Here is a 441,553-nt window from a genome sequence, read left to right on the forward strand (position 1 = left end):
CGTCCGGGCCGAGGGGCGGCAGCAGCCCCTCGGCCGTCGCGCGTGTGAGCAGCCCGCGCACGGCCGCGTAGCCGTCCTCGCCGAGATCGGCCGTGAACTCGTTGACGTACAGCCCGATGTGCTGGTCGGCGACCGCCGGATCCATCTCCTGGGCGTGCTCCATGACGTACGGCCGAGAGGCCTCGGGGTCGTCCCACGCGGCCCGTACGGATGTACGGACCGAGTCGGCGAGCAGCCGCAGCGTGTCCGCGCCCAGCGACCGCTTGGCGATGATCGCGCCGAGCGGGATGGGCAGCCCGGTGGTGCTCTCCCAGTGCTCGCCCATGTCGGCCAGCTTGTGCAGCCCGTAGTCCTGGTACGTGAACCGCGCCTCGTGGATCACCAGACCCGCGTCGACCTTCCCGTCCCGCACCGCCGGCATGATCTCGTGGAACGGCATCACCACGATCTCGCCGACCCCGTCCGGGATCGTGTCCGCCGCCCACAGCCGGAACAGCAGGTACGCCGTCGACGTCCGGCTCGGCACCGCGACCGTGGCGCCCTTGAGGTCCGCGCCCGCCTCCCGGGTCAGCACCAGCGGCCCGCAGCCCCGCCCCAGCGCGCCCCCGCAGGGCAGCAGGGCGTACTCGTCGAGGACGTACGGCAGGACGGCGTACGACACCTTCAACACGTCGAACTCGCCGCGCTCGGCCATGCCGTTGGTGATGTCGATGTCGGCGAACGTCACGTCCAGCGCGGGCGCGCCGGGGACGCGGCCGTGGGCGAGGGCGTCGAAGACGAAGGTGTCGTTCGGGCAGGGGGAGTACGCGATCCGCAGGCTCATGCCGGTTTCCAACTCATCAGGACGGGTGCGAGCTTCCCGAAGGCCGTCGTCAGGGCGGCGAGCGCGTCGCCGATGCGCCAGGCGGCGCGATCACGCGGGCCGACGGGGTTGGAGACCGCGCGGATCTCCAGCACGGGCGTGCCGTGCAGCGCGGCGGCCGCCTCGGCGACCCCGAAGCCCTCCATCGCCTCGGCGAGGACCCCCGGGTGACGCTCGCGCAGGGCCTCGGCGCGCGCGGCGGTGCCGGTGACGGTCGAGACGGTCAGCACGGCGCCCGTCGCCGCGCCGGTGGCGGCGGCGCACTGCCGTACGAGGTCCTCGGGCGGACGGTGGGTGACGGTCCCGAAACCGAGCTCGGTGACCGGCAGGAAGCCGTCGGCGGTCTGGGCGCCCAGGTCGGCGACGGTGATCGCGTCGGCGACGACGAGCGAGCCGACGGGAGCGGCGGGCAGGAACCCGCCCGCGATACCGGCGGAGACGACCAGCGTGTACGGCGTCCCGCCCAGGGCGGCGGCCGTCAGCGCGGCCGACACCGACGCGGCGGCGCGGGCCGGGCCCACCCCGGCGGCCAGCAGGTCCGGGCCGCCGTCCGGCAGCCGGTGCAGCACCGCGCCGGGCAGGGGCACCTCGGCGGGCGGCTCCGGGAACGCCCGCGCCACCGCGTCCCGTTCGGCGGGGACGGCGGTGGCGACGAGGACGCGCGAGGCGGGCGTGGTCAGTCCTCGGCCTTCTTCAGCTTGAAGGACCACAGGCCCTTGACACCCTTCTCGCCCTCCTGGATGGAGACGGTGTTGGTGTCGCCCTCGGTGCCGTACTGGGCGTTGAAGAACGCGCTGCTGGGGATCGTGCGGTACGTCTTCTTGCTGGCGTCGGTGAACTGGCGGCCGTTCACCAGGACCACCCAGCCCTCGTCCGCGATCTCCGGGTCGACACCGAAGCGGACGGTCTCGTCCTGGCCCACCTCGATGGACTCGATGTCGTCGGTGTTCTTGGCGCACTTGCCCAGCGACTTGGCGTCCAGCTTGTCGCCGTCGTTGTAGCAGACGGCCTCGGCGTTGACCGAGCTCGAACCGACGGTGACCGTCGAGACGGGCGTCGGCTTGTCGCAGGCCGTGAGGACGAGCAGTCCGGCACAAACGGCGCCGGCGGCGGCGACGGCGCGGCGGCGTCGCACAGCGGATTGCAGCGTGGTCATGGCCGAAGGCTATCGGGCCCCCCGGCCCGCCCACCCACCTGGGGGCGGGGCCATGCCGTGGGTTACGCCACTCGCACCTGGCGGCACACCTCACGCACGCCGACCCCGACCCGGCCCCGGACCGCCGGGGAACTCACGCCACCCGTGTCCGGTGCACCCCGCTGTGCCGGGCCGAGCTCAGCAGCCCCCGTAGGGTCGTCAGCCAGCCCGCCGCCACGATCGCGGCCCCCACCGACAGGCCCAGGGCGCCGTTCAGAGGCATGGCGATACCGACCGCGCCGCCGAACACCCACGACATCTGCAGCAGGGTCTCGGAACGGGCGAAGGCCGAGGTGCGGACCTGTTCGGGGACGTCGCGCTGGATCAGGGCGTCCAGCGACAGCTTGGCCAGGGCCTGGGCGAAGCCCGCGAACGCGGCCAGGCCCGCCACCAGCGCCGCGCCGAAGAACACGGCCGCGACGATCGCCGCGCCCAGCACCAGCGCCACCACCGTCACGATGATGATCTCCGGCGCCCGCGAGCGCAGCCACGCCCCCACCGCCGTACCGGCCGCGTTGCCCACGCCCGCCGCGACCGCGACCATGCCCAGCGACACCGCCGCGCTCTGCCCGGTCATCGGATGCTCACGCAGCAGGAACGCCAGGAAGAAGATCAGGAACCCGGACAGACAGCGCAGCGCGCAGTTCGCGCCGAGGGCGTGGGTGACCGCCGGGCCGACCGTCCGCAGCCCCGGCCGCTTGACGGGCTTGAGATGCGGCCCGTGCAGATGCTCGGCGTCCGCCGCCAGCAGCGCCCGGTCCTCGCCGCGCGCCGAGTCGACCTTCGGGGGCAGCGTGAACGACAGGACCGTACCCGCCACGAACAGCACGAACGCCCCGTACAGCGGCCAGCGCGGCCCGATCGCCTGCAGGCCCGCCCCCACCGGCGCCGCGATCCCGGTGGCCAGCAGCCCGCCCAGGGTGACCCGGGAGTTCGCCTTCACCAGCGAGAACATCGGCGGCAGCAGCCGCGGCACCACCGCGCTGCGCACCACGCCGTACGCCTTCGACGCCACCAGCACGCCCAGCGCCGCCGGATACAGCTGGAGACTGCCCGAGATCACCGCACCCGACAGCACCAGCGCGAGCAGCGCCCGCGCCAGCATCGCCATCGCCATCGCGGCCCGGCGCCCGTGCGGGACGCGGTCCAGGAGCGGGCCGATCACCGGGGCGAGCAGCGTGAAGGGCGCCATCGTGATGGCGAGGTAGAGCGCGACCCGGCCACGGGCCTCGTCGGTGGGCACGGAGAAGAACACGGTGGAGGCCAGCGCGACCGTGATCATCATGTCGCCGGCGCCGTTCACGCCGTGCAGCTCGATCAGTTTGCCCAGGCCCGACTCGCCGGCCCCCTGCGCGTGCGTGGCCTTTCTGATACCGCGCGCCGGGCCGGTCAGCGGCAGGTGCAGGGCACGGCCCACCCGGCGGACGGAGCCGCGGAACCGGCCCGTACCGCCACTCCGGCTGCTTCCCTTGACCCCGCCGACACCGGTGGTTCCCTGGGACGACCTCGCGGCTGCCACGACGCCATAGTGCCCCGAACCGGGCATGTGTAGTGCGGTTACCGCGCGTATGGCCCCGTACTTTCGCGGGTGGACGTTCTTCGCGCGGGCCTGTGAAGATCACTCCGATCGGACGGGAAACCACGTCGGTGTAGGCCGAGCGCGCGCGAACAGGTAGCGTGCGTATCTCAGCCATCCCGCACAATGGATGGCACAGGTGCGCCCGAGTGTGATCGGAGGCGGACGTCGACGCGGCCCACAGGTCCGCTCCGTCCGCGCCGCCGCCGAGGAGGCACCCACGAGAGACGGCGTAGGAGAGAAGCGATACCTGTGAGCGCAGCGACCACGCGAAGCCGCACCCCTGACCGCCTGTGCGCCGAGGCGGTCGACCTCGCACGCGCCGCAGCCGAGGAGGCTGCCGCACCCGGCGTGGTCGGCGAGCACGCCGGGCTGGTCTCCGAGGGCGACCGTGTGGTCACGCACTTCTTCGAGTGCAAGGAGCTCGGCTACCGCGGCTGGCGCTGGGCGGTGACGGTCGCCCGGGCCTCCCGCGCGAAGGTCGTCACCCTCGACGAGGTCGTCCTCCTGCCCGGCCCCGACGCCCTCCTCGCCCCCGAGTGGGTGCCCTGGAGCGAGCGGCTGCGCCCCGGCGACATGGGGCCCGGCGACCTGCTGCCCACCGACGCCGAGGACCTGCGCCTGGAGCCGGGCTGGACCGGCGAGGACGAGCCGACGCCGAACTCCCCCGTCTCCGAGGATCTGGCGGAACTGGTCGAGGCGGAGGACGCCGAGGTGACGCCGGGCGCCCCGGCGACCCTCCCGACGGTCCCGTCCCGGGGCTCGATCGCCGCGGTGGCCGAAGAGCTCGGCATGCGCCGGGCTCGCGTCCTGTCCCGCTACGGCCTGCACATCGCGGCCGACCGCTGGGAGGAGTCCTTCGGCGCCAAGACCCCCATGGCCCAGGCGGCCCCCGCCACCTGCGTCAGCTGCGGCTTCCTCGCCCCCATCGGCGGCTCCCTCGGCCAGGCCTTCGGCGTCTGCGCCAACGAGTTCTCCCCGGCGGACGGCAGGGTCGTGTCCCTCTCCTACGGCTGCGGCGGCCACTCCGAGGCCGCGGTCATGCCCGCCCCACCCCGCCCACCCGCCCCGGTCATCGACGAGACCCGCGTCGACCCGTTCCCGCTTCGTCCGGCGCGGGACGGGGGTTCGGTGCCGGAGGTGACGGACGAGGAGTCGGCGGAGCTGGGTCACTCGTAGAGCGGCAGGTTCTCCGTGCCGATCGTCCAGTCGCCGATGGTGACGTCCTCGCCGTAGACGAAGTCCTTACGGGTCGCGTAGCGCGGGCCGTCGGGGGTGGGGTGGATGTCGGTGAGGACGGCCCCGGTGCCGGTGCGGGGGTCGAAGATCGCGTAGACGGGGATGCCGATCAGCGGGTAGTCGCGGACCTTGCCGACCCAGTCGTTGTCGGGGTTGGAGCGGGAGACGACTTCGATGGCGGCGATGAGGGTGCGGGGGTCGATGGAGCCCTGGACATCAAGGTCGTTCCACGCGATCACCATGACGTCGGGGTGGCGCATGATGCCCTCGGACTCGTCCTCCACATCGGGTGTGCCGGTGTGGGCCAGCAACTCGTCCGGCATGAGCCTCTCCAGACGTCGGCTGACGTGGGCGGCCGTGACCTCGTGGGGCCCTCCCGGCGACATCATGTCGTGAACGATCCCTTCCTTGGTGATCTCGAACTTCCCGGGCAGGGAGTCGTCCATCGACTGAACGAAGTCACGCATGGCCCGATACAGGTGGGAAGCGCCCTGTCGTGCGTCGTCCGGGGCGATGGTCATGGCGCTCGCTCCTCGTCGTCTGTGCCCAGGGGCAAGGATCGTCGCTCTCATGCTAGGCGGCCTCCAGGCCATTGGACCGGCAGCGGTCGCCTCGTCGAGGACCGCGCTTCAGGTGGCAGCCGCGAAGGCGGCACGGCAGTCGCGGCAGCGGCCCGGGGAGGGGGCGCGGAAGGGGCGGTCGCAGCCTTCGCAGTCCTGGAGGGGGTGGATGACTCTTCGGGGTGGGGCGGGTGCCCGGAAGGGTGGCGGTGGTGGGAGTTGGGCTGCCAGGCGGTGGGCCAGGAGGGCGGCCGGGCGGCGTACGCCCTCTCTGGGCAGGTCGGTCGTCAACGCGTCGCGTACGGCTGTGGGGGTGACGTCTCTCTCCAGCCAGGCGGCGACGCCCGGGGCCAGGTGGGCCGTGTCGAGGGCCGACAGGAGCAGGCGGGGGTCGTGGCGGCGCAGGTCCGAGAGCAGGTCCGTGGCCTGGCGCAGGAGGCCCGGGGCCGGGTGCGCCGGCTTGGGGACCACCGGGAGGGACTTGCGGGGGGTGCGCTTCTTGGGGGGCGCCGGCCTGTGCTGCTGGGCCTCCCGGCGGGCGCCCGGCTGGTTGCAGGACACCGTACGGGTGACGATCCGGCCCCCCGCGACGCGCTTGCGCTCCCGGCGCAGGTAGCCGTGCGTCTCCAGCTCCCGCAGGGCCCCGGCGATCCGGTTCACGCCCTCCGGGAAGCGCGACGCCAGGCTCCTGATGTCCACCTGGGCGTGCTTCGGCAGCGACTGGATGTGCACCGCCAGCCCGATCGCCAGCAGCGACAACTCCTGGTGCTGGGCCAGGTGGTTGCCGATCACCGTGAAGCGGGTGGTGTGGCGGGTGTTGTCGTGGCGCAGGCCGCCGTGGGGGGAACTGGACCGCCGGATCGGGTGGTTGTTCCGGGCAGTTCCGGACTGGGCGCAGGGGGGCGCGCTAGGGTTTTCCGTGTCCATCGGGAAGCGCTTCTTCCTCGGTGGTCAGGCCCTCGCAATGGGATGGCAGTCCCTGCGAGGGCCGTCGCATGTCTGGGGTCGTCTCGCGCTGAGCGTAGAGCAAACAACCCGGCCCAAATCCAGCCCAGTTGGCGATGTTCACCCGTGAGAGCGAACGGGCTCTCATGGCGGGAGGGGTGGGCTTGGTGGGGTCCTTTCACCTGGTTGTTTCTTGGGGGAGACCGTCTGCGCCACCGGCGTACGACAGCCTGTGTGCCGGTGCCCGGGGCATAGTCACCTCCGCCCAGACCGTCTTGCGCGGGGCCGGCCCTTCGGCCACGCCCCAGCGGTCGGCGAGCGCCATGACGATCAGCAGGCCCCTGCCCGACTCGCCGTCCGGCGCCGGGTGTTGGGGGGCCGGGCTGCGGTCACCGCGCGTGTCCGTCACCTCGATACGGAGGGTCCGGCCGACGACGTACACGGTGAGCCGGAAGTCGCGGCCCGTGACCCGGCCGTGCGTGACCGCGTTCGCGGCGAGTTCGGCCACGATGTGCGCCGCCGGGTCCGACGGGAGGCCCCACATGCGGAGTTGCTCCACGGCGAGGAGACGTGCGAGGCGGGCTCCGCGGGGCGTGGGGGACAGGCGGAGGCTGAAGTTGCGTACGGCGATGGCTGTTTGCTCGTTCACGTCACTCAGCGTGGCCACGTGTGCGTACCGTGAACAGTGACGACGCCGATGCGTACGGTGACTGTCCGGACGTTGTCCGGCCGTGTCCAGGCTGTCGGAGTGGGGCCGACGGGTAGGGCGTCGCTGCATGGTCGTACGACGGAGGGGTGCGGGCTTATGTCGGTGCAGGCGGAGGAACCGGGCTGGGAAGTCGACCCGGACGACGAATGGGGCGTCGCCGTCATCGCGACGGTCGGGCGACAGCTCAAGCTGCGCAGGGAGGCCGTGGGGATGCGCGTCCCCGAGTTCGGTAAGGCCATCGGCTACGGGGAGGACCTCGTCTACAAGGTCGAGGGCGGCAAGCGGATTCCCCAGCCGGAGTATCTGGACAGGGCGGACGAGGTGCTGCGGGCGGAGGGGTTACTCGCCGCGATGAAGGAGGACGTGGCGAAGGTTCGGTACCCGAAGAAGGTGCGGGCCCTGGCGAAGATGGAGGCCAAGGCGGTCGAGCTCCAGCTGTACGACCCCCTCAGTATTCACGGTTTGTTGCAGACGCCGGAGTACGCCCGCGCGCTGCTCATGATGCGGCGCCCTGCATACAGCGCTGACGAGGTGGAGCGGTACATCGCCGCGCGCGTGGCCCGCAAGAGCGTCTTCGAGCGGGACCCGGGGCCGGAGATCAGCTTCGTGCTGGAGGAGTGGACGCTGCGGCGACCGCTCGGCGGCAGGGCCGCGCTGCGCAGCCAGTTGGAGCATCTGCTGGAGACCGGGCAGCAGCGCAACGTCGAGCTTCAGGTGATGCCGATGGATCGCGAGGAGCACGCTGGAGTGGACGGCGGCATCGAGGTGCTGAAGTTCGCGGACGGCTCGGCGGTGGGCCGGTCCCCGGTGGTGGCCAACGGCCGCCCCGTGTCCGAGCCGCGACACCTCCGTATCCTTGAACTGCGCTACGGCATCATCCGGGCGCAGGCTCTCACGCCCCGTGAGTCGACGGCCTTCATTGAGCAACTGCTGGGGGACACATGCACGACTTGAAGTGGTTCAAGAGCAGCTACAGCAGCGGCAGCGAAGGTGACTCCTGCGTCGAGGTCGCCCATACCCCCCACACCATCCACATCCGCGACTCCAAGCAGACCCACGGCCCCCTCCTCACCCTCACCCCCTCCGCCTGGTCAGACTTCGTCGCCTACGCCTCGGAGGGCTGAGCGCACACTCCCCCCAAGGACGGGTACCTTCAAGGTCACCCCGATGAGGAGAGTGTGGACGTGAGCAAGTTCGTGCGGCCCGCGGCCGAGGGTGCGGATCCGTTCGGGACCGCCCGGCTCAGGCGAGGCGTCCTGGATGCGTGGGCGACCAGCCCGGCCCGGTTCCGGGAGGACGCGAACGCCGAGGAGGATCTGGTCCTCGGCGGGTACCGGGACCGGCTCGTCGTGGAGCTTGCCCAGAATGCCGCGGATGCCGCCGCCAGAGCCGGGGTGCCGGGCCGGCTGCGGCTCACCCTGCGGGACGGGGTCCTGGTCGCGGCCAACACCGGTGCGCCTCTCGACGCCGCCGGGGTCGAGTCGCTGGCCACCCTGCGTGCCTCCGCCAAGCGGGAGAGCGGCACCGCCGCCGTGGGGCGGTTCGGGGTCGGGTTCGCCGCCGTGCTCGCCGTCACCGACGAGCCGGCCGTCGTCGGGCGGCACGGGGGCGTGCGGTGGTCGCTGCACGAGGCGCGGGACCTCGCCGCCGAGACCGCCCTGCACAGTCCCGGCCTCGGGGACGAGATCCGGCGGCGTGACGGGCATGTGCCGCTGCTGCGGTTGCCCTTCGCCGCCGAGGGCAGCGCGCCCGCGCCCTACGACACCGCCGTCATCCTGCCGCTGCGCGACGCCGCCGCCGCCGACCTCGCCGAGCGGCTCCTCGCCGCCGTCGACGACGCCCTGCTGCTCGCCCTGCCCGGTCTGGACGAGGTCGTCGTCGAGGTGGCCGACGAGACCCGCACCCTGCACCGCCGTACCGACGGCGACCTGACCGTCGTAGAGGATTCGCGGGACGGGACCACTCGGTGGCGGACCGCCGCCGCGCACGGTTCCCTCGCGGCCGAGCTGCTCGCCGACCGGCCCGTCGAGGAGCGGCTGCGGCCGTACTGGTCGGTGACCTGGGCCGTGCCCGTCGATGACGAGGGTGCCCCCGCCCGGCCCCGCACGAGTCCCGTCGTGCACGCGCCCACGCCCAGTGACGAGCCCCTCGGGGTGCCCGCGCTGCTGATTGCGTCCTTCCCGCTGGACACCACCCGGCGGCATGCCGCGCCCGGACCGTTGACCGATCATCTCGTGGAGCGGGCGGCCGACGCCTACGCCGAACTGCTCGCCGCCTGGCGGCCGGTGGGGGCCGGGATCATCGACCTCGTGCCCGGTCCGCTGGGCAAGGGCGCGCTGGACGGGGCGCTGCGGCAGGCGATCCTGGAGCGGCTGCCGCGGACGTCCTTCCTGCCGCCCGCCGCCGGGCCCGGCGAGGACCTGCCGGAGTCGCTGCGCCCGCGGGACGCGGAGGTCGTCGAGGGGGCCGGGGCCGAGACCGTGGACGTCCTGGCCGAGGTGCTGCCGACCCTGCTGCCCGCAGGCCTGGAGCGCCGCGTCGAGCTGCGTACGCTCGGGGTCGCCCGGGTGCCGCTGACCGACGCAGTCGACCGGCTGGCCGGGCTCGAGAAGGAGCCCGACTGGTGGCGGCGGCTCTACGACAGCCTGGCCGGGGTCGACCCGGACCGGCTGACCGGGCTTCCCGTGCCGCTCGCGGACGGGCGTACGACGATCGGGCCGCGGCAGGTGCTGCTGCCCACCCCGGACGCGGCCGGCATCGACGCCGAGATGCTGGCCCGCCTCGGGCTGAAGGTCGCCCACGAGGACGCCGCCCACCCGCTCCTGGAGAAGCTGGGCGCGCTGCCCGCCACGCCGCGGGCCGTGCTGACCACGCCCCAGGTGCGGGCCGCCGTCGCCGCCTCGCTGGACGACGAGGGCGCACTGGACTGGGAGGCCGACGCCCCGGACGCGGAGGAGCTGGCCGACACCGTGCTCGCGCTGGTCCGCGACGCCGGTCTCGAACCCGGTGACGAGCCCTGGCTGGGCGCGCTCGCGCTGCCCGACGAGGACGGCGAACTCGCGCCCGCCGGGGAGCTGGTGCTGCCGGGCAGCGCCTTCCACCAGGTCATGCGTGAGGGTGAACTGGCCTCGGTCGACACCGACCTGGCGGAGAAGTGGGGCGAGGCGCCGCTGGCCGCCTGCGGGGTGCTGGCGAACTTCGCCCTCGTCCGCGCCACCGACGTCGTCCTCGATCCGGACGAACTGGAGCCGCGGGAAGGGGACTTCGCCGAGCCCGACGACGCCGGGCTGCTGGACGCCGTGGACGTCTGGTGCGAGGACATCCTCGACCGCTTCCCCGACTCGCCCGTGCCGCCGGTCGCCACCGAGCTGGTCGCCGTACGCGATCTCGACCTCGTCGACGACGACCGCTGGCCGCAGGCCCTCGCCCTGCTCGCCCAGCCGCCCCTGCGGGACGCCCTCACCCAGCCGGTGCGCATCCTGCTGCCCGACGGCACCCACGAGACCGTACGGCCGTACACGGCCTGGTGGCTGCGCGGCCACCCGGTGCTGGACGGCCGCCGCCCCGCGGGCCTGCTGGCGGCGGGCGGGGACCCGCTGCTGCGCGGGCTGTACGACGAGGCCGACGCGACCGGCTTCGACGACGAACAGGTCCTGCGGGCGCTCGGCGTACGCACCTCCGTGGCCGCGCTCCTCGACGAGCCGGGTGGCGCGGCGGAGCTGCTGGAGCGGCTGGCCGACCCGGAGCGCGAGGTGTCGGCCGCCCAACTGCACGGACTGTACGGGGCGTTGGCCGACCTCGACCCCGAGCAGGTGACGCTGCCGGACGAGCTGCGGGCGGTCGTCGACGGGCGCACGGCCGTCGTGGACGCCGCGGACGCGGTGGTCGTCGACTCGCCCGACCTGCTGCCCTTCACCGAGGGCGTGCCCCTGCTGCCGGTCCGCCCGGCGCGCGCCGCCGAACTGGCCGAGCTGTTCCAGGTGCGGCGGCTGAGCGAGTCCGTGTCCGGGGCGGTCGGCTCCGAGGGCGCCGAGCACGACGTACCGGAGCCGGTGCGGGTGCTGCTGGGCCCGCGCACACCGGCCTCGTACGTCGAGCACGAGGAGCTCGTCGTCGACGGCGTGGAGATCGACTGGCGCCTCACCGACGACGGTGTGCTGCACGCCGCCACCCTGGAGGGCGTCGCCGCCGGTCTCGCCTGGGCGGCCGGCCAGTGGCCACGGCGCTTCGAGGTGGCGGCCCTGCTGGAGGATCCGTCCCGCACGGCGGAGCTGGCGCGGGACCGCTGGTTCGACTGAGTCCCGCGGGAGGGCTGTACGGCCGGCGGACATCACCTGTTCACCGGCCGTACAACCATTCCCGTCCCTCACGGATCTGATCCGGTGAGTCAAACGACTCCGAGATTCGACTACTTGGGCCTCGTCACGCTCACGAGCCGTGCGCGTGCGTCGCAGAGCGACGAGGTCTCTTTCCCGTGGGGGGAACCCAGATATGCGTAAGCGTGTCACCCTCGGCGTCCTCACCGGCGCCCTGGCACTGTCCACGCTCGCCGTCCCGGCCGCACAGGCCGACGGCAGCTACGGCGACACCCGGATCACCAAGGTCGTCGTCGACGGCGACAACAAGGTCGTCGTCGGCAGGGACGAGACGAGGTTCACCGTCAGCGTCACGGTGACCGACGACTCCGGCTTCGGCTTCTGGTCCGAGTCCGCGGAGTGGCTGGACGTGTACGGCCCGGACTCCGGCTGGTTCCACGCGAAGTACCCGAGCTGCTCGCGCGTCGACGACACCACCGCGACCTGCACAGGCGGGTTCGTGGTCAACCCGAGGACCGACGCGCCCGAGCACCTCACCGACGACAACGCCGGCACCTACCGCGTCGACACGTGGATCAACGCCTCGGACAAGGACTGGGTCTGGAAGGAGTCCGCGGGCACCTTCAAGCTCCAGCGCCACACCAAGCTGACCGCCAACGCCTCCCCGGAGCCCGTCCGCAAGGGCCGCACCGTCACGGTCACCGGACGGCTGACCCGCGTCAGCTGGGAGACGCTCACCTACGGCGGCTATGGCGGCCAGTACGTGAAGCTCCAGTTCAAGAAGAAGGGCGCGACCTCCTTCACCACGCTGAAGACGGTCAAGTCGACGTCCTCGGGCTATGTGAGCGCCACCACCACGGCCGGCTACGACGGTGCGTACCGCTTCGTGTACGCCGGCAACTCGGCCTCCGCCGCCGTCGCCTCCGCGGCCGACGCCGTCGACGTGCAGTAAGCGCGCCGGGCTCAGACAACCACGCGAATCCCGAGAAGGAACCCATGCGTACTCGTGTCACCACCGCCGCGGTCTGCGGCGCGCTGGCCCTCTCCGCCCTCGCCCTGCCGGCCGCCCAGGCCGACGAGGTGCCGGCCGGCATCACGGTCTCGAACGTCGTCGTCAACGACGGCAAGCCGATCGTCTTCAACGCCACCGGCGTCAAGCCTGTCAGCGTGTCCATGACCGTGAAGGCCCCGGCGGGCGTCAAGAGCGTCGACGCCACGCTCTGGAGCGGCGGCACGCTGGCCTCCCCCGACGACCTCGACGACGACAGCTGGCCCGACATGTCGGGGCCCGAGACCCCCGACCGCCTGCTCGACTGCACCGAGGTGAACGCCACCACCGCCACCTGCCGGGCGACGTTCATCCTCCGTCCGTGGCGCGGGGACGGCTCCAGCTGGAACACCCTCGTGACGGTGACCGACAAGAACGGCGGCACCTACCGGAACGAGAACGTCAAGACCTTCGAGACCAAGCGCCACACCATCGTGCGGGTCAACGCCTCCCCGGAGCCGGTCCGCAAGGGCAGGACCATCACCGCCACGGGCAAGCTCACCACCGCCGAGTACGCCTTCGAGTACGGCTATGTCCCGCTGCCCCACCAGTACGTGAAGCTGCAGTACAAGAAGGCGGGCACGTCCACCTGGACCACGCTGAAGACCATCAAGTCGTCGTCCACCGGCGCCCTGACCGCCACCACCACGGCGACGTACGACGGCTACTACCGCCTCTCCTACGCCGGTGACGCGCGCAACGCGCCGTCCGTCTCCGTGGCCGACCACGTCGACGTGCAGTAGGCACGGTCGGGGCGTCCCGTACACAGCCGGCCGGGCCCCGCACCGGGGCTCGGCCAACCTCGAACAAAATCTTCGCCAGTCGTACAACCATTCCCAGCCGTCACAGATCTGATCTTCCGAGTCAACAGACTCCTAGATCTCTCGGACCTCGCCGCGCTCACGAGCCGTGTGCCACGAAGGGCAACGAGGTCCCGTCTCAATGGGGAAGAGACATGCGCATGCGTGCCACCCTCGGCGTCGTCACCGGCGCCCTGGCCCTGTCCGCTCTCGCCGTCCCGGCCGCCCAGGCCGACGGCTCGCAGGGTGACACCGCCATCACCAAGGTCGCCGTCAACATCACCAACAAGGTGTACGTCGGCACGACCGCGGTGAAGTTCAAGGTCGCCGTCACGGCCACGGACAACTCCGGCATCCTCGGTGCCGACGAGTTCGACCTCTACGGCCCGAACTACGGCCTGCTCACCACCAGCAAGCCCACCTGCACGGCCTCCAGCGCCACCACGTCGACCTGCGTCGGCTGGGTCACGGTGGACCCGCGGGTCGGCGACCTGTTCAACAACAACTCCGGCACCTGGTACGTCGACGCCTGGATCGACGCCAAGGACGGCGACTACCTCTGGAAGGAGAAGGCCGGCGCCTTCAAGCTCCAGCGCGCCACCAAGGTCTCGACCAACGCCGCCCCGGAGCCGGTCCGCAAGGGCAAGACGGTCACCGTCACCGGCAAGCTGACCCGCGCCAACTGGGAGACCGGCGTCTGGAACGGCTACGGCAGCCAGTACGTGAAGCTCCAGTACAAGAAGGCCGGCACGAACACGTACAGCACCCTGAAGACGGTCAAGGCCACCACCACGGGCGCCCTGAGCACCACCACGACCGCCACCTACGACGGTTACTACCGCTTCTGGTTCGCCGGCAACTCCGTCAGCGCCCCGACGCCCTCCGCGGCCGACTACGTCGACGTGCAGTAACACCCCCGGGTCCCCGTGACCCACCCCCGCCCGCCCCGGCAGCCGGCCGGGGCGGGCGTCCCCCTCCACCGCCTCCGGGCACCCCCGAGCACCCTGAAGGACCTCCATGCGTACGCGCACCACTGTCGCCGCGGTCACCGGCGCCCTCGCTCTGTCCGCTCTCGTCATGCCGGCCGCGCAGGCCGTCTCCGGTGACTCGGCCGGCATCGACCGTCCGAGCGCCGCCGAGCGCTTCGGCGGCTCCGCCAAGTTCCGGTCGGAGTCCGTGACGGCGCAGGAGGCCCCGGTCGTCTCCAACGTCAAGATCAACGGCGGCAAGAGCGTGGTCGTCGGCAGCGGCACCGCCAAGACCTTCACCGTGTCCCTGACGGCGAGCCACCCGAGCGGCGTGCAGGACGTCTACATCGACCTGTGGCACGGCACGGACCCGGAGGCCGGTCTCGACGGCTGGCTCCCGCCGAACGACGACCTGTCCTGCGCGGCCGTCTCCGACACCACGGCCAACTGCAAGATGACCATCACGGCCCGCCCCGGTCTCAACGACTCCGAGGGCATCGGTGACCTGTACAAGAACGCGCTGGCCGGCACCTGGCACGTGGGCGTCGGTGTGCTCGCGGGCGACAACAGCGAGTACTGGAACGACTTCTACAAGACCCACCGGGTCCAGCGGAACGCCGTGCTCAGCATCAACGCCTCGCCGGAGCCGATCGCCAAGGGCAAGACCCTCTCCATCAAGGGCACGTTCACCCGGGCCAACTGGGAGACGGGCACCTACAGCAAGTTCACCAACCAGTACATGCAGCTGCAGTTCAAGAAGGCCGGCAGCACCGCGTACTCCAAGGTGAAGACCGCCAAGTCGAACAGCTACGGCGCCATCAGCACCAGCAACACCGCTGTGTACGACGGCACCTGGCGCTTCTACTTCTCCGGCGCGTCCACCACGACGTCCCCGATGACCGTGTCGCCGGGTGACTACGTCGACGTGCGGTAAGTGCAGTAAGTCCTGTACCTGCAGTAAGTGCGGTAAGCGCACGCATCAGCACCGCCCCGCCCGGCCCCTGGCGTTCCCCGGGGCCGGGCCCCCTCCGGGGCCCCGGTATCGAATTCCAGCACCGGAAGGAAAATCCATGTTTGCACGTGTCACCACGGCCGCCGTCTCCGGCGCCCTCGCCTTGTCCGCGCTCGCCGTCCCGGCCGCGCAGGCCTCCACCGCGGCGGAAGTCGCCCCGACCGTCTCCGACGTCGTGGTCAACGACGGCAAGCCGATCGTGGCCGGCACCAGCAGCGTGACGTTCAAGGTGTCGCTGAACGCCAGCCACCCCACCGGCATCAAGGGCGCCTGGCTCTCGGTCTACGGGTACGTGGTGGACGACATCAACGGCGCCTCCTGGCTGGACTGCACCCCCATGTCGGCCACCACCTCGCACTGCGAGGCCACCATCACGCTCGACGTGGTGGGTCCCGACTACCCCGAGGAGGGGGACCACGAGCCCCTCAACCTCCTGTACTCCAACCGCCAGGCCGGCACCCGGCCCGTGGAGGTCGGCGCGGTCGCCGGTGACGAGAGCCGCTACTGGAACGAGAGCTACACGACCCACAAGGTCCTGCGGAAGTCCGTGCTGACGGTCAACGCCTCCCCCGAGCCGATCCGCAAGGGCAGGACCCTCACGGTCACGGGCAGGCTGACCCGCGCCGACTGGGAGAAGGACACCTACGTCGCCCTCGCGAACCAGTACGTGAAGCTCCAGTACAAGAAGAAGAACACGACCGGCTGGACCACGCTCAAGACCATCAAGTCCAGCTCCACGGGCGCACTGAAGACCACCACGACCGCCACCTACGACGGCTCCTACCGCTACGTCTACGCCGGCGCCACGACCACCTCGGCCGTCGCCTCCCGCGAGGACGCCGTCGACGTGCAGTAACCGGAAGAAGGACTCTCATGCGAACCCGTGTCACCACGGCCGCCGTCTCCGGCGCCCTCGCCCTGACCGCCCTCGCCGCCCCGGCCGCGCTGGCCGCCGACGATCCCCACGACGGCAAGCCGTATGCGCTGAACTTCAAGTACTCCAACGTCAAGGTCAACAACGGCAAGCCGATCGTCGCGGGGACCGCCGGCTCGGTGAGGGCGCCGTTCAGCTACACGCTCACGCACCCCGCCGGCGCCGATCTGCAGGACATGGATCACCTCCTCACGTTCACGCCCGTCGGCGCGGCCCCCGACGACCGGCGCGTCCAGCACATCTGGGCCTCCTGCGAGGCGGTCACGGCCACGGTCGCCAGCTGCGGGGGCTCGATCTACTTCCGTCCGGGCCATGACCTGGACAACGCGGACGCCACCACGTACAACATCGGCGCCTACTCCATCGACTGGAACGGACAGAACGACCCGGTCGACGACGACCTGGAGGAACCCGACCCCATCGACTGGGACAAGGTCGGCAAGTCCGAGCAGGACGGCCTGGGCACCGTCAAGTACCAGCGCCTGGCGAAGCTGGCCGTCAACGCCACCCCGGAGCCGGTCACCAAGGGCAGGACCATCACGGTCATCGGCAAGCTGACCCGCGCGAACTGGGACACCCACTACTACGGCGGTATCGCCGGCCAGTACGTGAAGCTCCAGTACAAGAAGCAGGGCACGACCAGCTGGACGACGCTGAAGACCGTCAAGTCCAGCGCCACGGGCGCCCTGAGCGCGACCACCACCGCGACGTACGACGGCTACTACCGCTACTCCTACGCCGGTGCCACGACGACCACGGGTGCCGTCTCCGTCGCGGACCACGTCGACGTGACCACGCAGGCCGTCCCGGGCGGCTCGGTCGCGCCCGTCGTCGCCGGGCCGCGGTTCGGTGACTTGGCGCCCGAGAACGGGCCGGTCGTCTCCGACGTCACGGTCCACGGCGGCAAGAACGTCCTCGTCGGCAGCCAGAGCGCCAAGACGTTCTCCGTGTCCGTGACGGCGAGTCACCCGAGCGGCATCGCCGACGCGAGCGTGTACCTGTGGCGCGGCTCGAACTCCGTGACCGACGTCGAAGGTCTGCTGCCGCAGAACGAGAAGGCGGCCACCTGCACGGCCACGTCCGACACCACCTCGACGTGCAAGCTGACCGTCACGGCCCGCCCCGGTCTGAACAACCCCGAGGGCGTGGGCGACCTGTTCGCCGACTACCTGGCCGGGAGCTGGCGGGTGGCCGTCCAGGTCGAGGCCAAGGACAACAGCGTCACCTCGAACACGTCGTACAAGGGCGTCAAGATCCAGCGCAACACCGCGCTGACGATCAACGCCTCGCCCGAGCCGATCGCCAAGGGCCGCACCCTCACCGTCACGGGCAAGCTGACCCGCGCCGGCTGGGAGACGGGCACTTACGGCCCGCTCGCGGGCCAGTGGGTGAACCTCGAGTTCAGGAAGAAGGGCGCGACCGAGTGGACGTCGGTCACGCAGACCAAGTCCGGTTCCACGGGCCTGCTGAGCGAGACCACGACCGCCACGCAGGACGGCTCCTACCGCTTCGCCTATGAAGGCGGCGGCTACAACATCAACACCAACGGCCCGTCCGTCTCCCGCGAGGACGCCGTCGACGTGAGGTAAGCGGTTCTACGCGGGAAAGCGGCGGTCGACCCATCTCCACACGAACTCCAGGACGACCGCCGCCCCCGCCGCGATGCCGACCGCGAGCCACGGCATCTCCATGCCGACCAGTCGCAGCGCGAAGAACTCCTGCAGCCACGGCACGACCAGGACCAGCAGGAACGCGCCGCCCATCGCCGTGACCAGCAGCACGCGCCACCAGGTGTAGGGCCGGGCGATGATCGCCAGCACCCACATCGACACCAGGAACAGCGTCAGGGTCGCGGCGCTGGTCTCGGCGTCCAGCGCGCCCTCGCCGTGGTAGTGGTTCCCGGCGATGACATACGTCGTGAAGGTCGCGGCCGCCGCCACGACCCCGCCCGGGATCGCGTACCGCATGACCCGCCGTACGAAGTGCGGTCTGGCCCGTTCCTTGTTGGGCGCGAGGGCCAGGAAGAACGCCGGGACGCCGATCGTCAGGGTGGACAGCAGGGTCAGATGGCGGGGCAGGAACGGGTACTCCACGCGCGTGCACACCACCAGCACCGCCAGCAGCACCGAGTAGACCGTCTTGACCAGGAACAGCGTCGCCACGCGCGTGATGTTGCCGATGACCCGGCGGCCCTCGGCGACCACCGACGGCAGGGTCGCGAAGCTGTTGTTCAGCAGCACGATCTGCGCGACCGCGCGGGTCGCCTCCGAGCCCGAGCCCATCGCGACCCCGATGTCGGCGTCCTTCAGCGCCAGGACGTCGTTGACGCCGTCGCCGGTCATGGCGACCGTGTGGCCGTGGGACTGCAGCGCGCCCACCATGTCCCGCTTCTGCTGCGGGGTGACCCGCCCGAACACCGTGCCCTCGTCCAGGGCCTCGGCCATGGGTTCCCGCTCGGCCGGTATCCGCCGCGCGTCGACCACCGACCCCGCCAGGCCCAGCTTGCTCGCGACCGCGCCCACCGACACCGCGTTGTCGCCGGAGATGACCTTCGCGCGGACGTTCTGCTCGGCGAAGTACCGCAGCGTGTCCGCGGCGTCCGGGCGCAGCCGCTGCTCCAGCACCACCAGCGCGGCCGGCTCGGCATCGCGCGCGACCTCGGGGTCGTCCAGCTCGCGGGCGGCACGCGCCAGCAGCAGCACCCGCAGCCCCGCCTCGTTGAGCCGCTCGGTCTCGCCGAGGGCCGGGTCGTCGTCGGCGAGCAGCACGTCCGGGGCGCCGAGCAGCCAGGTGCCGCTCTCGCCGTCGCCCTCGCTGAAGGTGGCGCCGCTGTACTTGCGGGCCGAGGAAAACGGCAGGGACTCGGTGCAGCGCCACTCCTCGCTGTCGGGATAGGCGTCGATGATCGCCTTCAGGGAGGCGTTGGGCCGCGGGTCGGACTCACCGAGCGCGCCCAGCACCTGATGGACGTACCCCTCGTCGTAGCCGTCGAGGACGCGCAGCTCCGTCACGTCCATGCCGCCCTCGGTGAGGGTGCCGGTCTTGTCCAGGCAGACCGTGTCGACGCGGGCCAGGCCCTCGATGGCGGGGAGCTCCTGCACCAGGCACTGTTTCCGGCCGAGCCGGACGACGCCTATCGCGAAGGCGACCGAGGTGAGCAGCACCAGGCCCTCGGGGACCATCGGCACGATGCCGCCGACCGTGCGGGCGACGGAGCCGCGCAGGTCGTTGCTCTCCACGACCAACTGGGTGACGATCAGGCCGAGCGCGGCCGGGACCATCATCCACGTCACGTACTTGAGGATCGTGGAGATGCCCGAGCGCAGCTCGGACTGCACGAGCGTGAAGCGGGAGGCCTCCTCGGCGAGCTGCGCGGCGTACGCCTCGCGCCCGACCTTGGTGGCCCGGAAGGCGCCGCCGCCCGCGACCACGAAGCTGCCGGACATCACCTGGTCGCCGGGCCGTTTGACGACCGGGTCGGCCTCACCGGTCAGCAGCGACTCGTCGACCTCCAGGCTGTCCGCCTCGACGCACACTCCGTCCACGACGGCCTTGTCGCCGGGCCCGACCTCGATGACGTCGTCCAGCACGATCTCCGACGTCGCGACCTGTACGGCCGTACCGTCCCGGCGCACCGTCGGGCGGGCCTCGCCGATCACCGCGAGGGAGTCCAGGGTCTTCTTCGCCCGCCACTCCTGGACGATGCCGATGCCGGTGTTGGCGAGGATCACGAAGCCGAACAGGCTGTCCTGGATCGGCGCGACGACCAGCATGATCAGCCACAGCACACCGATGATCGCGTTGAACCGCGTGAAGACGTTGGCGCGGACGATCTCGGCGACGGACCGGCTGCTGCGCACCGGCACGTCGTTGACCCGGCCGGCGGCCACCCGCTCGGCGACCTCGGCCGCGGTGAGGCCGTCCGCCGGCGCGGAGGGCGCGGACAGGGGATGCACAGGATCGAGTTCGGCGCCCGCGTCGGTGTGCGTCATGCATTCGACGGTACGTGCGGAGGCGGGCGTTCACCCGCCGAGCAGGGGGAAGTTCCGACCACGGGAGGACGCGTGTAGTGCCGTGGTCGTACGGGGGTTACGGGGTGGCCACGTCCGGGTGCTCGGCGGCCGCCGCCCGCTTGATCGCGGCGTCCCGCTTGCGGACGTACCAGATGCCGATCAGCCCCAGGCCCGCGCCCGCCAGGCAGGTCCACACCCACCAGGCGTGCCCGCGGTCGTCGAACCAGCCGTAGAACGGCAGCTGCGCGAGGAAGAGGACGAACCAGAGGATCGTGCCGCCGACGATGGTCGGAACCACCGGCCCTTCCAGGGGTTCCGGCGCCTCGTGCTTGGGGGTCCACTTCGCCATGGAGGGCAGTGTACGAGGCGATCAGGTCTACGCGCGGAGATGGCCAGCGGGAAACTCATCTGTTCATACTGAAACCGTTTACCTCTGACCACTTCTGCTCGTAGGAACCAACAAATGTCCACCTCGGCCCCCGCCAAGGTCCCCGCTCCGGAGCAGCCGGGCGGCGCGCCCGCGTACGGCGCTCTCGACCGCTACTTCAAGATCTCCGAGCGCGGCAGCACCCTGTCCCGCGAGGTCCGAGGTGGTTTCGCCACCTTCTTCGCGATGGCCTACATCATCGTGCTGAACCCGATCATCCTGGGCAGCGCGAAGGACATGTACGGCCACCAGCTCGACAACGGCCAGCTGGTCACCGCGACGGCCCTGACGGCGGCGTTCACCACGCTGCTGATGGGCGTCATCGGCAATGTGCCGATCGCGCTGGCCGCCGGTCTCGGCGTGAACTCCGTCGTCGCCCTCCAGCTGGCCCCGCGCATGTCCTGGCCGGACGCCATGGGCATGGTCGTGCTGGCCGGTTTCGTGGTCATGCTGCTGGTGGCGACGGGCCTGCGCGAGCGCGTGATGAACGCGGTGCCCTTCGGCCTGCGCAAGGCCATCTCCATCGGTATCGGCCTGTTCATCATGCTGATCGGCCTGGTCGACTCCGGCTTCGTCTCCCGCATCCCGGACGCCGCCCACACCACCGTCCCGCTCCAGCTGGGCGGCACCGGTCACCTCAACGGCTGGCCGGTGCTGGTGTTCGTCCTGGGCGCGCTGCTGACGCTCGCGCTGATCGTCCGCAAGGTGCCCGGCGCGATCCTGATCTCGATCGTCGCCATGACCGTCCTCGCGGTGATCATCGAGGCCGTCGCGACGGTCCCGTCCTGGGGCCTGACGACGCCCAAGTGGCCGGGCAACCCGGTCGCCACCCCCGACCTCGGCCTGATCGGCGAGTTCAGCCTGTTCGGCGGCTTCGAGAAGGTCGGCGTACTGACCGGCATCCTGTTCGTCTTCACGGTCCTGCTGTCCTGCTTCTTCGACGCCATGGGCACGATCATGGGCGTGAGCGACGAGGCCAGGCTGACCGACGCACAGGGCCAGATGCCCGGCATCAACAAGGTGCTGTTCGTCGACGGGATCGCGGTCGCCGCGGGCGGCGCCAGCTCCTCCTCGGCCACCACCGCCTTCGTGGAGTCCACGGCCGGTGTCGGCGAGGGCGCCCGCACCGGCTTCGCGAACATCGTCACGGGCGGCCTCTTCGCCGTCGCGCTGTTCCTCACGCCGATCGCCACGATGGTCCCGTCCCAGGCGGCCACCCCGGCCCTGCTCGCGGTCGGCTTCCTGATCCTGGCCGGGTCGGTCAAGGAGATCGACTGGGCGGACCACACGATCGCCGTCCCGGCGTTCGTGACGATGGTGATGATGCCGTTCACCTACTCGATCACCAACGGCATCGGCATGGGCTTCATCACGTTCGTGGCGATGCGCCTGGCGGCCGGGCGGGCCAAGGAGATCCCGGCCGCGATGTACGTGGTCTCGGCGGTGTTCGCCTTCTACTACCTGATGCCGGCGCTGGGACTGACCTGATCGTTCATGTGAGGCCGTAGAACTTCTCGGTCTCCTCGACGGCGGACTGGAACCGTTCGTCGAAGTCATCACGGATGAGCGTCCGGACGACATAGTCCTGGACGCTCATTCCTCTTTTCGCCGCATGGTGCCGGAGCCGTTCGAGCAGCTCCCCGTCTATCCGCAGGCTGAGCACGCTGGTCCCCATGCACACGAGGGTCGCCGGACACGGGTGGCCGATGCGTCACTTTCCGGAATCGGCTCACTCGTACGGGTGACCCGGGTGTTTGAGTGGCGAGGGTCACGGGCATCCGGCCCGTCCCGAGTGGTCTTTAGTCAGAGTAATGAGTTAAGCTAAGGAACATGCCGGACCTCACCCATGGCGACGACGCTGCCGCCGTGAACTCCCTGCGCTCCGCCGTGATGCGGCTCTCCCGCCGCCTCAAGCACCAACGGGTCGACGAGTCGCTGAGCCCCACCGAGATGTCGGTGCTGGGCACCCTGTCCCTGTGCGGCCGGGCGACCCCGGGCGAACTGGCCCGCAAGGAACACGTCCAGCCGCCGTCCATGACCCGGATCGTCGCGCTGCTGGAGGCCAAGGGCCTGGTCCGGCTCGAGCCGCACCCCGAGGACCGGCGCCAGAAGGTCGTCACCCGCACCGAGCAGGCCGAGGCGATGCTCGAGGAGAGCCGCCGCAAGCGCAACGCGTTCCTGGCCGCGCTCGTCGAGGACCTCGACGAGGACGAGTGGGCCAAACTGCGCGCCGCCGCCCCCGTGCTGGAGAAGCTCGCACATCTGTAAGTCGCACCGAGGAGGCGAACGCTCTTGAGTACGGGCCCCGGAACAGTTTCCGCACCCGCACCGACCACCCCTACTCCATCCACCCGGTCCTCGATGTTCAGCTCGCTGAAGATCAGGAACTACCGCCTCTTCTTCCTCGGCCAGGCCGTCTCCAACATCGGCACCTGGATGCAGCGCATCGCCCAGGACTGGCTGGTGCTCAGCCTCACCGGCTCCGCCACCGCCGTGGGCGTCACCACCGCCCTGCAGTTCCTCCCGATGCTCCTGTTCGGCCTCTACGGCGGCGTCCTCGTCGACCGCCTGCCCAAGCGGCCCACGCTCCTGGTCACCCAGACAGCGATGGCCCTCACCGGCCTCGCGCTGGCCGCCCTGACGATCACCGGCCAGGTCCAGGTGTGGCACGTCTACGTCGCCGCCTTCGCCGTCGGCCTCGCCACGGTCGTCGACAACCCGGCCCGCCAGTCCTTCGTCACCGAGATGGTCGGCCCCGACCAGCTGCAGAACGCCGTCAGCCTCAACTCGGCCAACTTCCAGTCCGCCCGCCTGATCGGCCCCGCGGTGGCCGGCCTGATGATCACCGGCGTGGGCACCGGCTGGGCGTTCCTGCTGAACGGCCTGTCCTTCGTCGCGCCCATCGCGGGGCTGCTGCTGATGCGCGCCCGCGAACTGCACGCCGTCGAGCGTGCCCCGCGCGGCAAGGGACAGCTGCGCGAGGGCCTGCGCTACGTCTCCGGCCGCCCCGAGCTGATCTGGCCGATCGTGCTCGTCGGGTTCGTCGGCACCTTCGCCTTCAACTTCCCCGTCTACCTCGCCGCCTTCGTCGACGACGTCTTCCACGCGGGCGCCGGAACCTACAGCCTCTTCAACACCCTCATGGCCGTCGGCTCCGTCGCCGGAGCCCTGCTCGCCGCCCGCCGCGGCACGGCCCGCCTGCGCGTGGTCAGCACGGCCGCGCTGCTGTTCGGCCTGATCGAGGTCGTCGCGGCCGGGGCGCCCACCCTGTGGATGTTCGCCGCGCTGATGATCCCGCTGGGCCTGTTCGGCATGACCATCAACGTCACCGCCAACACCAGCCTCCAGATGGCCACCGACCCGGTCATGCGCGGCCGCGTCATGTCCCTCTACATGATGGTGTTCCTCGGCGGCACCCCGATCGGCGCGCCCATCGCCGGCTGGATCACCGACACCTACGGCCCCCGCGCCGGCCTCGCCGCGGGCGGCGCCGTCGCGGCCCTCGCCGCGGCCGTCATCGCCGTGATCCTGGCCCGCACGGGCGGCCTGCGCCTGTCCGTGGGCTGGCGCCACGGCCACCCGAGCGTGCGGTTCGTGCCGCGCGAGCGGCGGGAGGAGCTCGCGGCGGCGGCCTGATGGCAGGGTGAGCACCATGAGACTCTTCGCCGCCGTGCTGCCCCCGGACGAGGTGGTCGGGGAACTGGCCGCCGAGGTGGAGGCGCTGAAACGGCTCCCCGGCGCGGACCGGCTCCGCTGGACCGGCCGCCCCGGCTGGCACTTCTCTCGCCTTCTACGGTGAGGTCGACGACACCGTCGTACCCGACCTGTCGGCCCGCCTGGAGCGCGCCGCCCACCGCACGGCCCCCTTCCCGCTCGCGGTGAGCGGAGGGGGCCAGTTCGGCCACGGCCGCGCCCTGTGGGCGGGGGCCGACGGCGATGTGGCGTCCATGCGGCTGCTGGCCGACCGCAGCGAGGCCGCCGCCCGCAAGGCGGGCCTCGACATGGGGGAGCACCGCCGCTACAAGGCCCACCTCACGGTGGCCCGCAGCCGCGACGCCGTGAACGTGAGGGCGTACACGGACGCGCTGGCCACGTTCGTCAGCCGCACCTGGACCGTGGGCGAGCTGGTGCTGGTCCGCAGCAACCTGCCGGCCTCCGGCGTGCCGGGTGAACAGCCCCGCTACGAGGCGGTCGCCCGCTGGCCACTGGGCGCGGCCGGTTAGGCTCGTTCCCGTGGACCCGAAGACCCGGAACCGGATCATGGCCGGTGCGCTCGTGCTGATGTTCGTCGTGGTGGCGGTGGCGGCGGCCCTGGGGAGGTAGTTCGCCCCAGGCCGCCGCACGGCCCTTAGGGCTTACCAGGCGAAGGCCTCCGGGGAGGGCCCGGGCCCGGGGAAGATCTCGTCCAGCCCGGCGAGCAGCTCCGGCGACAGCTCCAGCTCGACCGCCCGCAGCGCCGACTGAAGCTGCTCCGCCGTACGCGGCCCCACGATCGGCCCCGTCACACCCGGCCGGGTCAGCAGCCACGCCAGCGCGACCTCGCCGGGCTCCAGCCCGTGCTTGTCGAGCAGCTCCTCGTACGACTGCACCTTGGCCCGTACGGCCGCGTCCTTGAGCGCGTCGGCGGTACGCCCGCTGGAGCGCCGCCCGCCCTCGACCTCCTTGCGGACGACCCCGCCGAGCAGACCTCCGTGCAGCGGCGACCAGGGGATGACCCCCAGCCCGTAGTCCTGCGCGGCCGGGACGACCTCCATCTCGGCGCGGCGCTCGTAGAGGTTGTACAGACACTGCTCACTGACGAGCCCGTACGAGCCTCGCCGCGCGGCTGTCTCATTGGCCTGGGCGATCTTGTAGCCGGGGAAGTTGCTGGACCCGGCGTAGAGGATCTTGCCCTGCGCGACGAGGGTGTCGATGGCCTGCCAGATCTCCTCGAACGGCGTGGCCCGGTCGATGTGGTGGAACTGGTACAGGTCGATGTGGTCGGTCCCCAGGCGCTTCAGCGAGGCGTCCACGGCCCGCCGGATGTTGAGGGCCGACAGCTTGTCGTGGTTCGGCCAGGGCTCGCCGTCCGTGCCCATGTTCCCGTACACCTTCGTGGCGAGCACGACCTTGTCGCGGTTGGCCGCGCTCTTGGCGAACCAGCTGCCGATGATCGACTCCGTACGGCCCTTGTTCTCACCCCAGCCGTACACATTGGCCGTGTCGAAGAAGTTGATCCCCGCGTCCAGCGCCGCGTCCATGATGGCGTGGCTGTCCGCCTCGTCCGTCTGCGGTCCGAAGTTCATCGTGCCGAGGACCAGTCGGCTGACCTTGAGTCCGGTGCGTCCGAGCTGCGTGTACTTCATGGTCTCCAAGCCAACGGCTTGGAGTGCGCTCTATGCAAGGAGCCTGTGTCGCTCAGTCCCGGGGGAACTCGTCGGTCTTGAGGACGAGGCCGAGGGGGGTCCCCGTCAGGTCCACCTCGTCGCCGAAGCGGATCTTGGTCTCGGTGGCGTAGTCGCCGTCCTTGGGGTCGGTGTAGAGGTGGCAGCGCCCCAGGTAGGGGTCGGCGATCAGATAGACCGGTACCTCCGCGCGGGCGTATGCGGTCTTTTTAGGGCCGTAGTCGTTGACGGCTGTGCGTTGGGAGATGACCTCCACCACGAAGACGACGTCCTGGTACCGCCACAGACCTCGTTCGTTCTTCTCGGCATCCCGGGCGAGCAGTGTCACGTCGGTCGCGAAGCCGTTGAGGTGTCCGGGGTAGTCGATGCGTACGTCCGACTTGACGCGGCTGCGGGGGTATTTGTTGCGAAGCTGGTCGTAGATGGCGGCGATGATCTCCCAGTGGGTGTCCCGCTGAGGCGTCATAAAGATGTTCCCCCCGACGATCTCTGCTTTCGTTCCCTCGGGGATGGGCATCTTCTCAAGCCACCCGAACATGACGTCCAAGGTCAGCTCGTCGCTCTCGTCAGCCATCGCGATCCTGTCTTCGACGACGGTCATCGTGGCGCTCCTCCCCGGCTGCCCCACCGACGAGCACAGCCGCGCAGTACAACGATACGCACGGTCACAAGGTCACGTACGGACCTCGTACGCCGCCCCCCAGCCCCACTCCGCCCACATCGCCTCGGCGAAGGCCTCCGCCAGCTTGTGCTCGCCGCTCGCGTTCGGGTGGGTGCCGTCGTAGGTGTCGCCGTGGAAGTCGTACGAGTCGGGGACCGAGGCCAGCACCAGAGGTGAGCCCGGCGCGTCGAGGTCGGTCACGGCCTTGGCGAGGAGGTCGTTGAAGAGGTGCACCTGGGCGGCGAAGTCCGGGTCCCCCTCCGCGCGGACGTTCCTGATGACCGGCAGCAGCACCATCCGGATGCGGGGGTTCACGGAGCGGGCCTGCGTCACGAAGGCGCGGACGTTGTCCGCCGTCTGCTCGGCGTTCGTGTAGAAGCCCAGGTCGATGAGGCCCAGCGACACCAGCAGCACGTCCGCGCGGCACGTCCGGACCGCCTCCGCGATGAGCGGGACCATGTGCTGCCAGCCCTCGCCCCAGCCCGCGAGGTGCGCGCGGGGGAAGTCCGGGTCGGCGTAGTCGTACGACGTCGGCTCCTGCGCGGCCTGGTCGTACAGCGTCTCGCGCGGGCCCACGAGGGTGAACGGGCCGCCGTACGTGTCGCGCAGGTGCTGCCACAGCCGGTGACGCCATGTGTGTTCGCCCGCGCTGCCGATCGTCATGGAGTCACCTACGGGCATGAACCTGAGCATCCGCTCATCATGAACGATCTGTGGGACGCAGGGGACGTGGGAGGTATGTGAGGACCGCCACCACGATCATCGCCCTCGCCTCCTCGGGTCCCGGGACCGGGATGGCAGGCTTGGGGCATGCGCCGACGCCTTGCCGCCCTCCTCCCCGCAGCCGCCTGCCTGCTGTTCGGGCTCGCCGCGCCCACGACCGCGTACGCGGCCGACGGCGACGAGAGCTTCACCATCAAGGACCCGCGCATCACCGAGTCCAGCGGCCTCGCCGCGTCCCGGCAGCACCCGGGCATCTACTGGACCCACAACGACCAGGACGAGGGCGCCTACCTCTACGCCGTCGACAGCCGGACCGGGGAGACCGTCGCGACCGTCACCATGACCGGTGTCGGCGACCCGCGTGATGTGGAAGCCATCGCCGTGGGGCCCGACAACCAGCTCTACGTCGGCGACATCGGCGACAACGACGGGGTCGTCTGGGACCACGTCTGGGTCTACCGGCTGCCCGAGCCGGCCCAGCTCAAGGACCAGACCGTCCGCGCGACGCAGTACGTCGTGAAGTACTCCGACGGCCCCCGCGACGCCGAGTCCCTCCTGGTGCACCCCAAGACCGGCCGCGTCTACATCATCGACAAGGGCGAGGACGGCGGCCATCTCTACTCCGGCCCCGCCGAGTTGTCCGCCTCCGGCACCAACGTCTTCTCGCCCGGCCCGCCCATCGACCTGTGGGCCACCGACGCCGCCTTCTCCCCGGACGGCGAACAGTTCGTCGTACGGGGCTACATGGGCGGCATCGCGTACGACTGGAACGGCGGGCAGCCCCGGCGCCTGGGCCGTGTCAGCGTGCCGCTGGGGCAGGGCGAGTCCGTGTCCTACTCCGCCGACGGCACGAAGCTGATGCTCGGCATGGAGGGCGCCCAGAGCCCGGTCGAGGCCCAGGACGCGCCCGGCGGCGACTCCAAGTCGCCCTCCTCGAAGGGCGGTTCCGGCGCCTCCGGTGACGACGGCGACTCCGGGCTGCGGATCGAGTACGTCGTCGTCGCCGGCATCTGCGTCGGCCTCTTCGGCATCGCCCGGCTCAGGCGCAGGTCCTAGCCGTCCGGCCCCGGCTGCCCCGCCCGGGCGCTTGCCTCGCGCCCGCCCCCGTCCGGCCGGACACTGGGAGGTGGGGGGCCGTACCGGCCAGGAGGAACCATGATCGGACTGAGCCGCGACGACGTCCCTGTCGCCATGGCGGAAGAGGACGGCCTCGAAGTACGTATGGCGGAGATGGGCGACATGATGGTCGGCTTCCTCCGCTTCCCCAAGGGCGCGGATCTCGCCTCGGCACTCAAGGGCCTGCCCGACGACCTCTGCCAGTGCCCGCACTACGGCTATCTGCTCAGCGGCAGGATCAAGATCCGGACGAAGGACGGCGAGCACGTCTACGAGGCGGGCCAGGCCTACTACTGGGCGCCCGGGCACGCCCCCGAGCCGCTGGAGGACAGCGAGCTGGTGGAGTTCTCGCCGACCGAGGAGTTCAAAGCGGTGGTCGAGCACATCAGCAAGTCGGCCGAAGGCTGAGCCGAGACGCGCAGGCGGCTGAGACACGTACGGCCCTGGAGGGAGGGCTTCCCCTCCAGGGCCGTACCGCAGGACCGCAGGCCGTAGCCGGGATCGCTTACAGGTGCTCGATCACGTAGTCGACGGACCTCGTCAGCGCCTCGATGTCCGCCGGGTCGATCGCCGGGAACATCGCGATGCGCAGCTGGTTGCGGCCGAGCTTGCGGTAGGGCTCGGTGTCCACGATGCCGTTGGCGCGCAGCACCTTGGCGACCGCGGCCGCGTCGACGTCGTCGGTGAAGTCGATCGTGCCGATGACGGCCGAGCGCTTGGCCGGGTCGGTGACGAACGGGTTCGCGTACTTCACGTCCTCCGCCCAGCCGTACAGCGTGCGCGCGGAGGTCGCCGTGCGGCGGGTCGCCCAGTCCAGGCCGCCCTGGCCGTTGATCCACTCCAGCTGCTGGTTCAGCAGGAAGAGGGTGGACAGCGCCGGGGTGTTGTACGTCTGGTTCTTGCGGGAGTTGTCGATCGCCGTCGGCAGGCTGAAGAACTCGGGGATGTGCCGGCCCGAGGCGTGGATCCGCTCGGCGCGCTCGATCGCGGCCGGGGAGAACACGCCGATCCACAGGCCGCCGTCGGAGGCGAAGGACTTCTGCGGGGCGAAGTAGTAGACGTCCGTCTCGGCGATGTCCACCGGCAGGCCGCCCGCGCCGGAGGTGGCGTCGACCAGGACCAGGGAGCCGGCGTCGGCGCCCTCGACCCGCTTGATCGGCATGGCCACACCGGTCGAGGTCTCGTTGTGGGTGAACGCGTACACGTCCACACCGGCCTCGGCGGCCGCCTCGGGGTGCGTGCCCGGGTCGGAGGCGATGACAGTGGGCTCGGCGAGCCACGGCGCGAGCTTGGCGGCCTTGGCGAACTTGGAGCTGAACTCGCCGAAGTTCAGGTGCTGCGACTTGTTCTCGATCAGGCCGTGCGTCGCGATGTCCCAGAACGCGGTGGAGCCGCCGTTGCCGAGGATCACCTCGTAGCCCTCGGGGAGCTGGAACAGCTCGGAGATGCCCTCGCGCACCTTGCCGACCAGGTTCTTGACCGGGGCCTGGCGGTGGGAGGTGCCGAGCAGAGAGGTACCGGTGGCGGCCAGGGCGTCCAGCGCCTCCACCCGCACCTTGGAGGGGCCCGCGCCGAATCGACCGTCGGCGGGCTTGATGTCAGCAGGAATCTGGATCTCAGCCACGAGGTGAGGTTATCCGGTGGAGGAAACGGGGTCGAAACACCGTCCGTCGGCTGAGACACGCGCGGGGAACGGACGGACTGGTTGGCTGGGTGCATGACGGATCTGGAAGCCGCACTGCGCAGGGCCGTCCGGGGCGATGTCCGTTTCGACGTCACCGCCCGCGCCCTGACCACCATGGACGCCTCCAACTACCGGCGTGTCCCGCTCGGGGTCGTCGCGCCGCGCGACGCGGACGACGTGGCGGCCGTACTGGCGGTGTGCCGGGAGCACGGCGTGCCGGTCGTGCCGCGCGGCGGCGGTACGTCGATCGCGGGCCAGGCGACCGGCACGGGCGTGGTCCTGGACTTCACCCGGCACATGAACGGCCTGGTCTCCCTCGACCCGGAGGCCCGCACCGCCGTCGTCCAGCCCGGTCTCGTCCTCGACCGGCTCCAGGAGGCCGCCGCCCCGCACGGCCTGCGCTTCGGCCCCGACCCGTCCACCCACAGCCGCTGCACCCTCGGCGGGATGATCGGCAACAACTCCTGCGGCTCGCACTCGGTGGCCTGGGGCACGACCGCCGACAGCGTGCGGGAGCTGGCCGTCGTCACCGCGCGCGGACAGCGGCTGCGGCTCGGACAGGGCTGGGCCGGGGCACCCGAGGGGCTGCGGGACCTGGTCCTCGGCGACCTCGAACGCCTGCGCACCGGCTTCCCCGACCTGCCCCGCCGTATCTCCGGCTACGCCCTGGACGCGCTGCTGCCGGAGAAGGGCGCGGACGTCGCCCGCTCCTTCTGCGGCTCCGAGGGCACGCTCGGCGTCCTCACGGAAGCGGTCGTCACGCTCGTCGAGGCGCCACGCGCGCGTGCCCTCGCCGTCCTCGGGTACGCCGACGAGAGCGCGGCCGCGGAGGCGGCGGCGGGCCTGCTGCCGTACGGGCCGCTGACCGTGGAGGGGATGGCCGCCGACCTGGTGCCGGCGGACGCGGCCGGGCTGCCCCGGGGCGGGGCCTGGCTGTTCGTGGAGACGGGCGGGGAGACGGCGGCGCAGGCACGCGCGCGTGCGGAGGAGATCGCACGCGCGGCCGACACTCTCGACGCGCTGGTCGTCACCGACCCGGCCGGGCAGCGCGCGCTGTGGCGCATCCGCGAGGACGCCGCCGGCACGGCGACCCGTATGCCCGACGGCGCCGAGGCCTGGCCGGGCTGGGAGGACTGCGCCGTACCGCCCGCCCGCCTGGGCGCCTACCTGCGCGACTTCCGCGCCCTGCTCGCCACCCACGGCCTGCGCGGCACGCCGTACGGCCACTTCGGCGACGGCTGCATCCACGTCCGCATCGACTTCGACCTGCTGACCGGGCCCGGCGTGGCCCGCTTCCGCCGCTTCTCCGAGGAACTCGCCCGTCTGGTCGTCGCCCACGGCGGGTCCCTGTCGGGTGAGCACGGCGACGGGCAGGCGCGGGCGGAGCTGCTGCCGGTGATGTACGGGCCGGAGACGGTCGCGCTCTTCGAACGCGCGAAGGCGGTCTGGGACCCCGACGACCTCCTCAACCCCGGCATCCTGGTCCGCCCGGCGCCCCTGGACGCCGACCTGCGCTTCGCGGTCCTGCCGCGCGAGCCGGTGGACGTGGCCTTCGGCTACCGGTCCGACGGCGGCGACTTCACGGCGGCGGTACGGCGGTGTGTCGGGGTCGCGAAGTGCCGTACTCCCTCTCCGGCGGGCCCGTCGGTGATGTGCCCCTCCTTCCGCGTCACGGGCGAGGAGGAGCACTCCACGCGCGGGCGCGCCCGCCTGCTGCACGAGATGCTCGCCGGGGAGCTGGTGACCGACGGCTGGCGCTCGCCGGAGGTCCGGGACGCGCTGGACCTGTGCCTGGCCTGCAAGGGATGCCGCTCGGACTGCCCGGTCGGCGTCGACATGGCCACGTACAAGGCGGAGTTCCTGCACCACCACTACGCGGGCCGCCGCAGGCCTGCGGCGCACTACAGCATGGGCCGCCTGCCGGAGTGGCTGCGGTGGACGGCCCGTCTGCGGGCGGCGGGCCTGGTGAATGCCCTGGCGGGTCTACGGCCCCTCGCCCGGCTCGCCCGGCGCCTCGGCGGCATCGCGGCCGAGCGGGAGATCCCGAAGCTGGCGCCCGAGCCGTTCACCCGCTGGTGGCGGCGCAGAGAACCCGCTGTGGGTCCGGGTGAGCCGGTGGTGCTGTGGCCGGACACCTTCACCGAGCATCTGTCGCCGAACGTGGGCCGGGCGGCGGTGCGGGTCCTGGAGGCGGCCGGACTGCGTGTGGCACTGCCACCGACGCTCTTCCCGCGCGGGGGGCGGCTCGCGGACGGTCGCACCCGGTCCGCGTTCGCGCTGGCGGGAGTCCGCAGGGGGCGGGTGTGCTGCGGGCTGACGTACGTCTCCACCGGGCAGCTCGGCCGGGCCCGAAGGGCCCTGCGCGACACGCTCGACCTGATGGAGCCGGTGCTTCGGGCGCGGATGCCGGTCGTGGTGCTGGAGCCGAGCTGCGCGGCGGCGCTGCGGACCGATCTGCCCGAGCTGCTGCGGGACGACCCGCGAGCGGCGCGGCTGGCGGAGCGGGTGGTCACGTTCGCGGAGGCGCTGGAGCGGTACGCGCCCGGCTGGCGACCGCCCCTGCTGGACCGCCCTGCGGTCGGACAGACGCACTGCCACCAGCACGCGGTCCTCGGCGACGCGGCCGAGCGGAGGCTGCGCGCGGCAGCCGGCCTGTCGGGCGAGCTGTCGGGCGGCTGCTGCGGCCTCGCGGGCGACTTCGGCTTCGAGCGTGGCCACTACGACGTCTCGGTGGCCTGCGCGGAGGAGCAACTGCTGCCGTCGGTGCGGTCGGCTCCGCAGGACGCGGTGGTGCTGGCGGACGGCTTCTCCTGCCGCACGCAGCTGGAGCAACTGGCCGGGGTGCGGGGGCGGCATCTCGCGGAGGTGCTGGCCGAGGGACTGGCCGACAAGGAGTCAGGGGCGTGAGCGCTGTACATGCCTGACCCGAGTCCATTACCGTGGACTGGCAAGTGCATCGTAATGAACAAGATCCCCTTCGCGCCCAGCCCTCAGGAAGCCCCCGTGACCACTTCGAGCACCACCTCCACGCCCACCACGGCGTCAGCGCCGGTCGCCTCGGCAGGGACCGGCGGGCGACGAGGCGGTTCTCTGGGGCCGGTCGGACTGGTGCTGGCCGGCGGGATCTCGGTGCAGTTCGGCGGGGCCCTCGCCGTGACGCTCATGCCGCGCGCGGGCGCGCTCGGCGTGGTGACCCTGCGGCTCCTGGTCGCCGCGCTCGTGCTGCTGATCGTGTGCCGCCCCCGGCTGAAGGGGCACACGCGTGCCGACTGGGGTACGGTGGTGGTCTTCGGCATCACCATGGGCGCGATGAACGGCCTGTTCTACGAGTCCGTGGACCGCATCCCGCTCGGCGCGGCCGTCACCCTGGAGGTGCTCGGCCCGCTCGCGCTGTCCGTGATCGCCTCCCGGCGGCTGGTGAACCTCGTCTGGGCAGGGCTCGCCCTCGCGGGAGTGTTCCTGCTCGGCGGCGGAGGCTTCAGCGACCTCGACCCGGTGGGCGTGGCCTTCGCCCTGGGAGCGGGCGCGATGTGGGCGGCGTACATCGTCTTCAGCGCCCGCACCGGCCGCCGCTTCCCCCAGGCGGACGGCCTCGCCCTGGCCATGGCGGTGGCGGCACTGCTCTTCCTGCCCCTGGGCATCGCCGAGTCGGGCGCCAAGCTCACCGACCCGGTGACGATCGGCCTGGGCGCGGGCGTGGCGATCCTGTCTTCCGTCCTGCCCTACACCCTCGAACTCCTCGCCCTCCGACGCCTCCCCGCCTCCACCTTCGCGGTCCTGATGAGCCTGGAACCGGCCATCGCCGCGACGGCCGGCTTCCTCATCCTGGACCAGGCCCTCACGGCCACGCAGTCCGCTGCGATCGCCCTGGTCATCGGGGCGAGCATGGGGGCTGTGCGGACGCAGGTGGGGCGGGGGAAGGCAGTTCCCGAGGTTTGAGCGGCCCGGCCCGGTCCGGCCGGACTAGAGTCGGACCCGTGTTCCGCATCAACCGGAACCTGGGGCTCGGCCGGTCCGTCGGTCCCCGGGCACGAAGGGAACGGCAGCATGAGCCTGCAGCACACCGAGGCGGCCGACGACCGCCCGACGATCCCTCGCCCTGAGCGGTCACCGGGCGCTCTGCGTGCGGCCTGCGCCGTCGTGGCCCCCGCGCTTCTCCCGGCCTATGACAGGGCCAAGGACCAGGCGCTGGCCGAGGCCGTCGAGCACGGGTCACTGAAGCCCGTGCACGCGTATCTGGCTCACTGGGCCGCTCTGATCGAGATCGAGCGCCACCCGGAGACAGCGAAGCGGTACCACCGCGCCGAATACCTCGCCCGGATAGCCGCCTCCCCTGAGGAGGCCCGCGAGCACCTCACCGCGGCGAGTGTCCTCTACCGCGCCGCGGCCGAAGCGGTGGCGACGCGGTGACCTGGCGCTGGGAGTACGTCCCGGACGAAGAAACCGTGGCGGCGGGTGCGCCGCCCGGATTCCTGGCCGAGGTGGAGAAAGCCGCCGACGAACTGGTCCGTGCCGCAGAGGCGCTGTACCTCCATGGGGTCGCGTACCAGGAGGCGGACGAAGGGGCCAAGCACGCCTTTGTCGCGGGTGGCTTCTTCGTCTACATGATCACGCCGAGGTCGGAGATGGTCACCATCTGGCAGATCACGCCCGACCCCGAGCTGTGACAGTGGTCAGTGTTTGACCGACTCCACGAAGGCGGACCAGGCCCTCGCGGGGAAGCGCAGGGTGGGGCCGTCCTGCTTCTTGGAGTCCCGGACGGCGAGGTGGGGCTGGAGATCGGCGACCTCGAGGCAGTCCCCTCCGGTGTCGCCGCTGTAAGAGGACTTACGCCATATCGTGCCCGTCAGGTCCAGTTCGGTTCCCATAACGTTCCTCCATCACACGGGCGATCAGCGCGGTCGAGTCCCTCGGGGAGAGGGCCGCGGCCTGCAAGTGATCGTAACGGGCCGAACCCTCCTTGAGAGCTTCTGGATTGGCCGTCATGTGCCCCTGGACGAAGTCCTCGGTGTAGACGATGTCGGGGTCGCTTCGGAAGCGCAGGAGGTTGAACGAGCCCATCAGGCCCGTGTGTTCGCCGGCCTCGAACGGCAGCACCTGAATGTCCAGCCACTTGCGCTCCTGCATGGCCAACAGGTGCGCCAGTTGCTCGCGCATGACCTCCTGACCGCCGATCTCCTGGTGCAGCACGGCTTCGCTCAGCACCACCCACGCCACGGGCGGATCGTCCCTGTCCAGAAGACGCTGACGATCGAGCCGCGCAGCCACCTTGGCGTCGAGGTCGCGGTCCTCGCGAACGCCGAGCAGCGCACGTGCGTACGCCTCCGTCTGGAGAAGTCCGTAGACCACCTGCGCCTGGAACGTGGAGATGTACGCCGCCTTCGCCTCCATCTCCGCATAAGGCTGGAACCAACTCGGCAACTGGCTCCGCAGCACCAGCCCCACCAGCCGCGAGAACAACCCGTCCGTCCCCAGCGCCGCATCCACCCGCTCCGAGAACTCCCGGGTCGGCACCTTCATCGTCGTCTCGATCTGCCCGATCAGGGACCCCGTACAGAAGACGATCGACCCCAGGGCCTTCTGCGTGAGCCCCGCGGCCTCGCGGGCGCGGCGCAGCTCGTAGCCGTAGTAGTCCAAGGGAGACGCACTGGGGTCGAGTTCGCGGATGTGCACGATGACCACCTCCTGTCACTCACGGTAGCCAGCCGGGTGCGCACAGGTCCCGGAAATGCGGAAAGAAATTAATGCAAGCACGCTTGCTTGTTTCTGGCGGCGCTGCCATCCTCGCCGCATGGCCGACCCGACGCCCGTCTTCGACGACCTGCGCGCTGAGAGCGAAGAACTCGACCGAATCGTGGCCGAGTTGGAGCCCGAGCGGTGGAGACTGCCCACCCCCGCGCCCCGCTGGACCATCGCCCATCAGATCGCCCACCTCGCCTGGACCGACCACTCCGCCCTGCTGGCCGTCACGGACGCGGAGGCCTTCCGGGGGCTGGTGGAGCAGGCCCTCAAGGCGCCGGAGTCGTTCGTGGACGACGGCGCCGACGAGGGCGCGGCCCTGCCTCCCGGCGAGCTGCTCGCCCGCTGGCGCGAGGGGCGCGAGGCGCTCGACGCGGCGCTGCGGGCGGCGCCCCCGGGCGCTCGCTTCCCCTGGTACGGGCCGCCCATGTCCGCTGCCTCCGTGGCGACGGGGCGCCTGATGGAGACGTGGGCGCACGGGCAGGACGTGGCCGACGCGCTGGGTGTCGTACGACCGCCCACCGACCGGCTCAGGCATGTGGCGCGGATCGGGGTGCGGGCGCGGGACTTCGCCTTCCAGGCGCGGGGGCTCACCCCGCCCGAGGGCGAGTTCCGGGTCGAGCTGCTCTCCGCCTCCGGGGAGGTGTGGGCCTACGGCCCCGAGGACGCCCCTCAGCGCGTCACCGGCCCCGCCCTGGACTTCTGCCTGCTGGTGACCCAGCGGGCCCACCGGGACGACCTCGCACTGAACGCCGTAGGGGCGGACGCCGAGCGGTGGCTGGACATCGCCCAGGCCTTCGCGGGGCCGCCCGGAGAGGGCCGCGCCCCCAAGGGGGCTGACGCGTGAGCCTGCGGATCGGCAACGCCTCCGGCTTCTACGGCGACCGCTTCGACGCCATGCGCGAGATGCTCACCGGAGGTGAACTCGACGTACTGACCGGCGACTACCTCGCCGAGCTGACCATGCTCATCCTCGGCCGCGACCGGCTGAAGGACCCCTCCGCCGGGTACGCGCGCACGTTCCTGGGCCAGTTGGAGGAGTGCCTCGGCCTCGCGCACGAGCGGGGGGTGCGGATCGTCGCCAACGCCGGTGGGCTCAACCCCGCTGGACTCGCCCAGAAGGTCAGGGAGTTGGCCGAACGGCTCGGCATCCCCGTCCGGGTCGCTCACGTCGAGGGTGACGACCTCACCGCCGACCACCCCGGCAGCCTCGCCGCGCACGCGTATCTCGGTGGGTTCGGGATCGCCGCGTGTCTGCGCGAGGGCGCGGATGTCGTGGTCACGGGGCGGGTCACCGACGCGGCGCTGGTCACGGGGCCCGCCGCCGCGCACTTCGGGTGGGGGCCGGGTGACCTGGACCGGCTCGCGGGTGCGGTCGTCGCCGGGCATGTGCTGGAGTGCGGCACACAGGCCACCGGCGGCAACTACGCCTTCTTCACCGACGGCGACACCACCCGCCCCGGCTTCCCCCTCGCCGAGCTGCACGAGGACGGCAGCAGCGTCATCACCAAGCACCCGGGGACGGGCGGCTTCGTGGACGTGGGGACCGTCACCGCGCAGTTGCTGTACGAGACGCAGGGCGCCCGGTACGCCGGACCGGACGTCACCGCCCGGCTGGACACTGTACGGCTCACCCAGGTCGGCCCCGACCGCGTCCGCATCGAGGGCGTGCGCGGTGAGGCCCCGCCGCCCACGCTGAAGGTCGGCCGCAACCGGCTCGGCGGCTGGCGCAACGAGGTCGTCTTCGTGCTCACCGGGCTCGACATCGAGGACAAGGCGGACCTGGTGCGGCGACAGCTGGAGCCCGCTCTCGCCAAGGTCGCCGACGCCCGCTGGGAGCTGGCCCGCACCGACCGCGCGGACGCCGGCACCGAGGAGACGGCCAGCGCGCTGCTGCGGCTCGTCGTGCGCGACCCCGACCAGTCCGCCGTGGGCAAGGCGCTCAGCGGGGCCGCCGTGGAACTGGCGCTGGCGAGCTATCCCGGCTTCCATGTCGCCGACCTGCCGGGCAAGGGCACGCCCTACGGCGTCTTCGACGCGGTGTACGTCCCGCAGGGCGCGGTCGCGCACACGGCCGTGCTCGACGACGGGCGGCGTATCGCCGTGACGCCGCCGGCCGACAGCCTCGTACTCGACGACGTGCCGCAGCCGCTGCTGCCCGCACCGCTGCCCGCCGGGCCGGTGCGGCGCGCCCCGCTGGGGCTGGTGGCCGGGGCGCGCAGCGGGGACAAGGGCGGGGACGCGAATGTGGGCGTGTGGGCGCGGACGGAGGAGGCCTGGCGGTGGCTGGCCCATGAGCTGACCGTGCGGAGGTTCCAGCAGCTCATCCCCGAGAGCGACGGGCTCGACGTCACCCGGCACGTCCTGCCCAATCTCCGTGCCCTGAACTTCGTCGTCGAGGGCGTCCTCGGCGAGGGCGTCGCCGCCCGGCACCGCTTCGACCCGCAGGCCAAGGCGCTCGGCGAATGGCTGCGCTCACGCCACCTGGACATACCGGAGGCTCTTCTGTGACGGTCATCGGCTCGACCCTGGACACCACGAGCCCCGACTACCGGGCGAACCGCGAGGCCATGCTCGCCAAGCTCACCGCCCTCGACGCCGAGCAGGCGAAGGCGCTGGCGGGCGGGGGAGAGAAGTACGTCGAACGGCACCGGAAGCGGGGGAAGTTGCTCGCGCGCGAGCGCATCGAGCTGCTCCTCGACCCCGACACGCCGTTCCTGGAGCTGTCGCCGCTGGCCGCCTGGGGCAGCGAGTACGCGGTCGGGGCCTCGCTCGTCACCGGGATCGGGGTCGTCGAGGGCGTGGAGTGCCTGATCACCGCCAACGACCCGACCGTGCGCGGCGGGGCGTCCAACCCCTGGTCGCTGAAGAAGGCCCTGCGCGCCAACGACATCGCGCTCGCCAACCGGCTGCCCTGCATCAGCCTCGTCGAGTCCGGTGGCGCCGATCTGCCGTCGCAGAAGGAGATCTTCATCCCCGGGGGCGCGATCTTCCGGGACATCACGCGGCTTTCCGCCGCAGGGATTCCGACCGTGGCCGTCGTCTTCGGCAACTCCACCGCCGGTGGCGCCTACATCCCGGGCATGTCCGACCACGTGATCATGGTCAAGGAGCGGGCCAAGGTGTTCCTGGGCGGGCCGCCGCTGGTCAAGATGGCCACCGGGGAGGAGAGCGACGACGAGTCGCTGGGCGGCGCCGACATGCACGCGCGTGTGTCGGGCCTCGCCGACCACTTCGCCGTCGACGAGCACGACGCCCTGCGCCAGGCCCGCCGCGTGATCGCCCGCCTCAACCACCGCAAGGCGTACGACGATCCGGGACCGGCCGAGCCGCCCAAGTACGACCCCGAGGAACTGCTCGGCATCGTCCCCGGTGATCTCAAGGTGCCTTTCGACCCGCGCGAGGTGATCGCCCGGATCGTCGACTCCTCCGACTTCGACGAGTTCAAGCCGCTGTACGGGACCAGTCTGGTGACCGGGTGGGCGTCGCTGCACGGCTACCCGGTGGGCGTGCTCGCCAACGCCCAGGGCGTCCTGTTCAGCGAGGAGTCCCAGAAGGCCGCGCAGTTCATCCAGCTCGCCAACCAACGCGACATCCCCCTCCTCTTCCTCCACAACACCACCGGCTACATGGTGGGCCGTGAGTACGAGCAGGGCGGCATCGTCAAACACGGCTCCATGATGATCAACGCGGTCTCGAACTCGAAGGTTCCCCATCTGTCGGTCCTGATGGGCGCCTCGTACGGAGCCGGGCACTACGGCATGTGCGGGCGGGCCTACGACCCGCGCTTCCTGTTCGCCTGGCCCAGCGCCAAGTCGGCCGTCATGGGCCCGCAGCAGCTCGCGGGCGTGCTGTCGATCGTGGCCCGGCAGTCGGCGGCGGCGAAGGGCCGGCCGTACGACGACGACGCGGACGCTGCCCTGCGCGCGATGGTCGAGCAGCAGATCGAGTCGGAGTCGCTGCCGATGTTCCTGTCCGGGCGGCTCTACGACGACGGCGTCATCGACCCGCGCGACACCCGCACCGTCCTCGGCCTGTGCCTGTCCGCCGTCCACACCGCGCCCTTCGAGGGCGTGCGCGGCGGCTTCGGCGTCTTCCGGATGTGAGGGGACATTCACGTGATCAAGAGCCTGCTCGTCGCCAACCGGGGCGAGATCGCCTGCCGCGTCTTCCGCACCTGCCGTCAGTTGGGAATCCGGACGGTCGCCGTGCACTCGGACGCCGACGAGAACGCCCTCCACGCGCGCGTGGCCGACACCGCCGTACGCCTCCCGGGGGCCGCCCCCGCCGACACCTACCTGCGCGGCGACCTGATCGTGAAGGCCGCCCTCGCCGCCGGAGCGGACGCCGTGCACCCCGGCTACGGCTTCCTCTCCGAGAACGCCGACTTCGCGCGGGCCGTCCTCGACGCCGGGCTGGTGTGGATCGGCCCGCCGCCCGAGGCCATCGAGGCGATGGCGTCCAAGACCCGCGCGAAGCAACTGCTGGGCATCGCGCCCCTCACCGACGTCACGGACGCCGACCTGCCGGTGCTGGTGAAGGCGGCCGCGGGCGGCGGAGGGCGCGGAATGCGTGTCGTGCGCCGCCTGGAGGACCTGACCACCGCCCTGGAGGGAGCGCGTGCCGAGGCCGCGAGCGCCTTCGGGGACGGCGAGGTGTTCGTCGAGCCCTACGTCGAGAACGGCCGCCACGTCGAGGTGCAGATCCTCGCCGACACCCATGGCACTGTCTGGGCGCTCGGCACCCGCGACTGCTCCCTCCAGCGCCGCCACCAGAAGGTCGTCGAGGAGGCGCCGGCACCCGGACTCCCCGAGCAGCTCGCGCAGGAGCTGCGCGCGCTGTCCGTACGCGCCGCGCACGCCGTGCACTACACCGGCGCGGGCACGGTCGAGTTCCTCGTCGCCGACGGCACGGCGCACTTCCTGGAGATGAACACCCGCCTCCAGGTCGAGCACCCGGTCACGGAGGAGATCTTCGGCCTCGACCTGGTCGCCGAGCAGATCCGGATCGCCGAGGGCCACGCCCTGGCCGCCGACCCGCCACACGCGCGTGGCCACGCCGTCGAGGTCCGCCTCTACGCCGAGGACCCCGCCCGCGACTGGGCCCCGCAGACCGGCACCCTGCACCGCCTCGCCGTCCCCGACGGCATCCGCCTCGACACCGGCTACACCGACGGCGACGACATCGGCGTCCACTACGACCCCATGCTCGCCAAACTCGTCGCCCACGCCCCCACCCGCGCCGAGGCCCTGCGCAAGCTGGCCGGCGCCCTGGAACGCACGGTGCTGCACGGCCCGACGACGAACAGGGACCTGCTCCTCGCCTCCCTTCGGCACGAGGAGTTCACCGACGCCCGCATGGACACAGGCTTCTACGACCGCCACCTCCCCGAGCTGACGGCACCCGCGCCCGACCCGTTCGCCCCCCTGGCCGCCGCCCTCGCCGACACCCACGGCCGCTCCCGCTTCGGCGGCGCGTGGCGCAACGTCCCCTCCCAGCCGCAGACCAAGCGCTACGAGATGGCCGGCGAGGAGCACGAGGCCCGCTACACGCCCACGCGCGCGGGCTTCCAGGTGGAGGGCGCGCGCGTGGTGCACGCCGACGCGCGTCTCGTCGTACTGGAGGTGGACGGCGTACGGCGGAAGTTCGAGGTGACGGCGTACGGCGACCAGGTCCACGTCAACAACACCGTCCTACGCGCCCTCCCGCGCTTCCCCGAGCCCGAGACCCAGCACGCCCCGGGGTCGCTGCTGGCCCCCATGCCGGGCACGGTCGTCCGAGTGGCGGACGGATTGAAGGCGGGCGTTCTCGTCGAGGCCGGTACCCCGCTGATCTGGCTGGAGGCGATGAAGATGCAGCACCAGATCACAGCCCCGGCAACAGGAACCCTGACGGCCCTGCACGCGGCCCCAGGACAGCAAGTGGAGGTAGGCGCACTCCTGGCAGTGGTCGACGGAAACGTCCCTTAGGGGCGCGGGGAACTGCGCGAGCAACCACCAATAACGGAAAGCCCGAGGAGAACAGTGACCACGCACATCGAATCGGAAGAACACAAGGCCCTCCGCTCAGCAGTCCAGGCCCTCGGCAAACGCCACGGCCCCGACTACAACCGGGACCAGCTCTGGCAAGAGGCAGGCAAGCTCGGCTACCTAGGCGTCAACCTGCCGGAGGCATACGGCGGCGGAGGCGGCGGCATCACCGACCTCTCCATCGTGCTGGAGGAACTGGGAGCGACAGGCAGCCCCCTCCTCATGCTGGTGGTGTCACCAGCCATCTGCGGCACAGTGATCGCCCGCTTCGGCACAGAGGCCCAGAAGCAACAGTGGCTGCCCGGCCTGGCCGACGGCACGAAGACCATGGCCTTCGGCATCACCGAACCGGACGCCGGCTCCAACAGCCACCGCATCACCACCACGGCCCGCAAGGACCCGGCGTCAGCCGACTGGCTCCTCACCGGCCGCAAAGTGTTCGTCTCCGGCGTGGACATCGCGGACGCGACCCTCATCGTCGGCCGCACGGAGGACGCCCGCACCGGCAACCTCAAGCCCTGCCTGTTCATCGTCCCCAGGGACGCGGACGGCTTCCAGCGGCGTCAGATCGACATGGAACTCCAGGCGGCGGAGAAGCAGTTCGAGCTGACCCTGGACGACGTACGACTGCCCGCCGACGCGCTCGTCGGCGACGAGGACGCCGGTCTGCTCCAGCTCTTCGCCGGCCTCAACCCCGAGCGGATCATGACGGCCGCGTTCGCGATCGGCATGGGCCGCTACGCGCTCGGCAAGGCGATCGAGTACGCGCGTGACCGCACGGTCTGGAAGACGCCGATCGGCGCGCACCAGGCGATCGCCCACCCCCTCGCACAGGCCCACATCGAGCTGGAGCTGGCCCGGCTGATGATGCAGAAGGCGGCCCATCTGTACGACGCCGGGGACGACATGGGCGCGGGCGAGGCGGCGAACATGGCGAAGTACGCGGCCGGAGAGGCATGCGTGAAGGCGGTCGACCAGGCCGTGCACACGCTCGGCGGGAACGGCCTCACGCGCGAGTTCGGGCTGGCGAAGCTGATAACGGCCGCGCGCGTGGCTCGTATCGCGCCGGTGAGCCGGGAGATGATTCTCAACTACGTCTCGCACCAGACCCTGGGCCTGCCCAAGTCGTACTAGAGCGTCCTGGAGGAACCGTGTTCCGCAGTGAGTACGCCGATGTACCGCCCGTCGACCTGCCCATCCACGACGCGGTCCTGGGCCGGGCCGCCGACTTCGGTGACACGCCCGCGCTCGTCGACGGCACGGACGGCACCACGATCACGTACGCCCAACTGGACCGGTTCCACCGGCGGATCGCCGCCGGACTCGCCGAAGCAGGGGTGCGCAAGGGCGATGTCCTCGCCCTGCACAGCCCCAACACCATCGCCTTCCCGACCGCGTTCTACGCCGCCACGCGCGCGGGGGCCTCGGTGACCACCGTGCACCCGCTCGCCACGGCGGAGGAGTTCGCCAAGCAGCTCGGCGACTCGGCGGCCCGCTGGATCGTCACCGTCTCACCACTGCTCGCCACCGCGCGGCGGGCCGCCGAACTCGCGGGCGGCGTACGGGAGATCTTCGTGTGCGACAGCGCCCCCGGGCACCGGTCGCTGATCGACATGCTCGCCTCGACCGCCCCCGATCCCGAGGCGGCCGTCGACCCCGCCGAGGACGTGGCCGCGCTGCCGTACTCCTCGGGCACCACCGGCGTACCCAAGGGCGTGATGCTCACCCACCGGCAGATCGCCACCAACCTCGCCCAGCTGGAACCGGCCGTCACCGCGGGCCCCGGCGACCGCATCCTCGCCGTGCTGCCCTTCTTCCACATCTACGGCCTCACCGCCCTGATGAACGCGCCCCTGCGCAAGGGCGCCACCGTCGTCGTACTGCCCCGCTTCGAGCTGGACACCTTCCTCGCCGCGATCCAGAACCACCGCATCACCGGCCTGTACGTCGCCCCGCCGATCGTCCTCGCGCTGGCCAAGCACCCGGCGGTCGCGCAATACGACCTGTCGTCGCTGAAGTACCTGATCAGCGCGGCCGCCCCACTGGACGCCCAGCTCGCCGCGGCCTGCTCGCAGCGGCTCGGCCTGCCGCCCGTCGGGCAGGCGTACGGCATGACCGAGCTGTCGCCGGGCACGCACGTCGTCCCGCTCGACGCCATGGAGCAGGCGCCGCCCGGCACGGTCGGGAAGCTGATCGCGGGCACCGAGATGCGGATCGTGTCCCTCGACGACCCCGGCAAGGACCTCGGCACCGGCGAGTCCGGCGAGATCCTCATCCGCGGCCCACAGGTCATGAAGGGCTACCTCGGACGGCCCGACGCCACCGCCGCGATGATCGACGCCGACGGCTGGCTGCACACCGGCGACGTCGGCCATGTGGACGGCGACGGCTGGCTGTTCGTCGTCGACCGGGTCAAGGAACTGATCAAGTACAAGGGATTTCAGGTTGCGCCCGCCGAGCTGGAGGCGCTGCTGCTGACCCATCCGGGCATCCTCGACGCCGCTGTCATCGGCGCCCACGACGAGAACGGCAACGAGATCCCGCACGCCCACGTCGTCCGCCGGCCCGACGTCGACGGGCTCACGCAAGGGGAGGTCATGATGTACGTCGCCGAGCGCGTCGCCCCGTACAAACGCGTCCGCCGCGTCACCTTCATCGACACCGTGCCACGGGCGGCCTCCGGGAAGATCCTGCGACGGGAACTCAGAAAATCACCGCAGGCGGGGGAACTCGGGGAGCGGACGTGACGTTCATCAGTCGTACGCGCACCCGTGGGATCGAGACCCTCGCCCTCGACTCCCCGGACACCCGCAACGCCCTGTCGGCCGCCCTCGTGGGCGAGCTGGCGGACGCGCTCGCGGACTGCGGCAAGGACGCCGACGTGCGCGCGGTCGTCCTGACCCACACCGGCAACACCTTCAGCGCCGGGGCCGACCTGCGCGATCCGCCGCACCCGGACGCGCTCGTCGCCCTGCTGCGGCAGATCGTGGAGCTGCCCAAGCCGGTCGTCGCCCGCGTCACCGGGCACGTCCGCGCGGGCGGCCTCGGCCTGCTGGCCTGCTGCGACATCGGGGCGGCGTCGAGCGCGTCCAGCTTCGCCCTCACCGAGGTCCGCATCGGGGTCGCCCCCGCGGTGATCTCCCTCCCGGTGATCCCGCGGGCCGACCCGCGTGCCCTCGCCCGGTACTACCTCACCGGGGAGCGGTTCGACGCGGCCGAGGCCGCGCGGGTCGGCCTGCTCACGGCGGCGGGCGAGGACGTGGACGTCGTACTGGAGCCGATCCTGGACGGTCTGCGCAGGTCCGAGCCGCAGGCCCTGGCGGAGACCAAACGCCTGCTCACAGCTAGGGTGCTGGAGGCCTTCGACCGGGACGCGGGCCGCCTCACCGCGCTCTCGGCCCGGCTGTTCGCCTCCGCGCCCGCCCGCGAGGGGATGACGGCCTTCCTCGAACGACGGGATCCACCATGGGTGCTGTGACGACAGACGACACGGGTGCTGTGACGGCAGACGGCACGGGTGCTGTGACGGCAGACGGCACGGGTGCTGTGACGGCAGACGGCACGGTCGACGGCGCGGCCGGTGACACGGTCGGCGACGCCGCCGGCCGTGCCGAGCGCGCCGACCGCGTGCCCAAGCAGGACCGCAGCCGGGCCACCCGGCAGCGGCTCCTGGAAGCCGCCGTGGCCTGCCTCGCCGAGCACGGCTGGGCGGGCTCCACGGTCTCCGTCGTCGCCGAACGCGCGGGCGTCTCCCGAGGCGCCGCACAGCACCACTTCCCGACCCGCGAGGACCTGTTCACCGCCGCCGTGGAGTACGTCGCCGAGGAACGGTCCACAGCCCTGCGCGCCCTGTTCCCCCAAGGCGCGGCCGGTGACCGGCGGGCCGTCGTCGCAGCCCTCGTCGACCTCTACACCGGCCCGCTGTTCCGTGCCGCCCTCCACCTGTGGGTGGCCGCGTCCAACGAGGAGCAGCTGCGCGGACGGGTGACCGAGCTGGAGGCGCGCGTGGGCCGGGAGACCCATCGCATAGCCGTCGACCTGCTCGCCGCCGACGAGACCCGGCCAGGAGTGCGCGAGACCGTCCAGGGCCTGCTGGACATGGCCCGCGGCCTGGGCCTGGCCAACCTGCTCACCGACGACGCGGCGCGGCGGGACAAGGTCGTGGCGCAGTGGGGCGCACTGCTGGAGGAGGCGCTGGGCTGACGCCCCCGCCTCACGGACTCAGCCGCTCCACCCGCCAGCTGCCGTCCGGCTGCTCCACGTACCGCAGCCGGTCGTGCAGCCGGTTCTCGCGGCCCTGCCAGAACTCCACGCTCTGCGGCGCCACCCGGAACCCGCCCCAGTGCGGCGGCACCGGCACCTGCCCGCCCTCCGGATAGCGGGCCTGAAGCTCGATGTACGACGCCTCCAGCTCGGCCCGGGTCGCGATCACCGACGACTGGCCGCTCGCCCACGCACCGAGCTGCGAGCCGTGCGGCCGGCTGCGGAAGTACGCCGCCGTCTCGTCCCGCCCGGTGCGCCGCGCGACGCCCGTGACGATGACCTGGCGGGCCATGGCGTGCCAGGGGAACAGCAGCGACACGTACGGGTTCTCCGCCAGGTCACGGGCCTTGCGGGAGTCGTAGTTGGTGTAGAAGACGAAACCCTGCTCGTCGAAGTGCTTCAGCAGCACCGTACGGGAGCTGGGCCGGCCCTCCGCGTCCGCCGTGGCCACGATCATCGCGTTCGGCTCGAACAGATGAGCTTCGACGGCAGCCAGCTTGAACCAGCGCGCGAACTGCTCCACGGGCGTCGCGGCCAGATCGGTCTCGGAGAGCCCGTCGGTCCGGTACTGCTTGCGCATGGCGGCGGGGTCGGGCACATCGGTCGGCAGGGCGTCTGCGTCGGTCACGCGGCCATCTTGCCGTATCGCCCCGCGATCACGGACGGCAATGAAGGGCACGTGATGGCACTCAGTGCCGCGAACACTCCCCGAAGTTGGCACTCAGGGATATGGTGCTGATGCCAACCAGGTTGGGTGACCGCCGACCGTACGGGGCATCACTGGGGAGACAGCCCAGGACCGCCAGTCCCCGCACGGACCGTGGAGCCATCGGCGTCATCTCTCGTACTGATCATGAGGAGCCGCATGATGTCCGACTTCGTACCCGGACTCGAAGGAGTCGTCGCGTTCGAGACGGAGATCGCCGAACCGGACAAGGAGGGCGGCGCACTCCGGTACCGGGGCGTCGACATCGAGGACCTCGTCGGCCACGTCTCCTTCGGAAACGTATGGGGTCTGCTCGTCGACGGCGCCTTCAACCCCGGCCTGCCGCCCGCCGAGCCGTTCCCGATCCCCGTCCACTCCGGCGACATCCGCGTCGACGTCCAGTCCGCGCTCGCCATGCTCGCGCCCGTCTGGGGCCTCAAACCCCTGCTCGACATCGACGCCGAGGAAGCCCGCGACAACCTCGCCCGCGCCGCCGTCATGGCCCTGTCCTACGTCGCCCAGTCCGCACGCGGCCAGAGCCTGCCCATGGTCCCGCAGCGCGAGATCGACAAAGCCCAGTCCGTCGTCGAACGCTTCATGATCCGCTGGCGCGGCGAACCCGACCCCAAGCACGTCAAGGCCGTCGACGCGTACTGGACTTCCGCCGCCGAGCACGGCATGAACGCCTCCACCTTCACCGCCCGCGTCATCGCCTCCACCGGCGCCGACGTGGCCGCGGCACTCTCCGGCGCCGTCGGCGCCATGTCCGGACCCCTGCACGGAGGCGCCCCCTCCCGCGTCCTGGGCATGATCGAGGAGATCGAGCGCACCGGCGACGCCGAGGCCTACGTCAAGAACGCCCTCGACCGCGGAGAGCGGCTCATGGGCTTCGGACACCGCGTCTACCGCGCCGAGGACCCCCGCGCACGCGTCCTGCGCCGCACCGCCCGCGAACTGGGCGCACCCCGCTTCGAGGTCGCCGAGGCGCTGGAGAAGGCCGCGCTGGAGGAGCTCCACAACCGGCGGCCCGACCGGGTCCTCGCCACCAACGTCGAGTTCTGGGCCGCCATCATGCTCGACTTCGCCGAGGTGCCCGCCAGCATGTTCACCTCGATGTTCAGCTGCGCCCGCACGGCCGGCTGGTCGGCGCACATTCTCGAGCAGAAGCGGACCGGACGGCTCGTGCGGCCGTCCGCCCGGTACGTGGGGCCCGGGCCGCGGAATCCTCGTGAGGTCGAGGGGTACACCGACATCGCCGACTGACCTGCGGCTTGAGGAGCGCGGGCGACTGCGGGCCGGTTGTGGCCGGTCGCGCAGTTCCCCGCGCCCCTTGGGGCACCGACTCAGGCCGGTGTCAGCAGGGCCGCGTGATGCCGCTCGGCCACCAGCGGGTGGGCCCGCAGCTTGCCCTTCAGCTCGTTGTAGCCGTACTCCGCGAACAGCGGGTTGGTCGGGTCGTCGGTGACACCCGGGGCCGTGGCGGCGTACGGGAAGGCCAACGGCTCCACACGGGCGTCCAGGCGCGGGTTGTAGAAGAACGGCACGGAGAAACGCTCGGTGGCGCCGGGCGGGGAGACCACTCGGTGGTTGGTCGCCAGGAGGTACCCGTTGGTGGCGACCTCCAGCAGCTCGCCCAGATTGACCACGAACGCCCCCGGGATCGGCGGCACCTCATGGAACAGGCCGTCCTCGCGCTGCACCTGGAGCCCGCCCACCTGGTCCTGCAACAGCAAGGTCAGGAAGCCGTAGTCCTTGTGCGCACCGACGCCCTGGTCGGCCCCGTCCCCGGCGCTGCCCGGGTAACGCACCAGCTTCAGGTGCGGATGGGCGCGCTCGCCGAAGACACGGTCGTAGAAGGCCGGGTCGGCACCGATCGAGGCAAGCAGCTCGTGCAGCAGCTTCTCGGCGACACCGCTGAGCCGCTCGATCCACGCCAGAGCCGCCGCGCGCAGCTCGGGCAGCGCCTCCGGCCACTGGTTCGGGCCCTGCAACCACCAGTACGCCGGCTCACCGGCCGCGGGCACCCGCACCGGCCGCTCCGCACCGATGTCCAGCTGGTCCCGCCAGTCCTGCCGCCCACCCGTGCGCTCGTCACCGGTACGCGTGTAGCCGCGGAAATGCGGCGAGTTCACATTGTCGATCGCCAGCCGCTGCTCCTCCGGCAGCGCGAAGAACCGCCGCATGGCCGTGAGCAGCCGGTCGGTCTCCTGCTGACCGATCCCATGCCCGACGAGCTGGAAGAACCCCACATCATGCGCGGCACTGTGCAGCTGCGCATGCAGCAGCGCCCGCGCCTCGGGGCCACGGTCGGCTGCGGAGAGGTCGATGATCGGCAGTTGCTGGTACGACGGGTTCGTCGAGACGTTCGTCATGATTGCGCGTCCGCGGGTGTACGGGGTCCCGGACGCCGCGAGGGGTGGGGCGACGCACGGGTGCCAAGTGGGCAGAGAGGCGGGAAGAAACCCAGGGGCTGCCACTGAGGCAGCGAGGAAAAACGGGGGCCGGAGGCTCAGACGGAGCGTCGACAGCCCATGCTCGTGACGCGGACGTAGTCCACGTGGCGGCGTCGAACGAGCGAAAGCATGGCCCCAGCGTACTGCGCGCCGAAGAATCCGTACGTGACCCAGGTCACGACCGCAGATCCTCTGGCCAATCTCTCTTCTGCCCTGAAAACGCAGCGACCCGCGAGCCTGGTCCTCCAGCGGAGGAGCCGGCCGGACGTACCGGCGACTCGCGGGTCGGGTGACTGCGTTGGATTGGCCGGCTGCGCGCATCTCTCGCGCGCGGGTCCGGCGCCGAACCGAGTACGACGACGGGCTGCTAGCCCGCAGTCACCTCTTCCGTCCGGTATGCATACATCTGCCGAACCACCTCCCTTCCGAAGTGTCTGCAACCTTAGGAACCGTTCGGCTCCGGCTCAAGCACTTTTTTCGGGATGGCCCAGAAACAGTGCCGCCAGGCGCGGCAGCCGGTCGTGCATCTCTGCGTCGTCGTCGAAGTCGAAGTCCTCGCCCGCGGGGGCGCCGGTGTTCGGGCCGCCGGCTTCGGGATGGGCCGCCAGGTAGACGTCGTAGGCCTTGTCGAAGGCGTCAGGGTCGCCGGTGAGCTGCTCGTAGGCGTCGGCGGCGGCGTAATTGACCTCCTCGTGGAAGAGGGCCTCGTCGGAGTCCTCGGCCGCCGCGGCGACGACCTCGGGGTGGTCGGCGAGGGCGTCCGGGGAGGCGCAGGCGCGTTCGTACCAGGTGCGGCCCTGGGCTATCAGGCCGGCACGGAAGTCCATGAAACTGTCGTCGGAGCAGCCGCCGCCGATGAGGTAGGCGGCGGCCCAGACGTCCCAGCGGTACAGGGCGTCATGGAGAGCGTCGAAGCGGGCCTCGAAACCGAGGATCTCCTCCTTCGGGCAGCGGGTGAGCACGTCCACCAAGGCTTCGTCGAAGGGGACTTCGGTGGTGGTACGTGCGCGGGCCGTGTCGATGAGCCGCCAGAACTCGTCCGTGTCCATGGGTGCACTGTGACAGGTGGGTCTGACAATCACTGGTCCGTCATCGTCGCCAGCAAGTTGGTCACCAGCGGACTCGTCCCGTCCCGGCGCCACGCCGCGGCGACCGTCGTCTCCATGATCGGGGGCTGCAGGGGCCGGAAGGCGACGCCCTTGAGGCGGATGCGGCGGATGGCGGCCGGGGCCACGGAGACGCCCAGGCCGGCTTCGACCAGGGCGCAGACCGTCTGCCACTCGACGGCGTGCTGGCCGATGCGCGGAGTGAACCCGGCGGCGGCACAGGCGGCGGTGATGCGGTCGTGGAGGCCGGGGCCCGCCTCGCGGGGCAGCAGCACGAACGGCTGGTCGGCCAGGGCGGAGAGCGGGACCGTACGCGGGCGGGCCAGCGGGTGGGACAGCGGGAGGACCGCCACCAGGGGTTCCGTGAGCAGCGTGCGGAAGGCCAGGTCGGGCGCGTCGCGCGGAGGCTCGCGCAGCAGGCCGACGTCGATGGTGCCGTCGCGCAGGGCCGTCAGCTGAGGGGCCGTCGTCATCTCGCGGATGTCCAGCTCGACACCGGGGAAGCGGTGGCGGTGGGCGCCCAGAAGACCCGGCAGGACGGTCAGGGCCAGCGACGCGGCGAAGCCCACCCGCAGCCGGCCCGTCTGGCCGCCGCCCACCGCGCGGGCGGCCGCCAGGCCCTGCGCGAGCCCGCTGAGGGCCTGGCGGGCGGCGGGAAGCAGCTCCCGGCCCGCCGCAGTGAGCGCCACACGGCCCGGCGGGCGCGTGAACAGGGCGTGGCCGACCTTCTCCTCCAGACGCCGGATCTGCTGGCTGAGCGGCGGCTGGGCGATGCCGAGACGCACGGCCGCATGACCGAAGTGGAGTTCCTCGGCCAGGACGACGAAGGCGTGCAGCTGCGGCAGGGGCAGTTCCGGGCGCTCCATGCCCCGGATCATATTGCTCGGCGTATCAAAGCTGTTCACGGTACGTATTCGACGTATCGGACCCGCTCGCCTAGCGTGCCCGCCATGACTGAGCGACGCGCCATTCTCAGCGGTTCCGTGTTCGAGGAGCAGATCGGCTACGCCCGGGCCGTGGTGGACGGCGACTGGGTCCATGTGTCCGGGACCACCGGCTACGACTACGCCACCATGACCATCTCCGACGACGTCGTCGAACAGGCCGAGCAGTGCCTGCGCAACATCGGGGACGCGCTCGCCGAGGCGGGCTGCGGCTTCGAGGACGTCGTGCGCGTGCGGTACCTGCTGCCCGCGCGCGAGGACTTCGAGCCGTGCTGGCCGGTGCTGCGCCGCCACTTCGGGGACGTACGGCCCGCCGCGACGATGATGATGTGCGGGCTCGCCGACCCCCGGATGCGGATCGAGATCGAGGTCTACGCGAGGCGCCCGCAGAAAGGTTGACGACCGCGCGGACGCAAACGCGTTGACGACCGGGCGGCCGTGGCTGTTCGCTGCTGCCGTGACTGATCTTCGTATCGAAGTTGTCGAAGTTGTCGAAGCCGAGGACGGCGACGCCATGCTGCGGCAGTGGCAGCACGTCCACAACGTGATCGTGCCGCCCGCCGCGATGTCCCTCGACGAGGTCCGCGAACGCGCCGCGCGGCACCGGCTGTGCAACGCCTACGTCGGTGAGGAGCTGGTCGGCTGCTCGACCGTACGGGCGCCGCAGGGCGAGGAGAAGGCGGTGATGGTCATCGCGCGCGTGCTGCCCGAACACCGCCGGCGCGGCTTCGGCACGGCCCTGTACGAGGACGGCCTCGCGCACGCGCGCGTGCAGGGCGCCGGGGCCGTGGACACTTGCGTGCTGGCGGTGAACGAGGAGGGCCTCGCCTTCGCCCACGCGCGCGGGTTCACCGAGACCGAGCGCTACACGCTGCCGGGCGAGGACGACGTATGGGTCGACCTGCGTCTGACGTCCGAGAGCTGATGGCCGGATCGCCGCCGTACAACGATTCCCCGGCAATCTTGCGGGAACCATATGTGGGCTGCGTCACGTTCCAGTTGAATGATTGCAAGTGAGCGAACCGACGCGCCGTTCGTGCGGACGCAGCCTGCAGGGGGTCCAGGTGAGTGCTTCACGGCGTAGTGGGACCACAAACGAACTGGGGCCGGACGAGCCCGAGCAGCCCGACCGCGACGGCGCGGACCTGCTCGCCGCGCTCCTCGACGGCATGGACGCGGCACTGTGCGCCTTCGACGCGGACGGCGTCGTCACGCACTGGAACCGCGAGGCGGAACGCATCCTCGGCTGGACGGCCGCCGAGGCCGTAGGGCGGCCCGGACTGGCCGGCTGGGCCCTGCGCGCCGCGGACGCCGAAGAGGTCGAGGGGCGGCTGCTGTCGGCCATGCACGCGCCCGGCCGTCAGGTGCACGAGTTCGCGCTGCTCACCAAGGACGGCGGCCGCGTCCTGGTGCGCACCCAGTCCGCCGCCGTACGCGGCCCCGACGGCAAACCCGCCGGCGTGTACTGCGCCTTCAGCGAGGTGCACGCCCAGATCGACCTCGAGCGGTCCATCGCCCTGAGCGAGGCCCTCTTCGAGGACGCCTCCTGGGGCGTCGTGCTCGTCGACGCCGACCTGCGGCCCGCCGTCGTCAACGCCCACGCCGCCCGCGCGCTCGGCACCGGACGCACCTCCGCACTGGGCCGCCCGCTCGGCGAACTCCTCTCCCAGGGCGTGGAGGAACTGGAGAGCGCCCTCACGCATGTGCTCGCCGAAGGAGCGCCGCCCGCCCCTGCCGAGATCTGGGTGAGCGTACGCACCCCCGACGGCGAGCGCCGCCGCTGCTGGCGCTGCGGATTCGTCCGGCTCGCCTCCCCCCTCGCCGAGGAACCGGTCCCGCTGGGCGTGGGCTGGCTCTTCCAGGACGTCACCGAGGCCAAGCAGGGCGACCAGGAGGCCTCGCTGCTGCGGTTCCGCTCCAACCAGCTGCACCGCGCCGCCCGCGCCGCCGCCGAGTGCGAGGACCCCGTCGAGGCCGCCACCGTCCACCTCGACTTCGCCCTCGCCGGATTCGCCGACCACGCGCTGATCGACCGCATCGCGGGCGGCGGCACCGCGGCCGAGGGCGAGGACGCCCCGCCCGTACGACTCGTACGACTGGCCGCCACACCCTCCGGCGCCCCCGGCCCCAGCCTGCTCGCCGGCCGCGCGGGCCTCCCGGTCCGCTACCCCGCGGGTCACCCCGCCCTGAGCTGCGTCGACCGCGCCGGCTCCGTACGCGCCAGCATCGGCTCCGCCCCCGCCGACCAGGCCCGCGAGTGGGCGCTCGCCCGCCAGTGGCCCGACGACGCGGTCCACGCCCTGTGCGCCGTGCTGCGCAGCCGCGGCCGGACCCTCGGCGTCGTCACCTTCCTACGAGGCGCAGGCCGCAGCCAGTTCGAGCGCTCCGACGCCGTGTACGCCGAGGATGTGGCGGTGCGGATAGCGGGGGCGCTGGATCTGGCCGGGTTGGTGGGGCGGGAGTGACGGGGCCCTCTCCGGGGAGCCCCGCCCGGCCCGCGCCGGGTCAGTGCCGGTAGAAGATCCGGTCCCGGTACTGCTCCATCACGCGGCTGTTCCACTCGTGGCCGCCGTCGACGTTGCCCGAGCGCAGGAGGGGTGGTTCGAGGCCGCGGTCGGCGAGGGAGCCGGCGGCGGTGGCGAGGACGGCCTGGAGGAGGGCGGTGGTGACGACGGTGGAGGCGGGGGCGAAGGGGGCGGGGACGGTGTCGAGGGTGAGTTCGGCGTCGCCGACGGCGATCTTGGAGTCGAGGACGATGTCGCAGTGGTCCTTGAGGAAGGTGCCGGAGGTGTGGCGGGACGTCGTCTCCGTCGCGTAGGCGACCGAGGTGACGCCGATGACCTGCACGCCGAGGGCGCGGGCGTGCATGGCCATCTCCACGGGGAGCGCGTTGCGGCCGGACAGGGAGATGATCACCAGGACGTCGCCCGCGCGGAGGGGTGAGGAGTCCAGGACGGCGCTCGCGAGGCCGTCGACGCGCTCCAGGGCGGAGCCGAGGGGGGCGGGCATGACGTCGACGCCGACGACTCCGGGGACGGCGAGCAGGTTCATCAGGGCGAGGCCGCCCGCGCGGTAGACGACGTCCTGTGCGGCGAGCGAGGAGTGTCCGGCGCCGAAGGCGAACAGGCGGCCGCCCGCGGCGACGGTGTCGGCGAGGAGTGTGCCGGCCGCGGCGACGGCCTCGGCCTCCTCGTCCCGGACGCGGCGCAGCAGGCCGATGGCGGCGTCGAAGTACTGGTCGGCCAGCTTGCTGTCGCCCATGCGGAGCCCCTTCGCTCTTCGCGGTGCCGTGCTCGGGACACCCCGGGATTTCCTGGCCGGGATGCCCTCGAGTGCTGTTGACTGCCTGTGTCGCGGATCACCGTGCGGTCTGGACCAGTGGGATGTCAATACGACCCCTGGTGCTTTACGCCGTGCACTGGTCGGCGGGCGGGAAGCCTCCGGGGCCCGGCGCGGTTGACGGCGGGGGAGGGGTGCCGGGTGCGGCCGCTTCGGGCTGCGCGGCACGGTTGTCAGTGGTATCCGGCAGAATTGATGCCAGGGCCAGCGCACGGGCCGGAGACCGTCGAGCCTCCGGCAGATCTCACCGAGGGGCACGTATGTCCGGACTGATCGACACCACGGAGATGTATCTCCGCACCATCCTCGAGCTGGAGGAGGAAGGTGTTGTCCCCATGCGTGCCCGCATCGCCGAGCGGCTGGACCAGAGCGGGCCGACGGTCAGCCAGACGGTGGCGCGGATGGAGCGCGACGGACTGGTGTCCGTGGCCAGCGACCGGCACCTGGAGCTGACCGACGAGGGCCGCCGGCTGGCCACGCGCGTGATGCGCAAGCACCGGCTCGCCGAGTGTCTGCTGGTGGACGTCATCGGCCTGGAGTGGGAGCAGGTCCACGCCGAGGCGTGCCGCTGGGAGCACGTGATGAGCGAGGCCGTGGAGCGGCGCGTGCTGGAGCTGCTGCGCCATCCCACCGAGTCGCCGTACGGCAACCCGATCCCGGGCCTGGAGGAGCTGGGCGAGAAGGACGGCGCCGAGGCGTTCCTGGACGAGAGCATGGTCTCGCTGGCCGAGCTCGACCCGGGCAGCGACGGCAAGACGGTCGTGGTGCGCCGGATCGGCGAGCCCATCCAGACGGACGCGCAGCTGATGTACACCCTGCGCCGCGCGGGCGTGCAGCCCGGCTCGGTGGTCAGCGTGACCGAGTCGGCGGGCGGTGTGCTGGTCGGCAGCGGCGGCGAGGCGGCCGAGCTGGACAGCGACGTCGCCTCGCACGTGTTCGTCGCCAAGCGCTGACGTTCTGTCCCGCGCCGGCGGGTGGCGTCCGGGGGCGGTGGGGCTGTTGTGGTCCTTCGCCGCCGTGTCGAATCCCGGCCCGGCTGCGTCGAATCGCAGCGGCGGGGCGCCGCGCGTGCCAGGCTGTCGCGTGAGGCATACGACCGGGAGGGGCGGGCGGGCGGATGTGCCGAGAACGAGCGGAGGGCCCCGGCGCCGTGTGGCGCCGGGGCCTGTCCTCCCCTGTGTCGACCCGGAGCCCCGAGCTCTCAGGGTCGTTCCCCTCGGACCGTTTTCCCCGAGCGGTCCGCCTCCCGTTGAAGGTCTCCCCTCGGCGGCGGCGATCATTCCTTGAGCGGTGTCACTCGAATGAGGGGTGTTACCGGGCAAGACCGCGTTTTCGAATAGGGGTTCGATAGTCTGCCGGTGGGCGATCCGCCCCAGCAGCAGCACAACGGCGGTACGACGGGCAGGGCGCGGACGCAGTACGGGCGGACCGCGCCGCCCGAGCGGGAGCGGGCGGTCCGAGCGGAGCTTGGGGGTACCGGGAGCAATGGCGCGGCGCATCGATGTGACGGGAAGCGGCGGGGTACGCCTCGCGGCGTGGGAGTTCGGCGACCCTCCCAAGCCGGGCGACGGGCCTGGGCTGGGCGACGGGCCTGGGCTGGGCGACCCCTTTGGGCTGGGTGAGGCCTTTGGGGTCGGCGACGGCTTCCCTCCGGGTGGCATCCCCGGGCAAGCCGACGGCTTCGGCCAGGGCGGCACCTCGGGGCAGGGTGACGGCTTTGGCCAGCGCGACAGGTTTGGCCGGGGTGGCACCTCCGGCCGGGTTGGCGCCTCCGGCCAGGGCGGCACGATCGGCCAGGGGCGCACCTCCAACCAGCGTGGCACCTCCGGGCAGCGCGACGCCCCCGAGGCGAGTGACGTCTCCGAGTCAGGTCGTGGCTTCGGCGCGGAAGGCGATCCCACCCCCGGCGTGCTGTTACTGCACGGCCTGATGGGCCGTGCCTCGCACTGGGCGTCCACCGCCCGCTGGCTCTCCGGACGGCACCGTGCCGTCGCGCTCGACCAGCGGGGCCATGGACAGAGCGAGAAGCCCCCACAGGCCGCGTACACGCGTGAGGCGTATGTCGAGGACGCCGAGGCCACGCTCGAACAGCTCCGCCTCGGGCCGGCCGTCCTGATCGGTCACGCCATGGGCGCGCTGACCGCCTGGCAGCTCGCCGCGAAACGCCCCGACCTCGTCCGCGCCCTGATCATCTGCGACATGCGGGCCTCCGCGCTCGGCGCGGCCTCGCAGCGCGAATGGGCCGACTGGTTCGAGTCCTGGCCCGTGCCCTTCGCCACCCTCGCCGACGTACGCAAGTGGTTCGGCGAGGACGACCCCTGGGTGGAGCGGCCCAACCCGTCCCGCGGCGCGTTCTACGCCGAGGTCATGCAGGAGTCGCCCGACGGCTGGCGGCCCGTCTTCGAGCCCGGCCAGATGCTGAAGTCCCGTGAGACCTGGGTCTACGACGCGCACTGGGAGGAGCTGGCCCAGGTGCGGTGCCCCGCACTCGTCGTCCGCGGCCTCGACGGCGAACTGGGCCGCGCCGAGGCGCAGGAGATGGTCCGCGTCCTGCCCCACGGCCAGTACGCGGAGGTCGCCGACGCCGGGCACCTCGTCCACTACGACCAGCCCGAGGCCTGGCGCGCCGCGATCGAGCCGTTCCTGGACGGCGTGCTGACACAGTGACGCACCCGTCGCACCCGGCGCACCCGTCGAACCCTGCGCGCCCAGCACACCCGCCTCGACCGGGAAACCGTCACGCCTTCTCGATCTCGCCCACGCACCGCAGCACCGCCGCCACCAGCGCCCGGTGAGCCGGAAGCGCCGGCCGGGCCGTGAGGGCGGGATCGCGGGCGCCGACCAGGATCTCCTCCAGGGCCGAGGCCAGGGCGGGGTCGGTGCGGAAGCCGTCGAGGATGCCGCGGGTGACCTCGGCGGTCGGTCCGTGGGACGTCGCGGCGGCCAGGAGATTGCCCAGGGCCAGGCCCAGATGCATCACCGGCCACAACTCCGGCGCCACGTCCGCCGCCTCGCCCCGCAGCGCCGCCAGCGCCCGTGCCGCCACCGGCGCGTCGAACGGCCCCAGCCCCGCCGGCAAAACTCCCGGCTCCCGCTCACCCGCGAGGATCCGCCCCAACGCCCCCGCCAGCGGGCCGAACCGGGGGTCCGTCCCGGCGTACCGCTCCAACTGCTGCCGCACCTTCACACGGGCCGCCGTGTTCCCCTGCTCGGCGGCGACCAGCGCGCCCAGTACGGGCTCCCACGCCAGCGCCCACACGGCCCGCGCGACGGCCTCCCCGGCCGGCATTCCACCGGCCCCGGCCTCCCGCCGTACCTCCCGGACCGCCGTCTCCAGCAGGGCCCGCACCCGGCCCGCGTCCGGCGACAGCCGTTCCAGGAGCCGGTCCAGAGCCACCCCGGGCACCTGGGCGACCCGGGCGCACAGCTCGGCCGGATCGGCGGGCAGGGTGGCGACGTCGGCGCCGAGGACGAGGATGTCGTTCACGACCGCCCTCAGCGCGTCGGCGGTCCGGCCTCCCGTGAGGAGGCCGAGCAGCGCGCCCGCGAGGTGGTGGGCGACGGCAGCGGGGGCGTCGCGGGTGTGGGTGTGCAGGTAGGAGCCGTAGTTGGCGTGGCTGACGGCGATCGCGGCGGGGAAGCCGCCCCGGTAGGCGTAGCGCAGACAGTCGCGGCCCCGGGCGAGCGCGAGCGCCCCGCGGCCGCGCGCGTCCTCGACGGTGGCGAGCGCGCCGAACACCTCGCCCAGGTGCAGAGAGTCGTCGGCCGCCTCGAACACCTCCCGGCACCCCTCCAGCACGGAAACCGCGTCGGACAGACGCCCCAGCCGCAGCAGCGGCAGGTAGGCGGGGAAGCGGGCCTGCGCCACATCGATGCCGGGTGCGCCGCGGGAGGCCTTCACCGCGCACAGCTCGGCGTTGAACTCCAAGGCCGTCGCCCACTGTTCGGCCAGGATCGCGGCCCGCTGCCCGGTGTCGCAGAACTCCTCCCAGACCTGCCACCACACCGTGCCGTCCGAGGAGCGCGACTCCGAGGTGCGGGGCAGCGCGTCCATACGGCGACGCAGTACGGCCGCCTCGGCCAGCACCTGCGCTGCCTGCCCCTGCTCCGCCAGCACATGCAGCCGGTGCACCTCGCCGACCAGCCCCGCCCAGCCGCCGAGTCCGGCCGCACGGGCGTGGGCGATCTCGGTGCCGACGAGGTCCAGCGCCTCCTGGAGCCGCCCGGTGCGCACACACAGCCCGACCAGCCGGCCGGCCGCCGCGGACACCCCCGCCGCGTCACCCCGCTGCGACGCCCGCGCCAGCGCCGTACGCGCCATCCGCTCGGCCGTCGCCGGATCGGTCGCCCACAGCACCTCCGCCAGCGCGTCCGTCGGCGGCGCCGTACCGTCATCTGACGCGGCCAGTACGGCGATCCGGCGCAGCACCGGCATCACCCGCGCCACCGTCGGCCGTGAGTCGTCGCGCCGCAGCACGGCCTGCAACAACGCCTCCGCGCCCTGCGCCAGCCCGATCCGGATCAGATACGGCGCCGCCGACAGCCCCGCCCGCGCCAGCACCGGCCCCGCCGCCGAGGCCCCCTCCGCGTCCGTGCCCTCGCGCCGCCACGCCATCTCGAAGATCCGCGCCCAGTACCCGGCCATCCGCTCGTCGACCAGCCGCCGCAGCTCCGCCCCGGCGCCCGCCCGGCCCTGTTCGGCGACGGCGGCCTGGATGTCGTACGACTGTTTGTCGTACGACGATGTCGGGCGCGGCGTGATCAGGCCCTGCTCGGCGAGGGGGGCGAGGCCGGTGGACGCCGGCTCGGCGGGGTGGCCGAGGCGGGCGCGGAGGTCGGGCCAGTTGTGCTCGACGCAGGCGTCGACGCGGTCGGGTTCCTCCAGGCAGCACAGGAAGCGGAACAGGTCGGCGTGGGCGGGGGTCAGGCTGTCGGTGATGCTGTCGGTCCAGGCGCTCAGCAGCCGCAGGTGGTCGGTGTCGTCCGGCTCGTCCCGGCCCTGCGACCGGCCGTCGGCGAAGTCGGTGAAGAAGCCCTGCGGCAGGCCGCCGCCCTCGGACCAGGCGCGTCCCGCCGAGCCCAGCAGTGCCGCGAGCCGCGCCGGGTCGGCGGCCTGCGCGTCGGCCAGTTCGAGGAGCCGGGGGTGTCCTCGGGTCACCTCCAGCAGGGCGGTGGCGTACCGGCGGGCGGCGCCCGGGGCCAGGCCGACCGCCCGGCCCTCGGCCAGCGCGGCCAGGTGGGGCAGCTCACGGGCCAGCAGCAGCGCCTCGTCGGGGGTGAGCAGGTCGACCGGGGCGGTGGGCAGCCGGGGGCCCCGCTCCGGGCGGCCGGACGCGGCAGGTGAGCAGCGTACGGCCGGGCCCCGCAGGCCCGGACAGGGCCTCCACCAGCTGCGCCCAGCGGGGGTCGCGCCACCTGCCGTCCGGACCGAGCAGCGCGTCGACGTGGTCGAGGACCAGCAGGACCCGGCGCCGGGCCAGACAGGATGCCAGGGCGGCGGCGAACTCCTCGCCGTCGCCGAGGGGCCGGCCTGCTTGCCCGGGGCTCGCCTCCAAGAGCCCCGCCACCCCCGCCGCGAACTCCGCAAGCACGCCCCCCGCGTCCGACTCTCTACGCTCCGGCACCTTGAACCACACCACCGTCTCGAAGGCATGGGCGTGGGTCTCGACCAGTTCCCGGGCGCATGCCGTCTTGCCGGCCCCGGGCATGCCCTGGAGCACTGCCCCGCACGCCCCGCTGCCGGGGGCGAGGAGTGCGCTGAGGCGGGCCATGAGGGGGACGCGGCCGACGAAGCGGTCGGGGAGTGGGGGTACGCCGGAGGTGTGGGGCGCTGCGGGCGGGCCGGCCGGGTGCCGGGGCGGGGTCAGTCGCAGGGCGGCCGCCCGGGCGCCGAACAGTGCGGGGGTGGCCGCCGAGAGGGCCGGGCCGTGCTGCGGTGCCGTCTCGGACAGTGCACCGGCGAGTGCGCGGGGCAGCGGCAGGCCGTCGACGACGAGTCGTCGGTAGAGGCCCTCGGCCAGCGCGACGGCGAACTCGTCGGCGACGGGATACCGCATCGCGAGCACGGCACACCCCAGCCGCGCCACCAACTCCCCGGCGACGACCCCGACATCGGGTGCACGGCCGGAGTCACCCTCGGCCGGCTCCCCGGCGACGCCCCCGGCATCGGGTGCACGGCCGGAGTCACCCTCGGCCGGCTCCCCGGCGACGCCCCCGACATCGGGTGCACCGCCGGAGTGGCTCTCGGCCGCCTCCCCGGAGGCCGTCGGTATCCCCAGCGCCCTGCGCTGTTCCCGTACCGTCAGCGCCGCCGACCAGCAGGCCGAGAGGGTGACCAGGCCGACCCGGCGGGCCGTGGCCAGCAGGCCGGCGAGGTCGGCGGCCGTGACGCGGTCCGGTCGGCCGGTGTCGGTCTCCAGGAGCAGTTCGCCGGCTGTGCCGTGGCCGGAGACGTGGACGATGTCCCAGCCGCCCGGCTCGGCCAGCACGGCCCGCAGCCGCTCGCGGCTCACCCCGTACTGGAGGGCCCGCAGCTCCACCGCGCGCCCGGAGCGGGCCGCCTCCGCGAACAGGCCGGTCAGCGCGGTGCGTTCGCGGCGCAGGTTCAGGGCCCGGCTGCCCTGCGGCAGGCTGAACAGCGCCAGCACCCGTACCGGGCGCCCACTCCGCTCCTCCGCAGTCGTGGTCTCCTGCCCCACCTGCATCACCGGTGTCACGTCCTGGACGGCCAGCGGCCGCCCTCGCACATGCGCCAGCTCCAGCGGCACGAACAGCAGCCGCCGCGCGGCCGGCACGTCCGCCGGGACCACGACCCGGACCACCGCGGGTGCCGCCGCGAGCAGCAGCGGCCCGATCGGGCCGAGCACCTCCGCACCGATCCAGGCCCCGACCTCCCGCACGATCTCCCGCTCACGCGCCACCCGCCGGTCCGGCGGGGCATGCCGGCGCACAAATCCGGCGAGGTCCAGGAACGCCTCGTACTCCGGGCGCGAGACATCGAGCCGTACGTCGTGCCGGGCCCGCACGTCCGGCCCGGTCAGCTCCCAGCTCCACCGATCCGGACCCGCGAAGTCGCGGACGTGAAGCCGCAGTTCGCGCACCGCTCAGAACCCGAACCGCTGCCGCAGCTGCCGGAGCTGTCGTACGGCGCCCTCCACCTGGCCGCGCGCGGGATGGCCGGGCGGCAGCTCGCGCAGGCCCTGTTCGTACCGTTCGTGCGCCTCGATCAGATGCGTCACCTGCCCGCTCTGGGCCAGTGCGAACAGCACGCCGCCGAGGTTGACCAGCCGTACCGCGTGCAGCGGATCGGCGGGCGGTGTGCCGGTGAGCGCGGCGCGGGCGTGCTGGACCGCCTCGTCGAGGACGGCCGGGTCGGGGAAGCGGCGGGTGCGGCGCAGAAGGGAGTTGGCGAGATTGGACTGGATGCCGGCGCGCTCGGGGTGGTCGGCGGGCAGCAGGTCCAGGCTCGAACGGTAGAGGGTGATCGCCTCGTCGATGTCCTGCGCCCGCCCGTCCCGGTCGAAGGCCTCCTGGAGCGAGGTGGCCAGGGACGACATGTGCCGGGGCAGCTCCGGGTCACCCGGCGGTGAGGCCTCGACCGCCTGCCGCCCGTAGTCCAGCGACCGTTCCAGCAGGCGTACGTCCCGCTCGCGCTCCCAGCGCAGCCGGGTCAGCATGCACAGCGCCGACAGGGCGGAGGCCTGCCGCACGTCCTCGGCCGGGTACTGCCGTACGGCCTGCTCGGCGGCCTGCGCGGCCCGCACCAGGAGGGCCGGGTCGCCGGTGCGGGCGTACTCCAGCCGCAGCCGGTCGGCGAGGGCCAGCGGCTCCTCCTCGGCGCCACTGCCCGTACTGTCCGATCGCCGGAACCATCTGGTCACGCCCGCTCCCCCGCTCCTCGGTACGCACGGTGTACCCAACTAGAGGGACGGGCAGCCCGGTTGATTCAGCCCTTGCTGACCGCCGTGAGGATCTCCGGCAGCCGCCGGGCGGTGCGCGGCGCGGCCAGCCGCAGCCCGGCGAGGGTGAGGAGCGCCCCGTACGCCGTGCCCAGCGGAAGCAGCAGCCACAGCCGGTGTTCGTTGTCCGCGTCGGCGTGCAGCCAGACCGTGGCGGCGATGACGGGCGCGCACAGCAGGGCCGAGGCGACCATGCCGCCGAAGATGGAGATCCAGGCGAGTCCGGCCTGGCCGGGGACGACGTTCTTGTAGCCCTCCTGCGGAATGGAGTACGGGAAGGAGGCGGAGGTCCACGCCCCGGTCGCCAGCATCGCGCCGAGCAGCGCGAAGGACAGTCCCAGCGCCTCCGGCAGCCGCTCCCAGTCACCGAGCAGGGCCGTCGTCACCACGGTCACCAGCGTCGCGTACGGCAGCGTGATCACCAGCAGGGCCAGTGCGCGGGCGCGCAGTTCGACGTAGGCGTCCCGGGGGGAGGAGATGGTCATGGCGACCATCCAGAAGGCGGAGGTGTCCTGCCCGAACTGGTTGTACATCTGGATGCCGAGCATTCCGGCGGCGAAGCAGGCGAAGTAGATCGAGCCGGTGCCCTGGAGGGCGTTGAACACGGGCACGATCAGGCCGATGGCGAGCGAGGTCACCCAGGCGGCCTTGGTCTTGGGGTCGCGCCAGATGTAGCGCAGGCTGCGTTCCATGACCGTGCCGGTGCGTCCGGCGGGCAGCAGCCGGCCCAGGCCGGTGGAGGCACGCGCGCGGGGGCCGGGGTCGGCGGCCTGGAGGGTGGAGCCGTCCGGCGAGGTCATCAGCCGGGTCAGCTGCCGCGCCCACACCACGAGCGCCGCGACCAGCGCCGCCACGCTGACCGCGAGCTGCGCGGCGGCCGTGCCGTACGACCCCTCGCTCACCGAGTGCACCGCCCCGAGCGCGGAGGCAGGCGGCAGCCAGCGCAGCACGTCCGCGACCGGGTCGAGCTGTCCGAGCCCGTTCGAGCCGAGGCGCTGCACCCCGAAGTTGACGACCTGCGCGCCGACGGCGATCACCAGCCCGCTCAGCACCGCGAGGTCACGGCCCTTGCGGCTGGTCAGCAACCGGAGGTTGGCGGCGGCGACGGCCCGTGCGAGCGCCACGCACACCAGCAGCGTCAGCGCGACGCCCAGGACTCCGACGGCGTACGCCGCGCCGCCGTGCGCCACCGCGACGACCGAGCCGACGGCCAGGCACAGCGTGAACAGCGGCCCGATCCCCACCAGCGACGCCACGAGCAGCGCCCGCACCAGCGGCAGGGGCCGCAGCGGCAGCATCACCAGCCGGGTCGGGTCCAGGGTCTCGTCGCCGCTGGGGAAGAACAGCGGCATCACCGCCCAGCCCAGCCCCAGCACGGCCGCCAGCAGGACGACCACGGCGTCCGCGTGGGCGTGGCCGCGCAGCGCGACCAGGCCGAGCAGTTGCCCCACCGCGAACAGCAGCACGATGACGGCCGACGCCACATAGGCGGCCCGGCGCCCGCCGGACTGGCGCAGGCCGTTGCGCAGCAGGGACAGCTTCAGCCGTACGACGGTGGAGGTGAGCGTCGTGGAGGAGGGCGTTGTCGTGGAGGCGGGCGTCGTCATCGCGGGCCGCCGCCCAGCCAGTCGAGGTCACTGCCCGTGTCCCGCCCGTGGGCGCCGACCAGTTCGAGGAACGCCTGCTGGAGGGTGGGCGCCTTCCCGCGCACCTCGGCGATCGGGCCGTGCGCCCTGATCCGCCCGGCGGCCATCACGGCCACCCAGTCGCACAGCGACTCCACCAGCTCCATGACGTGCGAGGAGAACACCACGGTCGCCCCGGACGCCGTGTACCGCTCCAGCACCCCGCGGATGATCTGCGCGGACACCGGGTCCACGCCTTCGAACGGCTCGTCCAGGAACAGCACTTCCGGGTTGTGCAGCAGGGCCGCCGCCAGCCCGATCTTCTTGCGCATCCCGGTCGAGTAGTCGACCACCAGCTTGTGCTGCGCGCCCGCCAGGTCCAGTACGTCCAGCAGTTGAGCGGCCCGCTTGTCGACCTCCGCACCGGGCAGCCCCCGCAACCGCCCGGTGTAGGCCAGCAGTTCCCGCCCGGACAGCCGCTCGAACAGCCGCAACCCCTCCGGCAACACCCCGATCCGCGCCTTGACCTCGACGGGGTCCCGCCACACGTCGTGCCCGACGACCTCGACCGTTCCCTGGTCCGGCCGCAGCAGTCCCGTGACCATGGAGAGGGTGGTCGTCTTTCCGGCCCCGTTGGGGCCGACCAGCCCGATGAACCGCCCGGCGGGCAGGTCGAGATCGATCCCCCCGACGGCGACCTGCTGCCCGAACCGCTTCCAGAGGTCGTGAATACGCACGGCTGACGTCATGGAAGGAACCCTAGGCGTAGGCACCTAAGGGGCGAGGGCACCCGCCGAACTACCGGTCCCGCCCACACGCATAGGCGAGCGGCGACACCAACTCCTCCGCATCCGGCAGCCACCGATTGGCGGGCGTGGGCCGGCAGGCCCACTGCACAGCCCCCCGAGACCCGAACCGAGTGGGAGGGGCGGCCACGTAATCCCCCTCGCCCAGGGCCATGAGGTCCAGCGACGACGGCGACCACCCCAACTTCCGCACCAGCTCAGGCACCTTCACAGAGGCACCCGGCAGCACGAAGAAGTGCATCCGCCGCTCCGGCGTCAACGTCACGGGCCCCAGCGTCAGCTGCATCCGCTCCATGCGGGCCAGGGCCAGGAATCCCGCCGTCTCCGGCACGGAGATCGCGTCGAAGGTGCGCCCGGTCGGCAGCAGGATCGACGCGTTCGGCTGTTTCTGCCACATCCGGCGCGCGACGGTCGCGCTGCCCGTGGCCTGCGTCGCCCAGTCGTCCCGCGCCGGATGCGCCCCGGGCACGGGGCACGCGGGGTTCTCGCAGGAGCAGCGCTGCACCCCGTCGACGGCGTCCAGCCAGGTGCCCGGGAACACGTCCCAGTGGCGCTCCTCGGCGTAGCGTACGGCTGTCTCCAGCAGGGATTCCCCGCGTTGCTGCGGGATCTGCGCGGTCTCGGTGCCCGGGATCGTCTCTTCCACGCTGAACACAACTCCACCGCCCACCTCGGGTTACGGGCGCGCTCGCGCGCCGGGCAGGAGCATCGATTCGGCGTCCGGGGCGCACGGATGCACAGGCGGGGGCGCGCGGGAGGATTCGCGGCGCGGGAAGGGTAGGCACCGGTGGGTCGGCTGCACCTTTACCCCGGTAACTACCCCGGCAATTCTGGCATGCCTCGCATGTGCGGTATGTCCATGGGGCATTGATCTTCACGGCCGGAATTCGTTCCGGAGTCTTTGCAGGACACGTCAACCCGGTGCACGGGCAGGCACCGCAGCCACAGGGGGTCACCAGCATGGCCGCAAGGCCTCTCGTCGCGCGGCAGCCGAACGAACGGCTGCAGGCGCTCATCCAGGAAGCGGGTTGCTCGAACGCCGGGCTGGCCCGCCGGGTCAACATGTGCGGGGCCGAGCACGGTCTCGACCTGCGCTACGACAAGACGTCCGTGGCCCGCTGGCTGCGCGGACAGCAGCCACGCGGACGCGCCCCGGCGATCATCGCCGAGGCACTCGGGCGCAAACTCGGCCGTACGGTCACGATCGACGAGATCGGCATGGCCAACGGCAAGAACCTCGCCTCAGGCGTGGGTCTCCAGTTCTCGCCGACGGTACTGGGGGCCATCGAGCAGGTGTGTGAGCTGTGGCGCAGCGACGTGGGCCGGCGGGACTTCCTGTCCGGCTCCTCCGTGGCCGCGTCCGCGCTGGTCGAGCCCAGCCGGGACTGGCTGATCTCCTCGCCGGACGCGCAGGTGGCGCGCTCGGCGGGGCCCCGGGTGGGCCTCTCGGACGTGGCCGCCGTACGGGCCATGACGCAGGCGCTGACCGACCTCGACCATCAGTACGGCAGCGGGCATGTGCGCCCGGTCGTCGTGCACTACCTCAACAGCGTCGTCTCCGGGCTGCTCGCGGGCTCGTACCGGGAGGCGGTGGGGAGGGAGCTGTTCGCGGCGGTCGCGCGCCTGACGGAGCTCGCCGGGTACATGGCCGTCGACACAGGGCAGCCGGGCCTCGCCCAGCGCTACTACATCCAGGCGCTGCGCCTCGCCCAGGCCGCGGGAGACCGTGGCTACGGCGGCTATGTGCTGGCCGCGTCCATGAGCCATCTCGCCGCGCAGCTCGGAAACCCGCGCGAGATCGCCCAGTTGGCGCGGGCGGCGCAGGAGGGGGCGCGTGGAGTCGTGACCCCGCGCGCGGAGGCGATGTTTTTCGCGGCCGAGGCGCGCGGGCACGCCCTGCTGGGCGACGTACGCGCGGCGCAGACGGCGAGCGGGCGGGCGCTCTCGGCGATGGAGCGGGTGGATCCGGCCGCCGGGGACGACCCGGTGTGGATCGCGCACTTCGACGAGGCCTACCTGGCCGACGAGTTGGCGCACTGCCACCGCGACCTCGGGCAGGCCGAGGCGGCCGCGCGCTGCGCCGAGCAGTCCCTGGCCGGGCACCCGGTCTCGCGCGCCCGGCGCCGTGCCATCGGCTATGTGCTGCTCGCCACGGCCCAGGTGCAGCAGCGGGAGATCGAACAGGCCTGCAGCACGGGCCTGAAGGCCGTGGAGATCCTGGAGACCCTGCGCTCCAACCGGGGCGCCGAGTACCTGGAGGACTTCCAGCAGCGCCTGGAGCCCTTCCGGGACGAGGCGGTGGTACGGGAGTTCGGGGCGCGGCTGGACCTCCAGCAGGCGGCATGAGCCCTCGTCACCGGCGTACGGCCTTGTAACCGGCGTCACAGGAAGGGAGATCGCGATCTGAGCTGCGTGGCCAGTGGCTCGGGGGACCCGGTAGCGTGAGCCGACGATCGACGAAGGTCCCCCATTGGCAGGAGTCCCGGTGACGCAGAGTGGACAGGGCGAGGAGCCCTCGGCGCGGCCCGCGCGCGAAGGCGTCGTGCTGCCCTCCGACGGCGGTGCGCCGTTGGTGCCGGGCGGCCCGGCCGCCGCGCCGCCCGGCGGCCAGGCGTGGGGCACGCCCTGGGGGCCGGAGGCCGCGCAGCACGACCCCGCGTCCGGTCAGCAGTGGCCGACCCCGCCCGACCAGCAGCAGTGGGGCTCCCCGGACCAGTCCGGCTGGTCCGCCGCGCCCGCCCCCGGGCCGGCCCCTTCGGCCGGCCCGCTGCCGCCCGAGACGCCGCCGGGCGCCCAGCCGCCGTACGGCACGCAGGGCGGCGGATACGGCGGCCAGGGCGCGTACGGCGCTCCGCAGGGCGGCGGTCAGGGGCCGTACGGCGGTGGCGCTCAGGGGTCGTACGGGGCTCCTCAGGGTGCGCCGGGCACGCATGGCGGTGGGCAGGGCGCGTACGGCGCGGCTCCGCTGCCGCCCGCCGTCGACGAGGCCACCCGTTACATACCCCCGGTGGCGGCCGCTCCCGCGCCCGACGCGCACGCGGACGCCACCCAGTACCTGCCGCCCGTGGCACCCGGCGCGCCCGCCGCGCCCGCCGCGGAGGACGGCGCGACGCAGTACCTGCGGCCCGTGAACCCGGGCGCCCTGCCGCCCGAGATGCCGGGCGGCACCTACGGCGGCCCCGGAGCCGCACCTCAGGGTTCCTACGGCGGCCCGCAGGGCGCCCCCTCCGGGGCGTACGGCGGGCCGGGGGCCGAGACGCCCGCCGAGATGACGACGTATCTGGGCCGGGCCCAGCAGGCGGGGCCCGCGGCCGGCGGGTCCGACGCCGACGCCACGCAGTACATCCCGCCCGTGCCCGCGGCCGGCGGTGACCGGCAGGAGCCGCCCGCCGAGTTCGCGGGCCTGTTCCGCAGCGAGCCGGGCGAGGGCGGGGCCACGCAGCAGATGCCGCGCATGCAGGCGCCGCAGGGCGGCTACGCCCCGCAGCCGTCGTACGACCACGCCGGCGGTCCGGGCGGTCCCGGGCACGGGAGCGCGTACCCGGGCGACGGCGGGCGGCGGGACGGCCGGGACGACGGCGGGCGCGGTGGCCGCACCGGTTCGCGGGTGGCGGTCATCGCGGCGGTCGGAATCGGCATCGCGGTGCTGGGCATCGGCGCGGGCGCGCTGATGGGCAGCGGCGGCGGTGACGAGGACGACTCCAAGAACGTCGCCGCGTCGGCCCCGGCGACCGCGCAGTCCACCGAGTCCTCCCCGTCGGCCTCCCCGAGCGAGGACCCGGCGAAGGCGCAGGCCGAGGAACTGGACAAGCTGCTGGCGGACAGCGGTACCAGCCGCCAGTCGGTGATCAGCGCGGTCGGCAACGTGAAGTCGTGCAGCAACCTCGGCCAGGCGGCCAAGGACCTGCGGGCCGCGGCCGAGCAGCGCAACGGCCTGGTGACCCGCCTGGAGGCCCTCTCCGTCGACCAGCTGCCCGCGCACGGTGAGCTGACCACCGCCCTGACCAACGCCTGGAAGGCGTCCGCGTCGGCCGACAACCACTACGCGGCGTGGGCGGACCAGGTGGCCGGCAACAAGAAGAAGTTCTGCAAGGGCGGCCAGGCCCGCGCCACTGGGCAGGCCCAGGAGGGCAACAAGGCCAGCGGCACCGCCACCACGGAGAAGAACAAGGCCGCCGGGCTGTGGAACGCCATCGCCCGCAAGTACGGCCTGACCGAGCGGCAGCCGACCCAGCTGTGAGGCGCGCGGGGCGCGGTCGTCGTCAGACGTCCGCGCCCTGGAGCGCCTTCGTCATGTCGAGGAAGCCCTTGCGGGCCGAGACCAGCCGGCCCTCGCGGACCACCTGAAGGGTCACGTCCGTGTTGACCAGGCGGGGGAAGCCGATGGAGGCGAGCCGGTCCTGGAACTTCCAGCGCAGGGTCGGCGTGAGCCCGCCGGTGTCGATCTCCATGCCGTCGTCGAGGGTGCGGCGCACGGTGTCCGGGGACACCTCGCCGCCGCCGATCCTGTCGAGCGCGGCCTTCAGGACGGTGTAGGCGATCCACGTGGTCTGCACACCGGCGTCCGCCGGGTCGATCCGGGTGTCGGTGAAGGCCTGTTCGCGGATCACCTTCTTCATGCCGTCCCAGCGCGGGTCGGTCTCCACCGGGTACCAGCCGGTGATGAACGACCCCTCGTACGGCCCCGACCTGCCGCCGGAGGCGTCGATGACGGTCTGGTCGACGCTGCCGAGGACCGTGCCGGTGCGCACGTCGGGGTACTCCTCGCGGGCGCGCCGGAAGGAGTCCATGAAGGTGCCGGTGCGGTCGCCGAGAGCGGAGACCACACAGCCCGTGTGCTCCGGGTCGCGGGTCGCGCCGCTGAGCGCGGACCGGGTCTGGGTGGAGAACTCGGTGGCGTCCTCCGCGGCCCGTACGTCGTCGGCCTGCGTGTGTCCGCGTGCCTTCAGGCCGGCGTTGAGCATGACGGGGAGTTCGTCGCCGGCGATGGTGTCGGGCCGCACCAGGGAGACGGGGCCGCAGTCGTCGGCGAGTTCCTGGCCGAGGCCGGCGAGGAGGGCGGGCTGGCCGCCGTTGACGGGGTAGGACAGGGGGGAGGTGAACTCGTCGTCGGTGATGCCGTAGCCGCCGATGAAGGGGATGCCGGCGCTCTCCAGGATGGGGAAGAAGGAGTTGGCGTACTGGCTGTAGGAGCCGACGACAGCGACGGCGTTCTCCTTCACCGCGCGCCGCGCGCACTTGGCGGCGGACACGGAGTCGTTGCGCTCGTTGCAGGTGGCCACGTGCAGCTTGCGTCCGTCGATGCCGCCGTGGGAGTTGACCCAGCGGGCATAAGCGCGGGCGAAAGCGGGCATTCCGGGCTTGTTGGTGAGGTTGGTGTCCTGGGGAGCCCAGGTCATCACGGTGATCGGGCCATCCCCGTCGCCCCCCGAGACGCCGGGGATGAGCCCGCACCCTGCGGCGAGCGACGCGCACGCCACCAGGACACCCGCATGGCGGATGCCCGCTCTGACGGGCCTGGTGAGCGCGGGGAGGAAGGTGCTGCGGTCATGTCGCCTGCCGGTCATGTCCACGCACGATTCCGCCACATCCCTAACCCTGGAGTGTCCATCGGGCAACAGCGGGTGACATCGAGGTGAATTGCGGGGGACCGGTCCGGACCGTGAGACGGGGAACGTACGATCGATGACCGTGCAAGGTTCGGAGAACTCTTCCCGTCGCGGCCGTCGCTCCTCCACCATGGGCGGCATGCCGCTCAACGACATGCCGTGGTGGCGCTGGCGCAGCAACGTGCGCTCCGCGCTGCACATGCTCTCCGACCCCGTCTTCCAACGCGACGTCTGGCTGGCCGGCGTCGACGGTTACGGAGACGTCACCGACGCCGTGTACCGGCTGGTGGAGGACACCTGGCTGGACAACTGGTCCGCCGAGAAGTACGTCGGCACGATCTTCCGCGACTCGCAGGAGGCCGCGCTCGTCGACACCGCCGTGCTGCGGGTGCTGCGGATCATGCACCAGGTCGGCCCGGACGCGCCGGTCTCCTCCTACATGGAGCACCCGGCCTGGCCGGAGGCCGTCCAGGCCGCGCGCGACGCCCACGTACGGATGGCGACCAGCGACGGCGAGGACCCGGACACGCCGCCGCGCACGCTGGAAGTACTGCGGATTCTGACCCGGTCCGCCTAGCGGAACGATTGGGGGCCGTGCTGCCGCGTGTGGGACCCTTTCCTGCATGAACGAACAGCCCACCCGAGCCGCGGCCCCGGCCGAGCAGTACATCCTCACCCTGTCCTGCCCCGACAAGCAGGGCATCGTGCACGCCGTGTCGAGCTACCTGTTCATGACCGGCTGCAACATCGAGGACAGCCAGCAGTTCGGCGACCACGACACGGGTCTGTTCTTCATGCGCGTCCACTTCTCGGCCGAGCCGCCGGTGACCGTGGACAAGCTGCGCGCGAGCTTCGCGGCGATCGGTGACTCCTTCCACATGGACTGGCAGATCCACCGGGCCGACCAGAAGATGCGGGTCCTGCTGATGGTCAGCAAGTTCGGGCACTGCCTGAACGACCTGCTGTTCCGCGCGCGCACCGGGGCGCTGCCCGTCGAGATCGCGGGCGTGGTGTCCAACCACACCGACTTCGCCGAGCTGGTGGGCTCGTACGGCGTTCCCTTCCACCACATCCCCGTGACGAAGGACACCAAGGCCGAGGCGGAGGCGCGGCTGCTGGAGGTCGTCCGCGAGGAGGGTGTGGAGCTGGTCGTTCTGGCCCGCTACATGCAGGTCCTCTCCGACGACCTGTGCAAGCAGCTCAGCGGGCGGATCATCAACATCCACCACTCCTTCCTGCCGAGCTTCAAGGGCGCCAAGCCGTATCACCAGGCGCACGCGCGCGGTGTGAAGCTCATCGGTGCGACGGCCCATTACGTCACGGCCGACCTCGACGAGGGGCCGATCATCGAGCAGGAGGTCGAGCGGGTGTCCCACGACGTCACCCCCGACCAGCTCGTCGCCATCGGCCGCGATGTGGAGTGCCAGGCGCTCGCGCGGGCGGTGAAGTGGCATGCCGAGCGGAGGATTCTGCTGAACGGCCGCCGGACTGTGGTGTTCGCCTAGCAGCTCGGGAGCTTCTGTCGTCGGGCGGCTGCGGGTGATTCGTGGTTTCTCGCGCAGTTCCCCGCGCCCCTCAAGGGGCGCGGGGAACTGCGCGATCAGCCACACACGGCCCGCGGCCGCCGACGAAACGGCACCCGCCCCTACAAACGGCTCAGCGACGCCGCAGCGTAGAGCACGTCTCTGATCGCCTCCCGGTCACCGACCTGCCCCACCGCCGCATCCTCCGGCGCGAGCCGCCCGGCGGCGAGGTGGCAGAACTCCACGTCGTCCAGCGCGACATGAGCCACCTCGTGCGCGGCGGAGCCCACCGCCGCGGGGGAGTCGAGCGGGATCAGCCACTCGCCGCCACCCGTGCCCTCGATCTCCAGGCGGAGGGTGCGGCCGGGCTCACCTGCGGGGACCAGATGCCGCTCGGGCCCCGGCGAGGCGAGCCCCGCGCGGCGGCGGTCGGCGAGCGCGGTCGGAAGCGTACGGGCGGCCAGGTCGATCATGGCGTTGAGGTGGCGGCCGGAGGGCGCCTCGTACGGGTAGTCGACGGCCTCGGCGATGTCCTCCGCATGCACCCAGCACTCGAAGGCGCGGTCGATCATCGCGTCGTGCAGCGGCAGCCCGAAGTCGCCGTAGGAGACGGCGAGTCCGCCCGCCGTGCCGCCGGTGAAGGACACCGTGCGCACGATGGCGTGGCTCTGCTCCCGCCAGGGCGCCCGCACCGTGCGGGTGAGCGGGAAGTGCGAGGCCCGCCAGTACGTCTCGGTGCGCCCGTCGGGCGTGCCCGGGCCTGAGAGCTCCGCGGCGTCGCCGAGGGGGTCGGCGAGGCCGAGCGCGAGGGCGACCAGGCCGTCGACGGCCAGCAGGTGCGCGATGACTCCGGCGACGGTCGTGCGGCGGCTGGAGGTGTCCCGGTCGGCGAACCAGCGCAGCCGCACGGGCGCGTGCCACTCCGCCTTGCCGAAGTCTTGGAGCAGGGCGTCGAGGCGCGCGGTCTCGGCGTCGTAGGCGGTGGCCCAGGAGGGCACGGGGATGCGCGGCGGGCGCCGCTCCAGGCAGCTCGCCAGGACGCGGGTGCGCAGGGCGGGGTCGAGGTCGAGGCTCTCGGGCCGCTGGAGCAGCCCGACCGCCTCACGCAGCCGCAGTGCCTCCTCGGCGCAGGTGCCGCAGCTGCCGAGGTGGTCCTCGACGGCCGTGGTCTCCTCCGGTGAGCAGGCGGCCAGCGCCCAGGCGCCGAGCAGCGCCTTCAGCACCTTGTGCTCCAGGACGAGCGGCGCCGTCTCCAGAGGGTCGGGCAGGTCCGGCAAGGGCATGCCGGTGTCCTCGACGGAGGCGCGGGGGAGCGGTATCCGCGGCGACGGTCCGGGTTTGGGCGCGTCGTCGGGGCCGGGGCCACTGCCGTCGGAGTCGGAGTCGGAGTCGGAGTCGGAGTCGGAGTCGGAGTCGGAGTCGGAGTCGTCGGAGTCGGAGCCCGAGCCGGAGTCGGAGTCGGATTCGGAGCCCGAGCCCGAGCCGGGTTCTGAGCCCGGGCTCGAGTCGGTCGCGTCGGTGTCGGTCGCGTCCGTGTCGCCGGTGTCTCCGGAAGCGGACGAGGCGCCCGAGTGGGGCGACTCCGGGTGCGGGCGCGGGTGCTCCGGGAAGATGTCCTCCTGCCGCTCCTTGTCGTCGTCGGGTCCCTCCGCGAACGGGTTCAGCTCGCTCACGCCGCACCTCCGTACCCCGGCGGGGCGCCGGGGGAGCCGGCGTCGTGGGCGGTGGCGAGGAGCTGCAGCCCGAGGCGCAGGCGACGGCGGGCCTCGTCCTCGGTGACGCCGAGGTCGGCGGCGGCCTGGCGGTAGTCGCGGCGCTGGAAGTAGGCCAGCTCCAGGGCGGCACGCAGGGGTGCGGGCATGGCCTGGACGATGTAGTCGGCGCGGGCGGCCACGGAGGCGTGGCGGACCTTGCGCTCCAGCTCCTCGGTGGTGCCGGCGCCGCCGCCCTGCTCCAGCGCGGCGGTCTCGGTGGCACGCAGCCGCTGCACGGCCAGGCGGTGGGTCAGCGTGGCCACCCAGGAGCGCAGCGGCCCCTGCCGGGGGTCGTAGCTGTCGGGGTGCTCCCACACGTGCGCGAACACCTCGCGGGTGAGGGTGTCGGCGGCGCGCTCGTCACCGAGGACGGTGTGGGCGAGGCCGTGCACGAGCGAGGCGAAGCGGTCGTAGAACTCGCCGAGGGCCGCCGCCTCGCCGCGGGCGAGGCGCTGCTGCATCTTGCGGTCCCAGCGGGGTGGTGCGTCCTTCGTCGCCATACGGCCCCCTCCCCCTGTTCGTGTCCGTCAGTGACAAGCGTGCGTCCACCGTGTTCTCGAATGTAGTCGGCACCTCTGACAACGCACGCTCCTTTGTGGCAATGTGCGCCCCCGAGGACCCTCCGGTGATAGGGGACCTTTGGGCTGACTCGATCGAACAGGATCGAAGGCGATTGAAACAAGCCTCTTCTGTTCGGTTTTCGTTTCCCGCGCGGTGTTTCAGGGAACGGCGGCTGGGCAGCCGCGCTGAAAGGAAGCGTAGGAACTGCTTCCGTTTCCGGGCGGATCCGGGAAGTTCCGGCGAGCGAAGGGCACGGTGGTGACGTTCAATGTGACCGATGACGAGCGCGGTGACTGGGCCGTGCTCCAAGTGACGGGCGAGCTGGACCTGGTGACTTCGCCGGTTCTGCGCCAACGGGTCCACGACATGGTGGCCGAGGGCCGCCACAGCCTCGTCGTCGACCTCTCCGACGTAGTCTTCTGCGACTCCAGCGGTGTCGGTGTGCTCATCGCCACCCGCCGTCTGCTGCGCTCCTGCCAGGGCCGGCTGCGGCTGATCCTGCCCGCCGAGGGCGCTCCCGACGGCTCCCACGTCAACCGCGTCATCGGCGCCCTGGGTGTACGCCGCCTGTTCGACGTGCACCCCGACCTCGCCTCGGCCGCCGCCGAGGAAGCCCTCCCCGATCTCGCCCCGGCGGCCGTGGAGGAGGAACGCCCGCTGTCGGCGTGACGAGGCGCACCCGGGCACACCTGGGCGCCGCGTGCCACACCTGGGCGCCCTGTGCCACACCGTTGTCCCGGAATTCCCCCGGTCTTGGCACAACCGTCGCTTTCCCGCTCCCACGGGCCGCCCGGCGTCGTACGCTCCGTGCCGGAAACACCCCGACGTGACGTGAGGCGGCCCGAGAAGACATGGTCAGCAGCGAGTACGAGCGCAGGATCGCGGCCAGGTTCGCCGGCTTCGACCAGGACGGCAACGGCTACATCGAGCGAGAGGACTTCTGCGGCGCGGCCAAGGCGCTGCTCGCGGAGTTCGGCACCCCGGCCCGCTCCGACAAGGGGCAGGCGCTGTACGCGGGCGCGGAGGCGTTCTGGCAGGGCATGGCGGGGATGGCGGACCGCGACGGCGATCAGCGCATCAGCCGGGAGGAGTTCGTGAACGGCGCGGTCAAGCGGCTGCGCGACAACCCCGAACGGTTCGCGGAGATCGCCCGCCCCTTCCTGCACGCGGCCCTGGACGTCGCGGACACCGACGGGGACGGCGCGGCCACGGTCGCCGACACCGCGCGCGTGCTCACCCTTCTCGGGGTCACCGAGGACATCGCGCGCACGGCCGCCGCCGCACTCGACACCGACGGTGACGGCAAGGTCGGCGAGGCCGAGCTCGTGCCCGCCTTCGCCCGCTACTTCACCGTGCCTGAGTAACGCTCCCTGAGCTTGTACTTGAGCACCTTCCGCAAGGTCTCGCCCCGCGGAAGGGCGTCCACCACCTCCAGCCGCTCCGGCAGCTTGTGCACCGACAGCCCTTCCGCGCGCAGATACGCCGTCACGGCGTCCAGGGTCAGCTCCGGGGCGCCGCCGGGCTGTTCCACGACCGCGCAGACCAATTCCCCGCGCTCTTCGTCCGGCAGCCCGATCACCGCGACGTCGCCGACCGCCGGATGCGCGGCCATGAGGTCCTCGATCTCCTTGGCGGAGATGTTCTCGCCCTTGCGGATGATCACGTCCTTCAGGCGCCCGGTCAGCACCAGATGGCCGGTCGCGGTCAGCCGCCCCAGGTCTCCGGTGCGCAGGAACCCCTCCTCGTCGAAGGCCTCCGCGGTCTGCACCGGGTCGAGGTAGCCGCGGCACACCGCCTCCCCGCGCAGCCGGACCTCGCCGTCCACGATCCGTATCTGCATGCCCTTCGGCGGCCGGCCCTCGGTGGTGGCGAGGTGGTCGGGGGTGTCGTCCGGGTCGCCCATGGTGATCATCGGCACCTCGGTCATGCCGTAGCCGTGGGTGAGCGTCACGCCCATCTCCCGGGTCACCGCGTGGTACAGCTCCGGCGGCTTGGGCGCCCCGCCGCCCGCGAGCAGCCGCAGCGTCGGGATGAGCTTCACACCGGGCTGCTTGCGCTGCTCGGTGAGGAACATCGAGTAGAACGCCGTCGACCCGCCCGCGATCGACACCCCGTGCCTGCGGTACTCGTCCAGCGCGTCGGGGAGCGCGAACTGCTCGAACAGCAGCGCCGGGAAGCCGTACAGCAGCAGCATCACCATGTAGTCGGGGCCGCCGATATGGGCGTACGGGAAGGCGATCGAGCCGACGTCCCCTGTTTGTGGCCGCAGCGCGTGGGCGAGGCAGGAGCCGCCCGCGATCAGTGAACGGTCCGTGTGCAGGACGCCCTTGGGGGCGGAGGTCGTGCCGGACGTCCAGTAGATCCAGCGCACGGAGGTGCCCTCGGCGGGCGGGGGCGGCAGCACGGCCGGGTCGCCGTCCGGGAGGTCGTCGTACGCCTCGAAGACGCCCTTCGCGCCGAGCCGCCGGGCCATCTCGGTATGGTCGAAGCCGCGCCAGGTGCCCGGCACCGCGAAGAACTCCGCCTTGGACTCGCGCAGGGCGAAGCCGACCTCGCGGTCGCGGTGGAAGGGGATCAGGGGCGTCTGTACGGCACCGAGGCGGGCCAGCGCGAAGGAGAGGATCACCGTCTCCACGCGCGTGGGCAGCTGCCAGGCGACGACCGTGCCGGGGCGTACGCCTCTGTCGTACAGGCCGGCCGCCGTCCGCTCGGCACGCGCGCGTAGAGCGCCGAAAGTGAGCGCGCGGTCCCCCTGGAGGAGAGCGGGGAGTTCCGGGGTCAGCCGGGCGCGGCGGTCGAGCAGGTCCCACAGGGTGCGGGCGGAACTCAGCGAGTGCGCGGTGTCGTTCACGTCGGGCCCCCTCCTTGGCTGACGACTCGTCAGCTGTCATGCTATCTGACGGAGCATCAGATAAGTATCGTCCGGCGGAGGGGACCCATGACGACGGAACTGCCCCGGATCATCAGCGTCGACGACCATGTCATCGAGCCGGCGCACCTCTTCGAGACATGGCTGCCCGCCAGGTACCGCGAGCGCGGGCCACAGCCCCTGACCGCCGGGATCGGCGAACTCGCCTACGTCGGCGGCAAGTACCAGATCACGATGGACCCCGAAGGCCAGCCCACCGACTGGTGGATCTACGAGGACCTGAAGTTCCCGTACAAGCGCAACATCGCCGCCGTCGGCTTCGACCGGGACGAGATGACCCTGGAGGGCATCACGCGCGCGCAGATGCGGCGGGGCTGCTGGGACCCGAAGGCGCGCCTGGAGGACATGGACCTCAACCATGTCGAGGCCTCGCTCTGCTTCCCGACCTTCCCCCGCTTCTGCGGCCAGACCTTCGCCGAGGCCCACGACAAAGAGGTCGCCCACGCGTGCGTGCGCGCCTACAACGACTGGATGGTCGAGGAGTGGTGCGGCGACAGCGGCGGCCGGCTCGTCCCGCTGTGCCTGATCCCCCTGTGGGACATCGACCTCGCGGTCGCCGAGATCCGCCGCAACGCCGCGCGCGGGGTGCGCGCGGTGACCTTCTCCGAGATCCCCACCCACCTGGGGCTGCCGTCCATCCACTCGGGCCACTGGGACCCGTTCTTCGCGGCGTGCGAGGAGACCGGCACGGTCGTCAACATGCACATCGGGTCGTCGTCGCAGATGCCGGCCGCGTCCCCCGACGCACCGCCCGCCGTGCAGGCCTCGCTGTCCTTCAACAACGCCATGGCCTCGATGATGGACTTCCTCTTCAGCGGCGTACTGGTCCGCTTCCCGCGGCTCACACTCGCCTACTCGGAAGGCCAGATGGGCTGGATACCGTACGCCCTGGAGCGCGCGGACGACGTCTGGGAGGAGCACCGCGCGTGGGGCGGGGTGCGCGATCTGATCCCCGAGCCGCCGTCGACGTACTACTACCGGCAGATCTTCTGCTGCTTCTTCCGCGACAAACACGGTGTGGCGTCACTCGATGCGGTGGGCCGCGACAACGCCACCTTCGAGACGGACTACCCGCACGTCGACTCCACCTTCCCGCACACCAAGGAGGTCGCCCTCGACCATGTGAAGGGCCTGGACGACGAGACGGTGTACAAGCTGATGCGGGGCAACGCCATCCGCATGCTCGGCCTGGACCTCGACCGCTGATGGACCTGTCGTACACGCCCGAGGAGGACGCCTTCCGGGCCCGGCTGCGGGAGTGGCTCGCCAAGGTGCTGCCCACCCTGCCGCCGAAGCCGCCGCCCGCCGACTGGCCGGCGCGCCGGGCGTACGACCTCGGCTGGCAGCGGATGCTGTACGACGCCGGGTATGCGGACGTGCACTGGGACGCCTCGCCCACCCGGCGGCTGATCTTCCTGGAGGAGACCGAGAAGGCCGGGGCGCCCTATGTGGGGGCCTGTTTCGTCGGGCTGCTGCACGCCGGGCCGACCATCGCCGCCGAGGGCACCCCCGAGCAGCGCGAGCGCTGGCTGGCGCCGATCCTGCGCGGTGAGGAGGTGTGGTGCCAGGGCTTCAGCGAGCCCGGCGCGGGCTCCGACCTCGCTTCCCTGCGCACGCGCGCGTGGCGCGACAAGGACACCTATGTGGTGAGCGGGTCGAAGATCTGGACCTCGCACGCCGAAGTCGCCGACTGGTGCGAGCTGCTGGTGCGGACCGACCCCACCGCGGGGAAACACCGCGGCATCACCTGGCTCGCCCTGCCCATGGACGCCGAGGGGATCACCGTACGGCCGCTGCGGACGCTCGCCGGGTCCGAGGAGTTCGCCGAGGTCTTCCTGGACGAGGTGCGGGTGCCGGTCGCCAACCGGGTCGGGGCCGAGAACGACGGCTGGCGCGTGACCCTGGTGACCCTGTCCTTCGAGCGCGGCACGGCCTTCGCCGGCGAGGTCGTCGCCTGCCGCCGCGTCCTCGGTGAACTCGCCCGCGAGGCCCGCCGCAACGGCCGCTGGGACGACCCGGCGCTACGGCGCCGGCTCGGCAGGCTCGACGCCGAGTTCCGGGCGCTGTGGCGGCTCACCCAGTGGAACGTCAGCGCGGCGGAGGCCTCGGGGGGAGTGCCCGGCGCAGCGGGTTCGGTTTTCAAACTGAGGTATTCGCAGGCGCGCCAGACCCTCTACGACGCCGCCGCGGACGTCCTCGGCGCCGACAGCCTCGACCTCGACCGGCCCTGGATGCTCGACCGGTTGTCGTCGCTGTCGTACACCATCGCGGCCGGGACGTCGGAGATCCAGCGGACCATCGTCGCCGAGCGGATCCTGGGACTGCCGAGGGGGCGCGCATGAGGTTCCGCCTGACGGACGACCAACGGGCCCTGCGCGAGGGCGTACGCGGGCTGCTCGCCCGGCGGTTCGGGCCGCAGGAGCTGCGCGCCGCCGTCGTACGAGGCGGGCGTCTGGACCGGGCTCTGTGGCGGGAGTTGGGCGAGGCGGGCTTTTTCGCCCTGCGGCTGCTCGAGACGGAGGGCGGCGTCGGACTGGGGCTGCCCGAAGCGGTGTTGGCGTTCGAGGAGGCCGGGCGATCCCTGCTGCCGGGGCCGTTGATCGCCACCCACCTCGCGGCGGGCACCGTGCCGGGCGCGGCGACTGGGGAGGCCGTCGTCGCGCGCGTCGACGGGGGGCTCGTGGAGTGGCTGTCGGAGGCGGACGTCGTACGGGGTGAGGTGGGCGGCGCTGCCGAGCTGCGGTCGGTGGATCCGCTGACGCCGCTGCACCGGGTGCCGCCCGCGTCGGGCGGGACCGACCCCGAGGCCGTGCTCCTCACGGCGGCCGAGCAGCTCGGCTCCGCCGGGCGGACGTGCGACCTTGCGGTGCAACACGCGCGCGTGCGGGAACAGTTCGGTCGGCCCATCGGGTCGTTCCAGGCCGTGCAGCATCTGTGCGCCGAACTGCTGGTGCGGCTGGAGACGGCCCGCGCGGCGGTCTACGCGGCCGCGGTGACCGCCGACCCCGTCGACATCGCCGCGGCCCGGCTGCTGGCCGACGAAGCCGCCGTACGGGGCGCGCGGGACTGCCTTCAGGTGCACGGCGGGATGGGCTTCACCTGGGAGTCGGAGGTGCATCTGCACCTCAAGCGCGCGTGGGTACGGAGCCGTCGTGCGGGCGGCGGCACGGAGGGCGAGGAGCTGCTGGCGTGCGGACTGGCGGCCGGGCAGGAGTGAAGGGCGGCCGGCCCGCGGTGGAGGAGCGGCGGGCGGCTCGGATGTCGCGGAATGTGGCGCACCGGAATCACGGAGCGTTGATATCGGGTTGTGTCCTCGGCGGGACTCGTCACGTCCCGGAGTCGGTGTCGCGCTCCGGTACCTTGTGTGAGATGCGAGTGGTTCCGAGGACGAGCCATGCCGGAGCTGCCCCTGAGGCGGCCCCGGACCGGGCGGTGCGCGCCGTGGTTCGCGGGGCGGGAGTGCGAGAAGCAGCCGCCTGTTCGACCCCCTGTGGTGAGCGTCGCACAGTATGCCGCACGGGTACTCCTTCGCGCTGGAATATGCCCGAAGCGCTTGTTGGGGTGACTGAACGTCAACCAAGCTGTTCTGCAAGGGATTCACGTTCCGTGACCCTTGCTCTGGCCGTTGTTCTGGTCATGCAGAAAATGGCTACGATCGTGGCCCTCGTGAGGCGCGAGCCTTGGTGTCCGCCGGTTCGGATGGTGTGAGCGGTGCAGGTGCTTCAAGTGCAGCTGGAGGTCCGGCCCGACCCCGCGGAGGTGGGGAGAGCCCGGAGATGGGCCCGTGCGCGACTCGCCGGGGCGGGGGTGGAGGCCGACGAGCCGCTGGCCGAGACGTTGATCCTGCTCGTGTCCGAACTGGTCACCAACGCCGTCGTGCACACCGGTCGGCCGGCCGTGCTGCGCCTGGCCCTGCCACCCGCCTCCGGGTGCGCGCCGGTGCGCGTGGAGGTCACCGACACCAGTGAGCGCGCCCCTGTGCCGCGCTGCGCAGACGGCGAGGAGACGGGCGGCCGGGGCCTCGCCCTCGTCGACGGTCTCGCCGACCGCTGGGGCTGGAGCCCCGACGGCGCCGGCAAGCGCATCTGGTGCGAGCTGGACCGCTGTTCCGGGCCGCGTGCCGCGACCGTCGCCTACAGCGGCAGCATGCCGGCGTACGAAGGGCTGGCCTACGAGGCGGTCTGACCGTCCGTGCCCCTGCCGTGGTCCGTGATGCGCCTGGATGTGCTTCTGTGCGCTCCGGTCGCAAATGGTGCTTAAGTAATAATTCCCCGTACAGGTGTTGACGTCTCGTGTCCGTTTGATCACGCTTGTGTTCAGCGATTCGCCGCGAGGGGACGGCGAGGGTTTCGGTGACGGGAGCCCTCGGCGAGTGTGGGTCGTGATTCGGCGTCGATTCCCCTGTGGCCTGCGGCCAGGGGGTGGGGCGGGTGCGCCGAAGCCGGTCGGCGGCGCGCGATGCCGTGCTCGGGGCGGGTGTCTGCGCGCCGCCAGCCGGAGGGGGGCGGTCCCTAGGGGGAGGTGGGGGCGGGCTCTTAGGGGGTGGGTGGGCCCCCGGTTCAGAGAACGGCTACGGGGGCCACGGGAGTTCCGGTCGCGCCGACGAACGGCTCCGGCATCGCCGACAGCAGGAAGCTGTAGCGTCCCTCTTCTCCACAGGCTGTGGACAACTTTTCGAGATTCCAGTTCTGGCCCTGGAGCATGCCCATCTCCACCAGGTGCAGCGCGTGCACCGGCAGCCAGAGGTCCTCGATCTCGGGCGGGAAGACCTCGAACGTGAGGGTGTCGTCGGCGACCGCCGCGACATCGCGCGCGTGGAACCACTCCGGGGTGCGCACCGACAGGCCCGGCGAGGGATACGCGTAGGCGTGCCGGTCCCCGGCGAGCAGCAGCCGCATCTGGCCGGTGCGCACCAGCACCACGTCACCGGCACGCACACGCGTGCCCGCGAACTCCTCGGCCGCCTCCAGGTCCTCCGGAGTGACGGCGTGGCCGCCGTCGAGCCGTTCCACGCCACGCGCGCGTGCCACGTCCAGCAGCACCCCGCGCGAGACGACGTGCTCCGCCTTGTCGATGCCCGCGAACGCGGCGCCCGCGTGTGCGGTGACGGTGTCCGCGGGGCGGCCGTTGTAGAGCCGGCCCGAGTGCGAGACATGGGTGAGGGCGTCCCAATGGGTGCCCGCCTGCAGCCCCATGGTCACCACGTCGTCGCTGCACGCCACCGTGCCCGGCCCGAACAGCTCCTGGTTGACCTGCACCATCGCGTGCAGCGGATCGACCCGGCCCGGGATCATGCCGGTCTGCACCCCGTCCTGGCGCAGCGGCACCGCGAGCGGGACACGGCGGCCCGTCCGCACCGAGGCCGCGGCCTCGCGCACCACCTCGTCGGTGATGAGGTTGAGGGTGCCCCGCTCGTCGTCCGGCCCCCAGCGGCCCCAGTTGTTGACGCGCTTGGCGATCTCGTGGAACTCGGCCGGCAGTGCCATCCGTGCCTCCCCGGGGCTTGTCCTGGCCCGTCCGTCGGGACTTAGAATCTAACGGACCGTCAGAAACTGCGGGAAGGGGCCGGGCGTGGGGAACTTCTTGACCGGCAAGGTCGTTGCAGTGACCGGGGCCGGGCGGGGCATCGGCCGCGCGGTGGCACTGGCGGCGGCCGCCGAGGGCGCGCGGGTCGTCGTCAACGACTACGGGGTCTCCGTCGACGGAGCCTCACCCACCAGCGAGATCGCCGACGCCGTCGTGAAGGAGATCGAAGCCGCGGGCGGCCGGGCCGTCGCGGTCGCCGACGACATCTCCACCATGGCGGGCGGACAGCGCGTCGTCGACACCGCGCTGGCGTCGTACGGCCGCCTCGACGCGGCGGTGTGCGTCGCCGGGATCCTGCGCGAGCGCATGCTGTTCAACATGACCGAGGACGAGTGGGACCCGGTCCTCGCCACCCACCTCAAAGGCACCTTCACCGTGTTCCGGGCCGCCTCCGCGGTCATGCGCGCACAGCGCTCCGGCACGCTCATCGGGTTCACCAGCGGCAACCACCAGGGTTCCGTCTCGCAGGCCAACTACAGCGCCGCCAAGGGCGGGGTCATCTCCCTGGTGCGCAGCGCCGCACTCGGCCTGCACAAGTACGGCGTGACCGCCAACGCGGTCGCGCCCGTGGCCCGTACGCGGATGTCGGCGAAGGTGCCGACGGAGCTGACGGAGATCGGGTCGCCGGAGGACGTGGCCGCGTTCGTGGTGTACCTGGCGTCCGAGCGGGCCCGGGAGATCACCGGGCAGGTGTACACGGTCGCGGGGCCGAAGATCGCGGTGTGGGCCCAGCCTCGGGAGTTGCGTTCGGCCTTCTCCGAGGGGGGGTGGACGCCCGAGCGGATCGCGGACGCGCTGCCGGGGTCCGTCGGGGTCGATCCGATGCCGATGCTGCAGCGGGTGGCTGCGATGTCGCGTGCCGCGGCGCGGGGAGATCGGCCCAATGCCTGAGAGCTAGGGGGCTGCTCTTCGCCGGCGGCTTTCCGTGCGCTGTGGCTTGTCGCGCAGTTCCCCCCGCCCCTTTTGGCAGCACTGATGTCGAGGAGGCTTTGTGCACTTCGGATTCGCTCCTGAGGACGAGGCGTTTCGAGTCGAAGCCCGTGACTGGCTCGCGGCCCATGCCGGAACCGGGCTGGATCGTCGTACGTGGGAACGCACGCTCGGCAAGGCCGGGTGGATCGGGATCGGCTGGGCGGAGGGCGGGTACGGGAACCGGACTGCCACGCTCACCCAGCAGGTCGTCTGGGCCGAGGAGTACGCGCGAGCGGCGGTGCCCGCGCGGTCCGGGCACATCGGCGAGAAGTTGCTCGCGCCCACGCTCATCGCCCATGGCAGCGAGGAGCAGAAGAGCCGGTTCCTGCCGCCCATCGCCGCGGGGGAGGAACTGTGGTGCCAGGGGTACAGCGAACCCGGCGCGGGCTCGGACCTGGCCGGGGTGCAGACCCGGGCCGTACGCGCGGGGGACGGGACGTACCGGATCAGCGGGCAGAAGATCTGGACCTCGCTCGCCCATGAGGCCGACTGGTGCTTCGTCCTCGCGCGCACCGACCCCGAGGCGCGGCGCCACCACGGACTGAGCCTGCTGCTGGTCCCCATGGACCAGCCCGGCCGTATCGAGGTACGGCCCATCCGCCAGGCCACCGGGACCAGCGACTTCAACGAGGTGTTCTTCGACGGCGCCCACGCGCGCGTGGAGCATGTCCTCGGCGGCGAGGGCGCCGGCTGGCGGGTGGCCATGAGCCTGCTCGGCTTCGAACGCGGCGTCTCCACCCTCGCCCAGCAGGTCGGCTTCGCCGAGGAGTTGGGGCGGGTGGTGCGGACCGCCGTGGAGACCGGCGCCGCCGACGATCCCGTCGTACGCGATCGTCTCGTACGGCAATGGGCGGAGCTGCGCGTCATGCGGTGGCACGCCCTGCGGACCCTGGGAGGAACCCGCAGTCCCAGTGTTGCCAAGCTGCTGTGGGGCGGCTGGCATCAGCGGCTCGGGGAACTGGCCGTGCTGGTGCGGGGCGCGTCCGCGGGGGCCGGGCCGGCCGCGTGGTCGGCGACGGCGCCGTACGAACTGGACGCCGATCAGCATCTGTTCTTGTTCTCCCGCGCCGACACGATCTACGGCGGCTCGGACCAGATCCAGCGCACGATCATCGCCGAGCGCGTGCTCGGCCTGCCCAGGGAACCCAGGGACTAGGGAGTGGCCGCGATGCGTGGTGTGGTCTTCGACGGGAAGCGGACCGAGGTCGTGGACGACCTGGAGATACGGGACCCGGGGCCCGGTGAGGTGCTGGTGGCCGTGTCGGCGGCGGGGCTGTGCCACAGCGACCTGTCCGTCCTCGACGGCACGATCCCGTTCCCCGTGCCCGTGGTGCTCGGGCACGAGGGCGCCGGGGTGGTGGAGCGGGTCGGCGCCGGCGTCACCCATGTCGCGCCCGGCGACCACGTGGCGCTGTCCACGCTCGCCAACTGCGGCACCTGCGCGCAGTGCGACCGCGGCCGGCCGACGATGTGCCGCCAGGCCATCGGACGCCCCGGACGGCCCTTCACGCGCGCGGGCAGGCCGCTGTTCCAGTTCGCCGCCAACTCCGCCTTCGCGGAACGGACCGTGGTGAAGGCAGTGCAGGCCGTCCGGCTGCCCGACGACATCCCGATGCCGTCCGCCGCGCTCATCGGCTGTGCCGTCCTCACCGGGGTAGGGGCCGTACTGAACCGGGCCCGCGTCGAGGCCGGGGACCGGGTCGTCGTCATCGGCGCGGGCGGCATCGGCCTCAACGTCGTCCAGGGCGCGCGGCTCGCGGGTGCCTCGCGGATCGTCGCCGTCGACGCCAACTCGGAGAAGGAGGAGGCCGCGCGGCTGTTCGGCGCGACCGACTTCCTCGTCTCGGCCGACGACGTGTCCGAGGTGCTGCCCACCGGCGCCGACCACGTCTTCGAGTGCGTCGGGCGCGTCGATCTGATCCGGCGGGCCGTGGACCTGCTGGACCGGCACGGACAGGCGGTGCTCCTCGGCGTGCCGCCCGCCACCGCCGAGGCGTCCTTCCTCGTCTCCTCCCTCTACCTCGACAAATCCGTCCTCGGCTGCCGCTACGGGTCGTCCCGGCCGCAGCGCGACATCGCCCGGTATGCCGAGCTGTACCGGGGCGGCCGGCTGATGCTGGACGAGCTGGTGACCCGGACGTATCCGGTGGAGGACTTCGAGAAGGCGGCGGAGGACGCGGGGGCGGGGCGGGTGGCTCGGGCGGTGTTGGTGTTCTGAGGGGGGTGGTCGCTGTTCCGCGGTGAGGAGTGCGGTGGCTGCCGGGCTGCGTGTGGGGCTGGGGCGGTTGCTGGGTTGTGTGTAGGGCTGGGGGTGTTGCTGGGCCGAAGTCGCCTGGCTTGCCGGCCCGTTGTCCGTGGACGGCTGAGAGTTATCCACAGGCCGGGAATATTGCGTGGGGCGTTGTCGGTGCCGACGCCTACCGTCGTCCCATGAGCTACCGCCAACTCGCCACCCGTCAGGTCCTGATCTGGTCCGTCACGGCCGTCGGCTCGCGCATGCCGGTCGCCATGGCGCCCCTGGCCCTGGTCTTCCTGGTCCGCGAGCGCCCCGGCGGCTACTCCCTGGGTGCCGCCCTCGCCGCGGTCTACGTCATCGGCGAGATCATCGGTGCCCCGCTGCTCGGCCTGCGGCTGCGCCCCGAGCGGGCCCGCCGGCAGCTCACGGCCGGTCTGGCGGTGGGAGCGGCCGGCTTCGCGGGGCTCGGCGCGTTTCCCGGGGCGCACCCGGTGGTCCTCGGGGCGTTCGCGCTGCTCGCGGGAGGTGCTCCGGCGGCTGCCGCGGGCGGGCTGCGTGCCCTGCTCACCGAGCTGGTTCCCAAGGACGCGGCACCGCAGGCGCTGTCCGCCGAGTCGACGCTGATGTCGGGCGTGTGGGCCGTCTCCCCGGCCGCCGTGACGGGTCTCGCGCTCGGTGCCGCCCCGGCACTCCCGCTCCTGCTCGCCGCCGGGCTGATGGCCGCGTCCACCGCGGGCCTGCGGCTGCTGCCGGCCGGCTGGGAGGCGGGCGGTGAGGAGGCGGAGGGCGGTCCGTCCGCGCTGCGGGTGCTGACCGGCGCCTGGCCCGTGTATGTGACGGGCGCGGCCAGCATCTGCCTGCTCGCCCTGGCCGAACTGGTCCTGCCCGCGCTGCTCGAACAGCGCGGGATCGGCGTCGGCTGGTCCGGCCCGATGCTCGCCGGGCTGGCGATCGGGGCGGCGGTGGGCGCGTTCGTCTACGGGTTGCGCTCCTGGCCCGGGCTGCTGCGCACCCGCAGCGTGGTGCTGATGTGCGGGGTGTCGGCCGCGGTGACGCTGATCGCGCTGATACCCGCGGCGGGCTGGATCGCGGCCGGACTGGTCGTGGGCGGCGCGCTGCAGGCCGGCGCGCTCGTGACCCGCAACCTGGCTCTGCGCGACGCCCTGCCCGCGGGAGCGCTGGCCGCCGGCTACTCGGTCATGTACGCCGCTGCGGGTGCCGGATACGCCATGACCGGCGCCCTCGCCGGTGGCCTCCTGCACATCACCGAGCCCTCCACCGCCATCCTGGCGGGCGTTGCCCTCACCCTCGCGCTGACGGCCCTCGGGTGGTGGGGCGAGACCCGCCGGGTCGCGCGGGGCGGGGCGGTTGCGGGGGAGGGGGCACGCGCGGGTGCTGTCGTGTCAGTGGCCGCTGTGGAGGTGTCTGGGTCGTCTGGTGAGGAGGCTGCCGTCGGCTCGGGCTCGGGTTCCGGCTTCGGCTTGGGCTCCGGTGCTGATGTCGGGTGTGCCGGAGTCGCGGCCGATGCGGAAGGTGCGGCGATACGCGGTCGGAGTGACGCCGACGGCCACCTGTAGGTGCTGGCGCATCGACTGGGCCGTGCCGAAACCGGCGTCCCGGGCGACCTGGTCGACCGACAGGTCGGTGGACTCCAGCAGATGCCGGGCCCGTTCCACGCGCTGCTGGGTCAGCCACTGGCCGGGGCTGATGCCGACCTCCTCGCGGAAGCGGCGGGTGAAGGTGCGCACCGACATGGCCTCCTGCGCGGCCATGTCCCGCAGCTGGATCGGCTCGTGCAGCCGCCCCAGCGCCCAGGCGCGGGCCGCGGTCGTGGTCGCCTGCTGCGGATCGGGCACCGGCCGCTCGATGTACTGCGCCTGCCCGCCGTCGCGGTGCGGCGGTACGACGGTGCGGCGGGCCACCTCGTTGGCGATCGCCGTGCCGTGGTCCCGGCGCACGATGTGCAGGCACAGGTCGATACCGGCCGCGACACCGGCGGAGGTCAGCACATCGCCGTCATCGATGAACAGCACGTCCGGGTCCAGCTCGACCTGCGGGAACACCTGCCGGAAGTGCGCGGCGTCGGCCCAGTGCGTGGTCGCGGGCCGGCCGTCGAGGCGCCCGGCGGCGGCCAGGACGTACACACCGGTGCAGATGGAGGCGAGCCGGGTGCCGGGCCGGACGTGGGTGAAGGCTGCGGCCAACTCCTCGGTCAGCACACCCTGCTCGAAGACCGGGCCCAGTTCGTAGGAGGCCGGGACGATCACGGTGTCGGCGGTGGCGAGGGCCTCCGGCCCGTGCGCGACCTGGATGGCGAAGTCGGCGTCGGTCTCGACCGGGCCGGGGGGTCGCACCGAGCAGGTGATCACCTCGTACAGGTGGCGCCCTTGGGCGTCCTTGGGCCGGCCGAAGATGCGGTGCGGGATGCCCAGCTCGAAGGGCAGCAGCCCGTCGAGGGCGAGGACGACGACGCGGTGCGGACGGAACTCCGGCTCAAGGCTCATGGCCCGTCCTGTCTTGTGGCTCGGTCCTGACACATGGCTGGGTCCTGACTCATGGCCCGATCCTAACGAATGCTGTCCTTCGGGCCACTCGATGAGGGTGGGCCGGCAACGGGAGGCTGTCTGACGTGAGCCAGACAACCGAGGAAGCCGCACAGGCCACCGAGAGCCCCCAGTCCGCCCCACGCCGCCGGCGCGTCCCCCGCACCCCTCGCACCCCGCGCACCCATCGGGTCCATCGCGCCTGGTTCGTGGCCGCCGTCGCCTTCGTGACGATCATCGGCGCGGCCGCCTTCCGCTCCCTGCCCGGTCTGCTCTTCGACCCGCTGCACGAGGACTTCGGCTGGTCACGGGGCACGATCGGCCTGGCGGTCTCGATCAACCTGGCGCTGTACGGGCTCACCGCCCCGTTCGCGGCCGCGCTGATGGACCGGTTCGGCATCCGCCGGGTCGTGGCCGTCGCCCTGACGGTGATCGCGCTCGGCTCGGGGCTGACGGTGTGGATGACGGCGCCCTGGCAGCTGCTGCTGTGCTGGGGCCTGCTGGTCGGTCTCGGCTCCGGCTCCATGGCGCTGGCGTTCGCGGCGACGGTCACCAACCGCTGGTTCACCGAGCGCCGCGGCCTGGTCACCGGCATCCTCACCGCCGCGTCCGCCTCCGGGCAGCTGATCTTCCTGCCGCTGCTGTCCTGGATCGTGGAGAACTACCAGTGGCGCCCGGCCGCCGTCACGGTCGCCCTCGCCGCCCTGGCCGTCGTCCCGTTCGTCTGGCTGCTGCTGCGCGACCATCCGGCCGACGTGGGCCTGCGGCCGTACGGCGCCGAGGAGTTCGTGCCGAAGCCCGCGCCGGTGCCGGGGGCCGCTCGGCGGGCGGTGACCGTGCTGTTCTCGGCCGTCCGCACCGGGCCGTTCTGGCTGCTGGCCGGCTCCTTCGCGATCTGCGGCGCCTCCACCAACGGCCTGATCCAGACCCACTTCGTGCCGGCCGCCCACGACCACCACATGCCGGTCACCGCCGCGGCCTCGCTGCTCGCCGTCATCGGCGTGTTCGACGTGATCGGCACGATCGCCTCCGGCTGGTTCACCGACCGCTTCGAGGCCCGCCGGCTGCTCGCCGTCTACTACGCCCTGCGCGGCATCTCACTGCTGTTCCTGCCGCTGCTGCTGGCGCCGAACGTGCACCTGCCGATGGTGTTCTTCATCGTCTTCTACGGTCTGGACTGGGTCGCCACCGTCCCGCCGACCATCGCCCTGTGCCGCGAGCACTACGGCGAGGACAGCGCGATCGTCTTCGGCTGGGTGCTGGCCTCGCATCAGGTGGGCGCGGCCCTGGTCGCCTTCCTCGGCGGCGTCGCCCGCGACCACTTCGGCTCCTACGACGTCGTCTGGTTCGCCTCCGGCGCACTGTGCGCGGCGGCCACGCTGATGGTGCTGGTGATCCGGCGAGGCACGGTGGCGACACCGGCCGTGGCTTGACGTCCCTGACGGGCCTGAGGGGCTCGACGGGCCTGACGGCATGACGGACAGGCGGCAGGCAAGCGGCAGCCGGTTGCGCGCGCTCAGTCCCGCAGCCGGGTGAACCGCCCCCGGTGGAAGAGGAGCGGATCGCCCGCGTCGGCCGCGCCGAGGGCGTCCACCCGACCCACCACGATCAGATGGTCGCCGCCGGTGTGCACGGCGTGGATCGTGCAGTCGATCCACGCCACCGCCCCCGTGAGCCGGGGCGCGCCGGAGACCGGGGCGGCGTCGTACGCCACGCCCGCGAACTTGTCGCCGCCGCTCACCGCGAAGCGACGGCACAGCTCGCCCTGGTCGGCGCCCAGGACGTTGACACAGAACACGCCCGCGCGCGCGATGCGCGGCCATGTGGTGGACGTACGGCCGACCATGAAGGCGACCAGCGGCGGATCGAGGGACAGCGAGGAGAAGGACTGGCAGGCGAAGCCGGCGGGGGAGGCCTCTCCCGGTGAGGCTGGTGCGCCGGAAGCCGCGGGTGCGCCCGGTGCGCCCGGTGCCGTGACAACGGCCACGCCACTCGCGAAGTTCCCCAGCACCCGCCGGAACTCGCCCTGATCGACGGGAGCCCGCTCATCGGCCCCCACACAGCGCAACTCCGGCCGGGGCAACGCCTCCACGGGGCCCCCGGACGTCCTGAGGTAGCGGACGGCGGCGGCCGCCATCCCTGCGGTTCCCATCACACCCGCCATTGAAGCTGACGGTTCGTCAGACAGGAAGGTGTATGCGCGTGATCGTCCTCCTACGCGCGCGTACGCTGCACGCCATGATCCGGGGGAACATACGGCACCGGCCCGTCCGGTCCGCGGAGGCGGCGTCCGACCTGCACACGGCCGCCGCGGTGGGGGCGGCGCAGATTCCGGCGCTGTTGGTGATCTGGTTCTTCATCGCCACGGACGACCAGTACGGCGGGGGCGGGAGCGCCTTGGGCCTGGCCTGCGCGATGGTCCTGACCCCCCTGTGGCTGCCACCGGTGGGCATGGTGCACGCGCTTGTGCAGTCCCTGCCGGCGACCCTCCTCACCCACCGGGTCCGGCGCCGCGCGCGGGGACCGGAGTGGGTGTGGCAGGTGCTGTGCGCGCTGCTGGTCGGTGTCCTGTGGGCGGTGCCGCCCGCCCTGCTGTGGGGCTGGCCGTTCGGCACCACCGCCGTGGTGCTCGCCGCGCTCGGCGTGCTCCCCGCCCTCACCCTCGCGTACGCGCGCGTGCGGAGGCGTACGGGCCGGGCGTGGGGGACGTGGGGCACCTGGTGGCGCTCCGGGGTCGTCGGCCTGGGCCTCCTCGTCTCCGTGCCGGGCTGCGTACTAGCGGGGAGAAGGGGGCGGAGCTTCGGCTGCGCCCCGACGGCCGAGCGGACCTCGTCCGCCTCCCCACCCAGCCCGACTTCGACGCGAGCACCGACTTCAGGGTCTGCGACGGCACGGGCACCTGGGAGCTGGACACCTAGGGCCGCCACGACACCTACGGCGGCGACGGCCCCGACGCCCGCGACTGTGTCGTCGTACGGCTCGACGGCGGATGCGGGCAGGAGACGTACTGGACGATCGCCGGTACGGAGCGGCGGCCCGAGTTGTTCGTGGTGTTCGGCGACCCGGACTCGGGGGAGCTGAGGGTCTTGGAGAGGGCGGAGTGAGCGGGTCCGAGTGGAGCCGAGTGGGACCGAGGGCCCTCAGCGGCCCGTGAACCTCGGTGTGCGGCGCTGGGCGAAGCTCGCCAGGCCCTCCTGAGCGTCCGCCGTCGTCAGGTTGATCTCCTGCGCGGCGGCTTCGGCGGCGAAGGCGGTGGCGCGGTCGGTGTCGAGGGAGGCGTTGACGAGCTGTTTGGTCAGGGCCAGGGTGCGGGTGGGGCCCGCGGCCAGGCGGGCGGCCCACTCGCGGGCCGTGGCGGGCAGCTCGTCGTCCGGGACGACCCGGTTGACCAGGCCGAGGCGTTCGGCGTCCGGTGCGGTGAGCGCGTCGCCGAAGAACATGAGCTCCTTCGCCCGCTGCGGGCCGATCAGGCGGGGGAGCAGGTAGGCGCCGCCAGCGTCAGGGACCAGGCCCCGGCGGACGAACACCTCGATGAAACGGGCCGATTCGGCCGCCAGGACCAGGTCGCAGGCGAGGGCGAGGTGCGCGCCGAGGCCGGCCGCGACGCCGTTCACGGCGGCGATCACCGGCTTCTCGCAGTCGAGGACGGCAGCGATCAGCCGCTGGGCGCCCAGGCGCAGGGTCCGGGCCACGTCACCGGCGACCCGCTCCCTGTCGCCATCGGCGGTCCGCTTCCTGTCGCCATCGGCGGTCCGCTTCCCGCCGTCGCCGTCGCCGTCGCCGTCGCCGTCACCGACGTCCCGTTCCGCACCGTCACCGACGTCCCGTCCCCCGCCGTCACCGCCGCCCCGTGCCCCGCCCTCGCCTTCACCGACACCCCGTCCCCCGCCGGCCGTCGAGCCGCCGCCCCGCAGGTCGGCGCCCGCGCAGAAACCGCGGCCCGTGCCCGTGATCACCACCGCCCGGACGTCGGGGTCGCAGGAGGCTTCCGCGAGCCGCTGGATCAGTTGTTCTCGCAGGTCAGGGGTGATGGCGTTGAGGGCTTCAGGGCGGTTGAGGGTGAGGTGGGCGACGCCGTTGTCAGTGGTGTGCGGTACCAATGACTCAGCGGATTTTTCCGGCTCTTGGGGGGAATCAGGCATGTTCACTTCACTCGGGCGCGTCTTCATCTCAGCGGCACACCGCCAGCGCGTCCAGCGCCACCGCTCCGTGTCCGCGGGGCAGCACCATCAGCGGGTTGATGTCGAGCTCGGCGAGGTCGTCGCCCAGTTCCAGGGCCATGCGCTGCACCCGCAGGACCACCTCCACGAGGGCGTCCACGTCGGCCGGGGGTCGCCCCCGCACCCCGTCCAGCAGGGCCCGCCCGCGCAGCTCGGCGAGCATGTTCCGCGCCTGCTCCTCACCGAAGGGCGGCACGCGTACGGCGGTGTCCCGCAGCACCTCCACCAGCACCCCGCCCAGCCCGACCGTCACCGTCGGCCCGAACAGCTCGTCGTGCGAGAGGCCGACCACCATCTCCACGCCGTGCTCCACCATCTGGCAGACGAGGACGCCGTCCAGGTCGACGCCCTCGTAGCGGGCGATGTCCGTCAACTCCCGGTAGGTGTCGCGGACCTGTGCCGCGGAGGTCAGCCCGACCTTCACCAGGCCCAGCTCGCTCTTGTGGGCGATCCGCGCGCCGGACGCCTTCATCACCACCGGGTAGCCCACCAGCCCGGCGGCGCGCACGGCAGCGGCCGCGCTGGTCACCAACTGCTCGCGGGGCACCCTGATCCCGTACGCCCGCAGCAACTGCTTGGCCGCGTGCTCGCTCAACTGGCCGCCCGGCTGAAACAGTTCGCGCGCCTTGCGGTAGGAGGGCGACGGCGTGCGCGGGGCCTCGTCGAAAGGGGAGCGGTAGTCGCGCACGAACCGGTGATGACCGAGGTAGGCGCGCACGGCCGACAGGCAGTTGCCCACCGTGCGGAAGGTCGCCACCCGCGAGGAGCCGAGCAGCACCTCGCGGTACGCCGGCTCGGTGCCCACCGGCGAGCCCCACACCACGCACACCAGCTTGTCCGTTCGCTCCGCCGCGTCCACCAGATCGCGCACAAGACGGTCGCTCAGCGGCGGGAAGGGCCCGGTGATCGGGCAGATCAGCACACCCACCTCGGGATCGTCCAGCAGCGAGTCGATGATCTTCCGGCCGCGTTCGTCGCCCACGGGATGACCGCCGTTGTCGATCGGGTTGGCCACGCTCAGATACTCCGGTATCCACTGGTGCAGCTCCGCCTGCCGCGCCTCGGACAGCACCGGCATCCTCAGGCCGAGCCCGGTCGCGAGGTCGGCGACGTGCGCGCCCGTGCCGCCCGAGATCGAATAGACGACGACCCCGTCGGCGCGCGGCGGCCGTGCGCGGGCCAGCAGGGCCGCGGTGTCCTGGAGCTCGTCGAGACCGTCCACCCGGATCACGCCGAACTGCCGCATCGCCGCGTCGACCACATCGTCCGCCCCGGTCAGCTTGCCGGTGTGTGAGGCGGCTGTGCGGGCGCCGGTCTCGGTGCGGCCCACCTTGACCGCGACCACCGGCACCCCGCGCCGGGCGGCCCGGTCGGCGGCGAGCAGGAAGGCGCGCCCGTCCTTCAGCCCCTCCATATAGGCGGCGACGGCTCCGACCTCGGGCTGTTCGGCGAAGTAGGAGATGAAGTCGGCGGTCTCCAGGTCGGCCTCGTTGCCGGTCGGCGCCCAGTGGGAGAGCCGCACGCCCAGCTCCTGCAGGGCGAACACCGGCCGGCCCTGGTGCCCGGACTGGGTGACCAGGGCGATCGCCGGACCGTCCAGGTCGTCCCGGAAGCGCTCGAAGGCGTTGAGGTTGGTGTTCGGCCCGAGCAGCCGCATCCCGGATCGGCCGACCGCGGCGGCCAGGCGGGCCTGTGCGGCCGCGCCCCGCTCACCCGTCTCCGCGAAGCCGGACGCGAAGACGACCGCGAACTTCGCCTTGGACTCGGCGAGTTCCTCGATCACCGGAAGGGGATCGGCGACCAGCAGTACAGCGAGATCGACCTGCTCGGGCAGGTCGGCGACGGAAGGGAGGCAGGGTATGCCGAAGACCTGAGCGCGGCTCGGGTGGACCGGGTGCAGCCGGGCACCCATCCGCTCGGCCCAGGACAGCAACTGCCGGGTGATGCCGGTGTTCGGGCGCCCCTCGGCGTCCGAGGCGCCGACCACGGCGACGGACTCGGGGCGAAAGAGCCGGTCCAGATCGGGCACGTCGGCGTGCAGTGGCCGCCCGCTGACATCGAGGTCGTCGGACGGCCGGCCGTGGACGGCCGGCCCGGGTCGGTGCTCACCGCAGGCGATGACCCGGGCCCGGCGGGAGTCGGTGGTGAGGGTGCCGTGGGTTGATCCAAGCATCGTCCGCCCGCTCCTGTCGTGACAGTTCGAGACAGCTCCAATAACTGACGCTCTGTCAGATTACTGAAGAGACACATCCTCAGGAACTGCCCGTGCGGGCAAAGCTTGTGAAGCTTGGAGGGAGGTGAGGACGAGCACAGGGGTGAGATGCGGGCGGGGTGAGGTGACGGCGAGGGGGTCAGGGCGAGGGTGACAGAGAGACCGAAGGTGCGCGGCGCCTGCCGTCCGGACGCTCAGGCCGGCAGGCGGGACACCTCGGGGCCGGCCTGGCGGGCGATGGCTCTGGCTATCTTCTGGGCGTCGATGGCCAGTTCGCGGAGCATGCCGCTGATGGGGTTGGTGAAGCCGGTGAAGTAGAGGCCGGGGGTGTGCCGCGGGGCCCGGGCGCCATGGACGACGGGCTTGCCGCGGGGGTCGAGGACGTCGAGGTGGCCGACCAGCCCCTCCAGGGCCCGGGTGTAGCCGGTCGCGGCGATGACGGTGTCGGGGGTGACGCGGGTGCCGTCGGCGAGGAGGACCGCGCCGTCCTCGAAGGCGTCGACGGCGGCGACGACCTCGACCCGGCCCCGGCGGACGGCGTCGATCAGGCCGACGTCCTGGACGGGGATCGACCCCTCGGTGACCCTGCGGTACAGCCCGGTGTCGGGGCGGGGCAGGCCGTGCGCGGAGAGGTCGGGCACGCTCAGCCGGGACACCGGCCTGGCGAGCCGGTCGACCAGGCCGACCGGCAGGCGCCGCACGAGGACTCCGGTGTACTGGGCGGCCCAGCCAGCCGTGGAGCGGCGCAGGATGTGCGGGACCGTGCGCACGGCGAGCCGTACGCGCTTGGCGCCGCCCTCGGCGAGGTCGACGGCGATCTCGGCGCCGGTGTTGCCGACGCCGACGACGAGGACGTCACGGCCGGAGAAGGGCTCGGCGTTGCGGTACTGGGAGGCGTGCAGGAACTCGCCGGGGAAGGCGTCGCGGCCCGGCCAGTCGGGGATGCGGGGGGTGTGGTTGTAGCCGGTGGCGACGACGACGGCGGCGCCGGTGAGCTGCCGGCCGCCGGTGGCGTGGAGGAGCCAGCCGGTGCCGTCCGGGGTGCGTTCGATGCGGGAGACCTCGACGCCGGTCACGATCTCCAGGTCGTGGTGCTCGGCGTACTTCTCCAGGTAGCGCACGACGTCGTCCCGCGACACCCAGCGGCCGAAGCGGCGCGGCATCGGAAGTCCGGGCAGGGCGGACAGGCGCCGGGTGGTGTGCAGGTGCAGCCGGTCGTAGTGGCGCCGCCAGGACGCGCCGACGGCGTCGGACTTCTCCAGGACGACGGCGCGGATGCCGCGGGTGCGCAGCGCGTGCGCGGCGGCGAGTCCGCCCGGGCCGCCGCCGACGATGTAGACGGGGCGTTCGGCAGGGGTCGCTGCCGTGGAGGGTGCGGACGCTGTGGAGTCGGCCATGTCCGCGAGCGTAATCACGCGGTGGGTTGATGGGTCTCGGTCAAGACCGGAATTGGTTGCGGAATGGTCACGGGTGAGGTGGTGGTGTGGTGGATGCGCAGATGGGGCCGACGTCCGGTGTGCGGACCGGGTGGGAAGTGGGACGTCCTCGTCTTCCCCCTGCCTCACATCTGACGTACCGTCAGCTTTCGTTCCGGCGTCGACGGGAGTGGCCATGGACGCGATCTGGCTCACCGGTGCGGAGTGGCTTGCGGTGCTGCGTATCGGGCTCGGGCTGTGGTGGCTGGAGAGCTGGCGGCACAAGGACAAGAAGGCGTGGTTCGAGCGGGGGAGCGGCATCGAGTGGGCGGCGGGGGTCGCCGCCGAGCATCGTTGGAGGGCCGTGCGGGCAGGGTTCCAGGCGGTGGTCGCGCCTCGGCCGCGGGTGATGGCGTACGTCGTCGCCTATGCCGAACTCGCCCTCGGGGTGGGGCTGATCCTGGGGCTGCTGACGCCCGTCGCGCTGGTCGGCGGGCTGGTGCTCAACGGCCTCTACTTCGTGCTCATGATTCACGACTGGGCGGAGCAGGGGCAGAACTCGATGATGGCGCTGATCTCGGGGGTGGGGTTGTTCGGGATGTCGTGGCAGACGTGGTCGGTGGACAGCGCGCTGGGGTGGTTCGGATGAACGCCGCCACGCCCGACGGCATCCCGCCTTCAACGCCATCTCCCCTCGCCACGCCCACGCCCGCATCCAGCCCCATCCCCACGCCTACACCCGCCCCCCTCCCCGCCTCCACATCCACCCCCGTCCCGACCTCCACGCCCGCCCCTGCCCCTGTCCCTGCCCCAGCAGCCACCCCCACCCCCGACCCCTTCTCCCGCCCCTACTGGGACGCCGCGGCGGAAGGGCGGCTGCTGCTGCGTCGGTGCCGGGACTGCGGTCGGCCGCATCACCATCCGAGGGAGTTCTGTCCGTACTGCTGGAGCGAGGACGTGGAGTGGGAGGAGGCGAGCGGGAGGGCGACGCTGTACACGTGGTCGGTGGTGCACCGCAGCGAGCTGCCGGGGTTCCGGGAGCGGACGCCGTATGTCGTGGGGGTCGTCGATCTGGCCGAGGGGCCGCGGATGGCGACGGAGATCGTGGGGTGCGCGACGGAGGCCGCGGGATGCGCGACGGAAGTCGTGGAGGGCGCGACGGAAGCCGCGGCGTGCGCGGGCGAGGCGCTGCGGGCGGGGCTGGAGCTGGAGGTCGACTTCAGAGAAGGTGTGCCGGTGTTCAAAGTCCGTGGTGACAACGGGCGCGGGCTCGCTTGAATAGGCGGATGACGTCGATACATGAACGTTTCCTCACCAGCACGGTCCCTCCGCTGTCCGGCCACGGTCTGCGGCTGCTGCCCTGGGACGCCGACTCCCCGGCGGATGCCGAGGCCTGGCTGCGCGGGCTGACCGACCCGGAGTTCCGGCGCTGGAACACGCCCCTCAAGCCGGTCGAGGACCTCGCGACCGCCCATGCGTCGCTGCGGGCCAAGGCGGAGCGCGCGGCGGACGGCATGGATGTCACCTTCCGGGTCGCGGACGCGGTGAGCGGTACGACGCTGGGCCAGATCGGCGTCAACCTGATCGACCACCTCATGCGGGTCGCCCGCGTCGGCTACTGGGTCCTGCCCGAGGCCCGGGGTCAGGGCGTCGCCGCCCGTGCCCTGCGCCTCACCGCGGACTGGGCGCTGACCGACCTAGGCTTGCACCGGCTGGAACTTGGACACGCGGTCGGGCACGACGTGTCCTGCCGGATCGCCGAGAGGTGCGGATTTCCCTACGAGGGGACACTGCGCGGGGCGATGTGGGAGGACGAGCGCCGGGCGACCTTCCGGGACGTCCATCTGCACGCCCGCCTGGCCACCGACCCCGAGGTGGGGGCGTGACGCGGGAGAGACGGGGCTGGCGGCTGACCTGGGATCTGGACGACTTCCTCACCCATGCCGGAACGTTCCTGCATGAGCGCCCGGATCTGCACACCGTCGTCCTCACCGTGACCGAGGGCCTGCGCACGCGCGGACCGAACGCGTACGGCGACGAGGCCCCCTTCTTCGGGATGCTGGAGGAGGACGGCGCCGTGCGCGCGGTCTGCTTCCGCACGCCGCCGCACCGGCTGGGCCTCACGCCGGTCACGGCCGCGCAGGCCGACTCGCTCGCGGCCCATCTGGTCGCCGTCGGCCGCCCGGTCCCCGGCGTCAGCGCGGAGGCCGAGACCGCGCGCCTCTTCGCCGAGGCCTGGCAGCGGCACACCGGGGCCACGTCCGCGGTACGTCAGCGCCAGCGGCTCTACCGGCTCGACACGCTGACCGTGCCGCGGCCGGTGCCCGCAGGGCGGCCGAGGATCGCCGAGCAGGCGGACCGGGAGCTGCTGGTGCGCTGGTTCGGGGAGTTCCACCGGGACATCGGCGAGGACGACGGCGGACGCGGCGGCTCCTGGGCCGACGCCCGCCTCTCCTACGGCGGCGTCACCCTCTGGGAGGCCCCCGACGGCACCCCGCTCTCCATGGCCGGACTGACCCCACTGATCGCCGGCCAGATCCGGGTCGCGCCCGTCTACACCCCGGCCCACTTGCGCGGCCGGGGCTACGCCGGTGCCGTCACGGCCGAGGTCAGCCGCCTCGCCTGGGAGCGCGGCGCCGACCAGGTCCTGCTCTTCACCGACCTGGCCAACCCCACCAGCAACGCCCTCTACCAGCGGATCGGATACCGCCCGGTGGCGGACTTCACGGCCTGCGACTTCACGGCGCGCGACCGCACCGCCGGTGACGTCACGACCCGCGACACCACGGCCCCGGGCCCACCGGCCCACGGCTCACCGCACCGAGGCGCCGCAGCCCGCGGCTCCACGACCCACGGCTCTACGGCCGCGTGAGACCTACGGCGGCCTGAGAACAGCCGCCTTAGCCCCACGGGCCGCCTGAGACGTACGGCCACTTAACACCCACGGGCCGCCGGAGATCCGCGGCTGCCCCAGACCCACGGGCCCCAGAGGTCCGGGGCCGCCCGAGACCCACGGGCCACCGGAGATCCACGGCCACCTAAGACCCACGGGCCGCCGGAAAGCCACACCCGCCCAAGACCCACGGGCCACCCAAGACCCAAGGGCCCCCACACCCCGGGCCCCCCACCCCCCGGGCCCCTAAGGCCACAGCAGCTCGCGCGCCCAACCACCCTCCGCCCGGCGGTAGCTGAGCCGTACATGGCGCCGTCGCTCCTCCCCCTGGAAGAACTCCACCTCCTCGGGGCGGAGCCGGTACAGGGTCCAGGACGGAACCGGCGCGTCGGGATCCCGGCGCGCCCGGTCCCAGGCGGCCTCCGAGGCCCGGGCCAACTCGTCGGCGGAGCCGAGGACCTCGCTCTGCCGGCCGGTGAGTGCGGCTGCCAGCGCGCCGGTGGAGCGGGCGTGCAGATCTGCCTGCCCCTCCTCGGACGGCGCGGCGGTCACCGGGCCCCGTACCCGCACCTGGCGTCCGAGGACCGGCCAGTAGAAGCCGAGGGCGGCATACGGGCGCCCGGCCAGGTGGCGGCCCTTGCGGCTCGTCGCGTGCGAGGCGAAGGCCCAGCCGTCGGTGTCGGCGCCGTGCAGCATCACGGTCCGGACGTCGGGCAGGCCGGCCTCGTCCGCGGTGGCGAGGCTCATGGTGTGCGGCTCGGTCTGTCCGGCCGCGACCGCCTCCGCGAACCAGCGTGTGAAGAGGTCCAGCGGCTCGGCGGGCGCGGTGTCGGTGTCGAAGGGCGGCAGCTCGGTGATCCGCGGGTCCCAGACCCGCAGCGACCGCAGCAGCTCGTGCAGGTCCTGTGCCATGCCCGAAGTATGGCCGGGGACGCCGTACCGGCTCAGCCCCGCCCCAGCACCACCGTCCCCGAGGAGCAGAACCAGCCCCCCGTGCCCGACGCCACGGCCAGCTCCGGCAGGGACCCGTCCGCGCGCCGCACCTGGCGCGCCGCCGCCTCGCCGCGCAGTTGCCGTACGGCCTCCACCAGCAGGAACAGCCCCCGCATGCCGGGGTGCTGGGCGGACAGGCCGCCGCCGTCGGTGTTCACGGGCAGCTCCCCGCCCCGCACCCGCAGCCGCCCCTTTCCCACGAAGTCGCCGCCCTCGCCCTTGGCGCAGAAGCCGAGATCCTCCAGCGTCACCAGGGTCATATAGGTGAAGGCGTCGTAGATCTCCGCGAGGTCGATGTCCGACGGGCGCACCCCGGCCCGTGCGAAGGCCAGGGGGCCGCTCACCGAGGCGGGCGACACCGTGAAGTCGGGCCACGAGCCGAGCGCCGAGTGGGAGACGTGCTCGCCGGTGCCGAGGACCCAGACCGGGCGGGTGCGGCAGTCACGGACGTACTCCCGCGAGGCCAGCAGCACGGCCGCTCCGCCGTCGGAGCGCAGACAGCAGTGCGGCTTGGTGAAGGGGTCGGCGATCAGCGGGGCGTCCAGCACGTCGTCCACGGTCAGCGGGGTGCGGTACAGGGCGTCGGGGTTCAGGGCGGCGTTCGCGCGGGCCTGCACGGCCACCTCGGCGAGCTGCTCGATCGTCGTGCCGTACTCGATCATGTGGCGCCGGGCGGCCATCGCGTACTTGGCGATGAGCGTGATGCCGTACGGCGTCTCGAACTGCGCCGGCCCGCGGGTGCCGAAGGCCAGGTCGCCGCTACGGCGGCCCGCGCGGATGTCCGCCCGGGCGGTGGAGCCGTAGACCAGCAGGACGGCACGGGCGTGCCCGGCGGCGATGGCGTCGGCGGCGTGGGCGGCCATCACCTCCCAGGTCGCCCCGCCCACGGAGGTGGAGTCGACCCAGGTGGGGCGCAGTCCCAGATGGTCGGCGACCTCGACGGGGGCCAGCAGGCCCGTGCCCGCCGAGGCGAATCCGTCGACGACCGACCGGTCGAGCCCGGAGTCGGCCAGCGCGCGGCGGGCGGCCTGGGCGTGCAGGGCGTACGGGGTGGCGTCGTCCACCCGGCCGCAGGAGGAGAGGGCGACCCCAACGATCGCCGCGTCACGGTGACCCATGGGAACTGACGGTACGTCAGATGACGGCCCGCGGTCGAGACCTCGCACCTCTTCGCATCTCCGCCCTCACGCCCTAATATGACGACCCGTCAGATCCGGGAGGTCGCCCATGGACGCCGCCTTCACGCCCGAGCAGGACGAGATCCGCCGCACGCTGAGGGACCTGCTCCGCCGGCACCCCACCGGGGTGCGCGCGGCCGTCGGCCTGCCCGCCGGGTACGACCCCGGCCTGTGGGCCGCTCTCGCCGACCCGCTCGGCCTCCCGGGGCTCGCGCTGCCGGAGTCGTACGGCGGTGTCGGCGGCACGGTGGCGGACCTCGCCCTCGCCGCCGAGGAGGCCGGACGGGCCCTCGCGCCCTCGCCTCTGCTCGCCACCTCCGTCCTGGCGGCCCCGCTGTTGCTCGCCCTCGGCACCGACGCCCAGCGCGCCAGGCTGCTCCCGCGCCTTGCCGACGGCACCCTCACCGCCGCCCTCGCCGCACCCGGGGCCGGTCTCGCCGTCGCGCTCGGGCTCACCGGCGACAACCGGGGTTCCTGGGCGGGCGGCGGCCGGGCAGGGGGCGTGCAGGCGCGGCGCTCGGACGGCGCGTGGCGGCTGTACGGGGAGGCCGACCAGGTGCTCGACGGGCACAGCGCGGGCCTGCTCCTCGTCCCGGCGCACACCGGCGGGTACGCCCGCTCCCGCACGCTCCTCTTCCTCGTCCCCGGCGACGCCCCCGGCCTGACCCGCGTACGGCAGACGGCGCTGGACGCGACCCGGCCGCGGGCGCATGTGCAACTACGGGAGGTGGAAGCCGAGTTGCTCGGCTCCGACGACGGGGCGGATGTGTGCGGGGCGCTCGCCGGAGCCGGTGGGGAGTGCCGCCGCGTTCCTCGCGTGCGAGGCCGTCGGGGCCGCGGCGCGGGCGCTGGAGCTGACCGTGGGGCATGTGCGCACACGCGAGCAGTTCGGGCGGCCGATCGGCTCCTTCCAGGCGGTGCAGCACCGGCTGGCCGACGTCCATGTCGAGGTCGAGGCGGCACGCTCGGCGGCGTACTACGCGGCGTGGGCGGCGGTCCGGAGCGACCCGGCCGCCCCCGCCCCCAGCCCCGCCCCCGTCGGCGCGCTCGCCCCCGCCCCCGGCCCGGCCCCCGTCGGCGCGCTCGCCCCCGCCCCCGGCCCGGCCCCCGTCGGCGCGCTCGCCCTCGCCCAGGCCCTCCAGGCGCTGCGCGTGGCCGCCGCCGAGGCGATCCAGCTGCACGGCGGCATCGGCTTCACCTGGGAGCACGACGCCCACCTGTACTTCAAGCGGGCCGCGGGCGACGAACTGCTCCTCGGCCCCGTCCATCTGCTGCGGGCCCGCGCCGCCGAGGCGGCCGGGCTCTTCACCCGCGAGGAGATCCCCGTATGAGCGGCGTCGGCGTACGGCTCGTGCAGAAGGTGTCCTCCACCCGCGGCTTCGCCAAGGCCGCCCCGTACGTCATCCCGGCCCTCGACCGTGCCGTGCACCGGCTGACCCGGGGAAAGGTGCTGCTCAGCGCCCGGATGCTGCCCGGGTTGGTGCTCACCTCCACCGGCGCGCGCAGCGGGCTGCCCCGGCGGACGCCGCTGGCCTGCATGCCCGAGGAGGACGGCCGCGGCTGGCTCCTGGTCGGCTCCAACTTCGGCCGCACCGGCCACCCCGCCTGGACCGCCAACCTCCTCGCCCACCCGGACGCCGAGATCAGCTGGCACGGCCGGGACATCCCGGTCACGGCCCGGCTGCTGGCCGGGGAGGAGCGGGCCGCGGCCTGGGAGGCGGCGCTGGCGTTCTGGCCGCCGTACGCCACGTATCAGGCGCGTGTGGAGCGGGAGATACGGCTCTTCAGGATCGTAGGCAAGTGACGATCAGAGCGTGGCGAGCCGCTGGACCAGCAGGAACGCGCCGATCCCCAGCATCGCCGCGCCCGAGGTGCGGGTGACCGCGCGGGCCGCGGCCGGGCGGGCGCGCAGGACCGCGCGGGCCGCGACGCCGACGGTCAGGTAGACGGCCGCGCAGCACGCCATGTGGAGCAGGCCGAGCGAGGCGGTCTGCAGCGGCACCGGGAGGTGGTCGCCGCCGGTGGTGAGGAACTGGGGCAGGACGGAGAAGTAGAGCAGCAGGCCCTTGGGGTTCAGGCCGCTGATCGTGGCGCCGCGCAGGAAGACGCCCGCGCTGCCGCCGGCCACCGGCTCCTCGTCGGCGCCGGGGACACCCGGGCGGCGCAGCACGCCCCAGCCGAGCCACACCAGATACCCGGCGCCCGCCACCGTCAGCGCGGTGAGCAGCGCGGGGGAGCCCGCGACCAGCACCGCGAGGCCCGCCGCCGCGAGCAGCGTGTGCAGCGCGTAGCCCGAGACGAGGCCGCCCACCGCCGCGCCGACCGAGCGGCCGCGCAGCCCGGCGGCGATCGCGTACGCCCAGTCGGCGCCCGGTACGCACACCAGCAGCAGGTCGATCGCGAGGAAGGAGATGAGGGCAGCCGAATCCATACCGGGAACGCTATGCGTGATCTGCCCGAAAGTGTTCCCGAAGTTTGCCCGCCCTCCCGCACGATGAGGGAAGATCTGCCCCATGGACGACGTAGACCGGAAAATTCTTGCCGAGCTGCAGCAGGACGGGCGGCTGACCGTGACCGAGCTGGCCGGGCGGGTGCGGCTGAGTGTCTCGCCGTGCCATCGGCGGCTGCGGGAGCTGGAGCGGTCGGGGGCGATCAGCGGGTATCGCGCGGTGGTGGAGCCGGCGGCGGTGGGGCTGACCTTCGAGGCGCTCGTCTTCGTCTCCATGCGCCAGGAGGACCGGGACACGGTCGTGGAGTTCGAGCGGGCCCTGACCGAGGTGGAGCACGTGCTGGACGCGCAGCGGCTGTTCGGGGAGCCGGATTATCTGCTGCGGGTCGCTACCGCGGATCTGGCCGCGTTCCAGAGGCTCTATGACGAGAGGCTGGCTACTTTGCCGGGGGTGCAGCGGTTGACGTCGACCCTGGTGATGAAGCACGTGGTGAAGGACCGGCCGTTGCCCTCGTGATCGCCGTAGAGGTTGATCGTCGTCGCGGGCTGTCCGGCCGTCCTTCGCTTCTCGCGCAGTTCCCCGCGCCCCTTTCGGGGCGCTGACAAGACGGTGGGGACGAAAGCTGTGGTTACTTGGTCGGCTTCTTGCCCGTCACGCCCAGGTGGACCAACAGGGCCAGGTTCGGCTTGAGTTCGGCCTGCTTGACGCCCCAGGAGGTGAAGCCCTTCTGGTGGGAGGCGACCGCTGCGAGCATGGCGACGATCGAGCCCGCGACGGCGGCCGGGTTGACGTCCTTGTCGACCTTGCCCTTGGACTGGAGTTCGGTGACGGCGTCCGCCAGGGAGTTTGTTCACCGAGTTGAGGATCTTCATGCGGAGCTTGTAGAAGCGCTTGTCGCCCTCGGCGGCCCCGAGGTCGACCACGCGCAGGATCGCGTCGTTCTTGCGCCAGAACTCCAGGAAACCGTCGACGAGTTCCTGTGCCGTCTGCCAGCCGGCCTTGCCGACCCAGCTGCGGCCCGCGAGCAGTTCGGTCAACCCGGCGCCCTCGGTGGCCATTTGCTCGGCGATCTCCAGGACGGCGCCCTCGACGTCCGGGAAGTACTGATAGAAGGTCGCGGGCGAAGTGCCCGCTTTCCGGGCGACATCGATGACCTTGACGTCCCGGTAGGGAGAGGAGCTGAGCATCTCACTGAGGCAGTCCAGCAGCTTCTGCCGCGTGGCCTGCCCACGCCGACCGGCCACGCGGCCGTCAACGGTACGCACTTGTCCTGTCATGCCGTCAGCTTACCGAGGGGTGATGGGAGCGCGATTCGGCCGACTGCAAATGGGGTGCCCGGGGGATCGAAGCTTGGTGTGCCTGGTCTGCGCGCTGCGTGAGCGGCCGTTACTTTTCTTGTATGGCCGAAAACAGGGCATCGCGGTGCACGGAGGGCGTCCCCTGCTGGGTGGACGCCCAGCTTCCCGACGTGGAAGCGGGGAAACGGTTCTACGGTGAGCTCTTCGGATGGACCTTCGAGGAGTGGCAGGGCGGCTCCGTGCGGGCCCTGAAGGGCGGGGAGCCGGTCGCCGCGCTGGCCCACAAGACGGACGGCCGTATGCCCACCGTCTGGACGGTGTACTTCGCCACCCCGGACGTCGAGTCGCTGGCCCGCCGCCTCCGGGAGGCGGGCGGGCAGGTGGTGGCGGCGCCGCTGCCCGTCGGCCGCCTGGGCGTCGCCGCGCTCGCCGCCGACCCCGAGGGCGCCGTGTTCGGCCTGTGGCAGCCGGGCACCCACCCCGGCTTCGGGGTGCGCCACGAGCCCGGCACCTTCGTCTGGGCCGAGCTGTACGCCCGGGACACCGCGGGCGCCAACATCTTCTACGGCGACCTCTTCCACGACGCCCTGTTCGGCCCCGACGCCCAGCCCGACTTCGGACGGGCGCCCGTCACCGACGTCTTCCCCACCGAGATGCCACCGCACTTCCTCGTGCATTTCCGGGTCGAGGACTGCGAGGAGGCCCTGGCGGAGGTGGGCCGGCTCGGGGGGCGGGTGCAGGCGGGGCCGTTCTCCACTTCCTACGGCACCGTGGGCGTGGTCACCGACAACCAGGGGGCGTCGTTCGCCGTGCTGGAGCGCTGAGCAGGTAGTTTTGCCCCTGTTTATGGCCGGACACCCCAATTCTCACCGGGTTCGCAACCTGTGGCCCGGCCAGGAAGAATCGGGGTGCGTGCCGCCATGGCGGTGCGGTGGTGAGACGCTGCACGGGGTCGCGTACATACGTGGGTGACGCGGCCCGTACGGGGAGGTGGCAGGCAAGTGGTGGATCAGCTGACACAGCACGATCCGCGGCGGATCGGGCCGTTCGAGGTGCTGGGACGGCTGGGAGCCGGCGGCATGGGGCTGGTCTATCTCGCGCGGTCGGCGTCCGGCCGACGGGTGGCGATCAAGACGGTCCGCACGGAGCTCGCGGAGGACCAGCTCTTCCGCGTCCGCTTCACGCGCGAGGTGGAGGCGGCCCGCGCGGTCTCCGGCTTCTACACGGCGGCCGTCGTCGACGCCGATCCGCGGGCGGCCGTGCCCTGGCTGGCCACCGCGTACGTGCCCGCGCCCTCGCTCGAGGAGATAGTGAACGAGTGCGGGCCGCTCCCGGCCCAGGCGGTGCGCTGGCTCGCGGCGGGCGTCGCCGAGGCCCTGCAGTCCATCCACGGCGCCGGGCTGGTCCACCGCGACCTCAAGCCCTCCAACGTCCTCGTCGTCGAGGACGGGCCCCGGGTGATCGACTTCGGTATCGCGTCCGGCGTGTCGAACACGCGTCTGACGATGACCAACGTGGCCGTCGGCACCCCGGCCTACATGTCCCCCGAGCAGGCCAAGGACTCGCGGAGTGTGACCGGCGCGTCCGACGTCTTCTCGCTCGGCTCCACTCTCGTCTTCGCGGCCACCGGGCACCCGCCCTTCCACGGCGCCAACCCGGTCGAGACCGTCTTCATGCTGCTCAGGGAGGGCCCGGACCTCGACGGCCTGCCCGACGAGCTGCGCCCGCTGATCGAGTCCTGTATGCAGATGGAGGCCTCCGCCCGGCCCACGCCGGCCGACCTCCAGGCACAGCTCGCCCCGCATCTGTTCGGCTCCGGCTCCGACGACAGCGGCACCGCCAGCGCCTGGCTGCCCGAGAAGGCCGTCGCCCTCATCGAGACCCGCCGCGGCGGCCGCCTCGCCCCCAAGCCCGCCCCCGCCGGGGGCCGCAGCACCGGCGGACACCGGCCCGGACACTCGGGGCACCCCGTAGTGCCCCCGCCCCCGCCTCCGCACCCGCCCGCCCCGGTGAGCTCCCCCGCCGGCGCCCCCGACACCGGCCCCGTACGCCTGGCCGGCGGGTCCGTGCCCATCGGCCCCGGCCCGCGCGTCGCCGACGCCCGCGCCGCCGCCGTCAAGGCGCCCCCGCCCGAGGCCGGCCTGGTCGCCGCCTGGTCCAAGCCCCGCCCCGGCGGGGTCAACGGCACCGACCCCGCCCCGGCGCAGCCGCCCGCGGCGGCCCCGGAGACGCCCGGTTCCTGGCGTCCGTGGCGCTTCCGCATGTCCAACGACGTGTGGGGCACGCCCTCCGTCGCCGACGACCTCGTCTACGTCACCTCCTTCGAGGTGCACGCCCTCGACGTCGCCACCGGCCGGCGCCGCTTCAAGACCCGCGACGTCGCCTGGTCCATGGCCGTCGCCGACGGCCGTATCCACGCCTCCGACGGCCCCACGCTGTTCGCCCTGGACGCCCGCGAGGGCACCGACCTGTGGCGCCTGCAGACCGACGCCTGGGTGTACTCGCTGAAGGCCGACCGCGGCACCGTCGTCACCGGCACCCGCGGCGGCGGCGTCCAGGCCTGGGAGGCCGCCGGCGGCCAGAAGCTGTGGGAGCTCACCGGCGCCCAGACCGACTTCGAGTCCCCCGAGGCCGGGCCCACCGTCCACGACGGCACCGTCTACGTCTGGCAGGACGCCCGGTTGCGCGCCCTCGACGCCCGCACGGGCGACGAGCGCTGGTCCTACCCCATCGGCGACGCGGCCTCCTGCGGCGGCGTCCCCGTCCGGCTCACCCCCGCCCCCGACGGGTACGTCTACGTCAGCGCCGGCACCCGCGTCCTCGCCATCGACATCGCCGCCGGGCACGTCAAGTGGCACTTCGAGGCCCCGGCCGTCTTCCTGTGCCCGCCCGCCTACGCCCCGGGGCCCGCCGTCACGGGCGGTGGCGTCTACCTCGCCGACTACCTCGGGACCGTCTACGCCCTCGACGCCACCGACGGCCGCGACCGCTGGCGCATCGCCACCGAGAGCCGCGCCTCGATCGAGCCGGTCCTGGTCGCGGGCGGCCACGTCCACGTCGGCAGCGGCAACGGCCTCTACACGCTCGACGCCGTCACGGGCACCCCGAAGTGGCGCTTCCAGGCGGGCGGCGACATCGTAGGCGCCCCCTCCGTCGCCGAGGGCCGCATCCACTTCGGCTCCACCGACCACCTGCTCTACACCCTGAAGGCCGACGACGGCCGCCTGCGCTGGAAGCTGGCCACGGGCGGCGAGATCACCGGCTCCCCGGTGGTCAAGGACGGCATCGTCTACGCGTGCAGCAAGGACCGCTGCGTGTACGCGCTGGACGCGGAGAAGGGCACGGGGACGGCCCGCACGGCGTAGCGCCCCGCCGGAGCGGGACGGCCGTCGTACCGGGGCACGGAAGGGGCCAGACGGCGGCCGTCGCTGAGGGGAGCCGAGGGGAACTGGGGCCCGTCACCGCTCTCACGGCAGACGCTACGCCCGGTGAGCCGGGCCCGCCACACAGGCCCAAGGGCCTGTCCGACAGGCCCTAGCGCGTGCGGAACTCGCCCGTCCGCCGCGCCCGGAACAGCTCGGCCTGCCGCTCCGGCGCCAGATTCCCCAGCGCGATGAGCAGGGGCGCCATCGCGAACCCCCGCTCCAGCGCCCCCTCCCGCGCCGCCCACAACGCCCGCACGGTCCCCTGCACGGCCTCGGCGGGGAACCCCGCGATGGTCCGGGCACAGGCGAGGGCCGCCTCCAACGCCTCACCCGGCGCGGTCACTTCGGACACCAGCCCCACGCCGTACGCCCGCTCGGCCCCCATCCGCTCCCGCACCCCCATCAACGCCGTCCGCGCGACCTCGCCGTACGGCATCCGCTGCGCCATCAGCAGCGACTCGTACGCGCTGACCATCCCGTACGAGGTGTGCGGATCGAAGAAGGAGGCCTCCGCCCCGGCGACCAGGAACTCGCACTCCCCGAGCAGATAGAAGGCCCCGCCGCACGCCATCCCCTCCACCGCGGCGACCACCGGCTTCCACAGGTCGTTCGCCTTCGGCCCGACCCCCAGCAGCGGATCGTCCTGCATGTACGGCGACCCCGGCTGCGGCACGACGACGTCCCGGTCGATCCCGGTGCAGAACGCCCGCCGCCCCGACCCGGCCAGCACGACGGCCCGGACGGAGTCGTCGTACCGCAACGACCGCCAGATTTCGCGGAGTTCCTCTACGGTGTCCAGATCGATCGCGTTGAGCCGCTCGGGCCGGTCCAGCGTGACGACGGCGACCCCGGTGTCCGCGTCGGTGTCGAGACGCACGCCCTTCACGCGAGCACCCACTGCACAAGCCCGCCGTCGCAGAACACGACCCGCACGCGGGCGCCGATGCGGATGTCGTCGGGGGCAAGGGAGTTGAGGGGCGCGCCGGGCGCGGCCACGAGGTTGCCGACGAGCCGTATGCCGGCGGAGCGGGGGAAGTCCTCCAGCTCGACGACCACCACGTTGTACGGCGCCTGCGCCGCGTAGTCCGGGAGCAGGGGCGGGTGGGCGACGACGTAGGACCAGACCCGGCCGTGCCCCGAGACCGGACGCCAGTCGCTGTCGAAGGACCGGCAGTGCGGGCAGCAGGGCCGGGGCGGGAAGCGGGGCTCGGCGCAGCCGGCGCAGACCTGGACGCGCAGTTCGCCCCGGGCGGCGTACTCCCAGAAGGGGGCGCCGTCGGGGTCGGTGACGGGGCTCAGCACGGGATCAGCTCCTGTTGGTGAGCAGCAACGCGGATGTGGGGACGCCCTCGCCGGCGGTGACGAGGCAGGTGGTGGCGCCGGGGACCTGGGCGGTGCTGGTGCCGCGCAGTTGCTTCACGCCCTCGTTGACGAGGTTGAAGCCGTGCACGTACGCCTCGCTGAGCCCGCCCCCGCCGGTGTTGAGGGGGAGCCGCCCGCCGATCTCCAGGGCGCCTTGTTCGGTGAACGCGCCTCCCTCGCCCCTTCCGCAGAAGCCGTAGCCCTCCAGGGAGAGGGGGATCAGCGGGGTGAACGCGTCGTAGATCTGCGCCACGTCCACGTCCTGCGGCGTGAAGTCGGCGTGCTTCCACAGATGCCGGGCGGCGGCCCAGGAGGGGCCGGTGAGCGGGTCGTCGTTCCAGTAGTTGACCATGCCGTGGTGCTGGGCGGGCAGCCCCTGGGCGGCGGAGTGGACGTAGACGGGGCGCTGCCGGCAGTCGCGGGCCCGCTCTTTGGTGGTGATGACGCACGCGAGGGCTCCGTCCGTCTCCAGGCAGTTGTCGAAGAGGCACAGGGGCTCGCTGATCCAGCGCGCCGACATGTACATCTCGCGGGTCAGGGGCCGGTCGTACATCAGGGCGGCCGGGTTCTGGTTGGCCCGGTTGCGGCAGGCGAGCGCGACGTTGAAGAGGTGGTCGCGGGTGGTGCCGTACTCGTGCATATGGCGCCGGGCCAGCATGGCGATCTCGTCGACGGGCCGCAGAAGGCCGTAGGGGCGCGTCCACTGGGCGGGCGTGGGGAGTTGGGCGGTGGTGTTGGTCCAGGGGCGTGGCCCGGACCCCCGCTTCCGGGACCGCCACGCCACCCCCACGGTGGCCTGCCCCGCGGCGATCGCGGTGGCGAGGTGCGCGACGGTGGCGCACGACCCCCCGCCGCCGTACGGGACGCGCCCGAAGAAGGTCAGGTCCCCGAACCCGACCGCCTTCGCCAGCTCCACCTCGTCGGTCTCCTCCATCGTGTACGACGCCACCGCGTCGACCTCGCCCGGTGCGATCCCGGCGTCGTCGAGCGCCGCGAGCACGGCCCGGCAGGCCAGGGTGCGCTCGTCCTCGGGGAGGTGCTTGGCGAACGCCGTCTGTCCGATGCCGACGACGGCGGTGGCGTCCTTGATTCCGGTGGCCATGGGTGCCTCCCCCTGGGGCAGTAGCTGACGGGCCGTCAGGTTAGCGCTAGCCTGACGAAGTGTCAGCTCTCGTGGAGGGGAGGCCGATGGTGGACGGTGAGTGGGCCGGGTGGGGGACCATCCCCGGACTGGTGCGGGCGGCGGCCGAGCGGTACGCGGACACGGAGGCGGTGGTGGACTGCGGGGGCCGGGTCCGGGTGTCGTACGCCGAGCTGGGTACCCGGGTGGAACGCGCGGCCGCGGCATGCCTGGCACGGGGCATCCGGGTCGGCGACCGCGTCGCCATCTGGGCCCCCAACTCCCTGGACTGGACGGTCGCCGCCCTCGGAGCCGTCTCGGCCGGAGCGGTCCTCGTCCCCCTCAACACCCGCTTCAAGGGCGCCGAGGCGGCGGACGTGCTGCGCCGCAGCGGGGCCCGGCTGCTCTTCGTGACGGGGGCGTTCCTGGGCACGTCGTACGTGGCGGCGCTGAGGAGAGCGGCGGGGGACCTGCTGCGGGGGCTGCCGGAGCTGGAGACGGCGGTCGTCCTGTCGGAGGACGCCCCGCCCGGCTTCCTGACCTGGAAGGACTTCCTGGCGGGAGGGGAGGGAGTGCGGGGAGCGGAGGTCCGCGAGGTGAGGGTGAAGGGACCAGATCCCTCGGACATCATCTACACCTCGGGTACGACGGGCCGCCCGAAGGGCGCGGTGATCACGCACGAGCAGAGCCTGCGGGCGTACGAGACGTGGTCGGCGCTCGCGGGGCTGACCCGCGGCGACCGCTACCTGATCGTGAACCCCTTCTTCCACACCTTCGGCTACAAGGCGGGCATCCTCGCCTGCCTGATGCGGGGCGCGACGATGATCCCCCAGCCGGTGTTCGACGTGGAGACGGCCCTCGCGAACATCGCGAGGGAGGCGGTCACGGTCCTCCCGGGCCCCCCGACGCTGTTCCAGTCGTTGCTCGACCACCCCTCCCGCCGGTCCCACGACCTCTCCTCCCTCCGCCTGGTGGTCACGGGCGCGGCGGTGGTCCCGCTGCGCTTGGTGGAGCGCCTGCGGCAGGACCTGGGCGTGGAGACGGTGCTCACGGCATACGGCCTCTCGGAGGCGAGCGGCGTCGTGACGATGTGCCGCCGCGGGGACGCCCCCCAGGTCATCGCCTCCACCTCCGGCCGGCCCATCCCCGGCGTCGAGGTCCGCGTGGTCACCGACTCGGGGGCGACCGCACCACCCGGCGAACCGGGCGAGGTGCACGTCCGCGGCTTCAACGTCATGCGGGGCTACGACGCGGACGCCGCGGCCACGGCAGAGGTCCTGGACCCCGAGGGCTGGCTGCACACGGGCGACGTAGGCGTCCTGGACGTGGACGGCAACCTCCGCATCACCGACCGCTTGAAGGACATGTACGTCGTCGGCGGCTTCAACGCCTACCCGGCCGAGATCGAACGCCTCCTCGCCCTCCACCCCGACGTCGCCGACGTCGCCGTCATCGGCATCCCCGACCCCCGCCTCGGCGAAGTCGGCAAGGCATACGTCGTCCCCCACCCGGGCACCTCCCCCACCGCCGACGACCTTCTGTCCTGGGCCCGACGCGAGATGGCCAACTACAAGGTCCCGAGGTCGGTGGAGTTCGTGGACACCCTGCCTCGCAACGCGAGCGGCAAGGTGGTGAAGGGCGAACTGCGGGGTGGGGCTGCCCGCTGACGGGCGGCCGGCCCCGGACACACCTCGGCCGCGGCGGCTCCCCCTCCGCGCCGCCGCGGCCGATCCCCGTCGGGATGGAAGTGTTCGGGACCTACTTGCCGTCCAGCTCCAGGGCGGGCGGGGCGGGCGCGTGCTGGTCCAGCGTCGTGACCTCACCGTCCAGGGCGGGCGGAACGGGCGCGTGCTGGTCCAGCGTCGTGACCTCACCGTCCAGGGCGGGCGGGACAGGTGCGTGCTGGTCCAGGGTCGTCATCTGGTCGTTCTTCTTTGCTTCGCTCACGGTGTGCATCCCCAAGACAGTGGCTGACGATTCCGACGGAAGCGCCCGCTCGGCAACTCCCCCGCGGGCCGCCGAACGGGCGTTTCCGGGACCTCAGAGTAGTCACGAGGCCCGCAAGGTCCGCCTGCCCCCCGACGCGACGGACCCGATGCATTGAGAGTGGCAGGAACCCATAAACGTTCGATGAACGAGCCGGTGCGGATCAGGCGGCAGCAAGCGGGGACAGCAGAGCGCGCACTTCGCCGGCCTCGGACGAGCCTGCCGCTTCGTAGATCGCCAGCGCATCGCGCCAACAGGCCCCCGCCCGGCCCGACTGATCGAGGGCTGCCAGCGCCTTGCCGAGCACGGTGAGCGCGTTCGCCTTCATCCAGTCACCACCGATGCAGCCGATCCCCAGTGCCTGTTCCGCGTGTTGGGCTGCCTGGGCGAACCGCCGAGCCGCCAGGTGGACCTGAGCGATCCGGAAGTGGGTGGTGCCTTCCCAGAGGCGCTGGCGGCTTTCCGTGAAGATCTGAAGGGCTTCGCTGAGCTGGGCCAGGGCTTCGTGCAGCCGGCCGGCCTGGGTGAGGACGATGCCCGACGCGTATCGGGCGTTCGCCAGACGCACGGACAGCCCGAGCTCGTCGTATATCTCGACGCCCCGTTGGGAAAGCTCCACAGCCTCGGAACTGCGGTCCATCGACGCCAGAGTGCGGGAGAGGTTGCAGACGGCACTGGCCTCCCCGGGCTTGTTCTGATCCGCCTGGAAGGCATGGATGGCCCGGAGGAAGTAGCCCTCGGCATCCGCGTACCGCGCGGTGCAGATGGCGATGATGCCCAGCTGGTTGGGCGCGGAGCTCGTGGCCCATGGGTCCTGCGCCGTCTCGTTGAGAGAGTCGGCCCGCATGGCCTCATGCTCGGCTTCCTCGAAACGACCGGCCTGGCTGAGCACTTGGGCCAGCGTGATGCGGGCCCGTACCTCGGCGTAGTTGTCGTCCTGTTCCACGGCCGCGTGACGTGCGGCCATGGCCGTCAGCTCGTAGCGGCGTGAACCGGCACCGGACTCCGCCAGATCGATGGTTGCCAGAAGGAGGTCGACGGCTCGGCGCAGCGTCGGGGCTTGCAGAGACTGCTGGACGCAGGCCAGCAGAGGCTCCGCCTCGGAGTGCAGCCAGTCGAGGGCCTGCGTGGCATCGGAGAAGGTCTGCCCTTCACAACGGCTCTTCTCAAGGTGCGTGACCGTCCGATCCCCCGGCCGCTCGATCGCATAGACCCGGGCCGCCGTGGCCAGATAGAAGTCCAGCAAGCGAGAAAGCGCGGCCCCCCTCTCCTCCGGAGGCCACTCGTCCCGCTCGGCGCATGCCCGGGCGTAAAGCCGTACCAGGTCATGGAACCGGTACCGACCCGGGGCGGCGGACTCCAGGAGGGACGTGTCCACCAGGGACTCCAGCAGATCCTCCGTCTCCTCCACCCCGAGGTCCAGGACGGCGGCGGCGGCGGAGAGGGAGATGTCGGGGCCGTCGGCGAGGCCGAGGAGGCGGAAGGCGCGGGCCTGGGCGGGTTCCAGGGCGCCGTAGCCGAGTTCGAAGGTCGCCTTGACGGCGAGGTCGCCGGCCTGGAGTTCGTCCAGGCGGCGGCGTTCGTCGGCGAGCTTGGCCGCGAGGACGGACACCGTCCAGGTGCGGCGGGCCGCGAGGCGGGAGGCTGCGATGCGGATGGCCAGGGGGAGGAAGCCGCAGGCGGCGACCACGTCGAGGGCGGCGTCGCGTTCGGAGCCGACGCGTTCCTCGCCCACGATCCTCGTGAACAGGGCCAGCGCCTCGTCCGGGGACATCACGTCCAGGTCGACCAGGTGGGCGCCGGCCAGGTCGACCATGCGGACGCGGGACGTCACCAGGGCCGCGCAGCCGTCCGTGCCGGGCAGGAGGGGGCGGACCTGGGCGGCGTCGCGCGCGTTGTCCAGCAGTACCAGTACGCGGCGGCCGTCCAGGACGGAGCGGTACAGCGCGGCCCGTTCCTCCAGGGAGTCCGGGATCGCCGAGTCCGCGGTGCCGAGGGCACGCAGGAACGCGCCGAGGACCGTCTCCGGCTCCGCCGCGCGCGGCCCCGCCCCCTGGAGGTCGACGTACAGCTGGCCGTCCGGGAAGGCCGACCGCGCCTGGTGGGCCACGTGCACCGCCAGGGTCGTCTTGCCGACGCCCCCGATGCCCGCGAGGGCGGACACGGCCATCACCCGGCCCTCCGCCGAGGCGAGCACCTCGCTCAGCTCGGCGACGAAGGACGTACGCCCGGTGAAGTCCGGCACCGTGGCGGGTAGCTGGGCCGGGCGGACCGGGATCACCGAGGGCTCCCCCGCGGGGGCGGCGGGCTCCGCGAGGCCCGGGTCCGCTCGCAGGATCCGCTCCTGCAGCTCGCGCAGCCCCGGTCCCGGGTCCACGCCCAGTTCGTCGGCCAGGAGCCTGCGGGTGTCGGCGTACACCGCGAGCGCCTCCGCCTGGCGCCCGCTGCGGTAGAGGGCGAGCATCAGCAGCTCGCGCAGGCGTTCGCGCAGGGGGTGGGCCGCCGTGAGGGCGGTGAGCTCCGAGACGGCCTCGGCGTGGCAGCCCTGCTCCAGGTCCAGGTCGAGCCGGGTCTCCAGCAGGCTCAGCCGCCACTCCTCCAGGCGGACGCGCTGGGCCTCGGCGTAGGGGCCGGGGACGCCCGCCAGGGGTTCGCCGTCCCACAGGGCCAGTGCGCGGCCGAGCAGCGAGCGGGCCTCGCCGAGATCGCCTGTCTGACGCGCCTTCTCCGCCTCGGTCACCAGGTCCTGCGCGACCGCGAGGTCCAGGGAGCCGGGGGCCCGCACCGCGTAGCCGCCGGACTCGCTGACCAGGACCCCGGCGCCCAGCACCTTCCGCAGCCGGGAGGCGTACGTGCGGACCGCGGCCAGTGCCTGGGAGGGCGGTTCCTCGCCCCACAGCGCGTCGATCAGCTCGGCGGCCGTGGCGGTGCGGCCCTCGCGCAGCAGCAGGGCGGCGAGCAGGGCGCGTTGCTGCGGGGAGCCGGTCGGCAGCGCCTTGTCCTCCCGTGGAGCCCCGTCCACCAGGGACGGCTCGTCCTCGACATGCCAGGCGCGCACCGGTCCGAGCACGGCGAAGCGCAGCGGCGCGGGCTCCTCAGAGCCACGACGGCGCTGCTCCGGTACGCGCGGTACCCCGTCCATCGACGTCCCCCTAGGGCCTCTCGTCTGGGTCATGTCGGCGTCCGCGGGGCCTGGCACGTGCATCGCCGCGTTGTCGTCGGTTGCCGACGCTCCGCGTCGCCGCCCTCCTCCGCCTTGCAGCTGCACGCACCGGACCCCGTTCGGGTCGGCTCGAAGACGCAGTCTCTCTCAGCCGACCTGCTGCGAACGACAGACCCCAGACATCCCGAACAACTCCGTCAGTCTGCCTTGTTCATGGCGGATGCGTCAGCCGTGCGAGACGCCGATCACAGACCGGCGCGCGGTAGTGCACAAAGCCCTCACATCCACTCCTCCCGACCGCCTTGCTGACGGTCCGTCAGATCGGCGCTACGGTGGCCGACATGGAGACCAACCCCGACTTTCCGCGCATCATTTCCGTCGACGACCACACCGTCGAACCGCCGGGCGTCTGGCAGGACCGGCTCCCGAAGAAGTACCTGGACTCCGGGCCGCGCATCGTCCGCGCCCCGCTGAGGGAGATGACCTTCCTCGGCGGACGCTTCAAGCCCGTCATGGGCACAGCAGGAGAAAGCGGCCCGGTGGGCGACTGGTGGGTGTACGAGGATCTCCACCGGCCCCTCACCCGGCTCGACACCGCCGTCGGGTGCAGCAGGGACGAGATCCGGCTGGAAGTCATCACGTACGAACAGATGCGGCCGGGGTCCTACGACGTCCCGGCCCGGCTCGCCGACATGGACGTCAACCACGTCCAGTCCGCCCTGTGCTTCCCCACCTTCCCCCGCTTCTGCGGGCAGACCTTCACCGAGGCCGAGGACCGGGAGCTCGGGCTGCTGTGCGTGCGGGCGTACAACGACTGGATGGTGGAGGAGTGGTGCGGGCCCGAGGCGCAGGGGCGGCTCATACCGCTCACCCTCATCCCCCTGTGGGACGCCCGCCTGGCGGCCGACGAGGTCCGGCGCAACGCCGCGCGGGGCGTCCGGGCCGTCGCGTTCTCCGAGATACCTCCGCACCTCGGCCTCCCGTCCGTCCACACCGACGACTGGGACCCCTTCCTCGCCGCCTGCGACGAGACCGGCACCGTCATCGCCATGCACATCGGCTCCAGCAGCCGTATGCCGTCCACGTCCGCGGACGCGCCGCCCGCCGTCGGATCGACGATCACCTTCGCCAACTGCTGCTTCTCGATGGTCGACTGGCTGATGAGCGGCAAGTTCGAGCGCTTCCCGAACCTGAAGATCATGTACGCGGAAGGGCAGATCGGCTGGATCCCGTACATCCTGGAGCGCGCCGACGTGGTGTGGGAGGAGAACCGCGGGTGGGGCGGGGTCGCCGACAAGGTCACGCGGCCGCCGTCCGAGCTGTTCGCCGAGCATGTCTACGGCTGCTTCTTCGACGACGCCTTCGGGCTGCGCAACCTGGACGCGATCGGCGCGGGCAACGTCCTGTACGAGACCGACTACCCGCACTCCGACTCCACCTGGCCCAAGTCCCGCGAGGTCGGCGAGGCGCAGATGGCCCACCTCGACCCGCACACCGTCGACAGGATCGTGCGGGGCAACGCCATCGAGCTGCTCCAGCTCACGCCCGAGGGGCTCTGGCGGCCGTGAGGTACGGCATCCAGCTCCCCGTCCAGTCCCAGAGCACCCTCTACACCGAGCCCTGGGAGACCACGGCCGGACCCGAGGATCTCGTGGAGGTGGCGCGGGCGGCCGAGGCGGCCGGGTTCGCGTACGTCGCCGCTTGCGACCATGTCGCGATCCCGCGCCGGCTCGCGGCGGCCATGAGCACGGTCTGGTACGACCCCGTCGCCACGCTCGCCCACCTGGCCGCGCACACCCGCACCGTCGGACTCCTCACGCACGTGGCCGTCGTCGGGCTCAGGCACCCCCTGCTCAGCGCCAAGCAGTACGCCACCCTCGACCGGCTCAGCGGCGGGCGGCTCGTCCTCGGTGTCGGGGCCGGGCATGTCCGGGAGGAGTTCGAGGCGCTCGGGGCGGACTTCGGGCGGCGCGGGGCCCTGCTCGACGAGACGATCGACGCCCTGCGCGCCGCCCTCGGGCCGGAGGAGTTCCCCGAGCACCACGGCAAGCGGTACGACTTCCAGGACCTGGGGCAGCGACCCCGCCCCGTCCAGCCTCGTGTCCCCCTCTGGGTCGGCGGTTCCTCGGAGCCCGCCCTGCGCCGGGCCGCGCTCAAGGGCGACGGCTGGCTCCCACAGGGCGATCCCCGCGAGCGCCTCGCCGAGAAGACCGGCCGCATCCGGGCCCTGCGCGAGGAGGCCGGGCTGCGCACGCCCTTCACCTACGGGGCCATCGCCGAGCCCCTCTACGTCGGCCGGCCCGCCTGGGACGTCGGCCGGCGCACCCTCGCCGGGGCCCCGCAGGCCCTCGCCGAGTCGCTGCGGGCGTACCGGGCGATGGGCGTGGGGCAGCTCCAGGTGCGCTTCCGCAGTCGGAGTCGTACCGAACTCATCGATCAGATAGCCGCGTTCGGCGCCGAGGTGGCGCCTCGTCTGCACGAGGAGGAGTAGCGATGGGCAAGCTGGACGGCCGGGTCGTGATCGTCACCGGAGCGGCACGCGGGCAGGGGGAGCAGGAGGCGCGGCTGTTCCGTGCGGAGGGGGCCGAGGTCGTCCTCGCCGATGTGCTGGACGAGCCCGGCGAGGCCCTCGCCAAGGAGATCGGGGGCCTGTACGTCCATCTGGACGTGGGCGAGGAGAGCGGCTGGCGGGATGCCGTCGCGGCGGCCGAGCGGGCGTACGGGCGGGTCGACGGGCTGGTCAACAACGCCGGCATCCTGCGGTTCAACGCGCTCGTGGACACCCCGCTGGAGGAGTTCATGGAGGTCGTGCGGGTCAACCAGGTGGGCTGCTTCCTCGGCGTGAAGACGGTCGCGCCGCGGATGCCGCAGGGCGGGACGATCGTCAACACCGCCTCCTACACCGGGCTGACCGGGATGGCCGCGGTGGGCACGTACGCCGCGACCAAGCACGCCGTGCTCGGGCTGACCCGGGTGGCCGCGCTGGAGCTGGCCGACCGGCGCATCCGCGTCAACGCGATCTGCCCCGGCGCCATCGACACCCCGATGTCCAACCCGGCCCGGCTGGACCCGGACGCCGACCCGGAGGAGACCGCGCGGGCGCTGGACGCGCTCTACCGCAAGCTCGTGCCGCTGGGCCGGGTCGGCCGGCCGGAGGAGGTGGCCCGGCTGGCGCTGTTCCTGACCTCCGAGGACTCGTCGTACATCACCGGGCAGCCGTTCGTGATCGACGGCGGGTGGCTGGCGGGCGTCGGCGTCGTCTGACCCCGAGACTCGCACGTCTGACTGACCGTCAGCTATTGACCATCCATGCCCGCGGTGCCACAGTCATCGATCTGACGGTGCGTCAGATAAAGGGATTCAGCAGACCCCGGGACGGTGAACCTCCATGGAATTCGGGCTCTTCGTACAGGGATACGTGGGCAAGCGCGCCGAGACCGACCCGCTCGCCGAGCACAAGGCGTTGATGGAGGAGACCGAGTACGTCATCCAGGCGGACAGGTCCGGCTTCAAGTACGCCTGGGCCTCCGAGCACCACTTCCTGGAGGAGTACTCCCACCTGTCCGCCAACGACGTCTTCCTCGGCTACCTCGCCCACGCCACCGAGCGGATCCACCTGGGCTCGGGCATCTTCAACCCCCTCGCCCAGGTCAACCACCCCGTCAAGGTCGCCGAGAAGGTCGCCATGCTCGACCACCTCTCCGAGGGCCGCTTCGAGTTCGGCAGCGGGCGGGGGGCCGGCTCGCACGAGATCCTCGGCTTCCTGCCCGGCATCACCGACATGAACTACACCAAGGAGATCTGGGAGGAGACGATCGCCGAGTTCCCCAAGATGTGGCTCCAGGACGAGTACGCCGGCTTCCAGGGCAAGCACTGGCAGCTGCCGCCGCGCAAGGTGCTGCCCAAGCCGTACGGGGCCTCGCACCCGGCGATGTGGTACGCCGCCGGGTCGCCGCCGTCGTACGCCATGGCCGCCCGCAAGGGGCTCGGGGTGCTCGGCTTCAGCATCCAGAAGGTGTCGGACATGGAGTGGGTGCTGGAGCAGTACAAGACGGCGATCGTGGACGCGGAGCCGGTGGGGGACTTCGTCAACGACAACGTGATGGTGACGACCACCGCGATCTGCGCGCCGACGCACGCCGAGGCGATCGAGATCGCCGTCAACGGGGGGCTGCACTATCTGCCGTCCCTGGTGTTCCGGTACCACGACACCTTCCCGCGGCCCGAGGGCTTTCCCGTGTGGCCGGAGACGCTGCCTCCCTACACGCCGGAGTTCGTGGAGGTGCTGATCGAGGAGGAGCTGCTGATCTGCGGGGACCCCGACGAGGTGCTGCGGCAGTGCGAGCGGTGGGAGCGGGCCGGGGCGGACCAGTTGAGCTTCGGGTTGCCGGTGGGGGTGCCCAAGGAAGCGACGCTTCAGACCATTCGGCTGATCGGTGAGCATGTGATTCCGGAGATCGACACCGACCCTGTGCATCGGACTTCGCGGTTCCGTCAGGGGGCCTGAGCTTTCGTCGGCGGCGTGCGGGCCGTCATGGGCTGGTCGCGCAGTTCCCCGCGCCCCTAGGGACGTTCACCTCAGGGAGTTGGACAATCATGCTTGATCACCTGATCGAGAACGCCACCGTCGTCGACGGGACCGGCACCTCTGCCCGTACCGCCGACGTCGGCATCCTCGACGGGCGGGTCGCCGTCATCGGCAAGGTCACCGCGGCCGCCCGTACCCGCGAGGACGCCACCGGGCTCGTCCTCGCCCCCGGGTTCGTCGACCCGCACACGCACTACGACGCACAGCTCTTCTGGGACCCGTACGCCACGCCGTCGCTCCAGCACGGCGTGACCACCGTCGCTGCCGGGAACTGCGGGTTCACCCTCGCGCCTCTCAAGCCCCAGGACGCCGACTACACGCGCCGCATGATGTCCAAGGTCGAGGGGATGTCGCTGGCCGCTCTGGAGGAAGGCGCTCCCTGGAGCTGGCGGACCTTCGGGGAGTACCTCGACGCTCTCGAAGGGCGTATCGCGGTCAACGCCGGTTTCATGGTGGGGCACTGTGCGCTGCGGCGGTACGTCATGGGGGCGGACGCGATCGGCGGGCAGCCGTCCGATGTGCAACTCGCCTCCATGGTGGGGCTGTTGCACGAGGCCATGGACGCCGGTGCCTGGGGGTTCTCCACCACCCAGTCGTCCACGCACTCCGACGGCGACGGGCACCCGGTCGCCTCGCGGCACGCGCGTCCCGAGGAGCTGTTGGCGCTGTCCAGGGCGGTGGGCGAGCACGAGGGCACGCAGATCGAGGCGATCGTGGCCGGGTGCCTGGACAGGTTCAGCGATCCGGAGATCGAGCTGCTCGCGGAGATGAGCGCGGTGGCGGGCCGGCCGCTGAACTGGAACGTGCTGACCATCGACGCGGCCGTCCCCGAGCGCGTGCCCCGGCAGCTGCTGGCGAGCGAGCGGGCGAGGAAGGCGGGCGGCAGGGTCGTCGCGCTGACCATGCCGGTCCTCGCGCCGATGAACATGTCCCTGGGCACGTTCTGCGCGCTCAACCTGATACCCGGCTGGGGGCCCGTCCTGGGGCTGCCCGTCCCCGAGCGCATCCGGCGGCTGGCCGATCCGGCCGTACGGGAGGAGCTGCTGCGGCACGCCCGTTCCGAGGAGGCGGGCGTCTTCCGGCGGCTCACCGACTTCGGGCGGTACGTCATCGGGGACACCTACAGCGAGCGCAACGCCGGGCTGACCGGCCGGGTCGTGCGGGACATCGCCGCCGAGCGCGGGCAGGACCCCTTCAGCTGCCTGGTCGAGATCTGCGCCGCCGACGACCTGCGTACGGTGCTGTGGCCGATGCCCACCGACAACGACCCCGCGTCCTGGGCGCTGCGGGCCGAGACCTGGCGGCACGCGGACGTGCTGCTGGGCGGCTCCGACGCGGGCGCGCATCTGGACCGGATGTGCGGGGCGCCGTACACGACCCGGTTCCTCGGTGACTGTCTGCGCGGGCGGCGGCTGGTGGGCCTGGAGCAGGCGGTGAAGATGCTGACCGACGATCCGGCGCGGCTCTTCGGGCTGCGGGAGCGGGGGCGGATCCAGGAGGGGTTCCATGCCGACCTCGTGCTCTTCGACCCGGAGCGGATCGACGCGGGCCCGGCCACCCTGGTGCACGACCTGCCGGGCGACAGCCCCCGGCTGGACTCCCGGGCGCTCGGGGTGCGGGCCGTGTGGGTCAACGGCGTCGAGGCGGTCCGGGAGGACGCCGTGACCGGGGCGGTGCCGGGGAAGGTGCTGCGCTCCGGGCGGGACACCAGGACGGTGGCGACCAAGTGAGCACGCAGCAGCGGCTGTTCGTGGGCGGCGCCTGGATCGAGCCGGACGGCGGGCACTACGACGTCGTCGACCCGGCGACCGAGGAGGTCGTCGGCCGGGCGCCGGAGGCCTCGCGGGAGCAGGTGTACGCGGCGTGTGCCGCGGCCCGTGAGGCCTTCGGGCCGTGGTCGCGCACGGCACCTGAGGAGCGGGCCGCGGTGCTGGCCCGGGCGGCGGAGATCATCCGGGAGCGGGCCGGCGAGTACGCCGCCCTCGCCCAGGCCGAGACCGGCGCGACCACCGCCACGGCCCGCGCGATGCAGGTCGGCGTGGCCGCGGCCCGCTTCCGCCGCTACGCGCGCGTGGAGCCCGCCGAGTGGGCGATCCCGCCGCAGATCAACGAGGCCGGCCCCATGGGCCGAGCCGGGGTCATGGGCGCCCTGGCGATACGGCAGCCCGTCGGGGTCGTCACCTGCGTCACCTCGTACAACAATCCCTGGGCCAACGCCGCCGGGAAGGTCGCCCCCGCGCTGGCCATGGGCGACACGGTCGTCGTCAAACCCGCCCCGCAGGACCCCCTGTCCGTCTACCGCATGGCCGAGGCCCTCGAGGCGGCGGGCGTCCCGCCCGGGGTGGTGAACGTGGTCTCGGGGCGGTCCGTGGCCGTCGGTGAGGCCGCCGTGGACTCGCCCGACGTCGACATGGTCAGCTTCACCGGCTCCACCGCCGTCGGACGCCGTATCGCCGAGGTGTGCGGCCGGGGCATGAAGCGCCAGCTGATGGAGCTCGGCGGGAAGGGCGCGGCCCTGGTCCTCGACGACGCCGACCTCGCCTCCGCCGTCGCCGGCATCGGGACGACCTTCTCCTTCTACAGCGGCCAGATCTGTACGGCGCCCACGCGGGTGCTGGCCCAGCGCGGGGTGTACGAGCGGGTGGTAGAGCAACTCGCGGCGTACGCAGGGAGGTTGAAGGTCGGCGATCCCCGGGACCGGGGCACCGTCGTGGGCCCGGTGATCTCCGCGGCGCACCGGGAGCGGGTGGAGGCGTACGTCGAACTCGGCCGCAAGGAGGGAGCGGTGGTCGTCACCGGCGGTGAACGGCCGCCGCTGGACCGCGGGTTCTACGTAGCCCCCACCCTCCTGGCCGACTGCACCAACGACATGCGCGTGGCCCGGGAGGAGATCTTCGGGCCGGTCGTCGTGGTCGTGCCCTTCGACGACGAGGAGGAGGGCATCGCCCTCGCCAACGACTCCGACTACGGCCTCATCGACTACGTCTGGTCCGCCGACGTGGCCCGCGCCTTCCGCGTCGCACGCCGGCTGCGCGCGGGCGGGGTCGGGGTGAACACGGTCGGCCGCAACATGGAGGCACCCTTCGGCGGCTTCGGGGCGAGCGGCGTAGGCCGTGACTGCGGCCCGTACGCCCTGCACGCCTACGGCGAGGTGCAGGCGCTGGTGTGGCCGGGGTGAGGGGCTACGGCCCCAGGAACACCGGGTTGGTGAACGCGGCCATCATCCCCGGCAGCGGCCCCAGCGCGGCCTCGTGCCGTACCTCGGCGCGTACGTAGGTCGCCCGGGCGGGCGTCGTACGCCACTCCACGACACCCGACCCGGTCACGGGCAGCGGCGGGCTCGTGTGGAGGACACCCTGGTCGGTGACGAGGCGCACCGTGCAGCGCGGTGCGCCGGTCACCGCGACGCGGACGGTGACGGTCGTGCCCAGGGCGACGGCGAGCCGCTCCCCGATACCTGCCGCCTCACCGTCGGCGGCGCGGGCCGTGAAGTCCAGGGACACCGCGCTCGACTCCGCGACATAGCAGTGGCCGGCCCTGATGCCCGCGAGTACGGCCGCGCGGGTCAGGCCGTCGGCGAGGACGACGGTCTGCGGCAGCCCGACCCGGTCGGGAGGGCGGTGGGCGTCGCTGCCGCCTACCGCCGGGAGGAGGCGCACGGGGCCGGGCGCCCGGTTCGGGCGGCTCGGGGCGTCGGCGTGGTCGGTACGGCTGGCTTCGGTGGCGGGGTCGGTACGACTGGTCCCGACGCCGGTGTTCGGGTCGGCTGTGGTGTCGCTGGGGTCGGTACGACTGGCCCCGGCGCCGAGGCCGGTGTTCGGGCCGGTTGCGGCGTCGGCGTCGTCGGTACCCCAGGCCCCGGCGCCGAGCCCGGCGTTCGGTCCGGCTGCGGTGTCGGCGGGGTCGGTACGACCGGCCCCGGTGGCGAGGTCGGCGTCCGGGCGGGCCTCGGTCTCGGAGGGGCCGGCGACCGGGTGGCCCTCCGCCTCGGCGGGGCCGGTGCGCCAGGTCCCGGCCGCGAGGCCGGCGTCCCACGCGGCCAGGGTCACCTCGTCGTCCGGTGTCCAGGGCCCGTTCCACACCTCCACCGCGTCCGCCGCGTCCCAGCCGTGCTTCCAGGCGCAGCCGACGCAGGGCGCGTGCGGGTGGGCCGGGACGGCCAGGCCTCCGGCGGTGCGGATCGTGGCGGCGGTGCGGCCGAAGGCGTCGTCGCGGGCCCGGAAGCGCCAGTCGACGAAGGTGCCGGGGTCCGTGCCCAGCGCCACGAGGTGGCCGTTGCGGGTGGTCACCTCCTCGCCCAGCAGGACCAGCAGGTCGTCCCCCGCCACATCGGCCCAATGGGCGTGCGCGGACGTCGTGTTGTGCTCCGAGCTGTTGAGGAAGTCCAGCCCGGCCGCACGGGCGAGCGCGCCGATCTCGGCCGGGGTGCGGCGCCCGTCGGAGTGCCAGGAGTGCAGGTGGAGGTCGCCGCGGTACCAGGCCCGGCCCCGGCCCCTCGCCCGCTCGGGCGGGTACACCGGCTGGACGGCCTCGCCGGGGTCGCCGTACGTCAGCGTGACCGTGATCTCGTACGAGAGTCCCCGCGGCGCCACCGTGTACGGGCCGAGCGCGATGTGCCAGGTGCCGGGGCGCGGCGGTCCTGGCAGATAGCCGGGGGTCGCCTCGTCGGCGCGGACGAAGAACTCGGTGCGGGCCCCGCCCGACCAGCCGCGGAAGCCGGAGCCGGTGCCGCGTTCGTCGAAGAGGCCGAGGTCGAGGGCGTTGCCGGGCGAGCGGTCGTAGGTGTACGCCACGCGCACCTCTCTGACGCCCGGCGGCACGTCGAAGGGCTCGTAGGCGTGGTCGGGGGAGCCGGCGGGCAGTATGCCGCGGAGGGTCCGCGTCTCGACGCTCACCTGTCCACGGTAGTGCGGACAGCGCTATGTGTGCCGACCGGTCGGTATGGACAGATGGGGCGGGGCTCGGTACAGATGGGACATGCGTATCGCCGTCACCATCTTCCTCACCGACGAGACGATCACCCCGACCCGGCTCGCCCGGGAGCTGGAGCAGCGCGGCTTCGCCGGGCTGTATCTGCCCGAGCACACCCACATCCCGACCGAGCGCACGAGCCCCTACCCGGCGGGCGGCGAGCTGCCGCCCGAGTACGGCCGCACCCTCGACCCCTTCGTCGCGCTCGGGCAGGCCGCGGCGGTGACCGAGCGGCTCGGGCTCGGCACCGGCATCACACTGGTCGCCCAGCACGACCCGATCGACCTGGCCAAGCAGGTGGCGACCGTGGACCACCTCTCCGGCGGGCGGCTCACCCTGGGCGTGGGCTACGGCTGGAACGTGGAGGAGGCCGCCGACCACGGCGTCGACTGGCGCACCCGGCGCGAGCTGGTCCGCGACCGGATGCGGCTGATGCAGGCGCTGTGGACGGCGGAACCGACCGGCTACGACGGCGACTTCGGCAGGGTCCGGCCGAGCTTCGCGCACCCCAAGCCCGTCCAGAAGCCGCGCGGCCCGGTGACCGGCCCGCGCACGCTGGTCGGCGGGGCGGCCGGGCCCAGACTGTTCACCCACATCTGCGAATACGCCGACGGCTGGCTGCCCATCGGCGGACGCGGCCTGTCCGAGTCCGTGCCGGAGCTGCGCGCCCGCTGGTCCGACGCGGGCCGCGGCCCGGACGCCCTCCAGATCGTCCCGTACGCAGTCCGCCCGAACCCGGGCAAGCTCGCGCATTATGCCGAGCTCGGGATCGAGGAGGTGGTCGTGCAACTGCCCCCGGGCGGCGAGGCGGAGGTGCTGCGGGCGCTGGACGGACTCATGGGTTTCGTGGCCGGGTGAGACCGGCGCCTTCACCGGAAAAAGTCCTGCTCGGGGTTGATCGGCGCGACCTTATCCTCGAAGGATGACGACTTCCGCGACCTCCGGAACCGGCCCGACCGAGAACTCCCTGCGTCGCGCTCTCAGACGCGCCCGTGACGGCGTCGCCCTGGACGTCACCGAGGCGGCCGTGCTGCTGCAGGCGCGCGGCGAGGCGCTGGACGACCTCGTCGCGTCGGCGGGCCGGGTGCGGGACGCCGGTCTCGCGCAGGCCGGCCGGCCCGGTGTCATCACGTACTCGAAGAGCGTCTTCATACCCCTGACCCGGCTGTGCCGGGACAAGTGCCACTACTGCACGTTCGTCACCGTCCCCGGCAAGCTGCGGCGGGCCGGGCACGGGATGTTCATGTCCCCGGACGAGGTGCTGGACATCGCCCGCAAGGGGGCGGCCCTCGGCTGCAAGGAAGCCCTCATCACCCTCGGCGACAAGCCGGAGGACCGCTGGCCGGAGGCGCGCGAGTGGCTCGACGCGCACGGCTACGACGACACCATCGCCTACGTCCGCGCCATCTCCATCCGCATCCTGGAGGAGACCGGGCTGCTGCCGCACCTCAACCCCGGGGTGATGTCCTGGACGGACTTCCAGCGGCTCAAGCCCGTCGCGCCGTCGATGGGCATGATGCTGGAGACGACCGCCGAGAGGCTCTGGTCCGAGCCGGGCGGCCCGCACCACGGCTCCCCGGACAAGGAACCGGCCGTCCGGCTGCGGGTGCTGGAGGACGCCGGCCGGTCCTCGGTGCCCTTCACCTCAGGGATTCTGATCGGCATCGGGGAGACGTACGAGGAGCGGGCCGAGTCGCTCTTCGCGCTGCGGAAGGTCTCCCGGGCCTATCACGGCATCCAGGAGCTGATCATCCAGAACTTCCGCGCCAAGCCGGACACGGCCATGCGCGGCATGCCGGACGCCGAACTGGACGAACTCGTCGCCACGGTGGCGGTCGCACGGCACATCCTGGGCCCCTCCGCCTGCCTCCAGGCCCCGCCGAACCTCGTCGACTCCGAGTACGAGCGGCTGATCGCGGCCGGCATCGACGACTGGGGCGGGGTGTCCCCGCTGACCATCGACCACGTCAACCCCGAGCGCCCCTGGCCGCAGATCGAGGAACTGGCGGAGCGGTCCCGGGCCGCGGGGTTCGAACTGCGTGAACGCCTCTGCGTCTACCCGGAGTTCGTGCAGCGCGGCGAGCCCTGGCTGGACCCGCGGCTGCGTCCGCACGTGGCGGCGCTGGCGGACCCGGACACGGGGCTCGCGCGAGCGGACGCTCCGGTGCGGGGGCTGCCGTGGCAGGAGCCGGAGGAGGTGTTCGTGTCCTCCGGCCGTACGGATCTGCACGCCTCCATCGACACCGAGGGCCGTACCGCCGACCGGCGTGACGACTTCGACGAGGTGTACGGCGACTGGGACGCCCTGCGCGAGGCCGCCGCGCCCGGCATGGCGCCGGAGCGCATCGACACCGACGTACGGCAGGCCCTGCGCACGGCGGCGGACGACCCGACCCGGCTGACGGACGCGGAGGCGCTGGCGCTGCTGCACGCGGACGGGCCCGCGCTGGACGCGCTGTGCCAAGTCGCGGACGCCGTACGGAAGTCGGCGGTCGGGGACGAGGTGACGTACATCGTCACCCGCAACATCAACTTCACCAACGTCTGCTACACCGGCTGCCGTTTCTGCGCCTTCGCGCAGCGCAGGACCGACGCCGACGCCTACACCCTCTCCCTGGAGCAGGTCGCCGACCGGGCCCAGCAGGCGTGGGACGTGGGCGCGGTCGAGGTGTGCATGCAGGGCGGCATCCACCCGGACCTGCCCGGCACGGCGTACTTCGACATCGCGCGGGCGGTGAAGTCCCGGGTCCCCGGCATGCATGTGCACGCCTTCTCGCCGATGGAGGTCGTCAACGGCGCGACCCGTACGGGCCTGTCGATCCGCGAGTGGCTGACGGCGGCGAAGGAAGCGGGCCTGGACTCGATCCCGGGCACGGCGGCGGAGATCCTCGACGACGAGGTCCGCTGGGTGCTGACCAAGGGCAAGCTGCCGACGGCGACCTGGATCGAGGTGGTGAAAACGGCCCACGAGCTGGGCATCCGCTCCTCGTCCACGATGATGTACGGCCATGTCGACCAGCCCCGCCACTGGCTGGGCCACCTGCGCACACTGGCGGGCATCCAGCGCGAGACGGGCGGCTTCACCGAGTTCGTGACGCTGCCGTTCATCCACACGAACGCGCCGGTGTACCTGGCGGGCATCGCGCGGCCCGGCCCGACCATGCGGGACAACAGGGCGGTGACGGCGATGGCCCGCCTCCTGCTGCACCCCTGGATCCCCAACATCCAGACCAGCTGGGTCAAGCTCGGCACCGAGGGCGCGGCGGAGATGCTGCGCTCCGGCGCGAACGACCTGGGCGGCACGCTCATGGAGGAGACCATCTCCCGCATGGCGGGCTCCTCCTACGGCTCCTACAAGTCGGTCAAGGACCTGATCGCGGTCGCCGAGGCCGCCGGCCGCCCGTCGCGCCCCCGCACGACCCTGTACGGCGAGGTCCCCGAAGAGCGCCGCCAGGCCGCGACCGCCTCGGACGGCCACCTGCCGGACCTGCTGCCGGTGCTGGACTGAGGCAGGGACGGGGCCCGACCGGGCGGCTCCGGCCTGGCAGTACGATGATGCGACCCGGGTGGCCTCGGTGAGGGCCGCCCGAGCGACTGAGCGACTGAGGAGATGCGCCCGTGTCTGCCCGACTGCCCTCGTGGGCCTGGGTCACCGGACTGACCGCGGGCGCGGTCGCCGTGGTCGCCGTCCTCGCCGTGCGGGCCGACCAGGGCCCGCGCCCCGAGCCGACGGCGGCCAGGCCGAGCGTCTCGGCGTCCGCGAGCGCGGAGCCGAAGCCGAAGGACACCGAGCCCGCCCCGCCCGCAGCGCCGGCCGGCTCCGGCACCGGGCGCCGGATCGTGTACTCCCTGACCCAGCACCGGGTCTGGCTGATCGACGCGAGCGACGCCGTGCACCAGTCCTTCACGGTCTGGCCGGGCACGATCGCCCCGGACCCGGGCCGCTACAAGGTCGGCACCCGCACCGAGACGACGACCGGCTCCGACGGTGTGCCGATCGAGCACGTCGTGTTCTTCGCCAACAAGGACGGCGTGGACATCGCCTTCTCCAACGCGCTCGACGGCTCGTCCCCGCCGCCCGCCGAGGGCCGCCGCACCGGCGGCATCCGCATCGGCAAGGCCCCCGGCGACGCCCTGTGGGCCTTCGCGACGGCGGAGACACCGGTACGAGTGGTGGACTAGGACTCCACGGACTCCACAGACTCCACGGACTTCATGGACTCCACGGACTCGCTTGCCCCCGAGGTGAGTTGGACGACGACGAGCACCACACCGCTCATCAGGAACACCCGCGTCGCCGCGTCCAGCCCGTTCCAGTCCTCCGACTGCCACATCGCGAACCACTCACCGCCGATCCCGATGAACCCGGCACCGAACAGCACCATCAGCATCAGCAGCCCGTACGTCGACACCCGCCGGGCGACCCCGAACCGCCGCCGCGCCCACAGCCAGGTCGCCCCGATCAGCACGAGCGCCGTCACCGTCTCCCAGACGATGATCGCCACATACGCCGCATCCTGAAGCGCCGTACTGCTCACGGCTCTCCACATCAGATCCTCGTCCTCGAACGTGGTGTCCATCGCCAGCACATGCCGCACGAACTGCTGGTTGGACCCGAAATCAGTGATATTGCCCAGCGCCACGAGAGCGATGTACAGCGCGAGCACCGCCGTCAGCACACCGGCCGCGAGCGGCAGGGCACGGGCGTGGGGGGAAGTGTTGGTGGACATGACAGCAATCTTCCATGATGGAGATCGCGTCACACAGGTCGATTACAGTGCTGGGCGTCGTACATACGGACGGTCCCCGGGAGGTTCTGGTGGGTGCGGCAGCCGGGGCTGTGTGGGGGCGGGTCGAGCAGCAGGACTTTCGGAGCAGGGTGCGGGGCACGCTGCTGGGGGCGGCTGTCGGGGACGCGTTGGGGCTGCCGGTCGACGGGCTGGGGCTGGACGGGATACGGGAGGCGCACGGGGCGGACGGGGTCGTCGATCTCGTGCCGGCCTTCGGGCGGCGGGGAGCCGTCGGTCATCTCACGCAGCTCGGGCTGTTCACCGTGGACGGGCTGATCCGGGCGCAGGTGCGGCGGGACACGGGGGCCTGGCATCCGCCGACCGATCTGCACCGGGCGTATCTGCGCTGGGCCGCCACCCAGCGTGACTGGGGGCCCGACGAGCGGCGCAAGGACGACGGCTGGCTGGCCCGGGAGGAGTGGCTGTACGCCCGCCGCGGGCCGACCCGGCCACTGCTGCTCGGGCTCGGCGACGACATCATGGGCACCCTGGAGGCGCCGAAGAACCCCGGCGCGGACGGTCCGGAGGCGGCGGCCCGGTCGGCGGCCTTCGGGCTGCTGGTCGGCTGGGAGCCGCAGCTCGTCGTGCAGCTCGCCCTGGAGTGCGCCGCCCAGACCCACGGTCACCCCGCCGCCGGCCTCACCGCCGGTGCCTACGCCGTCGTCGTGCACGCCCTGGCCCGCGGCGACAGCCTCGACGGCGCCGTACAGCGCGCCATGGGCCTGCTCGCCGCCCGGCCCGGCCACGAGCAGGTCAGCGACGCGCTGCAACGGGCCCTCGGCGCGGTCCGCCAGGGCATCCCGGCCCCGGCGCGGGTCGAGGACCTCACCGCGAGCGGGTCCGCCGAGCAGGTGCTGTCTGCCGCCGTCTACTGCGCCCTGGTCGCCGAGGACGTCCGTCACGGCCTGCGCCTCGCCGTCAACCACAGCGGCCCCTCCGCCGCCACCGCCTGCCTCACCGGCGGTCTCCTCGGCGCCCTCCACGGCGAAACGGCCCTCCCCCCGGCCTGGCTGGCCGAACTGGAGGGCCGCCCCACCATCCTGCAACTGGCCGACGACTTCGCCATGGAGATGACCCAGGGACCTGCGCTTCATGGGCCGGGGGGTTCGTCCCCCGGCTGGCTGGCCAGATACCCGAGAACGCCCTAGCTCTTCAGGGGCGCGGGGCTGTATCGATTTGCGGCTCCGCCGCGTGGGCGCGAGAAACCACACACGACCCGCAGCCGGCAACGTTCAATCCATGACCCGTTGGCCGCCCGCCTGGGCAGGAACCGCCACCGCTCCATCCCCGTCCGAGTTGACCCGCTCGATGACCGCCAGGCGATCCTCCGTGTCCTCCGGCTTCACGAACCCGATCACCACATACAGCACCAGAGAAACCGCCAGCGGAATCGACACCTGGTACTCCAACGGCACCCCACCGTCCACATTCCAGTTGATCGGGTAGTTCACCAGCCAGAAGGCCAGCAACCCCATGGCCCAGCTGGTGAGCGCCGCGGTCGGCCCCGACCGGCGGAACGGCCGCAGCAGTCCGAGCATCATCGGGATCGCGATCGGCCCCATGAGCCCGGCCACCCACTTGATCACCACGGTGATGATGTCCTTGAAGGTGGGCGAGTTGACCTGCGTCGCCACCGCCATGGACAGCGCCAGGAACACCACGGTCGTCAGCCGCGCGGCGATCAACCCCCTCCGCTCGTCCCAGCGGCGCGCCTTCGCCGAGACGACCGGCGCCACGTCCCGGGTGAACACCGCCGCGATGGCGTTGGCGTCGGAGGAGCACATCGCCATGGTGTGCGAGAAGAAGCCGACGATCACCAGGCCCAACAGGCCGTGCGGCAGGAGCTGTTCGGTCATCAGGCCGTACGAGTCCGACCCGTCCGGCTTCTGCGCGTCGACCAGCAGGGGTGACATCCACATCGGGAAGAACAGCACGACCGGCCACACCAGCCACAGCACCGCCGACAGCCGCGCCGACCGCTCGGCCTCGCGCGGTGACGACGTCGCCATGTAGCGCTGGGCCTGGTTGAGCATGCCGCCGTTGTACTCGAACAGCTTGATGAAGAGGAAGGCGAGCAGGAACACCGTCCCGTACGGGCCGACCAGCGGCTCCCCGTGGCCCTGGAGCTCCGGCTCGTCCCAGGCGCCGAAGAACCCGATGCCCTTGTCGTTCAGCTCCATGACCACGGCGACGAACATCGCGACACCGGCGAGGAGTTGGATGACGAACTGGCCCAACTCCGTGAGGGCGTCCGCCCACAGGCCGCCGATCGTGCAGTAGATCGCCGTGATGGCGCCGGTGATGAGGATGCCCTGGTTCAGGCTGACGCCCGTGAAGACCGACAGCAGGGTCGCGATCGCCGCCCACTTCGCACCCACGTCGACGATCTTCAGCAGCATGCCCGACCAGGCCAGCGCCTGCTGCGTCTTCAGGTCGTAGCGGTTCTTCAGGTACTCCAGAGGGGAGGCCACGTGGAGCCGGGAGCGCAGCCGGTTGATGCGTGGCGCGAACAGCTTCGAGCCGATGGCGATGCCCAGGGCGATGGGGAAGGACCAGGTCACGAAGGACGTGACGCCGTAGGTGTAGGCGATGCCGGCGTAGCCGGTGAACATCACCGCGCTGTAGCCCGACATGTGGTGCGAGATGCCGGACAGCCACCAGGGCATCTTGCCGCCGGCGGTGAAGAAGTCACTGACGTTGTCCACGCGTTTGTGCGACCAGACGCCGATGGCCACCATCACGCCGAAATAGCCGATGAGCACGGCCCAGTCGAGACCGTTCATGTGCGCCCTCCCAGGGATCAGCCCGGCGCTCATCGTGGGCGGTGCCGCGTGAGCACGACAAGGCGCCGGAAGGTCAAAGGGAGGTAAAAGTATTCGCCATGATGGCTTCAGTTCACAGACATGAACTCATCGCATCAGCTCCCCGGCGTTGACCAGCAGCGACTGTCCGGTGATCGCCCGCGCCCTGTCCGACACCAGGAACGCCGCCGCGTCGGCCACATCCGCGTCCGTGGCGAGATCGGGCAGCGCCATCCGGTCCGTGAGCCGTCTGAGCACCTCGGACTCCTCCACCCCCTCCGTGTGCGCGGCGAACCGCACGTACGCCTGCACCGGCGGCCCCCACATCCAGCCCGGCAGCACGGTGTTGACCCGGACACGGTCCGGACCCAGCTCCCGCGCGAGGGAGTACATCGCGCTGGTCAGCGCACCCTTCGAGGTCGCGTACGCCGCCTGCCGCACCTGCGAGGGCGCGGCCACCGCCGACTGCGTGCCGATGAACACCACCGACCCGCCGCGCACCTTCAGCAGCGGCAGACAGGCCCGCGTCATCCGCAGCGTCCCCAGCAGGTTCACGTCGATCACCTTCTGCCAGGTGGTGAAGTCCGCGTCCGCGAGCCCGCCGAAGTAGCCGTCCCAGGCGGCGACATGGACCACGGCGTCGATCCGCCCGAACCGCTCGTGCGCGAGCGCGGCCAGCGCCTCGCACTGGGCCTCGTCGGCGATGTCCGTCGCCCGGTACGCCGTGTGCGCCCCGCCCGGATCGACCTCGGCGGCGGTTGCCGCGAGGTGCGCCTGCGTGCGCGCGCCCAGCACCGCGTTCCCGCCGTCCCGCACCACCGCCGCCGCGACCCGGTGGCCGAGCCCGGCCCCGACACCCGAGACGACCACGGTCCTGCCCGCCAGCAACGACATGAGAGCCCTCCTCGACTCTGGCGCTCCACCTGACGGTCCGTCAGAGTATGGGCCATCGCAGGAAAGGGGAACGCACATGAGCGCGGACTTCGGCACCGACATCAACGTGGACACCCGCAGCGACCTCTACACCGAGCTGGCCTCCGTCGGCCCCTACGGCGTCCGGCTCGGCCACGCCCTGATCACCCTGGTCGAACCGCACCCCGGGCACGAGTACGCGTACAACCGCTGGTACGAGGACGACCACTACTACGCCGGCGCCATGGCCATGCCCTGGATGTTCGCGGGCCGCCGCTGGGTGGCGACCCGGGACCTGCAACTGCTGCGGCACCCGGAGAAGTCGGCCGTCGCCCAGCCGGTCACGACCGGCTGCTACCTCTCGACGTACTGGATCACCGACGGCCGCTACGACGACCACATGCGCTGGACCGTCGCGATCAACAGGCGCCTCAACCGTGACGCCCGCGTCCATCGCGAGCGCACCCATGTGTTCACGGCGTTCCAGGACCACGAGGCCACCGTCTACCGCGACGGCGCCGCCGGGCCCCGGGACATCCACGCCCTCGACCACCCGTACGCCGGGCTCGTCCTCCAGGTGATCGACACCGAGTCCGCCGAGCAGCGGGCCGAGCTGCTCCAGCGGCTGTGCGCCCGCGACCTGCCCAGGCGGCTGGCCGGGTCACCGGCCGCCCAGGTCACCGTCTTCCGCCCCACCCCGCTCCCGCTGGACCGCATGTCGTACGTCGCCCAGGTCGAGGGCGTCGACACCCGGCTCACCCTGCTGTGGTTCCTGGAGGCCGACCCCCGAGAGTGCTGGGAGTCCCACTTCGCGGACCTCGGCACCGAGGCGGGCCGGGTGGAGCTGGTCGCCCCGTTCGTGCCGACGATCCCCGGCACAGACACGTACGTCGACAAGCTGCGCTAGGGCCTGTCTTCCGGATCAGGCCGGCTGCGAGGGGCTTCCGCTTCTCGGCCGGGTCGAGCGGGGTCTGGTGCGTGCAGCTGCAAGGCGGAGGAGGGAGTCGACACGGAGCGTCGGCGAGTGACGACAACGCGGCAGATGTGCGTGCCAGACCCCGCGACGCCGGCATGATCCGGAAGACAGGCCCTAGCTCAGCGCAGCTCCTCGGGGCACGGGGTGCCGCGGGGCAGTTCGTAGGGCGAGGCGAGACGGTAGGTGCCGGCGCGCGGCGCGAGCAGCTCGGTCCACTTCACGCCGAGGGCGTCCTCCTCGGTCTCCATCAGACAGCCGTTGACGTTCTCGTACGTCTTCGGCTCGCCCTCGGGCCGCTCCTCGGACGCCTCCGTCTCCCGCGGCGCCTCCACACCCTTGCCGTCGGCGTCGACCAGCTTCAGCCAGGGGGAGTACGGGATGCGGATCAGGATGCGGCCCGGCTCGGTCACCGTCAGGGTCATCTCGTCCTGGTCGGCCCGGTCCACCGTGGCCGGCTCGTCCGCGAGCGGGGTCGGGTCGGTCACCGCGAACAGCTGCCAGTTCGCGTCGCCCCACACCTGCCGCAGATACGGCAGCCCGCGCTGCACCAGCTCCCGCTCCCGCTCGGCGCCCTCCCCGTCCGGCTCGCCCTTGGGCAGCACCACGTAGTGCACCGCCCAGCGGCCCAGCCACTCGTGGTAGTTCGCCGAGTTCAGGGTGTCGTCGTAGAAGAGCGGGTTGCGCTCCATGTCGGCCTGCCGGTTCCAGCCGCGCGCCAGGTTCACGTACGGCGCGAGTGCGGAGGCCTCGCGGTGCGAGCGGGCCGGGACGACCTCCACCCGGCCCTGGCCGGCGCCGATCTCCTGCAGCTCGTTCACCAGCGGCGCCAGCTCCCGCGCCCAGGACGCCTCCGGGGTGGTGTGCACGATGTCGTCGACCGTCTTGAAGCCGATCCAGCCGGTGAACCCGACGAACGCCACCACGATCGCGTACCACTTGCGCGAGCGCGGCTCGGCGAACGGCAGAGCGGCGAGCAGGACCACGCCCGCGAACAGCATCGCGAGCCGGGTGATGTTGGAGCCGATCTGCGAGCTGATCACCCACACCAGCAGCACCGCGAGCCCGTACACCGCGGCCGTGATCCGCACGGACTTCCAGGCGCGCGGCACGACCGCGAAGACGACGACGGAGAAGAGCAGCGGCAGGAACGCCGACGCGAACGACATCGGCTGCGTGCCGGAGAACGGGAACGCCCACGCCGACACCGCCACCACCGCGGTCGGCCCGAGCCCCAGCGCCCATGCGCCAGGCAGCCGCTTCTGCAGGAACAGGGCCGCCGCGATCAGACCCACGAACAGGCCCGCGACCGGCGAGGACATGGTGGCCAGCGCCGCCAGCGGGGCCGCGCACAGCGCCTTCGCCCACCGCTTGTAGCGCCACTTGTACGGCCAGCAGTACACGACCGCGACCGCGCCCAGCGCGAACATCGTGCCCAGCCCGAAGGTCACCCGGCCCGAGGCCGCGTTGCACAGGAAGGCGAACAGACCGGCGAGGGAGGCCCACAGCGGGTTGCGCACCGCACGGCTGCGCATCAGCACCAGCGTCAGCAGGCCCGCGGACACCGTCCCGGCGATCATCATCGTCGTACGGACACCGAGGACCGACATCAGATACGGCGACACCACGCTGTACGACACCGGGTGCATGCCGCCGTACCAGGCGAGGTTGTACGCCGAGGCCGGGTGGCGGCCCACGAACTCCGCCCACGCGTCCTGCGCGGCGAGGTCGCCACCACTGTTCGCGAAAGTGAAGAACCAGACGATGTGCAGGACGCCCGACAGGGCCGTGAAGGCGAGGACCGGGTGGCGCAGGAACGCCTCGCGGACGACGGTCACGGCGCGGTGGGCGCGGGTGCGGGGCTCCTCAGGCGCGGGCAGCGGTATTCGCGGGCCGGCGTCCGGGCCCGGACCGGTGTCTTCGGCGCGTTTCTCCGCAGTGGCCACCTGTTGGCGCTCCCCGTGTCCCGTCTTCTGCTGTCGGCCGCGGGTTTCCGCAGACTTCACGGCCATGTCTCCATGACCGGCGACCTTGTCCCGTTTCGTGACGCTAGCACGCGGCCCGCCGACCGCACCCGGGGCGGGTGCCGTCGACGGGCCGGGCAGGTCCGCGCAGGTCAGGCGATACGGGTCAGCTTGTCCGTCCAGCCCGGTTCGACCAGTTCGCCCTGCAGGGCGACCGGCACCTTGACCGCGCCGGCCGTGCCGCCGTCACCGACGGTGAGCGTGCCGACCTGGGTGCCGGCCTTCGCGGTGTGCGGCAGCTCGTCGGCGGCGAAGTTCAGCTCCACCTTCAGGCCCGCCCAGCCGACCGCGGTGACGTCCTTCGTCACGACGACCGGGGTCTGGCCGCCGAGGCCGTCGTCGACGTAGCCGACGACATCGCCCTTCTTCAGGATCGTCGCCGACTCCAGGCGCTCCTGCGCGGCCCGGATCAGCTTGTCGCCCGCGGACAGGGCGCCCTGGAGGATCGTGTTGTCGTAGCCGCCCTCGGGCTGGCGCAGGACCGCGCCGACGATGGTGCGGTACTCGCCGTCGATCTCCTTCTTCGCCGCGAAGACCAGGTTGCCGCGGGCGGAGGTGGTGGTGCCGGTCTTGATGCCGACCACGTCGTTCTTGCCGACCAGCTGGTTCCAGTTGGACTGCTTGGCGCCCTTGTAGTCGATGTACTCCATCATCGCCGCGATCTCGCGGAAGACGGGGTCCTTCATCGCGGCCTTGGCGAGCTTCACCTGGTCCACGGCCGTGGAGACGGTGGTGTCGTTCAGGCCCGAGGGGTCGGTGTACGTCGTGTTGGTCATGCCGAGGTCCTCGGCGGCGGCGTTCATCTTCGCCACGAAGCCCTTTTCCGAGCCCGCGTCCCAGCGGGCCAGGAGTCGGGCGACGTTGTTCGCGGAGGCGATCAGGACGCCCTGGAGCGCCTCGCGCTGGGAGATCGAGTCACCGGCCGTGACCTTCACGGTCGACTCCCCGTCCGCGGAGGCCTGATCCTCGGCGGCCTGGTCGACCTTGATCATCGGCCCGTCGGCGCCGCTCTTGAGCGGGTGGTCGCGCAGGATGAGGTACGCCGTCATGACCTTGGCGACGCTCGCGATCGGCACGGGCTTCTGCTCGCCGGACGAGCCGAACGAGCCGATGCCCTGCACGTCCAGCGCGGCCTGGCCGTCCTGCGGCCAGGGCATGTCCGCGAGGTCGCCGTCGAAGGTGTAGCTGTCCTTCGCGGTGAGCGTCAGCTCCGGGTCCGGGAGCGGGCGCAGCGACTGCGCGACCGCAAAGACGACGATGAGCAGCAGGACCAGCGGGGTCCAGATCTTGACGCGGCGTGCCGCCGTGCGCAGGGGGGTCTGCGGGGGCGGCGGGGTGTTCGTCAGCTCGGCCAGCAGGTCCAGCGGGGGCTTGGGCGGGAGGGGCTGCTGGGTGGTGCGCTCCTGCTGCGCGGGCGGGGGCGGGTCGGCGGGCTTGAGGGCGACGAACTTGCTCGTGCGCTCCTGCTGCGCGGGCTGGGGGGTGGGCTTCGGCTCGGGCTTCTGCTCGGGCTTCGGGTCCGCCTTGGGGGCCTTGTCGCCGAGCTTGAGCATGGTGGTGGGCTGGTCGACGGCGGGCTTCGGGCGGACGGCCTTGAACATGGTGGTCGGCTGGTCGACCCCCGTCCCGGCCTCGGCGGGCTTCTGTGCGTCGTCGTCGCCGTGGTCGCCGTCGTCGTCCGCGGGCTCGTCGTGTGCCTGCTCGGCCTCGGCTTCGCCTTCGGCCGGCTCCGTGTTCCCACCCGCACTGCCCGTGCGGCTTTCGTCGTCGGCTGCGGGTGGCCCCTGTGGGGCGTCCTCGCCGTCGGCGGCCGCGGGCTGGTCGTCGTCGGACGCCGACTCCGCCTCCGGCTGGGACTTGGCCTCCGGCTGGGACTCCGCCTTCGGCTGGGACTTGGCCTCCGGTGCGGACGGCTTCTCCGGCCCGGACTTCGCCTCCGGTGCGGACGGCTTCTCCGGCTGGGACTTCGCCTCCGGCTGGGACTTCGCCTCCGGCTGGGACTTCGCCTCCGGCCCGGACTTCGCCTCCGGCGACTCCTCCGGTGCGGACGACTCCTCCGGCTCCGGCTCCTCCGCGCTGTCCTCGGCCTCCTCGGCCTTCTCCTGCTCCTCCGCGCTCTCCTCGGCCTTCTCCGCGTCCGGGGCCGCCTCGGCCTCCTCCGGCGCCTCCTCGGGCTTCTCGGAGGCCTCTGCCGGGGCGTCCTCGGGCTCTTCCGGGGCCTCCTCGGGCTTCTCAGAAGCCGCCGAGGTGTCCTCCGAGGTCTCCTCCGACGGCTCCTCGGAAGGCGCCGCCTTCGTCACCCACGCCGCGACCGCCTCGCGCAGGCGGGCGTCGTCCTCGTCGGGGGTGTCCTTGGGGAGGGAGAGGATCTTCGTGGACGTGTCCGGTTCGGACGTCCGGGCGACCGCGAGGCGCGGGTCGCGGGATTCGGTGCGGGACTCGGACCGGGCTTCGGGAACCGGACCCGCGCTCCCCGACGTCGGTTCTGCCGACGACTCGCGCTGCTTCGACTTGTCGGGGGACTCGCCCGCCACCGATGCCTCCTCTGAAACGAACCGTGAACCGCGCCCGGACCGGCTTCACGCCGCTGTCCGAACCATGTACCAGTGTCCTGTGTGTGGGCCTGACCAACGCGGTAGACGAGAACGACATACCTGCCGGTTCCCTCACAAACAGGTCACGCACCCTCGACAGACCAATGTGAGAGGGGTCACCCTGTCATTCATCCACGCGGGGAGGCATGGATGGGCAGGAGCCGCAGAACAATTCCGGAGGAGCTTCTGCTGCTGGCACTGGACCCGACGACGGGTACCACTGCACAGCCGCAGTCGCTCGACCTCGGTCTGGCCGGAGCACAGCTAGTGGAGCTGGCGCTGGCCGGACGGATAGCCCCAGACGGGGATCGTATCGCCGTGGTGGTTCCACGGCCGACTGGAGATCCGACACTGGACTGTGCGTTGGAGCTGCTGCGCAGGCGCGGCGCTCCCGTGCGGGCGGTCCACTGGATAGGCGGGCCGCGTCTCGGGCTCCGCCAGACCTACCTCTCGCATCTGGAGCGGTGCGGCATGGTCCATGCCGTCGAGGGCCAGATGTGCGGAGTGCTGCCGACCACTCGCTACCAGGCGACGGACAACGCCATCAGCCGTGAGATCAGGGCACGGCTGGACTCGGCGATCCGCACCGGCGTACCGCCGGACCCGCGGACCGCGGCGCTCGCCGCACTGGCGCACGCGGTCGGTCTGGGCAAGCACCTGTATCCGGGCAACGAGGGCCGTTCCTCGCGCTCCCGGCTGCGGGATCTGATCCGGCACGACCCCATGGGCGGCCTGGTGGCGCACGCCGTCATGGACGTCCAGAACGGCGTGGCCGCCCAGCCGCGCCGCAGCCCGGCCCAGACCGGCCGTCAGGCCGCCGGAGCCGGACCCGCAACGGAACCCGCCCGCGGCGTTCCGGTGCAGCCGCACCGCAGCTCCATGGCGCGTGCCGTGGCCCACTGAGCCGCAGTTCCACGGCAGCACCCGCAACACGGCGCCGCCCGGCGCCTACTCGAACCAGCACCGCCGCACGACCCCCCAAGCCCGGTCACGGGAGCCGCTGTTCGAGCGGGGTGACAGAACCGCACGGTCCTGTCACCCCGCTCGGCCGTGTCCGGAAACGGTCGTCCGGCGTTCACTGACGTGCACCTGGCGCATATCCCCCGTTTCCCAGCGGTAGTAAGCACCTTGGTGGCAGTCTGCTCAACAGCAGATACGCAAAGTGTTAAGTACAGGCAGCAGCCGGAGGTGCACGTCCCGTGGCGTCCAATGTCAATCCCACCGTCAGGAGGCGCCGGCTGGGCCAGGAGCTGCGCAGACTCCGTGAGCTCAAAGGCATGACGGCGGAAGAGGTGGCCGAGCGGCTGCTGGTGTCCCAGTCGAAGATCAGCCGCCTGGAGAACGGACGGCGCAGTATCAGCCAGCGCGACGTCCGCGACCTGTGCGGGGTCTACGAGGTGGAGGACCAGCGCGTCGTCGACTCGCTGATGCAGATGGCCAAGGATTCGCGCCAGCAAGGCTGGTGGCACGCCTTCGGTGATGTCCCCTACAGCGTCTACATCGGCCTGGAGACCGATGCCGCGAGCCTGCGCGTGTACGACCCGCAGGTCGTGCCGGGCCTGCTGCAGACGCGCAGTTACGCCGAGGCGCTGATCGCGGGCGCGCTCCCGGAGGCCGCTCCGGCCGACATCGAGCGCCGCGTCCAGGTGCGCATGCGCAGGCAGGAACGTATTTCCGCGGCCGACAACCCGCTCCGGCTGTGGGCGGTGGTGGACGAGGCCGCGCTGCGCCGCGAGGTCGGCAACAAGCAGGTGATGATCGAGCAGCTGGAGTACCTGCTGGAGGCGGTGCAACTGCCGCACGTCACCGTGCAGGTGATCCCGTTCTCCATGGGCGCGCACCCGGGCGTGAGCGGCCAGTACGCGATCCTGGAGTTCCCCGACGCCGCCGACTCGACGGTGGTGTACATCGAGGGCGTGACCAGCGACCTGTACCTGGAGAAGGCGCAGGACGTGTCCAAGTACAGCGTGATGTACGAGCACTTGAGGGCGCAGGCGCTGAACGTCGAGCAGACGCGGGAGTTCATCGCGAAGGTCGCCAAGGACTACGCGAGCTGACCGGGCCCGAGTGGCCCGAGTGGCCTCTGGGGCCCTTCCTGGACATGAAAGGCCGGACAGTACACCGGAGTGTGACCGAGAGGGAAGTCCCTCTGGAATATGTCATCCGGTCGGGTGAATGGCTGCTCCGGACGGTGGAGTTGGCGAGTAGCGTCGATCACGCCAATCGAGCACGGGGGTTGGCGAGAATGCAGCAACTCGGCTACTGAACCGACCGGAGTGAACATGGCAATCAAGCAGGGTTCGACGGACACGTGGATCAAGTCGTCCTACTCCCAGGGCAACGGCGCGTGCGTCGAGGTCAAGTCCCCTGTCACCGCCGCTCTGGCCGTGCGTGACTCCAAGGTCACCGACGGCCCGACCCTCGCCTTCCCGGCGGACGCCTGGCAGGCGTTCGTGACGTCGGTCAAGGCGTGAGGGGAGGGTCTTCCGATCCTCCGCCGATGACCACGACTCGACAAGCACGACTGAAGAGCCCTCTCGACCAGTTCGCCGTCCTTGCCGAGAGGGCTCGGCTTGTGCCGGGCGCCGGGCGGACCGCTCCGCCCGGCGCCGGGCGTCGCGGTCAGGAACCCCGGCGCACCGGGAACGCGACGTCGCACACCGGGTCCTCGGGCCCGGCGGCGTCCCAGTCGGCGAAGTAGACCTCCCGGCACGGGCCGTCGTAGGCGAGCCCCTCCCGCTTCATCCACTCCTCCACCGCCTCGAACGCGGCCAGGATCTGCGGCTGCGCCACCTGCGCCTTGGTGATCCGGGTGTACGCCAGCCGCCGTGCCGGCTCCACCCGCAGCCGCACCTGCCGGGCCCGTCCCCGGTCCGCCGCCCACGCCCGCGCCGCCGCCTCGTCGGTGACCGGCACACACGCCTCCACGGGTCCGTCGCTCTCCGTCGACACCTCGGCGTGGTAGACGACGTACGGCGCTCCCGCCGCACCCCCGCAGCCCGCGGCGGCCTCCTCCAGCCGGCCCAGCGACGCCGGGATCCAGGTCGGCAGTTCGTCCGCCAGCACATGCCGGGACTCGCTCAGCACCACCTGCGCGGGCACCTCGACCGTCTCCACCGTGAACTTCCCGTACATCTCGGAGCTCCTCCCCGAAAGCCGTCCACGGAGGTACTCGGCCAGCGTCCGCTGCGCGGCGAACCGCGCCTCCACGTCCGCCCAGTACGCGGCGAGCAGCGCGGCCGCCTCGTCGCCGCCTGCGTCGGCCACCTCGGCGATCCGGGCGAGCGGCATGTCGAGCTGCCGCAGCAGCGCCACCAGCCGGGCCCGCTCCACCTGAGCGGCCCGGTAGTAGCGGTACCCGGTGCTCGGGTCGACCCGGTCCGGGGCGAGCAGCCCCAGCCGGTCGTACAGCCGCAGCGCCTTGGCCGACAGCCGGGCCCGCGCGGCGAACGCGCCGATGGTCAGCAGGTCGTCGTCCATCACGCAGCCTCGTCCTCCGTCACCGGACGGCCTGTCCCGTCCGGCGAGGAGCACGTTCCGCCCTGCCCCAGGGGCAAGGTCAACGGGCTTCAGCCGAGCGCCCGCTCCAGCGCGGCCACGATCTCGTCCGACTCCGGCTCGGTCTGCGGCGAGAACCGGGCCACGACCTCACCGTCCCGCCCGACGAGGAACTTCTCGAAGTTCCAGCGGATGTCCCCGCTGTACCCCTCGGCGTCCGCGAACCCGGCCAGCCGCTCGTACAGCGGGTGCCGCCCCTCGCCGTTCACCTCCACCTTCTCGGTCATCGGGAAGGTCACGCCGTACGTCGCCGAGCAGAACTCCGCGATCTCCTCGGCCGACCCCGGCTCCTGCCCGAGGAACTGGTTGCAGGGCACCCCGACCACGGTGAACCCGCGCTCCGCGTACTCCTCCTGCAGCTTCTCCAGCCCCGTGTACTGCGGCGTGAGCCCGCACTTCGACGCCACGTTCACGAAGAGAACGACCTTGCCGAGATACGAGCCGAGATCGGCGTCCCCACCGGTGAGCGCCCCGACGGACACGGAGAGAGGAGAGGCGGAAGAAAGTTCACTAGTCATGCCCCGGAGCTTAAGGGGCCTCAGGGGCGCGGGGAACTGCGCGACCGGCCACGGACGGCGCGCACCCCGCAACGGAGCGTGACCACCCTCACGCGGATCCGGCTTTCACCAGGACGTCCCCGGCGGCCGTACGCGAGTACAACACGGACCGCCCCGCCCGCCGCCGAGAAACCAACCCGGCATCCAAGAGCACCCTGACGTGACGCCCCACAGACCCCAGCCCCTGCCCGGTCAGAGCGACCAGCTGCGTGGTGCTCATCGGCGAAGCCAGCAGCATCAACACCCGGGCCCGCCCGGCCCCGAGCAGCGCCCCGAGCCCCGCGGGCGCCGGTTCCGGGGCCAGCACCCCCGTCGCCGGGTACACCACCGCGTACCGGGCCCGCTCCTCCCAGGAGACCCATCCCGCCTGCGGAGTGACCGGCACGAACACCAGCTCGGCCCCCGAGATCTCCCGGGGCGGATACTCGTGCGCGTTGACCTGGAGCCGGTTCTCCCCGAGCCACCGTGTGCCCGGCCGCAGGGCGTCCAGCACGGCCGCCCAGCCGCCCCGGCTGACCTGCGCGGTCCGGGCGACCACGTCCGCCTCCAGGATGCGCCGACGCCGCTCCCAGTCGGGAGAGACCGTCTCGGTCCACACGTACTCCAGAAGCCCGGCCGCCCGCGCCGGCAGATCGTCCCGCACCAGGGCGCCCGGCAGCGGTCCGGCGAGGGACATCCGCAGATGCGCGCGGGCGTCCTCGGGCCGGGCCGCCCGCACCCGGGCGGCCTCCGCCTCGAAGGGCTCGTCGCCGCGCGGTGTGGGGGTGAGGAAGTCGGCGATCCACTCCCGGCCGAGCCCGGAGCGCACCAGCAGCGCGGTGACCGGGTCGGCGGCGAGACGGGCCCGGTAGCCGGGCAGGTGGCGGCGCAGCCACGCGCGCTCGCCCGGGTGCGAGGGCACGCCCGCGTGCAGCAGCTTCAGGCTCGCGAAGGTCTCGGCGAGCGGGGAGAGCACGAACCGGCTGCCGGCGAGCGTGTCGGCGTTGACCTGCCACCAGCCCATGGGGCGACCCCACCTTTCGCGTCCGCGCGAAACAATAACCACCGTACGGCCGCCGCTCCGAGACTCCGGGCATGCGCAGCTACCGAGACCTGTTCCGCACCCCGGAGTTCACTCCCTTCTTCCTGGCCTCCGCCGCCCACACCGTGGCGCAGACGATCGGCGGTCTGGCGCTGGCCACGCTCGTGTACCGGGTCACCGACTCGCCGCTGCTGTCGGCGGTGAGCATGTTCGGGCCGCAGCTGGCCCAGGTGTTCGGGGCGACCTTCCTGCTGTCGGGCGCCGACCGGCTGCCTCCGAGGTCGACGCTGACCGGCATCGGCCTGGCCTTCGCGGCCGGTACGGCGGTGATGGCGCTGCCGGGTCTGCCGGTGGGGGCGGTCTTCGCGGTGGTGCTCGTGCTGGGTCTGGTCGCGTCGCTGGGCGGGGGAGTGCGGTGGGGGCTGCTGAACGAGATCCTGTCCAAGGACGGCTATCTGCTGGGGCGTTCGGTGTTCAACATGCTGTCCGGGCTGATGCAGATCACCGGGTTCGCGACCGGCGGCGCCCTGCTGACGGTGCTGTCCCCGCGCTCCTGTCTGCTGCTCGCGGCGGCGCTCTACGCCCTGTCGGCCCTCGGTGTCCGGCTGGGTCTGACCGCCCGCCCGCCGCGTTCGTCGGGCCGTCCGTCGGCGCGGGCGACCCGGCGCACCAACGCCCTGCTGTGGTCCTCGCGCCCGCGCCGCCTGACGTATCTGGGGCTGTGGCTCCCCAACGGCCTGGTCGTCGGCTGCGAGTCCCTCTATGTCTCCTACGCGCCGGGCGCCGCCGGGGTGTTGTTCGCGTGCGGGGCGCTGGGGATGTTCGCCGGGGACGTGGCCGTCGGGCGCTTTCTGCGGCCCGAGGTGCGGGGCCGGCTGGCTACGCCGCTGCTTCTGCTGCTGGCCGTGCCGTATCTGTTCTTCGTCCTGCGGCCGGGGGTGGTGTGGGCGGCCGTGGCCGCGGGTGTGGCCTCCGTCGGCTTCGGGGCGAGTCTGGTCCAGCAGGAGCGGCTGATGGCGCTGACCCCCGACGAACTCGCGGGCCACGCCCTGGGGTTGCACTCGGCCGGGATGCTCACGATGCAAGGCATGAGCGCGGCACTGGCGGGTGCGGTGGCCCAACTGACCTCGCCCGCAACGGCGATGACGGTGATGGCGGCCGCGTCGGTCGCCGTGACGCTGACGCTGGCCGGCCTCGGTCGCTCGCCGGAGAGTCCCTCTCCGAAAAGCCCCATTGAAGTTCGTACTGCGAACGAATAAGGTTCGTAGTACGAACTGATTCGACGTGCGGATCAGCAGGGATCCGCGCGTCGTCACCCAGGGGGAGCTGAACAGTCATGGCATCCACGACCACCACCACCGGCCGCACCGTCGTCGTCATCGGCGGCGGCTACGGCGGCGCCACGGCCGCCAAGGCCCTCGACGCCGAGGCCGATGTCGTCCTCATCGAGCCCAAGGACGCCTTCGAGCACGCGGCCGGCTCACTGCGGGCGCTGGTCCGGCCCGACTGGGCGCACAACGTCTTCTTCTCCTACGACCGGCTGCTGGAGCGCGGCCGGGTCGTGCGGCAGCGGGTGGCCTCGGTCGACCCGGCCGGCGTGACCCTCGCCGACGGCACCCGGATCGACGCCGACTATCTGGTGTTGGCCACCGGCTCGCGCTACCCCTTCCCGGCCAAGAGCGACAGCGACGAGGCCGCGGAGGCGCTGGGCCGGCTGCGCGAGACGCACGAGGAGCTGGCCGGCGCCGAGCGGGTCCTGATCACCGGGGCCGGGCCGGTCGGCCTGGAGCTGGCCGGCGAGATCACGCACGTGTGGCCCGGCAAGCAGGTCGTCGTCGTCGACCCGGCGCCCGCGCTGCTGCCCGCCTTCGAGCAGAGCCTGCGCGACGACCTGCACCGCCAGCTTCAGGAGGCGGGCGTCGAACTGCGGCTGGGCACGGCCCTGGCCGAGGAGCCGCCGAGCGAGCCCGGCCGCGCCAAGACCTTCACCGTGGCGACCACCGACGGGGACGAGCTCACCGCCGACATCTGGTTCCGCGCCCACGGCGTACGCGTCAACGGCGACTACCTCGCCGACGGCGCCCTGACCACCCGGACCGAAAGGGGCCAGGTGCCGGTCACCGGCACGCTCGCCGTGCGGGGCTACGACCACGTCTACGCGATCGGCGACATCACCGACCTCGCCGAGGCCAAGATGGCCGGTTACGCCATGCAGCACGCGCGGGTGGCCGCCGCGAACATCTCCGCCCAACTGCGCGGCGAGACCCCCGAGGCCGTCTACACCCCCTCGCCGGTGCCGTCCGTCCTGCTGCCGCTCGGCCCGGAGCGCGGGGTCGGGCAGTTCCCGTCCGAGGACGACCCGGCCGTCGCCGCGGTGGTGCCGGCGCAGGTGGTCGCGCAGTACAAGGGCGGCGACCTGTTCACGGGCATGTTCCACGAGCTGTTCGGCACACAGGCCGAAGGCTGATCAGCTCTGCGGGTCGATGAACACCTCGGGCACCTTGTTGTCCTCCACCACGCGAGCCAGGAGCGCGGCCAGCCGGTCGCGCTCCTGCGCGCTCAGGCCCGACGGCAGCTCGTCGATGCGGCGGCAGGCCTCGTCGTAGAACTCCTCGGCCAGCCGAGCGCCCTCTTCCGTGAGCGCCACCCGTACCGCCCGACCGTCGCGCGGGTCGGCCTCCCGGCGCACCAGGCCGCGCTGTGCCGTGCGGTCCACGAGCCCGGTCAGGCTCGACTTCGCCAGCCCCAGCATGTCGCCCAGCTCGCGCATCCCGTACGGCTGCGGCATCAGCACGCACAGCAGCTTGCCCTGCTGGGGGGTGAGTCCGTACGCGTGGCTCGCATCGGCGTACACGGCGTTCACCAGGTACGAGGACCGCACCAACGCGGTCACCACGCTCATCCGTTCGCCATCGGCCTGTGCCATGGAGGAAGCGTAACGGCCGTCAGCCGCCCGTCGCGTAGTCGCCTGCCGCCGCTCCGTGCGACGCGGTCGGGCGAGATGAATCCCGGGAGCGGAAACAAGATCACGAGGTCTGCTGTTGGTAGTGCACATGACGACTTCATCGCAGTGGGTGGCAGGCTTCCGTTCCGCTCTGGTCAGCCCGTACGAGGACTACCAGCTCTTCCCCTCCCGGGCCTTCGCCGATCAGACGGTGCGCCAGATCGTGCGTCTCGCCGGTGGCGGTGAGGCCGTCCGGGTGGCGGCTGAGCAACCGGTTCGGCAGACAGCCGCTCACCGTCGGCGCCGCGCGCTGGGGCCGCCGCACCGAGGGCCACCGCATCGACCCGGCGACCTCCGTCCCGCTCACCTTCGACGGCCGCGCCGACCTCGTGCTGGCGCCCGGCGAGGAAGCGGTCAGCGACCCGGTGCCGGGCGCGGTCGCGGCCGGGGACGCGTTCGCACTCAGCCTCCACCTGCCGTACGACACCGGCCTGGCGACGTTCTCCGTGGTCGCCTCCGAGACCGGATACGCGGCCGCGGGGGACGTGACGGCCGAGGCTGCCCTCCCGGACGCCGAACTGCTGGAGGTCTCCCGCTACTTCGTCTCCGGTGTCGACGTCCTCGCGCCCGAGGGCACCGCGATCGCCGTGGCCTTCGGCGACTCCTGGATGGAGGGCGCGGGCACCACACCCGGCGCCGACGCCCGCTTCCCCGACCAGCTCAACCGGCTCCTGGACCGCGGCTGGGTCGTCAACCAGGGCATCTCCGGCAACCGGCTGCTCACCGACGAGATCGGCGAGGCCGCACTGACCCGCGTCCACCGTGACGTCCTCGACGTCCCCGGCGTCACCCACGTCCTGCTCAACTTCGGCCTCAACGACCTCGGCAGCCCCGGCTCCATCGACCCCGGCGCGCCCCAGCCGCTGCCCACGGCCGCTGACCTCATCGAGGGCTACCGAGAGCTGGCCGCACTCCTCAAGGCCGCCGGACTCACCGTCGTAGCGCACACCATCGGCCCCTACGCCGGGACCGTCTACGAGGGCTACGACACCGAGGAGGGCCGCGCGATCCGCCGTGAGGTCAACGAGTGGATCCGCACCACCGACACCTTCGACGCCGTCACGGACGTCGCCGCGGCGGTCGAGGACCCCGACGACCCCGAGCGCATCCTGCCCGCCTACGACTGCGGCGACCACCTGCACCTCAACGACGCGGGCACGCTGGCGATGGCCCGGGCGGTGGACCTGTCGTATCTGAAGCTCTGACCCCGCACCGGCCGTCGCTCAGCCGGCGGGCGCGAACGCCGTGACCCGTACGCCGGTGTCGCAGATGCGGACCGGGCCGGCGAAGGCCGGGCTCAGCGGACGGGACTCGCCGGGCGGGACGACGTCGAGGCGGGTGATCGGCTCGCACTCGGCCAGGCTGGTGAAGGTGAGCTCGGCGGTGGCCGACTCGCCGGGGGAGAGGGCCACCTCGGCGGCGTCCTCCGCGGCCCCGGCCCAGTCGACCGGCAGCTCGGTGCGGCCGGCCTCGCCGACGAAGAGGAGCGAGGGGAAACCCCGCAGCGTGCAGTCGCCGGGCCCCTTGTGGGTGAGCACGACAAGGGCGCGGCCCGACCCCGTGCTGCGGGCCGAGGCCGTCAGGTGCGCCGTACGGCAGTGGTCGGCGGCGGGGGTGGGGAGCTGCTCGGTGCCGTAGAGGACGCCGGGGGGTGGGGTGGAGGAAGCGGTGGGGGTCTCCCCGCTCGCGCCGGGGGCCGAGGAGCCGCCGCCGGTCCGAGACACATCGGCGGAGACCGTGCCGGGGGAGAGCGTGCGGGTGGAAGCCGTACCGGCGGAGGCCGCGCCGGACGGTGTCCCCACGGGCCTTCCGGCCGAGTCGTCCCCCGGGCCGGAGGACGACGACGAGCAGCCCGCCGCGCCCGCGAGCAACACGGCCGCGGCCACGGAGATCAATGGTCTGCGCATGAATTCGAGGGTATTAGAATCCCGCCCGATCGGTTCACCGGCGCTGCGCAGCGCACCGCCTGAGGGGAAAGGGCGCGCACGGCTGTGGACGCGAGCGACGGCGACGACGTCAGCGAGGGCACGGACGTCGAGGGCGTGAAGGGCGTTGGTGGCGGCATACGCCGCAGACGCTTCCTCGGCGCGGGAGCCGTCACCCTGGGAGCGGCGGGCGCGGTGGCGGCCGGGCAGTTCCTGCCGGGGGACGCCTCGGCGTCCGTGGGCGGCCCGGGCTCACCGCCCGGGGCCGGCGTGACGGTCAGCGGCACGGTGTTCAAGCTGGGCGTGGCCTCCGGCGACCCACTCCCCACCGCCGTCGTGCTGTGGACCCGGCTGACCCCCGCCCAGCAGGGCAGCTCCGGCATCCTGCCCCCGAGCGTGCCCGTGACCTGGGAGGTCGCCACCGACTCCGGCTTCACGCAGATCGTCCGAAGCGGTACCGCGACCGCGGGCAACGGCCTCGGGCACAGCGTCCATGTGGACGCCACGGGACTGACCCCGGCCACCGACTACTGGTACCGCTTCAAGGCCCTCGGCCGTACGTCCCCCACCGGCCGCACCCGCACCGCCCCGGCCGCCGGCGCCGTACCCGACCGGCTGCGGATCGCGCTCGCCTCCTGCCAGAACTGGCAGCACGGCTATTTCACCGCCTACCGGGACATGCGGGAGCAGCAGCCGGACCTCGTGCTGTTCGTCGGCGACTACATCTACGAGAGCTCCGCCTACTCCTACCGGGTACGCCGGCACGAGGGCGCGGGCGCACCCGTCACGCTCGCCCAGTACCGGGCCCGCCACGAGCAGTACGGCACCGACCCCGACCTGCGGGCGATGCGCGCCGCCGCGCCCTTCGTGGTGGTCTTCGACGACCACGAGGTCGAGCAGGACTGGGCCGGAGACGTGGCGAACGACCCCGCCGCCTGGCCCCGCGACAAGTTCCTGGCCCGCCGCGCGGCCGCCTTCCAGGCCTTCTACGAGCACATGCCGATCCGCGTCGCGCAGAAGCCCAGCGGCCCGGACGTCCGGATCCACCGCAGGCTCGACTTCGGCTCCCTCGCCCGGCTGCACGTCCTGGACACCCGGCAGTACCGCGACGACCAGGCCACCAACGCCGCGGGCGCCCAGGAGACCGGCCGCGTGATCATGGGCGACACCCAGCGGAACTGGCTGGTCGACAGCATGAAGGAGTCCGGCGCTACCTGGAACCTCCTCGCCTCGCAGGTGATGATGGCCGAGACCGACTTCCTGGCCGGTGAGGGCAAGGAATGGTCGTACGACGCATGGGACGGCTACCAGAAGGAACGCGCGGCACTGCTCGCCGAGTTCCCGTCCGTCCGTAACCCCGTCGTCCTGTCCGGCGACCGGCACCGCACCATCGTCAGCGACCTCAAGCTCGACTACGCCGACCCCGGCTCGAAGGTGGTCGGCGCGGAGTTCGTCGGCACGTCCATCTCCAGCAACGGCGACGAGGACCTCCCGGCCTTCGCCGCCGAATGGGCGCCCAAGCTGGCCGACAACCCGCACTGGAAGATCATCGACGCGCGGCGCGGCTATCTGCTGCTCGACATCACCCCGGGCGGCATCGACGCGCGGTTGCGGACGATCTCCACCGTGCTGACCCGGGACGGCGAGACGACCACGGCGGCGACGTTCCGCGTGGACGACGGAGTGCCGGGCGTGCGCCAGGTCGGCGTGCAGGGCGCCGCCGAGGCCCCCGGATCCACCTCAGCCGAATCCCCCTCGGCCACCCCTTGACCCCGGGAGAGCACGTGTTCACCACCCGATCCCGGCGTCGCCGCCGCCCCGCCCTGAAGGCGCTGGCCTGCGTGTGCGCGGTGCTCGCGGCGGCGGGTGCCTTCGTGGCGCTGCCCGGCGACGCGGACGCGGTCACCCCGGCGCGCGCCGACTTCGACGGCGACGGCACGTCCGACCTCGTCTACCGCAACGCGGCGGGCCAGTTGTACGTCAACACCGGCGCGGCCGAGACCATGGCGCTGGAGTCGGACGTGGCCAAGGTCAAGGACGTCCTCACCCCCGGCGACCTGGACGCGGACGGCGTCCAGGACGTGCTGACCCTGAGCCCTACCGGCGTACTGCGCCTGCACACCGGCGTCTACGCCCGCACCCCCGGCGGCCTCGGCTCGTACCGTACGGTCGCCACGGGCTGGCAGATCTACAACAAGGTGACCGCCCCGGGCGACCTCAACCGCGACGGCAGGGCCGATCTGCTGGTCCGCACCCCGTCCGGCACCCTCTACCTCTACCCGGGCAAGGGCACGGGCGAGTTCGGCGGGCGCGTGCAGGTCGGCACCGGCTGGCAGCAGTACGACCAGCTGATCGGGGCCGGCGACCTCACCGGCGACGGCGTGGGCGACCTGCTGGCCCGCACCACCGCCGGGGTCCTCTACCGCTACCCCGGCACGGGCTCCGGCGGCTTCGGCGCCCGCGTCAAGGACCCCAAGGCCGACTGGGCGTCGTACAACCAGATCCTCGGCGGCGGCGACTGGGACGGCAACGGCCGGACGGACCTGCTGGCCAGGGACTACTCCGGCGCCCTGTGGTTCTACCCGGGCGACGGCAGGGGCACCTTCGGCGTGCGCGAGGCGCGCAGCAAGGGCTGGGGCCAGGTCACGCAGTTCGCGGGCGCCGGGAGCAACCCGCACTTCGGCAAGTACGGGACCATGGCCCGTACGTCCGCCGGGTCGGTCTACAGCTACCAGGTGACGGGCACCGGCGGCCTGACCGGCAAACTCCTGGTGGGCAGCGCCGCCTGGCCCCCCGCCGGCACCCACCTCGCCTACGCCTCGTCCCTCCGAGAGGTGGGCCTGGCCGACCTGGTGGTGCACTCGCTCAGCACGGGCAAGCTCACCAACCCCGCGTACTACGCCCTGTCCGACCCCGAGATCGCCGGCGGCTCGACGTCGTACACCCGCATCCTCGGCCCCGGCGACCTCACCGGCGACGGCAAGGGCGACCTGCTCTCCGTCACCTCGTCCGGCACGGTCTACCTCAACGCCGGCACCGGCTCCGGCACCTCCGTCGCCGCCCGCGCCCAGGTGGCCACCGGCTGGCAGTCCTACAACACCCTCGTCGCAGGCGGCGACTTCACCGGCGACGGCCGCCCCGACCTCCTGGCCCGCGACACCACGGGCACCCTGTGGCGCCTCACGGGCACGGGCTCGGCCTCCGCGCCCTTCGCGACCCGGGTGAACCTCGGCACGGGCTGGCAGCAGTACAAGAACCTCTTCTCGCCTGGCGACGCCGACGGGGACGGCAAGGCGGACCTGATGACCACGACCTCGGCCGGTGCGCTGTACTTCTACGCGGGGACGGGCGTGGGCACCTTCAAGGGGCGGGTGGCGAAGGCTGCTTCGGGGTGGGGGGTGTGGCGGGACTTGCTCTGAGGGATCCGTTCCGGCGGTCATGGTGCGCGGCGCGTCCCATGACCGGAGCGGACCGCTTTGCCGATCTTTGGTGTGTGGCTTGCCTCCTCGTGAAGCTGGCTGGCTAGGGTCGCCGGGTTGGCATGTGCACAGAGCGAAGTGTGGGGGCGTCTCGCGTGTCGGACCTGAAAAAAGAAGCTACGTCGCTGCACAAGGCGGCTACGGGACTCCGTGCGGTGGGTCACCACACGGAGAAGCCGTTGCAGGAGTTCAAGGCCGAGTCGCACGACTTGGACGCGCTGGGAGCGCTGGGCTCGCTGCTGGGCGCCAAGGATGAGATACGCGAGGGCATGACCACCCTCGCCAAGCTCACCCAGGACCTGGAGGAGGAGTGGGAGACGGAGGCCAAGTTCATGGGCGACGTCTCCGACGCCTTCGACCTCCTCGACGTTCTGCTGGCGGCCGCGGCCCGCGCCAAGAAGGGCTGAGCGGGGCGTGGTCGACCTCAACCCCCTGCACTACGTCAACAAGTTCAACCACATGTTCGGCGACACCCTCGCCAGTGGTCTGGAGTTCCTCGGCATCACCGACCCGGCGGTGGACCCGGACGGCGTGAGGGAGATCGCCAAGAAGTGGCGGCACTTGGCCACCGGCCTGGACGACGCGGCCGAGGCCGCTCGCAAGGCCCTGGCCGAGGTGGAGTGGGAGGGCGAGGCGGCCAAGGCCTTCCACAAGCGGTCCAAGGCCGCACGCAAACAGGCCACCGACATGGCGGACGCGCTCCGCGAGGGTGCGAAGGCACTGGACGACTTCGCCGACCAGGCGCACGAGTTGCTCACCGAGATGGGCGTGCTGGTCGCGGAGATCGCCGAGTTCGAGATCGCCGGCCTGGCACTGTCCGTGCTGACCGGGGGCGCCTCGGCTGTCGTCTCCTCTCTGATGGCCGGCTCACGGGCGGTCAAGGTGGTCGCGCTGGTCGCCCGGATCGAGAAGGAGGGCACTGTTCTGGCCTCCGCGATCCGCGGCGTGATGGAGGTCATCCGGGCTGTGGAGCGGGCGCTGAAGGCGCTCAAGGAGATCCGCGGTGTCGCGACGGCGGCCAAGTACGCCAAAGAAGGCGCGAAGTTCTCTGCCTTCGACGCGCTACTGAGGGACCCCGCAGCCTTCAAGGACCCGGACAAACTGGCCGGCATCCTCACCGAGGGCGCCTTGCTGGGCCTCGGTCTCGGTGTGCTCGGCAAGGCTCTGGGCAAGGGCCTCAAGGGCCTCAAACCCAGCGAACTCGCCAAGCTGAGCAAGGCGTTGAAGCTCGACGGTTCCGGGCTGTCCCGGCTGAAGCTGCGGCCCGGCGAGTGGGAGAAGCTGCCGGCCTCCATCCGGGCCATGTTCAAGAAGTGCGATCTCGACCCGATCGACGTGGCCACCGGCGACATGCTGATGGCGCAGACCGATGTCCAACTGCCCGGGGCGCTGCCCCTGGTGCTGGAACGAACGCATCTGTCCTCGTACCGTTGGGGTGGCTGGTTCGGCCCGACCTGGGCTTCCACTCTTGACCAGCGACTGCAAGCCGATGACGACGGCCTCGTCTACGCGGCCCCGGACGGGGCCCGCCTCGTCTACCCGATGCCGTCGCCCGACTCGATCGAGCCCGTCTATCCAGAGGCCGGCCAGCGGTGGCCGTTGAGCTGGGACGACGAGGTGGACGGCGCACTGCGCGTGACCGATCCCGACAGCGGGCGCAGCTATCTCTTCCACAGCCCGCAGGCCACTGACGACGGCGAAGCGGTCGATCTGCCACTCCACGCGATCGTGGACCGCAACGGCCGGCGTATCACCATCCACTACACCGAAGACGGCACCCCGACCGAGGTCACGCACAGCGGCGGCTACCGTATCGCTGTCGAGCGCCACGCCGAGCTACCGCGCATCGCCGGGTTCCGGCTGCTCGATCCGCAGCGGCCCGAGACCCGAGGAACACTTCTCGTCTCCTACGGTTACGACGAGGCAGGCCATCTTGCCGAGATCGTCAACTCCTCCGGCCTCCCTCTCCGGTTCACCTACGACGACGAGGGCCGCATCACCTCGTGGACCGACCGCAACGACACGTCGTACAGCTACACATACGACGAACGCGGACGGGTCGTGCGTACCGACGGCAGCGACGGCTTCCTCTCCGGCACCCTCACCTACGATGACGCCACCCGCACCACCACGGTCGTGAACTCCCTCGGCCACGCTTCGCGATACGAGCACAACGAGGCACTCCGTCTCGTCCGCGAGACCGACGCACTGGGCCACGTCACCTGCCAGGAGTGGGACGCCGACCACAACCTGACCGCCGTCACGGACCCACTCGGCCACACCACCCGGTACCGCTACGACGAGCATGGACGGGTCGTCTCCGTCACCCGCCCGGACGGCCGCCGTACCACCGTCACGTACAACGTAATCGGACTGCCGACGAGAGTGACCGAAGCGGACGGGTCCGAGTGGCACAGCGAGTACGACGAGCGCGGCAACGTCACCGGTACCGCCGACCCAGTCGGGGCCGTGACCCGGTCCACGTACGACAAGGCGGGCCATCTCACCTCGGTCACCGACGCACTGGGCCGCACGACCCGTGTGCGCTGCAATGCCGCCGGGCTTCCCGTCGCCGTCACCGACCCGCTCGGGGCGACGACAAGGTACGAACGGGACGCGTTCGGACTGCCCGTCGCCATCACCGATCCGCTCGGGAACGTGACCCGCCTCGAGTGGACCGTCGAAGGCAGCATGGCGCGGCGCACCGCCCCGGACTGCAGCATCGAGTCGTGGACCTACGACGGTGAGGGCAACTGCACCAACCACACCGACCCGCTCGGCACGGTGTCCCGCTTCGAGTACACCCACTTCGACCTGCTCACGGCGCGCACCGGGCCGGACGGCGTGCGTCACACCTTCTCCCACGACACCGAACTGCGTCTCACCCAGGTCACCAACCCACAGGGGCTGACCTGGAACTACCAGTACGACCCGGCCGGCCGCCTGCTTTCGGAAACGGACTTCGACGGCCGCACCGTCCGCTACAGCCACGACGCGGCGGACCGGCTCACCTCCCGCACGAACGCCCTGGGCCACACCGCCTCCTTCGCTCATGACGAGCTGGGGCGGATCGTGCGTCAGTCGGTCGACGGCGTGATCACCACCTTCGCCTACGACCCGTCCGGACAACTCACCGAGGCCATCTCCCCCCACGCCCGGATCGACCTGCAGTACGACCTCGGCGGCCGTCTGCTGTCGGAAACGGTCAACGGCCGGACCAGCTCGTACAGCTACGATCTGCTGGGCCGCCGAACCCGTCGTACCACCCCCAGCGGGGCCACGAGCACTTGGTCCTACGACGCCGCGGGCAACCCGACCGAGCTGACCACGGCCGGCCGGACGATCACCTTCGAGTACGACCGGGCCGGCCAGGAGACGACACGGTGCATCGGCGACGCCATCACGGTCGCCAACACCCTGGACGCGGTGGGCCGCCTCACCCTCCAGACGGTCACCGGCCCTGGTCGGAGGGCCATCCGGCAGCGCGCCTACGACTACCGTGCGGACGGCTACCTGGTCCGGCGCGACGACCGGCAGGAAGGCACCCGTAGCTTCGACCTGGACCCGGCCGGCCGGGTCACGGCCCTCCGAGCGAACCAGTGGACCGAGCGCTACGCGTACGACGAGGCGGGAAACCAGACAGACGCGTCGTGGCCCGCCTCGCACCCCGGTGCAGAGGCCACCGGTACGCGTACGTACACGGGCACCCGTCTCACACGGGCCGGGAGCGTCCGTTACGAGCACGACGCCCTGGGACGCATCGTCCTGCGGCAGAAGACCCGGCTGTCCAGGAAGCGGGACACCTGGAGCTACAGCTGGGACGCCGAAGACCGCCTGATCGCGGTCACCACCCCGGACGGAACGCACTGGCGTTATTTCTACGACCCTCTCGGCCGCCGTATAGCCAAGCAGCGGCTGGCCCCCGACGGCGGGTCGGTGACCGAGCAGGTCGACTTCGTCTGGGACGGTACGACTCTCTGCGAGCAGACCACTACCACGGCCGAACTGCCGGACCCGGTCACACTCACCTGGGACCACCACGACCTGCGTCCCATAGCCCAGACCGAGCGCATCACCCGAGGTATCGCCTCCCAAGAAGAGATCGACTCCCGTTTCTTCGCCGTTGTCACCGATCTGGTCGGCACACCGAGCGAGCTCCTGGACGAACAGGGCGACATCGCCTGGCAGAGCCGCGCAACGCTGTGGGGCACCACCACCTGGGCGGCGACCAGCACCGCGTACACGCCGTTGCGCTTTCCGGGCCAGTACTTCGACCCGGAGACCGGGCTCCATTACAACTACTTCCGCACCTACGACCCCGAGTCCGGCCGCTATCTCTCACCCGACCCGCTCGGCCTCGCCCCGGCGGACAACCCCAGCGCCTACGTCCACAATCCCCAGACCTGGACGGATCCCCTGGGGCTGGCCCCGTGCCTCAAACTGAAGTGGTCGGACAAGGCCGACTTCTCCAGCCAGAAGGTGATGAGCAAGAAGTTCCACGCCCACGCGACCGATTTCCTCGACAACCCGGGAAATCTCAACGGCGCCAACCTCAAAGCCTTCGAGAAGGCGATGCGCGAGCACATGACTGCCGACGGCACCAAGATCTTTCGGTACAACTACCGCAAGCAAGGGCAAGCCGTGGGCTTCATCGACCCGAAGTCCCTGAAGATGGTCATGCTCCGCTCCGACGGCAGGTTCTGGTCGGCATTCAAGCTCAATGAGAATCAGTTCGCGGACGTCGTGCAGCGGGGCTTCCTGTGGTGAACAAGGCGGAACGGCACAACATGGACAACGGCAGGCTGCTGAACCTCGTCCTCTCCGGACCGGGCTCCTTCAGCAGCGAGTGGATCACAGACGGCAACAAGCGGGTCGTGCCGCTGACGTTCCACTCCCGGATGGATGAGCACCTGGCCGAGCGCATGAGCTCAGGAGCCAGGCAGACGGGGCACACCTACGTCATCGCTTGCCGAGCGAAGGACACCGGCACCGAGCTTCGGCAGGTCGAGATCCCCTCGACCCCGGAAGCCCTGCTCCGGCAGATCCCCTGGTACGACGAGAGCTTTCTGGTCGTGCTGCCCGACGTCTCCGGCGCACTTCTCGTGACGGACCGCGGATACTCCCTGATTGCCGGACCGGAGGAATTCCTCCGGTACAGCGTCCCCGAGGGCGTCGACCAGGCGATCATCGACTTCAAGCGGTATGCGAAGCGTGTCGGCCGCAGCCATCCGGCTCTGGCCGAGGTCTCGGCTGAATTCCAGCCACGCCAGACGGCGTGGACATCGAAAAGCGACGTCGCGCCGGAATCCGCCACTGCGGAACAAGTGTCACTCATGGACTCCTTTGCGGCCGGTGAGATCAGCGCGGAGGACTTCGCCCGCTCATGGCTGGCCGCCCGGCGGCAAGCCCTCGAATCGCGCGAACGCCTGAGGGAGCCCCTGTCCAGGCTTCTTGACCAGGTCTTCTACGCTCTCGACGACTACGTCATCGATCCGGAGCTCCGCGACCCGGACGACATGACCGATGAGCAGTTGCAGGCGATCGTTCGCGAGCATCTGACCGCACTCAACTCCCTCGGACGTGGCAGGGCTTCCTGAACAGCGGGTCCACTTTGCTTCATCCAGCAGAGCGCGCGGCTCGTCCAGCGTGAGCGCTCACCGACCTCTTCCTTGCCGGGAGCAAGGGCCACAGGCTCACACATGCAGCGTGTCGTGGGCTGTGCCCGGGGTGCCAAGGCACATGGTCGGTTCGCTGTGCGGCCGGGGGAGGATGTCAGGCATCCGGTTTCTGCACGGGCGTGGACGCGGACGGCGGGGGCGGAGTCTCGCGGATGGGCTGACCGGCGGCTTTGCTCAGGTTGTCGTCGATGCGCAGGCTCGAACGGATGACTCTGGTGTCGGCACGATGGTGGGGCCATGCCAAGAGCAGGTACTCCTCGACGGGTTCCATGTCCGCCCCGTCGTAGTGGGTTTCCCTGCCTCGCGCGTGGACACGCGGCCGGTGCCAGCCGGACCCTGCCGGGCTCAGCATCGGCAGGTCGTCGATCGGCCCGAGGTCGAGGGATTCGATCCGGAGTCCGCCCGTCGGCGCGTAGACGCTGATCTCGACGATCTCCTCCCACTCCGTGCCGTCATGCGCTTCCATCGGGGTGCCCTGAGAGGCTGCGGTGACTCGCACATTCCCGGTGTGGATGCCTGTGACGATGACTGCACCATGCGACATGGGAACGGCGAGACCGTTCGACCAGTCGCCCGTCTCGATCGGGATGTCTCCTGCGTCGAGGACGCCGAAGGTCCCCTCGGCGACGAATACGTCGGCTGTCGTCGTCACTGTGGACCTCCCGTCGCGGCTTGCTCTGTTGGTTTCGTCCGATGCGTGTCGGGCCGGCTCTCCCGAGATCGGGGCGAGTAATGCGAGTGTGGTGCGTTGGGTGTTCGCGGCAAGGGCGACCTGCTCGCCATCGCCTCGTCCGGCACGGTCTACCTCAACGCCGGCACCGGCTCCGGCACGTCCGTCGCCGCCCGCGCCCAGGTGGCCACCGGCTGGCAGTCCTACAACGCCCTCGTCGCAGGCGGCGACTTCACCGGGGACGGCCGCCCCGACCTCCTGGCCCGCGACACGACCGGCACCTTGTGGCGCCTCACGGGCACGGGCTCGGCCTCCGCGCCCTTCGCGACCCGGGTGAACCTCGGCACGGGCTGGCAGCAGTACAAGAACCTCTTCTCGCCTGGCGACGCGGACAGGGACGGCAAGGCGGACCTGATGGTCACGACGTCGAGCGGTGCCCTGTACTTCTACGCGGGAACCGGCACGGGCGCCCTCAAGGGACCTGCCACGAAGGCTACTTCGGGGCGGGCGCGTGGCGGGACCTGCTGTCCATGGCGCACTGAGTCCGGCATGCTCGAGCGCCTGCACGCTCAACGCCTTCAAGGGTAGGCCCGACCCAGGGGACCGCTCAGTCCAGGAAGTAGGACCAGAAAGGGATCGTGGCGTACCGATGGCCTTCGGGTGTCGGCACAGGGCGACCGAACTCGTGGTGGAAGTAGTCGACCAGATCGGTCCCGTAATAAATGATGTCCGTCTGGTACATCGACAACACAGGTGTACCGATGCGCTCCGGGTCGGCCAGTAGATACCGGTGCGAGTAGACCGGCACCATCACCGGGGCCTCGGCCAAGTACTTCCGCGCCACTTCCAAGGCATCCTGAGTGCCCGCCGGCCGCGGCTCCCAGTCCGGATGCCAGAAGGCGTTGTACTCCACGTCGAACAGCACGCCGTCCACCGGCCAGGCCAACTGTTCCGCCAAGTCCTCCGGGTCGCCGTCCCGCCAGTCGGGCCAATCACGGCCCCCTGTGGGCAGCCCTGCGCTCAACAGAGTTCGGTGCTCCGGCGCGAAACGGAACCCCCAGCGCTCCTCGACGTCGTCAAGTTCCCGCCCGCTCATGCCTCGCTTCACCTCGACGCGGGCAGGGAGCCTGGCCAGCAACGCCTGGGCGTCTTCGGAGGTCAGTGGGTTCTCGGAGCTGATCGGAGACATGCGTGGAACGGTAGGACATCTTGGGGACGGCAAGCAGGTGGATTTTGCCGGGACTCAGCTTGGGAAGCCCGAAGGGCCAGCCTGGAAGACAACTCATCCTGAGCCGGTGCTTCTCTCTGCGCCCCGGCAGGCCGCCTCTGTGTGGCAGCGTTCGCGGCCGTTGATGTCAGGTGTGGATGTCAGACTCGGCGGGGAACAATGCTCACGGCCCGGTAGTCGTACCCGTCCTGCTGGAAGCCGGGGGCTTCCCAGGTGAGATCGACCTGCTGCCCTGGTGACAGCGTGCGAAAGCCGGGCGCCTGGATGTCGGAGTAGTGGCCGAAGCACCCTCCGGGCGTCTCGGGTGAGTCGAGGACTCCCCAACCCTCCTCGTCGCTCCACTCCCGCACAGTCGCAGTCACGACTGCGGCGACCTTACGGGTCCCTCTGCGGCGACTCATCTGCCTCTCTTCCTGTCCAGTCACGAGATCACAATAAGTTTGACGGATGAGGCCGGCACGGTGCTCCGCAGGGAGCGCTGCGACGCTGACCGTTGGGCCGCCAGAACGATGTACCCACCGAGGTACAGACTTCCGCGTCGCATACGAGCAGGCTCACGCTCGGGTCGGCGGCGGCCAAGATCCCGCGATTTACCCACCTTGGTAAAGACACCGCTCTCGCATGGGAAATTCTGGCGCGCGCAGGAAGGAGGTGGCCGACGTGGGGGATGTCGTCGGGGGTCTCGCCGCAAGCGGCGCGATCACCGGTTGATCGGGATCTCGTAGACGGTCTCGCAGTGGCGCACCGCTTTCGGGCCCGACTCCGTCCGCATCCACGAGGTGTCCGTCGCCGTAAGCCTCGGAGACGAGCACATCAGGCGGGCGCTCGACGTCGCTAGGGAGTGGATGCCGTCCGATGAAGGGCTGCCCGCCGAGAGGCGCTCCGGGTACTACATCGACCTGGCGCGCGCTCAGCTGTGGTCGGGCCTGGCTGACGACGCGTTCGAGTCGCTCAAGGTCGCACGCCACATCGCACCCCAGCACACCCGGGAGCATCCCTGGGTGCCTGAGGACGCTGCCACGCTGCGTCGGCTGAAGCGCGCCGACTCGGAGACCCTCACCAACTTCGCGGAGTGGTGCGCCGCCACCTGACCGCTACGCCTCGCTGGGGTGCTTGCTCACCTTCCTGGCCCCCACCATCTGTTGCACGCGCGGAATCCGGCAGATGGAAATCAGGGATGCCAGACGCACTCTCGCCTGACCCCGTCCTCATCGACGGGCCCGTGAGCATGGTCCGCCTGCATGGCGAGGCATGCCTCTTCTGCGGGGCGGTCAACAAGACCCTGCGCGCGGCTGGGCACGTCGTGGTCCGAGGCAGCACTCGGGTGTGGCAGGTCGTCACATGCGGATGCCGAAGCAAGGCGGCCGCGGCATGAACCTCAGCCTCAGCAGACCCCGGCGACCGCTGACGACGGCCCCGGGGCGTGGCCAACGCTCGAACCAGAGAGGGAGCGTCGACATGAGGAAAGGTACCGCCGCCGAAGGACGCACACCGGCGTACGGGATGACCATCCGCGTCCACACCGCTGACCGCTACGGCATCATCACCAGCGACCGCGACACGGTTCTCACTCCGCCGACAGTCCCGCTTCCGCCGGGAGGCCTGTTCCCTCCCCGAGGTCGAGCGTCTGGTGCGGAGCCTGCCGTCGGGCAGCGTGCAGCGGTATTGCGGTCTCGCCTGCCTGGGTGACGCCCGGCAGCGGCTGCGGGCGGAGCCGAGCCTCCGCTATGGCGGCCCGCCCGGGCATGCCCGGCACCTGGCCCGCGTGCTGCATGCGCTCTGTGAGCACTACACCGACAACGTCTATGGGTGCAGCGGTGAAGGCCATCACCGGCCTGCTGCGGTACATCGCGGCCGTCACGAATCCTGTCCTCGCCCTGGTGCCGGCGCGGACATCTGCCTGACGCGCCCCCATGGCGACCGCAGGGTCAGGGTCGCGATCACACGGCTGCCGCACACACATGCTCGCCGCAGTCCGACATCAGACTCCCGCCCTGGCCGGTGAATCCGACCAGAACCCCCAGCCGGGGCGGGCCAATCCCCATCCGCGAGAGCGAAGGAGATCAGCCGTGAGCGTACCGCCCAACCCAGGACCCGATCCGGACCCCACCCCTGGCCCGGTGCCCGTCCTGCCGCGGCTCCTCCTCAGGGACCGCCAGTTCTGGAGCGTCCGCGGCACGGTGCTGGACGCCAACCCGGACATGTCGGAGGAGATGGCCGGCCGCATCGTCGACGAGAGCCTCAAGTTCCTGGCCGCGTGCGCGCGGAACCCAGGTGCTGGGCTCGTCCCGTCGCGGATCGTGGATGAGGGCTGGCACGCCCTGATCCTGCACACCGCCCTCTACGCCGACCTGTGCCACTACCTCGGCGGCAGGTTCGTGCACCACTACCCCGGCTACGACCCGGCCGGCTACGAGCCGATGATCCTGGACAGGACGCGGGAGCAGATCCTGCGTCTGGGCTGGGACGCGGACGACGAGCTGTGGGTGGCGCCGTCGGACGAGTCGCTCGTCTCGGTCGCCGCGAAATGTCAGCACAGTGACGACAGCGGTCCGATCGTGACGATACCCAAGCCCAAGCCGAAGTTCGGCGCATAGCCTGGACGGTGAAGGAGGTCGCATGAGCGAGTGGATCGACCCGCGGTACGCGGAGCTGGTTGCAGCGTGGAAGCGCGCGCAGCAGCTGGACTCCCGCGCTGCGCAAGAGCGCAGGCCGGTGCGGGGATTCGTGGTCCCGCCCAAGCCGTAAGCCCTTCAACCGGCCCCAACGCCAAGGTTGAAGCCCGGTCCCCGGTCGGCGTTCCCCGTCGACCGGGGACCATCGCGGCTGCTCATCAACGCCGATGGCGTCGGCGATACGGATCAGCGAGTCCAGGCGGGCTTGAGTGACCCTGCTGCATGCGGCTGTACGCAGCGACGTCGATGCCGGACAGTCCGCACCCGTGAACGCCACCCCCAGCAGACGTGCCGGGTCCCGAAGTGGTCGTTCCTCCTTCTCCGGGGACGCGGTACTCCCAGGCGGTCTCTTCGCGCACTGTCCGGGAGCACAGAGCTGCCCCTCTATGGGATCACCTGCTGAAACTGCCTGATCATTTAGGAGCGGAGCCTCGGTGGCGAGGGCTCCTGAGACGGTAGCGAGAGCGCACACGACTGAGGCCCAGGCCCCGGAATCATCCCGGTGACCTGGGCATCGCCTACCTGGTGCCCCCGGCAGGATTCGAACCTGCGACACCGGCTTTAGAAGTTCGATCCGATCCTTGCTCGGCGGCGGCAACACCCAGTGGGGTCGAATGTGCCGAGCCGTGCATGGGTGCTGGCGTCCGGTGCCGTTGATGTCACCCGTGGATGTCAGCCGGAGCTAGCGTTTCCTGCGCTTCACGTGCGGGGCGTATGTCGAGCTCAACAACGTGAACCTCGATAAGCTCGGCTGCTGTCAACGGTGTTGCACGCGGGCGTGGTTGGAGAACGATGCCTCGATACGTGAGGGCCAGGATCGTTACGCCAGAAGAGGAGGAAGCTCATCGAAGAGCTGGCATCGTTCTCGCATCTATAGCGCTAGCGACTGCTGTTCAGATGGCGGGCATCCTCTACCTCTCCAAGGCCTTGCAAGACAGGCACCTTGGGCACGCTTCGCTAGGGTCGCTCCTCGTATTCCTGGCGGCTTGGGTCGCTCAACTCGTGGATGCCAAAGGCCACCGTCGTCCGTTCAGGACGCGCAGGTTCATTCTCAGCGTCTGTCTCTCGTTCGCCCTCATCCTTGCCCTGCCCAACCTCTTCTAGGGGAATCCTGCGAGGTACTTGCCACCGGCGTCTCATCATGTATCGAGTCACGCACGGCGGGGCTGCTGCAGAGCACCAACTTGGAAGATCGCGTATGTAGATCGGTCTTGAGCTGACAAGACGCTGACCTGCGTGTTCTCGGGATGTTCGCCGTCGTTCCCCGTTGTTTCCCTCCGGTCTCTCCCGAATCGGGCTTTTGAAGGGCGCGCTGCACTGTATCCTCCCGTCGCTGTGTCTTAGGCCACATGAGCGCGGGGTTCCTTGGGGGGAACATGGGCAATCGAGAAGTGCCCGGCTGGGCGTCAGCACTGGGCATCCTGTTCGGTCTCGCGGCTGGCGCCTGGGGCCTCTGGTGCGTGGTGATCGGGTTCATCGGCGGGACGATGCCGCTCATCGGTATCGACGTCGAGGGGAGTCTGCTGCTGGGCCTTTTCATGCTCTTCGTCGGCGAGCCGCTGCTGATGACGGTCGCTTACTGGGCCTTCCTGGCTGTCATGGTTCCGATCTTCCTTGTGGCCGCCGCTGGGAGGCGGAGAGCGTAGGTCGGTGGAGCGGCTTTGGGCTGGAGCTGCTTTGGCGCGAGTGATCATGGCCCCGTAAGCTTCCGGCGCGTCGGGCAGTCTGTGGACCTGCCCGGTAAAGCACGACGTTGGGGCCATGATCTTCGAGGCTCGCCCCAAAGTGGCTGCCTAAAGCCGTGGAGCCGACCGCCCCAGCCACAGAGGGTTTCCCTTCCTTCGCCCGTACGCGCGCCCGCGCCGTGCGCGGGCCTTGATGAAGCAGAGAAAGTCTTACCGCGCGCTCGGGCCAATGCAGGGGAGCGGTGGCCAGGGTCGGACTGCGTCTTCACCACTCGTATCGGGCGACCGGTCGAGCCGCGGAACGTCTACCGCTCCTTCACCCGCGTCGCCCAGTCCGCCGGCCTCTTCACGGCCGCCGGACTGGCGCCTCGCGTTGTGATGGAGATCCTCGGCCACTCTCAGATCAGAATCACCATGGACGTCTACACCCACGTCGTCCAGGACACCCAGCGCGAAGCCATGAGCCACATGGACCGGCTGCTCAGGAGGCGCCCCATCCGCGAGTGGCCAGCCGCGTTGATGCCAGAAGTGGATGTCAAAGGCCCCGGACCAAGATCGGTCCGGGGCCTTTGTGCTGGTGCCCCCGGCAGGATTCGAACCTGCGACACCCGCTTTAGGAGAGCGGTGCTCTATCCCCTGAGCTACGAAGGCGTGCGCAGCCGAAGCGGCGCATGGCCGCCAGTGTAGCGGGTGCGTGTGGATCTCGGTCGGTGTGCTTGTGAGGGCTGAGGGGAGTGTGGGGGCGGGCCTGTCGGGGGGTCGTCGTGTGGGTGGGGGCGACGGCTTGGGGCCGGCCGCCCCTCAACGTTTGTAAAACATTTAGTCAAACCTCTTTCCGTCTTGCCCCGCCGGGCCCGCCCCGCCCCTCACCGCCCAGTCAACGCTCATCCGTCCCCGATCTCCCTCCTTGAGGCGTTCTGCCCTACATCCGTACCTGACTGTTGAGTTGACAGGACTTTACTCATCGAGTTAGATCTATGAAGCCACATCACCACCACCGCCGTACGACGAGGGAGAGGGCGATGGCGAGGAGAGAACGCGAGACGGTCGGGGTCATCCTGGCCGGGGGTCGCGGCGAGCGCGCCAAACCCATCACGCTCGAGTCGGCCGACTACATCCGGAGCAAGGCGATGATCCCGTTCGCGGGGCGTCGGCTGGTGGAGTGGGTGATCGATGCCTGCCGGGAGCAGGGGATCCGGCGGTTCTATGTCGTGGCTCAGGGGCAGGAGAACCGCAGCCAGATCAAGATGCTGCTGGAGCACGGTGAGCGGTACGGCGTAGAGGTGCGGTACTCGCGGTCCGTGTTCGACCGGTACAACGTGGGGTCCGGGGCGGCCACGCTCCACAATCTGGAGGAGTGGGACCTGCGGGGGCAGGCGCTGGTGCTGCCTGTCGACTCCGTTTTCGACTTCTCCCTGGAGGAGTTGCAGGCCACGCAGGACGCCACCGGGGCACTCGTCACCGTCGCCGCCGTCGCTCGACGGGCCGTCGAGGTGGCCGGGAAGTACGGGGCGATGCGGACCGCCGGGAACCTGGTGACGGGGTTTGTCGAGAAGCCCGGACTTGAGCGCATTCTCGAGGTGTTTCCGCACCTTGCCGAGGACCGCGGCGCCCTGCTGCCGACCAACGCCGGCATGTATCTGGTCGACTGCGCGCGGCTGCGTCAGGTCGCCCGGGACCCGGACCTCATGCGGCTCGCCCAGCAGCGTCTGGACTGGGGCGGGGATCTGCTGCCCTATCTGGTCGCGCACGGGCTGCCCGTCGCCGTGAGCACCATCGGGCGGCTCGGGGACCTGGGCAACGTACAGGACTATCTGCTGACGCTCCGGGACGTGCTGTCCGGCGCGTATCCGCAGATGAACGAGCTGATGGACGTGCCGCGCAGCGTCGAGCCCCGGTACTGGATCCATGAGAGCAGCCTCGCCACCCGTGACGACCTCACCGGGACCACGCTCGCCGAGAAGATCGCCACCGGGAGTGTCGTCATCGGGCCGGGTGTGCGGGTCGGGCGGCATGTCGTCATCGGGCCCGATGTGCGGCTGGAGTACGCCGACATCGGGGACGGCGCCGATCTGCGGGAGGGCGTGGAGGTGCGCCGGGGCGCGTGCGGGGACGCCGCGATCGTGGGGCCGTACGCGCAGATCAACGACTCGTACATCGGCCCGATGGCAGAGATCCGCTCACAGCGGCTCAGCCCCGCCCGGCTCACCCGGTTCACCGCCATAGGCGACGGCGCCCAGCTGTGGCCGGGCAGCCGGCTCGACGGCATCGGTGTCTATCCGCGGCTGCAGGTCCCCCCGTTGTCCGGACTGCCCCGCGGCACGCAGCTCACCAGTTCCGACGACGTACTGCACTGGGCCTCCTGAGGGCCCGTCATCGATTGGTTCGAGGAGGCACCACCCCATGGACCATCCCATGGACCACCCCATCGCGGTCATCGGCGGAACCGGGCGGACCGGCCGGCTCGTCGCGCGCCGGCTGACCGAGCGCGGCGAGCGCGTCCGGGTGCTGAGCCGCAGACCCCCGCGGCTGCCCGGCCATCTGCCGCCGGGAGCCGTGCACCACCGGGCCGACGTTCGCGACCCCGCCTCCCTGCGCGGCCCGCTGGCAGGCTGCTCGGCGCTGGTGTACTGCGTGGAGCCCGGCACCGAGAACGAGGGCCCGGACCGCCCCGAGACGACCATGTACCTCGGGGTGCGCAACGCGCTGGAGGCCGCCACCTCGGCCGGGGAGCGGCCACGTGTCGTCCTGGTCAGCCAGATCCACACCACGCATCTCGGCCACCCGCTCAACGCCTACGGCCGGCTGCTGGACTGGCGGCGGGCCGGCGAGGAGGCCGTCCGTGCCTCCGGGCTGCCGTACACGGTCGTCCGCCCCGGGTGGCTGACCGAGGAGCGGCCGGCCGGGGAGGGCATCCGGCTCGTCCAGGGCGATGCCGGCACCGGCACGGTGGCCCGGCCCGACCTGGCCGAGGCCTGCGTACAGGCTCTCGCCTGCCCGTCCGCGGACGGCATCACGTTCGAGCTGTTCAACAGCTCCGGAGCCGCTCCCTGGCAGCCGGGCGACTCCACCAGCGCCTGGGAACTGGCCTTCGCCGCCCTGGACTGGGATCTGGAGCGCGTGGCCTGAGCCCGCCGAGGCGCCCCCGGTGTGTCCCACCGACCGCATCAGCAACAGAAATGACTCCGCCATGACGACGAGCCCGACGAGTCCGACGAGCCCCATCAGGCAGCGATCCGCCGACGGTGCCGCCGACCGCATGGACGGCACCGTGACCCCAGGTCGCGCCCAACCGCTCGGCGCCACCCTGACCCCGACCGGCGTCAACTTCTCGGTCTTCTCCGAGCAGGCGACCCGCGTCGAGCTGCTCCTCTTCGACAGCTACGAGGCCCTCGCGCCCAGCCGTGTCATCCACCTGCACGCCGAGGACAACCACAGCTACCACTTCTGGCACTGCCATGTGGAGGGGCTCGGCGCGGGGCAGGTGTACGCGTACCGCATGGACGGCCCGCACGACACCCGGCAGCGCGGCACCCGCTTCAACCCCCGCAAGGTCCTCCTCGACCCCTACGCCCGGGCCAACATCAACACCCTGTGGGACCGGGTGCGCGCGCTCGGACCCGAGGACAACTGCGCCTACGCGATGCGCAGCATGGTCGTCGACCTGGACACGTACGACTGGGAGGGCGACGAGCCGCTGCGCACCCCGATGGCCGACACCGTCATCTACGAGATGCACGTGGGCGGCCTGACGGCGTCCCCCAGCGCGCGCGTCACCAACCCCGGCACCTTCTCGGCGGTCGTCGAGAAGATCCCGTATCTCGTCGAACTCGGTGTGACCGCCGTCGAGTTGCTGCCGGTGTTCGACTTCGACGAGCGGCAGGTGCTGCGCAGCGGGCCCAAGGGCACGCCGCTGCGCAACTACTGGGGCTACGACCCGTTCGGGTTCTTCGCGCCGCACACCGGCTACTGCTCCGACCCGTGCAACTGCACGCACATCACGGAGTTCCGGGACATGGTCAAGGCCCTGCACAAGGCGGGGATCGAGGTCATCCTCGACGTGGTCTTCAACCACACCTCCGAGGGCAACGAGCACGGCCCGACCATCAGTTTCCGCGGCCAGGCCAACGAGATCTACTACCACCTGTGGCCGCAGGACCGGCGCCACTACATGGACTTCACCGGCTGCGGGAACGCGATCAACGCCAACCACCCGGCGGTCGCCAAGTTCATCATCGAGTGCCTGGAGTACTGGGTCAGGGAGCACCACGTCGACGGCTTCCGCTTCGACCTGGCCTCCGAGCTGTCCCGGGGCGCCGAGGGCTACGAGATGGACGTGCCGCCGGTGCTGTGGGGCATCGAGCTGTCCGGCACGCTCTCCGAGTCGAAGATCATCGCCGAGCCCTGGGACGGCGGCGGCCTCTACCAGATGGGCCGCTTCCCCGGGAAGCGCTGGTCGCAGTGGAACGGCCCGTTCCGGGACGACGTACGGCGCTTCGTGCGCGGGGACGGTGGCATGGTCGGCGCGATAGCCAGCCGGGTCGGAGGTTCGCGCGACCTGTTCCGGCAGGAGGGCGAACTGCCCACCAACAGCATCAACTTCGTCACCTGCCACGACGGCTTCACCCTCAACGACCTGGTCAGCTACGACCACAAGCACAACGACGGCAACGGCGAGGCGAACGCCGACGGCGCCCATGAGAACTTCAGCTGGAACTGCGGCGTGGAGGGCCCCACCGACGACGCCGAGGTGCAGCGGCTGCGGGTGCGCCAGATCAAGAACCACGCCGCGCTGCTGCTGCTGAGCCGGGGCGTGCCGATGATCCTGGCCGGCGACGAGTTCCGCAACAGCCAGGGCGGCAACAACAACGCCTACTGCCAGGACAACGAGATCTCCTGGCTGGACTGGGACCAGGCGGAGAAGGAGGACGAGGTCCGCCGGTTCTTCACCGAGATGATCGCCCTGCGCAAGCGGCACCGCACGCTGCGCGCCCCGCGGTTCTTCTCGGGCCGCCACAACGAGCGCGGACTGCCCGACGTGACCTGGCACGGCACCCGACTGGAACAGCCGGGCTGGGACGACCCCGAGGCACGGGTGCTGTCCTTCACCCTCGCCGGGTTCGACGGCGACCCGGACCTCCACGTCATCTTCAACATGTTCCACCTGGGTCTGGACTTCGAACTGCCGCACATCAGCGGTCACCGCTGGACCCGGCTCGTCGACACCGCGCAGAGCGCCGGCCAGGACGTCATGGCGCCGGCCGACGCGGTGCCCGTGTCAGGTGCCACCTACCACGCCCATGGCCGCAGCGTCGTCTTACTCGAGGCGCGCCCCGAAGACGGAGACACCCCCCGATGATCCCTGCCCCCCGGACCCGCCGCACCTACTCCGACACCATCGCCGGTTACATCACCGGCTACGAGCCCACCCGCGACCGCTTCGGACTGCGCACCACCGACGGCCGAGAGTTCACCGTGCACCTCGGCGAGTCGGTGGTGTCGCAGATCGTCCGCAACCTCGGGGACCCGCCCCGGGACACCAGCGGTACCACCCGCGACATGCTCGCCGAGGGCCGCTACGTCTTCGTCTACGGCCTCTTCTACCAGGAGCCCAACGGCGAGCGCTTCGAGGCCCGCACGCTCACCTTCCCCGAGGAGTCCCGCGGCGAGTACGTCTTCGAGCGGCCCTCCTGGTGGGTGCAGCAGGCCGCCGAGATAGCGGACTTCTATCTGCGCGCCCACTTCCCCGACGGGGTCTACGACTGGCGCCGCTTCCGCACCCACGTCACGCTCTCCGGCACCCATCTGCCCGACACCGCCGGCGAGGACGTACGGCAGGAGACCGACACCATCTCCCGCCTGGTCTACGGCCTCGCCACCGCGTACATGCTCACCGGCACGGAGCGCTTCCTGGAGGCCGCCCGCTCCGGCACGGCGTATCTGCGCGAGCACATGCGGGTGGCGGACGAGCGCGACGGGGTCGTGTACTGGTACCACGGCATCGACATCACGCCCTCTGGCCAGCGCAAGGTGTTCGCCTCGGAGTTCGGCGACGACTTCGACGCCATCCCGATGTACGAGCAGATCTACGCGCTGGCCGGACCCACCCAGACCTACCGGATCACCGGCGACCCGCTCATCCTCAACGACATCGACCAGACGGTCGCGCTGTTCGAGCGGTACTTCAGGGACGAGCGCCACGGCGGTTTCTTCTCGCACCTGGACCCGATCACCATGGACCCCCGCGCCGACTCCCTGCGCGGCAACCGGTCCCGCAAGAACTGGAACTCCATAGGCGACCACGCCCCCGCCTACCTCATCAACGCCTACCTGGCCACCGGCCGCCCGGACCTGGCGAGGCTCCTGGAGGAGACCGCCGACACCATCACCGAGCGCTTCCCGGACGAGCCGGACAGCCCCTTCGTACAGGAACGTTTCCACGAGGACTGGACGCCGGACCGCACCTGGGGCTGGCAGCAGAACCGGGCCGTCGTCGGACACAACCTGAAGATCGCCTGGAACCTCACCCGCATCCGCTCCCTGCACGACAAGCCGGAGTACGCCGCGCTCGCCGAGCGGATCGCCGAGGTCATGCCGCCCGTCGGCAGCGACCAGCAGCGCGGCGGCTGGTACGACGTCGTCGAGCGGCAGGCCGGCCAAGACGGCGGCCACCGGCTGGTCTGGCACGACCGCAAGGCCTGGTGGCAGCAGGAGCAGGCGATCCTCGCCTACCTCATCCTCGCCGGTGTCTCCGGCGACCCCGAGCACCGCAGGCTGGCCCGGGAGGCCGCCGCGTTCTACAACGCGCACTTCCTCGACTACGACGACGGCGGCGTCTACTTCAACGTCCTCGCCAACGGCATCCCGTATCTGCTGGGCACCGAACGGCTCAAGGGCAGCCACTCCATGTCGGGCTACCACTCGCTGGAGCTGTGCTACCTGGCCGCCGTCTACACGGGCCTGCTCATCGGCTCGTCCCCGCTCACCCTGCACTTCAGCCCGCTGCCCGGCGCCTTCCCCGACGGAGTGCTGCGCGTCGCCCCCGACCTGCTGCCCAAGGGCTCCATCCGCATCGGCCAGGTCTGGATCAACGACGAGCCGCACGCCGACTTCGACGCCGAGGAGCTGACGGTCAACCTGCCCGTCAGCAGCAAGCCGCAGCGAGTGCGCGTCGAGCTGGAACCCACCGACATGCGGATGCGCATGAGCAGCGACTTCGACGGCCAGACCGTGCACGTCTCCATCGAGGGCACCGTCGACCGGGAGGAGCTGCAGAAGTTCCGGCACGGCCTGAGCGAGGCGCTGTCGGCCGGCCCGCGCCGGGTGGAGTTCCACCTGTGCAAGGTCACCGAGATGACCCGGCCCGCCATCAACGAACTGCTCTTCCAGCGCACCAAGATCGGCCTGGACGTCGACTTCGTCATCGCCGACTGCGCGCCCGACGAGGTCATCCACGCGCTCGTGGCGACCGACGCCTTCCTGCTCGACCCGCACCACGTCTGCGCCGAGTAACCCATCCAGACCCCCGGTCCCTCCCTCCCAACCCCCCCGCCGCGAGGGAGGGACCGGGCCCGCGCGGTTGCCGCGCCCCGACCCAGAAGGATCGATGTGGCCACGATTCTGCGACTGCCCGAGTCCAGGCCGGGGACCCGCCAGGACCGGATCTCCGACTACTGCCAGGACCTCTTCGCCCACTTCGCCCGCTCCGACCAGCGCCGTTGGGGCGAGGTCTACCTGCGCGGGCTGCTGCACGTGCGGGGCCGCAAGACGCCGGTGAACATCTCGGAGCAGGTGCTCGGCACCCGTACGGTGCAGCCGCTCCAGCAGTTCATCAGCCAGAGCACCTGGGAGTACACCACGGTGCGCCGCAACCTCGCCGAGCGGCTCGGCAGCCAGGTCGAGCCTCAGGCCTGGGCGTTCGACGAGGTGGTGTTCCCCAAGCACGGCGCGTACTCGGCCGGCGTGGCCCGCCAGTTCGTGCCCTCCCTCGGCAAGGTCGTCAACTGCCAGCTGGGGCTCGCCACTTCGCTGGTGCACCGCTCGTGCACCCTGCCCGTCAACTGGCATCTGCTGCTGCCGCGCCAGTGGGACAACGACGAACGGCTGCGCGCCAAGGCCCACATCCCGGCCGAGGAGCGCCACCGCCCGCGCTGGACGTATCTGCTGGAGTCCGTCGACCAGATGCTGCAGGACTGGGACGTCCCGCCCGCACCCGTGCTGGCCGACTGGCGCTTCGAGCCGGACGTGTCGGACCTGCTGTGCGGCCTGGAGCACCGGGGCCTCGGCTATCTGATCCAGGTCGGCGCCTCCACCCGGCTGCCCGTCCAGCCCGCCCCCGGCCGTACGGTGCTCACGCCGGTCGGCGACCTCGTGCGCGACTTCATGGCGCACGGCGAGCAGACCGTCCTGGAGTGGTGCGAGAGCCCGGGCGGGCGGGCCCGGCCCTCCCGGTTCCAGGCGACCCGGCTGCCCAGCGCGGGCGTGCCCCGGCGCGGGGCGCCGTACGGCACCCGGCCGCTGCCGCGCCATCTGGTGGTGGAATGGCCGTTCGGGCGGCAGGGCCCGCGCACCTACTGGGTCACCGACCTGCCGCCGGAGCACCTGCCGCGCACCGTCGAACTGGCCGAGCTGCGCAGCCACGCCAGCGCCGGCTGCGACCGGCTGCGGGACTACGGGCTCTCCCACTTCGAGGGCCGCTCCTTCCGCGGCTGGCACCACCACGTCACCCTCGCCTCCGCCGCGCGCGGCTTCCACGCGCTCGGCGAGTTCGGTGCCGCCCGCGCCCGCCGGGCCGAGTCGGGCTTAGGTCTGTTCCGCACCGACCTGCCCGAGGAGGAACGGCTTCATGGCTGACCTGCTGCTGCTCAGGCACGGTGAGACCACCTGGACCCGCACCCGCCGGCACACCGGCCGCACCGACGTCCCCCTCACCGACCGGGGCAGGGAGCAGGCGCGCCAGGCCGCGGGGCTGCTCGCCGGACGGCGTATCGCCCTCACCCTGGTGAGCCCGCTGGAGCGGGCCCGGCACACCGCCCGCCTCGCCGGGCTGCGCGCGGTGGTCGAGGAACCCGATCTGCACGAGTGGGACTACGGCGGCTACGAGGGCCTGACCAGCGCCGACATCAAGGCCGAGCGGCCCGGCTGGAACCTGTGGAGCGACGGTGTACCGCCGGGCGACCCGCAGCATCCCGGCGAGTGCCCGCAGGACGTCGGCGCCCGGGCCGACCGGGTGCTCGCCCGGGTCGGCCCGCTGCTGGACGGCGCCGGAGACACGGGCGATGTGCTGCTCGTGGCCCACGCGCACATCCTGCGGGTGCTCACCGCCCGCCGGCTCGGGCTGCCCCCGGCCGGCGGGGCCCACTTCCGGCTCGACACCGGCGCCCTCGGGGTGCTCGGCGCCGAGCACGGCAGGCCCGTCGTCACGGCCTGGAACCTCACCGGTCCCGCCGTGGCGGCGCCCACCAGCAAGGACCGCTGGCCGTGGCCGAAGGTCCTGCAATTCTGAAAAGCCGCGACAAAGCCACAGTAGGGCACGGGACTTGCGACAGTACCGCCCCCGCCGGGAACACCACTTCTTTCCACCCGGCAGCCCGTGTCTACTGAATCCGGCGGAACTTCGGAATTCCTTTCACGGCAACTCGTACCCCGAATTCCGCAACGACAGTTCACCTGAAGGGAAGCAGTGAAATGGCAACTGCAGTTGCTTCGAACACCGAAGTCATCAAGCGGATGTACGCCGCGTTCCACGCCGGCGACATGGACAAGCTCCGCAACGAGGTGTACGCGCCGAACATCACCTGGTACATGCCCGGCCAGCACCCGCTGTCCGGTCTGCACGACGGCATCGACCAGGTCATGGCGTTCAACGCCGCCCTCGCCAAGGCCGGCATCACCGTCGACAACCTGCACGTCGGCGAGCTGGACGACGGCACGGTCGTCGAGAAGCACCTCGGCCACGGCCACGCCGACGGCGTGGACTACCTCTTCCCCACCTGCACCTCCTACCGCGTCGAGAACGACCGGATCGTCGAGGTCCGGGTGCACGCCGGCGACCCGCACGCGGTCAACGAGTACATGTGGTCCCGCTACAGCCTGAAGGCGCTGCCCGAGCGCCTGGCGGACGGCCAGGTCTGATGGCCGCCGCCCAGGTCCTCGACCAGGACCGCGTCCGCGCCGCGTACGCCTCTCTGGGCAGCGGCGACCGAGCCGTCATCGAGCAGTACTGGTCCCCGGAACTGACCTGGGAGACCGCGGGGAATTCCCGGGTGTCCGGCACCTACAAGGGCATGGACGAATTCCTGGGATTCCTCGGCACCATGGGCGAGATATCGGCCGGATCGCTCGCCATGGAATTCCGCACCATCGTGGTCGACGGTGACGTCGCCGTGGCGGTCACGCACAACACGGCGACCCGAGCGAACGACGCCGACCGCGGCATGGACATCGAAGAGGTCCACTTCCTGCGCTGGCGGGACGGCCGGATCGTTCAGGGCCGCGGCGCCATGTTCGGCACCGGCACCGGCGACTTCGAGCAGTTCGTGGCCTGAAACGGCCGCAGGCGTTTCCCCGACCGGTGTGGCCGGCCCCCTGCACCCGGGGGCCGGCCACACCGGTCGGTCCATCTCCACCCACCCACGAAAGACGCCGGGAGGCTCCTGTGGACACCAGAGGTGTCATCGAGCGGTACTACGAACTGGCCAACAAGGGCGACTGGTCCGCCTGGACCGACCTGTTCGCCGAGAACCAGGTGATGGACGAGCAGCTGGCCGGGCACGTCGAGGGGCAGCAGACGCTGCGCGACATGATGACCGGGTTCCCGGACATGTACGCACGGTTCCAGAACGTGCCCCGGCACATCGTCGTCGACGGCGACCAGGCCGCCGTGGTCTCCCACATCTCCGCCGCGACCCACACCGGCGCGGAGATCGAGGCCGACGTGGCCAACTACTTCCGTGTCGAGGACGGCCGCATCGTCTACATGTCGAACCACCACGACACGGTCCCGTTCCTGCCCGTGACCGCCGGGGCGTGAGGCCCATGGCCACCGTGGAGGAGTTCGACTATGTCGTCGTGGGGTCGGGCACGGCCGGATCGGTGCTCGCCCGCCGCCTCACCGAGAACCCGGACGTGCGCGTTCTGCTCCTGGAGGCCGGCGGGCCGTGGATCCCGTCCGGCGTCGACGCCGCGCCGGCCTGGGTCACGCTGCTGGGATCGCCGGTGGACTGGGGATACCAGAGCGTTCCGCAACCGGGGCTGAACGGCCGCGTCACCTATGAGCCGCGCGGCCGGATGCCCGGCGGCAGCAGCAACATGTACATCATGATGCACGTCCGGGGGCACCCCTCGGACTTCGACAACTGGGCCTACCAGGGCGCCGCCAGCTGGCGGCACCAGGACCTGCTGCCCTACTTCCGCAAGCTGGAGTCGCAGGAGGACCCGGTCGAGGGCGTCAGCGGCACCGACGGCCCGCAGCGGGTCACCAACGCGGGCCTGCACGGGCCGAACCCGCTGTCGCGCACGTTCATCGACGCCTGCCTGGAACTGGGCTATCCCGAGACCCCGGACTTCAACGGGCCCGACATGCTCGGCGCGGGCTGGCACCACCTGGACGTGGTCGACGGCGAGCGGCGCGGCGTGCTGCGCTCCTACCTCGAACCCGCCCTGGACCGGCCCAACCTGACGCTGCGGACGAACGCCCAGGCGACCCGGCTGCTGTTCGAGGGAACGCGCTGTGTCGGGGTCGAGTACGTGCAGGACAGCCCCGCCGAGCCGGCCGGGGACGGCCGGCTGGTCACGGGGCGCGGCCCCGCCCCCGAGGGCACGGGCCCGCGCACGGTGCGTGCCGCGCAGGAGGTCGTCGTCTGCTCCGGCGCCATCGAGTCGCCCAAGCTGCTGCTGCTGTCGGGCCTCGGACACGCGGGCCGGCTCGCCGAGCTGGACATCCCCGTGGTCGCCGACCTGCCCGGGGTGGGGGAGAACTTCCACAACCACGTCCTCACCGGGCTGATCGCGGAGACCCGCGAACCCGTCGAGCCGCCGCGGCAGAACCTCTCGGAGTCCGCGCTGTTCCTCACCTCGCAGCACGGCCTCGACGCGCCCGACCTGCAGATCGCGTTCGTGCACGCGCCGTTCGACATCATCGTCGGGCAGCAGCACCCCAACGCCGTCAGCATCCTGCCCGGTGTCGTACGGCCGCTCTCGCGCGGCTGGGTCCGGCTGGCGAGTGCCGACCCGCTGGCCAAGCCGCTGGTCAACCCGAACTATCTGGGCGACCCGGCGGACGTCGAGCGGCTGGTGCAGGCCGTCGAGCTGAGCCGGGAGATCTTCGCGACCGCGGCCTTCTCGGGGGCACTGAAGGGCGAGCTGATGCCCGGCCCCGAGGTGCGGACCAGGGCCGAACTCACCGCGTTCGTACGGGAGCGCGCCGACAGCTACCACCACCAGGCCGGCTCCTGCCGCATGGGCATCGACGACCGTTCGGTGGTCGACCCGCGGCTGCGCGTGCACGGCGTCGACGGGCTGCGGGTCGTGGACGCGAGCGTCATGCCCGCGGTGCCGTCGGGCAACTGCCACACCGCCATCGCCGCCGTGGCGGAGCGGGCCGCCGATCTCATCAAGGAGGACTGCCGTGTCTGAGCCCACCCGCGTGCGCTGGTCGCACGTCGGACTGAACTGCGCGGACCTGGACGCCACCGAGGCGTTCTACACCCGCTACTTCGGCTTCGAGCGGGCCCGGGTCGTGGACCTCGGGGACGACCGCATCGTGTTCCTGCGCAAGGACGCGGCCTATCTCGAGCTGTTCCACTCCACCGTTCCGTCCGCCGGGCCCGGCACCGGGGACGGGCCGCAGGCGCCCGGCACCATCCGCCATCTCGCCTTCCAGGTCGACGACCTGGAGGCCTTCCAGGCCCTGCTCGGCGCGGACGTGCCGGTGACGCTGGGGCCGCTGCACTTCGACGACTTCATCGAGGGCTGGCGCACCGTGTGGGTCACCGACCCGGACGGGGTCGTGGTCGAGGTCAGCCAGGGCTACCGGGACGAGGCGTCCTCGGCGGCGTGACGCCCCAGGTCATCCATCACATCAACTCCCCAGGAGGGTTTCACCATGCCCGAGACCAGCACACCCCGCAGACTGGCCGTCATCGGCACCGGCAAGATCGGGCTGGCCGCCGGTCGGCTCTGGCTCGCCGCCGGCCACACCGTCGTGTTCGGCTCGCGCGACCCGGCGAGCAAGGCCGAGCAGATCGCTTCGTACGGCGAGCGGGCTGGGGTCGCGACGCCGCGGGAGGCCGCCGAGGCCGCCGACATCGTGATGCTCGCCGTGCCGGGCGAGTCCGTCGACGAACTCGTCGACGAGATCGAGGACGCCCTCGCCGGGAAGATCGTCATCGACGCGACCAACCAGCTCGCGTACGTCGACGGCCGCTGGGCCTCCGCGCTGCCGGCCGGCCTCACCGAGGGCCGCCGCATGGCGGACCGGCTGACCAAGAGCTCGGTCGCCCGCGCCTTCAGCCACATCCCGGACGAGCTGCTCTTCCCGCGCGGCACCGAGCAGGCGCTGTACTGGGCCATGGCCATCGCCGCGGACGACGCCGCTGCGCGGCGGACTGTCTCCGAGCTGGTGCGTGATGCGGGCTGGACTCCGGTCGAGCTCGGCGGGCTCGACGACTCCGCGCCTCTCGACCCGGGCGGGTCGGTCTTCCACCTCTTCTACAGCGAGAACGAGATGCGGGACGTCCTCGCGGCGTAACGCTCCGCGCGGCAGCAGCGCCCTTCAGCTCCTCACCCCCTTTGTGCGGGGTGGGGAGCTTCGGCGTGTGTCCCTGTTGTTTGGAACAGGGTGTCGGCGTACAGGTCCCGGGGCTCCGCCCCAGACCCCGCCGGGGCTCCGCCCCGGACCCCGACCTTTGCCCACCCACCGCCCGTGACGAGTCGGCCAAGAGGTGGAGCCCCAGGGCGTTGGCCCCCGGCCTGTTCGGGGCCCGCGGCCCGTGACGAGTCGACCAAGTGGCGGAGCGTCAGGGCGTTGCCCCCAAGAGGTGGAGCCCCAGGGCGTTGGCCCCTCGGCCCTCGGGCCGCACTGCCCGTGACGAGTCGGCCAAGCGGTGGAGCCGCAGGGTGTACGCCGCCCGGCCCCCGCCCCCTCGCACCCCCACCTCCCCCTGCCGCTGGGCAAGAAGAAGGGCCGCCCGGGAGGGTGGCCGGGCGGCCCTGTGTAGGGGGTGATGGGGATGCTCAGGAGGTTTCGCGGCGGCCGAGGAGGGCCGGGAGGGCGATGATGACCGCGCCGACCGCTGCCACGGCGCCGCCCGTGAGGAAGGCGGTGTGGTAGCCGGAGAGGATGTCGTCGGGGGAGGTGCCGGAGGTGACGGCGTTGGCGACCGTGACCAGCGCGGCGACGCCGATGGAGCCGCCGATCTGCTGGGCGGTGACATTGAAGCCGCTGGCGATGCCGTGCTGCTCCTGCGGGACGCCGGTCATCGAGGCCGCCGTCATCGAGGCGAACGCGAGACCCTGGCCCACGCTCATCACGGCGACGGCGGGGAGGATGTCGATCCAGTAGTTGCCGTCCACCGGGGTGCGCGCCCACAGCACCCCCACGCCGACCGCGATGAGCAGCAGGCCGGCCGCCATCAGCGGACGCTGGCCGATGCGGGCCATGTTCTTGCCGGCCGCGTTGGCCGCGAAGATGATGATGACGCCCATCGGCACGATCGCCGCGCCGGACTGCAGCGGCGAGTAGCCGAGGATGCCCTGCATGTACAGCGGGGCGTAGAAGAGCATGCCGAGCAGCGGGGTGAAGAAGGCGATCGCGCACAGCGTCGCGGCCCGCACCGGCGAGGAGCGGAAGATCGACAGCGGCAGCAGCGGCTCGGCCGTACGCCGCTCCCACGCCACGAACCCGACCAGCAGGACGACCGCGGCGACCAGCGAGGTGACGACGTCCCACGCCGACCAGCCGACGGACGAGGCGCGGCTGACGCCGTACACGGCCAGGGTGAGGCCCAGAGTCACCGCGACCGCGCCGACGAAGTCCAGGCGCTGCGACCCGCGGGTGCCGGCCGGCAGCACCGCGCGCACCGCAAGCAGCACGGCAAGACCGATGGCGGTGCTGACGACGAACACCGAGCGCCAGCCGAACGCGTCGGTCAGCAGACCGCCGAGGATCAGGCCGCTGCTGAAGCTGGAGGCGCCCACCGCGGTGTAGATGGCGAGTGCCTTGTTGCGCTGCGGCCCCTCGGGGAAGATCTGGGTCACGAGGGCGAGCGAGGCCGGCCCGGACAGTGCCGCGCCGAGGCCCTGGCCGGCCCGGGCGGCGATGAGGACGCCGGTGCTGGGGGCGAGCGCCGCCACCACCGCGGAGACCGCGAACAGGCCGACGCCCGCGGCGAAGCACAGCCGGCGGCCGAGCACGTCGGCGGCCCGCCCGCCGAGCAGCAGGAAGCCGGCGAACGCGACGGCGTACGCGGTCATCGTCCACTGCAGCGTGGCTTCGCTCATGGACAGGTCACGACCGATCTCGGGCAGGGCCGAGTTGATGACCGCGACGCTTCCGGAGTCCAGGGCCAGGGCGGCGGCCAGGATGACGAGTGCCGCCCAGGGCCGCCGTGAGGCGTCGGGAACGGCGGCAGCCGTCTCCGAGGACGAAATGGTGCTTGTCACAGATTCTCCTTGGGGAGTCGGTCCAGTTGCCGGCCTCGGCCGGTCAGAACAGCTCGGGGGTGTCGCCCAACGGCACGAAGGAGTTGACGACGTACGTCTTCAGCAGCGGCCGCCCCGTGCTCAGGTCGAGCTCCCAGGACTGGTCGGCCTCGAACTCGAGGCGCTGACTGTCGGGCTGCGGCGGGTTCCACACACTGGTCTGCCAGTTGACGACCACATGCACGCGGGCGTTGTCGCCGTCGATCTCCACGTCGGCGACCTCCACCCGGTGCGCCTCGTCGAAGAACCGGCCGGTGACGGTGTCGTACCAGCCGGAGAGGCCCTTGAGGTCGGTGACCGTCGTCTCGGGGAAGACGAAGCGGATCTCGTCCTCCGCGAGGTACTCGGTGACCTTCTCGAACGGGACGTGCCGGTCGAGTGCCACGTACCAGTCGGCCACGTACCGCTGGATCTCCTCGACACCGACCGCGGTCTGCTGGGAAGTACTGGGCATCGTTCTCACTCCTGTTCGCGCCGGACGGACTGCACAGCTGACGGCCTCATTCGACCGCCGCCCCTGTGGGCATCGCTCCCGTCCGGGCGTTGGCAGCCGCACTCCCCGCACTCACCGCGAGTACTGCGTCAACTCGCCGGTAAAACCCAGTCAGACGCGAAGCGGAATCGATCAACCGCCGCAGTTCACAAGGGATGTGACGCACTCTCGCCGCCCGCGTCCCACAGTGCGCACAGCACCCCCGTGGCCACCCCGGAAGGCGGTCGTCCGTCCGTATGTTCCTGTCCGCGAACATCTCCGACGTGCCGGGAACGCGCCACGAACGCCCTGGAAAAGGTGACGCCCATGAGTGCCTCCACCGCCGGCCCGCCACGCGAGAGGGCCCGCCTCGCCGTCGTCCTGGCCGGGGCGTTCATGGCCGTCCTGGACGTGGCGATCGTCAATGTCGGCATGCCGGCCATCCAGGCCGATCTGCACACCACCTTCGGCGCGGTCGCCCTCGTCGTCTCCGCGTACACGCTGCTCTACGCGGCCCTGCTGGTCACCGGCGGCCGCCTCGGCGACCTCCACGGCCGCAAGAGCGTGTTCCTCACCGGCCTCGGCGTGTTCACCGCCGCCTCCGCCCTGTGCGGGCTCGCCCCCACCATCGAGGTCCTCGTCGCCGCCCGCGCGGTGCAGGGCGTCGGGGCCGCGCTGCTGTACCCGCAGGTCCTCGCGATCCTCCAGCTCACCCTCGACGGCGAGCGGCGCGCCCGCGCCCTGAGCACCTTCGGCTGTGTGATCGGCGTCGCCGTCATCGCCGGGCAGCTCGTCGGAGGCATGCTGCTCGCCTGGGACCCCCTGGGCCTCGGCTGGCGGCCGGTGTTCCTGCTGAACGTGCCGCTGGGGCTCGCCACCCTCGCGGCGGGCCGCAAGCTGCTGCCCGCCGACCGGCCGGGGGAACCGCACCCGCACCTCGACTGGGGCGGCGCCGCGCTGTCCGCGCTCACCCTCGCCCTGCTCATCGTGCCGCTGCTGCTGGGCCGGGAGGCCGGCTGGCCCGCCTGGACGTTCGGCGCGCTGCTCGCCGTGGCGCCGACGGCGGCCTGGTTCCTCGCGCACGAACGGGCCGTCGACGCCCGCGGCGGCACGCCCCTGCTGCGCACCGCCCTGTTCCGCGACCGGGCCTTCGCCCGCGGGGTGCCCGTGGCGGCCCTGTTCAGCTTCGCCTACTTCGGCTTCCTGCTGCTGCTCTCCGTCCATCTGCAGATCGGCCTCGGCTTCTCCGCGCTGCACGCTGCCCTCGTCCACGCCCCGGCCGCCATCGGCTTCTTCGCCGGCTCGCAACTGGCCCCGCGCATGGTCCGGTTCCTCGGCCGCCACACCCTGACCACCGGCTATCTCCTCGCCGCCACGGGCCTGCTCGCCACCGCCGCCACCGCCCTGGCCGCCGGCGCGGACCTGTCCGGCGGGGAGCTGGCCCTGCCGCTGCTCCTCGTCGGCGTCGGCCAGGGCCTGGGCATGACCCCGTTGATCGGTACGGTCATCGGCTCCCTGCCGCCCCGCGACGCCGGGGCCGGCGCAGGCGTGGTCGCCACCACCCTCCAGCTCGGCAACGCTCTCGGGGTGGCCGTGCTGAGCCTGCTCTTCTTCGCCGTCCTCGGCGACGACACCTCACCGGCCCGGCACGCGACGGCCTTCGCCACCGTGCTGCCGCTGACCGCGGTCGCCTTCGTCGGCGCCGCGCTGCTGGTCACCCGCCTGCCGCGGCGCACCCCCGACGGCGGCGGCAACGCCCTGCTGGAGCATCTGCCGGGCCATGCCACCGGGTTCGCGTACTCGATGTATCTGATGACCGGCGGCCGGGTCGGCGACCGGCTCTTCCACCACGTCCTCGAACAGGTCGCGCGCCAGCGGGCCCGCCGCGCCGAGCAGGCCCCGCAGGCGCCCGGCGCGTTCCTCGCCTACCACTTCGACCAGGCCAGGCACGACACCGCGTGGCTCGTCTACCTCACCCGGGAGGCGCTGTCCTTCGCCCACCGGCCCGTCCCGCACGAGAAGGAGCGGGCCGCGGTGCTGCGGACCCAGGTGGAGGAGATCCGCCGCCGCCAGGCCGAGGGCGCCGTACGCCCCGACCTGGACCCCGAGCTGCTGCGCCTGGTCGGCTTCGCCCTCGCCAACTACCCCCGCATGCTGCCGCAGATCACCCGCATGACCACCGGCCTCGACCCGGACGACCCCCGCTTCGTCGAGCGCTGGGAGGACCTCCTCACCCAGCTCGGGCAGTCACTGCGGCCCTGACAACGCGGACGTACCTAGTGCTCGGTGTCCCGCCGGTAGGTCGCCGCCTCCTCCAGGTCGAGCCGGCGCAGCAGGGTGCGCAGCATCTCGTCGTCGATGCGGCGCTCGTCGCGCAGCCGGACGAACACCCGGCGCTCGGCCTGGATCATCTCCCGGGACAGCCGCCGGTAGGTCTCGTCCACGGACTCCCCGGTCGTCTCGTTGACCGTGCCGAGCCGCTCCCACACCGCGTTGCGGCGCCGCTCCAGGACCGCCACCAGCTGGCCCGCGGCGGTCTGGGGCAGGATGTTGTGGTCGTGGGCGAGCAGTTCGTCCAGCCGTTCCTCGGCCGCCTTCGAGGCCTGGGCCTGCGCCTCCGCCTCGACCAGCGCCTCCGCATGGGTGTCCCGCCCGGGGATCTTCAGCATCTTCACCAGCGGCGGCAGTGTCAGCCCCTGCACCACCAGGGTGCCGATCACCGTGGTGAACGACAGGAACAGCACCAGATTCCGCCCGGGGAAGGGCTCGCCGCCCTCGATGGTGAGCGGGATCGAGAAGGCGATGGCCATCGACACCACCCCGCGCATGCCCGCCCAGGCGACGACGAACGGCCCCCGCCAGGTCGGGTTCGCCTCACGCCGTCTGATCCGCGCGAACACCGCGCGCGGCAGGAAGGTCGCGGGGTACACCCACACGAACCGCACCGCGACCACCACCACGAACAGCGCCACCGCGTACCAGGCCGCCCGGACGCCCTCGTACTCGCCGAGTCCGCCGAGGATCACCGGAAGTTGCAGCCCGATCAGCGCGAACACCACCGACTCCAGGATGAAGCCGACCATCCGCCACACCGCCTCCTCCTGGAGCCGGGTCTCGAAGCCGACCTGCCAGTTGCGGTGGGCCAGGTACAGCGCGACCACCACCACGGCGAGCACGCCCGAGGCGTGGATGCGTTCGGCGGCGGCGTACGCCACGAACGGGATCAGCAGCGACAGCGTGTTCTGCAGAAGGGGCTCGCGCAGATGGGTGCGCAGCCAGTGCAGCGGCCCCATCAGCAGCAGGCCCACGGCGATCCCGCCGACCGTGGACACCGCGAACTCCTCCACGCCCTGAAGCCAGGTGGCGCTCTCGCCGGCCGCCGCCGCGAGCGTCACCTTGAACGTGGTGATCGCCGTCGCGTCGTTCACCAGCGACTCGCCCTGCAGGATCGTGGTGATCCGGGACGGCAGCCCGATCCGGCGGGCGATCGCGGTGGTGGCGACCGCGTCGGGCGGCGCGATGATCGCCCCGAGCACCAGCGCCGAGGTCAGCGGCAGATCGGGCACCAGCAGGTACATCACATAGCCCACGGCCAGCGTCGCGAAGAGCAGATAGCCGATCGACAGCAGCATGATCGGCCGCAGTTGCGACCGCAGGTCCAGGTACGAGCTGTCGACCGCGCTGGAGTGGATCAGCGGCGGCAGCACCAGCAGCAGCATGATCTCGGGCTCGAAGGCGTACTCCGGTGCGCCCGGTACGCAGGCGACGGCGAGACCGCAGGCGACGAGCAGCAGCGGCGGCGGCACCGGGGTCCGGCGGGCGACGCCCGCGATCGCCGCGCTTCCCGCCACCAGTAGCAGCAGTGGCAGTACGTCCATCGGCCTCGGCCCCCCAATTCGCGGTCGGTCCTGGCGTCACGTGTACCTGGCGGTGCCTGGGCGGTGGGGGTGGGCTGGTGTGCGGGGCGGTATTCGGTCAGGTCGGTGTGTGTACTACCGGCCATCGCCGTTGTGTGTGCTCGTTGTCGCCGGCTGTCTGTTCGTCGTGGTTGCTCGCGCCGTTCCCCGCGCCCCTGAAAGACCTCCATGTGGCACAACCCTGGCGTGGAGGTGACGTTCTGCCAGGCCCCAGGGGCGCTGACCCTCGGGTTCAGCACCGGGCGGCTGTTAGACACCGAAGGGGTCAACACCTCCCGAAACGAAGGAGATCACCTCCGATGGCGAAGAAACGCGTCCTCATCGTCCTGTCCGAATACGGCTACTGGGGCGAGGAACTGCTCGGCCCGCTGGAGACGTTCGACGAGGCCGGCTACGAGATCACGTTCGCGACACCGACCGGCAAGCGGCCGGTCGCCCTGCCGCCGAGCATGGACCCCGAGTACATCGACCCGCCGCTCGGCCGCTCCGTCACCACCACCGAGGTGGCCAACAAGGTCAGGGCGCTGGACAACTCCTCCCGGCTGGACAATCCCCTGAACCTGTCCTCCTGGCTGCCGGACCGCCCCTACCGCTCGCGCACCGACTTCCTGCGCGCCTGGGAGGACTACAACACCCGCCGCGAGCACGTCCAGGCGCAGGTCGCCGACCGCTACGACGCGCTGCTCATCGTCGGCGGCAGCGGACCCATCGTGGACCTCGCCAACAACTGGCGCGTCCACGACCTCATCCTCGCCTTCCACAACCTCGACCTGCCGATCGCCGCCGAGTGCTACGGCGTGGCCTGCCTGGCCTTCGCCCGCGAGCAGGACGACCGGGCCAGCATCATCGCCGGCAAGCACGTCACCGGGCACTGCATCGAGTACGACTACAAGGACGGCACCGGCTTCATGGGCACCGACTTCGTGATCGGCCCGCCCCCGTACCCGCTGGAGTACATCCTGCGGGACGCCACCGCCCCCGGCGGCGCCTACCACGGGAACTTCGGCAAGGAGACGTCGGTGATCGTCGACTACCCCTTCATCACCGGCCGTTCCACCCCCGACTCCTACCTCACCGGCCAGAAGGTCGTGGAGGTGCTGGAGCAGGGGCTGCGGCAGTGGGGCTTCAAGGCCTGAGCCACCGCCGACGTCACGGGCGGCGCGCTCGGCGTCGCCGCCCCTGTCCCCCACCCCCTCACCCGGAAAGAGGCGCACACCCATGGCCGCCAGCAGGCCCGCCCGCGTGGCGATTCTCGAACAGTTCCAGGCCGACGGCATCCGCCACATGTTCGGCAACCCAGGGACGGTGGAGCAGGGGTTCCTGGACGAGCTGCGGGGGTTCCCCGACCTGGAGTACGTGCTGGGCCTGCAGGAGGCCGCGGTCGTGGGCATCGCCGACGGCTACGCACGGGCCACCCGCAAGCCCGCCCTGATCCAGCTGCACTCCGGTGTCGGCCTCGGCAACGGCATCGGCATGCTCTACCAGGCGATGCGCGGCCACGCCCCGCTCGTCGCCGTCGTGGGCGAGGCGGGTCTCGCCTACGACGCCATGGAGGCGCAGATGGCCGCCGACCTGGTGGGCATGGCCCGCCCGGTCACCAAGTGGGCCACCCGTGTCGTCGACCCGCGCTCCACGCTGCGCACCCTGCGCCGTGCCCTGAAGACCGCGGCGACCCCGCCGTACGGCCCGGTGCTCGTGGTGCTGCCCGCCGATGTGATGGACGCCGACACCGATGAGCCGGCCGTCCCCACCTCCTACCTGGACACCGTCACCAGCCCCACCATGGAGGCCGTCCAGGAGGCGGCCCGGCTGATCGCCGACGCGCGGCGGCCGCTGGTGATCGCCGGCGACGGGGTCCACTTCTCCGGCGCGCAGGACGAACTGGCCCGGCTCGCCGAGGTGTGGGGCGCCGAGGTGTGGGGCGCCGACTGGGCCGAGGTGAACCTGTCGGCCGACCACCCCTGCTACAAGGGGCAGTTGGGCCACATGTTCGGCAGCTCCAGCAGCAAGGTCACCTCGGCGGCCGACGCCGTCCTGCTGTGCGGCACGTACGCCCTTCCCGAGGTCTACCCGGCCCTGGACGGGGTGTTCGCGCCCGACGCGCGGATCGTCCATGTCGACCTGGACAGCGCGGCGATCGCCAAGAACTTCCCCGTCGACGTCGGTTTCGTCGCCGACCCCAAGCAGACGCTGGGCCTGCTGGCCGCCGCCCTGCAACGGCACATGACCGGGGAGCAGCGGGCCTCGGCGTCGGCCCGTACGGCGCGCTTCGCGGAGGAGAAGGCGGCCGAGCGGGCGAGGGCGGACGCACCGGAGTCGGGGGAGGAGCAACTGCCGCTCTCGGCATCGGCGTTCGCCCGTGAACTGGCCCGTCAACTCCCCCCCGACGCCATTCTCTTCGACGAGGCGCTCACCGCCTCCCCGGGCATCTTCCGCCACCTTCCGCCGACCACGCCCGGCAACTGGTTCCAGACCAGGGGCGGTTCGCTCGGGGTCGGCATCCCCGGCGCGATCGGGGCCAAGCTCGCCCATCCCGACCGTACGGTGGTCGGCTTCACCGGCGACGGCGGCAGCATGTACACCCCGCAGGCGCTGTGGACCGCCGCGCGGTACGACATCGCCGCCAAGTTCGTCATCTGCAACAACGGCCGCTACAAGCTGCTCGACAACAACATCACCGAGTACTGGCGGACGGTCGGCGTCGAACAGCACGACTTCCCCGACCTGTTCGACCTGAGCCGCCCCGCGATCGACTTCAGCGCCCTGTCCGCCGCGCTGGGCGTGCCCGCGGTCCGGGTGGAGAAGTACGACCAGGTCGCCCCGGCGATCACCGAGGCCCTGGCCCACCCCGGACCGTTCCTCATCGACCTGGTCATAGGCCGGGATTCCTGAGAAGGAAACCCGAGAAGGAAAGGAGGGGACTGAAGTGCGCCTGCACGGACAGAAGGTAGCGGTCCTCATGGAGAGCGACTTCTACGAACCGGAAATCCTGTACTACCAGCGGCGGTTCGCCGAGGAGGGCGCCCGCGTCCACTTCCTGACCAGGCTGTGGGGCAACGAGCGGATCGTCTTCCGGGGGCATGAGCACCGTATGCCGTTCACCGTCAGCGAGTCCTTCGAGGACATGGACGAGTACGCGCTCAAGGAGTTCTCCGCGGTCATCGTGCCCTCCGGCATGGTCGCCGACCGGCTGCGCTACACCGAGGACGTCGACAAGCTGCCCCCCGCCACCGCCTTCCTGCGCCGCGCGTTCGCCGACCCGGCCATCGTCAAGGGCATCATCTGCCACGGCATGTGGCTCGCCGCGCCGATCCCCCAGGTCGTCGAGGGCCGCCGCGCGGTCGTCCACAACAACCTTCTGGGCGACCTGAAGAACATGGGCGGCGTCTACGTCGACCAGGACGTCGTCGACGACGGCGACCTCGTCACCGCCCGCACCGGCGACCACTGCCACGTCTTCGCCCGCACCATCATCGACCGCCTCGCCCACCGCACGACCCGGCCGGGGCTGACGGCGGCGTGAGGCTGCCGCCGGCTGATCGGCGGGGGTGGGGTTCGAGTGGTCGGTTTGGGTTCGAGTGGTCAGGGTGGGGGCGGTGGTCCACGGTCGGCTGATCGGCCGGGAGCCGGGAGCCGGGGGCCGGGAGCTGGGGGCCGGGAGCCGGGGGCCGGGCGTCCGGTGGCGGCTGATCGGCCTGGTCGGGGCTCAAGAAGCCCCCGGGTCCGAGAGGTCATGCCGCCGGCTGCTGATCGGGCCGGCCGCCGTACGACATGTCCGGGCGGTGGGTGAAGGACCACTGTCGGCCGACCGGGCCGGCGGCCGTCCGCAGTTCACTGCCGTCGCCTGAACGAGTGGCCTCCGACCGACCGGCCTGCTCGCGGGATGAAGTCCCCGCGCGTGGACGGCCGTTCCGGTCGCCGTCCGAGGCGTCTGGTTGCCGTACGGCAGCCCTGCGGTCGGCGGAGACCGGACGCGGATGCGGGACTGCCCCGGCCGCCGCACGACCGGGTCGGCCGGTGCCTGAGAGGGCATGGCGGCCGTCGGCCAGGGCTCTGCCGCCGGCCGACCGACTCGGCAGCGGATGGCCGCGCATCCCCTCGGACGACCGAGCTCGTGGCCGACCGAAGCTCGCGCGGGGGTCCCCCATCGCGTCGCCGCCCTCCTCTGCCTTGCAGGCCCCGCTCGGCTCGGCCGAGAAGCGCAGTCCCTTTCAGCCGACCTGATCCGGAAGACAGGCCCTGGCCGCCGACTGGCCACGCCGACCGCCGTTCCCCCGCCCTCTTTCCGACAGCCCGCCCTCTTTCCGACAGCCCAGCTCCCTACGACAGGCCAACCCTCTCCGCCCAGCCCGTGTCGCGACCCGCCACCCGTCCCGTCGGCCCGAAGACCTCGCATGGCCCGACCAACCCACGACCTACCCGCACCCCCAAGCCAAGCCCTGCCCACCGCACCCCTGCCCCGCCCCCCGAAGGAGACCCGGACCATGACCGCCCAGACCGACGGGATGCCCTCGCTGCTTGTGGACGACGGGACGGAGGGGCCGGGGCCGGCTGTGGGGCGGATTCCGGTGGTGGAGGTGAGTCCGCGGGTGGAGGAGGGCCGGCGGCCGGCGAAGGCGGTGGTGGGGGAGGGGTTCATGGTGAGGGCCACGGTGTTCCGGGAGGGACACGGGGCCGTGGGGGCGCGGGTGGTGCTGAGGGATGCGCAGGGCAGGCCGGGGCCGGTCGTGCCGATGCGCGAGGAGCATCCCGGCACCGACCGCTGGAGCGCGGAGGTCGCCGCACCCGCGCCCGGCCGTTGGAGCTTCACCGTGGAGGCATGGGCCGACCCGCTGGCGACCTGGCGGCACGCCGCCGAGGTGTGGACGCACGCCGACCCGGACACCACGACGGCCCGTGACGAACTGGCGCTGCTCTTCGAGGAGGGCGCCCGGCTCCTGGAGCGCGCAGCCGAAGGGATACCGGGGGAGCAGGACCGGGCGGTCGTACGGGACGCCGTCGTTGGTCTGCGGCGCGGTGAGCTGCCCCCAGCCGAGGCGCTCGCCGGTGTGCTCGAGCGGCATCCGCTGCGGGAGCTGGTCACCGCTTCCGGCCCGCACCCCCTCCAAGTGGACCGCACCCGCGCCCTGTTCGGCTCCTGGTACGAGTTCTTCCCCCGCTCCGAGGGCGCCCTCCTCGACCCCGAAGGCCTGCGCCCACCGGTCTCCGGCACCCTGCGCACCGCGGCCGCCCGCCTGGACGCCGTAGCCGAGATGGGCTTCGACATCGCTCTATCTGCCGCCCATCCATCCCATCGGCACCTCCCACCGCAAGGGCCCCGACAACACCCTGACCGCCGGCCCGTACGACGTCGGCTCGCCCTGGGCGGTCGGCTCCGCCGACGGCGGGCACGACGCGATCCACCCCGACCTCGGCACCCTGGACGACTTCGACGCGTTCGTGGCCCGCGCCCGCCGGCTGGGCCTGGAGGTGGCGCTGGACTTCGCCCTGCAATGCTCGCCGGACCACCCCTGGGTGACCCGGCACCCGGAGTGGTTCGCCCACCGGGCCGACGGGACGATCGCGTACGCCGAGAACCCGCCGAAGAAGTACCAGGACATCTACCCGATCGACTTCGACACCGACTTCGAGGGCCTGGTCGCCGAGACGCTGCGCGTCCTGCGGCACTGGATGTCCCACGGAGTACGCGTCTTCCGCGTCGACAACCCGCACACCAAGCCGGTCATGTTCTGGGAACGCGTCCTCGGCGACATCGCCCGCACCGACCCCGATGTGCTGTTCCTCGCCGAGGCCTTCACCCGGCCCGCGATGATGCACACCCTCGCCAAGGTCGGCTTCCACCAGTCGTACACCTACTTCACCTGGCGCGACACCAAGCAGGAACTGACCGACTACCTCGGCGAGCTGACCGGCGAGGCCGCCGCCCACATGCGGCCCAACCTGTTCCCCAGCACTCCCGACATCCTGCCCGGCTACCTCCAGCACGGCGGCCGTCCCGCGTTCGCCGTGCGGGCCGTTCTCGCCGCCACCGCCTCACCCTCCTGGGGCGTGTACTCCGGCTACGAACTCTTCGAGAACACCCCGCTCAGAGAGGGCTCGGAGGACTACGCCGCCTCGGAGAAGTACCAGCTGCGGCCCCGCGACTGGGCGGGCGCCGAGGCGTCGGGCGACACCCTCGCGCCCCTGATCACCCTCCTCAACCGGTGGCGCCGCGCCCACCCCGCCCTGCAAGAGCTGCGCAACCTGCGTTTCCACGCCACCGACCACGACCAGATCCTCGCCTACTCCAAGCGCCGCGGGACGGACACCGTGCTCGTCGTCGTCAACCTCGACCCGCACCACGCCCACGAGGCCACCGTCTTCCTCGACCGGACCGCCCTCGGCCTCGGCGCCGACGACCCGGTGCCCGTGCAGGACGAGCTGACCGGAGCGTCGTACACCTGGGGCGGCGCGAACTACGTACGCCTCGACCCGCGGCACCAGGTGGCGCACCTGTTCACCGTCACCGCCGGGGAGCGGCGATGACCGCGCCCGCCGCGGCCGAGGCCTGCCCCACCTGTCTCGACGCCCGCACACTCGCCCGCGGCGACGAACTGCTCGGCGCCCTGCTGCCCGTGCTGCTGCCGTGGCTGACCACCCGCCGCTGGTACGCCCATGCGGCGGGCTGCCTCACCCGGCTCACCCCCGTCCGGTCCACCGTCGTGCACGAGGACGGCTCCGCCGCGCTGCTGCACACCCTGCTCGACGCCCACCACTCCTCGGGCGCCCGCCACCGCTACCAGCTCGTGCTCGGACTGCGGCCCGCCGTCCCGGCCGCCCTCGCACCCGCCGTCGTAGGCCGCGCGGAGGGGGGCCGCTGGGCCGGCTGGTGGCTGTACGAGGCGACCGAGGACCCCGCGCTGATGACCGCGCTGCTGCACCGGCTCCCGGCCGGGGACGACAGCACGGCCCCCGGCCCCCGGCTGACCCTGACCGGGGCCGTGCCCCTCACCGCCGCCGGCACGCCCCGGCCGCTGTCCGCCGAGCAGAGCAACACCAGCGTCGCCTACGGGGACCGGCTGCTGCTGAAGCTCGTACGGCAGCCCGCCGCGGGCGACCACCCCGAGACCGACACCCTGCGCGCGCTGACCGGCCACGGCTACCGCGGCACCGCCCGGCTGGCCGGCTGGCTGCACACCGAGGGTCCCGGGCTGCCCGCCACGGTCCTCGGCGTACTCACCGAGTACCTGCCCAACGAGGGCGACGGCTGGAGCCTGGCCACCGCCCACGCCGCCCGCTGCGTCACCGGCAGCTGCCCCACCGTCCCCGCCACCGGCGGCTTCACCGACGACGCCCGCGCCCTCGGCGCCGAGGTGGCCGCCCTGCACACGGCGCTGGCCGAGGTGTTCGGCCACCACCCCACGACCGGGCAGCGGGTCACGGACCAGGTCGCGCGGATGCGCCGCCGACTGCGCGAGACCGTCCGGGAGGTGCCCGGCCTGGAGCCGTACACGGGCCGGGTCCTGCGCCTGTACGACGACTACGCGGCGGTCGCCGAGCGCGGCGGGGCGCCCGCCTCCCAGCGCATCCACGGCGACCTGCACCTCGGCCAGGTGCTGCGCACCCCGGACGGCTGGAAGATCATCGACTTCGAGGGGGAACCCTCCCGGCCGCTCGCCGAACGCACGCTGCCCGAGCCCGCTCTGCGCGACGTCGCGGGCATGCTGCGCTCCTTCGACTACGCCGCCCAGGAGGCGCTGGACCGGGTCCGTGTCACGGCCGTGCCCGACGGACCGGTCCGGCCGCTGCACCGGGCCCGCCGCGGCTACGCCTGGGCCGTCCGCAACCGCCGCGCCTTCATCGCCGGCTACGCCTCCGCCGGCGGCCTCGACCCCCGCGTCCACCCCGTCCTGCTGCGCGCCCTGGAAGCGGACAAGGCGGTCTACGAGGCCCGGTACGAGGCCGAGCACCGCCCCGACCGGCTGACCGTCCCCCTGGCCGCCCTCACCCGCCTGACCTCAGGCCGCTGACCGCTGACCGCACCACCACCCCTCCGCTCCCGCCCACCGAAATGTGAGGAACCATCACCGTGAGCCTGCCGCCCCCGGCCCGCACCCTGCCCCGGCGTCCGCAGCCCGCCCCGCCCGCCGCCGAGGAGACCGACCGGCTGCTCTCGGGCCGTCACCACGACCCGCACGGCGTGCTCGGCGCCCACCGCGTGGCGGACGGCGTCGCGGTGCGGGTCCTGCGCCCGCTGGCGGAACGCGTCGCCCTGCGCTTCGGCGACGAGGAGGTGGAGCTCGTCCACGACCGGGACGGACTGTTCACCGGCCTGCTGCCCTGGGACGAGGCCCCCGACTACCGCATCGCGATCACCTACGCGGGCGGCCTGGAGTACGAGCAGGACGACGCCTACCGGATGGCCCCCACCCTCGGCGAGCTCGACCTCCACCTGATCTCCGAGGGCCGCCACGAGCAGCTGTGGCGGGCCCTCGGCGCGCGGGTGGTCACCCTGGACGGGGTGACCGGCACCGCCTTCGCGGTGTGGGCCCCGAACGCCGTCGGGGTCCGGCTCAGCGGCGACTTCAACGGCTGGTGCCCGGGCGGGCACCCGATGCGCTCCCTCGGCAGCAGCGGCGTGTGGGAGCTGTTCGTGCCCGACGTGGGGGCCGGTACGCGCTACAAGTACGAGATCCACACCCGCGACGGCCGCGTCCTGCACAAGGCCGACCCGCTGGCCCGCTCGGCCGAGTGCCCGCCCGCCACCGCCTCGGTGGTGCACGACTCCGCCCACACCTGGCAGGACGCCGACTGGCTCGCCCGCCGGGCCGCGACCCCCGCGCACGAGGCCCCGATGTCCGTCTACGAGGTGCACCTGCCCTCCTGGCGGCCCGGCCTCACCTACCGCCGGCTCGCCGAGCAGCTCCCCGCCTACGTGTCCGGCCTGGGCTTCACCCACGTGGAGTTCCTGCCCGTGATGGAGCACCCCTTCGGCGGCTCCTGGGGCTACCAGGTGACCGGCTTCTACGCGCCCACCGCCCGCCTCGGCACCCCGGACGACTTCAAGTACCTGGTCGACGCCCTCCACCAGGCCGGCATCGGCGTCATCCTGGACTGGGTGCCCGCGCACTTCCCCAAGGACGACTGGGCCCTGGCCGCCTTCGACGGGCAGGCGCTGTACGAGCCCGCCGACCCGCTGCGCGCCGAGCATCCCGACTGGGGAACCCTGGAGTTCGACTACGGCCGCCCGGAGGTGCGCAACTTCCTCGTCGCCAACGCCGTGTACTGGTGCGAGGAGTTCCACATCGACGCCCTGCGGGTGGACGCCGTCGCCTCCATGCTCTACCTCGACTACTCGCGCGGCCACGGCGCCTGGACGCCCAACGAGGACGGCGGCACCGAGAACTGGGCGGCGGTGCGGTTCCTTCAGGAGCTGAATGCCACCGTCTACCGCCGCTGCCCGGGCGTGGTGACCATCGCCGAGGAATCCACCGCCTGGGACGGCGTGACCCGGCCCACCGATGTCGCGCCGCACGGCCGCGGCGGCCTCGGCTTCGGGCTGAAGTGGAACATGGGCTGGATGCACGACACCCTGCTGTACCTGGCCCGGCAGCCGGTGCACCGGGCCTGGCACCACCACGAGCTCACGTTCGCGATGACGTACACCTACTCGGAGAACTTCCTGCTGCCGCTCTCCCACGACGAGGTCGTGCACGGCAAGGGCTCCCTGGTCGCCAAGATGCCGGGGGACTGGTGGCAGCAGCGCGCCACCCTGCGGGCCCTGTACGGCTTCATGTGGGCCCACCCGGGCAAGCAACTGCTGTTCATGGGCCAGGAGTTCGCCCAGGGCGGCGAATGGGACCACGACAAGGGTCCGCAGTGGTGGGCGCTGGACGAGGACCGGCCGGCCGGCTCCGACCACCGCGGGGTGCGCGACCTGGTCCGCGACCTCAACCACGGGTACCGCGCCGAGCCCGCCCTGTGGCAGCTCGACTCGCATCCGGCAGGCTTCACCTGGCTGGCGGCGGACGCGGCCGCCGACAACGTCATCGCGTTCGTACGCCGCTCCGCCGCGGGCGAGCCGCTGGTCTGCGTCAGCAACTTCTCCCCGGTGGTCCGCGAGGGCTACCGCATCGGCCTGCCCCGCCCCGGCCGCTGGCACATCGTGCTCGACACCGACGCCCCGCGCTACGGCGGCAGCGGCTCGGCCACCGCTCCGGTCATCGCCGACCCGGCGCCCTGGCAGGGCCAGGACCACAGCACGCTGCTGACCCTCCCGCCCCTGGCCACCCTGTGGCTGAGCCCCCGCCTCACCGAGGCCGACGCCTCCTCGGCGGAGCCGGACAAGGACCTCCACCATGAGGACTGAGACCACAGGCCTCGCGCCCGGCCTGCGCGGCCCGGTGCCGCAGGCGCTCGACGCGGCGGCCGCCCACCGCCTCGGCGCGGTCCGCGCTCGGCCGATCGGGGCGCCACGGACTGCGGCGGCCCGTGCCATGCGCGAGTCCTCGCCCGCGCCGGGGGACGGGCCGGCCGCCACCCTCGGCGACGGGGCGCGGTTCGGCCCACGGGCTGCCGTCACCGAACCCGGTGCCGCGGCTGAACGCCGAGGCCTCACCGCGGACCGGGTGCGCCGGCCGACCGACCGTGTACTCGGCACGAGCTCGGACTGAGCGGCGACGGCGGGGACGGCCGTGACGGGCCGGCCCCGCCGCGCCGCGCGGGTGCGCGTGCCCTCAGGCGGGGTTGCCGCTCAGTACCCCGGTGGTGACGTGCCAGGGGCGCAGGCCCACCTCCGCCAGGGCCTGGCGGAAGGCGTTGGTGGCCTCGGTGTGGCTCTCGCACTGGGTCCACAGGTCGCCGATGTGGCTCCAGAACTTGGCCGTGGTCCGGCTGCTGGGCAGATGCCCCAGCTGCCGTTCCGCGGCCCGCAGCGCGGCCATGGCCTGGTCGCCGTCTCCCTTGAGCAGCATGCCCTCGGCGACGGCCAGCCGGGCGTGCACGGCCTCGGCCCTCGCCTCCGCCCCGATGAGCCCCAGGGCCCGCTTGGCGCGGGCGATGCCCGAGTCCAGCTCGCCCATGCGCATCTCGACGTAGGCGAGGTTGACCTCGCACTCCGCCTGCTCGCCGGCGCTGCCCACCTGCACCAGCGCTTCCTGAGCCTGAGTCAGCAGCTCCTTGGCACGCGGAAGATCGGGCGTCTCGGAGGCGAGCATCAGCCACCCGGCCGCGTGCCGGAGCATGGCGAGATGGCGAACGTTGTCATCCTCCGCCATCAGCACCAGGGCCCTTTCCACCAGGGCCAGAGCCTCGTCGGTCTGTCCGCGGGACTCGGCGACCAGACCGGCGTTCCAGTACACGGCGCCTCTGCCGCTGCGGGACTGCGCCTCCTCCGCGGTGCCGAGCAGCCGGTTGGCCAGCAGATGGGCGCGGGTGAGGTCCCCGCGGTCGCGGTAGCAGGCTATGAGCGTGGCCCCGAGCTGCACATGGTCGTCGGTGACGTCCAGCCCGAGGGTGCTCAGCCGGGACAGCGCCGCCTCGCCCAGCTCCACGGCGAGCGTGAGGTCGCCCACCGCCCGGTAGCAGCGGCACAGGGCCACCGCCAGCTGGGTCCACTCCTGAGAGCCCGGGACGGTCTCAGGGTCCTCGTACAGCTCGTGCAGCAGGGGGATGGACGCTTCCAGCTGCCCCAGCTTCTCCAGGGCGTGGGCCTGGCCGCGGCGGGCCCGGCGGATCGTGGTGGCGTCGAGCTGGTCGGCCTGGCCGAGTGCCTCGCTGTACGCCTGCAGCGCTTCGCCGTTGTCGCCGTTGCGCAGCGCCATGTCGCCGAAGGCGACCTTCAGTTGGAGCTCCTTCGCGCGTGACTCGTGCCGCCCGTCGCGCAGGTACTCCACGGTGCAGCCCAGCCGTTCGGCCAGGCTCGCGAAGACAGCGTCGGACGGGTAGCGCTTGCCGGACTCGATCAGAGAGATGTAGCTGCCCGATACGTCCTGTGATGCGAGGTCGCGCTGGTGCAGTCCCTTGCGCTTGCGTAGGTCGCGCAGCCGTTTGCCGACCGCGATGGGGTTGTTCTGGTCCATCTCACTCCTGCCTCAGGACCGGGTTGCGGCCTTGACGTCGACCGGTGCAGTCAATTTGTGACACTCGGCTTTTACCTTCATTGACTAAGTTTTACCCTGCCGGTGACTCTCACCAAGTATCCATGTCATCGACTTCCTGAGGTGTGGTCCATATGTGAAGGTTTGGGCCTCCTGCTCGCATGGCTGAATCACTTCCTCCGTTCTGTCATATGCACGGGGCTGCCTGCGTAGTCCACTCCCTCGGGTCGGATCGGGCGCGAATGTTTGTCTGGATTCAGACCGGTCGGATCGACGCCACTCTGGCTCAATGGTGCCTGTCAGTCTGAGACTCCTCTGCCTTCCGGCAGGTTGCCCTGTTTTTTCGTGCTCACGCCGGCGCCGCGGACGCGGGTCGGGTGCGGGTCGGGCGCGGGCGAGTGAGTTGACTGGCGTCTGACAGCTCATGACTATGTTTGACAAAGCTTGTGAAGTCTGTTTGACTCATGGTGTCAAGTCGATCGGGGGGGACCCGATCGCTCATCCGTTGGGGGAGACATCCATGAGCAAGCACCTGACAACCCTGCTGGCCGCCCTCGTCTGCGCCGCGACCCTCTCCGGCGTCGCCGGCCTCGCCTCTTCCTCGGCTCTCGCCGACAACACGGGCAGCACCACCGGCACCAGCAGCTCCGGCCTCTTCCCGGGCCCGAGCACCAGCCCGAGCTTCGACCCGGCCTGCTGCTGAGGCGGTGCCCCGGGGGGAGCCGTACAGCATGCGTGTCGATCTACTGACCCGGGAGTATCCGCCGGAGGTCTACGGAGGCGCCGGAGTGCACGCGGGGGAACTCACCCGCGCGCTGCGCCGCATCATCGACGTCCGGGTCCGCTCCTTCGGGACGCCGGTCAACGAGCCGGGGACACAGGGTTACGGCGTGCCCCAGCCCTTCCGCGGCAGCAACCCCGCCATCCAGTCCCTCGGCACCGACCTGCTCGTCGCGCAGGACTGCCGGGGCGCGGATGTCGTGCACAGCCACACCTGGTACGCCAACGCCGCCGGGCACATCGCCGGACTGCTGCACCAGGTGCCGCACATCATGACCATGCACAGCCTGGAACCGCTCAGGCCGTGGAAGGCCGAGCAGCTCGGCGGCGGGTTCGCCGTGTCCAGCTGGCTGGAGGGCTCCAGCATCGTCAGGGCCGACGCGGTCATCGCCGTCTCCCGAGCGATGCGGGACGACATCCTGCGGGTCTATCCCGAGGTGGCGCCGGACAGGATCCACGTCATCCACAACGGCATAGACCCGCAGCGGTACCAGGCGGACCACCGGACCGCGGCACTGGAGCGGTTCGGTATCGACCCCGGCCGGCCCATCGTGCTCTTCGTCGGCCGGGTCACCCGTCAGAAGGGCCTGCAACACCTGTTGCGGGCAGGGTTCCTGCTCCACCCCGAAGCCCAGCTGGTCCTCGCCTGCGGACAACCGGACACCCCGGAGATCGCCGCCGAGGTCGACCATCTGGTGGAGGCACTGCGCCGGGCACGTCCCGGAGTGGTGCGGATCGACGAGATGCTCGACGGCACCTCGCTGCGCCAGCTCCTCACGCACGCCTCCGTCTTCGTCTGCCCCTCGCTCTACGAACCCATGGGCATCGTCAATCTCGAAGCGATGGCCTGCGGAACGGCCGTGGTGGCCACCGCCACCGGAGGCATCCCTGAAGTGGTCCAGCACCGCCGCACCGGCCTGCTGGTGCCGCTGGACCACTCCCGCACGGGCGAACCCGTCGCCCTCGACATGTTCGCCAAGGAACTCGCCGAGGCCGTCAACGAGCTGCTCGACGACGCGCGGCTCAGAGAACGACTCGGCAAGGCCGGACGCGCACGCGTGGAGACCGCGTTCTCCTGGGACCGGGCCGCCGCCCGGACCACCGAGGTCTACCGGTCCGTCCTGAACGGCCGCTGAGCACCGGGCAGCCCCGGGCACGAGGCAGGACCCCCGCGTCCCGCCGAGCCGCCCCGGGCTGCCCCGGCGCCGTTCACCGCACGGCACCAGACCGCACCGCACCGCACCGTACGGCCGGACTGTCCCTGCCCGGGACCTTCCCGGTCTCCTTCGCCGTCCCCGACCCATGGAGAGACGACCATGCATCGGCGACCTCACGACCGGCCGGGGCGGGCGGCATGACGCCGCTCGCCGTCGGGGCGGGCCCCGTGCTGGGCGCCGCGCCCGTCGCACCGCTGCCCGGGGCCGCCCTGCTGGTGCTGCTCGCGCAGTGCGCCGCGCTGCTGGCGACGGCCACCGTGCTGGGCAGGCTCGCCGCACGGTGCAGGCTGCCTGCGGTGACGGGGGAGTTGTGCGCCGGGATCGTCCTCGGTCCGACGGTGCTGCCGCATGTGGCCCCGGGCGTGGCGCACTGGCTGTTCCCGCACGACCCCGCGCCGGTGCATCTGCTGGACGCGGTGACGCAGCTCGGTGTGCTGCTGTTCGTCGGTCTGACCGGCATCCACTGCGACCTGGGCCTGATCCGCCGCAGCAAGCGGGAGATCGCCGCGGTCGGACTCGGCGGGCTGACGCTTCCGCTGCTCGCCGGACTGGGAGTCGGCCTGCTGCTGCCCGCCTCGATGTTCGGCCCCACGGCCGAGCCCGCCGTCCGCGCCGGGTTCCTCGGCGTGGCGCTGTGCGTCAGCGCCATCCCGGTCATCGCCAAGATCCTCGCGGACCTGAAGCTGCTGCACCGGGACGTGGCCCAACTGTCTTTGGGCGCCGCGCTCCTCGACGACATCGCCGGCTGGCTGCTGCTGTCCGTGGTCTCCATGATGGCCACGACCGGGGTGCGCGCCGGAGACCTCGCCGTGGCCCTCACCGTCGTCGTCGCCTTCCTCCTCGCGTCCGCGACCGTGGCTCCCATAGCGCTCGGGGCGATCCTGCGGGCCGTCGGCCGTACCGGGGACCAGGGCGCCACGACCGCAGCGGTCGTCACCATGATCCTTTCCGCCTCGGCCGCCGCCGTGGCCCTCGGTCTCGAGGCCGTCTTCGGGGCATTCCTGTGCGGGCTCGCCATCAGCGCCTCCGGCATGCCGGTCGCCGAGTCCCTGCGCGGGCTGCGCACCGTCGTGTCGACCGTCCTCGCGCCGCTGTTCTTCGCCACCGCCGGACTGCGCATGGACCTGGGCGCGCTGGCCCGCCCGGCCGTCCTGGGCACCGCGCTGCTGGTGCTCGCGGTCGCGGTCGGCGGCAAGTTCCTCGGCGTCTTCGTCGGCGCCTTCGCCACCGGCCTCGACCGCTGGCAGGCCCTCGCCCTGGCGGGCAGCCTCAACGCCCGCGGCGTCATCCAGGTGATCATCGCGCTGACCGGGCTGCGCCTGGGAGTGCTCAGCCCCGCCATGTACACCGTGATCGTGCTGGTCGCCATCGCGACCTCGGCCATGGCCGCGCCCTGTCTGCGCTACGCGGCCGCCCATCTGCCCACCACCGCCAGGGAGCGTGCCCGTGCGGAAGACGTGCCTACTGCTTCCGGGTCACCCGCACCCGGTACACCCCGTCCAGATCCGCCCCCGCCACCGCGATCGTCACCCCGTGCCGGGGGTCCTTGAAGGTCTCGCCGGGGGTGAAGGGGGCGTCGGACAGCTCGGCGTGGACATTGGGGCTGCGGGTGCAGCCGCCGCTGTCCCGGCGGGAGTCGTGGACACGGACCGGGCCCTGGCCGGTGTCCACGTCGGCGTCGACCTTGTAGACGAGGACGCCGGGACGGCACACGCTCTCGTCGTTGCCGCCGCGGGTGCGCAGCTCGACGGCGTAGCCGGTGCGCCGGTCGAGCGGGACGAAGAGCAGCTTCGGACCGCCGGCCCGCGCGAGCGGGGTCAGCTCGTACTCGCTGACGCCGGGCGCCGCCGCGCAGGAGACCTGCGACGGGTCCAGCCAGCCCAGCTTCCACTTGTGCCAGCCGAGGAAGTCGTTGTTGGCCCCCCAGTCCTCGCTCATGATGTCCCAGTGGCCGACCGCGCCCCCGCCCTCCTGGGTGTAGAGGTCGGGCAGCCCGAAGACATGGCCGTTCTCGTGCGGCAGGACGCGGTAGCCGGTGCGGTCGTAGGAGCCGGAGCCGTCGTCCTGGCGGGAGTAGACGAAGGACGCGTTGGCGACGGGCACCCCGTCGGCGACCGGGGCGTCGGGGTTGCCGGCGAACGTCACCGACAGGACGGTGTCCAGGGCGGAGGGCCCCGCGTTGGGGGTGACCAGGACGTTCAGGAGGTCGTACGCGCGAAAGTCGACCCTCGTGTCGGCCGCCGCCACGATGTCCTGGACGAGGCGGCGGTAGCCGGGCTCGAAGGGCGCGCCGCGCTCTATGCCGTACTCGCGAAACGGCCGCGGCATGCGCAGCCAGCCGGTGATCGGCGCCTCGGGGCGGTAGTCCAGGCGGCCGTAGCTGGCGGTGCGGAACCACTCCTGGGTCTGCGGGAAGAACTCCCGGAAGCGGGCGAGGGCCCGGCCTTCGCCGGGTGCGTCGGAGAAGTCGACCATCACGGTCAGCGCGCGGACGGTGCCGGTGGAGGGCGCGTACCCGGTGGTCGTGGGCACGCCCTCGGACATCTGCACCTCCGCCCCGCCGCTGATCATGCAGGGGCCCAGCGCGGAGGAGCGGGCCAGTGCCGCGGGGCCGGGGCCGGACGCCGTGCCGCTGTGCGTCAGCCGGGCGGTGCCGGCCGAGGTGCTGACCGCGAGGGTCAGTGCCGTCACGGACGCGAGGGCGGCTGCCCGGCGGGGGCGTATGCGGCGACTGGTCGGCTGCGGCTGCATGCAGGGGCCCTTCGCTCCGGGCAGCCCCGGTCACCGGCTGCACCCTTGCGATCACCCTCGGTCGGAGGCCGTGGCGGCGCGCGCTGGACAGGACCGATCGTGCGATTCCCGGCCGACCTGGCGTGATTCAGGTCACAGGAATTCTTCCGGAGGTCGGGAAATAACCGGGGAGCCCTTCCCCGTTTAATCGTGCGTACGGCGAAACGGGGAGCCTTTCCCCGGATCGCCGCTCAGAATCACCACTCATCCGAAGGAGTACGCCGTGCAGACGACCGCCACCCGCGTGCCGCGTCCGGCGACCCGGCTGCGTGCCGACGCCCTGCGCAACCGGGAGCGGATCGTCACCGCCGCCCGCGAGATGTTCACCGAGCTCGGTCCCGACGTACCGCTCGACGAGATCGCCCGCCGGGCCGGCGTCGGCAACGCCACGGTGTACCGCCACTTCCCGGACCGCGACGCGCTGGTGCGCGAGGTGGTCTGCTCCGTCATGGACCGTACGGTCGCGGCGGCCGAGAAGGCGCTCACCGAGACCGGGGACGCCTTCGAGGCGCTGGAGCACTTCGCGCACGCCTCCGTCGACGAGCGGATCAGCGCGCTGTGCCCGATGGTCGAGAGCACGTTCGATAAAAACCACCCCGACCTGGAGGAAACGCGCGTACGGTGTGAGGGGCTGGTCGTGGCGATCATGGACCGCGCCAAGGCGGCCGGCCAGCTCCGACCCGACGTCGGCTTCGGTGACCTCATGGTCGCGGTCGCCCAGCTCAGCCGGCCCCCGGCCGGCACCGTCTGCCTCGACGTCGACCGGTTCGCCCACCGCCATCTGCAGCTGTTCCTGGACGGACTGCGGGCCCCGGCCCGCTCCGTCCTGCCGGGGACGGCCCTGACCATGGAGGACCTGCGCCAGGCCTGACCGATCAGTTCAGCGCTCCACGGCAGTCCACACTCCTGCCGACGTCCTCCTAGACCTTCTTACGCAGTTTCTTACTCAGTCCCGTTTTTCCGTCACGTAGTACCGAAGTGGGTACCTCCATGCCTGAAACAGCCTCCAAGGCCTCCTCCCCGGCCTCCCTCGCCCCCGATCCGGGACGCTGGAAGGCCCTCGTCTTCATCGCGCTGGCGCAGCTGATGGTCGTCCTCGACGCCACCATCGTGAACATCGCGCTGCCCTCCGCCCAGCAGGACCTCGGCATCACCGACGGCAACCGACAGTGGGTCGTCACCGCCTACGCCCTCGCCTTCGGCGGTCTGCTGCTCTTCGGCGGCCGTATCGCCGACCTGTGGGGCCGTAAGCGCGCCTTCGTCATAGGTCTCGGCGGGTTCGCCGCGGCCTCCGCGCTCGGCGGTGCCGCCACCTCCGGCGCCATGATGTTCGGCGCCCGTGCGCTGCAGGGCGCGTTCGGCGCGCTGCTCGCGCCCGCCGCGCTGTCGCTGCTCGCGGTGATGTTCACCGACGCCAAGGAGCGCGCCAAGGCGTTCGGCATCTACGGTGCGATCGCCGGTGGCGGTGGCGCCGTCGGCCTGATCCTCGGCGGCTTCCTCACCGAGTACCTGGACTGGCGCTGGACGTTCTTCGTCAACATCCCGTTCGCCGTGGTCGCGGCCGCGGGCGCCTATCTGGTCATCCGTGAGCCCGAGGGCGGCCGCAACCGCAACCCGCTCGACATCCCCGGCGTGCTGCTGTCCACCCTGGGCCTGGTCGCGCTGGTCTACGGCTTCACCCGCGCCGAGTCCGACGGCTGGGGCGACTCGGTGACGGTCGGCATGTTCGTCGCCGCCGCCGTCCTGCTGGTGTCGTTCGTCGTCGTCGAGGCCAAGGTCAAGGCCCCGCTGCTGCCGCTGCGCGTGGTCACCGACCGCAACCGCGGCGGTATCTACCTCTCCCTGGGCCTCGCGATCATCGCGATGTTCGGCCTGTTCCTCTTCCTGACGTACTACCTGCAGATCGTGAAGGGCTACTCGCCGGTCAAGACCGGCTTCGCCTTCCTGCCGATGATCGCGGGCATGATCACGGGCTCCACCCAGATCGGCACCCGTCTGATGACGCGGGTCGCGCCCCGGCTGCTGATGGGCCCCGGCTTCCTGGTCGCCGCCCTCGGCATGCTGCTGCTGACCCAGCTGGAGATCGACTCCTCCTACGCCGCTCTGCTGCTGCCCGCGATGCTGCTGCTCGGCCTCGGCATGGGTACGGCGTTCATGCCGGCCATGTCCATGGCCACGCAGGGCGTCCGGCCGCAGGACGCCGGTGTCGCCTCCGCGATGGTCAACACCTCGCAGCAGGTCGGCGGCGCCATCGGCACCGCGCTGCTGAACACGATCGCCGCGTCCGCGACCACCTCGTACATCGCGGACCACATCGGCTCGGCCACCAGCCGCTCGCAGCAGCAGCTCGTCGCGCTGCAGGCCCAGGTGCACGGCTACACCAGCGCCATCTGGTTCGCCGTCGGCATCCTGGCCGTCTCGGCGGTCATCGCCCTGACCCTCATCAACGCCGGCAAGCCGGGCAGCACCCCGGTCGCCTCCGGCGAGGGCGTCGAGGACGAGGTGCCGGTGCCGGTGGTCGCCCACTGAGGCGACTTCTGAGGGAGGTACCCCCGCAGCTCCCTGTGCGTACGGCCGAGGAAGGGGACGCCTCGGCCGTACGACACCCCGGACCTGCCCCGGCTCACCGGTGAAAGAGCTTCACCGCAGCCAGGGCAGGTCCGCTCCCGCGTCCGCGGGCTGAAGTCCCTCGGCGACGATCTCCATGATCTCGCCGAGGGACTTCTGCTGTTCCGGGTTCAGCCGGTCGAACAGCGCCTGCCGTACGGCGGTGACATGGCCCGGCGCGGTGCGGCGCAGCACCTCGAAGCCGGCGTCGGTGAGCACGGCGAACTGGCCGCGCTTGTCCGAGGGGCAGTCCTCGCGGCGCACCCAGCCGTTCTTCTCCAGGCGCGCGATCGCATGGCTGAGCCGGGACCGGGTGATCTTGGCGTCCCTGGCCAGCTCGGTCATCCGCAGCCGTCTGCGCGGAGCCTCGGCCAGTTTCACCAGCAGGCCGTAGTAGATGTGCGGCATCCCCGCGTCGCGCTGCAACTGGCGGTCGAGGTGGTCCTCGAGCAGGGTGGTGGCATGCAGGTAGGAGCGCCAGACGCGCTGTTCCTCGGCGGTGAGCCAGTGTGGCTCGGCTCCACTGTTCATGGTTTCCACTGTAAGCACGCACTCCTTGAAAGTTAAACGAACCGCGCCTATGGTGGGTGAAGCTTTAAATTTCAAGCGTTCTGTGTGAGGGAGCCGCCACCATGTCCGCCACCGCCCAGGAGCGCATGCCCGCCCTGTACCTCTCCCACGGCGCCCCGCCGCTCGCGGACGACCCCGTCTGGCCCGGCCAGCTCGCCGCCTGGTCCGCCGATCTGCCCCGCCCGAAGGCGATCCTCATCGTCTCCGCCCACTGGGAGGAGGCCCCGCTCGCCCTCGGCGCGATCGAGACCGTCCCTCTTGTCTACGACTTCTGGGGCTTCCCCGAGCACTACTACCGCGTCCGCTACGACGCCCCCGGCGCGCCCGATCTCGCCGCGTCCGTACGCAAGCTGCTCCGCGCCCCCGGCATGCCCGTCCAGGACATCCCCGACCGCGGCCTCGACCACGGCGCCTACGTCCCGCTCGTGGAGATGTTCCCGGCCGCCGACATCCCTGTCCTGCAGATCTCCATGCCCACCCTCGACCCGGTGCGCCTGCTGGAGATCGGCCGCCGGCTCGCCCCGCTGCGCGACGAGGGTGTGCTGATCGTCGGCTCCGGCTTCTTCACCCACAACCTCGCCGCCCTGCGGCACACCGGCGCAGGGGTGCCCGGCTGGTCGGCCGAGTTCGACGACTGGGGCAGGCGCGCGCTGGAGACGGGTGACGTGGACGCGCTGCTCGACTTCACCGTCAAGTCCCCGGCCGGCCGTCTCGCGCACCCGCGCACCGAGCACTTCGCGCCGCTGTTCGTGACCATGGGCGCCGCCGACGCGGCGGGCGAGCTCGGGGAACAGAAATCGGTGATCGACGGGTTCTGGATGGGGCTCGCCAAGCGGTCCGTGCAGTTCGGCTGACGACCGCAAGCCGGTTCGGGCGAGCCCTCCGGCAACTTTTGGCGAAGGCTGTTCGTCTTCAGGGTGGGAGAGCGGTCGAGGGGGCCCGCTGCCGGAGTGACGGGCGTCTCGCACGCGCGGTGGCCGAGGGCCGGTGAAGCGGTCGGGAAGCCCGTCGATTTCCTGTCTGACCTGGGGCTCCGCCGGTGCCGTCGACGCCGCCGGCCGGGGTGTGGCCCGACAGGGTACTGCAAGATCGGAAAAATTGAGGGACCGGCTGGGAATTCTGTCCTGATTCCAGTCGTTGTTTCCATCGGATGCAGGGCACCCGAGCAGAGTGACCGGGCGTCCAGGACCACCCGCTGACCCACCATCGCAAGGGAGCACGCATGGCAACCCGTGCCGTCGCCCGTCGTAAGTCCGCCACCGGCGAGACCACCGGCGCGGCAAGCAGTGTTCGCGCCCATGGCGGCGAGATCGCCGACCGCGACCTGGTCGGCATGTATCTCGACGAAATAGCGCGCACACCGCTGCTCGACGCCGCCAAGGAGGTCGAGCTCTCCCAGGCGATCGAGGCCGGCGTGTTCGCGCAGCAGGTCCTCGACGGGTTCGAGGACTCCAAGGCCGAGGCCACCCGCGAGGAGCTGGAAGCGCTCGTCGCCGAGGGTGAGCACGCCAAGGACGTCTTCATCCGCTCCAACCTCCGCCTGGTCGTCGCCGTCGCCCGGCGCTACCCGCGCAGCGGTCTGCCCCTGCTCGACCTGATCCAGGAGGGCAACGCCGGCCTGGTGCGCGCGGTGGAGAAGTTCGACTACCGCAAGGGCTTCAAGTTCTCCACGTACGCCACGTGGTGGATCCGCCAGGCCATCACCCGCTCCATAGCCGACCAGTCCCGCACCATCCGCCTGCCCGTCCACCTGGTGGAGGAGCTCGGCCGGATCCGCCGCGTGCAGCGCGAGTTCAACCGCGACCAGGGCCGTGAGCCGGAGCCCGCGGAGATCGCCGCCGAGCTCGGCACCAGCCCGGAGCGCGTCGTCGACGTCCTGGACTGGGCCCGCGACCCGGTCTCGCTGAACATGTCCGTGGACGACGAGGGCGAGACCCAGTTCGGCGACCTCCTGGAGGACACCTCCGCCGTGTCGCCGGAGCAGTCGGTGCTGACCCTGCTGCGCAGCGAGGAACTGGACGACCTGATCGGCCGTCTCGACCAGCGCACGGCCTCCATCATCAAGATGCGCTACGGCATCGAGGACGGCCGCGAGCGCACGCTGACCGAGGTCGGCAAGGAGCACGGCCTGACCCGCGAGCGCATCCGGCAGATCGAGAAGCACGCGCTGCTGGAGCTGAAGAAGCTGGCCCGCCAGACCGGCTTCGACGCGGCGGCCTGATCCGTACGCCGGCGTCCCCCGCCGGACGGATGCCGGACCGATGGCGTCGCCCCTCGTGGCGGCGCACACCGGCCCCCGTGTCCGCGCCCGCGCAGGGGCGTACGCCGGGTGGCGAAAGGCCGCGCAAACATGGCCGTGTTCCATCGCTTCAATCGGCCGGGCGGCGGGAACAACCCTTCAGGGCGCGCGAGTTCGAGGCAGAGGCGCCCTGCGGGGGCCGCTTTTGCAGGACCGTTCCTTCGCGGGTCTCGCCGGCGGCACCCGACCCCAGACCACAGAGCCAAGTCCCGACGCACACTCCCCCCGGTGCCGGGACTTCCCGAGCCGGGCTTCGGCGCCTCTCCCCCCTGAGCGCCGGGGCCCGGCTCTTTTCCGTCCGGTACGGCGGGCCGGAGTGCGGGAACGGCTGAAGGGCGGGGCACCCCGAACCTGAACCCCGGGGTGGCCCGCCGGATGGCAGATTGTGCCACACCGGCATAGCCTGCCGACGTGAGCAGCACCACCCCCGCACAGAACCGGCCGGAATCGTCCATGTCGCTGACCGAACGGCGCAAGGCCGAGACCCGTATGGACATCGCCCGCGCGGCCGCCGGACTCTTCGTCCGACGCGGTCTGAAGGCGACCCGCGCCGAGGACATCGCCCAGGCCGCCGGGATCGCCCCGCGCACCTTCTACCGCTACTTCGCCTCCAAGGAGGAGGCCATCGCCCCGCTCTACACCGCGGGCGCCGAGCGCTGGGAGGCGGCCGTCCGCGCGGCTCCCGCCGAACTGGACGCACCCGCGGCCCTGGAGCACGCCGTACGGCACACCCTGGTGCCCGGCCGCGGCGTCTCGGCCGCGTCCTGGGAGTGGGTGCGCACCCTGATCCGGCTGGCCGATTCCAGCCCCGCCCTGCGCAGGGTGTGGGCGGAGGTGTGCCGGGGCGCGGAGGATGCCTTGGGGGAGGTGCTTGGCGAGAGGGCCCGGGCTGTCGAGGCGCCTGAGGGGCACGACAACGTTGCCGAGGACGCTGCCCGCCGGCGCTTCGTCGCCGCCGTGGCCGGCGCCGCCGTACGGACCGCCGTGGAGACGTGGGCCGCCGGCGACGCGCCCGCCGGCGGCCCCCAGGGCCCGGCCGCGCTGGCCCTGCGGAACCTGGAGACGCTGCGGGGCTTCGGGTGGGGGAGCTGAGGCCTGCCGTTCGGATCTGTCCGACGTCGCGAAAGGCCCGGGCTGCGGGCTCACCCTGCGGGCGGGGCCAGGTGCCGGGGGGCCTGCCCGGCAGGCCGCCTTGCGGTGCGGGTCAGGGGTGCTGGGTCTGGCGGGTCGTTCTGCGGTGCGGGTCAGGGGCGCAGGGCCCCGCCAGGCTCCCCCGGCTGCGCGGGTCAGAGGTGACCAGCCCGGCCGTGGCTCACCCCGCCGCGCGGGTCAGGGGCGCCAGCCCGGCCGTGGCTCGCCCCGCTGCGCGAGTCAGGGGCGCCAGCCCGGCCGTGGCTCACCCCGCCGCGCGGGTCAGGCGTGCGCCCAGGTGGCGTACGCAGTCCACCAGTTCGGCGGGTTGCTCGACCGTGAAGTCGAAGCCCGACATGGCGAGGCGTACCGCCAGCCACTCGACGGGGTCGCCGGTCGTGGCGCGCAGGCGGCAGTGGGCGGGGTCGACGGGCTCGGGCGGGCCCAGCCAGGCGGGGAGCCGGGCGGCGACGTCCTCGGCGGACGCGGCGAAGGTGACCGTGAAGTCGTAGGTCTCCTGGCGGCCGTGGATGGACTGGCGCAGATACTCGGCGGCGCTGCCGGTCGGCAGCTCGCGCGGGGTGAAGCGCGCGCCGGTCGCGAAGGGCTCGCTGACCCGGTCGACCCGGAAGGTGCGCCAGTCGGCGCGGTCGAGGTCGTAGGCGACGAGGTACCAGCGGCGGCCCGTCGAGACGAGCCGGTAGGGCTCGGTCAGCCGGCGGGACTCGGTGCCGTCCTTGGCGCGGTAGGAGAAGCGCAGGCGTTCCTGGCCGGCCACCGTCGAGGCCATCACGGTGAGCGTCTCGGGCGCGATGCTCGGGCCGTCACCGCTGGTCAGCGCGGTCGTCGCGGCCTGGAGGGTGGTCACGCGGTGCCGCAGCCGGGCGGGCAGCACCTGTTCCAGCTTGGCCAGCGCCCGCACCGAGGCCTCGTCGACGCCCTCGACCGCGTGCCCGGCGCCCGCGCGCAGGCCGACCGCGATCGCCACCGCCTCCTCGTCGTCCAGCACGAGCGGCGGCATCGCCTTGCCCGCGACGAGCCGGTAACCGCCGTCCGCGCCCATGGTCGCCTGGACGGGATAGCCCAGCTCACGCAGCCGGTCGACGTCCCGGCGCACGGTGCGCCGGGAGACCCCGAGCCGGTCGGCGAGCTCCCCGCCGGGCCACTCGCGGGGTGTCTGGAGGAGGGACAGCAACTGGAGGAGTCGTGCCGGGGTGTCCGTCGTCATGTCAGAAGGATGTCGCACATCTAGGACACGATCTGACCTACTGGGCCTCTAGCTTGAGTGCATGACCTCCACCGATCAGCTCTCAGGGACGCAGGCGCCGGCCGACCGGCGTCGCTGGTTCGCCCTCGCCATCGTCATGACGGCGGCCTTCATGGACCTCGTCGACGTCACGATCGTCAACATCGCCATCCCGTCCATACAGAAGGACACCGGCGCGACCTTCAGCCACATCCAGTGGATCACCGCCGGATACGCCCTGGCTTTCGCCGCCGGGCTGATCACCGGTGGGCGGCTCGGTGACATCCATGGCCGCAAGCGGCTGTTCCTGATCGGCATCGGCGGCTTCACTCTCGCCTCGGCGCTGTGCGGGTTCGCGGCGAACCCGGACATGCTGGTCGCGGCGCGCATTCTCCAGGGCGCGATGGCCGCGCTGATGGTGCCTCAGGTGCTGTCGATCGTGCACGCGACCTTCCCGGCGCACGAACGCGGCAAGGTCTTCGGTCTGTTCGGCGCGATCGTGGGCATGGGCGCGGTGCTCGGCCCGCTGCTGGGCGCGCTGCTGACGGAGTGGAACCTGTTCGGCCTCGAATGGCGGCCCATCTTCCTCATCAACCTGCCCGTCGGCATCGTCGGCCTGATCCTCGGCCGCCGCTTCATCACCGAGTCGCGCGCTCCGAAGGCACTGAAGCTGGACCTGCCCGGCGTGGGCCTGGTGACGCTCGGTCTGCTCATGCTGCTCTACCCGCTCACCCGCGGCCGTGAGCTGGGCTGGCCGCTGTGGGGGTACGCCTCGATGGCCGGGTCGCTCGTCGTCCTCGCCGTGCTGGTGGCGTACGAGCGGCGCAAGACCGCGCGGGACGGCTCCCCGCTGATCGAGCTGTCGCTGTTCCGCGTGAAGAGCTTCGCCGCGGGCATCGCCGTGCAGGTCGTCTTCGGGGTCGGGCTCGGCATCTTCTTCCTGGTGTGGACGCTGTATCTGCAGATCGGCCTGGGCTGGGGCCTGTTGAAGGCCGGTCTGACCGGGGTGCCGTTCTCCATCGCCGTGTCGGCGGCGGCCGGGATGTCCGTGCAGAAGCTCGTGCCGCGGTTCGGACGCAAGGTGCTCCAGGCGGGCGCGCTGGTGATGGCCACCGGGGTGCTGCTGTACCTGTGGGAGTCCGAGCGCTACGGCCAGGGCATCGCCCCCTGGCAGATGGCGCTGCCGCTGATCGTCATGGGCGCCGGCATGGGCCTGATCTTCGCCCCGCTCACCGACGCGATCCTGTCCGAGGTGCCGCGCGAGCACGCCGGTTCGGCGTCCGGCCTCATCAACACCGTGCAGCAGATGGGGAACGCCCTGGGGCTGGGGCTGGTGTCCGTCGTCTTCTTCGGGGTCATCGACGACGGACTCGCCCCCGCCGAGACGGGGCCGGCCTTCGTGGACGCCTTCCAGTACGCGCTGGGCTGGGTCGCCGGGGTGATGGGCGTGATCTTCCTGCTGATGTTCGCGCTGCCGCGACGGTCGGCGGAGGCGGGGCCCGAGGGTCCCGAGGGCGTGGACGCCGCCGGCCACGAGGTCGCCGGGGAGCCGGAGGAAGTGCTGACCGGCGCCAAGGGCTGAACCGTCGGCCCCCGGACCGTTCCACGTACGGGCATCCGCCCCGTTTCCGCAGACGATGCGGGGAGGGGCGGATGCCCGTTTGTGCATGGGCGGCATCGAGGTGGGCCGTTTGTGCGGGGCGGGGCGGGCATCGAGGTGGGCGGATGCCCGTTTGTGTTGAGGTGGCGCCCGAAGCTGTTTACTTCTCGGAAATCCGGGCGTACTCTCACGGCTAAACCACAAGTTCGGGCACACGTCGGAGGCGAACGGACATGTACGCACCGGAGCGGCAGCAGGAGATCCTCCGCCTCGCCCGCGAGGGCGGCCGCGTGGACGTGCTGTCGCTCGCCGAGGAGTTCCAGGTGACGGCGGAGACGATCCGCCGCGACCTGAAGGCCCTCGACCGCGCCGGTCTGGTCCGCCGGGTGCACGGCGGCGCCATACCCGTCGGCCGCCTCGACTTCGAGCCGGACCTCACCGAGCGCGAGGGCACCGCCGCCGACGAGAAGGACCGCATCGCGAAGGCCGCCGTCGCGGAGCTGCCCCTGGAGGGCACCCTCGTCCTCGACGCCGGTACGACGGTCGCCCGGCTGGCCGCCGCCATCCCGCTGGAGGCCTCCCTCACCGTCGTCACGCACAGCCTGCCCATCGCCGCCCGCCTCGCCGACCACCCCGGCATCCAGCTCCACCTGGTCGGGGGGCGCGTACGGCACCGCACCCGCGCCGCCGTCGACGCCTGGGCGCTGCGGGCGTACGGCGAGATCCGCGCGGACGTGCTGTTCGTCGCCGCCAACGGCTACTCCGCCGAGCACGGTCTGACCACCCCCGACCTCGCCGAGGCCGCGGTCAAGCGGGCCGCGGTCGCCGCCGCCCGCCGGGTGGTGCTGCTGGCCGACTCCTCCAAGCACGGCCAGGAGCACTTCGCCCGCTTCGGCGACCTGAGCGATGTGGACCTGCTGATCACCGACAGCGGGCTGAGCCCCGAAGACGCGGCCGCCATCGAACGCGGCGGCACGGAAGTAGTACGCGCATGATCCTCACCGTCACCCCCAACCCGTCCCTGGACCGCACCTACGAGGTCCCGGCCCTGGAGCGCGGCGAGGTCATCCGCGCCACCGGTGAGCGCATGGACCCGGGCGGCAAGGGCGTGAACGTCTCGCGGGCCGTCGCGGCCGCCGGGCGGCGCACGGTCGCGGTGCTGCCCCTGGGCGGTGCGCCCGGAGCGCTCGTGGCCGATCTGCTGCACGCACAGGGCATCGAGGTCGCGCCGGTACCGGTCGCCGGAGCCACCCGCTCGAACATCGCGCTCGCCGAGTCCGACGGCGTCCTGACGAAGATCAACGCACCCGGCCCCGAGCTGACGGCCGCCGAGCAGGAACTGCTCCTGGCGACGGTGCGCGACCGTTCGGCGGGCGCCGACTGGATCGCCTGCTGCGGAAGCCTGCCGCGAGGCCTGGCGCCCTCCTGGTACGCCGACGTGGTCACGCGGGCGCACGCCGGGGGCGCGCGGATCGCCCTGGACACCTCGGGGCGCGCGCTGCTGGAAGCGCTGCGCGCGCGGCCCGACGTCGTGAAGCCGAACGCCGAGGAACTCGCGCAGGCCGTCGGGCGCCCTCTGGCGACGGTGGGCGACGCGCTGAAGGCGGCCGAGGAACTGCGCGAGCGGGGCGCGGGCGCCGTCCTCGCGAGCCTGGGCGCCGACGGACAACTCCTGGTGGACAGCGCGGGCACCTGGTTCGGCAGCGCGCGCGTCACCGCCGTACGCTCCAACGTCGGCGCCGGCGACTCCTCCCTCGCCGGCTTCCTCATCGCCGGCGGCAGCGGCCCGGAGGCCCTCGCCTCCGCCGTCGCCCACGGCGCGGCCGCCGTCCGACTCCCCGGCAGCGTCATGCCGACCCCGTCCGACCTCGACCCGTCCGCGGTGACGGTCACCACGGACGTCCCCATGGACCGCGAGCTGACGGAGCCGGTGTCATGAACCTCCTGCTCGTAGCGCGCGCTCCGCACGACCCGGCCTCCGGCCGGAGGCGGAGTCACCCCTGCTCCGTTCACCTCGTCCTCTCCGTCCCCGGACGGAGGCAGGTGCACTCCGGCTCCGGACCGGGGCAGGGAGACCTCCGCCCCGGAGGGAGGCAGGCGCACTCCGGCTCCGGACCGGGGCAGGGACACCCCCGGCCCGGACGGACGCCGGTGCACTTCGTCCCCGGACCGTGGCAGGGACACCCCCGGCCCGGACGGACGCGGGGGCATCTCAGCCCCGTACAGAGGTGGGAACACCCCGATCCCATCTCCGTCGGGCTCCCCACCCCCGCACGGAGGCGGGGCCACCCCAGCCCCCTCTCCAGCACCCTCCCCACCCCCGCACGGAGGCGGGGCCACCCCAGCCCCCTCTCCAGCACCCTCCCCACCCCCGCACGGAGGCCCCGTCCCCCCGGTGCCGGCTCCGTCCCCCTGAGGAGGCCCGGTCTCCCCGGCCGTACGGGTCTCGGCCTCTCCGCCCCCCACAGCACCCCCGTCCCCACCCCCACCCCCGCCCTCCCCACTCCCCGGGCGATACGCGTGCGAAGGAGCCCGCGATGAGCGAGATGATCACCGCGGACCTGGTCGATCTCGACCTGTCCGCCGACACCAAGGAAGCGGCGGCGCGGGCCCTCGCCGAGCGCATGGTGGCCCTGGGTCGGGTCACCGATCTGGAGGGCTTCCTCGCCGATGTGGCCGCCCGTGAGGCGCAGATGCCGACCGGCCTGGACGGCGGCATCGGCATCCCGCACTGCCGCAGCGCGCATGTCACCGAGCCGACGCTCGCCTTCGGGCGCAGCGCGGCCGGGATCGACTTCGGCGCGGCGGACGGCCCGGCCGACCTGATCTTCCTGATCGCCGCGCCCGCCGGAGCCGACGACGCCCACCTGACCATCCTGTCCTCGCTGGCCCGGCAGCTGATGAACGCCGAGTTCACCGACGCCCTGCGCGCGGCGGGCAACCCGGCGGCCGCGGCCGCGCTCATCCGCGGCGACGAGCCCCCTGCGGCCGCCGCCCCCGAGAACTCCGTGGCGGCGCCGGTGGCGGCCTCCGCCGACGCCGCCACGGACACCAGCCCCGACGACGCCGAGCCCCGGCCCTTCCGGGTCGTCGCCGTCACCTCCTGCCCGACAGGCATCGCCCACACCTACATGGCGGCCGAGTCCCTGGAGAACGCCGGCCGCGAGGCGGGCATCGAACTCGTCGTCGAGACGCAGGGCTCGGCCGGCTTCACCCGGCTCGACCCGGCCGCCATCGCCGCCGCGGACGGCGTGATCTTCGCCCACGACGTGCCCGTACGCGACAAGGACCGCTTCGCCGGCAAGCCCACCGTCGACGTCGGCGTGAAGGCGGGCATCAACCGCCCCGCCGAGCTGATCGCCGAGGTGCGTGACAAGGCCGCGCGCGGAGAGGTGAGCGCGGGGGCGCCCGCCACGGCGAGTACGCCGGTCGAGCGCTCCGGCGCCTCCGGCGAGGGCTACGGCACCAAGCTGCGCAAGTGGCTGATGTCCGGCGTCAGCTACATGGTCCCGTTCGTCGCCGCGGGCGGTCTGCTCATCGCCCTGGGCTTCGCGATCGGCGGCTACCAGATCAACGAAGCCCCCTCCGTCATGGACCACTTCGTGTGGAGCCAGGCCGACAGCTGGGGCGCGCTGTCCTTCCAGATCGGCGCCGTCGCCTTCGGCTTCCTCGTCCCGGTCCTCGCCGGTTACATCGCCTACGGCATGGCCGACCGGCCCGGTATCGTCCCCGGCTTCGTCGGCGGCGCGATCTCGCTCACCATCAACGCCGGCTTCCTCGGCGGTCTGGCCTCCGGTCTCATCGCCGGTGCGGTGGTGCTCGCCATCCAGAGGGTGCGCATCCCGGCGGCCCTGCGCGGCATCATGCCGGTGGTGGTGATCCCGCTGATCTCCTCGGCGGTCGTCGGCTTCCTGATGTTCGTCGTCATCGGCAAGCCCATCGCCTCCGCCCAGAAGGCGATGACCGACTGGCTGAACGGCCTCACCGGCACCAACGCCCTCCTGCTCGGCGCCCTCCTCGGCCTGATGATGTGCTTCGACCTCGGCGGACCCGTCAACAAGGTCGCCTACACCTTCGCCACCGCCGGCATCGCGGTCGCCGACCCCAGTGACTCCGCGATGAAGATCATGGCCGCGGTGATGGCGGCCGGCATGGTCCCGCCGCTGGCCATGGCCCTCGCTACGACGGTCCGCGGCAAGCTGTTCACCCGCACCGAGCGCGAGAACGGCAAGGCCGCCTGGGTGCTGGGCGCCTCCTTCATCTCCGAGGGCGCGATCCCGTTCGCGGCGGCCGACCCGCTCCGGGTCATCCCGGCCTCCATGGCGGGCGGCGCGGTCACCGGTGCCCTGTCGATGGCCTTCGACGCCACCCTGCGCGCCCCGCACGGCGGCATCTTCGTCGTCCCCCTGATCGGCAACCCCTTCCTCTACCTCGTCGCCGTCGCCGCGGGCGTCGCGGTCACGACGGCCCTGGTCGTCGTACTGAAGAGCATGCGCAAGCAGGCCCCCGGCGCCACCGCGCCCGAGTCGGCCGGCGGCCCGGCGGAGGCGAAGTCCCCGCGGAACGAGCAGGCCGTGGCGGCCTGAGAGCGCCACTTGTCCCTTTAGGGAGCTGTGAGTTGTTCACGGCACCCTGAGCGGAACCAGGCCGGAACAAGGTCAACTGCACCACCTGCGAGATACGTCACGGTCCGGGGCGAAAGTCCCGGACCGTGGTGTCTACTGGGCTCCATGCCTGAGCACGTCTCGATCCTCCAGTGGGCGGGCGTGGCCGTCCTCGCCCTGGCGGCCGTCGCCTGGGTGACCGGCCTGTCCCGCATGCTGCGCCGCGGCGGCATCGAGGCCCCCGCGGCGGGCCCGCGCCCGGGCCCCACCGCCCTGCCCGCCCTCCCGCGCCAGCGGCAGGCGGGCCCCGACCGGGAGTCGGTCGAACTGACCCCGGCCGAGAAGGACGCCTTCGCCGGACTGGTACGGCAGCTCGCCGAGGGCCGCTGAGCCAGGCGCCGGGTGCTGAGCGAGGCTCCGGCCCTGAGCAAGGGGCGCCGGGCGCCCGCTGTCAGGAGACCTAGGAGACCTGCGCCGCCCGCCGCTCCATCGCCTCGCGGGCCGCGTCCTCGCTCGCGTACACCTCGCACATGTGCCGCCCGTCGGGCGTGGCCGTGTGCTCGACCTCCCACAGGGACAGCTCCCTGCCGTCGCGCAGCAGGAACGCGTGCTCGTAGAGCGAGAAGCCCAGCCCGATCCGGCCCGCACGGCAGGGGCGTCCGAAGGCCTGCGTGATCTGGTGCGCGAACGCCGACGCCAGCAGCGCCGCGATCTCCGCCCCCGGCCGGTCCGGGTTCTCCGCCCGACGCAGCAGCCGACGCGCGTGGTCCGCCGAGTCGTCGGGCACGTACGCGTGCCGAGGGCCCGGCAGGGAGGGCAGCGGCGAGAGGACCGGCAGCTCGAAGTCCGGTGTCTCCGGCGGCAGCGGGAGGCGGCTGGTGGCCGTGCGCAGCTCCTCCTCGTCGGAGTACACCTCGTGGTGCGCGCTGTCCGAGGCGGTGTCGTGCACGAGCTCCCACAGGGTCAGCGCCGAGCCGTCGGCCAGCAGCCAGGTGTGCCGGTACGTCTCCCGGTGCCGGCCCGCGCTGTGGTGCGCGGAGTGCAGCGAACTGTCGTGCGCCAGCGCGGTGTCGAGCCGCCGTAACACGTCGTCGGGCAGCTCGAAGGAGTTCAGTGCGCGGCCGAGCAGTCGCGCGAGATGCTCTTCCGGAGACTCCGGCGACTCGTGTGGTTCGTACGCTGCGGTCTCGTACGGAACGCTCAAGGTTTCTCCCGGCGTTGCTGCATGTCACCTTGTGGGTGCATACCGTAGCCCCTCGGTCGGACATCATGTCCGGGAACCGAGAAAACGTCCGCGGGGAAAACGGCCGGGCCGCCGGAGAAGTTCCCGCGCGGCCCGACGTCCCCTCAAAATCCGCTGGTGGGCGCCTCTTTGGGCGTCTCTTCGGGTATCGCCGGCCGGTCAGACCGCGCTGCCCGCGACCCAGTCGCTCCAGGCCATGTTCCAGCCGTTGAGCCCGTTGTCCGGCGCCACCGTCTTGTCGTGGGAGTTCTTCACGATCACCACGTCCCCGACGAGGGAGTTGTCGAAGAACCACTTGCCCGTCGTGTCGCCCTGCGCCCCCTGCACATCCTGGAGCCCCACGCAGCCGTGGCTCGTGCCCTCGCGGCCGAACGGCGGGTTGCCCTGGTTGTACCAGTAGTTGCCGTGCACGAAGGTCCCGGACTGCGTCAGCTGCATCGCGTGCGGCACGTCCGGGATGTCGTACTGCCCTGCGAAGCCGACGGTCGAGCCGTCCATCCGCATCTGCTCCCACTTGCCGGAGATCACCATCTGCCCGTTGTACGTGGTGTTCTCCGGGCTGCCCGCCGAGATCGGGACCGTCTTGATCGTGCTGCCGTCCCGTACGACCGTCATCGTCTGCGTGGCCGCGTCGACCGTGGACACCTGCGAACGGCCGACCGTGAAGGTGACGGTCTTCTTCTGCACACCGAAGGCGCCGTTCGCGCCCTCCACGCCGTCCAGGTCGATCTTCATCGTGACCTTGGAGCCGGCCTTCCAGTACTCCTGCGGCCGGAAGTCGAGCCGCTGGGCGCCGAACCAGTGCCCGACCACCTTCTGCCCGCTGTCCGACGTCACCGTGATGTGCGACTGCACGGCCTTCTTGTCGCTGATCTCCTTGTCGAAGGTGAAGGACACCGGCATCCCGACGCCGACCGTCTGACCCCCGTCCGGCACATACGTCCCGATGAAGCTGTTCGCCTCCGACACGGTCGTGAACCGCGAGTCCGCCGCGATCGTCCGGCCCTTGCCGTCCTTCGCGGTCGCCGAGATCCGGTACGCCGTCCCGCGCTCCAGCTGCTCCTTCGGCTTCCAGCTCGTGCCGTCCGACGACAGCGCCCCCGGCACGGCCTCGCCCGACTCTGTCTCCGTCATCTTCACGCCGGTCAGCCTGCCGTCGGTGACCTTCACCCCGGTCGTGTTGATCGACGCCGTCGTGGAGCCGTCCTTTGCCGAGATGACGATCCGCGGCGCCGACTTCTTGGCGTCGCCGTCACCGTTCCCGCCGTTGTCGGCGCTGGCGCTGCCGCCGCACGCGGTCAGGGTGAGGGCGCCGACCATCAGGGCGGCACAGGCCACCACCTTGCGCCGCGAGGCTATGTCCGGCGTTGTCACGGGCTGCTCCCAGTTCGTGTGATGTGCGTGGTCCGCTGCAGTGCGTGGGAAAAGAGGCGGACAGCCGCGAATGGGTTCCCATGCCGTCGCTTGTGGCGCCATCAGTGACAGAACCGGGACAATTGCCTGCCCAGGGGCGGTGGTTGGGGGCGGTGGACAGGGGGAGGCGGTGCAGGGGAGGGGGCGAGCGGGCGGGGGCGTGAGGGCGGGGCGTGAGGGCAGTGGCGTGAGGGCAGGGGTGGCGGGCGCCCCGACGCTCACCGCGGCCCGTACAGATCCTCGTACGACGGCCACGCCCCACCCGGCCCGTCCACGGACCGCGCGGCGCGCACCGCGCGCACGATCGCGCGGGTCACCGCGTCCGCGCCCGCGGCGAGGATCTCGTTGAGGGCGAGCGGACGCCCGGCGTCCAACGGGCGCGCCCCCGTCGCCAGCGCGAACACCGTGTCACCGTCGTTGAGCAGATGCACCGGCCGCACCGCGCGCGCGATGCCGTCGTGCGCCGTGCCGGCCAGCTTCTGCGCCTGCGCGCGCGACAGATCCGCGTCGGTGGCGACCACGGCGAGGGTGGTGTTCAACGGGGGCGGCACGTTCCTCGCCGCGGTCTCGGCCAGGCGCCGGCACGCGGCGGCGTGCACCCGAGCCCCGGGTCGCTCCAGCCGCCCCTCGAACAACTCCCCGTACAGCAGGCCCGTCTCGGGATCCATCGCCGAGCCCACCGCGTTGGCCACCACCAGCGCGGCCACGGTCGTCCCCGAGGCGAGCACGACGCTCGCCGTGCCGATCCCGCCCTTCAACGGCCCGACCGCCGCGCCCGTGCCCGCGCCCACGCACCCCTCGGGCACCCGCGCGCCCATGTCGCCCGCCGCGGCCGCCTCCACGGCGGCCCGCCCGGTGGCGGCGTCCGGCCGGGCGCGGAAGTCGCCACCGCGGCCCAGGTCGAAGACGCAGGCGGCCGGCACGACCGGCACGACGTGGGCCGGGTCCGGCCCGACGGACACCCCGCGCCCCCGCTCCTCCAGCCAGGCCATCACACCGGAGGCCGCGTCGAGCCCGAACGCGCTGCCCCCGGTCAGCACGAGCGCCTCGATCTTCTGCACCACGTTGCGCGGGTCGAGGGCGTCGGTCTCCTTGGTGCCGGGACCACCGCCCCGCACGTCCACGGCGGCGACCACGCCGCCCTCGGGAGCGAGGACGACCGTGGTGCCGGTGAGCCATCCGCCGCCGGTGCGGGTGGCATGCCCCACGCGCAGCCCGGCGACGTCCGTCAGAGCGTCGACTGTCATGGGGACCAGTCTTGCCCGGCCGGGGGACGCGTATGACCGAGCGCGCCCCCGGCGTGGTGTCAGGACACCGGCGCGGCCGCCTTCGCCGCGCTGTCCCGGGCTGCCTGGCGCGCCGTCAGCGCAGTGCCCGTCACCACAGCGAGCGTGGACACGAGGCCCGTCGCGAGCACCGCCCACTCGCCCAGGAAGGTGCAGCAGATGACGACCAGTGCGGTCAGGGGGAGCACGGTCTGCTGGGCGGTGCCCACCTTGAAGTGGCGGGAGTGCAGCGCCCAGAGGGTCAGCAGATACAGGGCGGTGGGCAGGGTGACGGCGGCGGACGCGGCCAGGGTGGAGATGTGCGCCTTGCCGACCGCCTCCTCGACGGCCACTTCCAGACCCGCGCCGATCGCCGCCGCGGAGGCGAAGATCAGGTAGTGGCCGTAGCCCCACAGGAACGCCTGCCGGTTGGAGCGCAGATGGCCGTGGATGGGCACCGCGAAGTAGATCCACCAGGCGGCGAACACGATCAGCAGTCCGCCCGTCGCGATCGGCAGCAGGTCGGTGAGCGCGTCGTTCTCGTCCACGCCCGTCTTCACGGCGACCGTCGCCGCGGCGATCGTCTCGCCCAGCACGATGATGGTGAACAGCCCGTACCGCTCGGCGATGTGGTGCGGATGCCAGGCCGTCTGGGCCTGCCGCTCGGCGTAGACCGGCACGCACAGCTCGGCGACCGCCATCACCAGGAACACCCAGGGCCGGCCCCCCTCCGGCAGGAGCAGCAGCCCCAGCCAGCCGACCTGGCAGAGCAGCACGCCGCCCGCGTACCGCAGCGCGACCGTTCGCTCGGCGCCCCGGGCCGACCGCGCGGCCCGCAGCCACTGCGCGACCATGGCCAGCCGCATGATGGCGTAGCCGAGCCAGACGGCAAGGAACTCGTGCTCCTCGAAGGCCCGCGAGACACCGGCTGCGAGCACCAGGACGCCGGCGATCTGCACCAGGGTGACCACCCGGTACAGGACGTCGTCGTTGTCGTACGCCGAGGCGAACCACGTGAAGTTCATCCACGCCCACCAGATGGCGAAGAAGACCATCGCGTAGTTCATGATCCCCTCGCCGACATGGCTCTCGGCGAGCGCGTGCACCAGCTGGAACCCCGCCTGCGCGATGGCCACGACGAAGCACAGGTCGAAGAAGAGCTCGAGCGGTGAGGCGACCCGATGGGCCTCGTCGCGCCCCCGGGCGGTGAGCTTGCGCAGGGGCTGCCCGGCAGAGGACCGGCCGGAGGGAGCCGTGGACGGCGTCGAACTGGATGTCATGCCGTCCAGCACAGCAGATACCCGCCGGCGAAGCGATGCGGCGAGGGTGGGGCGGTGCGCCTGCCCGGAGCGTCAGGGCGTCGCCGCCGGCACCGTACGCTGGAGGCATGACTACCGCATCCGCCCCCGAGCCGCGCGAGCCGAAGGCCGCGCTGATCTTCGACGATCCGCTGTCGCAGCAGTCCTCGGACGACACGGACCGCGGGTGGGGCGATCGGCCGGCCGGCGCCAGCGCCGACGACCTCAAGCGTTTCCTCGACGAGAAGCCGCCCCACCACCTCTGAGCGCGACGGGCGGCCCGGCGGGCCGACGCCCGCAGAGCCGCCCCGACCGCGGCCGTCAGCGTTCGCTGTGGCCTGCTCCGCGCTGGGCGACCAGCGCGTCGCGGATCTCCTTGAGCACCTCCAGCTCGGTCACCTCGATGACCTCGACGGTGCCCTCCCGGGCCTTGCGCTGGGCCTCGACCCGCGCCAGGTACTTCGACATCGGCAGCACCATCAGGAAGTAGACCACCGCCGCGGTGATCACGAAGCTGAGCGTCGCCCCCAGGACCGAGCCCCAGAGGATCATGACGCCCGATGCGACCGTCCCGTCGGCAGCCACTTCGCAGGGCCCCTTGAGGCACGAGCTGTAGCTGTCGAGGTTCTTGGTGCCGATCGCTCCGACCAGCGGATTGATGACGCCCTTCACCACCGAGTTGACGATGTTGGTGAAGGCGGCGCCGATGACCACCGCCACTGCCAGGTCGATGACGTTCCCGCGCATCAGGAAGGCCTTGAAGCCCGACCAGACGCTCGGACCCTTCTTCTCGCTCACCTCGGAGCCTCTCCTCGTACACACCTGTTGTGGAACAAACCGCTCCGCAACCTACGTCAGAGCGAGGCCATCCTGTCCAATTCCTTAGCTCGATCGAGCGACTTGACAGTGCGTCTCCGAGCAGGCGCAGGACACGCTTCAGCACAGCGTCACCGCCAACCGCGCCGTGGCACTCGCCCCGACCAGCCGGGTCGCGGTGGCGCGCGGCACCGAGAGCACGACCAGGGCCCCCGTGTCGGCGGACTCCGCGAGGGGCTCGGGCACCTTCGTCACCAGCGCCCCGCGCGCCACCACCCGGGCCTGACCGCCGGTGGCGGTGTCCTGCGCGGCGATGACGTCGACGCGGTCGCCGGGGCGCAGCAGCCGTACCGTCGCGCCGTCGGCGATGCGCACCGGCGCGGTCACCGTCCGCACGGCCCGGCGCTCCGGCGCCCGCTCCGCCACCGGATGGCCGAGGGCCTGCTCATCGCGGTGGGCGTCGGCTCCCGATCGGGGTCCGGCCGCCACCAGCGCCACCGCCGTCACCGCCAGGCCGGCCGCCAGGGCCCGCCTGCGATGCCGTACGAGCCGTTCCAGCTGATGACGCACGCCGTGCACCCGCACCGGGTCGAAGTGCGGCACCTCGCACGTGGCCGGTGCGTCGCTGCCCGGCGGATGCGCGGAGGAGTACGCAGGAACGGGAGGAGCGGGGGGAATTGGAGGAACGGGAGGAATGGGGGAACGGAACACGGACACGAGAACCACCACCTGCGACGGGAACCGGCTTGCAGGGCCCACGATGAGGCCGCTCGCCGATGCCCGCCGAGGCCGGTGCGCTACTCGCCGGTTGTGGAAAACTCCCTCACCCGAAGGGGCCCCCAGGGACTACGCCCCGCTACGGCAGCGCGAACCCCGGGTCCATGCCGCCCAGCGCGCTCGTGCACAGGCAGTCCCGCTCGCCGCTCGCGGGCAGTGCGGCGACCGCGTCGAACAGCACGCCCCGCAGCCGGTCGACGTTCGCCGCGAACACCTGGAGCACCTCGTCGTGCGAGACGCCCTCGCCGGTCTCCGCGCCCGCGTCCAGGTCCGTGACCAGCGTGAGCGAGGTGTAGCAGAGCTCCAGCTCCCGGGCGAGCGCGGCCTCCGGGTGGCCCGTCATGCCGACGACCGACCAGCCCTGAGCCTGGTGCCACAGCGATTCGGCGCGGGTCGAGAACCGCGGCCCCTCGACGACGACCAGCGTCCCGCCGTCCACCGCCTCCCAGTCCCGGCCGCGCGCCGCCTTCAGCGCGGCCGCCCGCCCGGTGGGGCAGTAGGGGTCGGCCAGGGACACGTGCACCACATTGGGCACCGTGCCGTCCGGCAGCGGGAGCCCGTCGAAATACGTCCCCACCCGAGACTTCGTACGGTCCACCAGCTGATCCGGTACGAGCAGGGTGCCGGGCCCGAACTCGGGCCGCAGGCCGCCCACCGCGCAGGGGGCGAGCACCTGGCGCACACCGACCGAGCGCAGCGCCCACAGGTTGGCCCGGTAGTTGATCCGGTGCGGCGGGAGATGGTGGCCGCGACCGTGCCGGGGCAGGAACGCGACCCGGCGGCCCGCGATCTCGCCGAGGAAGAGGGAGTCGCTGGGCGGCCCGTACGGCGTCTCCACCTGGATCTCGGTCACGTCGTCCAGGAAGGAGTAGAAGCCGGAGCCGCCGATTACACCGATGTCTGCGTTCGCCATGACCAGCACGGTAGCTGGCGCGGGGGAGGCGCGGTCCACCGGTGCCGGAAACGCCGAAGACCCTGCCGTCGTACGACGACAGGGTCCCGCGAGCGGGTGTGTCAGGCGGCGGAGCTGCCGGCCGAGCTCGCCGAGCCCGAGGACTTCGAGTCCGAGGACGACGAAGACGCCGAAGAAGAAGTGGAGGACGACGCCGGCGTCGACTTCGACGACGCGGGCGAGCTGCTCGACGAGGCGCCGCGGCTGTCGTTGCGGTAGAAGCCGGAGCCCTTGAAGACGATGCCGACCGCGGAGAACACCTTCTTGAGGCGACCACCGCAGTTGGGGCACTCGGTCAGGGCGTCGTCGGTGAACTTCTGCACCGCCTCGAGGCCCTCGCCGCACTCGGTGCACTGGTACTGGTACGTCGGCACTGTCTTCCTCCTGGCACTCTCACTCGATGAGTGCTAACGACGATCCATAGTGACGTATTCCGGGGGATCAGTCCACCGTCACCGGCACGCGGTGACCGACGCCACGCGCGACGGTGCGGCCGGCGGGCCGTGCCGAGAGGCGTGAGCGCAGGGCGACCAGGGTCGCCAGAGCGAGCAGCGTGCCACCCATCGGGACGAGGAATCCGGCACCGCCCCACAGCCGGTCCTCCAGCTGTCCGGCGACCGTGACGGCGGCCGCCTGCCCGAGCGCGACCGCGCCGGTCAGCCAGGTGAACGCCTCGGTGCGGGCCCCGGCCGGGACCAGACCCTCCACCAGCGTGTAGCCGGTGATCAGGGCGGGCGCGATGCACATGCCGACCAGCAGGCCGAGCCCCGCGAGGAGCAGCACCGACTGCGCCGCCCACAGGCCGGACGCGACCAGCGCGAGCGCCGCGTAGCCGAGAACCAGGCGGCGCTGCGGGGCGATCTTCCACGCGATGGCGCCACAGGCGATACCGGAGAGCATGTTGCCCGCCGCGAACGTTCCGTACAGCACGCCGTTCAGGCCGGGCTCGCCGATGGACTCGGTGAACGCCGCCAGCGACACCTGCATGCCGCCGAAGACGGAGCCGATGCCGAGGAACGCCACGATCAGGACGCGCACGCCCGGGACGCTGAGCGCGGAAGCGTGCCGCACGCGCACGTGCCCGGCGGGGGCGACCTGCGGCTGTGTGCCCTTCTGTGCGGCGAACAGCAGACCGCCGAGCAGGGTCAGTGACGCCTCGGTCACCAGACCCGCGGCGGGGTCCACCGCGGTGCACAGGGCCGTCGCCAGCAGCGGTCCGACGACGAAGGTGAACTCGTCCGTGACCGACTCGAAGGCCGCCGCCGTGGTCATCAGGGGCGAACCCTGCAGCTTCACGCCCCAGCGGGCGCGGACCATCGGCCCGACCTGCGGCACCGAGGCGCCCGTGGGGACGGCGGCCACGAACAGTGCCCACAGAGGCGCGTGGGACAGCGCGAGCGCGGTGAAGGCGATACCGGCCAGCGCGTGTACCAGCACACCGGGGAGCAGCACGGCGCGCTGCCCGAAGCGGTCGGCGAGCCGTCCGGTGTACGGCGCGAACAGCGCCATGGAGACACCGGTGACGGCGGCGGCGGCGCCCGCCGCACCGTACGAGCCCGTGGTGTGCTGCACGAGCAGCACGATCGAGATGGTCAGCATCGCGAACGGCTGGCGCGCGGCGAAACCGGGGAGCAGGAACGTCCAGGCGCCGCGGGTGCGCAGCAGTTGCCCGTATCCCGGGCGGGAGGGTGCCGGCGAGTTCTTCGACGGCTCGGTGGAGACCGTGGACGCCACGGCCCGTGCCTTTCTGCCGCCTGGTAGCGCGGCCCCTGCGGGTGGGGGGCGGCGCCGAGAGCTGTCCTCTTGCGCTGAACTGCGGTAGATACCGGCGCCCCCTGTGGAGAGGGCGTCACGGCCGCCATACGGTCGCGCCAGCTCTGCGTCAGGCAGAGTTGGTTCGATCAAGGTCTGCCTTGATGATACAGGCATCTACGCGCGTTGACTCTGTGAAAGCGCACACCGTAGCCGCTGTTACCTGTGAACGGTGCGAAACGCGCCCCGCGCCCTCACCGCCGCCCCGAGTCCTCGCCCCCCGTGCCCAGCCATCCGGCCAGCTTTCCGCCCTGTCCCACGGCGCGCAGGCGCCGCTCGGCGGCGTCCCGCACCGGGTCGGTGGCGACGACGAGCAGCTCGTCCCCGCGGCGCAGGACGGTGGAGGGCAGCGGCACGAACGATTCTTCATCGCGTACGACGAGTGTCACGGCGGCTCCGGCCGGCAGCCGCAGCTCGCTGACCTCGACACCGTGCATCTTGGAGCCGTCGGGGATCGCCACGGACAGCAGATGGCCGCGCAGCCGCTCCAGGGGTGCGGACTCGATGCCGAGGTCGGAGGCCTCGGACCCGTCGCCGAGGCGCAGCGTGCGGGCGAGCCAGGGCAGGGTGGGGCCCTGGACGAGGGTGTAGACGACGACCAGGACGAAGACGATGTTGAAGATGCGGCGGCTGGCGTCGACGCCGTTCACCATCGGGATGGTCGCCAGGATGATGGGCACGGCGCCGCGCAGCCCGGCCCAGGACATCAGCGCCTGCTCCGGCCAGGGCACCCGGAACGGCACCAGGCAGAGCACGACGCTGAGCGGGCGCGCCACCATGGTCAGGACGAGCCCGATGACCAGGGCGGGCCAGATGTCGTCGTAGAGCTCGTGCGGGGTGACCAGCAGGCCGAGCAGCACGAACATGCCGATCTGGGCGATCCAGCCGAGGCCTTCGGCGAAGCCGCGCGTGGCGGGCCAGTGGGGCAGGCGCGCGTTGCCCATGACCATGGCGGCGAGGTAGACGGCGAGGAAGCCGCTGCCGTGTGCCAGGGCGCCGGCGGCGTACGCGGTCACCGCGATCGCGACGACGGCGATCGGGTAGAGGCCGGAGGCGGGCAGCGCGACATGGCGCAGCCCCCAGGCGCCCAGCCAGCCCACCGCGAGGCCTATGGCCGCGCCGATGGCCAGCTCCAGGGCTATCTCGCCGAGCAGGACGTACCAGTGCTCGACGGGACCGGCGGTGGAGAAGGAGACGACCAGGATGACGACGGGGGCGTCGTTGAAGCCGGACTCCGCTTCCAATGTGCCCGTCACGCGCGCGGGGAGCGGAATTCTGCGCAGGACCGAGAAGACGGCCGCGGCGTCGGTGGAGGAGACGACCGCGCCGATGATCAGGGCCTGACGCCATTCCAGACCGACCAGATAGTGAGCGGCCGCGGCGGTGACGCCGACGCTCACCGCGACCCCGCCCAGCGCCAGCGCGCTGGCGGCCGGCAGGGCCGGCTTGATCTCCTTCCACTTCGTGCCGAGGCCACCTTCGGCCAGGATCACCACCAGGGCCGCGTAGCCGATGACCTGGGTGAGTTCGGCGTTGTCGAAGTGGATGCCGCCGATGCCGTCCTGGCCCATGAGGACACCGATGGCCAGGTACACGAGCAGGCTGGGGAGCCCGCTGCGCGAGGAGATCCGGACCGCGGCGACCGCGATGAGCAGGACGAGCGAGCAGACGAGGAGGAGCTGGTTGAGGTCGTGGACTGTCAGTGGCCGTTCCCTTCCCTGGTCTCCCTGGGTTCCCTGGTTCCCCTGGGGGCAACTACTTCGTTACCTTACCTAACTCTTGACGTTTTCTTGACGCTCGACCAGGCAAGATCGAACATCCGTCCGCGCTGGTTCCGGACTCCGCGTCAAGGGGCGTCGGGCCCTGCGCCTATGGTTGCTCCAGCGCTCTTTCATAGTCACAGCCCGACCTGCCGCTCGCGTTAGGACAGCAAGGACAGCGATGCCCCCCAACACCACCGCCTCTTCGGGTCAGAAGCCCGGCAAGCCCGGCAGGAAAAAGGGGCGCAAAGCCCGACTGATCGTGCTCCTGCTGGTGCTGGCCGTCGTCGGCGGACTCGGATTCGGGGCGTACTGGTCCATCAGCACCGTGCGTGCCTCCTTCCCGCAGACCAAGGGATCCATCACCCTGGACGGCCTGTCGGGGCCCGTCGACGTCAAGCGCGACGGCAACGGCATCCCGCAGATCTACGCGTCCTCCGACGCGGACCTGTTCATGGCGCAGGGCTTCGTCCAGGCGCAGGACCGGTTCTACGAGATGGACGTGCGCCGGCACCTGACCTCCGGCCGCCTGTCGGAGATGTTCGGCAAGAGCCAGATCGACAACGACGAGTTCCTGCGCACGCTGGGCTGGGACCGGGTGGCGAAGAAGGAGTACGACACCAAGCTGTCGGACTCCACGAAGAAGTACCTCCAGGCGTACGCCAAGGGGGTCAACGCCTACCTCGACGGCAAGAGCGGCGAGGACATCTCCCTGGAGTACGCCGCTCTCGGCTTCGAGAACGACTACAAGCCCGCGCAGTGGACCCCGGTCGACTCGATCGCCTGGCTGAAGGCGATGGCCTGGGACCTGCGCGGCAACATGCAGGACGAGATCGACCGCGCCCTGATGACCAGCCGCCTCGGCCCCAAGCAGATCGCCGACCTGTACCCGGCGTATCCGTACGGCCGCAACAAGGCGATCGTCCAGGAGGGCCAGTACGACGAGCTCACCGGCTCCTTCGGCGGCGGCGGTGACGGCGGCGAGGAAGGCGACTCCGACGGCGGCACGGGCACCGACCCCGGCACGAGCGGCGAGGGCACCGGCACGGGCGGCTCCACGGACGCTGTGGGCGCCTCCACGGGCACCACGGAAGGTGCGGCCCTGCAGACCCAGCTCTCGGGCCTGTACGGCGTCCTGGAGGACCTTCCCGAGGCCGTCGGCGTGAACGGCAACGGCATCGGCTCCAACTCCTGGGTCGTCGCGGGCAGCCACACCATCACCGGCAAGCCGCTGCTCGCCAACGACCCGCACCTGTCGGCCTCGCTGCCGTCCGTCTGGTACCAGATGGGCCTGCACTGCCGCGCGGTCTCCGAGAAGTGCCAGTACGACGTCAGCGGCTACACCTTCGCCGGACTGCCCGGCGTGATCATCGGCCACAACAAGGACATCGCCTGGGGCATGACCAACTCCGGCGTGGACGTCACCGACCTCTACCTGGAGAAGCTCACCGGCGACGGCTATCTGCTCGACGGCAAGGTCAAGCCGTTCACGACGCGCAAGGAGATCATCAAGGTCGCCGGCGGCGCGGCCAAGCCGATCGTCGTGCGCGAGACGGACAACGGCCCGCTGCTGTCCGACCGCGACGACGACCTCGTCAAGGTCGGCCGCAAGGCCACCGTCGACACCGCCGCCCCCGACCGCGGCGACGGCTACGGCATCGCCCTGCGCTGGACCGCCCTGGACGCGGGCACCTCCATGGACGCCGTCTTCGCGATGGACCGCGCGGCCGACTGGGAGGACTTCCGCGCCGCGGCCGACCTGTTCGACGTCCCCTCGCAGAACCTGGTCTACGCCGACACCGACAACCACATCGGCTACACGCTGCCCGGAAAGATCCCCACGCGCGCGAAGGGCCACGACGGCTCGATCCCGGCGCCCGGCTGGGACTCGAAGTACAGCTGGAAGGGCTTCATCGACCAGGACGAGCTGCCCTACGAGTTCGACCCCGCGCGCGGCTACATCGTCACCGCCAACCAGGCCGTCGTGAACAAGGACGACTACCCGTACACCCTGACCACCGACTGGGGCTACGGCACCCGCAGCCAGCGCATCAACGACCTCATCGAGTCGAAGATCAAGGGCGGCGGCAAGATCTCCACCGACGACATGCGGCAGATGCAGCTGGACAACAGCAGCGAGATCGCCAAGCTGCTCGTGCCCCGGCTGCTGAAGATCGACGTGGAGGACCCGGACGTCCGCGAGGCGCAGAAGCTCCTGGAGGGCTGGGACTACACCCAGGACGCCGACTCCGCGGCCGCCGCGTACTTCAACTCCACCTGGCGCAACATCCTCAAGCTCGCCTTCGGCAACAAGCTGCCCAAGGAGCTGCGGGTCAAGGGCCAGTGCCTGTGGGTCGAGCCGACCGACACCACCGGCCCCGCCGACGAGGACCGCAAGGTCCGCGAGTGCGGCCAGCGCGACGCCGACCAGGCCCAGCCCGACGGCGGGGACCGCTGGTTCGAGGTCGTGCGCGGCCTCATGGACGACGAGGACAGCGAGTGGTGGAGCACGCCCGAGGTCGGCACGCGCGACGGCGCCACCAACCGTGACGAGCTGTTCGAGCGTGCCCTGGTCGACGCCCGCTGGGAGCTGACCGCCAAGCTCGGCAAGGACATCGACACCTGGAGCTGGGGCAGGCTGCACCGCCTGTTCCTGAACAACCAGACCCTCGGCACCGAAGGCCCCGGCGTCCTGCAGTACATGCTCAACCGCGGCCCCTGGAAGCTCGGCGGCGGCGAGGCCACGGTCAACGCCACCGGCTGGAACGCGGCCGGCGGCTACGGCGTCGTCTGGGTCCCCTCGATGCGCATGGTGGTCAACCTCGGCGACCTCGACAAGTCGCGCTGGATCAACCTCACCGGCGCCTCCGGGCACGCCTACAACGCCCACTACACCGACCAGACGGACAAGTGGGCCAAGGGCGAGCTGCTGGGCTGGGCCTTCACCGAGAAGGCGGTCGACGACAGGACCAGCGACACCCTGGTCCTCAAGCCGTGACCTCGTAGCCGGCTTCCACCGATGGCCCTCCACGCGCGCGTGGAGGGCCATCGCGCTACAGGGGGCGGTGGAAGCGGTGGACGCCCGTCGGGGTCACCGCCGCGTGGACCGGCTGGTCGTGCGCCTCCTCCGGGACGTGCTCGACGACCTCGGTGTCGTAGAGCAGCACCACCAGCGCGGGGTGCGCGTCCGCACGCTCCAGCCGGGCCAGGACGCGGTCGTACGATCCGCCGCCGCGCCCCAGCCGCATCCCGCGCGCGTCGACCGCGAGGCCGGGCAGCAGCACGACGTCCGCGGAGACGACCGCGTCGGGGCCGAGGCGCTCGCCGGTCGGCTCGAACAGCGCCATCTTCCCGCCGTGCCGGACGCGCGCGAGGGAGCCCTCCCCTTCGTACGCGCCCCAGTCGAGGTCGTTGTCGGGCAGCAGGGCGGGCAGCAGGACGCGCACGCCCCGCGCGCGCAGCGCGTCCAGGAGCGCGAGGGTGCCCGGTTCGGTGTCCACGGAGACGTACGCCGCGACGGTGCGGGCCTGCGCCAGTTCGGGCAGTTCGAGGGCCCGCTCGGCGAGGGCGGCGGCTGCGGCCCGTACGTCATCTGCTGTCAATCTGTTCCTCACCGCGAGGAACTCCCGCCGCAACATTCGCTTGTCAGTCTCGGTCGGACGTCCGAAGTGCCCCACAGGTTGCTCCCGTTACGGTTCCAATGTGCTCATATGAGAGCCAATTAACCGGAGCCACAGATTCCTCTCAAAGGCACCGGATAGGGTTGCGGCCATGACTCAGTCGCACCCCAGGATCAGCAAGGCTGTCATCCCCGCAGCAGGCCTCGGCACCCGGTTCCTGCCGGCCACCAAAGCCACTCCCAAGGAGATGCTGCCGGTCGTGGACAAGCCGGCGATCCAGTACGTGGTCGAGGAGGCCGTGTCCGCCGGCCTCGACGACGTCCTCATGGTGACAGGGCGCAACAAGCGCCCCCTGGAGGACCACTTCGACCGCAACTACGAACTCGAGTCGGCTCTGGAGAAGAAGGGCGACGCCGAGCGACTGGCCAAGGTGCAGGAGTCGAGCGACCTGGCGACGATGCACTACGTCCGCCAGGGCGACCCCAGGGGACTGGGCCACGCCGTGCTGTGCGCGGCCCCGCACGTCGGCGACGAGCCGTTCGCGGTGCTGCTCGGCGACGACCTGATCGACCCGCGCGACCCGCTGCTGCAGCGCATGATCGAGATCCAGGAGCAGCACGGCGGCAGCGTCGTCGCACTCATGGAGGTCGCGCCCGAGCAGATCCACCTCTACGGGTGCGCGGCCGTGGAGGCGACCGCCGAAGGTGACGTCGTCAAGGTCACCGGGCTGGTCGAGAAGCCCGACGCGGCGGACGCCCCGTCCAACTACGCGATCATCGGCCGCTACGTCCTCGACCCTGCCGTCTTCGAGATACTGCGCAAGACCGAGCCCGGCCGCGGCGGCGAGATCCAGCTGACCGACGCCCTCCAGCACCTCGCGGAGGACGAGAGCGCCGGCGGCCCGGTGCACGGCGTCGTCTTCCAGGGCCGCCGCTATGACACCGGTGACCGGGGCGACTATCTGCGGGCCATTGTCAGACTCGCGTGCGAACGTGAAGATCTGGGACCGGACTTCCGGTCCTGGCTTCGCAGTTACGTCACCGAGGAGATGTAGCACCTTGAGCACCGCCGCGCCCCGTACCGCCGGCCATGACCACCTGTGGTCGGTCGACGAACACCTGGAGGACATCCTCGCGACCGTCCGCCCCCTGGAGCCCATCGAGCTGCAACTGCTGGACGCCCAGGGCTGCGTCCTGGTCGACGACGTGACGGTGCCGGTGTCGTTGCCGCCGTTCGACAACAGCTCGATGGACGGGTACGCGGTGCGGGTCGCCGATGTAGCGGGCGCGAGCGAGGAGTTCCCGGCGGCCCTGGAGGTCGTCGGGGACGTCGCGGCGGGCCAGGCCGAGCTGCTGCACGTCGGCCCCGGCCAGGCCGCCCGCATCATGACCGGCGCCCCGCTTCCGCCCGGCGCCGAGACGGTCGTGCCGGTCGAGTGGACCGACGGCGGCCTCGGCGAGGGGCCGGTGACCGGCATGCGCGCCCGCAGCCTCGCCCCCGAAGGCGCCGGCGGCCAGGTCCAGGTGTACCGGCCGGCCGAGGCACGCGCGCATGTGCGCGCCAAGGGCAGCGACGTGAAGGCGGGCGACCGCGCCCTGGAGGCGGGCACCGTGCTCGGCCCGCCGCAGATCGCGCTGCTCGCCGCGATCGGACGCGGCACGGTACGCGTACGCCCGCGCCCGCGCGTGGTCGTGCTCTCCACCGGCAGCGAACTCGTCCAGCCCGGCGAGGAGCTGGGCAGCGGTCAGATCTACGACTCCAACAGCTTCGCCCTCACGGCCGCCGCCCGCGACGCCGGTGCCATCGCCTACCGGGTGGGCGCCGTCGCCGACGACGCCGAGACCCTCCGTACGACCGTCGAGGACCAGCTGGTCCGCGCCGACCTGATGGTCACCACGGGAGGCGTCAGCGTCGGCGCGTACGACGTCGTCAAGGAGGCCCTGTCGCACGTCGGCGACGAGGACGAGGCCGGCAGCGGCATCGAGTTCCGCAAGCTCGCCATGCAGCCCGGCAAGCCGCAGGGCTTCGGCTCCATCGGCCCCGACCACACCCCGCTGCTGGCCCTGCCCGGCAACCCGGTGTCGTCGTACGTCTCCTTCGAGCTGTTCGTGCGCCCGGCGATCCGCACTCTGATGGGCCTTCCCGACGTCCACCGCCCGCGCACCCGGGCGCGCCTGGGCGGGGACCGGCCGCTGAGCTCGCCCAAGGGGCGCAGGCAGTTCCTGCGCGGGGTGTACGCCGACGGCGGTGTGGCCCCGGTCGGCGGGGCCGGTTCGCATCTGATCGCGGCGCTCGCGCACGCCGACGCGCTGATCGTCGTGCCCGAGGACGTGGAGTCGGTCGAGCCCGGCGCCGAGGTCGAGGTCGTGCTGCTCGGCTGAGGGCACGCGCGCGTGCGTCCGCCTGCCGGGATCAGCGGATCCTCCTCCGCCCCGCACCCCGACTTGGCGGTACCGTGTCGCGCACAGCAGGCCCGTGCGCCGCACCGCGACGGGCCCGGACCGGGAGCGCCGTACAGCATGAGCACGCAGGACCGACTGACGCACATCGACGAGGCGGGCGCCGCCCGTATGGTCGACGTATCCGGCAAGGACGTGACCGCGCGCACCGCGCGCGCGAGCGGCCGCGTCCTCGTCTCGCCGAAGGTGGTGGAACTGCTCCGCGGCGAGGGTGTCCCCAAGGGAGATGCGCTGGCCACGGCCCGGATCGCGGGCATCATGGGTGCCAAGCGGACGCCGGATCTCATCCCGCTGTGCCACCCGTTGTCGGTGGCCGGTGTGAAACTGGACCTGTCGGTCGCGGACGACGCCGTGGAGATCACCGCCACGGTGAAGACCACCGACCGTACGGGCGTCGAGATGGAGGCCCTCACCGCGGTCTCCGTCGCCGCGCTCACCGTCATCGACATGGTCAAGGCGGTCGACAAGGGAGCGGTCATCACGGACGTACGGGTGGAGGAGAAGACGGGCGGCAAGTCGGGCGACTGGAGCCGGGCGTGAGCGCCGGGGCCTACCGCGCGCTGGTCGTCACCGCCTCCAACCGGGCCGCGGCCGGGGTCTACGAGGACAAGGGCGGCCCGCTGGTCGCCGACGGTCTCGGCGGCTTCGGGTTCGCCGTCGACGGCCCCCAGGTCGTTCCGGACGGGGAGCCCGTGGAGACGGCGCTGCGGGCCGGGGTCGACGCCGGGTACGACGTGATCGTCACCACCGGCGGGACCGGGATCTCGCCCACCGACCGCACGCCCGAGGCGACCCGCGCGGTCATAGACCGCGAGGTGCCGGGCATCGCCGAGGCCATCCGCGCGTACGGCCGGGAGAAGGTGCCGACCTCGGCGCTCTCCCGGGGCCTGGCCGGGCTGGCCGGGCGCACGCTCATCGTGAACCTGCCGGGCTCCACCGGCGGGGTGAAGGACGGTCTGGCCGTCCTTGAGCCCCTGCTGAAGCACGCCGTCGACCAGATCCGCGGCGGGGACCACCCGAGACCCGCCCCCGGCCCCGGGGGTGCGAGCTGAGCAGCGCATCCTGGCCGGTCGAGCTGGTGGACGGCGACATCGTCCTCCGGCCGATAAAGCTGCGCGACCAGCGGGCCTGGCGCGAGGTGAACCGGCGCAACCGCGACTGGCTGCGCCCCTGGGAGGCGACCATCCCGCCGCCCACGCCCAGCGGGCCGATCGCGCACCGGCCCACCTACCGCCAGATGGTCCGCCATCTGCGGGCGGAGGCGAACTCGGGCCGGATGCTGCCGTTCGTGATCGAGTACCAGGGGCGGCTGGTCGGGCAGCTGACGGTCGCCGGGATCACCTGGGGCTCGATGTGCTCGGGCCACGTCGGTTACTGGGTGGACGAGGCGGTGGCCGGCCGCGGGGTGATGCCGACGGCGGTCGCGCTCGTGGTGGACCACTGTTTCCGCACCGTCGGCCTGCACCGCATCGAGGTCTGCATTCGCCCGGAGAACACGCCCAGCCGCCGGGTCGTGGAGAAACTCGGATTCCGCGAGGAGGGGCTGCGCCCCCGTTATCTCCACATCGACGGGGCCTGGCGCGACCACCTCGTGTTCGCCCTGACCGCGGAGGAAGTCCCGGACGGGTTGCTGAACCGCTGGCGGCGGGCACGCTCCCGGACACAGGGGAATCACGCCTAGCCCTCGTTAATTGAATAAGTGTTCGAAATGCTGATCACTTCCTCATAAAAAAGTTTCGAAATATCAGCCAGATCGTGCGACACACCGGCCCAATTGGCGGATGGCCTCACGCAAACCCCTCTACGGTGTGAGACGTGAGCAGCAGCGGCCTCATCTACGCAGTCATCGTCGGGGCCTGGGCCGCCTACTTGGTGCCGATGTGGCTCCGTAGGCAGGACGAGCTGAACGAGGCCCGTCCGACGGAACGCTTCAGCACCGCCATCCGGCTGCTGTCCGGACGGGCGGGCATGGAGCGCCGATACGCCAAGGACCTGCAGGCGCGCTCCACCGACGCGGGGGAGCCCGGCCTCGAGGACCCGGACACGGTCACCGACTCGGTGGACGTCCGGGCCTTCGCCATGCCTCCGACGCGCCCGCAGACAGCGGCGTACTCGACCGGCAGCACGCCCGCGCGCAACAGCGCGGCCGCCCCGGCGCGCAAACCCGTGCAGGGCGGCCCCGTGCAGGGCGGCCCCGTGCCGGGAGCCCGGCGTGCGCCCGAGGCGGGTGCCGCGGCGGCGCGCGCCCAGCGCACGAAGGTGCTCGCGCGCCGCAGACGTACCACCGTGATGCTGTTCCTGGCGTTCACGCTGGGCGCGATCGTCGCCGCCGTGGGCGGGCTCGCGTTCCTGTGGGCGCCGGGCGTGCCCGCGGTGCTGCTCAGCGGGTACATCGGGTATCTGCGCGCCCAGGAGCGGCGCAGGTTCGCCTTCCAGATGGACCGTCGTCGGGCCGAGGCCGCGGCGCAGCGCCTGCGCGAGCGGGCCGCGAGGGAGCGGCGCGGGCCGGCCGGCCCCGACACGGCGGCCGACGACGCCGAGGAGCCCGAAGCGGCGGGTGAGCCGGAGCCGGCCCCGGGGCTGTCGGCGCTGGCGGCGGACCGGCGTGCCCTGGTGGAGCAGACGGACCACGCGGAGTGGGTCGACCAGCAGCGTGAGCGCCAGCGCGCGCCGGGCCGGGGCGAGAGCTGGGAGCCGGTGCCGGTGCCGCTGCCGACGTATGTGACCGCGCCGGTCGCACCGCGGGCCACCGCCGATGTGGACCTCGGCGCGCCGGACGCCTGGAGCTCGGCGCGCTCCGGCGCCGCGCCCCGCGAGCAGGAGCCCGCCGCCGAGGACGCGCAGGACGCGCAGGAGCAGGCGGGCGGCGAGGACGGCGGGCGCAGCGACGCGCGTCGGGCCGCGTCGGCACGGCGCTCGCGGGAGCGGGGCCGGACGCCGCTGTTCGACCAGTACGAGGACGGCGGCCGGCCGCGGGCCGCCAACGAGTGACGGTCCGACCTGCCCCGTCCCGGATACGGATTTTCAAGCACGGCGATCGGGGTGCTAAAGTTTCACTCGTTGCAAGGGCCTGTGGCGCAGTCCGGTAGCGCACCTCGTTCGCATCGAGGGGGCCAGGGGTTCAAATCCCCTCAGGTCCACGCAGCATAGAGCCCCGTCGGGAAACCGACGGGGCTCTATCGTTTTCTCCGTCACCTGAGGACCCGTGACGGGCCCTCAGGTGACGCGGCTCACAACGCCTTCGCGAAGCAGCGGCTGTCCTCGTAGAAGCGGTAGTAGCCGAACTTGGCGCACGGCTCGTAGCCGGTGGCCGTGTACAGGGCGATGGCCTCCGGCTGCTTGTCGCCGGTCTCCAGGACCATGCGGATCCGGCCGGCGGCGCGGGCGTCCTCCTCCAGGGCGGTCAGTATCCGCCGGGCCAGGCCGCGGCCGCGCATGTCGGGGACCACGTACATGCGCTTGAGCTCGGCGTCGCCGTCCTCGTTGCCCTCGGGGTTCTTGTCCTGGCTGCGCCAGCCGCCGGTGGCGACCGGGCGGTCGGACTCGTCGTAGGCGATGAGGAAGATCCCGCGCGGCGGCTCGAAGTCGGCGGGGGCGAGGGTCGTGGCGTCGCCGCCGTCGCCGTAGCGCTCGTGGTACTCGGCCTGGACCTCGTCGTTGAGCTTGACGGCGTCGGGGTGATCGAAAGGCACGCGGCGGATCTGCATGCTGGTCATCGTACGTATGACCAGTCTCTCGTAAATCGAATTCTGGACTCGGTCCAGTGTGCCGGTATCGTGCCGGGGTGCTCACTGTGACCTCTGTGAATGTGAACGGGCTGCGTGCCGCCGCGAAGAAGGGCTTCGTGGAGTGGCTCGCCGGGACCGAAGCCGATGTGCTGTGCCTGCAGGAGGTACGGGCCGAGCCGCAGCAGCTGCCCGAGCATGTGCGCGCGCCCGAGGGCTGGCACGTGGTGCACGCGCCCGCCGCCGCCAAGGGGCGCGCCGGTGTCTCCCTCTACACCCGCCGTGAGCCGGACGCGGTGCGCGTCGGCTTCGGGTCGGCCGAGTTCGACGGCAGCGGCCGGTACGTCGAGGCCGACCTGCCCGGTGTGACGGTCGCCTCCCTCTATCTGCCCTCCGGCGAGGTCGGCACCGAGCGGCAGGACGAGAAGGTGCGCTTCATGGGTGAGTTCCTCGCCCACCTCAAGGAGCTGCGCGAGCGGGCCGCCGCCCAGGGCCGCGAGGTGCTGGTCTGCGGCGACTGGAACATCGCCCACCAGCCGGCCGACCTGAAGAACTGGCGCGGCAACACCAAGAACTCCGGCTTCCTGCCCGAGGAGCGCGAGTGGCTCGGCCGGGTCCTCGACGCCCAGGACGGCGGCTACGTCGACGTCGTACGGGCGCTGCACCCGGAGGTCGAGGGGCCGTACACCTGGTGGTCGTACCGCGGGCGGGCCTTCGACAACGACAGCGGCTGGCGGATCGACCTCCAGGTCGCGACGCCGGGCCTCGCGGAGCGGTGCGTCAAGGCGTACGTCGAGCGGGCCGCGAGCCATGCCGAGCGGTGGAGCGACCACGCGCCCGTGACGGCGGTGTTCGACCGCTGAGGGGGCGGCCGGCGGGGCTCCTCACCTGGGCGATCTTGCCTGTGTGAGCGGGAATCCACATCCGGCTGAACGCCGGTTGGCCACTCCGTATACTCCGCCGGAGCACGCCCGTCCGCATCCCCGGCCAGAGAGCTCCGACGCCACCATGAACAGTCCCGTGCCTCCTCTGTCGCCCAACTACGCGACGCACATGACCCGTGCCTACAAGGAGAGCGTGGAGGTGCACGGGAAGTGGCCGGTGGAGTACCAGTTCCGGGCGGCGCAGGGGGATCACCGGCATCTGCTGGTGGTGTTCTCCTCGGTGGGCAGCAAGTACGGATTCGGCGGCGCGCTGGACAGCGTCAAATGCAATGTCCTGCGCATCCGTGACCATTTCGACGGCGCGGCGTCCTATTACGTGGCCCGGAACATGGACTTCAGCGTCTCGGACTCCATCCAGGCGCTGATCCAGGACTTCATGCGCAGGCTGCGGGTGACCACGGAAGAGGTGACCCTGCTGGGCGCCTCGAAGGGGGCGAGTGCCGCCCTCTACTACGGCGTGAAGTACGACTACAAGAACATCATCGCGTCGACTCCGCAGTATTTCCTCGGCAGTTACTCCAAGGGTCACGCCCAGCTCGGCGACGCGGTGCTCGGTGAGGGCCAGCCCGACGAGAACGTGGCGGTCCTGGACGCCGTGATGAAGGACGTCCTGGACAAGGACACCGACCTCAAGCGGAACATATATCTCGTCTCCTCGCCCGGCGACTATCAGTACGAGCAGGAGGTCGTGCACTATCTCCCGGCGCTGCGGGCGTACGAGAACTTCAACTTCCTGTTCGTCGAGTCGCCGACGGTACGGCGGCACGACGAGGTCGTGCGGCAGGCGCTGCCCTCGATCCTGAGCATCGTGTACTCCGTGACCGAGGGCGTCGCGCCCCGCTGGGGTGAGGTCACGGTCGGGTCCGAGCCCGAGGACCCGGAGGCCGCGGCCGAGTACCTCGCCGAGCTGCGGGGGCGGGACACCGCCCTGGCCACGCTCACCCGGGCCGTGTTCGTCGACGGCAAGCTGGACCTGAAGGGGCGCGCCTTCCTGCCGGGCCAGGCGCCCGAGGGCCCGGCCGAGGAGAGCAAGCGGCTGGTCCTGGAGAAGGACGGGCGGAAATGGTCGTACCCGCTTAAGGCGACCAGCGAGATCAGGCTCTACCGCGACTACTTCGACGAGTACTTCTGCGAGTACGCCATGGGCGGATTCGCCACGCAGGGCGAGCTGACCTTCGCGGAACTCCCGCAGGGCACGTACGACGTGTCCGTGTGCGTCACGAGCGAGTCCGAGGGCATCAGCCGGCGCACCCGGCTGATCTCCGCGGCCGCGGTGGACCGGCGTCAGGTGTGCGGTGATTCCGAGCTGCTGTTCCGGGGCGGCAAGGGCGGCCTGAAGCTGGTGAAGAGGAGCATCGTCGGAGTCGATTCCCCGGGCGTGAGTTTCTCCGTCACCAAGGCGGAGGAGAGCGAGCGGAAGCTGCACACGGAAGGCGTCTTCTTCCTGCCCGGAAGGAATGCGGACCGTGACGCGCACGCCTTCTACTACCTCGTGCTGGAAGGAAAGTCCGGAATTCACTCCTTCGCCCTGAGCGCGAAGAAGAACCCGGAATCCGTACGGCCGCACAAGGACCAGGGCGACCTCGGAAACTACGACTTCGGGTACTTCACCTCGGGCCCCGCGGGGATCGACCTCTCGGACCTTCCGGCCGGAAAGTACAACGTGCTGGTGTCGATGAGCGCGGGTGGTGCGCTGTTCACCAAGAAGGCCGGGAAGATCACGCTGAAGAAGCCCCGGTAACCGGGGAAGTCGCGTCAGTCGCCCTTGCTGATCCTGCGGTCCAGCGCCAGTGACAGTTCCGCCTCCACCACGCTGCGCGCCAGCGGCCGCATGCGCGGGAGGTCCTCCTCGGGGGCGTGGCGCAGGACGAGGTCGGCGAAGAGCTCGGCGAGGGCGTCGGCGTGCTCGCGGACCCGGGCGCCGGCCGCGAGGACCTCGGCGAGCGGGATGCCCTCGCGGACCAGCGCGGCGGAGACCTCCAGCAGCCGGCGGCTGATGTGGACGATGTCCTCGCCGTCGGTGGCGAGGTAGCCGAGCTCCATCGCGGCGGCGAGGTTCTCCGGGGTGACCTCGCCCGCGAAGTGGTCGGCGAGTTCCTCGGGGGTGAGGCGGACCGGCTCCTCCTCGGTGGGGGTGCCGAGGCCGAGGAGGTCGCCGACGTCACGGCCGTGGTCGAAGGCCTCGGCCAGCTCGGCGATGCCGCTCAGGGTGTGGCCGCGCTCCAGGAGCGCGGCGATCGTGCGCAGGCGGGCCAGGTGATGGTCGTCGTACCAGGCGATACGGCCCTCACGGCGGGGCGGCGGGATCAGCTTGCGCTCGCGGTAGAAGCGCAGGGTGCGCACCGTGATGCCGGCCAGCTCGGCCAGCTCCTCCATGCGGTATTCGCGCTTGTCTGCCACAGCGGAAGCCTATGTCGTACCGCCGGTAACTTTCCTGGGCCGACCCCTACCCATGAGTACGGACCTCCTCTACTCTCCCCATTGCGCCAGTGTTCACTGGCAGAGTCCATGAGGGATGCGCGGAGGCTTCGGGATGGCCAACGAACACGAACACGAGCATGTCCGGGTGGCGGTCGTCGGATCCGGGTTCGGCGGGCTGGGAGCCGCCGTACGGCTGCGGCGCGAGGGGATCACCGACTTCGTCGTCCTGGAACGGGCGAGCAGCGTCGGCGGCACCTGGCGCGACAACAGCTACCCCGGCTGCGCCTGCGACGTGCCCTCGCATCTGTACTCCTTCTCCTTCGCACCCAACCCCGAGTGGCCGCGCACCTTCTCCGGGCAGGAGCACATTCGCGCCTACCTGGAGCACGTCGCCGACACCTTCGGACTGCGTCCGCACCTGCGCTTCGACTCCGAGGTCAAGCTGATGACCTGGGACACCGAGAAGCTGCACTGGCGCATCGAGACCGCCGGCGGGACCCTCACCGCCGACGTCGTCGTCTCCGCCACCGGCCCGCTGTCCGACCCCAAGACGCCGGACATCCCGGGGCTCGCCGACTTCCCCGGCAAGGTGTTCCACTCCGCCCGCTGGGACCACGACTACGACCTCACCGGCAAGCGCGTCGCCATGGTCGGTACCGGCGCCAGCGCCATCCAGATCGTCCCGGCCATCCAGCCGAAGGTCGCGAACCTCACCCTCTTCCAGCGCACCCCGCCGTGGGTCATGCCCCGCATGGACCGGGCGATCAGCGGCGCCGAGCGCGCCCTGCACCGCGCGCTGCCCTTCACCACCCAGCTGCGCCGCGGACTGCTGTGGGGCATCCGGGAGTTGCAGGTCCAGGCGTTCACCAAGCACCCGAACGAGCTCGGCCTGGTGGAGAAGCTCGCCAAGCAGAACATGGCCCGCGCCATCAAGGACCCGGCCCTGCGCGCCAAGCTCACCCCCGACTACCGCATCGGCTGCAAGCGCATCCTGCTCTCCAGCGAGTACTACCCGGCGCTCGCCCAGCCCAACGTGGACGTCGTCGCCAGCGGTCTCAGCGAGATCCGCGGCTCCACCGTCGTCGCCGCCGACGGCACCGAGGCCGAGGTCGACGCGATCGTCTTCGGCACCGGCTTCCACGTCACGGACATGCCGATCGCCGAACGGGTCGTCGGCGCGGAGGGCCGGACCCTCGCCGAGACCTGGAAGGGCGGCATGGAGGCCCTGCGCGGGGCGGCCGCCGCGGGCTTCCCGAACTGGATGACGATCATCGGCCCCAACACGGGCCTCGGGAACTCCTCCATGATCCTCATGATCGAGTCCCAGCTGAACTACATGGCCGACTACCTGCGCCAGTTGAACGTCCTCGGCGGCCGCGCCGCCCTCGACGCCCGGCCCAGCGCGGTGCACGCCTGGAACCGCCGGGTGCAGGAGCGGATGAAGCGCACCGTGTGGAACACCGGCGGCTGCACCAGCTGGTACCTGGACGCCAGCGGCCGCAACACCACCATCTGGCCCGGTACGACGACGGAGTTCCGGCGTGCCACCCGCCGGGTGGACCTCGCGGAGTACGCGGTCCTGCGGCCGGCCGTCAAGGAGGCCGAGCCCGCGAAGAAGCCGGCGCTGACGGTCGTCCAGGAGCCCGTCGAGGACGTGACCGCATGAGCCGTCTGACGCATGTCGCCTCCGGTCCTTACGCCCCACCCGCCCCGGCCCGTGTCCTGACCGCCGTGTCCGCGGACGGCGCCCGACTGCACGTCGAGGTGCACGGGCCCGAGGGGGCGCCGGCCGTGGTGCTCGCGCACGGCTGGACCTGCTCGACCGCGTTCTGGGCGGCGCAGATCCGCGACCTGGCCGCCGACCACCGGGTGATCGCGTACGACCAGCGCGGCCACGGCCGCAGCCCCGCGAGCCCCGCCTGCAGCACGGAGGCGCTCGCCGACGACCTCGAAGCCGTGCTCCTGGCGACGCTGGCGCCCGGCGAGAGGGCGGTCGTCGCCGGGCACTCGATGGGCGGCATGACCGTCATGGCGGCCGCGACCCGGCCCGCCTTCCGGGCGCACGCGGCCGCGGTGCTGCTGTGCAGCACGGGCAGTTCGCGGCTGATCGCCGAGTCGACCGTCGTACCGCTGCGGCCCGGCCGGGTCCGCAGCTTCCTGACCCGGCGGATCCTCGGCTCCAGCGCCCCGCTCGGGCCGGTCACGCCGCTCGCCCGGCGCATCCTCAAGTACGCCACCATGGGCGCCGGTTCGGCGCCGCACATGGTCGAGGCGTGCGCGCGGATCGTGCACGCCTGCCCGCGCAGGGTGCGCCACGTGTGGGGCGGGGTGCTGGCCCTGCTCGATCTGGACCACGGCGTACGGGAGTTGCGCATGCCGGTCGAGGTGATCGTCGGCACCGCCGACCGGCTCACCCCGCCGGTGCACGCCCGCGCCCTGGCCGCCGCGCTGCCCACGTGCGTGGGGGTCACCGAGCTGCCGGGCCTCGGGCACATGACACCGGTGGAGGCGCCGGAGGCCGTCAACGGCCGGATCAGGGCACTCGTCACGACGTACACGCAGGTCAAGGAGGGCGCATGAGCAGGGTGAGTCTGCAGGGGCAGGTCGCGGTCGTCACGGGGGCGGCGCGCGGTGTCGGCGAGCTGCTCGCCCGCAAGCTGTCCGCGCGGGGCGCGAAGGTGGCGCTGGTCGGGCTGGAGCCGGACGCCCTCAAGGACGTCGCCTCCCGGCTGCACGGCGAGAGCGACCACTGGTACGCCGACGTCACCGACCACGAGGCGATGGCCCGGGTGGCGCGCGAGGTGAAGGAGCGGTTCGGCAAGGTCGACATCGTCGTCGCCAACGCCGGTGTGGCGAGCGGCGGTCCGTTCGTCGACTCCGACCCCGACGCGTGGCGGCGGGTGATCGAGGTCAACCTCATCGGCTCGGCGGTGACGGCCCGCGCCTTCCTGCCGGTGCTGATGGAGAGCCGGGGGTATCTGCTCCAGATCGCGTCCCTCGCGGCCATCACCCCGGCGCCGATGATGACGGCGTACTGCGCGTCCAAGTCGGGCGTGGAGGCGTACGCGCACAGTCTGCGCGCCGAGGTCGGCTACAAGGGCGTGAAGGTCGGCGTCGGCTACCTGTCGTGGACGGACACCGACATGGTGCGCGGCGCCGACCAGGACGACGTGATGCGCGAGCTGCGCCAGCGGCTGCCCTGGCCGTCGAACAAGACGTACCCGCTGGGCCCGGCCGTCGACCGGATCGTCGCGGGCATCGAACGGCGCTCCAGCCATGTCTACGGGCAGTGGTGGCTGCGCGGCATGCAGGGCGTGCGCGGCTATCTGCCGGGGATCATCGGTGCGGTCGGGCAGCGGGAGATGGCACGGTTCGCGGACCGGCTGGACGGCATGCGCATCGGCCTGGTGGGTGCGGGTGGGGCGGCGGACGAGTCGGAGAGAGCCTCCCGCCAGGGCTGACTACGTACGGTCACTGATCGACATGCGTGGGGTCACGGTGCGTGTGAATCTGGTCGAGGCCCGGTGCTCCGGGCCCGATTCCCTCACCCGTACAGGAGTGAACCCACATGGGTATGAAGGACCAGTTCCAGGACAAGACCGAGCAGTGGCAGCAGCAGGCCAAGGGCAAGATGGACCAGGCCAAGGAGCAGGCCAAGCAGCGCGGCCAGAAGCGCGGCCAGCGGCCTGACGAGGAGCCGGAGCGCACGCGCCCGCAGGACGAGCAGGACCGGCTCGACCCGGACTACGACATGTGACGCTCGCCACTGAGCGGTAGGGGCGCCCCCTCTCGGAGGGGGCGCCCTTCCTCGTGTGTTCATGCCCTCGGCGGCAGCTTCGGGCGCGACCTGTCCGGGACGTCCCGGTAGTCCGGCGGGGTCGCCGGAGGGTTCGTCTCCAGCAGTTCCAGGGCCAGTTGTACGGCGTCGTCGAGCTGGGCGTGGCGGCCCTCGGCCCAGTCGAGGGGGGTGCGCAGGATCTCCAGGTCGGGGGTGACGCCGCGGTTCTCCACGCCCCAGCCGTAGGCGTCGAACCAGGCGGCGTTCATGGGCACGGTGATGACGGTGCCGTCGCCGAGCTGATGCCGGCCGGTCATGCCGACGACGCCGCCCCAGGTGCGCTGGCCCACCACCGGGCCCAGCTTCAGCAGCTTGAACGCGGCGGTGATCATGTCGCCGTCGGAGGAGGTCGCCTCGTCGGCGAGGGCCACGACCGGACCCCGCGGCGCGTTCGAGGCGTACGACACCGGCTGCGCGTCGCGTGTCAGGTCCCAGCCGAGGATCGTCCGGGTCAGCTTCTCCACGACGAGTTCGCTGATGTGCCCGCCCGCGTTGCCGCGTACGTCGACGATGAGCGCGGGCCGGGAGACCTCCATGCGCAGGTCGCGGTTGAACTGGGCCCAGCCGGAGCCGCCCATGTCGGGGATGTGCAGATAGCCGCACTTGCCGCCGCTCAACTCCCGCACCACGTCACGGCGTTTGGCGACCCAGTCCTGGTAGCGCAGGGGGCGCTCGTCGGTCAGCGGGACGACGGCCACGCGCCGGGAGCGGCCGGCCTCGCCCTCGGCGGGGGTGAAGGTCAGCTCCACCGTCGTACCGCCCGCTCCCGCCAGCAGCGGATACGGTCCCGCGACCGGGTCGACCGGGCGGCCGTCGACATGCGTGAGGACGGCGCCCTCGCGGATGCCGGTGCCGGCCAGCGGGGAGCGGGCCTTGGAGTCGGAGGAGTCGCCGGGCAGGATCCGCTTGACCAGCCAACTGCCGTCCCGGCAGACCAGGTTGGCGCCGAGCAGGCCCTGGAGGCGGCGGTAGTGGGGCGGGCCCTCGTTGCGCCGGGCGGGGCTGACATAGGCGTGGGAGGTGCCGAGTTCGCCGAGCACCTCGCGCAGCAGGTCGGCGAACTCGTCGGGGGAGGCGACCTGTTCGACCAGCGGCCGGTACTGCGCGAGGACCGCGTCCCAGTCGATGCCGCACATGCCCGGGTCCCAGAAGTAGCCGCGGATCAGCCGCCCGGCCTCGGCGTAGGCCTGCCGCCACTCGGCGCCCGGGTCGACGGTGTGCAGGATGCGGCGCAGGTCGATCCAGACGGTGGAGTCGCTGTCCCCGGACTCGGTGGCGGGCACCGCCCTCAGGTCGCCCTCGTCGACGACGACCAGCCGGCTGCCGTCGCCGCTGACCGCGAACCAGTCGAGGTCACCGACCAGTTCGGTGCGCTTGGCCTTGGTGATGGTGAAGTGCTCCAGCGTGGGCCGGCCGCTGGTGTCGTCCGGGTTGGCGAAGGTCTCGCCCAGCGCGCCCGAGATCGGCCAGCGCAGCCACACCAGCCCGCCCCCGGCCACCGGGAAGAGGGCCGAGTACTTGGACGCGGTCACCGGGAACGGCGTGACCCGGCTGGCGAGGCCCTCGATCTCGACGGTGACCGTGCCGTCGCCGCCGTTGCCCTCGTCCTCCAGCGGGTCGAGACCGCCCGCGGCCGGCCGGCCCTCGGGGGTCAGGGCGAAGGGGGAGGGGGTCGCCGAGGACAGGGGCACCAGGTAGGGCCGGCAGCCCAGCGGGAAGGACAGGTCGCCGGTGTGGACGTCGTAGACCGGGTCGAAGCCGCGCCAGGACAGGAAGGCGAGATAGCGGCCGTCGCGGGTGAAGACCGGGTTCTCGTCCTCGAAGCGGCCGTTGGTGACGTCGACGACCATACGGTCCTTGATGCGCGCCATCTTGATCTGCCGCAGCGTCCGCCCGATCCCCGGGTGCGACCAGGTCAGCCACGCCCCGTCCGGGGAGAACGCGAGGTCGCGCACGGGCCCGTTGATCGACCGGATCAGCTCGGTGACCTCCCCGTCGGAGTCCTCCGAAGCGTCGATCAGCAGCAGCCGCCCGTCGTGCGAGGCGAGGGCCAGGCGCTCGCCTTCCGGGTCCGACACCAGCTCCAGCACCCGCCCCAGCTCGCCCGCGGCCAGCCGGCGCGGCTCGCGGTCACCGGTGGCCCGCGGCAGATAGGCGATCTCGACGGCGTCCTCACCCTCGGCGTCCGTCACGTACGCCACCTGTCCGCCCGAGCCGAGCATCTCCGGCAGCCGTACCCGGACGCCCGGGGTGTCGGTGATCGTCCGGGCCGGGCCGTCGCGATGGGTGAGCCAGTACAGGCTGCCGCGTACGACGACCGCGCTCGCCCGGCCGGTCTCGTCGACCGAGATGCCGTCGATGTGCTGCGCGGCCGGCACCTGATAGGGGCGGCGGCCCGCACGCGGCCCGCTCAGCCGTACGTCGAGCCGGCGCGGGGCCGAGTCGGCGGCGAGCGTGTCCACCATCCACACCTCGCCCGCGCACTGATAGACCACCCGGGTGCCGTCGGTCGAGGCGCTGCGGGCGTAGAAGGCGTCGTGGTCGGTGTGCCGGCGCAGGTCGGAGCCGTCGTGGGCGCAGGAGTAGAGGTTGCCGACGCCCTCGTGGTCGGAGAGGAACGCGATCCGGCCGTCGACGAACATCGGGCAGGCCAGATGCCCCTCCAGGTCGGGGAGCAGCCGCTCGCCGTGCAGCCACAGCCGGCCCATGGCGCCGCCCCGGTAGCGCTTCCAGGCGGCGGGCTCGTGCGGTGGGGTGCCGGTGAGCAGGAGGGTCTTGTGCCCGTCGGGGAGGTCGGCGACCTGGATGTCGGTGACCGGGCCCCAGGGGAGCTTGCGGCCGGGGTCGCCGTCGGGGCCGACCTTGTAGGCCCAGGTGAAGTAGGAGAAGGGCTCACCGTGCGAGGCGACCGCCAGGATCGTGCCGTCCGGGGTCCAGCCGCACACCCGGGTGTCGGGGCTGCCCCAGTACGTCAGCTGCCGGCCGGTCCCGCCGTCCACCGGTGTCAGGTGCAGCTCGGGGACGAGGCTGCGCCAGCTGGTGTACGCGATGTGGCGGCCGTCGGGGGAGAAGCGGGGGTGGCCCAGCTTGGTCCGGTCGACCGTGAGCCGCCAGGCCCGGCCGGGTTCGTCCAGCGGGGCGAGCCAGAGGTCGTCCTCGGCCACGAAGCAGAGCAGGTCACCGCTGATGTGGGGCAGGCGCAGATAGCTCACGTTCCCATGCTTTTCCCGGGGAAGGAGCGGAGCAACTTATGAGTCCGGGTCTGTGAGGTGGAACACGTACGAAACCGTTTCGTTTCGCAGAGCCTCTGCGCTACATTCGTCGGTGTACGAGTTGCAGGGAGCAGAAAGGGTGCCCGAGATGGCTGAAGTCGCCGCGCCGCGTCGCAGCCGGATCACGCCCGAGCGGGCGGCCGAGCTGTACGAGGCCGTGCTCGACCTGCTCCGGGAAGTCGGCTACGACGCCCTCACCATGGACGCCGTCGCCGCCCGCACCCGGTCCAGCAAGGCCACGCTCTACCGCCAGTGGGGCGGCAAGGCCGAACTGGTCGTCAAGGCCCTGCGGCACAGCAAGCCCGGCAATGTCGGCGAGATCGACACCGGCTCCCTCCGCGGTGACCTGCACGCGCTGGTCACCATGGACGACGACTGCACCATGGAGCAGAACTCCGCGCTGATGCGGGGCATCGCCATGGCGATCCACCAGAACGCGGATCTTCGCCAGGCGTTCCAGGAGCAGCTCATCGAACCGGAGATGGCCGAGTTCCAGCGCGTGCTGCAACGCGCCGTCGACCGGGGCGAGGTCCGCCCCGACTGTCCGGCGCTGGACTTCATGCTCCACATGATGGTCGGCGGGTTCGTCACCCGCGCCCTGCTGGACGACCGGCCGCCGACCCAGGAGTTCCTGATCTCGTACGTGGACGCCGTGGTCCTCCCCGCCCTCGGTGTCCCCGCAGTCTGAGTCCCTTTCGGAATCCCCTTCCGTAATCCCTTCCCGTAAGCACCTGACGTCACCGCTCACGTCGTCGGGCCGACCGACCCTGCCTCCCCGCCGGGACGGTCACCCCTGCCCTGAATGAACCCACGACCTGACCGGGAGTACGCCCCGTGGCCACGTTCCTGTACAAACTGGGCCGCCTCGCCTTCCGGCGACGGCACTTCGTCGCCCTGATATGGGTGGCGCTGCTGACCCTCGCCGGAGTCGGCGCGGCCAGCGCGCCCGCCCCCGGCACCACGTCCTTCTCGATCCCCGGCACCGAGGCCCAGAAGGCCTTCGACCTGCTGGAGGAGCGCTTCCCCGGGATGAGCGCCGACGGGGCCACCGCCCGCGTCGTCTTCAAGGCGCCCGCCGGCGAGAAGATGACGGACGCCGAGAACAAGGCGACCGTGCAGAAGACCGTCAAGGAGCTGTCGACCGGCTCCGAGGTCACCTCCGTCGCCGACCCGTACCAGGCGGGGGCCGTCAGCAAGTCCGGCTCCGTCGCCTACGCGTCGGTCAAGTACGACGTCTCCGGCATGGAACTGCAGGACTCCAGCCGTGAGGCCCTTCAGGACGCCGCCGAGCACGCCCGGGACGCGGGGCTGACCGTCGAGATCGGCGGTGACGCCCTCCAGGCCACCCCCGAGACCGGCTCGACCGAGATCATCGGCATCGCCATGGCCGCCGTCGTCCTGGTCATCACCTTCGGCTCGCTGCTCGCCGCGGGTCTGCCGCTGCTCACCGCGATCATCGGCGTCGGCATCGGCGTCTCCTCGATCGCGGCCCTGGCCAGCACCCTTGACCTCGGGTCCACGACCTCGACCCTCGCCACGATGATCGGCCTGGCCGTCGGCATCGACTACGCGCTGTTCATCGTCTCCCGCTACCGGGCCGAGCTGGCCGAGGGCCGCGACAGGGAAGAGGCCGCGGGCCGCGCGGTCGGTACGGCGGGCTCGGCGGTGGTCTTCGCCGGACTGACGGTCGTCATCGCCCTGGTGGGCCTGGCCGTCGTCAACATCCCGATGCTGACGAAGATGGGCGTGGCCGCGGCCGGCACCGTCGCCATCGCCGTCCTGATCGCGCTCACCCTCATCCCGGCCCTCCTCGGCTACGCGGGCCGCAAGGTGCGCCCGGCCGGCCAGAAGTCCAAGCTCCTCGGCGGCGGCCGTGCCGCCAAGAAGGCCGACCGCCCGAACATGGGCACGCGCTGGGCGAGCTTCGTGGTCCGCCGCCCGCTGGCCGTCCTGCTGGTCGGCATCGTCGGCCTGGGCGCCGCCGCCATCCCGGCGACCTCCCTGGAACTGGGCCTGCCCGACGACGGCTCCCAGCCCACCTCCACCACCCAGCGCCGCGCCTACGACACGCTCTCCGAGGGCTTCGGCCCCGGCTTCAACGGTCCGCTGATGGTGGTCGTCGACGCCAAGGGCAGCGCCGACCCCGAGGCCGCGTTCGCCGAGACCGGCGACCGCATCAAGGCCCTGGACAACGTCGTGACGGTCACTCCGGCCGCGCCCAACAAGGCGGGCGACACGGCGACGATCACGGTGATCCCGGACGCGAAGCCCTCCTCGGTGACGACGGAGGAACTGGTCCACTCGATCCGTGACGCGGGCGCGGGCATCGCGGCGGAGACGGACGCGGAGGTCCTGGTCACGGGCGCGACGGCGATGAACATCGACGTCTCGCAGAAGCTGAACGACGCCCTGATCCCCTACCTGATCCTGGTGGTGGGCCTGGCCTTCCTGCTGCTGATCGTGGTCTTCCGCTCGATCCTGGTCCCGCTCAAGGCGGCCCTCGGCTTCCTGCTGTCGGTCATGGCGGCCCTGGGCGCCGTGGTCGCGGTCTTCCAGTGGGGCTGGCTGTCCGGCCTGATGGGCGTGGAGGAGACCGGACCCGTCATGTCGATGATGCCGATCTTCATGGTCGGCGTGGTCTTCGGTCTCGCGATGGACTACGAGGTCTTCCTCGTGACCCGCATGCGTGAGGCGTACGTGCACGGCGAGAAGCCGAGCCAGGCCGTGGTGACGGGCTTCAAGTACGGCGCGCGGGTCGTCACGGCCGCCGCGGTCATCATGATGGCGGTCTTCGCCGGCTTCATCGGCTCCTCCGAGTCCATGATCAAGATGATCGGCTTCGGCCTCGCCATCGCCGTCTTCTTCGACGCCTTCGTCGTCCGCATGGCCATCGTCCCGGCGGTCCTCGCCCTGCTGGGCAAGCGTGCCTGGTGGCTGCCCAAGTGGCTCGACCGGGTCCTGCCCAACGTCGACGTCGAGGGCGAGGGCCTGCGCGCCCACGACCGCAAGGACGTCGACCCCGACGAGGAGAAGGAACTGGTCCGCGCCTGACACCAGGCCGGCCGGCCGGTGAGGACCCTCGGCGACGAGGGCCCTCACCGGCTTCTTCGTGCCCCGACTCAATCCACTCGCGTGTCTGATACACCCACCGCTACGGTGCCCTGCATGACGACGACAGCCGCCACTGACGCCGAGGGCTCCGGAGCCCACCCCCGTTTCGCCGAAGCCCTCTCCGACGAGGGGCTGGAGGCACTGCTGCGACGAGTGCGCCGGTTCCCGGAGGCCACGCGCACCGCGGCCGAGGCCGCCGCCGCGATCGGGTGCGAGCTCAGCCAGATCTGCAAGTCGCTGATCTTCGCCGCCGACGGGGTGCCGGTGCTGGTGCTGATGGACGGGGCCTCGCGGGTGGATGTGGAGCGGGTCCGGGAGGCACTCGGGGCGCGGAAGGTGACGCGGGCCGACGCCGGGGTCGTACGGGAGACCACCGGGTACGCCATCGGCGGGGTGCCGCCGTTCGGGCACCGGACGCGGACCACCGTGCTCGCCGACCGGGGGCTGCTCGCGCACAGCGAGGTGTGGGCCGCCGCGGGCGACCCGCACGCCGTGTTCCCCATCGCCCCGGACGCGCTGGTCGCGCACGCCGGGGCCACGCTGGTGGACGTGCGCGAGCGCACCTCGTGACGCCGCTGGTCACCGCGGCGGTGCTGCTCGCCGCGGTCACGCACGCCAGCTGGAACGCCATCGCGCACAAGATCACGGACAAGCTCGTCGGGTTCACCCTGATATCGGGCGGCGGGGCGCTCATCGGGCTCTGCCTCGCGCCCTTCGCCGCCGTACCGGCCGCCGGCGCCTGGCCGTATCTCGCCGCCTCCGCCCTCATCCACCTCGTGTACTACGTCCTGCTCATGCGCTCCTTCCGGCTCGGCGACTTCGGGCAGGCCTACCCCATCGCGCGCGGCAGCGCCCCGCTGGTCGTGACCGTGCTGGCCGCCCTGTTCGCGCACGAGGTGCCCGACGCCTGGGCGGCGGCCGGTATCGGGCTGTCCTGCGCCGGGCTGACCGGCGTCGCGCTGTGGGGCCTGCGCGGGAAGCGGCCCGACTGGGCGGCGGTCGGGGCCGCGCTGGCCACGGGGCTGTCCATAGCGGCGTACACCGTGGTGGACGGGCTCGGGGTGCGGGCCTCCGGGTCGGCCCTCGGGTACACCGCCTGGCTGATGATCGCCGAGGGGCTCGCGCTGCCGGTGTACGCCCTCTACCGGTGGCGGCGGGAGACCCTGGCCATGCTCCGGCCCTTCGCCGGGGTCGGACTGCTCGGCGCGGCCCTGTCCGTGGCGGCGTACGGGCTGGTGCTGTGGGCGCAGACGCGGGCGGAGATGGCGCCCATCGCGGCGCTCAGGGAGTCCTCGATCCTGGTCGGCGCGGCGATCGGGGCCGTCGTCTTCAAGGAGCGGTTCGGCGCGGCCCGGATCTGGGCGGCGGGGTTGCTGGTCGCCGGGATCGGGCTGATGCTGCACTCGGGGTGAGCGTCAGGCCCGGGCCGCCCGCCGGATCGCCGCCACGGTCGGCACCGGCTCCCGGGTCAGGAAGTCCAGCAGCAGCGCGTTGACCAGGTGCGGCTTCTCCTGCGTGAGGAAGTGGGAGGTGCCGGGGACGACGGCGAGCTCGGCGTTCGGCAGGGCGTCGTACATCTCCACGGCGTGAGCCATGGTCATCAGGTCGTCGTCGGCGAACATCACCAGCGAGCGCGCGGTCACCGCGGCCAGGTCGGCGGCCTGGAGGTTCGGCTCCTTCGCGGCCATCTCGCCGATCTTCGTGGCGACGACCCGGAAGTGGTCGGCGCCGTCGGGCGACACCTCGGCGTAGGACGGGCCGAGGAACTGGGTGATCGCGTCGACGTCCCACTCCATGTCCGGCGCGGCCTCGCCCGCCTTGCTGAAGCCGCCGCTGATCATCACCAGCCGCTTGACCAGGTCGGGCCGCCGCATCGCGACCAGCATGGCCACGAACGCCCCGTCGCTGTGTCCGACCAGGTCGGCGGGCTCGCCGACGACCGTCTCCAGGAAGGCGACGGTGTCGTCGGCCATCAGCTGGTAGGTGATCGGGCCGGGCACGTCCGGGGTGTGGCCGTGGCCGCGGCGCTCGGGTGTGTAGACGTGGAAGTGCTCGGCGAGGGGGCCGAGGTTCGGCTCGAAGAAGCGGGCGTCGACGAGTCCGCCGTGCAGCAGCACCAGCGGCTCGCCCGCGCCGTGCTCGTCGTACCAGGTGTTCACGTCGCCGGTCCGGACGTACGTTCCCATGTCAGTTGTCTCCAGCCTTCAGTGTGTGGGCGACGAGGGCGTTGGCGTGACCGTGGCCCAGGCCGTGCTCGGTCTTGAGCCAGGCGACCAGCTCCATGTGGCGGGTCAGCGGGGAGGAGCGGATCAGCTCGATCCACTCGGCGACCGGACGGCCGTACTTCTGCTCGATGGACGGGAAGTAGCTCGCCGGGCCCTTCGCGGGGGTGCTCATGTCAGTTCGCGCCCTTCTCGTCGGCCTGCGCCTCGGCGAGCCGGTGGCGCAGCATGACGACCTTGTCGTCGAAGGTCCGCGACTCGACCAGGTCGAGGGCGAGGCGCTGCAGCGGGCCGCGCAGGACGGGCCTGCCGCCGCCGAGGACGACCGGGTGGACGAAGACCTGGTACTCGTCGATCAGCCGGTGCTCCGTGAGGAAGGACGCCAGCTCCGAGCCGCCGAACAGCAGCAGGTTCTTGCCGCTCTCCTTCAGCGCGGTCAGTTCCTCCACCACGTTCTCGCCGATGACCCGGGTGTTCCAGTCGGCCTCCTTCAGCGTCGAGGAGACGACGATCTTCGGCGCCTCGCGCCACACCGGGGCGAAGGCGAGGTCGTGCGCGTCGGTGGAGAACTCCTCGGCGCGCGGCCAGTAGCCGGACATCAGGTCCCACACCTTGCGGCCGTAGAGGAAGACGTCGGCCTCGGCGGTGAGCGCCTGCGAGTGGGCGGACAGCTCGCCGGCCATGTGGGGCCAGTCGAACTCGCCGTTCGGGCCCTCGATGAAACCGTCCAGCGACTGGTGGACGAAGTGCGTGATCTTACCCATGGCGGATACCCCCAGGACCCCTTGTGTACGATGTCCACATTCGGAGGGTGTGGTGATCCGCGCCCCCCGAACGATCTTGCAGAAGCCTAGGCGATAAAAGTGGATGCTGTCCACATAGCTGTCCACATTGCTGTTCACATCGCTGTTCACCAGGAGGCCCGATGGCCGCGACCGGCAAGTCCAAGCGGGACACCTACCGCCACGGTGACCTGCGCAACGCCCTGATCGAGGCCGGTCTCGAACTCGCCCGCGAAGGCGGCCCCGAGGCCGTCGTGCTGCGGGCCGCGACCCGGCAGGCGGGCGTGGTGCCGAACGCCGCCTACCGCCACTTCGCCGACCGCGCCGCCCTGCTGCACGCGGTGTCCCAGGCCGCGATGGCCCGGGTCGCCCGCACGATGGAGGCCGAACAGGCCGCGCTGCCGGACCGGTCCGACCCGGCCGCCGCGGCGCGGGCCCGCTTCCGTGCCGTCGGCACCGGGTATCTGCGGTTCGCCCGCGAGGAGCCGGGCCTGTTCCGTACGGCCTTCCATGTGCCCGGCGACATGACCTACGCCGCCGACGACAGCGCGGCCGGCGCGAGCGGCCGTACGCCCTTCGAGCTGCTCGGCGAGGCGCTCGACGGGCTGGTCGAGCAGGGGCTGCTGCCCGAGGAGCGGCGGCCGGGGGCGGAGTTCCTCGCCTGGTCCGCGGTGCACGGCATCGCCGTACTGATGATCGACGGTCCGCTGCGGGGGCTGCTGCCGGAACAGGCGCGGGAGGCCGGGGAGCATGTCATCGACATGATCGAGCGGGGCATCTGAGGCCCCGCCGAAGGGACTGCGGCCGGCCCCGGCGGGTGTGGTGCGGGTGCGGGGTCTCGGGGGCACTCTGGAAGGAGGTCTTCCGGAGGTGATCGTCATGATGCACACCACAGTGGGATGGCATGTCGAGCTGGAGTTCATGGAGGACGACCAGCACACCAAGGCGGCCGCGATGGTGCGCCTGCCCGACGGCAGCGAGGTACGCGCCCACGGGCACGCCAGCAGGCACCACACGGACTCGAATCAGCCCCGGGTCGGGGAGGAGATCGCCGGTGCGCGGGCGCTCAACGAGCTGGCGATGCAGCTCCTGAGCAAGGCGCACGGCGAGATCGACCAGGCGTCCGGGCGGACGTCCCACCCGATCCACGTCTGAGGCCCTAGCGGTCCTCACCGAGAGCGCTGCGTACGGCCCTGACCAGGGCCTGGGCCCTCGGGTCCGCGGTCACGCTCTGGCGGAAGCCGTTGGTGACATAGCCGAAGGCGATGCCCGAGTCGGGGTCGGCGAACCCGAGGGCGCCGCCGCGGCCCGGGTGACCGAAGGAGGCGGGCGACAGCAGCGGGGACGCGGCTCCGTGCAGCATGTGGCCGAGGCCGAAGCGGGTGCCGACCACCAGGACGCGGTCGGTGCCCGCGGACTGCTCGGTGCGGGCCAGCGCGGCCGTCTGGGGCGTGAACAGGCGCCGCCCGCCGTCGACCTCGCCGATCAGGGAGGCGTAGATCCGCGCCAGGCCGTCGGCGGTGGCGATGCCGTTGGAGGCGGGCAGGGCGGCCGCGCGGTAGGCGGGGTCGTTCTCGTCGGGCAGCGGGGTGATCGCGGCGAAGGCGCGCCGGGTGAGGGAGTCCGGGTCGGCGTAGGCGTCGGCGACCGCACGCTTGGGGCGGGTCTTCAGGGCGCCCGCCGCCTCGGGTATCTCGGCGGCGCCCACCCGGCCCGCGCGGGCGACCTCGGCGGCGGGCAGGCCCAGCCAGAAGTCCGCGCCGACGGGCCCCGCGATCTCCTCGGCGATCCACGCGCCGATCGGCCGTCCGGTGACCCGGCGCAGCAGCTCGCCGGTCAGCCAGCTGTAGGTCTGGGCGTGGTAGCCGTGCTCCGTGCCGGGCTCCCAGACGGGTGCCTGCGCGGCGACGGCCTGCGCGCCGAGCTCGGGGTCGGCGGCCTCGGCGGGGGTGAGCGGCCGGTCCAGGACCGGCACGCCCGCGCGGTGCGCGAGCAGATGCCGTACGAGAGTGTGCTCCTTGCCCGCCGCCTTGAACTCCGGCCACCACGCGCCGACCGGTGCGTCCAGGTCCAGCTCGCCGCGCTGGTGCAGCAGCAGAAGCGCCGCGGCGGCGACGCCCTTGGTGGCCGAGCGCACGATCTGCGCGGTACCGCGCTCCCAGGGGGCCGTGCCGTCGATGTCCCGTGTGCCGCCCCACAGGTCGACCACCCGGTGGCCGTCGCGGTAGACGGAGACGGCCGCGCCCCGGTCGCCGAGCACCTCGAAGTTCCGTACGAACGCCTCCCTGACCGGCTCGAAGCCCTCGGCCACAGTGCCGTGCACGTCCACGTCGTACGTCCCTTCCGCTTGCCTACGACAGTGGGTGCAACAGTAGGGGGCCGCCTGCGATTCCTTGGTTCTGGGGATCCCGAGGGGGTTGTGTGGGGGAAGGCGGAGGAGGAGGCTCCGGCTCCGAGGTGGTGGATAGCGTGCCGGAGTGACGAAGAAGATCTTGTTGGCGGGGGTGTTGCTCGCCGCCGTGTGCGCGGGCGCCGGTGCCGCCGTGTACGCCGCCCTCGCCGAGGACACCGCCGTGTCCGTGGACACGCAGCCGAAGCTGACCCGTGAGGACTACATCGCCCTGTGGCAGGAGGACCTGGCCGAGTCCGGCAAGGAGCTGCCCGCGGACGTGGACTCGATGAGCACGCAGGAGATCCTCGACGCGTGGGGGCGCGAGCTGGGCAAGCACGCGCAGCCCGGGTGAGCCGGCGCGGGAAGGGGGCCCCGCGAGCCCCTTTCCCGCGCCGCGCGTCGTCAGCTGATGCCGTTGGCCGTGCTGATCGTGTTGCCCGCCTTCGAGTCGTGCTCGGAGGAGAACTGGTCGTCGGAGATACGGTTGCCCGACGCGTCCGACTCGTGGTGGCTGACAGCGCCGATGATGCGCGGGTCGGCGCTGTTCTTGCCCTCGATCCACGGGCCGCCGGAGGAGCCCTCGCCCATGTCGCAGTCCATCGACATCCGGTCGTCGAACGGGTTCCAGGGGCCTGCGTCCACGGTGTTGCCGTAGCAGTACATCATCCGCTCACCGGTGAGGTCGGTGCGGTTGTAGCCCTTGCCGGGGTAGCCGGCGGCGTAGACCTCGGCGTGGTCGGTGAGGTTCTCGGTGAAGGTGTAGCCGAACGCGCCCACGTTGTCCTGGAGCTTGCCCCAGGTGGGGTGGTCGTTGAGCACCACGGCGGCGTAGTCGGCGTCCTCCATGTCGCCGCTGTCCATCCACTCGTTGTTGACGACCTTGGACTTGATGGTCCAGGACCCGTAGGGGCCGCTGCCGTCGCGGTAGCCGGGGATGAACTCCGTCATGGTGTAGAAGCCGGCCGAGCCGGAGCCGTCGCCCGCGTGGACGCAGTGCCCGGCGGTCCACAGCGTGTTCCGGTTGTTCGACACGATGACCGCGGCCGAACAGGAGTGGTCCGAGCCGTCGGGCTGCTTGAAGAACAGGCGGCCGACCAGCGAGTACTGCGGTGCCGTGGTGTACGGCACCTCCTGCGAGACCGAGATCTCCGTGGCGGCAGCGGTGGTCGCGGTGGCCGCGTCGGTGGTCGCGTACGACGTCCTCGCCGGCTTGGTGGCGGGCGCGGCGGCGTGGGACGCGGCGATGGCCGGCGCGCCGTGCTCGGTGGCGGAGTCGGCGGTCGGCTCCTGGGTCCGGGCCCGCTGCTTCAGGGCGGTGACGTCCACCGGGCTGGCCGCGGCGGCGCGCAGGCGCGCCGGGGTCCAGTAGGCCCGGACCTCGCGGTCCGACGTCCGCTCGGTGGACACGGTGATGCCCGCCGGGACGTCCTGGCCGGCCACGGGCGCGGCCTGGGCGGTGAGGGGCGTGACGGAGAGCACCGCCGCGGTGGCGGCGAGGGGGACGACGGCGTGGTGAAGACGCACGAATGCCTCGTTTCGGAAGGCCGATGATCTTGAGGCTGTATGCAATCACCCCGTCGTGGTCATGACATGAGCACATGGTGAACCCCCTGTGGGGAGAGGGGGGCGGGTCCGGGGAGGTGCGCGGCGGGCGGTGTCAGCCCAGCACGATGCTGACGTCGATGTTGCCGCGGGTCGCGTTCGAGTACGGGCAGACCTGGTGCGCCGCCTCCACCAGCTGGGCCGCGACCTGCTGGTCGAGGACCGGCAGCGAGACGCTGAGCGCGACCGCGAGGCCGTAGCCCTGCTGGGCGTTGGGGCCGATGCCGACCTTCGCGGCGACCGTCGAGCCGGTCAGGTCCAGGCCCGCGCGGCGGCCGACCAGCACCAGGGCGTTGTGGAAGCAGGAGCTGTAGCCGGCCGCGAACAGCTGCTCGGGGTTGGTGCCGTCACCGTCGCCGCCCAGCTCCGGCGGCATCGCGACCTTCAGCTCCAGCCGGCCGTCCTGGCTGGTGACATACCCGTCCCGGCCGCCGTGCGCGGTCGCCTCCGCGACGTACATGATCTTCTTCGGGCGGGTGTCGACGGCGGTGCCTTCGCTCACGGCTCGGACCTTCCCCTGGGTGCGCGGTGAACACAGTGGTGTGCAACTACATCGTGCACAAGGTACCGACCGGTAGGGAGGAGTTGTGGGGGAGGGGTGGGGCAACCGTGGGTAACCGGCCGCGGCCGGTTGCGCGGGCCTCGGCGGGCGCCGGATGCGGGCCTCGGCGGGCGCCGGACGCGCCGGGCTCAGCGCGCCCGGGTCGCCGCCTGGTCCGCCCGCTCCGCGAGCGCGCGCAACTCCTCGCGCAGCCGCGCGACGTCCGCCCCGCCGAGCCCCGTCGCCGCGAGCAGGGCGCCGGGTACGCGCGCCGCGCGCTCCCGGAGTTCCTCCGCGCGCCCCGTGCCCGCGACGAGCACCGAGCGCTCGTCGTGCGCCGCACGCTCCCGGCGTACGAGCCCTGCGCTCTCCAGGCGCTTGAGCAGCGGCGACATCGTGCCGTAGTCGAGGCGCAGGGCGGCCGCCAGGTCCTTCACCGTCGTCTCGCCGCGCTCCCACAGGACCAGCAGGACCAGGTACTGCGGGTAGGTCAGGCCGAGCTCGTCGAGGAGCGGCCGGTACGCGGCCGTCACCGCACGCTGGGCGGCGTACAGCGCGAAACACAGCTGCTCGTCCAGCAGCGGCGACCCAGCGGGTGTCTCCTCGTCCTTACGCGTCACGCGCCCATTGTCACGGACCGCGGGTCGAAGCCGAAGGGCAGCTCCAGCCGGTGGGCCCGCATCAGGTCCTCGTCGGAGAGCAGCGCGCCGGTCGGACCGTCGGCGGCGATCACGCCCTCGGACAGGATCAGCGAGCGCGGGCACAGTTCCAGCGCGTACGGCAGGTCGTGGGTGACCATCAGGACGGTCACGTCCAAGGAGCGCAGGATGTCGGCCAGTTCGCGGCGCGAGGCGGGGTCGAGGTTGGATGACGGCTCGTCCAGGACGAGGATCTCCGGCTCCATCGCGAGCACGGTCGCGACCGCGACCCGGCGGCGCTGGCCGAAGGAGAGATGGTGCGGCGGGCGGTCCTTGAAGGCGGCCATGCCGACCTGCTCCAGCGCCCCGTCGACCCGCGCCTCCAGCGCGGCGCCCTTCAGCCCGGCCGCCGCGGGCCCGAAGGCCACGTCCTCGCGGACCGTCGGCATGAACAGCTGGTCGTCGGGGTCCTGGAAGACGATGCCGACCTTGCGCCGGATCTGTGCCATGTTCCGCTTGTCGACCGGCAGCCCGGCGACGGTGACCCGGCCCGCGCCGCCGGTCAGGATGCCGTTGAGGTGCAGCACCAGCGTGGTCTTGCCGGCGCCGTTCGGGCCGAGCAGCGCGACCCGCTCGCCGCGGCCGACGGAGAAGTCGACGCCGAACAGGGCCTGGTGCCCGTCGGGATAGGCGAAGGCGAGGCCGGAGACCTCCAGCGAGGCGGTCATGGGTTCCACGGGAGCAGTCACAGCGTCCATCCCAGCAGACATACGACGAGGGCGGCGAGGGGCAGGGTGAGCGCGTACGTCCACTGCGCCCGGGAGGCGGTCACCTCGTCGATGACCGGCATCGAACCGGCGTAGCCGCGGCTGACCATGGCCAGGTGGACGCGCTCGCCGCGTTCGTAGGAGCGGATGAACAGCGCGCCCGCCGACTTGGCGAGCACGCCCCAGTGCTTCACGCCGCGCGCCTCGAAGCCGCGCGACTCGCGGGCGATCCGCATCCGCCGCATCTCGTCCGTGATGACATCGCCGTAGCGGATCATGAAGGACGCGATCTGCACCAGCAGCGGCGGCAGCTTCAGCCGTTGCAGTCCCAGCAGCAGTTCCCGCAGCTCGGTCGTGGAGGCCAGCAGCACGGACGCGGCGACGCCCAGGGTGCCCTTGGCCAGGACGTTCCAGGCGCCCCACAGGCCGCTGACGCTCAACGACAGGCCGAGCACCTCGGTGCGCTCGCCCTCCGCCACGAACGGCATCAGTACCGCGAAGGCCACGAACGGCACCTCGATCAGCAGCCGCTTCAGCAGGAAGCCCGCGGGCACGCGCGCGTACGCCGCGACGCACGCCAGCAGCACGGCGTACAGCCCGAAGGCCCACATCGCCTCGCGCGGCGTCGACACCACGACCACCACGAAGGCGAACGCGGCGACGAGCTTGGTGTGCGGCGGCAGACCGTGCACGGGGGAGTGCCCGTGCCGGTAGAGCCGGTGCGCGTGCCCGGCCCCCATGTCAGACGCTCACATCGGCGGGCGAGACGGAGGAGGACCGCCGCCTGCGCACCGCCCAGAACACGCCGCTTCCCGCTACGACGGTGACGCCGACGCCGATGACACCGGCGAGGCCCCCGGACAGCCGGGCGTCGTCGACGTCCTTGACGCCGTAGTCGGCGAGCGGCGAGTCGGCGGCCGCGTGGTCCTCGGCCTTCTTGTCGATGCCGTGGTCGGCGGCGACCTTCTCCAGGCCGTCGGGGCTGGCGGAGGCGTAGAAGCTGACGAACCCGGCGAGCACCAGGGAGGCCACCAGGCCGGTCGCCCACACCTTGCGGGTGGAGCGGGCGGCGACCGGGGCCGGCGCGGCGGCGGGGGCGTCGACCAGTTCGCCGTCGACCCGCAGCTTCAGCGGCTGGTGCAGGTCACGGGCGCCGTACACCAGGTCGGGGCGTACCGCGAGGACCGCGCCGACGGTGAGCGAGGTGATCACGGCCTCGCCGATGCCGATGAGGACATGGACGCCGACCATGGCGGTGGCGACCTTGCCGATCGAGACGTCGGTGGTGCCGCCGACGGCGTACAGCGCGGTGAAGGCGAGCGCCGAGACCGGCACGGACAGCAGCGCGGCGACGAAGGTCGCGGCGGTCACCGAGCGGCGGGTGCGCGGCAGGACCTTCACCAGGGCGCGGAAGACGGCGTAGGCGACGACGGTCGTCACGATCGCCATGTCGGTGATGTTCACACCGAGCGCGGTCAGGCCGCCGTCGGCGAAGAGGATGCCCTGCATCAGCAGGACCACCGACACGCACAGCACACCCGTGTAGGGGCCGACGAGTATCGCGGCCAGGGCTCCGCCGAGGAGGTGGCCGCTGGTTCCGGCGGCCACGGGGAAGTTGAGCATCTGCACGGCGAAGATGAACGCCGCCACGAGCCCGGCCAGCGGTGCGGTCCGCTCGTCGAGTTCGCGGCGCGCGCCGCGCAGGCTCACGGCGACGGCGCCGGCGGCGACGACTCCGGTGGCTACCGAGGTGGGGGCGTTGATGAATCCGTCAGGCACATGCACCGTTCGATGATAGTGGCTTAATGCGAACGGGTTGCAAGAGCGCACTGGGTGCCAATCAGCATGTGAGATAGATCTGTCCGGGCGGCATGATCCGGGAAATGTGGGACATTGGAGAAGAAGCGGAAGCTGGGCTTTCGCCTTGGTCACCGAGCGTTAGGGGACTGCCGATGTCTGTGATCGAGCAGTACGCACGAGCCCACATCGTCACGGACACCGACGTCACGGTTCAGGACAGCGGCGCGGTCCCCGTCATCCTGCGGTACGACCCTGACACCGACCCCCGCGCCGTACGGGTGCGGCTGCCCGGCACCCGGGAGTGGGCCTTCTCCCGCTCCCTCCTCGAACAGGGGCTGCGCGCCCCCGCGGGCGACGGGGACGTGCGCGTGTGGCCCTGCGGACGGGTGCAGGCCGTGGTCGAGTTCCACTCCGCGCAGGGCGTCTCCGTGGTGCAGTTCGAGTCGAAGACGCTGGTGCGCTTCTTGCGGCGGACGTACACGGCCGCCGCGCAGCCGGTCGCCCACTGACCCTGACCCGCAGGCTCCGTCAGCCGGCCGCCTTCAGCAGGGCCGCCACGATCGGGCCCGCCGTGCTGCCGCCGTGGCCGCCCGCCTGGACCACGCCCGCGGCCGCGAGGTCGCCGCGGTAGGCCGTGAACCAGCCGTTGGGCTTCTTCTGCCCGTCGACCTCCGCCGAACCCGTCTTCGCACCGACGTCTCCGGTGACCCCGGCCATCGCCTCGGCCGCCGTGCCGTACGCCGCCGTGTACGCCATCACGTCCCGCACCTGCGCCAGCGTGCCCGCGGACAGCGAGCGGGAGGCCGTGGCCAGGGTGCGGCCGTCGACCTCGGGGGAGACCAGGTAGGGCTGGTGGAAGCTGCCCGACTGGATGGTCGCCGAGACCGACGCCATGTTCAGCGGGTTCATCCGCACCCCGCCCTGCCCGATCAGCGAGGCCGCCATCTGCGCCTGCGACTGCACCGGCACCGAGCCGTCGAAGGTGGGCACCCCGACCGCCCAGTTGTCCATGCCGAGCCCGAAGACCTGCTGCGCCTGCTCGGTCAGGTCGGCGTCCTTCAGCTTGGGCGCCTGGCTGATGAAGGCGGTGTTGCAGGAGCGGGCGAAGGACGCCTTGAAGGTGCCGCCCTTGATCTCGAACTTGTCGTCGTTCTGGAACTTCCAGCCGCCGTAGGTGAAGAACTTCGGGCACGGATGCGCCTTGTCCGCCGACGCCAGCTTCTTCTCGAACAGCATCGAGGAGGTGATGACCTTCATCGTGGAGCCGGGCGCGAGGGAGCCCTGGAAGGCCGTGTTGAAGCCGGGCGAGGAGTTGGCGACGGCGAGGATCTCGCCCGTCGACGGGCGCAGCAGCACCACCGAGGCACGCTTGCGGGCGGCGACCTGCCGCTCGGCCTCGGCCTGCAGCGCCGGGCTGAGCGTCGTCTTCACCGTGCCGGGCGTGCCCTCGCTCAGCTCCAGCAGCGTCTTGTCGGACAGCTCGGCCTTCTTGGCGGCCTCACCGCGGACGACCCTGAGCTCGACGCCCGCGGTGCCGCCGGCCTTCTCGCCGTACTTCTCGCGCAGCCCGTCCAGGACCGGCGCCAGCGACGGGTACTTCTTCGTCGTCAGCTCCCCGCCCTCGCGGTCCAGCGCCTTGACCGGCGGCGTGCCGGCCTCGCCGGTGACGAGCCGGTCGCCGTCCCTCAGGTCGGGGTGGACGACCGCGGAGGCCCACTGCACCAGCGGCTTGCCGTCGGTCTCGTTCCGTACGACGGTCAGGGCGCTGCCGTACGTCAGCGGCTTGCTGACGGTGCCGTGGTGGACGGTGGCCTTGACGGTGAACGGCACCTTGTCGCCCTGGCGGACGCCCGGGGTGAGGGTGACGTCCTCCAGGTGGGCGTCCTTGGTGTAGCCGGTGAGCAGGGTGCGGGCGGCCGTGGCGTCCGTGGTGGCGGCCGCGGCCTCGGCAGGGCGGCCCGCCTGCCAGGCGGTGAGGAAGCGCGTGGCGGCTCCGGTGACCTCGGCCTGGGACAGCGGGCCGGTCTTCACCGACTTCGTCCGCGCCTCGGCGGCCGTGGCCGAGGTGTCGTCGGCCATGGCGCCGCCGCCGTACAGCGCGTAGGCGCCGACCCCGCCGCCGACCACGACCGCGGCGATCACCGAGCCGATGACGGCCGGTCTGGTGCTCCGTCGCTGGGCGACGCGCCTTCTCTTGCCCACTGCTTTCCGTTCCTCCGCGAATTCCCCGGGGTCCCCGTCGCCCTCGTGTCCCTTGTGGTCGTGCCCTCACCGTCCCCAACGACGGCGCCATCCTTCGGTCCCGACCTGTGCGGGTGACGTCGGCCACCCGTGGTGCGGTTCCCCTCGCTCAGCCGCCGGCCCGCAGCACCTGCGCCACGATCGGGCCGGCCGCGTCGCTGCCGTGGCCGCCCTGCTGGGCCATGGCGGCGGCCGCCATGTCGTCGCTGAAGCCGGTGAACCAGCTGTTGGACGTGGCCTGGTCGTCGACCTCGGCCGAGCCGGTCTTGGCGCCGATGCTGCCGGGCACGCCTCTCATCGCGTTCGCGGCGGTGCCGCTGGTCGCGGTGCGGTTCATCATGGCGCGCAGCTGGTCCACGGTGCCCGACTTCAGGCCCTCCGCCCGGGCGAGCGGCCGGCCGTCCAGGCTCTGCGGCACGATCACCGGCTGCCGGAACGCGCCGGTGATCGCGGTCGCCGTCACCGACGCCATGTTCAGCGGGCTCATCTGCACCTTGCCCTGACCGAGCAGTGCGGCGGCGGTGTCGGGGCCCTCGGAGACCGGGACGCTGCCGTCGAAGGTGGTGATGCCCGCCTTCCAGTCGTCGCGGCCGAGCCCGAACTTGTCCTGCGCCTCCTTGGTCAGGGAGTCGTCCTGGATCTCGTCGGAGAACTTCACGAACGCCGTGTTGCAGGATCGGGCGAAGCTGTCGGCGAGCGTGGCGCTCTCGTTGGGCGGCAGGCCCGGGAGGTTGTGGAACGTGGCGCTGTCCGAGACCGCCGTGTCGGGACAGGGTGCCGGGCCGTCCGCCGTGGTCAGGCCGTTGTCGATGAGCATCGCCGCGCTGATGATCTTCATGGTGGAGCCGGGGGCCAGCTCGCCCAGGAGTGCGGCGTTCCAGCCGTCCGCGCGGTTGTTGGCGACCGCGAGGATCTCGCCGGTGCTCGGCTTGACCGCGACCACCGACGACTCCTTGTACGTCGTGACCGCCTTCTCGGCGGCCGCCTGCGCGCGCGGGCTGATCGTCGTCGGCAGCCGGCCCGCCTTGCCCTCGGTGAGCGTCAGCAGTGAGGTGTCGGCGGCCCCGCTCGCGGTGTGCCGGATCGACAGCTCCACCCCGCGCGTGCCGCCCGCCTGCTTGCCGTACCGCTTGCGCAGGTCGTCCAGGACCGGGCCGAGCGAGGGGTACTTCTCCTTCGTCAGCACGCTGCCGTCCCGGCCGACCGCCTCGATCGGCGGGCTCGCGGACTCCTCCGTGACCAGGGTGTCGCCCTTGCCGAGCTCGGGATGGACCACGGTGGGCTGCCAGTCGACCAGCGCCCGCCCGGTGGTGATCCCGCGCACCACCTTCAGCTCGCTGTCGTACGACAGCGGCTTGCTCTGCCCCTTGTACGAGACCGTCGCCTCGACCGAGAACGGCACCGTGGTGCCCTGTGCCGGGCTCGGGGTGATCTTCACGTCGGTGAGGTGACCGCTGCCGCCGAAGGACGTCAGGACGGGCTCGGCCTCCGCCGCGTTGTTCGTGTACGACGCGGCCTTCGCGCCCCGGCCCTGCTCCCAGGCCGCGAAGAACGCCTTCGTGGTCTCCGCGACCTCGTCCTCGCTCGGCGGCCCGCTCTTCTCGGACGTCTCACCGCTCGCGCCCGTACCGCCGTCGCCGTCCAGCGCCGACACGATGTTGTACGCGCCGTACCCGGCGCCGCCCAGCATCACGGCGAACACCGTGCCGATGACGGCCCCCTTGGCCCCCTTGCGCATCGCCCGGTCCCTCCCGTGTCCCCCGTCGTCCCCCGTTTCACCTTCCCGTGCACTGTAAGGGGCGGCACCGACAACGGGCACCGGAGCCCGGCTTTGTTGGCCGAACGGAGACCGGCGACCGGGGGCGGGCTAGACCCACGTGTCCAGCCACATCCGCGACCGCCAGTCGTCGATCGGGATCGCCGTGCCGGTGTAGATCGGCCAGAAGTAGATGAAGTTCCAGGCGATCAGCAGGACCAGGACGCCCGCCCCGGTCGCGCCGGCGACGCGGCGGGTGTCGGTCGAGTCGGGTGGTCCCACCAGGGCGCCGACCAGCATCGCGACCGCCAGGCACAGGAAGGGGATGAAGACGACGGCGTAGAAGTAGAAGATGGTGCGCTCCTGGAAGAAGAACCAGGGGAGGTAACCGGCCACGATGGCGCAGGCGATCGCGCCCGCGCGCCAGTCGCGGCGGAAGAACCAGCGCCACAGCACGTACAGCAGCGCGAAGCAGCCCACCCACCACAGCACCGGCGTGCCCAGGGCCAGCACCTCGCGCGCGCACTTGTCGCCCGCGTCCGCCGGGCAGCCGTCCGTGCCGGGCGCCGGGGACTCGTAGAAGTACGACACCGGGCGGCCGAGGACGATCCAGCTCCACGGGTTGGACTCGTACGTGTGCGGCGAGGACAGGCCGACGTGGAAGTCGTACACCTGGTTCTCGTAGTGCCACAGGCTGCGCACCCAGTCCGGGAACAGCCACGACCAGTCGCTGCCCCTGCCGTCCTTGACGGCCCAGTCGCGGTAGTAGCCGCCGCTGCCGTCCGACGGGGAGAGGATCCAGCCCGTCCAGGACAGGACGTACGTGGCGACGGCGACCGGCACGGTGGCGAGGAACGCGAAGCCCAGGTCGTACTTGAGCACCGCCAGATACGGGTGCCGGGCGCCCGCGACCTTGCGCGAGCCGATGTCCCACAGCACGGTCATGAGCCCGAACGCGGCCAGGAAGTACAGGCCGTTCCACTTCGTGCCGATGGCCAGGCCCAGCAACACGCCGGCCGCCCACCGCCAGGGCCGCAGCCCCAGCCACAGGGTGTCCGCGACCTCGGCGTTCGGCCGCACCCGCCCCTCGGCGTCGGCAGGCAGCGCCGCCGCGAGCCGTTCGCGCGCCTTGTCGCGGTCCACGACCAGACAGCAGAACGCGGCCAGCACGAAGAACATCAGCACCCCGTCGAGCAGCGAGGTGCGGCTCATCACGAAGTGCAGTCCGTCCACCGCCAGCAGCGCGCCCGCCAGACAGCCAAGGAACGTCGAACGGAACAGCCGCCGCCCGATCCGGCACACCAGCAGCACCGACAGCGTGCCGAGCAGCGCGGTCATGAACCGCCAGCCGAACGGGTCGAACCCGAAGATCAGCTCCCCGAGCCCGATGACGTACTTGCCGACCGGCGGATGCACCACGTACGCCGCGTCCGTCGGGATCGGCACATGCCCGCCCGAGGACAGCACCAGGTCGTTGGCGTTCTTGTCCCAGTTGACCTCGAAGCCCCGGTGGACGAGCGCCCAGGCGTCCTTCGCGTAGTACGTCTCGTCGAATATCACCGCCTTGGGGCTGCCCAGGTTCCAGAACCGCAGCACACCCGCCAGCAGGGTCACCAGCAGCGGACCGCCCCACCCGGACAGGCGCCCGATGCGCCGGGCCAGGGTGTGCGGCACGCCGAGCGCCGACCACATCCGCGGCGAGGGCTCGACGTACGGCGGCACCAGCCGGTCCCGCACGTCGCTTTCGGGCCCCGCCGCGTGGCCGAACCGGCGCAGCCGCTGCTGCCACGAGGGCCGCTGGTCGTGCGGGGCCTGCTCATGCCGGAGGTCCGTCGAGGGCGCGGAGGACGCGGTACTGGTCACCGCGCCATCGTAGGGAACCGTGCTGTGTGAGTCCCGTGCATGCGGAGCTTGCGTCGGCACGGCGGGGACTGCAGGGGAGACCGGGGCGTTCCCTTTGGGAGGATGGGGGCGTGACTGGAACCCTTGTTTTGGCGGGCACCCCCATCGGTGACACCGCGGACGCGCCGCCCCGGCTGGCCGAGGAGCTGGCCGGCGCCGACGTCGTCGCGGCCGAGGACACGCGGCGGCTGCGCCGGCTGACCCAGGCTCTGGGGGTGACCCCCAAGGGCCGCGTGGTGTCGTACTTCGAGGGCAACGAGTCCGCGCGTACGCCCGAACTGGTCGAGGAACTCCTCGGCGGCGCGCGCGTGCTGCTGGTGACCGACGCCGGCATGCCGTCGGTGTCCGACCCGGGCTACCGGCTGGTCGCCGCCGCTGTCGAGAAGGACATCCGCGTCACCGCCGTGCCCGGCCCGTCCGCCGTGCTCACCGCGCTCGCGCTGTCCGGGCTGCCCGTCGACCGCTTCTGCTTCGAGGGGTTCCTGCCCCGCAAGGCCGGCGAGCGGCTGTCCCGGCTGCGGGAGGTCGCCGAGGAGCGGCGCACCCTGGTCTACTTCGAGGCACCGCACCGGCTCGACGACACCCTCGCCGCGATGGCCGAGGTGTTCGGCGCCGAGCGCCGCGCCGCCGTGTGCCGGGAGCTGACCAAGACGTACGAGGAGGTCAGGCGCGGCCCGCTGGAGGAGCTCGCCGCGTGGGCGGCCGAAGGCGTGCGCGGGGAGATCACCGTCGTCGTGGAGGGGGCGCCCGAGCGGGGCCCGGAGACGCTCGACGCGGCCGAGCTGGTGCGCCGGGTACGGGTGCGCGAGGAGGCCGGCGAGCGGCGCAAGGAGGCCATCGCGGCGGTCGCGGCGGAGGCGGGGCTGCCGAAGCGCGAGGTGTTCGACGCGGTGGTGGCGGCGAAGAACGCGGGCAGCTGAACACAGGGTTCTGATCGGGTATGCGCGCGCGTGGCTGAATTCTGTGCAAAGGGCGGAGCGCGCTGAGCAAAGCGCCGGTCTCCGCGCGCGGGCGCTACGGCAAGGAACGGCCAAAACGGCTCCAATTACTCGACAGGCCTGTTCCGTCCGGCTCCGGCGGAGAGTCCACTGTTCGTGGGGTTGTCGGGGACGTACCGGTCCCCGCCCGCCTGCGGACCTCAGGAGCCTGCATGACCGAGATCGCACGCGACGTTCCCGCCGGACACGAGTCCTACTCCTTCGCCTGTATGCACTGCGGACATGGCTGGGAGCAGTCGTATGTCATAGAGCACCATCTCGACGCCGAAGGACATGAGTTCGTCACCTACCTCACCGACGGCCGGCGGGTGCCCTCGCCGCTGAGCCGCCCCCAGTGCGGCAACTGCGACAGCAGGGTGCTGCGCATCATGCGCGCCGGGCAGGTCGCCCTGGCGCTGAACGCCGACCGGCCGCAGCGCGCCGGGGCGGCCGGGGCGAGGCCGCGCCGCCATCTGGCGGACCTGCTGCACGTCTTCCATCGCCGGGCGAGCTGAGCCTCGCGGACGGGCCCGGCATGCCGCTTCCGTAGGATCGGGGCATGCCTTTGAACACCGCCGACAAGAACGCCGCGCCGCCTTTGCCCGTGCCCCTGGCGGTGCCGGTCGCCGACTCCCACACCCACCTCGACATGCAGTCCGGCACGGTCGAGGAGGCCCTGGCGAAGGCGGCGTCGGTCGGGGTGACGACCGTCGTGCAGGTGGGCTGCGACGTGGCCGGATCGCGCTGGGCCGCCGAGACCGCGGCGGCCCACGACGCCGTCCACGCGGCCGTCGCCCTGCACCCCAACGAGGCCCCGCGGATCGTCCACGGCGACCCCGACGGCTGGTCCCGGCAGGGCGCCCGCGAACCGGGCGGCGACGCCGCGCTCGACGAGGCCCTCGCCGAGATCGACCGGCTGGCCGCGCTGCCCCACGTCAAGGGCGTCGGCGAGACCGGCCTCGACTACTTCCGCACCGGAGAAGAGGGCAAGGCCGCGCAGGAGCGCTCCTTCCGCGCCCACATCGAGATCGCCAAGCGGCACGGCAAGGCCCTGGTCATCCACGACCGCGACGCCCACACGGACGTCCTGCGCGTCCTGAAGGAGGAGGGCGCCCCCGAGCGGACGGTGTTCCACTGCTACTCCGGCGACGCCGACATGGCGGAGATCTGCGCCCGCGCGGGCTACTTCATGTCCTTCGCCGGCAACGTCACCTTCAAGAACGCCCAGAACCTGCGGGACGCCGTCGCCGTCGCCCCCCTGGAGCTGCTGCTGGTGGAGACCGACGCGCCCTTCCTCACGCCCGCGCCGTACCGCGGACGGCCCAACGCCCCGTATCTCGTTCCGGTCACGGTGCGCGCGATGGCCGCCGTGCGCGGCATCGACGAGGACGCCCTGGCGACGGCCCTCGCGGCCAACACGGCACGCGCCTTCGGCTACTGAGGTCTCACGGTATGTAGCCGCGTCGCTTTGGAGAGTGACCATCGCTCCGCTAGGTTCTGGGGGCCCGATCCGGCCCCGTGGACCCCTGGAGCGTGTCGGCGTGAGCGATTCGAGTCACGTGCGCGACGAGCAGCGCTACATCCCCGAGTACGAGCCGTTCGACCCCCACACCGCCGAGACCCTGGGCTACGGCGAGACCTACCCGGCCGCGTACCGGGCGCCCTGGCCGGCGCCCGTCCCCTCGTACCCGCCGTACGCCGACACGTACGCGCCCGCCTACGAGGCGCGCGGTGATCTCGACGCGCCCGCGTACGACGACGTCCACGAGGCCGCCCCCGTCATCCCCGCGTACGGAGCACGTGCCGACGGCGCAGGAGGGCGGGCCGCGCGCCGGCACAGGGCGCGGGGCGCGGGGCGCGCGGACGGCATCGTGCGCGCGGTCGGCACCGTACGCGCGGACGGCTCGGTGCGCAGGCTGCTGCCGCAGGCGCTGGTCGTCGCCTTCCTCGCGGGCGGCACCACCGCGTTCGTCGCGAAGGACAAGGCCGTCGAGCTGAGTGTCGACGGCCGCTCCCGCACGCTGCACACCTTCGCCGACGACGTGACCGAACTGCTGGCGCAGGAAGGCGTGGAGGTGGGGGCGCACGACGTGGTGGCGCCCGCCCCCGGCACGGAGCTGGACAGCGGCGACGAGGTGGTGGTCCGGTACGGGCGCCCGGTGCGGCTCACGCTCGACGGACACCGGCGCGAGGTATGGACGACGGCGAGCACGGTGGAGGAGGCGCTCGCACAACTGGGGGTGCGCGCGGAGGGCGCGTACCTGTCCGCTGCGCGCTCCCGGCGGATCGGGCGCGAGGGACTGGCGCTCGACGTGCGCACCGAGCGCTCCGTCACGATCATGGCCGACGGCCGCGCCCGCACCATCCGCACCAACGCGGCGACCGTCCGCGAGGCCGTCGAGCAGGCCGGGATCACCCTGCGCGGCCAGGACACCACCTCCGTGCCGCAGGACAGCTTCCCGCGGGACGGGCAGACGGTGACCGTCCTGCGGATCACCGGGACGAAAGAGGTGCGCGAGGAGCAGATCCCGTTCGAGGTGGAGCGGACGCAGGACCCGACCCTGTTCAAGGGCACGGAGGTCGTCGAGCGCGCCGGGCAGCCGGGTCTGCGCCGGGTCACCTACCACCTGCGCACGGTCAACGGCGTGCGGCAGAAGCCGCGCCTGGTCAGGACCGAACTGGTGCGCGAACCGGTCCGCCGGATCGTGAAGGTGGGCACCAAGCCGATGCCGACATCCGTGCAGGGCACCGACCACCTCGACTGGCAGGGCCTCGCCGCCTGCGAGTCGGGCGGACGGCCGGACGCGGTCGACCCGTCGGGGACGTACGGCGGGCTGTACCAGTTCGACACCCGGACCTGGCACAGCCTCGGCGGCAGCGGCCGCCCGCAGGACGCGTCCGCCGCCGAGCAGACGCTGCGCGCGAAGAAGCTGTACATGCGCCGCGGCGCCGGGCCCTGGCCGCACTGCGGCGCGCGCCTGCACGGCTGAGCGGCCGTGACCGGCAGCGCCCGCCCCGCCGGACGGTCCCGGTGAGCCGTGAGGGGCTGTCGGTCCCTCCCCGTACCCTTGTGCCGTGAGCAGCCCCACCCCCGACGCCCTCCTCGGGCCCGCCGACGTCCGCGAACTCGCGGCCGCGCTCGGTGTGCGCCCGACCAAGCAGCGCGGCCAGAACTTCGTGATCGACGCCAACACGGTCCGCCGCATCGTGCGCACCGCACAGGTCCGGCCCGACGACGTGGTCGTCGAGGTCGGCCCGGGGCTCGGATCCCTCACCCTGGCGCTGCTGGAGGTGGCCGACCGGGTCACGGCGGTGGAGATCGACGACGTCCTCGCGGCCGCGCTGCCCGCCACCATCGAGGCGCGCATGCCGCACAAGAGGGACCGGTTCGCGCTGGTGCACTCCGACGCGATGCATGTCGCCGAGCTGCCCGGCCCGGCCCCGACGGCCCTCGTCGCGAACCTGCCCTACAACGTGGCCGTTCCCGTGCTGCTGCACATGCTCGACACCTTCCCGACCATCGAGCGCACGCTGGTGATGGTGCAGGCGGAGGTCGCCGACCGGCTCGCCGCGGCGCCCGGCTCCAAGGTGTACGGCGTGCCGTCCGTGAAGGCGAACTGGTACGCCGAGGTCAAGCGCGCCGGAGCCATCGGCCGCAACGTCTTCTGGCCCGCGCCGAACGTCGACAGTGGCCTGGTCGCCCTCACCCGCCGCACCGAGCCGATCAAGACCACGGCCTCCAAGCGTGAGGTCTTCGCCGTCGTCGACGCGGCCTTCGCCCAGCGGCGCAAGACGCTGCGCGCGGCGCTCTCCGGCTGGGCCGGTTCCGCGGCCGCCGCCGAGGCCGCCCTGGTCGCGGCCGGGGTCTCCCCGCAGGCGCGCGGGGAGTCGCTCACGGTGGAGGAGTTCGCGCGGATCGCCGAGCACAAGGAGGCCGGACAGTGAGCGTCACCGTACGGGTCCCGGCGAAGGTCAACGTCCAGCTCGCGGTGGGCGCGGCCCGCGCGGACGGCTTCCACGACCTGGCCAACGTCTTCCTCGCGGTCGGGCTGTACGACGAGATCACCGCCACCCCCTCGCCGCAGGGACTGCGCGTCACCTGCGAGGGCCCCGACGCCGACCAGGTCCCCCTGGACGACAGCAACCTCGCCGCGCGCGCCGCGATCGAGCTGGCCCGGCGCTACGGCCGTACGCCCGACGTCCACCTGCACATCGTCAAGGACATCCCCGTGGCCGGCGGCATGGCCGGAGGCAGCGCCGACGGCGCGGGCGCCCTGCTCGCGTGCGACGCGCTGTGGGGCACGGGCGCGACCCGCGAGGAGCTGCTGGAGATCTGCGCCGAGCTGGGCAGCGACGTGCCGTTCAGCTTCGTCGGCGGGGCGGCGCTCGGCGTCGGCCGGGGCGAGCTGCTGACACCGCTGGAGGTCGGCGGCGTCTTCCACTGGGTGTTCGCCATCGCCGAGCGGGGCCTGTCCACCCCGGCGGTGTTCCGCGAGTTCGACCGGCTCGCCGAGGGCCTCGACATCCCCGAGCCGGTCGCCTCGCCGGAGCTGCTCGCCGCCCTGGCCAAGGGCGACCCGGACGCGCTGGCCGCCACCGTCGTCAACGACCTGCAGCCCGCCGCGCTCTCCCTGTTCCCGGAGCTGGCCGACACCCTGGCCGCCGGCCGCGCCGCGGGCGCCCTGGCCGCCCTGGTCTCCGGCTCCGGCCCCACGACTGCGTTCCTCACCCGCGACGCCGACGCGGCCCACCGGGTCGCCGACGCCCTGCGCGCCTCGGGGACCTGCCGCACGGTCCGTATGGCCCAGGGCCCCGCAGAGGGCGCCACCATCAGCTGAGCACGGCCCGGACGGCAACGTCCCACCCCTTGAGCAGGGCCTGGCCGACGAGCACCTTCCACTGCTCGCGCGCGAGGCGAGGGCTGACCTCCGACTACTCTGGACGGGCGATCCATCCCCCGGGCAGGAGTGAAATGGCCGTCAATCTGGTCAATGTCGAGAACGTCAGCAAGGTGTACGGCACACGTGCGCTGCTGGACGGGATCTCGCTGGGCGTGTCCGAGGGCGACCGGATCGGGGTGGTGGGCCGCAACGGCGACGGCAAGACGACGCTGATCCGGATGCTGGCCCGGCTGGAGGAGGCCGACACCGGGCGGGTCACGCACTCGGGCGGGCTGCGCCTGGGCGTGCTCACGCAGCACGACTCCCTCGACCCGGAGGCGACCGTCCGGCACGAGGTCATCCGGGACATGGCCGACCACGAGTGGGCGGGCAACTCCAAGGTCCGCGACGTCCTCACCGGGCTGTTCGGCGGGCTGGACCTGCCGGGGTTCCCCAAGGGACTGGACACCGTCATCGGGCCGCTGTCCGGCGGTGAGCGGCGGCGTATCGCGCTGGCCAAGCTGCTCATCGAGGACCACGACCTGATCGTGCTCGACGAGCCCACCAACCACCTCGACGTCGAAGGCATCGCCTGGCTCGCCCAGCACCTGCGCGAGCGGCGTTCGGCGCTGGTGTGCGTCACCCACGACCGCTGGTTCCTGGACCAGGTCTGCACCCGCATGTGGGACGTCCAGCGCGGTGCCGTGTACGAGTACGAGGGCGGCTACTCCGACTACGTCTTCGCGCGCGCCGAGCGCGAGCGCATCGCGGCCACCGAGGAGACCAAGCGGCAGAACCTGGTCCGCAAGGAGCTGGCCTGGCTGCGCCGCGGCGCCCCGGCCCGTACCTCCAAGCCCCGCTTCCGGGTCGAGGCGGCCAACGAGCTGATCAAGGACGTGCCGCCGCCCCGGGACACCAGCGAGCTGATGAAGTTCGCGTCCTCGCGGCTCGGGAAGACGGTGTTCGACCTGGAGGACGTCACCGTCCAGGCCGGCCCCAAGGTGCTGCTGAAGCACGTCACCTGGCAGCTCGGCCCCGGCGACCGGATCGGCCTGGTCGGCGTCAACGGCGCGGGCAAGACGTCCCTCCTGCGGGCGATGGCCGAGGCGGCACGCACCGAGGGCGAGGCGCAGCCGGCGGGCGGCCGGGTCAACGTCGGCAAGACCGTCAAGCTGGCCTACCTCTCCCAGGAGGTCGCCGAACTCGACCCCACCACCCGGGTGCTGGAGGCCGTGCAGCAGGTGCGCGAGCGCGTCGACCTGGGCAAGGGCCGCGAGATGACGGCCGGTCAGCTGTGCGAGACGTTCGGCTTCAACAAGGAGAAGCAGTGGACGCCCGTCGGTGACCTCTCCGGCGGCGAGCGGCGCCGGCTGCAACTGCTGCGTCTGCTCATGGACGAGCCCAACGTCCTCTTCCTCGACGAGCCCACCAACGACCTCGACATCGAGACCCTCACCCAGCTGGAGGACGTCCTCGACGGCTGGCCCGGCTCGATGATCGTGATCTCCCACGACCGGTTCTTCGTCGAGCGCACCACCGACAGGGTGTTCGCCCTGCTCGGCGACTCCACGCTGCGGATGCTGCCGCGCGGCATCGACGAGTACCTGGAGCGCCGCAAGCGCATGGAGGAGGTGGCGGCCGCGGCCGCCCCGGCCGCGGCGCCGAAGCCGGCCACCACCGAGAAGAGCGCCGCCGACCAGCGCGCCGCCAAGAAGGAACTCCAGAAGATCGAGCGGCAGCTCGACAAGATCTCCGAGAAGGAGACCAAGCTGCACGCGCGGATCGCCGAGAACGCCACCGACTTCGCGAAGGTCGCCGAACTCGACGCCGACCTGCGGGCCCTGGCCGGCGAGCGCGAGGAACTGGAGCTGCGCTGGCTGGAACTGGCCGAGGACGCGTAGGACGCAGCGCGCGTGAAGGCCGCGTGAAGGCGCGTAACGGCAGCATCACGGCCCGGTCCTCCCTTGGGAACAGGGGTGGAGCCGGGCCTCTTGACTGTCGGTGGTCAGTGATAGAAAGAGCCGTCTGAGAACCGTCTGAGACCGAACGGCTCTGGGTCCATCACGTACCTCAGGGCGTGGCTAAAAATCAGTGAACGAGGGGGAAGACGCTGATGACTCAGCCGCCCGACCAGCCGCCGCAGCCCGGTGGTTTCGGAGCACCGCAGGACCAGCCGCCGCAGGGCGGAGGCTTCGGCGCACCCCAGACACCACCTCAGACGCCGCCCCAGCACCCCCAGATGCCGCCGGCCCAGCCGCCTCAGGCCCCGCCCACCCCGCCGGGCCCGCAGCCGGGTTACGGCTACCCGCAGCAGCCCGGCCCCTACGCCCAGCCGGGCCCGTACGGCCGGCCCCAGCAGCCGGGCCCGTACACGCAGCCGCAGCAGCCCGGCCCCTACGGCCAGCCGCAGCCGCAAGCGCCGTACGGCCAGCCCCAGCCGGGTCCCTACGGCCAGCAGCCGGGCTACGGCTACCCGCAGCAGCCGCAGTACCCGGGCGCCCCGGTGCCTCCCGGCGGCGGCTCCCGCAATCCCTTCAAGGGCAAGCCCGCCGTGATCATCGGCGCGGCCGTGGCGGCGCTGCTCGTCATCGGCGGCACGGTGTTCGCGGTGACGAGCGGCGGCGACGACGACAAGGGCGGCAAGAAGAAGCCCGTCGCCCAGAAGAGCGACGACGCCAAGCCGACCGCAACCGACGCCCCGGTCAACCCCGGTGACGGCGAGGGCGACGGAGGCGAGGAGTCCACCGACCTCAACGAGGGCCGCAAGCCCGGCGAGTCGAAGGTGCTCTGGTACAAGGAGGCGCCCGACGCGCCCGGTTCCGGCGCAGACGCCAACGGCATGTGGATCAACGACAAGACCGCGGTGAAGGCGGCCTACAAGCAGCTGTTCGCCTACGACGTGGCCGACGGCAAGCCGACCTGGGAGCCGATCACCTTCCCGCAGAAGATCTGCGCGACGACCCGGCAGCAGACGGCCGACGACAAGATCGTCGTGGCGTACATGAGCGGCGCCGGCGACAACGCCAAGTGCAACCAGCTCCAGCAGGTCGACCTGGGCACCGGCGAGCAGGGCTGGAAGGCCGAGGTCGCGGACGGCGCGCTGTTCGACAGCGCGATCACCGTCGAGCTGTCCCTGGCCGGCAACACGCTGATGGTGGGCCGCTCGCAGTCGGGTGTCGCCTACGACGTCCACAGCGGCAAGCAGCTGTACGAGAAGAAGAAGTACGCCGACTCCTGCTACCCGAGCGCGTTCGCGGGCGGCAGCCGGCTGATCTCCGTCGCGTCCTGCGACCTCGGCGGCGCCGCCGAGCACGAGGAGCTGCAGGAGCTCGACCCGAAGACCGGCAAGGTCAAGTGGACGTTCAAGTACGACAAGGGCTACCGCGTCAACCGGACCCTGTCGGTGGACCCGCTGGTGGTCTACAGCGAGAACGAGGACAAGGACACGTGGAACATCTCCACGTTCACCCCGCAGGGCAGGATCCGCTCGCAGGTCTCCACCAAGGAGTCCATCGCCCCCGAGTGCGGCTGGGCGATCCTGCAGCGTGACCTGACCGGCTGTCAGGGCGTGGCGGTCGGCGGCGACATGCTCTACCTGCCGACCGAGGCGACCAGCGGCGCGAACGAGATCCTCGCCATCAGCCTGGCCACCGGCAAGGAGAAGTGGCGGGTGAAGTCCCCGACCGAGCAGACGATCCTGCCGCTGCGCCTGGAGGGCGGCAAGCTCATGGCTTACGTCGAGCCGTCCTACGACGCCGGCGGCCAGGTCGTGTCGATCGCGACCGCGGGCAAGGCGCACACGCCGGTGAAGGTGCTGCAGAACCCGGAGGGCGTGTCCAGCATCGAGAACGGCTTCTTCTCGCGCGACCTGAAGTGGACCGGCGGGCGGCTGTACCTGGCGACGACCCGGCTCACCGGCAACGACGAGGCCAAGGAGAAGCTGATGATCGTCTTCGGCAAGTGATCCGGCCCGCCCGTCCGGCGCCCGGCACCCGAGCGATCACGTCTCGTCCGCCCGCGCATCCGTTCCGTCCCACCGAGGTACTCACACCATGACCACGCCGCCCCCGCCGCCCGGCCAGCCCCCGCAGGACCAGCCGCCGCAGCAGCCCGGCTTCGGCGCGCCCCAGCCGCCGCAGACGCCGCCGCCCCCGGCCCAGCAGCCGGGCTTCGGCGCACCCCAGCCGCCGCAGGCCCCGCCCACCCCGGCTCCGCAGCCGGGTTACGGCACCCCGCAGCCGCCCCAGCCCCAGCCCGGCTACGGCTATCCGCAGACGGCCCCGCAGCCGCCGCAGACGCCCGCGCCCGGCTACGGCTACCCCGGCCAGCAGCAGCCGGGCCCGAACCCGTACGGCGGCCAGCCGAGCCAGTACGGCCAGCAGCCCGGCTACGGCTTCCCGCAGGCGACGGTCCCGATGGCCCCGCAGGCCGGCGGAGCACAGGGCGGCGGGCGGAAGATCAACGCCCAGCTGGCGATCATCGTCTCCGCGGTCGTGGCGATCGCGCTGATCATCGGCGGCGGCGTCTGGTACGCCAAGTCCGGTGACGACGGCGGCAAGAAGGACGAGGCCGGCTCCAGCGGCGGCACCGGCGGCGGTGGCGACGAGAAGGGCGGCTCCGGCGGCGGAGACGGTGGCGGCGGCTCGGCCAAGGCCACCGAGAAGACGCCCGCGAACCCCCAGGCCAAGGTGCTCTTCCAGGTGCCGATGCCGAAGGTCCGCAAGGACGAGACGGTCGCCGTCGACGGCTCCTGGCTGACCGACACCGTGTACGCCAAGAGCGGCGTCGCCGAGATCGTCGGCTACGACCTCGACAAGGGCACCGAGAAGTGGACGGTGAAGCTGCCCGGCCCGGTGTGCCACGCCAGCCGGTTCACCAGCGACGACAACAAGGCCGCCGTCGTCTTCCAGCCGAAGATGCCCGCCGTGAGCTCCTCCGAGGGCTGCAGCCAGGTCGCCGCGATCGACCTGGAGTCCGGCACCAAGCTGTGGCAGAAGAGCGTCAAGCTCGGTGACGAGGACATCCTCCTGGACAACGTCACCGTCAGCGGCTCCACCGTCGCCGTCGGCGGCACCAGCGGCGGCGGCGCCTTCGACATCGCCACCGGCAAGGAGCTGTGGGCCCCGAAGGTCGACGACACCTGCTACGACGCCGGGTACGGCGGCGGCCCCAAGCTCGTCGCGCTGCGCAAGTGCGGCCAGTACGGCAACCGCACGCTGCATGTGCAGACCATCGACCCGAAGTCCGGGAAGGTGATCTCGGAGTACAAGATGGACAGCGGCATCGAGTACGCCGGCATCGTCTCCACCGACCCGCTGGTGGTGGCCGCCGAGGTCGGTGACATGGCCGGTGACGGGCCGCAGATCCTCGACTTCTTCTCCATCGACAACAAGACGGGCAAGCTGCGCACCCGTATCTCGGCGTCGGACGAGGACTACGACGGCGAGTGCGAGACGATCTCCCGCGTCGAGGACTGCGCCGGTGTCGTCGTCGGCAACGACCGGCTGTACCTGCCGACCGTGGAGCGCGACTACACCAACGCGGTCGTCTCCTTCGACCTGGCGACCGGCAAGGAGACCGGTCAGCGGGCGGACGCCGGCGAGGACTACCAGCTGTGGCCGCTGCGCATGGACGGCCCGAACCTGATCGCGTACAAGACCCCGCCCTACGACAAGGGCGGCCAGATCGTCAGCATCGACGGCGGCTCCTTCAAGGAGACGAAGCTGCTGCAGAACCCGGACGACGAGCAGATCCGTGACGTGGAGGCGAGCTTCCTGCCGAACCACGCCGAGATCCGCTACTCGCAGGGGCGGCTGTTCATGGCCGACGTGTACGCCAGCACGCTGGGCTCGATCGGCGGCGAGACCGACTACCTGTTCGTCGCCTTCGGCGCGAGCTGAGGCCCGAGCGCGGTCGCACCGGACCCCGTCCCTGTTCAGGGGGCGGGGTCCGGTGCGTTGTGGCGCGGCACCGCCGAGCGGGAAATTTCCCCGATCGGGGGGCACTTCTCGGCGGGAGGGGCAGCGCGATCCCGAACAAGCCTGTAGCTTCCGGGGCATCCACTGGGGGGACTGGGGGGTCTCGATGGGAGTGCGGCTCATGGTGGTCGACGACCACCGTCTGCTGGCCGAGGCGCTGGCCTCGGCGCTGAAGCTGCGCGGGCACCGGGTGCTCGCCGCGGCGGCGCCCGCGGCGGGCGCGGCCGAGCTGGTGATCGCGCGGGCGCCGGAGGTGTGCCTGCTGGGCACGGCGACACCGGCGGAGCCGGGGGCGTTCGACCCGGTGGTGCGGATCAAGCGGGAGCGTCCGCAGGTGGCGGTGCTGGTGCTGGGCCCGGTGCCCAGCCCGCGCGGCATCGCGGCGGCCTTCGCCGCGGGCGCCTCGGGGTACGTACGCCACGACGAGCGGATCGAGGGCGTGGAGCGGGCGATGATGAAGGCCCGCCAGGGCGAGGCGGCGGTGGCGCCGCAGCTGTTGCAGGGGGCGTTCGGCGAGCTGCTCAACCCGGTGGCCCAGCCCGACGACGAGGGCCAGCGGCTCCTTGAGATGCTGACACCGCGTGAGGTGGAGGTGCTGGTCCGGGTCGCGGACGGCGAGGACACCCGGCTGATCGCGGCCGGGATGGGCATCGCCCCCTCCACCGCCCGCACCCATGTCCAGCGCGTGCTGATGAAGCTGGGCGTCGGCTCCCGCCTGGAGGCGGCGGCGCTGGCCGCCCGCACGGGCCTCCTGGACCGCGCGGGCCCGGCCCCGGGCGCCCCCCGGGACCGGCAGCAACAGCCGTAGCGGCTACGCCTTCTCTTCTGGCTCTTCCGGCAGTACCTCCGGTGGCGGAGGAGCCGTCGGGCGGAGCTTCAGCCAGATCAGGAAGAACAGGCCGAGCAGCAGCATGCCCAGGCCGGTCCAGAGGTTGATGTTGACGCCCTGGGCCTTGTCGATGGTGGCGTCGTCGTCGGTGAGGCCGGTGACGGTGACGATGACGCCGTAGAGGACGAACAGGCCGCCGATGATGCGGCGGATGTCGAAGAGGCGGGCGGCCGTGGCCGACCTGCCCTCCAGCTCGGTGACCTCGCGCTGGACGTCCCGGTCGGAGTATCCGTGGTGCTCGGACGACATGGTTGCTCCCAACTCCTCTCAGAGTGCCTCAGAACGAGAACGGGATGTAGCAGGCGGCCGCCAGGATCACCGCGCCCCAGCCCAGCAGCGCGGGCCTGCGGTACCAGGCCTCGTCGCCGGGTGCGGGCGGCTCGGCCATGCCGGGGGAGGTGGTGCCGTAGACGAGGCCCTGGAGTTCGTCGGCCGGCTTGGGCCTGGTGAACAGCGACACGGCGACCATGACGACCGCGCCGGCCACGAACCCGGCGATCGCGGAGACGAAGTTGGCGCCCTGGTCGGAGGGGATGTCGATGACGTCCTGCTTGTAGAGCCAGAAGTAGTTGACCATCGCGGCGGTGGTGCCCGCGAGCAGGCCCCAGAAGCCGGACTTCATCGAGGCCCGCCGCCAGAACATGCCGATGATGAAGACGACGAACATCGGCACGTTGAAGAAGGAGAACAGCGTCTGGAGGTAGCTCATGATGTTGGAGAAGGAGGACGCGAGGAACGCCGTGCCGATGGAGGCGAGGACGCCGATCGCGGTGATCAGGCGGCCGAAGCGGACGTAGTAGCCGTCCTCGCGGCCCGTCACCACGTACTTGGCCCAGATGTCGGTGGTGAACACGGTGTTGAAGGACGACACATTGGCCGCCATGCCCGCCATGAACGCCGCGAGCAGTCCGGTCACCGCGATGCCGAGGACGCCGTTGGGCAGCAGTGACTCCATCAGGTAGGGAATGGCGTCGTTGTACTGCAGGTCGGAGCCGGAGGTGCCGATCTTCGGCACGAGCGCGGCCGCGACCAGGCCGGGGATCATCACCAGGAAGACGATGAAGATCTTCGGGAAGGCCGCGATCAGCGGGGTGCGCTGGGCGGCGGAGAGGTTCTTCGCGGACAGGGCGCGCTGCACCTCGGCGAAGTTGGTCGTCCAGTAGCCGAAGGACAGCACGAACCCGAGGCCGAGGACGATGGTCAGCCAGTTCGCGCCGAGCGGGTTGGCGTGGCCGATGCCGGTGCCGCCCCAGGCCGTCATGAAGTCGTCGCCGTTGCGGGCGGTGAGCTTGTCGGACAGGCCGTCCCAGCCGCCGACCGACTTCAGCCCGAGGACGGTGATCGGGATGAGCGCGGCGAGGATGACGAAGAACTGCAGTACCTCGTTGTAGATGGCGGAGGACAGGCCGCCGAGGGTGATGTAGGCGAGGACGAAGAACCCGGCGACGACGATCGCCACCCACTGCGGCCAGCCCAGCAGTGCCTCGACCACGATCGCGAGGGCGTACAGGTTCACCCCGGCGATCAGGATCGCGGCGCAGGCGAACAGGATCGAGCTGAGCAGGTGTGCGCCTTTGTCGAAGCGCAGCAGCAGGAACTCGGGGACCGAGCGGACCTTGGAGCCGTAGTAGAACGGCATCATCACCAGGCCGAGGAACACCATGGCCGGGATGGCGCCGATCCAGTACCAGTGCGTGGTGTAGACGCCGTACTGGGCACTGTTGGCGGCCATGCCGAGGATCTCGGTGGCGCCCAGGTTGGCGGCGATGAACGCCAGGCCCGTCACCCACGCGGGCAGCGAGCGCCCCGAGAGGAAGAAGTCGAGGCTGGTCCGCACCGAGCGGCGGGCGGCGAAACCGATGCCGAGGACCACGACGAAGTAGATCGCCAGGATCGTGTAGTCGAGCCAGTTGGTGGGCAGCCGCAGCTCGGCCGCCAGGGGGATGGGGTGTGGGGGGAGGGGCATCCGGACCTCACCTCGGTTGGTGTTCTGTGTTCGATTGTGATGGTGACTCGCGTGGGAGTTTGTGCTTTGATGTGTTCGGTTCTGTTGGAAGCTTCGTAAGGTATGGAGAGTGGCGGTGAAGAAGACCTCGACTCGGCTGGCCGACGCTCGTGAGCTCATCTACTACGACCTGCGGGACGACTCGGTGCGCGACGCGGTGGACCGCCGCCCGCTCGAGCCCACGGTCACCACATCGGAGGTACGCCACGATCCGCTGCTCGGCGACGCCGTCGCGATCGCCTCGCACCGGCAGGGGCGCACCTACCACCCGCCGGCCGACGAGTGCCCCCTGTGCCCGACCGAGGGCGACCGGCTCAGCGAGATCCCGGACTCGTCGTACGACGTCGTCGTCTTCGAGAACCGCTTCCCCTCCCTCGCCGGCGATTCCGGCCGCTGCGAGGTCGTCTGCTTCACCTCCGACCACACCGCGTCCTTCGCCGCCCTGAGCGAGGAGCAGGCGCGGCTGGTCCTGGACGCGTGGACCGACCGCACGTCGGAGCTGTCTCATCTGCCCTCCGTCGAGCAGGTGTTCTGCTTCGAGAACCGTGGCGCCGAGATCGGCGTGACGCTTCAGCATCCCCACGGGCAGATCTACGCCTACCCCTTCACCACGCCCCGCACCGCGGCGATGCTGCGCCAGGTGGCCGCGCACAAGGACGCCACCGGCGGCGAGAACCTCTTCGACACCGTCCTGGAGCAGGAACTCGCCGGTGAGCGGGTCGTCCTGGAGGGTGAACACTGGGTGGCGTTCGTGCCGTACGCCGCGCACTGGCCCTACGAGGTCCACCTGTACCCCAAGCGCCGGGTACCGGACCTGCTCGCGCTGGACGAGGCCGCCCGCACAGAGTTCCCCAAGGTCTATCTGGAACTGTTGAGGCGCTTCGACCGGATCTTCGGCCAGGACGAGCCCCCGACGCCGTACATCTCCGCCTGGCACCAGGCGCCGTTCGGCGCGCTGGAGGAGTTCGACGGCGTCCACCGCGACGACTTCGCACTCCACCTGGAGCTTTTCACCATCCGCAGGACTTCCGGCAAGCTGAAGTTTCTCGCGGGTTCGGAGTCCGGCATGAGCGTGTTCATCAACGACATCCGGCCCGAGGCCGCGGCCGAGCGACTGCGAGAGGTAGCGAGTTCATGAAGTACCTGGTGACGGGTGGGGCGGGTTACGTCGGCAGCGTGGTCGCCCGGCATCTGCTGGAGGCGGGCCACGAGGTCACCGTCCTCGACAACCTCTCCACGGGCTTCCGCGAGGGGGTCCCCGCCGGCGCCGCCTTCGTGGAGGGCGACATCCGCGACGCCGCCAAGTGGCTGGACCCCTCCTTCGACGCGGTCCTGCACTTCGCCGCGTCCTCGCAGGTCGGCGAGTCCGTGGTCAAGCCCGAGAAGTACTGGGACAACAACGTCGCCGGCACGATGGCGCTGCTCGGCGCGATGCGCGAGGCGGGCGTGAGGAAGCTCGTCTTCTCCTCCACCGCCGCCACCTACGGCGAACCGGTCAGCACCCCGATCACGGAGACCGACCCGACCGCGCCCACCTCGCCGTACGGCGCCTCCAAGCTCGCCGTCGACCACATGATCACCGGCGAGGCCGCCGCCCACGGCCTGGGCGCGGTGTCGCTGCGCTACTTCAACGTCGCCGGTGCCTACGGCGACTGCGGCGAGCGCCACGACCCCGAGTCCCACCTGATCCCGCTCGTCCTCCAGGTCGCCCAGGGCCGCCGCGACGCCATCTCCGTCTACGGAGACGACTACCCGACCCCCGACGGCACCTGCGTCCGCGACTACATCCACGTCGCCGACCTCGCCGAGGCCCACCTGCTGGCCCTGAAGGCCGCCACCCCCGGCGAGCACCTGATCTGCAACCTCGGCAACGGCAACGGCTTCTCCGTACGCGAGGTCATCGACACCGTCCGCAAGGTGACGGGCCACCCGATCCCCGAGGTCGTGGCCCCGCGCCGGGGCGGCGACCCGGCCGTGCTGGTGGCGTCCGCCGAGACCGCCCGCGAGCGCCTCGGCTGGACCCCGTCCCGCGCCGATCTCGCGGGTATCGTCGCCGACGCCTGGCAGTTCGCACAGCACATCGCAAGGGAGTCATAAGTGGGGGCAGTTGAGGTCCGGGACGGCTTCACCGCACTGTACGGGGCCGAGCCCGAAGGAGTCTGGTCGGCGCCCGGCCGGGTCAACCTGATCGGCGAGCACACCGACTACAACGACGGCTTCGTGATGCCCTTCGCGCTGCCGCACACCGCGACCGCCGCGGTCTCCCGCCGCGAGGACGGCGTAGTGCGCCTGCACTCGGCCGACCTCGACGGGGGAGTCGTGGAACTGCGCCCGGACGACCTCGTCCCGCAGGCCGACAAGGAGTGGACGGCGTACCCGGCTGGCGTCGTCTGGGCGCTGCGCGAGGCCGGGCACCCGGTCACCGGCGCCGACATCCACCTCAGCTCCACCGTCCCGGTGGGCGCGGGCCTGTCGTCGTCGGCGGCCGTCGAGGTCGTGGTCGCGCTCGCCCTGAACGACCTGTACGAACTGGGGCTCCAGCGCTGGCAGCTGGCCCGCCTGTGCCAGCGCGCCGAGAACGTCTACGTCGGCGCCCCCACCGGCATCATGGACCAGACCGCGTCCGCCTGCTGCGAGGACGGCCACGCCCTGTTCCTCGACACCCGCGACCTGGGCCAGAAGCAGATCCCCTTCGACCTGGCAGCAGAAGGCATGCGCCTGCTGGTCGTCGACACCCGCGTGAAGCACGCCCACAACGAGGGCGAGTACGGCAAGCGCCGCGCCGGCTGCGAGAAGGGCGCCGCCCTGCTCGGCGTGGACGCCCTGCGCGACATCGCCTACGACGACCTGGACGCGGCCCTGGCACGGCTGGAGGACGAGGAGGTGCGCCGGCTGGTGCGCCACGTCGTCACCGAGGACGCGCGCGTGGAGCGGGTGGTGGCGCTGCTGGAGTCCGGTGACACCCGCGCCATCGGGCCGGTCCTCACCGCGGGCCACGCCTCGCTGCGCGACGACTTCCGCATCTCCTGCCCGGAGTTGGACCTGGTCGTCGACACGGCGCTGGCCTCCGGCGCGCTCGGCGCCCGGATGACCGGCGGCGGCTTCGGCGGCTCGGCGATCGTGCTGGCCGAGGCCACCGACGTCGACACCATCACCAAGGCCGTCGAAGAGGCCTTCGCGGCGGCCTCCTTCACCGCGCCGCGGGTGTTCGAGGCGGTCCCCTCGCCGGGGGCCCGGCGGATCAGCTGAGCCGCTTGGTCAGGGTGTACTCGGTGATCCCCGGCGGATAGTCGGGGATCACGCACACCACCTCGTACCCCTGCTTCTTGTAGAACTCCGGCGCCTGGAAGTCCCAGGTCTCCAGCCGGGCCGCCCGGCAGTCGCGCTCCTCGCGCGCGATGCGCTCGGCCTCGGCGAGGAGCCGGGCCCCCAGACCCGTACCGCGGTGGCGTTCGTCCACCCACAGCAGCGCCACGTGCAGCCAGCTCGTCCAGGTGTGTCCGACGAGCCCGCCGGCCAGTTCGCCCGCCGCGTCCGTCGCCCACAGATGCAGCGGGTTCTCGCGTTCCTGAGGGGTGCCGCGCAGCGCCCGCAGGATCGGCGAGGCCGCGCTGTTGGTGTCACGCAACCGTGAACTGAGCAGATCGCGCCGGGCTTTGTCGACTTCCGCCTCGATACGAAACATGCGGCTCACCATAAACGCGTCCGGCGGCCAGTTCTGCAAATAGCCTTCCGCTCCCCGTCCCCGTCCGTACCCTGATGAACAAGCACCGGTGGGGGCCGGTGCCGCTCAGGGGGCGAGACAGTCGGGTACGACGCCCGAAGTGGGGGTAGCAGTTCCGCATGGCGGCGGCCGTGCGGTGGTTCACGCTCAGGGCGCCGCACCCACGCCTGACGTAGTTCTCCCGGCCTTGGGGTATCCCCTGCTCCTGAGGGAGCTCGGGGAAGGGGGTTTCGTGGTACGCATCCGAGTCCTGGTCGTCGACGACCACCGCATCTTCGCCGAGTCGCTCGCGGCCGCACTGGCGGCCGAGCCCGACGTCGACGTCTCCGCGGCCGGCAGCGGGCCGGCCGCGCTGCGCTGCCTGGAGCGGGCGGCCGGCGAGGGGCGCCGCTTCGACGTGCTGCTCGTCGACGCCGACCTGGGCGGGGGTGTCCTCGGCGTACGGACCACGGTGCCCGTGCAGTCCGTCTCCTCCGTCGCGTCCCTGGCCCAGGGCGGCGAGGACGGCACTGTCGACGGGATCTCCCTGGTCGCCCAGGTGCGCACCGTCCACCCCGGGGTGCGGACCGTGGTGCTCGCGGAGAAGGACGACCCGCGGCGCGCGGCGCTCGCGCTGCAGGCCGGGGCGTCCGGCTGGGTCGCCAAGGACTGCTCGCTGTCGCGGCTGCTGACCGTCATCCGGGGCGTGCTGCGCGACGAGACGCATCTGCCGCCCGCCCTGCTGACCGGGGTGCTGCGCGAGCTGACGGCCGCGCGCAAGCACCGCACCGAGAGCGAGCGCCTGGTGGAGTCCCTCACCCCGCGCGAGCGCGAGGTGCTGCGCTGCATGGTCGCCGGGCTCGGCCGCAAGGCCGTCGCCGAGCGGCTGTTCCTCTCCCCGCACACCGTCCGCACCCATATGCAGAACGTCCTCGGCAAGCTGGGCGTGCACTCGACGCTGGCGGCGGTGGCGCTGGCGCGCAGGGCCGGAGTGGGGCCCGTCGACCTAACCGGGGATGTTGTCGAACGGGGCGGTCAGCTGGCGTAGCAGGGCGGCCAGTTCACCGCGCTGGGCCCGGGAGAGCTCGGCGAGGATCGCCCGCTCCTGGTCGAGGAGGCCGGCCAGCGCCTGGTCGGCGCGGTCACGGCCCTCCTCGGTGAGCCGGACCAGCACACCGCGCCGGTCGCTGGGGTCGGGCAGCCGCTCGACCAGGCCCTTCTTGGCGAGCCGGTCGATGCGGTTCGTCATCGTGCCGGAGGTGACCAGCGTCTGGGTGAGCAACTGCCCCGGTGAGAGCTGGTACGGCGTTCCCGCGCGCCTGAGCGCGGTCAGCACGTCGAACTCCCAGGGCTCCAGGCTGTGCTCCGAGAAGGCCAGCCGGCGCGCCCGGTCCAGATGCCGGGCCAGTCTGCTCACCCGGCTGAGCACCTCGAGCGGTTCCACGTCGAGGTCCGGGCGCTCCCGGCGCCACGCTGCGACCAGCCGATCGACCTCGTCCTCCATGACGATCAGTGTAGTGGTTGTGTCGATGTGAAGTCTCTTGATGTCGAGTCTCTTGACGTCAAGAGAGATTGCGCGGGAAGGTGGGAGACATGACGACACCGACCTGGGACCCCGCGCAGTACCTGCGCCACGCCGACCACCGCGCCCGCCCCTTCGCCGACCTGCTGGCCCGCGTCCCGGACCTTCCCTCGGCCCGGCCCCGCATCGCCGACCTCGGCTGCGGCCCCGGCAACGTCACCGCCCTGCTCGCCGACCGCTGGCCCACCGCGCACATCACCGGCCACGACAACTCCGCCGAGATGCTCGACCGCGCCCACGTGGAGCACGCGGGCGACAACCTCGACTTCACCTACGCCGACGTCCGCACCTGGCTGCCCTCGGAGCCCCACGACCTGATCATCAGCAACGCCACCCTGCAATGGGTGCCCGGGCATGCGGACAGGTTCCCGGACTGGGTGAACGGCCTGCGCCCCGGCGGCACCCTCGCCTTCCAGGTCCCCGGCAACTTCGACGCCCCCAGCCACCGCCTGATGCGCACCCTCGCCGCCCGGCACGGCGTAGAAGACGTCCTCCGCCACGAAGACGCGGTCCTCACGCCCGCCGCCTACCTGTCCCGCCTGGCCGACCTCGGCTGCACAGTGGACGCCTGGGAGACGACATACATCCACGTCCTTCAAGGCGAGGACCCGGTCCTGGACTGGGTCAAGGGAACGGGCCTCCGCCCCATCCTGACGGCCCTGGCGGACGACCCCGAGACCCGCGACACCTTCGTACGCGACTACCGGGACGCCCTGCGCGAGGCCTACCCGGCGACCCCCCACGGCACGGCGTTCCCGTTCCGCCGGGTGTTCGTGGTGGCGCGGAGGGGGGCCTGATGCTGGCTGCCGTCGACCACGTCCAGCTCGGCGCGCCGCCCGGCTCCGAGGGCCGGCTGCGCGCGTTCTACGTCCACGCCCTCGGCATGACCGAGATCCCCAAGCCGCCCGCCCTCGAGGCGAGAGGCGGCTGCTGGTTCCGGTCCGGGCCGGTGCAGCTCCACCTGGGGGATCGAACAGGACTTCCGCCCGTCGAAGAAGGCCCACCCCGGGCTACGGGTCACCGGCATCGACGCCCTCGCCGCCCGGCTGGAGAACCGGGGCGCGCGAGTGGAGTGGGACGGGAAACTGCCGGGGCACCGACGCTTCCACTCGTACGACCCCGTCGGCAACCGCCTGGAGTTCCTGGAGCCGGTCAGCGGACCAGCCCCAGACGCCGTCTGACCTCCTCGTGCGGCGTGCCCTCCCCGAGCGTGCCCTCTGCCTTGCGGCGGCGGTACTCGGCCACGGCCAGGGAATCTTCGAGGTCCTCCATCATCCGGGGGGACACGAGCAGCGCGGTGGCCTCGCCGTCGGTGAGGGCGATGACCTCGCGCCCGTGTACGGCGCGGCGCACCAACTCGTCGAGCTGCGTGCGCGCCACCTCGACAGGAATCTTCGGCATGATCCCAGCCTGCCACGGGACCGCACCCTGAAGTGCGGCGATTCAGCTCTTGCGGTGACCTATCAACCGCGGCTTCGGCTCCAAGCCGTCCAAGCCGTGCCACGCCAGGTTCACCAGGTGTGCCGCCACCTCGGACTTCTTGGGGCGGCGGACCTCCAGCCACCACTGGCCCGTCAGGGCGACCATGCCGACGAGGGCCTGGGCGTAGAGAGGGGCCAGTTTCGGGTCGAAGCCTCGGGACTTGAACTCCTTGCCGAGGATGTCCTCCACTTGGGTGGCGATGTCGGAGATCAGGGAGGCGAAGGAACCCGTGGACTGGGGGATGGGGGAGTCGCGGACCAGGATGCGGAAGCCGTCCGTGCACTCCTCGATGTAGTCCAGGAGGGCGAACGCCGCCTGTTCCAGGAGTTCTCGCGGGTGGCCGGCCGTCAGGGAACCCGTGACCATGTCGAGCAGGCGGCGCATCTCGCGGTCCACCACGACCGCGTACAGCCCCTCCTTGCCGCCGAAGTGCTCGTACACCACCGGCTTGGACACCCCGGCCTTCGCCGCGATCTCCTCCACCGAGGTGCCCTCGAACCCCTTCGCCGCGAACAGGGTGCGGCCGATCTCCAGCAGCTGCTGGCGGCGCTCCGCTCCGGTCATCCGGGTACGGCGCGTCCGCCGCGGCTTGTCGTTGCTGGAAGTGCTGGAGTCGGTCGCCACGGCGTCAATCATGCCGCCTCGGCCGTCTCCTTCCGGCGCCGGGAACCGCCCCCCGCGGTGTCGCGACGAGAATCGATACGCGAGCGTGACGGCCAGCGCACGTCGTACGCCCAGCCCAGCTGCTCGAACCAGCGGATCAGCCGCGCACTCGAATCCAGCTGCCCGCGCATCACACCGTGCCGCGCCGACGTCGGGTCCGCGTGGTGCAGGTTGTGCCAGGACTCACCGCACGACAGCACGGCCAGCCACCACACGTTCCCAGAACGGTCCCGCGACTTGAACGGCCGCTTGCCCACCGCGTGACAGATCGAGTTGATCGACCAGGTCACATGGTGCAGCAGCGCCACACGCACCAGCGAACCCCAGAAGAAGCCGGTGAACGCCCCCCACCACGACATCGTCACCAGACCGCCGATCAGCGCCGGCAGCGCCAGCGACAGCGCCGTCCACAGCACGAACTGGCGCGAGATCGCCCGCAACGCCGGGTCCTTGATCAGATCCGGCGCGTACTTCTCCTGGGACGTCTGCTCCTCGTCGAACATCCAGCCGATGTGCGCCCACCACAGGCCCTTCATCAGCGCGGGCACCGTCTCGCCGTACTTCCACGGCGAATGCGGGTCACCCTCCGCATCGGAGAACTTGTGATGCTTGCGATGGTCGGCCACCCAGCGCACCAGCGGCCCCTCCACCGCCATCGACCCCGCGATCGCCAGCGCGATCTTCAACGGCCGTTTCGCCTTGAACGAACCGTGCGTGAAGTGGCGGTGGAAACCGATCGTGATGCCGTGGCAGCCGAGGTAGTAGAAGAAGACCAGCAGACCCAGGTCCAGCCAGCTCACCCCCCACCCCCACGCCAGAGGCACGGCGGCCAGCAGCGCGAGGAACGGCACGGCGATGAACAGCAGCAGCGTGATCTGCTCGATCGAACGCTTCTGCTCCCCGCCGAGCGTGGCGGAGGCCAACGTGTCCGAGGCCTCCGGGGCGTCTTCGATCACATCGGAGCTAGAGCTCATGGGCGTCCCCTGTGGGGTCGAGGGTTTTCGGGAGGGAAGCCAGGTGAGCGGAACCGGGGACCACTCCCTACGGTTCCGTAACCTACGGCGACGTAAGTATGGCAGTGCGACGCCCGGCGGCAAGAGCCCCAGAGCCTGCGCGTCCGCATCGCCACCTATCCTTGGAACCGGTCGGACAGCGCGGTCCGCTCTGAATACTTCCCGGAGGCACCGCCCGTAATGCGGCACCCCGCCGCGCGCCGGTCCCCGGGTTCCCCTCCCGGACGAGCTTCAACACTGCAAGGAGCCGCACCTGTGAGCAGTGCCGACGACCAGACCACGACCAGCAGCGAGCTGCGCGCCGACATCCGCCGACTGGGCGACCTCCTCGGCGAGACGCTCGTCCGCCAGGAGGGCCCCGAGCTCCTCGAACTGGTCGAGAAGGTACGCCGCCTCACCCGAGAGGACGGCGAGGCCGCCGCCGAGCTGCTGCGCGGCACAGAGCTGGAGACCGCCGCCAAGCTCGTACGCGCCTTCTCCACCTACTTCCACCTGGCCAACGTCACCGAACAGGTCCACCGAGGCCGCGAGCTGCGCGCCCGCCGCGCCGCCGAGGGCGGACTGCTCTCCCGCACCGCCGACCGGCTCAAGGACGCCGACCCCGAGCACCTGCGCGAGACCGTCCGCAACCTCAACGTCCGCCCGGTCTTCACCGCCCACCCCACCGAGGCCGCACGCCGGTCGGTGCTCAACAAGCTCCGGCGCATCGCCGCCCTCCTGGAGACCCCGGTCATCGACTCCGACCGGCGCCGCCACGACACCCGTCTGGCCGAGAACATCGACCTCGTCTGGCAGACCGACGAACTGCGTGTCGTGCGCCCCGAGCCCTCCGACGAGGCCCGCAACGCGATCTACTACCTCGACGAGCTGCACGCCAACGCCGTAGGCGACGTCCTCGAAGACCTCACCGCCGAACTCGAACGTGTGGGCGTCACCCTCCCGGACGACACCCGCCCCCTCACCTTCGGCACCTGGATCGGCGGCGACCGCGACGGCAACCCCAACGTCACCCCCCAGGTCACCTGGGATGTCCTCATCCTCCAGCACGAACACGGCATCAACGACGCCCTGGAGACCATCGACGAGCTGCGCGGCTTCCTGTCGAACTCCATCCGCTACACCGGCGCCACCGAGGAACTCCTCGAATCCCTCCAGGCCGACCTCGAGCTGCTCCCCGAGATCAGCCCCCGCTACAAGCGCCTCAACGCCGAGGAGCCCTACCGGCTCAAGGCCACCTGCATCCGGCAGAAGCTGGAGAACACCAAGCAGCGCCTCGCCAAGGGCACCCCGCACGAGGCCGGCCGCGACTACCTCGGCACCGGCGAACTGCTCAAGGACCTCACCCTCCTGCAGACCTCGCTGCGCGAGCACCGCGGCGCCCTGTTCGCCGACGGCCGGATGAACCGCACCATCCGCACCCTCGCCGCCTTCGGCCTCCAGCTCGCCACCATGGACGTCCGCGAACACGCCGACGCCCACCACCACGCCCTCGGCCAGCTCTTCGACCGCCTCGGCGAGGAATCCTGGCGCTACGCCGACATGCCCCGCGACTACCGCACCAAGCTCCTCGCCAAGGAGCTGCGCTCGCGCAGGCCGCTCGCCCCCACCCCGGCGCCCGTCGACGCCGCCGGCGAGAAGACCCTCGGCGTCTTCCAGACGATCAAGCGGGCCCTGGAGGTCTTCGGACCCGAGGTCATCGAGTCCTACATCATCTCCATGTGCCAGGGCGCCGACGACGTCTTCGCCGCCGCCGTCCTCGCCCGCGAGGCCGGCCTCATCGACCTGCACGCCGGCTGGGCCAAGATCGGCATCGTGCCGCTCCTGGAGACCACCGACGAGCTCAAGGCCGCCGACACCATCCTGGAGGACATGCTCTCCGACCCGTCGTACCGCAGGCTCGTGGCCCTGCGCGGCGACGTCCAGGAGGTCATGCTCGGCTACTCCGACTCCTCCAAGTTCGGCGGCATCACCACCAGCCAGTGGGAGATCCACCGCGCCCAGCGCAGACTGCGCGACGTCGCCCACCGCTACGGCGTGCGCCTGCGCCTCTTCCACGGCCGCGGCGGCACCGTCGGCCGCGGCGGCGGCCCCTCCCACGACGCGATCCTCGCCCAGCCCTGGGGCACCCTGGAAGGCGAGATCAAGGTCACCGAGCAGGGCGAGGTCATCTCCGACAAGTACCTCATCCCGTCCCTGGCCAGGGAGAACCTCGAACTGACCGTCGCCGCGACCCTGCAGGCGTCCGCCCTGCACACCGCGCCCCGCCAGTCCGACGAGGCCCTCGCCCGCTGGGACGCCGCGATGGACGTCGTCTCCGACGCCGCCCACGCCGCCTACCGCCGCCTGGTCGAGGACCCCGACCTGCCGACGTACTTCCTCGCCTCCACGCCGGTCGACCAGCTCGCCGACCTGCACCTGGGCTCGCGGCCCTCCCGCCGCCCCGGCTCGGGCGTCTCGCTCGACGGACTGCGCGCCATCCCGTGGGTGTTCGGCTGGACCCAGTCCCGGCAGATCGTCCCCGGCTGGTTCGGCGTCGGCTCCGGCCTCAAGGCCCTGCGCGAGGCGGGCCTCGACACCGTGCTGGAGGAGATGCACGAGCAGTGGCACTTCTTCCGCAACTTCATGTCCAACGTCGAGATGACCCTCGCGAAGACCGACCTGCGCATCGCCCAGCACTACGTCGACACCCTCGTCCCCGACCAGCTCAAGCACGTCTTCGACACCATCAAGGCCGAACACGAGCTGACCGTCGCCGAGGTCCTGCGCGTCACCGGTGAGAAGGAGCTCTTGGACCACCAGCCGGTCCTCAAGCAGACCTTCGCCATCCGCGACGCCTACCTCGACCCGATCAGCTACCTCCAGGTCGCCCTCCTCAAGCGCCAGCGCGAAGCCGCCGAGGCCGGCGAGCAGCCCGACCCGCTGCTCTCCCGCGCCCTGCTGCTGACCGTCAACGGCGTGGCGGCCGGCCTGCGCAACACCGGCTGACACCTACGACCGCACGACGAAGGGCGGCACCCCGGCGAGGGTGCCGCCCTTCGTCACGCCTTACGTCAGCTCTGGCCGGCCTTGCGGCGGCGCAGGAACAGCAGACCGCCGCCGGCCGCCACCAGCGCGGCCGCGACACCCGACAGCAGCCCCACCGGGGCACCGTTGCCGGTCTCGGCCAGGTCACCCTCGCCGGAGGTGCCGCCCTGCGGGGACGCGGACGCGCCGGGGGCCGCCTCGGACGACCCGGCCGACGGGCTCGCGGAGGCGGCCGGGGACTCCGACGAGCCCGCCGACTGCGACGGCTCGGCCGACGGCGACGTACCGCCGGAGCCGCCCTCCTCGTCCTCGCAGTCCGTCCAGAAGACCTTGTGCTTGGCGGAGCCGTTCTCGCCGTCGAAGTTCCACCACAGCTTGTAGTGGCCGTCCGGCAGGGTCATGTCGTCCGAGCGGCCGTGACCCTCGGCGTCCAGGGTCAGGGTGCCGGACTTCACCGTCTCGCCCTTGTCGGAGCTCGGCGGGATGGCCTCGATGCGCCAGTCGATCTCCTGGGCGCCGTCGAACTTGAAGCCGTCCAGGTAGAACGAGCACACGTGCGGCTCGTTCTTCATCAGCTCCTCGCCGGTCGAGGCGTCGTGGATCTTCACGGTGCCGTTGTCGCCGTCGGCGTGAGCGGAAGGGGCCGCGAGCAGGGCGGCCACGGCGACAGCGCACACGGCGCCGACGCGGGGGAAGGTACGCATGGGCAGTCCATCTTCGAGAAGCGAACGGGAAGATGTGGAGGGGGCGGCTCAGCTTCCAGCCAAGCCGGTGACCAGGTCAATCACGAACAGGAAACGCTCGAAGTCTCCACACTCATGGAGAACGGCGATAACCGTCAGACAGTCACGAACGCCGCGGTCAGCAGCGCGAAACCCGACCCCGCCAGCACCCACGCCGCGCGCGTCCGCCGCAGCCCGCCCGCCACGATCACCGACGCCAGCAGCAGCGCACCGCCCAGCGGCACCCACGCGTACAGCACCCCGGCCGGACCCGACCGCACCGCGCTGTCCTGACCCGGCTTCACCACGACCGTGTACGTACGGCCCTTCTCCACCGCCACCGTGTCCTCCACGGCGACACTCGCCCGCGCCACGGACCCCGGAGACAACGGCGTGTACGGCCCGGAACAGGACCGCTCACCACAGGCCGTCACCTCGACCGTGCCCCGCTCACGGCCCTTGGTCAGCATCACGTACTGGGCCGTCCCCCAAGAGGCCCACACACCTGCGATCAGGATCAGCGCCGTGACGACCCCCATGGCGGCGACACGGCCGGCGGCAGAAAGCATGGCCGCGATCCTTGGCCATGCCCGCACGGACCGTCAACCGAGGTGACGGAGATGTCACGAGTTGTACGTGCCCTGCGCCCTCTCCAGCCCCTCGATCACCAGACACTCCACCGCGTCCGCCGCCCGGTCCACGAAGTAGTCCAGCTCCTTGCGCTCCGCCGACGCGAAATCCTTCAGCACGAAATCCGCGACCGGCATCCGCCCCGGCGGCCGCCCGATCCCGAACCGCACCCGGTGATAGTCCGCACCGAACGCCTTCGTCATCGACTTCAGACCGTTGTGCCCGTTGTCCCCACCGCCCAGCTTCAGCCGCAGCGTCCCGTAATCGATGTCCAGCTCGTCATGCACCGCCACCACATGACCCACCGGCACCTTGTAGAAGTCCCGCAACGCGTTCACCGGCCCACCGGACAGATTCATGTACGACATCGGCTTCACCAGGATCACCCGCCGGTTCGACGGCCCCGGCGGCCCGATCCGCCCCTCCACGACCTGCGCCTGCGCCTTGCCGGCCCGCTTGAACTTCCCCCCCATCCGCTCGGCCAGCAGATCCGCCACCATGAACCCCACGTTGTGCCGGTTCATCGCGTACTCGGGTCCGGGATTGCCGAGCCCGGCGATCAGCCAGGGGGCACTCGGGTCGGTCGTCACGTCCATCTCTCCTCGATACGGGCCTTGAATGCGCGCCAGCCGCTGCCCCCGAAGGGAACAGCGGCTGACGGAACGACGATCCTGAGGATCAGGCCTCGGCGGCCTCTTCACCCTCGGCGGCCTCGCCCGCCGGGGCCTCCTCGGCCTGCGCGGCCAGGATCTGCAGGACGACGGTGTCGTCCTCGACGGCCAGCTTCACACCGCTGGGCAGCGCGATGTCCTTGGCGTGGATCGAGGCACCCGCCGCGAGACCCTCCACCGACACCGTGAGCTGCTCCGGGATGTGCGTGGCCTCGGCCTCGACCGGCAGCGCGTTCAGCACGTGCTCGAGCAGGTTGCCACCGGCGGCCAGCTCGCCCTCGGCGACGACCGGGATCTCGACCGTGACCGTCTCGCCGCGCTGGACCAGCTGCAGGTCGACGTGCTCCAGGTAACCCTTCAGCGGGTCACGCTGCACAGCCTTCGGGATCGCCAGCTCCTGGGACTTGCCGTCGATGTCCAGGGAGATCAGGACGTTCGGCGTACGCAGCGCCAGCAGCAGCTCGTGACCCGGCAGCGTCAGGTGCAGCGGGTCCGAACCGTGACCGTACAGAACACCGGGAACCTTGTTCTCACGGCGGATACGGCGGGCGGCACCCTTGCCGAACTCGGTGCGCGACTCGGCGGCGATCTTCACCTCGGACATGTTCACTCCTCGTAGATACATAGGAAACGGACGTGGTCACCCGGCCACGAACGGCCTGCTACGAAGAGCGCGTCGATAACGGACCGCCGTACACACGAGTACGGCCTCCCTCGCCGAGCAACTTCAGCAGTCTACTCGGAGAGGGAGGCCGCACCCAAAAGGATCACAACAGGGCTGTGCAGAACCCTTACTGCTCGTCGAACAGGCTCGTCACCGAACCATCCTCGAACACCTCACGCACCGCGCTCGCGATCGTCGGAGCGATCGACAGCACCGTCAGCTTGTCCAGATCACGCGACAGCTCACCCGGCGTCGGCAGCGTGTTCGTGAACACGAACTCACTCACCCGAGAGTTCTTCAGCCGGTCCGCCGCCGGACCCGACAGCACACCGTGCGTGGCCGTCACGATGACATCCTCCGCACCGTGCGCGAACAGCGCGTCGGCCGCCGCACAGATCGTGCCACCCGTGTCGATCATGTCGTCCACCAGGACACACACGCGGCCCTTGACCTCACCGACCACCTCGTGGACGGTCACCTGGTTCGCCACATCCTTGTCACGCCGCTTGTGCACGATCGCCAGCGGCGCACCCAGACGGTCGCACCAGCGGTCCGCCACCCGCACCCGGCCCGCATCCGGAGACACGACCGTCAGCTTCGCCCGGTCCACCTTCGCACCCACGTAGTCCGCCAGCAGCGGCAGCGCGAACAGATGGTCCACCGGACCGTCGAAGAAGCCCTGGATCTGGTCCGTGTGCAGATCGACGGTGAGAATCCGGTCCGCACCCGCCGTCTTCATCAGATCCGCGATCAGACGCGCCGAGATCGGTTCACGACCACGGTGCTTCTTGTCCTGCCGCGCGTAACCGTAGAACGGCACGATCACCGTGATGGAACGAGCCGACGCACGCTTCAGCGCGTCGATCATGATCAGCTGCTCCATGATCCACTGGTTGATCGGAGCCGTGTGGCTCTGGATCACGAAGCAGTCCGCACCACGCGCCGACTCCTGGTAACGGACGTAGATCTCACCGTTGGCGAAGTCGAAGGCCTTCGTCGGGACAACCCCGACACCCAGCTGTTGGGCGACCTCCTCGGCAAGCTCGGGGTGGGCGCGGCCGGAGAAGAACATCATCTTCTTCTCGCCGGTCGTCTTGATCCCGGTCACAGCACTGTCTCCTCAGAGGTGTCGCAGCTGGGTGTCGAGAGACCTCGCCGCTGGGGCGCGGCAGGCCGTCTCAGCTGGTGGGGTGGGGGTGTGCACTTATCACGGTACGCCGTGTTTGACGGACCTGTTTCCGGTCAGCTCTCGGCGCTCTCCTCGCGAGAGGCCACCTCGGCAGCTTTCGCGGCCGCACTGCCCGGACGCTTACGGGCCACCCAACCCTCGATATTCCGCTGCTGACCGCGGGCCACGGCCAGCGAACCGGGCGGCACATCCTTGGTGATGACCGACCCGGCAGCCGTGTAGGCACCGTCCCCGATCGTGACAGGCGCCACAAACATGTTGTCCGAACCGGTGCGACAGTGCGACCCGACGGTCGTGTGGTGCTTGTCCTGCCCGTCGTAGTTCACGAAGACGCTCGCGGCACCGATGTTCGTGAACTCACCGATCGTCGCGTCACCGACGTAGGAAAGGTGCGGGATCTTGGTGCCCTCGCCGATGGAGGCGTTCTTCGTCTCCACGTACGTACCGATCTTGCCCTTCGCGCCGAGACGCGTACCCGGACGCAGATAGGCGTACGGGCCCACGGACGCGTTCGGACCGACGACGGCCCCGTTGGACACGGTGTTGTCCACCCGCGCCCCCGGACCCACCCGGGTGTCCAGCAGCCTGCTGTTGGGGCCGACCTCCGCGCCCTCGGCGATGTGCGTGGCGCCCTGGAGCTGCGTGCCCGGGTGCACGATCGCGTCCTGCTCGAAGGTGACGGTCACGTCGACCCAGGTCGTGGCCGGGTCGACGACGGTCACACCGGCGAGCATGGCCTCGGTCAGCAGCCGGTCGTTGAGGATGCGGCGGGCCTCGGCCAGCTGCACACGGTTGTTGATGCCGGCGATCTCACGGTGGTCGCCCGCGACGGAGGCCCCCACCCGGTGCCCGGCCTCCCGCAGGATGCCGAGGACGTCGGTGAGGTACTCCTCGCCCTGGCTGTTGTCGGTACGCACCTGCTTGAGGGCTTCCGCCAGCAGCCGGCCGTCGAACGCGAACACCCCGGAGTTGATCTCCCGGATCGCACGGATCGTGTCGTCCGCGTCCTTGTGCTCCACGATGGCGGTCACGGCACCGGTCTCGTCCCGCACGATCCGGCCGTAGCCGGTCGCGTCCGGCATCTCGGCGGTCAGCACGGTGACGGCGTTGCCGTCGGTGATGTGCGTCTCGGAGAGCGCCTTGAGGGTGGCGCCGGTGAGCAGCGGGGTGTCGCCGCACACGACGATGACCGTCCCGTCGACGACCCCGCCCAGCTCTTCGAGCCCCATCCGTACGGCGTGCCCGGTGCCGTTCTGCTCCGCCTGCACGGCGGTACGCACCTCGGGCGCGACGCGGTTCAGATGCTCGGTGACCTGCTCCCGGGCGTGCCCGACGACGACCACGAGATTCTGCGGCTCCAGCTCACCGGCCGCGGCCAGCACATGGCCCACCAGACTGCGGCCACAGATCTCATGCAGGACCTTCGGTGTGGCCGACTTCATACGGGTGCCCTCACCCGCTGCGAGAACGACGACGGCTGCCGGGCGAATGGCGCTCACGGGATGCCCTTCGGCTGTTTGGGGGAGGGGTGGACATCCGCAGGATACCGGGGTGGGGGTGGGGGGACATGAGTGCGGGCCCTGACTGTGCTGTCAGGGCCCGCCTCACCTTGGGCTCCCGGGGGAGGACTCGAACCCCCATAAGCGACACCAAAAGACGCTGTCCTGCCCTTAGACGACCCGGGAATGCCTGCCCAAGCCTACGGTGTTCGTTGATCGGCGGCTACCACCATCCCGGACCACCACCCCTCGATGCGGCGGTACAGTTCGGCGCACTGCCGGACGCAGATCACGAGGCAGCCACGGTAGTTCTCGCCCACGTTCTTGCGGACCGTCTTTGGGTTGTGCTGCTTGATGGTTGTCCTCTGCAGGGCGGAAGAGTCGACGCCGACGACATCGGCCCAGTACCGCTCGGCACCCTCGACGTCGCCTGTCGCATGGATCATGACTCGGTAGCGCAGACGTTCGCGCTCCACCCCCACCAGGTCCAGCCAGGCCATGAAGATTCGGATCATGCTTGGGTCACTGTTCACGAACTGCACGTTCTCGCGCCGGGCGTACGGCTTGTCCTTGGCGCCTTCGGCCCAGTAGAGCCCGACGCCCACCAGGAAAAGCTCGCGGTCGGACATCTCGCCGATCTCACTTGCTGCCACCATCTTGGTGCGCTGGCGCTCCTCGTCTCGCACGGCCAGCTCGTGCTCCCAGCGCTTCTGCGCGGCCAGCTTCGCCTGCTCGGAGGGATCGCGACGCTCCGGCTTGGGCAGGTCCCGCACCCACAGTGAGATCGAGCCCTTCGAGCAGCCCAGCTCCACCTGGATCTGGTCGTAGGTCCAGCCCTGGAGCCGCAGCTCCCGAGCCTTCGCGCGGAGGTCGTCCTTCGCGTTCGGTCGCTTCGTCCATTCCGGAGGCGGCTCGCCCTCCAGGAGCCGGTTGAGGATGTCGTTGTTGTCGACGTGCAGCCGGTCGCGGATCTGACGTCGGCTGAGCCCCGCTCGCCGCAGGGCGACCGCCTTGTCGCGCAACCCCTCGAAGTCCGCGTACTTGCCGGTTGTGCCAAGTGAATGTGCCATGTGCATACCGTCTGGGCGGAATGGAAGCTTCCGGGGTCGAACAGAAGTGATTCACCAGTTCGAGGGATACCTGTCGGTTTCGCAGTTATTCGATTACGGAGTGTGGTGTAGGCCAGTCGTGGAAACTCGCCGGAAAAGCGAGGGTCGGCGCCCGTAGGCTGGAGGGCATGACCACGACGGGGGAAGAGCACGCCACGGTCCGGAAGGGGCCGTGGTGGTGGGTCAGATGGCGTAGTGCCCTGTTGGACGGGGGGCTCGCGTTGGCCTCCGCTGTGGAGTGCGGCGCGCGAGGGGTTCCGTTCGCGAGGGACGCCGGGATCCCGGTGGTGGCGGGGGTGGTGTTCGGGGTCCTCGCCGGCTGCGTGCTGCTGTTCAGGCGGCGGTGGCCCATCGCTGTCGTGCTGGTGTCCATCGCGGTCGCGCCCGCGCAGATGGGCTATCTGATGGGCGTCGTAGGCCTCTACACGCTCGCGGCGTCCGAGCTGCCGCGCAGGATCATCGCGTCGCTGGCCGGGATGTCGCTGCTGGGGATGCTGGTGGTGGCGTTCGTACAGGCGCGGGAGATGTCGGACGCCGATGTCGAGGCGGGCGAGTGGTTCGCTCCCTTCTTCGCGATGACCATGTCCGTCGGGATGACCGCGCCGCCGTTGCTGCTGGGGATGTACGTCGGTGCGCGGCGCAGGCTGATGGAGAGTCTGCGGGAGCGGGCGGACAGCCTGGAGCGGGAGTTGCAGCTGCTCGCGGAGCGGGCGGAGGAGCGGGCGGAGTGGGCGCGTAACGAGGAGCGGACGCGGATCGCCCGTGAGATGCATGACGTGGTCGCGCATCGGGTGAGTCTGATGGTCGTGCATGCCGCTGCATTGCAGGCCGTGGCCCGGAAGGATCCGGAGAAGGCTGTGCGGAACGCCGCGCTCGTGGGGGACATGGGGCGGCAGGCGCTGACGGAGCTGCGGGAGATGCTCGGGGTGCTGCGCAGCGGGGACGGTGTGCGGGTGCGTGCGGTGCCGGTGGCGGCGGCTGCTGTGCTGGATGAGCAGGTGGTGGCTGACGGGCCCTGTCTGGAGGATCTGGAGGAGCTGGTCGGGCAGTCGGCGGCGGCGGGGATGGTGGTCGCGCTGTCCGTGGAGGGGGAGGTGTGCGCGTATGCGCCGGAGATCGAGCAGACGGCGTATCGCGTGGTGCAGGAGGCGTTGACGAACGTGCACAAGCACGCGGCGGGCGCGAAGACGTATGTGCGGTTGGCGCACCGGGCGTCGGAGATCGCGATGCAGGTGGAGAACGAGCCGCCGTCGGAGGTGTCGTCGGCGGGGCTGCCGTCCGGGGGGAACGGGCTGGTGGGGATGAAGGAGCGGGTCCTCGCGCTGGGTGGGGTGTTCGTGTCGGGGCCGACGGAGGCGGGGGGCTTCCGGGTGTCGGCGGTGATTCCGGCGTCGTGACCCTGTGGGCTCAGCCCGCGGTGAGGCGTACGGGCTGTATGCCGGTGACGAGGGTCGTCAGCGCGTGGTCGATGTCGGGGCCGAGGTACCAGTCGCCGGTGTGGTCGAGGGCGTAGACGCGGCCTTCGGCGTCGATGGCGAGGAGTGCCTGGGTGTCGGTCTCGGTGCCGAGGGGGCTGACCTCGGTGTCGAGGGCGCGGCCGAGGTCGCCGAGGGTGCGGGCGAGGTGGAGGCCGTGCAGGGGGTCGAGGTGGAGGGCGGCGGGGGCGATCTGGCGGCCGGGGCCGTTGGGGGCGATGTGGAGGCCGCCGAATTCCGCCCAGGCTTCGACGGCGGCGGGGAAGACGGCGTGGCGGTGTCCGGCGGGTGAGGTGTGTCCGCGCAGGCTGTCGGCCCAGGTCTCGGCCTGTTTGATGTCCCAGCGTCCGGGTTGCCAGCCGGCGGTGCGCAGGGCGGCGTCGACGGGGACGGAGAAGCGGGTGGTGGAGGCGCGGTCGGGGTGCATCTGCCCTTGGTATCGGTGTGTGGTTGCCGGGGTGGGTTTTTAGTCGGTGGCCGTGGCCGGGTCGACGATGCGTACGCCGAAGTGGGCGCTGAGGGCGGTGCAGGCGCGGCAGGGGGCGGCGAAGCTGCCGTGGAGGGGGTCGCCGTCCTCGCGGATGCGGCGGGCGGTGAGCTTGGCCTGTTTGAGGGCTTTGCGGGCTTCGCCGTTGGTCATGGGTTTGCGGGCGGCGCGTTTGCTGCGGGTGGCGTCGGCGGTGGTGAGGTGCCGGGAGATGAGGATGGTCTCGGCGCAGCGGCCGGTGAAGCGGTCGCGGCGGTCGCTGCCGAGGGTGTCGAGGAAGTCCTGGACGAGTGGGTGCAGCGGGGGTGGGGTGTCGCCGCGGGCGGCGGTGCCGGTGAGGGTGGCGCCGCGTACGGAGAGGGCGGCGGCGACGGTGGGGAGTATGCCGTCGCGGCGGTGGCGCAGGGTGGGGGCGGGGGGTGTGTCGGTGCTGCTCCACCCGATGCGGGGGTCGCCTGTGGTGGCTGTGTGTGGTCCCGTCTGCGTCGTGTTCATGATCGTCATCCCCTCCCGAGCATCCCCCCGAAGGGTCCAGACTGCCAAATGGCGTGGCTGGTGCGGAAGCTGGGGCGGTGCGACACGCCCGGGTTTGGGCGGGCTGTCACGGCGGGGTGACGGCTGGTCACGGAAGCGGAGCGCCGGTGACCGGTGGAGGCGTACCGCATAGGCTGTCGGCACCGCGTGAGGCGCGGTCGATGCGTTGGTGACAGCGGTCAGCGCGTTGGAGACAGTCGGATACGGGCCGTGGTGGGCTGAGTCGGCGCTGGGCCGGCGACTACGGGCCGTACAGAGTGCCGCAGGGGGCAACCGCCATGACGACAGGTCGGCTCGGGCAGCAAGCCGCGCCGCCGAACGCGGCCTACGCCGGGCAGGTCGTGCATTTCCCGGACCCGGTCCGGGCGTCTCGTCATCCCGCCGGGGTGCGGGTGGACGAGCGCGGCTACCCCGACTTCTCTCCTTATGCGCGTGCGGCTGCGGAGATCGCGGATCCGCCGGAGGGTTTCGGCGTGGATGAACTGCGGTTGACGGACTATGTGTCGGCGAATGCCGCTTTGTCCGCGTCGGGTCATGCGTTGTGGGACACGGTGCCGGCGGTGGCGACGCCGCATGGCTGGACGTGGCATCACGTGGCGGGTACGCGGCGCGTGGAGCTGGTGCCGGTCGAGGTGAAGGCGTTGCTGCGGCATCACGGTGGTGTGGCGACGGCGGCGGTGGACCAGACCAAGCGGGGGACGCGGCCGTTGCAGGAGACGCGTCCGGCGCACTTCGGTCTGCCGAAGTCCGGGGTCGCGGTGTCGGAGCAGCAGGTGCTGCAGGTCGAGGAGGATCTGGGGTACCGGCTGCCGGGTGCGTACCGGTCGTTCCTGAAGGCCGCTGGTGGGTGTGCGCCGGTGGGGACCGCGTTGGACGCGGAGTTGGGGCTGCTGGTGGACCAGCCGTTCTTCACGGTGCGGGACGAGGCCGCGGTCAATGACCTGGTGTACGTGAACAAGTGTCTGCGGGACCATCTGACCAAGGACTATCTGGGTGTCGCCTTCGTGCAGGGCGGTCTGCTGGCGGTGAAGGTGAAGGGCGAGCGGATCGGTTCGGTGTGGTTCTGCGCGTACGACGACGCGCGGGATGTCGATCCGTCGTGGGCGCCTGCTGAGCGGGTGGAGCGGTTGCTGCTGCCGTGCGGTGAGGACTTCGATGTGTTCCTGTCCCGGCTGGCGGGTTCTCCGCCGGAGTTGGAGACGGTGGCGAATCTGATGGTGGACGGCGGTTTCGCGCGGGCCGTGCCTGTCGCCGCCGCGGCTGCGGGGGAGTGAGCTTCGCGATGGTGACCTTTGCGCAGGCGCAGGAGCGCGGCGAGGAGTGGATCAACGGGGACGTGCCGGCGTACCAGCATCGTGAGGTGCGGGTGCGGGAGTTCGGTCTCGGGTTCGTGGTGTGGGCGGAGGACCGTGCCGACGGGCCGCGCTCGGACGGTGGTGCGCAGCGGCTGGTGATCGCCCGGGACAGTGGTGAGGCCTCGCTGTGGCCCTCGCTGCCGGTGGGTGAGGTGATCCGCCGGTACGAGGAGGAGTACGGCGGGAGTGCGGAGGCTGCTGCCGATGCGCCGGCGCCTGCCGCGGCGCGGGTGGATCTGAATCAGACGTCGTTCCTGCTGACTCCGCCGGAGTGGTTGCAGGAGGCGGCGGACCGGATGGGGGTTCCGGACCGGCGGGGTGAGGCGGCGGCGTCCTCTTCGGCTTCGCCTGCTTCCGGTGAGGGGGTTCCGCTGGCGGAGACCCAGGCCGGGGTGCCGGTGGGTGGGCCTGCGCCGGGGGGTTCGCTGAGTGGGCCTCCGCCGGGGGCGACTCCTTGGGCGGGTACGGACACCAATGGTGCCGACGCGGGTGAGGATCGTTCTGTTCCGCTGCCGGAGACCGTGTTCGCGCCGCCGTTGAGCGGTGTCGACGACAACACTCCGCCGCCGGTGGCGCCGGAGGCCAAGACGGCGTTGATGTCGGGCGGCAGCCAGCTTCCGCCGACGGCGATCGCGCCGGCGCTGGGCGGGGCGGGTTCGCCTGGGGTGCCGGGGTCCTCTGGTGTTCCGGGTGGGCCTGGTGTTCCTGGGGTGCCGCCGGGGAGTACGCCTCCGCCGGGGGCGGGTGCGCCGAGCTACGGGTATCCGCAGGGGGCTCCGGGTGTGCCGGGTACGCCTCCGCCAGGGGCTCCGGGTGGTCCGGGTGGTCCGGGTACGCCTCCGCCGGGCGTGGGTGCTCCGGGTGCTCCGGGTGCTCCGGGTGCGCCGGTGTCGTCGCTCGCGCCGAACGCCGGGGACATCGCCGACGCCGCGACCAGCAAGGCCGCGCCGCCACCGCGTCGGGCGCGTGGTGGGGCGACGCCGCCTCCGCCGCCGGGGGCGCCCGGTGCGCCGGGTGCGCGGCCGGGGAGCACGCCGCCTCCCGCGCCTCAGGGAAGTACGCCTCCTCCGGCGCCGGGTGCGGGTGGGTACGTGCCGACGCAGTTGGTGTCGGCGCTGGGCCCCGACGGACCTCAGCCGCCGGGTGCGCCGCAGCCTCCGGGTGCCCCCAAGCCGCCGAACGCGCCGGGCGGTACGCCCCCGGGCGGGGTGCATCACGCCGCGACGATGCTGGCCGACCCGAGCATGGGCGGTCCGGGCGGGATCGCGCCGCAGCCTCCGGGCGCTCCGGGTATGCCGGGTGCGCCTCAGCCTCCTGGCGCTCCTGGCGCCCCGGGGATGCCGGGTGCTCCGGGGATGCCGGGTGCTCCGGGCGCGCCTCAGCCGCCCGGTGCCCCTGGTGCGCAGGGTTCTCTGGGCGGCGCGCAGGGTGCCGTGCACCACGCCGAGACCATGCTGGCCGCGCCGCCGGTCGGTGGCCCGGGTGTGCCGCCTCCGCCTCCGCCGCCGGCGCCCGGCATGCCGGGCGCACCTCAGCCTCCCGGTGCCCCGGGTATGCCGGGCGCCCCGGGTACGCCGCCGCCGGCGTACGGCTACCCGCAGCAGCAGCCCTCGGGCCTGCCGACGGTCGGCCCGGGCTACCAGGCGGTGCTGCGCTACCGGGCGCAGGACGGTTCGGAGCAGCAGCTGATCCGGCGTTCGGCGCCGGGTACGCCGCATCCGGAGTGGCAGATCTTCCATGAGCTGCGGGCGATGAACGTGCCGCCGGACCAGGTGCTGGAGCTGCACACGGAGCTGGAGTCGTGTGAGCTGCCGGGTGCGTACTGTGCGCGGATGATCCGGGAGCAGTGGCCGCAGGCGCGGATCACGAGCATCGCGCCGTACGGCACGGATCACGCGAGCCGGCAGCAGGGCATGCAGCAGTTGCTGGCGCATCAGGGTGAGCTGCACCAGGTGGCGGACGGGCCCGCGCGGCCGGCGCCGGTGCGGGCGCCGTTGCCGCCGGTGCAGCCGGTTCAGCCGGTTCCGCCGGAGGCGGTGGCGCAGGAGCTGGCCGCGGCGTTCGGGCCGGGGGTGTTCCGGTTCGAGCAGGCGGCGGTGTCGCGGCAGGGCGTGCCGCCGGTCGTGGCGCACACGCTGGTCGTGGCGGGGCTTCCGGTGGACATGGGGCCGTTCTTCTGGGCGCAGGCCCAGCCGGGGCGGCCGGTGCCGACGCTGGCCGAGCTGGCGGCGGAGCGGGGCGTGCAGCCGGCCGCGGACGCGGGGTCGTACCTCGTCATGGGTACCGACTTCGGCAAGGCCCTGTGTGTGCAGTACGGGACGGCGAACATCGTCGCGGTGCCGGTGGAGGCCGGGCCCGGTGGGGCGCCGGTGCCGCCGCAGTTCGTGAACTCCGGGCTGCCGGAGTTCGTACGCTGTCTGGCGCTGTTGGGCCGGATGTGGCGGCTGCGGTTCGGGCTGAACCAGGAGCAGGCGGGCCGTTGGACGGTCGACTTCCAGGCGCAGCTCGCGGCGCTGGACCCGGCGGCGCTGGGGTCGCCGGAGAGCTGGTGGTCGGTGCTGCTGGAGCAGATGTGGGACGGCTTGCTGTGACGCCTCGTCCCTGAGGGGCGAGCCGCGCCGCACGCGCGCGTGGAGGGGCCGGGCCTGGTCGCTGGACGACCGGGACCGGCCCCTTTTGCCTGCTTCCGCAACCTGTGCGCGGAGTGTCGCGTTATGAACACTTACGTCTGATCCATCAAGATGTGCGCGAATCGAAAAGCGACAGCGGTCGATCGAACTCGTTCGTACGTCGTTTCGTGCGGGTCGGCGGAGAGGGGTTCCACGATGAGCAGCGCATCGGTGTCACCGCATGGCTTCCTGGCCGTCCGGGGGCGCGGCTACCGCCCCGAAGAGGTGGAGGACTTCACGGCCGAGCTCTGCCGGGACCGGGACGCGGCCTGGGAGCGGGCCGCCCGGCTCACCGTGCTCGCCAAGGAGATGGAGGCCGAGCTCGAGGAGCTGCGCGAGACGGTCGCGGGGCTCGCGCCGCAGATGTACGACTCCCTGGGGGAGCGCGCACAGCGCATCTTCCAGCTCGGGCTCGAAGAGGCGGCGGCTGTGCGCGAGCGCGCGCGGCACGCGGCGCACGAGCAGGTCGCGCAGGCCGAGGAGCACGCCCAGCGCGTACGCCAGGAGGCGCAGGAGGAGGCCGACGCTCTGCGTGCGGACGCGGAGGAACGTGCCCGTCAGAGGGTGCTCGCGGCGCGCGCCGAGGCGGACGACATCCGTGTCACCACCCGGCGTGAGGTCAAGGATCGCCGCGTCGAGGCGCTCGACGCCCTGCGGGAGATGCGTCGGCGTACTTCCGGCGTGCTCGACGACCAGCAGAAGGATCTCGCCGAGCGGTGGGCTGCCGCCGAGCGGGAGTTCGAGGCTCGTGCGGCGGCCGTCGACTCCCGCCATGCCCGGCTCGTCGCGCGTGCGGAGGCCGCCCTGGCGGACGCCGAGCGGGACTTCGCCGAGGCCGAGGAGTCCGCCCGCCGCGGTCAGGAGGAGGCCTGCGCGCGTGCCGCCGAACTCCTCGCGGAGGCCCGCCTGCACGAGGACCGCGTCGCCCGCGAGACCGAGCGCGTCCTGCGTGAACACGGCGAGCGCTGGGACGACGTACACGCCCATATGGACCATGTCCGCAGCAGCCTCGCCGCCTTGGCGGCCGGCCGCCTGGCGACCGAGTAGCGCATGTCGCCGTCGGGCTTGAAGGGGCGCGGGGAACTGCGCGAGCAACCACAACGGACCCGCAGCCGCGAACGATCCGTCACCACCCCCCACAGACGGCGACCTTCACCCCTTCCTGGTCGCTCCCGCCAGAATCCACCCCTCCACCGCCTCGTACCGCCGCCGATGCTCCGCCCGCGCCCGACCGCCGGAGGCCACCGTGCCGAGCCAGCCGAAGGCGAAGCCGAGGGGGATGGTGGCGAGGCCGGTGGTGGTGAAGGGGAAGAAGTTGAAGTCGGCTTCGGGGAAGGCGGAGTGGGGGGAGCCGGAGACGAGGTTGGTGCCGGGCATCAGGAGCAGGACGGAGAGGGTGCCGCCGATGAGGGTGGCGAGCAGGCCGGTGCGGGTGTAGCGGCGCCAGAAGAGGCTGTAGACGAGGGCGGGCGCGAGGGCGGAGGCGCCGACGCAGAAGGAGAACGTCACCAGGGGCTGCAGGCTGCGGTGCTGGGCGAGGGTCGCCAGCAGGACGGCCGGGATGCCGACGGCGAGGGCGGAGATGCGGGCGAGTGCCATCTCGTGGCGGCCGGACAGCTCGCGCAGGCGGGTGGCGAAGACGTCGTGGGCGAGGGAGTTGGCGCAGGCGAGGATCATTCCGGCGACGGAGGCGAGCAGCGTCAGGAAGACGGCGGCGGTGACGGTGGTGAACAGGAAGGTCTCCGCCGTGGACATGCCGGTGCCGAACGCGGCGCGGGAGCCGAGCAGATAGGCGGAGTTGCCCTGCGGGTCGGCCTGGACGACGGCGGCCCGTCCGAGCAGGGCGGTCGCCCCGACGCCGACGACGGTGATGATCAGCACGAACAGGGCGGTGGTCGACACCGCCCAGGACATCGAGCGGCGCACCTGGCGGGCGCTGGAGGCGGTGTACATGCGCATGGTGACGTGGGGGAGGCAGGCGCCACCGAGGACGACCGCCAACTGAGTGCTGATCATGTCGAGTTCGGGGGCGGGGCCGCCCGCGAACCACAGGCCGGAGCTGAGGAAGGCGTCGCCCTCGCCGCTCTGCCGGGCGGCCGCGCCGAACAGCGCTCCGGGGTCCCAGTCGAAGCGGTTCAGCAGCAGGGCGGCGACGACGGCGCCGGAGCCGAGCAGCATGACCATCTTCAGCATCTGGATCAGGGCGGTGCCCTTCATGCCGCCGATGGCGGCGTAGCTGATCATCAGGGCGCCGAGGCCGATGATGCAGCCGGTCTGCACGGACTCGCCGGAGAAGCCGAGGATGAAGGACAGCAGTTGGCCGGCGCCGGCGAGCTGGACGAGCATCATCGGCAGCAGGGCGGCGAGTGTCACCAGGCAGGCGGTGATGCGTACCGAACGGCCCGGCATGCGGCGGGCGAAGGCGTCGCCCATGGTGAACCGGCCCGCGTTGCGCAGGGGTTCGGCCAGCAGGAACATCAGCAGCATCAGCGACAGGGCGGTGCTCAGGGCGAGGACGATGCCGTCGTAGCCGTAGATGGCGATGACGCCGCCCGTGCCCAGGACGGTCGCGGCGGAGATGTAGTCGCCGGCGATGGCCATGCCGTTGCGCAGAGGGGACAGGGAGTTGTAGCCGGTGTAGAACTCGTCGAGGTCGTCCCGGTCGGGGCCGGTCATCACGCACAGCAACAGCGTGACGGTGGCTATCGCGGTGAACGCCAGCAGGGACAGGGTCTGGGAGTCGTCGCTGAGGCCGTTCATCGGCGGGCCTCCCGCTTGGCGTCCAGCCGGGCCTGCTCGCGGATGCGGTCGGCGATCGGGTCGACGTGGCGGCGGGCCGTGTACTCGTACAGGGTGATCGCCAGCCAGGTGACGGGGAGTTGGACGAGTGCGAGGACCAGGCCGACGGGCAGTCCGTCGGCGGCGGTGCCGGTCATGAAGCCGGGGGCGAACGCCGACATCAGCAGGAACAGGACGAAGTAGCCGAGTGCGGTGAGCGTGGCGGTGCGGCGCTGCCAGCGGTACGCGCCGCGCAGGACGCGCAGGTCGCTGTGGTGCCCGAGCGGGGCGTGCATCGGGGCGGGTGGGGCGGGGGGTTCGGGTACGGGTGCGGGTTGCCGGGGGTAGGTGGGGTACGCCTGTGGGGACGGGTCGTAGGACATCCCGGGGCTCCTCGCGCGGCTCGGGTCCGCGGCGGCGGACCGCAGGGAGTGGGGGGTGCGGGGGCACGCACGTTACTCGCCGGGAACATGATCCGCACGGGTTTCGACAAACCTTCTGGTCGGTAACCGTTTGCCATGCTGACCTGCGGTGTTACCCGCGTTAACTTGGACGTTCCACGGCCGAGGCCCCTCAGTCCGCGGGCAGTACGGGAAACCGCCGGGGCGCCACGCACAGCAGGACCACGAACGCCAGCGCCGCCGCGCTCGCCGCGCCGAGATAGACGGCGTGGACGGCGTCGGCGATGGCGTGCCGGGCGGACTCGGGGGCGGGGCCGGAGTCGAGGGCGCGGGTGAGGGAGTCGAGGTCGCCGGCGCCGCCGAGGCGGGCGGCGAGGACGCCGTTGGCGACGGCGCCGAAGACGGCGGCTCCGACGGTCTGCCCGGTCTGGCGGCAGAACAGGACGGAGGCGGTGGTGGTGCCGCGCTCGGACCAGCCGACCGTGGACTGCACGCCGACGATGAGCGGCAGTTGGAAGAAGCCGAGGGCGGCGCCGAGCAGCAGCATCAGCAGGGCGGGCTGCCAGGCCTCGCCCGGGTAGGGCAGGAAGGGGAAGGCGAACAGGATCAGCGCGGCGGTGCCGATGCCGAGCAGGGCGGTGTCGCGGAAGCCGATGCGCCGGTAGAGGTGCTGGCTGTGCGCGGCGGCTATGGGCCAGCTCAGGGTCCACACGCACAGCACGAACCCGGCGGCGACCGGCCCGAGGCCGAGCACCGACTGGGCGTACGTCGGCAGGAACACGGTCGGCGCCACCATCAGCAGGCCCAGTGCGCCGAGGGCGAGGTTGACCGCGGCGATGGTGCGCCGGCGCCACACCCAGCCCGGGATGATCGGCTCGGCGGCCCGGCGCTCGACGACCACGACCACGGCGGCCAGCACCAGCCCCGCCGCGAACAGGGCCAGCGACGGCGCCGACAGCCACGGCCAGGCCACCCCGCCCTGCACCAGCGCGGTCAGCAGCACGCCGCCGCACGCGAACACGGCAAGGGCGCCCGCCCAGTCGACCCGCGCGCGTGCCGCGTTCTTCCGCTCGGGCTCGTGCAGATGACGGACGATCAGCCACAGCGCGAGCGCGCCGATGGGCAGGTTGACCAGGAAGATCCAGCGCCAGTCGGCGTAGCCGGCGAGGACACCGCCGACGGCCGGCCCGGCGACGGCCGACAGGGCCCACACGGTGGACAGCTTGGCCTGGATCTTCGGGCGTTCCTCAAGCGGATACAGGTCGGCGGCGAGAGTCTGCACGGTTCCTTGCAGCGCCCCGCCGCCCAGGCCCTGGACGATGCGGAAGGCGATGAGCGCGGCCATGTTCCAGGCGAGCGCGCACAGCAGTGAGCCCAGCAGGAACACACAGGCCCCGGCGACGAGGACGGGCTTGCGGCCGAAGGTGTCGGAGAGCTTGCCGTAGACGGGCAGGGTGACCGTCACGGCGAGCAGATAGCCGGAGAACAGCCAGGAGAAGACGGAGAAACCGCCGAGGTCGCCGACGATCTGCGGGACGGCGGTGGAGACGATCGTGGAGTCGAGGGCGGCCAGCGCCATCGACAGCATCAGCGCCGCGACGACGGCCCCGCGCCGTCGTGGTGCGATGTCCTGCCGCGCGCTGTCCTCGGCCGCTGTCGGTCTGGTGCCGCCCACGTGTCGGTCCTCCCCGTTCGCTGGTCGTTGCCCCTTGCACCCATCCGCTGCCGGACAGCTTCCCACTTGAGCCTGACGCGGCGGGAGGGTGGAACCTGGGTGGGCCCGAGGAGGTAGCGACCCCGAGAGGATCTCCGCCCGCCGGTGGACTCCCCTAGGGGTACCTCCGTACTTCGGCTCGGGGAGCGTTCGTACCGCCGGAGGACGAGACTGCGGCGGGCCGTTCCTAATCTGGCATTACGCCGCTGGGGACGGCGTACCCGAACGACGAGGGTGGGGTTTTCCCCCGCACAAGACGGGGCCGTGCACCAGCGCGCCGGACCTGCCCCGGCCAGCAGACTCATGGACGTACCGATTCACCCGCACCGTCCGACGACCGACTTAGGAGACATACCGTGACTTCGGCTGTGACCATTCCCGGGCACAAAAGCACTGGAGGGCGTACGGCCGTCGCCGCGCGGGCGCGACAGGTCGTCAAGGCGTACGGGTCGGGGGAGACCCGGGTCGTCGCCCTGGACCACGTGGACGTGGACATCGCCCGCGGCCAGTTCACCGCGATCATGGGCCCGTCGGGGTCCGGCAAGTCCACGCTGATGCACTGCCTGGCCGGGCTCGACACCGTGACGAGCGGTCAGATCTATCTGGACGACACCGAGATCACCGGCCTGAAGGACAAGAAGCTCACGCAGCTGCGCCGGGACCGGATCGGGTTCATCTTCCAGGCGTTCAACCTGCTGCCCACGCTGAACGCGATCGAGAACATCACGCTGCCCATGGACATCGCCGGCCGCAAGCCGGACCGGGCGTGGCTGGACCGGGTCGTGGAGACCGTCGGGCTCGCCGGGCGGCTCAAGCACCGGCCCACCCAGCTCTCCGGCGGCCAGCAGCAGCGGGTGGCCGTGGCCCGGGCGCTCGCCGCCCGGCCCGAGATCATCTTCGGTGACGAGCCGACCGGAAACCTCGACTCGCGCGCGGGCGCCGAGGTCCTCGGCTTCCTGCGCCGCTCGGTGACCGAGCTGGGCCAGACCATCGTCATGGTCACCCACGACCCTGTCGCCGCCTCCTACGCCGACCGCGTGCTGTACCTCGCCGACGGCCGCATCGTCGACGAGATGCACCAGCCGACCGCCGAGCAGGTGCTGGACCGCATGAAGGACTTCGACGCCCGGGGGCGTACGTCATGACCGTGCTGAAGACCTCGATGCGCAACTTCTTCGCGCACAAGGGCCGGATGGCGCTGTCGGCGGTGGCGGTGGTGCTGTCGGTGGCGTTCGTGTGCGGCACGCTGGTGTTCACCGACACCATGAACACGACGTTCGACAAGCTGTTCCAGGCCACCGCCTCCGATGTCACCGTCAGCCCGAAGGAAGCCTCCGGCACCGGTGAGACCACCTCCGACAACGGCCGCCCGCCCGCCATGCCGGCGTCCGTGCTGGAGAAGGTCCGCCAAGTCGACGGTGTGCGCTCGGCGGAAGGCGCCGTCTTCTCGACGTCGGTGACCGTCGTCGACGCCGACAAGGACAACCTCTCGCCCTCCAGCGGCGCCCCGACCATCGTCGGCAACTGGAACGACAACGAGGCGCGCACCATGAAGGTCGCCTCCGGCTCGGCGCCCAAGGGCCCGGACCAGGTGATGGTCGACGCCGACACCGCCGACAAGCACCACCTGAAGCTCGGCGACGAACTCGGCGTCATCACGGCCGTCGGCACGCACAAGGCGAAGATCTCCGGCGTCGTCGAGTTCAAGGTCACCAACCCCGGTGCCGCGTTGTTCTACCTCGACACCAGGACCGCGCAAGCGGCGCTGGTCGGCCAGAGCGGCGTCTACACCGACGTCAACGTCACCGCCGCGCCCGGCATGACCGACGCGCAGGTCAAGCGCAACGTCGTCGAGGCCCTCGGCGGCGACTACCAGGTGCAGACCGCCAAGGAGGTCGCCGACGAGAACGCCAAGGACGTCGGCGAGTTCATGAACGTCATCAAGTACGCCATGCTCGGCTTCGCCGGCATCGCGTTCCTGGTCGGCGTGTTCCTGATCATCAACACCTTCTCCATGCTGGTCGCCCAGCGCACCCGCGAGATCGGCCTGATGCGGGCCATCGGCTCCAGCCGCAAGCAGGTCAACCGGTCCGTGCTGGTCGAGGCGCTGCTGCTCGGCGTCGTCGGCTCCGTGCTCGGCGCCGGCGCGGGCGTCGGGCTCGCGATCGGGCTGATGAAGCTCATGGGCCTGATGGGCATGAACCTGTCCACCAGGGACCTGACGGTCGCCTGGACGACCCCGGCGCTCGGCCTGTTCCTCGGCGTCGTCGTCACCGTCCTCGCCGCCTATCTGCCCGCCCGCCGCGCGGGCAGGATCTCGCCGATGGCCGCCCTGCGCGACGCCGGCACCCCGGCCGACGCCAAGGCCGGTGTCATACGCGCCCTGATCGGTCTCGCCCTCACCGGCGCGGGCGGCTTCGCCCTGTATGTCACCACGACCGTGGACAAGGCGAGCGAGGGCGCCCAGTTCCTCGGCCTGGGCATCGTCCTCAGCCTCATCGGCTTCGTCGTCATCGGACCGGTCCTCGCCGGCGGTGTCGTACGGGTCCTCAGCGCCGTCCTGCTGCGGATGTTCGGGCCCGTCGGCCGCATGGCCGAGCGCAACGCGCTGCGCAACCCGCGCCGCACCGGCGCCACGGGCGCCGCGCTGATGATCGGTCTCGCGCTGGTGGCGTGTCTGTCGGTGGTGGGCTCCTCGATGGTGGCCTCCGCGACGGACGAGCTCGACAAAAGCGTCGGCACGGACTTCATCGTCCAGAACGACGGCGACCAGCTGATCACCGCGCAGGCCGTCAAGGCGATCAAGGACACCCCGGGGCTGGAGCGGGTCACCGAGTACAAGTGGCTCAAGGCCGACTTCCGCACCCCGGACGGCAAGACGCTCGAGGGCACCGCGCTGTCGGCGGCCGACCCGACGTACCCCCAGGACGTGCGCGTGGAGACGGTCCAGGGCAAGCTCGCCGACGCCTACCGGCCCGACTCGATGTCCGTCCACGAGGAGTTCGCCAAGGACCACGGCATCCGCCTCGGCTCCACGATCGACGTCACACTTCCCGGTGACGCCACCGCGAAGCTGACGGTCCGCGCGATCACCAGCAGCGACGCCGTCATCGACCAGGGCGCGATGTACACCTCCATCAGCACGCTGGCCAAGCATGTGCGGGCCGAGGACATGCCGCTGGACATGCTGGTCTTCGCCTCGGCGAAGGACGGCCAGGAGGCGGCCGCGTACAAGGCGCTGAAGGCGTCGATGGACGACTACCCGCAGTACCAGGTCCGCGACCAGACCGACTACAAGGAGGCCCTGAAGGACCAGGTCGGCCAGCTGCTGAACATGATCTACGGGCTGCTGGTGCTGGCGATCGTCGTCGCGATCCTCGGTGTGGTGAACACCCTCGCCCTGTCGGTCGTCGAGCGGACCCGGGAGATCGGCCTGATGCGGGCCATCGGCCTCTCCCGGCGCCAGCTGCGCCGCATGATCCGCCTGGAGTCGGTCGTCATCGCCCTCTTCGGCGCGCTGCTCGGCCTCGGACTCGGCATGGGCTGGGGCGTGACCGCCCAGAAGCTCCTGTCCCTGGAGGGCCTGAAGGTCCTGGAGATCCCCTGGCCGACCATCACCGGCGTGCTCGTCGGCTCGGCCCTGGTGGGCCTGCTCGCGGCACTGATCCCGGCGTTCCGCGCGGGACGGATGAACGTCCTGAACGCGATCGGCACCGACTAGCCACCACTCGCGGGGGAAGGGCCCGGCCGACCGGCGGGCCCCAGCGGGGGGAGGCCCGGCGCGGAGTCACCACGACTCCGGGCCGGGCCTCACGCGCGTGGTGCGGCGGTCACCGCCGAGGTCGCCTGGCGTGGGAGTCACCTGGTTTTCCGGGGCGGCCCTCGCAGGGCGTGGTCCGGGGCCCGTTCGATTCCGCCGGGTGATCGACCCCGCGTGGACGTACTCTGGGAAGCCCGGCCCGCACCGCGTGTCGGGCCCTTCGCGTTGCCCACCTGGACGGAAAGCCCCCTCCATGAGTCTGCACGGTCTGCTCGACGCCGTCGTCAAGGACACCGCCCTCGCGGAAGCGATCACGGCGGCCGCGGACGGCAACCGCATGCATGTCGACCTCGTCGGCCCGCCGGCGACCCGCCCCTTCGCGATCGCCGGTCTCGCCCGCGAGGCCGGACGCACGGTCCTCGCCGTCACCGCGACCGGCCGCGAGGCCGAGGACCTCGCGGCCGCCCTGCGCTCCCTGCTGCCGCCGGACACCGTCGTGGAGTACCCCTCCTGGGAGACGCTGCCGCACGAGCGGCTCAGCCCCCGCAGCGACACCGTCGGCCGCCGCCTCGCCGTGCTGCGCCGCCTCGCCCACCCGCGCCCCGACGACCCCGAGACCGGCCCCGTCTCCGTCGTTGTCGCGCCCGTACGGTCCGTGCTCCAGCCGCAGGTCAAGGGCCTGGGCGAGCTGGAGCCCGTCGCCCTGCGCACCGGGCAGAGCGCCGACCTGAACGAGATCGTCGAGGCCCTCGCGGCAGCCGCGTACGCGCGCGTGGAGCTCGTCGAGAAGCGCGGCGAGTTCGCCGTGCGCGGCGGCATCCTCGACGTGTTCCCGCCCACCGAGGAACACCCCCTGCGCGTCGAGTTCTGGGGCGACGACGTCGAGGAGATCCGCTACTTCAAGGTCGCCGACCAGCGCTCCCTCGAAGTCGCCGAGCACGGCCTGTGGGCACCGCCCTGTCGTGAACTTCTGTTGACGGAAGACGTCCGCACGCGTGCGCGTGCCCTCGCCGAGCAGCACCCCGAGCTGGGCGAGCTGCTCGGCAAGATCGCCGAGGGCATCGCGGTGGAGGGCATGGAGTCCCTCGCACCGGTGCTGGTCGACGACATGGAACTGCTGCTCGACGTCCTGCCCAAGGGCGCCATGGCCGTCGTATGCGATCCGGAGCGGGTACGCACGCGTGCCGCCGATCTCGTCGCCACGAGTCAGGAGTTCCTGCAGGCGTCGTGGGCGGCCACCGCGGGCGGCGGCGAGGCGCCCATCGACGTCGGCGCGGCCTCCCTGTGGTCCATCGCGGACGTCCGTGACCGCGCGCGTGAGCTGGACATGATGTGGTGGTCGGTGTCGCCGTTCGCCGCCGACGAAGAGCTCGACGCGGACACGCTGAAGGTCGGCATGCACGCCCCCGAGACCTATCGCGGCGACACCGCCAAGGCGCTCGCCGACACCAAGGGCTGGCTCGCCGACGGCTGGCGCACCGTCTTCGTCACCGAGGGCCACGGCCCGGCCGCCCGCACCGTCGAGGTCCTCGGCGGCGAGGGCGTCGCCGCCCGCCTGGAGGCCGACCTGGGCGTGATCGAGCCCTCCGTCGTGCATGTGGCGTGCGGTTCCATCGAGCACGGCTTCGTCCACCCGGCGCTGAAGGTCGCCGTCCTCACCGAGACCGACCTGTCCGGGCAGAAGGCCGCGGGACGCGACGGCACCCGCATGCCCGCGCGGCGCCGCAAGACCATCGACCCGCTCACCCTGGAGGCGGGCGACTACATCGTCCACGAGCAGCACGGCGTCGGCCGCTACATCGAGATGGTCCAGCGGACCGTCCAGGGCGCCACGCGCGAGTACCTCGTCGTCGAGTACGCCCCCGCCAAGCGCGGCCAGCCCGGCGACCGGCTGTACATCCCCACCGACCAGCTGGAGCAGATCACCAAGTACGTCGGCGGCGAGGCACCCACCCTGCACCGCCTGGGCGGCGCCGACTGGACCAAGACCAAGGCGCGCGCCAAGAAGGCCGTCAAGGAGATCGCCGCCGACCTGATCAAGCTGTACAGCGCCCGCATGGCCGCACCCGGCCACCCCTTCGGGCCCGACACGCCCTGGCAGCGCGAACTGGAGGACGCCTTCCCCTACGCCGAGACGCCCGACCAGCTCACCACGATCGCCGAGGTCAAGGAGGACATGGAGAAGACGGTCCCGATGGACCGCCTGATCTGCGGCGACGTCGGCTACGGCAAGACCGAGATCGCGGTACGGGCCGCCTTCAAGGCCGTCCAGGACGGCAAGCAGGTCGCCGTGCTCGTGCCGACCACGCTGCTGGTGCAGCAGCACTTCGGCACCTTCAGCGAGCGGTACGCGCAGTTCCCGGTGGCCGTGAAGGCGCTGTCCCGCTTCCAGACGGACACCGAGGCGAAGGCCGTCCTGGAGGGCCTGCGCGAGGGCTCGGTGGACGTCGTCATCGGCACGCACCGGCTGTTCGCCTCCGAGACCAAGTTCAAGGACCTCGGCCTGGTCATCGTCGACGAGGAGCAGCGCTTCGGCGTCGAGCACAAGGAGCAGCTGAAGAAGCTGCGCGCCAACGTCGACGTGCTGACCATGTCCGCGACCCCGATCCCGCGCACCCTGGAGATGGCGGTCACCGGCATCCGCGAGATGTCGACGATCACCACCCCGCCCGAGGAACGGCACCCGGTGCTGACCTTCGTAGGCCCGTACGAGGAGAAGCAGATCGGCGCCGCGATCCGCCGCGAGCTGCTGCGCGAGGGCCAGGTCTTCTACATCCACAACCGCGTCGAGTCCATCGACCGCGCGGCGGCCCGGCTGCGGGACATCGTCCCCGAGGCGCGCATCGCGACCGCGCACGGCCAGATGTCGGAGTCGGCCCTGGAGCAGGTCGTCGTCGACTTCTGGGAGAAGAAGTTCGACGTGCTCGTCTCCACGACGATCGTCGAGTCCGGCATCGACATCTCCAACGCCAACACCCTGATCGTGGAACGCGGCGACACCTTCGGCCTCTCCCAGCTGCACCAGCTGCGCGGCCGCGTCGGACGCGGTCGCGAGCGCGGGTACGCCTACTTCCTGTACCCGCCGGAGAAGCCACTGACGGAGACCGCCCACGAACGGCTGGCGACGATCGCCCAGCACACCGAGATGGGCGCGGGCATGTACGTCGCCATGAAGGACCTGGAGATCCGCGGCGCGGGCAACCTGCTCGGCGGCGAGCAGTCGGGTCACATCGCGGGCGTCGGCTTCGACCTGTACGTCCGGATGGTCGGCGAGGCCGTCGCGGACTACCGGCGCCAGCTGGAGAGCGGGGAGATCGAGGAGGAGCCGCCGCTCGAGGTCAAGATCGAGCTGCCGGTCGACGCGCACGTCCCGCACGACTACGCCCCCGGCGAGCGGCTGCGTCTGCAGGCGTACCGGGCCATCGCCTCCGCCAACACGGAGGAGGACATCAAGGCCGTCCGCGAGGAACTCCTCGACCGCTACGGCAAGTTGCCCGAGCCGGTGGAGAACCTGCTGCTGGTGGCGGGCCTGCGGATGCTCGCACGAGCGTGCGGCGTCGGCGAGATCGTGCTGCAGGGCACCAACATCCGCCTCGCGCCGGTGGAGTTGCGCGAGTCGCAGGAGCTGCGGCTGAAGCGGCTGTACCCGGGGTCCGTCATCAAGCCGGCGGCCCATCAGGTGCTGGTGCCGCGGCCGAAGACCGCGAAGGTGGGCGGGAAGCCGCTGGTCGGGCGGGACCTGCTGGGCTGGGTCGGGGAGTTCCTGGCGTCGGTGCTGGGGTCGTAGGGGCGAGCTGTGCGTGGCGCCGGCCGGGCCGCGCTGGGCGGGTGGGTTCACCCGTCCGGGGCATGTGGCTGTCCACATCTGTGGGTTGTCCACAGGCCCGAGCCGTTGTCGGTGGCGCGTGGTGGACTGAGGTCATGAGACGGACGCGAGAACGCGGAACGAAGCCGTCCGCGGTCGGTGGGGAACGGCGGACGGCTTCCTTTTCCGGATGGTCGAGGAGGGCCCACGTCGGTTCGCCGACGGGCCCGTGCACTCTTCCGTGGGTCTCCGGGTCTACTGCTGGTCGGGCGAGTCGTCCTGGTCCATGCCCAGCCGGCGCTCGGCCTGCCGCTGTGCGGCGTCGACCTGGCTCTCGTACTTGTTGCCCGTCCTCTCGTTGACCTGCTTCTCGGCGGCGTCGGACATGTTCTTGGCCTTGTCGCGTGCCGCGTGGTTGCTCTTGAACCTGTCGAAGATGCCCATCCAGAGCTCCTTCCGGAGGTGACTCACGATCGACGATACGCCCGAGTTGCGAGTCATGTGCAAGTTGGAGCGGTTATGGTCTGGACCTCTCGGCCGCTACCGTGGGGCAGGTGTCTCAGGGGTGGGGTGATCGTGTGCCGAGGCGGTGTCTCACGCGCGGCGTGCTGGGTGCCGGCGCTGTACTGATGGCCGGGACGGTCCTGGCGGGCTGTACGGGGAGCGGACTCCCCGGCGAGAGCGGCTCGTCGGCGTCCGACACGTACGGAACCAGCCCCTTGGCCGACCCTGACGGTACGAGACCAGGGCTGGCCCCGATCTCGTCCGAGCAGGACGAGGCGACGGCGCGTGAGCTGATCGCCGGGCTGCACACCAAGGGGCGAGGCCCGAAGACGGGTTACGACCGGGACGAGTTCGGCTACGCGTGGATGGACACGGCGGACGGCGTGCCGCTGGCGAGGAACGGCTGTGACACGCGGAACGACCTGCTCAAACTCCATGGGCGCAACGTCCGGTTCCGTACGGGGTCGGACTGCGTGGTCGTGTCGATGGACCTGTACGACCCGTACACCGGCAAGGACATCGCCTGGAAGAAGGCGAAGGCCACAGAGGTGCAGATCGACCACGTGGTGCCGTTGTCGTACGCCTGGCAGATGGGGGCCGCCCGCTGGAGCGAGGAGAAGCGGCGGAGACTGGCCAACGACGCGCTGAACCTCCTGCCGGTCTCGGGCCCCACGAACTCCGCCAAGAGCGACTCCGGTCCGGCGTCCTGGCTTCCGCCCAACAAGGCGATCCGCTGCTCGTACGCGGTGCGGTTCGCGCAGGTGGCGCGGAAGTACGAGCTGTCGGTCACGGCCCCGGACAAGAGCGCGATGCTTCGCCAGTGCGGAGGCTGAAGCCACTGCCTTTGCCGGGCCTCGGCGGGGAAAACCGTTTCCGGGGTGCTCGTCCCTCTGCCTACGGTGAGCGCATGGACGTGAAGGTGTCGACTCTCGCCGACCGCCCCGACCTGGTGGAGCCGGTCTTCGCCATGGCGGACACCTGGCCGGAGTTCGTGACGCAGGACCCCGTGGGCAACGCCCACTACGGCCGTATCGCCACGGAGTTCCCGCAGTACGCCCTGGCCGCCCAGGACGAGCGGGGCGAGGTGGTCGCGCACGCCTTCAGCGTGCCGTTCGCCCTGGACGCCGAGGGACGTGGCGAACTGCCCGCACGCGGCTGGGACCAGGTGCTCGTCTGGGCCTTCTCCGACCTGCGCCGCGGTGTCACGCCCGACACCGTCAGCGCGATCTCCGTCGTCGTCGAGCCGCACGCCCAAGGGGCCGGACTGTCCGGCCGTATGCTCACCGCGATGCACGACAACGCGGCCGCGCTGGGCCACCGCCAGGTCGTCGCCCCTGTACGCCCCAACGCCAAGCACCTCGAACCCCGTACGCCCATGCGGGAGTACGCCCACCGGGTGCGCCCCGACGGTCTGCCGCAGGACCCCTGGCTGCGGCAGCACGCCCGCGCGGGCGCCGCCGTGGAGTCGGTGGCGCCCGCGTCGATGACCGTGGCGGCCTCCCTGGAGGAGTGGCGCAGCTGGACCGGTCTGCCGTTCGACACCGACGGTGAGGTGGAGGTGCCCGGCGCGCTGGTGCCGGTGCGGGTGTCGCTGGCGCATGGGCACGCGGTGTATGTCGAGCCGAACGTGTGGATGCGGCGGGTGTTCTGAGGCTCCGCCCTGCTGGGGGCTTGGGGCTTGGGCTTGTGCCTCAGCCGAGGTCGTCGAGGTCCAGGATCTCGCCGGCCGGCTTCTTCGCCGCGACGGGCTTGTCGTAGTCGCTGAGGACGAGGCTGCCGCTGTCGCCGGCTGCGTCGCTGTCCAGGCGCAGGACGTACGGCTTGCCCTGGGTGGCGACGTACGCCGTGTACGTGTCCTTGCCGTCCTTCTCCTTGAGGGCCAGCGCCGGGGTGCCGTCGACGGTGGTGGTCCGGCCGCGGGTGGCGGCCGAGGCGCCCTCGGTGTCGTCGCCGAGCAGCGTGTCGAGGTCGCACAGGTCGGCGATCTCGGCGGCCTCGGCGTCCTTCCCCGCCGTGGTCCACTTCCCGGCGAGCATGTCCACCGCCGCGTCGGAGTCCTCCTGGGGCTCGCCCTCCATCTGGGCGCGCAGGAATGCCTCGTCGTAGCGCATGTAGACGGCGTCGCCGACCCTGATCACGTCCGTCTTGCCGCCGTCCGCGCTCAGCGTGCCGACGCAGTCGCCCTTGGTGTCCAGGGCGATGTCGATCCGCAGCGGGCCGCCGCTCGTGTCGTCCTGGATGTCGCCCTTCACCCGTACCGACCGGGCACCCATGGTCGCCTCGAAGGCCTGGTCCAGGATCTCGCCACCGCTCAGACCGGGGAACGGCTCCTCGGCCCTGGACGGGGTCGAGCCGGCGGCTCCGCCGGTGCTCTTGGCGTTGCCGTTGTCGGCGCAGCCGGTGAAGACGACGGCCGTGGTGGCGGCGATGCAGAGGGCGGCAACAGTGTTGATGCGCATGGCAGTTCCTCGGGGTGGTGATGCGGTGTGGTGGGGGTGCGGGGGGTGGAGGGGGTGCGGTGCTGCGGTGGTGCCGTGATGCCGTGATGCCGTGGTGCGGGGCCGGCGGGGCGTTGCGCGGTCGCGCCACGCCCCGCACGAGGGGCTCGGTCAGGCCTTCTTCCAGTCCTTGCAGCCCGACGTCTTGAAGTAGGCGTCCGAGGCGCTGATGGTCACGACCGCGGTGCCGGAGACGTTGTTGTTCGCGAGGATCGAGTCGATGGAGTGGTCGGCGTCCTTGGTGCGCTCCCAGTAGCACATGTCGTCGGTGTTCCCCGTCGACTTGTACGTGCCCGGGGCGATGTCGACACCGACCTTGAACATGCCGCCGTCGCCGGCCATCTCGGTCTTCGGGGCGCCGCCCTTGGCGTTCGGGTCGACGGCCTCCCAGTCGGCACAGTCGCTGGACGTGAACAGCTTGTCCGTGGCCTTGACGGTGACATAGCCGGTGCCGGTGACGTTGTCGTTCGCCAGCAGGGAGTCGAGCTCGCCGGAGGCGTCCTTGGCGCGCTCCCAGTAGCACATGCCGTCGGTGTTGCCGGTGCTGCGATAGGTGCCGGGCTTGATGTCGCTGCCGACCTGGTAGTCACCGCTGCCGTCGATGGAGGCGGCCTTGTCGGTGTCCTTGTCGGCTGCCTTGCCCGTGTCCTTGGTGTCGCCGCCCGGCTTGCGGTCCGCGGCCGCGGAAGAGCCCTTGCCGCCACCCGAGGTTCCGCTGTCGCTGTTGTCGCCGGCGTTCGCCGAGACCGCGGCGATGACGACGACGCCCACGACGGCACCCAGCGCGACCTTGCCCTTCATGCCCATGGCTGTTCCCTCCCCTGCGATGTGACTGCCTCGGACTGGCAGCCGCTCGTTCGCTGGGTCAATAAGAGCATGTGCTGTGAACCGAGTCAACACGGTTCACAGTGTCGAGCTAGTACACGGCCGTGAACTCCTGAATCTCGCGCTGTGCTCGTGAATCGTTAGATCTTGCGTACGTCGGTATGCTCGACGCCACACAGGGGACGAGGGGAGCGGATGCCAGTGCAGGACAACGCGACAGAGGTGACGGCCGCCGGAATCGCACGGCTCGCCGGCGTCGGCCGCGCCGCCGTGAGCAACTGGCGCCGTCGGCACGCCGACTTCCCCAAGCCCGTCGGCGGCACCGAGACCAGCCCCTCCTTCGCACTCTCCGAGGTGGAGGCATGGCTGCGCCGCCAGGGCAAACTCGCCGAGGTACCCCTGCGGGAACGCGTCTGGCAGCAGCTCGCCGGACACCCCGAGGGACCGGTCGCGGCACTCGCCCACGCCGGGTGCGTGCTGCTGCTCATCCACGACCGGCCGACGGTGTGGCTGGAGGTGAGCGCCGGCTCCGACGAACGGCTGGCCGCGATGCTGCCGGAGGCGCTGCGGCAGGTGATCGTGACGCGCTTCGGGGGGGACGGCGGGGAGGGTGCGGGGGGTGTTGTGAACGGTCCGGCCGGGGAGGGCCCTGTGAACTCGGTGTCCGGGCGAGGCGCTGTGAACCCCGCATCAGGCCAGGGCGCTGTGAACTCCGCCTCCGGGCAAGCTGCTGTGAACGCCGGCTCGGGCGCCGCGGGGAGCTCTGTGAACACTCCGACCGTGCAGGGCGCCGGAGCGTCTGTTCACGGCACACCCGCCGCCAGCCGACCCACGGCCGTGAACCGCCGCCGGGCCAGGAACACCGTCGGCGCCGTTCACATCCCCACCGGCCCGGAGATCCTCCCCTCCACCCCGCTCCTGCGCGGCGCGGCCGAACTCGCGGCCGAGCTCGGTGCCCGGCAGACCTTCGAGTTCCTGCTCGGCCGGCACCTCGACGCCAACCCGCGGCAGTACACCCTCACGCCCGCCGAACTCGCTCACCTCATGGCCGAGCTCGCCGGGCCCGCCCGTACCGTCCTGGACCCGGCCTGCGGCACCGGCGCCCTGCTGCGTGCCGTCGACTCCCGCCCCGAGCAGGAGCTGTACGCCCAGGACAGCGCACCCGAGCTGGCCGCGCTCACGGCGTTCCGGCTCGCCCTGAACACCCGTGCCGCCGTGCACAGCGCGACGGGTGACACCCTGCGCGCCGACGGCCACCCCGGCCTGCGCGCCGACGCCGTCCTGTGCCACCCGCCGTTCAACGAGCGCAACTGGGGCCACGACGAACTCGCCTACGACGCCCGCTGGGAGTACGGCTTCCCCGCCCGCAACGAGTCCGAGCTGGCGTGGGTCCAGCACGCACTCGCCCGGCTGCGGGACGGCGGCACGGCCGTGCTGCTCATGCCGCCCGCCGCGGCCTCCCGCCGTTCCGGCCGCCGTATCCGGGCCGACCTGCTGCGCCGCGGGGCGCTGCGCGCGGTCGTCGCGCTGCCGATCGGCGCCGCGCCGCCGTACAACATCCCGCTGCACCTGTGGGTGCTGCGCCGGCCCGGGCAGGTGCCCGGACAGCCGGAGGTACTGCTCGCGGACGCCGGGCAGTTCGCCGGCGAGGGGCGCGGCGGGCCCGACTGGCGTGCCGTGCAGGAGGCCGTGCTCGACGCCTGGCGCGCCTTCGACCGCGCGGGCACGGTCGAGGAGCAGCCGGGCGTGGCCCGGGCGGTGCCCGTCATCGAACTCCTCGACGACGACGTCGACCTCGCCCCCGCCCGCCACCTCCCGCCCCCGGCTGCGGCCGACGGCGCGGAACAGCTCACCGCCGTACGCGAGCGCCTCGGCGAGACCCTGCGTCTGACGGCCGACCTCGCCCCCGCTCCGGGCGGTGCCGCCCAGCCCGCGCGCTGGCCGCTGACCACTGTCGGCGAACTCGCGCGCGGGGGCGCCCTGGTGATGCGCACCGGCGGAAACGGCGGCCACGCGCGTGTGCCCGTGCTCACCGACCACGACGTGCTGTCCGGCACCGCTCCCTCCGGCACGCTGCCCGAGAGCGACGAGGAGGCCGTGCTGACGGAGCCCGGCGACGTCGTCGTGCCGGTGCTCGGGGGCGGCGCCGTGGCGCGCGTCATCGACGAGGCGACGGGGGGCGCCGCCCTGGGGCGCAACCTCGTCCTGCTGCGCCCCGACCCGACGGCGCTCGACCCCTGGTTCCTGGCCGGCTTCCTGCGCGGCACCGCCAACAACCGCCAGGCCAGCAGCTTCGCCTCCACCGCCACCCGCCTCGACGTACGACGCCTGCAACTGCCCCGGCTCGCGCTCGACGAACAGCGGCGCTACGGCGCGCGTTTCCGCGCACTCGACGAGTTCGAGCGGGCGCTCAGGCGTGCGAGCCGGCTCGGGGAGCAGCTGGTGCGCGGGATGTACGACGGGCTGACGGACGGCACGGTGACGCCGGACTGAGCGACGCGCGTGCCGGGACCGACAGGGCGTGCGGGGGCGGGCAGGGGCGTGCGGGGGCGTAACCGGGCGGGCCGGGTGCGCCCCGTCGCCGTACGACGTGATCAGGACGACAACGGTTCGGTACAACCCCGGACCGGTTGTCGGTGTCGGCCTATACGCTCGACCCCTACGTCGAAGTCAATCCCTCCCGGTCCAGGAGCAGTCATGTACGGCCACGGCACGGTGCCGCCTTCCCGAGGTTCGGCAACTGTCATCACCCTGCGCGTACTGTTCGCTGCCGCCGGCCTGCTGTCGTGCGGACTGCTCGCCTGTCTTCCGCTCTTCCGCGTCGCGTACCTGCGCGGCCGGTGGTACGACTGGACGGCGGCCTGGGTGAGTCTGCCGCTGTCCGTCACGGCGCTCGCGGTGGTCGGTTCGGTCCCGGAGTCGGACACGCGCGGCGATGTCGCCCTGGGCGGGGTCATGCTCCTGGGCGCCCTGAGCGCCGCCTACTTCCTGACCGTGGACATAGCCCTCGGCGGACAGCGGCGCGCGTTCGCCGGTCAGGCCCCGCCGCCGATTCCCGCCGCCTTCCAGGCGCCCTACGGCTACCCGCAGCCGACGCCTCCGGTGCAGCCGACGCCGCCGGTGTCGCCGTACACGAACACGCTCGGCACGCAGGGCGCCCCGCTGTTCGGGCCCGGCGCCCACACGCCGGTCCCGCAGCCGCCGCACGACCGGATACCGCAGCCGCCCGCGCAGGGCTCCGCCCCGGCGCCGCAGCGCCCCGAGCCGGCCCGTATCGACCAGGTGCGCGCCGAACTCGACGAACTCAGCCACTATCTGCGCAACCAGGACGGCCAGGACGGCCGGCACGAGGGCGGACGGTGAGCGTGACGGCGGGGCGTGTCGTCGCCGGCCGCTACCAACTGGCCACGCTCATCGGCCAGGGCGGCATGGGCCAGGTGTGGACGGCGTACGACCAGAGACTCGACCGGCGTGTGGCGGTGAAGCTGCTGCGCCCCGACAAGGTGGCCGGGCAGGAGGCCGAGGAACTGCGCCGCCGGTTCGTGCGCGAGTGCCGGGTGACCGCGCAGGTCGACCACCCGGGGCTCGTCACTGTGCACGACGCGGGCAGCGAGGGCGAGGAGCTGTTCCTCGTCATGCAGTACGTCGACGGGGCGGACCTCTCCGACCACCTCGCGGAGCACGATCCGTACCCGTGGCAGTGGGCGGTGGCGGTCGCGGCGCAGTTGTGCGCCGTGCTGAGCGCCGTGCACGCCGTGCCGATCGTGCACCGCGACCTCAAGCCGCGCAATGTGATGGTGAAGCAGGACGGCACGGTCACCGTCCTCGACCTCGGTGTCGCGTCCGTCATGGACACCGACACCACGCGGCTGACGCACACCGGCTCGCCCATCGGCTCGCCCGCCTACATGGCGCCGGAGCAGGCCATGGGCGGCGCTGTCGGGCCGTACACGGACCTGTACGCGCTCGGCGTGCTCCTGCACGAACTGCTCAGCGGGAACGTCCCCTTCGCGGGTTCCACCGCGCTCGGTGTGCTGCACCGGCACCTGTACGAACCCCCGCTGCCGGTGCGCCGTCTGCGCCCGGAGGTCCCCCAGGCCCTCGAGGATCTCGTCCTGCGCCTGCTCGCCAAGGACCCCCAGCACCGGCCGGGCTCCGCGCAGGTGGTGTACGAGGAACTGTCGCCGCTCCTGCCGGGGCGCGGCACGCCCACGGGGGCGCCCCTCGACCCCACGCGCCCCTTCCTGCGCCCGCACGCCCCGTGGCCGGACCGCGCGCGTACGCCCGCGCCCAATCCCGCCCCGGTGGCGCCGGCCGACGAGAAGCCGGACGTCGCCGGCGCCGTCGACGAGGTCAAGCGGCTGCTCGGCGAGGGCCGCATCACCCAGGCCGTCGACATCCTCGGCGCGATCCTCCCGGCCGCCGCCGAGCAGCACGGCGAGCACTCGCCGGTCGTACGCACCCTGCGCAAGCAGTACGCGGCCACACTCCTGGACGACGGCCAGTACCGGCGCGCGCTGCCCGAACTGCGCCGCCTCGCCGACGAACGCGCCGCCGAGGCCGGCCAGGCCGACCCGCAGTCGCTGCGCTACCGCTACGACGCCGCCCAGTGCCTGGAGCAGCTCGGCGAACCGGCGGCCGCACTCGCCGCGTACCGGGAACTGCTGCCGTACTACGAGAACCAGTACGTCTCCGGGGACCCCGAGCTCGCGCACGACGTGCGCCGCCGCATCGGCCACATGCTGCTCGCCCTGGGCGACCGGGCGGCCGCCCACGACACCCTGATACGCCTCCTCCACGACGTCGAACGCCTGCGGGGACCGGCCCATCCGCTGGTGGCCGACATCCGGCGGACCTTGCAGTGGCTGGGGCAGGTGCGGGGCTGAGGCGCCCCGCACCGCAGGAGCGGACCGCGCGGCGGTGCCCGAAGTCCTGGTGAATCGTTGGTCGAATGGGTTGGCCAGAGCTGCGCCGCTGCCTAACATCGATCACCGCAAGACTTTGTGCACCGTCGCACAATCTCCTCGGGAGGTTTCCTTGCACCGCCGCCGTCGCACCGCGCTCGTCCTCACCGCCGCGATCGCCGCCGCGGGCCCCCTGCTCACCGCCTGCGGAAACGATGCGCACCCCGGTGCGGCGGCCGTCGTCGGCGGGCAGCGGATCACCGTCTCCCAGCTGGAGAACCGCGTCGAGGAGGTCCGCGACGCCCAGCGCGCCGCGGTGACGGACGAGGCCCAGTACAGCCAGGCCATCGCCAAGACCGGCACCCTCACCCGCGACACCCTGCACGGCATGGTCCTCGACCGGGTCTTGCACCGTGCCGCCCAGGATGCGGGCGTCACCGTCAGCCGCCGCGAGGTCCAGCAGATGCGCGCCGGCCTGGAACAGCAGGCGGGCGGCGCCAAGGCGCTCCAGACGGCCTGGCTGCAGCAGTACTCGGTCGCACCGGAGCGCCTCGACGAGAACCTGCACCTCCAGCTGGAGGCCCAGAAGCTCGCCGAGTCACTCGGCACCGACACCAGCCAGCCCGCCTTCTGGAAGGCCCTGTCCGAGGCGTCCAAGGAACTCGGCGTCGACCTCAACCCGCGCTACGGCACCTGGGACGCGGAGAAGGTCGGCCGGGTGGACACCAAGGCACCGTGGGTACGGGACGTCACGACGGCGGCGGAGGAGCGACCGGCGTAGGCGTAACGGTACGGCGGATGGCCGGGCGGCCGGGTGGCCGGGTGGCCGGGTGGTCGGGTGGTCGGGTGGTCGGGTGGTCGGGTGGCCGGGTGGCCGGGTGGTCGGGTGGCGGGACGATCTCGCGAGGTCAGTCGTCGGCAGGTGAATAAATCCGATGATCGGATCCGGCCTGTGGACAACTCTCGTCGGTCCGTCCGCGGCTTGCGTTACGTTCGGATCGTGAACGCAACCAGCTTCGAACCCGCCCCGGAGCCCCAGGCACACCCGGAGCCCCACGACACCCCCGGCCGCATCGTCCTGCTCACCACCAGCCACCGGGTCGCCCCCGGCCTGCTGTCCTGGCCCGCATGGCAGGCGCTGCGCACCGCCGACCGTGTCCTGTGCGCGGACGGCGCCCACCCGCAGCTGCCGTATCTGCGGGAGGCGGGGATAACCGTGGCCGAGGCCTCCCCGACGGCCGAGGAGCTGGTGGACGCCTGCGCGGGCGGACACACGGTGGTGGTCGTGGCGACGGGGGAGGGTGAGCCGGCCCTGACGGACGGCCTGGCCCGCCTCGCCGGCTCCGGCCGGGTACGGATGCCGGAGCTGGAGCTGCTTCCCGCCTCCTACGACCTGCCGGGCGCCCGGCTCCTCGATCTGGTGCAGGTCATGGACCGCATCCGCGCGGAGTGCCCGTGGTCGTCGCGGCAGACCCACGAGGGCCTGGCGAAGTACGGCATCGAGGAGGCGTACGAGCTCGTCGAGGCCATCGAGGAGGGCGACCGCGACGAGCTGCGGGAGGAGCTGGGGGACGTCCTGCTCCAGGTCGTCTTCCACGCGCGGATCGCCGAGGAGCACCCCGACTCACCGTTCTCGATCGACGACGTGGCCGGCGGCATCGTCGCCAAGCTCATCCACCGCCATCCGCACGTCTTCGGGGACGAGACCGCCACCACGCCCGAGGAGGTCAAGGCGCACTGGCTGCGCACCAAGGCCGAGGAGAAGCGCCGCTCCTCCGTGACCGAGGGCATCCCCCTGCACCAGCCGGGCCTCGCCCTCGCCTCCAAGCTCGCCTCCCGAGCCCGCACGGCAGGCCTGGACGTCCCCCTGCCCCACACCGACGCCATCGGCTACGAACTCCTCGCCCTGGCCGTCCGCGCCGAATCCGAGGGCGTGGATCCGGAAGCGGCCCTCAGAGCAGCGGCCCGCGCCTACCGGGACGCGATACGCGAGACGGAGACGGCCGGGGGAGACGCGGGTACCCAGCACTGACCCGAGGCGGGACCGGCCGGGGCCGGACACCGGGCTGCCCCGGCCCCGAGCCACAGCACACACCACACCCCCAGCCACCCCCCTCACCCTCCTCAAGCCCCCTCCCCAACCCGTTACCGTCAACCGGTGACCAACCACTCCCACTCCAGCCCCGACTCCACCCCCGACCCCGACTCCACCCCCACCCCTCACCCCCCTTCACACCCCGCACCCCCCGAGCTGTTCACCTGGGAGTTCGCCACAGACCCGTACCCCGCCTACGCCTGGCTCAGGGAGCACGCGCCGGTGCGGAAGACGCGGTTGCCGAGTGGGGTGGAGGCGTGGCTGGTCACGCGTTATGCCGATGCCAAGCAGGCGCTGGCGGACGCGCGGTTGTCGAAGAACCCGGAGCATCACGACGAGCCGGCGCACGCGAAGGGGAAGACGGGGATTCCCGGTGAGCGCAAGGCGGAGTTGATGACGCATCTGCTGAACATCGACCCGCCGGACCACACCAGGCTCCGGCGGCTGGTGAGCAAGGCGTTCACACCGCGCAGGGTGGCCGAGTTCGCGCCGCGGGTGCAGGAGTTGACCGACCACCTCATCGACCAGTTCGCGGCGAAGGGCTCGGCGGACCTCATCCATGAGTTCGCCTTCCCGCTGCCCATCTACGCCATCTGCGACATGCTGGGCGTCCCGCGCGAGGACCAGGACGACTTCCGGGACTGGGCGGGCATGATGATCCGGCACGGCGGCGGCCCGCGGGGCGGGGTCGCGCGGTCGGTCAAGAAGATGCGCGGCTATCTCGCCGAGCTCATCCACCGCAAGCGAGAGGCGCTGCCCGCGGAGCCCGCGCCGGGCGAGGACCTCATCTCGGGCCTCATCCGCGCCTCGGACCACGGTGAGCACCTCACCGAGAACGAGGCGGCGGCGATGGCGTTCATCCTGCTGTTCGCCGGGTTCGAGACGACCGTGAACCTCATCGGCAACGGCACGTTCGCCCTGCTCAACCACCCCGAGCAGCGTGAGCGTCTCCAGCGCTCGCTCGCCGCGAAGGAGACCGGCCTCCTCGCGACCGGGGTGGAGGAACTGCTGCGTTTCGACGGGCCGGTGGAGCTGGCGACCTGGCGGTTCGCCACCGGGCCGCTGACCATCGGCGGGCAGGACATCGCGGCCGGCGACCCCGTGCTGGTGGTGCTGGCCGCGGCGGACCGGGACCCGGCGCGGTTCGAGGACCCGGACACCCTCGACCTCGCCCGCCGCGACAACCAGCATCTGGGGTACGGGCACGGCATCCACTACTGCCTGGGCGCCCCGTTGGCCCGGCTGGAGGGGCAGACCGCGCTGGCCACACTGCTCACCCGGCTGCCGGACCTGCGACTGGCCGCGGATCCGGCCGAGTTGCGCTGGCGTGGCGGCCTCATCATGCGGGGCCTGCGCACGCTGCCGGTGGAGTTCACCCCCAGTGCCGGGCCCAGCACAGGAAGCTGACACAGACAAACGTGACACACCCTCAAGTCTGTGATCTTCACGTGATCTGTGCGGCATTAACTTGTGACAAGTGATCGTCTGTCGATACGTTCACCCATCAGCGCGGCGCCCCGCATCACACGCCGCGTCGATCACTGCTGTCGCACGAAAGGCTTCCGCATGCTCTCCGGGAACGGTCGTCACCGTCGCCCCCGCCAGGCTCCGGCTCTCCTCGTCGCGGCCGGAGTGACCGGCTCCGCCATCGCGATCCCGCTGCTCGGCGCCTCGGGCGCGAGCGCGGCGGACGGCACCACCTGGGACCGGGTCGCGGAGTGCGAGACGGGCGGTGCCTGGAGCGCGAACGACGGCTACGGCCACTTCGGCGGCCTGAGGCTGACCCAGACCGACTGGGAGACCTACGGCGGCCTGGACTACGCCCCGAGCCCCGAGCAGGCCAGCCGCCAGCAGCAGATAGCCGTCGCCGAGCGCGTCCTCGCGGACCAGGGCGTCACGGCATGGCCGACCTGCGGCCCGCTCTCGGGCCTCGGTGAGGACTCCGCGCCGGCCGACGTCGACACCGGGGTCTCCGACGACGCCTCCTCGGGCCTGGGCGGCCTGATCGACACCCCCCAGTCGTCCGACACGTCTGGTTCGTCCGACTCCTCCCGTCTGCTCCCCTCTCCGTCCGAGTCGGCCTCGTCGTCTGACGGCTCGTCGACCGAGGCCGATGGCGAGAGCGCCGACAGCGACGCGAGCGACCGGACCACCCAGGACGACCAGGACAATACGACCAAGACGGATCGTTCGCCCGATTCGGATGCCGACCCGAGCGAAGGCTCCGACGCCACTTCACAGGGGCCCGACAGTTCTGCCACGGGCGAGGCGCAGGACGACTCGGACAAGTCAGGCCAGAGTGGTACCTCTTCGGACGAGACCGCCACCGGCCGCCACCGCGGCGACAGCGCCGACGAGGGCGTCGAGGAGGGCGTGGCGGACGGTCGTACGGGCGACTCCACGGGGCGTCACGCCTCGCGCAGCGGTGCGGTCGTGCGGGACGCCGCCGACGGCGAGTACACCGTGCGGGCCGGCGACAGCCTGTGGGGCATCGCCGACTCCCTTGGCCTCCAGGGCGGATGGTCGGAGCTGTATGCCGAGAACCGGCAGACGGTCGGCACCGACCCGGACCTCATCCTGCCCGGTCAGACGCTCGCGGTAGGGGTCGAACCGGTCGAAAAGTAGCGGGAGTTCACGTCACGGTTCGCCGCTAAATGTCCGGTTTGGCGAAACTGTGGGATGAGTCTCAGAAGCCCTGATCGTCTTTGAAAATCCGCCGATCGCCTGTCTACGGTCATGACCGCTCGCCAACACGAGCCCCGGCCGCCACAAACGCCGAATCCTGCCAGTGGCAGCCCGGGAACAGTCGTCGCGTCAAGCGCCGTAGGCAGGAGCGGGGGACCCAAGGTAGGCGCCGGGTCCGGCAGTTGAGGAAACTCGACACCGGAACCGGCTTGGGGTGAAGCCGCAGCTCGTGAGAGCCGCGGCCGGGCAACTCAACCGGCCCGAACCCGACAGCTCACCTCGCAGGCGTCGGTGAGGGGATCCTCCATGCTGTTTTCCGGCAAGGGCAAGCACCGTCGTCCGTCCAAGGCCACTCGCGCCATCGCCATCGCCGGTGTGACCGGCGCCGCCGTCGCCGCCCCGCTGATGGCGGCCGGCAACGCCTCCGCCGCCACCGCCTCCGAGTGGGACGCCGTCGCCCAGTGCGAGTCCGGCGGCAACTGGTCCATCAACACCGGCAACGGCTACTACGGCGGTCTGCAGTTCTCCGCCTCCACCTGGGCCGCGTACGGCGGCACGCAGTACGCCGCCACGGCCGACCAGGCCAGCAAGTCCCAGCAGATCGAGATCGCCGAGAAGGTCCTCGCGGGCCAGGGCAAGGGCGCCTGGCCGGTCTGCGGCGTGGGCCTGTCCAGCACCCCGTACAACGGCGGCTCCGCGGACTCCGGCAGCACCGCCGCGCAGGAGAGCACCCCCGCCCCGGCCCCCGCCCGCGAGACCGAGCAGCAGAGCGCCTCCCGCTCGCAGGAGCGCCCGGCCGCCAAGAAGACCGTCACCACCCCGACCGGCAAGAAGGTCGAGAAGGGCGACGGCGAGTACAAGGTCGTCAAGGGCGACACCCTCAGCTCGATCGCCGAGAAGCACCACGTCAAGGGCGGCTGGCAGAAGCTGTTCCAGCTGAACAAGGACATCATCGACGACGCCGACTTCATCTACCCGGGCCAGCAGCTGCACCTCAAGTAGGCAGCGCTTCCCCCGCCGGCTCCCCGCCCCGGTGCGTGTTCCCCCGTACGCACCGGGGCGGGGTCATGCCCAGGGGTCATGCCCAGGGGTCGTGCCCGGGGCGGGCCCGTACGGCGATGAAGCGCGCGGCTGTGCACGGACGAGCTCACCGCCGCCCGTTTGTTCCGTTCGGAAACAATTTACGATCGGTTTCCGTCCACGGGGTGGGCGATCGGCTGGCCGATCCCCCGGAGGCGGTTAGGCTCGTCTCGCAGAGCCACCACGGTTCTGCTCAAAAGCGTCACATCCACGAAGGAGATGCTCGTGCCGTCCATCGACGTCGTCGTAGCCCGGGAAATCCTGGACTCCCGAGGCAACCCCACGGTCGAGGTCGAGGTCGGCCTCGACGACGGCAGCACGGGTCGTGCCGCCGTCCCGTCCGGCGCCTCCACGGGCGCCTTCGAGGCCATCGAGCTCCGCGACGGCGACTCGAACCGCTACCTCGGCAAGGGCGTCGAGAAGGCCGTCCTCGCGGTCATCGAGCAGATCGGCCCGGAGCTGGTCGGCTACGACGCCACCGAGCAGCGCCTGATCGACCAGGCCATGTTCGACCTGGACGCCACCGACAACAAGGGCTCGCTCGGCGCCAACGCCATCCTCGGCGTCTCCCTCGCCGTCGCCCACGCCGCCTCCGAGGCCAGCGACCTGCCGCTGTTCCGCTACCTGGGCGGCCCGAACGCGCACCTGCTGCCCGTTCCGATGATGAACATCCTGAACGGCGGCTCGCACGCCGACTCCAACGTGGACATCCAGGAGTTCATGATCGCCCCGATCGGCGCGGAGTCCTTCTCCGAGGCCCTGCGCTGGGGCGCCGAGGTCTACCACACGCTGAAGAAGGTCCTGAAGAACAAGGGCCTGGCCACCGGCCTCGGCGACGAGGGCGGCTTCGCCCCGAACCTGGGCTCCAACCGTGAGGCCCTCGACCTCATCCTCGAGGCCATCAAGGAGGCCGGCTACACCCCCGGCGAGCAGATCGCCCTCGCCCTCGACGTGGCCGCGTCCGAGTTCTACAAGGACGGCGTCTACACCTTCGAGGGCAAGGAGCGCTCCGCCGCCGAGATGACCGAGTACTACGCGGAGCTCGTCGACGCGTACCCGCTCGTGTCCATCGAGGACCCGCTGTTCGAGGACGACTGGGACGGCTGGAAGACCATCACCGAGCGTCTCGGTGACAAGGTCCAGCTCGTCGGCGACGACCTGTTCGTCACCAACCCCGAGCGCCTCGCCCGCGGCATCGAGGAGGGCGCCGCCAACGCCCTGCTGGTGAAGGTGAACCAGATCGGCTCGCTCACCGAGACCCTGGACGCCGTCGAGCTGGCCCAGCGCAACGGCTTCAAGTGCATGATGTCCCACCGCTCCGGCGAGACCGAGGACGTCACCATCGCCGACCTGGCCGTCGCCACCAACTGCGGCCAGATCAAGACCGGCGCCCCGGCCCGCTCCGAGCGCGTCGCCAAGTACAACCAGCTGCTGCGCATCGAGGAGATCCTCGACGACGCCGCGGTGTACGCCGGCCGCAGCGCCTTCCCGCGCTTCAAGGGCTGACCGTCACCCCGTAAGGCGGCCTGACAGGCAGCGTCGTACGTACGTCCCCGTACTCGGTCCCGTACCGTGTGCGGGGACGTACGCGCGTGATCGGGAGGCGGGCAACATGGCCGTGAAGGACCGGGACCGGTTCTCCACCGCGACCAGACTGCGACTGCTCGGCGAGCAGACCGCGGCCCGTGTCTACCGCTCCCAGACCCGCCGCCAGGCGCGCCGCTCCCGGCTCACCGGCCGGGCCGCACTGCTCGCCCTGGTGGTCTGCTCGCTGATCGTCGCCCTCGCCTATCCGATGCGGCAGTACGTCGCCCAGCGCGCCGAGATCGCCGACATGGAGCGGCAGCAGCGGCAGGCGCGGGAGCGCGTCGAGCAGCTGCGCGACCTCAAGGCGCGGTGGCAGGACGACGCGTTCGCCGAGCAGCGCATCCGCGAGCGGCTGCACTATGTGATGCCCGGGGAGACCGGCTACATCGTCGTCGACCCGGACGCCGCCGAGCAGTCCCGCACCGACCAGGGGGCGGCCGACCGCCCCTGGTACTCCAACGTCTGGGACGGCGTCGACAAGGCCGACGCCTCCGACCAGTGACAGATAGCAGAGAGACACCTCAGGCCAGATGGAAACGCCCCCGCCGACCACACCCCGCACCGAGCCCACCGACGCGGACGTCGAGGCCTTCAAGCAGCAGCTCGGGCGGCCGCCGCGCGGGCTGCGCGCCATCGCGCACCGGTGCCCCTGCGGCCAGCCGGACGTCGTCGAGACGGCCCCCCGGCTGCCCGACGGCACGCCCTTCCCGACGCTGTACTACCTGACGTGCCCCAAGGCCAACTCGGCCATCGGCACGCTGGAGGCCAGCGGCCTGATGAAGGAGATGACCGAGCGCCTTCAGTCCGACCCGGAGCTGGCCGCGGCCTACCGTGCCGCGCACGAGGACTACATCCGGCGCCGCGACGAGATCGAGGAGCTGAAGAACTTCCCGAGCGCCGGCGGCATGCCGGACCGGGTCAAGTGCCTGCACGTCCTGGTCGCCCACTCGCTGGCCGCGGGCCCGGGTGTGAACCCGCTCGGCGACGAGGCTCTCGCGATGCTTCCGGAGTGGTGGAGCAAGGGCGCGTGCGTGACCCTGCCCGAGAAGAGCGAAGAGGGGGAGGGCCGGTGACCCGGGTCGCCGCCGTCGACTGCGGTACGAACTCCATCCGCCTGCTGGTCGCCGACTGCGACCCGGCCACCGGTGAACTCGTCGAGCTGGACCGCCGTATGACGATCGTGCGGCTCGGCCAGGGCGTCGACCGCACCGGGCGGCTGGCCCCCGAGGCGCTGGAGCGGACCTTCGCCGCGTGCCGCGAGTACGCGGCCGTCATCAAGGAGCACGGCGCCGAGCGGCTGCGGTTCGTGGCGACCTCCGCCTCCCGGGACGCCGAGAACCGCGACGAGTTCGTGCGCGGGGTCATGGACATCCTGGGCGTCGAGCCCGAGGTCATCACCGGCGACCAGGAGGCGGAGTTCTCCTTCACCGGGGCCACGAAGGAGCTCACGGGCCGCGACGACCTCACCAGGCCGTACCTGGTCGTGGACATCGGCGGCGGCTCCACGGAGTTCGTCGTCGGCGACGACCACGTCCGGGCCGCCCGGTCCGTCGACATCGGCTGTGTCCGCATGACCGAGCGGCATCTGGTGCACGACGGTAAGGTCACCGACCCGCCCACCGAGGAGCAGGTCGCCGCCATAAGGGCGGACATCGAGGCCGCGCTCGACCTCGCCGAGCGGACCGTACCGCTGCGCGAGGCGCACACGCTGGTGGGCCTGGCCGGCTCGGTGACGACCGTGTCCGCGATCGCGCAGGAGCTGCCGGAGTACGACTCGGCGGCCATCCACCACTCCCGGATCTCCCGCGACAAGGTGCGTGAGATCACCGAGTGGCTGCTGCGCTCCACGCACGCCGAGCGGGCGGCGATCGGGGCCATGCATCCGGGCCGGGTCGACGTCATCGCGGCGGGCGCGCTGGTGCTGCTGTCGATCATGGAACGGATCGGCGCGGAGGAGGTCGTGGTCAGCGAGCACGACATCCTGGACGGCATCGCCTGGTCCGTGGCGTGACGGGAGAGCACTGAAGTGCGGCGATAGCACTTACGGAAAGAATGTGCTCTTTGTTGCTCATGGGCAGTTTCACCCCTTTTGTGGCGTCAACCCGCCAAGGGAATCGCCGGAAGAAGGGTGAACGAGCATGATCACCAAAGAGCAGATTTCCGCGGTCCTGGACCATCCGGTCCTCGACGAGGGCGGCAAGAAAATCGGTGAGGCCAAGCACGTCTTCCTCGACGACGCCACCGGGCGCCCCGAGTGGGCGTCGGTGAAGACCGGCCTGTTCGGCACCAGCGAGTCCTTCGTGCCCATCCGCGACGCCTCGCTGGTGGACGACCACATCGAGGTGCCGTACTCCAAGGGCAAGGTCAAGGACGCCCCGCATGTGGACGTCGACTCCGGCGGCCATCTGTCGGCGACCGAGGAGCACCAGCTCTACGAGTACTACGGCATGAGCTGGGACGAGTCCTGGGCCCGCGCCAACGAGCCCGGCGAGAGCGGCTGGGCGCACGGAGGCGCCGGAGGTGCCGCGGGTGCCGCTGGTGCCGCAGGCACGGCAGGCACGGCAGGCGCCGCGGGCATGGCGGCGGGCACGGGTACGGGCACCGGCGCGGCGGCCGGTGCGCGTGCGGACTACGACGACAACGCCATGACGCGGTCCGAGGAACGGATGCACGTGGGCGTCGAGCGCCGTGAGGCAGGCCGGGTCCGGCTGCGCAAGTACATCGTCACCGAGGAGGAGGAGCACACCGTTCCGCTGCGGCACGAGGAAGTACGCGTCGAACGGGAGCCGATCACCGAGGCCAACCGCGACGCCGCACTGTCCGGGCCGGAGATCAGCGAGGCGGAGCACGAGGTCGTGCTCCACGAGGAGCGGCCGGTCGTGGACACCGAGGTCGTGCCGATGGAGCGCGTCCGCCTGACCACGGAGGAGCACACCGAGGAGGAGACCGTACGCGGGCGGGTGCGCAAGGAGCGCATCGAGAGCGACGCCGAGACGGTCGACGACACCGGCAAGCGGGGCTACGGCTCCGGCAAGCCAGGCCCCGGCAAGCCGGGCTACGGCTCCGACAAGCCCGGCCCCGGCAGGTAGCCGGCAGCCCGGATCCACCCCGGAATCGACGAGCGCCGCCGAGGCACCGGCGGCGCTCCACCGAGCCCGCGTCGAGCCCCCTCCGCGCCTCTGTTGAGCAGGTCAGGGCCCCGTTTGAGCGCCACGGGAGGCCCTTCGGGCGCCCTCCGGTGACGCCACGTCGGAAAACTTCGTGAAGTTCTTCACAAGGATTTCGGTCCCGGAGGGGGCTGAAGGGCCTCAGATAGGCCGTTCCGGGGGCCCTCAGGGCCTTCGAATGCGAGACGGGGCGTCTTCCTCGAGAGGGGTACCCATGGGATCCGCAGGGGCCTCACGACGGTTTCCGAGGCCTGGAGAGGCAGCTCACGCGGTATGGACAACGGTCCAGGCCACCACGCGGTTCCCGATCCGCAGCGTGGCCTGGATCACGTGGGCCGCGGAGTGTAACACGGCCCCTGTGGAAGCTTGTGAAGGGGCGCACGAGCGACCCCCCCGAGGCGGGTGGATACTCGATGGCATGAGCACCACGGAGCGTCCCAGGATCCTCGTAGTAGGCGGTGGGTACGTAGGCCTGTACGCAGCTCGGCGCATTCTCAAGAAGATGCGCTACGGCGAGGCGACCGTCACGGTCGTCGACCCCCGGTCGTACATGACCTACCAGCCCTTCCTCCCCGAAACCGCCGCCGGCAGCATCTCCCCGCGCCACGTCGTCGTCCCGCTGCGACGCGTGCTGCCCAAGGCGGAGGTCCTCACCGGCCGGGTCACCACCATCGACCAGGACCGCAAGGTCGCCACGATCGCCCCGCTGGTCGGCGAGGCGTACGAGCTGCCCTTCGACTACCTGGTGATCGCCCTCGGCGCGGTCTCCCGCACCTTCCCGATCCCCGGCCTCGCCGAGCAGGGCATCGGCATGAAGGGCATCGAGGAGGCCATCGGCCTGCGCAACCACGTCCTCGAGCAGCTCGACAAGGCCGACTCCACCAACGACGAGGAGATCCGCCGCAAGGCGCTCACCTTCGTCTTCATCGGCGGCGGCTTCGCCGGTGCGGAGACCATCGGTGAGGTCGAGGACATGGCCCGCGACGCGGCCAAGTACTACAAGAACGTGTCCCGTGAGGACATGCGCTTCATCCTCGTCGACGCCGCCGACAAGATCCTTCCCGAGGTCGGCCCCAAGCTCGGCCAGTACGGCAAGGAGCACCTGGAGAGCCGCGGCGTGGAGATCTACCTCTCCACCTCGATGGACTCCTGCGTCGACGGCCACGTGGTGCTGAAGAACGGGCTCGAGGTCGACTCCAACACGATCGTGTGGACCGCCGGCGTCAAGCCGAACCCGGCCCTGGCCCGCTTCGGCCTGCCGCTCGGCCCCCGCGGCCACGTCGACGCCGAGCCCACCCTCCAGGTCAAGGGCACCGACTACATCTGGACCGCGGGCGACAACGCCCAGGTCCCCGACGTCGTCGGCCGCAAGGCGGGCAACGAGAACGCCTGGTGCCCGCCGAACGCCCAGCACGCGCTGCGCCAGGCCAAGGTCCTCGGCGACAACGTGATCTCCGGCATGCGGGGCTTCCCGCAGAAGGAGTACAGCCACGCCAACAAGGGCGCGGTCGCGGGTCTCGGCCTGCACAAGGGCGTCGCGATGATCGTCATGGGCAAGTTCAAGATCAAGCTCAAGGGCCGTCTCGCCTGGTACATGCACCGCGGCTACCACGGTCTGGCCATGCCGACCTTCAACCGCAAGATCCGCGTCTTCGCGGACTGGACGCTCGGCATGTTCCTCAAGCGCGAGGTCGTCGCCCTCGGCGCCCTGGAGACGCCGCGCGAGGAGTTCTACGAGGCCGCCAAGCCGGCCCCGGCTCCGACCGCCGCCGCCGCCAAGACCGAGGAGAAGGCCAAGGCCTCCTGACCGCACGGTCGTAGCAACGCCGAAGGACCTCCCGCCATCCGTGGTGCGGGAGGTCCTTCGGCGTTCCCGGGCCCTGCCGGAGGATTTGCCCAGACGTGACACGCGTGGGGGACTGCGGGCCCGGGGCACAGGTGTTTACGTGGTGTCAGTCATCCGGGATCGCATCTCACGGAGGTGTGTGTCATGGCCGAGGTCGCGCCGCGGCTGAAGAGCCTTCTCGAACAGGTGCTGGGAGTTCCGCTCCCGGTCCGCATCCGGGCCTGGGACGGTTCGCAGGCCGGCCCCCCGGACGCGCCGGTGCTGATCGTGCGCAACCGCCGGGCCCTGCGGCGGCTGCTGTTCAAGCCCGGCGAACTGGGCATGGCCCGCGCCTGGGTGGCCGGAGACCTGGACGTCGAGGGCGACTTCTACACCGCCCTCGACCTGATGTCGGGTCTGATCTGGGAGCGCGACGACGACGCCCGCACCACCCTGGAGGCGCTGCGCGATCCCGGCGTACGGGCCGCCGCGGTCGGCCTGGTCCGGCTCGCCGGGCTGCCGCTGCCGCCCGCGCCGCCGCCCGAGGAGGTGCGCCGCCCCGGCCATCTGCACACCCGCCGCACCGACCGGCGCGCCATCAGCCACCACTACGACGTCGGCAACGACTTCTACGAACTCGTCCTGGGCCCGTCCATGGTGTACTCCTGCGCCTATTGGGAGGACGGCGGCACCCTGGAGGACGCCCAGCGCGACAAGCTCGAACTCATCTGCCGCAAGCTCGCCCTGAGGCCCGGTCAGCGCCTGCTGGACGTCGGCTGCGGCTGGGGCTCGATGGCGATCCACGCGGCCCGCGAGCACGGCGTGAGCGTCCTCGGTGTCACCCTCTCCCAGGAACAGGCCGCCTACGCCCGCAAGCGCGTCGCCGAGGAGGGCCTCACCGACCGGGTCGAGATCCGGGTGCAGGACTACCGCGACGTCACCGACGGCCCCTTCGACGCGATCTCCTCCGTCGGCATGGCCGAGCACGTCGGCGCCGAGCGGTACCTGGAGTACACCCGCACCCTGTACGCCCTGCTCAAGCCCGGCGGGCGGCTCCTCAACCACCAGATCGCCCGCCGCCCGCAGAGCGACGAGGACTCCTACAGCGTCGACGCCTTCATCGACGCCTACGTCTTCCCCGACGGCGAGCTCCAGCCCATCGGCACCACCGTCACCCAGCTGGAGCGGGCCGGCTTCGAGGTGCGGGACGTGGAGGCGATCCGCGAGCACTACGCCCTCACGCTGCGCCGCTGGGTCGCCAATCTGGAGGCCGGCTGGGAGCAGGCCGTCCGGCTCGCCGGAGCCGGCCGGGCCCGCGTCTGGCGGCTCTACATGGCCGCCTCCGCGCTAGCCTTCGAGCACAACCGCATCGGCGTCAATCAGGTGCTCGCCGTACGCACCCCCGAGTCGGGCGACTCCGGGACGCCGCTGCGGGCACGTACCTGGAACTGACCGTGCGAAAGGGCCCCGCTCTCCAGGGAGAGCGGGGCCCCGTCGTCGTCACGGCTACTGCGACTTGATCGCCGTCAGCATGTCCAGCCGGGCCGCGCGCCGGGCCGGCCACAGCGCGGCCAGCGTGCCGACCCCGGCGGCCAGCAGCAGGAACAGGCCCATCCGGCCCCAGGGCAGGACCAGTTCGTACGTCGCCATGCTCGTGCCGAGGAGCTCACCGGCCGCCCAGCCGAAGAACACGCCGAGTCCGATGCCGAGGACACCGCCGAACAGGGAGATCACCAGGGACTCCAGGCGGACCATGCGCTTGACGTCCCGGCGGTCCAGGCCGACCGCGCGGAGCATGCCGATCTCCTGCGAGCGCTCGAACACGGACATGGCCAGGGTGTTGATGACGCCGAGGACCGCCACGATCACGGCCATGGCGAGCAGGCCGTAGAGCATGTTCAGCATCAGCGTGAACATCTGCGCGATCTCGTTGGAGATGTCCTTCTTGTCCTGGACGGCGATCGCCGGGTTGTCCCCGAGGGCCTTCTCCAGCCGGTCCTTGGCCGCGTCCGAGGCGCCGCCCGCGGTCTTCACCAGGACGTTCATGTCGCCCGGCTCGTCCTGGTGCGGGGCGAGCACGGCGTTGTCCAGCAGGATGCCGCTGAGCATGTCGTTGCCCTGGTAGACGCCGGCGACGGTCATCCGCTGCTTCGCGCCGTCCTCGTAGGCCACGGTGAAGGCCGAACCGGCCTTCCAGCCGTGCGCCTTCGCCGTCGCGTCGTCGACGACGGCTTTCGAGCCGGACACCGTGAAGGCGCCGTCGTCCAGGACGAGGTCGGTGAGCCGGCCGATGACGGGGCCGTCGACGCCGGTCAGGTACTCCGTCTCGCCGTCGATGCGGGAGGGCGCGTTGCGCATCGGGCTGGTGGCGGTGACGCCCTCGACCCGCTTCACCTTCTGCTCGACGTCCGGCGACAGGGTGTTGCCGTTGGTCATCGAGACGACGTAGTCCGCCTTCAGCGAGTCCGAGGCCATCTTGTCGATGGACCGCTGCAGGCTGCCCGCCATCACCGTCATCCCGGTGATCAGCGTCAGACCGATCATCAGCGCCGACGCCGTGGCGGCCGTACGGCGCGGATTGCGCACCGCGTTCTGCCGGGCCAGCTTGCCCGAGACACCGAACACGCGCAGCACCGGGGCGGCGGCCGCGATCAGGGGGCGCGACAGCAGCGGGGTCAGCACGAACACGCCGATGATCAGCAGGACCGCGCCGAGACCCATCGGGGCCTGGCCGTCGGAGCCGCTCATCGTGGTCGCCGCGAGGACGACCGCCACACCGGCCGCGGAGAACAGCGCGCCGAGCGTGTTGCGCAGCACCAGCGACTTGGTGGTCGCCTTGGCGTGCACGCTGCTCATCGCCGCCACCGGCGGGATCTTCGCGGCCCGGCGGCCGGGCAGCCACGCGGCCAGCATGGTGACCACGACGCCCACCACGAGTGCGGTGGCGACCGTGCCGGGCGCGATCACCAGCGGGCCGTCGGGGACGGTCGCGCCGAGTGTGCCCATCAGCCCCCTGAGCCCCGCCCCGACGCCGACACCGGCGAGCAGACCGGTGACTCCGGCGACCGTGCCCACCACGAACGCCTCGATCAGCACCGACCGCGTCACCTGCCGGCGCGAGGCGCCGACCGCGCGCAGCAGCGCCAGCTCCTTGGTGCGCTGGGCCACCAGCATGGTGAAGGTGTTGGCGATGATGAACGTACCGACGAACAGGGCGATCCCGGCGAACACCAGCAGGCCCTGCTTCAGGCCGCTCATCTGGGAGGAGATCATCTCGGCCTGGTCGTCGGCCAGTTGCTGCCCGGTCGTGGTCTCCACGAGGTTCTTGGGCAGCGCCTTGTCGAGGGCGGCCTTCAGCTGCTCCTGGGAGGTGCCCGCGGCGGCCTCGACGTCGATCTGGTCGAAGGTGCCGGGCTTGCCGAACAGCTTCTGCGCGCTGGCCGTGTCGAACAGGGCGAGGCTGCCGCCGGCCGCGACATTGCCGTCGTCGGTGGTGAAGATGCCGGTGACCTTCGGGGTCAGCACGGGCCCGTCGACGGACAGCCGTACGGTGTCGCCGACCCGGTATCCGGCGCGCTCGGCCGTCTTCGCGTCGAGCAGCACCTCGCCCTCGCCGTGCGGGGCGCGCCCGTCGGTCAGGGGGTAGCGCGGGTCCTTCGTGCCCCAGTAGTTGCCCCCCTGGGACTGGAAGCCGTTGCCGATCAGGTCGCCGTCCTTGTCGGCGAGGGCGGTGTAGCCGGTCACCACGCCCGTCACGGAGGCGGCGCCGGGGACCTTCGCGCTCTTGTCGAGCAGTGCCCGGGTCAGCTCGGGCGTCTCGCCGACGCGGTCGCCGGCGGCCTCCCGGTGCTCGGGCTCGACGGCGACGTCGACTCCCTCGAAGCCCTTGGCGAAGCTCTTCTGGTAGGCGTCGGAGACGGTACTGGTGAACACCAGCGTCCCGGAGACGAACGCGACGCCGAGCATCACGGCGAGCACGGTCATCAACAGCCGGGCCTTGTGCGCGAGTACGGTGCGCAGGGCGGTGCGGAACATCAGGAAGTACGGCCCTTCGCGTCGAACTGCTTCATCCGGTCGAGCACCGACTCGGCGCTGGGCCCGTAGACCTCGTCGACGATCCGGCCGTCGGCGAGGAAGACCACCCGGTCCGCGTAGGCGGCGGCGACGGGGTCATGGGTGACCATCACGACGGTCTGCCCCAGCTCGCGCACCGAGTTGCGCAGGAAGCCCAGCACCTCGGCGCCTGAGCGGGAGTCGAGGTTTCCGGTGGGCTCGTCGCCGAAGACGATGTCGGGCCGGGAGGCCAGCGCGCGGGCGACCGCGACGCGCTGCTGCTGGCCGCCGGACAGCTGCGAGGGCCGGTGCCCGAGCCGCCCGGACAGACCGACCATCGCGATGACGGTGTCCAGCCACTGCTTGTCCGGGCGGCGGCCCGCGATGTCCATCGGCAGGGTGATGTTCTCCAGCGCGGTCAGCGTGGGCAGCAGGTTGAACGCCTGGAAGATGAAGCCGATCTTGTCCCGGCGCAGCTTGGTGAGCTGCTTGTCCTTCAGGGCGCCCAGCTCGGTGTCGCCGATGCGCACCGAGCCCGAGGAGAAGGTGTCGAGCCCGGCCACACAGTGCATCAGCGTGGACTTGCCGGAGCCCGACGGGCCCATGATCGCGGTGAACTCGGCCTGGTGGAACTCGACGGAGACCCGGTCGAGGGCGACCACCTGGGTCTCGCCCTGTCCATAGATCTTCGACAGCTCCGTGGCGCGTGCGGCCACCGCTGTGGCGCGGCCGGCGAGGGGAGTGGTGGTCACGGGAAGGCGCTCCTGTCGGGACGGGACGGTTCGAAGGACTCGATTCATCGTCCCGGCGGGGCAGGCCCTTGTAGTCAGCCGCTGTTCCGGTTCCGGGGGCAGCCTGCGGGCGGACCGGCGGCCCCGCCGTCATACCTGGGGATGACGCTCGACCCTGACTCGAGGCCTGCTGGAGGGGGTGTACAGACCTCTTGAGGTATGCGGGGCGGGACGGTGAAATTCCGTCATTCCGCATACACCGCGCGCTACGGCACGCAACGCTATTGGCAAGTGCGGATGACCCGTACCGGTGTCTGATGCTCCCTCAGACATCAATAAAATAAGACAACATGGCTCTGTGGATCAGCTGTTCGGGTGACGTCTCCCGATAGGCTCGAACCTCGAAGCGGAGCCCATGGCCTGCCCGGATGGTGGAATGCAGACACGGCGAGCTTAAACCTCGCTGCCCCTCGCGGGCGTACCGGTTCGAGTCCGGTTCCGGGCACCTCCGACGTCGCTCCGCCCCGGCGAACGAACCTTCGTTCGACACTCTTCTCCGCCCACGGGGCCGGGCGGCGGTCTCCGGCCGGTTCCGGATGTGTACCGGGCGGGTACCGGCTTGGTCATGAGTACGTCCCGACGACCGAGGGAATCACCAGGCCGCGTAGCGTGTTGCGCAGCACATGGCAGGGAAAGATCCTTCTCAAGCACTAGGGTCATTCCTTTGCCTTTCCATTACTCTTGAGCCAAGGCTGCGCAGTGTGGCCATGGAGGAGTGAAATGAGGAGCAGCAACCCGGTCTTCTCGCGACGGGGGTTCAGCCGCGACAACGGCTACGCGGGCTTCAACACCGCGCCGCAGGCCGGGGCCGTCGGCACCCAGGGCAACCCTTACGCCCAGCCGGCGGGCGCCAACCCGTACGCGCAGAACCCTTACGCGCAGAACCCGTACGCCCAGCAGGACACGCAGTACGGCACCCCGCCGCAGGCCCCGGCCACCACCGGCCGGATGACGATGGACGACGTCGTCACGCGCACGGCCATCACGCTCGGCACCGTCGCCCTCGGCGCCGTGCTCGCGTGGGCCCTGCTGCCGGTGTCGTCCACCAGCTACGGCCTCGCCATCGGTGCCGCCCTCGTCGCCTTCGTGCTGGCGATGGTGCAGTCCTTCAAGCGCACCGCCTCGCCCGCGCTGATCCTGTCGTACGCCGCCTTCGAGGGCGTCTTCCTCGGCGTGATCAGCGAGATGTACAACACGCAGTGGTCCGGTGCGCCCTTCCAGGCGGTGCTCGGCACCATGGCCGTCTCGGCCGCCACGCTGCTCGTGTACAAGGCCGGCTGGGTCCGCGTCACCGCGCGCTACGCCCGCATCGGCATGGCCATCGCCCTGGCCTTCATCCTGGTCATGGCGGTCAACCTGCTGCTGGTCGCCTTCGGCGTCGCCGAGGACGGCGGACTGCGCAGCTTCGGGCCGCTCGGCGCGATCGTCGGCATCATCGCCATCGTGCTCGGCGCGTTCTTCCTGACGCTCGACTTCAAGCAGATCGAGGACGGCATCGCCTACGGCGCGCCCCGCGAGGAGTCCTGGCTGGCCGCCTTCGGTCTGACCATGACCCTGGTGTGGATCTACGTCGAGATGCTGCGCCTGGTCGCCATCTTCAGCGGCGACGACTGACCGACGCCCCTGACGGACGCATGAGAAGGGCCCCGGGATCGATCCCGGGGCCCTTCGGCGTCTGTGGCGCGCTCACCGCGGTCTCACCGCAGTTTGCGCGCTGCCCTCCTCAGGTCGTACTCGTGGACGAGTGCCTTGGCGTGGCCGTACGCGAGGTTGTACTCGTGGCGCAGCCAGCTGACCTTCTCCTCGAAGCGGAAGAGGGAGGGGCCTTCCTCGACGGTGCGCAGCCAGTCGGAGACTTCACGACCGGTGCAGTGGGGGATGCGGGCGAGCAGGTTGCGGTGGGTCTCCTCGGAGAGGACGTGGGACATCGGCGCCTCCGGATGCAATGGGGTGTAAGCCGGTCCTTCAGGTCACCGTGCCTGAGTGTTCGCGTGTTGGCAACAGTCCTGCCGCGGCGCGTAGTCTCGCGGGGTGGTTGATACGACGGGACTCGTCCGGGCCGTGGATCAGTTCGCCGACCGGTTGCGGGCGGCGCCGCAGTCTCGCCTCCAGCGGGGTGCGGCTGCGGAGGCGTTGCAGTTGGCCCGCGCACTGGCTCGGTGGGCGCAGGAGGTCGAGGCGCCGGGGGCTGTGCCTCGGGAGATGCCGGATGCCGGGATGTTCGCCGCGGCCGATCAAGTGACCGTGGCCGCGCGGGATCTGGCCGTTGTGCTGACGAGCGACGCGGAGGTCGCCGCGGCGGTGCGGCTCGTTGAAGAGGCGCAGAAGCGGGCGGGTGTCTGAGCGCCGTTCGCGTCTTACCGTGCGTCGTGGCTGGTCGCGCCCGCGCGGCGGAGCCGCATATCGATACAGCCCCGCGCCCCTGGGGGCATGCAGTTCCAGCGCCCTGAAGAGCTACAGGGACGCTATGACCCTGTCCGCCAGGACGTAGACGTTCTCTTCGCCGCACTGGAACGTCAGGGTGTACGCGCCCGAGATGCCGGAGCCGCCGAGGAGGCGGGGCGTCTCGCCCTCGGTCAGGGCCTTGGCGAGGCGCTCCGCGGTCTCCTTGTGGCCCGGGGTCATGCACAGGGTGGTGCCGTCGGCGAAGACGTAGACGTCGAGGGTGCCCAGGGGGCCGGGGCGGACGTCGGTCAGCTCCACGCGGGAGGTCGCGAGGTCCTCCAGGGTGGTGATGGTGCGCTCGTGGTCGCCCATCACGGGCGAGGCGACCGGGACGAAGTCCGGGTGCGAGGGGTGGCGGCGGCGGGCCGCGGCCAGCTCCGGGGACTCCCCGGCGAACTCGTCGCCGGGCTCGGTCACCGGCTCCAGCGGCTCCAGGCCCACCAGATCGGCCTGGCGGGGCAGGAACAGGTCGCTCTCGGTCAGACCGAGCAGCGAGGGCGCCTCGGAGGCGTCACGGGCCTCCTGGGCGGCCCAGAAGGCACGGGCCTCGGCCAGCTCGCGCTCGCGCTCCTCGGCGAGAGCCTCGGCGACGGCGGCGCGTATCTCCTCGGCGTCGGCCGTGGAACGGGCGGCGGGCACGAGGGCGCGCACGGAGGCGCGGCCCTCAGCGAGCTCGGTGCGCAGGGCGGCGACCTGACGGCGCAGCCCGATGAGGGTGCGCAGGACGGCGACGCCCACGGCGCCGGTGGCGGCCGTGGTGACCAGCAAGGCGATCGGCATGGCGCTCACTGACGTACTCCCGGTTCAAAGTCGACCCCCGACTTCCTACATCAGCTTGAAGGGCGGACTATCCAGCTGTCAGTGCGTAACGTCACGAAACGGACAGGTCTTTGGGCCCGGGGTCAGGTGTCGAAACCGCGCTGAGCTGCGTGAATCCCCTGGGGACGGAGGTAGGTCACATCCTGAGGGAGATTGGATCACAAATCGGCCCGGTGTCCGAGTGGTTCTCGGACTCCGGGCCTGATCGTGACGGTGGGTGCCCTCGCGGTCACCCCAAGTCTCTCAGCTCAGACGCTCGATGACCATCGCCATGCCCTGGCCGCCGCCGACGCACATGGTCTCCAGACCGAACTGCTTGTCGTGGAACTGCAGGGAGTTGATGAGCGTGCCGGTGATCCGGGCGCCGGTCATGCCGAAGGGGTGGCCGACGGCGATGGCGCCGCCGTTGACGTTCAGCTTGTCGGGGTCGATGCCCAGGTCGCGGTACGACGGGATCACCTGGGCGGCGAACGCCTCGTTGATCTCGACCAGGTCGATGTCGTCGATGGTCAGGCCGGCGCGGGCGAGGGCCTGCTTCGACGCCTCGACCGGGCCGAGGCCCATGATCTCGGGGGACAGGCCGGAGACGCCGGTCGACACGATGCGGGCGAGCGGGGTCAGGCCCAGCTCGCGGGCCTTGGTGTCGGACATGATCACCAGGGCGGCGGCGCCGTCGTTCAGCGGGCAGCAGTTGGCCGCGGTGACCAGGCCGTCGGGGCGGAAGACCGGCTTCAGGCCGGAGACGCCCTCCAGGGTGACGCCGGCGCGGGGGCCGTCGTCCGCGGAGACGACCGTGCCGTCCGGGAGGGTCACCGGGGTGATCTCCCGCTCCCAGAAGCCGTTCTTGATGGCCTGCTCGGCCAAGTTCTGAGAACGGACGCCGAACTCGTCCATGTCCTGGCGGGTGACGCCCTTGACGCGGGCGAGGTTCTCCGCGGTCTGGCCCATCGCGATGTAGGCGTCCGGCACGAGGCCGTCCTCGCGCGGGTCGTGCCAGGTGGTGCCCTCCTGCTGGGCGACCTCCGCGGTGCGGGCCTCGGCCTCGGCGAAGAACGGGTTGTGCGTGTCGGGCAGGCTGTCGGAGTTGCCCTTCACGAACCGGGACACCATCTCGACGCCGGCCGAGATGAACACGTCGCCCTCGCCGGCCTTGATGGCGTGCAGGGCCATGCGGCTCGTCTGCAGCGACGAGGAGCAGTAGCGGGTGATCGTGCAGCCCGGCAGGTGGTCCATGCCCATCTGCACGGCGACGATCCGGCCGAGGTTGTTGCCCTGCTCGCCGCCGGGCAGACCGCAGCCGAGCATCAGGTCGTCGATGTCGCGCGGGTCCAGCTCGGGGACCTTGGCGAGGGCGGCCTGGATGATCGTGGCGGTGAGGTCGTCCGGGCGCAGGTCCTTGAGGGAGCCCTTGAAGGCGCGGCCGATGGGGGAGCGGGCGGCTGAGACGATCACGGCTTCGGGCATCACGGCTCCAGACGACGTCGGATGGGGTACTCCGGCGAAATTACCGGTACGTAGGGGGCGTGGTCATCGGGATCGCTGTGTGATGCGGGCCTCTTTTCCAAGCGCTTGCTTAGTGCACGTCCGGCGTCGATTTCGGCTTGCGGACCGTGGTCGCCTTTCGCGCCCACGCGGCGGAGCCGCATATCGATACAGCCCCGCGCCCCTCAGGACGCCACAGTGGGAGCCTGTTCCGGCTCTTGGAGCCTCCGCCTCCTGCGGCGCTTCAGCAAGGCCCATGGGCCCCGCGGCCCCGCCGGGATGGCGGCCGCCACCTCTGTGCCGGCCTCCGAGGCGGCCGCGGCCGCGGCCTTGGCGACCGGCAGGAAGCCCTCGCGGCGGGTGAGGTCGGGGCGGTCCTCGTCGGCGGGCCACAGGCCGAGAGCCGCGCAGACCGTCGGCAGGACGGCCATGGCGGCGGTGGCGTAGCCCTCGGCGGAGGGGTGGTAGTGGTCGGGGCCGAACAACTCGCGCGGGTTCGCGGCGAACTCGGGGCCCAGCAGGTCGCCCAGGGACACGGTCCGGCCGCCCTGCTCCACCACGCCGATCGTCTGCGCGGCGGCCAGCTGCCGCGAGGCCCGCCGTGCCAGCCAGCGCAGGGGCTGCTGCACCGGCTCGATCGTGCCCAGGTCGGGACAGGTGCCGACCACCACCTCGGCGCCGGCCGTACGCAGCCGTCGTACGGCCGTGGACAGACAGCGCACCGAGCGGGTGGGCGGCATGCGGTGGGTGACGTCATTGGCGCCGATCATGATCACGCAGACGTCGGGGACGCGGCCGGGGTCCGACAGGGCGAGCGACACCTGCCGGTCCAGGTCGTCGGAGCGCGCGCCCGGCAGGGCCACGTTGCGCAGATCCACCGGCCGCTCGGCGACCGCGGCCAGCCCGGAGGCCAGCAGCGCGCCCGGTGTCTGGCCGGAGCGGTGGACGCCCTGGCCCGCCGCCGTGGAGTCGCCCAGCAGCGTCAGCCGCAGCGGCGGCTGCCCCGGCACCGTGTACCCGGCGCCGTACAGCCCCTGTGCCTTCGGTACATGCGGCACCGCGCCGTTGCCCACGTGCCGCCTGGCCAGCCGGACCTCCGCCAGCAGCAGCCCGACGACAGCCACGCCGGCCAGACCGACACCGCCGCCCCCGTACGCCGCGCCGGCCGCGATACGCCGGGCCACCCTCGCCCTCGACATGCTCGTCATGCGTCGCCGCCACCTCCTCGTACCCGTACACCCACTCCTTGCCCCGTACGGACCGTCGGCCAATCTCAACGGGGAGTGAACGACCCTCGGGGGCCGTAGGCTGGCGGCACATCACGACCACCCTTTTTGCGGCATCCGGAGACAACGGTGCGATTCCACGACTCGATGATCAGCCTCGTCGGCAACACCCCGCTGGTGAAGCTCAACAGCGTGACCAAGGGCATCAGGGCGACCGTCCTGGCCAAGGTGGAGTACTTCAACCCCGGCGGCTCGGTGAAGGACCGGATCGCCCTGCGGATGATCGAGGCCGCGGAGGAGAGCGGTGCGCTCAAGCCCGGCGGCACGATCGTCGAGCCGACCAGTGGCAACACCGGTGTCGGACTCGCCATCGTGGCCCAGCAGAAGGGCTACAAGTGCATCTTCGTGTGCCCCGACAAGGTGAGCACCGACAAGATCAACGTGCTGCGGGCCTACGGTGCCGAGGTGGTCGTGTGCCCGACCGCCGTCGCCCCCGAGCACCCGGACTCCTACTACAACGTCTCCGACCGCCTCGTGCGCGAGACGCCGGGCGCCTGGAAGCCGGACCAGTACTCCAACCCCAACAACCCGCTCTCCCACTACCACTCCACCGGCCCGGAGCTGTGGGAGCAGACCGAGGGGAAGATCACGCACTTCGTGGCGGGCGTCGGCACCGGCGGCACCATCTCCGGCACCGGCCGCTATCTGAAGGAGGCGTCCGAGGGCCGCGTACAGGTCGTCGGCGCCGACCCGGAGGGCTCGGTCTACTCCGGCGGCTCCGGCCGTCCCTACCTCGTCGAGGGCGTCGGCGAGGACTTCTGGCCGACCGCCTACGACCGTGACGTCGCGGACGAGATCGTCGCCGTGTCCGACAAGGACTCCTTCCAGATGACCCGCCGCCTCGCCAAGGAGGAGGGCCTGCTGGTGGGCGGCTCCTGCGGCATGGCGGTCGTCGCCGCGCTGAAGGTCGCCGAGCGCCTCACCGAGGACGACGTGGTCGTCGTCCTGCTGCCGGACAGCGGCCGCGGCTACCTCAGCAAGATCTTCAACGACGAGTGGATGGCCGACTACGGCTTCCTGGAGGACGCCGGCTCCAGCGCCCGCGTCGGCGACGTGCTCAGCGACAAGGAGCACGGCGCGATGCCGTCGCTGGTGCACATGCACCCCGAGGAGACCGTCGGCCAGGCCATCGAGGTGCTGCGCGAGTACGGCGTCTCGCAGATGCCGGTCGTCAAGCCGGGCGCCGGTCACCCGGACGTGATGGCCGCCGAGGTCGTCGGCTCGGTCGTCGAACGCGAGCTGCTGGACGCCCTGTTCAACAAGCGCGCCTCGCTGGAGGACCCGCTGGAGAAGCACATGTCGGCCCCGCTGCCGCAGGTCGGCTCGGGTGAGCCCGTAGGCGACCTGATGAACGTGCTCGGCCGGGCCGACGCGGCGATCGTCCTCGTCGAGGGCAAGCCGACCGGTGTGGTGAGCCGTCAGGACCTGCTGGCCTTCCTGGCGAAGTCCGGGAAGTAGCGGCGAACGTGCGGTGAACTGCCGGAGAACCGGCGCCACTTGCCGGCCATCCGGCGTGCCGCCGGACTTCGCGGAAGTGGTACGAGCGCGTCACGTCCGCGCAGCACCCGCTTAACACGCGTCCGGCACAGTAGTGGTTGTCGGCAGGGAGGGAGCGGCTCCCCTCCCGGGCCGGCGCCGAACGGCGCCTAGGACCTCCGGAGCGGCTCCCGGACCTCCATGGACGCCACGGACGCGAACGCCCTATGCGGCCAGCGTCCCTCGCGGGGACCGCCGTCGTCCCGCCCCCCGGCAACGGGGGTGCGGCGGTCCCCGCGCAAGCCCCCCTTTGCGCCTGAACCGGCGCCGCTCTCGCGGACGTGGTCGCTCGCCGTCGTGGTGCCTCAATCGATGGCTGCGACCGTCCTCGTTCAAAACGCGGTCAGCCGTGCCAGGTGTCCTCGTCGTCATTTCCCCGCCGCCTGAACAGGCCCGGGTTCATGCGTACCGCCTGTACGACGTTCACGCCGACGATGCCCGCCCAGGCGATCAGCAGACCCGACAGGCCGGCGACGCCGCCGCCGATGGCGGACAGCGGGATCGCCAGCACCAGCGAGACGATGCCGAAGCCGTAACGCTCGCCCCAGGAGTCGGTGCCGCCCGGCGTCCGCGTGTCCCGGGCCGCCGCCATCTGCTGCTCGGCGAGCTGCCGACGCACCCGGCGCTCCACCGCGCCGTCGATCCGCTCGTCGACCTTCTCCAGGAACGACTCCACCAGCGCGGACTCGTACTCCTCACCCAGCTCCCTGCGGGCGTGCAGCGTGGCGTCGAGTTCCTTCTTCAGGTCGGTGTCCCGCCCGTCCATTCCGCTCATGCCCTCCACGGTAGGAACCGGGCGGGGGTTGCGCATTGGGGGTAGCCCCCGGTTCCTTTCTGGGGTGGGCCGGGGGAGAGCGGCGACCCGGCCGTCCGTGTCGCAGGCGTGAGACGGCACTTGCCCGGCTGCATAAGAGCATGCAGAGTTCTTGACAGCTGAATATCCCGGACCTGGGAAGCGTCCAGGACCTCTGGAGGGGGAAGCCCGTCATGAGCGTGACCGACAGCCCTGCTGCCCGACTGCAGGCGCTCTTCGAGGGGCACCGGCTCACGCCCACCCAGCGTCGCATCGCGCACAGCATGGTGCGGCGGGCCGCCGACGTGCCGTTTCTGTCCAGCGTGGAACTCGCCGAGCTGGCCGGTGTCAGCCAGCCCTCCGTCACCCGCTTCGCCGTCGCCCTCGGCTTCGACGGCTACCCCGCGCTGCGCCGCCATCTGCGTGAGGTGGCCCCCGCCGAGCCCTCCGCGGACGCGGCCGTCGCCAATGAGTACCAGCAGGCCGTCGAGGCCGAGATCGCGAACCTCCGGCATCTCGCCGACGCCCTCGCCGACCCCGCCCCCGTCGCCCGCGCCGGCCGGGTGCTCGCCGCCTCCCGCCCGCTGCCCGTCCTCGGCCTGCGCGCCGCCGCCGCCCAGGCGTACGGGTTCGCCTACTTCGCCGCCAAGGTCCACCCCGACGTACGCCTCCTCGACGAGGGCGGCACGATGATCCACGACCGTATCGACGCCGCCGTGCACGCCGGTGCCACCGCCCTGCTGTGCTTCGCGCTGCCGCGCCATCCCCGCGAGGTCGTCGACACCCTCGCCTACGCCCGCGAGGCGGGACTGACCGTGGTCACCGTCGCCGACTCCGCCTTCGCGCCCGTCGCGAAGGTCTCCGACCTGCTGCTGCCCGCCGCCGTCGGCACCGGGCTCGCCTTCGACACGGCCTGCGCGCCGATGCTGCTGGGGCGGGTCCTGCTGGAGGCGATGGCCGACGAACTGCCCGACGCGCAGGCCCGGTTGGAGGAGTTCGACGCCAAGGCGGCAGCACGGGGGCTGTTCGTCGACTGACTCTTCTCACGTTCGTCTCAGCTTCGCCCGCTACTCTGCCCGGCCGACACCAGTGCGCCGAGGCGACGAGGAGGCGGAACGTGGCGCGTGCAGGTCGTGGAGAGCGTGGAGGTCAGGGACTGGCCAGGGTGGCCGCCGTCGTACGGGCGGGAGCCGCGCCCCTGTGGTGGCTGGGGGTTCTCGCGGCGGGGGCCGGGGTGTGCGTGCCCGGGCTCACGGGACGGCGGATCGGCGTCCTCGCCGGGGCCGTGGCGTTCCTTGTCGCGGCTGCCGTGGTCGCGGTCGTGCGCAGACGGCGTCACGCGGCACTGGCCGAGGCGGCCTCACGAGCCGGGCGATACGACATCCTGCAGGACCGCGCGGTGACGGTGCGGGAGTGGCGGCGGGGCCGCCGGTGGTGGCTGCTGCTGGCCTTCCTCGTCGCGCTGGGCAGTGCCTGGGTGATTCCCGCCGCCGGAGGGATGCTGCTCGCCGGGTGCGGGGCCGGGCTGTGGCTGAAGTCGGCGTGGTTCCGGCGGCGGTTCGAGCGGGACGCGTTGTTGTGGGTGCCGGTGGGGAAGGGCGCGGCCGAGTACCGCACCACCGGGGTCGCAGCGGGGCGCTGAGGAGCCTCACATCGACGTCAGTGCCGAGGCTTGGGCTCCTCCTGACTCCGCCACTATCTCCTGCAGCGTCTGGGCCCTTCGTACGGTCGCGAAGGCGGTGTTGCCCTCCCTGTCCGTGGCGAAGCCGTAGATCGGCGGACGGGCCAGGGAGTTGTAGGCGTAGTGGTGCGCGAAGTAGTACGCGCCGGTGTCCAGGGCGGCGGCGTAGTCGCCCTGGTCCAGGCGGGGCAGGGGGTAGGCCGCGGCGAGGAGGTCGCCGGCGAAGCAGGCGGGGCCGGCCACGTCCTGGGCGACCGGGGGGCCTTCCTTGGGGCGGCCCTTGGGGTCGTAGGCGGCGATGCGCAGGGGCCAGGAGGCGGGGGCGTAGACGGTGCGGGTGGCGACCTGCACGCCGGCGTGGGTGACGGCGACGGGGCGGCCGCCCGCGGTCTTGGCGTACTCCACGCGGGCCACGATCGTGCCGTGCTTGGCGAGCAGGGAGCGGCCGAACTCGGTGACGAGACCGTAGCGGCCGTCGAACAGGCCCGGCACCACCTCGCGCAGCAGCCGGGCGTACTGGGCGTAGGTCGGGGTCGTCGTGTCCGAGGTGAAGTTCACCGGCAGGCCGCCGCCGATGTCGATCGTGTCGATCTGGGGCCGGCCGATGCGCCGGTTGATCTCCTCCGCCAGCGCGTACGCCTCCGCCACGCCCTTCGCCATCAGGGACAGCGGGATGCCCTGCGAGCCTGTGTGCGTGTGCAGCCGGGTCAGCCAGGGCCGGCGGCGGTAGGCGTCCACGACCCAGTCGCGGGCGCCCTCGTCCCGCAGCGCCACGCCGAACTTCGAGGTGGGCGTCGCCGTCGACAGCGCCTCGATGGCACCCCCGCCTACCTGCGGATTGACCCGGATACCCAGGGGTGAGCGGCTGGGGGCCGACCGCATCAGGGCGTCGATGCGGTCCAGCTCCTGCGGGTTGTCCGCGTTGACGGCGATGCCCAGCGCGAGCGCCTCGCGCAGCTCGGCCGGGGTCTTGGCGGGGGAGTCCAGCACCGTGTCCTTCGGCGGCACCCCGGCCGCGCGGGCCAGCGCCAGCTCGCCCGGACTGGCCACCTCCGCGCCGATGCCCTCGGCGTGCAGCAGCCGCAGCACCGGCACCAGCGGGGACGCCTTCACCGCGAAGGCGTGCAGCACGGGCGTGCCCGGCGCGACCGCCGCGTCGAACGCCGCCCGCAGCTCGGCCGCCGAGTCCCTGATGCCGGCGACGTCCAGCAGCCCCACGATCGGTTCCTCGGCCCCGAGCAGCCCCCGCTCCACCGCCGCCCGCACGGCCTCGTCCCGCCGCAGCACCCGCTCGTCGTCGGCGTCGACGGTGTCGATGGCGTCGACGGTGTCGTGCCGGTGGGTGGGCCGTGGGCCTTCGGTGCCCGGCGCCTCGTCCCGGCGGGCTGCCCGCTCGGCGTCGGGGTCCACGGGGTCGTGCCGGTGGGGTGCCCGCGCGCTGCCCGGAGCTTCGGCGCGGCGGGGCGCCTGTTCGGCGCCGGGGCGGTGGGTCGCCCGCGGGCCGTCGAGGTCCATGGTGTCGTCGTCGTGACCGCCCATCTTCACGTCGTCCCCCGTGATGTCGCCGCTGCTCCCGGCATTCCCTGCCCTGTCGATGCCGGGGTCCATACATCCAGCCAAACATCTCCGGCGCGGCCACGCGGGCAGACCCATGTATTGACTAGTTCTATTCAGGAGGTCAGGATGTGAATAACAGATGCAACATTCCGCAGGGAGCACAGCCACCTAGGAGGCAGACCATGTCAGGACCCCGCCCCGTCCGAGCGCCGCGCGGTACGGAACTGAGCGCCCTGGGATGGCAGCAGGAGGCCGCCCTGCGGATGCTCCAGAACAACCTGGACCCCGAGGTCGCCGAGCACCCCGACAAGCTCGTCGTCTACGGCGGCACCGGCAAGGCCGCCCGCGACTGGCGCTCCTTCGACGCCATGGTCCGCACCCTGCGCACCCTCAAGCAGGACGAGACCATGCTGGTCCAGTCCGGCCGCCCGGTCGGCGTCATGCAGACCCACGAGTGGGCCCCGCGCGTCCTCATCGCCAACTCCAACCTCGTCGGCGACTGGGCCAACTGGGAGGAGTTCCGCCGCCTGGAGGCCCTCGGCCTGACCATGTACGGGCAGATGACCGCCGGCTCCTGGATCTACATCGGCACCCAGGGCATCCTCCAGGGCACCTACGAGACCTTCGCCGCCGTCGCCGCGAAGAAGTTCGGCGGCACCCTCGCCGGGACCATCACCCTCACCGCCGGCCTCGGCGGCATGGGCGGCGCCCAGCCCCTCGCCGTCACCATGAACGACGGCGTCGCCATCTGCATCGACTGCGACCCGCGCGCCATCGACCGCCGCATCGAGCACCGCTACCTGGACGTGAAGGCCGACAACCTCGCCCACGCCCTCCAGCTCGCCACCGAGGCCCGCGACGCCCGCCGCCCGCTGTCCATCGGCCTCCTCGGCAACGCCGCCGAGCTGCTCCCGCAGATGCTCGCCGAGGGCGCGCCCATCGACATCGTCACCGACCAGACCTCCGCCCACGACCCGCTGTCCTACCTGCCGGTCGGCGTGGCCTTCGAGGACATGGCCGACGCCGCCGCCAAGGACCCGGCCGGCTTCACCACCCGCGCCCGCGAGTCCATGGCGCGGCACGTCGAGGCCATGGTCGGCTTCATGGACGCCGGCGCCGAGGTCTTCGACTACGGCAACTCCATCCGCGGCGAGGCCCAGCTCGCCGGGTACGACCGCGCCTTCGCCTTCCCCGGCTTCGTCCCCGCCTACATCCGCCCCCTCTTCTGCGAGGGCAAGGGCCCCTTCCGCTGGGCCGCCCTGTCCGGCGAGGCCTCCGACATCCACAAGACGGACAAGGCGATCCTCGAGCTCTTCCCGGAGAACGAGTCCCTGCACCGCTGGATCAAGATGGCCGGCGAGCGCGTCCACTTCCAGGGCCTGCCCGCCCGTATCTGCTGGCTCGGCTACGGCGAGCGCGACAAGGCCGGCGAGCGCTTCAACGACATGGTCGCGAGCGGTGAGCTGGCGGCTCCCCTGGCGATCGGCCGCGACCACCTCGACTGCGGCTCCGTCGCCTCCCCCTACCGCGAGACCGAGGCCATGCTCGACGGCTCCGACGCCATCGCCGACTGGCCGCTGCTCAACGCCATGGTCAACGTGGCCTCCGGCGCCTCCTGGGTCTCCCTCCACCACGGCGGCGGCGTCGGCATGGGCCGCTCCATCCACGCCGGCCAGGTGACGGTCGCCGACGGCACCAAGCTCGGCGGCGAGAAGATCCGCCGCGTCCTCACCAACGACCCCGGCATGGGCGTCATCCGGCATGTGGACGCCGGCTACGACATCGCCGAGTCGGTCGCCGACGCCAAGGGCGTGCGCGTGCCCATGCGCGAGGGTGACCCGGCGTGACCTTCCACAGCATGTGGGCGGAGCTGCTGCCGGTCGGCCGCAGCTCCGCCTCCGGCGGCTACCGCCGCTTCGCCTGGACCGGCGCCGACACCGACTGCCGGACCTGGTTCCAGGAGCAGGCGCAGGCCCGCGGCCTGACCTACGAGGTCGACCGCAACGGCAACCAGTGGGCCTGGCTGGGTGATCCCGCAGCCGGGGACGCCGTCGTCACCGGGTCCCACCTGGACTCCGTGCCCGACGGAGGCGCCTTCGACGGACCCCTCGGCGTGGTGTCCTCCTTCGCCGCGCTCGACGAGCTCCGCGCGCGGGGCGTCGCTCTCGCCAGGCCCCTCGCCATCGTCAACTTCGGCGACGAGGAGGGCGCCCGCTTCGGGCTCGCCTGCGTCGGGTCCCGGCTCACCTCCGGGGCGCTCACCGTCGAGCAGGCGCACCGGCTCACCGACGCCGACGGCATCACCCTGCCGCAGGCCATGGAGGCCGCCGGGTACGACCCCGACGCCATCGGTCCCGACCCCGAACGCCTGGACCGCATCGGCGCGTTCGTCGAGCTCCACGTCGAGCAGGGCCGCGCACTCGACCTGACCGGGGACGCCGTCGGCATCGCCAGCGCCATCTGGCCGCACGGCCGCTGGCGGTTCGACTTCCGCGGCGAGGCCAACCACGCCGGCACCACCCGCCTGGTGGACCGCCGCGACCCGATGCTGTCGTACGCCGACACCGTGCTCGCCGCCCGCCGCGAGGCCGAACTCGCCGGAGCGGTCGCCACCTTCGGCAAGATCGCCGTCGAGCCGAACGGCGTCAACGCCATCCCCTCCCTGGTCCGCGGCTGGCTCGACAGCCGGGCCGCCGACCAGGACACCCTCGACACCGTCGTCGGCGGCATCGAGAAGGCCGCGCGGGAGTACGCGGACCGGCACGGCGTCGACCTCGACATCGTGCGGGAGTCCTTCACGCCGGTCGTGGAGTTCGACCACGCCCTGCGCGACGAACTGGGCCGCATCCTCGGCAAGGACAGCGACCTCACCGTCCCCGTCCTGGGCACCGGCGCCGGACACGACGCCGGGATCCTGTCCGGGCGCATCCCGACCGCCATGCTGTTCGTACGCAACCCCACGGGCGTCTCGCACTCCCCGGCCGAACACGCCGCCGAGGACGACTGCCTGGCCGGGGTGACCGCGCTCGCCGACGTACTGGAAGGACTGGCCCGCAGGTGACCAAGGGGACCTACTGGTTGGAGCACGCCTGGCTCGGCGACCGGGTCGAGCCGGGCGTGGCCGTGGACGTGGCCGACGGACGTATCGCCGCCGTACGCACGGGCGTGGACGCGCCGCCCCAGGGCGCCGACATCCTGCGCGGGCTGACCCTGCCCGGGCTCGCCAACGCGCACAGCCACGCCTTCCACCGGGCCCTCAGAGGCACGGTCCAGGTCGGCAGCGGCACTTTCTGGACCTGGCGCGAGGTCATGTACGCGGTCGCCGACCGGCTCACCCCGGACAGCTACCACGCCCTGGCCCGCGCGGTGTACGCCGAGATGGCCCTCGCCGGCATCACCTCCGTGGGCGAGTTCCACTACCTCCACCACGCCCCCGGCGGCACCCCCTACGCCGACCCCAACGCCATGGGGGAGGCGCTGATCGAGGCCGCCGCCGAGGCCGGGATCCGGATCACCCTCCTCGACACCTGCTATCTCTCCTCCGGCTTCGGCGAGGCCCCCGACCCCCACCAGCTGCGCTTCTCCGACGGGACCGCCGAGGCCTGGGCCGAACGCTGTTCAGTTCTCAAGGAGCGGGATCACGCGCGGATCGGAGCGGCGATCCACTCGGTGCGGGCGGTCCCCGCCGGGCAGCTCGCCACGGTCGCGGCCTGGGCGCAGGCGCGGCGGGCCGCGCTGCATGTGCACCTGTCCGAGCAGACCGCCGAGAACGAGGCCTGCCTCGCCGCCCACGGCCGCACGCCGACGCAGCTCCTCGCCGAGCACGGGGTGCTGGGGCCGCGCACCACGGGCGTCCACAACACCCACCTCACCGACGAGGACATCGCCCTCATCGGCGGCACCTCCACCGGCACCTGCATGTGCCCGACGACCGAGCGCGACCTCGCCGACGGCATCGGCCCGGCCGTGGCCCTTCAGCGGGCGGGCTCCCCGCTCTCCCTCGGCTCCGACAGCCACGCCGTCATCGATCTGCTCGAAGAGGCCCGCGCGATGGAGCTGGACGAGCGGCTGCGCACCCGCACCCGAGGCCACTGGACGGCAGCCGCCCTGCTGCGCGCCGCCACCGCCGACGGCCACGCCGCCCTCGGCTGGGACGAGGCCGGACGCATCGAGCAGGGCGCGCTCGCCGACCTCACCACCATCGCGCTCGACTCGGTCAGGACAGCGGGACCGCTGCCCCGGCTCGGCGCCGAGACGGCCGTATTCGCGGCGACGGCAGCGGACGTCCGGCACACGATCGTCGCAGGACGGCACGTCGTACGGGACGGGGCGCACACGCGTGTGCCCGATGTGCCGCAGGCGCTGGCCGCCGCCGTCGCAGCCCTGCGCGACTGATCCCCGTATCCGAAGCCCACGCCCATGCCCACGAGGACACGACGATGAGCACCGTCATCACCAACATCGCCACGCTGGTCACCAACGACCCCTCCCTCGGTGACGGCTCCCCTCTCGGACTCATTCGCGACGCGGCCCTCGTCATCGACGGCGACCAGGTCGCGTGGGCCGGTGAGTCAAGCAAAGCACCCGCCACTGACAATCGGGTCGACGCCGGCGGCCGGGCCGTGATCCCCGGCTTCGTCGACTCCCACTCGCACCTGGTGTTCGCGGGCGACCGCACCGAGGAGTTCAACGCCCGCATGTCCGGGCGCCCCTACAGTGCGGGCGGCATCCGTACGACGGTCGCGGCGACCCGCGCCGCCACGGACGCGGAACTCGAAGCCAACCTCACCCGTTTCCTGGACGAGGCCCTGCGCCAGGGCACGACCACCTTCGAGACCAAGTCCGGCTACGGCCTCACCGTCGAGGACGAGGCCCGCGCCCTGCGCATCGCCGCCCGGCACACCGACGAGGTCACCTACCTCGGCGCGCACATCGTCTCCCCCGACTACGCCGACGACCCGGCCGGATATGTCGCCCTGGTCACCGGCGAGATGCTCGACGCGTGCGCCCCGCACGCCCGCTGGATCGACGTCTTCTGCGAGAAGGGCGCCTTCGACGGCGACCAGGCCCGCACGATCCTCACCGCGGGCAAGGCGAAGGGCCTGCTGCCCCGCGTCCACGCCAACCAGCTCTCCTACGGACCCGGCGTGCAGCTCGCCGTCGAGCTCGACGCGGCCAGCGCCGACCACTGCACCCACCTCACCGACGCCGACGTGGACGCGCTCGCGGGCAGCCGTACCGTCGCGACCCTGCTGCCCGGCGCCGAGTTCTCCACCCGCGCCGAGTGGCCGGACGCGCGGCGGCTGCTGGACGCGGGCGTGACCGTCGCGCTGTCCACGGACTGCAACCCCGGGTCGTCGTTCACCTCGTCCGTGCCGTTCTGTATCGCGCTCGCCGTACGGGACATGCGCATGACCCCCGACGAGGCCGTCTGGTCGGCCACCGCGGGCGGGGCCGCGGCCCTGCGCCGCGACGACATCGGCCGCCTCGCCCCCGGCGCCCGCGCCGACCTGGCCCTCCTGGACGCGCCCAGCCACGTCCACCTCGCCTACCGGCCGGGGGTTCCGCTGGTCAGCGCGGTGTGGCGCAGCGGCGTACAGGTGGTGTGACCGCGGCGGTACGGCTCACCCGTACGGCCCACCCGTACGGGTCACGCGGCCCGGCCCGCCCGCCAGCGTTGCTCCGCGCCCCCGTCGATCCAGCCCAGCCACACGCCGTCGCCGCCGGTGGCGGTCACCGCGGTGTCCGGGTCGATGTAGGGGCGGATCCGGCCCTCGCCGTCGATGGAGAACATCAGGTTGACGCCGTTGCGGCCCCACACCGAGTCGCAGGACCAGATGCCGACGCCCCGGTCCGTCGAGCCGCGGCTGTCGAGGCAGAAGTCCTGGTCGGCGTACGACTGCAGGACCCGGCGCTCGGCGTCGTAGCGCCACTGCTGGGTCGGCGAGCCGGAGCAGGCGGCGGTGATCACGTCGACGCCGTCCTCGAACCAGCCGTCGCGGACGTCCAGGCACCGCCCGGTGGCGGCGTTGATCACCTGCGCGAAGGTGCCGTTCGGGGGAGACGGCGGCTTGGGTGCCGGCGTGGCCGTGGCCGTGGGTGGGGGCTTCGGGCGTGCGGAGGTGCGCGAGGGCGTCGGGGTCGGTGTGGGCGACGGCGACGGCGGCGGTGACGTGCGCGTCTTCGAGGGCGACGGGGACGGGGACGGGGTCACCGACACCGTCGCGGTCACCGTCACCGGCGGTGGCGCGGGCGGGGTGCGCATGGTCTGCGAGGCGGCGTTCTCCGCGGGCGGGTCGCCCGGGGACAGCAGGAAGACCAGCAGCGGCACCATGGCCACCCCCAACGCGGCCGAGGCCAGCGCAAGCCGCCGAGCCGGCGGCCACGCCTGCACCGCGGCCCCTGCCCCGGCCCCGAAACCCAACCCGCCCCGGGCCGCCCGCCCCCAGGCAGCCCAGTCGGCCGCACCGGCACCGGCCGAGAACCCACCCGCCGCCCGCCGATCCCCGGCTCCCCGGCTGTCGCGCTCCGCAGCGGCAGAGCCTTGCCCTGCCGCGCCTGCCCGGCCTGAGGCCTCCCAGGCCCCGCCGCCGGCACTGGCCGACAGTCCACCCGCCGCCGACCGAGTCCGGGCTGCCCGGCCCGAGTCACCTCGGCCGCGGGGATCCGCAGCCGCAGGGCCGTGCCCGGCCTCGCCCGCCCGGCCCCAGGTCCCCCAGTCCCCATCCCCGGCACCGGCCGACCGGCCCGAGGCAGCCCAGTCGCCGCGGTCCGCAGCCGTAGAGCCTCGCCGGGATTGGTCTGCCCGGCCCGACGCAGCCCAGTCGCCGCGGTCCGCAGCCGCAAACCCCTGCCCGGCCTTGCCTGCCTGGTCCCAGGCCGCCGATTCATCCCCGGAACCGGCCGACCGGCCCGAGGCAGTCCAGTCGCCGCGGTCTGCATCCGCAGAGCCGAGCCCGGCCTCGCTGGCCCGGCCCCAGGCCCCCCAGCGCCCATCCCCGGCACCGGACGCCCGGACCGAGGCAGTCCGGTCGCCGCGGTCCGCACCCGCAGACCCCCGTCCGGCCTCGCCCGCCCCGCCCCGGGCCCCCCAGCCCCCACCACCGGCATCGGCACCGGAGCCGTGCGTTACCGCCCCGCCCCCGGCCGCCCCGCCCAGGGCCGCCCAGCCAGCCTCGTCCGCTCCGGCCCGGCCGCCCCGGACCGTCCGGCCGCGTCGGCCGCCGCGTCGCCGTCCGGCGCGGTCGCCGCCACCGGTGGCGCGTCGGACGCCGCCCCGGTCGGTCTCCTCACCGGCCGCCCCGGGCTCACCCGAAGAGGCACTCCCCACCGAGGCACTTCCCCCCGAGGTACTCCCCGCCAGGGCACGGCCCGTCGACACACCGCCCACGGCATGGGCCGCCGCCGCGCTCGCATACGCCGCCCCGCCCCACACCATCAGCCCCTCCGCAAGAGCCAGGCGCGGGGTGTCGCGCAAGGTGCACTGCTCCTCGTAGGCCGTGGTGCAGTGGGGGCAGTGGGCCATGTGGGTGGCGAGGTCGGGGCTGTGGCGGGGGGAGTCGGGGCGGACGGACTCCTCGATCAGGCGGCGGAAGTCCTGGCAGTCGGGGTCGTCGGAGTCGGTGAGGCGGGTCTGGAGAGCGGACCGGGCCAGGGCCTGGAGTGCGGGGGCCGTGCCCCAGGTCACGTCCGCGGGGGTGACGCCGAGCAGCAGCGCGGTCCGCTCCTCGGGTTCCTGCTCGACCAGGCCGTACCAGAGCAGGCCCTGGGTGCGGGGCGGCAGGCTGCGGAACGCCCGGAGCAGGGCAGGGGCGGGGGCCGCTGCCGTCAGGGTCGGCAGCAGGGCGGCGTCGAGTCCGGCGGCGCGTTCGTCGGTGGCCCACTGCGCGGCGACCTCGCCCACCAGGAGCAGCAGCCGGTGGCGTACGGGAGTGCCCGGGTCGGTGCCGCGGGCGGCCTCGCGGGCCGCGGCGGTGAAGGCGTGCGCGGCCAGCTGGCGGGCGGCCGTGTCGCTGGTGGTGCACAGACGGGCGTACGTGAGGACGGACGCGCGATGCCGGGCGCGCAGCTCCTGCAGTGCGGGATAGGCGGTGACGCTGCGGGTGCGCAGCAGTTCCGTCAGCCGGGTGTCCGGCGCGCTCGCGTACGCGCTGTTCACGGCCCCGGCATCGTTGTCGGTTCCCTCGGCCCGCGCCATTCGTCCGCCTCCTCGCAACCCCGTCGGCTCCCCGCCAAGTCACTTACGTACCGGTCGGTTTGGGGGTGCCCATAGTGGTGGAAGCGGGTCGGTGGGAAAAGACGTTTCCTGCGGTAACAGGGAGACGGAAAGGCGCGGTCCGGTAACGGCCGCGGGGGCGGTCCGACATGTCGAACCGCCCCCGGGAAGTCGTACGAGGGGAGCCGTCACTCCTCGACGGTGAGCCCCTTGCGCAGCCGTCCCAGCGTGCGGGACAGCAGGCGGGAGACGTGCATCTGGGAGATTCCCAGCTCCTCGCCGATCTCCGACTGGGTCATGCCCGCCACGAAGCGCAGGGACAGGATCTTCCGGTCGCGCGGCGGGAGTTCGGCGATCAGCGGCTTCAACGACTCGACGTACTCGATGCCTTCGAGTCCGTGGTCCTCGTAGCCGATGCGGTCCGCGAGGGCACCCTCGGAGTCGTCCTCCTCGGGCTGGGCGTCGAGCGAGCTGGCGGTGTAGGCGTTGGAGGCCGCCATGCCCTCGACGACCTCGTCGTGGCTCAGGCCCAGATGCTCGGCGAGCTCCGGCACCGTCGGCGCGCGGTCCAGCCGCTGGGCCAGCTCGTCCCCGGCCTTGGCCAGGTCCAGCCGCAGCTCCTGCAGCCGGCGCGGGACGCGCACGGACCACGAGGTGTCGCGGAAGAAGCGCTTGATCTCGCCGATGATGGTCGGCATCGCGAAAGTGGGGAACTCGACGCCGCGGGTGAGTTCGAAGCGGTCGATCGCCTTGATCAGGCCGATGGTGCCGACCTGGACGATGTCCTCCATCGGCTCACTGCGGGAGCGGAACCGGGAGGCGGCGAACTTGACGAGCGCCAGGTTGAGTTCGACCAGGGTGTTACGGACGTACGCGTATTCGTGCGTGCCTTCCTCGAGGGACTCCAGCCGCTCGAAGAGGGTCTTGGACAGGGCCCGCGCGTCGACCGGACCCACTTCTTCGTATGGGGGGATCTCCGGAAGACCGGCGAGCGCGTCGCCCGCGTCGGTCGTCGGGTCGATGGGATCCAGATGTTCCGGAGCGGTTGCCGACGTCGCTGTGGGGGTACGCGAGGCGTCGAGCCGGGGTGACATGATGTCCTCCATCGTTCTCGGCATATGGCTGCCGAAGCCAGTACGTGCACTGCGGTGTGCGGCGCCTCCAAAGCCGGCCGTGTCGGTTACGTGTCCTTACTAGCCCTACCCGCTTTTCAACGACCGCCGCAAGTGCGTTACCTGGGCATATGTCCGTTTCGTGGTGGTTGTTCGGGTGTCAGAGTGTGTGATGAAGGCGTAGGGTTCGAGGACGTCAGTCAGTAGCCACGACCTCGGGAGAGAGACGGCATGGACCACGGGACGGTCGGCAGCGCTCGATCTGGCCGGCTTCTGGTGGAAGTGCGGCAGGAAGGTTCCAGTGCCGTCGTGACACCGGCGGGTGAGCTCGATCACCACACCGCCGACCTGTTGCGCGAACCACTCGAGGACTGCCTCGCCAAGGGGCTCAGCCGCCTTGTCGTCGACTGCTCCCGGCTCGAGTTCTGCGACTCCACAGGGCTGAACGTCCTGCTCGGTGCCCGCCTGAAGGCGGAGGCCGCCCGGGGCGGGGTGCACCTCGCCGGGATGCTGCCGGTGGTGGCGCGGGTGTTCGAGATCACCGGCGCGGACGCGGTCTTCACTGTGCATGACACCCTGGAAGCGGCCCTCGCCGACGAATCCGGCTGATCCGGAAACAGCGGGTGTTCCGCCGCGCCGCACGGGCAGGAGACCCCCTGAGCGTGTCGGTGGCGACCACCGAGGTGCGGTCCTACTGAAGTGACTCTTGAATCGTGATCTGGTGAATCGGTGAGGTGAAGCGCTGATGAGCACCACCCGGCCATACTCGCCGGGCTCCGAGGAGCCCAGCGGCGCTTCCGGGGGGTCCGGGGCGCCCGGGGCCTGTGAGGGAGGCCGGCAGGTGCGCCGGCTGGACTTCGCGGGGCAGGCCGGCGTCGTGCCGCTGGCCCGCGACTTCGCCCGTCAGGCGCTGTACGCGTGGGGCTGGCTGCCGGCCGCGACCGCGGACCAGCGGGCCGCGGCGGAGGATGTCCTGCTCGTCGTGTCCGAGCTGGTCACCAACGCGTGTCTCCATGCGGAGGGCCCGGCCGAGATGTGGATCGCCTGCGACGACAAGGTGATCCGGGTCGAGGTGGCGGACCGGGGGGCGGGGCAGCCGGCGCCGCGTACGCCGCATCGCGCTGCGCGGCCTGGGGGGCATGGGATGTTCATCGTGCAGCGGCTTTGTCTGGACTGGGGCGTTGTTCGGATGCCTGGGGTTGCCGGGAAGACCGTGTGGGCCGAGTTGGGGGCTCCCGCCTAAGCGCCGTTCGGGCTTGCGTTGTCTTGCGGGTGCGGCTACGTCGTCGCTTCTCGCGCCGTTCCCCGCGCCCCTAGGTTCCTCCTCTTCCCTCTTTTTGCATGCGGGCGTACCTTGACGGCCGATCTGATGCTCCGTCAGGAAATGGGGTACGCCCATGCCGTACCGGAAACGAGTCGTTGCCGTCCTGGCCGGAACCGTGGTGATGGCCGCTGCCCCCGGGGCTCGGGCCGAGGTCGTGAATGTCGACTACCAGTGCAAGACGCCGATCGGGGACAAGAGCGCGGTGTCGCCGATCGACATCAAGGGCGTGCGGAGCGGCGGCGGTTACCGGCTCACCATGTCGTGGCAGAAGGGCGTCTCCTCCAGCCCCATCGAGCTGGGCAAGGGGGCGATGAACCCGAGCGCCACGATCAGGGTGGGCGGCGCCGACAGCGGGACCCTCACGGTCACCGGGCCCGCCAACCAGGCCGCGATCCCGGCCGACACCCCGATCAAGATCAACGACCTGAGCGGCACCTATACGCCGCGCAGGTCCGGCAAGGTCACCTTCACCGCGGGCGTGCTGACCATCAAGGCGCTCGGTACGACGACGACCTGCACGCCGACCAACAACCCCGGGCCCTCGCTCACCCTCGACGTGACGGCAGCGGGCGGCGGCGCCCCGCAGGGCGAGGACTCCCAAGGCTCCGGCGGGGACTCCAAGGGCTCCGGCGGCGGTGGGCTGCCGCAGACCGGCCCCGCCGACTCCGCCCTCGCCCTCGGCACCCTCGGCGGCACCGTCCTGCTCACCGGCGCGGCCGGCGCCCTGTGGCTGACCAGGCGGAACGGCATGGCACGCGCCCGCCGCTGACCCCTTCGGGCCCTTGGGGCACGACCGCTGGAGCCGCCGATGCCGTACGCCGCCGTACGCCTCCTCCCGCCGACCCTCGCCCTGCTGGTGCTCGGCGTCACCCCCGCCTTCGCCGCCACCGGCTGGTCCGCCGCGCCCTCCGGCGGTCATCGCCCTGCCCTGTATGCCGAGGGCGTGCCCGGCGCGGTCCTCCAGGACACGGTGTCCGTCACCAACCGAGGTGCCGAACCGGTGACGGTACGGCTGTCCGGCCGAGGTGTCCCGACCGGCCTGACCTTCGCCTTCGCCGCACAGCGCGTCCATGTCCCCGCCCGCACCCGGGCCGAGGTGCCCTTCACCGTGGCGGTCCAGGCGGACGCGGCCCCTGGTGACAGGACCGGCACGATCACCGTCCGGGGCGGTGACGGGCGTACGGTGCGGGTGCCGCTGCTGGTCAGGATCGGAGGGCCGCGGCTGTCCGCGCTGAGCGTGGAGCATGTCGACGTCCGCGCGGGCCGCATCGCGTACGAGCTGGTCAACCGCGGCACCACCACCTTGGTGCCGCGTCTCGCCGTGCACGCGGACGGACTGCTGGGCCCGGTCCTCGACCGCGCGCCGCGCACCCTGCCCCTCGAGCTCCCGCCCGGTCGCCGCGTGAAGCTCAGCGAGCCCTGGCCCGAGCGGCCGGCGCTGGACGCGGTCGAGGTGCGGCTGACGGTCACCGCGGCGGGCGGCGCCCGGGACACCGCGACCGCGCGGGCGAGGTTCGTGCCGTGGACGGCCGCCGCCACGGCGGGTGCCGGGGGAGCGGTGGCGGCCGGCGCCCTGGTCGTCGTACGACGTCGCAGGCGGCGCCAATCCGCTGCGGCTGAGGGGGTGTCGGCGTGAGGGTCGTCGTACTGGCGCTGGTGGCCGCCCTGTTGGTGCCGGGCGGCATCGCGGACGCCGCCGAAGGGCCTGTCGTGCGGCTGTCCAAGTCGCAGGCAGGGACGGGTGGTTCGATCACGGTCTCCGGCAGCGGGTGGCGGCCGAGGGCGCTGCTGATGATCCTCGTCTGCGGTCAGGCGGTGCCCTCGCGGGGCGTTCCCGGCGGCACCAACGCCTGCGCGAACGCCGACGGCAGGGCCGTCACCACCGACGCCGAGGGGCGTTTCGAGCGCCGGCTTCCGGTGGCCGAGCCGCCGGTGCCGTGCCCGTGTGTGGTGCACGTGGCGACGGTGACCGGGCCGAAGGCCCAGGCCGACGCCGTCTTCCAGGTCGCCGGGCACGCGGTCGAGCCGTTGCCGGCCACGGCCGGCGGGGGCCGGCTGTCGGTCCTCACGGACACCCGCCTCGACGGCTCCGGCGGGCTGCTGACCTGGTTCGGGGCGCCACCTGCCCGCACCCTCGTCTTCACGGTCGGCAATGTGGGCACCTCGGCGGTCGAGGACCCCGTCTTCCAAGTGGGCACCGCACACGGCGTGTTCGCCCCGCAGTGGGAGGAACGGCCGTGGCGCGGCACGATCCGACCGGGCCGCCGCGCCCGCGTCGAGCTGCCGGTGGAACTCGCCGCCGGGGCGCACGGCGACTACACCGTCTCCCTGAAGTACGGCGGCAAGGTCATGGCCGAACAGCCCTGGGCCGTCGGCCGCCCCTGGGGCGTGACCCTGTTCTGGATCCTGGCCGGTCTCGTCGTACCGGCCGCGGTGTTCCGGGCCGGGATGGCCCTGGTGGATCGCGTACGGCCGCGCGGTCCTGCCGTCCGGCGGCGCGTGCGGCCGCCCGGTGCCGGGGCCTCGGGCGCCTCGGTCCTGGCCCGTGTCCCGGTCCCGCGCCGGCCCCGGCCCCGCCCGCCGGCCGCATCGGCCCCCGCCACGTTGCCGTGGTTCACCCCGGACGCCGGTCCGGGCGCACTCTCCGCACCGCACGACGACGACCCGCCGAGCAGGAAGGGAAGCACGTGAACGAGCCGAGGAGAGTCATCCGGGGGGCAGGCCGTGGTACGGCCGCGATCGCGGGCGCGGGCCTGCTGCTCGCGCTGGCCGCCGCTCCCGTGCGGGCCGCGGAGGTCTCGTACGCCACCGAGTGCGTGCCGCCGGCGATCTCGGGGCTGCCGCCGGTCCACGGCACCACCAAGGTGCAGATCACCGCCCCGGCCACCGCGAAGGTGGGCGAGGAGGTCGAGGTGGTGTGGAAGTTCGTCCAGGCCGCCTCCAAGAACCCCGACCTCATCGACCTGCCCGCCGACTCCGTCCAGCCGAGCGGCACCCTCAAGGTGTCCGGCGCCCAGACCGCGGCCCTCGCGATGCAGGGGCCCCGCAAGAACCCGCCCATCCCGAAGGGCGGCGCCATGGTGCTGTCCGACATGAAGGGCACGCTGAAGCCGACCGCCGCCGGTGAACTGACGCTGACACCGGACGCGTACGCCATCAACGCCATGTCGACGGACACCAAGTGCACACCGGAGGCTGCGGTGTCCGCGGCCGCGACGATCAAGGTGACGGAGGGCGGAGGCGACCCCGGCACACCGACCCCGACGCCCACGCCCACGCCCACGCCCACGCCCACGCCCACCCCCACCCACACTCCGAGTCCGACGCCGACCGTGCGGCCGACCCCGAGCCCCACGCCCAGCGCGCCCGCCTCTGACTTCAAGGGCAAGGAGGTCCAGGTCCCGTACGCCTGCAAGACCCCGATCGGTGACCGCAACGCCACCTCGCCCGTGCAGATCGACGCCAAGCGCGACGGCGGGAACTTCGACCTGACCGTGCGCTTCAAGAAGTCCGTCATGGACAGCCCCGCCAACATCCCCAAGGACTCGGTGAAGCCGTCCATGGAGGTCGCCCTCGGCGGCGCCGACCACGGCACGGTCCATGTGGAGGGCCCCACCAACGCCGAGCCCATCGCCGCCGGCGACCCGATCGAGATCCCCGACCTCAAGGGCACGTACAAGCCCGGCGCCGCGGGCAGGTCGACCCTCTCCCCGGGCGTCCTCACGATCGAGGCCCTGGGCACGACGACGACCTGCACCCCGACCAAGTCCGAGGTCTCCCTGACCCTGGACACGACGGCCCAGCCGGGCGGCGCCGCGGGCGGAGGCTCAGGCTCCACAGGAGGCTCGACCACAGGCGGAGGCCTTGCCGACACAGGCGCCGAGAACCACGACACCCTCAAGGCCCTGGGCCTCGTAGCGGGCACGGCGGTACTCCTCGGAGCAGCGACGTTCACCTTCATGCCAGGCCGCAGGACGAGGTAGCCCAAGGGGCGCGGGGAACTGCGCGAGAACCCACGACGAACCCGCACCCGCCGACGCGAAAGCACCACCAACGGCGAGAGGGCCGCTGCATCCCCCTCGGATACAGCGGCCCTCCAGACCAGGACTCGGCCCAAGCGAGCGCAGCGCTAGCGCACGGACCCCATGAGCTCCTTGACCTGCTTGCGGTACATGTGGACCGCCACACCGGCGAGCACCGCCAGCGCGGCCTCGGCCGCCACGACACCGGTCTTGTTCAGGTCGACGCCGTAGGTGGACAGCAGACCCGTGACCGCGTCACCCGCGGTGACCGCGAGGAACCAGACGCCCATCATCTGAGAGGCGTACTTGGCCGGAGCCATCTTCGTGGTGACGGACAGACCCACCGGGGACAGCATCAGCTCACCGGCCGTCTGGCAGAAGTAGATCAGCACGATCCACCACGGCGAGACCTTGCCGCCGTCCGCGGCCACGAGCGGCAGCAGGAAGACGAAGAAGGAGATGCCGACCAGGGCCAGACCGCCGCCGAACTTGACGATCGTGCTGGGCTCCTTGCCGCTGCGGGCGAGGGACAGCCAGATCGCGGCGAACACCGGGGCCAGCGCCATGACCAGGACCGGGTTGACCGACTGGAACCACGAGACCGGGAACTCCCAGCCGAAGACGTGGTTGTCGACGTGCTCGTCCGCGAAGATCGACAGGGTCGAGCCGCCCTGGTCGTAGATCATCCAGAAGACGGCGGCGGCGACGAAGAACCAGATGTAGCCGGAGACGCGGGACTGCTCGACGTCGGAGAGCTCCTTGTCGCGCTTGATGCGCACCAGGACGGTGACCGGGACGATCAGGCCGATGACCATCAGCGGGACCATGACCCAGTTCAGGGTGTAGTGGCCGGTGGTGACGACGATCGTGTAGAAGACCGCCGCGATCAGCATCCAGATCATGGACTTGCGCAGCGTGGAGTTGCGCTCCTCGGTGCTCAGCGGCTTCGGGACGACGCTGGAGCGGTCCGACAGATGACGGCTGCCGATCAGGAACTGGACCAGGCCCAGCGCCATGCCGAGGGCGGCCAGCGCGAAGCCGATGTGCCAGTTGACGTTCTGGCCGACGGTGCCGATGACCAGCGGCGCGGCGAACGCGCCGAGGTTGATGCCCATGTAGAAGACCGTGAAGCCACCGTCGCGGCGCGGGTCGTTCGGGCCGTCGTAGAGGTGGCCCACCATGGTCGAGATGTTGGACTTCAGCAGGCCGGAGCCGATGGCGACCAGCAGCAGACCGAAGTAGAAGGTGCCCGCGGTGGGCAGCGCCAGGACCAGGTGGCCGGCCATGATGACCGAGCCCGCGACCGTGACGGTCTTGCGGGGACCCCAGACACGGTCGCCGAACCAGCCGCCGGGCATGGCGAGCAGGTACACCGTCGAGACGTAGACGGAGTAGATCGCGATCGCCGTGCCGGCGTCCAGGCCGAGCCCGGCGGGGGCGACCAGGTAGAGGGGAAGCAGTGCCCTCATGCCGTAGTAGGAGAAACGCTCCCACATCTCGGTCATGAAGAGGGTGGCCAGGCCGCGGGGGTGGCCGAAGAAGGTCTTCTCGGAACCGGGGGTGCCCGGACGGACCGAGTCCTTCGTCAGGCTGGACGCCATGGGTCGTTCCTTGCTGGTCGGGACGCGCGATTGGAGCGTGCGCGCCCGGTGGGGCGGCCGGCACCGGCGTGATCGGACCGGCCACCCCCACGCCCAGGGGGAGTCCGCTCCGGATCACGGAGCGGTGGACGGCGACCACCGGGATCCACGCCTCGGTGCGCTTCGTCGCGCGTGAGGCCCGGCCACAGGTCATTCCTTTCAGGGCCGGCGTGGGCCGGCCCGCACACAAAAGAGACCTTCAGCGTCGTATGGCCGCCAAAGGTCCCCGTGGTGCTACAGGCGTTGAAAGCACCATACGGCAGGGCAGTGCCGGATATGGAAGGACTTGAGACATGGATCACAGGTGACTTCGGAACCGTGAGGCCCGATTCGAATGTGATCAGAGAGTTGGCCCCCGCAATCATAGGTTCGTACCAAGCTGCGTCCTGACCGGCTGTCCGGTATGCCGGACAAGTCGGAGGGTAAGAATCGGGGACGGCGATCTCACCTCGGGCGCGGTGGCGGGCGGACTACCATCAGGTCATGACCCGTGTACTGCTCGCCGAGGACGACGCGTCCATCTCCGAGCCCCTGGCTCGCGCCCTGCGCCGGGAGGGGTACGAGGTCGAGGTCCGTGAGGACGGCCCGACCGCGCTCGACGCCGGCATCCAGGGCGGAGTCGACCTGGTGGTCCTGGACCTGGGCCTGCCCGGCATGGACGGGCTGGAGGTCGCCCGCCGGCTGCGCGCCGAGGGTCACACCGTGCCGATCCTGATCCTGACCGCGCGCGCCGACGAGGTGGACACCGTCGTCGGCCTGGACGCGGGGGCCGACGACTACGTCACCAAGCCCTTTCGGCTCGCCGAGCTGCTCGCCCGGGTGCGGGCCCTGCTGCGGCGCGGTTCCGCCGAGCCCCAGCAGCCGCCGGCCACGCACGGAGTGCGCATCGACGTCGAGTCGCACCGGGCCTGGATGGGCGACGAGGAGCTCCAGCTCACCGCGAAGGAGTTCGACCTGCTGCGGGTGCTCGTGCGCGACGCCGGCCGGGTCGTGACGCGCGACCAGCTGATGCGCGAGGTCTGGGACACCACGTGGTGGTCCTCCACCAAGACCCTCGACATGCACATCTCCTGGCTGCGCAAGAAGCTCGGCGACGACGCGGCGAACCCGCGCTACATCGCGACCGTGCGGGGCGTGGGCTTCCGCTTCGAGAAGAGCTGACCCTTCTGCTCGTAAGGGTCGTACGGGCCTTACGGGTCGTAGGTCTCACGGGTAGTACGGGTCCCAGCACAGGCAACAGGTAAGAGGGCATGCGCCGCCGACTGATCCAGTCCACGCTCGCCGTGGTGCTCGTCGTGATCGCCGTGTTCGGTCTCTCGCTGGTGATCGTCGAGACGCGCACCATCACGGCGAGCGCGCAGGAGCGGGTGAACTCCGAGGCCGGCCGGCTGGCCGGGATCGTCGACGGCCGCATCCTGGGCCGCGAGCAGATCACCGCGGAGATACTGCGCGACCAGGTCGGCGACGAGCGCTACGCCGTCGTGCGCATCCCCGGCCGGCCGCCCATCGAGATCGGTGACAGGCCCGACGGCGACGTCATCGAGCACACCGCCCTCGGCGAGCAGCACGAGACGGTCACCGTGCAGGAGCCGCGCTCGGCCATCACCCGCGAGGTGGGCCGTACGCTGCTGATCATCGGGGCGGTGGCGCTGCTCGCGGTGATCGCCGCGGTGGCGCTCGCGCTGCGCCAGGCGAACCGTCTCGCCTCCCCGCTGACCGACCTCGCCGAGACCGCCGAACGCCTCGGCTCCGGAGACCCGCGCCCGCGCCACAAGCGGTACGGCGTCCCCGAGCTGGACCGGGTCGCCGATGTGCTGGACGCCTCCGCCGAGCGCATCGCGCGGATGCTGACGGCCGAGCGGCGGCTGGCCGCGGACGCCTCCCACCAGCTGCGCACCCCGCTCACCGCGCTGTCGATGCGGCTGGAGGAGATCACCCTCACCGACGACCCGGACACGGTGAAGGAGGAGGCGACCATCGCGCTGACGCAGGTGGAGCGCCTCACGGACGTCGTCGAACGGCTGCTGACCAACGCCCGCGACCCGCGCACCGGCTCCGCGGTCACCTTCGACCTCGACGAGGTCATCCAGCAGCAGCTCGCCGAGTGGCGGCCCGCCTACCGCAGCGCGGGCCGGGCCATCGTCAGCTCCGGCAAACGGCACCTGGAGGCGGTCGGCACACCGGGCGCGGTCGCGCAGGTGCTGGCGGCGCTGATCGAGAACTCCCTCATGCACGGCGGCGGCACCGTCGCGCTGCGCACCCGGGTCACCGGCAACCAGGCCGTCATCGAGGTCACCGACGAGGGCCCCGGCGTCCCCGCCGACCTGGGCGCCAGGATCTTCGAGCGCGCCATCAGCGGCCGCAACTCCACCGGCATCGGTCTCGCCGTCGCCCGCGACCTCGCCGAAGCCGACGGCGGACGTCTGGAGATGCTCCAGGCCCAGCCCCCGGTCTTCGGCCTGTTCCTGTCCCGCACGACCCCGTCGGGGCCGGAGGAGACACCGCCGACGGTCCGCTGAGCCTTCAGCTCAGACGCGCTGCTTGACCCGCTGCCGGGAGGCCCGGCCGTGGGAGCGCGGCAGAACGGGCCCCGCGTGGGGCCGGCCGACGGGCTGCGCGGGCGGCTGCGCCGGGGTCTCCTGCGGCAGGGCCTTGAAGACCCAGCTGCGGTAGGACCAGAAACGGAACAGGGTCGCGATGCCGATGCCGAGGAACTTGAAGACGTTGCTCTGCAGCGGGCTGTCCCAGCCGAACCCGTACGTCGCGGTGTACAGCACGCCGTTCTCGATGACCAGGCCGATCGCGCTGAACACGACGAACAGGGTCAGCTCACGGGTGCGGCCGCTCTTGTCGCGGTCACGGTAGGTGAAGTACCGGAATCCGATGTAGTTGAAGACGATCGCGGCGATCGTGGCGATCACGCTCGCTCGGACCACCTGAAGGTCGGTGACGCTGCGCACCAGGTTGAACACACCGAGGTTGACCAGCAGCCCGGCCCCGCCCACGGCGCCGAACTTGGCGGCCTCCCTCACGAGGCGTTCGACGCGCTGCCGCATCGCACTGGGGGGCGCAGCATGTAGCCCCGAGGAACCGTGTTCCATGGCGATGAAGGCCCCGTCCGTCGGAAATCGTCAACTCCGTCATGCTAACCACCCCCCTTTAGTGATCGCTTGCAGACGAGCACACAGGTCGATCACAGATGGCCGGGATGTGTGGGGACAGACGCCCGCCGCCCCGGTCCCGGGGGAGCGGAAACCGGCCATGTCCGTGTGGCCGATACCCTGGGTGCGTGACGTTCCCGGTAGTCGGCATGGTCGGCGGGGGCCAGCTCGCTCGTATGACACACGAGGCAGGCATCCCGCTCGGCATCAGGTTCAAGCTTCTCAGTGACACCCCTCAGGATTCCGCGGCGCAGGTCGTGAGCGATGTCGTCCTCGGCGACTACCGCGATCTGGACACGCTGCGCGAGTTCGCGCGGGGGTGCGATGTGATCACCTTCGATCACGAACACGTACCCACCGAGCATCTACGGGCCCTGGAGGCGGACGGCATCCCCGTGCGCCCCGGCCCCGACGCGCTGGTGCACGCCCAGGACAAGGGCGTCATGCGCGCGAAGCTCGACGCGATCGGGGTGCCCTGCCCGCGGCACCGGATCGTGTCCGACCCCGCCGACGTGGCGGCCTTCGCGGCGGAAGGGCTCCCTGAAGGGGCCGAGGGGGACGGCTTCCCGGTCGTCCTCAAGACCGTCCGCGGCGGCTACGACGGCAAGGGGGTGTGGGTCGTCGACTCGGTCGAGGAGGCGGCGGACCCGTTCCGCGCCGGCGTGCCCGTGCTCGCCGAGGAGAAGGTCGACTTCGTGCGCGAGCTCGCCGCGAACGTCGTCCGCTCCCCGCACGGCCAGGCGGTCGCCTACCCGGTGGTGGAGTCCCGCCAGGTGAACGGCGTGTGCGACACGGTCATCGCCCCCGCCCCCGACCTGGCGGAGTCCCTCGCGCTGCAGGCCGAGGAGATGGCCCTCAGGATCGCCAAGGAGCTGGACGTCGTCGGGCACCTCGCCGTCGAGCTGTTCCAGACCCGCGACGGCCGCATCCTCGTCAACGAGCTCGCGATGCGCCCGCACAACTCCGGCCACTGGACGATGGACGGCGCGATCACCAGCCAGTTCGCCAACCACGTCCGCGCCGTGCTCGACCTGCCGCTCGGCGACCCGCGCCCGCGCGCGAAGTGGACGGTCATGGCGAACGTCCTCGGCGGCGACTACCCCGACATGTACTACGCGTACCTGCACTGCATGGCCCGCGACCCCCAGCTCAAGATCCACATGTACGGCAAGGACGTGAAGCCCGGACGTAAGGTCGGTCACGTCAACACCTACGGCGACGACCTGGCCGACGTGCTGGAGCGCGCCCGCCACGCGGCCGACTACCTGAGAGGCACGATCACCGAATGAGCCCCCTTGTTGGCATCGTGATGGGTTCGGACTCCGACTGGCCGGTCATGGAGGGCGCCGCGAAGGCCCTCGACGAGTTCGAGATCGCGTACGAGGTCGATGTCGTGTCGGCGCACCGTATGGCCCGCGAGATGATCGCGTACGGCGAGCAGGCGGCCGACCGCGGCCTGAAGGTGATCATCGCCGGTGCGGGCGGCGCCGCCCATCTGCCCGGCATGCTCGCCTCCGTCACCCCGCTCCCGGTCATCGGCGTCCCCGTCCCGCTGAAGTACCTCGACGGCATGGACTCCCTGCTCTCCATCGCGCAGATGCCGGCCGGCGTGCCCGTGGCCACCATGGCCGTGGCCGGCGCCCGCAACGCCGGTCTCCTGGCCGCCCGCATCCTCGCCACGCACGACGAGGACCTCCTCGGCAAGATGCGCGACTTCCAGCAGGACCTCAACGACCAGGCCACCGAGAAGGGCAAGCGCCTGCGCGCCAAGGTCGAGGGCGCCGCGAACGGCTTCGGCTTCGGGAAGTGACGCCGATGACCTCCTCCCTGGAGGCCGCCCGGGAACTCCTCGCCGAGTTCCCGGTCGTCGACGGCCACAACGACCTGCCCTGGGCCCTGCGCGAGCAGGTCCGCTACGACCTCGCCGCGCGGGACATCGCCGTACGGCAGGACGCGCATCTGCACACCGATCTGCCGCGGCTGCGGGAGGGAGGGGTCGGGGCGCAGTACTGGTCGGTGTATGTGCGGGCGGACCTGCCGGGTCCGGTCGAGGCGACGCTGGAGCAGATCGACTGCGTACGGCAGCTGATCGAGCGTCATCCGCGGGAGCTGCGGGCCGCGTCGACGGCCGCGGATCTCGAGGCGGCGCGGGCGGAGGGCCGTATCGCGTCGCTGATGGGGGCCGAGGGCGGGCACTCCATCGCCAACTCGCTCGGCACGTTGCGCGGGTTGTACGCGCTGGACGTGCGGTACATGACGCTCACCCACAACGACAACGTCGACTGGGCGGACTCCGCGACCGACGAGCCGCGGGCGGGCGGGCTCACCGCGTTCGGCCGTGAGGTCGTACGGGAGATGAACCGCCTCGGCATGCTCGTCGACCTGTCGCATGTGGCGGCGACGACCATGCGGGACGCGCTGGACGCCTCGTCCGCGCCGGTGATCTTCTCGCACTCCTCCTCCCGGGCGGTGTGCGACCACCCGCGCAACATCCCCGACGACGTGCTGGAGCGGCTGCCCGCCAACGGCGGTATGGCCATGGTGACGTTCGTGCCGAAGTTCGTGCTCCAGGCGGCCGTCGACTGGACGGCCGCGGCCGACGACAACATGCGCGCCCACGGCTTCCACCACCTCGACACCACCGCCGAGGCGATGAAGGTGCACCGCGCCTTCGAGGAGGCCCACCCGCGTCCGGTCGCCACCGTCGCCACGGTCGCCGACCATCTCGACCACATGCGCGAGGTCGCCGGCATCGACCACCTCGGCATCGGCGGCGACTACGACGGCACCGCGTTCACCCCGGACGGCCTGGACGACGTCTCCGGCTACCCCCGGCTGATCGCCGAACTGCTGGACCGCGGCTGGTCGAGGGCCGACCTCGCCAAGCTCACCTGGCAGAACGCCGTACGGGTGCTGGGCGCGGCGGAGGACGTGGCCCGTGGGCTTCAGGCGACCCGGGCGCCGTCGAACGCGACGATCGAGTCGCTCGACGGCTGACCGACGCCGCCGAGGGCGGGGTAGTCGTTGTAACCGGCCGCCCCGCCCGTGTACATGAAGTACCGCTCCCGCACCGGGTTGAGGGGCGCGCCCCGGCGCAGCCGCTCGACCAGGTCCGGGTTGGCGAGGAACGGCCGCCCGAGCGCGACGAGGTCGGCGCCGCCGGCCAGCATCCGCTCGGAACCGGCGCGTACGGCGTCCGTGGTCAGGTCCGTCAGGACCGGGTTGCCGATCAGCGTGCCCCGCCAGTCGCGCCGCAGCCGCCGGAACACGGCGGAGTCCGGGTCGGCGTGCACCAGGTGCAGATAGGCGATCCCCTGCAGACGGGCGGCCAGCGCCGGGTACAGCTCCTCGGTCTCGTCGCCCTCGTCGATGCCGTTGACGGTGGCGCCGGGGGAGACCCGGACGCCCACCCGCTCGGCGCCGATCGCCTCGGCCACCGCCTCCGTCACCTCCACCGCGAACCGCACCCGCCGCTCGAGAGGGCCGCCGTAGCCGTCCGTACGGCGGTTGGTGCCGGCCGTGAGGAACTGGTGCAGCAGCATCCCGTTGGCCGAGTGCACCTCCACGCCCTCGAAGCCCGCGTCGACGGCCCGGCGGGCCGCGGCGGCGAAGTCGGCGATCGTGGTGCGGATGTCGCCGGCTGTCATCTCGCGCGGGACGGCGGCGGGTTGGTGGCCGCCCGGCGTGAAGATGGTCTCCGGCAGCGCGATCGCGGACGCCGAGACCGGGGTCAGTCCGGTGGTCGCCGGGTGGCTGACCCGGCCGCCGTGCTGGAGCTGGAGGAACATGTGCCCGCCGGCCGCCCGGACCGCGTCGGTGACCCGCCGCCAGCCGGCCACGTGCCGGTCGGTGTGGATGGCGGTGATGTTCGGATACGTCTGTCCGACCGGGTTCGGTGTCGAGCCCTCGGCGATGATCAGTCCGGCCGAGGCGCGCTCGGCGTAGTGGGTGACCATCAGGTCGGTCGGGGTGCCGTCGGCGGCCGCCCGGTTGCGGGTCAGCGGGGCCATCACGAGGTGGTGGGGGAGTGCGAGCCGGCCGAGCCGGGCCGGGGCCAGGAAGTCCGTTGTCTGCGTCATGACCGCACGGTAGAACCTGACACCAGTGTCAGATTCAAGCCCGGCTTCGAGGGGGCCTACCCCACGGCTTCGAGAGGGGCCCGTACCCCCGAACGCCCCGCCCACCAGGAAGCCCCGCCGTCCTCCGTGCGACGGTGACTGTACTGCCGATCACGCCGCCGATCATGACGTACGGAGCCTGCCATGGCCGACCTCCAGGACGAACTGCACACCAGCGTGGGCATCGGCGAGCTGCCCCTGCCGGAGCCGCTGCCCGCGCCCGCCCCGGACGTGGCCGGCCCCCTGGACGAGGCCCACGCCCTCCTCGCCGCCCACCCCGTCGCCGACGGCTACAGCGGGCTGCCCTGGGCCCTGCGGCATCTGCCCTGGTACGACCTCCAGCTCGGCGAGAGCGCCGTCGACACGGATGTGCCGCGGCTGCGCGAGGGCCATGTCGGCGCGCTGTTCTGGGCGCTGCACCTGCCCGAGGGGCTGGCGGCGGACCGGGCCGTGGGGGCCACGCTGGAGCAGCTGGACCTGGTGCGGTCGGTGATCGGCGCGCACCCCGAGGGGCTGCGCCTGGCCCGTACCGCCGGGCAGGTCATCGACGCCCACAACTGCGGCCGGGTGGCCGTGCTGATCGGCCCGGCCACGGCCGCCGCCCTCGACGACTCCCTCGCCATCCTGCGGGTGCTGCACTCCCTCGGCCTGCGGGTGCTCACCCTCACCGGCACCTCGTGGGCCAGCGAGGCCGGACTGACCCGGTTCGGCGAGGAGGCCGTGCGCGAGATGAACCGGCTCGGCGTCCTCGCCGATCTGTCCGGCGCCTCGCAGGCCACCGCCGCGCGCACCCTCGCGGTGTCCCGGACACCGGTGCTGTGCACCCGCTCGGCCGCCCGGGCGCTGCGCCCGCACCCGGCGAACCTGCCCGACGACCTGCTGGCCGAGCTGGGCGCGGCGGGCGGCCTGTGCATGGTGCCGCTGACGGCCGAGCAGACCGGGCCGACCGTACGGGACGTCGCCGACCACCTCGACCATGTGCGCGAGGTCGCCGGCGCCGGCTCGGTCGGCCTGTCCGGCACCTACGACTCCGGCGCAGCCCACCCCCAGGACCTGCCCGACGCCTCCGGCTACCCGCGCCTGATCGCCGAACTCCTGCGCCGCGGCTGGTCGGAGACCGACCTCGCCCTGCTCACCTGGGGCAACGTCCAACGGGTCCTGCGTACGGCCGACTTCACGGCCCGTGAGGCCCAGCAGCGCCGCGAGCCCTCCACGGCCCGTATCGCGGAACTCGACGGCTAGATCCCGCAACGGGTCGGGGCCGGTCTCCGAGAAGGAAACCGGCCCCGACCCGATGCGCCCTGCCACCGCCGTGAACCGGCTGTTCAGGAAGTGGAACCGTCCACGGCGAAGTTCTGGTTCGTCGTGTTCGTGCCTTGCGGGCTGTTGATGTTGTTGTTCACGCTGACGTTGTTGAACGCCGTCAGGATGCCGCTGATGTCGATCGGCAGGATCGACCCCCCGTCGCCGTCGCCGCCGTCACCTCCGTCGCAGGTGCCGCCGCTGACCGTCGTCGTGTCGCTCGCGGTGTCCGACTGGCTGCCGCCGCCGGAGACGGTCGCCGAGTTGGTGAAGCTGCAGGCCGCGCTCGGTGTGACGCCGACGGTGAGCGCGATCGGCGGGTAGCTCTCCCCGGCTTCCAGCTCGTCGCTGCGGGTGCAGGTGACGGTGCCCGAGGCCTGGCTGCACATCCACCCGGTGCCGGTGGCGCTGTTGTAGGTGACGCCCGTGGGCAGGGTGTCCGTCACGGTCACCGTCCCCTCGGTCGGGCCTGCGCCGGAGGCGTTGGAGACCGTGAGCGTGTAGGTGCCGGTGCCGCTCTGGGCGAAGGTGCCCGAGTGCGACTTGGTGAGGGACAGCTCGGCGGCGTCGGCCGGGGGGCCTTGCGTGACGGGGCTGCAGACGGTGTCCTCGTCGCTGGTGCCACTGCCGACGGTCCCGACGACGGCGTTGTTGCACACCTCGCTCGGGGCGTTCTCGGTCACCTCGGCGGTGACCGTGATCGGCGGGTAGTCACCCCCCGCCTCCACGGCGGGGCCCATGTAGGTGCAGTTGCTTCCCGAGCATGCCCAGTTCGTGCCCTGCAGGCTGACGATGACCAGGCCGGGGCCCTGCGGCGCGTCGCCGACGATCACCGAGCCCGAGGGGGTCGCGCCTTCGGAGTTCGACACGGCGAGGGTGTACGTGACGAACTGTCCCTGGGTGAACGGCGTCGGCGTGTCGACGGTCTTCTCGATGACCAGGGGCGGACCTTGGCGGGTCGTGGATGCGGCGTCGGCGGTCGCGGGCAGTGCGATGGCGACGCCCAGGGCCACCGCGAGGCTGCCCAGGGAACGCGCCAGTCTTCGGAGAGACATTCGATCTTCCTGTCCGGTATTGGATGAGATCAACCGAATGGCACCACAGTGATCTTGAAACGCCCGTCCGGCGGCGCAGCGGGAACGGTCGGCTTCATTCGAACCGCCTAGGTCCTTCACCTGCTCAGGGGTGCATGCGCGCACCCTTGAGGACCTTGTCGACGGCGTTGCGCGGCCCGTACACCGCGAGGCCGACCAGGTCCAGCTGATCCGCCGGCACGGCCCGCACCGCAGCGCGGTTGTCGCGGTCGTTGCCGGTGGCGAACAGGTCGGAGGTGAACACCGCCCGGGGCAGGGCGCGCGCCAGGGCGCGGCCGTGTGCCGCGGTCAGCGTCTCCTTCGTGCCCTCGAAGACCAGCACCGGCTGGCGGAACATCGGCAGATACGGGGTGCCGTCGGCGTCGGCGTACGGCTCGCCGATCACCTCGGGCAGCTCCGTGCCCAGACCGCTGACGAGGAACGCGGTCACGTTCAGCCGCTGCCAGGACTCCAGGTCCTCGCGCAGCAGCACGGCGATCTTGGTGTCGAACCGTACGGGGGTGTTCTCGGTGGTCATGCCTGTGGTCATGTCATGAGACTGCCGACCGCCCGCCCGCGCGTTCTTGTACGTTCTTTGCATGGTGGCAGCCCGCAACGAGGTCTCCGCGTGGCGCCCGCGTGTCCCGGGTGTCGTCGAGGTGTTCCACGCCCGCTTCACCGAGCACGCCTACCCGATGCACGTCCACGACGTGTGGACCCTGCTGATCGTCGACGAGGGCGCCGTCCGCTACGACCTCGACCGCCGCGAGCACGGCACCGCCCGCGACACCGTGACCCTGCTCCCGCCGCAGGTCCCGCACAACGGCTCGCCCGCCACGGCCGGCGGCTTCCGCAAACGCGTCCTCTACCTGGACCTGACCCGGCTCGACGAGACGCTGATCGGCCCGGCGGTCGACGGACCGGACCTGGTCGACCCGCTGCTGCGCCACCGGGTGGGCCGGCTGCACACGGCCCTCGCCGACCGGGGTGACGCGCTGGAGGCGGAGAGCCGCCTGGCCCTGATCGGCGAGCGGCTGCGCCACCATCTGCGCCCCCGGCTCATGACGGCGACGCCCGCGGCGGACCGGGGCGTCGCCCACCGGCTGCGCGACCTGCTGGACGCCCGGCTGCCCGACGGGGTGAGCCTGAAGGAGGCGGCACAGGCGCTGCACGCCCACCCCGCGCACCTCGTGCGGGCCTTCACCGCGGCCTTCGGCCTCGCCCCGCACCAGTACCTGATGGGCCGCCGGGTCGACCACGCCCGGCGGCTGCTGCTGGCCGGCCTGCCGCCCGCCGAGGTGGCCCCCGCGGCCGGCTTCTACGACCAGCCGCACCTGACCCGCCACTTCAAGCGCCTCACGGGCACCACCCCCGGCCGCTACTCCCGGGGCGCCTAGCCCGTCAGGAGGCGCACAGACAGAACGGGTGGCCCGCCGGGTCGGCGTACACCCGCCAGGTGCGGGAGCGGTCCTCGGTGTCCAGCGGGCGGGCGCCGAGGGCGAGGACCTCCTTCTCGGCCGCGTCCAGGTCCTCGACGGTCAGGTCGAGATGGAACTGCTGCGAGTGGTCGGGGGCGGGCCACTCGGGCGCGACGTACCCCGGCGCGGCCTGGAACGCCAGCGCCTGTCCGCCCGGCACCTTCAGGTCCACCCACTCGCCCTCGCCCTCGACGCCGCCGCCGAGGACACCGGCGTAGAACGCGGCGAGCGCGGCGGGGTCGGGGCAGTCCAGGACGACGGCACCCAGCTTGGCGACAGTCATGACTCCTCCTCGGGAACACCCGGTTACCGCAAGACGTTGGTAACCGGTAACTGTTACCCCATGCTGCCGCATAGGCAGTAACGTCGCAAGGGAAAAGCGGGGAGGTAGCGTGCCCTCATGAGCGAGAGATCACCCGCGCCCGGAGGCCTCGCCCTGATCGAGTCCCTGGTCAACACCCTGGACATCGAGTCGGGCGCCGACGCGCTCGACACCGAGGACGGCCGGGCGCGCCTCGGGCTCACCCAGGGGGAAGTGCCGGACGCCCGCGAGCTGCGCGAGTCCCTGCGCGTCGCCCTGCTCGCCCACGCCGGCCACCCGCCGCACCGCGCGGTGACCCCGCTCGGCACGCTGCTCGCCGCCGCCCCGCTGCTGGTCGCCGTCGACGACACCGACGGCTCCGCCCGCCTCGCCCCCGCCGCCGAGGGCCCGCTGCTCTCCAGGGTCGCCGCCGCCGTCGCCGAGGCGCTGGTGGCCGGCACCTGGACCCGCCTCAAGGCCTGCGAGGCCACCACCTGCCACTGGGCGTACTACGACCGCAGCCCCGCCGGACGCGGCCGCTGGTGCTCGATGCAGGTGTGCGGGGCCCGCGCGAAGATGCGCCGCTACCGGGCGAAGTAGCGACCTCGCCCTGCCGGTGGCCGTCCGTGCGGCAGAATGCGAAAAGACGCCGTTTCGGCCGACTGAGCCTCGGCCGAAACGGCGTCACCCGTTCCTTGGGTCCCGTACGGCGATCAGGCCGCGGGACGCCCCATCGCCCGGTACGTCCACCCGGCCCGCCGCCACACCTCCGGGTCCAGGGCGTTGCGCCCGTCGAGGATCACCCGGGCCTTGACGGCCTCACCGAGCGCCTCGGGGTCCAGCTCGCGGAACTCCCGCCACTCCGTCAGATGCAGCACGACGTCCGCGCCCCGCACGGCCTCCAGGGCCGAGTCGGCGTACCCGAGGGTCGGGAACAGCCGCCTTGCGTTGGCCATGCCCTTCGGGTCGTACACGGTGACCTGGCCGCCCTGGAGGTGGATCTGCCCGGCCACGTTCAGCGCGGGCGAGTCCCGTACGTCGTCGGAGTCCGGCTTGAAGCTCGCGCCCAGCACCGCGACCCGCCGGCCGAGGAACGACCCGCCGCCGAGCGCCTCGCGGGCCATCTCCACCATCTGGCCGCGCCGCCGCATGTTGATCGAGTCGATCTCCCGCAGGAACGTCAGCGCCTGGTCCGCGCCCAGCTCACCGGCGCGCGCCATGAACGCCCGGATGTCCTTGGGCAGACAGCCGCCGCCGAAGCCGATCCCGGCGCGCAGGAACTTCGCTCCGATCCGGTCGTCGTACCCGATGGCCTCCGCCAGCTCGACCACATCGCCGCCGGCGGCCTCGCACACCTCGGCCATGGCGTTGATGAAGGAGATCTTGGTGGCGAGGAAGGAGTTCGCGGCGGTCTTCACCAGCTCGGCCGTCGGGAAGTCGGTGACCACGAACGGCGTGCCCTCGCCGACCGGCGTCGCGTACACCTCGCGCAGCAGCTTCTCGGCGCGCTCGCTGCGCACCCCGACCACGATCCGGTCCGGGTGCAGCGTGTCCTGCACCGCGAAGCCCTCCCGCAGGAACTCCGGGTTCCAGGCCACCTCGGCGTCCGCCCCCGCGGGCGCGTGCTCGGCGAGGTAGGCGGCCAGCCGCTCCGCGGAGCCCACGGGCACGGTCGACTTGCCGACGACGAGCGCGGGGCCCTTCAGGTGCGGGGCGAGCGCGGCGAAGGCGGAGTCGACGTACGACATGTCGCAGGCGTACTCGCCGTGCCGCTGCGGGGTGTTCACACAGACGAAGTGGACGTCACCGAAGGCGGCCGCCTCGGCGTAGTCGGTGGTGAAGCGCAGCCGTCCGCTCGACCCCTCGATGCCCGCCACGTGCCGGCGCAGCAGCTCCTCGAGCCCCGGCTCGTACATCGGCACCCGGCCCTGCCGCAGCAGGTCGATCTTCTCCTCGACGACATCGAGCCCGAGCACCTCGAAGCCCAGCTCCGCCATCGCGGCGGCGTGGGTGGCACCGAGATAACCGGTGCCGATCACGGTGATCTTCAGGGCCATGGACGCTCCAGGGAGACCGATAGGGGTGTACCGACGGGGGTCGGTGCCCGAGCATAGCCGGGGCAGGTGGAACCCAGGTGGGCCCCATAGGGCGGGCACTTTCCCGCTGTCGCCTAGCTCACGTATCACTGAAGTGAGCGGGGGCACTAAAATTTGGGTTACTTAACGGTAATTAGCGCCAGCATCACAGCGTCTTTGGAGCGTGAGAGACCTTGGCCGGATCGGCTGACTTCGACCTGTACCGCCCGTCCGAGGAGCACGACATGCTCCGCGACGCCGTCCGCTCCCTGGCCGAGGCGAAGATCGCGCCGTACGCCGCCGCGGTGGACGAGGAGGCGCGCTTCCCGCAGGAGGCGCACGACGCGCTGGTCGCCAACGACCTGCACGCGGTGCACGTACCCGAGTCCTACGGCGGCGCGGGCGCGGACGCCCTCGCCACCGTGATCGTCATCGAGGAGGTGGCCCGCGTCTGCGCGTCCTCCTCCCTGATCCCGGCGGTGAACAAGCTGGGCTCGCTGCCGGTGATCATCTCCGGCTCCGAGGACCTGAAGAAGAAGTACATGACCCCGCTCGCCAAGGGCGACGGCATGTTCTCCTACTGCCTCTCCGAGCCGGACGCCGGCTCCGACGCGGCCGGCATGAAGACCAAGGCGGTCCGCGACGGCGACCACTACGTCCTCAACGGCGTGAAGCGCTGGATCACCAACGCGGGCGTCTCCGAGTACTACACGGTGATGGCGGTCACCGACCCGACCAAGCGCTCCAAGGGCATCTCGGCGTTCGTCGTCGAGAAGGGCGACGAGGGCGTCTCCTTCGGCGCGCCGGAGAAGAAGCTCGGCATCAAGGGCTCCCCGACCCGCGAGGTCTACTTCGACAACGTCCGCATCCCCGCCGACCGCATGATCGGCGAGGAGGGCACCGGCTTCGCCACCGCGATGAAGACCCTCGACCACACCCGCATCACCATCGCCGCCCAAGCCCTCGGCATCGCCCAGGGGGCCCTCGACTACGCCAAGGGCTACGTCCAGGAGCGCAAGCAGTTCGGCAAGCCCATCGCCGACTTCCAGGGCATCCAGTTCATGCTCGCCGACATGGCCATGAAGATCTCGGCCGCCCGCGCCCTGACCTACCAGGCCGCCGCCGCCTCCGAGCGCGGCGACGCCGACCTGACCTACCTCGGCGCGGCGGCCAAGTGCTTCGCCTCCGACGTGGCGATGGAGGTCACCACCGACGCGGTCCAGCTCCTCGGCGGCTACGGCTACACCCGTGACTACCCGGTCGAGCGCATGATGCGCGACGCCAAGATCACCCAGATCTACGAGGGCACGAACCAGGTCCAGCGCATCGTGATGGCGCGCAACCTGCCGTAAGGCGCCCCGACTCGATGACAGCCCCTGCCCGGACATCCGGTCGGGGGCTGTCGGTGTCTTCGGTCAAGTGGCCGACAACAGCGGTCGATTGTGTCTAGGTTGAGGGCGCAACCGATCATTCCTGCCCGAAGGAGACCAGGCGCCATGTCCGACCCCGTCCTGCCGCACGACGAAGGCGTCGCCCGGGTCAACCGGCTGCGGACCGATGTGTCGCACTCGGCGCGCATCTGGAACTACTGGCTGGGCGGCAAGGACAACTACCCGGTGGACCAGGAGGTCGGCGACCAGATCCTCTCCTTCGTGCCGGCGCTGCCCCGCTCGGCCGTCGCGGACCGGGCGTTCCTCGCGCGGGCGGTGCGCCATCTCGCCGGGGAGGCGGGGGTGCGGCAGTTCCTGGACATCGGGACCGGGCTGCCGACCGCCGAGAACACGCACGAGGTCGCCCAGCGCGTCGACCCCACCTGCCGGATCGTCTACGTCGACAACGACCCGCTCGTGCTCACCCACGCCCACGCGCTGCTCACCAGCACCCGCGAGGGCGCGACCGACTACATCGAGGCGGACGTCCACGACCCCGAGGCGATCCTGCGCGGGGCCGCCGAGACGCTGGACCTGGACAGCCCGGTGGCCGTCACGATGCTGGGCATCCTCAACTTCGTCATGGACACCGACGAGGCCGTCTCCATCGTCCGCCGCCTCCTCGACGCCCTGCCCTCCGGCAGCCACCTCGTCCTGTCGCACCCCACCACCGAGGTCGACGGCGAGGCCATGACCCAGGCCGTCGAGTACTGGAACAGCCAGGGCTCGGCCCCCATGACCCTGCGCACCCGCGCCGACCTCACCCGTTTCTTCGACGGCGTCGACCTGCTGGAGCCCGGCATCGTCACCTGCTCCCGCTGGCGTCCCGACCAGGCGGGCGAGCCCGTGGACGTCACCCACTTCGCGGGCGTGGGGCGCAAGGCATGATGACGGCCATGACCTCCTTCGACGCCTCCGAACGGCGCATGTGGGCCGGACGCGCCGACGCCTACGACGCCACCTTCGCCCGGCTCTGCGCCCACCCCGTACCGGCCCTGCTGGACGCCGCCGCCGTCACCACCGGCACGTACGTCCTCGACGTCGGCACCGGCACGGGTACGGCGGCCCTCGCCGCCCAGGCCCGGGGCGCGAAGGTGCGCGCGGTGGACGCCGACGCCGGGATGGCCCGGCTGGCGCGCACCCGGGGCATCGACGCCCAGGAAGCCGCCCTCCCCGAACTCCCCTTCTCCGACGGCGAGTTCGACGCCGTCGTCGCCAACTTCGTGCTCAACCACGTCGGCCGCCCCCGCACCGCTCTCACCGAGCTGCGCCGCGTCCTGAAGCCCGGCGGCCGTCTCGCCCTCACCCTGTGGAGCCCCGGCCGCCAGGCGGGCATGGAGCTGTTCGGCCGAGCCCTGCAGGCCGCGGGTGTCACACCCCCGCCGGACCTGCCCCGGCTGGACCCCGCCGAGGACTTCCCCCGCACCCCCGAGGGGGTCACAGGGCTGCTGACCGAGGCCGGCTTCACCGGCGCCGCCTGCGCCGAGACCCGCTTCACGCACCGCGCCGGCGTCGAGGAGTGGTGGAGCGCCGCCGCCGCGGGCCTCGCGACGATCGGCCTGATCGTCACGGCGCAGGACGCCGACACCGTCGTACGCATCCGCAGTGCGTACGACGTACTCGCCGCCGCCGAGTACGCCGGCGACGGCGAGCTGGTGCTGGAGCACGGGGCGCTGCTGGCCTCCGCGCACGCGTAGGCCGGGGTCAGTCGCCCGAGACCGTGACCGTCTCGTCGTTGTTGAGCTGGTTCACCAGCGTCTTGACCTTGTCCTTGTCCCACAGCAGGTTGCTGCCGGTGGTGCCCGCGAGGGGCATGTTCATGGACTTGCCGTCGCCGCCGCTGACGCCCTTCATCCCCCAGAACATGTCGGCCAGGTCGAACAGGCCCATGTCCTTGTCGACGATCAGGGAGTCCAGGCCCGCGCCCATGGTCGGGTAGAGCCTGAACGGGTTGAGGATCGTGCTCGGGGTCGCGACCTGGCTCGCCAGCGCGGCGAGGAACTTCTGCTGGTTCTTGGTGCGGTCCAGGTCGGAACGGGCGAAGGCGTAACGGGTACGGACGAAGGCGAGGGCCTCCTGGCCGTCGAGGGTCTGCTTGCCCGCCTCGAAGTCGGCGCCGGAGTTCTTGTCCTTGAATGCCTTCGGGATGTCGATCTCGACGCCGCCGACCGCGTCCACGATGTTCGCGAAGCCGGCGAAGCCGATCTCGACGTAGTGGTCGATGTGCAGGCCGGTGTTGTACTCGACGGTACGGACCAGCAGCTCGGGCCCGTCCTCGGCGTACGCGGCGTTCAGCTTCACATGCCGGCCGGTCGCGGGGTACGTCTTGCCGGACTCGGAGCCCACGAAGCTGGGGACCTCCACGTCCGAGTCACGCGGCAGGGAGACCAGCGTCGGGGCGCCGTCGCCGGTGTGCAGGATCATCATCGAGTCCGTGCGCTTGCCCTCGGCGGACCCGGTGTGCAGCTTCTTCTTCTGCTCGGAGGTCATGCCGGCGCGGCTGTCGGAGCCGACGATCAGGTAGTTCGTGCCCTCGCCCGCCTCGGGCCGCTCGATGACCTTGGACAGGTCGACCTCGCGGTTGAGCTTGGAGTCGGCCCAGAAGTAGGTGCCGACCGCCGTGACGAACAGCACGGTCGTGACGGTGATCGCGGTCCACTTGATCCGGCGCCGCCAGTTCGGCCGGGGCCGGGGCCCGCCGGGGTGACCAGGCTCACGCGGTCCGCCGCCACCGGGGCTGCCGTAGACCTGGCCGGTGTTGTAGCCGCTGTCGTAGCCGCCGAAGTCGTCACCGCCGCCGTCGACGTACGACGGCTGCTGCGGGACTCCGCCGTGCTGGGGCGGCGCCTGCCGGCCGCCCGCGGACGGGCCACGCCTGACCTGCCGCATCACGCGCGCGCCCTCGGGCTGCGCACCGGTGCTGCCGCCGCCGTAGCGGGGGCCGCGGCTGCCGCGGTTCTCGTCGGACCATCCCTCGGGCCAATCGTTCATGCCGAACAGTGTGCCGGGCCCGACCGTGTGCTCCACAAGAGACCGAGGAAAACGGGGGCAGTGCTGTTGCCAAGCTGACACAAAGTTCCCACCTGCCGGTTCGGCATAAGGTGGACGCCATGACAGACCAGGCCAGTACCGCCGACATGGAGAACGCGGACATCCCGGGCAAGCCCACCGCGGCGTCCCGGACCACGCTCAGCCACATCATGACCCACAGCGACACCAACCTGCTGGGCACGGTGCACGGCGGCGTGATCATGAAGCTGGTCGACGACGCGGCCGGAGCCGTGGCGGGCCGGCACAGCGGCGGGCCCGCCGTGACCGCGTCCATGGACGAGATGGCCTTCCTGGAGCCGGTCCGGGTCGGCGACCTGGTGCATGTGAAGGCCCAGGTCAACTGGACCGGCCGCACCTCGATGGAGGTCGGCGTCCGCGTCCTGGCCGAGCGCTGGAACGAGTCCGCCCCCGCCACCCAGGTCGGCTCGGCCTACCTGGTCTTCGCCGCGGTCGACGCCGACGGCAAGCCCCGCCGTGTGCCCCCGGTCGTCCCGGAGACGGACCGCGACCGCCGCCGCTACCAGGAGGCCCAGATCCGCCGCACCCACCGCCTCGCCCGCCGCCGCGCGATCATGGAGCTCCGCGAGAAGCGGGCGGCGGAGGGCTACGAGGACTGAGTGCCGCCGGGGCTTCGCCCCGCGCAGGGAGGGCCGGTCCGCGCGGACCGGCCCCCCTTCTGGTTCAGCCGCGGTTCGCCATCAGGTCGTTCGCCTTGGCGATGGCCGACTTCCAGGTGTCACGGTCCGCGGTGAGGGCCGTGATGTTCTGCTCGATGAGCTTGTTCTGGTACTCCGCCTCGACACCCACGCGGGTGCGGACGTAGTCCACGCGCTGCTTGCAGCGGACGTCGGTGGAGGCGACGGTGATCTCCCGGGCCTCGGGAGCGCCGACGGAGTCGCTGTCCGTGCTGCCGTCGCCGCCCTCGCCCGCCGTCCACGCCGGATCGCCGGCGGCGGCCAGCGGGTCCGTGTAGTGGTAGCCGGCCTCCTTCATGCAGGCGGCCCAGCGCTTGTTCAGGGCGCCGACCCGTGGGTCGTTCCCCGCCTGCTCGGACGCCTGGAGGTTGACCTTGTTGAAGGTGAGGTCGAGGCGGTTGGCGTCCTCCAGGCCGACCTTGCGGCGGGTCTCGCCGAGGCAGCCGCCCTTGGGGACGTCCTTGCCGTTGACCGACGTGGGCCCCTCGCCGTTGTAGAGCGTGACCGCGGCCGGAGAGACGTTCGCGTAGTGCGCACGGGACCGCGCGCTCGTCTGCTCGGCCTGCTGGGCGGTCATGCCCTTGGGCAGCGGCGGGTGGTAGCCGTAGGCGGCCACCGACTCCAGGTCGTTCACCCCGTAGAGGCGGGCGTTGGAGTTCAGGTTCCGCGGCGTCGGCGGCAGGGGGGCCGGCCAGTCGACGCCGTAGCGCTTCATGCAGTCGCCCGCCAGTGTGGCGACGGCCTGGCCGAGCGCCTCCCGCTCCTCCGAGGTGACGGTGTACGAGTCGATCGGCAGGCTGATGGCGACGCCGCCCCAGGTCTTCGACGCCTGCACCTTGTACGGCTGTTCGGCGGGGTTGTCCTGGGCCTGCTCGTCGGACGAGCACGCGGTGCCCGTCCAGGCGAGCGCGGCGACGAGCAGCAGCCCGCCGATCCTGTTGCGTGTGTTCATCATCCGGGGCAGTAGGCGTTGTTCTCGAAGCAGTGCGAGGAGATCGCGTTGTCGTCACTGAAGACGGCCATGTCCCACAGGTCCAGGCCGGGGTCGGCGTGGGTGCGCGAGCCGGTGTAGTTCTCGCCCGTGTAGACGTCGATGGCGTTGACGTAGTCACGGTTCTTGACCGACGAGATGGTGTTGTCGATCAGCACCGAGGTGCCGTAGTACGTGGAGCCGGGGTAGCTGGTCTTGCTGTACAGGGTGTCGTACAGGCCGCCGCCGAAGTCGGCATAGCGGTAGAGGCAGATCTCGCCGCCGTTGCTGCTCTCGCAGGAGCCGTTGTAGCTGCCCGCGCTGGCCGTCGCGGTACCGCCCGCGATCAGGGCGCCGGCGGCGACCAGGACGGCCGCGGCCTTCTTGAAGTTCCTCATGGTGTGGCATCCCCTCGGATCGGTGCGCGTCAGGACGGGCAGTAGGCGTTGCTGCTGAAGCAGTGCGACGACATGGCGTTGTCGGTCTGGCCGTCCCAGAAGACGGCCATGTCCCACAGGTCCAGGCCCGGGTCGGCGTGCACGCGCAGGCCCGTGTAGTTCTCGCCCGTGAAGGTCTCGATGGAGTTCACGTAGTCACGGTTCTTGACCGAGGAGACCGTGTTGTTGAGCAGCACGGAGGTCCCGTAGTAGGTCGAGCCGTCGTAGTTGGTCTTGCTGTAGATCGTGTCGTACAGGGCGCCGCCGTAGTTCGCGTAGCGGTAGAGGCAGATCTCGCCGCCGTTGCTGGTCTCGCAGGAGCCGTTGTAGCTACCCGCGCTGGCCGTCGCGGTACCGCCCGCGATCAGGGCGCCGGCGGCGACCAGGACGGCCGCGGCCTTCTTGAGCCTCGTCATCGTGACTTCCTTGTCGTGAACTTGATCAGATAGGAGCCGCCTGAGTAGATCAGTCGACAATCGGACACCTCAAGAGTGATTTCAAGTCAGATTGGCTGAAAATAAAGGGAGTTGACGATCTTTCTGGCCGGTGGTCCACTGACCGGTGCTCATGCCGCCTGACCGGTGGTTCATCCATGCGCGACAGCGGGGAGAGGGTGTGTCGGACGAAGGCCGGCGAGGCGGTGTCGCACGTCGGCGCAGAGCGGTGTCGCTGCCGGTGTCGTCACCGACACCGTGGTCACCCGCGGCACCGTCTCCGCGGCGCGGACCGTCGACATCGCCCCCGCGGCCGAGGGCGGCAAGCCCGTCGTGCACGACCGCGAGGCGCAGGCGGTCGCCGTGATCGCTTCGGGCATGGCGGCACAGCTCGGCATCACGACCCTGGAGACGTCCCCCGCGATCTTCATCGGCAAGGACGCGTTCACCGTGATCGGCATCGTCGACGAGGCCGACCGCAAGCCGGACGTGCCGCTGTCGGTGGTGGTGCCGCGCACGACCGCCGAGCGGGTCTGGGGCGAGCCGCAGCCGCGCCAAGATGCTGATCTCCACGCAGCTCGGCGCCGCCCAGCAGGTCGCCGGTGAAGCGGCCCTCGCCCTCGGTCCGGCGCATCCCGACTACTTCGAGGCCGTGGCGCCGCCCGACCCCCGTTCGCTCAGGACGGCGGTCACCTCCGACCTCGACCAGCTGTTCCTGCTGCTCGCGGCCATCTGGCTCTCGGCGGGCCGGTCGGCACGAGCCTCGGCACCTTCGCGGTCATCGGTACCGCGATGGTCCGCGAGTGGACGCCGGTCATCCATCCCACGACCGTGGCCGCGGCTCCCGCCATCGGTCTGCTCACCGGGGTCCTCGCCGGGCTCTGCCCGGCCTGGCGGGCCGGCCGTATCCAGCCGGTGGAGGCCCTGCGGCGCGGGACTCAGGGACAGCTCACCTCGTCGCCTCGCACCACCCCGAACTCGCCCTGCCGGGCATCCTCAGCCCGGACCTTGCGGACCTTCGCGAAGTCCGGGCCGACGATCACCTTCAGGATGCCGCCCTGGCCCTTGACCGGTCGCAGTTCGCTGCCCGGCAGGGCCGCGGCGAGGGATCGCGCGGAGCGGTCCCAGCGGGGGTCGTAGGCGACGGTCGTACGCCGGACCGGGGCGGCGTTCGCCGGCCGGCGGGTGGTGTCGAAGCCGGTCGCGGCGAGCGCGGCGTCGACGCGGCGGCCGAGGCCCGCGGTGGAGGTGCCGTTCTCGACCTGGACGCGGATCTGCTGGGGAGCCACGGGGACGCGTACGGCTCTGCTGCGCGGCCGGTGCGCGGCCAGCGGCTTGTCCTCGCGCAGGGACTTGAAGAGACGGGCCGACTTCACCGGGTCCCACTTCAGGGTCGAGCCGATGCCCTTCACGGCGTAGCCCATCTGCCCGATGGGGACGGTGACGAACTCCGAGGAGGACGGCGAGAAGGTGCGCATCGCCCGGCCCAGGTCGAGGAGCTCGCCGGTGCCGAAGCCCTTGTCCGCGCGGACCGAGCCGAGCACGGCCCGGGTGACGTCCCGGAACTTCAGCGGGTTCAGCAGCACTCCCGAGGAGGTCGCCCGCTCCACCAGCGCGGCGAGGAAGCGCTGCTGGCGCTGCATGCGGCCCAGGTCGGAGGCGCCGTCGACATGCCGGGAGCGCACGTACTGCAGGGCCTCGCCGCCGCGCAGGTCGTGCGGGCCGGGGGCGAGGTCCAGGCCGGTGTAGGGGTCGTCGAGGCGCTCGGCGGTGCAGACGCGGACGCCGCCGAGGACGTCGACGGTCCGCATGAAGCTGGTGAAGTCGACCTCCAGGTAGTGGTCGATCTTCACCCGGGTCATCTTCTCGACCGTCCGCACGGTCAGCTGCGGCCCGCCCTCCGCGTAGGCGGCGTTCAGTTTGATGGGGTGGGCCTTGTGGTGTTCGCCGGTGGTCGCGTCGGTGTGCGCGGGCAGCTCGGCGTAGGAGTCGCGGGGGAGGCTGACGATGCTGGCCCGCTCCCGGTCCTCGGAGATGTGCACGATCATGATCGTGTCGGTGCAGTGGCAGGGGGCGCCGCCCAGCCGGTACTTCTGCCGCTCTTCCTCGCTGATCCGGTCGCGGCCGTCGGTGCCGACGAGCAGCAGGTTCATGCCGTGCCCGGCGCGCGGCCGGTTCTTCATGTCCTTGAACGGGTCGACGCGTGCGATGTCCGCGTCGAGGCTGGTGACGACGGCGTGCCCGATGCCGGCCGCGGCGAGCACGACGACCGAGAGTGCCGTGGCCGCCCGCAGGGCCCAGCGCGGCCGCTTCGGCCGTGGGGCGGGCCGGGGCGCGCGGCGGGACGGCCGTGGGCGGGGCTGCGGGTGGGACTGCGGCCGGCCGGGGGACCTGGGCGGCGTGGGCAAGGGACACCTCCGGGCGAGGCCGTACGCGGGATCCGTGAGCACCGTAGGCCCATACGATCTCCGGTCCGGGGCACCGCCACGGCCGGGGCGCATGGGTGTCCCCCGTTCGCGGTAACGTGAGCCCCCTATGAACGCGAAGTCCGACGTGCAGCTCCCCGCCGTTTCTGTGATCATGCCCGTCCTCAACGAGGAGCGGCATCTGCGTCACGCCGTCCAGGCGATCCTCGCGCAGGAGTACGCCGGTGAGATGGAGGTCGTGATCGCCCTCGGTCCGTCCACGGACCGTACGGACGAGATCGCGGCCGAGCTGGTGGCCGAGGACCCGCGGGTGCACACGGTCCCCAATCCGACCGGCCGTACGCCCGCCGCCCTCAACGCCGCGATCAAGGCCTCCCGGCATCCGGTCGTCGTCCGGGTCGACGGGCACGGCATGCTGTCGCCGAACTACATCGCGACCGCCGTACGGCTTCTGGAGGAGACCGGCGCGCAGAACGTCGGCGGGATCATGCACGCCGAGGGCGAGAACGCCTGGGAGGCCGCGGTCGCGGCCGCGATGACCTCGAAGGTCGGCGTCGGCAACGCGGCCTTCCACACGGGCGGTCAGGCCGGTCCCGCCGAGACCGTCTACCTCGGTGTCTTCCGGCGCGAGGCGCTGGAGCAGCAGGGCGGTTACAACGAGGAGTTCATCCGCGCCCAGGACTGGGAGCTGAACTTCCGGATCAGGGAGGCCGGGGGTCTCATCTGGTTCTCGCCCGAGCTGAAGGTCTCCTACCGGCCGCGGCCGAGCGTGAAGGCGCTGGCCAAGCAGTACAAGGACTACGGGCGGTGGCGGCACGTGGTCGCCCGGTACCACTCCGGGTCGATCAACCTGCGCTATCTCGCCCCGCCGGTGGCGGTGTGCGCGATCGCGGCCGGGATCGTGGTGGGTGCCCTGGTCACGCCGTGGGGCCTGGTCGTCCCCGGCGGTTATCTCGCGGCGATCGTCGCGGGCTCGCTCCCGGCGGGCAAGGGCATGTCGCCGAAGGCCCGGCTGCAGATCCCCGTCGCGCTGGCCACCATGCACATGTCCTGGGGCTGGGGCTTCCTGACCAGCCCGAAGTCGCTGGCCAGGAAGGTGATCGCGAGCCGGCGCCCGGCGGTGCGGGCGGACGCCGGCTCACACTGACCTCTGGTCAGCAGCCGGGGCCGCTGCAGCCGCCCGAGTAGTACTTCTTGCTGGAGGCGTTGTTGTTCTTCAGCCAGAGCGGCAGGTTGACGCGCTTGGTGCCCAGCGTCTTGAACGAGTCGCCGCCGTAGCCGGAGTTGAACCAGGTCTCACAGGTGAACAGCGGGCCCATGTTGCAGAACAGCGAGGCCGCGTTGTTGCCGACGACCTGGCCCTGGCCGTTGCCGGACGAGATGAAGTAGTCGTCGTGGTGGGTCCACTGGTCGCCCTCGTAGTCGATCATCGACCCCGAGGTGTTGGAGTTGAAGTAGTAGCAGGCTTCCTGGATCTCGCAGGTGCCGTCGGCGGCCTGCGCGGTGCTCGAGTAGGCGAGCACGGAGGTCAGTGCCGCGGCACCGGCCGTGGCCAGCGTGGCCCAGCGGTTCATGTGGGTTCCCCTCGGTTTCGGCAGGCCGTCGTGCACGGCCGGCCTGTGGCTCGGTGCCAGGTCAGTTCTTGTCGGCACCGACGATTTCGTCGGCCCGGGCGATGAGCCGGGCCGCTTCCCCCCGCGCCTTCGCCAGCTGCGGGCCGCGGGACTCGATGAGAGTGCGCTGGAGCGAGGCCTCGGTGTTCCGCCAGGCGGCGACGAGCCCGGTCCGCTGCTTGCAGGCGATGTCGGCCGTGGCCACCGCGCGTTCGTACGGCGTCACCTTCTCGCCCAGCACCTTGCGGTCGGCGAGCGGGTCCAGCGGGGTGCGGAAGTGGTGTCCTGACTCGGCCATGCAGCCGGACCAGGCCGCGAACGCCTTCGTCACCAGCGGCTCGCGCAGCGACTGCTGGAAGGACTCCCGCTTGTACCACTGCGGGAGGTCCACGGCATCCATGTCGATGCCCTTCTCCAGCTCCAGGTGCGCGCGGCCGGCGCAGCCGTCGTCGAACTGCCCGTCGGTGCCGGTGGGCTTGCCCGTGCCCATCAGCGCGCGCTGGTAGCGCTTGGACTGCGGCGCCGGTGTCACCTGCCGGCTCGGCGTGCCGTCCAGGTGGTAGCCGTACTTCTCGGCGGTCTCCGGCACGGTGATGCCGTAGCGGCGCTCGTGCCCGGTGCCGGTGGCCGAGGTGGCGACGCCCTCGGGCGCCTCCTCGTCGTAGCGCAGGCCCTGCTCGCGCATACAGCGGTCGGTGAGCTCCGCGAGGGCCCGCGAGACGGTGGAGTAGTCCTCGTCGGAGACCTGGTACGGGTCGAGCGGCAGGGTGATGCGCGGTGCGGGGGCCGCGGCCGCCGGGGTCCCGGGCGCGGCGGGACCGTCGGTGCGGTGGGCGCTGTCGGCGCTGTCGGTGCCGGACGAGCAGGCCGTCAGCAGCACGGCGAGCAGCACGACGGGGGCCGTGCGCCTCACGGCGTGGCCCCGGCGCGGGCGGCGGTCCGGAGGATGGCCTCCTTGCGCTGCTTGAGCGTGTCGAGCTGCTGCTGGTTCTGCTCGACGGCGCGTTCCTGGTAGGCGACCTCGACCGCGTACCAGACACCGATGACGTTGTGCCGCTGCTTGCAGGCGACGTCCGCCTCGGCGACCTGGATCTCGCGCCGGGAGGCCGTGGCCGTGTTCTTGAAGGCCGGGTCCTCCACCGCGTCCATCGGGCCCTTGTAGGAGTAGCCCTTGTCCTTCATGCAGGCGGACCAGGCGGAGAACGCCTTCTTCACCCGGGGGTCCTTCTGCGACTCCTGGTAGGTGAAGATCGCCAGCTGGTCGGCGAACTCCTCCTCGTCCGGGCGTACTTCGGGTCCGTCGGCGGCCAGGTCGCGCAGGGCCTTGGCCCAACAGCCGCCCTTGGGCACCGTCTTGCCGTCGGCGGTCCGGTTCGCGCCCTGTCCGTCCTGGGGGCCGAACAGCACGAGGGACTCCGCGGAGGAGTAGTTCTCCTCGGGCGGCTTGGGGCCGCGGTCCGCCGGGTCGATGCGGTAGCCGAAGCGCGATGCCGTGTCGGGGTCGCTGATGCCGTAGCGGCGGGAGTCCCGCAGCGCCTTGTCGCCCTGGTAGGCGGGGCGGGGCGCCAGGTCGAAGCCGTAGCCGCGCATGCACTGCGCGGCCAGCAGGTCCTCGCCCTGGCGGCGGGTGCGCTCCTCGGAGTCGGTCCAGGCGTACGCCTCCAGCGGCAGCTCCAGGGCGGTGGAGGCGCGCAGGGTGGGCGTGGCCGTGACCGGCGGAGGTGTCTTGAAATCGACCGGCGGGGCGTCCCCGGACCGGGACCGGTCGGTCCCGGAGTCCGAGGAGGAGCAGCCGCTCAACACGAGAGCGGCGCAGCCCAGCGCCAGGCCGAGCCTGGTGGTGCGCAAGGTGTACCGGCCGGCCTAGTAGGGCTCGTAGCTGGAGGCGTTGTTGTTCTGCAGCCAGCCCGGCGTGTCACGGCGCACACCGTCGCAGGTGTGGTTGTGCCGCTGGCCCGTGAAGTTGGAGTTGAAGAAGATCGCGTAGTTGTACCGGGTGCCCCAGCACTTCGCGGACGAGGCGTTGTTGCCCACGACCTGGCCCTGACCGGGACCGGAGGCCAGGAAGCGGTCGTCGTGGTGCGTGGGCTCCTCGTCGTAGTAGTCCATCATGGACGACGAGGAGTAGCCGGCGGAGTGGTAGTACATGCACAGCTCCTGCGCCACGCAGTAGCCGTCCTTGTAGTTGTCGAACTCGTAGGCGCCGGCGGGCGTGGTCGTGACCGCCACGGCGCCCGCGGCGAGCGCGAGACCGGCGAGCTTTGCACCGATACGCATGATTGTTCCCCCTGTTTTTCGGTCATGGCTGGGACTGCGAGCCGTCGAGGATCCTGACACGGGCCGCTGTCTGTGAGGCAAGTGTGAGCTGCCTGAACGGCCAGAAGTGATCTTGATGGCCGAAAGCTGACGCCCAGTAAACCACAGGCCATGACCAGTACTTGACGGTGCGTCGGAACCCACTTGACAGGCTTCTTGTGCGGGTGATCGTCTGTGCTCGAACACGGTTGCGGGTGGCTGGAACTGACCGTTTCGGTGGACCAACGCCGCAGCCGGAGAGCGAATTTGGGGGAAGCATGTCCCAGTCGGGGACCGGCTCCGGGCTGTCGCGGCGCAAGCGTGCCGTGGCGGCCCTGGCGACGGGTGCCGTGGTGCTCGCGGGCGCCGCCGTGTGGACTTCCACGTTCGTGAAGTCGCCGGCCCAGGCCGCCGCCGACGCGGGTCCGCCCGCCCCGGACGTGCTCACCGCGCCCGTCGAGCGACGTGTGCTCGCCGACACCGTGGTCACCCGCGGGATCGTCGCCGCCTCGCAGACCGTCGACCTGGCGCCGGCCGGCATCGCGGCCGACGGTTCGGCCGCGCCCGTCGTCACCAAGGTGATGGTGCGCTCCGGGCAGACCTTCCAGGCCGGCCGCGTGCTGGCCGAGGTCTCCGGCCGGCCCGTCTTCGCCCTGCCCGGCACCCTCCCCGTCTACCGGGACCTGAAGCCGGGCACCCAGGGCGACGACGTACGCCAGCTCCAGCAGGCCCTGCGCACCCTCGGCCACGACCCCGGCTCCGACGCGGCCGGCACCTACGGCCCCGGGACCAAGCAGGCGGTCGCCGCGCTGTACGCCGCCATCGGCTACGAGCCCGTCGTCGCCGGCGGCGGCCAGGGCGGCGAGGACCCCGTCGAAGCGGCTCGCGACCAGGTCAAGCAGGCCCAGCGCCGACTCGACGCACTGCTCCGGCAGGACAGCGGCAGCGCGTCCGGCGACGACGGCAAGAGCGCCGACGACCAGACCGCCGACGGCAAGAGCGCCGATGGCAAGAGCGCCGACGGCAAGACCGCCGCCGACACCGGGCACGCCGACGACGTCCGGTACGCCCGGGAGGACCTGGCCGAGGCCGAGGACGACCTGGAGCAGGCCGAAGCCGTCTCCGGCGCCATGGTGCCCGCCTCCGAGGTCGTCTTCCTCAGCGGCTTCCCGGCCCGCGTCGACACCATGAACGCCAAGGTCGGCAGCGAGGTCGGCGAGAAGCTCGCCACCCTCTCCGCTGGCCGGCTGGTGGTCAGGGGCGCTCTCGGCGCCCATGAGAAGGACCTGGTACGTCCCGGCCAGAAGGTCGAGGTGCTCTCCGAGGTCTACGGCGACCAGGTCACCGGCACGGTCGCCTCGGTGGCCGACACCCCCGCGGCGCCCGAGGGCGAGGGGGCCGACGCGGCCGCCGCCTCCGCGGGCCAGGGATACACGGTCGTCGTCCGGCCCGACTCCGCGCTCGCCGCCCGCCTCGCCGGACAGGACGTGCGCCTGACCATCGAGGCCGCCACGACCGGCCGCAAGGTGCTCGTCGTGCCCGTCTCCGCGCTCTCCGCCGGTGCCGACTCCCGCACCACCGTCACCGTCCTGGAACGGTCCGGCGAACGCCGCCGCGTCGAGGTCCGCGCCGGCACCTCCGGCGACGGCTACACCGAGATCACGCCCCTGCGCGGCGCCCGGCTCACCGCCGGCGACAAGGTCGTCGTCGGGATCGCGCGGTGACCCGATCCGTCCTGGCGCGGCTGCGCCGGGCGCGGGCGGCGCACCTCGCGGCGCCCGCCCCCGAGACGTCCGCCGCACCCGTCGTCGAGTTCCGCCGGGTCGCCCTCACCTACCCCGGCCCGCCGCCGGTCGAGGCGCTCAAGCCCTGCGACCTGACCATCGAGCGGGGCGACTACGTCACCGTGGTGGGCCCCTCCGGCTCCGGCAAGTCCACCTTCCTGAACATCGCGGGCCTGCTCGACGCGCCCACCGAGGGCAGCTACCTCCTGGACGGCATCGACACCGCGCGGCTCAGCGACGCCGACCGCACCGGCATGCGGGGACGGCGGATCGGGTTCGTCTTCCAGAGCTTCCATCTGCTGCCGCACCGCTCGGCGCTGGAGAACGTCACCCTCGCCATGCTCTACGACCCCGCGAACCGGGGGGAGCGCGCCGAACGGGCCCGGGAGGCGCTGCGCCGCGTCGGCCTCGCCCACCGCACCGAGGCGCTGCCCACCCGGCTCTCCGGCGGCGAACGCCAGCGCGTCGCCATCGCCCGCGCCCTGGTCGCCCGCCCCTCCCTGCTGCTGTGCGACGAGCCGACCGGCAACCTCGACACGGCCACCGCCGAGTCGATCCTGACCCTGCTGGACGAACTGCACTCCGACGGCATGACCCTCGTCGTCATCACGCACGACCCGGGCGTCGCCGCGCGCGGCCGGCGTACCGTCGCCATCCGCGACGGCGTGCTCACCGAGCAGGCGGTGGTCGCCGCGTGAAGGTCCGCATACCCGGCCGCGAGAGCCGTACGAGGCTGCTCCGCCTCGGCCGCAGGAGCCGTACGGCACCTGCCGACCGGTCCCGGCTCGGCGCGCGCGACCTGGTGTCGGAGTCGGCCGCCGGCATCCTGCAGCGCCCGGCGCGCTCGGCGCTCACCGCGCTCGGCACCGTCCTCGGCGTGGGCACCTTCGTCGCCGTCCTCGGGCTGACCGCCACCACGTCGTCGCAGATCGACTCCCGGTTCAACGCGCTCACGGCCACCGAGGTGACCGTCGAGGACACCGGCGGCGACCGGCCCGACCTGCTGGCCAACGCGTTCCCGGCGGACGCCGACGCGCGGATCGGGGCGCTCAACGGCGTCCGCGACGCGGGCGTGTACTGGCCGGTCCGGCTGAACCCCGAGGACCTGGTCTCCGCGGCGCCGCCCGGGGCCGGGACGCGCGGCGAACGCACCCAGGTGGTCGCGGCGTCCCCCGGCGTCCTCGCCGCGGCGGGGCCGCGCCTGGAACAGGGACGCACCTTCGACGCGTACCACAACCGGCGGGGCGAGAACGTGGCCGTGATCGGCTCGGGCCTGGCCGACCGGCTCGGCATCACCACCCTGGAGACCGCCCCGGCGGTGTTCGTCGGCGACCATGCCTTCACGGTCATCGGCATCGTCGAGGACGTCGAGCGCAAGGCGGACCTGCTGCTGTCGGTGGTGGTGCCGCGCACCGCGGCCGAGCGGATCTGGGGCGGCCCGGAGGGCGGGGAGCGGGCCAAGATGCTCATCTCCACCGACCTGGGCGCCGCCCGGCAGATCGCCTCCGAGGCGGCACTGGCGCTCGACCCCGCCCACCCCGAGCACTTCCGGGCCGTGCCGCCGCCCGACCCGCGGAGCCTGCGCGGCAGCGTCACCTCCGACCTCGACGAGCTGTTCATGCTGCTGGCCGGGATCTGCCTGGTGATCGGCGCGGTCGGCATCGCGAACACCACGCTGGTGGCGGTCCTGGAGCGTACCGGGGAGATCGGACTGCGCCGGGCCCTCGGTGCCCGCGGCCGGCACATCACCGCGCAGTTCCTGGCCGAGTCCGGTGCGCTGGGCGCGCTCGGCGGGCTGGTCGGCACCAGCCTCGGCGCCGTCACGGTGGTCGCGCTGGCGGTCGTACGCGACTGGACGCCGGTGATCCACCCGGCCACCGTCGTCACCGCCCCGGCGGTCGGCCTGGTCACCGGGCTGCTCGCGGGCCTGTACCCGGCGTGGCGCGCCAGCCGGATCCAGCCCGCGGAAGCGCTGCGGCGCTGACCGCCCCCGTGCCCGCCCTGGTCCCTCCGGTTCTCCACATGGTTCGGCAAGGAAGTGACGTGCGAAAGACGACAGCGACCGTGATGCTCGCAGGCACCCTGCTCCTCGCGGGCTGCTCCGGTGACGGCGACGGCGACGGCACCTCCGCGCCCCCGCGGCCGGACAACTCCGTGGCGCCCGCGTCGTCCAGCCTCACCGCCGGTCTGGCCCTGCCGGTGGAGGGCTACATGTTCTCCGAGGCCGAGATGGGCCAGCTGACCCGCGCGATGAGCACCCTCACCCAGCGCTGCATGGAACGCGCGGGCTTCGACTACCGCCCGCAAGCGGACGCCGGGGGGCCGGACATCGGGGTGCTGGACCGCCGCTACGGCATCGCCAACACCTACACCGCCCAGGTCTACGGCTACCACTTCCCGGTCCCCGCGGCGGAGCAGGAGAGCGCGGCCAAGTCGCTCAGCCCGGCCGGGCGGGTGGCCCTGGTCGGCAAGCCGATGACCGACGGCACCCTCGACCCCGACGGCGGCTGCGTCGGCGAGGCCAAGCGCCGACTGGCGGGCGACGAGGCCGAGTTCGGGCCGGACGACAAGGCCCGCCAGCTGAACATGGAGAGCTACGCCCGCAGCCAGAAGGACCCGCGCGTGCTGGCCGTCTTCCGCGACTGGTCGGCGTGCATGGCCGGGCGGGGCTACCGCTACGCCTCGCCGATGGACGCCATCGACGACCCCGCGTTCGCGACGAAGCAGGCGAGCGGCACCGAGATTTCGACGGCCAGAGCGGACGTCGAATGCAAGAAGAAGACCGGACTCGTGCGGACCTGGTTCGACGTCGAGTCCGGATGGCAGCGCGAGCGCATCGAGCAGGACGCCGAGGACCTCGCCGAGGTCAAGCGGCACAAGACCGACCAGCTCAAGCGGGCCGCCGCCGAGCTGGGCGAGTCCTCCTGACCGGCACCCGCGGCCGTTCCACCCCCCACCCCCACCCCCCATACAGAGGAAAGAAGGGACACCCTCCCATGCGTATGCGCACCTCGGCCCTCGCGGCCGCCCTGGCCGCCGCCGGCACCCTCGGGATGCTGGTCACCGCCGCTCCCGCCCAGGCCGACGACATCCCGGACGGCCTGTGCGGCGGCGTCATCGACGTCGACTACTGCCTCTGGTACAACTCCAACCAGCTCGGCGGCTGGACGGCCACCTACGAGAACATCGCCAACTGGGGCGGCACCTACCCCTGGCGCTTCACCGACGGCGGCCAGGGCACGGCCGGTGTCGGCCAGGTCGTGAAGAACAACGCCGCGTCCTACGCCAACAGCCACGACAGCAAGACCGGCCTGTCCTACTTCAACTCCAACTACGCCGGGGCCTACGACGTCGCCCCGCCGCGCGACAAGGGCAACCTCGTCAACACGTACAACAACAACGCGTCCTTCCGCTGGCGCTGAACCCCTGGGGGATGATGATGCGCATGCGTGCAGTGCTGGCGGCCGGCGGTGTCCTCGCCGCCGGTGTCGTCGGCTCCCTGGCCACGGCCGTGCCCGCTCAGGCGGCCATGTCCGACATCTGTGGCGGCCGGTTCGGCAACGAGTTCTGCCTCTACTACAACTCGTACCAGAAGGGCGGCGCCGCGGGTGCGACGTCCGACGTCGCCAACTGGGACAACTTCGGCGGCACCGGCTACCCGCTGAACTTCGCCGACTGGGGTCTGGGCACGGCCGGCGTCGGTCAGCACGTCAAGAACAACGCCGCGTCCTACGCCAACAGCGCCTGGAGCAAGACCGGGGCGTCGTACTACAACTCCAACTTCTCCGGTGCGTACGACCTGGCGGCCCCCCAGACCAAGGGGCAGCTGGTGAACACGTACAACGAGAACGCGTCCTTCCGCTGGCGCTGAAGAGTCACAGCGCCTCCAGAACGACAAGAACGCTCGGCCGGGACGTCCCGGCCGAGCGTTCTCGTCATGGCATCAGCCGCAGGAGTGCGGCCCGATCTGGCCGACGTACGCCTGGGTGCCGCCCGGGCTGTACACGTCGAGCATCTCGACCACGCAGGTGCCGGGCGCCTTGATGCGCACCGGGCCGGCGTAGCTGCTGAAGTTGCCCGAGTCCTCGTCGTAGGTGCCGTCGTTGGGCTCCCGGTAGATCGCCAGCGTGATCCAGCTGGGGGTCCCGGCCCAGGCGGACTTCACGAAGACGGAGCAGTTGTAGGTCCCGTCGAAGTAGTCGTAGACGGTGCCCAGCTTGCTGCTGAAGCCGTTCCTGTTGCCGTACACGGCCTTCGAGTAGGACAGGTTGCCGGCGCAGCCGTAACCGGCGGCCGAGGCGGGCGCCGCGGTGACGACCGGCGCGACCACGCCGACGCCGACCAGCGTCGCGGCGGTGGCCATCCAGCGGGTGAGCTTGGTGAGCTTGCGCATGCTGTGGTTCCCCGTTCCGTAGGTCAGCCGCAGTTGTGCGGCGGAGCGGCCTGGCCGAAGAAGATCTGCGTGCCGCTGGGGTTGTCCATGATGAGCATCTCGCTCACGCACGAACCGGGGGCCTTGATCCGCACGGGACCCGCGTAGGAGGAGAAGGCGCCGGTGTCGTCGTCGAACGTGCCGTCGTCCTCCTTGTAGATGGAGAAGTTCATCTGGGTGGGCGTGCCCACGTACGCCGACTTCACGAACACCGAGCAGTTGTAGGTGCCGTCGTAGTACGACTGGACGGTGCCTATCTTGTTCGTGTAGCCGTTCCTGTTGGCGTACACCGACTTCGTGTAGACCAGGTTGCCGGCACAGCCGTAACCGGCGGCCGAGGCGGGCGCGGCGGTGACGACCGGCGCGACCACGGCGACCCCGACCAGCGTCGCGGCCGTGGCCACCCACTGGGTGACCTTCGAGAGCTTGCGCATGCTGGATTCCCCGATTCCGTCGATCAGCCGCAGTGGACGCCGTAGTCGATGCGCGTGTAGTTGGAGGCGGCGGCGCCGCCCCAGTCGATGCAGGAACCCTTGGCGTAGAGGTACACGGGGCCCGCGTAGTAGTTGTACGTGCCGCGGTCGTACTCGTTGTACTTCCACACGGTGTCGGTGCGGTGCAGGCGCAGACGGGCGTCCAGGATCATGGGGGTGCCCGGGGTGTCGCTCACGGTCACGACGCAGTTGTAGCCGGTGGAGCTGTTGTACGTGAGGAACGCGGTACCGTCGCCGACGTACTTGGAGTCGATGACGCCGTAGCCCGAGCCGCAGGCGCCGGTGTAGCTCGCGGCCGCGGCGGAGCCGGTGGCGGCGACGGTGCCCGCGACCGTGAGGCCGACGACGGCGGCGACAGAACCAAGTCGCTTGGAAACACGCATGTTTGAATCCGCATCAGGTCAGTTGGCTGAAACCTGATGATCATGGCAGTGGCGCGCCTCCCGGGCAACTTCGTTGTCACCAGCGATACGGCTCGTACACGTCCATGCACTTGCCGCTGTCCGCATCACCGTTGAGCGCGTCCGAGTTCTCCGGCAGGTCGCCCGCCTTGGGCTTGGACTGCTTCGGATACGTCGTGCCCTCGCGCCAGTCGCCGCCCACGACGACGGTCACGCCGGAGACGTCGGCCGACCTCTTGACCGAAGTGAGCGGAATCCCGAGCGACTTGGCGACCCGCTGCGCGTCGCCCTCCAGCTCGGCGCTGGGATAGCGCACCACGGTCCGCTCCTCGGTGTACGACCCGGAGGTGTCGGACGCCGCACGGGCGAAGCCCTGCTGCACAAGGGCCTGGGAGACGGTGTTCGCCCGGCCGTTGACCACGCCGAGCGAGAGGGTGTTGCCGGTGCGGCAGCCCGTCGTCTTGGTGTCCTGCCCCCCACGGGCTGCCGCGGCGTGCGCCGACTTCCAGGGCTTTCCGGCTTCGATGCCGCGGGTGTTCAAAGCTGTCGGCTCATGTTTTCGCGGGGCGGGTGGTGCGCATCAATCGCTGGCGATACGCACCCGCAGTTGGTGTAGCCTGAATCTGGAAAAGGGTACCGGATGATGTTGCTGCTGAGGATGCGCATGTCGGTCTCGTCCGCGATGCAATGAACTTCCCAAGACCGTCATCCATACCGTTGATCAAGACGTGTGAAAGACATGCGCAGTCGGGGGTCGGTACGACTCCGGATTTACTTGGAAGGCACGCGATGGATCAGCCGCAGTGGTCGTTCCATTTGACGTCCCAGAGGCCGGCGTAATAGGAGACGCCGCCTCCCCAGTCGATGCATCGGTTGGCTGCGTATACGTATACCGGGCCGGCATAGTAGCGGTACTGGCCGCTGTCACTGATCCAGTCGCCACCCGATACCTCGATTTCGGCGCCGACCCACCGAGTCGCGCCGGTGTTGTTCATGGTGACAACACAGTTGTAGCCGTTGGAGCTGTTGTAGGTGAGATATGTGGTGCCCTCAGTGTTCGTGCCGCCAACCCGCATGGAGTCGATGACAGAATATCCGCTGCCGCAGGCGCCGTTGTAACCTGCGGCCTGCGCCGGAGTCGCGGTGACAACGAGGCCGGCGACGGTCAGGGCCAGTGCCGCAGCACACCCTGCGATTCTATTGCGTGTGATCATCTCGGGTTTCTCTCAGGATAGTTGCTGATCATGAGCGCGGTCACAGCCGCTACGCAGGAAGACGATCATTCCCGTGTGGCTGACGGTTAAACAACTGTCATCCGCAATAGGGATTGAAGTCCTGATGTGGCACAAGTTTCAGCTCGTTGACAATGTGTGGAAGGAGGGCCTGCGTAGCTCGCCGTTCCTGCTCGACCGATGACCACGCTACGGGTGCCGCAGTCCATGCATTGCGCTCGTGCAGCAGTTGAAGTGAGTGCATCCGAGGGCTGGTAGCTGCCCCGTTCGTCCAACAGTCGACGTGAATCCGAACTTGACGCTGTAGGGAGAACCGTGCTCCGTAGCCGCGAGGCAGGGACGGGTTCCGTTTACTGTCCATGTATCGTCGGCAAAGAGGCGGGCACACCTGGTGCCATCAACTGCAGTTGTGCTTCCCGTAGTTGTAGGCTTGGGCGATATTGCGGCCAGCAGTGTCCCACATGTCGACCTCCTCCCAGATGCACGAGTTGACGGCTTTCACTTTCACAGGGCCCGCGTAGTACGAGAAGTAGCCACTGTCCGTGTCCTCGCCGTAGTTGGACCAGAGGGTGAGTTCCATGCGAGTGCTGGTGCCCACGAAGACCTTCTTCACGGCGACCTCACAGTTGTAGGTGCCATCCCAGTAGGCATAGATGTGGGCAACGACCGTGTTCGAGTAAGAGTCCACGCCCTTGGCGTCGGCCGAGTAGACGAGGTCGCCGTTGCAGCCGTAGCCGCCAGCGCTCGCATTGGAAACCGGACCGAGGATGGTGGCCGCTGCGGCAATGCCGAAGACGGTCAGGACGCGGGAAAGCTTGCCGGGCACTTCCTATCTCCTGTCTGTGGAAGCTTGGTCGCTTCAGATCCTCTCCTCTATGTCAGAGGCATGTCAGTCGATTAGTCGTTCGAATGTCGTGATGCTCATCACATGACTGGTCGTCAAGTTTGATGAGGGGTCGGGAGTTGGGGGGTGTGGTGCGCGTACTGACTTTCAAAGCGTGATGTCGTCATGGTGAGGCGAGTGCCAGTCCAGTTCCGGTGAGACAGCCGTCAAGGACGTCGTGACGGTACTGGAGCTGACGTAGGCCCCGCCGGACAGCGGTGATCAGGTCGTGTGGGTCGGCGAAGGCGCGGTTGGTGGTGGTGCGCCGTAGTACCGACCAGATGCCTTCGACGGGGTTGCGCTCCGGTGTGTAGGCCGGGAGTTGGTAGACGGTGAGCCAGTCGCGTTCGGCGATGCAGCGGCGCATCCCGGCCGTCGGGTGGGTGTTCAAGTTGTCCCAGACCAGCACGATCGGGCCGCCGAGCTGCTGGTGGGCGCTCTGGATGAGGTCGCGGCAGTCCTTCCAGGAGAAGCTCTTGCGTCCGTCGGGCCGGGCGTCGGGGCAGGGCCTGTAGATCAGCCGGGAGCGTTCGCCGGCTTTGTAGCAGGCCAGGGCTGCGACGGATAAGCGGCGGCGTGAGCGGCCCCGCACGCGGACCGCAGGGGGGCGGCCGCGGAGGGACCAGGTGCGGGCGGTCGGCGGCGTCATCGAGAAACCGGCTTCGTCCCCGAAGACGAGCCAGGCCCCGAGCGCCGCCACGGTCCTTCCACCTGGGGCCAGGTCTCCTTCACCCATTCTGCCGCCGCTGCCTCGTCCCGCTCCACCGCTTGGCGGGCCGGCACCTGGCAGCTCCATCCATGCCGCTTGAGCAGTGCGGCAACGCCCTGGACGGTGTAGCTCTTGTGGAACCGGCGCCCGATGAGCGTCTTGATCCGTGACAGGGTCCAGGTTTGGTCCGGCCAGCCGCGCACCACCGGCCCCTTGGCCAGCTCCCGCTCCAGTACGGTGCAAAGCCCGTCACTGAGCAGTGGCAATGAGGCAGGCCCCTTTGGAGGCCAAAGCTCTCGGCCCGCCCTGGGACCAGGCCCTGCGCCAACGCTGTACCGACCGGACGCTGACCCGCACGTCGCGCGCGATGCCCGCGTTCTCGCCTTCTTGGACGAACCGCTCGGCCGCCTCCATCCTCAACCTCGCGCGGAAAGCTTGCCGCTCGTCGGTCAGCCCGCCCCCCTGCGCATACCTCATGCAGTCGGCATACCGCAGGGATCATGGGCCGTCAGCCCCTCCGACACCACGCTTTGAAGCTCAGTAGGCATGAGGAGGCTTGCCGGGCTGGGGTGCGCCACAGACTCGGTGGTCGCGAGGCACACATGTGGACGATCATCACGCACTGATCTTCCATCAAAAAGCCGCAAGTCGCCTCCCGTTCGCGTCAGGCCCCCTTCGCGCGATCGGCGTCTCACCAGCGATAGGGCTTGTACACGCTCATGCACTGGCCGCTGTCTGCGCCGTTCACCGCGTCGGAGTTCGACGGAAGATCGCCCTCCTCGATTTTCGGATACTCCGTACCGTCTCGCCAGTCGCTCCCCACGACGACTGTGACACCGGTGACGTCGGAGGACTTCTTCACCTGCTTCAGCGGGATCCCGAGGGACTTGGCGACCCGCTGGGCGTCGCCCTCCAGATCGGCGCTGGGGTAGCGCACCACGGTCCGCTCCTCGGCGTACGACCCCGAGGTGTCGGCCGCCGCACGGGCGAAGCCCTGCTGCACCAGGGCCTGCGTCACTGTGTTCGCGCGACCGTTGACCACGCCGAGCGAGTCGGACCGGGTGGCGTTCTGCACCAGCACCCCGATCTCGGCGTCGGGGGCGGCCGGGTCCGCGGACACCTTCTCCTTCGGCTTGTCGCTCGACGGCTTGCCCGTGCCGTTCTTGTCGAAGGGCACGTCGTCGCGGAGCATCGCCCACATCTTCTCGGCGTCGGCACCGGCCGGGATCACGTGGTTGCGGTCCAGCGGGTCCTGGACGCTCGGCATCGTCGTCATGGTGATGCGGTTCGTCGGCACCGACTTCAGCTGCATGCCCAGGTCGTACAGATGCTTGACCGAGGCGATCTCCTCGGAGACCTTCAGGGACGACGTGGCCGCCTCGGCCAGATCCATGAGCCGGCCCGTGTCCGTGAAGACGTTCTGGTCGCGCAGCTCCCGCATCATCGAGTTCATGTACATGTGCTGGGCCCTGGCCCGCAGCAGGTCGCTGCCCCAGGCGTGACGTGTCCGCAGCCACTGCAGGGCCTGCTTGCCCCTGACCTTGTGCGGGCCCTCCGTCATGTACAGGCCGGAGCCGCCGTCCCTGCCGGGCTTCGGGCGGTCGTCGACGTTCTGCCTCACACAGACCTCGACGCCGCCGATGGCGTCGGCCATCCTCACCACGCCGGCGAAGTCGATCGTCATCCAGTGGTCGATGTAGACGCCGGTCAGGTTCTGCCAGGTGGCCAGCGTGCAGCCGGCCCCGCCGTGTGCCAGCGACTCGTTGATGATGTCGTTGTCCGCCGCGAACTCCTCGCCGCTCTTCGGGTCCTTGCACTTGGGGATGTCGACCCGGGTGTCGCGCGGGATACTCACCACGGCGGCGCTCTTGCGGTCCGCGGACAGGTGGATCAGCATCTGCACATCGCCCAGCGGCGGGCTGTCGCGGTGGTCGCGGCTGCCGCCCAGCGCCACGTTCTCGTCGGAGGCACGGCTGTCGGACCCGATGAGCAGGATGTTCAGCGGGGTCTGCCCTGCGGCGTTCGGCGGGGTCTTCGTCGCCTTGGAGTCGCCGCTCTCGCGCTCGCCCCGCTGAATGTTGCCGTTCAGGTGGCGGTAGTACAGATAACCGGCGCCCGCCGTGCCCACTATGAGCACCGCGAGGGTCGTCGCGGACCACCTCAGCACCCGGTGCTTGCGCGGGGCCCGGCGTCTGCCGTGCCGGCGCAGCGCTGTGGCGTCCGTCGGCGGGCCGCCCTCGGCGTCCGGCTCACCGGCGTCCAGGACCGCCGCGGAGGTCCCCACCCCCGCGGCCGCGCCCTCTTCCTGCACGCTGTTCTTCGTCACGTCTGCGTCCTCCCCACCCCTGCGCCGTCGAACGGGCCTGCCGTTCGTCAAGTCAGACGCATGACAGGCCCGTTCGGTGGCGTTACGAATCTCAGCTGGCGCACTGCACCTTGTCTGCTGTGGTCTTGTCCTTCACGTCGATCTTCGCGGGACCCGTCAGCGGGATCCCCGCCCCCTTGAAGTCCTTGCCCAGGGTCAGCGTCATCGTCGGCAGCCCCTGGGCGTTGGTCACGCTCTTGCCCGGCTTCATCGCCGCACCGGACAGGCCCATCAGCGCGGCGAGGGCGCGGGCCTGGTCGGCCTGGTCGGGCGCGTACTCCAGGGTGGTCCTCGGCAGGTCGGCGGGCGCGTTGCCGCCGTTCTCCGACTTGTTGACGCCCTTCTCCAGCTGGAGCCAGTTGAGGGTGTCCTGCGCGGAGCCGTCGTCCGCACCGCCGTTGAGCACCCGCACCCGCACGTCGGAGGCCGGGGCCTTGGTGCCCTTCAGCCGGGCCGCGACGGCCGCCTTCTCCTGCTTCTGCTTCTGCTTGACGTCGGTGAAGGAGACGTCGTTCTTGATGGCGTCGAAGATCGGCGGCGCCTTGAACTCGTCGACGATGACGGTCACGTGGCGCGTGCCCTCGGCGGGGTTGTCCTTCACCGGCACCGTGGTGAAGGAGATGTTCTTCATCGGCACCTTCTTCAGCTCGAGGGCGATGTCCTTGAGCGTGCTGACCTTGCCGATGGCCTTGTCGACGGTGAGCGCGTTGGTGGCCGCCTCCGCCAGCTTCACGAGCTTGGTCGGGCTGGTGAGGGTGTCGCCGGAGGACATCTGCCGCATCAGCGAGGCCAGGAACTGCTGCTGCACCTTGATGCGGTCCAGGTCGCCCTCGTTGCCCCAGGCGTGCCGGGTCCGCACGAACGCCAGCGCCTGCTCGCCCTGGATCGTGGAGGGACCCTTGGGCAGCACCAGGCCGGACTTCTCGTCGTTCACCGCCTTCTCGACGCACACGTCGACGCCGCCCACGGCTGTGGTCAGGGTCTTGATGGCGTTGAAGTCGGCCATCATGAAGTGGTCCGGCTTGACGCCGGTCAGCTCGTGGACGGTACGCATCGTGCAGCCGGCGTCTCGGCCGCTGACGCCCAGGCTGTAACCGAAGCGGTCGTGGATGCCGGGGATCGTCTCGAAGGAGCCGTCGTCCTGCTTGGTGTCGCAGTCCGGGATGTCCACGATCATGTCCCGCGGGATGCTCAGCACGGTCGCGTTGGAGCGATCCTTGGCGACGTGCAGCAGCAGCGTGGTGTCGGCGTGCCCGGTGGTGTTCTCCCGGTCGCCGTAGCTCTCGTTGCCCTCGCCGGTGCGCTTGTCCGTGCCGATCAGCAGGATGTTGAAGGCCTCGTCCTTGCGGAAGCTGCTCGCGCCCGCGGTGCCGACGTCCGTCGTGTCGACGTTGCCCTCGAGGTGCTTGAGGTACAGATAGCCGGCTCCGGCGACCGCGACCAGGACCAGCGCCATGCTGCCGCCGGTCCACATCACGACCTTCTTGGCCTTGCCCGCCTTCTTCGCCGGACGCCGCCCACGACGTCCCGGCACCGGCTCCTCGGGTGCCGCACGGCGCCGGCGCGGCGGCGGCACATCGCGGCCGGGCGCCTCGGGTGCGCCGCGCCCCGGCGTGCCGGTACGGGAGCGGACCGCGCCCTCGGCACGGCGGGCGGCTCGGCGCGGGCCCGGTACGGCCGACTGTTGCGGTGCGGAATCACCCAGTCGCAGTTCGTATTCGCCGGTGTCCGGATTGAGTACCCACTGGTCTGCGGGGTCGATGTTGTCCGCCCGCCCACGGCCTTGCGCGTCCACGGTTGTCCGAATCCTCCGTCGGGGCCACGCGGCGCCTTCCCCCTCAAAGGCGCTCGGGTCTCGTACAAACAGTGCGCGACCCCGGACCGAGGACCGGTCGGACCTCTGAGCCGGGGGCACCGGAAGCGCTCACACTATCCGCCCAGTTCAGCGTGGGGCGACGACGGTGACAAATTCCACGTCCCTACAACCGGGCAATACCGCCCATTTCTTTGAACGCGCGTTCGTCCGGACTCGCCGACTTGGGGGTGCCTTTACTCGCAGTCGTGCTCGGCGGCGGTGTTTCCGCGGAACGTGGGCGCGGGGGAAGGGCTCGTACCCTCGTACGCTGTGTGATCGGGCGACTGCGAATCCGTAGCGCCGTTTGTCGCGGAATCCCGCGGAACCTCCTTGGCGACACTGATCGGAGCGTCCGAGCGGAGGCGGGCGAACAGCTTCTGCGCGTCCGGTTCGACGAGCTGGTCCCGATTGGAGTTGTAGACGTACGACTCCCGCGGCACCGTCAGGAACTGCACCCGTTCGGTGGGGATGTCGCGCAGGCCTCGTACGAGTTCGTACAAACCACGCAAACTCGCCAGTGGTGGGTCGGTGGTGAGCGAGGACGTGGCCGCGTCCAGCACCGGATAGAGCTTCACCGGATTCAGCAGGACGTCATTGCTGCGCACCTTGTTGACGAGCGCGCCGAGAAAACGCTGCTGGCGGTCCATGCGGTCGGTGTCGCTGCCGTCGCCGAGGGACTTGCGGGCGCGCACATAGCCGAGCGCCTGTTCCCCGTTCAGCTTCACCCGCCCCGCCGGGAGCCGCAGTTTGGCGGCCTTGTCGCGGATCGGCTCGGTGAGGCAGATCTCGACGCCGTCCACCGCGTCGACCATCTTCTTGAAGCCGCTGAAGTCGACCACCATGTGGTGGTCGATCCGAATCCCCGTCAGTTTCTCCACGGTTCGGATCGTGCAGGCCGATCCGCCCGTCTCGAAGGCGTAGTTGAACATCGCGAACATCGGCTCGGTGCGGCTGCCGTCCGGCCGCCGGCAGCCGGGCACGTCCACCATCAGGTCGCGCGGCAGGGACACCGCGGTCGCGCTGTGCCGGCCCGCCGACAGATGCAGCAGGATCGTCGTGTCCGACCGCTGGGTGCCCGAGTCGCGCCCGTACTTGCGGTTGCCGTCCCCGGCCCTCGAGTCCGACCCGATCAGCAGCAGGTTCTGCGCGCCCTTCACCAGCGAGGTCGGCCGCTCCTTCTCGTACCGGGCGAGCTCCGCGGCGGCGGCCTCGTCGGCCGTGATGTTCCCGTCGAGCTTGGCGTACACGACCCATCCGGCTCCTACGGCCGCCAGGACGAGGACACCGACCGTGAGAGCGGTGCCGCGCACCCACCGCCTGCGCCGCCGCCGTATGAGCCCCCGCCCCGACGCGGACGCCCCCGCCCCGGCCGCATCCGGCCGTGGAGAAGGCGTCCCTGCGGTGTCGCTCACGTCTGAGTCCACCTCTCACGGCGTACGGGCGTGTCGTCCTGCGTTCTTACGACGATGCCGTGGATGGAGGTGGGCCGCGGGGTGGGCTGGGCCGAACGGGTGATGTGGCGGGGGGTGCGGCCGTCCTCCGTCTGCGGACCGTGGAGGGCTGGTCGCGCAGTTCCCCGCGCCCCTGGGGGCATGCAGCCGAGGGGCGACGATCAGCGGGCCGTGGCGGTCACCCGTTCGCTCTCGATCCGCTTGGTCACGGTGTCGTCAGGGGCCTGGTCCAGGTGCCGGCACAGCACCACCGAGCCGCCGGAGGCGAGCGGCGCGTACAAGCCGGCGCTCAGGCCCTCCCATGTGTCGTACGGCAGCCCGGACAGCAGCCGGGACCCGGGCCCGGTCAGCCCCAGCCCGCGGGCGTCGCCGACAGCCCGCTCCACCACCTCCGCGCCCGTCAGCTCGGCCCCGGCGACGACCAGCGCGGGCTCCTCGGGATCGACCGGCGCGTACGCCACGAACCGGTCCCCGAAGCTGGGCACGTCCACGGCGTAGTCGGAGTACCCGTCCGGAGGGCCGGGCATGAACCTGCGCCCCAGCGGCGCCAGCGACAGCGCGTACCGCTCGCCCCGGCACGCCAGCCCCTCCTCGAACCGCCCGGGCCCGGCCACGACGAAGTCGGCACGCCCCGCATCGCCCCCGACGTCCGCGACCGCACCCACCGAGGAACAGGCCAGCAGCCACACGGCCGTCTGCCAGTGCGCGGGCAGCAGCAGCGCCACCCGGTCGCCCGGCTCGGCGGACATCCCGTCCTGGAGGAGATTCGCCGTCTTGGCCACCCAATTGGCGAAGGTGGCCACGGACAGTTCGACGCGTTCGCCGGTCGCGTCGTCGTAGAAGGTCACCAGCGGTCGCGCGGGATCGGCGGCGAGCGCGGAACGCAGCAGGTCGGCAGGGGTGCGATCGGTCACAGTCACCCGCGCAAGCGTACGCGGGCCCGCTCACCCCCGCCGGGCGGCGCCACCACCGGTTCGGCCCAGGGTTCACCACCGGTTCGGCGCAACGGCAGCCGACGGCCCGTCAACTCCCCAATGGACAGATTTGTATGACTATGTCCAGGATCAGGGGCATGCGTGGATTCCTTGCCTCTTCCCTCGGCCTCACCTGTGCGGCCGCCCTGGCCCTCCCACTGACCCTGTCCGCAGCCCCGGCGACGGCCCACCCGGCGTCGTCCGAGAAGCAGGCGGCCCCGGCGAAGCACCCCCCCGGCTCCCCCAACGCCCCGGACCTGCCCGGCTCCACCCAGTCCCTGCCCCTCGTCCCGCTCACCACCTCCCGCACCCTCGGCTCCACCGCCGTTCAGGGCCTGGCCCGTCAGGACGTACGGCACTTCTCACTGCTCGGCGTCGTCTGGGACAACCCGGACACCGAACTGCACGGCAGCGTCCAGGTCCGCACCCGCGACACCGCGAGCGGGCAGTGGTCCGGCTGGCAGGACGTGGAGACGCACAACGCCGAGCACGCCGCCGACCCCGACACCGCCGAGCGCACCGCCCGCCGGGTCCGCGGCGCCACCGCCCCGCTGTGGGTGGGGGACTCGGACGGCGTCGAGATCCGGGTGCGGGCCACCACCGAGAGCCGCGTCGAGGAGACCGGCCGCGGCGACCGCACCGCCACCTCCGAGGCTCCGCTGCCCTCGGGCCTGCGCCTGGAACTCATCGACCCCGGCCAGGCCGGCGACACCCCGCAGGGCTCCCCGGCGGACACCCCGCGGACCGGCACCCTCACCCCCGAGACCGCCGAAGCCTCCGGCGCCAACGCCGGGCTCGCCCCGCTCGGTGCCCTGGAGATCCCCGCTCTCGGCCGCGCCGAGACGGAACGCGAACTGGCCCAGCTGAAAGGCGCCGAGGCGAACACCGCGCCCAAGATCGGGCCGCGCCCACGGATCGTCACCCGCCGCGGCTGGGGCGCGGACGAGCAACTGCGCGAGGCGACGTTCGTCTACACCGACAAGGTCAAGGCCGCCTTCGTGCACCACACCGCGTCCGGCAACCAGTACCGCTGCTCGCAGGCCCCGTCCGTCATCCGCAGTATCTACCGCTACCACGTCGTGAGCATGGGCTGGCGGGACATCGGCTACAACTTCCTCGTCGACCGGTGCGGAAACATCTACGAGGGCCGTGCGGGTGGGGTGGCCAAGCCGGTCAGGGGCGCCCACACTCTCGGTTTCAACACCAACAGCACGGGGATCGCCGTGATCGGCACGTACGACGACACCCGGCCGTCCGACTCCTCGGTACGGGCCATCGCCCAGCTGACGGCCTGGAAGCTCGGCCTCTACGGAGTGAACCCGCTCGCGAAGACGTACCTCAAGTCCGGTGGGGGGAATCTCTACCAAAAGGGCAAGAATGTGCGACTGAACGTGATCTCCGGTCACCGGGACGGCTTCGCCACCCAGTGCCCCGGCGGCCTTCTGTACAGCAAGCTCGCCACCGCCCGCACCAAGGCGGCGGAATACCAGGGCCGCTGACGGAGGGCCGGAACCGCGGGTGTGCCGTGACGCGTCCGGGGGGTCTGCATACACTGACCGGCCGAAAGACAGTTCGGCCGGTCCCGGCAGGAAGCAGAGACGACAGGTGACAGAAGCGATCCTCCTGGTCGGCGGCAAGGGCACCCGGCTGCGCCCGCTCACGGTGCACACCCCCAAGCCGATGGTCAGGGCGGCGGGAGTGCCGTTCCTCACGCACCAGCTGGCGCGGGCGCGCGCGGCGGGTGTCGAGCACATCGTGCTCGCGACGTCGTATCTCGCGGAGGTCTTCGAGCCGTACTTCGGCGACGGCTCCTCGCTGGGCCTGCACATCGAGTACGTCACGGAGGAGGAGCCCCTCGGCACGGGCGGCGCCATCCGCAACGTGGCCTCGCGCCTGCACTCGGGCCCCGACGACCCGGTGCTCGTCTTCAACGGCGACATCCTGACCGGCCTGGACATCCCGGCCCTGGTCGACACCCACGAGCGCACCGGCGCGGACGTCTCCCTGCACCTCACCCAGGTGACCGACCCGCGCGCCTACGGCCTGGTCCCCACGGACGCCACCGGCCGCGTGCTGGCCTTCCTGGAGAAGCCCCAGACGCCCGAGGAGATCGTCACCGACCAGATCAACGCGGGCGCCTACGTCTTCCGCCGCTCGGTCATCGACGCGATCCCGGCGGGGCGGCCGGTGTCGGTGGAGCGCGAGACCTTCCCGGACCTCCTCGCGGCCGGCGCCCATCTCCAGGGCATGGTCGACAGCACCTACTGGCTCGACCTCGGCACCCCGGCCGCCTTCGTCCGCGGCTCGGCGGACCTCGTGCTGGGCCGCGCCCCCTCGCCGGCCGTCCCCGGCCGCTGCGGCGACCTCCTCGTCCTGCCCACGGCCACCGTCGCCCCCGACGCCAAGCTGGCAGGCGGCACGGTCGTCGGCGAGGGCGCCTTCGTCGCCGAGGGCGCCCGCGTCTTCGGCTCCACGATCCTGCCGGGCGCCGTCATCGAGCCCGGCGCGGTCATCACCGACTCCCTCATCGGCACCCGGGCCCGCGTGGGCACACGGTCGGTCCTCACGGGGACGGTCATCGGGGACGGGGCGGTGATCGGCGCGGACAACGAGCTGCGGGACGGGGCGCGGGTGTGGTGCGACGCGAGGATCCCGGCGGGGTCGGTGAGGTTCTCGTCCGACCAGTAAGGGGTGTGCGGGGAGCCAGGGGGCGGAGCCCCCTGGTCAGAGCCGGCCGATGTCGACTTTGGGCATCTTGGGCACGCGCCGAGCAGGAACCTTCCCGCTCAGCAGAATGAGCCGGGCAGCCCGGTGCCGCTGCCCGGCATACGGCTCCAGCAGCGACAGCATCACCGCGTCATCGGCATACCGGTCACCGGCCAGGGCCCACCCCACGATCCCCGGCAGATGCAGGTCCCCCACCGTCACGGCATCCGGCGCCCCATGACTGCGCTGCACGGTCTCGGCCGACGTCCACGGCCCGATCCCCGGCACGACCTCCAACCGGGCCCGGGCATCCTCAGGAGCCAGACCCACACCCTGCTCCAGCCGCGCAGCGACCCGTACGGCCCGCAGGATCGTCGACGCCCGCTTGTCGTCGACCCCGGCCCGATGCCACTCCCAGGACGGAATCAGCGCCCATGTCCGAGGCGCGGGCATCACGAACAGCCGCCCGCCCGCCGCGGGCCCCGGCGCCGGCTCCCCGAACTTCCGCACCAGCAGCCGCCACGCCCGGTACGCCTCGTCGGTGGTGACCTTCTGCTCAAGCACCGACGGGATCAGCGACTCCAGCACCAGCCCGGTCCGCGTCAGCCGCAGCCCCGGCCGCCGATGCCGCGCCATGGCCACCAGCCGGTGCCGCGGGGCGAACGCGTCCGGGTCGTCCGAGGCGCCGAGCAGATCCGGCAGCTGCTCCAGCAGCCACTCGGCTCCCGGGCCCCAGGCCTCGCCGCGCACCTCATCGCCGTACACGCTGACCCGCAGCGTCCCGGGCCCGGCGGGCGTGCGGCTGGCCCGCCACACCGACCCGTCGGGCATCGCCCGGAACGTGGGGTCGGCGGGCCCGCGCCGCAGGGGCCCCAGCACCAGCCCGAGGTCGAGCGGCCCCTTCGGCGCGTACGTCCGCACCCGCGCGGGTTCCGGAGCCGGCCGCGGGACGCCGCCGGGCACGGCGACATGGCCGCCGCGCACTGTAGTACGCGTGGGCGGCTGGGGCCGCTGGGGGAAACGTCCTGCCACGAGTGAGATCCCTGGGAAGCCGGTCGGGTCCTACGAGCGTACGAGCCCGGACGGCTCGCCACGTCCGACTCGGGCATAGACGTACGCCACACCCTCAGCGCACCTCGATGAACGCCCCCGCGTCCCGCTCGGCGCGCGGCCGGGGCTCCTCCGCCGGATGTCCGACCGCGACCGCGCCCATCGGGTCCCAGTCCTCGGGCAGTGCGAGCACCTCGCGCACGACGTCGCGGCAGAACATCGTCGAGGACACCCACGCCGAGCCCAGCCGCTCCCCGGCCAGCGCGACCAGGAAGTTCTGCACCCCGGCGCCGGTGGCGACGACGAACATCTCCCGCTCGGCCGCGTCGCGCCGGGCGTCGCCGTAGGTGTGCGAGCCGTCCATGACCAGGCAGGGCACCACCAGACAGGGCGCGTTGCGCAGCACGTCGCCGCGGCGTACGCGCTTGGCGATGGACTCCTCGGACTTGCCGTCCCGGCGCAGGTCCGCGATCCACGCCTCCCGCATCGCGTCCAGCAGGCGCGTGCGGGACTCCGCCGACTCCAGCAGCACGAACCGCCACGGGGTGGTGTGGTGCGGCGCGGGCGCGGTGACGGCCGCGGCGACCGCACGACGTACGGCGCCGGGGTCGACGGGCGCGTCGGTGAAGGCCCGGACCGTACGGCGCTGGGTGACCGCGAGCCGGATCGCCTCGGAGGTGCCGAGCCGGAACATGTCGTCCTGGCCCCCGCGCACCAGCGCCCGCGCGCCCTGCTCGTCCTCACCCCGCTCGCCCACTGCCTGCGGCAGTCCGCGCACGACGGCGACGGGCAGCCCGGCCGCCTTGCCCTTGACCAGATCGCCCGCGGCGGCCAGCTCGTCGGCCGTGGCCACGATCGTGGCGCTGAGCGGATTGCCGTACGCGTCCGTGCCCCCGCGCAGATCGTCCAGCACGCGTACGCCGGAGGCGCCGATCGCGACATCGGTGAGCCCCGCGCGCCAGGGACGCCCGAACGTGTCGGTGACGACGACCCCGACGTTGACGCCGAGGATCTCCCGCAGCCCCTCGCGGATCGCCCGCGCGGACGCGTCCGGGTCCTCGGGCAGCAACAGCACGGTCCCGGCGGGGGTGTTGGAGGCGTCGACCCCGGCGGCGGCCATGATCAGGCCCTGCCGGTTCTCCACGATCCGCAGCGTCCCGCGCCGGGCCACCACGCGTACGGTCTCGGCGTCGATGGCCGCCTCCCGGTCGGCGGCCTCGACGATCCGGCCCTCCGCCTTGGAGACGATCTTCGAGGTGACGAGGACGACGTCCCCGTCGGCCAGCCCCGGTTCGGCGGTGGCGATCAGCTTGGCGAGGTCGTCGCCCGGCGCCACCTCGGGCAGGCCGGGCACGGCCCATACCCGGTACTCCGGCGCGGCTGCCTCGCTCACCGGGCTCACTGGGCTCGTACCTCCTCGGCCAGCGCCAGCGCCTCCCGGGCCATCTGCGCGGCCGCGTCGAGGTCGGTCATCATCAGCGGGACGGCCCGGCAGCGGATGCCGGCCGCCTCCACGCGCTCCACCGCGCCCGCGTCGACGGTGTCCACCAGCCAGCCGTCCAGCAGGCCGGAGCCGTAGTGCTCGGCGACCGCCGCGGCCGTGGACTCCACGCCCACCGCCGCGAGCACCTTGTCGGCCATCCCGCGCACGGGCGCGTCCCCGACGATGGGGGACAGGCCCACCACCGGCACGCCCGCCTCGGCGATCGCCTCACGGATGCCGGGCACGGCGAGGATGGTGCCGACGGAGACGACCGGGTTGGACGGCGGGAAGAGCACCACGTCCGCCTCGGCGATGGCCTCCAGCACGCCGGGCGCGGGCTTGGCCTGCTCGGCGCCCACCGGCACGATCGCCTCGGCCGGCACCGACGCGCGCAGCCGCACCCAGTACTCCTGGAAATGGACCGCCTTGCGCTCGCCGTCGACCTCGACCGCGACATGCGTCTCCACGCGGTCGTCGGTCATCGGGATCAGCCGTACGCCCGGCTGCCAGCGGTCGCACAGCGCCTCGGTGACCGCGCTCAGCGGATAGCCGGCGCCCATCATCTGCGTCCGCACGATGTGCGTGGCGAAGTCGCGGTCGCCCAGCCCGAACCACTCGGGCCCGACGCCGTAGGCCGCGAGTTCCTCCTTCAGATGGAAGGTCTCGTCCGCCCGACCCCAGCCCTGCTCCTCGTTGATGCCGCCGCCGAGCGTGTACATCACCGTGTCGAGGTCCGGGCAGACCTTCAGCCCGAAGAGGTGGATGTCGTCCCCGGTGTTGCCGATGACCGTGATGTCCGCGTCCGGCGCGGCCTTCTTCAGACCGCGCAGGAACCGGGCACCACCGATGCCGCCTGCCAGAACCACAATGCGCATGCGCCAAGTCTGGCAGGCGGGTCCGACATTCCGTCAGGCGGTCACCGAACGCGCCGCGCAGGAGGCCCCGGTGTGCGTCCCGGCGTGCATCGGCATCTCCGTCAGGCCCGGGAAGTACACGTGCAGGCTGACCGCCGGCTCCAGGGTGTCGTTGACGACCTCGTGGACGTATCCCGGAGCGAACACCCGTTGGGCCCCGGCGCCCAACGCGCGCGTGCCGTGCTCGGTGTTCTCGGTGAGGGTGCCGTCCAGCACGGTCAGCACCCCGGAGGAGCGGCCGTGGTCGTGCAGTCCGCTGCCCTGTCCGGGCACCCAGGACAGCAGCCACACCTCGTAGCCGGGCCCGGTGCGCAGCCGGTGGTACCAGCGCGTGGTGGCGTCGTAATCGACGAGGTGCTCCCACTGGGAGCGGTCGGCGGCGATCGTGCGGGCCAGGCCGACGAACTCGGCGACGGTGGCCGGGTGCTCACGCGGGGCCTGGAGCAGGTGCGGGACTTCGAGGATGTCGCCGGCGATCTGGAGGTCGCTGTCGCTGTTCATGGATGGGGTGGTTCCTCGGCGGAGTGTGGGGGATGGCTGGGTGTCGCAGGCCGTCCGCCCGGATCACGGGGGACAGGGGTGCCCGGGTACGGGCGGCGGGAACAAGCAGCCGAGTCGCGGTGGACTCAGGGGGCAGCCGGAGCGCGCGTGGGGCTCAACAGCTGGGACAACAGCAACAGCTACGACGAACGAGGGCAGCACCGAGGGACCCGGCGGTGCGGGTCGAGGTGAGTGCCAAGTTCGCGAGCATGCCCATAAGGACAGCGGTTCACACCCGCACTGTCAACTTGACGCCCGGTATGTGGGACATGGTTCACCTCATCCGGTTCATCTGCGAGGCGAAAGGTTTGTTCAGCCGCCCACCGGGACACATGGCGCACAACCGGGCGCACAAGCCTCGTTGCGAACCCGTGATCCCTCTGTGATCCGGTTCGCTTCGGCGCGCGTGTCGGAACGAGATCGAACGCCCGGGCGTCCTCCTCCGTACAGGTCTGTGCGGGGCCGGAGGCCCCCGGGGGCTCTCTCTGCCTGTCAAGGTTTATGGCGATTTGAACACTTTCCGCACGGCCTTGGTTCCGCAGAGTGAATAAGGGGCCCAATAGCAGATCTCGGCTTGACTCGCCCGGAGCAGCACACTTGTAATTTCACTCGTGTCGTTCAGCCGACATCGGTAACGGCTACATCACGGGGACGCGAAAGACAGACGAGGGGCGCACATGACCGAGCTGGTGGAGCAACTGCTGGTCGACGACGCGGACGAGGAACTCGGCTGGCAGGAGCGCGCGCTGTGCGCCCAGACCGACCCCGAGTCCTTCTTCCCCGAGAAGGGCGGCTCCACCCGCGAGGCCAAGAAGGTCTGCCTCGCCTGCGAGGTCCGCTCCGAGTGCCTCGAGTACGCCCTCGCCAACGACGAGCGCTTCGGCATCTGGGGCGGCCTGTCCGAACGGGAACGCCGCCGACTGAAGAAGGCCGCCGTCTGAAGAGGACCGGCGTCCGAAGAGGACCGGCGTCCGAAGAAGGCCCCCGTCCGAGGGGTGGCGTCCGAGACGGCAGCCGCACCGGCGCTTTCGTACATACGTGGCGAACGGCCCGTCGCAGGTGGGTTATCCACAGGCGGCGGGCCGTCGTCATGCCCAGCCGATAGTGTGGTCGCTCGTCCGAGACGCCTCGCCATCCCCATGGGACACGGGCGTCCACCGCAGTCCAGCGAACCGGGGCCCGTACCTCGATGTCCGTGCACAGCCACACGGCGGCGCAGAACGGCGCTGCCACACCAGAGTTCCCGCGCCACGTCGTGACCGCGGTCGTCGTCTCCCACGACGGCGCCCGCTGGCTGCCCGACGCACTCGCCGGGCTGCTCGGCCAGGAGCGCCCCGTCCAGTACGCCGTCGCCGCCGACACCGGCAGCGCCGACGACTCCGCCGCGCTGGTCACCGACGCCCTCGGCCCCGACCGCGTGCTCCACCTCGCCCGCCGCACCGGCTTCGGCCAGGCCGTCGAGGAGGCCCACCGCACCGCCCCCCACCTCACCCCCGAGGACCTGCCGTATCTGAAGCGGCCCAGCGGCTGGGACCCCGTCACCCGCCAATGGCGCGACGACACCTACGACCTGCCCGACCTGCCGCACGGCGAGCCCATCCAGTGGCTGTGGCTGCTGCACGACGACTGCGCGCCCGAACCCGACGCCCTGGCACAGCTGCTGCGCGTCGTCGAGACCGAACTGGAGCTGGGCCGCGACGACGTGGCCGTGGTCGGCCCCAAGCTGCGCGGCTGGTACGACAGGCGACAGCTGCTCGAGGTCGGCGTCTCCATCGCCAACTCCGGCCGCCGCTGGACCGGCCTGGACCGCCGCGAGCAGGACCAGGGCCAGCACGACCACGTCCGTTCCGTGCTGTCGGTGTCCACCGCGGGCATGCTGGTCCGCCGTGACGTCTTCGAGCAGCTCGGCGGCTTCGACCGGCGCCTGCCCCTGATGCGCGACGACGTCGACCTGTGCTGGCGCGCCCACGCGGCGGGACATCGGGTCCTGGTCGCCCCCGACGCCGTCGTCCGGCACGCCGAGGCCGCCTCGCGCGAGCGCCGCGCCGTCGACTGCGCGGGCCGCACCACCGCCTCCCCGCACAAGGTCGACAAGGCCGGCGCCGTCTACACCCTGCTCGTCAACACCCGCACCGCGGCGCTGCCCTGGGTGCTGCTCCGGCTCCTCCTCGGCACCGTGCTGCGCACCCTCGCCTACCTCGTCGGCAAGGTCCCCGGCCAGGCCGTGGACGAGATCCGCGGCCTGCTGGGCGTGCTGCTGCGGCCCGAGCGGATCGTCGCGGGGCGGCGCACCCGCGGCCGCCCCCAGATCGACAAGGGTGAACTCAGACAGCTCTTCCCGCCGCCGGGCGCCACCGTCCGCGCCACCGTCGAACAGGTCGCAGGCGACCTCTTCGGCGGCTCCGACGCCGAGTCCGCCTCCGGTGCCGGACGGCACGGCGGCGCGGTCGAGTCCGGACCCGGCGGCGACGACGCCGACTTCCTGGAGATCGAGCAGTTCGCCCGCCTCAAGCGCATCGCCCGCAAACCGGCGCCGGTGCTCTTCCTGGTGCTGCTGCTCGTCTCCCTGATCGCCTGCCGCGCCCTGCTCGGCGGCGGCGCCCTCGCGGGCGGCTCCCTGCTGCCCGCCCCCGCGGGCGCGAGCGAACTGTGGGCGCGCTACCTCGACGCCTGGCACCCCGTGGGCGCCGGAGGAACGCCGACCGCCCCGCCGTATCTCGCGGTCGTCGCCCTGCTGGCCTCGCTGCTGCTGGGCTCCACCGGGCTCGCCGTCACCACCCTGCTGGTCGCCTCGGTGCCGCTGGCCGGCCTCAGCGCCTACTTCGCCTCCCGGCCGCTGGTGACGTCCAGGCTGCTGCGCGCCTGGGCCGCCGTCGCCTACGCCTTCCTGCCCGCCGTCACCGGCGCCCTCGCCGGCGGCCGCCTCGGCACCGCCGTCCTCGCCGTACTGCTGCCGCTCCTCGCCCGCGCGGGCATCGCGGCCAGCGGCCTGACGCACTCCTCCGGCGCCCGCGGCAGTTGGCGCGCCACCTGGGCGTACGCGCTGCTGCTGACGACCGCCACCGCCTTCACCCCGATCGTGTGGCCCGCGGCCCTGGTCCTCGGCCTCGGCCTGCTCGCCGTACGCCGCGGCGACATCACCGCCTACGGCCTGCGCTTCCTGGCCCAGCTCGGCACACCGCTGCTGCTGCTCGCGCCCTGGTCGCTGACCCTGCTGCCGTTCGGCTTCTTCACCGGGACCGGCCTTCCGTACGGCCCCTCGACCGCCACCGCGCTCGACCTGCTCGGCGCGAGCCCGGGCGGGCCCGGCACCGTGGACGGGCTGATGCTCGTCGGCATCGTGCTCGCGGCGCTGGCCGCCCTGCTGCGTACCGAGCGGCGCCCCGCCATCGTGACCGCCTGGGCGGTCGCCCTGGTCGGCCTCGCCCTGGCCGTGCTGTCCAACCGCTCCGCCTGGGCGGGCCCGGCCACCCTGGTCTACGGCCTCGCCCTGCTCGCGGCCGCCGTCCTCGGCGCCGACGGGGCACGCGCGCGCGTGGCCGAGCAGAGCTTCGGCTGGCGTCAGCCGGTCGCCGCGCTGATCGCGTTCGCCTCCGCCGCGGGCCCGCTGCTCGTCGCCGTCGGCTGGATGATCGGCGGCGCCGACGGCCCGCTGGAGCGACGCGACCCGGTGCAGGTCCCCGCGTTCGTCGCCGAGGAGGGCAACAACCCCGACCAGGCGCGCACCCTCGTCCTCGACAGCGACTCCCCGGCCCACGTCGGCTACACCCTGGTCCGCGGCTCCGGCGCCCGCCTCGGCGACGCCGAACTGGCCGCCGCCGACGGGAGCAACGCGCGCCTGGACAAGGTCGTCGCCAACCTCGTCGCGGGATCGGGTGCCGACCAGGCCATCCAGCTCGGCGACTTCGCGGTCCGCTACGTCCTCGTCCACAAGGGCGCCCCGCGCGAGGTCAGCCGCATCCTGGACGCCACCCCCGGTCTGTCCCGGCTCAGCCAGCAGGACGGCAGCGCCCTGTGGCAGGTCGACCGGCAGGTCGCGCGCGCGACGATCGTCCGCGAGGGCACCGCCGAGCCGCAGCCCGTCGCCGCCGGCCCCGTCGAGATCCACACCACCGTCCCGGACGGCCCCGAGGGCCGCGTCCTGCGCCTGGCCGACAGCGCCTCCGAGGGCTGGACCGCCACCCTCGACGGCACCCCGCTCACCCGCAAGACCCTCGACGGCTGGGCCCAGGGCTTCGAACTGCCCGCCAAGGGCGGCCGCCTGGACCTCACCTACGACGACCCGATCGGCCACACCGCCTGGCTGTGGACCCAGGGCTTCCTCGCCCTGGTCCTCGTCGTCCTCGCCCTGCCCGGCCGCCGCCGCGACATCGACGACGACCTGCCCGAGGAGACGCCGATCCCGGCCCAGGCCACCGCCGGCGAGGGCCGCCGCGCCCGCCGCCTGCGCGCCCAGGCCGAGGCCGAGGCCGAGTCCGCGGCCGCGGCCGAAGAGGGCACCCGCGCGGACGAGTTCCCGCCGATGCCCGAGCAGACCCCGGTCGCCGTCCCGCAGCAGCAGTCGTACGACACCTGGGAGGCCACCGCCGACCCGTACGCCGGCTACACCGAACAGCAGTACCCGGCGGGCGCCTACGGCGACACCTACCAGGCCGACCCGTACCAGTCCGGCCAGCCCGGCCAGTACGACCCGTACGCCTACGGCGGCACCCCGCAGACCCCGCCGTACGACCAGGGCTACGACCAGACGTACGGCCAGGGCTACGACCCCGCCTACGACCCGGCCCACCAGGACCCATCGGCCCACCCGGCCCACCCGCACGCCACCGGCGGCGAGCGCCCCGACGGGAGCCAGCAGTGAACCGCACGACCCTGTCCCTGATCGCCGCCACGGCCGCGCTCGCCGCCGTCACCGGCCTCGGCGCGCTCACCGCGCCCGGCGCCTCCGGCACGGACACCGAGCAGGCCGCCGCCTATCTGCCCGTGGAGCGCAGCACGCTCGTGTGCCCGGCGCCCAGCACCTCCGACCTCGCCGACACGACGTACACGTCGTTCACACCCGTCACCAAGGGCACGGGTGACGACGGAAAGGCGGAGTTGCTGCCGGCGGACGCGGACGGCTCCGGCAAGTCTTCTGGCAAGAAGAAGGCTTCGAAGCCCGTCCTGAAGCCCGGTGAGGCGGGCACGCCCGTCAGCGGTGACACCTCCGGCGCGCAGGCCCCCGCCCTGATCGGCACCGCCGAGGGCAACGCCGCGCCCGGCTGGAGCGTCCTGCAGACCACCGAGGTCACCGCGGGCACCGGCCGAGGCCTGACGGGCGTCAACTGCACCGCCCCGGACACCGAGTTCTGGTTCGTGGGCGCAGCCGCCGGCGGAGACCGCACGGACTACGTCCATCTGACCAACCCCGACGACTCCGCGGCCGTCGTCGACATCGAGCTGTACGGCAAGGACGGCGCCCTGGAGTCCACCGTGGCCGAGGACATCACCGTCAAGCCCCGCTCCACCGAGCCGATCCTGCTGTCCACCCTCACCGACGGCCCGCAGAGCGACCTCACCGTGCACGTCAACGTGCGCAGCGGCCGTGTCGGCGCCGCCCTGCTGGCCCTGGACGACAAGCTCGGCGGCGACTGGCTGGCCCCGGCAGCCGACCCCGCGGGCACCCTCGTCGTGCCCGGCATCCCCAAGGACGCCACCTCCGTGCGCCTGGTCGCGTTCACCCCGGGCGGCACCGACGCCGACCTCAAGGTGCGCCTCGCCGCCCCCTCCGGCCTGATCACCCCCGCCGGTCAGGAGACGCTGCACGTGAAGTCGGGCATGACCACCGCGGTCGACCTCGGCGACGTCACACGCGGGGAGGCCGGTTCGCTGGTGCTGACCCCGACGGACCGCTCGGTGCCGGTCGTCGCCGCCGTACGCGTCGTACGCGGCAAGGGCGACGAGCAGGAGACGGCGTTCATCCCCGCGGCCCGCCCGGTCGGCACGCGCGCGAACTCCCTCGGCAACACCGCCAAGGGCACGACCCTGTCGCTCACCGCGCCCGGCGGCGACGCCAAGGTCGAGGTGACCGCCTCGGCCGGCACCGAGGGCGGCACGGCCGTCACCGAGACGTACACGATCAAGTCGGGCACCACCCAGGACGTGGAACTCCCGGTGCCGGACGGCCTGAAGGGCACCTACGCGCTCACCGTGGAGCCGGTCTCCGGCGGCCCGGTGTACGCCTCCCGGACCCTGGCGGCGGCCCAGGACGGCGTACCCGCGTTCACGGTGCAGACCCTTCCCGACGACCGCGGGACGGTCGCCGTCCCGCGGGCGGAGCAGGACCTCTCGGTGCTGCAGCAGTAGCCGGATGCTTTCTCGGGAGCGCTCAGTCCTCGCCGTAGCGCGGGTCGACCGTCTCCGGGGTGAGCCCCAGCAGTTCGGCGACCTGCTCGACGACGACCTCGTGCACCAGGGCGGCGCGCTCGTCGCGTCCCTTGGTGCGGATCTCCACCGGCCGCCGGTAGACCACCACACGCGCGCGGTGTCCCTCGTGCGCGGGAATCGTGCCGCCCAGCGGGACCGGCTCGTCGTGCCAGGCCTCGCCGGGCGCGGCGGGCCGCGGCACCTCCAGCACCATGAAGTCGATCTCGGCGAGCTGCGGCCAGCGCCGCTCCAGGCGTTCCACGGAGTCCTGCACCAGGTCGGCGAACAGCTCGGCCCGGCTCGCGGCGAGCGGCACCTGCGGCGGTGCGATCGGGCCGCGCATGCCCCGGCCGTGGCGGTCGCGGCGGCGCGGCCCGGGGCCGGTGGCAGAGGGCGGTACGGGGGTGTCCATCACTGGTGAAGCCTAGTTCTTGTGCGAGCGGGCCGCCCGGCGCCCACGCGGCACACCGCACGGCATCCGGCCACACCTCGGGCCATGACGGAGGATGACCATTCCAGCCAAGGTTGGGCTCGATTCCGTATCTCTGCGAGACCGTCCAAGACGGGTCGAATGGCGGGGTTTGTGCCGACTGGTGACCGCACCCGGTGCTGTGGGATCCGCTGAAAATGCATGTCCGTGCAGGTCAGCGGGGTATGACAGAAGGGGTTTGTGGGACGTTTCGCAACACGACACGGGGGAGTGACCTGGTGGAGAGTCGTCGCGGCCCGCTCAAGAGTGCGGTACCGTCCAACGTCGTGAGCCCTGTACGTCGCTGTTCGCGCACCGCCTGCGGCCGACCCGCCGTCGCGACGCTGACGTACGTCTACGCCGACTCGACCGCGGTCCTCGGCCCGCTCGCCACCTACGCCGAGCCCCACTGCTACGACCTGTGCGCCGAGCACTCCGAGCGCCTCACCGCCCCGCGCGGCTGGGAGGTCGTCCGGCTCCTCGACGGCTCCGCCCCGGCCCGCCCCAGCGGCGACGACCTGGAGGCGCTCGCCAACGCCGTGCGCGAGGCGGCCCGTCCGCAGGAACGCGCCGCCCAGGCCGGCGGCGCCCGCACGGCCGACCCGATGGAGGTCGCCCGCCGCGGCCACCTGCGGGTTCTGCGCTCGCCCGACAACTGACGCGCCCCGGCCGCCGGTTGGGTCCCTTTCCGGCCTGTCCGGCCTGAAATCGCCCGGACCTGAGGGTACGTCTCGAAGTCCACCAGACGGAGCGCTCGACCGTGCCGCCAGGCCGTACGGGTAGTTTGAGGCGACTGACAGGACTTTCAGGAGGGTTGGCCGTGGTTGCTGATCTGTCGCAGATCGTGAAGGCGTACGACGTGCGCGGAGTCGTCCCGGACCAGTGGGACGAGTCGCTCGCGGAGCTGTTCGGTGCTGCCTTCGCCCAGGTGACCGGCGCGGACGCGATCGTCATCGGGTACGACATGCGGCCCTCGTCGCCCGGCCTCGCGGGCGCGTTCGCCCGGGGCGCCGCCGCGCTCGGCGTCGATGTCACCGAGATCGGACTGTGCTCCACGGACCAGCTCTACTACGCCTCGGGCGCACTGGATCTGCCCGGCGCGATGTTCACCGCCTCGCACAACCCGGCGAAGTACAACGGGATCAAGCTGTGCCGGGCGGGCGCCGCCCCCATCGGCCAGGACACCGGCCTCACCGAGATCCGTGAACTCGTCGAGCGGTGGCGCGAATCGGGCGCCCCGGCCGCGGCCCCGACGCCGGGAACCGTCACCCGGCGCGAGACGTTGGAGGATTACGCGGCCCACCTCCGCTCCCTCGTCGACCTGACCGACATCCGCCCCCTGAAGGTCGTCGTCGACGCGGGCAACGGCATGGGCGGCCACACCGTACCCACCGTCTTCGCGGGCCTGCCCCTGGAGCTGGTGCCAATGTACTTCGAGCTGGACGGCACCTTCCCCAACCACGAGGCCAACCCGCTGGACCCGGCCAACATCGTCGACCTCCAGGCGCGCGTGCGCGAGGAGGGCGCCGACCTCGGCATCGCCTTCGACGGCGACGCCGACCGCTGCTTCGTCGTGGACGAGAACGGCGGCCCGGTCTCCCCGTCCGCCATCACCGCCCTGGTCGCCTCCCGCGAGCTCGCGCGCAACGGCGGCGCGGGCACGATCATCCACAACCTCATCACCTCCTGGTCCGTCCCCGAGGTCGTCGAGGAGAACGGCGGCACCCCCGTCCGCACCCGCGTCGGCCACTCCTTCATCAAGGCAGAGATGGCCCGCACCGGCGCGATCTTCGGCGGCGAGCACTCCGCGCACTACTACTTCCGTGACTTCTGGAATGCCGACACGGGCATGCTGGCCGCCCTCCACGTCCTCGCCGCCCTCGGCGGCCAGGAGGGCCCCCTGTCCGCCCTGACCGCGTCCTACGACCGCTACGCGGGCTCCGGCGAGATCAACTCCACCGTCGACGACCAGGCCGGCCGCCTCACCGCGATCCGCTCCGCCTACGAGGGCCAGGACGGCATCACCGTCGACGACCTCGACGGCCTCACCGTCTCCTCCGCCGACTGGTGGTTCAACGTCCGCCCCTCCAACACCGAGCCGCTGCTCCGCCTGAACGCGGAGGCGCGGGACGAGGCGACGATGGCCAAGATCCGCGACGAGGCGCTGGCGATCATCCGGGGCTGACCTCCCGGCTCTCCGCTCCGGGGCCGGTCCAGGCCGCATGAGCCGGGCGACGGGTGGGCGAGGCCGCATGAGCCGGGCGACGGGTGGGCGAGGCCGAGGTCCAGGGGACGAAACCCCTGCCACCTGCGGCCGGACCCACCCGCACCTGTCAACGCCCGCACGGCCTGCCCTCCGGCGGTACGCTGACCAGGCACATACGCATACCCGAAGGGACGTCCCATGCCGCTCGAAGCCGGCCTCCTGGAGATCCTCGCCTGCCCGGCCTGCCACTCTCCCCTCAAGGAGCAGGACACCGAGCTGATCTGCACCGGCCAGGACTGCGGCCTGGCGTACCCGGTGCGCGACGGCATCCCCGTCCTCCTCGTGGACGAGGCCCGCCGCCCGGCGTAACCCCGCACGTCACCCTCGTACGCCCCACTCGGCTCCCGCACAGGCCCGCGCAAGCGCCCCGCACCGACTTTGGCGACCGGAGGCTGCCGCCCATGCTCGACGAATCGCTGCTCGACACCCCGGATGCCCTCGCGGAGGCCGACCAGCGCGCCCTGCTGCGCGGTGCCGCCGAAGCCGGCGCCCGCGTCCGCACCGCCACCCGGCAAGCGGCCGAGGCCGGTGTCGGCGGCCTCAAGCCCGACGGCCGCCCGCGCGCCGTCCTCATCGCCGGCCCCGGCGCCGCCGCGATCTGCGTCGCCGACCTCCTCGGCACCCTGGCGGGCCCCGGCAGTCCCGTCACCCGACTGGCCCCCACCGGCGTCGCCCCCGCGGCCGGCGCCCTGCGCTGGGAGCTGCCCGGCTGGACCGGCTCCGTCGACCTGCTGCTGATCACCACCCCCGACGGCACCGAGCCGGGTCTGTCCCTGCTCGCCGAGCAGGCCTACCGCCGTGGCTGCACGGTCGCCGCCGTCGCCCCCGCCGGTACGCCGCTCAGCGACGCCGTGGCGCAGACGCACGGCCTGTTCCTGCCCATGGCGACCGCCCCGTACGAGCAGGAGGAGCAAGCCCCCACCGCCTCCGCCCCCGGCGTCCTGTGGGCCCTGCTCACCCCGCTGCTCGCCCTGCTGGACCGCGTCGGCCTGGTCGCCGCGTCCGCCGACGCCCTGGAGAAGGTCGCCGACCGCCTCGACCAGGTCGCCGAACGCTGTGGCCCCGCCATCGCGACGTACAGCAACCCCGCCAAGACCCTCGCCGCCGAACTCGCCGACGCGCTGCCGGTGATCTGGACCGAGGGCACCTCCGCCGGACCGGCCGGCCGCCGCTTCGCCGCCGCCCTCGCCGAGCTCTCCGGCCGCCCCGCGCTGGTCGCCGAACTGCCCGAGGCGCTCTCCTCGCACAGCGCCCTGCTGGCCGGCCCGCTCGCCGCCAGCGCCGACCCGGAGGACTTCTTCCGCGACCGCGTCGAGGAACCCCCCGCCCTGCACGCGCGCGTGGTGCTGCTGCGCGACCGTCCCATCGGCGGCCTCACCGCCGCACCCGCCGCCCGCGAGGTGGCCCTCAGCCACGACACGCCGATCAGCGAACTCGAACCGGAGCCCGGCGACGAACTCGTCACCCTCGCGGAACTGATCGCCATCACCGATTTCGCCGCCGTTTACCTGGCGCTCGCCTCGGGAGCCTGATGTAACCAGGACGCCCTGACCGTCGTACGCGAAGCCCCCTTCCGCGTCACGGCCGTCGTACGAGTCGTACGAAGAGAGAGCAGCAGACAGCGCATGGACCGCCTCGACAACACCGTCCGCCCCTACGCCTGGGGCTCCACCACCGCGATCCCCGGCCTCCTCGGCATCGAGCCGACCGGTGAGCCGCAGGCGGAGCTGTGGATGGGCGCCCACCCCGGCGCGCCCTCGCGCACGGCACGCGGCACGCTCGTCGAGGTCATCGCCGCCGACCCGGCACGCGAGCTGGGCGGGGCGACGGTCGCCAAGTTCGGTCCGCGACTGCCGTTCCTGTTCAAGATCCTCGCCGCGGGCGCCCCGCTCTCCCTCCAGGTCCACCCCGACCTGGAACAGGCCAGGGAGGGCTACGCCGAGGAAGAGCGCCGCGGCGTCCCCGTCGACGCCCCGCACCGCAACTACAAGGACCCCAACCACAAGCCCGAACTGATCTGCGCCCTCACCGAGTTCGACGGCCTGTGCGGCTTCCGCGACCCGGTGCGCTCCGCCGAACTGCTCGACGGCCTCGGCGTCGACTCCCTCAAGCCGTACGTCGACCTGCTGCACGCCCACCCCGAGGACGCCGCCCTGCGCGAGATGCTCACGGCCGTGCTGAGCGCCGACCCCGAGGACATGGCCCACACCGCCGCCGAGGCCTCCGCCGCCTGTGCCCGCCTCGGCGGCGACTACGCGCCCTATGCCGAACTCGCCCACCACTACCCGGGCGACCCGGGCGTCATCGCCGCGATGCTGCTCAACCACGTCCGCCTGCAGCCCGGCGAGGCCCTCTACCTCGGCGCCGGCATCCCGCACGCCTATCTCAGCGGCCTCGGCGTCGAGATCATGGCCAACTCCGACAACGTCCTGCGCTGCGGCCTCACCCCGAAACACGTCGACGTCCCCGAACTCCTGCGCGTGGTCCGCTTCGAGGCCGCCGAGCCGGGAGTGCTGCGCCCGGAGGCCGCCCCGGACGGCGAGGAGGTCTACGAGACCCCGATCGACGAGTTCCGGCTCTCCCGCTACGTCCTCCCGCCCGGCGGCGCCTCGCACGACCTCACCCGCGCCACCCCGCAGATCCTGCTCTGCACGGCCGGCACGATCCGCGCGGGCGAGCACGAACTGACCCCCGGCGCCTCCGTCTTCGTCCCCGCGGGCGAAACGGCCGAAGTGTCCGGTACGGGCACGCTCTTCCGGGCCACCGTCGTCGCCTGATCGGACGTCATCGACGGCCCTACGCATCCGTCCCCGGCCGGGCTGCAACAATGACCCACCGGCAAAGGACGGGCAAAGCCGTGGGCGAGGCCCGGGCGGCGTACGACCTCGTACGACCGCGTACGACTGGGCATGAAGGGAACACGCGAACTCATGAGCGCGTCAGGCGGTACCAAGGCGATCGTGGCGGCACTCGGCGCCAACCTCGCGATCGCGGCATCGAAGTTCGTGGCGTTCGCCTTCAGCGGCTCGTCCTCGATGCTCGCCGAGGGCGTCCACTCGCTCGCCGACTCCGGCAACCAGGCCCTGCTCCTGGTCGGCGGCAAGAAGGCCCAGCGCGAGGCGACCCCGCAGCACCCCTTCGGCTACGGCCGCGAGCGCTACATCTACGCCTTCCTCGTCTCCATCGTGCTGTTCTCGGTCGGCGGCATGTTCGCCCTCTACGAGGGCTACGAGAAGGTCAAGCACCCGCACGAGATCGACCACTGGTACTGGCCCGTCGGCGTCCTCGTCTTCGCGATCATCGCAGAGGGCTTCTCCTTCCGCACCGCCATCAAGGAGTCGAACACCCTTCGCGGCACGCAGTCCTGGAAGGAGTTCGTCCGCCGCGCCAAGGCCCCTGAGCTGCCGGTCGTCCTGCTGGAGGACTTCGGCGCGCTCGTCGGCCTCGCCCTCGCGCTCGGCGGCGTCGGCCTCGCCCTCGCCACCGGCGACGGCGTCTGGGACGGCATCGGCACCCTCTGCATCGGCGCCCTGCTGATCCTCATCGCCCTCGTCCTCGCCGTCGAGACCAAGTCGCTGCTGCTCGGCGAGGCCGCCGGCGTCGAGGAGGTCAGGAAGATCGAGGCCGCCGTCGTCGACGGCGACACCGTCACCGGCATCATCCACATGCGCACCCTCCACCTCGGCCCCGAGGAACTCCTGGTCGCCGCGAAGATCGCCGTCCGTCACGACGACACCGCCACCGAGATCGCCACGGCCATCGACGCCGCCGAGGCCCGCATCCGCACCGCTGTCCCCATCGCCCGCGTCATCTACCTCGAGCCCGACATCTACAGCGACGCGGAAGCAGCCAAGGGCCCCGACCGCGAGGCCACCCCGGGCGGCCCTACTCCGACCTTGGACCACTGACCTGGGGGCTTCCGGCCCTTTCCGGCTCGTACGCCAGGCCCGCTCAGCTCTTTTGGCGGGCCTGGCGTGTTGTTCTGGGCTGGGGGTGAGCGGGGGACGGTGGGGGCGCTGATTGCCTGTGTCGGCGGACCCTGGCGTCATGGGCACGGCATACGGGCCCGCGGCCAAGGTGGCTTGTCCGGGGCGCGCTGTTTTCAGGTCCCTCGGGCGGGCCCGCGGCTCTTCTCGGGCGGCCTCGTCCACTGGGGGCGTCCTGCGATCCCAGGCGTCCCAGGCCTTGAGGGCGGCCCAGGCGTTCAGGGTGGCCCGCGCGTCCCAGGCGTCCCAGGCGTTCAGGGCGGCCCGGGTGGAGGACGGCACTTGCTCGGCCGCAGCGTTCAGCGGGCAGGCCGCTGCCTGCTGCTGAAGGGGCCCGCGGCTCGAGATGGGTGGGCCCCGGAGGGCCCCGCTGCCCCTCACACCCCGAGCGGCCCCGCAGGCCAAGGCGCGTTCGGCAGGTCACAGAGCCGGCGCATCCGCTTCGCGCCCAGGACGAGGACCAGGCCCGCCAGGGCGACGACCAGTCCGATCAGTGCGGCCACGATCAAGGGGAGTGCAGCGGTCGTGCCGGCCACCACACGTCCCTGCACGGCGTCCAGAGGAATCGTCCCGCCCTGGTCACCGCCGTAGGACCGCGAGTCGTTGGAGTTGCTCCGATAGTCGCCGAGGACGAACAGTCGCCCTTCGGGCACCTCGACGACGTACTCCTCGTTCGCCCCGCCCGGAACCCTCCCGTCCACGACCCCGTCCGCCACGTACGGCTCATCCAGCGGCTCCCCGTTGACCAGCAACCTCTGCTCGGCCCCGGCCCCGGCCTCGGTGCAGCACTCGATGCGATCGCCCCCCACACCGACGACCCGCTTGATGACGGGGTCCGTGAAGCCCTGGACCTCCGGCGCCGAGAAGAGCACGACATCGCCCCGCCCGACCTCGGCCCCGTCGACAGCCGTGTCGACGACCACCCGGTCCCCGGCGGCGTAGGTCGGCCGCATGGCGTCGCCGCCCACCTCGACTCTGTCGTGACCGGCCCACCACCACCCCAGGCTGCCGACCACCACCAACAGACCCACCGCGACCGACACCCACCCGGCCACCGACAGCCGACGCGCCAACACCATGACCCCGCCCCTCCTCCACACCCGCCGTACGGTCGCCGACAGTAACGCCCGGCCACCCAACCCGCATGATCGGCCAGATGTGTTCGCAGGCGGACTGGGGACGGCAGGGCCCAGCGGTGTAGCTTGGAGTGGAGCCAGACGTCGCTGCTGATGGCGGTCGGGCGGTCCGAAGTGGACCGACCGAGGGAGAGAGGGCCTCCGACGGACTGCGCTGCGCGTACGCGGGCATGCCTGTGTCCTCTTTCGGGCACCCCTGTGTCCGCCGCCGCGCAGACCAGCCGTACCCAGACCTCGCCCCAACCCCGAGGAGCAGCTCGTAATGACGACTGTCGACAACCGACAGGACTTCAAGGTCGCCGACCTCTCCCTGGCCGAGTTCGGCCGCAAGGAGATCACCCTCGCCGAGCACGAGATGCCCGGCCTGATGGCGATCCGCAAGGAGTACGCCGAGGCGCAGCCCCTCAAGGGCGCCCGCGTCACCGGCTCCCTGCACATGACCGTGCAGACCGCCGTCCTGATCGAGACCCTGGTCGCCCTCGGCGCGCAGGTCCGCTGGGCTTCCTGCAACATCTTCTCCACCCAGGACCACGCGGCCGCCGCCATCGCCGTCGGCCCGAACGGCACCCCGGACAACCCCCAGGGCGTCCCGGTCTTCGCCTGGAAGGGCGAGACCCTGGAGGAGTACTGGTGGTGCACGGAGCAGGCGCTGACCTGGCCGAACACCCCCACCGGCGGCCCGAACATGATCCTGGACGACGGCGGCGACGCCACCCTCCTCGTCCACAAGGGCGTCGAGTACGAGAAGGACGGCAAGGTCCCCTCCGTCGACACCGCCGAGAACGAGGAGCACCGGGTCATCCTCGAGCTCCTGAACCGCACCATCACCGACGGCTCCCAGAAGTGGACCCAGCTCGCCTCGGAGATCCGTGGCGTGACCGAGGAGACCACGACCGGCGTCCACCGCCTGTACGAGATGCAGCGCGACGGCGTCCTGCTGTTCCCGGCGATCAACGTCAACGACGCCGTCACCAAGTCGAAGTTCGACAACAAGTACGGCTGCCGCCACTCCCTGGTCGACGGCATCAACCGCGCCACCGACACCCTGATCGGCGGCAAGACCGCCGTTGTCTGCGGCTACGGCGACGTCGGCAAGGGCTGCGCCGAGTCCCTGCGCGGCCAGGGCGCCCGCGTGATCATCACCGAGATCGACCCGATCTGCGCCCTGCAGGCGGCGATGGACGGCTACCAGGTCACGACCCTCGACGAGGTCATCGACAAGGCCGACATCTTCATCACCACGACCGGCAACAAGGACATCATCATGGCCTCGGACATGGCCAAGATGAAGCACCAGGCCATCGTCGGCAACATCGGCCACTTCGACAACGAGATCGACATGGCCGGCCTCGCCAAGGTCCCCGGCATCGTCAAGGACGAGATCAAGCCGCAGGTCCACACCTGGACCTTCCCGGACGGCAAGAAGATCATCGTCCTCTCCGAGGGCCGCCTGCTGAACCTGGGCAACGCCACCGGCCACCCGTCCTTCGTGATGTCCAACTCCTTCGCGGACCAGACCCTGGCCCAGATCGAGCTGTTCACCAAGCAGGCCGAGTACCCGATCGGCGTCTACACCCTGCCCAAGCACCTGGACGAGAAGGTCGCCCGCCTCCACCTGGACGCGCTCGGCGTCAAGCTCACCAAGCTGCGCCCGGAGCAGGCCGCGTACATCGGCGTCGAGGTCGACGGCCCGTTCAAGTCGGACCACTACCGCTACTGAGTCGCCGCTGCCGGACTCGCGACTGCCGAGTCGGGCAACCCGGCCCGCCGCGTGCGCGTCCGTGCACTGTCACGCACCCCGGCGCCAGGTCCGACCTCAGAGGCAGGCCCCCGCACCCCCGTGCCGGGGGCCTGCCCCTTTCCCCGGACCGGCCGCCTCGGCGAGGCGGCCGACCCCGAGCCCGTCAGAACCCAGGACCCCCATGCCCCGCGGCCGTTATTCGCTCCACGATCCGCACGATCACACCCCCCTCGCACTCGAGCACTTCCACTGCGCGCCCGGCCCCTCCGGCTGGCGCTACGTCTCCCAGCTGACCACTCCGTCGGGAGACCCCCACGGCTCCGTCGACCTCGCCCTCGACGAACTCGGCCGCCCCATCCGCATGGAACTCCACGCAGGAGGCTGGCAGGTGCGCGGCGCCGCCCTCGACGGCGTCACCTGGGTCCGCACGGACCCCACCGGCACCCATGCCACGGAAGGCAATGTGCGCGCCCACGCCTTCACCGGCACGTCCCCCGCGTTCCTCGTCGCCACGGCCCGTCTCCTGCGCCTCACCCCCTCCGGACAAGCGACCCGCGTACGCATGGTCGCCTTCACGGACCCGGTCCTCGCCCCCCGCACCGTGGACCAGTCCTGGGCCCTGGTGAACAGAGAAACACACGCCACTGACAACGCCCCCCTGACCGTGGACGAATACCAGGTCACAGCCCTGGACACGGGCGAACAGCACACCGTTCACATCGCCGGGGACGTGGTGCTGGCGGCCCCCGGCATCGAGCTGGAGGACCTCGAGACGCCACCGTCGCAGTTCGACTGATCGGGCTTTGACGGATGAGGGGCCGACGGGCAGACAGACGGGCCTGACCGACGGACGAGGCAGACAGACGACGGACGACGGCGGGGCGCGGGCCCGATCATCGGGGACGGACCGGATCTCCGGCTTTCCATCGGCAGACAGCCGACCGCGTCCACCCCGCGATGGCATCCCCTCGACGGCATCCAACCGTCCGGCGGAGGATCACGCCGGAGGCGCGAACCCCCCAGCCGGCCGGTCACCCGACACGTCGTCCCGGACAGCGGCCCCCTGCTCAGCACCGGGCGCCGTCGGGAGAGGCGGCGCGGACGGAGACCCGTACACCCCCGCCCCCTTTTCCAACACCACGGAAGCCTCGTGGGCCCCCGCACCCCCCGACGGCACAGGCGCCACCCCATACGGCACCTCGGCGGCCGCCCCCGCACCGCCGGGCACCTGCCCACCGGCAGCCCCGCCCTGCCCGAAGGCACGCTGAGCCTCCCGAGCCTGCCGCTCCTGGAGCACCGCAGCCAGAAAAGCGGCCGGCGGAACCCCCTGCGGCACCGGCGCCCCCGTACGCGCCGCGAGATCCGCGGCGAGCCGACCCGCCATCGTCGCGCCCACCTGCGGGTCCAGCTGCTGCATCCGCGTCAGGTACTGACGTACGGCGAGCCACAGCCCATCGGGAACCGCGGACAGATCGAGCCCCGAGAACCGGCCCGACATCCAGGGCGGAGGCGGCGGCACGAACCCGGTGCGCGCCGCAGGCACCCGCTCCCGCACCACCAGCGTCCCCGCGAAGACGTCGCCGAGCCGCCGACCCCGCGCCGACACGAGCGAGGCGATACAGGCGACGACCCCGAACGTCATGAGGATCTCGACCACGCCCACGGCCCCGCGCACCAGCGCGTGCCGGAACCGGATCGGCCCGCCGTCGTCCCGCACCACCCGCAGACCACACGCCATCTTCCCGAGCGAAC

Annotated in this window: 381 protein-coding genes, 4 tRNA genes, 9 pseudogenes and 1 riboswitch (2 of these 395 only partly in view); of the genes and pseudogenes, 232 read left to right on the top strand and 162 right to left on the bottom strand. The window is 71.7% G+C overall.

Annotated elements, in window-relative coordinates:
* The 4 genes from RKD23_RS20925 to RKD23_RS20940 form a co-directional block, all read right to left on the bottom strand.
* Window positions 1-823, bottom strand: the 5' portion of a protein-coding gene (locus RKD23_RS20925; protein WP_424855037.1) for a 1,4-dihydroxy-6-naphthoate synthase. Its footprint begins 17 nt before the window's first position; only the first 823 of its 840 coding nucleotides appear in the window; it begins with the start codon at window positions 821-823; its stop codon lies beyond the left edge, outside the window.
* Window positions 820-1,572 (bottom strand): futalosine hydrolase, encoded by a 753-nt coding sequence (locus tag RKD23_RS20930; RefSeq protein WP_424855038.1) that lies wholly within the window; start codon window positions 1,570-1,572, stop codon window positions 820-822. The genes RKD23_RS20925 and RKD23_RS20930 overlap by 4 nt, the downstream gene beginning before the upstream one ends.
* Window positions 1,539-2,018, bottom strand: coding sequence for a DUF2771 domain-containing protein (locus RKD23_RS20935; RefSeq protein WP_404041812.1), 480 nt, complete (start codon window positions 2,016-2,018; stop codon window positions 1,539-1,541). Before RKD23_RS20935 ends, RKD23_RS20930 begins: the two co-directional genes overlap by 34 nt.
* Window positions 2,019-2,151: 133 nt before the next feature.
* Complete coding sequence (locus RKD23_RS20940; RefSeq protein ID WP_424855039.1) at window positions 2,152-3,576, bottom strand: MFS transporter; 1,425 nt, start codon at window positions 3,574-3,576, stop codon at window positions 2,152-2,154.
* Between the two features lie 309 nt (window positions 3,577-3,885).
* Here RKD23_RS20940 and RKD23_RS20945 point away from each other — a divergent pair, with 309 nt between their 5' ends.
* Entirely contained in the window at window positions 3,886-4,812 is a 927-nt protein-coding gene (locus RKD23_RS20945; protein WP_424855040.1) for a DUF3027 domain-containing protein, read from the top strand.
* Here the strand turns inward: RKD23_RS20945 and RKD23_RS20950 are convergent.
* The 3 genes from RKD23_RS20950 to RKD23_RS20960 form a co-directional block, all read right to left on the bottom strand.
* A complete protein-coding gene (locus tag RKD23_RS20950) occupies window positions 4,803-5,393 on the bottom strand; it encodes a Uma2 family endonuclease (RefSeq protein ID WP_424855041.1) in 591 nt (196 codons plus the stop codon). The two genes, RKD23_RS20945 and RKD23_RS20950, sit on opposite strands and share 10 nt — an antisense overlap.
* Window positions 5,394-5,501: 108 nt before the next feature.
* Entirely contained in the window at window positions 5,502-6,359 is an 858-nt protein-coding gene (locus RKD23_RS20955; protein ID WP_424855042.1) for a helix-turn-helix domain-containing protein, read from the bottom strand.
* A gap of 196 nt (window positions 6,360-6,555) precedes the next feature.
* The gene (locus RKD23_RS20960; protein WP_424855043.1) at window positions 6,556-7,026 is read right to left on the bottom strand and encodes an ATP-binding protein; all 471 of its coding nucleotides are present in this window, start codon (window positions 7,024-7,026) and stop codon (window positions 6,556-6,558) included.
* A 156-nt stretch (window positions 7,027-7,182) separates the two neighbouring features.
* Here RKD23_RS20960 and RKD23_RS20965 point away from each other — a divergent pair, with 156 nt between their 5' ends.
* From RKD23_RS20965 to RKD23_RS21005, 9 genes are all read left to right on the top strand, one after another.
* The gene (locus tag RKD23_RS20965; RefSeq protein WP_424855044.1) at window positions 7,183-8,040 is read left to right on the top strand and encodes a helix-turn-helix domain-containing protein; all 858 of its coding nucleotides are present in this window, start codon (window positions 7,183-7,185) and stop codon (window positions 8,038-8,040) included.
* Window positions 8,028-8,210, top strand: coding sequence for a DUF397 domain-containing protein (locus tag RKD23_RS20970; protein ID WP_424855045.1), 183 nt, complete (start codon window positions 8,028-8,030; stop codon window positions 8,208-8,210). The genes RKD23_RS20965 and RKD23_RS20970 overlap by 13 nt, the downstream gene beginning before the upstream one ends.
* A 60-nt stretch (window positions 8,211-8,270) precedes the next feature.
* The gene (locus tag RKD23_RS20975) at window positions 8,271-11,384 is read left to right on the top strand and encodes a sacsin N-terminal ATP-binding-like domain-containing protein (RefSeq protein WP_424855046.1); all 3,114 of its coding nucleotides are present in this window, start codon (window positions 8,271-8,273) and stop codon (window positions 11,382-11,384) included.
* A gap of 193 nt (window positions 11,385-11,577) precedes the next feature.
* Window positions 11,578-12,354: a calcium-binding protein gene (locus RKD23_RS20980; protein WP_424855047.1), complete on the top strand. Its 777-nt coding sequence runs from the start codon at window positions 11,578-11,580 to the stop codon at window positions 12,352-12,354.
* A 44-nt stretch (window positions 12,355-12,398) separates the two neighbouring features.
* Complete coding sequence (locus RKD23_RS20985) at window positions 12,399-13,193, top strand: calcium-binding protein (RefSeq protein WP_424855048.1); 795 nt, start codon at window positions 12,399-12,401, stop codon at window positions 13,191-13,193.
* A 212-nt stretch (window positions 13,194-13,405) separates the two neighbouring features.
* Complete coding sequence (locus RKD23_RS20990; protein ID WP_424855049.1) at window positions 13,406-14,161, top strand: calcium-binding protein; 756 nt, start codon at window positions 13,406-13,408, stop codon at window positions 14,159-14,161.
* A gap of 106 nt (window positions 14,162-14,267) precedes the next feature.
* Window positions 14,268-15,152: a calcium-binding protein gene (locus tag RKD23_RS20995; protein ID WP_424855050.1), complete on the top strand. Its 885-nt coding sequence runs from the start codon at window positions 14,268-14,270 to the stop codon at window positions 15,150-15,152.
* Between the two features lie 136 nt (window positions 15,153-15,288).
* On the top strand, window positions 15,289-16,086 hold the full coding sequence (locus RKD23_RS21000; RefSeq protein WP_424855051.1) for a calcium-binding protein: 798 nt from the start codon (window positions 15,289-15,291) through the stop codon (window positions 16,084-16,086).
* A gap of 17 nt (window positions 16,087-16,103) precedes the next feature.
* Window positions 16,104-17,753, top strand: a complete 1,650-nt coding sequence (locus RKD23_RS21005; RefSeq protein WP_424855052.1) for a DUF5707 domain-containing protein — start codon at window positions 16,104-16,106, stop codon at window positions 17,751-17,753.
* 6 nt (window positions 17,754-17,759) lie between these two features.
* Here RKD23_RS21005 and RKD23_RS21010 read toward each other — a convergent pair whose 3' ends face one another.
* Window positions 17,760-20,156 (bottom strand): HAD-IC family P-type ATPase, encoded by a 2,397-nt coding sequence (locus tag RKD23_RS21010; protein ID WP_424855053.1) that lies wholly within the window; start codon window positions 20,154-20,156, stop codon window positions 17,760-17,762.
* A gap of 97 nt (window positions 20,157-20,253) precedes the next feature.
* Complete coding sequence (locus RKD23_RS21015) at window positions 20,254-20,526, bottom strand: DUF2530 domain-containing protein (protein ID WP_424855054.1); 273 nt, start codon at window positions 20,524-20,526, stop codon at window positions 20,254-20,256.
* A gap of 114 nt (window positions 20,527-20,640) precedes the next feature.
* On the opposite strand from RKD23_RS21015, the gene RKD23_RS21020 reads away from it, so the two are divergent.
* A complete protein-coding gene (locus RKD23_RS21020; RefSeq protein ID WP_424855055.1) occupies window positions 20,641-22,092 on the top strand; it encodes an NCS2 family permease in 1,452 nt (483 codons plus the stop codon).
* A 4-nt stretch (window positions 22,093-22,096) separates the two neighbouring features.
* On the opposite strand, the gene RKD23_RS21025 is transcribed toward RKD23_RS21020, so the two are convergent.
* Window positions 22,097-22,285: a ribbon-helix-helix protein, CopG family gene (locus tag RKD23_RS21025; RefSeq protein WP_404041830.1), complete on the bottom strand. Its 189-nt coding sequence runs from the start codon at window positions 22,283-22,285 to the stop codon at window positions 22,097-22,099.
* A 149-nt stretch (window positions 22,286-22,434) separates the two neighbouring features.
* Here RKD23_RS21025 and RKD23_RS21030 point away from each other — a divergent pair, with 149 nt between their 5' ends.
* From RKD23_RS21030 to thpR, 3 genes and pseudogenes are all read left to right on the top strand, one after another.
* Window positions 22,435-22,872 (top strand): MarR family winged helix-turn-helix transcriptional regulator, encoded by a 438-nt coding sequence (locus RKD23_RS21030; protein ID WP_386377691.1) that lies wholly within the window; start codon window positions 22,435-22,437, stop codon window positions 22,870-22,872.
* 24 nt (window positions 22,873-22,896) lie between these two features.
* Entirely contained in the window at window positions 22,897-24,240 is a 1,344-nt protein-coding gene (locus RKD23_RS21035; RefSeq protein ID WP_424855056.1) for an MFS transporter, read from the top strand.
* Between the two features lie 16 nt (window positions 24,241-24,256).
* Window positions 24,257-24,827: pseudogene (gene thpR / locus RKD23_RS21040) on the top strand (RNA 2',3'-cyclic phosphodiesterase).
* A gap of 132 nt (window positions 24,828-24,959) precedes the next feature.
* Here thpR and RKD23_RS21045 read toward each other — a convergent pair.
* The 3 genes from RKD23_RS21045 to RKD23_RS21055 all read right to left on the bottom strand — a co-directional run bounded on the left by RKD23_RS21045 (window position 24,960) and on the right by RKD23_RS21055 (window position 27,342).
* Window positions 24,960-25,949, bottom strand: coding sequence for an aldo/keto reductase (locus RKD23_RS21045; protein ID WP_424855057.1), 990 nt, complete (start codon window positions 25,947-25,949; stop codon window positions 24,960-24,962).
* A 52-nt stretch (window positions 25,950-26,001) separates the two neighbouring features.
* Window positions 26,002-26,589: a Uma2 family endonuclease gene (locus tag RKD23_RS21050; protein ID WP_424855058.1), complete on the bottom strand. Its 588-nt coding sequence runs from the start codon at window positions 26,587-26,589 to the stop codon at window positions 26,002-26,004.
* Window positions 26,590-26,661: 72 nt separating this feature from the next.
* On the bottom strand, window positions 26,662-27,342 hold the full coding sequence (locus RKD23_RS21055; RefSeq protein ID WP_424855059.1) for an SGNH/GDSL hydrolase family protein: 681 nt from the start codon (window positions 27,340-27,342) through the stop codon (window positions 26,662-26,664).
* 117 nt (window positions 27,343-27,459) lie between these two features.
* On the opposite strand from RKD23_RS21055, the gene RKD23_RS21060 reads away from it, so the two are divergent.
* Both RKD23_RS21060 and RKD23_RS21065 read left to right on the top strand, forming a co-directional pair.
* A complete protein-coding gene (locus RKD23_RS21060; RefSeq protein WP_424855060.1) occupies window positions 27,460-28,428 on the top strand; it encodes a WD40 repeat domain-containing protein in 969 nt (322 codons plus the stop codon).
* A gap of 99 nt (window positions 28,429-28,527) precedes the next feature.
* Entirely contained in the window at window positions 28,528-28,896 is a 369-nt protein-coding gene (locus RKD23_RS21065; protein WP_424855061.1) for a hypothetical protein, read from the top strand.
* A 97-nt stretch (window positions 28,897-28,993) separates the two neighbouring features.
* Here RKD23_RS21065 and serC read toward each other — a convergent pair whose 3' ends face one another.
* Window positions 28,994-30,112, bottom strand: coding sequence for a phosphoserine transaminase (gene serC / locus RKD23_RS21070; protein WP_424855062.1), 1,119 nt, complete (start codon window positions 30,110-30,112; stop codon window positions 28,994-28,996).
* A 93-nt stretch (window positions 30,113-30,205) separates the two neighbouring features.
* Between serC and RKD23_RS21075 the strand changes: the two genes are divergently transcribed.
* The 4 genes from RKD23_RS21075 (at window position 30,206) to RKD23_RS21090 (ending at window position 34,839) form a co-directional block, all read left to right on the top strand.
* Window positions 30,206-33,079: an FAD-binding and (Fe-S)-binding domain-containing protein gene (locus tag RKD23_RS21075; RefSeq protein ID WP_424855063.1), complete on the top strand. Its 2,874-nt coding sequence runs from the start codon at window positions 30,206-30,208 to the stop codon at window positions 33,077-33,079.
* Window positions 33,080-33,175: 96 nt separating this feature from the next.
* Window positions 33,176-34,111, top strand: a complete 936-nt coding sequence (locus tag RKD23_RS21080) for an EamA family transporter (RefSeq protein WP_424855064.1) — start codon at window positions 33,176-33,178, stop codon at window positions 34,109-34,111.
* Between the two features lie 108 nt (window positions 34,112-34,219).
* The gene (locus RKD23_RS21085) at window positions 34,220-34,582 is read left to right on the top strand and encodes a DUF6247 family protein (RefSeq protein ID WP_424855065.1); all 363 of its coding nucleotides are present in this window, start codon (window positions 34,220-34,222) and stop codon (window positions 34,580-34,582) included.
* Window positions 34,579-34,839, top strand: coding sequence for a hypothetical protein (locus tag RKD23_RS21090; RefSeq protein WP_424855066.1), 261 nt, complete (start codon window positions 34,579-34,581; stop codon window positions 34,837-34,839). The genes RKD23_RS21085 and RKD23_RS21090 overlap by 4 nt, the downstream gene beginning before the upstream one ends.
* A 6-nt stretch (window positions 34,840-34,845) precedes the next feature.
* On the opposite strand, the gene RKD23_RS21095 is transcribed toward RKD23_RS21090, so the two are convergent.
* Both RKD23_RS21095 and RKD23_RS21100 read right to left on the bottom strand, forming a co-directional pair.
* Complete coding sequence (locus RKD23_RS21095) at window positions 34,846-35,040, bottom strand: DUF397 domain-containing protein (protein ID WP_424855067.1); 195 nt, start codon at window positions 35,038-35,040, stop codon at window positions 34,846-34,848.
* On the bottom strand, window positions 35,000-35,848 hold the full coding sequence (locus RKD23_RS21100; protein WP_424858295.1) for a helix-turn-helix domain-containing protein: 849 nt from the start codon (window positions 35,846-35,848) through the stop codon (window positions 35,000-35,002). Before RKD23_RS21100 ends, RKD23_RS21095 begins: the two co-directional genes overlap by 41 nt.
* Before the next feature lie 115 nt (window positions 35,849-35,963).
* On the opposite strand from RKD23_RS21100, the gene RKD23_RS21105 reads away from it, so the two are divergent.
* From RKD23_RS21105 to RKD23_RS21140, 8 genes are read left to right on the top strand one after another with little or no spacing between them, the layout of a single operon-like run.
* The gene (locus RKD23_RS21105) at window positions 35,964-36,758 is read left to right on the top strand and encodes a TIGR03084 family metal-binding protein (RefSeq protein ID WP_424855068.1); all 795 of its coding nucleotides are present in this window, start codon (window positions 35,964-35,966) and stop codon (window positions 36,756-36,758) included.
* Window positions 36,755-38,422: an acyclic terpene utilization AtuA family protein gene (locus RKD23_RS21110; RefSeq protein WP_424855069.1), complete on the top strand. Its 1,668-nt coding sequence runs from the start codon at window positions 36,755-36,757 to the stop codon at window positions 38,420-38,422. The genes RKD23_RS21105 and RKD23_RS21110 overlap by 4 nt, the downstream gene beginning before the upstream one ends.
* Complete coding sequence (locus RKD23_RS21115; protein WP_424855070.1) at window positions 38,377-40,017, top strand: acyl-CoA carboxylase subunit beta; 1,641 nt, start codon at window positions 38,377-38,379, stop codon at window positions 40,015-40,017. Before RKD23_RS21110 ends, RKD23_RS21115 begins: the two co-directional genes overlap by 46 nt.
* Window positions 40,018-40,029: 12 nt before the next feature.
* On the top strand, window positions 40,030-41,880 hold the full coding sequence (locus RKD23_RS21120; protein WP_424855071.1) for a biotin carboxylase N-terminal domain-containing protein: 1,851 nt from the start codon (window positions 40,030-40,032) through the stop codon (window positions 41,878-41,880).
* 54 nt (window positions 41,881-41,934) lie between these two features.
* Window positions 41,935-43,074 carry an acyl-CoA dehydrogenase family protein gene (locus RKD23_RS21125; RefSeq protein WP_424855072.1) on the top strand — a complete coding sequence of 380 codons (1,140 nt, stop codon included), beginning with the start codon at window positions 41,935-41,937 and terminating at the stop codon, window positions 43,072-43,074.
* Window positions 43,075-43,091: 17 nt separating this feature from the next.
* Window positions 43,092-44,687 carry a 4-coumarate--CoA ligase family protein gene (locus RKD23_RS21130; RefSeq protein ID WP_424855073.1) on the top strand — a complete coding sequence of 532 codons (1,596 nt, stop codon included), beginning with the start codon at window positions 43,092-43,094 and terminating at the stop codon, window positions 44,685-44,687.
* Window positions 44,684-45,418, top strand: coding sequence for an enoyl-CoA hydratase family protein (locus tag RKD23_RS21135; RefSeq protein ID WP_424855074.1), 735 nt, complete (start codon window positions 44,684-44,686; stop codon window positions 45,416-45,418). The genes RKD23_RS21130 and RKD23_RS21135 overlap by 4 nt, the downstream gene beginning before the upstream one ends.
* The gene (locus tag RKD23_RS21140; RefSeq protein WP_424855075.1) at window positions 45,406-46,143 is read left to right on the top strand and encodes a TetR/AcrR family transcriptional regulator; all 738 of its coding nucleotides are present in this window, start codon (window positions 45,406-45,408) and stop codon (window positions 46,141-46,143) included. Before RKD23_RS21135 ends, RKD23_RS21140 begins: the two co-directional genes overlap by 13 nt.
* Before the next feature lie 10 nt (window positions 46,144-46,153).
* Here the strand turns inward: RKD23_RS21140 and pdxH are convergent, their stop codons facing one another.
* Window positions 46,154-46,831: a pyridoxamine 5'-phosphate oxidase gene (pdxH, locus tag RKD23_RS21145; RefSeq protein WP_404041851.1), complete on the bottom strand. Its 678-nt coding sequence runs from the start codon at window positions 46,829-46,831 to the stop codon at window positions 46,154-46,156.
* Window positions 46,832-47,071: 240 nt separating this feature from the next.
* Here pdxH and RKD23_RS21150 point away from each other — a divergent pair, with 240 nt between their 5' ends.
* Window positions 47,072-48,172 (top strand): citrate synthase 2, encoded by a 1,101-nt coding sequence (locus RKD23_RS21150; protein ID WP_424855076.1) that lies wholly within the window; start codon window positions 47,072-47,074, stop codon window positions 48,170-48,172.
* Window positions 48,173-48,252: 80 nt separating this feature from the next.
* Here RKD23_RS21150 and RKD23_RS21155 read toward each other — a convergent pair whose 3' ends face one another.
* From RKD23_RS21155 to RKD23_RS21165, 3 genes are all read right to left on the bottom strand, one after another.
* Window positions 48,253-49,281, bottom strand: coding sequence for an isopenicillin N synthase family dioxygenase (locus tag RKD23_RS21155; RefSeq protein WP_424855077.1), 1,029 nt, complete (start codon window positions 49,279-49,281; stop codon window positions 48,253-48,255).
* Between the two features lie 545 nt (window positions 49,282-49,826).
* On the bottom strand, window positions 49,827-50,411 hold the full coding sequence (locus RKD23_RS21160) for a DUF4240 domain-containing protein (protein ID WP_424855078.1): 585 nt from the start codon (window positions 50,409-50,411) through the stop codon (window positions 49,827-49,829).
* Window positions 50,412-50,440: 29 nt separating this feature from the next.
* The gene (locus RKD23_RS21165) at window positions 50,441-51,334 is read right to left on the bottom strand and encodes a LysR family transcriptional regulator (RefSeq protein WP_424855079.1); all 894 of its coding nucleotides are present in this window, start codon (window positions 51,332-51,334) and stop codon (window positions 50,441-50,443) included.
* An 84-nt stretch (window positions 51,335-51,418) separates the two neighbouring features.
* Here RKD23_RS21165 and RKD23_RS21170 point away from each other — a divergent pair, with 84 nt between their 5' ends.
* The 3 genes from RKD23_RS21170 (at window position 51,419) to RKD23_RS21180 (ending at window position 53,877) form a co-directional block, all read left to right on the top strand.
* Window positions 51,419-51,811: a RidA family protein gene (locus RKD23_RS21170; protein ID WP_424855080.1), complete on the top strand. Its 393-nt coding sequence runs from the start codon at window positions 51,419-51,421 to the stop codon at window positions 51,809-51,811.
* 58 nt (window positions 51,812-51,869) lie between these two features.
* The gene (locus RKD23_RS21175; RefSeq protein WP_424855081.1) at window positions 51,870-52,337 is read left to right on the top strand and encodes a GNAT family N-acetyltransferase; all 468 of its coding nucleotides are present in this window, start codon (window positions 51,870-51,872) and stop codon (window positions 52,335-52,337) included.
* A gap of 139 nt (window positions 52,338-52,476) precedes the next feature.
* Window positions 52,477-53,877, top strand: a complete 1,401-nt coding sequence (locus RKD23_RS21180) for a PAS domain-containing protein (RefSeq protein ID WP_424855082.1) — start codon at window positions 52,477-52,479, stop codon at window positions 53,875-53,877.
* 40 nt (window positions 53,878-53,917) lie between these two features.
* Here RKD23_RS21180 and RKD23_RS21185 read toward each other — a convergent pair whose 3' ends face one another.
* Window positions 53,918-54,673 (bottom strand): SIS domain-containing protein, encoded by a 756-nt coding sequence (locus RKD23_RS21185; RefSeq protein ID WP_424855083.1) that lies wholly within the window; start codon window positions 54,671-54,673, stop codon window positions 53,918-53,920.
* Between the two features lie 338 nt (window positions 54,674-55,011).
* On the opposite strand from RKD23_RS21185, the gene RKD23_RS21190 reads away from it, so the two are divergent.
* Window positions 55,012-55,704 carry a metal-dependent transcriptional regulator gene (locus RKD23_RS21190; RefSeq protein WP_404041860.1) on the top strand — a complete coding sequence of 231 codons (693 nt, stop codon included), beginning with the start codon at window positions 55,012-55,014 and terminating at the stop codon, window positions 55,702-55,704.
* A gap of 835 nt (window positions 55,705-56,539) precedes the next feature.
* Window positions 56,540-57,418 carry an alpha/beta fold hydrolase gene (locus tag RKD23_RS21195; RefSeq protein WP_424858296.1) on the top strand — a complete coding sequence of 293 codons (879 nt, stop codon included), beginning with the start codon at window positions 56,540-56,542 and terminating at the stop codon, window positions 57,416-57,418.
* 70 nt (window positions 57,419-57,488) lie between these two features.
* On the opposite strand, the gene RKD23_RS21200 is transcribed toward RKD23_RS21195, so the two are convergent.
* From RKD23_RS21200 to RKD23_RS21225, 6 genes are all read right to left on the bottom strand, one after another.
* The gene (locus RKD23_RS21200) at window positions 57,489-59,909 is read right to left on the bottom strand and encodes a hypothetical protein (RefSeq protein WP_424855084.1); all 2,421 of its coding nucleotides are present in this window, start codon (window positions 59,907-59,909) and stop codon (window positions 57,489-57,491) included.
* 88 nt (window positions 59,910-59,997) lie between these two features.
* Window positions 59,998-61,851 carry a CHAT domain-containing protein gene (locus tag RKD23_RS21205; RefSeq protein WP_424855085.1) on the bottom strand — a complete coding sequence of 618 codons (1,854 nt, stop codon included), beginning with the start codon at window positions 61,849-61,851 and terminating at the stop codon, window positions 59,998-60,000.
* 3 nt (window positions 61,852-61,854) lie between these two features.
* Window positions 61,855-62,631 (bottom strand): hypothetical protein, encoded by a 777-nt coding sequence (locus RKD23_RS21210; protein WP_424855086.1) that lies wholly within the window; start codon window positions 62,629-62,631, stop codon window positions 61,855-61,857.
* A 65-nt stretch (window positions 62,632-62,696) separates the two neighbouring features.
* The gene (locus RKD23_RS21215; protein ID WP_424855087.1) at window positions 62,697-64,316 is read right to left on the bottom strand and encodes a transporter; all 1,620 of its coding nucleotides are present in this window, start codon (window positions 64,314-64,316) and stop codon (window positions 62,697-62,699) included.
* Window positions 64,313-65,083, bottom strand: coding sequence for an ABC transporter ATP-binding protein (locus tag RKD23_RS21220; protein WP_424855088.1), 771 nt, complete (start codon window positions 65,081-65,083; stop codon window positions 64,313-64,315). Before RKD23_RS21220 ends, RKD23_RS21215 begins: the two co-directional genes overlap by 4 nt.
* Window positions 65,084-65,132: 49 nt before the next feature.
* Window positions 65,133-65,795, bottom strand: coding sequence for a bifunctional DNA primase/polymerase (locus RKD23_RS21225; RefSeq protein WP_424855089.1), 663 nt, complete (start codon window positions 65,793-65,795; stop codon window positions 65,133-65,135).
* Window positions 65,796-66,100: 305 nt separating this feature from the next.
* Between RKD23_RS21225 and RKD23_RS21230 the strand changes: the two genes are divergently transcribed.
* Together RKD23_RS21230 and RKD23_RS21235 are read left to right on the top strand one after the other, a co-directional pair.
* Window positions 66,101-67,486, top strand: coding sequence for a transcriptional regulator (locus tag RKD23_RS21230; protein ID WP_424855090.1), 1,386 nt, complete (start codon window positions 66,101-66,103; stop codon window positions 67,484-67,486).
* Between the two features lie 139 nt (window positions 67,487-67,625).
* Window positions 67,626-69,380 (top strand): hypothetical protein, encoded by a 1,755-nt coding sequence (locus tag RKD23_RS21235; protein WP_424855091.1) that lies wholly within the window; start codon window positions 67,626-67,628, stop codon window positions 69,378-69,380.
* A 22-nt stretch (window positions 69,381-69,402) separates the two neighbouring features.
* Here the strand turns inward: RKD23_RS21235 and RKD23_RS21240 are convergent, their stop codons facing one another.
* Complete coding sequence (locus RKD23_RS21240) at window positions 69,403-70,707, bottom strand: ABC transporter substrate-binding protein (protein ID WP_424855092.1); 1,305 nt, start codon at window positions 70,705-70,707, stop codon at window positions 69,403-69,405.
* 118 nt (window positions 70,708-70,825) lie between these two features.
* Between RKD23_RS21240 and RKD23_RS21245 the strand changes: the two genes are divergently transcribed.
* Together RKD23_RS21245 and purU are read left to right on the top strand one after the other, a co-directional pair.
* On the top strand, window positions 70,826-71,326 hold the full coding sequence (locus RKD23_RS21245) for an SCO4402 family protein (protein WP_404041870.1): 501 nt from the start codon (window positions 70,826-70,828) through the stop codon (window positions 71,324-71,326).
* Between the two features lie 46 nt (window positions 71,327-71,372).
* Window positions 71,373-72,254: a formyltetrahydrofolate deformylase gene (purU, locus tag RKD23_RS21250; protein ID WP_424855093.1), complete on the top strand. Its 882-nt coding sequence runs from the start codon at window positions 71,373-71,375 to the stop codon at window positions 72,252-72,254.
* Between the two features lie 140 nt (window positions 72,255-72,394).
* Here purU and RKD23_RS21255 read toward each other — a convergent pair whose 3' ends face one another.
* Both RKD23_RS21255 and RKD23_RS21260 read right to left on the bottom strand, forming a co-directional pair.
* A complete protein-coding gene (locus tag RKD23_RS21255) occupies window positions 72,395-73,945 on the bottom strand; it encodes a zf-HC2 domain-containing protein (RefSeq protein WP_424855094.1) in 1,551 nt (516 codons plus the stop codon).
* Window positions 73,942-74,526: a sigma-70 family RNA polymerase sigma factor gene (locus RKD23_RS21260; protein ID WP_404041872.1), complete on the bottom strand. Its 585-nt coding sequence runs from the start codon at window positions 74,524-74,526 to the stop codon at window positions 73,942-73,944. Before RKD23_RS21260 ends, RKD23_RS21255 begins: the two co-directional genes overlap by 4 nt.
* 316 nt (window positions 74,527-74,842) lie before the next feature.
* Here RKD23_RS21260 and RKD23_RS21265 point away from each other — a divergent pair, with 316 nt between their 5' ends.
* Complete coding sequence (locus RKD23_RS21265; protein WP_404041873.1) at window positions 74,843-75,256, top strand: STAS domain-containing protein; 414 nt, start codon at window positions 74,843-74,845, stop codon at window positions 75,254-75,256.
* 182 nt (window positions 75,257-75,438) lie between these two features.
* On the top strand, window positions 75,439-75,951 hold the full coding sequence (locus RKD23_RS21270) for an EF-hand domain-containing protein (RefSeq protein WP_424855095.1): 513 nt from the start codon (window positions 75,439-75,441) through the stop codon (window positions 75,949-75,951).
* Here RKD23_RS21270 and RKD23_RS21275 read toward each other — a convergent pair.
* Window positions 75,930-77,438: a class I adenylate-forming enzyme family protein gene (locus RKD23_RS21275; protein ID WP_424855096.1), complete on the bottom strand. Its 1,509-nt coding sequence runs from the start codon at window positions 77,436-77,438 to the stop codon at window positions 75,930-75,932. The genes RKD23_RS21270 and RKD23_RS21275 overlap by 22 nt on opposite strands.
* An 87-nt stretch (window positions 77,439-77,525) precedes the next feature.
* Between RKD23_RS21275 and RKD23_RS21280 the strand changes: the two genes are divergently transcribed.
* The 4 genes from RKD23_RS21280 (at window position 77,526) to RKD23_RS21295 (ending at window position 81,701) form a co-directional block, all read left to right on the top strand.
* Complete coding sequence (locus RKD23_RS21280) at window positions 77,526-78,722, top strand: amidohydrolase family protein (RefSeq protein WP_424855097.1); 1,197 nt, start codon at window positions 77,526-77,528, stop codon at window positions 78,720-78,722.
* Complete coding sequence (locus RKD23_RS21285; RefSeq protein ID WP_424855098.1) at window positions 78,722-79,858, top strand: acyl-CoA dehydrogenase family protein; 1,137 nt, start codon at window positions 78,722-78,724, stop codon at window positions 79,856-79,858. The genes RKD23_RS21280 and RKD23_RS21285 overlap by 1 nt, the downstream gene beginning before the upstream one ends.
* Window positions 79,855-80,733 carry an acyl-CoA dehydrogenase family protein gene (locus RKD23_RS21290; protein WP_424855099.1) on the top strand — a complete coding sequence of 293 codons (879 nt, stop codon included), beginning with the start codon at window positions 79,855-79,857 and terminating at the stop codon, window positions 80,731-80,733. The genes RKD23_RS21285 and RKD23_RS21290 overlap by 4 nt, the downstream gene beginning before the upstream one ends.
* Before the next feature lie 509 nt (window positions 80,734-81,242).
* A complete protein-coding gene (locus RKD23_RS21295) occupies window positions 81,243-81,701 on the top strand; it encodes an ATP-binding protein (protein ID WP_404042160.1) in 459 nt (152 codons plus the stop codon).
* 374 nt (window positions 81,702-82,075) lie between these two features.
* Here RKD23_RS21295 and RKD23_RS21300 read toward each other — a convergent pair whose 3' ends face one another.
* Complete coding sequence (locus RKD23_RS21300) at window positions 82,076-83,002, bottom strand: cyclase family protein (protein ID WP_424855100.1); 927 nt, start codon at window positions 83,000-83,002, stop codon at window positions 82,076-82,078.
* 85 nt (window positions 83,003-83,087) lie between these two features.
* On the opposite strand from RKD23_RS21300, the gene RKD23_RS21305 reads away from it, so the two are divergent.
* The 3 genes from RKD23_RS21305 to RKD23_RS21315 all read left to right on the top strand — a co-directional run bounded on the left by RKD23_RS21305 (window position 83,088) and on the right by RKD23_RS21315 (window position 86,292).
* A complete protein-coding gene (locus RKD23_RS21305) occupies window positions 83,088-83,993 on the top strand; it encodes an SDR family oxidoreductase (protein WP_424855101.1) in 906 nt (301 codons plus the stop codon).
* A gap of 100 nt (window positions 83,994-84,093) precedes the next feature.
* On the top strand, window positions 84,094-85,230 hold the full coding sequence (locus tag RKD23_RS21310; RefSeq protein WP_424855102.1) for an acyl-CoA dehydrogenase family protein: 1,137 nt from the start codon (window positions 84,094-84,096) through the stop codon (window positions 85,228-85,230).
* A gap of 12 nt (window positions 85,231-85,242) precedes the next feature.
* The gene (locus tag RKD23_RS21315) at window positions 85,243-86,292 is read left to right on the top strand and encodes a Zn-dependent alcohol dehydrogenase (protein WP_424855103.1); all 1,050 of its coding nucleotides are present in this window, start codon (window positions 85,243-85,245) and stop codon (window positions 86,290-86,292) included.
* A gap of 1,421 nt (window positions 86,293-87,713) precedes the next feature.
* Here the strand turns inward: RKD23_RS21315 and RKD23_RS21320 are convergent.
* Window positions 87,714-88,814 carry a GlxA family transcriptional regulator gene (locus RKD23_RS21320; RefSeq protein WP_424855104.1) on the bottom strand — a complete coding sequence of 367 codons (1,101 nt, stop codon included), beginning with the start codon at window positions 88,812-88,814 and terminating at the stop codon, window positions 87,714-87,716.
* 125 nt (window positions 88,815-88,939) lie between these two features.
* On the opposite strand from RKD23_RS21320, the gene RKD23_RS21325 reads away from it, so the two are divergent.
* Window positions 88,940-90,286 (top strand): MFS transporter, encoded by a 1,347-nt coding sequence (locus tag RKD23_RS21325; protein ID WP_424855105.1) that lies wholly within the window; start codon window positions 88,940-88,942, stop codon window positions 90,284-90,286.
* 83 nt (window positions 90,287-90,369) lie between these two features.
* Here RKD23_RS21325 and RKD23_RS21330 read toward each other — a convergent pair whose 3' ends face one another.
* The 4 genes from RKD23_RS21330 to RKD23_RS21345 form a co-directional block, all read right to left on the bottom strand.
* Window positions 90,370-90,990 carry a flavin reductase family protein gene (locus tag RKD23_RS21330; RefSeq protein ID WP_424858297.1) on the bottom strand — a complete coding sequence of 207 codons (621 nt, stop codon included), beginning with the start codon at window positions 90,988-90,990 and terminating at the stop codon, window positions 90,370-90,372.
* Between the two features lie 1,003 nt (window positions 90,991-91,993).
* On the bottom strand, window positions 91,994-92,953 hold the full coding sequence (locus tag RKD23_RS21335; protein ID WP_424855106.1) for an enoyl-CoA hydratase/isomerase family protein: 960 nt from the start codon (window positions 92,951-92,953) through the stop codon (window positions 91,994-91,996).
* Between the two features lie 70 nt (window positions 92,954-93,023).
* Window positions 93,024-95,246 (bottom strand): acetate--CoA ligase family protein, encoded by a 2,223-nt coding sequence (locus RKD23_RS21340; protein WP_424855107.1) that lies wholly within the window; start codon window positions 95,244-95,246, stop codon window positions 93,024-93,026.
* Window positions 95,247-95,479: 233 nt separating this feature from the next.
* On the bottom strand, window positions 95,480-96,682 hold the full coding sequence (locus tag RKD23_RS21345) for a flavin-containing monooxygenase (protein WP_424855108.1): 1,203 nt from the start codon (window positions 96,680-96,682) through the stop codon (window positions 95,480-95,482).
* A gap of 214 nt (window positions 96,683-96,896) precedes the next feature.
* Between RKD23_RS21345 and RKD23_RS21350 the strand changes: the two genes are divergently transcribed.
* The 4 genes from RKD23_RS21350 (at window position 96,897) to RKD23_RS21365 (ending at window position 99,572) form a co-directional block, all read left to right on the top strand.
* On the top strand, window positions 96,897-97,349 hold the full coding sequence (locus RKD23_RS21350; protein WP_424855109.1) for a DoxX family membrane protein: 453 nt from the start codon (window positions 96,897-96,899) through the stop codon (window positions 97,347-97,349).
* Between the two features lie 74 nt (window positions 97,350-97,423).
* Window positions 97,424-97,978 (top strand): Zn-ribbon domain-containing OB-fold protein, encoded by a 555-nt coding sequence (locus RKD23_RS21355; RefSeq protein WP_424858298.1) that lies wholly within the window; start codon window positions 97,424-97,426, stop codon window positions 97,976-97,978.
* An 8-nt stretch (window positions 97,979-97,986) separates the two neighbouring features.
* Window positions 97,987-98,586 carry a GNAT family N-acetyltransferase gene (locus RKD23_RS21360; protein WP_424855110.1) on the top strand — a complete coding sequence of 200 codons (600 nt, stop codon included), beginning with the start codon at window positions 97,987-97,989 and terminating at the stop codon, window positions 98,584-98,586.
* Window positions 98,583-99,572 carry a GNAT family N-acetyltransferase gene (locus RKD23_RS21365; protein ID WP_424855111.1) on the top strand — a complete coding sequence of 330 codons (990 nt, stop codon included), beginning with the start codon at window positions 98,583-98,585 and terminating at the stop codon, window positions 99,570-99,572. The genes RKD23_RS21360 and RKD23_RS21365 overlap by 4 nt, the downstream gene beginning before the upstream one ends.
* Window positions 99,573-99,839: 267 nt before the next feature.
* Here the strand turns inward: RKD23_RS21365 and RKD23_RS21370 are convergent, their stop codons facing one another.
* Window positions 99,840-100,505 carry a pyridoxine/pyridoxamine 5'-phosphate oxidase gene (locus tag RKD23_RS21370; protein WP_424855112.1) on the bottom strand — a complete coding sequence of 222 codons (666 nt, stop codon included), beginning with the start codon at window positions 100,503-100,505 and terminating at the stop codon, window positions 99,840-99,842.
* Window positions 100,506-100,537: 32 nt separating this feature from the next.
* Window positions 100,538-101,704 carry a thiolase C-terminal domain-containing protein gene (locus tag RKD23_RS21375; protein ID WP_424855113.1) on the bottom strand — a complete coding sequence of 389 codons (1,167 nt, stop codon included), beginning with the start codon at window positions 101,702-101,704 and terminating at the stop codon, window positions 100,538-100,540.
* Window positions 101,705-101,813: 109 nt separating this feature from the next.
* Here RKD23_RS21375 and RKD23_RS21380 point away from each other — a divergent pair.
* Window positions 101,814-103,095, top strand: a pseudogene (locus tag RKD23_RS21380) (acyl-CoA dehydrogenase family protein).
* Window positions 103,092-103,568, top strand: coding sequence for a nitroreductase family deazaflavin-dependent oxidoreductase (locus RKD23_RS21385; protein WP_424855114.1), 477 nt, complete (start codon window positions 103,092-103,094; stop codon window positions 103,566-103,568). Before RKD23_RS21380 ends, RKD23_RS21385 begins: the two are co-directional and overlap by 4 nt.
* 3 nt (window positions 103,569-103,571) lie before the next feature.
* Here the strand turns inward: RKD23_RS21385 and RKD23_RS21390 are convergent, their stop codons facing one another.
* The gene (locus RKD23_RS21390; protein ID WP_424855115.1) at window positions 103,572-104,195 is read right to left on the bottom strand and encodes a LysE family translocator; all 624 of its coding nucleotides are present in this window, start codon (window positions 104,193-104,195) and stop codon (window positions 103,572-103,574) included.
* 82 nt (window positions 104,196-104,277) lie between these two features.
* On the opposite strand from RKD23_RS21390, the gene RKD23_RS21395 reads away from it, so the two are divergent.
* Window positions 104,278-104,730, top strand: a complete 453-nt coding sequence (locus RKD23_RS21395) for an Lrp/AsnC family transcriptional regulator (RefSeq protein WP_404041899.1) — start codon at window positions 104,278-104,280, stop codon at window positions 104,728-104,730.
* Between the two features lie 112 nt (window positions 104,731-104,842).
* On the opposite strand, the pseudogene RKD23_RS21400 reads toward RKD23_RS21395, so the two are convergent.
* Window positions 104,843-105,491 (bottom strand): annotated as a pseudogene (locus RKD23_RS21400) (TetR family transcriptional regulator).
* A gap of 122 nt (window positions 105,492-105,613) precedes the next feature.
* On the opposite strand from RKD23_RS21400, the gene RKD23_RS21405 reads away from it, so the two are divergent.
* Together RKD23_RS21405 and RKD23_RS21410 are read left to right on the top strand one after the other, a co-directional pair.
* Window positions 105,614-106,336: a VOC family protein gene (locus tag RKD23_RS21405; protein ID WP_424855116.1), complete on the top strand. Its 723-nt coding sequence runs from the start codon at window positions 105,614-105,616 to the stop codon at window positions 106,334-106,336.
* Window positions 106,337-106,513: 177 nt separating this feature from the next.
* Window positions 106,514-108,877 (top strand): PQQ-binding-like beta-propeller repeat protein, encoded by a 2,364-nt coding sequence (locus RKD23_RS21410; protein WP_424855117.1) that lies wholly within the window; start codon window positions 106,514-106,516, stop codon window positions 108,875-108,877.
* 169 nt (window positions 108,878-109,046) lie between these two features.
* Here RKD23_RS21410 and RKD23_RS21415 read toward each other — a convergent pair whose 3' ends face one another.
* Genes RKD23_RS21415 through RKD23_RS21425 form a run of 3 tightly spaced genes read right to left on the bottom strand, consistent with a single transcriptional unit; the run spans window position 109,047 to window position 111,401 of the window.
* Window positions 109,047-109,835 (bottom strand): enoyl-CoA hydratase/isomerase family protein, encoded by a 789-nt coding sequence (locus RKD23_RS21415; RefSeq protein ID WP_424855118.1) that lies wholly within the window; start codon window positions 109,833-109,835, stop codon window positions 109,047-109,049.
* Window positions 109,820-110,239, bottom strand: a complete 420-nt coding sequence (locus RKD23_RS21420; protein WP_424855119.1) for a Zn-ribbon domain-containing OB-fold protein — start codon at window positions 110,237-110,239, stop codon at window positions 109,820-109,822. Before RKD23_RS21420 ends, RKD23_RS21415 begins: the two co-directional genes overlap by 16 nt.
* A 4-nt stretch (window positions 110,240-110,243) precedes the next feature.
* Complete coding sequence (locus tag RKD23_RS21425; RefSeq protein WP_424855120.1) at window positions 110,244-111,401, bottom strand: lipid-transfer protein; 1,158 nt, start codon at window positions 111,399-111,401, stop codon at window positions 110,244-110,246.
* 86 nt (window positions 111,402-111,487) lie between these two features.
* On the opposite strand from RKD23_RS21425, the gene RKD23_RS21430 reads away from it, so the two are divergent.
* On the top strand, window positions 111,488-113,086 hold the full coding sequence (locus RKD23_RS21430) for a FadD3 family acyl-CoA ligase (RefSeq protein WP_424858299.1): 1,599 nt from the start codon (window positions 111,488-111,490) through the stop codon (window positions 113,084-113,086).
* A 91-nt stretch (window positions 113,087-113,177) separates the two neighbouring features.
* On the opposite strand, the gene RKD23_RS21435 is transcribed toward RKD23_RS21430, so the two are convergent.
* Both RKD23_RS21435 and RKD23_RS21440 read right to left on the bottom strand, forming a co-directional pair.
* Window positions 113,178-113,366 (bottom strand): sigma-like protein, encoded by a 189-nt coding sequence (locus tag RKD23_RS21435; protein ID WP_424855121.1) that lies wholly within the window; start codon window positions 113,364-113,366, stop codon window positions 113,178-113,180.
* A 202-nt stretch (window positions 113,367-113,568) separates the two neighbouring features.
* Window positions 113,569-116,547 carry an AfsR/SARP family transcriptional regulator gene (locus tag RKD23_RS21440; RefSeq protein ID WP_424855122.1) on the bottom strand — a complete coding sequence of 993 codons (2,979 nt, stop codon included), beginning with the start codon at window positions 116,545-116,547 and terminating at the stop codon, window positions 113,569-113,571.
* A 362-nt stretch (window positions 116,548-116,909) separates the two neighbouring features.
* Here RKD23_RS21440 and RKD23_RS21445 point away from each other — a divergent pair, with 362 nt between their 5' ends.
* The 6 genes from RKD23_RS21445 (at window position 116,910) to RKD23_RS21470 (ending at window position 124,334) form a co-directional block, all read left to right on the top strand.
* On the top strand, window positions 116,910-118,136 hold the full coding sequence (locus RKD23_RS21445) for an amidohydrolase family protein (RefSeq protein ID WP_424855123.1): 1,227 nt from the start codon (window positions 116,910-116,912) through the stop codon (window positions 118,134-118,136).
* Window positions 118,133-119,059, top strand: a complete 927-nt coding sequence (locus tag RKD23_RS21450) for a TIGR03619 family F420-dependent LLM class oxidoreductase (protein WP_424855124.1) — start codon at window positions 118,133-118,135, stop codon at window positions 119,057-119,059. The genes RKD23_RS21445 and RKD23_RS21450 overlap by 4 nt, the downstream gene beginning before the upstream one ends.
* Window positions 119,060-119,061: 2 nt before the next feature.
* Window positions 119,062-119,832 (top strand): SDR family NAD(P)-dependent oxidoreductase, encoded by a 771-nt coding sequence (locus RKD23_RS21455; RefSeq protein WP_424855125.1) that lies wholly within the window; start codon window positions 119,062-119,064, stop codon window positions 119,830-119,832.
* A gap of 124 nt (window positions 119,833-119,956) precedes the next feature.
* Window positions 119,957-121,075 carry an LLM class flavin-dependent oxidoreductase gene (locus RKD23_RS21460; RefSeq protein ID WP_424855126.1) on the top strand — a complete coding sequence of 373 codons (1,119 nt, stop codon included), beginning with the start codon at window positions 119,957-119,959 and terminating at the stop codon, window positions 121,073-121,075.
* Window positions 121,076-121,164: 89 nt separating this feature from the next.
* Window positions 121,165-122,886, top strand: coding sequence for an N-acyl-D-amino-acid deacylase family protein (locus tag RKD23_RS21465; RefSeq protein ID WP_424855127.1), 1,722 nt, complete (start codon window positions 121,165-121,167; stop codon window positions 122,884-122,886).
* Window positions 122,883-124,334, top strand: a complete 1,452-nt coding sequence (locus RKD23_RS21470) for an aldehyde dehydrogenase family protein (protein WP_424855128.1) — start codon at window positions 122,883-122,885, stop codon at window positions 124,332-124,334. The genes RKD23_RS21465 and RKD23_RS21470 overlap by 4 nt, the downstream gene beginning before the upstream one ends.
* 4 nt (window positions 124,335-124,338) lie before the next feature.
* Here the strand turns inward: RKD23_RS21470 and RKD23_RS21475 are convergent, their stop codons facing one another.
* Entirely contained in the window at window positions 124,339-126,051 is a 1,713-nt protein-coding gene (locus RKD23_RS21475; RefSeq protein WP_424855129.1) for a CehA/McbA family metallohydrolase, read from the bottom strand.
* 82 nt (window positions 126,052-126,133) lie between these two features.
* Here RKD23_RS21475 and RKD23_RS21480 point away from each other — a divergent pair, with 82 nt between their 5' ends.
* The 3 genes from RKD23_RS21480 to RKD23_RS21490 all read left to right on the top strand — a co-directional run bounded on the left by RKD23_RS21480 (window position 126,134) and on the right by RKD23_RS21490 (window position 130,309).
* Window positions 126,134-126,985: an LLM class F420-dependent oxidoreductase gene (locus RKD23_RS21480; protein WP_424855130.1), complete on the top strand. Its 852-nt coding sequence runs from the start codon at window positions 126,134-126,136 to the stop codon at window positions 126,983-126,985.
* A gap of 64 nt (window positions 126,986-127,049) precedes the next feature.
* The gene (locus RKD23_RS21485; RefSeq protein WP_424855131.1) at window positions 127,050-129,635 is read left to right on the top strand and encodes a bifunctional FO biosynthesis protein CofGH; all 2,586 of its coding nucleotides are present in this window, start codon (window positions 127,050-127,052) and stop codon (window positions 129,633-129,635) included.
* A gap of 110 nt (window positions 129,636-129,745) precedes the next feature.
* Complete coding sequence (locus RKD23_RS21490) at window positions 129,746-130,309, top strand: hypothetical protein (protein WP_424855132.1); 564 nt, start codon at window positions 129,746-129,748, stop codon at window positions 130,307-130,309.
* On the opposite strand, the gene RKD23_RS21495 is transcribed toward RKD23_RS21490, so the two are convergent.
* Window positions 130,306-130,857 (bottom strand): DUF2165 domain-containing protein, encoded by a 552-nt coding sequence (locus RKD23_RS21495; protein WP_404041918.1) that lies wholly within the window; start codon window positions 130,855-130,857, stop codon window positions 130,306-130,308. The genes RKD23_RS21490 and RKD23_RS21495 overlap by 4 nt on opposite strands.
* A gap of 89 nt (window positions 130,858-130,946) precedes the next feature.
* Here RKD23_RS21495 and RKD23_RS21500 point away from each other — a divergent pair, with 89 nt between their 5' ends.
* A complete protein-coding gene (locus RKD23_RS21500) occupies window positions 130,947-132,065 on the top strand; it encodes an ADP-ribosylglycohydrolase family protein (RefSeq protein WP_424855133.1) in 1,119 nt (372 codons plus the stop codon).
* A gap of 84 nt (window positions 132,066-132,149) precedes the next feature.
* Here RKD23_RS21500 and RKD23_RS21505 read toward each other — a convergent pair whose 3' ends face one another.
* A complete protein-coding gene (locus RKD23_RS21505) occupies window positions 132,150-133,700 on the bottom strand; it encodes a sodium:solute symporter family protein (RefSeq protein ID WP_424855134.1) in 1,551 nt (516 codons plus the stop codon).
* 126 nt (window positions 133,701-133,826) lie between these two features.
* Window positions 133,827-134,612, bottom strand: coding sequence for an SDR family oxidoreductase (locus RKD23_RS21510; protein WP_424855135.1), 786 nt, complete (start codon window positions 134,610-134,612; stop codon window positions 133,827-133,829).
* A 76-nt stretch (window positions 134,613-134,688) separates the two neighbouring features.
* On the opposite strand from RKD23_RS21510, the gene RKD23_RS21515 reads away from it, so the two are divergent.
* Window positions 134,689-135,537, top strand: a complete 849-nt coding sequence (locus RKD23_RS21515; RefSeq protein ID WP_424855136.1) for a hypothetical protein — start codon at window positions 134,689-134,691, stop codon at window positions 135,535-135,537.
* Between the two features lie 188 nt (window positions 135,538-135,725).
* On the opposite strand, the gene RKD23_RS21520 is transcribed toward RKD23_RS21515, so the two are convergent.
* Both RKD23_RS21520 and RKD23_RS21525 read right to left on the bottom strand, forming a co-directional pair.
* Window positions 135,726-137,615 (bottom strand): MFS transporter, encoded by a 1,890-nt coding sequence (locus RKD23_RS21520; protein ID WP_424855137.1) that lies wholly within the window; start codon window positions 137,613-137,615, stop codon window positions 135,726-135,728.
* A gap of 104 nt (window positions 137,616-137,719) precedes the next feature.
* Window positions 137,720-140,161 carry a D-alanyl-D-alanine carboxypeptidase gene (locus tag RKD23_RS21525; RefSeq protein ID WP_424855138.1) on the bottom strand — a complete coding sequence of 814 codons (2,442 nt, stop codon included), beginning with the start codon at window positions 140,159-140,161 and terminating at the stop codon, window positions 137,720-137,722.
* Between the two features lie 210 nt (window positions 140,162-140,371).
* Here RKD23_RS21525 and RKD23_RS21530 point away from each other — a divergent pair, with 210 nt between their 5' ends.
* The 3 genes from RKD23_RS21530 to RKD23_RS21540 all read left to right on the top strand — a co-directional run bounded on the left by RKD23_RS21530 (window position 140,372) and on the right by RKD23_RS21540 (window position 142,695).
* Complete coding sequence (locus RKD23_RS21530) at window positions 140,372-141,124, top strand: GOLPH3/VPS74 family protein (RefSeq protein WP_424855139.1); 753 nt, start codon at window positions 140,372-140,374, stop codon at window positions 141,122-141,124.
* 296 nt (window positions 141,125-141,420) lie between these two features.
* Entirely contained in the window at window positions 141,421-142,278 is an 858-nt protein-coding gene (locus RKD23_RS21535; protein WP_399647548.1) for a helix-turn-helix domain-containing protein, read from the top strand.
* A 225-nt stretch (window positions 142,279-142,503) separates the two neighbouring features.
* Entirely contained in the window at window positions 142,504-142,695 is a 192-nt protein-coding gene (locus RKD23_RS21540) for a DUF397 domain-containing protein (protein ID WP_404041926.1), read from the top strand.
* Window positions 142,696-142,843: 148 nt separating this feature from the next.
* Here the strand turns inward: RKD23_RS21540 and RKD23_RS21545 are convergent, their stop codons facing one another.
* The 3 genes from RKD23_RS21545 to RKD23_RS21555 form a co-directional block, all read right to left on the bottom strand.
* Window positions 142,844-143,701 carry a MerR family transcriptional regulator gene (locus tag RKD23_RS21545; protein ID WP_424858300.1) on the bottom strand — a complete coding sequence of 286 codons (858 nt, stop codon included), beginning with the start codon at window positions 143,699-143,701 and terminating at the stop codon, window positions 142,844-142,846.
* Between the two features lie 89 nt (window positions 143,702-143,790).
* On the bottom strand, window positions 143,791-144,297 hold the full coding sequence (locus RKD23_RS21550) for a glutathione peroxidase (RefSeq protein WP_424855140.1): 507 nt from the start codon (window positions 144,295-144,297) through the stop codon (window positions 143,791-143,793).
* An 88-nt stretch (window positions 144,298-144,385) separates the two neighbouring features.
* Window positions 144,386-145,339: a helix-turn-helix domain-containing protein gene (locus RKD23_RS21555; RefSeq protein ID WP_424855141.1), complete on the bottom strand. Its 954-nt coding sequence runs from the start codon at window positions 145,337-145,339 to the stop codon at window positions 144,386-144,388.
* A 71-nt stretch (window positions 145,340-145,410) separates the two neighbouring features.
* Between RKD23_RS21555 and RKD23_RS21560 the strand changes: the two genes are divergently transcribed.
* Together RKD23_RS21560 and RKD23_RS21565 are read left to right on the top strand one after the other, a co-directional pair.
* A complete protein-coding gene (locus RKD23_RS21560) occupies window positions 145,411-146,616 on the top strand; it encodes an MFS transporter (RefSeq protein ID WP_424855142.1) in 1,206 nt (401 codons plus the stop codon).
* A 77-nt stretch (window positions 146,617-146,693) separates the two neighbouring features.
* A complete protein-coding gene (locus tag RKD23_RS21565) occupies window positions 146,694-147,824 on the top strand; it encodes an NAD(P)/FAD-dependent oxidoreductase (protein WP_424855143.1) in 1,131 nt (376 codons plus the stop codon).
* Here RKD23_RS21565 and RKD23_RS21570 read toward each other — a convergent pair whose 3' ends face one another.
* Complete coding sequence (locus RKD23_RS21570; RefSeq protein WP_424858301.1) at window positions 147,825-148,259, bottom strand: MarR family winged helix-turn-helix transcriptional regulator; 435 nt, start codon at window positions 148,257-148,259, stop codon at window positions 147,825-147,827.
* Window positions 148,260-148,537: 278 nt separating this feature from the next.
* On the opposite strand from RKD23_RS21570, the gene RKD23_RS21575 reads away from it, so the two are divergent.
* Window positions 148,538-149,566: a GDSL-type esterase/lipase family protein gene (locus tag RKD23_RS21575; RefSeq protein ID WP_424855144.1), complete on the top strand. Its 1,029-nt coding sequence runs from the start codon at window positions 148,538-148,540 to the stop codon at window positions 149,564-149,566.
* A gap of 18 nt (window positions 149,567-149,584) precedes the next feature.
* Here the strand turns inward: RKD23_RS21575 and RKD23_RS21580 are convergent, their stop codons facing one another.
* Complete coding sequence (locus RKD23_RS21580; RefSeq protein WP_424855145.1) at window positions 149,585-150,268, bottom strand: DUF4232 domain-containing protein; 684 nt, start codon at window positions 150,266-150,268, stop codon at window positions 149,585-149,587.
* Between the two features lie 135 nt (window positions 150,269-150,403).
* Between RKD23_RS21580 and RKD23_RS21585 the strand changes: the two genes are divergently transcribed.
* From RKD23_RS21585 to RKD23_RS21605, 5 genes are all read left to right on the top strand, one after another.
* Window positions 150,404-152,056, top strand: coding sequence for an alkaline phosphatase D family protein (locus tag RKD23_RS21585; RefSeq protein ID WP_424858302.1), 1,653 nt, complete (start codon window positions 150,404-150,406; stop codon window positions 152,054-152,056).
* A gap of 14 nt (window positions 152,057-152,070) precedes the next feature.
* Window positions 152,071-153,705 (top strand): FG-GAP repeat domain-containing protein, encoded by a 1,635-nt coding sequence (locus RKD23_RS21590; RefSeq protein ID WP_424855146.1) that lies wholly within the window; start codon window positions 152,071-152,073, stop codon window positions 153,703-153,705.
* A gap of 215 nt (window positions 153,706-153,920) precedes the next feature.
* Window positions 153,921-154,172, top strand: a complete 252-nt coding sequence (locus tag RKD23_RS21595) for a hypothetical protein (RefSeq protein WP_424855147.1) — start codon at window positions 153,921-153,923, stop codon at window positions 154,170-154,172.
* A 7-nt stretch (window positions 154,173-154,179) separates the two neighbouring features.
* The gene (locus RKD23_RS21600) at window positions 154,180-158,532 is read left to right on the top strand and encodes a DUF6531 domain-containing protein (protein WP_424855148.1); all 4,353 of its coding nucleotides are present in this window, start codon (window positions 154,180-154,182) and stop codon (window positions 158,530-158,532) included.
* On the top strand, window positions 158,526-159,362 hold the full coding sequence (locus tag RKD23_RS21605) for a colicin immunity domain-containing protein (protein ID WP_424855149.1): 837 nt from the start codon (window positions 158,526-158,528) through the stop codon (window positions 159,360-159,362). The genes RKD23_RS21600 and RKD23_RS21605 overlap by 7 nt, the downstream gene beginning before the upstream one ends.
* A gap of 175 nt (window positions 159,363-159,537) precedes the next feature.
* Here the strand turns inward: RKD23_RS21605 and RKD23_RS21610 are convergent, their stop codons facing one another.
* Entirely contained in the window at window positions 159,538-160,095 is a 558-nt protein-coding gene (locus RKD23_RS21610) for a hypothetical protein (RefSeq protein WP_424855150.1), read from the bottom strand.
* A gap of 96 nt (window positions 160,096-160,191) precedes the next feature.
* Here RKD23_RS21610 and RKD23_RS21615 point away from each other — a divergent pair, with 96 nt between their 5' ends.
* Window positions 160,192-160,701 (top strand): FG-GAP repeat domain-containing protein, encoded by a 510-nt coding sequence (locus RKD23_RS21615; protein ID WP_424855151.1) that lies wholly within the window; start codon window positions 160,192-160,194, stop codon window positions 160,699-160,701.
* 19 nt (window positions 160,702-160,720) lie between these two features.
* Here the strand turns inward: RKD23_RS21615 and RKD23_RS21620 are convergent, their stop codons facing one another.
* Both RKD23_RS21620 and RKD23_RS21625 read right to left on the bottom strand, forming a co-directional pair.
* Window positions 160,721-161,302 carry a hypothetical protein gene (locus tag RKD23_RS21620; protein WP_424855152.1) on the bottom strand — a complete coding sequence of 194 codons (582 nt, stop codon included), beginning with the start codon at window positions 161,300-161,302 and terminating at the stop codon, window positions 160,721-160,723.
* Between the two features lie 179 nt (window positions 161,303-161,481).
* Window positions 161,482-161,742, bottom strand: a complete 261-nt coding sequence (locus RKD23_RS21625; protein WP_424855153.1) for a cold-shock protein — start codon at window positions 161,740-161,742, stop codon at window positions 161,482-161,484.
* A 342-nt stretch (window positions 161,743-162,084) separates the two neighbouring features.
* On the opposite strand from RKD23_RS21625, the pseudogene RKD23_RS21630 reads away from it, so the two are divergent.
* The 5 genes and pseudogenes from RKD23_RS21630 to RKD23_RS21650 form a co-directional block, all read left to right on the top strand.
* A pseudogene (locus tag RKD23_RS21630) lies at window positions 162,085-162,432 on the top strand (transcriptional regulator); the annotation flags it as partial.
* A gap of 434 nt (window positions 162,433-162,866) precedes the next feature.
* Window positions 162,867-163,121, top strand: a pseudogene (locus RKD23_RS21635) (DUF6415 family natural product biosynthesis protein); the annotation flags it as partial.
* A 289-nt stretch (window positions 163,122-163,410) separates the two neighbouring features.
* Entirely contained in the window at window positions 163,411-163,938 is a 528-nt protein-coding gene (locus RKD23_RS21640; RefSeq protein WP_424855154.1) for a glycine-rich domain-containing protein, read from the top strand.
* 22 nt (window positions 163,939-163,960) lie between these two features.
* Complete coding sequence (locus RKD23_RS21645; protein WP_424855155.1) at window positions 163,961-164,089, top strand: hypothetical protein; 129 nt, start codon at window positions 163,961-163,963, stop codon at window positions 164,087-164,089.
* Between the two features lie 1,276 nt (window positions 164,090-165,365).
* A complete protein-coding gene (locus RKD23_RS21650; protein WP_424855156.1) occupies window positions 165,366-165,662 on the top strand; it encodes a hypothetical protein in 297 nt (98 codons plus the stop codon).
* 614 nt (window positions 165,663-166,276) lie between these two features.
* On the opposite strand, the gene RKD23_RS21655 is transcribed toward RKD23_RS21650, so the two are convergent.
* Window positions 166,277-166,352 (bottom strand) — tRNA-Arg (locus tag RKD23_RS21655).
* A 371-nt stretch (window positions 166,353-166,723) separates the two neighbouring features.
* Here RKD23_RS21655 and RKD23_RS21660 point away from each other — a divergent pair.
* From RKD23_RS21660 to RKD23_RS21715, 12 genes are all read left to right on the top strand, one after another.
* Window positions 166,724-168,067 (top strand): sugar phosphate nucleotidyltransferase, encoded by a 1,344-nt coding sequence (locus RKD23_RS21660; protein ID WP_424855157.1) that lies wholly within the window; start codon window positions 166,724-166,726, stop codon window positions 168,065-168,067.
* A gap of 37 nt (window positions 168,068-168,104) precedes the next feature.
* Window positions 168,105-168,830 (top strand): SDR family oxidoreductase, encoded by a 726-nt coding sequence (locus tag RKD23_RS21665; protein WP_424855158.1) that lies wholly within the window; start codon window positions 168,105-168,107, stop codon window positions 168,828-168,830.
* A 61-nt stretch (window positions 168,831-168,891) separates the two neighbouring features.
* Window positions 168,892-171,060, top strand: coding sequence for a glycogen debranching protein GlgX (glgX, locus tag RKD23_RS21670; protein WP_424855159.1), 2,169 nt, complete (start codon window positions 168,892-168,894; stop codon window positions 171,058-171,060).
* The gene (locus RKD23_RS21675; protein ID WP_424855160.1) at window positions 171,057-173,213 is read left to right on the top strand and encodes an AGE family epimerase/isomerase; all 2,157 of its coding nucleotides are present in this window, start codon (window positions 171,057-171,059) and stop codon (window positions 173,211-173,213) included. Before glgX ends, RKD23_RS21675 begins: the two co-directional genes overlap by 4 nt.
* A 96-nt stretch (window positions 173,214-173,309) precedes the next feature.
* The gene (locus tag RKD23_RS21680) at window positions 173,310-174,554 is read left to right on the top strand and encodes an IS701 family transposase (protein ID WP_424855161.1); all 1,245 of its coding nucleotides are present in this window, start codon (window positions 173,310-173,312) and stop codon (window positions 174,552-174,554) included.
* Window positions 174,547-175,206, top strand: a complete 660-nt coding sequence (locus RKD23_RS21685; protein ID WP_404041944.1) for a histidine phosphatase family protein — start codon at window positions 174,547-174,549, stop codon at window positions 175,204-175,206. The genes RKD23_RS21680 and RKD23_RS21685 overlap by 8 nt, the downstream gene beginning before the upstream one ends.
* A gap of 182 nt (window positions 175,207-175,388) precedes the next feature.
* A complete protein-coding gene (locus RKD23_RS21690) occupies window positions 175,389-175,835 on the top strand; it encodes a nuclear transport factor 2 family protein (RefSeq protein ID WP_404041945.1) in 447 nt (148 codons plus the stop codon).
* Window positions 175,835-176,248, top strand: a complete 414-nt coding sequence (locus RKD23_RS21695; RefSeq protein ID WP_424855162.1) for a nuclear transport factor 2 family protein — start codon at window positions 175,835-175,837, stop codon at window positions 176,246-176,248. Before RKD23_RS21690 ends, RKD23_RS21695 begins: the two co-directional genes overlap by 1 nt.
* Window positions 176,249-176,358: 110 nt before the next feature.
* The gene (locus tag RKD23_RS21700) at window positions 176,359-176,733 is read left to right on the top strand and encodes a nuclear transport factor 2 family protein (RefSeq protein ID WP_424855163.1); all 375 of its coding nucleotides are present in this window, start codon (window positions 176,359-176,361) and stop codon (window positions 176,731-176,733) included.
* A 5-nt stretch (window positions 176,734-176,738) separates the two neighbouring features.
* On the top strand, window positions 176,739-178,337 hold the full coding sequence (locus tag RKD23_RS21705) for a GMC family oxidoreductase (RefSeq protein ID WP_424855164.1): 1,599 nt from the start codon (window positions 176,739-176,741) through the stop codon (window positions 178,335-178,337).
* The gene (locus RKD23_RS21710) at window positions 178,330-178,761 is read left to right on the top strand and encodes a VOC family protein (RefSeq protein ID WP_424855165.1); all 432 of its coding nucleotides are present in this window, start codon (window positions 178,330-178,332) and stop codon (window positions 178,759-178,761) included. The genes RKD23_RS21705 and RKD23_RS21710 overlap by 8 nt, the downstream gene beginning before the upstream one ends.
* Before the next feature lie 45 nt (window positions 178,762-178,806).
* A complete protein-coding gene (locus RKD23_RS21715; RefSeq protein ID WP_424855166.1) occupies window positions 178,807-179,451 on the top strand; it encodes an NADPH-dependent F420 reductase in 645 nt (214 codons plus the stop codon).
* Between the two features lie 485 nt (window positions 179,452-179,936).
* Here RKD23_RS21715 and RKD23_RS21720 read toward each other — a convergent pair whose 3' ends face one another.
* Window positions 179,937-181,364: an MFS transporter gene (locus RKD23_RS21720; protein ID WP_424855167.1), complete on the bottom strand. Its 1,428-nt coding sequence runs from the start codon at window positions 181,362-181,364 to the stop codon at window positions 179,937-179,939.
* Between the two features lie 43 nt (window positions 181,365-181,407).
* Entirely contained in the window at window positions 181,408-181,857 is a 450-nt protein-coding gene (locus RKD23_RS21725) for a nuclear transport factor 2 family protein (protein WP_404041952.1), read from the bottom strand.
* A 345-nt stretch (window positions 181,858-182,202) separates the two neighbouring features.
* On the opposite strand from RKD23_RS21725, the gene RKD23_RS21730 reads away from it, so the two are divergent.
* Window positions 182,203-184,137 (top strand): MFS transporter, encoded by a 1,935-nt coding sequence (locus RKD23_RS21730; protein ID WP_424855168.1) that lies wholly within the window; start codon window positions 182,203-182,205, stop codon window positions 184,135-184,137.
* A gap of 14 nt (window positions 184,138-184,151) precedes the next feature.
* Here RKD23_RS21730 and RKD23_RS21735 read toward each other — a convergent pair whose 3' ends face one another.
* Window positions 184,152-185,753 (bottom strand): Na+/H+ antiporter, encoded by a 1,602-nt coding sequence (locus RKD23_RS21735; RefSeq protein WP_424855169.1) that lies wholly within the window; start codon window positions 185,751-185,753, stop codon window positions 184,152-184,154.
* 338 nt (window positions 185,754-186,091) lie between these two features.
* On the opposite strand from RKD23_RS21735, the gene RKD23_RS21740 reads away from it, so the two are divergent.
* The 7 genes and pseudogenes from RKD23_RS21740 (at window position 186,092) to RKD23_RS21770 (ending at window position 196,444) form a co-directional block, all read left to right on the top strand.
* A complete protein-coding gene (locus tag RKD23_RS21740) occupies window positions 186,092-186,928 on the top strand; it encodes a type 1 glutamine amidotransferase domain-containing protein (RefSeq protein WP_404041955.1) in 837 nt (278 codons plus the stop codon).
* An 82-nt stretch (window positions 186,929-187,010) separates the two neighbouring features.
* A complete protein-coding gene (locus RKD23_RS21745; protein WP_424855170.1) occupies window positions 187,011-188,684 on the top strand; it encodes a thiamine pyrophosphate-binding protein in 1,674 nt (557 codons plus the stop codon).
* Window positions 188,685-188,718: 34 nt separating this feature from the next.
* Entirely contained in the window at window positions 188,719-189,315 is a 597-nt protein-coding gene (locus RKD23_RS21750) for a DJ-1/PfpI family protein (protein WP_404041957.1), read from the top strand.
* 982 nt (window positions 189,316-190,297) lie between these two features.
* A pseudogene (locus RKD23_RS21755) lies at window positions 190,298-192,317 on the top strand (alpha-1,4-glucan--maltose-1-phosphate maltosyltransferase).
* Complete coding sequence (locus RKD23_RS21760) at window positions 192,314-193,801, top strand: maltokinase N-terminal cap-like domain-containing protein (protein WP_424855171.1); 1,488 nt, start codon at window positions 192,314-192,316, stop codon at window positions 193,799-193,801. The pseudogene RKD23_RS21755 and the gene RKD23_RS21760 overlap by 4 nt, the downstream one beginning before the upstream one ends.
* Before the next feature lie 59 nt (window positions 193,802-193,860).
* Window positions 193,861-196,140 (top strand): 1,4-alpha-glucan branching protein GlgB, encoded by a 2,280-nt coding sequence (gene glgB, locus RKD23_RS21765; RefSeq protein WP_424855172.1) that lies wholly within the window; start codon window positions 193,861-193,863, stop codon window positions 196,138-196,140.
* Window positions 196,130-196,444 carry a hypothetical protein gene (locus RKD23_RS21770; RefSeq protein ID WP_424855173.1) on the top strand — a complete coding sequence of 105 codons (315 nt, stop codon included), beginning with the start codon at window positions 196,130-196,132 and terminating at the stop codon, window positions 196,442-196,444. The genes glgB and RKD23_RS21770 overlap by 11 nt, the downstream gene beginning before the upstream one ends.
* Before the next feature lie 63 nt (window positions 196,445-196,507).
* On the opposite strand, the gene RKD23_RS21775 is transcribed toward RKD23_RS21770, so the two are convergent.
* A complete protein-coding gene (locus RKD23_RS21775; protein ID WP_424855174.1) occupies window positions 196,508-197,851 on the bottom strand; it encodes a helix-turn-helix domain-containing protein in 1,344 nt (447 codons plus the stop codon).
* Window positions 197,852-198,389: 538 nt separating this feature from the next.
* Between RKD23_RS21775 and RKD23_RS21780 the strand changes: the two genes are divergently transcribed.
* The 3 genes from RKD23_RS21780 (at window position 198,390) to RKD23_RS21790 (ending at window position 201,416) form a co-directional block, all read left to right on the top strand.
* Window positions 198,390-198,572 (top strand): hypothetical protein, encoded by a 183-nt coding sequence (locus tag RKD23_RS21780; protein ID WP_424855175.1) that lies wholly within the window; start codon window positions 198,390-198,392, stop codon window positions 198,570-198,572.
* A 28-nt stretch (window positions 198,573-198,600) separates the two neighbouring features.
* Window positions 198,601-199,785 carry a glycogen synthase gene (gene glgA, locus RKD23_RS21785; RefSeq protein WP_424855176.1) on the top strand — a complete coding sequence of 395 codons (1,185 nt, stop codon included), beginning with the start codon at window positions 198,601-198,603 and terminating at the stop codon, window positions 199,783-199,785.
* A gap of 218 nt (window positions 199,786-200,003) precedes the next feature.
* Window positions 200,004-201,416, top strand: coding sequence for a cation:proton antiporter (locus RKD23_RS21790; protein WP_424855177.1), 1,413 nt, complete (start codon window positions 200,004-200,006; stop codon window positions 201,414-201,416).
* Here the strand turns inward: RKD23_RS21790 and RKD23_RS21795 are convergent.
* Window positions 201,328-202,617, bottom strand: coding sequence for a M6 family metalloprotease domain-containing protein (locus tag RKD23_RS21795; protein WP_424855178.1), 1,290 nt, complete (start codon window positions 202,615-202,617; stop codon window positions 201,328-201,330). The two genes, RKD23_RS21790 and RKD23_RS21795, sit on opposite strands and share 89 nt — an antisense overlap.
* Before the next feature lie 262 nt (window positions 202,618-202,879).
* Between RKD23_RS21795 and RKD23_RS21800 the strand changes: the two genes are divergently transcribed.
* Window positions 202,880-203,527, top strand: a complete 648-nt coding sequence (locus tag RKD23_RS21800) for a TetR/AcrR family transcriptional regulator (protein WP_424855179.1) — start codon at window positions 202,880-202,882, stop codon at window positions 203,525-203,527.
* 119 nt (window positions 203,528-203,646) lie between these two features.
* Complete coding sequence (locus RKD23_RS21805) at window positions 203,647-205,185, top strand: MFS transporter (protein WP_424855180.1); 1,539 nt, start codon at window positions 203,647-203,649, stop codon at window positions 205,183-205,185.
* Between the two features lie 111 nt (window positions 205,186-205,296).
* On the opposite strand, the gene RKD23_RS21810 is transcribed toward RKD23_RS21805, so the two are convergent.
* Window positions 205,297-205,794, bottom strand: coding sequence for a MarR family winged helix-turn-helix transcriptional regulator (locus tag RKD23_RS21810; protein WP_424855181.1), 498 nt, complete (start codon window positions 205,792-205,794; stop codon window positions 205,297-205,299).
* 101 nt (window positions 205,795-205,895) lie between these two features.
* Here RKD23_RS21810 and RKD23_RS21815 point away from each other — a divergent pair, with 101 nt between their 5' ends.
* The 3 genes from RKD23_RS21815 to RKD23_RS21825 all read left to right on the top strand — a co-directional run bounded on the left by RKD23_RS21815 (window position 205,896) and on the right by RKD23_RS21825 (window position 209,224).
* Complete coding sequence (locus RKD23_RS21815; RefSeq protein WP_424855182.1) at window positions 205,896-206,687, top strand: dioxygenase; 792 nt, start codon at window positions 205,896-205,898, stop codon at window positions 206,685-206,687.
* A gap of 368 nt (window positions 206,688-207,055) precedes the next feature.
* The gene (locus tag RKD23_RS21820) at window positions 207,056-208,054 is read left to right on the top strand and encodes a sigma-70 family RNA polymerase sigma factor (RefSeq protein ID WP_424855183.1); all 999 of its coding nucleotides are present in this window, start codon (window positions 207,056-207,058) and stop codon (window positions 208,052-208,054) included.
* A 489-nt stretch (window positions 208,055-208,543) separates the two neighbouring features.
* Window positions 208,544-209,224: a TetR/AcrR family transcriptional regulator gene (locus RKD23_RS21825; RefSeq protein ID WP_424855184.1), complete on the top strand. Its 681-nt coding sequence runs from the start codon at window positions 208,544-208,546 to the stop codon at window positions 209,222-209,224.
* Between the two features lie 304 nt (window positions 209,225-209,528).
* Here the strand turns inward: RKD23_RS21825 and RKD23_RS21830 are convergent, their stop codons facing one another.
* Window positions 209,529-210,491 carry a helix-turn-helix transcriptional regulator gene (locus RKD23_RS21830; protein ID WP_424855185.1) on the bottom strand — a complete coding sequence of 321 codons (963 nt, stop codon included), beginning with the start codon at window positions 210,489-210,491 and terminating at the stop codon, window positions 209,529-209,531.
* 61 nt (window positions 210,492-210,552) lie between these two features.
* On the opposite strand from RKD23_RS21830, the gene RKD23_RS21835 reads away from it, so the two are divergent.
* The 5 genes from RKD23_RS21835 to RKD23_RS21855 all read left to right on the top strand — a co-directional run bounded on the left by RKD23_RS21835 (window position 210,553) and on the right by RKD23_RS21855 (window position 217,103).
* Complete coding sequence (locus tag RKD23_RS21835; protein WP_424855186.1) at window positions 210,553-212,091, top strand: MFS transporter; 1,539 nt, start codon at window positions 210,553-210,555, stop codon at window positions 212,089-212,091.
* Window positions 212,092-212,342: 251 nt separating this feature from the next.
* Window positions 212,343-213,104, top strand: a complete 762-nt coding sequence (locus RKD23_RS21840) for a DeoR/GlpR family DNA-binding transcription regulator (RefSeq protein WP_424855187.1) — start codon at window positions 212,343-212,345, stop codon at window positions 213,102-213,104.
* Window positions 213,101-214,048 (top strand): 1-phosphofructokinase, encoded by a 948-nt coding sequence (pfkB, locus tag RKD23_RS21845; RefSeq protein WP_424855188.1) that lies wholly within the window; start codon window positions 213,101-213,103, stop codon window positions 214,046-214,048. The genes RKD23_RS21840 and pfkB overlap by 4 nt, the downstream gene beginning before the upstream one ends.
* A gap of 598 nt (window positions 214,049-214,646) precedes the next feature.
* On the top strand, window positions 214,647-216,695 hold the full coding sequence (locus RKD23_RS21850) for a PTS fructose transporter subunit IIABC (RefSeq protein ID WP_424855189.1): 2,049 nt from the start codon (window positions 214,647-214,649) through the stop codon (window positions 216,693-216,695).
* A 144-nt stretch (window positions 216,696-216,839) separates the two neighbouring features.
* Window positions 216,840-217,103 (top strand): hypothetical protein, encoded by a 264-nt coding sequence (locus RKD23_RS21855; protein ID WP_424855190.1) that lies wholly within the window; start codon window positions 216,840-216,842, stop codon window positions 217,101-217,103.
* 70 nt (window positions 217,104-217,173) lie between these two features.
* Here the strand turns inward: RKD23_RS21855 and RKD23_RS21860 are convergent, their stop codons facing one another.
* The 4 genes from RKD23_RS21860 to RKD23_RS21875 form a co-directional block, all read right to left on the bottom strand.
* Window positions 217,174-217,917, bottom strand: a complete 744-nt coding sequence (locus tag RKD23_RS21860) for a DUF6227 family protein (protein WP_424855191.1) — start codon at window positions 217,915-217,917, stop codon at window positions 217,174-217,176.
* Between the two features lie 198 nt (window positions 217,918-218,115).
* The gene (locus RKD23_RS21865) at window positions 218,116-219,330 is read right to left on the bottom strand and encodes a L,D-transpeptidase (protein ID WP_424855192.1); all 1,215 of its coding nucleotides are present in this window, start codon (window positions 219,328-219,330) and stop codon (window positions 218,116-218,118) included.
* Window positions 219,331-219,587: 257 nt separating this feature from the next.
* Complete coding sequence (locus RKD23_RS21870; RefSeq protein WP_424855193.1) at window positions 219,588-220,616, bottom strand: P1 family peptidase; 1,029 nt, start codon at window positions 220,614-220,616, stop codon at window positions 219,588-219,590.
* A 59-nt stretch (window positions 220,617-220,675) separates the two neighbouring features.
* A complete protein-coding gene (locus RKD23_RS21875; RefSeq protein WP_424855194.1) occupies window positions 220,676-221,914 on the bottom strand; it encodes a low temperature requirement protein A in 1,239 nt (412 codons plus the stop codon).
* Window positions 221,915-222,021: 107 nt separating this feature from the next.
* Here RKD23_RS21875 and RKD23_RS21880 point away from each other — a divergent pair, with 107 nt between their 5' ends.
* A complete protein-coding gene (locus RKD23_RS21880; RefSeq protein ID WP_424855195.1) occupies window positions 222,022-222,198 on the top strand; it encodes a hypothetical protein in 177 nt (58 codons plus the stop codon).
* Between the two features lie 55 nt (window positions 222,199-222,253).
* Here RKD23_RS21880 and mscL read toward each other — a convergent pair whose 3' ends face one another.
* The 6 genes from mscL to RKD23_RS21910 all read right to left on the bottom strand — a co-directional run bounded on the left by mscL (window position 222,254) and on the right by RKD23_RS21910 (window position 227,992).
* Entirely contained in the window at window positions 222,254-222,730 is a 477-nt protein-coding gene (mscL, locus tag RKD23_RS21885; protein ID WP_404041982.1) for a large conductance mechanosensitive channel protein MscL, read from the bottom strand.
* Window positions 222,731-222,868: 138 nt separating this feature from the next.
* Window positions 222,869-223,426 (bottom strand): hypothetical protein, encoded by a 558-nt coding sequence (locus RKD23_RS21890; RefSeq protein WP_424858303.1) that lies wholly within the window; start codon window positions 223,424-223,426, stop codon window positions 222,869-222,871.
* 178 nt (window positions 223,427-223,604) lie between these two features.
* Entirely contained in the window at window positions 223,605-224,438 is an 834-nt protein-coding gene (locus tag RKD23_RS21895) for an S-methyl-5'-thioadenosine phosphorylase (protein WP_424855196.1), read from the bottom strand.
* Window positions 224,439-224,539: 101 nt separating this feature from the next.
* The gene (locus RKD23_RS21900; RefSeq protein ID WP_424855197.1) at window positions 224,540-224,851 is read right to left on the bottom strand and encodes an FmdB family zinc ribbon protein; all 312 of its coding nucleotides are present in this window, start codon (window positions 224,849-224,851) and stop codon (window positions 224,540-224,542) included.
* Window positions 224,852-224,918: 67 nt separating this feature from the next.
* Window positions 224,919-226,211: an MFS transporter gene (locus RKD23_RS21905; protein ID WP_424855198.1), complete on the bottom strand. Its 1,293-nt coding sequence runs from the start codon at window positions 226,209-226,211 to the stop codon at window positions 224,919-224,921.
* Between the two features lie 272 nt (window positions 226,212-226,483).
* On the bottom strand, window positions 226,484-227,992 hold the full coding sequence (locus RKD23_RS21910) for a potassium/proton antiporter (RefSeq protein ID WP_424858304.1): 1,509 nt from the start codon (window positions 227,990-227,992) through the stop codon (window positions 226,484-226,486).
* A 238-nt stretch (window positions 227,993-228,230) separates the two neighbouring features.
* Here RKD23_RS21910 and RKD23_RS21915 point away from each other — a divergent pair, with 238 nt between their 5' ends.
* Window positions 228,231-231,047, top strand: a complete 2,817-nt coding sequence (locus RKD23_RS21915; RefSeq protein ID WP_424855199.1) for a penicillin acylase family protein — start codon at window positions 228,231-228,233, stop codon at window positions 231,045-231,047.
* A 55-nt stretch (window positions 231,048-231,102) separates the two neighbouring features.
* Here RKD23_RS21915 and RKD23_RS21920 read toward each other — a convergent pair whose 3' ends face one another.
* On the bottom strand, window positions 231,103-231,687 hold the full coding sequence (locus RKD23_RS21920; RefSeq protein ID WP_424855200.1) for a 5-formyltetrahydrofolate cyclo-ligase: 585 nt from the start codon (window positions 231,685-231,687) through the stop codon (window positions 231,103-231,105).
* 133 nt (window positions 231,688-231,820) lie between these two features.
* On the opposite strand from RKD23_RS21920, the gene galU reads away from it, so the two are divergent.
* From galU to RKD23_RS21955, 7 genes are all read left to right on the top strand, one after another.
* Window positions 231,821-232,723 (top strand): UTP--glucose-1-phosphate uridylyltransferase GalU, encoded by a 903-nt coding sequence (gene galU, locus RKD23_RS21925; RefSeq protein WP_424855201.1) that lies wholly within the window; start codon window positions 231,821-231,823, stop codon window positions 232,721-232,723.
* A gap of 4 nt (window positions 232,724-232,727) precedes the next feature.
* A complete protein-coding gene (gene glp / locus RKD23_RS21930) occupies window positions 232,728-234,050 on the top strand; it encodes a gephyrin-like molybdotransferase Glp (RefSeq protein WP_424855202.1) in 1,323 nt (440 codons plus the stop codon).
* A gap of 138 nt (window positions 234,051-234,188) precedes the next feature.
* A complete protein-coding gene (gene moaC / locus RKD23_RS21935; RefSeq protein WP_424855203.1) occupies window positions 234,189-234,668 on the top strand; it encodes a cyclic pyranopterin monophosphate synthase MoaC in 480 nt (159 codons plus the stop codon).
* Entirely contained in the window at window positions 234,653-235,180 is a 528-nt protein-coding gene (locus RKD23_RS21940; RefSeq protein ID WP_424858305.1) for a MogA/MoaB family molybdenum cofactor biosynthesis protein, read from the top strand. Before moaC ends, RKD23_RS21940 begins: the two co-directional genes overlap by 16 nt.
* Window positions 235,181-235,206: 26 nt before the next feature.
* Window positions 235,207-235,809, top strand: a complete 603-nt coding sequence (locus RKD23_RS21945) for a GNAT family N-acetyltransferase (RefSeq protein WP_424855204.1) — start codon at window positions 235,207-235,209, stop codon at window positions 235,807-235,809.
* A gap of 134 nt (window positions 235,810-235,943) precedes the next feature.
* A complete protein-coding gene (glpR, locus tag RKD23_RS21950; protein ID WP_424855205.1) occupies window positions 235,944-237,119 on the top strand; it encodes a gephyrin-like molybdotransferase receptor GlpR in 1,176 nt (391 codons plus the stop codon).
* A gap of 75 nt (window positions 237,120-237,194) precedes the next feature.
* Window positions 237,195-237,268 (top strand) — tRNA-Ala (locus RKD23_RS21955).
* Window positions 237,269-237,358: 90 nt separating this feature from the next.
* Here RKD23_RS21955 and RKD23_RS21960 read toward each other — a convergent pair.
* Window positions 237,359-237,835 carry a GNAT family N-acetyltransferase gene (locus RKD23_RS21960; RefSeq protein ID WP_424855206.1) on the bottom strand — a complete coding sequence of 159 codons (477 nt, stop codon included), beginning with the start codon at window positions 237,833-237,835 and terminating at the stop codon, window positions 237,359-237,361.
* A 77-nt stretch (window positions 237,836-237,912) separates the two neighbouring features.
* Here RKD23_RS21960 and RKD23_RS21965 point away from each other — a divergent pair, with 77 nt between their 5' ends.
* The gene (locus tag RKD23_RS21965; RefSeq protein WP_424855207.1) at window positions 237,913-238,716 is read left to right on the top strand and encodes an exodeoxyribonuclease III; all 804 of its coding nucleotides are present in this window, start codon (window positions 237,913-237,915) and stop codon (window positions 238,714-238,716) included.
* 190 nt (window positions 238,717-238,906) lie between these two features.
* Complete coding sequence (locus RKD23_RS21970) at window positions 238,907-240,538, top strand: hypothetical protein (protein WP_424855208.1); 1,632 nt, start codon at window positions 238,907-238,909, stop codon at window positions 240,536-240,538.
* A 14-nt stretch (window positions 240,539-240,552) separates the two neighbouring features.
* Here RKD23_RS21970 and RKD23_RS21975 read toward each other — a convergent pair whose 3' ends face one another.
* Window positions 240,553-241,197 (bottom strand): MerR family transcriptional regulator, encoded by a 645-nt coding sequence (locus tag RKD23_RS21975; RefSeq protein ID WP_424855209.1) that lies wholly within the window; start codon window positions 241,195-241,197, stop codon window positions 240,553-240,555.
* 133 nt (window positions 241,198-241,330) lie between these two features.
* On the opposite strand from RKD23_RS21975, the gene RKD23_RS21980 reads away from it, so the two are divergent.
* The 4 genes from RKD23_RS21980 (at window position 241,331) to RKD23_RS21995 (ending at window position 244,975) form a co-directional block, all read left to right on the top strand.
* Window positions 241,331-242,884 (top strand): flavin-containing monooxygenase, encoded by a 1,554-nt coding sequence (locus RKD23_RS21980; protein WP_424855210.1) that lies wholly within the window; start codon window positions 241,331-241,333, stop codon window positions 242,882-242,884.
* A complete protein-coding gene (locus RKD23_RS21985) occupies window positions 242,881-243,798 on the top strand; it encodes an alpha/beta fold hydrolase (RefSeq protein ID WP_424855211.1) in 918 nt (305 codons plus the stop codon). Before RKD23_RS21980 ends, RKD23_RS21985 begins: the two co-directional genes overlap by 4 nt.
* Window positions 243,795-244,679: an SDR family oxidoreductase gene (locus RKD23_RS21990; RefSeq protein WP_404041999.1), complete on the top strand. Its 885-nt coding sequence runs from the start codon at window positions 243,795-243,797 to the stop codon at window positions 244,677-244,679. Before RKD23_RS21985 ends, RKD23_RS21990 begins: the two co-directional genes overlap by 4 nt.
* Window positions 244,680-244,786: 107 nt before the next feature.
* Window positions 244,787-244,975 carry a hypothetical protein gene (locus tag RKD23_RS21995; protein WP_404042000.1) on the top strand — a complete coding sequence of 63 codons (189 nt, stop codon included), beginning with the start codon at window positions 244,787-244,789 and terminating at the stop codon, window positions 244,973-244,975.
* 59 nt (window positions 244,976-245,034) lie between these two features.
* Here RKD23_RS21995 and RKD23_RS22000 read toward each other — a convergent pair whose 3' ends face one another.
* On the bottom strand, window positions 245,035-248,268 hold the full coding sequence (locus RKD23_RS22000; protein ID WP_424855212.1) for a S41 family peptidase: 3,234 nt from the start codon (window positions 248,266-248,268) through the stop codon (window positions 245,035-245,037).
* A gap of 148 nt (window positions 248,269-248,416) precedes the next feature.
* Here RKD23_RS22000 and RKD23_RS22005 point away from each other — a divergent pair, with 148 nt between their 5' ends.
* The 4 genes from RKD23_RS22005 (at window position 248,417) to RKD23_RS22020 (ending at window position 252,851) form a co-directional block, all read left to right on the top strand.
* Window positions 248,417-249,016 (top strand): TetR/AcrR family transcriptional regulator, encoded by a 600-nt coding sequence (locus tag RKD23_RS22005; RefSeq protein WP_424855213.1) that lies wholly within the window; start codon window positions 248,417-248,419, stop codon window positions 249,014-249,016.
* Window positions 249,017-249,162: 146 nt separating this feature from the next.
* Window positions 249,163-251,379 (top strand): MMPL family transporter, encoded by a 2,217-nt coding sequence (locus tag RKD23_RS22010; RefSeq protein ID WP_424855214.1) that lies wholly within the window; start codon window positions 249,163-249,165, stop codon window positions 251,377-251,379.
* 114 nt (window positions 251,380-251,493) lie between these two features.
* Window positions 251,494-252,009: a YbaK/EbsC family protein gene (locus RKD23_RS22015; RefSeq protein WP_424855215.1), complete on the top strand. Its 516-nt coding sequence runs from the start codon at window positions 251,494-251,496 to the stop codon at window positions 252,007-252,009.
* Entirely contained in the window at window positions 252,006-252,851 is an 846-nt protein-coding gene (locus RKD23_RS22020) for an EamA family transporter (RefSeq protein ID WP_424855216.1), read from the top strand. The genes RKD23_RS22015 and RKD23_RS22020 overlap by 4 nt, the downstream gene beginning before the upstream one ends.
* 3 nt (window positions 252,852-252,854) lie before the next feature.
* Here the strand turns inward: RKD23_RS22020 and RKD23_RS22025 are convergent, their stop codons facing one another.
* The 3 genes from RKD23_RS22025 to RKD23_RS22035 are packed head-to-tail and all read right to left on the bottom strand — an operon-like array spanning window position 252,855 to window position 254,425.
* A complete protein-coding gene (locus RKD23_RS22025; RefSeq protein ID WP_424855217.1) occupies window positions 252,855-253,625 on the bottom strand; it encodes an alpha/beta fold hydrolase in 771 nt (256 codons plus the stop codon).
* A gap of 1 nt (window position 253,626) precedes the next feature.
* Complete coding sequence (locus RKD23_RS22030; protein ID WP_424855218.1) at window positions 253,627-253,836, bottom strand: DUF4287 domain-containing protein; 210 nt, start codon at window positions 253,834-253,836, stop codon at window positions 253,627-253,629.
* Between the two features lies 1 nt (window position 253,837).
* Window positions 253,838-254,425 (bottom strand): dihydrofolate reductase family protein, encoded by a 588-nt coding sequence (locus tag RKD23_RS22035; RefSeq protein ID WP_424855219.1) that lies wholly within the window; start codon window positions 254,423-254,425, stop codon window positions 253,838-253,840.
* A gap of 161 nt (window positions 254,426-254,586) precedes the next feature.
* Between RKD23_RS22035 and RKD23_RS22040 the strand changes: the two genes are divergently transcribed.
* Both RKD23_RS22040 and RKD23_RS22045 read left to right on the top strand, forming a co-directional pair.
* A complete protein-coding gene (locus RKD23_RS22040; RefSeq protein ID WP_424855220.1) occupies window positions 254,587-255,225 on the top strand; it encodes a TetR/AcrR family transcriptional regulator in 639 nt (212 codons plus the stop codon).
* Window positions 255,226-255,322: 97 nt separating this feature from the next.
* Window positions 255,323-255,598: a DUF1876 domain-containing protein gene (locus RKD23_RS22045; RefSeq protein WP_404042010.1), complete on the top strand. Its 276-nt coding sequence runs from the start codon at window positions 255,323-255,325 to the stop codon at window positions 255,596-255,598.
* 4 nt (window positions 255,599-255,602) lie between these two features.
* Here the strand turns inward: RKD23_RS22045 and RKD23_RS22050 are convergent, their stop codons facing one another.
* The gene (locus RKD23_RS22050) at window positions 255,603-256,772 is read right to left on the bottom strand and encodes a serine hydrolase domain-containing protein (RefSeq protein WP_424855221.1); all 1,170 of its coding nucleotides are present in this window, start codon (window positions 256,770-256,772) and stop codon (window positions 255,603-255,605) included.
* Between the two features lie 148 nt (window positions 256,773-256,920).
* Between RKD23_RS22050 and RKD23_RS22055 the strand changes: the two genes are divergently transcribed.
* Window positions 256,921-257,187 carry a hypothetical protein gene (locus RKD23_RS22055; protein WP_424855222.1) on the top strand — a complete coding sequence of 89 codons (267 nt, stop codon included), beginning with the start codon at window positions 256,921-256,923 and terminating at the stop codon, window positions 257,185-257,187.
* A 50-nt stretch (window positions 257,188-257,237) separates the two neighbouring features.
* Here the strand turns inward: RKD23_RS22055 and RKD23_RS22060 are convergent, their stop codons facing one another.
* The 6 genes from RKD23_RS22060 to RKD23_RS22085 form a co-directional block, all read right to left on the bottom strand.
* On the bottom strand, window positions 257,238-258,359 hold the full coding sequence (locus RKD23_RS22060) for a trypsin-like serine peptidase (RefSeq protein ID WP_424855223.1): 1,122 nt from the start codon (window positions 258,357-258,359) through the stop codon (window positions 257,238-257,240).
* A gap of 133 nt (window positions 258,360-258,492) precedes the next feature.
* Window positions 258,493-258,939 (bottom strand): organic hydroperoxide resistance protein, encoded by a 447-nt coding sequence (locus tag RKD23_RS22065; protein WP_424855224.1) that lies wholly within the window; start codon window positions 258,937-258,939, stop codon window positions 258,493-258,495.
* A 188-nt stretch (window positions 258,940-259,127) separates the two neighbouring features.
* Window positions 259,128-259,598, bottom strand: a complete 471-nt coding sequence (locus RKD23_RS22070; RefSeq protein WP_424855225.1) for a MarR family winged helix-turn-helix transcriptional regulator — start codon at window positions 259,596-259,598, stop codon at window positions 259,128-259,130.
* Entirely contained in the window at window positions 259,595-260,344 is a 750-nt protein-coding gene (locus tag RKD23_RS22075; RefSeq protein WP_424855226.1) for an energy-coupling factor ABC transporter ATP-binding protein, read from the bottom strand. Before RKD23_RS22075 ends, RKD23_RS22070 begins: the two co-directional genes overlap by 4 nt.
* Window positions 260,345-260,361: 17 nt before the next feature.
* Window positions 260,362-261,123 (bottom strand): cobalt ECF transporter T component CbiQ, encoded by a 762-nt coding sequence (gene cbiQ / locus RKD23_RS22080; protein WP_424855227.1) that lies wholly within the window; start codon window positions 261,121-261,123, stop codon window positions 260,362-260,364.
* 1 nt (window position 261,124) lies between these two features.
* Window positions 261,125-262,168 (bottom strand): energy-coupling factor ABC transporter permease, encoded by a 1,044-nt coding sequence (locus RKD23_RS22085; protein WP_424855228.1) that lies wholly within the window; start codon window positions 262,166-262,168, stop codon window positions 261,125-261,127.
* A gap of 167 nt (window positions 262,169-262,335) precedes the next feature.
* Here RKD23_RS22085 and RKD23_RS22090 point away from each other — a divergent pair, with 167 nt between their 5' ends.
* Window positions 262,336-262,692, top strand: coding sequence for an SsgA family sporulation/cell division regulator (locus RKD23_RS22090; RefSeq protein ID WP_424855229.1), 357 nt, complete (start codon window positions 262,336-262,338; stop codon window positions 262,690-262,692).
* A 19-nt stretch (window positions 262,693-262,711) separates the two neighbouring features.
* On the opposite strand, the gene RKD23_RS22095 is transcribed toward RKD23_RS22090, so the two are convergent.
* From RKD23_RS22095 to RKD23_RS22105, 3 genes are all read right to left on the bottom strand, one after another.
* Window positions 262,712-264,385 (bottom strand): penicillin-binding transpeptidase domain-containing protein, encoded by a 1,674-nt coding sequence (locus tag RKD23_RS22095; protein ID WP_424855230.1) that lies wholly within the window; start codon window positions 264,383-264,385, stop codon window positions 262,712-262,714.
* A 148-nt stretch (window positions 264,386-264,533) separates the two neighbouring features.
* Window positions 264,534-266,162, bottom strand: a complete 1,629-nt coding sequence (locus RKD23_RS22100) for a penicillin-binding transpeptidase domain-containing protein (RefSeq protein ID WP_424855231.1) — start codon at window positions 266,160-266,162, stop codon at window positions 264,534-264,536.
* A gap of 129 nt (window positions 266,163-266,291) precedes the next feature.
* The gene (locus tag RKD23_RS22105; RefSeq protein WP_424855232.1) at window positions 266,292-268,043 is read right to left on the bottom strand and encodes a dolichyl-phosphate-mannose--protein mannosyltransferase; all 1,752 of its coding nucleotides are present in this window, start codon (window positions 268,041-268,043) and stop codon (window positions 266,292-266,294) included.
* Between the two features lie 110 nt (window positions 268,044-268,153).
* Here RKD23_RS22105 and rsmI point away from each other — a divergent pair, with 110 nt between their 5' ends.
* The 10 genes from rsmI (at window position 268,154) to RKD23_RS22155 (ending at window position 280,725) form a co-directional block, all read left to right on the top strand.
* A complete protein-coding gene (gene rsmI / locus RKD23_RS22110; RefSeq protein ID WP_424855233.1) occupies window positions 268,154-269,002 on the top strand; it encodes a 16S rRNA (cytidine(1402)-2'-O)-methyltransferase in 849 nt (282 codons plus the stop codon).
* Between the two features lie 230 nt (window positions 269,003-269,232).
* Window positions 269,233-269,574, top strand: coding sequence for a hypothetical protein (locus RKD23_RS22115; protein WP_404042024.1), 342 nt, complete (start codon window positions 269,233-269,235; stop codon window positions 269,572-269,574).
* A 44-nt stretch (window positions 269,575-269,618) separates the two neighbouring features.
* A complete protein-coding gene (locus tag RKD23_RS22120) occupies window positions 269,619-270,500 on the top strand; it encodes a TatD family hydrolase (RefSeq protein ID WP_424855234.1) in 882 nt (293 codons plus the stop codon).
* A gap of 100 nt (window positions 270,501-270,600) precedes the next feature.
* Complete coding sequence (locus tag RKD23_RS22125; protein ID WP_424855235.1) at window positions 270,601-272,049, top strand: ubiquitin-like domain-containing protein; 1,449 nt, start codon at window positions 270,601-270,603, stop codon at window positions 272,047-272,049.
* 85 nt (window positions 272,050-272,134) lie between these two features.
* Window positions 272,135-273,004 carry a 16S rRNA (adenine(1518)-N(6)/adenine(1519)-N(6))-dimethyltransferase RsmA gene (rsmA, locus tag RKD23_RS22130; RefSeq protein ID WP_424855236.1) on the top strand — a complete coding sequence of 290 codons (870 nt, stop codon included), beginning with the start codon at window positions 272,135-272,137 and terminating at the stop codon, window positions 273,002-273,004.
* On the top strand, window positions 273,001-273,897 hold the full coding sequence (locus tag RKD23_RS22135) for a 4-(cytidine 5'-diphospho)-2-C-methyl-D-erythritol kinase (RefSeq protein ID WP_424855237.1): 897 nt from the start codon (window positions 273,001-273,003) through the stop codon (window positions 273,895-273,897). The genes rsmA and RKD23_RS22135 overlap by 4 nt, the downstream gene beginning before the upstream one ends.
* 134 nt (window positions 273,898-274,031) lie before the next feature.
* The gene (locus RKD23_RS22140) at window positions 274,032-275,840 is read left to right on the top strand and encodes an ABC-F family ATP-binding cassette domain-containing protein (protein WP_424855238.1); all 1,809 of its coding nucleotides are present in this window, start codon (window positions 274,032-274,034) and stop codon (window positions 275,838-275,840) included.
* A gap of 212 nt (window positions 275,841-276,052) precedes the next feature.
* Window positions 276,053-277,903 (top strand): PQQ-binding-like beta-propeller repeat protein, encoded by a 1,851-nt coding sequence (locus RKD23_RS22145; RefSeq protein ID WP_424855239.1) that lies wholly within the window; start codon window positions 276,053-276,055, stop codon window positions 277,901-277,903.
* 88 nt (window positions 277,904-277,991) lie between these two features.
* Entirely contained in the window at window positions 277,992-279,839 is a 1,848-nt protein-coding gene (locus RKD23_RS22150) for a PQQ-binding-like beta-propeller repeat protein (RefSeq protein ID WP_424855240.1), read from the top strand.
* Between the two features lie 184 nt (window positions 279,840-280,023).
* Window positions 280,024-280,725, top strand: coding sequence for a helix-turn-helix transcriptional regulator (locus RKD23_RS22155; protein WP_424855241.1), 702 nt, complete (start codon window positions 280,024-280,026; stop codon window positions 280,723-280,725).
* A gap of 3 nt (window positions 280,726-280,728) precedes the next feature.
* Here the strand turns inward: RKD23_RS22155 and RKD23_RS22160 are convergent, their stop codons facing one another.
* Together RKD23_RS22160 and RKD23_RS22165 are read right to left on the bottom strand one after the other, a co-directional pair.
* A complete protein-coding gene (locus RKD23_RS22160) occupies window positions 280,729-281,055 on the bottom strand; it encodes a hypothetical protein (RefSeq protein ID WP_424855242.1) in 327 nt (108 codons plus the stop codon).
* A gap of 28 nt (window positions 281,056-281,083) precedes the next feature.
* Window positions 281,084-282,772 carry a sodium:solute symporter family protein gene (locus tag RKD23_RS22165; RefSeq protein WP_404042034.1) on the bottom strand — a complete coding sequence of 563 codons (1,689 nt, stop codon included), beginning with the start codon at window positions 282,770-282,772 and terminating at the stop codon, window positions 281,084-281,086.
* 115 nt (window positions 282,773-282,887) lie between these two features.
* On the opposite strand from RKD23_RS22165, the gene galT reads away from it, so the two are divergent.
* Genes galT through galK form a run of 3 tightly spaced genes read left to right on the top strand, consistent with a single transcriptional unit; the run spans window position 282,888 to window position 286,060 of the window.
* Window positions 282,888-283,949: a galactose-1-phosphate uridylyltransferase gene (gene galT / locus RKD23_RS22170; protein ID WP_424855243.1), complete on the top strand. Its 1,062-nt coding sequence runs from the start codon at window positions 282,888-282,890 to the stop codon at window positions 283,947-283,949.
* The gene (gene galE, locus RKD23_RS22175) at window positions 283,946-284,908 is read left to right on the top strand and encodes a UDP-glucose 4-epimerase GalE (protein WP_424855244.1); all 963 of its coding nucleotides are present in this window, start codon (window positions 283,946-283,948) and stop codon (window positions 284,906-284,908) included. Before galT ends, galE begins: the two co-directional genes overlap by 4 nt.
* Window positions 284,909-286,060, top strand: a complete 1,152-nt coding sequence (gene galK, locus RKD23_RS22180; RefSeq protein ID WP_424855245.1) for a galactokinase — start codon at window positions 284,909-284,911, stop codon at window positions 286,058-286,060.
* Here galK and RKD23_RS22185 read toward each other — a convergent pair.
* On the bottom strand, window positions 286,053-286,508 hold the full coding sequence (locus RKD23_RS22185) for a GNAT family N-acetyltransferase (RefSeq protein ID WP_424855246.1): 456 nt from the start codon (window positions 286,506-286,508) through the stop codon (window positions 286,053-286,055). The genes galK and RKD23_RS22185 overlap by 8 nt on opposite strands.
* A 259-nt stretch (window positions 286,509-286,767) precedes the next feature.
* Here RKD23_RS22185 and RKD23_RS22190 point away from each other — a divergent pair, with 259 nt between their 5' ends.
* Window positions 286,768-287,562: a LuxR C-terminal-related transcriptional regulator gene (locus RKD23_RS22190; protein ID WP_424855247.1), complete on the top strand. Its 795-nt coding sequence runs from the start codon at window positions 286,768-286,770 to the stop codon at window positions 287,560-287,562.
* Here the strand turns inward: RKD23_RS22190 and tamR are convergent.
* Entirely contained in the window at window positions 287,521-288,018 is a 498-nt protein-coding gene (tamR, locus tag RKD23_RS22195; protein ID WP_399647305.1) for a MarR family transcriptional regulator TamR, read from the bottom strand. The two genes, RKD23_RS22190 and tamR, sit on opposite strands and share 42 nt — an antisense overlap.
* A gap of 89 nt (window positions 288,019-288,107) precedes the next feature.
* Between tamR and RKD23_RS22200 the strand changes: the two genes are divergently transcribed.
* A complete protein-coding gene (locus tag RKD23_RS22200; protein WP_424855248.1) occupies window positions 288,108-288,893 on the top strand; it encodes a trans-aconitate 2-methyltransferase in 786 nt (261 codons plus the stop codon).
* Window positions 288,893-289,277 (top strand): annotated as a pseudogene (locus tag RKD23_RS22205) (VOC family protein). Before RKD23_RS22200 ends, RKD23_RS22205 begins: the two are co-directional and overlap by 1 nt.
* Here RKD23_RS22205 and RKD23_RS22210 read toward each other — a convergent pair.
* The 3 genes from RKD23_RS22210 to RKD23_RS22220 are packed head-to-tail and all read right to left on the bottom strand — an operon-like array spanning window position 289,249 to window position 291,215.
* Window positions 289,249-289,497: a type II toxin-antitoxin system prevent-host-death family antitoxin gene (locus tag RKD23_RS22210; RefSeq protein WP_424855249.1), complete on the bottom strand. Its 249-nt coding sequence runs from the start codon at window positions 289,495-289,497 to the stop codon at window positions 289,249-289,251. The pseudogene RKD23_RS22205 and the gene RKD23_RS22210 sit on opposite strands and share 29 nt — an antisense overlap.
* A gap of 42 nt (window positions 289,498-289,539) precedes the next feature.
* Window positions 289,540-290,214, bottom strand: a complete 675-nt coding sequence (locus RKD23_RS22215) for a TetR/AcrR family transcriptional regulator (RefSeq protein ID WP_424855250.1) — start codon at window positions 290,212-290,214, stop codon at window positions 289,540-289,542.
* Window positions 290,211-291,215 (bottom strand): acyl-CoA desaturase, encoded by a 1,005-nt coding sequence (locus RKD23_RS22220; protein ID WP_424855251.1) that lies wholly within the window; start codon window positions 291,213-291,215, stop codon window positions 290,211-290,213. Before RKD23_RS22220 ends, RKD23_RS22215 begins: the two co-directional genes overlap by 4 nt.
* A gap of 294 nt (window positions 291,216-291,509) precedes the next feature.
* Here RKD23_RS22220 and ppc point away from each other — a divergent pair, with 294 nt between their 5' ends.
* On the top strand, window positions 291,510-294,239 hold the full coding sequence (ppc, locus tag RKD23_RS22225) for a phosphoenolpyruvate carboxylase (RefSeq protein ID WP_424855252.1): 2,730 nt from the start codon (window positions 291,510-291,512) through the stop codon (window positions 294,237-294,239).
* 65 nt (window positions 294,240-294,304) lie between these two features.
* Here the strand turns inward: ppc and RKD23_RS22230 are convergent, their stop codons facing one another.
* The 8 genes from RKD23_RS22230 to RKD23_RS22265 form a co-directional block, all read right to left on the bottom strand.
* Window positions 294,305-294,982 (bottom strand): LPXTG cell wall anchor domain-containing protein, encoded by a 678-nt coding sequence (locus tag RKD23_RS22230; protein ID WP_424855253.1) that lies wholly within the window; start codon window positions 294,980-294,982, stop codon window positions 294,305-294,307.
* A 134-nt stretch (window positions 294,983-295,116) separates the two neighbouring features.
* Window positions 295,117-295,569 (bottom strand): hypothetical protein, encoded by a 453-nt coding sequence (locus RKD23_RS22235; protein WP_424855254.1) that lies wholly within the window; start codon window positions 295,567-295,569, stop codon window positions 295,117-295,119.
* Between the two features lie 54 nt (window positions 295,570-295,623).
* Window positions 295,624-296,226, bottom strand: a complete 603-nt coding sequence (gene pth / locus RKD23_RS22240; protein ID WP_404042045.1) for an aminoacyl-tRNA hydrolase — start codon at window positions 296,224-296,226, stop codon at window positions 295,624-295,626.
* A gap of 82 nt (window positions 296,227-296,308) precedes the next feature.
* Window positions 296,309-296,905, bottom strand: a complete 597-nt coding sequence (locus RKD23_RS22245; RefSeq protein WP_424855255.1) for a 50S ribosomal protein L25/general stress protein Ctc — start codon at window positions 296,903-296,905, stop codon at window positions 296,309-296,311.
* Between the two features lie 187 nt (window positions 296,906-297,092).
* Complete coding sequence (locus RKD23_RS22250) at window positions 297,093-298,073, bottom strand: ribose-phosphate diphosphokinase (protein WP_424855256.1); 981 nt, start codon at window positions 298,071-298,073, stop codon at window positions 297,093-297,095.
* Window positions 298,074-298,207: 134 nt separating this feature from the next.
* Window positions 298,208-299,653: a bifunctional UDP-N-acetylglucosamine diphosphorylase/glucosamine-1-phosphate N-acetyltransferase GlmU gene (gene glmU, locus RKD23_RS22255; protein WP_424855257.1), complete on the bottom strand. Its 1,446-nt coding sequence runs from the start codon at window positions 299,651-299,653 to the stop codon at window positions 298,208-298,210.
* Window positions 299,654-299,768: 115 nt separating this feature from the next.
* Window positions 299,769-299,839 (bottom strand) — tRNA-Gln (locus RKD23_RS22260).
* A 14-nt stretch (window positions 299,840-299,853) separates the two neighbouring features.
* Complete coding sequence (locus RKD23_RS22265) at window positions 299,854-300,723, bottom strand: hypothetical protein (RefSeq protein ID WP_424858306.1); 870 nt, start codon at window positions 300,721-300,723, stop codon at window positions 299,854-299,856.
* A 167-nt stretch (window positions 300,724-300,890) separates the two neighbouring features.
* On the opposite strand from RKD23_RS22265, the gene RKD23_RS22270 reads away from it, so the two are divergent.
* Entirely contained in the window at window positions 300,891-302,159 is a 1,269-nt protein-coding gene (locus RKD23_RS22270; RefSeq protein WP_424855258.1) for a sensor histidine kinase, read from the top strand.
* Between the two features lie 10 nt (window positions 302,160-302,169).
* On the opposite strand, the gene RKD23_RS22275 is transcribed toward RKD23_RS22270, so the two are convergent.
* Both RKD23_RS22275 and RKD23_RS22280 read right to left on the bottom strand, forming a co-directional pair.
* Window positions 302,170-302,664, bottom strand: a complete 495-nt coding sequence (locus tag RKD23_RS22275) for an SUKH-3 domain-containing protein (RefSeq protein ID WP_424855259.1) — start codon at window positions 302,662-302,664, stop codon at window positions 302,170-302,172.
* Between the two features lie 39 nt (window positions 302,665-302,703).
* The gene (locus tag RKD23_RS22280) at window positions 302,704-303,228 is read right to left on the bottom strand and encodes a YwqJ-related putative deaminase (RefSeq protein ID WP_424855260.1); all 525 of its coding nucleotides are present in this window, start codon (window positions 303,226-303,228) and stop codon (window positions 302,704-302,706) included.
* Window positions 303,229-303,536: 308 nt separating this feature from the next.
* Here RKD23_RS22280 and RKD23_RS22285 point away from each other — a divergent pair, with 308 nt between their 5' ends.
* From RKD23_RS22285 to RKD23_RS22295, 3 genes are all read left to right on the top strand, one after another.
* Window positions 303,537-304,532 (top strand): SMI1/KNR4 family protein, encoded by a 996-nt coding sequence (locus RKD23_RS22285; RefSeq protein WP_424858307.1) that lies wholly within the window; start codon window positions 303,537-303,539, stop codon window positions 304,530-304,532.
* Window positions 304,533-304,540: 8 nt separating this feature from the next.
* Entirely contained in the window at window positions 304,541-307,204 is a 2,664-nt protein-coding gene (locus tag RKD23_RS22290) for an SUKH-4 family immunity protein (RefSeq protein WP_424855261.1), read from the top strand.
* Window positions 307,205-307,438: 234 nt separating this feature from the next.
* A complete protein-coding gene (locus RKD23_RS22295) occupies window positions 307,439-308,329 on the top strand; it encodes a cellulose-binding protein (RefSeq protein ID WP_424855262.1) in 891 nt (296 codons plus the stop codon).
* A gap of 105 nt (window positions 308,330-308,434) precedes the next feature.
* Here the strand turns inward: RKD23_RS22295 and RKD23_RS22300 are convergent, their stop codons facing one another.
* The 3 genes from RKD23_RS22300 to RKD23_RS22310 form a co-directional block, all read right to left on the bottom strand.
* A complete protein-coding gene (locus RKD23_RS22300) occupies window positions 308,435-310,042 on the bottom strand; it encodes a cation acetate symporter (RefSeq protein WP_424855263.1) in 1,608 nt (535 codons plus the stop codon).
* Complete coding sequence (locus RKD23_RS22305; protein ID WP_424855264.1) at window positions 310,039-310,443, bottom strand: DUF485 domain-containing protein; 405 nt, start codon at window positions 310,441-310,443, stop codon at window positions 310,039-310,041. Before RKD23_RS22305 ends, RKD23_RS22300 begins: the two co-directional genes overlap by 4 nt.
* Window positions 310,444-310,633: 190 nt before the next feature.
* Complete coding sequence (locus RKD23_RS22310) at window positions 310,634-312,136, bottom strand: MFS transporter (protein ID WP_424855265.1); 1,503 nt, start codon at window positions 312,134-312,136, stop codon at window positions 310,634-310,636.
* 395 nt (window positions 312,137-312,531) lie between these two features.
* On the opposite strand from RKD23_RS22310, the gene RKD23_RS22315 reads away from it, so the two are divergent.
* The 3 genes from RKD23_RS22315 (at window position 312,532) to mfd (ending at window position 319,722) form a co-directional block, all read left to right on the top strand.
* A complete protein-coding gene (locus RKD23_RS22315) occupies window positions 312,532-313,320 on the top strand; it encodes an ABC transporter ATP-binding protein (RefSeq protein ID WP_424855266.1) in 789 nt (262 codons plus the stop codon).
* A complete protein-coding gene (locus RKD23_RS22320) occupies window positions 313,317-315,896 on the top strand; it encodes an ABC transporter permease (RefSeq protein WP_424855267.1) in 2,580 nt (859 codons plus the stop codon). The genes RKD23_RS22315 and RKD23_RS22320 overlap by 4 nt, the downstream gene beginning before the upstream one ends.
* A gap of 292 nt (window positions 315,897-316,188) precedes the next feature.
* Entirely contained in the window at window positions 316,189-319,722 is a 3,534-nt protein-coding gene (gene mfd / locus RKD23_RS22325) for a transcription-repair coupling factor (RefSeq protein ID WP_424855268.1), read from the top strand.
* Between the two features lie 273 nt (window positions 319,723-319,995).
* Here mfd and RKD23_RS22330 read toward each other — a convergent pair whose 3' ends face one another.
* Window positions 319,996-320,184, bottom strand: a complete 189-nt coding sequence (locus RKD23_RS22330; protein WP_424855269.1) for an antitoxin — start codon at window positions 320,182-320,184, stop codon at window positions 319,996-319,998.
* A 185-nt stretch (window positions 320,185-320,369) separates the two neighbouring features.
* Between RKD23_RS22330 and RKD23_RS22335 the strand changes: the two genes are divergently transcribed.
* Entirely contained in the window at window positions 320,370-321,077 is a 708-nt protein-coding gene (locus RKD23_RS22335) for an HNH endonuclease family protein (protein ID WP_424855270.1), read from the top strand.
* A gap of 74 nt (window positions 321,078-321,151) precedes the next feature.
* A complete protein-coding gene (locus RKD23_RS22340) occupies window positions 321,152-321,895 on the top strand; it encodes an N-acetyltransferase (protein WP_424855271.1) in 744 nt (247 codons plus the stop codon).
* 40 nt (window positions 321,896-321,935) lie between these two features.
* Here the strand turns inward: RKD23_RS22340 and RKD23_RS22345 are convergent, their stop codons facing one another.
* Together RKD23_RS22345 and RKD23_RS22350 are read right to left on the bottom strand one after the other, a co-directional pair.
* Window positions 321,936-322,703, bottom strand: a complete 768-nt coding sequence (locus RKD23_RS22345) for a hypothetical protein (protein WP_424855272.1) — start codon at window positions 322,701-322,703, stop codon at window positions 321,936-321,938.
* Between the two features lie 150 nt (window positions 322,704-322,853).
* Window positions 322,854-323,549, bottom strand: coding sequence for a hypothetical protein (locus RKD23_RS22350; RefSeq protein WP_424855273.1), 696 nt, complete (start codon window positions 323,547-323,549; stop codon window positions 322,854-322,856).
* Window positions 323,550-323,762: 213 nt separating this feature from the next.
* Between RKD23_RS22350 and RKD23_RS22355 the strand changes: the two genes are divergently transcribed.
* From RKD23_RS22355 to RKD23_RS22425, 15 genes are all read left to right on the top strand, one after another.
* Window positions 323,763-326,060, top strand: a complete 2,298-nt coding sequence (locus RKD23_RS22355) for an N-6 DNA methylase (RefSeq protein ID WP_424855274.1) — start codon at window positions 323,763-323,765, stop codon at window positions 326,058-326,060.
* A 204-nt stretch (window positions 326,061-326,264) separates the two neighbouring features.
* Window positions 326,265-326,930 (top strand): hypothetical protein, encoded by a 666-nt coding sequence (locus RKD23_RS22360; protein ID WP_424855275.1) that lies wholly within the window; start codon window positions 326,265-326,267, stop codon window positions 326,928-326,930.
* 38 nt (window positions 326,931-326,968) lie between these two features.
* A complete protein-coding gene (locus RKD23_RS22365; protein ID WP_424858308.1) occupies window positions 326,969-328,453 on the top strand; it encodes a protein kinase domain-containing protein in 1,485 nt (494 codons plus the stop codon).
* A gap of 151 nt (window positions 328,454-328,604) precedes the next feature.
* Window positions 328,605-329,252, top strand: a complete 648-nt coding sequence (locus RKD23_RS22370) for a SurA N-terminal domain-containing protein (RefSeq protein ID WP_424855276.1) — start codon at window positions 328,605-328,607, stop codon at window positions 329,250-329,252.
* A gap of 219 nt (window positions 329,253-329,471) precedes the next feature.
* Window positions 329,472-330,503, top strand: coding sequence for a nucleoside triphosphate pyrophosphohydrolase (locus RKD23_RS22375; protein WP_424855277.1), 1,032 nt, complete (start codon window positions 329,472-329,474; stop codon window positions 330,501-330,503).
* A gap of 219 nt (window positions 330,504-330,722) precedes the next feature.
* Window positions 330,723-331,973 (top strand): cytochrome P450 family protein, encoded by a 1,251-nt coding sequence (locus RKD23_RS22380; protein ID WP_424858309.1) that lies wholly within the window; start codon window positions 330,723-330,725, stop codon window positions 331,971-331,973.
* Window positions 331,974-332,132: 159 nt separating this feature from the next.
* The gene (locus RKD23_RS22385) at window positions 332,133-333,191 is read left to right on the top strand and encodes a transglycosylase family protein (RefSeq protein ID WP_424855278.1); all 1,059 of its coding nucleotides are present in this window, start codon (window positions 332,133-332,135) and stop codon (window positions 333,189-333,191) included.
* 184 nt (window positions 333,192-333,375) lie between these two features.
* Window positions 333,376-333,554: riboswitch (cyclic di-AMP (ydaO/yuaA leader) on the top strand.
* Between the two features lie 3 nt (window positions 333,555-333,557).
* Entirely contained in the window at window positions 333,558-334,253 is a 696-nt protein-coding gene (locus RKD23_RS22390; protein ID WP_424855279.1) for a transglycosylase family protein, read from the top strand.
* 303 nt (window positions 334,254-334,556) lie between these two features.
* Entirely contained in the window at window positions 334,557-335,837 is a 1,281-nt protein-coding gene (gene eno / locus RKD23_RS22395) for a phosphopyruvate hydratase (protein WP_424855280.1), read from the top strand.
* A gap of 106 nt (window positions 335,838-335,943) precedes the next feature.
* Entirely contained in the window at window positions 335,944-336,420 is a 477-nt protein-coding gene (locus tag RKD23_RS22400; RefSeq protein WP_404042072.1) for an FtsB family cell division protein, read from the top strand.
* 28 nt (window positions 336,421-336,448) lie between these two features.
* Window positions 336,449-336,991 carry a DUF501 domain-containing protein gene (locus RKD23_RS22405; protein WP_404042073.1) on the top strand — a complete coding sequence of 181 codons (543 nt, stop codon included), beginning with the start codon at window positions 336,449-336,451 and terminating at the stop codon, window positions 336,989-336,991.
* The gene (locus RKD23_RS22410) at window positions 336,988-337,929 is read left to right on the top strand and encodes an exopolyphosphatase (protein ID WP_424855281.1); all 942 of its coding nucleotides are present in this window, start codon (window positions 336,988-336,990) and stop codon (window positions 337,927-337,929) included. Before RKD23_RS22405 ends, RKD23_RS22410 begins: the two co-directional genes overlap by 4 nt.
* Before the next feature lie 127 nt (window positions 337,930-338,056).
* Entirely contained in the window at window positions 338,057-339,007 is a 951-nt protein-coding gene (locus RKD23_RS22415; RefSeq protein WP_424855282.1) for a DUF2382 domain-containing protein, read from the top strand.
* A gap of 496 nt (window positions 339,008-339,503) precedes the next feature.
* On the top strand, window positions 339,504-340,892 hold the full coding sequence (locus RKD23_RS22420; protein WP_424855283.1) for an NAD(P)/FAD-dependent oxidoreductase: 1,389 nt from the start codon (window positions 339,504-339,506) through the stop codon (window positions 340,890-340,892).
* Window positions 340,893-341,075: 183 nt separating this feature from the next.
* A complete protein-coding gene (locus tag RKD23_RS22425) occupies window positions 341,076-342,362 on the top strand; it encodes a class I SAM-dependent methyltransferase (protein ID WP_424855284.1) in 1,287 nt (428 codons plus the stop codon).
* 54 nt (window positions 342,363-342,416) lie between these two features.
* Here the strand turns inward: RKD23_RS22425 and RKD23_RS22430 are convergent, their stop codons facing one another.
* Entirely contained in the window at window positions 342,417-344,945 is a 2,529-nt protein-coding gene (locus RKD23_RS22430; RefSeq protein ID WP_424855285.1) for an ABC transporter permease, read from the bottom strand.
* Complete coding sequence (locus RKD23_RS22435; protein WP_424855286.1) at window positions 344,945-345,715, bottom strand: ABC transporter ATP-binding protein; 771 nt, start codon at window positions 345,713-345,715, stop codon at window positions 344,945-344,947. Before RKD23_RS22435 ends, RKD23_RS22430 begins: the two co-directional genes overlap by 1 nt.
* 401 nt (window positions 345,716-346,116) lie before the next feature.
* Here RKD23_RS22435 and RKD23_RS22440 point away from each other — a divergent pair.
* Window positions 346,117-346,199, top strand: a tRNA-Leu gene (locus RKD23_RS22440).
* A gap of 275 nt (window positions 346,200-346,474) precedes the next feature.
* Complete coding sequence (locus RKD23_RS22445) at window positions 346,475-347,368, top strand: Bax inhibitor-1/YccA family membrane protein (protein ID WP_424855287.1); 894 nt, start codon at window positions 346,475-346,477, stop codon at window positions 347,366-347,368.
* Between the two features lie 83 nt (window positions 347,369-347,451).
* Here RKD23_RS22445 and RKD23_RS22450 read toward each other — a convergent pair whose 3' ends face one another.
* Window positions 347,452-347,682: a DUF4287 domain-containing protein gene (locus RKD23_RS22450; RefSeq protein WP_404042081.1), complete on the bottom strand. Its 231-nt coding sequence runs from the start codon at window positions 347,680-347,682 to the stop codon at window positions 347,452-347,454.
* Between the two features lie 133 nt (window positions 347,683-347,815).
* On the opposite strand from RKD23_RS22450, the gene RKD23_RS22455 reads away from it, so the two are divergent.
* On the top strand, window positions 347,816-348,097 hold the full coding sequence (locus RKD23_RS22455; protein ID WP_424855288.1) for a hypothetical protein: 282 nt from the start codon (window positions 347,816-347,818) through the stop codon (window positions 348,095-348,097).
* Window positions 348,098-348,208: 111 nt separating this feature from the next.
* Here the strand turns inward: RKD23_RS22455 and RKD23_RS22460 are convergent, their stop codons facing one another.
* The 3 genes from RKD23_RS22460 to RKD23_RS22470 form a co-directional block, all read right to left on the bottom strand.
* Complete coding sequence (locus tag RKD23_RS22460; RefSeq protein ID WP_424855289.1) at window positions 348,209-348,979, bottom strand: hypothetical protein; 771 nt, start codon at window positions 348,977-348,979, stop codon at window positions 348,209-348,211.
* A 282-nt stretch (window positions 348,980-349,261) separates the two neighbouring features.
* Window positions 349,262-350,482, bottom strand: coding sequence for an acetyl-CoA C-acetyltransferase (locus RKD23_RS22465; RefSeq protein WP_424855290.1), 1,221 nt, complete (start codon window positions 350,480-350,482; stop codon window positions 349,262-349,264).
* Window positions 350,483-350,685: 203 nt separating this feature from the next.
* Entirely contained in the window at window positions 350,686-351,708 is a 1,023-nt protein-coding gene (locus tag RKD23_RS22470) for an SGNH/GDSL hydrolase family protein (protein ID WP_424855291.1), read from the bottom strand.
* 147 nt (window positions 351,709-351,855) lie between these two features.
* Here RKD23_RS22470 and RKD23_RS22475 point away from each other — a divergent pair, with 147 nt between their 5' ends.
* Window positions 351,856-353,244, top strand: a complete 1,389-nt coding sequence (locus tag RKD23_RS22475; protein ID WP_404042086.1) for a cystathionine beta-synthase — start codon at window positions 351,856-351,858, stop codon at window positions 353,242-353,244.
* Window positions 353,245-353,665: 421 nt separating this feature from the next.
* Here RKD23_RS22475 and RKD23_RS22480 read toward each other — a convergent pair whose 3' ends face one another.
* Entirely contained in the window at window positions 353,666-354,097 is a 432-nt protein-coding gene (locus tag RKD23_RS22480; RefSeq protein ID WP_424855292.1) for a hypothetical protein, read from the bottom strand.
* Window positions 354,098-354,309: 212 nt separating this feature from the next.
* Between RKD23_RS22480 and RKD23_RS22485 the strand changes: the two genes are divergently transcribed.
* Entirely contained in the window at window positions 354,310-355,152 is an 843-nt protein-coding gene (locus RKD23_RS22485) for a MurR/RpiR family transcriptional regulator (RefSeq protein ID WP_424855293.1), read from the top strand.
* An 80-nt stretch (window positions 355,153-355,232) separates the two neighbouring features.
* Window positions 355,233-355,757, top strand: coding sequence for a hypothetical protein (locus RKD23_RS22490; protein ID WP_424855294.1), 525 nt, complete (start codon window positions 355,233-355,235; stop codon window positions 355,755-355,757).
* A gap of 6 nt (window positions 355,758-355,763) precedes the next feature.
* Here RKD23_RS22490 and RKD23_RS22495 read toward each other — a convergent pair whose 3' ends face one another.
* Window positions 355,764-357,404, bottom strand: coding sequence for a diaminopimelate decarboxylase (locus tag RKD23_RS22495; RefSeq protein ID WP_424855295.1), 1,641 nt, complete (start codon window positions 357,402-357,404; stop codon window positions 355,764-355,766).
* Between the two features lie 131 nt (window positions 357,405-357,535).
* On the opposite strand from RKD23_RS22495, the gene hutU reads away from it, so the two are divergent.
* Genes hutU through hutI form a run of 4 tightly spaced genes read left to right on the top strand, consistent with a single transcriptional unit; the run spans window position 357,536 to window position 362,962 of the window.
* The gene (gene hutU / locus RKD23_RS22500) at window positions 357,536-359,200 is read left to right on the top strand and encodes a urocanate hydratase (RefSeq protein WP_424855296.1); all 1,665 of its coding nucleotides are present in this window, start codon (window positions 357,536-357,538) and stop codon (window positions 359,198-359,200) included.
* Window positions 359,197-360,414 (top strand): allantoate amidohydrolase, encoded by a 1,218-nt coding sequence (locus tag RKD23_RS22505; RefSeq protein WP_424855297.1) that lies wholly within the window; start codon window positions 359,197-359,199, stop codon window positions 360,412-360,414. Before hutU ends, RKD23_RS22505 begins: the two co-directional genes overlap by 4 nt.
* A complete protein-coding gene (locus tag RKD23_RS22510) occupies window positions 360,411-361,748 on the top strand; it encodes a formimidoylglutamate deiminase (RefSeq protein ID WP_424855298.1) in 1,338 nt (445 codons plus the stop codon). The genes RKD23_RS22505 and RKD23_RS22510 overlap by 4 nt, the downstream gene beginning before the upstream one ends.
* A 44-nt stretch (window positions 361,749-361,792) precedes the next feature.
* Window positions 361,793-362,962 (top strand): imidazolonepropionase, encoded by a 1,170-nt coding sequence (gene hutI, locus RKD23_RS22515; RefSeq protein WP_424855299.1) that lies wholly within the window; start codon window positions 361,793-361,795, stop codon window positions 362,960-362,962.
* A 41-nt stretch (window positions 362,963-363,003) separates the two neighbouring features.
* Here hutI and RKD23_RS22520 read toward each other — a convergent pair whose 3' ends face one another.
* A complete protein-coding gene (locus RKD23_RS22520; protein ID WP_424855300.1) occupies window positions 363,004-365,550 on the bottom strand; it encodes a ricin-type beta-trefoil lectin domain protein in 2,547 nt (848 codons plus the stop codon).
* Between the two features lie 206 nt (window positions 365,551-365,756).
* The gene (locus RKD23_RS22525; protein ID WP_424855301.1) at window positions 365,757-366,662 is read right to left on the bottom strand and encodes an RNA polymerase sigma factor SigF; all 906 of its coding nucleotides are present in this window, start codon (window positions 366,660-366,662) and stop codon (window positions 365,757-365,759) included.
* A 249-nt stretch (window positions 366,663-366,911) separates the two neighbouring features.
* On the opposite strand from RKD23_RS22525, the gene RKD23_RS22530 reads away from it, so the two are divergent.
* From RKD23_RS22530 to RKD23_RS22555, 6 genes are all read left to right on the top strand, one after another.
* Window positions 366,912-367,289: an STAS domain-containing protein gene (locus RKD23_RS22530; protein WP_424855302.1), complete on the top strand. Its 378-nt coding sequence runs from the start codon at window positions 366,912-366,914 to the stop codon at window positions 367,287-367,289.
* A gap of 136 nt (window positions 367,290-367,425) precedes the next feature.
* On the top strand, window positions 367,426-367,923 hold the full coding sequence (locus RKD23_RS22535; protein WP_424855303.1) for an ATP-binding protein: 498 nt from the start codon (window positions 367,426-367,428) through the stop codon (window positions 367,921-367,923).
* Window positions 367,924-368,077: 154 nt separating this feature from the next.
* Window positions 368,078-368,773, top strand: a complete 696-nt coding sequence (locus RKD23_RS22540; protein ID WP_424855304.1) for an LPXTG cell wall anchor domain-containing protein — start codon at window positions 368,078-368,080, stop codon at window positions 368,771-368,773.
* 39 nt (window positions 368,774-368,812) lie between these two features.
* On the top strand, window positions 368,813-369,640 hold the full coding sequence (locus RKD23_RS22545; protein ID WP_424855305.1) for a hypothetical protein: 828 nt from the start codon (window positions 368,813-368,815) through the stop codon (window positions 369,638-369,640).
* Window positions 369,637-370,695, top strand: coding sequence for a hypothetical protein (locus RKD23_RS22550; protein WP_424855306.1), 1,059 nt, complete (start codon window positions 369,637-369,639; stop codon window positions 370,693-370,695). The genes RKD23_RS22545 and RKD23_RS22550 overlap by 4 nt, the downstream gene beginning before the upstream one ends.
* Window positions 370,692-371,987, top strand: a complete 1,296-nt coding sequence (locus RKD23_RS22555) for a hypothetical protein (protein WP_424855307.1) — start codon at window positions 370,692-370,694, stop codon at window positions 371,985-371,987. Before RKD23_RS22550 ends, RKD23_RS22555 begins: the two co-directional genes overlap by 4 nt.
* A 146-nt stretch (window positions 371,988-372,133) precedes the next feature.
* Here RKD23_RS22555 and RKD23_RS22560 read toward each other — a convergent pair whose 3' ends face one another.
* Window positions 372,134-373,627, bottom strand: coding sequence for a peptide MFS transporter (locus tag RKD23_RS22560; protein WP_424855308.1), 1,494 nt, complete (start codon window positions 373,625-373,627; stop codon window positions 372,134-372,136).
* A 522-nt stretch (window positions 373,628-374,149) separates the two neighbouring features.
* Between RKD23_RS22560 and RKD23_RS22565 the strand changes: the two genes are divergently transcribed.
* Window positions 374,150-374,827: a response regulator transcription factor gene (locus RKD23_RS22565; protein WP_043501447.1), complete on the top strand. Its 678-nt coding sequence runs from the start codon at window positions 374,150-374,152 to the stop codon at window positions 374,825-374,827.
* An 89-nt stretch (window positions 374,828-374,916) separates the two neighbouring features.
* Complete coding sequence (locus RKD23_RS22570) at window positions 374,917-376,185, top strand: ATP-binding protein (protein ID WP_424855309.1); 1,269 nt, start codon at window positions 374,917-374,919, stop codon at window positions 376,183-376,185.
* A 9-nt stretch (window positions 376,186-376,194) separates the two neighbouring features.
* On the opposite strand, the gene RKD23_RS22575 is transcribed toward RKD23_RS22570, so the two are convergent.
* Entirely contained in the window at window positions 376,195-376,767 is a 573-nt protein-coding gene (locus RKD23_RS22575) for a GtrA family protein (protein ID WP_424855310.1), read from the bottom strand.
* A 188-nt stretch (window positions 376,768-376,955) separates the two neighbouring features.
* Between RKD23_RS22575 and RKD23_RS22580 the strand changes: the two genes are divergently transcribed.
* From RKD23_RS22580 to RKD23_RS22590, 3 genes are read left to right on the top strand one after another with little or no spacing between them, the layout of a single operon-like run.
* Window positions 376,956-378,116: a 5-(carboxyamino)imidazole ribonucleotide synthase gene (locus tag RKD23_RS22580; protein WP_424855311.1), complete on the top strand. Its 1,161-nt coding sequence runs from the start codon at window positions 376,956-376,958 to the stop codon at window positions 378,114-378,116.
* Window positions 378,113-378,637, top strand: coding sequence for a 5-(carboxyamino)imidazole ribonucleotide mutase (gene purE / locus RKD23_RS22585; protein WP_404042106.1), 525 nt, complete (start codon window positions 378,113-378,115; stop codon window positions 378,635-378,637). Before RKD23_RS22580 ends, purE begins: the two co-directional genes overlap by 4 nt.
* A gap of 5 nt (window positions 378,638-378,642) precedes the next feature.
* Complete coding sequence (locus tag RKD23_RS22590) at window positions 378,643-379,824, top strand: dipeptidase (RefSeq protein ID WP_424855312.1); 1,182 nt, start codon at window positions 378,643-378,645, stop codon at window positions 379,822-379,824.
* On the opposite strand, the gene RKD23_RS22595 is transcribed toward RKD23_RS22590, so the two are convergent.
* Window positions 379,773-380,906, bottom strand: coding sequence for an alkene reductase (locus RKD23_RS22595; protein ID WP_424855313.1), 1,134 nt, complete (start codon window positions 380,904-380,906; stop codon window positions 379,773-379,775). The two genes, RKD23_RS22590 and RKD23_RS22595, sit on opposite strands and share 52 nt — an antisense overlap.
* A 183-nt stretch (window positions 380,907-381,089) precedes the next feature.
* On the opposite strand from RKD23_RS22595, the gene RKD23_RS22600 reads away from it, so the two are divergent.
* On the top strand, window positions 381,090-382,187 hold the full coding sequence (locus RKD23_RS22600) for a dipeptidase (protein ID WP_424855314.1): 1,098 nt from the start codon (window positions 381,090-381,092) through the stop codon (window positions 382,185-382,187).
* 83 nt (window positions 382,188-382,270) lie between these two features.
* Here the strand turns inward: RKD23_RS22600 and RKD23_RS22605 are convergent, their stop codons facing one another.
* Window positions 382,271-383,302, bottom strand: coding sequence for a hypothetical protein (locus RKD23_RS22605; protein WP_424855315.1), 1,032 nt, complete (start codon window positions 383,300-383,302; stop codon window positions 382,271-382,273).
* A gap of 124 nt (window positions 383,303-383,426) precedes the next feature.
* A complete protein-coding gene (locus tag RKD23_RS22610; RefSeq protein ID WP_424855316.1) occupies window positions 383,427-383,870 on the bottom strand; it encodes a DUF2000 family protein in 444 nt (147 codons plus the stop codon).
* Window positions 383,871-383,919: 49 nt separating this feature from the next.
* On the opposite strand from RKD23_RS22610, the gene RKD23_RS22615 reads away from it, so the two are divergent.
* Entirely contained in the window at window positions 383,920-384,717 is a 798-nt protein-coding gene (locus RKD23_RS22615; RefSeq protein ID WP_424855317.1) for an AraC family transcriptional regulator, read from the top strand.
* 4 nt (window positions 384,718-384,721) lie between these two features.
* Here the strand turns inward: RKD23_RS22615 and RKD23_RS22620 are convergent, their stop codons facing one another.
* Window positions 384,722-385,081: a VOC family protein gene (locus RKD23_RS22620; RefSeq protein ID WP_424855318.1), complete on the bottom strand. Its 360-nt coding sequence runs from the start codon at window positions 385,079-385,081 to the stop codon at window positions 384,722-384,724.
* Window positions 385,082-385,198: 117 nt separating this feature from the next.
* Between RKD23_RS22620 and RKD23_RS22625 the strand changes: the two genes are divergently transcribed.
* The gene (locus RKD23_RS22625) at window positions 385,199-385,699 is read left to right on the top strand and encodes a CGNR zinc finger domain-containing protein (RefSeq protein ID WP_424855319.1); all 501 of its coding nucleotides are present in this window, start codon (window positions 385,199-385,201) and stop codon (window positions 385,697-385,699) included.
* 113 nt (window positions 385,700-385,812) lie between these two features.
* Here RKD23_RS22625 and RKD23_RS22630 read toward each other — a convergent pair whose 3' ends face one another.
* Complete coding sequence (locus tag RKD23_RS22630) at window positions 385,813-387,156, bottom strand: UDP-glucose dehydrogenase family protein (protein WP_424855320.1); 1,344 nt, start codon at window positions 387,154-387,156, stop codon at window positions 385,813-385,815.
* Between the two features lie 212 nt (window positions 387,157-387,368).
* On the opposite strand from RKD23_RS22630, the gene RKD23_RS22635 reads away from it, so the two are divergent.
* The 3 genes from RKD23_RS22635 (at window position 387,369) to RKD23_RS22645 (ending at window position 390,301) form a co-directional block, all read left to right on the top strand.
* The gene (locus tag RKD23_RS22635) at window positions 387,369-388,526 is read left to right on the top strand and encodes an acyl-CoA dehydrogenase (RefSeq protein ID WP_424855321.1); all 1,158 of its coding nucleotides are present in this window, start codon (window positions 387,369-387,371) and stop codon (window positions 388,524-388,526) included.
* Between the two features lie 144 nt (window positions 388,527-388,670).
* Window positions 388,671-389,492, top strand: coding sequence for an SAM-dependent methyltransferase (locus RKD23_RS22640; RefSeq protein WP_424855322.1), 822 nt, complete (start codon window positions 388,671-388,673; stop codon window positions 389,490-389,492).
* Between the two features lie 8 nt (window positions 389,493-389,500).
* Window positions 389,501-390,301: a class I SAM-dependent methyltransferase gene (locus RKD23_RS22645; RefSeq protein ID WP_424855323.1), complete on the top strand. Its 801-nt coding sequence runs from the start codon at window positions 389,501-389,503 to the stop codon at window positions 390,299-390,301.
* Between the two features lie 7 nt (window positions 390,302-390,308).
* Here the strand turns inward: RKD23_RS22645 and RKD23_RS22650 are convergent, their stop codons facing one another.
* Window positions 390,309-391,595: an LCP family protein gene (locus tag RKD23_RS22650; RefSeq protein ID WP_424855324.1), complete on the bottom strand. Its 1,287-nt coding sequence runs from the start codon at window positions 391,593-391,595 to the stop codon at window positions 390,309-390,311.
* Between the two features lie 119 nt (window positions 391,596-391,714).
* Between RKD23_RS22650 and RKD23_RS22655 the strand changes: the two genes are divergently transcribed.
* Window positions 391,715-392,272, top strand: coding sequence for an acyl-CoA thioesterase (locus tag RKD23_RS22655; RefSeq protein ID WP_424855325.1), 558 nt, complete (start codon window positions 391,715-391,717; stop codon window positions 392,270-392,272).
* A gap of 64 nt (window positions 392,273-392,336) precedes the next feature.
* Here the strand turns inward: RKD23_RS22655 and RKD23_RS22660 are convergent, their stop codons facing one another.
* From RKD23_RS22660 to RKD23_RS22670, 3 genes are read right to left on the bottom strand one after another with little or no spacing between them, the layout of a single operon-like run.
* A complete protein-coding gene (locus tag RKD23_RS22660) occupies window positions 392,337-393,305 on the bottom strand; it encodes a hypothetical protein (protein ID WP_424855326.1) in 969 nt (322 codons plus the stop codon).
* On the bottom strand, window positions 393,302-393,718 hold the full coding sequence (locus RKD23_RS22665) for a peptidase inhibitor family I36 protein (RefSeq protein WP_424855327.1): 417 nt from the start codon (window positions 393,716-393,718) through the stop codon (window positions 393,302-393,304). The genes RKD23_RS22660 and RKD23_RS22665 overlap by 4 nt, the downstream gene beginning before the upstream one ends.
* Before the next feature lie 29 nt (window positions 393,719-393,747).
* Window positions 393,748-394,173, bottom strand: coding sequence for a hypothetical protein (locus tag RKD23_RS22670; RefSeq protein ID WP_424855328.1), 426 nt, complete (start codon window positions 394,171-394,173; stop codon window positions 393,748-393,750).
* A gap of 354 nt (window positions 394,174-394,527) precedes the next feature.
* Between RKD23_RS22670 and RKD23_RS22675 the strand changes: the two are divergent.
* Window positions 394,528-395,124 (top strand): annotated as a pseudogene (locus RKD23_RS22675) (ABC transporter permease); the annotation flags it as partial.
* Between the two features lie 5 nt (window positions 395,125-395,129).
* Here the strand turns inward: RKD23_RS22675 and RKD23_RS22680 are convergent.
* On the bottom strand, window positions 395,130-396,599 hold the full coding sequence (locus RKD23_RS22680) for an LCP family protein (protein ID WP_424855329.1): 1,470 nt from the start codon (window positions 396,597-396,599) through the stop codon (window positions 395,130-395,132).
* Between the two features lie 127 nt (window positions 396,600-396,726).
* Between RKD23_RS22680 and RKD23_RS22685 the strand changes: the two genes are divergently transcribed.
* Window positions 396,727-397,764: a glycosyltransferase family 2 protein gene (locus RKD23_RS22685; protein ID WP_424855330.1), complete on the top strand. Its 1,038-nt coding sequence runs from the start codon at window positions 396,727-396,729 to the stop codon at window positions 397,762-397,764.
* Window positions 397,765-397,771: 7 nt separating this feature from the next.
* Here the strand turns inward: RKD23_RS22685 and RKD23_RS22690 are convergent, their stop codons facing one another.
* The 4 genes from RKD23_RS22690 to RKD23_RS22705 all read right to left on the bottom strand — a co-directional run bounded on the left by RKD23_RS22690 (window position 397,772) and on the right by RKD23_RS22705 (window position 400,507).
* Window positions 397,772-398,191 (bottom strand): hypothetical protein, encoded by a 420-nt coding sequence (locus tag RKD23_RS22690; RefSeq protein WP_424855331.1) that lies wholly within the window; start codon window positions 398,189-398,191, stop codon window positions 397,772-397,774.
* A gap of 61 nt (window positions 398,192-398,252) precedes the next feature.
* Complete coding sequence (locus tag RKD23_RS22695) at window positions 398,253-399,143, bottom strand: hypothetical protein (RefSeq protein WP_424855332.1); 891 nt, start codon at window positions 399,141-399,143, stop codon at window positions 398,253-398,255.
* Window positions 399,140-400,078, bottom strand: coding sequence for a hypothetical protein (locus RKD23_RS22700; protein ID WP_424855333.1), 939 nt, complete (start codon window positions 400,076-400,078; stop codon window positions 399,140-399,142). The genes RKD23_RS22695 and RKD23_RS22700 overlap by 4 nt, the downstream gene beginning before the upstream one ends.
* 15 nt (window positions 400,079-400,093) lie before the next feature.
* Window positions 400,094-400,507, bottom strand: a complete 414-nt coding sequence (locus RKD23_RS22705; RefSeq protein WP_424855334.1) for a hypothetical protein — start codon at window positions 400,505-400,507, stop codon at window positions 400,094-400,096.
* 296 nt (window positions 400,508-400,803) lie between these two features.
* Here RKD23_RS22705 and RKD23_RS22710 point away from each other — a divergent pair, with 296 nt between their 5' ends.
* The 6 genes from RKD23_RS22710 to RKD23_RS22735 all read left to right on the top strand — a co-directional run bounded on the left by RKD23_RS22710 (window position 400,804) and on the right by RKD23_RS22735 (window position 406,180).
* Window positions 400,804-402,249: a peptidoglycan-binding protein gene (locus RKD23_RS22710; protein ID WP_424855335.1), complete on the top strand. Its 1,446-nt coding sequence runs from the start codon at window positions 400,804-400,806 to the stop codon at window positions 402,247-402,249.
* A 20-nt stretch (window positions 402,250-402,269) separates the two neighbouring features.
* The gene (locus RKD23_RS22715) at window positions 402,270-403,007 is read left to right on the top strand and encodes an ABC transporter ATP-binding protein (protein WP_424858310.1); all 738 of its coding nucleotides are present in this window, start codon (window positions 402,270-402,272) and stop codon (window positions 403,005-403,007) included.
* 35 nt (window positions 403,008-403,042) lie between these two features.
* Window positions 403,043-404,293 carry an ABC transporter permease gene (locus RKD23_RS22720; protein WP_424858311.1) on the top strand — a complete coding sequence of 417 codons (1,251 nt, stop codon included), beginning with the start codon at window positions 403,043-403,045 and terminating at the stop codon, window positions 404,291-404,293.
* Between the two features lie 59 nt (window positions 404,294-404,352).
* On the top strand, window positions 404,353-405,237 hold the full coding sequence (locus RKD23_RS22725; protein WP_424855336.1) for a hypothetical protein: 885 nt from the start codon (window positions 404,353-404,355) through the stop codon (window positions 405,235-405,237).
* 68 nt (window positions 405,238-405,305) lie between these two features.
* Window positions 405,306-405,731, top strand: coding sequence for a peptidase M23 (locus RKD23_RS22730; RefSeq protein ID WP_424855337.1), 426 nt, complete (start codon window positions 405,306-405,308; stop codon window positions 405,729-405,731).
* 23 nt (window positions 405,732-405,754) lie between these two features.
* On the top strand, window positions 405,755-406,180 hold the full coding sequence (locus RKD23_RS22735) for a hypothetical protein (protein WP_424855338.1): 426 nt from the start codon (window positions 405,755-405,757) through the stop codon (window positions 406,178-406,180).
* A 72-nt stretch (window positions 406,181-406,252) separates the two neighbouring features.
* Here RKD23_RS22735 and RKD23_RS22740 read toward each other — a convergent pair whose 3' ends face one another.
* The 11 genes and pseudogenes from RKD23_RS22740 to RKD23_RS22790 all read right to left on the bottom strand — a co-directional run bounded on the left by RKD23_RS22740 (window position 406,253) and on the right by RKD23_RS22790 (window position 417,051).
* The gene (locus RKD23_RS22740) at window positions 406,253-406,702 is read right to left on the bottom strand and encodes a hypothetical protein (protein WP_424855339.1); all 450 of its coding nucleotides are present in this window, start codon (window positions 406,700-406,702) and stop codon (window positions 406,253-406,255) included.
* Between the two features lie 23 nt (window positions 406,703-406,725).
* Window positions 406,726-407,175 carry a hypothetical protein gene (locus tag RKD23_RS22745; RefSeq protein ID WP_404042130.1) on the bottom strand — a complete coding sequence of 150 codons (450 nt, stop codon included), beginning with the start codon at window positions 407,173-407,175 and terminating at the stop codon, window positions 406,726-406,728.
* A 23-nt stretch (window positions 407,176-407,198) separates the two neighbouring features.
* On the bottom strand, window positions 407,199-407,618 hold the full coding sequence (locus RKD23_RS22750; RefSeq protein WP_424855340.1) for a spore-associated protein A: 420 nt from the start codon (window positions 407,616-407,618) through the stop codon (window positions 407,199-407,201).
* 76 nt (window positions 407,619-407,694) lie between these two features.
* Window positions 407,695-408,177 carry a LytR C-terminal domain-containing protein gene (locus tag RKD23_RS22755; protein WP_424855341.1) on the bottom strand — a complete coding sequence of 161 codons (483 nt, stop codon included), beginning with the start codon at window positions 408,175-408,177 and terminating at the stop codon, window positions 407,695-407,697.
* 253 nt (window positions 408,178-408,430) lie between these two features.
* On the bottom strand, window positions 408,431-408,850 hold the full coding sequence (locus RKD23_RS22760) for a spore-associated protein A (protein ID WP_424855342.1): 420 nt from the start codon (window positions 408,848-408,850) through the stop codon (window positions 408,431-408,433).
* A 415-nt stretch (window positions 408,851-409,265) separates the two neighbouring features.
* Window positions 409,266-409,694 (bottom strand): hypothetical protein, encoded by a 429-nt coding sequence (locus RKD23_RS22765; RefSeq protein ID WP_424855343.1) that lies wholly within the window; start codon window positions 409,692-409,694, stop codon window positions 409,266-409,268.
* A 181-nt stretch (window positions 409,695-409,875) separates the two neighbouring features.
* Window positions 409,876-410,937: pseudogene (locus RKD23_RS22770) on the bottom strand (IS630 family transposase).
* Window positions 410,938-411,151: 214 nt separating this feature from the next.
* Entirely contained in the window at window positions 411,152-412,624 is a 1,473-nt protein-coding gene (locus RKD23_RS22775; protein ID WP_424858312.1) for an LCP family protein, read from the bottom strand.
* A 253-nt stretch (window positions 412,625-412,877) separates the two neighbouring features.
* Window positions 412,878-414,620, bottom strand: a complete 1,743-nt coding sequence (locus tag RKD23_RS22780) for an LCP family protein (RefSeq protein ID WP_424855344.1) — start codon at window positions 414,618-414,620, stop codon at window positions 412,878-412,880.
* Between the two features lie 254 nt (window positions 414,621-414,874).
* Window positions 414,875-416,092, bottom strand: coding sequence for an LCP family protein (locus RKD23_RS22785; RefSeq protein ID WP_424855345.1), 1,218 nt, complete (start codon window positions 416,090-416,092; stop codon window positions 414,875-414,877).
* A gap of 200 nt (window positions 416,093-416,292) precedes the next feature.
* A complete protein-coding gene (locus RKD23_RS22790; RefSeq protein ID WP_424855346.1) occupies window positions 416,293-417,051 on the bottom strand; it encodes a TIGR03089 family protein in 759 nt (252 codons plus the stop codon).
* 152 nt (window positions 417,052-417,203) lie between these two features.
* On the opposite strand from RKD23_RS22790, the gene RKD23_RS22795 reads away from it, so the two are divergent.
* On the top strand, window positions 417,204-418,604 hold the full coding sequence (locus tag RKD23_RS22795) for a peptidoglycan recognition protein family protein (RefSeq protein WP_424855347.1): 1,401 nt from the start codon (window positions 417,204-417,206) through the stop codon (window positions 418,602-418,604).
* Window positions 418,605-418,710: 106 nt separating this feature from the next.
* Entirely contained in the window at window positions 418,711-419,793 is a 1,083-nt protein-coding gene (locus tag RKD23_RS22800; RefSeq protein WP_424855348.1) for a sugar phosphate nucleotidyltransferase, read from the top strand.
* A 36-nt stretch (window positions 419,794-419,829) separates the two neighbouring features.
* Here RKD23_RS22800 and RKD23_RS22805 read toward each other — a convergent pair whose 3' ends face one another.
* The 4 genes from RKD23_RS22805 to RKD23_RS22820 form a co-directional block, all read right to left on the bottom strand.
* The gene (locus RKD23_RS22805; protein WP_424855349.1) at window positions 419,830-420,843 is read right to left on the bottom strand and encodes a DNA-3-methyladenine glycosylase family protein; all 1,014 of its coding nucleotides are present in this window, start codon (window positions 420,841-420,843) and stop codon (window positions 419,830-419,832) included.
* A 94-nt stretch (window positions 420,844-420,937) separates the two neighbouring features.
* The gene (locus RKD23_RS22810) at window positions 420,938-422,263 is read right to left on the bottom strand and encodes a coenzyme F420-0:L-glutamate ligase (protein WP_424855350.1); all 1,326 of its coding nucleotides are present in this window, start codon (window positions 422,261-422,263) and stop codon (window positions 420,938-420,940) included.
* Complete coding sequence (gene cofD / locus RKD23_RS22815; protein WP_424855351.1) at window positions 422,260-423,219, bottom strand: 2-phospho-L-lactate transferase; 960 nt, start codon at window positions 423,217-423,219, stop codon at window positions 422,260-422,262. Before cofD ends, RKD23_RS22810 begins: the two co-directional genes overlap by 4 nt.
* A gap of 33 nt (window positions 423,220-423,252) precedes the next feature.
* Window positions 423,253-423,759, bottom strand: coding sequence for a cysteine dioxygenase (locus tag RKD23_RS22820; protein ID WP_424855352.1), 507 nt, complete (start codon window positions 423,757-423,759; stop codon window positions 423,253-423,255).
* Between the two features lie 716 nt (window positions 423,760-424,475).
* Here RKD23_RS22820 and RKD23_RS22825 point away from each other — a divergent pair.
* The 3 genes from RKD23_RS22825 to RKD23_RS22835 all read left to right on the top strand — a co-directional run bounded on the left by RKD23_RS22825 (window position 424,476) and on the right by RKD23_RS22835 (window position 430,143).
* Window positions 424,476-424,739 (top strand): WhiB family transcriptional regulator, encoded by a 264-nt coding sequence (locus tag RKD23_RS22825; RefSeq protein WP_030377564.1) that lies wholly within the window; start codon window positions 424,476-424,478, stop codon window positions 424,737-424,739.
* A gap of 248 nt (window positions 424,740-424,987) precedes the next feature.
* Entirely contained in the window at window positions 424,988-428,659 is a 3,672-nt protein-coding gene (locus tag RKD23_RS22830) for a glycosyltransferase (RefSeq protein WP_424855353.1), read from the top strand.
* A complete protein-coding gene (locus RKD23_RS22835; protein ID WP_424855354.1) occupies window positions 428,656-430,143 on the top strand; it encodes a DUF5719 family protein in 1,488 nt (495 codons plus the stop codon). The genes RKD23_RS22830 and RKD23_RS22835 overlap by 4 nt, the downstream gene beginning before the upstream one ends.
* Before the next feature lie 22 nt (window positions 430,144-430,165).
* On the opposite strand, the gene RKD23_RS22840 is transcribed toward RKD23_RS22835, so the two are convergent.
* Entirely contained in the window at window positions 430,166-430,615 is a 450-nt protein-coding gene (locus RKD23_RS22840; RefSeq protein WP_424858313.1) for a metallopeptidase family protein, read from the bottom strand.
* Between the two features lie 296 nt (window positions 430,616-430,911).
* On the opposite strand from RKD23_RS22840, the gene RKD23_RS22845 reads away from it, so the two are divergent.
* The 6 genes from RKD23_RS22845 to RKD23_RS22870 all read left to right on the top strand — a co-directional run bounded on the left by RKD23_RS22845 (window position 430,912) and on the right by RKD23_RS22870 (window position 436,846).
* Window positions 430,912-431,331: a DUF3499 domain-containing protein gene (locus RKD23_RS22845; protein WP_399647028.1), complete on the top strand. Its 420-nt coding sequence runs from the start codon at window positions 430,912-430,914 to the stop codon at window positions 431,329-431,331.
* A gap of 161 nt (window positions 431,332-431,492) precedes the next feature.
* A complete protein-coding gene (locus RKD23_RS22850) occupies window positions 431,493-432,857 on the top strand; it encodes a phosphomannomutase/phosphoglucomutase (RefSeq protein WP_424855355.1) in 1,365 nt (454 codons plus the stop codon).
* A gap of 219 nt (window positions 432,858-433,076) precedes the next feature.
* Window positions 433,077-433,247 carry a Trm112 family protein gene (locus tag RKD23_RS22855; RefSeq protein WP_079057723.1) on the top strand — a complete coding sequence of 57 codons (171 nt, stop codon included), beginning with the start codon at window positions 433,077-433,079 and terminating at the stop codon, window positions 433,245-433,247.
* A gap of 92 nt (window positions 433,248-433,339) precedes the next feature.
* Complete coding sequence (locus RKD23_RS22860) at window positions 433,340-434,470, top strand: SIS domain-containing protein (protein ID WP_424855356.1); 1,131 nt, start codon at window positions 433,340-433,342, stop codon at window positions 434,468-434,470.
* A gap of 93 nt (window positions 434,471-434,563) precedes the next feature.
* On the top strand, window positions 434,564-435,715 hold the full coding sequence (manA, locus tag RKD23_RS22865) for a mannose-6-phosphate isomerase, class I (RefSeq protein ID WP_424855357.1): 1,152 nt from the start codon (window positions 434,564-434,566) through the stop codon (window positions 435,713-435,715).
* A gap of 153 nt (window positions 435,716-435,868) precedes the next feature.
* Entirely contained in the window at window positions 435,869-436,846 is a 978-nt protein-coding gene (locus RKD23_RS22870) for a cation diffusion facilitator family transporter (RefSeq protein ID WP_424855358.1), read from the top strand.
* Between the two features lie 455 nt (window positions 436,847-437,301).
* Here RKD23_RS22870 and lepB read toward each other — a convergent pair whose 3' ends face one another.
* Window positions 437,302-438,003, bottom strand: a complete 702-nt coding sequence (gene lepB / locus RKD23_RS22875) for a signal peptidase I (protein WP_424855359.1) — start codon at window positions 438,001-438,003, stop codon at window positions 437,302-437,304.
* A 319-nt stretch (window positions 438,004-438,322) separates the two neighbouring features.
* On the opposite strand from lepB, the gene ahcY reads away from it, so the two are divergent.
* Both ahcY and RKD23_RS22885 read left to right on the top strand, forming a co-directional pair.
* Window positions 438,323-439,780, top strand: a complete 1,458-nt coding sequence (gene ahcY, locus RKD23_RS22880; protein WP_424855360.1) for an adenosylhomocysteinase — start codon at window positions 438,323-438,325, stop codon at window positions 439,778-439,780.
* A gap of 202 nt (window positions 439,781-439,982) precedes the next feature.
* Complete coding sequence (locus tag RKD23_RS22885) at window positions 439,983-440,597, top strand: hypothetical protein (protein WP_424855361.1); 615 nt, start codon at window positions 439,983-439,985, stop codon at window positions 440,595-440,597.
* A 201-nt stretch (window positions 440,598-440,798) separates the two neighbouring features.
* Here RKD23_RS22885 and RKD23_RS22890 read toward each other — a convergent pair whose 3' ends face one another.
* A protein-coding gene (locus RKD23_RS22890) for an RDD family protein (RefSeq protein WP_424858314.1) crosses the window boundary here: on the bottom strand, window positions 440,799-441,553 show its 3' portion. 244 nt of this gene lie beyond the right edge of the window; the window shows 755 of its 999 coding nt (coding positions 245-999); its start codon lies off the right edge, out of view; the stop codon is at window positions 440,799-440,801.

It is taken from the genome of Streptomyces sp. SAI-170, from assembly GCF_049739565.1.
Taxonomy (GTDB): domain Bacteria; phylum Actinomycetota; class Actinomycetes; order Streptomycetales; family Streptomycetaceae; genus Streptomyces.

Bases quoted from the DNA above. Each gene is read 5' to 3' on its own strand.
- RKD23_RS20935 (WP_404041812.1), bottom strand. From the start codon at position 2,018: ATGACCACGCTGCAATCCGCTGTGCGACGCCGCCGCGCCGTCGCCGCC.
- RKD23_RS20950 (WP_424855041.1), bottom strand. From the start codon at position 5,393: ATGACCATCGCCCCGGACGACGCACGACAGGGCGCTTCCCACCTGTAT.
- RKD23_RS20955 (WP_424855042.1), bottom strand. From the start codon at position 6,359: ATGGACACGGAAAACCCTAGCGCGCCCCCCTGCGCCCAGTCCGGAACT.
- RKD23_RS20965 (WP_424855044.1), top strand. From the start codon at position 7,183: ATGTCGGTGCAGGCGGAGGAACCGGGCTGGGAAGTCGACCCGGACGAC.
- RKD23_RS20970 (WP_424855045.1), top strand. From the start codon at position 8,028: ATGCACGACTTGAAGTGGTTCAAGAGCAGCTACAGCAGCGGCAGCGAA.
- RKD23_RS20980 (WP_424855047.1), top strand. From the start codon at position 11,578: ATGCGTAAGCGTGTCACCCTCGGCGTCCTCACCGGCGCCCTGGCACTG.
- RKD23_RS20985 (WP_424855048.1), top strand. From the start codon at position 12,399: ATGCGTACTCGTGTCACCACCGCCGCGGTCTGCGGCGCGCTGGCCCTC.
- RKD23_RS20990 (WP_424855049.1), top strand. From the start codon at position 13,406: ATGCGCATGCGTGCCACCCTCGGCGTCGTCACCGGCGCCCTGGCCCTG.
- RKD23_RS20995 (WP_424855050.1), top strand. From the start codon at position 14,268: ATGCGTACGCGCACCACTGTCGCCGCGGTCACCGGCGCCCTCGCTCTG.
- RKD23_RS21000 (WP_424855051.1), top strand. From the start codon at position 15,289: ATGTTTGCACGTGTCACCACGGCCGCCGTCTCCGGCGCCCTCGCCTTG.
- RKD23_RS21005 (WP_424855052.1), top strand. From the start codon at position 16,104: ATGCGAACCCGTGTCACCACGGCCGCCGTCTCCGGCGCCCTCGCCCTG.
- RKD23_RS21010 (WP_424855053.1), bottom strand. From the start codon at position 20,156: ATGACGCACACCGACGCGGGCGCCGAACTCGATCCTGTGCATCCCCTG.
- RKD23_RS21015 (WP_424855054.1), bottom strand. From the start codon at position 20,526: ATGGCGAAGTGGACCCCCAAGCACGAGGCGCCGGAACCCCTGGAAGGG.
- RKD23_RS21020 (WP_424855055.1), top strand. From the start codon at position 20,641: ATGTCCACCTCGGCCCCCGCCAAGGTCCCCGCTCCGGAGCAGCCGGGC.
- RKD23_RS21030 (WP_386377691.1), top strand. From the start codon at position 22,435: ATGCCGGACCTCACCCATGGCGACGACGCTGCCGCCGTGAACTCCCTG.
- RKD23_RS21045 (WP_424855057.1), bottom strand. From the start codon at position 25,949: ATGAAGTACACGCAGCTCGGACGCACCGGACTCAAGGTCAGCCGACTG.
- RKD23_RS21050 (WP_424855058.1), bottom strand. From the start codon at position 26,589: ATGACCGTCGTCGAAGACAGGATCGCGATGGCTGACGAGAGCGACGAG.
- RKD23_RS21055 (WP_424855059.1), bottom strand. From the start codon at position 27,342: ATGCTCAGGTTCATGCCCGTAGGTGACTCCATGACGATCGGCAGCGCG.
- RKD23_RS21060 (WP_424855060.1), top strand. From the start codon at position 27,460: ATGCGCCGACGCCTTGCCGCCCTCCTCCCCGCAGCCGCCTGCCTGCTG.
- RKD23_RS21065 (WP_424855061.1), top strand. From the start codon at position 28,528: ATGATCGGACTGAGCCGCGACGACGTCCCTGTCGCCATGGCGGAAGAG.
- RKD23_RS21075 (WP_424855063.1), top strand. From the start codon at position 30,206: ATGACGGATCTGGAAGCCGCACTGCGCAGGGCCGTCCGGGGCGATGTC.
- RKD23_RS21085 (WP_424855065.1), top strand. From the start codon at position 34,220: ATGAGCCTGCAGCACACCGAGGCGGCCGACGACCGCCCGACGATCCCT.
- RKD23_RS21095 (WP_424855067.1), bottom strand. From the start codon at position 35,040: ATGGGAACCGAACTGGACCTGACGGGCACGATATGGCGTAAGTCCTCT.
- RKD23_RS21105 (WP_424855068.1), top strand. From the start codon at position 35,964: ATGGCCGACCCGACGCCCGTCTTCGACGACCTGCGCGCTGAGAGCGAA.
- RKD23_RS21115 (WP_424855070.1), top strand. From the start codon at position 38,377: ATGGCTGCGCTCACGCCACCTGGACATACCGGAGGCTCTTCTGTGACG.
- RKD23_RS21140 (WP_424855075.1), top strand. From the start codon at position 45,406: ATGGGTGCTGTGACGACAGACGACACGGGTGCTGTGACGGCAGACGGC.
- RKD23_RS21150 (WP_424855076.1), top strand. From the start codon at position 47,072: ATGTCCGACTTCGTACCCGGACTCGAAGGAGTCGTCGCGTTCGAGACG.
- RKD23_RS21155 (WP_424855077.1), bottom strand. From the start codon at position 49,281: ATGACGAACGTCTCGACGAACCCGTCGTACCAGCAACTGCCGATCATC.
- RKD23_RS21160 (WP_424855078.1), bottom strand. From the start codon at position 50,411: ATGGACACGGACGAGTTCTGGCGGCTCATCGACACGGCCCGCGCACGT.
- RKD23_RS21165 (WP_424855079.1), bottom strand. From the start codon at position 51,334: ATGGAGCGCCCGGAACTGCCCCTGCCGCAGCTGCACGCCTTCGTCGTC.
- RKD23_RS21170 (WP_424855080.1), top strand. From the start codon at position 51,419: ATGACTGAGCGACGCGCCATTCTCAGCGGTTCCGTGTTCGAGGAGCAG.
- RKD23_RS21185 (WP_424855083.1), bottom strand. From the start codon at position 54,673: ATGGGCGACAGCAAGCTGGCCGACCAGTACTTCGACGCCGCCATCGGC.
- RKD23_RS21190 (WP_404041860.1), top strand. From the start codon at position 55,012: ATGTCCGGACTGATCGACACCACGGAGATGTATCTCCGCACCATCCTC.
- RKD23_RS21215 (WP_424855087.1), bottom strand. From the start codon at position 64,316: ATGACGACGCCCGCCTCCACGACAACGCCCTCCTCCACGACGCTCACC.
- RKD23_RS21220 (WP_424855088.1), bottom strand. From the start codon at position 65,083: ATGACGTCAGCCGTGCGTATTCACGACCTCTGGAAGCGGTTCGGGCAG.
- RKD23_RS21230 (WP_424855090.1), top strand. From the start codon at position 66,101: ATGGCCGCAAGGCCTCTCGTCGCGCGGCAGCCGAACGAACGGCTGCAG.
- RKD23_RS21240 (WP_424855092.1), bottom strand. From the start codon at position 70,707: ATGACCGGCAGGCGACATGACCGCAGCACCTTCCTCCCCGCGCTCACC.
- RKD23_RS21245 (WP_404041870.1), top strand. From the start codon at position 70,826: ATGACCGTGCAAGGTTCGGAGAACTCTTCCCGTCGCGGCCGTCGCTCC.
- purU (WP_424855093.1), top strand. From the start codon at position 71,373: ATGAACGAACAGCCCACCCGAGCCGCGGCCCCGGCCGAGCAGTACATC.
- RKD23_RS21260 (WP_404041872.1), bottom strand. From the start codon at position 74,526: ATGGCGACGAAGGACGCACCACCCCGCTGGGACCGCAAGATGCAGCAG.
- RKD23_RS21270 (WP_424855095.1), top strand. From the start codon at position 75,439: ATGGTCAGCAGCGAGTACGAGCGCAGGATCGCGGCCAGGTTCGCCGGC.
- RKD23_RS21280 (WP_424855097.1), top strand. From the start codon at position 77,526: ATGACGACGGAACTGCCCCGGATCATCAGCGTCGACGACCATGTCATC.
- RKD23_RS21285 (WP_424855098.1), top strand. From the start codon at position 78,722: ATGGACCTGTCGTACACGCCCGAGGAGGACGCCTTCCGGGCCCGGCTG.
- RKD23_RS21290 (WP_424855099.1), top strand. From the start codon at position 79,855: ATGAGGTTCCGCCTGACGGACGACCAACGGGCCCTGCGCGAGGGCGTA.
- RKD23_RS21300 (WP_424855100.1), bottom strand. From the start codon at position 83,002: ATGGCACTGCCGGCCGAGTTCCACGAGATCGCCAAGCGCGTCAACAAC.
- RKD23_RS21315 (WP_424855103.1), top strand. From the start codon at position 85,243: ATGCGTGGTGTGGTCTTCGACGGGAAGCGGACCGAGGTCGTGGACGAC.
- RKD23_RS21320 (WP_424855104.1), bottom strand. From the start codon at position 88,814: ATGAGCCTTGAGCCGGAGTTCCGTCCGCACCGCGTCGTCGTCCTCGCC.
- RKD23_RS21330 (WP_424858297.1), bottom strand. From the start codon at position 90,990: ATGGCGGCCGCCGCCGTCCGCTACCTCAGGACGTCCGGGGGCCCCGTG.
- RKD23_RS21340 (WP_424855107.1), bottom strand. From the start codon at position 95,246: ATGCTTGGATCAACCCACGGCACCCTCACCACCGACTCCCGCCGGGCC.
- RKD23_RS21345 (WP_424855108.1), bottom strand. From the start codon at position 96,682: ATGGCCGACTCCACAGCGTCCGCACCCTCCACGGCAGCGACCCCTGCC.
- RKD23_RS21350 (WP_424855109.1), top strand. From the start codon at position 96,897: ATGGACGCGATCTGGCTCACCGGTGCGGAGTGGCTTGCGGTGCTGCGT.
- RKD23_RS21360 (WP_424855110.1), top strand. From the start codon at position 97,987: ATGACGTCGATACATGAACGTTTCCTCACCAGCACGGTCCCTCCGCTG.
- RKD23_RS21370 (WP_424855112.1), bottom strand. From the start codon at position 100,505: ATGGCACAGGACCTGCACGAGCTGCTGCGGTCGCTGCGGGTCTGGGAC.
- RKD23_RS21375 (WP_424855113.1), bottom strand. From the start codon at position 101,704: ATGGGTCACCGTGACGCGGCGATCGTTGGGGTCGCCCTCTCCTCCTGC.
- RKD23_RS21385 (WP_424855114.1), top strand. From the start codon at position 103,092: ATGAGCGGCGTCGGCGTACGGCTCGTGCAGAAGGTGTCCTCCACCCGC.
- RKD23_RS21390 (WP_424855115.1), bottom strand. From the start codon at position 104,195: ATGGATTCGGCTGCCCTCATCTCCTTCCTCGCGATCGACCTGCTGCTG.
- RKD23_RS21395 (WP_404041899.1), top strand. From the start codon at position 104,278: ATGGACGACGTAGACCGGAAAATTCTTGCCGAGCTGCAGCAGGACGGG.
- RKD23_RS21405 (WP_424855116.1), top strand. From the start codon at position 105,614: ATGGCCGAAAACAGGGCATCGCGGTGCACGGAGGGCGTCCCCTGCTGG.
- RKD23_RS21425 (WP_424855120.1), bottom strand. From the start codon at position 111,401: ATGGCCACCGGAATCAAGGACGCCACCGCCGTCGTCGGCATCGGACAG.
- RKD23_RS21430 (WP_424858299.1), top strand. From the start codon at position 111,488: ATGGTGGACGGTGAGTGGGCCGGGTGGGGGACCATCCCCGGACTGGTG.
- RKD23_RS21440 (WP_424855122.1), bottom strand. From the start codon at position 116,547: ATGGACGGGGTACCGCGCGTACCGGAGCAGCGCCGTCGTGGCTCTGAG.
- RKD23_RS21445 (WP_424855123.1), top strand. From the start codon at position 116,910: ATGGAGACCAACCCCGACTTTCCGCGCATCATTTCCGTCGACGACCAC.
- RKD23_RS21455 (WP_424855125.1), top strand. From the start codon at position 119,062: ATGGGCAAGCTGGACGGCCGGGTCGTGATCGTCACCGGAGCGGCACGC.
- RKD23_RS21460 (WP_424855126.1), top strand. From the start codon at position 119,957: ATGGAATTCGGGCTCTTCGTACAGGGATACGTGGGCAAGCGCGCCGAG.
- RKD23_RS21465 (WP_424855127.1), top strand. From the start codon at position 121,165: ATGCTTGATCACCTGATCGAGAACGCCACCGTCGTCGACGGGACCGGC.
- RKD23_RS21480 (WP_424855130.1), top strand. From the start codon at position 126,134: ATGCGTATCGCCGTCACCATCTTCCTCACCGACGAGACGATCACCCCG.
- RKD23_RS21485 (WP_424855131.1), top strand. From the start codon at position 127,050: ATGACGACTTCCGCGACCTCCGGAACCGGCCCGACCGAGAACTCCCTG.
- RKD23_RS21495 (WP_404041918.1), bottom strand. From the start codon at position 130,857: ATGTCCACCAACACTTCCCCCCACGCCCGTGCCCTGCCGCTCGCGGCC.
- RKD23_RS21505 (WP_424855134.1), bottom strand. From the start codon at position 133,700: ATGAACGGTCTCGACTGGGCCGTGCTCATCGGCTATTTCGGCGTGATG.
- RKD23_RS21510 (WP_424855135.1), bottom strand. From the start codon at position 134,612: ATGTCGTTGCTGGCGGGCAGGACCGTGGTCGTCTCGGGTGTCGGGGCC.
- RKD23_RS21515 (WP_424855136.1), top strand. From the start codon at position 134,689: ATGAGCGCGGACTTCGGCACCGACATCAACGTGGACACCCGCAGCGAC.
- RKD23_RS21520 (WP_424855137.1), bottom strand. From the start codon at position 137,615: ATGGCCGTGAAGTCTGCGGAAACCCGCGGCCGACAGCAGAAGACGGGA.
- RKD23_RS21530 (WP_424855139.1), top strand. From the start codon at position 140,372: ATGGGCAGGAGCCGCAGAACAATTCCGGAGGAGCTTCTGCTGCTGGCA.
- RKD23_RS21540 (WP_404041926.1), top strand. From the start codon at position 142,504: ATGGCAATCAAGCAGGGTTCGACGGACACGTGGATCAAGTCGTCCTAC.
- RKD23_RS21545 (WP_424858300.1), bottom strand. From the start codon at position 143,701: ATGGACGACGACCTGCTGACCATCGGCGCGTTCGCCGCGCGGGCCCGG.
- RKD23_RS21550 (WP_424855140.1), bottom strand. From the start codon at position 144,297: ATGACTAGTGAACTTTCTTCCGCCTCTCCTCTCTCCGTGTCCGTCGGG.
- RKD23_RS21555 (WP_424855141.1), bottom strand. From the start codon at position 145,339: ATGGGCTGGTGGCAGGTCAACGCCGACACGCTCGCCGGCAGCCGGTTC.
- RKD23_RS21560 (WP_424855142.1), top strand. From the start codon at position 145,411: ATGCGCAGCTACCGAGACCTGTTCCGCACCCCGGAGTTCACTCCCTTC.
- RKD23_RS21565 (WP_424855143.1), top strand. From the start codon at position 146,694: ATGGCATCCACGACCACCACCACCGGCCGCACCGTCGTCGTCATCGGC.
- RKD23_RS21570 (WP_424858301.1), bottom strand. From the start codon at position 148,259: ATGAGCGTGGTGACCGCGTTGGTGCGGTCCTCGTACCTGGTGAACGCC.
- RKD23_RS21580 (WP_424855145.1), bottom strand. From the start codon at position 150,268: ATGCGCAGACCATTGATCTCCGTGGCCGCGGCCGTGTTGCTCGCGGGC.
- RKD23_RS21620 (WP_424855152.1), bottom strand. From the start codon at position 161,302: ATGTCTCCGATCAGCTCCGAGAACCCACTGACCTCCGAAGACGCCCAG.
- RKD23_RS21625 (WP_424855153.1), bottom strand. From the start codon at position 161,742: ATGAGTCGCCGCAGAGGGACCCGTAAGGTCGCCGCAGTCGTGACTGCG.
- RKD23_RS21645 (WP_424855155.1), top strand. From the start codon at position 163,961: ATGAGCGAGTGGATCGACCCGCGGTACGCGGAGCTGGTTGCAGCGTGG.
- RKD23_RS21650 (WP_424855156.1), top strand. From the start codon at position 165,366: ATGAGCGCGGGGTTCCTTGGGGGGAACATGGGCAATCGAGAAGTGCCC.
- RKD23_RS21660 (WP_424855157.1), top strand. From the start codon at position 166,724: ATGGCGAGGAGAGAACGCGAGACGGTCGGGGTCATCCTGGCCGGGGGT.
- RKD23_RS21665 (WP_424855158.1), top strand. From the start codon at position 168,105: ATGGACCATCCCATGGACCACCCCATCGCGGTCATCGGCGGAACCGGG.
- glgX (WP_424855159.1), top strand. From the start codon at position 168,892: ATGACGACGAGCCCGACGAGTCCGACGAGCCCCATCAGGCAGCGATCC.
- RKD23_RS21675 (WP_424855160.1), top strand. From the start codon at position 171,057: ATGATCCCTGCCCCCCGGACCCGCCGCACCTACTCCGACACCATCGCC.
- RKD23_RS21685 (WP_404041944.1), top strand. From the start codon at position 174,547: ATGGCTGACCTGCTGCTGCTCAGGCACGGTGAGACCACCTGGACCCGC.
- RKD23_RS21690 (WP_404041945.1), top strand. From the start codon at position 175,389: ATGGCAACTGCAGTTGCTTCGAACACCGAAGTCATCAAGCGGATGTAC.
- RKD23_RS21695 (WP_424855162.1), top strand. From the start codon at position 175,835: ATGGCCGCCGCCCAGGTCCTCGACCAGGACCGCGTCCGCGCCGCGTAC.
- RKD23_RS21705 (WP_424855164.1), top strand. From the start codon at position 176,739: ATGGCCACCGTGGAGGAGTTCGACTATGTCGTCGTGGGGTCGGGCACG.
- RKD23_RS21715 (WP_424855166.1), top strand. From the start codon at position 178,807: ATGCCCGAGACCAGCACACCCCGCAGACTGGCCGTCATCGGCACCGGC.
- RKD23_RS21725 (WP_404041952.1), bottom strand. From the start codon at position 181,857: ATGCCCAGTACTTCCCAGCAGACCGCGGTCGGTGTCGAGGAGATCCAG.
- RKD23_RS21730 (WP_424855168.1), top strand. From the start codon at position 182,203: ATGAGTGCCTCCACCGCCGGCCCGCCACGCGAGAGGGCCCGCCTCGCC.
- RKD23_RS21735 (WP_424855169.1), bottom strand. From the start codon at position 185,753: ATGGACGTACTGCCACTGCTGCTACTGGTGGCGGGAAGCGCGGCGATC.
- RKD23_RS21740 (WP_404041955.1), top strand. From the start codon at position 186,092: ATGGCGAAGAAACGCGTCCTCATCGTCCTGTCCGAATACGGCTACTGG.
- RKD23_RS21745 (WP_424855170.1), top strand. From the start codon at position 187,011: ATGGCCGCCAGCAGGCCCGCCCGCGTGGCGATTCTCGAACAGTTCCAG.
- RKD23_RS21760 (WP_424855171.1), top strand. From the start codon at position 192,314: ATGACCGCGCCCGCCGCGGCCGAGGCCTGCCCCACCTGTCTCGACGCC.
- RKD23_RS21770 (WP_424855173.1), top strand. From the start codon at position 196,130: ATGAGGACTGAGACCACAGGCCTCGCGCCCGGCCTGCGCGGCCCGGTG.
- RKD23_RS21775 (WP_424855174.1), bottom strand. From the start codon at position 197,851: ATGGACCAGAACAACCCCATCGCGGTCGGCAAACGGCTGCGCGACCTA.
- RKD23_RS21780 (WP_424855175.1), top strand. From the start codon at position 198,390: ATGAGCAAGCACCTGACAACCCTGCTGGCCGCCCTCGTCTGCGCCGCG.
- glgA (WP_424855176.1), top strand. From the start codon at position 198,601: ATGCGTGTCGATCTACTGACCCGGGAGTATCCGCCGGAGGTCTACGGA.
- RKD23_RS21790 (WP_424855177.1), top strand. From the start codon at position 200,004: ATGACGCCGCTCGCCGTCGGGGCGGGCCCCGTGCTGGGCGCCGCGCCC.
- RKD23_RS21795 (WP_424855178.1), bottom strand. From the start codon at position 202,617: ATGCAGCCGCAGCCGACCAGTCGCCGCATACGCCCCCGCCGGGCAGCC.
- RKD23_RS21805 (WP_424855180.1), top strand. From the start codon at position 203,647: ATGCCTGAAACAGCCTCCAAGGCCTCCTCCCCGGCCTCCCTCGCCCCC.
- RKD23_RS21810 (WP_424855181.1), bottom strand. From the start codon at position 205,794: ATGAACAGTGGAGCCGAGCCACACTGGCTCACCGCCGAGGAACAGCGC.
- RKD23_RS21815 (WP_424855182.1), top strand. From the start codon at position 205,896: ATGTCCGCCACCGCCCAGGAGCGCATGCCCGCCCTGTACCTCTCCCAC.
- RKD23_RS21820 (WP_424855183.1), top strand. From the start codon at position 207,056: ATGGCAACCCGTGCCGTCGCCCGTCGTAAGTCCGCCACCGGCGAGACC.
- RKD23_RS21830 (WP_424855185.1), bottom strand. From the start codon at position 210,491: ATGACGACGGACACCCCGGCACGACTCCTCCAGTTGCTGTCCCTCCTC.
- RKD23_RS21835 (WP_424855186.1), top strand. From the start codon at position 210,553: ATGACCTCCACCGATCAGCTCTCAGGGACGCAGGCGCCGGCCGACCGG.
- RKD23_RS21840 (WP_424855187.1), top strand. From the start codon at position 212,343: ATGTACGCACCGGAGCGGCAGCAGGAGATCCTCCGCCTCGCCCGCGAG.
- pfkB (WP_424855188.1), top strand. From the start codon at position 213,101: ATGATCCTCACCGTCACCCCCAACCCGTCCCTGGACCGCACCTACGAG.
- RKD23_RS21850 (WP_424855189.1), top strand. From the start codon at position 214,647: ATGAGCGAGATGATCACCGCGGACCTGGTCGATCTCGACCTGTCCGCC.
- RKD23_RS21855 (WP_424855190.1), top strand. From the start codon at position 216,840: ATGCCTGAGCACGTCTCGATCCTCCAGTGGGCGGGCGTGGCCGTCCTC.
- RKD23_RS21870 (WP_424855193.1), bottom strand. From the start codon at position 220,616: ATGACAGTCGACGCTCTGACGGACGTCGCCGGGCTGCGCGTGGGGCAT.
- RKD23_RS21875 (WP_424855194.1), bottom strand. From the start codon at position 221,914: ATGACATCCAGTTCGACGCCGTCCACGGCTCCCTCCGGCCGGTCCTCT.
- RKD23_RS21880 (WP_424855195.1), top strand. From the start codon at position 222,022: ATGACTACCGCATCCGCCCCCGAGCCGCGCGAGCCGAAGGCCGCGCTG.
- RKD23_RS21895 (WP_424855196.1), bottom strand. From the start codon at position 224,438: ATGGCGAACGCAGACATCGGTGTAATCGGCGGCTCCGGCTTCTACTCC.
- RKD23_RS21915 (WP_424855199.1), top strand. From the start codon at position 228,231: ATGCCCCCCAACACCACCGCCTCTTCGGGTCAGAAGCCCGGCAAGCCC.
- RKD23_RS21920 (WP_424855200.1), bottom strand. From the start codon at position 231,687: ATGTTGCGGCGGGAGTTCCTCGCGGTGAGGAACAGATTGACAGCAGAT.
- galU (WP_424855201.1), top strand. From the start codon at position 231,821: ATGACTCAGTCGCACCCCAGGATCAGCAAGGCTGTCATCCCCGCAGCA.
- moaC (WP_424855203.1), top strand. From the start codon at position 234,189: ATGAGCACGCAGGACCGACTGACGCACATCGACGAGGCGGGCGCCGCC.
- RKD23_RS21960 (WP_424855206.1), bottom strand. From the start codon at position 237,835: ATGCAGATCCGCCGCGTGCCTTTCGATCACCCCGACGCCGTCAAGCTC.
- RKD23_RS21970 (WP_424855208.1), top strand. From the start codon at position 238,907: ATGACCCGTGCCTACAAGGAGAGCGTGGAGGTGCACGGGAAGTGGCCG.
- RKD23_RS21980 (WP_424855210.1), top strand. From the start codon at position 241,331: ATGGCCAACGAACACGAACACGAGCATGTCCGGGTGGCGGTCGTCGGA.
- RKD23_RS21985 (WP_424855211.1), top strand. From the start codon at position 242,881: ATGAGCCGTCTGACGCATGTCGCCTCCGGTCCTTACGCCCCACCCGCC.
- RKD23_RS21990 (WP_404041999.1), top strand. From the start codon at position 243,795: ATGAGCAGGGTGAGTCTGCAGGGGCAGGTCGCGGTCGTCACGGGGGCG.
- RKD23_RS21995 (WP_404042000.1), top strand. From the start codon at position 244,787: ATGGGTATGAAGGACCAGTTCCAGGACAAGACCGAGCAGTGGCAGCAG.
- RKD23_RS22005 (WP_424855213.1), top strand. From the start codon at position 248,417: ATGGCTGAAGTCGCCGCGCCGCGTCGCAGCCGGATCACGCCCGAGCGG.
- RKD23_RS22015 (WP_424855215.1), top strand. From the start codon at position 251,494: ATGACGACGACAGCCGCCACTGACGCCGAGGGCTCCGGAGCCCACCCC.
- RKD23_RS22025 (WP_424855217.1), bottom strand. From the start codon at position 253,625: ATGGGAACGTACGTCCGGACCGGCGACGTGAACACCTGGTACGACGAG.
- RKD23_RS22030 (WP_424855218.1), bottom strand. From the start codon at position 253,836: ATGAGCACCCCCGCGAAGGGCCCGGCGAGCTACTTCCCGTCCATCGAG.
- RKD23_RS22035 (WP_424855219.1), bottom strand. From the start codon at position 254,425: ATGGGTAAGATCACGCACTTCGTCCACCAGTCGCTGGACGGTTTCATC.
- RKD23_RS22040 (WP_424855220.1), top strand. From the start codon at position 254,587: ATGGCCGCGACCGGCAAGTCCAAGCGGGACACCTACCGCCACGGTGAC.
- RKD23_RS22045 (WP_404042010.1), top strand. From the start codon at position 255,323: ATGATGCACACCACAGTGGGATGGCATGTCGAGCTGGAGTTCATGGAG.
- RKD23_RS22075 (WP_424855226.1), bottom strand. From the start codon at position 260,344: ATGACCGCCTCGCTGGAGGTCTCCGGCCTCGCCTTCGCCTATCCCGAC.
- cbiQ (WP_424855227.1), bottom strand. From the start codon at position 261,123: ATGGGGGCCGGGCACGCGCACCGGCTCTACCGGCACGGGCACTCCCCC.
- RKD23_RS22090 (WP_424855229.1), top strand. From the start codon at position 262,336: ATGTCTGTGATCGAGCAGTACGCACGAGCCCACATCGTCACGGACACC.
- RKD23_RS22100 (WP_424855231.1), bottom strand. From the start codon at position 266,162: ATGCGCAAGGGGGCCAAGGGGGCCGTCATCGGCACGGTGTTCGCCGTG.
- RKD23_RS22115 (WP_404042024.1), top strand. From the start codon at position 269,233: ATGACCGAGATCGCACGCGACGTTCCCGCCGGACACGAGTCCTACTCC.
- RKD23_RS22120 (WP_424855234.1), top strand. From the start codon at position 269,619: ATGCCTTTGAACACCGCCGACAAGAACGCCGCGCCGCCTTTGCCCGTG.
- RKD23_RS22140 (WP_424855238.1), top strand. From the start codon at position 274,032: ATGGCCGTCAATCTGGTCAATGTCGAGAACGTCAGCAAGGTGTACGGC.
- RKD23_RS22145 (WP_424855239.1), top strand. From the start codon at position 276,053: ATGACTCAGCCGCCCGACCAGCCGCCGCAGCCCGGTGGTTTCGGAGCA.
- RKD23_RS22150 (WP_424855240.1), top strand. From the start codon at position 277,992: ATGACCACGCCGCCCCCGCCGCCCGGCCAGCCCCCGCAGGACCAGCCG.
- RKD23_RS22155 (WP_424855241.1), top strand. From the start codon at position 280,024: ATGGGAGTGCGGCTCATGGTGGTCGACGACCACCGTCTGCTGGCCGAG.
- RKD23_RS22160 (WP_424855242.1), bottom strand. From the start codon at position 281,055: ATGTCGTCCGAGCACCACGGATACTCCGACCGGGACGTCCAGCGCGAG.
- RKD23_RS22165 (WP_404042034.1), bottom strand. From the start codon at position 282,772: ATGCCCCTCCCCCCACACCCCATCCCCCTGGCGGCCGAGCTGCGGCTG.
- galE (WP_424855244.1), top strand. From the start codon at position 283,946: ATGAAGTACCTGGTGACGGGTGGGGCGGGTTACGTCGGCAGCGTGGTC.
- RKD23_RS22185 (WP_424855246.1), bottom strand. From the start codon at position 286,508: ATGGTGAGCCGCATGTTTCGTATCGAGGCGGAAGTCGACAAAGCCCGG.
- tamR (WP_399647305.1), bottom strand. From the start codon at position 288,018: ATGGAGGACGAGGTCGATCGGCTGGTCGCAGCGTGGCGCCGGGAGCGC.
- RKD23_RS22200 (WP_424855248.1), top strand. From the start codon at position 288,108: ATGACGACACCGACCTGGGACCCCGCGCAGTACCTGCGCCACGCCGAC.
- RKD23_RS22210 (WP_424855249.1), bottom strand. From the start codon at position 289,497: ATGCCGAAGATTCCTGTCGAGGTGGCGCGCACGCAGCTCGACGAGTTG.
- RKD23_RS22215 (WP_424855250.1), bottom strand. From the start codon at position 290,214: ATGATTGACGCCGTGGCGACCGACTCCAGCACTTCCAGCAACGACAAG.
- RKD23_RS22220 (WP_424855251.1), bottom strand. From the start codon at position 291,215: ATGAGCTCTAGCTCCGATGTGATCGAAGACGCCCCGGAGGCCTCGGAC.
- RKD23_RS22230 (WP_424855253.1), bottom strand. From the start codon at position 294,982: ATGCGTACCTTCCCCCGCGTCGGCGCCGTGTGCGCTGTCGCCGTGGCC.
- RKD23_RS22235 (WP_424855254.1), bottom strand. From the start codon at position 295,569: ATGCTTTCTGCCGCCGGCCGTGTCGCCGCCATGGGGGTCGTCACGGCG.
- pth (WP_404042045.1), bottom strand. From the start codon at position 296,226: ATGGACGTGACGACCGACCCGAGTGCCCCCTGGCTGATCGCCGGGCTC.
- RKD23_RS22245 (WP_424855255.1), bottom strand. From the start codon at position 296,905: ATGTCCGAGGTGAAGATCGCCGCCGAGTCGCGCACCGAGTTCGGCAAG.
- RKD23_RS22265 (WP_424858306.1), bottom strand. From the start codon at position 300,723: ATGGCACATTCACTTGGCACAACCGGCAAGTACGCGGACTTCGAGGGG.
- RKD23_RS22270 (WP_424855258.1), top strand. From the start codon at position 300,891: ATGACCACGACGGGGGAAGAGCACGCCACGGTCCGGAAGGGGCCGTGG.
- RKD23_RS22275 (WP_424855259.1), bottom strand. From the start codon at position 302,664: ATGCACCCCGACCGCGCCTCCACCACCCGCTTCTCCGTCCCCGTCGAC.
- RKD23_RS22280 (WP_424855260.1), bottom strand. From the start codon at position 303,228: ATGACGATCATGAACACGACGCAGACGGGACCACACACAGCCACCACA.
- RKD23_RS22285 (WP_424858307.1), top strand. From the start codon at position 303,537: ATGACGACAGGTCGGCTCGGGCAGCAAGCCGCGCCGCCGAACGCGGCC.
- RKD23_RS22290 (WP_424855261.1), top strand. From the start codon at position 304,541: ATGGTGACCTTTGCGCAGGCGCAGGAGCGCGGCGAGGAGTGGATCAAC.
- RKD23_RS22295 (WP_424855262.1), top strand. From the start codon at position 307,439: ATGAGCAGCGCATCGGTGTCACCGCATGGCTTCCTGGCCGTCCGGGGG.
- RKD23_RS22300 (WP_424855263.1), bottom strand. From the start codon at position 310,042: ATGAACGGCCTCAGCGACGACTCCCAGACCCTGTCCCTGCTGGCGTTC.
- RKD23_RS22305 (WP_424855264.1), bottom strand. From the start codon at position 310,443: ATGTCCTACGACCCGTCCCCACAGGCGTACCCCACCTACCCCCGGCAA.
- RKD23_RS22320 (WP_424855267.1), top strand. From the start codon at position 313,317: ATGACCGTGCTGAAGACCTCGATGCGCAACTTCTTCGCGCACAAGGGC.
- mfd (WP_424855268.1), top strand. From the start codon at position 316,189: ATGAGTCTGCACGGTCTGCTCGACGCCGTCGTCAAGGACACCGCCCTC.
- RKD23_RS22330 (WP_424855269.1), bottom strand. From the start codon at position 320,184: ATGGGCATCTTCGACAGGTTCAAGAGCAACCACGCGGCACGCGACAAG.
- RKD23_RS22335 (WP_424855270.1), top strand. From the start codon at position 320,370: ATGGCCGGGACGGTCCTGGCGGGCTGTACGGGGAGCGGACTCCCCGGC.
- RKD23_RS22340 (WP_424855271.1), top strand. From the start codon at position 321,152: ATGGACGTGAAGGTGTCGACTCTCGCCGACCGCCCCGACCTGGTGGAG.
- RKD23_RS22345 (WP_424855272.1), bottom strand. From the start codon at position 322,703: ATGCGCATCAACACTGTTGCCGCCCTCTGCATCGCCGCCACCACGGCC.
- RKD23_RS22350 (WP_424855273.1), bottom strand. From the start codon at position 323,549: ATGGGCATGAAGGGCAAGGTCGCGCTGGGTGCCGTCGTGGGCGTCGTC.
- RKD23_RS22355 (WP_424855274.1), top strand. From the start codon at position 323,763: ATGCCAGTGCAGGACAACGCGACAGAGGTGACGGCCGCCGGAATCGCA.
- RKD23_RS22360 (WP_424855275.1), top strand. From the start codon at position 326,265: ATGTACGGCCACGGCACGGTGCCGCCTTCCCGAGGTTCGGCAACTGTC.
- RKD23_RS22385 (WP_424855278.1), top strand. From the start codon at position 332,133: ATGCTCTCCGGGAACGGTCGTCACCGTCGCCCCCGCCAGGCTCCGGCT.
- RKD23_RS22390 (WP_424855279.1), top strand. From the start codon at position 333,558: ATGCTGTTTTCCGGCAAGGGCAAGCACCGTCGTCCGTCCAAGGCCACT.
- RKD23_RS22400 (WP_404042072.1), top strand. From the start codon at position 335,944: ATGGCCGTGAAGGACCGGGACCGGTTCTCCACCGCGACCAGACTGCGA.
- RKD23_RS22405 (WP_404042073.1), top strand. From the start codon at position 336,449: ATGGAAACGCCCCCGCCGACCACACCCCGCACCGAGCCCACCGACGCG.
- RKD23_RS22415 (WP_424855282.1), top strand. From the start codon at position 338,057: ATGATCACCAAAGAGCAGATTTCCGCGGTCCTGGACCATCCGGTCCTC.
- RKD23_RS22420 (WP_424855283.1), top strand. From the start codon at position 339,504: ATGAGCACCACGGAGCGTCCCAGGATCCTCGTAGTAGGCGGTGGGTAC.
- RKD23_RS22425 (WP_424855284.1), top strand. From the start codon at position 341,076: ATGGCCGAGGTCGCGCCGCGGCTGAAGAGCCTTCTCGAACAGGTGCTG.
- RKD23_RS22430 (WP_424855285.1), bottom strand. From the start codon at position 344,945: ATGTTCCGCACCGCCCTGCGCACCGTACTCGCGCACAAGGCCCGGCTG.
- RKD23_RS22445 (WP_424855287.1), top strand. From the start codon at position 346,475: ATGAGGAGCAGCAACCCGGTCTTCTCGCGACGGGGGTTCAGCCGCGAC.
- RKD23_RS22450 (WP_404042081.1), bottom strand. From the start codon at position 347,682: ATGTCCCACGTCCTCTCCGAGGAGACCCACCGCAACCTGCTCGCCCGC.
- RKD23_RS22460 (WP_424855289.1), bottom strand. From the start codon at position 348,979: ATGCCGATCGCCTTGCTGGTCACCACGGCCGCCACCGGCGCCGTGGGC.
- RKD23_RS22465 (WP_424855290.1), bottom strand. From the start codon at position 350,482: ATGCCCGAAGCCGTGATCGTCTCAGCCGCCCGCTCCCCCATCGGCCGC.
- RKD23_RS22470 (WP_424855291.1), bottom strand. From the start codon at position 351,708: ATGACGAGCATGTCGAGGGCGAGGGTGGCCCGGCGTATCGCGGCCGGC.
- RKD23_RS22480 (WP_424855292.1), bottom strand. From the start codon at position 354,097: ATGAGCGGAATGGACGGGCGGGACACCGACCTGAAGAAGGAACTCGAC.
- RKD23_RS22485 (WP_424855293.1), top strand. From the start codon at position 354,310: ATGAGCGTGACCGACAGCCCTGCTGCCCGACTGCAGGCGCTCTTCGAG.
- RKD23_RS22495 (WP_424855295.1), bottom strand. From the start codon at position 357,404: ATGGACCCCGGCATCGACAGGGCAGGGAATGCCGGGAGCAGCGGCGAC.
- hutU (WP_424855296.1), top strand. From the start codon at position 357,536: ATGTCAGGACCCCGCCCCGTCCGAGCGCCGCGCGGTACGGAACTGAGC.
- hutI (WP_424855299.1), top strand. From the start codon at position 361,793: ATGAGCACCGTCATCACCAACATCGCCACGCTGGTCACCAACGACCCC.
- RKD23_RS22520 (WP_424855300.1), bottom strand. From the start codon at position 365,550: ATGGCGCGGGCCGAGGGAACCGACAACGATGCCGGGGCCGTGAACAGC.
- RKD23_RS22525 (WP_424855301.1), bottom strand. From the start codon at position 366,662: ATGTCACCCCGGCTCGACGCCTCGCGTACCCCCACAGCGACGTCGGCA.
- RKD23_RS22530 (WP_424855302.1), top strand. From the start codon at position 366,912: ATGGACCACGGGACGGTCGGCAGCGCTCGATCTGGCCGGCTTCTGGTG.
- RKD23_RS22535 (WP_424855303.1), top strand. From the start codon at position 367,426: ATGAGCACCACCCGGCCATACTCGCCGGGCTCCGAGGAGCCCAGCGGC.
- RKD23_RS22540 (WP_424855304.1), top strand. From the start codon at position 368,078: ATGCCGTACCGGAAACGAGTCGTTGCCGTCCTGGCCGGAACCGTGGTG.
- RKD23_RS22545 (WP_424855305.1), top strand. From the start codon at position 368,813: ATGCCGTACGCCGCCGTACGCCTCCTCCCGCCGACCCTCGCCCTGCTG.
- RKD23_RS22560 (WP_424855308.1), bottom strand. From the start codon at position 373,627: ATGGCGTCCAGCCTGACGAAGGACTCGGTCCGTCCGGGCACCCCCGGT.
- RKD23_RS22565 (WP_043501447.1), top strand. From the start codon at position 374,150: ATGACCCGTGTACTGCTCGCCGAGGACGACGCGTCCATCTCCGAGCCC.
- RKD23_RS22570 (WP_424855309.1), top strand. From the start codon at position 374,917: ATGCGCCGCCGACTGATCCAGTCCACGCTCGCCGTGGTGCTCGTCGTG.
- RKD23_RS22575 (WP_424855310.1), bottom strand. From the start codon at position 376,767: ATGGAACACGGTTCCTCGGGGCTACATGCTGCGCCCCCCAGTGCGATG.
- purE (WP_404042106.1), top strand. From the start codon at position 378,113: ATGAGCCCCCTTGTTGGCATCGTGATGGGTTCGGACTCCGACTGGCCG.
- RKD23_RS22590 (WP_424855312.1), top strand. From the start codon at position 378,643: ATGACCTCCTCCCTGGAGGCCGCCCGGGAACTCCTCGCCGAGTTCCCG.
- RKD23_RS22595 (WP_424855313.1), bottom strand. From the start codon at position 380,906: ATGACGCAGACAACGGACTTCCTGGCCCCGGCCCGGCTCGGCCGGCTC.
- RKD23_RS22600 (WP_424855314.1), top strand. From the start codon at position 381,090: ATGGCCGACCTCCAGGACGAACTGCACACCAGCGTGGGCATCGGCGAG.
- RKD23_RS22605 (WP_424855315.1), bottom strand. From the start codon at position 383,302: ATGTCTCTCCGAAGACTGGCGCGTTCCCTGGGCAGCCTCGCGGTGGCC.
- RKD23_RS22610 (WP_424855316.1), bottom strand. From the start codon at position 383,870: ATGACCACAGGCATGACCACCGAGAACACCCCCGTACGGTTCGACACC.
- RKD23_RS22615 (WP_424855317.1), top strand. From the start codon at position 383,920: ATGGTGGCAGCCCGCAACGAGGTCTCCGCGTGGCGCCCGCGTGTCCCG.
- RKD23_RS22620 (WP_424855318.1), bottom strand. From the start codon at position 385,081: ATGACTGTCGCCAAGCTGGGTGCCGTCGTCCTGGACTGCCCCGACCCC.
- RKD23_RS22625 (WP_424855319.1), top strand. From the start codon at position 385,199: ATGAGCGAGAGATCACCCGCGCCCGGAGGCCTCGCCCTGATCGAGTCC.
- RKD23_RS22630 (WP_424855320.1), bottom strand. From the start codon at position 387,156: ATGGCCCTGAAGATCACCGTGATCGGCACCGGTTATCTCGGTGCCACC.
- RKD23_RS22640 (WP_424855322.1), top strand. From the start codon at position 388,671: ATGTCCGACCCCGTCCTGCCGCACGACGAAGGCGTCGCCCGGGTCAAC.
- RKD23_RS22645 (WP_424855323.1), top strand. From the start codon at position 389,501: ATGACCTCCTTCGACGCCTCCGAACGGCGCATGTGGGCCGGACGCGCC.
- RKD23_RS22650 (WP_424855324.1), bottom strand. From the start codon at position 391,595: ATGAACGATTGGCCCGAGGGATGGTCCGACGAGAACCGCGGCAGCCGC.
- RKD23_RS22655 (WP_424855325.1), top strand. From the start codon at position 391,715: ATGACAGACCAGGCCAGTACCGCCGACATGGAGAACGCGGACATCCCG.
- RKD23_RS22660 (WP_424855326.1), bottom strand. From the start codon at position 393,305: ATGATGAACACACGCAACAGGATCGGCGGGCTGCTGCTCGTCGCCGCG.
- RKD23_RS22665 (WP_424855327.1), bottom strand. From the start codon at position 393,718: ATGAGGAACTTCAAGAAGGCCGCGGCCGTCCTGGTCGCCGCCGGCGCC.
- RKD23_RS22670 (WP_424855328.1), bottom strand. From the start codon at position 394,173: ATGACGAGGCTCAAGAAGGCCGCGGCCGTCCTGGTCGCCGCCGGCGCC.
- RKD23_RS22685 (WP_424855330.1), top strand. From the start codon at position 396,727: ATGAACGCGAAGTCCGACGTGCAGCTCCCCGCCGTTTCTGTGATCATG.
- RKD23_RS22690 (WP_424855331.1), bottom strand. From the start codon at position 398,191: ATGAACCGCTGGGCCACGCTGGCCACGGCCGGTGCCGCGGCACTGACC.
- RKD23_RS22705 (WP_424855334.1), bottom strand. From the start codon at position 400,507: ATGCGTATCGGTGCAAAGCTCGCCGGTCTCGCGCTCGCCGCGGGCGCC.
- RKD23_RS22710 (WP_424855335.1), top strand. From the start codon at position 400,804: ATGTCCCAGTCGGGGACCGGCTCCGGGCTGTCGCGGCGCAAGCGTGCC.
- RKD23_RS22730 (WP_424855337.1), top strand. From the start codon at position 405,306: ATGCGTATGCGCACCTCGGCCCTCGCGGCCGCCCTGGCCGCCGCCGGC.
- RKD23_RS22735 (WP_424855338.1), top strand. From the start codon at position 405,755: ATGCGTGCAGTGCTGGCGGCCGGCGGTGTCCTCGCCGCCGGTGTCGTC.
- RKD23_RS22740 (WP_424855339.1), bottom strand. From the start codon at position 406,702: ATGCGCAAGCTCACCAAGCTCACCCGCTGGATGGCCACCGCCGCGACG.
- RKD23_RS22745 (WP_404042130.1), bottom strand. From the start codon at position 407,175: ATGCGCAAGCTCTCGAAGGTCACCCAGTGGGTGGCCACGGCCGCGACG.
- RKD23_RS22750 (WP_424855340.1), bottom strand. From the start codon at position 407,618: ATGCGTGTTTCCAAGCGACTTGGTTCTGTCGCCGCCGTCGTCGGCCTC.
- RKD23_RS22760 (WP_424855342.1), bottom strand. From the start codon at position 408,850: ATGATCACACGCAATAGAATCGCAGGGTGTGCTGCGGCACTGGCCCTG.
- RKD23_RS22795 (WP_424855347.1), top strand. From the start codon at position 417,204: ATGCGTGGATTCCTTGCCTCTTCCCTCGGCCTCACCTGTGCGGCCGCC.
- cofD (WP_424855351.1), bottom strand. From the start codon at position 423,219: ATGCGCATTGTGGTTCTGGCAGGCGGCATCGGTGGTGCCCGGTTCCTG.
- RKD23_RS22820 (WP_424855352.1), bottom strand. From the start codon at position 423,759: ATGAACAGCGACAGCGACCTCCAGATCGCCGGCGACATCCTCGAAGTC.
- RKD23_RS22825 (WP_030377564.1), top strand. From the start codon at position 424,476: ATGACCGAGCTGGTGGAGCAACTGCTGGTCGACGACGCGGACGAGGAA.
- RKD23_RS22830 (WP_424855353.1), top strand. From the start codon at position 424,988: ATGTCCGTGCACAGCCACACGGCGGCGCAGAACGGCGCTGCCACACCA.
- RKD23_RS22840 (WP_424858313.1), bottom strand. From the start codon at position 430,615: ATGGACACCCCCGTACCGCCCTCTGCCACCGGCCCCGGGCCGCGCCGC.
- RKD23_RS22855 (WP_079057723.1), top strand. From the start codon at position 433,077: ATGCCGCTCGAAGCCGGCCTCCTGGAGATCCTCGCCTGCCCGGCCTGC.
- RKD23_RS22860 (WP_424855356.1), top strand. From the start codon at position 433,340: ATGCTCGACGAATCGCTGCTCGACACCCCGGATGCCCTCGCGGAGGCC.
- manA (WP_424855357.1), top strand. From the start codon at position 434,564: ATGGACCGCCTCGACAACACCGTCCGCCCCTACGCCTGGGGCTCCACC.
- RKD23_RS22870 (WP_424855358.1), top strand. From the start codon at position 435,869: ATGAGCGCGTCAGGCGGTACCAAGGCGATCGTGGCGGCACTCGGCGCC.
- lepB (WP_424855359.1), bottom strand. From the start codon at position 438,003: ATGGTGTTGGCGCGTCGGCTGTCGGTGGCCGGGTGGGTGTCGGTCGCG.
- ahcY (WP_424855360.1), top strand. From the start codon at position 438,323: ATGACGACTGTCGACAACCGACAGGACTTCAAGGTCGCCGACCTCTCC.
- RKD23_RS22885 (WP_424855361.1), top strand. From the start codon at position 439,983: ATGCCCCGCGGCCGTTATTCGCTCCACGATCCGCACGATCACACCCCC.